This window comes from Rhodobacter sp. TJ_12 (assembly GCF_020023995.1).
In the GTDB taxonomy this organism is placed as follows: Bacteria; Pseudomonadota; Alphaproteobacteria; order Rhodobacterales; family Rhodobacteraceae; genus Rhodobacter.
The window spans coordinates 55,260-431,641 of the sequence record NZ_NRRD01000001.1; the positions used below are offsets into that span (position 1 = coordinate 55,260).

Annotated in this window: 376 protein-coding genes, 2 tRNA genes and 1 pseudogene (1 of these 379 only partly in view); 214 read left to right on the top strand and 165 right to left on the bottom strand. The window is 62.2% G+C overall.

Annotation, left to right across the window (positions count from 1 at the left end; translation table 11 throughout):
* On the top strand, positions 1–151 hold the 3' end of the coding sequence (locus tag CKO11_RS00275) for a phosphatidate cytidylyltransferase (RefSeq protein ID WP_223631752.1). 800 nt of this gene lie to the left of the window's left edge; the window shows 151 of its 951 coding nt (coding positions 801–951); its start codon lies off the left edge, out of view; the stop codon is at positions 149–151.
* A 3-nt stretch (positions 152–154) separates the two neighbouring features.
* On the opposite strand, the gene CKO11_RS00280 is transcribed toward CKO11_RS00275, so the two are convergent.
* Entirely contained in the window at positions 155–763 is a 609-nt protein-coding gene (locus CKO11_RS00280; protein ID WP_223631754.1) for a L,D-transpeptidase, read from the bottom strand.
* Positions 764–962: 199 nt separating this feature from the next.
* On the opposite strand from CKO11_RS00280, the gene CKO11_RS00285 reads away from it, so the two are divergent.
* A complete protein-coding gene (locus CKO11_RS00285; protein WP_223631757.1) occupies positions 963–1,472 on the top strand; it encodes a CAP domain-containing protein in 510 nt (169 codons plus the stop codon).
* A 57-nt stretch (positions 1,473–1,529) separates the two neighbouring features.
* Here the strand turns inward: CKO11_RS00285 and CKO11_RS00290 are convergent, their stop codons facing one another.
* From CKO11_RS00290 to CKO11_RS00315, 6 genes are read right to left on the bottom strand one after another with little or no spacing between them, the layout of a single operon-like run.
* Positions 1,530–2,033, bottom strand: a complete 504-nt coding sequence (locus tag CKO11_RS00290; protein WP_223631759.1) for a murein L,D-transpeptidase family protein — start codon at positions 2,031–2,033, stop codon at positions 1,530–1,532.
* A 60-nt stretch (positions 2,034–2,093) separates the two neighbouring features.
* The gene (locus CKO11_RS00295) at positions 2,094–3,329 is read right to left on the bottom strand and encodes a class I SAM-dependent RNA methyltransferase (protein ID WP_223631762.1); all 1,236 of its coding nucleotides are present in this window, start codon (positions 3,327–3,329) and stop codon (positions 2,094–2,096) included.
* Positions 3,330–3,378: 49 nt separating this feature from the next.
* Positions 3,379–5,232, bottom strand: a complete 1,854-nt coding sequence (locus CKO11_RS00300; RefSeq protein ID WP_223631764.1) for an ABC transporter ATP-binding protein — start codon at positions 5,230–5,232, stop codon at positions 3,379–3,381.
* A 51-nt stretch (positions 5,233–5,283) separates the two neighbouring features.
* Positions 5,284–6,438 (bottom strand): CCA tRNA nucleotidyltransferase, encoded by a 1,155-nt coding sequence (locus CKO11_RS00305; RefSeq protein WP_223631766.1) that lies wholly within the window; start codon positions 6,436–6,438, stop codon positions 5,284–5,286.
* Positions 6,435–7,028, bottom strand: coding sequence for an NUDIX hydrolase (locus CKO11_RS00310; RefSeq protein ID WP_223631768.1), 594 nt, complete (start codon positions 7,026–7,028; stop codon positions 6,435–6,437). The genes CKO11_RS00305 and CKO11_RS00310 overlap by 4 nt, the downstream gene beginning before the upstream one ends.
* Positions 7,021–8,037 (bottom strand): Hsp33 family molecular chaperone HslO, encoded by a 1,017-nt coding sequence (locus CKO11_RS00315; RefSeq protein WP_223631770.1) that lies wholly within the window; start codon positions 8,035–8,037, stop codon positions 7,021–7,023. Before CKO11_RS00315 ends, CKO11_RS00310 begins: the two co-directional genes overlap by 8 nt.
* Before the next feature lie 93 nt (positions 8,038–8,130).
* On the opposite strand from CKO11_RS00315, the gene CKO11_RS00320 reads away from it, so the two are divergent.
* From CKO11_RS00320 to CKO11_RS00340, 5 genes are all read left to right on the top strand, one after another.
* On the top strand, positions 8,131–8,568 hold the full coding sequence (locus tag CKO11_RS00320; protein WP_223631772.1) for an NUDIX hydrolase: 438 nt from the start codon (positions 8,131–8,133) through the stop codon (positions 8,566–8,568).
* A gap of 315 nt (positions 8,569–8,883) precedes the next feature.
* A complete protein-coding gene (locus tag CKO11_RS00325) occupies positions 8,884–12,465 on the top strand; it encodes a beta strand repeat-containing protein (RefSeq protein ID WP_223631774.1) in 3,582 nt (1,193 codons plus the stop codon).
* A 12-nt stretch (positions 12,466–12,477) separates the two neighbouring features.
* On the top strand, positions 12,478–13,815 hold the full coding sequence (locus CKO11_RS00330) for a TolC family protein (RefSeq protein ID WP_223631776.1): 1,338 nt from the start codon (positions 12,478–12,480) through the stop codon (positions 13,813–13,815).
* Between the two features lie 121 nt (positions 13,816–13,936).
* On the top strand, positions 13,937–16,081 hold the full coding sequence (locus tag CKO11_RS00335; RefSeq protein WP_223631778.1) for an ATP-binding cassette domain-containing protein: 2,145 nt from the start codon (positions 13,937–13,939) through the stop codon (positions 16,079–16,081).
* Positions 16,078–17,253 (top strand): HlyD family type I secretion periplasmic adaptor subunit, encoded by a 1,176-nt coding sequence (locus CKO11_RS00340; RefSeq protein WP_223631780.1) that lies wholly within the window; start codon positions 16,078–16,080, stop codon positions 17,251–17,253. The genes CKO11_RS00335 and CKO11_RS00340 overlap by 4 nt, the downstream gene beginning before the upstream one ends.
* Here the strand turns inward: CKO11_RS00340 and CKO11_RS00345 are convergent.
* A complete protein-coding gene (locus CKO11_RS00345) occupies positions 17,250–18,542 on the bottom strand; it encodes a PP2C family protein-serine/threonine phosphatase (protein WP_317851784.1) in 1,293 nt (430 codons plus the stop codon). The genes CKO11_RS00340 and CKO11_RS00345 overlap by 4 nt on opposite strands.
* A 141-nt stretch (positions 18,543–18,683) precedes the next feature.
* Between CKO11_RS00345 and CKO11_RS00350 the strand changes: the two genes are divergently transcribed.
* On the top strand, positions 18,684–19,013 hold the full coding sequence (locus tag CKO11_RS00350) for an Hpt domain-containing protein (RefSeq protein ID WP_223631782.1): 330 nt from the start codon (positions 18,684–18,686) through the stop codon (positions 19,011–19,013).
* A gap of 6 nt (positions 19,014–19,019) precedes the next feature.
* Here the strand turns inward: CKO11_RS00350 and ilvA are convergent, their stop codons facing one another.
* A complete protein-coding gene (ilvA, locus tag CKO11_RS00355; RefSeq protein WP_223631783.1) occupies positions 19,020–20,267 on the bottom strand; it encodes a threonine ammonia-lyase IlvA in 1,248 nt (415 codons plus the stop codon).
* A gap of 148 nt (positions 20,268–20,415) precedes the next feature.
* Between ilvA and CKO11_RS00360 the strand changes: the two genes are divergently transcribed.
* Both CKO11_RS00360 and mog read left to right on the top strand, forming a co-directional pair.
* Positions 20,416–21,645 carry an argininosuccinate synthase gene (locus CKO11_RS00360; protein ID WP_223631784.1) on the top strand — a complete coding sequence of 410 codons (1,230 nt, stop codon included), beginning with the start codon at positions 20,416–20,418 and terminating at the stop codon, positions 21,643–21,645.
* A complete protein-coding gene (gene mog, locus CKO11_RS00365; protein ID WP_223631785.1) occupies positions 21,642–22,169 on the top strand; it encodes a molybdopterin adenylyltransferase in 528 nt (175 codons plus the stop codon). The genes CKO11_RS00360 and mog overlap by 4 nt, the downstream gene beginning before the upstream one ends.
* A gap of 125 nt (positions 22,170–22,294) precedes the next feature.
* Here mog and ubiG read toward each other — a convergent pair whose 3' ends face one another.
* Positions 22,295–23,038: a bifunctional 2-polyprenyl-6-hydroxyphenol methylase/3-demethylubiquinol 3-O-methyltransferase UbiG gene (ubiG, locus tag CKO11_RS00370; protein ID WP_223631786.1), complete on the bottom strand. Its 744-nt coding sequence runs from the start codon at positions 23,036–23,038 to the stop codon at positions 22,295–22,297.
* A 69-nt stretch (positions 23,039–23,107) separates the two neighbouring features.
* On the opposite strand from ubiG, the gene pip reads away from it, so the two are divergent.
* The 5 genes from pip to infB all read left to right on the top strand — a co-directional run bounded on the left by pip (position 23,108) and on the right by infB (position 29,626).
* Positions 23,108–24,079 (top strand): prolyl aminopeptidase, encoded by a 972-nt coding sequence (gene pip / locus CKO11_RS00375; protein WP_223631787.1) that lies wholly within the window; start codon positions 23,108–23,110, stop codon positions 24,077–24,079.
* A 171-nt stretch (positions 24,080–24,250) separates the two neighbouring features.
* Complete coding sequence (rimP, locus tag CKO11_RS00380) at positions 24,251–24,859, top strand: ribosome maturation factor RimP (RefSeq protein ID WP_223631788.1); 609 nt, start codon at positions 24,251–24,253, stop codon at positions 24,857–24,859.
* Positions 24,860–24,862: 3 nt separating this feature from the next.
* Positions 24,863–26,473, top strand: coding sequence for a transcription termination factor NusA (nusA, locus tag CKO11_RS00385; RefSeq protein ID WP_223631789.1), 1,611 nt, complete (start codon positions 24,863–24,865; stop codon positions 26,471–26,473).
* Between the two features lies 1 nt (position 26,474).
* Complete coding sequence (locus tag CKO11_RS00390) at positions 26,475–27,104, top strand: RNA-binding protein (RefSeq protein WP_223631791.1); 630 nt, start codon at positions 26,475–26,477, stop codon at positions 27,102–27,104.
* Positions 27,101–29,626 (top strand): translation initiation factor IF-2, encoded by a 2,526-nt coding sequence (gene infB / locus CKO11_RS00395; RefSeq protein ID WP_223631792.1) that lies wholly within the window; start codon positions 27,101–27,103, stop codon positions 29,624–29,626. The genes CKO11_RS00390 and infB overlap by 4 nt, the downstream gene beginning before the upstream one ends.
* A 112-nt stretch (positions 29,627–29,738) precedes the next feature.
* On the opposite strand, the gene CKO11_RS00400 is transcribed toward infB, so the two are convergent.
* The 4 genes from CKO11_RS00400 to CKO11_RS00415 all read right to left on the bottom strand — a co-directional run bounded on the left by CKO11_RS00400 (position 29,739) and on the right by CKO11_RS00415 (position 32,773).
* Complete coding sequence (locus CKO11_RS00400; RefSeq protein WP_223631793.1) at positions 29,739–29,876, bottom strand: hypothetical protein; 138 nt, start codon at positions 29,874–29,876, stop codon at positions 29,739–29,741.
* Between the two features lie 179 nt (positions 29,877–30,055).
* Positions 30,056–30,448: a (deoxy)nucleoside triphosphate pyrophosphohydrolase gene (locus CKO11_RS00405; protein WP_223632330.1), complete on the bottom strand. Its 393-nt coding sequence runs from the start codon at positions 30,446–30,448 to the stop codon at positions 30,056–30,058.
* A gap of 47 nt (positions 30,449–30,495) precedes the next feature.
* Positions 30,496–31,884, bottom strand: a complete 1,389-nt coding sequence (argJ, locus tag CKO11_RS00410) for a bifunctional glutamate N-acetyltransferase/amino-acid acetyltransferase ArgJ (protein WP_223631794.1) — start codon at positions 31,882–31,884, stop codon at positions 30,496–30,498.
* Positions 31,885–31,912: 28 nt separating this feature from the next.
* Positions 31,913–32,773 carry a peptidylprolyl isomerase gene (locus CKO11_RS00415; protein WP_223631795.1) on the bottom strand — a complete coding sequence of 287 codons (861 nt, stop codon included), beginning with the start codon at positions 32,771–32,773 and terminating at the stop codon, positions 31,913–31,915.
* 184 nt (positions 32,774–32,957) lie between these two features.
* Between CKO11_RS00415 and secA the strand changes: the two genes are divergently transcribed.
* Both secA and CKO11_RS00425 read left to right on the top strand, forming a co-directional pair.
* Positions 32,958–35,669 carry a preprotein translocase subunit SecA gene (gene secA / locus CKO11_RS00420; RefSeq protein ID WP_223631796.1) on the top strand — a complete coding sequence of 904 codons (2,712 nt, stop codon included), beginning with the start codon at positions 32,958–32,960 and terminating at the stop codon, positions 35,667–35,669.
* Positions 35,670–35,864: 195 nt separating this feature from the next.
* Positions 35,865–36,869, top strand: coding sequence for a hypothetical protein (locus CKO11_RS00425; RefSeq protein ID WP_223631798.1), 1,005 nt, complete (start codon positions 35,865–35,867; stop codon positions 36,867–36,869).
* 4 nt (positions 36,870–36,873) lie between these two features.
* Here CKO11_RS00425 and radC read toward each other — a convergent pair whose 3' ends face one another.
* The 3 genes from radC to dnaK form a co-directional block, all read right to left on the bottom strand.
* On the bottom strand, positions 36,874–37,641 hold the full coding sequence (radC, locus tag CKO11_RS00430) for a RadC family protein (RefSeq protein WP_223631800.1): 768 nt from the start codon (positions 37,639–37,641) through the stop codon (positions 36,874–36,876).
* Positions 37,642–37,726: 85 nt separating this feature from the next.
* Positions 37,727–38,884: a molecular chaperone DnaJ gene (gene dnaJ, locus CKO11_RS00435; protein ID WP_223631802.1), complete on the bottom strand. Its 1,158-nt coding sequence runs from the start codon at positions 38,882–38,884 to the stop codon at positions 37,727–37,729.
* 68 nt (positions 38,885–38,952) lie between these two features.
* Positions 38,953–40,875, bottom strand: a complete 1,923-nt coding sequence (gene dnaK / locus CKO11_RS00440; protein WP_223631805.1) for a molecular chaperone DnaK — start codon at positions 40,873–40,875, stop codon at positions 38,953–38,955.
* Between the two features lie 169 nt (positions 40,876–41,044).
* Here dnaK and CKO11_RS00445 point away from each other — a divergent pair, with 169 nt between their 5' ends.
* Positions 41,045–41,677: an alpha-ketoglutarate-dependent dioxygenase AlkB family protein gene (locus tag CKO11_RS00445; protein ID WP_223631807.1), complete on the top strand. Its 633-nt coding sequence runs from the start codon at positions 41,045–41,047 to the stop codon at positions 41,675–41,677.
* Between the two features lie 24 nt (positions 41,678–41,701).
* Here CKO11_RS00445 and mutY read toward each other — a convergent pair whose 3' ends face one another.
* Positions 41,702–42,742 carry an A/G-specific adenine glycosylase gene (gene mutY, locus CKO11_RS00450; protein WP_223631809.1) on the bottom strand — a complete coding sequence of 347 codons (1,041 nt, stop codon included), beginning with the start codon at positions 42,740–42,742 and terminating at the stop codon, positions 41,702–41,704.
* Between the two features lie 93 nt (positions 42,743–42,835).
* Here mutY and CKO11_RS00455 point away from each other — a divergent pair, with 93 nt between their 5' ends.
* Positions 42,836–43,411, top strand: a complete 576-nt coding sequence (locus CKO11_RS00455) for a DUF721 domain-containing protein (RefSeq protein WP_223631811.1) — start codon at positions 42,836–42,838, stop codon at positions 43,409–43,411.
* 13 nt (positions 43,412–43,424) lie between these two features.
* On the top strand, positions 43,425–44,096 hold the full coding sequence (locus CKO11_RS00460; protein ID WP_223631813.1) for a DsbA family protein: 672 nt from the start codon (positions 43,425–43,427) through the stop codon (positions 44,094–44,096).
* 2 nt (positions 44,097–44,098) lie between these two features.
* On the opposite strand, the gene lpxK is transcribed toward CKO11_RS00460, so the two are convergent.
* The 3 genes from lpxK to CKO11_RS00475 form a co-directional block, all read right to left on the bottom strand.
* Complete coding sequence (gene lpxK / locus CKO11_RS00465) at positions 44,099–45,088, bottom strand: tetraacyldisaccharide 4'-kinase (protein ID WP_223631815.1); 990 nt, start codon at positions 45,086–45,088, stop codon at positions 44,099–44,101.
* The gene (locus CKO11_RS00470; protein ID WP_223631817.1) at positions 45,088–46,218 is read right to left on the bottom strand and encodes a 3-deoxy-D-manno-octulosonic acid transferase; all 1,131 of its coding nucleotides are present in this window, start codon (positions 46,216–46,218) and stop codon (positions 45,088–45,090) included. Before CKO11_RS00470 ends, lpxK begins: the two co-directional genes overlap by 1 nt.
* A 101-nt stretch (positions 46,219–46,319) precedes the next feature.
* Complete coding sequence (locus CKO11_RS00475; RefSeq protein ID WP_223631819.1) at positions 46,320–46,577, bottom strand: DUF4170 domain-containing protein; 258 nt, start codon at positions 46,575–46,577, stop codon at positions 46,320–46,322.
* A gap of 202 nt (positions 46,578–46,779) precedes the next feature.
* On the opposite strand from CKO11_RS00475, the gene zapE reads away from it, so the two are divergent.
* Positions 46,780–47,862 carry a cell division protein ZapE gene (zapE, locus tag CKO11_RS00480; protein WP_223631821.1) on the top strand — a complete coding sequence of 361 codons (1,083 nt, stop codon included), beginning with the start codon at positions 46,780–46,782 and terminating at the stop codon, positions 47,860–47,862.
* A gap of 29 nt (positions 47,863–47,891) precedes the next feature.
* Here zapE and CKO11_RS00485 read toward each other — a convergent pair whose 3' ends face one another.
* The 4 genes from CKO11_RS00485 to CKO11_RS00500 form a co-directional block, all read right to left on the bottom strand.
* The gene (locus CKO11_RS00485; protein WP_223631823.1) at positions 47,892–48,929 is read right to left on the bottom strand and encodes an LLM class flavin-dependent oxidoreductase; all 1,038 of its coding nucleotides are present in this window, start codon (positions 48,927–48,929) and stop codon (positions 47,892–47,894) included.
* Positions 48,930–49,016: 87 nt separating this feature from the next.
* Positions 49,017–50,291, bottom strand: a complete 1,275-nt coding sequence (locus CKO11_RS00490; RefSeq protein WP_223631825.1) for a bifunctional folylpolyglutamate synthase/dihydrofolate synthase — start codon at positions 50,289–50,291, stop codon at positions 49,017–49,019.
* A 72-nt stretch (positions 50,292–50,363) separates the two neighbouring features.
* Positions 50,364–51,338: an acetyl-CoA carboxylase, carboxyltransferase subunit beta gene (accD, locus tag CKO11_RS00495; protein WP_223631827.1), complete on the bottom strand. Its 975-nt coding sequence runs from the start codon at positions 51,336–51,338 to the stop codon at positions 50,364–50,366.
* A 75-nt stretch (positions 51,339–51,413) separates the two neighbouring features.
* Positions 51,414–52,292, bottom strand: a complete 879-nt coding sequence (locus CKO11_RS00500; protein WP_223631829.1) for a CPBP family intramembrane glutamic endopeptidase — start codon at positions 52,290–52,292, stop codon at positions 51,414–51,416.
* Between the two features lie 102 nt (positions 52,293–52,394).
* Here CKO11_RS00500 and CKO11_RS00505 point away from each other — a divergent pair, with 102 nt between their 5' ends.
* Positions 52,395–53,144: a TSUP family transporter gene (locus CKO11_RS00505; protein ID WP_223631832.1), complete on the top strand. Its 750-nt coding sequence runs from the start codon at positions 52,395–52,397 to the stop codon at positions 53,142–53,144.
* Here the strand turns inward: CKO11_RS00505 and CKO11_RS00510 are convergent, their stop codons facing one another.
* Positions 53,145–54,134, bottom strand: coding sequence for an asparaginase (locus tag CKO11_RS00510; protein WP_223631834.1), 990 nt, complete (start codon positions 54,132–54,134; stop codon positions 53,145–53,147).
* 159 nt (positions 54,135–54,293) lie between these two features.
* Between CKO11_RS00510 and CKO11_RS00515 the strand changes: the two genes are divergently transcribed.
* Complete coding sequence (locus CKO11_RS00515; protein ID WP_200255613.1) at positions 54,294–54,818, top strand: invasion associated locus B family protein; 525 nt, start codon at positions 54,294–54,296, stop codon at positions 54,816–54,818.
* Positions 54,819–54,927: 109 nt separating this feature from the next.
* Positions 54,928–56,109, top strand: coding sequence for a 23S rRNA (adenine(2503)-C(2))-methyltransferase RlmN (gene rlmN, locus CKO11_RS00520; RefSeq protein ID WP_223631835.1), 1,182 nt, complete (start codon positions 54,928–54,930; stop codon positions 56,107–56,109).
* 3 nt (positions 56,110–56,112) lie between these two features.
* On the opposite strand, the gene CKO11_RS00525 is transcribed toward rlmN, so the two are convergent.
* On the bottom strand, positions 56,113–57,696 hold the full coding sequence (locus CKO11_RS00525) for an ArnT family glycosyltransferase (RefSeq protein ID WP_223631837.1): 1,584 nt from the start codon (positions 57,694–57,696) through the stop codon (positions 56,113–56,115).
* Positions 57,683–58,507 carry an LOG family protein gene (locus CKO11_RS00530; protein ID WP_223631840.1) on the bottom strand — a complete coding sequence of 275 codons (825 nt, stop codon included), beginning with the start codon at positions 58,505–58,507 and terminating at the stop codon, positions 57,683–57,685. The genes CKO11_RS00525 and CKO11_RS00530 overlap by 14 nt, the downstream gene beginning before the upstream one ends.
* Positions 58,508–58,587: 80 nt before the next feature.
* Between CKO11_RS00530 and dapD the strand changes: the two genes are divergently transcribed.
* From dapD to CKO11_RS00550, 4 genes are all read left to right on the top strand, one after another.
* Positions 58,588–59,415, top strand: a complete 828-nt coding sequence (gene dapD / locus CKO11_RS00535; RefSeq protein ID WP_223631842.1) for a 2,3,4,5-tetrahydropyridine-2,6-dicarboxylate N-succinyltransferase — start codon at positions 58,588–58,590, stop codon at positions 59,413–59,415.
* Between the two features lie 3 nt (positions 59,416–59,418).
* Positions 59,419–59,682 (top strand): hypothetical protein, encoded by a 264-nt coding sequence (locus tag CKO11_RS00540; RefSeq protein ID WP_223631844.1) that lies wholly within the window; start codon positions 59,419–59,421, stop codon positions 59,680–59,682.
* 8 nt (positions 59,683–59,690) lie between these two features.
* Positions 59,691–60,044, top strand: coding sequence for a hypothetical protein (locus CKO11_RS00545; protein ID WP_223631846.1), 354 nt, complete (start codon positions 59,691–59,693; stop codon positions 60,042–60,044).
* 90 nt (positions 60,045–60,134) lie between these two features.
* A complete protein-coding gene (locus tag CKO11_RS00550; RefSeq protein WP_223631848.1) occupies positions 60,135–61,397 on the top strand; it encodes a lytic murein transglycosylase in 1,263 nt (420 codons plus the stop codon).
* Here CKO11_RS00550 and CKO11_RS00555 read toward each other — a convergent pair.
* From CKO11_RS00555 to ade, 4 genes are all read right to left on the bottom strand, one after another.
* Positions 61,394–62,275, bottom strand: coding sequence for a DMT family transporter (locus CKO11_RS00555; RefSeq protein ID WP_223631850.1), 882 nt, complete (start codon positions 62,273–62,275; stop codon positions 61,394–61,396). The two genes, CKO11_RS00550 and CKO11_RS00555, sit on opposite strands and share 4 nt — an antisense overlap.
* Positions 62,276–62,470: 195 nt before the next feature.
* Positions 62,471–62,758 carry an HU family DNA-binding protein gene (locus tag CKO11_RS00560; protein WP_223631852.1) on the bottom strand — a complete coding sequence of 96 codons (288 nt, stop codon included), beginning with the start codon at positions 62,756–62,758 and terminating at the stop codon, positions 62,471–62,473.
* Positions 62,759–62,915: 157 nt separating this feature from the next.
* The gene (locus tag CKO11_RS00565) at positions 62,916–64,391 is read right to left on the bottom strand and encodes an AMP nucleosidase (protein ID WP_223631854.1); all 1,476 of its coding nucleotides are present in this window, start codon (positions 64,389–64,391) and stop codon (positions 62,916–62,918) included.
* Complete coding sequence (gene ade, locus CKO11_RS00570; protein WP_223631855.1) at positions 64,388–66,190, bottom strand: adenine deaminase; 1,803 nt, start codon at positions 66,188–66,190, stop codon at positions 64,388–64,390. The genes CKO11_RS00565 and ade overlap by 4 nt, the downstream gene beginning before the upstream one ends.
* 78 nt (positions 66,191–66,268) lie before the next feature.
* On the opposite strand from ade, the gene CKO11_RS00575 reads away from it, so the two are divergent.
* Entirely contained in the window at positions 66,269–67,108 is an 840-nt protein-coding gene (locus CKO11_RS00575) for an SDR family oxidoreductase (RefSeq protein WP_223631856.1), read from the top strand.
* Here the strand turns inward: CKO11_RS00575 and CKO11_RS00580 are convergent.
* From CKO11_RS00580 to CKO11_RS00605, 6 genes are all read right to left on the bottom strand, one after another.
* Entirely contained in the window at positions 67,105–68,337 is a 1,233-nt protein-coding gene (locus CKO11_RS00580; protein WP_223631857.1) for an MFS transporter, read from the bottom strand. The genes CKO11_RS00575 and CKO11_RS00580 overlap by 4 nt on opposite strands.
* Positions 68,338–68,391: 54 nt before the next feature.
* Positions 68,392–69,579 carry a TIGR03862 family flavoprotein gene (locus tag CKO11_RS00585; RefSeq protein WP_223631858.1) on the bottom strand — a complete coding sequence of 396 codons (1,188 nt, stop codon included), beginning with the start codon at positions 69,577–69,579 and terminating at the stop codon, positions 68,392–68,394.
* Positions 69,579–70,604 (bottom strand): DNA polymerase III subunit delta, encoded by a 1,026-nt coding sequence (holA, locus tag CKO11_RS00590; protein ID WP_223631859.1) that lies wholly within the window; start codon positions 70,602–70,604, stop codon positions 69,579–69,581. Before holA ends, CKO11_RS00585 begins: the two co-directional genes overlap by 1 nt.
* Positions 70,601–71,065 (bottom strand): LPS assembly lipoprotein LptE, encoded by a 465-nt coding sequence (gene lptE, locus CKO11_RS00595; RefSeq protein WP_411741975.1) that lies wholly within the window; start codon positions 71,063–71,065, stop codon positions 70,601–70,603. The genes holA and lptE overlap by 4 nt, the downstream gene beginning before the upstream one ends.
* 16 nt (positions 71,066–71,081) lie before the next feature.
* Positions 71,082–73,646 (bottom strand): leucine--tRNA ligase, encoded by a 2,565-nt coding sequence (leuS, locus tag CKO11_RS00600; protein ID WP_223631861.1) that lies wholly within the window; start codon positions 73,644–73,646, stop codon positions 71,082–71,084.
* Between the two features lie 156 nt (positions 73,647–73,802).
* Positions 73,803–74,312, bottom strand: coding sequence for a DUF3576 domain-containing protein (locus CKO11_RS00605; RefSeq protein ID WP_223631862.1), 510 nt, complete (start codon positions 74,310–74,312; stop codon positions 73,803–73,805).
* A 303-nt stretch (positions 74,313–74,615) separates the two neighbouring features.
* Between CKO11_RS00605 and CKO11_RS00610 the strand changes: the two genes are divergently transcribed.
* On the top strand, positions 74,616–75,524 hold the full coding sequence (locus tag CKO11_RS00610) for a porin (protein ID WP_223631863.1): 909 nt from the start codon (positions 74,616–74,618) through the stop codon (positions 75,522–75,524).
* Between the two features lie 108 nt (positions 75,525–75,632).
* Positions 75,633–76,295, top strand: coding sequence for a YggS family pyridoxal phosphate-dependent enzyme (locus tag CKO11_RS00615; protein ID WP_223631864.1), 663 nt, complete (start codon positions 75,633–75,635; stop codon positions 76,293–76,295).
* Positions 76,296–76,338: 43 nt separating this feature from the next.
* Here the strand turns inward: CKO11_RS00615 and CKO11_RS00620 are convergent, their stop codons facing one another.
* A complete protein-coding gene (locus CKO11_RS00620; protein WP_223631865.1) occupies positions 76,339–76,896 on the bottom strand; it encodes a L,D-transpeptidase in 558 nt (185 codons plus the stop codon).
* A complete protein-coding gene (gene ribA / locus CKO11_RS00625; RefSeq protein ID WP_223631866.1) occupies positions 76,893–77,972 on the bottom strand; it encodes a GTP cyclohydrolase II in 1,080 nt (359 codons plus the stop codon). Before ribA ends, CKO11_RS00620 begins: the two co-directional genes overlap by 4 nt.
* Positions 77,973–78,116: 144 nt before the next feature.
* Here ribA and CKO11_RS00630 point away from each other — a divergent pair, with 144 nt between their 5' ends.
* Positions 78,117–78,803, top strand: coding sequence for a response regulator transcription factor (locus CKO11_RS00630; protein ID WP_223631867.1), 687 nt, complete (start codon positions 78,117–78,119; stop codon positions 78,801–78,803).
* A gap of 62 nt (positions 78,804–78,865) precedes the next feature.
* On the opposite strand, the gene CKO11_RS00635 is transcribed toward CKO11_RS00630, so the two are convergent.
* The 10 genes from CKO11_RS00635 to CKO11_RS00680 form a co-directional block, all read right to left on the bottom strand.
* Positions 78,866–79,210 carry a DUF3775 domain-containing protein gene (locus tag CKO11_RS00635; protein ID WP_223631869.1) on the bottom strand — a complete coding sequence of 115 codons (345 nt, stop codon included), beginning with the start codon at positions 79,208–79,210 and terminating at the stop codon, positions 78,866–78,868.
* 55 nt (positions 79,211–79,265) lie between these two features.
* Positions 79,266–80,426, bottom strand: coding sequence for a DNA recombination protein RmuC (locus CKO11_RS00640; protein ID WP_223631871.1), 1,161 nt, complete (start codon positions 80,424–80,426; stop codon positions 79,266–79,268).
* Positions 80,423–82,294 (bottom strand): DNA mismatch repair endonuclease MutL, encoded by a 1,872-nt coding sequence (gene mutL / locus CKO11_RS00645; RefSeq protein WP_223631873.1) that lies wholly within the window; start codon positions 82,292–82,294, stop codon positions 80,423–80,425. Before mutL ends, CKO11_RS00640 begins: the two co-directional genes overlap by 4 nt.
* 50 nt (positions 82,295–82,344) lie before the next feature.
* On the bottom strand, positions 82,345–83,661 hold the full coding sequence (locus CKO11_RS00650; RefSeq protein WP_411741976.1) for a M16 family metallopeptidase: 1,317 nt from the start codon (positions 83,659–83,661) through the stop codon (positions 82,345–82,347).
* The gene (locus tag CKO11_RS00655) at positions 83,658–85,052 is read right to left on the bottom strand and encodes a M16 family metallopeptidase (RefSeq protein WP_223631875.1); all 1,395 of its coding nucleotides are present in this window, start codon (positions 85,050–85,052) and stop codon (positions 83,658–83,660) included. The genes CKO11_RS00650 and CKO11_RS00655 overlap by 4 nt, the downstream gene beginning before the upstream one ends.
* A gap of 91 nt (positions 85,053–85,143) precedes the next feature.
* Positions 85,144–85,695 carry a DUF3035 domain-containing protein gene (locus CKO11_RS00660; protein ID WP_223631877.1) on the bottom strand — a complete coding sequence of 184 codons (552 nt, stop codon included), beginning with the start codon at positions 85,693–85,695 and terminating at the stop codon, positions 85,144–85,146.
* A gap of 71 nt (positions 85,696–85,766) precedes the next feature.
* Entirely contained in the window at positions 85,767–86,246 is a 480-nt protein-coding gene (lspA, locus tag CKO11_RS00665; RefSeq protein WP_223631879.1) for a signal peptidase II, read from the bottom strand.
* Between the two features lie 7 nt (positions 86,247–86,253).
* Positions 86,254–87,840: a bifunctional phosphoribosylaminoimidazolecarboxamide formyltransferase/IMP cyclohydrolase gene (gene purH, locus CKO11_RS00670; RefSeq protein WP_223631881.1), complete on the bottom strand. Its 1,587-nt coding sequence runs from the start codon at positions 87,838–87,840 to the stop codon at positions 86,254–86,256.
* A 17-nt stretch (positions 87,841–87,857) separates the two neighbouring features.
* A complete protein-coding gene (locus CKO11_RS00675) occupies positions 87,858–89,612 on the bottom strand; it encodes a heparinase II/III family protein (protein WP_223631883.1) in 1,755 nt (584 codons plus the stop codon).
* A 77-nt stretch (positions 89,613–89,689) separates the two neighbouring features.
* On the bottom strand, positions 89,690–90,961 hold the full coding sequence (locus CKO11_RS00680; protein WP_223631885.1) for an RsmB/NOP family class I SAM-dependent RNA methyltransferase: 1,272 nt from the start codon (positions 90,959–90,961) through the stop codon (positions 89,690–89,692).
* Positions 90,962–91,054: 93 nt separating this feature from the next.
* Here CKO11_RS00680 and CKO11_RS00685 point away from each other — a divergent pair, with 93 nt between their 5' ends.
* Positions 91,055–91,234, top strand: coding sequence for a DUF1674 domain-containing protein (locus CKO11_RS00685; protein ID WP_223631887.1), 180 nt, complete (start codon positions 91,055–91,057; stop codon positions 91,232–91,234).
* An 88-nt stretch (positions 91,235–91,322) separates the two neighbouring features.
* On the opposite strand, the gene dapB is transcribed toward CKO11_RS00685, so the two are convergent.
* Positions 91,323–92,132: a 4-hydroxy-tetrahydrodipicolinate reductase gene (gene dapB / locus CKO11_RS00690; protein ID WP_223631889.1), complete on the bottom strand. Its 810-nt coding sequence runs from the start codon at positions 92,130–92,132 to the stop codon at positions 91,323–91,325.
* Between the two features lie 94 nt (positions 92,133–92,226).
* On the opposite strand from dapB, the gene rbfA reads away from it, so the two are divergent.
* From rbfA to pnp, 7 genes are all read left to right on the top strand, one after another.
* On the top strand, positions 92,227–92,661 hold the full coding sequence (gene rbfA, locus CKO11_RS00695; RefSeq protein WP_223631890.1) for a 30S ribosome-binding factor RbfA: 435 nt from the start codon (positions 92,227–92,229) through the stop codon (positions 92,659–92,661).
* Positions 92,642–93,391, top strand: coding sequence for a phosphodiester glycosidase family protein (locus tag CKO11_RS00700; protein ID WP_223631891.1), 750 nt, complete (start codon positions 92,642–92,644; stop codon positions 93,389–93,391). Before rbfA ends, CKO11_RS00700 begins: the two co-directional genes overlap by 20 nt.
* Before the next feature lie 52 nt (positions 93,392–93,443).
* On the top strand, positions 93,444–94,346 hold the full coding sequence (truB, locus tag CKO11_RS00705) for a tRNA pseudouridine(55) synthase TruB (RefSeq protein ID WP_223631892.1): 903 nt from the start codon (positions 93,444–93,446) through the stop codon (positions 94,344–94,346).
* Between the two features lie 4 nt (positions 94,347–94,350).
* Positions 94,351–94,875, top strand: coding sequence for a DUF1643 domain-containing protein (locus CKO11_RS00710; protein WP_223631893.1), 525 nt, complete (start codon positions 94,351–94,353; stop codon positions 94,873–94,875).
* A gap of 142 nt (positions 94,876–95,017) precedes the next feature.
* Positions 95,018–96,070: a calcium-binding protein gene (locus tag CKO11_RS00715; protein ID WP_223631894.1), complete on the top strand. Its 1,053-nt coding sequence runs from the start codon at positions 95,018–95,020 to the stop codon at positions 96,068–96,070.
* A gap of 158 nt (positions 96,071–96,228) precedes the next feature.
* Positions 96,229–96,498, top strand: coding sequence for a 30S ribosomal protein S15 (rpsO, locus tag CKO11_RS00720; protein ID WP_223631895.1), 270 nt, complete (start codon positions 96,229–96,231; stop codon positions 96,496–96,498).
* Positions 96,499–96,868: 370 nt separating this feature from the next.
* Positions 96,869–99,016, top strand: a complete 2,148-nt coding sequence (pnp, locus tag CKO11_RS00725) for a polyribonucleotide nucleotidyltransferase (protein WP_223632332.1) — start codon at positions 96,869–96,871, stop codon at positions 99,014–99,016.
* 63 nt (positions 99,017–99,079) lie between these two features.
* Here the strand turns inward: pnp and CKO11_RS00730 are convergent, their stop codons facing one another.
* The gene (locus CKO11_RS00730) at positions 99,080–99,295 is read right to left on the bottom strand and encodes a DUF1127 domain-containing protein (RefSeq protein ID WP_223631897.1); all 216 of its coding nucleotides are present in this window, start codon (positions 99,293–99,295) and stop codon (positions 99,080–99,082) included.
* 219 nt (positions 99,296–99,514) lie between these two features.
* On the opposite strand from CKO11_RS00730, the gene CKO11_RS00735 reads away from it, so the two are divergent.
* The 5 genes from CKO11_RS00735 to CKO11_RS00755 all read left to right on the top strand — a co-directional run bounded on the left by CKO11_RS00735 (position 99,515) and on the right by CKO11_RS00755 (position 103,685).
* Positions 99,515–100,951: an aldehyde dehydrogenase family protein gene (locus CKO11_RS00735; RefSeq protein ID WP_223631899.1), complete on the top strand. Its 1,437-nt coding sequence runs from the start codon at positions 99,515–99,517 to the stop codon at positions 100,949–100,951.
* 61 nt (positions 100,952–101,012) lie between these two features.
* Positions 101,013–101,801, top strand: coding sequence for an exodeoxyribonuclease III (locus tag CKO11_RS00740; RefSeq protein ID WP_223631902.1), 789 nt, complete (start codon positions 101,013–101,015; stop codon positions 101,799–101,801).
* Between the two features lie 68 nt (positions 101,802–101,869).
* Positions 101,870–102,781 carry a tetratricopeptide repeat protein gene (locus CKO11_RS00745; protein WP_223631904.1) on the top strand — a complete coding sequence of 304 codons (912 nt, stop codon included), beginning with the start codon at positions 101,870–101,872 and terminating at the stop codon, positions 102,779–102,781.
* Positions 102,782–102,807: 26 nt separating this feature from the next.
* Positions 102,808–103,446, top strand: coding sequence for an LON peptidase substrate-binding domain-containing protein (locus CKO11_RS00750; RefSeq protein ID WP_223632335.1), 639 nt, complete (start codon positions 102,808–102,810; stop codon positions 103,444–103,446).
* Between the two features lie 86 nt (positions 103,447–103,532).
* Positions 103,533–103,685 (top strand): Trm112 family protein, encoded by a 153-nt coding sequence (locus CKO11_RS00755; protein ID WP_223632338.1) that lies wholly within the window; start codon positions 103,533–103,535, stop codon positions 103,683–103,685.
* A gap of 6 nt (positions 103,686–103,691) precedes the next feature.
* Here the strand turns inward: CKO11_RS00755 and CKO11_RS00760 are convergent, their stop codons facing one another.
* Positions 103,692–104,918, bottom strand: coding sequence for a UbiH/UbiF/VisC/COQ6 family ubiquinone biosynthesis hydroxylase (locus tag CKO11_RS00760; RefSeq protein WP_223631906.1), 1,227 nt, complete (start codon positions 104,916–104,918; stop codon positions 103,692–103,694).
* Positions 104,919–105,008: 90 nt separating this feature from the next.
* On the opposite strand from CKO11_RS00760, the gene CKO11_RS00765 reads away from it, so the two are divergent.
* From CKO11_RS00765 to CKO11_RS00780, 4 genes are all read left to right on the top strand, one after another.
* Complete coding sequence (locus tag CKO11_RS00765) at positions 105,009–106,325, top strand: amidase (RefSeq protein WP_223632341.1); 1,317 nt, start codon at positions 105,009–105,011, stop codon at positions 106,323–106,325.
* 118 nt (positions 106,326–106,443) lie between these two features.
* Positions 106,444–107,622: an aminotransferase class I/II-fold pyridoxal phosphate-dependent enzyme gene (locus CKO11_RS00770; RefSeq protein WP_223631907.1), complete on the top strand. Its 1,179-nt coding sequence runs from the start codon at positions 106,444–106,446 to the stop codon at positions 107,620–107,622.
* A gap of 12 nt (positions 107,623–107,634) precedes the next feature.
* Positions 107,635–110,727 (top strand): DNA translocase FtsK, encoded by a 3,093-nt coding sequence (locus tag CKO11_RS00775; RefSeq protein WP_223631908.1) that lies wholly within the window; start codon positions 107,635–107,637, stop codon positions 110,725–110,727.
* Between the two features lie 98 nt (positions 110,728–110,825).
* Positions 110,826–111,425 (top strand): LolA family protein, encoded by a 600-nt coding sequence (locus tag CKO11_RS00780; protein ID WP_223631909.1) that lies wholly within the window; start codon positions 110,826–110,828, stop codon positions 111,423–111,425.
* Positions 111,426–111,428: 3 nt separating this feature from the next.
* On the opposite strand, the gene CKO11_RS00785 is transcribed toward CKO11_RS00780, so the two are convergent.
* Positions 111,429–112,004 carry a lytic transglycosylase gene (locus tag CKO11_RS00785; protein WP_223631910.1) on the bottom strand — a complete coding sequence of 192 codons (576 nt, stop codon included), beginning with the start codon at positions 112,002–112,004 and terminating at the stop codon, positions 111,429–111,431.
* A gap of 208 nt (positions 112,005–112,212) precedes the next feature.
* On the opposite strand from CKO11_RS00785, the gene hspQ reads away from it, so the two are divergent.
* Positions 112,213–112,539: a heat shock protein HspQ gene (gene hspQ / locus CKO11_RS00790; RefSeq protein ID WP_223631911.1), complete on the top strand. Its 327-nt coding sequence runs from the start codon at positions 112,213–112,215 to the stop codon at positions 112,537–112,539.
* Between the two features lie 13 nt (positions 112,540–112,552).
* Here the strand turns inward: hspQ and CKO11_RS00795 are convergent, their stop codons facing one another.
* Both CKO11_RS00795 and CKO11_RS00800 read right to left on the bottom strand, forming a co-directional pair.
* Positions 112,553–113,050, bottom strand: a complete 498-nt coding sequence (locus tag CKO11_RS00795; RefSeq protein ID WP_223631913.1) for an ATP-binding protein — start codon at positions 113,048–113,050, stop codon at positions 112,553–112,555.
* Entirely contained in the window at positions 113,040–113,387 is a 348-nt protein-coding gene (locus CKO11_RS00800; protein WP_223631915.1) for an STAS domain-containing protein, read from the bottom strand. Before CKO11_RS00800 ends, CKO11_RS00795 begins: the two co-directional genes overlap by 11 nt.
* A gap of 85 nt (positions 113,388–113,472) precedes the next feature.
* On the opposite strand from CKO11_RS00800, the gene CKO11_RS00805 reads away from it, so the two are divergent.
* A complete protein-coding gene (locus CKO11_RS00805) occupies positions 113,473–113,934 on the top strand; it encodes a GAF domain-containing protein (RefSeq protein ID WP_223631916.1) in 462 nt (153 codons plus the stop codon).
* 31 nt (positions 113,935–113,965) lie between these two features.
* The gene (locus tag CKO11_RS00810; protein ID WP_223631917.1) at positions 113,966–114,619 is read left to right on the top strand and encodes a pseudouridine synthase; all 654 of its coding nucleotides are present in this window, start codon (positions 113,966–113,968) and stop codon (positions 114,617–114,619) included.
* A gap of 80 nt (positions 114,620–114,699) precedes the next feature.
* On the opposite strand, the gene CKO11_RS00815 is transcribed toward CKO11_RS00810, so the two are convergent.
* The 4 genes from CKO11_RS00815 to CKO11_RS00830 all read right to left on the bottom strand — a co-directional run bounded on the left by CKO11_RS00815 (position 114,700) and on the right by CKO11_RS00830 (position 119,059).
* Positions 114,700–115,731, bottom strand: coding sequence for a hypothetical protein (locus tag CKO11_RS00815; RefSeq protein WP_223631918.1), 1,032 nt, complete (start codon positions 115,729–115,731; stop codon positions 114,700–114,702).
* Positions 115,732–115,737: 6 nt separating this feature from the next.
* Positions 115,738–116,910, bottom strand: coding sequence for a radical SAM protein (locus CKO11_RS00820; protein ID WP_223631919.1), 1,173 nt, complete (start codon positions 116,908–116,910; stop codon positions 115,738–115,740).
* Between the two features lie 101 nt (positions 116,911–117,011).
* Positions 117,012–118,076 (bottom strand): hypothetical protein, encoded by a 1,065-nt coding sequence (locus CKO11_RS00825; RefSeq protein WP_223631920.1) that lies wholly within the window; start codon positions 118,074–118,076, stop codon positions 117,012–117,014.
* Complete coding sequence (locus CKO11_RS00830; protein WP_223631921.1) at positions 118,073–119,059, bottom strand: glycosyltransferase; 987 nt, start codon at positions 119,057–119,059, stop codon at positions 118,073–118,075. The genes CKO11_RS00825 and CKO11_RS00830 overlap by 4 nt, the downstream gene beginning before the upstream one ends.
* 40 nt (positions 119,060–119,099) lie before the next feature.
* On the opposite strand from CKO11_RS00830, the gene CKO11_RS00835 reads away from it, so the two are divergent.
* The 4 genes from CKO11_RS00835 to CKO11_RS00850 all read left to right on the top strand — a co-directional run bounded on the left by CKO11_RS00835 (position 119,100) and on the right by CKO11_RS00850 (position 122,843).
* The gene (locus tag CKO11_RS00835) at positions 119,100–119,900 is read left to right on the top strand and encodes a sulfotransferase domain-containing protein (RefSeq protein ID WP_223631923.1); all 801 of its coding nucleotides are present in this window, start codon (positions 119,100–119,102) and stop codon (positions 119,898–119,900) included.
* Positions 119,901–120,080: 180 nt separating this feature from the next.
* Positions 120,081–120,569 (top strand): TRAP transporter small permease, encoded by a 489-nt coding sequence (locus CKO11_RS00840; RefSeq protein ID WP_223631925.1) that lies wholly within the window; start codon positions 120,081–120,083, stop codon positions 120,567–120,569.
* The gene (locus tag CKO11_RS00845) at positions 120,566–121,846 is read left to right on the top strand and encodes a TRAP transporter large permease (protein WP_223631927.1); all 1,281 of its coding nucleotides are present in this window, start codon (positions 120,566–120,568) and stop codon (positions 121,844–121,846) included. The genes CKO11_RS00840 and CKO11_RS00845 overlap by 4 nt, the downstream gene beginning before the upstream one ends.
* Positions 121,847–121,868: 22 nt before the next feature.
* Positions 121,869–122,843 carry a DctP family TRAP transporter solute-binding subunit gene (locus CKO11_RS00850; protein WP_223631929.1) on the top strand — a complete coding sequence of 325 codons (975 nt, stop codon included), beginning with the start codon at positions 121,869–121,871 and terminating at the stop codon, positions 122,841–122,843.
* A gap of 92 nt (positions 122,844–122,935) precedes the next feature.
* Here CKO11_RS00850 and CKO11_RS00855 read toward each other — a convergent pair whose 3' ends face one another.
* The 5 genes from CKO11_RS00855 to CKO11_RS00875 form a co-directional block, all read right to left on the bottom strand.
* Positions 122,936–123,952: a LacI family DNA-binding transcriptional regulator gene (locus CKO11_RS00855; RefSeq protein ID WP_223631931.1), complete on the bottom strand. Its 1,017-nt coding sequence runs from the start codon at positions 123,950–123,952 to the stop codon at positions 122,936–122,938.
* A gap of 92 nt (positions 123,953–124,044) precedes the next feature.
* The gene (locus CKO11_RS00860; RefSeq protein ID WP_223631932.1) at positions 124,045–124,380 is read right to left on the bottom strand and encodes a hypothetical protein; all 336 of its coding nucleotides are present in this window, start codon (positions 124,378–124,380) and stop codon (positions 124,045–124,047) included.
* The gene (locus CKO11_RS00865; RefSeq protein ID WP_223631933.1) at positions 124,377–125,264 is read right to left on the bottom strand and encodes an NAD(P)-dependent oxidoreductase; all 888 of its coding nucleotides are present in this window, start codon (positions 125,262–125,264) and stop codon (positions 124,377–124,379) included. The genes CKO11_RS00860 and CKO11_RS00865 overlap by 4 nt, the downstream gene beginning before the upstream one ends.
* Positions 125,261–125,758: a gluconokinase gene (locus CKO11_RS00870; protein WP_223631934.1), complete on the bottom strand. Its 498-nt coding sequence runs from the start codon at positions 125,756–125,758 to the stop codon at positions 125,261–125,263. The genes CKO11_RS00865 and CKO11_RS00870 overlap by 4 nt, the downstream gene beginning before the upstream one ends.
* Positions 125,755–126,510, bottom strand: coding sequence for an SDR family oxidoreductase (locus CKO11_RS00875; RefSeq protein WP_223631935.1), 756 nt, complete (start codon positions 126,508–126,510; stop codon positions 125,755–125,757). Before CKO11_RS00875 ends, CKO11_RS00870 begins: the two co-directional genes overlap by 4 nt.
* 110 nt (positions 126,511–126,620) lie before the next feature.
* On the opposite strand from CKO11_RS00875, the gene CKO11_RS00880 reads away from it, so the two are divergent.
* Together CKO11_RS00880 and CKO11_RS00885 are read left to right on the top strand one after the other, a co-directional pair.
* Complete coding sequence (locus CKO11_RS00880) at positions 126,621–127,568, top strand: 2-hydroxyacid dehydrogenase (protein ID WP_223631936.1); 948 nt, start codon at positions 126,621–126,623, stop codon at positions 127,566–127,568.
* Positions 127,568–128,602 carry an L-idonate 5-dehydrogenase gene (locus CKO11_RS00885; protein ID WP_223631937.1) on the top strand — a complete coding sequence of 345 codons (1,035 nt, stop codon included), beginning with the start codon at positions 127,568–127,570 and terminating at the stop codon, positions 128,600–128,602. The genes CKO11_RS00880 and CKO11_RS00885 overlap by 1 nt, the downstream gene beginning before the upstream one ends.
* A 1-nt stretch (position 128,603) precedes the next feature.
* On the opposite strand, the gene CKO11_RS00890 is transcribed toward CKO11_RS00885, so the two are convergent.
* The gene (locus CKO11_RS00890; RefSeq protein WP_223631939.1) at positions 128,604–129,023 is read right to left on the bottom strand and encodes a GlcG/HbpS family heme-binding protein; all 420 of its coding nucleotides are present in this window, start codon (positions 129,021–129,023) and stop codon (positions 128,604–128,606) included.
* A gap of 218 nt (positions 129,024–129,241) precedes the next feature.
* On the opposite strand from CKO11_RS00890, the gene gndA reads away from it, so the two are divergent.
* From gndA to CKO11_RS00910, 4 genes are all read left to right on the top strand, one after another.
* The gene (gndA, locus tag CKO11_RS00895) at positions 129,242–130,648 is read left to right on the top strand and encodes an NADP-dependent phosphogluconate dehydrogenase (RefSeq protein ID WP_223631941.1); all 1,407 of its coding nucleotides are present in this window, start codon (positions 129,242–129,244) and stop codon (positions 130,646–130,648) included.
* Between the two features lie 2 nt (positions 130,649–130,650).
* Positions 130,651–131,679 carry a LacI family DNA-binding transcriptional regulator gene (locus CKO11_RS00900; RefSeq protein ID WP_223631942.1) on the top strand — a complete coding sequence of 343 codons (1,029 nt, stop codon included), beginning with the start codon at positions 130,651–130,653 and terminating at the stop codon, positions 131,677–131,679.
* Between the two features lie 288 nt (positions 131,680–131,967).
* The gene (gene nhaD / locus CKO11_RS00905; RefSeq protein ID WP_223631943.1) at positions 131,968–133,293 is read left to right on the top strand and encodes a sodium:proton antiporter NhaD; all 1,326 of its coding nucleotides are present in this window, start codon (positions 131,968–131,970) and stop codon (positions 133,291–133,293) included.
* A 196-nt stretch (positions 133,294–133,489) separates the two neighbouring features.
* Positions 133,490–134,077 carry a CHAP domain-containing protein gene (locus CKO11_RS00910; RefSeq protein ID WP_223631944.1) on the top strand — a complete coding sequence of 196 codons (588 nt, stop codon included), beginning with the start codon at positions 133,490–133,492 and terminating at the stop codon, positions 134,075–134,077.
* Positions 134,078–134,126: 49 nt separating this feature from the next.
* Here the strand turns inward: CKO11_RS00910 and CKO11_RS00915 are convergent, their stop codons facing one another.
* The 3 genes and pseudogenes from CKO11_RS00915 to CKO11_RS00925 form a co-directional block, all read right to left on the bottom strand.
* Positions 134,127–134,750 carry a class I SAM-dependent methyltransferase gene (locus CKO11_RS00915; protein ID WP_223631945.1) on the bottom strand — a complete coding sequence of 208 codons (624 nt, stop codon included), beginning with the start codon at positions 134,748–134,750 and terminating at the stop codon, positions 134,127–134,129.
* A gap of 188 nt (positions 134,751–134,938) precedes the next feature.
* A complete protein-coding gene (locus CKO11_RS00920) occupies positions 134,939–135,718 on the bottom strand; it encodes an EAL domain-containing protein (protein WP_411741980.1) in 780 nt (259 codons plus the stop codon).
* Positions 135,719–135,802: 84 nt separating this feature from the next.
* Positions 135,803–138,687 (bottom strand): annotated as a pseudogene (locus tag CKO11_RS00925) (PAS domain-containing protein); the annotation flags it as partial.
* Between the two features lie 329 nt (positions 138,688–139,016).
* Between CKO11_RS00925 and CKO11_RS00930 the strand changes: the two are divergent.
* Positions 139,017–139,826 carry a division plane positioning ATPase MipZ gene (locus CKO11_RS00930; protein ID WP_223631946.1) on the top strand — a complete coding sequence of 270 codons (810 nt, stop codon included), beginning with the start codon at positions 139,017–139,019 and terminating at the stop codon, positions 139,824–139,826.
* 272 nt (positions 139,827–140,098) lie between these two features.
* On the opposite strand, the gene CKO11_RS00935 is transcribed toward CKO11_RS00930, so the two are convergent.
* Complete coding sequence (locus CKO11_RS00935; RefSeq protein WP_223631947.1) at positions 140,099–142,432, bottom strand: Tex family protein; 2,334 nt, start codon at positions 142,430–142,432, stop codon at positions 140,099–140,101.
* A gap of 105 nt (positions 142,433–142,537) precedes the next feature.
* Between CKO11_RS00935 and pepT the strand changes: the two genes are divergently transcribed.
* Together pepT and CKO11_RS00945 are read left to right on the top strand one after the other, a co-directional pair.
* Positions 142,538–143,782 (top strand): peptidase T, encoded by a 1,245-nt coding sequence (pepT, locus tag CKO11_RS00940; protein ID WP_223631948.1) that lies wholly within the window; start codon positions 142,538–142,540, stop codon positions 143,780–143,782.
* 141 nt (positions 143,783–143,923) lie between these two features.
* A complete protein-coding gene (locus tag CKO11_RS00945) occupies positions 143,924–144,421 on the top strand; it encodes a DUF4405 domain-containing protein (protein ID WP_223631950.1) in 498 nt (165 codons plus the stop codon).
* Between the two features lie 48 nt (positions 144,422–144,469).
* On the opposite strand, the gene CKO11_RS00950 is transcribed toward CKO11_RS00945, so the two are convergent.
* On the bottom strand, positions 144,470–145,318 hold the full coding sequence (locus CKO11_RS00950; RefSeq protein ID WP_223631951.1) for an asparaginase: 849 nt from the start codon (positions 145,316–145,318) through the stop codon (positions 144,470–144,472).
* 436 nt (positions 145,319–145,754) lie between these two features.
* On the opposite strand from CKO11_RS00950, the gene CKO11_RS00955 reads away from it, so the two are divergent.
* The 4 genes from CKO11_RS00955 to CKO11_RS00970 are packed head-to-tail and all read left to right on the top strand — an operon-like array spanning position 145,755 to position 150,597.
* Positions 145,755–147,389: a glucan biosynthesis protein gene (locus CKO11_RS00955; protein ID WP_223631952.1), complete on the top strand. Its 1,635-nt coding sequence runs from the start codon at positions 145,755–145,757 to the stop codon at positions 147,387–147,389.
* A complete protein-coding gene (locus tag CKO11_RS00960; protein ID WP_223631953.1) occupies positions 147,386–147,607 on the top strand; it encodes a hypothetical protein in 222 nt (73 codons plus the stop codon). The genes CKO11_RS00955 and CKO11_RS00960 overlap by 4 nt, the downstream gene beginning before the upstream one ends.
* A gap of 4 nt (positions 147,608–147,611) precedes the next feature.
* The gene (gene mdoH, locus CKO11_RS00965) at positions 147,612–149,417 is read left to right on the top strand and encodes a glucans biosynthesis glucosyltransferase MdoH (protein WP_223631954.1); all 1,806 of its coding nucleotides are present in this window, start codon (positions 147,612–147,614) and stop codon (positions 149,415–149,417) included.
* Complete coding sequence (locus CKO11_RS00970; protein ID WP_223631955.1) at positions 149,410–150,597, top strand: OpgC family protein; 1,188 nt, start codon at positions 149,410–149,412, stop codon at positions 150,595–150,597. The genes mdoH and CKO11_RS00970 overlap by 8 nt, the downstream gene beginning before the upstream one ends.
* Here CKO11_RS00970 and CKO11_RS00975 read toward each other — a convergent pair.
* On the bottom strand, positions 150,594–151,484 hold the full coding sequence (locus CKO11_RS00975) for a LysR family transcriptional regulator (protein ID WP_223631956.1): 891 nt from the start codon (positions 151,482–151,484) through the stop codon (positions 150,594–150,596). The two genes, CKO11_RS00970 and CKO11_RS00975, sit on opposite strands and share 4 nt — an antisense overlap.
* 294 nt (positions 151,485–151,778) lie before the next feature.
* Between CKO11_RS00975 and ffh the strand changes: the two genes are divergently transcribed.
* The 7 genes from ffh to trmD all read left to right on the top strand — a co-directional run bounded on the left by ffh (position 151,779) and on the right by trmD (position 156,836).
* On the top strand, positions 151,779–153,296 hold the full coding sequence (ffh, locus tag CKO11_RS00980) for a signal recognition particle protein (RefSeq protein WP_223631957.1): 1,518 nt from the start codon (positions 151,779–151,781) through the stop codon (positions 153,294–153,296).
* A gap of 1 nt (position 153,297) precedes the next feature.
* Positions 153,298–153,837: a GNAT family N-acetyltransferase gene (locus tag CKO11_RS00985; protein WP_223631958.1), complete on the top strand. Its 540-nt coding sequence runs from the start codon at positions 153,298–153,300 to the stop codon at positions 153,835–153,837.
* The gene (locus CKO11_RS00990; protein ID WP_223631960.1) at positions 153,834–154,130 is read left to right on the top strand and encodes a chorismate mutase; all 297 of its coding nucleotides are present in this window, start codon (positions 153,834–153,836) and stop codon (positions 154,128–154,130) included. The genes CKO11_RS00985 and CKO11_RS00990 overlap by 4 nt, the downstream gene beginning before the upstream one ends.
* Before the next feature lie 44 nt (positions 154,131–154,174).
* Positions 154,175–154,528, top strand: a complete 354-nt coding sequence (gene rpsP / locus CKO11_RS00995) for a 30S ribosomal protein S16 (protein ID WP_223631962.1) — start codon at positions 154,175–154,177, stop codon at positions 154,526–154,528.
* A gap of 75 nt (positions 154,529–154,603) precedes the next feature.
* Entirely contained in the window at positions 154,604–155,113 is a 510-nt protein-coding gene (gene rimM, locus CKO11_RS01000; RefSeq protein ID WP_223631964.1) for a ribosome maturation factor RimM, read from the top strand.
* Positions 155,113–155,931, top strand: a complete 819-nt coding sequence (locus CKO11_RS01005) for a hypothetical protein (protein WP_223631966.1) — start codon at positions 155,113–155,115, stop codon at positions 155,929–155,931. The genes rimM and CKO11_RS01005 overlap by 1 nt, the downstream gene beginning before the upstream one ends.
* A complete protein-coding gene (trmD, locus tag CKO11_RS01010; RefSeq protein ID WP_223631967.1) occupies positions 155,928–156,836 on the top strand; it encodes a tRNA (guanosine(37)-N1)-methyltransferase TrmD in 909 nt (302 codons plus the stop codon). The genes CKO11_RS01005 and trmD overlap by 4 nt, the downstream gene beginning before the upstream one ends.
* A 123-nt stretch (positions 156,837–156,959) precedes the next feature.
* Here the strand turns inward: trmD and CKO11_RS01015 are convergent, their stop codons facing one another.
* Positions 156,960–157,493 (bottom strand): hypothetical protein, encoded by a 534-nt coding sequence (locus CKO11_RS01015; protein WP_223631969.1) that lies wholly within the window; start codon positions 157,491–157,493, stop codon positions 156,960–156,962.
* A gap of 375 nt (positions 157,494–157,868) precedes the next feature.
* Between CKO11_RS01015 and rplS the strand changes: the two genes are divergently transcribed.
* From rplS to CKO11_RS01040, 5 genes are all read left to right on the top strand, one after another.
* Positions 157,869–158,246: a 50S ribosomal protein L19 gene (rplS, locus tag CKO11_RS01020; protein WP_223631971.1), complete on the top strand. Its 378-nt coding sequence runs from the start codon at positions 157,869–157,871 to the stop codon at positions 158,244–158,246.
* 11 nt (positions 158,247–158,257) lie between these two features.
* On the top strand, positions 158,258–158,479 hold the full coding sequence (gene rpmE, locus CKO11_RS01025) for a 50S ribosomal protein L31 (protein ID WP_223631973.1): 222 nt from the start codon (positions 158,258–158,260) through the stop codon (positions 158,477–158,479).
* A 260-nt stretch (positions 158,480–158,739) separates the two neighbouring features.
* Positions 158,740–159,450: a cytidylyltransferase domain-containing protein gene (locus CKO11_RS01030; protein ID WP_223631975.1), complete on the top strand. Its 711-nt coding sequence runs from the start codon at positions 158,740–158,742 to the stop codon at positions 159,448–159,450.
* Positions 159,447–160,232, top strand: coding sequence for an SDR family NAD(P)-dependent oxidoreductase (locus tag CKO11_RS01035; RefSeq protein WP_223631977.1), 786 nt, complete (start codon positions 159,447–159,449; stop codon positions 160,230–160,232). Before CKO11_RS01030 ends, CKO11_RS01035 begins: the two co-directional genes overlap by 4 nt.
* Entirely contained in the window at positions 160,226–161,173 is a 948-nt protein-coding gene (locus CKO11_RS01040) for a hypothetical protein (RefSeq protein ID WP_223631979.1), read from the top strand. Before CKO11_RS01035 ends, CKO11_RS01040 begins: the two co-directional genes overlap by 7 nt.
* Here the strand turns inward: CKO11_RS01040 and CKO11_RS01045 are convergent, their stop codons facing one another.
* From CKO11_RS01045 to CKO11_RS01080, 8 genes are all read right to left on the bottom strand, one after another.
* A complete protein-coding gene (locus tag CKO11_RS01045; protein ID WP_223631981.1) occupies positions 161,174–162,487 on the bottom strand; it encodes a 3-deoxy-D-manno-octulosonic acid transferase in 1,314 nt (437 codons plus the stop codon). It lies immediately after the preceding gene.
* Positions 162,478–163,755, bottom strand: a complete 1,278-nt coding sequence (locus CKO11_RS01050) for a 3-deoxy-D-manno-octulosonic acid transferase (RefSeq protein ID WP_223631983.1) — start codon at positions 163,753–163,755, stop codon at positions 162,478–162,480. Before CKO11_RS01050 ends, CKO11_RS01045 begins: the two co-directional genes overlap by 10 nt.
* Positions 163,748–164,869, bottom strand: coding sequence for a UDP-N-acetylglucosamine 2-epimerase (gene neuC / locus CKO11_RS01055; RefSeq protein ID WP_223631985.1), 1,122 nt, complete (start codon positions 164,867–164,869; stop codon positions 163,748–163,750). The genes CKO11_RS01050 and neuC overlap by 8 nt, the downstream gene beginning before the upstream one ends.
* Before the next feature lie 330 nt (positions 164,870–165,199).
* Positions 165,200–165,976: an FkbM family methyltransferase gene (locus CKO11_RS01060; protein WP_223631987.1), complete on the bottom strand. Its 777-nt coding sequence runs from the start codon at positions 165,974–165,976 to the stop codon at positions 165,200–165,202.
* Between the two features lie 136 nt (positions 165,977–166,112).
* On the bottom strand, positions 166,113–167,252 hold the full coding sequence (locus tag CKO11_RS01065) for a rhamnan synthesis F family protein (RefSeq protein ID WP_223631989.1): 1,140 nt from the start codon (positions 167,250–167,252) through the stop codon (positions 166,113–166,115).
* Positions 167,252–168,283: an N-acetylneuraminate synthase family protein gene (locus CKO11_RS01070; protein ID WP_223631991.1), complete on the bottom strand. Its 1,032-nt coding sequence runs from the start codon at positions 168,281–168,283 to the stop codon at positions 167,252–167,254. Before CKO11_RS01070 ends, CKO11_RS01065 begins: the two co-directional genes overlap by 1 nt.
* Positions 168,280–169,179 carry a lysophospholipid acyltransferase family protein gene (locus CKO11_RS01075; RefSeq protein WP_223631993.1) on the bottom strand — a complete coding sequence of 300 codons (900 nt, stop codon included), beginning with the start codon at positions 169,177–169,179 and terminating at the stop codon, positions 168,280–168,282. The genes CKO11_RS01070 and CKO11_RS01075 overlap by 4 nt, the downstream gene beginning before the upstream one ends.
* 152 nt (positions 169,180–169,331) lie before the next feature.
* Positions 169,332–169,898, bottom strand: a complete 567-nt coding sequence (locus CKO11_RS01080) for an NYN domain-containing protein (RefSeq protein ID WP_223631994.1) — start codon at positions 169,896–169,898, stop codon at positions 169,332–169,334.
* A gap of 138 nt (positions 169,899–170,036) precedes the next feature.
* On the opposite strand from CKO11_RS01080, the gene folK reads away from it, so the two are divergent.
* The 8 genes from folK (at position 170,037) to rnc (ending at position 176,711) form a co-directional block, all read left to right on the top strand.
* Positions 170,037–170,654 carry a 2-amino-4-hydroxy-6-hydroxymethyldihydropteridine diphosphokinase gene (gene folK / locus CKO11_RS01085; protein WP_223631995.1) on the top strand — a complete coding sequence of 206 codons (618 nt, stop codon included), beginning with the start codon at positions 170,037–170,039 and terminating at the stop codon, positions 170,652–170,654.
* Positions 170,655–170,689: 35 nt separating this feature from the next.
* On the top strand, positions 170,690–171,043 hold the full coding sequence (rpoZ, locus tag CKO11_RS01090) for a DNA-directed RNA polymerase subunit omega (protein ID WP_223631996.1): 354 nt from the start codon (positions 170,690–170,692) through the stop codon (positions 171,041–171,043).
* A 24-nt stretch (positions 171,044–171,067) separates the two neighbouring features.
* Positions 171,068–173,185: a RelA/SpoT family protein gene (locus tag CKO11_RS01095; RefSeq protein WP_223631997.1), complete on the top strand. Its 2,118-nt coding sequence runs from the start codon at positions 171,068–171,070 to the stop codon at positions 173,183–173,185.
* Positions 173,186–173,204: 19 nt separating this feature from the next.
* Positions 173,205–173,960: a DUF2062 domain-containing protein gene (locus tag CKO11_RS01100; protein WP_223631998.1), complete on the top strand. Its 756-nt coding sequence runs from the start codon at positions 173,205–173,207 to the stop codon at positions 173,958–173,960.
* A 65-nt stretch (positions 173,961–174,025) separates the two neighbouring features.
* Complete coding sequence (locus tag CKO11_RS01105) at positions 174,026–174,769, top strand: pyridoxine 5'-phosphate synthase (RefSeq protein WP_223631999.1); 744 nt, start codon at positions 174,026–174,028, stop codon at positions 174,767–174,769.
* 7 nt (positions 174,770–174,776) lie between these two features.
* A complete protein-coding gene (gene acpS / locus CKO11_RS01110; protein ID WP_223632000.1) occupies positions 174,777–175,178 on the top strand; it encodes a holo-ACP synthase in 402 nt (133 codons plus the stop codon).
* A gap of 55 nt (positions 175,179–175,233) precedes the next feature.
* The gene (lepB, locus tag CKO11_RS01115) at positions 175,234–176,031 is read left to right on the top strand and encodes a signal peptidase I (protein ID WP_223632002.1); all 798 of its coding nucleotides are present in this window, start codon (positions 175,234–175,236) and stop codon (positions 176,029–176,031) included.
* The gene (gene rnc, locus CKO11_RS01120) at positions 176,028–176,711 is read left to right on the top strand and encodes a ribonuclease III (protein ID WP_223632003.1); all 684 of its coding nucleotides are present in this window, start codon (positions 176,028–176,030) and stop codon (positions 176,709–176,711) included. The genes lepB and rnc overlap by 4 nt, the downstream gene beginning before the upstream one ends.
* A 4-nt stretch (positions 176,712–176,715) precedes the next feature.
* Here the strand turns inward: rnc and CKO11_RS01125 are convergent, their stop codons facing one another.
* A complete protein-coding gene (locus tag CKO11_RS01125) occupies positions 176,716–177,255 on the bottom strand; it encodes a thermonuclease family protein (RefSeq protein WP_223632005.1) in 540 nt (179 codons plus the stop codon).
* Positions 177,256–177,338: 83 nt separating this feature from the next.
* Between CKO11_RS01125 and era the strand changes: the two genes are divergently transcribed.
* From era to recO, 3 genes are all read left to right on the top strand, one after another.
* Entirely contained in the window at positions 177,339–178,250 is a 912-nt protein-coding gene (gene era / locus CKO11_RS01130) for a GTPase Era (RefSeq protein ID WP_223632007.1), read from the top strand.
* A 2-nt stretch (positions 178,251–178,252) separates the two neighbouring features.
* Positions 178,253–178,588, top strand: coding sequence for a DUF1491 family protein (locus tag CKO11_RS01135; protein WP_223632009.1), 336 nt, complete (start codon positions 178,253–178,255; stop codon positions 178,586–178,588).
* Positions 178,589–178,664: 76 nt separating this feature from the next.
* Positions 178,665–179,387 carry a DNA repair protein RecO gene (gene recO, locus CKO11_RS01140; RefSeq protein WP_223632010.1) on the top strand — a complete coding sequence of 241 codons (723 nt, stop codon included), beginning with the start codon at positions 178,665–178,667 and terminating at the stop codon, positions 179,385–179,387.
* Here recO and CKO11_RS01145 read toward each other — a convergent pair.
* Together CKO11_RS01145 and CKO11_RS01150 are read right to left on the bottom strand one after the other, a co-directional pair.
* On the bottom strand, positions 179,378–179,881 hold the full coding sequence (locus CKO11_RS01145) for a GNAT family N-acetyltransferase (RefSeq protein ID WP_223632011.1): 504 nt from the start codon (positions 179,879–179,881) through the stop codon (positions 179,378–179,380). The genes recO and CKO11_RS01145 overlap by 10 nt on opposite strands.
* A 94-nt stretch (positions 179,882–179,975) precedes the next feature.
* Positions 179,976–181,619 (bottom strand): acyl-CoA dehydrogenase family protein, encoded by a 1,644-nt coding sequence (locus CKO11_RS01150; protein ID WP_223632012.1) that lies wholly within the window; start codon positions 181,617–181,619, stop codon positions 179,976–179,978.
* Positions 181,620–181,893: 274 nt separating this feature from the next.
* Here CKO11_RS01150 and dapE point away from each other — a divergent pair, with 274 nt between their 5' ends.
* Together dapE and CKO11_RS01160 are read left to right on the top strand one after the other, a co-directional pair.
* Positions 181,894–183,033, top strand: a complete 1,140-nt coding sequence (dapE, locus tag CKO11_RS01155) for a succinyl-diaminopimelate desuccinylase (protein WP_223632014.1) — start codon at positions 181,894–181,896, stop codon at positions 183,031–183,033.
* Positions 183,030–183,446: a GNAT family N-acetyltransferase gene (locus CKO11_RS01160; RefSeq protein WP_223632016.1), complete on the top strand. Its 417-nt coding sequence runs from the start codon at positions 183,030–183,032 to the stop codon at positions 183,444–183,446. The genes dapE and CKO11_RS01160 overlap by 4 nt, the downstream gene beginning before the upstream one ends.
* On the opposite strand, the gene CKO11_RS01165 is transcribed toward CKO11_RS01160, so the two are convergent.
* Genes CKO11_RS01165 through CKO11_RS01195 form a run of 7 tightly spaced genes read right to left on the bottom strand, consistent with a single transcriptional unit; the run spans position 183,443 to position 188,797 of the window.
* Positions 183,443–184,270, bottom strand: a complete 828-nt coding sequence (locus CKO11_RS01165; RefSeq protein ID WP_223632018.1) for a lysophospholipid acyltransferase family protein — start codon at positions 184,268–184,270, stop codon at positions 183,443–183,445. The two genes, CKO11_RS01160 and CKO11_RS01165, sit on opposite strands and share 4 nt — an antisense overlap.
* Before the next feature lie 56 nt (positions 184,271–184,326).
* Positions 184,327–184,599 carry an HPr family phosphocarrier protein gene (locus CKO11_RS01170; protein WP_223632020.1) on the bottom strand — a complete coding sequence of 91 codons (273 nt, stop codon included), beginning with the start codon at positions 184,597–184,599 and terminating at the stop codon, positions 184,327–184,329.
* Positions 184,596–184,997 (bottom strand): PTS sugar transporter subunit IIA, encoded by a 402-nt coding sequence (locus CKO11_RS01175; protein WP_223632022.1) that lies wholly within the window; start codon positions 184,995–184,997, stop codon positions 184,596–184,598. Before CKO11_RS01175 ends, CKO11_RS01170 begins: the two co-directional genes overlap by 4 nt.
* A complete protein-coding gene (gene rapZ, locus CKO11_RS01180; protein WP_411741977.1) occupies positions 184,994–185,950 on the bottom strand; it encodes an RNase adapter RapZ in 957 nt (318 codons plus the stop codon). Before rapZ ends, CKO11_RS01175 begins: the two co-directional genes overlap by 4 nt.
* Positions 185,923–186,351 (bottom strand): serine kinase, encoded by a 429-nt coding sequence (locus tag CKO11_RS01185; RefSeq protein ID WP_263298361.1) that lies wholly within the window; start codon positions 186,349–186,351, stop codon positions 185,923–185,925. The genes rapZ and CKO11_RS01185 overlap by 28 nt, the downstream gene beginning before the upstream one ends.
* Before the next feature lie 5 nt (positions 186,352–186,356).
* Positions 186,357–188,099 carry a stimulus-sensing domain-containing protein gene (locus CKO11_RS01190; protein ID WP_411741978.1) on the bottom strand — a complete coding sequence of 581 codons (1,743 nt, stop codon included), beginning with the start codon at positions 188,097–188,099 and terminating at the stop codon, positions 186,357–186,359.
* Positions 188,096–188,797: a response regulator transcription factor gene (locus CKO11_RS01195; RefSeq protein ID WP_223632028.1), complete on the bottom strand. Its 702-nt coding sequence runs from the start codon at positions 188,795–188,797 to the stop codon at positions 188,096–188,098. Before CKO11_RS01195 ends, CKO11_RS01190 begins: the two co-directional genes overlap by 4 nt.
* 338 nt (positions 188,798–189,135) lie before the next feature.
* On the opposite strand from CKO11_RS01195, the gene CKO11_RS01200 reads away from it, so the two are divergent.
* On the top strand, positions 189,136–190,734 hold the full coding sequence (locus CKO11_RS01200) for a phosphoenolpyruvate carboxykinase (RefSeq protein ID WP_223632030.1): 1,599 nt from the start codon (positions 189,136–189,138) through the stop codon (positions 190,732–190,734).
* 46 nt (positions 190,735–190,780) lie between these two features.
* Here the strand turns inward: CKO11_RS01200 and rnr are convergent, their stop codons facing one another.
* Both rnr and CKO11_RS01210 read right to left on the bottom strand, forming a co-directional pair.
* Positions 190,781–193,039: a ribonuclease R gene (gene rnr, locus CKO11_RS01205; protein ID WP_223632032.1), complete on the bottom strand. Its 2,259-nt coding sequence runs from the start codon at positions 193,037–193,039 to the stop codon at positions 190,781–190,783.
* A 41-nt stretch (positions 193,040–193,080) separates the two neighbouring features.
* On the bottom strand, positions 193,081–193,956 hold the full coding sequence (locus CKO11_RS01210) for a 3-hydroxybutyryl-CoA dehydrogenase (protein ID WP_223632034.1): 876 nt from the start codon (positions 193,954–193,956) through the stop codon (positions 193,081–193,083).
* Positions 193,957–194,106: 150 nt separating this feature from the next.
* Here CKO11_RS01210 and CKO11_RS01215 point away from each other — a divergent pair, with 150 nt between their 5' ends.
* On the top strand, positions 194,107–194,931 hold the full coding sequence (locus CKO11_RS01215; RefSeq protein WP_223632036.1) for a DUF6473 family protein: 825 nt from the start codon (positions 194,107–194,109) through the stop codon (positions 194,929–194,931).
* A gap of 48 nt (positions 194,932–194,979) precedes the next feature.
* On the opposite strand, the gene CKO11_RS01220 is transcribed toward CKO11_RS01215, so the two are convergent.
* The 4 genes from CKO11_RS01220 to CKO11_RS01235 all read right to left on the bottom strand — a co-directional run bounded on the left by CKO11_RS01220 (position 194,980) and on the right by CKO11_RS01235 (position 198,275).
* Positions 194,980–195,906 carry an electron transfer flavoprotein subunit alpha/FixB family protein gene (locus CKO11_RS01220; RefSeq protein WP_223632038.1) on the bottom strand — a complete coding sequence of 309 codons (927 nt, stop codon included), beginning with the start codon at positions 195,904–195,906 and terminating at the stop codon, positions 194,980–194,982.
* Entirely contained in the window at positions 195,906–196,664 is a 759-nt protein-coding gene (locus CKO11_RS01225) for an electron transfer flavoprotein subunit beta/FixA family protein (protein WP_223632040.1), read from the bottom strand. The genes CKO11_RS01220 and CKO11_RS01225 overlap by 1 nt, the downstream gene beginning before the upstream one ends.
* Before the next feature lie 166 nt (positions 196,665–196,830).
* Complete coding sequence (locus CKO11_RS01230) at positions 196,831–197,670, bottom strand: SDR family NAD(P)-dependent oxidoreductase (RefSeq protein WP_223632041.1); 840 nt, start codon at positions 197,668–197,670, stop codon at positions 196,831–196,833.
* 92 nt (positions 197,671–197,762) lie between these two features.
* Complete coding sequence (locus tag CKO11_RS01235) at positions 197,763–198,275, bottom strand: SH3 domain-containing protein (protein ID WP_223632044.1); 513 nt, start codon at positions 198,273–198,275, stop codon at positions 197,763–197,765.
* A 170-nt stretch (positions 198,276–198,445) separates the two neighbouring features.
* On the opposite strand from CKO11_RS01235, the gene parC reads away from it, so the two are divergent.
* Positions 198,446–200,704, top strand: coding sequence for a DNA topoisomerase IV subunit A (gene parC, locus CKO11_RS01240; protein ID WP_223632046.1), 2,259 nt, complete (start codon positions 198,446–198,448; stop codon positions 200,702–200,704).
* A 53-nt stretch (positions 200,705–200,757) separates the two neighbouring features.
* Here the strand turns inward: parC and CKO11_RS01245 are convergent, their stop codons facing one another.
* Positions 200,758–201,564, bottom strand: a complete 807-nt coding sequence (locus CKO11_RS01245; RefSeq protein WP_223632048.1) for a DUF533 domain-containing protein — start codon at positions 201,562–201,564, stop codon at positions 200,758–200,760.
* 191 nt (positions 201,565–201,755) lie between these two features.
* On the opposite strand from CKO11_RS01245, the gene tuf (CKO11_RS01250) reads away from it, so the two are divergent.
* The 24 genes from tuf (CKO11_RS01250) to CKO11_RS01365 all read left to right on the top strand — a co-directional run bounded on the left by tuf (CKO11_RS01250) (position 201,756) and on the right by CKO11_RS01365 (position 226,316).
* Positions 201,756–202,931, top strand: coding sequence for an elongation factor Tu (tuf, locus tag CKO11_RS01250; protein WP_223632050.1), 1,176 nt, complete (start codon positions 201,756–201,758; stop codon positions 202,929–202,931).
* 117 nt (positions 202,932–203,048) lie between these two features.
* On the top strand, positions 203,049–203,708 hold the full coding sequence (locus CKO11_RS01255) for a CatB-related O-acetyltransferase (protein WP_223632052.1): 660 nt from the start codon (positions 203,049–203,051) through the stop codon (positions 203,706–203,708).
* A gap of 67 nt (positions 203,709–203,775) precedes the next feature.
* Positions 203,776–203,851, top strand: a tRNA-Trp gene (locus CKO11_RS01260).
* A 114-nt stretch (positions 203,852–203,965) separates the two neighbouring features.
* Complete coding sequence (secE, locus tag CKO11_RS01265; protein WP_223632054.1) at positions 203,966–204,148, top strand: preprotein translocase subunit SecE; 183 nt, start codon at positions 203,966–203,968, stop codon at positions 204,146–204,148.
* A 177-nt stretch (positions 204,149–204,325) separates the two neighbouring features.
* Positions 204,326–204,865 carry a transcription termination/antitermination protein NusG gene (gene nusG, locus CKO11_RS01270; RefSeq protein WP_223632056.1) on the top strand — a complete coding sequence of 180 codons (540 nt, stop codon included), beginning with the start codon at positions 204,326–204,328 and terminating at the stop codon, positions 204,863–204,865.
* A gap of 99 nt (positions 204,866–204,964) precedes the next feature.
* Positions 204,965–205,417 (top strand): 50S ribosomal protein L11, encoded by a 453-nt coding sequence (rplK, locus tag CKO11_RS01275; protein WP_223632058.1) that lies wholly within the window; start codon positions 204,965–204,967, stop codon positions 205,415–205,417.
* 3 nt (positions 205,418–205,420) lie between these two features.
* On the top strand, positions 205,421–206,119 hold the full coding sequence (rplA, locus tag CKO11_RS01280) for a 50S ribosomal protein L1 (RefSeq protein ID WP_223632060.1): 699 nt from the start codon (positions 205,421–205,423) through the stop codon (positions 206,117–206,119).
* Between the two features lie 221 nt (positions 206,120–206,340).
* A complete protein-coding gene (gene rplJ / locus CKO11_RS01285) occupies positions 206,341–206,856 on the top strand; it encodes a 50S ribosomal protein L10 (protein ID WP_223632063.1) in 516 nt (171 codons plus the stop codon).
* Between the two features lie 68 nt (positions 206,857–206,924).
* Positions 206,925–207,299: a 50S ribosomal protein L7/L12 gene (gene rplL, locus CKO11_RS01290; RefSeq protein ID WP_223632065.1), complete on the top strand. Its 375-nt coding sequence runs from the start codon at positions 206,925–206,927 to the stop codon at positions 207,297–207,299.
* A gap of 237 nt (positions 207,300–207,536) precedes the next feature.
* Positions 207,537–211,673 (top strand): DNA-directed RNA polymerase subunit beta, encoded by a 4,137-nt coding sequence (rpoB, locus tag CKO11_RS01295; protein ID WP_223632067.1) that lies wholly within the window; start codon positions 207,537–207,539, stop codon positions 211,671–211,673.
* Positions 211,674–211,724: 51 nt separating this feature from the next.
* Positions 211,725–215,960 (top strand): DNA-directed RNA polymerase subunit beta', encoded by a 4,236-nt coding sequence (gene rpoC / locus CKO11_RS01300; RefSeq protein WP_223632069.1) that lies wholly within the window; start codon positions 211,725–211,727, stop codon positions 215,958–215,960.
* A 154-nt stretch (positions 215,961–216,114) separates the two neighbouring features.
* The gene (locus CKO11_RS01305; RefSeq protein WP_223632071.1) at positions 216,115–216,363 is read left to right on the top strand and encodes a peptidase; all 249 of its coding nucleotides are present in this window, start codon (positions 216,115–216,117) and stop codon (positions 216,361–216,363) included.
* Between the two features lie 117 nt (positions 216,364–216,480).
* A complete protein-coding gene (locus CKO11_RS01310) occupies positions 216,481–217,203 on the top strand; it encodes a glycosyltransferase family 2 protein (protein WP_223632073.1) in 723 nt (240 codons plus the stop codon).
* Positions 217,200–217,511, top strand: a complete 312-nt coding sequence (locus CKO11_RS01315; RefSeq protein WP_223632075.1) for a lipid-A-disaccharide synthase N-terminal domain-containing protein — start codon at positions 217,200–217,202, stop codon at positions 217,509–217,511. The genes CKO11_RS01310 and CKO11_RS01315 overlap by 4 nt, the downstream gene beginning before the upstream one ends.
* Positions 217,486–218,949 (top strand): ArnT family glycosyltransferase, encoded by a 1,464-nt coding sequence (locus tag CKO11_RS01320; protein WP_223632077.1) that lies wholly within the window; start codon positions 217,486–217,488, stop codon positions 218,947–218,949. The genes CKO11_RS01315 and CKO11_RS01320 overlap by 26 nt, the downstream gene beginning before the upstream one ends.
* Positions 218,936–219,661, top strand: a complete 726-nt coding sequence (locus CKO11_RS01325) for a phosphatase PAP2 family protein (RefSeq protein ID WP_223632079.1) — start codon at positions 218,936–218,938, stop codon at positions 219,659–219,661. The genes CKO11_RS01320 and CKO11_RS01325 overlap by 14 nt, the downstream gene beginning before the upstream one ends.
* Positions 219,662–219,919: 258 nt before the next feature.
* Complete coding sequence (gene rpsL / locus CKO11_RS01330; protein WP_038074720.1) at positions 219,920–220,291, top strand: 30S ribosomal protein S12; 372 nt, start codon at positions 219,920–219,922, stop codon at positions 220,289–220,291.
* Between the two features lie 12 nt (positions 220,292–220,303).
* Entirely contained in the window at positions 220,304–220,774 is a 471-nt protein-coding gene (rpsG, locus tag CKO11_RS01335; protein WP_223632081.1) for a 30S ribosomal protein S7, read from the top strand.
* Between the two features lie 15 nt (positions 220,775–220,789).
* Complete coding sequence (fusA, locus tag CKO11_RS01340; RefSeq protein WP_223632083.1) at positions 220,790–222,913, top strand: elongation factor G; 2,124 nt, start codon at positions 220,790–220,792, stop codon at positions 222,911–222,913.
* A gap of 63 nt (positions 222,914–222,976) precedes the next feature.
* Positions 222,977–224,152, top strand: coding sequence for an elongation factor Tu (gene tuf / locus CKO11_RS01345; RefSeq protein WP_223632050.1), 1,176 nt, complete (start codon positions 222,977–222,979; stop codon positions 224,150–224,152).
* Positions 224,153–224,360: 208 nt separating this feature from the next.
* A complete protein-coding gene (gene rpsJ / locus CKO11_RS01350) occupies positions 224,361–224,669 on the top strand; it encodes a 30S ribosomal protein S10 (RefSeq protein ID WP_013066043.1) in 309 nt (102 codons plus the stop codon).
* Between the two features lie 11 nt (positions 224,670–224,680).
* Positions 224,681–225,406: a 50S ribosomal protein L3 gene (rplC, locus tag CKO11_RS01355; protein ID WP_223632084.1), complete on the top strand. Its 726-nt coding sequence runs from the start codon at positions 224,681–224,683 to the stop codon at positions 225,404–225,406.
* Entirely contained in the window at positions 225,403–226,023 is a 621-nt protein-coding gene (rplD, locus tag CKO11_RS01360; RefSeq protein ID WP_223632085.1) for a 50S ribosomal protein L4, read from the top strand. Before rplC ends, rplD begins: the two co-directional genes overlap by 4 nt.
* Positions 226,020–226,316 carry a 50S ribosomal protein L23 gene (locus CKO11_RS01365; RefSeq protein WP_223632086.1) on the top strand — a complete coding sequence of 99 codons (297 nt, stop codon included), beginning with the start codon at positions 226,020–226,022 and terminating at the stop codon, positions 226,314–226,316. The genes rplD and CKO11_RS01365 overlap by 4 nt, the downstream gene beginning before the upstream one ends.
* 90 nt (positions 226,317–226,406) lie before the next feature.
* Here CKO11_RS01365 and CKO11_RS01370 read toward each other — a convergent pair whose 3' ends face one another.
* Positions 226,407–227,210, bottom strand: coding sequence for a sulfotransferase family protein (locus CKO11_RS01370; protein ID WP_223632087.1), 804 nt, complete (start codon positions 227,208–227,210; stop codon positions 226,407–226,409).
* Positions 227,211–227,553: 343 nt separating this feature from the next.
* On the opposite strand from CKO11_RS01370, the gene rplB reads away from it, so the two are divergent.
* The 5 genes from rplB to rplP are packed head-to-tail and all read left to right on the top strand — an operon-like array spanning position 227,554 to position 230,202.
* Positions 227,554–228,393 (top strand): 50S ribosomal protein L2, encoded by an 840-nt coding sequence (gene rplB, locus CKO11_RS01375; protein WP_223632088.1) that lies wholly within the window; start codon positions 227,554–227,556, stop codon positions 228,391–228,393.
* Between the two features lie 3 nt (positions 228,394–228,396).
* Positions 228,397–228,675: a 30S ribosomal protein S19 gene (gene rpsS / locus CKO11_RS01380; RefSeq protein WP_055211973.1), complete on the top strand. Its 279-nt coding sequence runs from the start codon at positions 228,397–228,399 to the stop codon at positions 228,673–228,675.
* A 3-nt stretch (positions 228,676–228,678) separates the two neighbouring features.
* Positions 228,679–229,059: a 50S ribosomal protein L22 gene (rplV, locus tag CKO11_RS01385; protein ID WP_076483979.1), complete on the top strand. Its 381-nt coding sequence runs from the start codon at positions 228,679–228,681 to the stop codon at positions 229,057–229,059.
* A complete protein-coding gene (gene rpsC / locus CKO11_RS01390; RefSeq protein WP_223632090.1) occupies positions 229,059–229,775 on the top strand; it encodes a 30S ribosomal protein S3 in 717 nt (238 codons plus the stop codon). The genes rplV and rpsC overlap by 1 nt, the downstream gene beginning before the upstream one ends.
* Positions 229,776–229,788: 13 nt before the next feature.
* Entirely contained in the window at positions 229,789–230,202 is a 414-nt protein-coding gene (rplP, locus tag CKO11_RS01395; RefSeq protein ID WP_223632092.1) for a 50S ribosomal protein L16, read from the top strand.
* Positions 230,203–230,297: 95 nt separating this feature from the next.
* On the opposite strand, the gene CKO11_RS01400 is transcribed toward rplP, so the two are convergent.
* Positions 230,298–231,017 carry a class I SAM-dependent methyltransferase gene (locus CKO11_RS01400; protein WP_223632093.1) on the bottom strand — a complete coding sequence of 240 codons (720 nt, stop codon included), beginning with the start codon at positions 231,015–231,017 and terminating at the stop codon, positions 230,298–230,300.
* A gap of 266 nt (positions 231,018–231,283) precedes the next feature.
* Between CKO11_RS01400 and CKO11_RS01405 the strand changes: the two genes are divergently transcribed.
* From CKO11_RS01405 to CKO11_RS01560, 32 genes are all read left to right on the top strand, one after another.
* The gene (locus tag CKO11_RS01405; RefSeq protein WP_223632094.1) at positions 231,284–231,961 is read left to right on the top strand and encodes a hypothetical protein; all 678 of its coding nucleotides are present in this window, start codon (positions 231,284–231,286) and stop codon (positions 231,959–231,961) included.
* A gap of 184 nt (positions 231,962–232,145) precedes the next feature.
* A complete protein-coding gene (gene rpmC, locus CKO11_RS01410; RefSeq protein ID WP_223632095.1) occupies positions 232,146–232,346 on the top strand; it encodes a 50S ribosomal protein L29 in 201 nt (66 codons plus the stop codon).
* An 11-nt stretch (positions 232,347–232,357) separates the two neighbouring features.
* The gene (gene rpsQ / locus CKO11_RS01415; protein WP_223632096.1) at positions 232,358–232,591 is read left to right on the top strand and encodes a 30S ribosomal protein S17; all 234 of its coding nucleotides are present in this window, start codon (positions 232,358–232,360) and stop codon (positions 232,589–232,591) included.
* Positions 232,592–232,678: 87 nt separating this feature from the next.
* The gene (gene rplN / locus CKO11_RS01420; protein ID WP_223632097.1) at positions 232,679–233,047 is read left to right on the top strand and encodes a 50S ribosomal protein L14; all 369 of its coding nucleotides are present in this window, start codon (positions 232,679–232,681) and stop codon (positions 233,045–233,047) included.
* A complete protein-coding gene (gene rplX, locus CKO11_RS01425) occupies positions 233,047–233,352 on the top strand; it encodes a 50S ribosomal protein L24 (RefSeq protein ID WP_223632098.1) in 306 nt (101 codons plus the stop codon). The genes rplN and rplX overlap by 1 nt, the downstream gene beginning before the upstream one ends.
* Positions 233,352–233,909 (top strand): 50S ribosomal protein L5, encoded by a 558-nt coding sequence (rplE, locus tag CKO11_RS01430; RefSeq protein WP_223632099.1) that lies wholly within the window; start codon positions 233,352–233,354, stop codon positions 233,907–233,909. The genes rplX and rplE overlap by 1 nt, the downstream gene beginning before the upstream one ends.
* A gap of 16 nt (positions 233,910–233,925) precedes the next feature.
* Positions 233,926–234,231 (top strand): 30S ribosomal protein S14, encoded by a 306-nt coding sequence (gene rpsN / locus CKO11_RS01435; RefSeq protein WP_223632101.1) that lies wholly within the window; start codon positions 233,926–233,928, stop codon positions 234,229–234,231.
* 12 nt (positions 234,232–234,243) lie between these two features.
* Positions 234,244–234,642 (top strand): 30S ribosomal protein S8, encoded by a 399-nt coding sequence (gene rpsH, locus CKO11_RS01440; protein WP_223632103.1) that lies wholly within the window; start codon positions 234,244–234,246, stop codon positions 234,640–234,642.
* A gap of 10 nt (positions 234,643–234,652) precedes the next feature.
* Entirely contained in the window at positions 234,653–235,186 is a 534-nt protein-coding gene (gene rplF / locus CKO11_RS01445) for a 50S ribosomal protein L6 (protein ID WP_223632105.1), read from the top strand.
* An 11-nt stretch (positions 235,187–235,197) separates the two neighbouring features.
* Complete coding sequence (rplR, locus tag CKO11_RS01450) at positions 235,198–235,557, top strand: 50S ribosomal protein L18 (protein ID WP_076483968.1); 360 nt, start codon at positions 235,198–235,200, stop codon at positions 235,555–235,557.
* Between the two features lie 112 nt (positions 235,558–235,669).
* Positions 235,670–236,230 carry a 30S ribosomal protein S5 gene (gene rpsE, locus CKO11_RS01455; RefSeq protein WP_223632107.1) on the top strand — a complete coding sequence of 187 codons (561 nt, stop codon included), beginning with the start codon at positions 235,670–235,672 and terminating at the stop codon, positions 236,228–236,230.
* Between the two features lie 12 nt (positions 236,231–236,242).
* Positions 236,243–236,434 carry a 50S ribosomal protein L30 gene (gene rpmD, locus CKO11_RS01460; protein ID WP_013066063.1) on the top strand — a complete coding sequence of 64 codons (192 nt, stop codon included), beginning with the start codon at positions 236,243–236,245 and terminating at the stop codon, positions 236,432–236,434.
* 88 nt (positions 236,435–236,522) lie between these two features.
* Positions 236,523–236,855 carry a ribonuclease E inhibitor RraB gene (locus CKO11_RS01465; protein WP_223632109.1) on the top strand — a complete coding sequence of 111 codons (333 nt, stop codon included), beginning with the start codon at positions 236,523–236,525 and terminating at the stop codon, positions 236,853–236,855.
* A 3-nt stretch (positions 236,856–236,858) separates the two neighbouring features.
* The gene (locus CKO11_RS01470) at positions 236,859–237,551 is read left to right on the top strand and encodes a hypothetical protein (protein ID WP_223632111.1); all 693 of its coding nucleotides are present in this window, start codon (positions 236,859–236,861) and stop codon (positions 237,549–237,551) included.
* A gap of 149 nt (positions 237,552–237,700) precedes the next feature.
* Positions 237,701–238,168 carry a 50S ribosomal protein L15 gene (gene rplO / locus CKO11_RS01475; RefSeq protein ID WP_223632113.1) on the top strand — a complete coding sequence of 156 codons (468 nt, stop codon included), beginning with the start codon at positions 237,701–237,703 and terminating at the stop codon, positions 238,166–238,168.
* A gap of 103 nt (positions 238,169–238,271) precedes the next feature.
* Positions 238,272–239,639 (top strand): preprotein translocase subunit SecY, encoded by a 1,368-nt coding sequence (gene secY, locus CKO11_RS01480; RefSeq protein WP_223632115.1) that lies wholly within the window; start codon positions 238,272–238,274, stop codon positions 239,637–239,639.
* Between the two features lie 13 nt (positions 239,640–239,652).
* Positions 239,653–240,306 carry an adenylate kinase gene (locus CKO11_RS01485; RefSeq protein ID WP_223632117.1) on the top strand — a complete coding sequence of 218 codons (654 nt, stop codon included), beginning with the start codon at positions 239,653–239,655 and terminating at the stop codon, positions 240,304–240,306.
* 176 nt (positions 240,307–240,482) lie between these two features.
* Entirely contained in the window at positions 240,483–240,851 is a 369-nt protein-coding gene (rpsM, locus tag CKO11_RS01490) for a 30S ribosomal protein S13 (RefSeq protein WP_223632118.1), read from the top strand.
* A gap of 13 nt (positions 240,852–240,864) precedes the next feature.
* On the top strand, positions 240,865–241,254 hold the full coding sequence (gene rpsK / locus CKO11_RS01495) for a 30S ribosomal protein S11 (protein WP_013066070.1): 390 nt from the start codon (positions 240,865–240,867) through the stop codon (positions 241,252–241,254).
* 116 nt (positions 241,255–241,370) lie between these two features.
* The gene (locus CKO11_RS01500; RefSeq protein WP_223632119.1) at positions 241,371–242,387 is read left to right on the top strand and encodes a DNA-directed RNA polymerase subunit alpha; all 1,017 of its coding nucleotides are present in this window, start codon (positions 241,371–241,373) and stop codon (positions 242,385–242,387) included.
* A 130-nt stretch (positions 242,388–242,517) separates the two neighbouring features.
* Complete coding sequence (gene rplQ, locus CKO11_RS01505; RefSeq protein WP_223632120.1) at positions 242,518–242,937, top strand: 50S ribosomal protein L17; 420 nt, start codon at positions 242,518–242,520, stop codon at positions 242,935–242,937.
* Positions 242,938–243,088: 151 nt separating this feature from the next.
* Positions 243,089–243,700: an autoinducer binding domain-containing protein gene (locus tag CKO11_RS01510; protein ID WP_223632121.1), complete on the top strand. Its 612-nt coding sequence runs from the start codon at positions 243,089–243,091 to the stop codon at positions 243,698–243,700.
* A 50-nt stretch (positions 243,701–243,750) separates the two neighbouring features.
* Positions 243,751–244,341, top strand: a complete 591-nt coding sequence (locus tag CKO11_RS01515; RefSeq protein ID WP_223632122.1) for an acyl-homoserine-lactone synthase — start codon at positions 243,751–243,753, stop codon at positions 244,339–244,341.
* Positions 244,342–244,415: 74 nt separating this feature from the next.
* Positions 244,416–245,723: a replication-associated recombination protein A gene (locus CKO11_RS01520; RefSeq protein WP_223632123.1), complete on the top strand. Its 1,308-nt coding sequence runs from the start codon at positions 244,416–244,418 to the stop codon at positions 245,721–245,723.
* Positions 245,724–245,754: 31 nt separating this feature from the next.
* Entirely contained in the window at positions 245,755–246,132 is a 378-nt protein-coding gene (crcB, locus tag CKO11_RS01525; protein WP_223632125.1) for a fluoride efflux transporter CrcB, read from the top strand.
* Positions 246,129–247,193 (top strand): RluA family pseudouridine synthase, encoded by a 1,065-nt coding sequence (locus CKO11_RS01530; RefSeq protein ID WP_223632127.1) that lies wholly within the window; start codon positions 246,129–246,131, stop codon positions 247,191–247,193. The genes crcB and CKO11_RS01530 overlap by 4 nt, the downstream gene beginning before the upstream one ends.
* On the top strand, positions 247,193–247,849 hold the full coding sequence (locus CKO11_RS01535; protein ID WP_223632129.1) for an HAD-IA family hydrolase: 657 nt from the start codon (positions 247,193–247,195) through the stop codon (positions 247,847–247,849). The genes CKO11_RS01530 and CKO11_RS01535 overlap by 1 nt, the downstream gene beginning before the upstream one ends.
* Entirely contained in the window at positions 247,846–248,559 is a 714-nt protein-coding gene (locus CKO11_RS01540) for an ATP12 family chaperone protein (RefSeq protein WP_223632131.1), read from the top strand. Before CKO11_RS01535 ends, CKO11_RS01540 begins: the two co-directional genes overlap by 4 nt.
* A 220-nt stretch (positions 248,560–248,779) precedes the next feature.
* Positions 248,780–249,796, top strand: coding sequence for an amino acid ABC transporter substrate-binding protein (locus tag CKO11_RS01545; RefSeq protein ID WP_223632133.1), 1,017 nt, complete (start codon positions 248,780–248,782; stop codon positions 249,794–249,796).
* Positions 249,797–249,924: 128 nt separating this feature from the next.
* Positions 249,925–251,205, top strand: a complete 1,281-nt coding sequence (locus tag CKO11_RS01550) for an amino acid ABC transporter permease (RefSeq protein ID WP_223632135.1) — start codon at positions 249,925–249,927, stop codon at positions 251,203–251,205.
* Position 251,206: 1 nt separating this feature from the next.
* Positions 251,207–252,511: an amino acid ABC transporter permease gene (locus CKO11_RS01555; RefSeq protein WP_223632136.1), complete on the top strand. Its 1,305-nt coding sequence runs from the start codon at positions 251,207–251,209 to the stop codon at positions 252,509–252,511.
* Between the two features lie 10 nt (positions 252,512–252,521).
* Positions 252,522–253,307, top strand: coding sequence for an amino acid ABC transporter ATP-binding protein (locus CKO11_RS01560; RefSeq protein WP_317851786.1), 786 nt, complete (start codon positions 252,522–252,524; stop codon positions 253,305–253,307).
* 99 nt (positions 253,308–253,406) lie between these two features.
* Here CKO11_RS01560 and CKO11_RS01565 read toward each other — a convergent pair whose 3' ends face one another.
* Complete coding sequence (locus tag CKO11_RS01565) at positions 253,407–253,928, bottom strand: SixA phosphatase family protein (protein ID WP_223632138.1); 522 nt, start codon at positions 253,926–253,928, stop codon at positions 253,407–253,409.
* Positions 253,929–254,104: 176 nt separating this feature from the next.
* The gene (argB, locus tag CKO11_RS01570) at positions 254,105–254,983 is read right to left on the bottom strand and encodes an acetylglutamate kinase (RefSeq protein ID WP_223632350.1); all 879 of its coding nucleotides are present in this window, start codon (positions 254,981–254,983) and stop codon (positions 254,105–254,107) included.
* Positions 254,984–255,109: 126 nt separating this feature from the next.
* Here argB and CKO11_RS01575 point away from each other — a divergent pair, with 126 nt between their 5' ends.
* On the top strand, positions 255,110–255,841 hold the full coding sequence (locus CKO11_RS01575) for an SDR family NAD(P)-dependent oxidoreductase (protein ID WP_223632140.1): 732 nt from the start codon (positions 255,110–255,112) through the stop codon (positions 255,839–255,841).
* A gap of 70 nt (positions 255,842–255,911) precedes the next feature.
* Here CKO11_RS01575 and yihA read toward each other — a convergent pair whose 3' ends face one another.
* From yihA to rpmH, 8 genes are all read right to left on the bottom strand, one after another.
* Positions 255,912–256,562, bottom strand: coding sequence for a ribosome biogenesis GTP-binding protein YihA/YsxC (gene yihA, locus CKO11_RS01580; RefSeq protein WP_223632142.1), 651 nt, complete (start codon positions 256,560–256,562; stop codon positions 255,912–255,914).
* On the bottom strand, positions 256,562–257,317 hold the full coding sequence (locus CKO11_RS01585) for an MOSC domain-containing protein (RefSeq protein ID WP_223632144.1): 756 nt from the start codon (positions 257,315–257,317) through the stop codon (positions 256,562–256,564). The genes yihA and CKO11_RS01585 overlap by 1 nt, the downstream gene beginning before the upstream one ends.
* Positions 257,314–259,191, bottom strand: coding sequence for a membrane protein insertase YidC (gene yidC, locus CKO11_RS01590; RefSeq protein WP_223632146.1), 1,878 nt, complete (start codon positions 259,189–259,191; stop codon positions 257,314–257,316). Before yidC ends, CKO11_RS01585 begins: the two co-directional genes overlap by 4 nt.
* Positions 259,192–259,328: 137 nt before the next feature.
* Positions 259,329–260,921, bottom strand: a complete 1,593-nt coding sequence (locus tag CKO11_RS01595) for a GGDEF domain-containing phosphodiesterase (protein WP_223632148.1) — start codon at positions 260,919–260,921, stop codon at positions 259,329–259,331.
* A 74-nt stretch (positions 260,922–260,995) separates the two neighbouring features.
* The gene (ttcA, locus tag CKO11_RS01600) at positions 260,996–261,889 is read right to left on the bottom strand and encodes a tRNA 2-thiocytidine(32) synthetase TtcA (RefSeq protein WP_223632150.1); all 894 of its coding nucleotides are present in this window, start codon (positions 261,887–261,889) and stop codon (positions 260,996–260,998) included.
* Positions 261,882–262,154: a membrane protein insertion efficiency factor YidD gene (gene yidD / locus CKO11_RS01605; RefSeq protein ID WP_223632152.1), complete on the bottom strand. Its 273-nt coding sequence runs from the start codon at positions 262,152–262,154 to the stop codon at positions 261,882–261,884. The genes ttcA and yidD overlap by 8 nt, the downstream gene beginning before the upstream one ends.
* On the bottom strand, positions 262,151–262,651 hold the full coding sequence (gene rnpA / locus CKO11_RS01610; protein WP_223632154.1) for a ribonuclease P protein component: 501 nt from the start codon (positions 262,649–262,651) through the stop codon (positions 262,151–262,153). The genes yidD and rnpA overlap by 4 nt, the downstream gene beginning before the upstream one ends.
* Before the next feature lie 20 nt (positions 262,652–262,671).
* Positions 262,672–262,806 carry a 50S ribosomal protein L34 gene (rpmH, locus tag CKO11_RS01615; protein WP_076483939.1) on the bottom strand — a complete coding sequence of 45 codons (135 nt, stop codon included), beginning with the start codon at positions 262,804–262,806 and terminating at the stop codon, positions 262,672–262,674.
* A gap of 328 nt (positions 262,807–263,134) precedes the next feature.
* On the opposite strand from rpmH, the gene CKO11_RS01620 reads away from it, so the two are divergent.
* The 4 genes from CKO11_RS01620 (at position 263,135) to CKO11_RS01635 (ending at position 269,024) form a co-directional block, all read left to right on the top strand.
* On the top strand, positions 263,135–264,556 hold the full coding sequence (locus tag CKO11_RS01620; protein ID WP_223632156.1) for a sensor histidine kinase: 1,422 nt from the start codon (positions 263,135–263,137) through the stop codon (positions 264,554–264,556).
* Positions 264,557–264,644: 88 nt separating this feature from the next.
* Positions 264,645–264,721: transfer RNA gene (locus CKO11_RS01625), tRNA-Arg, on the top strand.
* 235 nt (positions 264,722–264,956) lie between these two features.
* On the top strand, positions 264,957–267,689 hold the full coding sequence (locus CKO11_RS01630; protein WP_223632158.1) for a GGDEF domain-containing phosphodiesterase: 2,733 nt from the start codon (positions 264,957–264,959) through the stop codon (positions 267,687–267,689).
* 93 nt (positions 267,690–267,782) lie between these two features.
* Positions 267,783–269,024, top strand: a complete 1,242-nt coding sequence (locus CKO11_RS01635; RefSeq protein WP_223632160.1) for a cyclin-dependent kinase inhibitor 3 family protein — start codon at positions 267,783–267,785, stop codon at positions 269,022–269,024.
* Here CKO11_RS01635 and draG read toward each other — a convergent pair.
* From draG to dapA, 3 genes are all read right to left on the bottom strand, one after another.
* Positions 268,990–269,856, bottom strand: a complete 867-nt coding sequence (gene draG / locus CKO11_RS01640) for an ADP-ribosyl-[dinitrogen reductase] hydrolase (protein ID WP_223632162.1) — start codon at positions 269,854–269,856, stop codon at positions 268,990–268,992. The genes CKO11_RS01635 and draG overlap by 35 nt on opposite strands.
* Positions 269,849–270,670 carry an NAD(+)--dinitrogen-reductase ADP-D-ribosyltransferase gene (locus CKO11_RS01645; protein WP_223632164.1) on the bottom strand — a complete coding sequence of 274 codons (822 nt, stop codon included), beginning with the start codon at positions 270,668–270,670 and terminating at the stop codon, positions 269,849–269,851. The genes draG and CKO11_RS01645 overlap by 8 nt, the downstream gene beginning before the upstream one ends.
* Before the next feature lie 100 nt (positions 270,671–270,770).
* Positions 270,771–271,643, bottom strand: coding sequence for a 4-hydroxy-tetrahydrodipicolinate synthase (dapA, locus tag CKO11_RS01650; protein WP_223632167.1), 873 nt, complete (start codon positions 271,641–271,643; stop codon positions 270,771–270,773).
* A gap of 138 nt (positions 271,644–271,781) precedes the next feature.
* Between dapA and CKO11_RS01655 the strand changes: the two genes are divergently transcribed.
* Positions 271,782–273,725, top strand: coding sequence for a lytic transglycosylase domain-containing protein (locus CKO11_RS01655; RefSeq protein WP_223632169.1), 1,944 nt, complete (start codon positions 271,782–271,784; stop codon positions 273,723–273,725).
* Here CKO11_RS01655 and CKO11_RS01660 read toward each other — a convergent pair.
* A complete protein-coding gene (locus CKO11_RS01660) occupies positions 273,722–274,618 on the bottom strand; it encodes a DMT family transporter (protein ID WP_223632170.1) in 897 nt (298 codons plus the stop codon). The genes CKO11_RS01655 and CKO11_RS01660 overlap by 4 nt on opposite strands.
* Positions 274,615–275,280, bottom strand: coding sequence for a tRNA (5-methylaminomethyl-2-thiouridine)(34)-methyltransferase MnmD (gene mnmD, locus CKO11_RS01665; RefSeq protein WP_223632171.1), 666 nt, complete (start codon positions 275,278–275,280; stop codon positions 274,615–274,617). The genes CKO11_RS01660 and mnmD overlap by 4 nt, the downstream gene beginning before the upstream one ends.
* Positions 275,281–275,331: 51 nt before the next feature.
* Between mnmD and CKO11_RS01670 the strand changes: the two genes are divergently transcribed.
* On the top strand, positions 275,332–276,378 hold the full coding sequence (locus CKO11_RS01670; protein WP_223632172.1) for an NAD(P)/FAD-dependent oxidoreductase: 1,047 nt from the start codon (positions 275,332–275,334) through the stop codon (positions 276,376–276,378).
* Between the two features lie 18 nt (positions 276,379–276,396).
* On the opposite strand, the gene CKO11_RS01675 is transcribed toward CKO11_RS01670, so the two are convergent.
* From CKO11_RS01675 to CKO11_RS01710, 8 genes are all read right to left on the bottom strand, one after another.
* Positions 276,397–276,837 (bottom strand): molybdenum cofactor biosynthesis protein MoaE, encoded by a 441-nt coding sequence (locus CKO11_RS01675; protein ID WP_223632173.1) that lies wholly within the window; start codon positions 276,835–276,837, stop codon positions 276,397–276,399.
* Complete coding sequence (gene moaD / locus CKO11_RS01680; RefSeq protein ID WP_223632174.1) at positions 276,837–277,085, bottom strand: molybdopterin converting factor subunit 1; 249 nt, start codon at positions 277,083–277,085, stop codon at positions 276,837–276,839. Before moaD ends, CKO11_RS01675 begins: the two co-directional genes overlap by 1 nt.
* On the bottom strand, positions 277,078–277,707 hold the full coding sequence (pgsA, locus tag CKO11_RS01685; protein WP_223632176.1) for a CDP-diacylglycerol--glycerol-3-phosphate 3-phosphatidyltransferase: 630 nt from the start codon (positions 277,705–277,707) through the stop codon (positions 277,078–277,080). The genes moaD and pgsA overlap by 8 nt, the downstream gene beginning before the upstream one ends.
* 49 nt (positions 277,708–277,756) lie before the next feature.
* The gene (locus CKO11_RS01690; protein WP_223632178.1) at positions 277,757–278,812 is read right to left on the bottom strand and encodes a lysine-2,3-aminomutase-like protein; all 1,056 of its coding nucleotides are present in this window, start codon (positions 278,810–278,812) and stop codon (positions 277,757–277,759) included.
* 31 nt (positions 278,813–278,843) lie between these two features.
* The gene (gene uvrC, locus CKO11_RS01695) at positions 278,844–280,739 is read right to left on the bottom strand and encodes an excinuclease ABC subunit UvrC (protein ID WP_223632179.1); all 1,896 of its coding nucleotides are present in this window, start codon (positions 280,737–280,739) and stop codon (positions 278,844–278,846) included.
* A gap of 300 nt (positions 280,740–281,039) precedes the next feature.
* Positions 281,040–281,519, bottom strand: coding sequence for a hypothetical protein (locus CKO11_RS01700; protein WP_223632180.1), 480 nt, complete (start codon positions 281,517–281,519; stop codon positions 281,040–281,042).
* Positions 281,516–282,481 carry a calcium/sodium antiporter gene (locus CKO11_RS01705; RefSeq protein WP_223632181.1) on the bottom strand — a complete coding sequence of 322 codons (966 nt, stop codon included), beginning with the start codon at positions 282,479–282,481 and terminating at the stop codon, positions 281,516–281,518. Before CKO11_RS01705 ends, CKO11_RS01700 begins: the two co-directional genes overlap by 4 nt.
* Before the next feature lie 178 nt (positions 282,482–282,659).
* The gene (locus CKO11_RS01710) at positions 282,660–283,481 is read right to left on the bottom strand and encodes a S49 family peptidase (protein WP_223632182.1); all 822 of its coding nucleotides are present in this window, start codon (positions 283,479–283,481) and stop codon (positions 282,660–282,662) included.
* A 166-nt stretch (positions 283,482–283,647) separates the two neighbouring features.
* On the opposite strand from CKO11_RS01710, the gene CKO11_RS01715 reads away from it, so the two are divergent.
* The 5 genes from CKO11_RS01715 to CKO11_RS01735 are packed head-to-tail and all read left to right on the top strand — an operon-like array spanning position 283,648 to position 289,473.
* Positions 283,648–284,100: a formate dehydrogenase subunit gamma gene (locus tag CKO11_RS01715; protein ID WP_223632183.1), complete on the top strand. Its 453-nt coding sequence runs from the start codon at positions 283,648–283,650 to the stop codon at positions 284,098–284,100.
* Complete coding sequence (locus CKO11_RS01720; RefSeq protein WP_223632184.1) at positions 284,097–285,605, top strand: formate dehydrogenase beta subunit; 1,509 nt, start codon at positions 284,097–284,099, stop codon at positions 285,603–285,605. Before CKO11_RS01715 ends, CKO11_RS01720 begins: the two co-directional genes overlap by 4 nt.
* Positions 285,602–288,478 (top strand): formate dehydrogenase subunit alpha, encoded by a 2,877-nt coding sequence (fdhF, locus tag CKO11_RS01725; protein WP_223632185.1) that lies wholly within the window; start codon positions 285,602–285,604, stop codon positions 288,476–288,478. The genes CKO11_RS01720 and fdhF overlap by 4 nt, the downstream gene beginning before the upstream one ends.
* Entirely contained in the window at positions 288,475–289,251 is a 777-nt protein-coding gene (gene fdhD, locus CKO11_RS01730; RefSeq protein WP_223632186.1) for a formate dehydrogenase accessory sulfurtransferase FdhD, read from the top strand. The genes fdhF and fdhD overlap by 4 nt, the downstream gene beginning before the upstream one ends.
* Before the next feature lie 9 nt (positions 289,252–289,260).
* Positions 289,261–289,473 carry a formate dehydrogenase subunit delta gene (locus tag CKO11_RS01735; protein ID WP_223632187.1) on the top strand — a complete coding sequence of 71 codons (213 nt, stop codon included), beginning with the start codon at positions 289,261–289,263 and terminating at the stop codon, positions 289,471–289,473.
* A gap of 68 nt (positions 289,474–289,541) precedes the next feature.
* Here CKO11_RS01735 and CKO11_RS01740 read toward each other — a convergent pair whose 3' ends face one another.
* From CKO11_RS01740 to ubiA, 3 genes are all read right to left on the bottom strand, one after another.
* The gene (locus tag CKO11_RS01740) at positions 289,542–289,868 is read right to left on the bottom strand and encodes a hypothetical protein (protein WP_223632188.1); all 327 of its coding nucleotides are present in this window, start codon (positions 289,866–289,868) and stop codon (positions 289,542–289,544) included.
* Positions 289,869–289,880: 12 nt separating this feature from the next.
* Positions 289,881–292,220, bottom strand: coding sequence for an OmpA family protein (locus CKO11_RS01745; RefSeq protein WP_223632189.1), 2,340 nt, complete (start codon positions 292,218–292,220; stop codon positions 289,881–289,883).
* Positions 292,221–292,282: 62 nt separating this feature from the next.
* Complete coding sequence (gene ubiA, locus CKO11_RS01750; protein WP_223632190.1) at positions 292,283–293,254, bottom strand: 4-hydroxybenzoate octaprenyltransferase; 972 nt, start codon at positions 293,252–293,254, stop codon at positions 292,283–292,285.
* Between the two features lie 11 nt (positions 293,255–293,265).
* On the opposite strand from ubiA, the gene CKO11_RS01755 reads away from it, so the two are divergent.
* From CKO11_RS01755 to CKO11_RS01765, 3 genes are all read left to right on the top strand, one after another.
* Entirely contained in the window at positions 293,266–293,991 is a 726-nt protein-coding gene (locus CKO11_RS01755; protein ID WP_223632191.1) for a 16S rRNA (uracil(1498)-N(3))-methyltransferase, read from the top strand.
* Positions 293,988–294,485: a hypothetical protein gene (locus CKO11_RS01760; RefSeq protein WP_223632192.1), complete on the top strand. Its 498-nt coding sequence runs from the start codon at positions 293,988–293,990 to the stop codon at positions 294,483–294,485. The genes CKO11_RS01755 and CKO11_RS01760 overlap by 4 nt, the downstream gene beginning before the upstream one ends.
* 78 nt (positions 294,486–294,563) lie before the next feature.
* A complete protein-coding gene (locus CKO11_RS01765) occupies positions 294,564–295,934 on the top strand; it encodes a glutamate--cysteine ligase (RefSeq protein ID WP_223632194.1) in 1,371 nt (456 codons plus the stop codon).
* 52 nt (positions 295,935–295,986) lie between these two features.
* Here CKO11_RS01765 and CKO11_RS01770 read toward each other — a convergent pair whose 3' ends face one another.
* The 6 genes from CKO11_RS01770 to CKO11_RS01795 all read right to left on the bottom strand — a co-directional run bounded on the left by CKO11_RS01770 (position 295,987) and on the right by CKO11_RS01795 (position 300,449).
* Entirely contained in the window at positions 295,987–296,406 is a 420-nt protein-coding gene (locus CKO11_RS01770; protein WP_223632196.1) for a DUF805 domain-containing protein, read from the bottom strand.
* A gap of 51 nt (positions 296,407–296,457) precedes the next feature.
* Positions 296,458–297,069 carry a glycerol-3-phosphate 1-O-acyltransferase PlsY gene (gene plsY, locus CKO11_RS01775; RefSeq protein WP_223632198.1) on the bottom strand — a complete coding sequence of 204 codons (612 nt, stop codon included), beginning with the start codon at positions 297,067–297,069 and terminating at the stop codon, positions 296,458–296,460.
* 36 nt (positions 297,070–297,105) lie between these two features.
* Entirely contained in the window at positions 297,106–298,383 is a 1,278-nt protein-coding gene (gene pyrC, locus CKO11_RS01780) for a dihydroorotase (protein ID WP_223632200.1), read from the bottom strand.
* Positions 298,380–298,874 carry an aspartate carbamoyltransferase catalytic subunit gene (locus CKO11_RS01785; protein ID WP_223632202.1) on the bottom strand — a complete coding sequence of 165 codons (495 nt, stop codon included), beginning with the start codon at positions 298,872–298,874 and terminating at the stop codon, positions 298,380–298,382. Before CKO11_RS01785 ends, pyrC begins: the two co-directional genes overlap by 4 nt.
* A 131-nt stretch (positions 298,875–299,005) precedes the next feature.
* Positions 299,006–299,491 (bottom strand): hypothetical protein, encoded by a 486-nt coding sequence (locus CKO11_RS01790; protein WP_223632204.1) that lies wholly within the window; start codon positions 299,489–299,491, stop codon positions 299,006–299,008.
* Complete coding sequence (locus CKO11_RS01795) at positions 299,484–300,449, bottom strand: aspartate carbamoyltransferase catalytic subunit (protein WP_223632207.1); 966 nt, start codon at positions 300,447–300,449, stop codon at positions 299,484–299,486. The genes CKO11_RS01790 and CKO11_RS01795 overlap by 8 nt, the downstream gene beginning before the upstream one ends.
* A 96-nt stretch (positions 300,450–300,545) precedes the next feature.
* Between CKO11_RS01795 and CKO11_RS01800 the strand changes: the two genes are divergently transcribed.
* The 3 genes from CKO11_RS01800 to CKO11_RS01810 all read left to right on the top strand — a co-directional run bounded on the left by CKO11_RS01800 (position 300,546) and on the right by CKO11_RS01810 (position 306,437).
* Positions 300,546–301,367 (top strand): uracil-DNA glycosylase family protein, encoded by an 822-nt coding sequence (locus tag CKO11_RS01800; RefSeq protein WP_223632209.1) that lies wholly within the window; start codon positions 300,546–300,548, stop codon positions 301,365–301,367.
* Positions 301,368–301,523: 156 nt separating this feature from the next.
* Positions 301,524–302,993: an efflux RND transporter periplasmic adaptor subunit gene (locus CKO11_RS01805; protein WP_223632211.1), complete on the top strand. Its 1,470-nt coding sequence runs from the start codon at positions 301,524–301,526 to the stop codon at positions 302,991–302,993.
* 57 nt (positions 302,994–303,050) lie between these two features.
* Positions 303,051–306,437: an efflux RND transporter permease subunit gene (locus tag CKO11_RS01810; RefSeq protein WP_223632352.1), complete on the top strand. Its 3,387-nt coding sequence runs from the start codon at positions 303,051–303,053 to the stop codon at positions 306,435–306,437.
* 3 nt (positions 306,438–306,440) lie between these two features.
* Here the strand turns inward: CKO11_RS01810 and CKO11_RS01815 are convergent, their stop codons facing one another.
* Positions 306,441–307,250, bottom strand: coding sequence for a protein-disulfide reductase DsbD domain-containing protein (locus tag CKO11_RS01815; RefSeq protein ID WP_223632213.1), 810 nt, complete (start codon positions 307,248–307,250; stop codon positions 306,441–306,443).
* A gap of 158 nt (positions 307,251–307,408) precedes the next feature.
* Here CKO11_RS01815 and CKO11_RS01820 point away from each other — a divergent pair, with 158 nt between their 5' ends.
* Entirely contained in the window at positions 307,409–307,960 is a 552-nt protein-coding gene (locus CKO11_RS01820) for a YqgE/AlgH family protein (RefSeq protein ID WP_223632215.1), read from the top strand.
* A gap of 12 nt (positions 307,961–307,972) precedes the next feature.
* Here CKO11_RS01820 and CKO11_RS01825 read toward each other — a convergent pair whose 3' ends face one another.
* Positions 307,973–308,923 carry an L-threonylcarbamoyladenylate synthase gene (locus CKO11_RS01825; RefSeq protein ID WP_223632217.1) on the bottom strand — a complete coding sequence of 317 codons (951 nt, stop codon included), beginning with the start codon at positions 308,921–308,923 and terminating at the stop codon, positions 307,973–307,975.
* Between the two features lie 136 nt (positions 308,924–309,059).
* Here CKO11_RS01825 and CKO11_RS01830 point away from each other — a divergent pair, with 136 nt between their 5' ends.
* The 3 genes from CKO11_RS01830 (at position 309,060) to CKO11_RS01840 (ending at position 312,566) form a co-directional block, all read left to right on the top strand.
* Positions 309,060–310,742 carry an acyl-CoA dehydrogenase gene (locus tag CKO11_RS01830; RefSeq protein WP_223632218.1) on the top strand — a complete coding sequence of 561 codons (1,683 nt, stop codon included), beginning with the start codon at positions 309,060–309,062 and terminating at the stop codon, positions 310,740–310,742.
* Complete coding sequence (locus CKO11_RS01835; protein WP_223632219.1) at positions 310,739–311,773, top strand: MBL fold metallo-hydrolase; 1,035 nt, start codon at positions 310,739–310,741, stop codon at positions 311,771–311,773. The genes CKO11_RS01830 and CKO11_RS01835 overlap by 4 nt, the downstream gene beginning before the upstream one ends.
* Positions 311,774–311,939: 166 nt before the next feature.
* Positions 311,940–312,566 carry a hypothetical protein gene (locus CKO11_RS01840; protein ID WP_223632220.1) on the top strand — a complete coding sequence of 209 codons (627 nt, stop codon included), beginning with the start codon at positions 311,940–311,942 and terminating at the stop codon, positions 312,564–312,566.
* A gap of 6 nt (positions 312,567–312,572) precedes the next feature.
* Here CKO11_RS01840 and CKO11_RS01845 read toward each other — a convergent pair whose 3' ends face one another.
* Both CKO11_RS01845 and CKO11_RS01850 read right to left on the bottom strand, forming a co-directional pair.
* Positions 312,573–312,914 carry an AzlD domain-containing protein gene (locus CKO11_RS01845; protein WP_223632221.1) on the bottom strand — a complete coding sequence of 114 codons (342 nt, stop codon included), beginning with the start codon at positions 312,912–312,914 and terminating at the stop codon, positions 312,573–312,575.
* Positions 312,911–313,657: an AzlC family ABC transporter permease gene (locus CKO11_RS01850; RefSeq protein ID WP_223632222.1), complete on the bottom strand. Its 747-nt coding sequence runs from the start codon at positions 313,655–313,657 to the stop codon at positions 312,911–312,913. Before CKO11_RS01850 ends, CKO11_RS01845 begins: the two co-directional genes overlap by 4 nt.
* Positions 313,658–313,744: 87 nt before the next feature.
* Here CKO11_RS01850 and mobA point away from each other — a divergent pair, with 87 nt between their 5' ends.
* Together mobA and CKO11_RS01860 are read left to right on the top strand one after the other, a co-directional pair.
* Positions 313,745–314,326 carry a molybdenum cofactor guanylyltransferase MobA gene (gene mobA / locus CKO11_RS01855; protein ID WP_223632223.1) on the top strand — a complete coding sequence of 194 codons (582 nt, stop codon included), beginning with the start codon at positions 313,745–313,747 and terminating at the stop codon, positions 314,324–314,326.
* Positions 314,323–314,907: a GNAT family N-acetyltransferase gene (locus CKO11_RS01860; RefSeq protein WP_223632224.1), complete on the top strand. Its 585-nt coding sequence runs from the start codon at positions 314,323–314,325 to the stop codon at positions 314,905–314,907. Before mobA ends, CKO11_RS01860 begins: the two co-directional genes overlap by 4 nt.
* 78 nt (positions 314,908–314,985) lie before the next feature.
* On the opposite strand, the gene CKO11_RS01865 is transcribed toward CKO11_RS01860, so the two are convergent.
* On the bottom strand, positions 314,986–315,771 hold the full coding sequence (locus tag CKO11_RS01865) for a DUF1013 domain-containing protein (RefSeq protein ID WP_223632226.1): 786 nt from the start codon (positions 315,769–315,771) through the stop codon (positions 314,986–314,988).
* Positions 315,772–315,904: 133 nt separating this feature from the next.
* Here CKO11_RS01865 and CKO11_RS01870 point away from each other — a divergent pair, with 133 nt between their 5' ends.
* Entirely contained in the window at positions 315,905–316,540 is a 636-nt protein-coding gene (locus CKO11_RS01870; RefSeq protein WP_223632228.1) for a ribonuclease T2 family protein, read from the top strand.
* 37 nt (positions 316,541–316,577) lie between these two features.
* On the opposite strand, the gene CKO11_RS01875 is transcribed toward CKO11_RS01870, so the two are convergent.
* The 3 genes from CKO11_RS01875 to CKO11_RS01885 are packed head-to-tail and all read right to left on the bottom strand — an operon-like array spanning position 316,578 to position 318,712.
* A complete protein-coding gene (locus CKO11_RS01875; protein ID WP_223632230.1) occupies positions 316,578–317,033 on the bottom strand; it encodes an STAS/SEC14 domain-containing protein in 456 nt (151 codons plus the stop codon).
* Positions 317,034–317,045: 12 nt separating this feature from the next.
* Complete coding sequence (locus tag CKO11_RS01880) at positions 317,046–318,038, bottom strand: NAD(P)H-quinone oxidoreductase (protein ID WP_223632232.1); 993 nt, start codon at positions 318,036–318,038, stop codon at positions 317,046–317,048.
* Positions 318,035–318,712, bottom strand: a complete 678-nt coding sequence (locus CKO11_RS01885) for a COQ9 family protein (protein WP_223632234.1) — start codon at positions 318,710–318,712, stop codon at positions 318,035–318,037. Before CKO11_RS01885 ends, CKO11_RS01880 begins: the two co-directional genes overlap by 4 nt.
* Before the next feature lie 104 nt (positions 318,713–318,816).
* Between CKO11_RS01885 and rpsU the strand changes: the two genes are divergently transcribed.
* Entirely contained in the window at positions 318,817–319,023 is a 207-nt protein-coding gene (gene rpsU / locus CKO11_RS01890) for a 30S ribosomal protein S21 (RefSeq protein ID WP_010398727.1), read from the top strand.
* Positions 319,024–319,126: 103 nt separating this feature from the next.
* Here rpsU and CKO11_RS01895 read toward each other — a convergent pair whose 3' ends face one another.
* Positions 319,127–320,833 carry a methyl-accepting chemotaxis protein gene (locus CKO11_RS01895; RefSeq protein ID WP_223632236.1) on the bottom strand — a complete coding sequence of 569 codons (1,707 nt, stop codon included), beginning with the start codon at positions 320,831–320,833 and terminating at the stop codon, positions 319,127–319,129.
* Positions 320,834–321,139, bottom strand: a complete 306-nt coding sequence (locus tag CKO11_RS01900; protein ID WP_223632238.1) for a hypothetical protein — start codon at positions 321,137–321,139, stop codon at positions 320,834–320,836.
* Positions 321,140–321,261: 122 nt separating this feature from the next.
* Here CKO11_RS01900 and CKO11_RS01905 point away from each other — a divergent pair, with 122 nt between their 5' ends.
* Positions 321,262–322,710: a TrkH family potassium uptake protein gene (locus CKO11_RS01905; RefSeq protein WP_223632240.1), complete on the top strand. Its 1,449-nt coding sequence runs from the start codon at positions 321,262–321,264 to the stop codon at positions 322,708–322,710.
* Between the two features lie 34 nt (positions 322,711–322,744).
* Here CKO11_RS01905 and CKO11_RS01910 read toward each other — a convergent pair whose 3' ends face one another.
* Complete coding sequence (locus CKO11_RS01910) at positions 322,745–323,203, bottom strand: Lrp/AsnC family transcriptional regulator (RefSeq protein ID WP_223632242.1); 459 nt, start codon at positions 323,201–323,203, stop codon at positions 322,745–322,747.
* Between the two features lie 138 nt (positions 323,204–323,341).
* Between CKO11_RS01910 and ald the strand changes: the two genes are divergently transcribed.
* Together ald and CKO11_RS01920 are read left to right on the top strand one after the other, a co-directional pair.
* Positions 323,342–324,460: an alanine dehydrogenase gene (gene ald / locus CKO11_RS01915; RefSeq protein ID WP_223632244.1), complete on the top strand. Its 1,119-nt coding sequence runs from the start codon at positions 323,342–323,344 to the stop codon at positions 324,458–324,460.
* A gap of 92 nt (positions 324,461–324,552) precedes the next feature.
* On the top strand, positions 324,553–325,248 hold the full coding sequence (locus CKO11_RS01920; protein WP_223632246.1) for a glutathione S-transferase N-terminal domain-containing protein: 696 nt from the start codon (positions 324,553–324,555) through the stop codon (positions 325,246–325,248).
* Here CKO11_RS01920 and CKO11_RS01925 read toward each other — a convergent pair.
* The 4 genes from CKO11_RS01925 to CKO11_RS01940 form a co-directional block, all read right to left on the bottom strand.
* Complete coding sequence (locus tag CKO11_RS01925) at positions 325,245–325,886, bottom strand: hypothetical protein (RefSeq protein ID WP_223632248.1); 642 nt, start codon at positions 325,884–325,886, stop codon at positions 325,245–325,247. The genes CKO11_RS01920 and CKO11_RS01925 overlap by 4 nt on opposite strands.
* 108 nt (positions 325,887–325,994) lie before the next feature.
* On the bottom strand, positions 325,995–326,786 hold the full coding sequence (locus tag CKO11_RS01930; RefSeq protein WP_223632250.1) for an inositol monophosphatase family protein: 792 nt from the start codon (positions 326,784–326,786) through the stop codon (positions 325,995–325,997).
* Between the two features lie 61 nt (positions 326,787–326,847).
* The gene (locus CKO11_RS01935; RefSeq protein WP_223632251.1) at positions 326,848–328,044 is read right to left on the bottom strand and encodes an MFS transporter; all 1,197 of its coding nucleotides are present in this window, start codon (positions 328,042–328,044) and stop codon (positions 326,848–326,850) included.
* 90 nt (positions 328,045–328,134) lie between these two features.
* Positions 328,135–329,040 carry a LysR family transcriptional regulator gene (locus CKO11_RS01940; RefSeq protein WP_223632252.1) on the bottom strand — a complete coding sequence of 302 codons (906 nt, stop codon included), beginning with the start codon at positions 329,038–329,040 and terminating at the stop codon, positions 328,135–328,137.
* An 89-nt stretch (positions 329,041–329,129) separates the two neighbouring features.
* Here CKO11_RS01940 and metF point away from each other — a divergent pair, with 89 nt between their 5' ends.
* Together metF and CKO11_RS01950 are read left to right on the top strand one after the other, a co-directional pair.
* Entirely contained in the window at positions 329,130–329,996 is an 867-nt protein-coding gene (metF, locus tag CKO11_RS01945) for a methylenetetrahydrofolate reductase [NAD(P)H] (RefSeq protein WP_223632253.1), read from the top strand.
* Positions 329,997–330,088: 92 nt separating this feature from the next.
* Positions 330,089–330,580 carry a PaaI family thioesterase gene (locus tag CKO11_RS01950; protein ID WP_223632254.1) on the top strand — a complete coding sequence of 164 codons (492 nt, stop codon included), beginning with the start codon at positions 330,089–330,091 and terminating at the stop codon, positions 330,578–330,580.
* Here the strand turns inward: CKO11_RS01950 and CKO11_RS01955 are convergent.
* Both CKO11_RS01955 and CKO11_RS01960 read right to left on the bottom strand, forming a co-directional pair.
* Entirely contained in the window at positions 330,532–331,650 is a 1,119-nt protein-coding gene (locus tag CKO11_RS01955; RefSeq protein WP_263298362.1) for a T6SS phospholipase effector Tle1-like catalytic domain-containing protein, read from the bottom strand. The two genes, CKO11_RS01950 and CKO11_RS01955, sit on opposite strands and share 49 nt — an antisense overlap.
* Before the next feature lie 116 nt (positions 331,651–331,766).
* Positions 331,767–332,912 (bottom strand): type III PLP-dependent enzyme, encoded by a 1,146-nt coding sequence (locus CKO11_RS01960; protein ID WP_223632256.1) that lies wholly within the window; start codon positions 332,910–332,912, stop codon positions 331,767–331,769.
* A gap of 231 nt (positions 332,913–333,143) precedes the next feature.
* On the opposite strand from CKO11_RS01960, the gene CKO11_RS01965 reads away from it, so the two are divergent.
* From CKO11_RS01965 to CKO11_RS01975, 3 genes are all read left to right on the top strand, one after another.
* Positions 333,144–333,575, top strand: a complete 432-nt coding sequence (locus CKO11_RS01965; protein ID WP_223632257.1) for an Lrp/AsnC family transcriptional regulator — start codon at positions 333,144–333,146, stop codon at positions 333,573–333,575.
* A 69-nt stretch (positions 333,576–333,644) separates the two neighbouring features.
* Positions 333,645–334,424 (top strand): VOC family protein, encoded by a 780-nt coding sequence (locus tag CKO11_RS01970; protein WP_223632259.1) that lies wholly within the window; start codon positions 333,645–333,647, stop codon positions 334,422–334,424.
* Positions 334,425–334,514: 90 nt separating this feature from the next.
* Entirely contained in the window at positions 334,515–337,391 is a 2,877-nt protein-coding gene (locus CKO11_RS01975; protein WP_223632260.1) for a valine--tRNA ligase, read from the top strand.
* Between the two features lie 116 nt (positions 337,392–337,507).
* On the opposite strand, the gene CKO11_RS01980 is transcribed toward CKO11_RS01975, so the two are convergent.
* Together CKO11_RS01980 and CKO11_RS01985 are read right to left on the bottom strand one after the other, a co-directional pair.
* Entirely contained in the window at positions 337,508–338,932 is a 1,425-nt protein-coding gene (locus CKO11_RS01980; RefSeq protein WP_223632261.1) for a UbiA family prenyltransferase, read from the bottom strand.
* 2 nt (positions 338,933–338,934) lie between these two features.
* Complete coding sequence (locus CKO11_RS01985) at positions 338,935–339,831, bottom strand: lytic transglycosylase domain-containing protein (RefSeq protein ID WP_223632262.1); 897 nt, start codon at positions 339,829–339,831, stop codon at positions 338,935–338,937.
* A 347-nt stretch (positions 339,832–340,178) separates the two neighbouring features.
* Between CKO11_RS01985 and CKO11_RS01990 the strand changes: the two genes are divergently transcribed.
* From CKO11_RS01990 to CKO11_RS02055, 14 genes are all read left to right on the top strand, one after another.
* Complete coding sequence (locus CKO11_RS01990; protein WP_223632263.1) at positions 340,179–340,373, top strand: hypothetical protein; 195 nt, start codon at positions 340,179–340,181, stop codon at positions 340,371–340,373.
* A 225-nt stretch (positions 340,374–340,598) separates the two neighbouring features.
* Positions 340,599–340,793, top strand: coding sequence for a hypothetical protein (locus CKO11_RS01995; RefSeq protein ID WP_223632263.1), 195 nt, complete (start codon positions 340,599–340,601; stop codon positions 340,791–340,793).
* 239 nt (positions 340,794–341,032) lie between these two features.
* Positions 341,033–341,227 (top strand): hypothetical protein, encoded by a 195-nt coding sequence (locus CKO11_RS02000; RefSeq protein ID WP_223632263.1) that lies wholly within the window; start codon positions 341,033–341,035, stop codon positions 341,225–341,227.
* A 196-nt stretch (positions 341,228–341,423) separates the two neighbouring features.
* A complete protein-coding gene (locus CKO11_RS02005) occupies positions 341,424–341,621 on the top strand; it encodes a hypothetical protein (protein WP_223632354.1) in 198 nt (65 codons plus the stop codon).
* Between the two features lie 135 nt (positions 341,622–341,756).
* A complete protein-coding gene (cpaB, locus tag CKO11_RS02010) occupies positions 341,757–342,626 on the top strand; it encodes a Flp pilus assembly protein CpaB (RefSeq protein WP_223632265.1) in 870 nt (289 codons plus the stop codon).
* A gap of 214 nt (positions 342,627–342,840) precedes the next feature.
* On the top strand, positions 342,841–344,262 hold the full coding sequence (locus CKO11_RS02015; RefSeq protein WP_411741979.1) for a type II and III secretion system protein family protein: 1,422 nt from the start codon (positions 342,841–342,843) through the stop codon (positions 344,260–344,262).
* 4 nt (positions 344,263–344,266) lie between these two features.
* On the top strand, positions 344,267–344,932 hold the full coding sequence (locus CKO11_RS02020; RefSeq protein WP_223632269.1) for an OmpA family protein: 666 nt from the start codon (positions 344,267–344,269) through the stop codon (positions 344,930–344,932).
* Positions 344,933–345,200: 268 nt separating this feature from the next.
* A complete protein-coding gene (locus CKO11_RS02025; protein WP_223632271.1) occupies positions 345,201–346,466 on the top strand; it encodes a CpaE family protein in 1,266 nt (421 codons plus the stop codon).
* A 22-nt stretch (positions 346,467–346,488) separates the two neighbouring features.
* Positions 346,489–347,958: a CpaF family protein gene (locus tag CKO11_RS02030; protein WP_223632273.1), complete on the top strand. Its 1,470-nt coding sequence runs from the start codon at positions 346,489–346,491 to the stop codon at positions 347,956–347,958.
* A 17-nt stretch (positions 347,959–347,975) separates the two neighbouring features.
* Positions 347,976–348,944, top strand: coding sequence for a type II secretion system F family protein (locus CKO11_RS02035; protein ID WP_223632280.1), 969 nt, complete (start codon positions 347,976–347,978; stop codon positions 348,942–348,944).
* A 10-nt stretch (positions 348,945–348,954) separates the two neighbouring features.
* Complete coding sequence (locus tag CKO11_RS02040) at positions 348,955–349,959, top strand: type II secretion system F family protein (RefSeq protein ID WP_223632281.1); 1,005 nt, start codon at positions 348,955–348,957, stop codon at positions 349,957–349,959.
* A gap of 3 nt (positions 349,960–349,962) precedes the next feature.
* A complete protein-coding gene (locus CKO11_RS02045; protein ID WP_223632283.1) occupies positions 349,963–350,523 on the top strand; it encodes a tetratricopeptide repeat protein in 561 nt (186 codons plus the stop codon).
* A 25-nt stretch (positions 350,524–350,548) separates the two neighbouring features.
* The gene (locus tag CKO11_RS02050) at positions 350,549–351,409 is read left to right on the top strand and encodes a tetratricopeptide repeat protein (protein ID WP_223632285.1); all 861 of its coding nucleotides are present in this window, start codon (positions 350,549–350,551) and stop codon (positions 351,407–351,409) included.
* Positions 351,410–351,420: 11 nt separating this feature from the next.
* A complete protein-coding gene (locus CKO11_RS02055; RefSeq protein ID WP_223632286.1) occupies positions 351,421–351,924 on the top strand; it encodes a prepilin peptidase in 504 nt (167 codons plus the stop codon).
* Here CKO11_RS02055 and CKO11_RS02060 read toward each other — a convergent pair.
* The 3 genes from CKO11_RS02060 to CKO11_RS02070 all read right to left on the bottom strand — a co-directional run bounded on the left by CKO11_RS02060 (position 351,917) and on the right by CKO11_RS02070 (position 356,248).
* A complete protein-coding gene (locus CKO11_RS02060; protein WP_223632288.1) occupies positions 351,917–352,783 on the bottom strand; it encodes a 4-(cytidine 5'-diphospho)-2-C-methyl-D-erythritol kinase in 867 nt (288 codons plus the stop codon). The two genes, CKO11_RS02055 and CKO11_RS02060, sit on opposite strands and share 8 nt — an antisense overlap.
* Positions 352,770–354,491, bottom strand: a complete 1,722-nt coding sequence (locus CKO11_RS02065; RefSeq protein WP_223632291.1) for a tetratricopeptide repeat protein — start codon at positions 354,489–354,491, stop codon at positions 352,770–352,772. The genes CKO11_RS02060 and CKO11_RS02065 overlap by 14 nt, the downstream gene beginning before the upstream one ends.
* A gap of 110 nt (positions 354,492–354,601) precedes the next feature.
* The gene (locus tag CKO11_RS02070; RefSeq protein ID WP_223632292.1) at positions 354,602–356,248 is read right to left on the bottom strand and encodes an electron transfer flavoprotein-ubiquinone oxidoreductase; all 1,647 of its coding nucleotides are present in this window, start codon (positions 356,246–356,248) and stop codon (positions 354,602–354,604) included.
* Positions 356,249–356,505: 257 nt separating this feature from the next.
* Here CKO11_RS02070 and greA point away from each other — a divergent pair, with 257 nt between their 5' ends.
* Together greA and CKO11_RS02080 are read left to right on the top strand one after the other, a co-directional pair.
* Positions 356,506–356,976, top strand: coding sequence for a transcription elongation factor GreA (gene greA / locus CKO11_RS02075; protein WP_223632294.1), 471 nt, complete (start codon positions 356,506–356,508; stop codon positions 356,974–356,976).
* Positions 356,977–357,002: 26 nt separating this feature from the next.
* Entirely contained in the window at positions 357,003–358,037 is a 1,035-nt protein-coding gene (locus tag CKO11_RS02080) for a hypothetical protein (RefSeq protein ID WP_223632296.1), read from the top strand.
* Positions 358,038–358,173: 136 nt separating this feature from the next.
* Here CKO11_RS02080 and CKO11_RS02085 read toward each other — a convergent pair whose 3' ends face one another.
* Positions 358,174–359,652 carry an NAD-dependent succinate-semialdehyde dehydrogenase gene (locus CKO11_RS02085; protein ID WP_223632298.1) on the bottom strand — a complete coding sequence of 493 codons (1,479 nt, stop codon included), beginning with the start codon at positions 359,650–359,652 and terminating at the stop codon, positions 358,174–358,176.
* Between the two features lie 88 nt (positions 359,653–359,740).
* Between CKO11_RS02085 and CKO11_RS02090 the strand changes: the two genes are divergently transcribed.
* On the top strand, positions 359,741–360,514 hold the full coding sequence (locus CKO11_RS02090) for an alpha/beta hydrolase (protein WP_223632300.1): 774 nt from the start codon (positions 359,741–359,743) through the stop codon (positions 360,512–360,514).
* Positions 360,515–360,538: 24 nt separating this feature from the next.
* Here the strand turns inward: CKO11_RS02090 and CKO11_RS02095 are convergent, their stop codons facing one another.
* On the bottom strand, positions 360,539–362,134 hold the full coding sequence (locus CKO11_RS02095) for a GMC family oxidoreductase (protein WP_223632302.1): 1,596 nt from the start codon (positions 362,132–362,134) through the stop codon (positions 360,539–360,541).
* A 149-nt stretch (positions 362,135–362,283) separates the two neighbouring features.
* Between CKO11_RS02095 and CKO11_RS02100 the strand changes: the two genes are divergently transcribed.
* A complete protein-coding gene (locus tag CKO11_RS02100; RefSeq protein WP_223632304.1) occupies positions 362,284–362,805 on the top strand; it encodes a DUF1178 family protein in 522 nt (173 codons plus the stop codon).
* 80 nt (positions 362,806–362,885) lie between these two features.
* Positions 362,886–363,530, top strand: a complete 645-nt coding sequence (locus CKO11_RS02105) for an SDR family oxidoreductase (RefSeq protein WP_223632306.1) — start codon at positions 362,886–362,888, stop codon at positions 363,528–363,530.
* A gap of 290 nt (positions 363,531–363,820) precedes the next feature.
* Here CKO11_RS02105 and CKO11_RS02110 read toward each other — a convergent pair whose 3' ends face one another.
* A complete protein-coding gene (locus tag CKO11_RS02110; protein WP_223632308.1) occupies positions 363,821–365,329 on the bottom strand; it encodes a pyruvate kinase in 1,509 nt (502 codons plus the stop codon).
* A 187-nt stretch (positions 365,330–365,516) separates the two neighbouring features.
* Between CKO11_RS02110 and CKO11_RS02115 the strand changes: the two genes are divergently transcribed.
* The gene (locus tag CKO11_RS02115) at positions 365,517–366,779 is read left to right on the top strand and encodes an aspartate kinase (protein ID WP_223632310.1); all 1,263 of its coding nucleotides are present in this window, start codon (positions 365,517–365,519) and stop codon (positions 366,777–366,779) included.
* A gap of 45 nt (positions 366,780–366,824) precedes the next feature.
* Positions 366,825–369,065: a phosphoenolpyruvate--protein phosphotransferase gene (ptsP, locus tag CKO11_RS02120; RefSeq protein WP_223632312.1), complete on the top strand. Its 2,241-nt coding sequence runs from the start codon at positions 366,825–366,827 to the stop codon at positions 369,063–369,065.
* A gap of 47 nt (positions 369,066–369,112) precedes the next feature.
* Here the strand turns inward: ptsP and CKO11_RS02125 are convergent, their stop codons facing one another.
* The 3 genes from CKO11_RS02125 to CKO11_RS02135 all read right to left on the bottom strand — a co-directional run bounded on the left by CKO11_RS02125 (position 369,113) and on the right by CKO11_RS02135 (position 370,598).
* Positions 369,113–369,379 carry a DUF6455 family protein gene (locus tag CKO11_RS02125; protein WP_223632313.1) on the bottom strand — a complete coding sequence of 89 codons (267 nt, stop codon included), beginning with the start codon at positions 369,377–369,379 and terminating at the stop codon, positions 369,113–369,115.
* Between the two features lies 1 nt (position 369,380).
* Complete coding sequence (locus CKO11_RS02130) at positions 369,381–369,707, bottom strand: DUF6455 family protein (protein WP_223632315.1); 327 nt, start codon at positions 369,705–369,707, stop codon at positions 369,381–369,383.
* 129 nt (positions 369,708–369,836) lie between these two features.
* Complete coding sequence (locus CKO11_RS02135) at positions 369,837–370,598, bottom strand: M48 family metallopeptidase (protein ID WP_223632317.1); 762 nt, start codon at positions 370,596–370,598, stop codon at positions 369,837–369,839.
* A gap of 120 nt (positions 370,599–370,718) precedes the next feature.
* Between CKO11_RS02135 and CKO11_RS02140 the strand changes: the two genes are divergently transcribed.
* Positions 370,719–370,973: a hypothetical protein gene (locus tag CKO11_RS02140; protein ID WP_223632319.1), complete on the top strand. Its 255-nt coding sequence runs from the start codon at positions 370,719–370,721 to the stop codon at positions 370,971–370,973.
* A 26-nt stretch (positions 370,974–370,999) separates the two neighbouring features.
* Here CKO11_RS02140 and panC read toward each other — a convergent pair whose 3' ends face one another.
* The 5 genes from panC to CKO11_RS02165 all read right to left on the bottom strand — a co-directional run.
* On the bottom strand, positions 371,000–371,839 hold the full coding sequence (gene panC, locus CKO11_RS02145) for a pantoate--beta-alanine ligase (protein WP_223632321.1): 840 nt from the start codon (positions 371,837–371,839) through the stop codon (positions 371,000–371,002).
* On the bottom strand, positions 371,836–372,660 hold the full coding sequence (gene panB / locus CKO11_RS02150; protein WP_223632322.1) for a 3-methyl-2-oxobutanoate hydroxymethyltransferase: 825 nt from the start codon (positions 372,658–372,660) through the stop codon (positions 371,836–371,838). Before panB ends, panC begins: the two co-directional genes overlap by 4 nt.
* A gap of 133 nt (positions 372,661–372,793) precedes the next feature.
* Entirely contained in the window at positions 372,794–373,642 is an 849-nt protein-coding gene (locus tag CKO11_RS02155) for a L,D-transpeptidase (RefSeq protein WP_223632324.1), read from the bottom strand.
* A 181-nt stretch (positions 373,643–373,823) separates the two neighbouring features.
* The gene (locus CKO11_RS02160; RefSeq protein WP_223632326.1) at positions 373,824–375,029 is read right to left on the bottom strand and encodes an aminopeptidase P family protein; all 1,206 of its coding nucleotides are present in this window, start codon (positions 375,027–375,029) and stop codon (positions 373,824–373,826) included.
* Positions 375,030–375,214: 185 nt separating this feature from the next.
* Positions 375,215–376,382 (bottom strand): efflux RND transporter permease subunit (locus tag CKO11_RS02165; protein ID WP_223632327.1); only part of this gene is annotated, 1,168 nt, incomplete at its 5' end.

The window sequence follows — 376,382 nt, forward strand, 5'->3', positions numbered from 1 at the left end:
GCTGGTGATGGGGGCGATCAAGCGCGATCGCGGCGTGCGCGAATGGGGCCATATGATCGAGGGGCATGGCGGTTTTCTTGACCGGCTCGATTCCGTGGTGTTTGCCGCGCCGGTGTTTTTCCACCTGACGCGGTTCTTTTGGCACGGCTAAGCGTTAGATCAGAACCACCTGAGTGCCGACCTTGGCCAGTTCGAACAGCTCTTCGATATGCTGATTAAAAAGCCCGATGCAGCCGTTTGACGATTTGCGCCCGATCTTGCGGGTGTCATGCGTGCCGTGAATCCGGTAGTAGCGCCAGCCAAGGTAAAGCGCGCGCGTGCCCAGCGGGTTGTCGGGCCCGGCATCGACAAAATCGGGCCAATCGGGGTTGCGCTTCTTCATCGCCGGTGTGGGCGACCATGTGGGGTTTTTCACCTTGCGAACAACTTCTGTGCGACCGCGTTTCGTCAGGTCTTCCGAGACGGGAACCGAAGTCGGATAAAGCTTGTAGATCGATTGATCCTCGGACCAGAAGTGCAACGCGCGCGAGATCGTATCGACCAAGATCGCACCATTGCGCGTGTCCGAAAAATACGGCTGCCAATCTAATTCGCGGAAGCTGGAGATATTGCGCCGCATATTGGTATTGGCGCTTTCCTCATATTGCACCGCGCCCGCGTCGGGGGTTTGGGCAAATACGGCGGGCGCAGCCAGTGTCAGGCCGGTGCAGGCGGCAGAGCCAAGGAAAGAGCGGCGGTCGAGCATCTTGCGCGCATCCGTCATGGGGTGTCTCCGTTCGGGCCGGGCGCGGGGCGCGGGCCGGGGTGATCTGATCTGGGGGCGTGCCCCGTTGGCTTGTTACCTATTGCGCCTTTGTCGCAGGTGCAAATCAAACCCGCGTCAATGCGCGGTTTCACGCAACTGTGGGTTTGCGCGGCCTCAGTGGGCGGTGTAAGGGGGCCAGAACTTCCGGGGGAAAGACATGATCCGCTTAACTGCCCTTTTGATGGCCGCCAGCCTCGCGCTGACCGCTTGCACCACGACTGGCCCGCAGCTTGGCCCCGATGGCAAGCCCCTGCCGAAGCTCTACCGCATTTCCGCCAATGACACGCAAAAGATTCAGACCCGCGTGGTCGAGGCCGTCAACAGCCTGCGCGGCGTGCGTGGCACTCCGCCGGTGGCGCTGAATACCGCGCTGAATGAAGCCGCATTGATCCATTCGCGCGATATGGCGTTGCAAAACCGCCCGTGGCATTGGGGGTCGGACGGGTCTTCGCCGCTGGATCGGGTGGCCCGCGCGGGCTTCAGGGGCGAGTTTTTGGGCGAGAATATCTCGGAAACCTATGAGACCGAGACCGAAACGCTGTCGGCTTGGATGAACCTTGCCGATACCCGCGACGTGATCTTGAACCCCGAGGCGACGCAGATGGGCTTTTCTTGGTATCAAGAACCTTCGGGCAAGATCTGGTGGACGATGGTCACCGGCAAATAAGCGGCCCATCGAGCGGCCGGATCAAAAGGCCCCTGCGCGGGGCCTTTTTGCTTCGCGTCAGGGGAAAATGAAGATCGGCGTGCCCAGCCGGACCATGGAATAGATTTCCTCGATCTCGTCGTCTTTCACCGCGATGCAGCCCGCCGTCCAATCGCGCCCGCGCCCCTTGTTCTTGCCCGCGCGGCCATGGATCATGATATCGCCGCCGGGTTTGCGGCCTTGCGCTTCGGCAAAGGCGCGGTCTTGCGCATTGGGGTAAGACACTTCCAAGGACAGGTGATAGGCGGAATTGGGGTTTTGTCGGCTGATGTAATAAAGCCCCTCGGGCGTCTTGCTGTCGCCTTCGAACTGCTTTTTGCCGACCGGATTGCCGCCCAGCCCGATCCTGTAGGTCTTGAGCACCTTATCACCGGAAAACAGCATCATCCGCCGTTTCGCCTTGAACACCTGAATTTGCGTGACAGGCGGCCCGCTATAGCGCCGGAACTTGGAGGAATCGCCGCCACAGGCGGCCAGAAGAGCGAGGCTCGAAAGCCCCAAAAGAAGTGCGCGACGCTGCATGATCTGCCTGTAGTTTCTGTTTTGTCCAAGCCTATCAGACTTGCCTCGGACCGCGAAGCTTTATGCGCGGGTAAACCGTGCCGCAAGCTCGATATGGGCCGACCAGCGGAACTGATCGACCACGATCATGTCATCCAGCGCAAAACCCGCCTGCATCAGCCGTTCGGCATCGCGCGCGAAGGTGACCGGGTTGCATGACACGTAAACCAAACGGGCAAGCTTGGAGGCGGCGATTTCAGCCACCTGCGCCTCGGCCCCGGCGCGCGGCGGGTCGATCACCACCGCGTCGAACCGGTCGATCTCATCGGGCAGGAGCGGGCGGCGAAACAGATCGCGCGCCTCGTGGGTGACCTTTTTCAGCCCCGGCGCCGTGCGCCAGCCCTTATCCAACGCGGCCAGCATATCTGCCTCGCCCTCTACCGCATGCACCTCGGCCCCGGTCGCAAGCGGCAGCGCAAAGGTGCCGCAACCGGCAAAAAGATCGGCGATCTTGTCCGCGCCCGTTGTCGCGGTGCGTACGAAATCGACCAGTGCCGCCTCGCCCTCGGCCGTGGCCTGCAAAAACGCGCCGGGCGGCGGGGTCACACGCGCGGGGCCAAAGCTTTGCAGCGCGGGGCGGCGCGCGGCCACGGTTTCGCCATTCCAACTGAGCCGGGCCAGATCATGGTCTTCGGCCAAACGCGCCAAGTCGCCAAAGAGCTTTGGCTCAAGTTCCTTGCCGCCCGTCGCCGCGACCTCGACCCCGGCAAGCGACAGCGTCATCGCAAAAGACACCTCCCCCTTGCGCGAGGCGCCCAGGACAGTGGCCGTATGCAGCGCGGGCAGGGCGTTCAGCAGGTCGGGATGAAGGATTTGGCACTTCGGCACCTCGACGACCGTATCCGAGGCGCGGGCATGAAAACCGACCAGACTGCCCTTTTTCGTGCGCCGCCCCGACAGGCTGGCGCGGCGGCGTGACAGCGTGGGAGAGGTTTCGACCGCGCGCACCTGTGCCATGATCCCGCGCGTCGAAAGCGCGGTTTCCGCGACCTCGGCCTTCCAGCGTTCAACAAAGCTGTCAGAGGCATGTTGCAGCACGCAGCCGCCGCAGGCGCGGTAATGCGCGCAGGGGGCTTTGACCCGATCAGGGGCGGGGGTGAGGATGCTGGGCGTTGCCATCCGGCCATCCTCGACGCTGCCGCTGACCACCTCACCCGGAAGCGCCATCGCCACATACACGCGCCCCGCATCGCCTTGTGCGATCCCATCGGCCAGAAGCGACAGGCGGTCAATGGTGAGGGTGTGCGGCTCGGTCATGGCGGTCTCCTTGCGGCCCGCTTAGCGCAAGACCCTGCCCCGGCCAAGCCTATTGCGCCGCCTCGATGGTTTCGAGCGGTTCATCGCCATCTTCGTCTTCATCTGTGCCGATGAACCCACCCGATTGCCGGTTCCAATAGCGCGCATAAAGGCCCTGTTCGGCCAAAAGTTCGCTATGCGAGCCTTGCTCGACGATCCGGCCCTCATCCAGCACGATGATCCGGTCCATCTCCGCAATGGTGGACAGCCTGTGCGCAATGGCCAGCACCGTTTTGCCCTCCATCACCCGATGCAGCGCTTGCTGGATTTGTGCCTCCACCTCGCTATCAAGGGCAGAGGTCGCCTCATCCAGAACCAAGATCGGCGCGTTTTTCAAGAAGGCGCGGGCAAGCGCAATCCGTTGCCGCTGGCCGCCCGAAAGCTTCACGCCGCGTTCGCCCAGCGCCGCATCATAGCCTGTTTTGCCGGTGTGATCGGTTAGACCCAAAATAAACTCATGCGCCTCGGCGGCTTTGGCGGCGGCGATCATTTCCTCTTCTGTCGCATCTGGGCGGCCATACAAAATGTTCTCGCGCGCCGAGCGGTTGAACATCGCGGTTTCTTGCGTGACCATGCCAATCTGGCGGCGCAGGCTTTCTTGCGTGACGCTGCGCAGGTCGTGACCATCAATCAAGACCGCGCCTTTCTCGGTGTCGTAAAGCCGCAAAAGCAGCGAAACGAGGGTCGATTTCCCCGCGCCAGAAGCGCCGACAATGCCGATCCGTTCGCCCGGGGCAATCGTCAGGTCAAGGTCTACGACCCCGCCTTTGTCGCGCCCATAGGCAAAGCTGACATGGTCAAAGCGGATTTCCCCCTGAACCCGTTCAAGGCCGCGTGCGCCCGGCGCATCGGTGATGTCATGCGCAGGCGTAAGGGTGCGCATCCCGTCTTCGACCTCGCCCACATTCGACCACAGCGACATCAAAGATTGCGAAACCCAGCCCGACATTTGCGTGATCCGCATCGCAACCGCGCCCGCAGCCGCAATGTCGCCCGCCGTCGCCTCGCCGCGCCGCCACATCAAGATCGCCCCGCCCACCAGTAAAATCGGTAGCAGGCCCGAAAAGGTGATCTGGCTGACCCGATACCATGTCGAGGTCACGCCAAAGTGCCGCGCCGCGGTCCGGAACCCCTGCATCGCGCCCAAGGCGGCCTGGTCTTCATGGCGGGCATGGGCAAAAAGCTTCACCGTTTTGATGTTGGTGATCGTGTCGACGACCTGCCCGGTGACCATCGCGCGGGCCGAGGCGCGCGCTTTCGACCGCCCCCGCACGTGCGGCAAGAAGGCCCGGATCAACAGCAGGTAAAACACCAGCCAGACCCCAAGCGCCAGCGCGCCAATCGTGTCTATTCCAGCCAAAAGGAAGACCGAGCCAATGATAGAGGCCAGCGCAAAAAACACGGTGCCGATGACTTCGGTCACCACATCGGTGACGGCGCGGGCGGTCTGCATTTGCTTTTGCGCGATGCGGCCTGCGAAATCATTGTCGAAAAAGGTGACAGCATGGCCCATGGTCCAGCGGTGCAGGCGCGAAAGCACCTGCGGCATCAGGTTGGGCGCGACCAGCATGTTCGAAGACCATGTCGAAAAGCCGAACGACGCGGGGCGGATCACCAGATAAAAGACCACAAAGGCCAACAGCAGCCACAGATGCTGGCTGCCATATGTGGCCGGATCGGCACCGACGATGGAATCGATCACCAGCCCCAAAAGCCAGGCCGCGCCCACCTCCATCGTGCCCGCAAGCGCCGAGGCCACGCCCGCCACGCCCACCACGGGCCAAGCGCCGCGCAGGCACCAACGCAGGAAAGACAGCAGGCGCTGCGGGGGTGGCCCCTCGGCGGGTGTGAAGGCGTCGATCATGGGAATTCCTTTCGGCGCCACCATATAGCGGGCCGGGTCAGAAGGAAAAGGTCAGCCAAGGTCGCGCAATAGATCGTCGCGCGTCAGCGTGAAGCCAGAGGTGATCCAGCGGCTTTCAAGGTCGCGCAGCTTCGCCCCCAAGGCGGGGCCGGTGAAGGCGGGCATCAGGTCTTTTGCCTTGATCGGGAAGCTTTGGGCCGCGCCGAAATTGACCCTGTCCCAGCTTGAGGGCGCGATGTCCTGCCCCATCAGGGCGGCACGAATGAGCAACGCATCGCGCGCCGTTTGCGCGCCATAGCGATAGCCCAATTCGGGGTCTGACACGGTCTCGCCCAGTGCTGCGCGCAGCGTTTCAAGCTGCTTGGCCTCGGCCTTGGACAGCCGCAATCTTTCGGCGGCTTCTGCGCCGCCCAAACAGGCCAGACGGCGCAGCGGATCGGGGGCAAGACCCGCTTCGAGATGCACCAAGGGGGCGAGGGCTTTGGCATCGGCGCCGGGCAGAACCTGCGCCAGAACCCCGCAAGCGGCCATCGCCGCAATGGCGGGGGCCGGGTCTGGCGCGGCCAGCAATTTGCGCATCTCATGGCCGATGCGTTCGCGCGAAAGCGTCTCTAGCCCTGCGCAATGTTGCGCGCAGGCGGCCAAGCCGTCGGCATCCATGCCACGCGCGGGATCGCCATACCACGCGGTGAAACGGAAGAAGCGCAGGATGCGCAGATAGTCTTCTTCGATCCGGGCGGCAGGGTCGCCCACAAAACGCAGATGGCGCGCCTGCAAATCGGCCAAGCCTTCGCCCAGCGGGTCCAGCACGGTGCCATCGGCACGCGCGTAAAGCGCGTTCATCGTAAAGTCGCGCCGCGCGGCATCTTCGGCCACATCGGTGGAAAAGGCCACGGTCGCATGGCGGCCAAAGGTTTCCACGTCGCGGCGGAACGTAGTGATCTCATGCGGCTGGTGGTCCACCACCAAGGTCACGGTGCCGTGCTCAATGCCGGTGGGCACGGCTTTGACGCCCGCTGCTCTGGCCAGGTTCAACACGCGCTCCGGGGGCGCATCGGTGGCGATATCAATATCGGAAACCGGCTCAGACAGGGCCGCATTGCGCACGCATCCGCCTACCAAAAGCGCCTCGTGCCCGCCCGCTTCCAGCAGCTCCAGAACGCGTTGCACATGCGGTTCAGTGAGCCAGTCGGCCGTCAGCTTCATGGTGTCAGCCGCTCGGTCAGCCCGCGCAGAATACGTGCCGTCGCGCCCCAGATGTAATAGGGGCCAAGTGGCGCCACATAATATGACCGCATCCCGCCGCGCCAGCGGCGTTGTTCCACGCGAAAGCTGTCGCGCGTCAAATGGGCAAAGGGCACGGTGAAAATTTCATCGACCTCGCCCGCTTCGGGGCGCGGGGTGAAGGGCGCCGTGATCTGCGCCACAACCGGGGTGACCAAAAAGCCGGTTACGGTTTCATGCGGCTCTAACGTGCCCAAAACCTGCACATGGCTGCGGGGCAGGGCGATTTCTTCCTCGGCCTCGCGCAGGGCGGCGGCGACCGGACCCGTATCGCCCGGATCGACCTTGCCACCGGGCAGCGCGATCTGCCCCGGGTGATGGCGTAGATGCGAGGCGCGCTTGGTCAGGTAAAGGCGCAGCCCTTGGGGCGTTTGTTCAAAAGCCGCCAACACCCCAGCAGGCCGCAAGACCCGATTTTCGGGCAAAACGGTTTCTGGGTTGAGATCATGATCTGACGAGGCTTGCCCCGGCCTTGCCAGGGCGGCAAGGATCGGGGCGAAAGCATCAGGCATCATCTGCCTCTTTGGGGGTGCCATCGGGGTTCTTCACCGCCTCGAAACCCAGCGACAGCGGGTCGAACACATAATGCGCGCCGCAGAACTGGCAATCGGCGGTGACCGTGCCTTCGGGCGTGGTCATGTGTCGGATGTCCTTTGCCGAATAGATCGACAGGCTGGTGCGCACCCGTTCTTCGGAGCAGGTGCAGCCGAAATAGACCTTTTGCGGGTCGAAGACGCGCGGCACCTCTTCGTTGAACAGCCGAACAAGCAGGTTGGTCAGCCCGACCGAGGGGCCGGTCAGTTCCATTTCCTCGACCGTGTCGAGCAGCACGTTGGCGCGGTTCCAGTTTTCATCCGCTGCCCCCGACAGAATGTCGGTGTGGCGCAACAGGCCCCCTTCGCCCGTGCCTTCGCGTGCCGCCCCGGCGACGGCGGGCATCATTTGCAGCATTACGCCACCCGCACGCCAATGCTCGCCCTGTCCCGGCTCGGTAGAGCGGCCAAAGGCCAGTTGGAACCGGGTCGGCAATTGTTCGGATTGCGCAAAATAGGTTTCGGCGCAGCGCGCGAGCGAGCCGCCATCAAGCGGGGTCATGCCCTGATAGGGCAGATTGCCCTCGCCTTGATCGATCAACACGGCCAGATAGCCCTCGCCAATTTCGGCAAAGGGATCGGGGGCCTCTTCATTCAGCCGTTCGGCGTCATAGCTGGCCCAAGCGCGGATGCGTGCGGGTGCCCCCTCTTCAACCGGGGCATAGTAATCGGTGGCCAGAATGCGGATCGGCCCTTTGCCGCGGACCTGAAGCGACAGCTTCCAGCGCAGTTTCATGGTTTGGCCGATCAACGCGGTCAAAAGCGCGACCTCGGCCACCAGACCTTCGACGATGGCGGGGTAGTCGTGTTGGCGCAGAACGTCTTCAAGCACGCCGTCAAGCCGCGCGATGCGGCCGCGCACGTCGGAACGGTCAAGCTGGAACGGCAGGACGGTATCGTCCCAAGCGATATCGGTAAGCGTGGTCATAAGAATCCCGGGGGTTTTCGATCAGCCCTTGGGCTGGCATATCGTGCCTATATGGTGGGGGCAACCGCTCGGCCAAGGGGGAGAGGGGCGAAAATGCGTCGTTTCGGAGAAAGAGTGGTGCGTGGGCAGCACTACAAGGCCCGTCCGGGGGCCTATGCGGTGTTGATGCGGGGCACGCGCGTGCTGATCACCCATCAAGAGGAGCCGGCGCCCGAATATCAATTGCCCGGCGGCGGGATCGACCCGGGCGAGGGGCCGCTTATGGCGTTGCACCGCGAAGTTTACGAAGAAACCGGCTGGAGTATTTCGGGCGCACGGCGACTTGGGGCCTATCGGCGTTTTACCTACATGCCGGAATACGACCTCTGGGCGGAAAAGATTTGCCACATTTATCTGGCCCGGCCCATCCTTCGGCGCAGTGCCCCGACCGAAAAGGGGCATGAAGCCTGTTGGATGGAGCGGGAAAAGGCGCTTGCATGCCTTGCAAATGCGGGGGATCGACACTTTATGGCGCGAATCTGGCAAAAATAGGGCCGAATTGCGGTGCAAATTGTCCACAGTTGCCCAACTCAACCATAAATTGCCTATCCATATTAAGTTCACGCTAGCCTAATGGCGTGTTTTCCAGTAATTCATTAAGAAGCAGCAGCATATCTGGCCGAAAAGAGCCGGAAGTTATCGAGGCGGAGCAGTACAATGGTAAAGTCGGTGGACTTTGCCGTCCGTGATTCCATGGGCGGCGTGACGCGGGGACTCGTTTCCGGAGAGGGCGCGAGCGACTTCATTCAAGTGGGTCGCGGGGACGAAGTCTCGCTCAACCTCCGGCGCACCAGCATTCTCAGATACATGCGCGACGGTGACGATTTGCAGATCGCGCTGGTCGATGGTCGCGTGATCACGCTGTCGGGCTATTTCGATGCCGATGCCAAGCTTTATATTTCCGCCGATGGGGAACTGACCCAAGTCACGCTGGAAGATGGCGGCGACGGGGTGATTTACGCCGGTTACGGGCAGGTCGAGGTGATCGGCAAATGGAGCCCGAACGATCAACTGGCCTTCCTTGATGGCGACGATATTCTTGCGCCCGCGGGCGATGACGCGACCGGCATGGCGATGTTTGCGCCGATGGCGGGTCTTGGCGGGCTGGGGGTTGCCGGCGCAGGCCTTGTGGGGCTTGGTGTGCTGAACCCGAATGGTGGCGGCGGCACGGGCGGTGGCGGTGCCTCGGCGATCATTCCGACGGTGGACAACCCCGATGCCGATTATACCCTGACCACGAATACCGAAGATCCGGCTGCGATCGTATCGGGAACGGGCGAACCGGGGTCGACCGTGGTCGTCGTTTTGGGCGATCAGTCGCTGGAAACCACGGTTGACGACGATGGTTTGTGGTCGGTGACCTTCGAGGGCGACAGCTTCCCCTCGGATGGCGACATGACTTCGACGGTCTTTGTGACGGCCCCCGATACCACGCTTTACGAACTGGATGGCCCGGATTTCCTGATCGATATGACGCCGCCGGATGTGGCGCTTGCCAGTGGTGTGCAATCCACCGGGGACATTGAAAATCTTGCTGAATATCAAGATGGCATCACCTTGACCGGCACCGGTGAGGCGGGCGCAGAGATCCTTGTGACGGTGGCCGGGGAAACCCAGACGACCACGGTCGGTACCGATGGCACTTGGAGTGTGACCTTCACCACCAGCCAACTGCCGCCGGGCGAATATAGCGAGGCGGTTGAAGTCACGGCCACCGACCCGCTTGGCAATAAGACGACCATCAATGATACGCTGGTGGTCGACACGGTGCCCAATGATATCGTGATCGATGCGGTTGCAGGCGATGATGTCGTCAATGCCATCGAGATGAGCGTCGGCACGCTGGTGTCGGGCACCGGGACGCCGGGCGCGCTTTTGTCGGTTACGATGGAAGGCGTCACCCATGACACCACGGTGGCCGAAGATGGCACTTGGTCGGTGATCTACACGCCGGGCGAAATGACCGGCGGCACCTATGACACGACGGTTACCGTTACCTCGACCGATGCGGCGGGCAATCCGTCCTCGGCCACCCATGATGTGCATATCGATACTGAGGCCGCCGTGGCCTTTGGTTCCGGGGCGATCACTGCCGATGGCGTGGTCAATGCCGCCGAGGCGGCTTCCGGCTTCACGCTTTCGGGCACTTCCGAGGCGGGCACGACCGCGATTGAGGTGCAGCTTGGCGGGGTGAGCTATGACGTGACGCCGGCTGCCGATGGTAGCTGGAGCGTGAATGTCAGCGGCGCTGGTCTGGGCACGGGCACCCATACCGCGACGGTTACGGCGGTTGATGCAAATGGCAACAGCGCCACGGACAGCCGCGACATCACCTTCGATGTGGACGCGGCGGTTGCTTTCGATGCTGGCAATGTGACCAGCGATAACGTCGTCAATGTCGCCGAGGCAGCTTCCGGCTTCACTCTTTCGGGCACTTCCGAGGCGGGCACGACCGCGATTGAGCTGCAGCTTGGCGGGGTGAGCTATGACGTGACGCCTGCGGCCGATGGCAGCTGGAGCGTGGATGTCAGCGGCGCCGGTCTGAGCACCGGCACCCATACCGCGACGGTGACGGCGGTTGATGCCTATGGCAACAGCGCCACGGACAGCCGCGATATTACCTTCGATGTGGACGCGGCGGTTGCTTTCGATGCTGGTAATGTGACCAGCGATAACGTGGTCAACGCTCGCGAAGCGGCGGGGGGCTTCACGCTTTCGGGCACTTCCGAGGCGGGCTCCACTTCGGTGACAGTTGAGTTGGGCGGCGTGAACTACACGACCACCCCGGCGGCCAATGGCGCCTGGAATTTGGTTGTGAGCGGCACCGCGCTGACAACGGGCAGCTATGTCGCGACCGTTACCGCGACCGATGCCTATGGCAACACGGCAACCGATACCCGCTCGATCACCTTCGACACGGATACTTCGGTGGCTGTCAGCCCCGGTCAGGCGGGCGGTGATGATGTGCTGAGCGGGGCGGAACGTGGCGCCGGCCTAGTGCTGACCGGCACCGCCGAACCGGGCGCAACCGTGCAGGTCGAATTCGAAAGCGGCACGCGCGTCGTGACCGCTGACGCCCGTGGCAACTGGTCGGCCAGCTTCGCCGCAGGCGAAATTCGCACCGGCGATTACACCTCTACCGCGACGGTGACCGCGACCGATACGGCGGGCAACGTGGCCACGACCACGCATGACATCACCGTGGATACGCAGGTCCAAAACCTGACCCATACCACGCCCACGCCGAATGCGCTTTTGGCGGATAACATCGTCAACGCTGCCGAGGGGGCTTCGGGGCTGTTGGTGACCGGCACGGTCGAGCCCGGCTCGGATGTGACGGTGCAACTGGCCTCTGGCAGCATCGTCACGGCAACGGTTCTGGCCGATGGCACTTGGACGGCAACGATCCCGGCGGGCGAATTGCCCGTAGCGGAAACCGACAATGTGCCCCTGACGGTCTGGGCGACCGATGCCTATGGCAACACCATCTCGCAATCGAGCACGGTCGATTTCGACCCGCTGGTGCGCGATCTCAATCCGAATGCCACGGTGACCGGGGATAACCTTGTGAATGCGCAAGAGGGCGCGGACGGGTTCCAGATTGCGGGCACCGTCGAAGCGGGCTCGCAAATCACCGTGGCCTTGGCCAGTGGGGCCTCGCAAACGGTTACGGCCGGGGCGACAGGCAACTGGTCTGTCACTTTCGATAGCGATGATCTTTCGGGTACTTCGGGTACGATGGGGTATGAGGTCACGGCGGTCGATCCGGCGGGCAACACCGATACCGCAACGGGCAGCTTCACCTATGACGTGGAGGCCCCCGACAGCCCCGATATCATTGCTTTTACCCGCAACGCTGGCGCGCTGCTTGGGCTGCGCACCGATCTGGGCGAGGATACCTATGATATCGCGGCGGTCAGTGCGGCGGGCACGGTGTCGGATGTGTCCAATACGGCCACGCTGAACACCTATGGCGGCTATGGCAGCTATGATTTCAACACCGCGGTGCCCAATGGGTCCTATCTGGTGGTGACCGACACAGATGGTGCGGGCAACGACGCCTCGACACTGTTGGTGGTCGATAACACCTCGGCGGTGACGGTGGATCTGTCGCGCAGCGGTCTGGGTGAATTCGACCTTGGGATGATCGATCTGAACTTCGCGCCGCAAGCGGATCTGACGATCACGGAATCGCAATTGATGGAGCTGACCGGGCCAGACCACACGCTGATGATCCAAGGCGATAGCCTTGACGATGTCACCGCGCTGGGGGCGCAGGACACCAATGCCGATACAGTCGTTGGGGGCAATACCTACAGCATCTATACGCTGGGCAACGACGGTGGCACGCTGATCATCGACGATCAGATCCATCTGCAGACCACCTGATCGGGGGTGCAGATGACCCGGACAGGCGCAAAGCCGCTGTTCCGGGCTAGGACACTGGCCCGGATCACCGCGGCGACCATGATCGCAGCAGGCCTGAGCGGCTGCATGGAGGGGACGCCGTTTCCCTCTGGTCGCTCGTCCTTCACGCCGTCGACGATGGGTCTGATGCCGGGCAAGCCCGGCACCACGGCGCAGACATCGGCGATCATTTCCGATCTGTCAGGGCGCGTTTCGGCACTGCCCGCCTCGGGGCCTTATGCGCAAATCTCCCATGCAGTGCTGAGCGATGCCAAAGGCACGGCCAAGGCTGAATTGCGCGTTGCACGGCTGACGGCGCAGGCGAAATCGAAAAATTGGTTGCCGCGCGTTGGCCCGACCGTCACCCTCAATTCGTTGGGCGATTTGGCAACCCAGCTTTTGGTGGAGCAAGTGCTGTGGGACAACGGTGCCAAACGCGCCGAGCGCGACCATGCCGCGGCCGATGTCGAAGTGGCTGCCGTTACCTTATCGCGCGAGATGAACGATACGATCGCGGCGGGGCTTAAGGCCTATATCAACGCGCTTAAGGCGCGCGAACAGGCGGCGGTGGCCGAGCGCTCGGCTGCCAAGATAGGCGATTATAACTATATCATGCGCCAGCGCGTCGAGGGCGGGCTGTCGGACGGGTCGCAGGCGCGGGTTTTGGCGCAGAAGCTTTCTGAAATGCGCGCCACCGCGCAGGCTGACCGTGACACCGCCCAGGCGGCGATGACGCAGTTGCAGTCGATGACCGGGCAATCGCTTGATGGGCTGACCGGCCTTGGGCGGATTGACCTGCCCGAGGTTCTGCCCGATGCGCTGGCGGTGACCTTGGCGCGGGCCGAAGCCGGGCGCACCGAGGCCGAGGCGAAAATGGCCCGCGCCGGGCATCTGCCGGGGCTTTCGGCGCAAGGCACGGCGGGCAGTGGAAAGCCTTCGGTGGGTTTGGCGCTGGGCGTGGAGCAGATGTTGGGGTTTGGCACGCGGGACACGCTTGCGGCGGTTGAAGCCTCGAAAGAGGCGGCATTTGCCCGGGTCGCGAAGGCGAAACAGGACGATGTGCAGGATGTGGCGGCCTTGCGCGCCAAGATGATGGCCCTGCAATCGCGGGCCGCCCGCGACGCGAAAGTGGTCGAAGAAACCGGCGCGGCGCTGGAAATGTTCACCGAGCAATACCGGATGGGCCGAAGAACGTTGATGGAGCTTGTCAACATCTACGAGAATTACGCGCAGATGGCGCATGCGCAGGCCGGGTTGAAATACGACATTGCGTTAATAAAGCTGGAAATCGCGCGCAAACACGGGATATTGATAAACGGGAGTAGTATCTGACAAGGTCTAGGGGTTTTTGGCTGACAGAGTCATAGCGTTCGACATCAACGCGGCCCGTGTCAGCGGGGCTGCTGATGGTGCGCGCCCAAAAACTGCCCCCGCTTCTACCTCTTCCCCGCCGATGCCACGCCGTGCCCGGGCGCGATCTGAGCTTGCGGCGGCCTATGCAGGGCTTTTGGGCGCGCAGGTGCCTGCAGCCGATATCCTTGAGCAAATGCTTTTGGCGGTGGGCGAGGCGACGGCGGCTGTGACCGGCGGCCCCAATGACGAGGTGCAGCCCGAACATATCGCCGCCGTGCTGCGCGTGGCGGGGATGACGGCCGCGGTCGAACAGATTGACCGGCTTTCGCCCGGACAATGGCCTGCTTTGGCACAGATGACCTCGGGCCAGTTGGTGCTGGTGATCGGGCAAGAGCACGATACGCTTTTTGTTTATGACAAGACCTGCCCCGATCAGCGCGCCGAGGTTCCGCTAGAGGATTTCGCGCCTTTCTTTTCGGGGCAGATCATCCGCGCGCGCACATCCTTGCGTCAGCTTGAACAACGCCACGCCCCAGAGGTGGCGCCAGAACATTGGTTTTGGGGCGCGTTCAAGGCGCAGCGCATAGCCTTTGCCGAAGTGGCGGTGGGCTCCTTCTTTGCCAATATCCTGGCTGTGTCTGTCGCGATGTTTTCGATGCAGGTTTACGACCGTGTGATCCCGCATGAATCCGAGGCGACGCTTTGGGTTTTGGCGCTGGGCGCGATGCTGGCCTTGGTGCTGGAGATGGCGCTGAAATTGGCGCGTTCGGGCCTGATGGATCTGTCGGGGCGCAATATCGAACTAAAGGTGCAAAGCCTGTTGATGGACCGGCTTTTGGGCATGAAGGCCGCACCGGGGCGCCGCTCGCCCAGTCAGTTGTTTTCCGCGATGCGGGAATTTTCGTCGGTGCGGGAGTTCTTCACCGCATCCACAATCGGCACATTGGCCGATATTCCCTTCATTTTCATATTCTTGCTTTTGGTGGCCAGTATCGGCGGCAATCTTGTCTGGGTGCTGGCGGCGGGCGCGGTGCTGATGGTGTTGCCTGGGTTCTTGATGCAAAAGCGGATGGTCGAGATCACCAAATCCACGCAAGGGGCTTCGATGCGTGCGGCGAAGCTGCTGCATGAGGCGATCTATGAACATGAGACGGTGTCGACCCAGCGCGGCAACGACCGGTTCAAGCGGATTTGGGAAGAATTGACCACGCTTTCGGCGGTGAAATCCTCTGAAAGCCGTAAGCTGGCCTCGGCACTGACCTATTGGGCGCAGATGGTGCAGCAGGGCACCTATCTGGCTGCGGTGGTGTTTGGCACCTATATGGTCTTTGCTGGCGAATTCACCGTTGGCGCGATCATTGCCATCGGCATTCTGACGTCGCGGACCTTGGCTCCGCTGACGCAATTGGCGGGCACATTGGCGCGCTGGGCCAATGTCAAAGCCGCGCTTGAAGGTCTGGACGCGATTGCCGGCGCCGACCAAGTGCATGCCGAAAGCCGCAGCTATTTGCGCGCCGAAGCGATTGAAGGCGAATATGAGCTGCGCGGCCTAGAGTTCAAATATGAAGCCGAGGGCGCGGCGAATATCGACATTCCCGCTTTGCGCATTCCGGCGGGGCAGCGGGTTGCGATTTTGGGGGCGAATGGCTCGGGCAAATCCACCCTGCTCAAGCTTTTGGCGGGGGTTTACGAACCGGCGGCAGGGCGGATTTTGCTGGATGGGGTCGATATCGGGCAATTGCATCCGCGCGATTTGCGCCGCTCGGTCGGCTATCTGAGCCAAGATGTGCGGCTGTTTTCGGGCACGTTGCGCGACAACCTGAACCTGACCCAATTGGAGCGCGACGAAGAGCGGCTTTATAGCGCGCTGGATTTTGCCGGTCTGGGGCCGTTCCTGCGCGCCCATCCGCGGGGGCTTGATCTGGAAATTCGCGATGGCGGCGAGGGGCTTTCGGTTGGGCAGCGCCAATCGATCGGCTGGGCGCGGCTGTGGCTGCAAGACCCGTCCGTGGTGATCTTGGACGAGCCGACCGCGGCGCTGGATACCACGCTGGAAACCACATTGGTCAGCCGTCTTGATAGCTGGCTGACCGGGCGCACGGCGATCATCGCCACCCATCGCGTGCCGATCTTGTCGCTGACTGGGCGCACGCTGATCTTGCAAAATGGCCGGATGGCGGTGGATGGGCCGCGCGATGCGGTGCTGGCGCATCTGACCAAGGCGAAGGCCGGGGCGCCGCAATGACGACCACGGTCGACCCCACCGCGCTGGTGAGCGCCGCGCGCAAGCTAAGCCTGACAATCTGGCTGGTCGCCGCGACGGTGGTTTTGTTTCTGGCTTGGGCCGCGATTGCCTCGGTCGATCAGATCGTGCGCGGGCCCGGAGAGATCGTTTCTTCCTCCAAGCCGCAGATCATCCAGAACCTTGAAGGGGGTATTCTGGCGCAGCTTAATGTCTCGGAAGGGGAAATCGTCGAACCGGGCCAGGTACTGGGGCAATTGCATGCCACCTCGTATCGCGCGCAGGTAGATGATCTGCGCGCCCAGATCGCGGCGCTGGAAATTCGGCAGTTGCGGCTTGAGGCCGAGATGAACGGCTTTGACGCCTTTGAAGCCAGCCTAGAGCAAGAACGCCTTGTGCCCGAAATTGTAAAATCGGAAAGCGCGCTGCTGGTCGCGCGGCTAAGTGATTTCAAATCCCGCAAGGCGGGGGCGGCGGCGGTGCTGAAACAGGCCAAGGCCGAGCGCGACCTGATGGAGAATATGTATGAAAAGGACATCGCGCCGCTGATTGACGTGACCAAGGCGCGCAAGGGCTATTCGGATGCCGAGGCGCAACTGAATGACATCATCACCAAGGTGGAACTGGAACGGGCGGCAGAATATTCTGATACGCTTGAAAAGCTGGGCACGCTGCGTCAGCAGTTGAAACTGTCGCAAGATCAGTTGGAACGCACGCTTTTGACCTCGCCGATGCGGGGGGTGGTCAACAAGCTTTCGGTGACCACCATCGGCGGCGTGGTGCGCCCCGGCGAAGAGATCATGCAAATCATCCCGCTTGATGAGGAGCTTTTCATCGATGCGCGGATCGCGCCCAAAGACATTGCTAATGTCAAGCTGGGCCAAGATGCCACGATCAAGCTGTCAGCCTATGATTACACAATCTATGGCAGCTTAAAGGGGACGGTGCATTTCGTCTCGGCCGACACGTTCAAAGATGAGCGCCAGCCCGAGGCCGAACCCTATTACAAGGTCACCTTGCGGGTGGATTTGGCGCATCTGACCGAACGCCAGCGCAGCTTTGAAATTCGTCCGGGGATGCAGGCCTCGGTCGAATTGCACACCGGGGAAAAGACGATCCTACGCTATCTGATGAAGCCGCTTTACAAATCCCGCGAGGCTTTGCGCGAGCCCTAACCGACGTTTTCCTTGGCGCCGTCGAATTCGAACAGAACGGCAGAGACATCATCGGCCAAGGCATCGCCGGACAGACGCTGCAATTCCCAATAAAGTGCATCAAGCAAAGTCTGCCCGCGCATATGTGTGAGCGCGCCCAGAAGGCGAGAAAGGCCTTTTTCGGCCAGTTGCTCACCATCGGACAATTCGATCTCGGTGATCCCGTCAGAGCCCAAAAACAGCCGGTCGCCGGGCGCAAGCTGGGTGGTCACGGTTTCATATTGCGCGCCGTCGATCAGCCCGACCGGCAGCCCGCCATTGCCAAGAAATTCAACCGACCCATCGGCGCGCAGCACCGCCGGATGCGGATGGCCCGCCTGCACCAGCGCAGCGCGCCCCGAGATCAGATCGACATCGGCATAGATCAGCGTGAAATAGCTGTCGGTCTGCATTTCCTCTAACACGAGCGCATTGAGATAGGCGGCCAGTTCCGCCGGATCGCGCGCGTCATAGATGCCAAATTCGGTTTGGATCAGCGCGATGTTCTGTTCGGGCGATGACCCCGACAGGTAGCCCGCCAGCCGCGCCGTCATCAGCGCCGATGTGATGCCGTGGCCCGAAACATCAATGCCATAAAGCGCCACGCGCCGCGCATTGATCGGGAAAAACCCGACCAGATCGCCCCCCACATGCCCCGAGGGCCGCAGCGTCAGCGACACCTGCGCATTGCCAAAGCAACGGAAGCGTTCCTTTACAAGGCTTTGTTGGAGTTTGCGCGCCTCTTGTAGATCGCGGTTGATCGAGTCGTAGACCGAGCGCAATTCCTCCAGTGCCGATGACAGCAGCCGGTTTTGGTGCTGCATCGCCTGTTCCATCCGCAAGATCCGCTCGCCCGCGGTCAGCCTTGCGCGCAGCTCGTCGCCATTGACGGGCTTGGCCAGAAAATCATCGGCCCCGCTTTGCAGCCCCTCGGCCACGTCGTTCTTGTCAGATTTGGAGGTCAGCAGAATGAAATAGCCATAGCCGCTGCGCTCCATCTCGCGGAAACGCTTACAAAATTCGATCCCGCTGATGCCGTCCATCACCCAGTCAGACAAAACGAAATCCGGCTCGGTCTGATGGCAGATTTCCAGCGCTTCTTCGCCGCTTTCGGCCTCCAGCACGTCATAGCCGGAGCGCGTCAATTGCGCCGACAAAATGCGTCGGCTCATCCGGCTGTCATCGACAACAAGCACACGCCGTGGCTGCGCAGGCGTGTCACCGCGATCTGTTGTTGGGCGGTCGGGTCGCAAATGGGTCACAAGGCTCACCGGTGTAAAATTGAGGGCAGACTGCGCGATCGGCCTTAAGAAGAGGTGAACAACGGTAAAGATGGAGCCGCTTAAAGCTTCGGCAACCTTTGCGGCGTAGCGTCGGAACCGGTGAAGAAAATGGGGTCCGTGGAGGGCATTATGATTGATTGGGAACGGGTCGCCGAGTTGCGATCCGAGATCGGCGCGGATGGGTTCGCCGAAGTTCTGGAACTATTTCTTGATGAGGTCGAGAACGTGGTGTTGAACCTCGGCCGCAAGCCAGGCAAGCTGGGCGATGAATTGCATTTCCTGAAAGGCTCGGCTTGGAACCTTGGGTTCCGGGCGTTTGGTGCGATGTGCCAAGATGGCGAGCGGCGCTGCGCGGCGGGCAATGCCGAAAGTGTCGACGTGCCCGCGGTCTTGGATTGCTATGCCCGCTCGAAAGAGCAGTTCATGGGCCGCGTGGACGAGTTCCTGAGCGCGGCCTGAGCCAGCTTAAATCAGAAACTCGGCCAAGGCCGAATCATCGGTGATGTCGCGGTAGTCAAAGCCCGCGGCATCCAGCTGCCGGGTCAGCGCATCAAAAGCAGAGGCTTCCTTGGTCTCGATCCCGATCAGCACAGAGCCAAAGTTGCGCGCCGATTTTTTGAGATATTCAAAGCGCGCGATGTCGTCATCGGGCCCCAGCATCGACAGAAATTCGCGCAAGGCGCCGGGGCGCTGTGGCATCCGCAAGATGAAATATTTCTTCAGCCCCGAAAAGCGCTGCGCACGTTCTTTGACCTCTGGCAGGCGTTCAAAATCGAAATTGCCGCCCGAGGTGAGGCACACGACTGTCTTGCCTTTGATCTGCTCGGCCAATTCCGGCAGCACATCCAGCGCCAAGGCCCCCGCCGGTTCCAGCACGACCCCTTCGTGATTGAGCATTTCCAACATCGAAATGCAGATCCGATCTTCGGGCGAGAGAAGCACCTGTTCCGGTTTGATCCAGTTCAACCGCTCAAACGGCAATGCGCCGATCCGCGCCACCGCTGCGCCATCGACGAAGCTGTTGACCTGTTTGAGCGTGACGGGCGCGCCGGCTTCAATCGCTGCGCTCAGGCTGGCGCCCCCCAAAGGCTCGACAAAGCGGAAATCGGTTTGCGGCGCGGTGGCGCGCAGATAGCCGGTGACACCTGCCGCCAGCCCGCCGCCGCCGACCGGCAAGATCACCAGGTCGGGCGCGCGGCCCAATTGATCCAAGATTTCCACGCCGACCGAGGCTTGCCCCTCGATCACATCGGCATCGTCAAAGGGCGACAGAAAATGCGCCCCGGCACTTTGGCAAAACTCTTGGCTCGCCGCCAAGGTTTGGTCGAAATAATCCCCTGTCAGCACAATCTCGACCGCTTCGCCGCCAAAGACTCGGGTCTTGTCGATCTTTTGTTGCGGCGTGGTGACCGGCATGAAGATCGTGCCCTTCACGCCAAAATGGCGGCAGGCAAAGGCCATGCCCTGCGCATGGTTGCCCGCCGAGGCGGCGACGAAATGCGTTGCATCGGGGTTTGCCTCGCGGCGTTTGCGCATCGCCGTAAACGCACCGCGCAGCTTGTAGGACCGGACCGGGGTCAGGTCTTCACGCTTTAGCCAAATCTCGGCCCCATAGCGCTTTGACAAGAAATCATTGCGCTGCAGCGGCGTCGGCTCAAAGAGCGTGCGCAGCGCACGGGTGGCGGCAAGGGCGGCAAGGGCGAACTGGGTCATGGCGCAGATGTGGCGCGGCGCGGCCCCACACGCAAGAGCAAAGCCCTTGTATGGGGCACAATTGCGCGTGGTCAAACCGCGCCGCAGCCCTTGAGAAGCGGGAAAAAACACACTATGCCCGCGCAAACCGCACCTTCGGAGGCTCCCTATGTCCGCTCCCAAGAAAGTCGTGCTTGCCTATTCCGGCGGCCTCGACACCTCGATCATTCTGAAATGGCTGCAAACCGAATATGGCTGTGAGGTGATCACCTATACCGCCGACCTCGGTCAGGGCGAGGAGCTGGAACCGGCGCGCAAGAAAGCTGAGATGCTGGGCATCAAGCCCGAGAACATCCACATTCTGGATGGCCGCGAAGAATTCGTCCGCGATTTCGTGTTCCCGATGTTCCGCGCCAATGCGCTTTACGAAGGGCTTTACCTGCTGGGCACCTCGATTGCGCGTCCGCTGATCTCGAAACACCTTGTCGAGATTGCCCGCCATCACGGCGCCGATGCGATTGCGCATGGCGCGACGGGCAAGGGCAATGACCAAGTGCGGTTTGAACTTTCGGCTGCCGCGCTTGACCCGACGATCAAGGTGATCGCTCCGTGGCGTTTGTGGGATCTGACCTCGCGCACCAAGCTTTTGGAATTTGCCGAAGCGAACCAAATTCCGATTGCCAAGGACAAACGCGGCGAAGCGCCCTTCTCGGTCGATGCGAACCTGCTGCACACCTCGTCGGAAGGGCTGGTGCTGGAAGACCCGGCGCAGGAATTCCCCGATTACGTGCTGCAACGCACCGTGCCGGTGGAACAGGCCCCCGACACGCCCGAGATGGTGGAGATCACCTTCGAAAAAGGCGATGCCGTGGCGATCAATGGCGAAGCGATGTCGCCCGCCACGATCCTGACCAAGCTCAACGAACTGGGCGGCAAACATGGCGTGGGTGTGCTTGATCTGGTGGAAAACCGCTTTGTCGGGATGAAATCGCGCGGGGTTTATGAAACCCCCGGCGGCACGATCTTGCTGGAGGCCCACCGCGGCATTGAGCAAATCACGCTGGATGCTGGGGCCGGCCACCTCAAAGACAGCATCATGCCGCGCTATGCCGAGCTGATCTACAATGGTTTCTGGTTCAGCCCCGAGCGCGAAGCACTGCAAGCGCTGATCGACAAGACCCAAGAGCATGTGACCGGCACTGTTCGCGTCAAGCTTTACAAGGGCAAAGCCAGCACCGTGGCGCGCTGGTCGGACCACAGCCTTTACAGCGAAAAACACGTCACCTTCGAGGAGGACGCGGGCGCCTATGACCAAAAAGACGCTGAGGGCTTCATTCGCCTCAACGGTCTGCGTCTGCGCCTGATCGCCACCCGCAACGCGCGGGTCGAGGGCAAATGACGGCCTCGGTCGCGATTGTCACCGTATCCGACCGCGCCTCGCGCGGGGAGTACGAGGACAAGGGCGGCCCCGGTTGTGAAGAGTGGCTCAGGGGCGTCGTGACGACGCCCCTTTCCATTGCGCGCCATATCATCCCCGATGGGCGCGACAGCGTCGCCACCTGTCTGCGCGCCCTGGTGGCAGAAGGCGCCGACCTGATTTTGGTCACCGGCGGCACCGGCCCCGCGCCCCGCGATGAAACGCCCGAAGGCGTGAGCGATGTGATCGAAAAGGAACTGGCGGGCTTTGGCGAGGAAATGCGCCGTGCCAGCCTGCGCGACGTGCCAACGGCGATCTTGTCCCGGCAAACGGCGGGCATTGCGGGCAAAAGCCTGATCATCACGCTGCCCGGTAAACCTGCGGCGATTGCCACCTGTCTGAATGCGGTTTTTGCGGCGGTGCCTTATTGCCTCGATCTGATCGGCGCGGGCTATATGGAGACCGATCCGGCCAAGATCGTGGCGTTTCGACCGAAGGCAAAGTGAAGGGGGCGCTGCCCCCGTCTGCTGCGCAGACTCCCCGGGATATTTTCACAAAGTCGAAGCAGAAAAGCTGCCTTTTCGATTTGCGAGAACGTCCCCGGAGGTCTGCGGCAAGGCGCCGGATCTTGTTACCGTTTCACCGCGGCGGCGGCGTAGTTCACGCTAAGATCGGTGGAAGACAGCGACCAGCTCCACCCCAGCGGGTTGAACACCATCCCCTTGCGGTCGACCGGGTCGAGCCCTGCACCGCGCATCAGCCCATAAAGCTCATCGGGCGTGATGAATTTCGACCATTCATGCGTGCCCACGGGCAGCCAGCGCATCACCCGCTCGGCCCCGAAAATTGCCATCACATAGCTTTTGGGGTTCCGGTTCAGCGTCGACATGACCATCAGCCCGCCTGGGTTCATCAGCTCTGCGCAGGTGTTGGTGAAGCCCTGCGTATCGGCGACATGTTCGATGATCTCCATCGCCAGAACCACATCGAACCGCTCGCCCGCTGCGGCCAGATCTTCGGCGGCGCAATTGCGGTAATCGATTTCGAGCCCCGATTGTTCGGCATGCAGTTTCGCAACGGGGATGTTTTTCGGCGCGGCATCGGCGCCCACAACGGTCGCGCCCAAACGTGCCATAGGTTCCGCCAAAAGCCCGCCGCCGCAGCCGATATCCAACAGCCGCAGCCCTTCGAACGGGCGGGGGGCTTTTAGATCGCGCCCGAATTGGGTGGCGATTTGCGTGGTGATGTAATCAAGCCGGCAGGGGTTGAGCATATGCAACGGCTTGAACTTGCCATTCGGGTCCCACCATTCGGCGGCCATCGCCTCGAATTTTGCCACCTCGGCTGGGTCGATCGTCTTTGTCGCAGCTTCCATGCCACCCTCCGGCTGAATTTTTCGGTCCGCCCCGTGGCGGGCGGGGTTCACGCGTTATATAGTGCGGCGATGGACAAGAACGCAGGGCAAAAGCGCACGGCAAGCGCCTTTCTTTATCCGCCGGTCGAACCCTTCGATCAGCGGCTGCTAGACGTCGGCTTCGGCCATCAAATCTATGTCGAGCAATCGGGCCATCCGCAAGGGCGCCCGGTGGTGGTCTGCCATGGCGGGCCGGGCGGCGGCTCAAGCCCGGCGATGCGGCGCTATTTCGACCCGGCACACTACCGGATCATTCTTTTCGACCAGCGCGGTTGCGGGTTGTCGAAACCACATGCTTCGGTCAGCCATAACACGACATGGGATCTGATCGCGGATATGGAGCGAATCCGCACCGATCTGGGCATCGATAGCTGGATCGTTTTTGGCGGCAGTTGGGGGGCGACGCTGTCGCTGCTTTATGCGCAAACCTATCCTGACCGGGCGCAGGCCTTGGTGCTGCGCGGGGTGTTTTTGGCGCAGCGCTCGGAGCTGGAGTGGTTTTATGGCGGCGGCGCGGGGCAGTTCTTCCCCGATCTGTGGACTCAGTTCATTTCGCCTATTCCCGATGGCGAACGCCATGACATGATCACTGCCTATCAAAAACGGCTGTTTTCGGGCGACTATCTGCAAGAGGCGCGTTTCGCCCGGCATTGGGCGATGTGGGAAAATGCGCTCGCCTCGGTCGATTATGATGGCTTCTCCGGCGAGGCGCCGCCCGATTACGCCCATGCCTTTGCCCGGATCGAGAACCATTATTTCTCCAATCACGCGTTTTTGGAGGAAGACGGGCAGATCCTGCGCGACCGCCATCGGATCGAACATGTCCCGGCCACGATCATTCAAGGGCGGATGGATATGATCTGCCCGCCGATCTCGGCATGGCGGTTGGCACGGGGCTGGAAGAAATGCGATTTGCGGCTGGTGCCCGCGGCAGGCCATGCGCTGAGCGAGCCGGGGATCACCGCCGCTTTGGTGGCAACGATGGACCGGATGCGCCGCTAGCACAGCGTGCGGCGGCGCAAAGCGGCGGACCCTTTGACAGAAAGCTTGCAACCCGGGGGGGATTCGCCTATATGCACTTCAACAGCGGCGTATCGAGGTCCAAACTCGGTACCCACCGGAACTATGTCGCGGGCCGCTTAGGCCCGTTTTTTGTTTTTCAGGGATCGGAACATGACCGACCTAATCGCCAAGACCGCCATCGACCGGCGCCTGGCAGAGATTGTCGGCCCCACCATCGAGGGGCTTGGCTTCGAACTTGTGCGCATCCGGTTGCAGGGGGGCAAATACCCTTTGTTGCAGATCATGGCAGACCGGCCCGAGGGCGGGATAGATGTCGATGATTGCGCGGCCATCTCGACCGCCGTTTCGGCCGTGCTGGATGTCGAAGACCCGATCGAGGAAAAATACACGCTTGAAGTGTCTTCCCCCGGGATCGACCGGCCGCTGACGCGGCTGAAGGATTTCGATGTCTGGGAAGGCTATGAGGCGCGTCTTGAAACCGCCGAGCAGATCGACAGCCGCAAACGCTTCAAGGGTGTTTTGCACGGCACCGAGGGTGACGAGGTGCTGATCGAGATCGAGGAGCAGGGCGAACAGGTCATCATCGGCCTGCAATTCGATTGGCTCAGCGATGCGAAACTGATCCTGACCGAAGAGCTGATCGCCGAAATGCTGCGCCAGAAGAAGGCCGCCGGTATCGTTGACGAAACCAAGTTCGACGAGATCGAAACCGAAGACGATACAAAGACCCCCGACCAAGATCCCGACGAGGAGACCTGAGAGATGGCAATTACCTCTGCCAACCAGTTGGAACTTCTGCAGACTGCCGAGGCCGTTGCCCGCGAGAAGATGATCGACCCCGACCTGGTGATCCAGGCGATGGAAGACAGCCTCGCCCGGGCCGCCAAGTCGCGCTATGGGGCAGAAATGGACATTCGCGTGTCTATCGACCGCAAAACCGGGCGTGCCACCTTTACCCGTGTGCGCACCGTGGTCGAGGATGATGCGGTCGAAAACTATCAGGCCGAGCTGACCGTCGCGCAGGCTAAGCAATACAAGAGCGATCCGCAGGTCGGCGATGAAATCATCGACGAAGTGCCGCCGGTCGATCTGGGCCGGATTGCGGCGCAATCGGCCAAGCAGGTGATCTTGCAAAAGGTCCGCGAAGCCGAGCGCGACCGCCAGTTTGAAGAATTCAAGGACCGCAAGGGCACGATCATCAACGGCGTGGTCAAGCGCGAGGAATACGGCAATATCATCGTCGATATTGGTCGCGGCGAGGCGATTCTGCGCCGTAACGAAAAGATCGGCCGCGAAAGCTATCGCCCGAACGACCGGATCCGCGCCTATGTCAAAGACGTGCGCCGCGAAACCCGTGGCCCGCAGGTCTTCCTCAGCCGCACCGATCCGCAGTTCATGGCGGAACTCTTCAAGATGGAAGTGCCGGAAATCTATGACGGCATCATCGAGATTCGCGCTGTGGCCCGCGATCCGGGATCGCGCGCGAAAATCGCCGTCATCTCGAACGACAATTCGATCGATCCGGTCGGCGCCTGTGTCGGTATGCGCGGTTCGCGCGTGCAGGCCGTCGTGGGCGAATTGCAGGGCGAGAAGATCGACATCATCCCGTGGAACCCCGATGCGGCGACCTTCCTTGTGAACGCGCTGCAACCGGCCGAGGTCGCCAAAGTTGTGATCGACGAAGAAGCGGGCAAGATCGAGGTTGTCGTGCCCGACGAGCAGCTTTCGCTTGCTATCGGTCGGCGTGGCCAAAACGTGCGTCTGGCCAGTCAGCTTACCGGCCTTGATATCGACATTCTGACCGAGGCTGAAGAATCGAGCCGCCGTCAGGCCGAATTTGCCGAGCGCACCAAGCTCTTTGTCGATGCGCTTGATCTGGATGAATTCTTCGCCCAGCTTCTGGTGGCCGAAGGCTTCACCAATCTTGAAGAAGTGGCCTATGTCGATGTCGACGAGCTTCTGGCCATCGAAGGCGTGGACGAAGGCACCGCCGAAGAACTGCAAGCGCGTGCCCGCGACTACATCGAAGAACAGAACCGCAAGGCCATTGAGGCCGCGAAAGAGCTTGGGGTCGAACAGTCGCTGTTTGACTTCGAGGGTCTGACGCCCCAAATGATCGAGGCGCTGGCCCGTGACGACGTGAAGACGCTGGAAGACTTTGCCACCTGCGCCGATTGGGAATTGGCAGGCGGCTGGACCACGGTCGACGGCTCGCGCGTCAAGGATGACGGTATTCTCGAGAAATTCGGCATGACGCTGGAAGAGGCGCAAGCGCTGATCATGACGGCACGCATCCAGCTTGGCTGGGTCGATCCGTCGGAACTCGAGGTGGCCGAGGAAGAAGAAGACACCGAGGAAGAAACCGAGGAATAAGATGAGCCGCGGAGGCCGGGACAAGGAACGCGAAGAAGCTGAACGGCGTTGCATCGTAACAGGCGATGTGGCGCCGAAGGCTGGACTTGTGCGTTTCGTGCTTGGCCCCGATGGCATGATCTACCCGGATCTGGCCGAAAAGCTTCCCGGCCGGGGTATCTGGGTCACCTCGGAGCGTGCAGTGCTGGAAAAAGCGGCCTCGAAGGGGCTGTTTTCCCGCGCTGCAAGGTCGCAGGCACAATTGCCCGAAGGCTTCATCGACATGGTCGATGCGGGTCTTGCACAACGGGTGATTGAGCTGATTTCGCTGTCGCGCAAGGCGGGCGATGCGGTCTGCGGCTTTGAAAAGGTCAAGGACTGGCTGGCGGAAGGGCGTGCGAAGGTGCTGTTGCAGGCATCGGACGGATCTGACCGCGGCAAGGGCAAACTCTGGACTCCCCCGGGCGGGCGCTGGTTCGGCTGTTTGACCGCCTCGGAATTGGGTTTGGCTTTTGGCCGCGACCGTGCGATACACGGCGCGCTTGCGGCTGGCGGACTCACCCCGCGTGTGATTAGAGAAGCGGCAAGGCTTGCGGGATTGCGCAAGCAGGACGGCGGCCAGACCGCCATGAAGGATACGAAGACGGCATGAGCGATACGGACGGCAAGAAACCCCTCGGTCTCGGCGGCGCGCGCCCCGGTTCGGTGAAGCAAAGCTTCAGCCACGGGCGCACGAAGAACGTCGTGGTCGAGACCAAGCGCAAGAAGGTCATGGTGCCCAAGCCTGGTGCGGGGGCGTCCTCGAAATCGTCGGGCTCGCCGGCGCTGGGCGACCCGTCGCGTCGCCCCGCGGGCATTTCCGATGCCGAGATGGAGCGCCGCCTGAAGGCGTTGCAAGCCGCCAAAGCCCGTGAGGCTGAGGAAGCTGCGCAGCGCGCCGCCGAGGAAAAGGCCCGCGAAGAAGAACGCGAACGCCGCCGCGCCGAGGCCGAGGCCAAGGAACGCGAAGAGCGTGAGCGCGAAGAGGCGCTGCGTCTTAAGCAAGAAGAAGAAGAGCGCAAGGCCCGCGAGGCGGAACTGCGCGCCCAACGCAAAGAAGAGGTCCGCGCGAAACCGGCCCCGAAAGCCGCAGCTCCTGCCGACCCGGCCGCTGCCGAGGCTGCTGCTGCGCGCGCCGCCACGAAGGGCGTGAGCACCACCGGCCCGCGCAAGACCGACCGCGATCGCGATGATCGCAACACCCAAAACGACCGCAATTCCAAGGGCAAGGGCGACGAAGGCCGTCGCTCGGGCAAGCTGTCCTTGCGCGAGATCGAGGGCGAGGGCGGGCGTCAACGTTCGCTCGCCGCGATGAAGCGCAAGCAGGAAAAAGCGCGGCAAAAGGCGATGGGCTACGGCCAGAAAGCCGAGAAGGTGGTGCGCGAAGTGCAGCTTCCCGAGACCATCGTGGTTTCGGAGCTGGCCAACCGTATGGCCGAGCGCGGCGCCGATGTCGTCAAGGCGCTGATGAAGATGGGCATGATGGTTACTGCCAACCAGACCATCGATGCCGATACCGCCGAACTGATCATTGAGGAATTCGGCCACCGCGCGGTGCGCGTGTCGGATGCCGATGTGGAACAAGTGATCGACAGCGTGCAGGACAAGGACGAAGATCTTGTCGCGCGTCCGCCGATCATCACGATCATGGGCCACGTCGACCACGGCAAAACCTCGCTTTTGGATGCGATCCGCAACGCCAATGTGGTGTCGGGCGAAGCCGGTGGGATCACCCAGCACATCGGGGCTTATCAGGTCACGACCGAGTCGGGGGCAGTGCTGAGCTTCCTCGACACGCCGGGCCACGCGGCCTTCACCTCGATGCGCTCGCGCGGGGCACAGGTGACCGATATCGTCGTGCTGGTTGTGGCCGCAGACGATTCGGTGATGCCGCAGACGATCGAGGCGATCAACCACGCCCGGGCCGCCGATGTGCCGATGATCGTGGCGATCAACAAATGCGATAAGCCTGCCGCGAACCCGCAAAAAGTGCGCACCGAGCTTCTGCAGCACGAAGTTGTGGTCGAGGAAATGGGCGGCGAGGTGCAGACGGTTGAGGTTTCGGCCAAGACCGGCAAGGGCCTTGATACCCTGCTTGAGGCGATTGCGCTGCAAGCCGAAATCCTTGAACTGCGCGCCAACCCCAACCGTTCGGCGCAAGGCGCGGTGATCGAAGCCAAGCTGGATGTCGGCCGTGGCCCGGTGGCGACGGTTCTGGTGCAGCATGGCACCCTGCGCCGCGGCGATATCTTTGTCGTCGGCGAGCAATGGGGCAAGGTCCGCGCGCTGATCAACGACCGTGGCGACCGTGTTGAAGAGGCGGCCCCCTCGGTTCCGGTCGAGGTGCTGGGTCTCAACGGCACGCCCGAAGCGGGCGATGTGCTTAACGTGGTGGAAACCGAGGCGCAGGCGCGTGAAATCGCCGATTACCGGACCCAAGCTGCGAAAGACAAGCGCGCCGCCGCAGGGGCCGCGACCACGCTGGAACAGTTGATGGCGAAGGCCAAGGCCGATGAAAACGTCGCTGAACTGCCGGTGGTGGTGAAGGCTGACGTGCAGGGCTCGGCCGAGGCGATCGTGCAAGCGCTTGAGAAGATCGGCAACGAAGAGGTGCGGGTGCGCGTCATCCACTCCGGCGTGGGGGCCATTACCGAAAGCGATATCGGTCTGGCCGAGGCGTCGGGGGCCCCCGTGATCGGCTTCAACGTCCGGGCAAACGCGCCGGCGCGGGCTGCGGCGAACCAAAAGGGCGTCGAAATCCGGTACTACTCGATCATCTATGATCTGGTTGACGACATCAAAGCCGCCGCTTCGGGCTTGCTCAAGGCGGAGGTGCGCGAAACCTTCATCGGCTATGCCTCGATCAAAGAGGTGTTCAAGGTGTCGGGCGTCGGCAAGGTTGCCGGGTGTCTGGTCACCGAGGGCGTGGCACGCCGTTCGGCCGGTGTGCGTCTGCTGCGTGACAACGTGGTGATCCACGAGGGCACGCTGAAAACGCTCAAGCGCTTCAAGGACGAGGTCAAGGAAGTGCAATCCGGTCAGGAATGCGGCATGGCCTTCGAGAACTACGAAGATATTCGCGCCAATGACGTGATCGAAATCTTCGAACGCGAAGAAGTCGAGCGCCAGCTTTAAGCGCGCAGGCCCGGTTTACGGATCGGGCCTGATGTCGAGAATGTTTCGGAAAAAGAAACAGGGGGGCCAAGGCCCCCCTTTATTCGTTGCGCGAGTGGTTGGGTTGCGAAGATCAGGCAGATTTCCGCAGCACCGGCTTGCCGGCGTAAAGACGCTCACCAACACGCACCACGATTTTGCCGTTTTCGAGCTGGTTTTCAAAGGTCCCTTGCACGGAGACACAGCTGCCCACAACGATGGTACGAAGCATGAAACATCCTCCTAGGACTGGTTTTCACAAGGGATCTTAGTCACTATTTCTTGATAAAGTGCAAATGCAAAAGTAGCGCAGGGGTGAATTTTTTATAGTTTTGTTGCGTAGCGCGACGTTCTGGCGCATGAAAATTTCTGCAACGCGGCGATTGTTGCCCAAATTGCTGCAATGCAGCCTTAAAGCCAGTCTTGTAGAACGGGAATCAAGGGCTCATCCGCAGCGGGCATCGGATAGTCTCGCAATTGCCCCGGGAACACCCAAGCCAGCCGTTGACCTTCGCGCGACTGCACGCGGCCTTCCCAGCGGCGGCAAGCGAAAACCGGCATCAACAGGTGGAACGTGTCATAGCTGTGGCTAGCAAAGGTCAGCGGCGCGAGGCAGCTATGCCAGGTATCAATGCCCAGCTCTTCGTGCAATTCGCGGATCAGCGCGGCCTCGGGTGTTTCCCCTGGCTCAACTTTGCCGCCCGGAAACTCCCACAGGCCCGCCATGGGTTTCCCCTCGGGTCGTTGGGCCAGCAGCACGCGCCCATCCACATCGATCAGCGCGACCGCGCTGACCAGCACCATCTTGCCCGGCGCGGGCGGCGCCGGAGTGCCGGGACCGCAGCCCCCGCTCACGACCGGTAATCCGCGTTGATGTCGATATAGCGATGCGTCAGATCACAGGTGAAGACCGATTTCGCGGCTTCGCCGAGACCAAGATCGATGCCGATCACCAATTCCTGCCCCTTCATATAGGCGCTTGCAGCCTCTTCGGAGTAATCGGGCACGCGCCAGCCGTTTTCGGCCAGCACCATATCGCCAAACGAAATGCGCAGCAGGTCGCGCTCCGCCTTGGCACCCGATTTGCCCACGGCGGCCACGACCCGGCCCCAGTTCGCATCCTCACCCGCGATCGCGGTTTTCACCAGCGGAGAATTGGCCACCGCCATCGCCACTTTATGTGCATCGGCGGCGGTTTCAGCCCCGCTCACGCGGACTTCGACGAATTTCGTCGCGCCCTCGCCATCGCGCACCACCTGATGGGCCAGATCCATCATCACATCGCGCAGCGCAGCCTCGAAATCCTTGGCAATCCGGGCGCGCAGATCGGTGATCTCGGGCGCGGCGGATTGGCCCGTCGCCGCAAGGATCAACGCATCCGAGGTCGAGGTATCGCTGTCGACAGTGATCGCATTGAACGTGTCATCCACCTGACGCGCGAGCATCTTTTGCAACAGCTTCGCGGGGATCTTTGCGTCGGTGAAGATATAAACCAGCATCGTCGCCATATTGGGCGCGATCATGCCAGAGCCTTTGGCGATGCCGGCAATGCGGATCGGACCTTCGTCCGTTTGCACCTCGGCACAGGCGCCTTTGGGGAAGGTGTCGGTCGTCATGATCGCGCGGGCGGCGGCTTCCATTCCATCCGCGGCCAGCGCCTGCACCAGGCCCGGCACGGCGGCGGTGATCTTGTCATGCGGCAGCGGCTCGCCAATCACCCCGGTAGAGGAGGAAAACACCCGGCTGGCCGGAAGATCAAGCGCCGCCGCAACGGCCCCGGTCACCGCCTCAACCGAGGCTTGGCCCAGTGCGCCGGTAAAGGCATTGGCATTGCCCGAATTGACGATGATGGCGGCCCCGGCGGTGTCCTCGACCGGCCCTGCCAGCTTGTCTTGGCAGTCAAAGACACAGGCGGCTCGGGTGGATGAGGTGGTGAAGACCCCGGCCACCGCGCTGCCCGGCGCAAGGCGCGCCAGCATCACATCCGTGCGCCCGGCATAGCGCACCCCGGCAGCGGCGGCGGCGAATTCCACCCCTGCGATCTGCGGAAGTTTCGGGAAGCTTTTGGGGGCAAGCGGCGACACCAAGGCCGCCGGTTTGACCGAGGCGGCGACCTCGGCCACCTCTTCGCGCAATTCGGCCACGGCTTCTTCGGACACATTGCCCAGCTTTGCCTTCAGGCCCTTGACCTTGGCTTTCAGCTTTTCGACCCGCGCCTCAAGCTCTTTTTTCTTGCCCATCGTTTTGCTCCGCCTGTGCCCTTTGACCTTACTCTGCGCCCGTCAGTTTCGGGTCTTTCAGCACGGCGGGGTCAATCCCTTCAACATGCTTTTCCACCTCGGCTTCGGCCACCGTATCGCGCACCCGGTCCTCGACCGCTTGCTGGCGCAGATCGCCCGCCAAATCTTCGGAGGCTTCATCCAGCGACGGGGCCGCGCCCAGACGGCTTTCGATCAGCCGCACAACATGCCAGCCGTATTCGGTCTGCACCGGGCCCTTGACCTCGCCATCCTTCATCGCCGCCACGGCCTCGGCAAAGGGTTGCACCATCTGCTCCAAGCCGAACCAGCCCAAATCGCCGCCATTCGCGGCCGCGCCATCTTGAGATTTTTCCTTGGCCACTTCGGCAAAATCGGCGCCGCCTTCGATCTCGGCCAAAATTTCTTCGGCCTCTTCCTTGGTGGGCACGATGATGTGGGCCGCATGGAATTCGCGCGTGGGCTCGGCCTGTGCGTATTTCGCATCATAGGCTTCTTGCAGCGTTTCGGGGGTCACCGCGCGGCGCGCCGTGTAATCCAAAAGCATTCCGGCCAGATAGGCGCGCCGGTCAACCTCAAGGGCGATTTCATCGCGATGGGTCATCATGCCCTCGCCAATTTCGGCCAGCGCGGTTTGCTGGATCAATTGATCCAAGACGCCGTTGAACAGCAGTTCATCGGGCAGTTGCAGATATTCGGGCGGCAGCCCGTCGCGCACCGCAACCATCATGCCCAGCGTGATTTCCGTGCCATTGACCGTGGCCACCACCGTATCGGGGCCCAGATCCTTGTCCGCCGTTTCGGCAAAGGCCGCGCCCGAAAGGCAAGCGATCACGGCGCCAGCGCCCAGAAGTTTGGTGAAATGCGCCATCTCGTCTTCTCCCGCAGGGCCGCGGCACCCCGCGGCGTTGACACTCGGACGGCTGCCCCTTACATCGCCAAGGGTCCTGTGAAGGCAGATCCGCCCCTTATCCGCTTGATGTTCTACGAGCGGGAAGGGGGTGCGGCAAGGCCGCATTTCACACGATTTGGTCAGTCGAACCCGCGGAGAGAAAATGCTGGGCCTCGGATATATTGGAAGAAAGCTTTTCGGCACGCCGAATGACCGCAAAGTGAAGCGGACCCGCCCCCTCGTGGCGCAGATCAATGCGTTGGAACCCGAATTTGAAAAGCTTAGCGACGAAGGCATCATCGCCAAGACGCGCGAATTGCAAAAGCGCGCGCAATCGAGCGAGGATCTTGATGCGCTGTTGCCCGAAGCCTTTGCCAACTGCCGCGAGGCAGCGCGCCGCGCGCTTGGCCTGCGGGCCTTTGACGTGCAGCTTGTCGGCGGCATCTTCCTGCACCAAGGCAATATTTCCGAGATGAAAACCGGCGAGGGGAAAACCCTTGTCGCCACCTTCCCGGCTTATCTGAACGCGCTTGCGGGCAAGGGCGTGCATGTCGTCACGGTGAACGATTATCTGGCCAAGCGCGATGCGGAATGGATGGGCAAGGTCTATTCCCAGCTTGGGCTGACCACCGGTGTCGTCTATCCGTTCCAAGGGGACGAGGAAAAACGCGCCGCCTATGCCGCCGATATCACCTATGCCACCAACAACGAGCTGGGCTTCGATTATCTGCGCGACAATATGAAAGCCTCGGTCGCAGAGATGTATCAGCGCGATCACTTTTACGCCATCGTCGACGAGGTGGACAGCATCCTGATCGACGAGGCGCGCACGCCGCTGATCATCTCGGGTCCGTCGCAAGACCGCTCCGAGCTTTACATGACGTTGGATGCCTATATCCCGCTGCTGGAAGAAGAGCATTACACGCTGGATGAAAAATTCCGCCGCGTGACCTTTACCGAGGAAGGCAATGAATTCCTCGAACAAAAGCTGCTTGAAAGCGGGCTGTTGCCCGAAGGCCAATCGCTTTACGACCCCGAAAGCACGACCATCGTGCACCATGTCACGCAAGCGCTGGCCGCCCATAAGCTGTTCCACAAAGATCAAAACTATGTCGTCACCAATGACGAGGTGGTGTTGATCGACGAATTCACCGGCCGGATGATGAAGGGCCGTCGCCTATCCGAAGGCCTGCATCAGGCGATCGAGGCAAAGGAACGGGTCACGATCCAGCCCGAAAACGTCACCCTGGCCTCTGTCACGTTCCAAAACTACTTCCGGCTTTACAACAAGCTGGGTGGCATGACCGGCACCGCGGTGACCGAAGCCGAGGAATTTGGCGATATTTACGGGCTCGGTGTGGTTGAAGTGCCGACCAACCGCCCGGTGGCGCGTAAAGACGAACATGACCGCGTCTACCGCACCGCCAAGGAAAAATACGCTGCCGTGATCGAGGCGATCAAGGGCGCGCAGGCCAATGGCCAGCCGACGCTGGTGGGCACGACCTCGATTGAAAAATCCGAGATGCTGTCGGAAATGCTGACCGCCGAAGGGATCACGCACAACGTGCTCAACGCGCGCCAGCACGAGAAAGAGGCGATGATCGTTGCCGAAGCCGGGCGTCTGGGCGCGGTGACCATTGCCACCAACATGGCCGGGCGCGGCACCGATATTCAGCTTGGCGGCAATGTGGAAATGCAGGTTCTGGCCGAACTGGCGGCCAACCCCGAGGCAAACCCCGACGAAGTGCGCGCCCGGATCGGGGCAGAGCATGCGACCGAAAAGCAAAAGGTGATCGAGGCCGGGGGGCTGTTTGTTCTGGCCACCGAACGCCATGAAAGCCGCCGCATCGATAACCAGTTGCGGGGCCGGTCTGGGCGCCAAGGCGACCCGGGCCGTTCCTTGTTCTTCCTAAGCCTTGAAGACGATCTGATGCGTATCTTCGGATCGGACAAGCTGGAAGGTGTGCTGTCGAAACTGGGCATGAAAGAAGGCGAGGCGATCATTCACCCGTGGGTGAACAAATCGCTGGAACGCGCGCAGGCCAAGGTCGAAGGCCGCAACTTCGACATGCGCAAGCAATTGCTGAAATTCGACGATGTGATGAACGACCAGCGCAAGGCGATTTTCAGCCAGCGCCGCGAGATCATGGAAACCCCGGAAATCGGTGAAATCGCGCGCGATATGCGCCTTCAGGTGATCGAAGACCTCATCGACGATTTTGCCCCGCCGAAATCCTATGCCGATCAATGGGATGTCGAAGGGCTTCAGGCCGCGTTCCTTGAAGGGCTCAATATCGAGCTTCCGGTCGCGCAATGGGCTTCCGAAGAGGGCGTGGACCAAGAAGTGCTGAACGAGCGCGTGGTCGAGGCGGTCGATGCTTATATGGATCAAAAAACCGAGGCTTTCGGTGCCGACACCATGCGGCAGATTGAAAAGCAGGTTTTGCTGCAGACGATCGATGCGAAATGGCGCGAGCATCTGGTGACGCTGGAGCATCTGCGCTCGGTCGTTGGGTTCCGCGGCTATGCGCAGCGCGATCCGCTGTCGGAATACAAGACCGAGGCGTTCCAACTGTTTGAAACCATGCTTGACGGTCTGCGCGTCGAGGTGACTAAGCGGCTGGGCCAGATCCGCCCGATGACCGAAGAAGAACGGGTGGCTGTGATGGCCGAACAGGGGGCCGCAGCGGGGGGCTCTGCCACCACTGCCGATGCGCCCAAGGCCGATGACGTCACCGCGGCCCCGGCCAACCCCGCCGCGCGTCCGGGCTTTGACGAATCGGACCCTTCGACCTGGGGGGACCCGGCCCGCAATGATCCGTGCCCTTGCGGCTCGGGTGAGAAGTTCAAGCATTGCCACGGTCGTCTGGGCTAAGGCAAATGCGGCACAAACAGGGCGGCGCGGGCAAGGCCTGCGCCGCCCTTTGCATATCTCGAAGGATTTGCGCGGCTGTTAACCAGATGTTGACCATGTGGTGCGGTGCCAGTTCGGAAACAATGCCTCGGTTCGGCCCAAACCTTGCCCCGATCCGCCTTTAGCCTGATGCCAATCAGATGAGAGGGGCCGGGTATGAAACCACTTCACAAAATCATCCTTGTCGGCACCACCTTTGTTCTGGCGGCTGCCACGGGTCATGTGATGCAGAATTCTGCGCAATACGGGCTGGAGCCGGGCACCGCCGCACCGCAACAGGCGGCGCAGTCCGCCCAAGCGGCACCTGTGCAATTGGCGCGTCAGGTGCGGGCCGCGCCCGATTTGCCGATGCCGCCCGCGATGCGGGCGCCGGGCAGGTTGCCCGACCTTGGGGCGTTGCCGCAGGACGGGGCCCAGACCGGCGGCTTTGCCGCAATAGCGCCAGCGGCTAATACCACGGATCCGAGTGGCACCGATACGGCTGAAGCCGCCGAACCTGCCTGCGCCGCGCCACAGCTTACCGCAGAAGCCGCGCCCATGGCTTCTGTGCGCCTGACCGTCGTTGCGCCCTGCCAGCCTTCCTTGGCGACCGATATCCGCACCGAGGGGCTACGGTTGCCGATCGTTCTGTCCGACGAGGGCCGCTGGAGCGGTATCGTTCCAGCCCTGTCCACAGAAGCGGTTTATGCGGTGATGCTGCCAAAGGGCACGATGCCCGCGATGGCGCAGGTGGCCGTGCCCGATGTGGCCGAGGTGAACCGGATCGCGATCACGATCGGCAATGCCCCCGGGTTCGCCCTGCATGGCTATGAATACGGCTCCATGCCCGATGGGGCGGGCGATGTTTCGCTGGCCAATCCGCGCGACGCGATGACCGCTCTGGGCGGCTGGATGATGGCGTTTGATGCGCCCGGGGCCCGGATGCCGGTGCAAATCTACACCGTCCCGGCGTCAATGAGCGATGTGCGGCTTGCGCTTGAGCTGCCGGTCACCGCCCAAACATGTGGTGGGACAAAGGTCGGGGCTGTGCTGCGCCAGATGGCGGGCCGGATCGAAGATGACACGGTGCTACGCCTTGAGATGCCCGCATGCGATGACGGCGGGGGCTATGTGCTGATGCCCCTGCCCGATTTCCCGGTTTCGCTCGCCACGGCCGGTTAGGGGCTTAAAGTAGCCCTTCTGCGCGAAAGCTCAGCTCGCGCCCCTTGCCGATCACAAGGTGGTCATGCAGCACAAGCCCCAGCGCCTCGGCGGCGCGGTGGATTTGCAGTGTCATGGTGATATCGGCCTGCGAGGGTGTGGGGTCGCCCGAAGGGTGATTGTGCACCAAGATCAGCGCCGAGGCATCCAGTTCCAGCGCGCGTTTGACCACCTCGCGCGGGTAGACCGGCACATGATCGACCGTGCCGCGCGCCTGTTCCTCATCGGCAATCAGCACATTCTTGCGGTCCAGATAGAGCACGCGAAATTGTTCGGTGGTGCGATGCGCCATCGCGGTGTGGCAATATTCGACCAAGGCTTGCCACGAGGACAAAACCTGCCGTTGCAGCACGCGCGATTGCGCCAGCCGGTGTGCTGCCGCCTCGACGATTTTCAACTCTTGCACCACGGCGGGGCCAACGCCCTGCACGTCGGTCAGCCGCGCGACGGGTGCCGAAAGCACTTGGCCAAAACCGCCAAAGGTGTCGAGCAAGTGCCGCGCGAGTGGCTTCACATCCATTCGGGGAAGCGCGCGAAACAGGATCAGTTCCAAAAGCTCGTAATCGGGCATCGCAGCAGCGCCGCCCCCCATAAACCGTGCACGGAGGCGTTTGCGATGATCGGCGATATAAGAGGGCAGGCGATCCGCGCCAAGCGCGACCGGCTTGGCCTCGTCAAGGTCACCGAAAAGCGGCAAGGGCCGCTCACCAAGTTTGGGATCGCGGGATGTCATAAGCGAAAGCTTGCGCCCGCAGGGTAAATGAAAGGTTAATGCGCGCAGGCGGCATTAATGAAAGGGCGCCCGAAGGCGCCCGATCTTATCCTTTCATCGTATCCCAGAAGCTTTTGACCTTCTTGAAGAAAGAAGCCCCTTCGGGATTATTCTCGGCCTGGATCCGCTCGAATTCCTCCAGCAGTTCCTTTTGCCGCCCGGTCAGATTGACCGGCGTTTCCACGGCCAGTTCGATCACCATATCGCCCAAGGTGCCGCCGCGCAGCGCGGGCATCCCCTTGCCACGCAGGCGCATTTGCCGCCCCGACTGGCTGCCCACCGGGATTTTGACCTTGGAGCGGCCCCCGTCGATCGTGGGCACTTCGACCTCTCCGCCCAGCGCGGCGGAAACCATGCTGACCGGCACGCGGCAGAACAGGTTCACCCCCTCGCGCTGGAACAGCGTGTGCTCGCGCACCTCGATGAAGATGTAAAGATCGCCCGCCGGGCCACCGCGCAGCCCCGCCTCGCCTTCGCCGGCCAAGCGGATGCGTGTGCCGGTTTCCACCCCCGCAGGGATATTGACCGAGAGCGTGCGTTCTTTCTCGACCCGGCCCGCGCCATGGCAGGAGCGGCAGGGGTTTTTCACCACTTGGCCTTGCCCGCCACAGGTGGGGCAGGTGCGCTCCACCGTGAAGAAGCCGTTTTGCGCGCGCACCTTACCCAAGCCTGAACAGGTCGGGCAGGTTTGCGGCTCGGCCCCACCTTCGGCCCCAGTGCCGTTGCACGAATTACACGGCGCAGACCCCGGCACGGTGATGGTTTTCTGTGCGCCCTTGAACGCCTCTTCCAGCGTGACGCGCATATTGTAGCGCAGATCAGAGCCACGCGTGGCGCGCGACCGCCCGCCACCCGGACCCGCACGCCCGCCCATGAAATCGCCGAACAGATCTTCGAACACATCCGAGAAGGCCGAGGCAAAATCGCCCTGCCCACCCGCACCATAAGGCCCGCGCGGACCGCCGCCGCCCATGCCACCCTCGAAGGCCGCATGGCCAAAGCGGTCATAGGCCGCTTTCTTTTCGGCATCCTTCAGCACGTCATAGGCTTCGTTCGCTTCTTTGAACTGCGCCTCGGCGTTGGGATTGTCCTTGTTGCGGTCGGGGTGGAGTTCTTTCGCCTTCTTGCGATAGGCCTTCTTGATCTCCTCGGCCGAGGCGCCCTTCGACACCCCAAGAACCTCGTAGAAATCACGTTTTGCCATTGCAGAACCCCGCTATGAGAACATGGCAGCGGGCCCCGCCGGGGGGCCCGCCAAACAGGTTCCGGCGCTTATTTGCGCTTGTCTTCACCCATGTCCTCGAAATCGGCGTCGACGATATCGTCATCCACCGAACGCGGGCCGTCTTCTTCCTCGGCCGCGGCGGTGTTGCCGCCCTCGGCTTCGGCTTGCGCTTTGTAGATCGCTTCGCCCAGTTTCATCGCGGCATCGGTCAGGTTTTGCACCGCGCCTTTGATCTTGCCGGGTTCATCGGTCTTGAGCGCTTCTTCCAGCGCGTTGCAGGCCAGTTCGATCGCTTCCACGGTCGAGCTGTCGACCTTGTCGCCATGCTCTTCGAGCGATTTGCGGGTCGAATGCAGCAGGCTTTCGCCTTGGTTGCGGGTTTCGACCAGTTCTTTGCGGTTCTTGTCGGCCTCGGCATTGGCTTCGGCGTCTTTGATCATCTTGTCGATGTCATCATCGGACAGACCACCCGAGGCTTGAATGGTGATCTGTTGCGATTTGCCGGTGCCTTTGTCTTTGGCCGACACGCTGACGATGCCGTTCGCGTCGATATCGAAGGTGACTTCGATTTGCGGCACGCCGCGCGGCGCGGGCGGGATGTTCTCAAGGTTGAACATGCCCAGCATCTTGTTGTCGGCGGCCATTTCGCGCTCGCCTTGGAACACCCGGATCGTCACGGCGTTCTGGTTGTCTTCGGCGGTCGAGAAGACTTGGCTTTTCTTGGTCGGGATCGTGGTGTTGCGGTCGATCAGGCGGGTGAACACCCCACCCAGCGTTTCGATGCCCAGCGACAGCGGGGTCACGTCCAGCAGAACCACGTCTTTCACGTCGCCTTGCAGCACGCCCGCTTGAATGGCCGCACCAAGCGCCACAACCTCATCCGGGTTCACGCCTTTATGCGGCTCTTTGCCGAAGAATTTGGTCACTTCCGCAACCACTTTCGGCATCCGGGTCATACCACCGACCAGAACCACCTCGTCGATCTCGTCCTTCGACACACCGGCGTCTTTCAGTGCGGCGGCGCAGGGCTTGAGCGAGGCTTTGATCAGATCATCCACCAAGCTTTCCAGCTTCGCACGGGTGAGTTTCATCACCATGTGCAGCGGCGTGCCGGTTTTCGAATCCATCGAGATGAACGGCTGGTTGATCTCGGTCTGGCTCGAAGAGGACAGTTCGATCTTGGCTTTCTCAGCGGCTTCTTTCAGGCGCTGAAGGGCCATCTTGTCTTTGGTCAGATCGACGCCATGCTCTTTCTTGAACTCCTCGGCGAGGTAGTTGACGATCCGCATGTCGAAGTCTTCACCGCCAAGGAACGTGTCCCCGTTGGTGGATTTCACTTCGAACAGGCCATCGTCGATTTCAAGGATGGTGATGTCGAAGGTGCCGCCGCCAAGGTCATAGACGGCGATGGTTTTGGTGTCTTTTTTATCAAGGCCATAGGCCAGCGCGGCGGCGGTCGGCTCGTTGATGATGCGCAGCACTTCAAGGCCGGCAATCTTGCCCGCGTCTTTGGTCGCTTGGCGTTGCGCGTCGTTGAAGTAGGCAGGCACGGTGATCACGGCTTGCGTGACGCTTTCGCCCAGATAGCTCTCGGCGGTTTCTTTCATCTTTTGCAGAATCACGGCCGAGATTTGCGAGGGCGAATATTTCTCGCCTTGCACTTCAACCCATGCGTCGCCATTGCCGCCATCCACGATGGAATAGGGCACAAGCTTTTTGTCTTTTTCGACTTCCGCATCGGTGGTACGGCGCCCGATCAGGCGTTTCACCGCGAACACGGTGTTCGACGGGTTGGTGACGGCTTGGCGCTTTGCGGGTTGGCCCACAAGGCGCTCGCTGTCGGTGTAAGCAACGATCGAGGGCGTCGTGCGCGCCCCTTCGGCGTTTTCGATCACGCGGGGCTGCGACCCATCCATGATGGCAACGCAGGAGTTCGTGGTCCCGAGGTCGATCCCGATGACTTTGGCCATTTCAATACCTCTTCTTTCGGCGACAGGTGAGGACGGGTCCCATCAGGCCCCCGGCCCCAATCCCAAGGTTTCACTTTGGCCTGGCCCGGCTGGTCCGGTCCGGCTTGGGGGCTATATAGGGAGGGGAAATTTGCCCTGCAAGAACCCTCGCATCGGGAGTTTGCGACAAATGACGCAAATCAGCGGTTCACAGACCCGCCCCAGCGCGCAGGATGTGCGTGGCTTTCAGCATTATCCGGGCTGGTTGACGCCCCCAGAACAGGCCGCGCTGGTGAAAGACCTGCGCGCATTGGCGGCACAGGCCCCGCTTTTTTCGCCGATGACGCCTTATGGGCGGCCAATGTCGGTGCGCATGACCTCGGCGGGGCGGTTTGGCTGGGTGTCGGACCGGCGTGGCTATCGGTATAGCCAAACTCATCCTGAGGGCATGGCATGGCCCGCAATCCCGCAAAGCATTCTGGATGTGTGGCAGGCCGTGTCCGGCTCTGCCCGCGTGCCTGAATGCTGCTTGATCAATTTCTATGGCGAAGGCGCCAAGATGGGCATGCATCAAGATCGGGACGAGGCGGATTTCGCCGAGCCGGTCGTGTCGATCTCTTTGGGGGATGACGGGCTTTTCCGCATCGGCAACGAAACGCGCGGCGGCAAGACGCAAAGCCTTTGGCTGCGTTCCGGCGATGTGATGGTGATGGGTGGGGCCGCGCGGCTTCTCTATCACGGTGTGGACCGGATCGCACCCGGCACCTCGACCCTGTTGCCGCAAGGCGGGCGGATCAACCTGACCTTGCGGGTTGTCACCTGAAGTCCTGCGCCTTTTCAATTCGCCCTAAAGCCCCGCCTGCGCGGCGTCCCAGACTTTGCGCATCACGGTGGGCAGATCGGCGGGCGTAAACGCCACGCGGGGGGTAAAACCTTCGCCCTCAGCCCGTGCCAGCATCACCTTCAGCCGCAAATGAAAATGGGTGAAAGTGTGGCGCACTTCATGCGGCAGTTCCCCCCAATCTGCCGCGAGGGGCGGACGCGGCTCGGGCGTATCCGTCCCCCAATCAGTGCCCGGAAAACCAAGCATTCCACCCAAAAGCCCCTTTTCCGGGCGGCGCTCCAACAGCACGTCCCCCGCTGCATTGACCGCCACATAGGCCAGCCCAAACCGGGTCGGCTTTTCAGCCTTGGGGGCTTTGCGGGGCAGATCGGCCGCAATGCCCTGCGCTTTGGCGGCACAGAAAGCGTTGATCGGGCAGAGCGCACAAACGGGGGTGCGCGGGGTGCAGATGGTTGCCCCCAAATCCATCATCGCTTGCGCATGATCGCCCGGTCGGGTTTGCGGGGTAATCCGCCCCGCTTTTTCCACCAGTTCTGGCTTCGCAACCGGCATCGGGGTTTGCACCGACCAAAGCCGCGCCACCACGCGCTCCACATTGCCATCCACGACCACGGCGGGCTCATCAAAGGCAATCGCCGCCACCGCCGCCGCCGTATAGGGGCCGATGCCGGGAAGCTTTTGTAGCTCGGTTGCGGTTTCAGGGAACTTCCCATCGCGCTCTTGCGCCACGACACGCGCACATTTGAGCAGGTTGCGGGCACGGGCATAATAGCCCAGCCCCGCCCATTCGGCCATCACATCACCATCTTCTGCCGCGGCCAAATCGGCGACTGTGGGCCAGCGTTCGGTGAAACGGCGGAAATAGTCGCGCACGGCGGCCACAGTGGTTTGCTGCAACATCACCTCAGAAAGCCAAACGTGATACGGGTCGGGCCGCTGGGTCGCGCGCGCTTGTGGCCCCACCCGCCATGGCATCACCCGTGCGGATCGGTCGTACCAAGCCAAAAGCGCGGCGCCAGCCAATGTTTCATCCCCGTCACGCAATCTTTATGCTCCCCCGATCAGAGTTGTTATGGCAAACCCCCACAAGCCACCTAAAATAGCACCAGACCCCGCAAAGGCGAGAGCACGCGAAAGATGACCAACGCCCCCACCGACGCGCGCCCGGAAGAGCGCCCCGAGGCGCCCCGCAAAGGCCGCCGCCTGCGGGGGTTCGAGGCGGCTTCCGGTCTGGTGAAAGAGCGGATCCGCACCGCAGGCGAATCGCGCGGTTTTGCCGTGGCGCGGCTGATCACCCATTGGGCCGAGGTCGTCGGGCCGGAAATCGCCGCCGCTGCGCGCCCGGTAAAAATCGGCTATGGTCGCGAAGGGTTCGGTGCGACGCTGACGCTTCTGGTCGAAGGGCCGATGGCACCCCTGATCGATATGAAGCGCGATCAAATCCGCGCCAAGGTTAACGCCTGCTATGGCTATAATGCCATTGCGCGGGTGCATATCACCCAGACTGCCGCCACCGGCTTTGCCGAGGGGCAGGCGGTCTTTACCCCGCCGCCCAAGGCGCCCCGGCCCCAGCCCTCGCCCGAGGTCAATGCGCGCGCGCATGACGCAACCGAGGGGCTTCAAGACAGCGGGCTGCGGGCCGCGCTCGAAGAGTTGGGGCGCAATATCTACATGAAACCCACCATCGCCAAAGCCGATGGCGGGACACGCTAAGAAAGGCTGATCCATGAACCGTCGCTCTCTTCTTCTGGGCCTCTCTGGCACTGCGCTGCTTGCCGCTGCCGGGGGCTGGTCGCTGTTGCGGCCCAATGCCGAAGGCCTCTGGGCCAGCCCCGCGCTGGCGCAGGAAACGACCGGCGGGGCGGCCAATGATCTTTTGCCCGATGTCGCGATGGGGGCCGCCGATGCTCCGGTGACGCTGATCGAATATGCGTCGTTCACCTGCGGGCATTGCGCGAACTTCCATGAAACCGTCTTCAAGCCGCTCAAGCGCGAGTATATCGATACTGGCAAGGTCCGGTTCATTCTGCGCGAAGCCTATTTCGACGGGGTCGGGCTTTGGGCCGGGCAGGTCGCGCAATGCGGCGGTGATCTGAAATATTACGGCATCGTCGATATGTTGTTCGACGAGCAAAGCGCGTGGATCGGGGATGGCCAGCCGCAGACGATTGGTGACAACCTGCGCAAGATCGGGCTGCGTGCCGGTCTGACGAAAGAGCAGATCGAGGCCTGTCTGAATGACACCGCCCGGGCCGAGCGGATGGTGGCCACCTATCAGGCGCATTTCACCGCCGACGGGATCGAGGGCACGCCGACCCTGATGATCAACGGCAAAAAGCACAGCAACATGAGCTATGAGTCGCTGAAAAAGATCCTCGACGCCGAATTGGCGGGCTGAGCTCAAAGGCCCAGCCGGTCCAGCGCCTGTTCCAGAGGTGCGGCATTGCTCAGCCTCAGCCGCACCGGCAGCGCCAGCACATTGGGGCGAAACGCTATCGGCAGACGCGCGGCATCCTTTTCCGTGGTGACAAGTTGCGCCCCCGCAAGCCGCGCCTCGGTATCCAGCCGGGTCAACAGCCGCGCATTGAAGGGCTGATGATCGTCCAGCGCCTCGGCCCGGACCAGATCGGCCCCAAGTCCGCGCAACGTGGCAAAGAATTTCTCGGGATGGCCGATGCCCGCAAAGGCCAGCACCCGCAGCCCCTCCCAGTCCATGCCGGTTTGCAAGGGCATCAGCGCGCCTTGCAGATGTGGCACGGCAATGTGTGGCCCCCAACGCGTGACAAAATCCGCTTGCGCCGGGTCCGGACCAATCGAGATCAGAAGATCGGCCCGGGCAAGACCGGCCGCAACCGGTTCGCGCAGCGGTCCCGCGGGCAGGCAGCGCCCGTTGCCAAAGCCCTTCACCGCATCGACGACAACGATCGACAGATCTTTGTCCAGCGCCGGGTTTTGATGCCCGTCATCCAGCAAGATCACTTGCGCGCCTGCCGCCACCGCCGCCTGCGCGCCGGCGGCACGATCCTTGGCGACCCATGTGGGGGTGAACGCGGCCAGCAAGAGCGGTTCGTCGCCCACCTCTTCGGCTTTGTGGCGCATTTCATCGACGCGAACCGGGCCCTTGAGGCTGCCGCCATGGCCGCGGCTGACCACATGCGCGGTGATATCGCGCCCGGCCAGCAGTTGTGCCAGCGCGATCACGGTGGGGGTTTTGCCGGTGCCGCCTGCATTGATATTGCCCACCGAGACCACCGGCACCGCCACGCGCAGCCCCGGCTGGGCCACGCGGCGCGCGGTGGCGGCCCCATAGGCGCGCCCCAGCGGGGCCAGCAGCCGCGCCATCGGCGCCGGGGTCGCGGGGTCGGTGAACCAATGTGCGGGGGCCTGCATCAATCGTCCTTTCCATCGGTTGCGGCATCGCATTCACGCAAGATCGCGCAGACCACCGCCTCGGCCGCCGCCGCCCCGCCCGAGGTGACGGCCCACGCATTATGCGCCAGCGCCGCCGCCCGGTCGGGCGACATCAGATCGGCCACGGCTGCCCCCAAAGAGCTGGCATCGTGAATCGCGCGGGCCGCGCGCGCCTCTCCAAGCCGGGTATATTCTGACGTGTAAGGCGTGGTTTTGGGCCCATGTACCACGGCAGAGCCCAAAGCGGCAGCCTCGAACGGGCAGCGCGCGGCCCCCTGCGCGCCGCTTAGCGTGCCGCCCATATAGCTCACCGGGGCGATCCGATACCACAGCCCATATTCCGCCGGATCATCGGCCAGAAAAATCTCTGTCTCGTCCTCGGGTTCCCCCTCAAGCGCACGGCTGGCAACGGCCAGCCCCTGCGCGCTGAGCCGCGCGGCCAGATGCTCGGCGCTTTCAGGCGGGTCGGGGGCGAGGATCAGCAGCATTCGGTGCGCGTGGCGTGTGGCCCGTTCTTGTGCGGCGATCATCGCGTCGATCTCTTCGGGGGGCACGGCGGCGGCCAGCCAGACCGGTCGGGTCCGGGTCAGCGCGGCCAGCGAGACACGCTCGGCCTCGGAACAGCGCAGCGGCTCGGCGGGCTGGCCCAGAACGCCACTCACCTCAAGCTTGGCCGGTTCCACTCCCAACTGCAAAAGCGGCGTGATCGAACCTTGATCGCGCACCAATACCCGCGCCATGCGCCGTAACAGGGCGGGCTTGCCAAAGCCCCGCAGCGGCTGGCGGCCCGCGCTTTGCGGGGTCGCCTGCACATCCGCCATCATCACCGGCACATCGGCTTTGCCCGCCGCCTTGATCAGGGCACCGGGCAGGTCATTGCCGAAGAGCACCAGCAGATCGGGCGCAAGCTGACGCATCAGGGCGCGCGGCGATCCCTCGTCGCGCAGGCCACGCCGGATCACCGTTTCCGGCAAGCTGATGTCGATGTATTCGGGCAAAGCCACGATCAGCCGCAGATCGGGGCGCAGCCGCGCCAGCCGGGCAAGCACCAGCGCCGCGCCGGGGGCCAGTTCGCTTGCCTCCTCTGCGCCGATGCGCAAACAGATCAAGGGCGGTTCGGGGGGCGCGGTCTCCGCCGGGGCCGGGCCCGGAGCGGGTGCGCGGCGAAACCACCTAGAAGCCGATTGCAGCATCGCGGGCCTTTGGGATGTTAGCTGCCCAGTTCCTCGGTCAGCGAGGCGGGGGTTTCCTCGTCACGCAGCCGGTGCAGGTGGGCGATGAAATAGCGCGCATGGGCATCGTCCACGGTGCGTTGCGCCTCGGCCTTCCAAGCGGAATAGGCGGTGGCGTAATTGGGGTAGATCCCGACGATATGGATTTTCGACACATCTTTGAATTCGGTGCGCTCGGGCGAGACAAGCTCGCCGCCGAAAACAAGGTGCAGGCGTTGGGGATTTGTCTTGCTCATGGGCTTTCCTGTGCAATGGGTGGGGCGAGACTATGCGATGGCCCTTGGCCACTCAAGCGGCGATCGCGCGCTTGCGCTAACGATCAAGGCGGCGCAAGCTCTGTGGCTGTGGCAGCCTTCTTTGCGCCATGGCCCCAGATTTGCAGCCCGCGCCCTTGCGGACCCGCTTTTCAATCTGCGCGACAGGGTCTAAGGAACGGCCATGCGCAAGAGCCTACTTCAGATTTATGATGCCCGCGTCGCCACCGGCATGCTGCGCGCCGATGCGGCCCAACGCGCGCTTCTGCCCCGTTTCGACGAAATCATCGCCGCAATCGAAGCTCCGGTGAAAAAGCCCGGCTTGTTTGGCCTGTTTGCCAAACATCCCGAGGCGGTCCGGGGGCTTTACCTTTGGGGCGGTGTCGGGCGTGGCAAATCAATGCTGATGGATCTGTTCCACGAGGCGGTCGCGGTGCCCAAGCGGCGCGTGCATTTCCATGCCTTCATGCAAGAGGTTCAGGCCAAAATCGAGGCCGCGCGTCGCGCCAAGGAAGAAGACGCGCTTTTGCCCGTGGCCAAGGAAATCGCCGCCTCGGTCCGGCTGCTGTGTTTCGATGAAATGCAGATCACCGATATTGCCGATGCGATGATCGTGGGGCGGCTGTTCGAAGAGCTGTTCAAGCGTGGCGTCACCGTGGTGACCACCTCGAACCGCCCGCCCGAGGACCTTTATAAAAACGGGCTGAACCGGCAGTTGTTTCTGCCCTTCATCGATATTTTGCGCGACCAGCTTGAGGTGGTCGAAATCGCTTCGGAAACCGATTATCGCCAGCATCGGTTGACCGGCGCGCAGGTCTATTTCTCGCCCGCCTCAAAAGAGGCGCATGCGGCGATGGATGCGCTTTGGAATGAATTGACCGGCCATGACGCGACCACCAAGCTGGAGATCGAGGTCAAGGGGCGCAAAGTGGTGGTGCCGCATTATCACAACGGCGTTGGGCGCGCCACGTTTTGGGAATTGTGCGGCGCGATGTTGGGGCCGGCGGATTATCTGGCGATTGCCGATGCGCTGAAGGTCTTGATGATCGATGACATTCCGCAGCTTTCGGCCTCCAATTTCAACGAGGCGAAGCGGTTCGTGACGCTGATCGATACGCTTTATGAGGCGAAGGTGCGGCTGATCTGTTCGGCCGCCGAGGTGCCCGAGCGGCTTTACAACGAGGGCACGGGCAGCTTCGAGTTTGAGCGAACCGCCTCGCGCCTGCGCGAGATGCAATCGGCCGATTGGGGCACCGACCGGGGGTGACCGGTCGGCGGCGGCGTTCAGCCGTTGGGTCAGACTTTGGCCGGGGCCTCGGCCAGCAGTGCCCGCACGCGCGGCGCGACTTCGGTGCCGTAAAGCGCGATTGTTTCCCGCAAATGCGCGGGGTCTTGCGGCCCGGCGGAATATTTCAGCGTGAAGCGTTGCAGCCCCAAAACACCCATCGTTCGCGCGATCTTTTGCGCGACCGTTTCCGGGCTGCCCACGTAAAGCGAGCCCTGCGCAATCTCCTGTTCGAAGGCGGCGCGGGTGAAGGGCGGCCAGCCGCGCGTGCGCCCGATCAGATCATGCATCTTGGCATAGGCCGGGAAAAAGCGTTCTTTCGCCTCTTCATCGGTGGGGGCGATATGGCCCGGCGAATGGACCGATAGCGGCAACTCGGGCCCCCCCGCCTGCGCGCGCGCCTTGCGATAGAGATCGGCCAGAGGCGCAAACCGCGCCGGATTGCCGCCGATGATCGCCATCACCAAAGGCATATCCATGGCCGCTGCCTCCAGCACCGAGTCCGGGCTGCCGCCCACGCCACGCCAAACCTGCAACGGCTGTTCGGGGCGCGGGTAGACGGTGACATTTTGCAAGGCCGTGCGGTGATGGCCGCGGAAAGTGATCTTCTCTTGGCTCAAAAGCGCATGCAAAAGCTGCGCCTTTTCAGAAAAGAGCGTCTCGTAATCTTCCAGATCATAGCCAAAGAGCGGGAAGCTCTCGGTGAAAGAGCCACGGCCGATGGTGATTTCGGCCCGCCCCGGCGCCAGTGCCTCCAGCGTGGCAAAACGCTGGTAAAGCCGGATCGGGTCATCCGACGACAGCACCGTGACCGAGGTCCCTGCGTGGATCGATTTCGTTTTGGCCAAGATCGTGGCGATCAGCGGCTCCATCGACGAAATCGCGTAATCTGGGCGGTGATGTTCGCCAAGGCCAAAGTAATTCAGCCCGACCTCGTCGGCCAGAACGGCCTCGGCCAGTGTGTCGCGGATGACCTGCGCCGCGCTTTGCGGGCCGGATTGGTTGGCGGTGATATCGCCAAAAGTATCAAGGCCGAATTCAAGCGTCATGGCGGGCTCCTTTCCTTTCGGACAAAGATAGGGGCCGCCTGCCTGTGCGCCTAGGCAGATAGTCGCACAGGATCGGTGCGCAAATGCTCAGCCATTCTCGCGCAGCACTTGGCCCGCAAGATAAAGCGAGCCGCAAATGAGCACCCGGGCATGGGGCTCTTGCGCGGTGATCGCGGCAAGCGCTGACGCCACGCTTTCGGCCTCGGCCACCTGCGCAAAGCCTGCCTGATGCGCAGCGCGCGCCGTGTCGGACGCGGGCAGGGTGTTTGGCTCGCCGGGAATGGAAACCGCGGTCAGGCTGGGCGCCGCGCTGGCAAGCGGGCGTAAATAGCCGGTGATATCCTTGGTGTTCAGCATGCCGCAAATCAGATGCGTCGGGCGCGGGGCCATTCGTGCGAGCGTGCTTGCCACCGCCTGCCCACCCGCCGGGTTATGCCCGCCATCAAGCCAAAGCTCGGCCTTTGGCGCGGCTTCCACCAGCGGTCCGTGGCGCAGCCGTTGCATCCGCGCGGGCCATTGCGCGGCGGTGACCGCCGCCTCGCAGGCGGCTTCGCCATAGCCAAGGCAGCGCAGCGCCGCAACGGCGGCCCCTGCATTTTCTATCTGGTGCGGGCCGGGCAGGTTTGGCAGCGGCAAATCCAAAAGCCCGTTTTCATCTTGATAGATCAGACGGTCGCGTTCTTCGAAGGCGTGCCATTGCTGACCATGCGCGAAAAGGCTCACGCCCAGACGCGCGGCGCGCGCCTCGATCACATCCATGCCGTCCGGCTGCTGTGGGCCAACCACGCAGGGCACGCCACGTTTCAAGATGCCCGCCTTTTCCCCGGCAATCTCGGGCAGCGTTTCGCCCAGATATTGCTGATGGTCGATGGAAATGGGCGTCAGCACCGTCAGCGCGGGTTGGTCGATCACATTCGTCGCATCCAGCCGCCCGCCAAGGCCCACTTCCAACAGCGTGTAATCGGCGGGGGTGCGGGCAAAGGCCAGAATGGCCGCGACGGTGGTGACTTCGAAAAAGGTGATCGGCGCGCCGCCATTCGCAGCCTCGCATTCATCCAAAAGCGCGGCCAGATCGGGCTCGGAGATCAAATCGCCTGCCAGCCGGATGCGTTCATGAAACCGCGCCAGATGCGGCGAGGTATAGGCATGCACCCGCTTGCCAGACGCCTCCAGCCCCGCGCGGATCATTGCTTGGGTCGACCCTTTGCCATTCGTGCCCGCCAGATGGATGACGGGGGGCAGGGTGCGTTCGGGGTGACCCAAAGCGGCCAACAGCCGGTGCACACGATCGAGCGTCAGATCGATGATCTTCGGATGCAGCCCCATCAGCCGCGCAAGGATGTCATCGGAAGGTTGCGGCATCGGGCCCCCTGTTGTGCAAAGGCCGGGGCCAAATGGCCCCGGACCCGAAAATTTTAGGGCGAGACGCGCGCCTTACTCGGACTTTTGCGCCGCTTGGGCGGGCGTTTCCGGCGTCGGCTCTGCCGCGGTCTCATGGTCCGCCTCGGTTTCCGGCACGGAAATCTGGCCGGGCGGGGGCAGTTCGCCCCAGATCGCGGGCGGCTGGCTCATCATCAAGCGCAGCAAAACGATCAGTTCTTCGCGCATCTTCTTGCGATGCGTCACCCGGTCCAGCATGCCGTGATCAAGCAGATATTCCGCGCGCTGGAACCCCTCGGGCAATTTTTCGCGGATCGTTTGTTCGATCACGCGCGGCCCGGCAAAGCAGATCAGCGCATTCGGTTCGGCGATCTGCACATCGCCCAGCATCGCATAAGAGGCCGTCACGCCGCCCGTGGTGGGGTGGGTGAGCACAACGATATAAGGAAGGCCCGCATCCTTGAGCATTTGCACCGCCACGGTCGAACGCGGCATTTGCATCAGGCTCAGGATACCTTCTTGCATCCGCGCGCCCCCGGCGGCGGCAAACAGCACCATCGGGCATTTGCGTTCGACCGCGCGCAGCGCCGCGGCCAAGATCGCATTGCCGACATACATCCCCATGGAACCGCCCATGAAGGAAAAGTCCTGCCCAACGGCAACAATCGGCGTGCGCCCGATCTCGCCTTCGACCACCAGCATCGCGTCTTTCTCGCCTGTAACCTTTTGCGCGGACCGCATCCGGTCGGGGTAGCGCTTTTGATCCTTGAAGCTCAGCGGATCGGCGATCGGCTCGGGCACTTTCACCTCGGTAAAGATGCCCAGATCAAAGAGCGACTCGAACCGGTCGCGCGGCGTGATCGCCATGTGGTGATCGCAGTTGGTGCAGACGTTCAGATTGTCGGCCACCTCGCGGTGAAACAGCATCGTGCCGCATTCGGGGCATTTCGTCCAAAGGTTCTCGGGCATGTCGCGCCGTGTGAACAGCGAGTTGATCTTCGGTCGGACGTAGTTCGAGATCCAGTTCATCGGTTGCCCCTTGATTGCTGCGCCAGCGCTCAGCCGTGTTCCCGCCCAGATAAGCCTGACGCGCGGTAAATGCAATCAGCGGCGCAGCATCAGCCGGGCCAGAAGCCAGAAGACCAGCATCGATAGGCTGTCCATCGCAAGATAGGGGGCCATGGCCCAAGGGTCGCGAATATTGAGGACCAGCGTGTAAAGCGACAGCCCATCAAGCTGGCCATAAAGCGCGATCAAAAAGATCGCGCTGACGTTGTTGGCAAGGTGAAAGGCCAGTGCCGGGCCTAGGTTGCCCGCTCTGGCGGTCAGATCGGCGGCCAGAAGGCCGAACCCCATCGCCCATAGCGCCAGAAACAGCGCGGTCGTTCCATGCGCCCCCGGCGCGTAATGCAAAAGGCCAAACAGCGCCGCCGGAACGCCCATCCACAGCACGCGATTGCCTGTGCGTGCGGCGATCTGTTGCAGCAGATAACCGCGAAACACGAGCTCTTCCGCCGCGATCTGCACGAAAAGCAGCGGTGCGGCGAGCGGCAGCCAAGCCAGCAAGACCGAAGCTGGCGTCGATTTGGCAAGCTGCGGCTCAAAGGCCGATAGCGACGCGATCGCAAGCACGGCGATCATCAGTAGCCCAAAGACACGCGCGAAATCACGCCCTGCACCGGGGCCCAAAAGCGTGGCAATCGCGCGCCGGTGCAGCAGTCGCGTCACCAAAAGCGTGCCCAACGCCAGTGGCACGAAACTGGCCAACACCATCACCAGCCCAAAGGGCGAGCCCGCCCGGTCCATGGCCGTAAGCACCATGGCCAGTTCAAATTTGCCAAACACGAGGCCGATCAGCCCAAGCCCGCCAAACAGCGCCGCGAAATAGGTCGCGGCAATCAGCGTCAGCCCGACAAGGCTGCGCCAAATCTCGGCGCGGGCGGTGGCCGGGGCGATATAGGCATCCAGATTGGGGTAGGTCATTTCGGCTCCTCGGCGCAAATCTAGCGAGGCGCCCTTTGCCTCACAAGCGGCTTTACTTCGCGCCGCGCGCAGCGGATGAAGGGGCGCTTTCGCGGAGGATATATGTTCGAAGTCTCGCTTGATCTTGCTGCGATGCTGATCGCGGCCGCCTTTGCAGCGGGCTTTGTGGATGCGATTGCCGGGGGTGGCGGGTTGATTACCTTGCCGGTTCTGCTGTTGGCGGGGGCGACGCCCTTGCAGGCTTTGTCCACCAACAAGGTGCAGGGGGCCTTTGGCGCGGCCACGGCGGCGCTGACCTATGCCGCCAAGGGACAAGTCAACCTGCGCGCACAAATCGGCGCGGCCTCACTGGCCTTTCTGGCAGGGCTGGGCGGGGCCTTTTTGGTCTCTGTCCTGCCGACCGAGTCGGTGCGGGCGGTTTTGCCCTTTGTCTTAATCGCGATTGCTGCCTTTTTCGCGCTGCGCAAAGGTCTGGATGACACCGATCGCGCGCGGCGGATTTCGCCTGCGGCCTTCATCGCTTTTGTCGTGCCCTTGGTCGGGTTTTACGACGGTTTGATCGGTCCGGGGGCGGGGGCGTTTTACATGATCGGTTTCGTGATGCTGGCGGGCTATGGCGTTTTGCGCGCCACCGCGCATACGAAGCTTTTGAACTTCGCCTCCAATTTGGGGGGCTTGCTGGCCTTTGCCGCCACCGGTGCGCCATGGTGGGTGACGGGGCTGGCCATGGGGGTCGCACAGATCGCAGGCGCCAGCCTTGGCGCGCGCCTGGCCATGCGCAAGGGGGCAAAGCTGATCAAGCCGCTTTTGGTGTTCACCTCGACCGTGCTGGCGCTCAAGCTGATCTGGTGATCAGCAAAAACCCTCTGCGCGCCGCATCCCCCCCGTTTCGAGGCCGCGCCAATTGCGTTGTGCTGTGGGCAAAAACTCTTCCACCACCGGATGCGCCGGGTCGAGCGCACCGAGATTGACCAAAATCGACGTGATCGCCGCCTCTGCCGCGCGATTGGTCCCATCGGCAATTTTCAGCGCCACGCCGCGTTTTTGGTCCGGCAAGATCGCTACAAATACGCCTTCGGCGCCCACTTTCACCGCCACCTTGCCACCCGTGGCGCGCATCAGCTTGGTGCAGGCGCGCTCTTCGCCCGCGACCAGCTCGGGAAAGGCCACCATCGCTTGGCGCAGCCGCACAGCTGCATTTTCGCGCAGCCCGCCCTCGGGGGTGGCGGCCGCAAAGAATTGCATCGCGCGGGCCAGTGCCCCGATCGTGCAGGCGAAATTCGGGGCCGAGCAGCCATCGATCCCCCAACCCGCTGCCGTTTCTTGCGTCACCTCTTCAAAGGTCGCGCGCACCGCGCGCTGCACGGGGTGGTCGATCTCGATATAATCGGGCCCGCCTTTCAGATGCCGGTTCAAGGTCAGAAACCCCGCATGCTTGCCCGAGCAATTGTTGTGGATTTGGCAGGGCGTCTCTTCGGTGCAGGTGAAATGGCGGCGGGCCACGGGGTCGCGCGGCACATGCGCACCACAGCGCAAATCGTCATCGGCCAAACCCAAGTCTTTCAGCCATGTCGCCACCGCTTGCGTGTGCAACGCCGCACCCGAATGGCTGGCGCAGGCCAGCGCCAGTTGCCGGTCCGTCAGCCCAGCCACATCGGCGGCGCCGCTTTCCACCAAGGGCAGTGCTTGGATCATCTTGCACGACGACCGCGGAAAGATCACCGCATCGGCTTGCCCCCAGATCATTTCCGGCCCCTGCGGGCCGTAAACCACCGCATGTCCGGCATGCTCGCTTTCGCACAAGCCCCCGCGCCAAAGCTCGATCAGCGTTTGTGGTGCCATTCCCGCCCCTTTCATGCGCGAAATCCTGCCGTGGGGGCTTTCCCCGCTCGGCACTTTTGCGTTATCTCTCGACAATCGAGTTGAAATAGCAACCGCCAGAGTGAACAAGGGCAAAAGCCCGAGGGCGGACAGAGGCATCAGACAGCTGGAGGCTGTTCCATGAAGACGATCATTTCGAGCGTCGCTGCAGTTCTTGCCGCGTCGCTGGCATTTTCCCCGATGGCAAGCGCGCAAGAAAGCTCGAACCGGGTGGCGGCGGAAACCGACTGGAGCGTTTTCGTCGAGGACAGCCCGAAAGAGTGCTGGGGCGTTGTGCCGCCGCAAAAGACGGTCAACAGCAAGAATGGCAAGCCGGTGCAGGTGCGCCGGTCGGAAATTCTGTTGTTCGTGACCCATCGCCCGGGCAAGCCGCCCGAGGTGATGTTCATGGGCGGCTATCCGTTTGCCAAAGGTTCTACCGTAGAGTTGAAGGTCAACACTGGGCAGACCTTCAACCTGTTTACCAATGGCGAAGGCGCGTGGGCGGGCAGCCCCGAAGATGACGCCAAGATCATTGCCGCGATGAAGGCGGGGGCCGATGTGCTGGTGACGGGCCGTTCGAGCCGTGGCACCAAGACCGAGGATACCTTTTCCTTGATGGGTTTTACCGCCGCGATGGAAGAAGCCGCCAAGCGCTGCCAGTAAGCCGCGCCGAAATTGCGTCAGCCCCGGCTAGGCCGGGGCTTTTGCGTTTTTACTACCTCTCGTGCTGCGAATCCCCTATATGCACGGCTTGCCCAACTCAGGACGCGCCATGACCGAGCCCACCTCCCCCGTCACGCAAGACGTGCTGACCGTGCCGCGCAAGCTGCCCGAAGGCGGCAAGCTGAACCTTGTCGGCCTGACCCGCGCGGAATTGCGCGATGCACTGATCGCCGCGGGCACGCCCGAGAAACAGGCCAAGATGCGCGTCGGGCAGGTCTGGCAATGGATCTACCACTGGGGTGTGCGCGATTTCGCGGCGATGACGAATTTGGCCAAAGACTATCGCGCGCTTCTGGATCGGCATTTCGAGATTGCCTTGCCCGAAGTGGTGACCTGTCAGGTCTCGCTTGATGGCACGCGCAAATATCTGTTGCGGATCGCGGGCGGCCATGAGGTCGAGGCGGTTTATATCCCCGAGGAAAATCGCGGCACGCTTTGCATCTCCAGCCAGGTGGGCTGCACGCTGACCTGTTCGTTTTGCCATACCGGCACGCAAAAGCTGGTGCGCAACCTGACGGCGGGCGAGATTGTGGGCCAAGTGATGGTGGCGCGCGATGATTTGGGCGAATGGCCGAAACCGGGCGAGCCCAAGGATGAGACGCGGTTGATTTCCAACGTCGTGCTGATGGGCATGGGCGAGCCGCTTTACAACTTTGAAAACGTCCGCAACGCGATGCAAGTCGTGATGGATGGCGAGGGGCTGACGCTGTCGCGCCGCCGGATCACGCTGTCGACCAGCGGGATCGTGCCCGAGATTGCCCGCACCGCCGAGGAAATCGGCTGTCTTCTGGCGATTTCCTTCCATGCCACCACCGACGAGGTGCGCGACAAGCTGGTGCCGGTGAACAAGAAATGGAACATCGCCACACTTTTGGATGCCTTGCGCGACTATCCGCGGCTGTCGAACAGCGAGCGGATCACCTTTGAATATGTCATGCTCAAGGGCGTGAATGACAGCGACGAGGATGCCCGGCGGCTGATCAAGCTGATCCGGGGCATTCCGGCGAAGATCAACCTCATTCCGTTCAACGAATGGCCCGGCTCGCCCTATCAGCGCAGCGATTGGGAGCGGATCGAGGCGTTTGCCGATATCGTCTATAAGGCGGGCTATGCCGCGCCGATCCGCACCCCGCGCGGCGAGGATATCATGGCCGCTTGCGGGCAGTTGAAATCCGCCACCGAGCGGGCACGGAAATCGAAGGCGCAAATCGCGGATGAGGCGGGGCTGTAAGGGTTACCGCCCCGGCCACAAACACCAATCGTGCCCATAAAAGAAACGAACCTCGGCGGCCGCTTTGTCGAGCGTGGGCACATCGCGGCATTTTGCAACCAGCAACCCGCCCGGATGCGCGGCCAGCCACGCGGGCGCGGCCTCTGCGGTGAGCACCTGCACCTTTTCGGTCAAGCGTCCCTCGAAGCCGAATTCGGAATTATAGCGTCCCGTCACCGTGGCCAGGCCCTGTGCCTGATGCGCGGCCATCTGCCGGGCGATTGGGGCGCTGTCATAGGCCGGGCCAAGGCCCGTGCTGGCAATCAGCCCGACAAAGCCCAACACAAGCCCGAGGCCTGAAAGGCCAAGCCCGAAAAGCTGCGGCAGGCGCCAAACCAGTGCGGCCAGCAGCAGGCAAAACAGGGCAAAGCCAATCGGCCCCCAAAGCGGATGCAAAAGCGCAGCGGTTTGCGCATCCCCCACGCGCACAGCCAAGGCGAGCGGCGCGATACCCGCTAAAGCCAGCAGCACGATCACCGGCAGGTGTGACCAGCGCCCGGGGGCCGCCGCCGTGCCAGACGCTAAAAAGGCGCGCGCGGCGATCAATGCGAAAGCGGGTAGTTCGGGCAAAAGGTAATGCACCTGCTTGCCAGATATGAACGAAAACAGAAAAAGCCCTGCGCCCGCTTGCATTAGCATCAACCGCAAAGCGCGGTCCGTCAGGCGTAGCTTGGCCACCCCGCGCCAAAAGCTGGGCGACCATACCCAAGGGAAAAGGGCGAATGGCAGCATCGCCAGCAGCCACCAAAAGGGCCGCGCATGGGCGAAGCTTTGCACCGTGCGGCCGGCCGTTTGTTCCCACAAGATCATGCGGCGATACTCGGCCCCGCCGGTGATTGCGGCGGGCACAACCCATAGCGCCACCACCGCCATTGCGACGCCAAGTGCCAGCCCGGCGCCTTTCGCGATGTCACGCCCCACCGGGCGGCAAAGCGGATCGGCCCAAAGCGGTGCCGCCAAAAGTGCGGGCGCAAGGTGGAACAAAATCACCGGCCCTTTCGCTAAAACCCCAAAGGCCAGCGCAAGGCCAAAGCCGCCCCAAGCCCAGCGGTTCACCCCCGGCGCGCCTAAGGCGGAAATCAACGCCCAAAGCCCCGCCAAGGTTGCGGTCGACAAAAGCGTGTCGAACATCGTTGCACCGCCATAGGCGGCAAAGACGCTTAACCCCGCCAACAAAATCGCTGCTGTGGCCCCGGTGGCGTTGTCCCAAAGTCGCCGCCCCAAAGCCCATGTGCCGGCCAGCGTGACCAAGGCAAAGAACGGCCCCACAAGCCGCCCGGCAAAGCCGCTGACCGCGCCGACGGCGGTCCAGACCAAGTTGATGAGCCAAAACAGAAGCGGCGGTTTGTCGGTATAAAGCTCGAAGTTTTTGAGTGGCAGGACCCAACTGCCTTCCAGCCGCATCTCGCGCGCCACGTCGATGTAGCGGGTCTCGTCAATCGGTAAAAGCGGGCGCAGCATGACCCCAAGCACCGCCACGGCCGCGAAGGCCAGCATCATCGCAATGACAAAAGCCGTCGGTTGGGCGCGCCCCTCAGGCGGTGCCATTCTTCCAGCTTTCGATGATCTCCACCGCTTCCTCCGCCGTTTCGACAAAATTCATCAGCTCAAGATCTTCGCGTGCAATCGTGCCCGCTTCGGCCAGCATATCCCAGTTGACCACATTTTTCCAAAAATCCACGCCGAACAGAATAAGCGGGATGCGCTTCATCCGATGCGTCTGGATCAGCGTCAGGGTTTCGAACATTTCATCCAGCGTGCCAAAGCCGCCCGGAAAGACGCAAACCGCCTTGGCCCGCATTAGGAAGTGCATCTTGCGAATGGCGAAATAGTGGAAGTTGAAGCACAGATCGGGCGTGACATAGGCGTTGGGCGCCTGTTCATGCGGCAGCACGATATTGAGCCCGATGGATTGCCCGCCCGCCTCATGCGCGCCGCGGTTGCCCGCCTCCATCACGCCCGGGCCGCCACCGGTGCAGATCACATATTCCCGCCCATAGCGCGCCATCGAAATCTCGGTCATCATCCGGGCGAATTTCAGCGCTTCGTCGTAGTAGCGGCTCAACTCGGCCAGTGCCGGGGTTTTGGCTGTGTCTTTTTGCGCGGGTTCAGGGATGCGCGCGCCGCCAAACATCACAACCGTGCTTTCCACGCCGCGCTCATCCATGATGAGTTCGGGTTTGAGCAACTCAAGCTGCAACCGCACGGGCCGCAACTCTTCGCGCATCATGAACCCGTCATCGGCAAAGGCCAGCTTATAGGCGGGCGCGCGGGTTTGCGGCGTGTCGGGAATGTCTTTCGCTGCGCGCGCATCCATGATGCTGTCACGGAACGGATGGGACCGGCTGTCGTCTTTCATGATTGGGCTCATTGCGCGAAGGGATTTCCCCAACTATAGGGGGAAATGCCTGAATGCCACCTGAAAGAGGAGCCGCCCCCATGTCGAATGCTGTGCTTGAAGCCGCGATTGAAGCTGCATGGGAGGTGCGCGACACGATCACCCCGCAGACCAAGGGAGAGGCGCGTGACGCCATCGAGTCCACGCTGGATGCGCTTGATAGCGGCGCGCTGCGGGTGGCGGAAAAACAGGCCGATGGCAACTGGCATGTGAACCAATGGGCCAAGAAGGCCGTGCTGTTGGGCTTCCGGCTCAAGGACATGGAAATTCATGCTGGCGGGCCGCAAAACGGCACCTGGTGGGACAAGGTCGACAGCAAATTCGCCCATTGGGGCGAGGCGCAATGGCAAGCGGCGGGTTTCCGCGCCGTGCCGCACTGCATTGTGCGCCGTTCGGCCTTTATTGCCAAAGGCGCGGTGCTGATGCCCTCTTTCGTGAACCTTGGCGCCTATGTCGATGAAGGCACGATGGTCGACACCTGGGCGACCGTGGGTAGCTGCGCGCAAATCGGCAAGAACGTGCACCTGTCGGGTGGGGTGGGCATTGGCGGCGTGCTGGAGCCGATGCAAGCCGGCCCGACCATCATCGAAGACAATTGCTTCATTGGTGCGCGATCCGAAGTCGTCGAAGGCTGCATCGTGCGCGAAGGCTCGGTTCTGGGCATGGGCGTCTTCATCGGCAAATCGACCAAGATCGTCGATCGGGAAACGGGCGAGGTCTTCTATGGCGAAGTGCCGCCCTATTCGGTGGTCGTGGCCGGGTCGATGCCGTCCAAAGGCGGGATCAACCTGTACTGCGCGGTGATCGTGAAACGGGTTGATGCACAGACCCGCTCGAAAACCGGCATCAACGAGCTTTTGCGGGACTAAGCCATGATCCTTTCGCTGGCAGGCAAGATCCGTGATGCGGTGAATGGGACCGAAATCCCGCACCATATTCGCGGTGGGTTGATGATGATCGACATCGTGTCGATCGCGCTGTTTCAGATCTGGGGTCTGAACAAGATGATGGCGATGGTCGAAAACGCCGAGCCGGGCGAATGGATTCCGGGTGCGGCGCTAGTGGCCTATGCGGTGGTCTTTGTGTGGTTGGCGCTGACCGCGCTCAAATCCACCAAGCGCCCCGCGAAAGCCTGAGATCGTACATGCCGGAAACGTCGGATAAGCCCGAAAAGCAAAAGCGCCCCCAGCAGGTTTATACCCTGCTGGTGGAGGTGGGCCGGTGTGAGAACGATGGCCTGCCCAAAGGCGCGACCGGGGCCGGGCTGTTGTGTTATGCCAGCGGTGTGGATGAAGCCGAGGCGGTGCGCGAAACCGTGGCGATCTTGAAACAAGCCGATCTGGCGCCGTTGGATGTGACCGGTTACGGCACACGCGCAGAGCGGGAAAAAGCTGGCGATGAGATTGGTGACGAGGAAAAGGCGCTGATGGAGCGGGCCTTGGCCGAAAACGCGGTGATCGTTGCGCAGATGACCCCGTTCATGGGCGAAAAAGACTAGGCAAGCTGCCGCCGGGTCACGCCCCGCGATTGTTGCCAGATTGTGTTTGGCTGCTACACTGTTTTCAAATGGTGAACAGTCGGGCAGGCCATGAAACATGCACTCAAACCCCTTGCAATCACGCTTTTTGTCGTTTCCGGGCTGACCGCTTGCGGGGGGCCACTTGAAGGCGGCGGGGGTGGGTCTACCGCTGTCGAAGCGATCCCGCGCGTGGATGCGGCCACGCAAAAGGGGCTTGATGACTGGGTTGCCAATTTCAAGCCGCGCGCGCTGGCGGCGGGCATCACCGAGGCGACATGGAACCGCTCCATGCGCAACCTGCCCTACAACCCAAAGGTGATCGAGCGCGACCGCTTCCAAGCCGAGTTTTCGAAACCGATCTGGGATTATCTTGACAGCGCCGCCTCGCCGGAACGCATCGCTGAAGGGCGCAAGATGCTGGCCCAGCATGACCGGCTTTTGCGCGAGATCGAGGCGCGCTACGGCGTCGAAAAAGAGGTCGTCGTGGCGATCTGGGGGATGGAGTCGCGTTATGGGGCGCGGCGTGGCAATACGCTGATCCTGCCCGCGCTGGCGACCTTGGCGCATGACGGGCGGCGCGGGGCGTTTTTTGAAAGCCAATTGATTGGCGCGCTAAAAATCATCCAGTCGGGTGATATCGATCCCGCACAGATGACTGGCTCTTGGGCGGGGGCGATGGGGCATACCCAGTTCATCCCGACCTCGTATCTGTCTTTTGCCGTCGATTTCACCGGCGATGGCAAGCGCGATATCTGGTCGGAAAACCCGGCCGATGCGCTGGCCTCCACCGCCGCCTATCTGGCGCGGTCGGGCTGGTCGAAAGGGCAGCCTTGGGGGGTGGAAGTCGTGCTGCCCGAAGGGTTCAACCTTGGCCTGACCGGTAAAGGGGTCAAAAAATCGCCCGCCGATTGGGCGGCCTTGGGCGTGCGCGCGGCCAGCGGCGGCACGGTGCCCAATTATGGTGCGGCCTCGATCTTGTTGCCCGCGGGGGCCGAGGGGCCCGCGTTGATGATCTTTGGCAACTTCCGCGCCATCTCGCGCTACAACAATGCCGATGCCTATGTGATTGGGGTGGGCCATCTGTCCGATCGGATCGCGGGGCAGGGGCCGTTCAAGACGCCATGGCCGCGCGAAGGCCGCGCGCTGACCACGGCCGAGAAGATCGAGGTGCAGCAACGGCTGACCGCAGCGGGTTTTGATACACAAGGGAGCGACGGGCTGATTGGCCCGAACACGATTTCTGCCGTGGCCGCGTGGCAGCGCGCCAATGGGGTGAAAGCCGATGGCTGGGTGACAATGAAGCTTCTGGAGGCACTGCGGCGCGGCGGTTAACGCCGCGCGGGCACCCGGCTTTGCTTCGACAGTTGCACCGCCAAGATCCCTGCGGCAATCACCGCCACGCCCACCAGATCAAGCCAGCCGAGCCGCTCGCCCAAAACCATCGCGGCAATGGCCACGCCAAAGAACGGGTTGAGAAAGTGGAAGGTGGCCGCTTTCACGGCACCGATCCGCGCCACCAGCCGGAACCAGACCCAAGTGGCCAGAAGGCCGGGGATCAAGGTGGTATAAAGGAACGCCAGCGTCAGCCGGGTGCTGGGCACCACTTGCCAGCTTTCGGTCAAGGCCGAGACCATGGCAAGCGAGGCCGCGCCGACGAACATCTGCAAGCCCACGATCATCAGCACATTGCCAGACGAGGTGGCACCGCGCACCGACAGCGTGGCCACCGATAGCGCGAAGGCGGCAATGAAACATAGCGCCAGCCCGACCGGGTCCACCCCACCCGAAAGCCGCGCCCCCATGATGATCGCCACGCCCACAACGCCTGCAAACAGCCCCGCAAGCCCCAGCGGGCGCACCGTATCGCCAAAGACGATGCGCCCCATCAGCGCGACCATCAGGGGCATGGTCGAAGCGATGATCGAGGCGACCGAGGCTTGAATCCATTGCATCGCAACGAAATTCAGCCCCAGATAAAGCGCGTTCTGGCACAGCCCGAAAATCAGCGTCGCCCGCCATTGCGCACGGCTCAGCCGCCAGCTTTGCCCCAAAGCCAATGCAATGCCGACGCCGATCAGACCCGACAGCAAGAACCGCGCCGACAGCGCCAGAAGCGGCGGCGCCTCGGCGACGATCATCCGGGCAGAGGTAAAGGCCGACGACCACATAAGTGCAAAGGCCAAGCCCATGAGAATGGCGCGAAAATCCAAGCTATCCGATCCCTTTTGCAAGCGTTTGCACAGTCGAACCGGATTTGCCCCCGCCCGACAAGCGCGAACATGTATGCAATACAGGTTTTCAGCCGTTGCGGCCCCGTCAGCGGACAAGAAAAAAGGCCGCCCTGCCGGTGCAGGGCGACCCCGAAACATCTACCGCCCAGTGGTCAGGCGGCCGTCACGGCCCAATCAGCCGTTGACGCTGTCCTTGAGCGCTTTCGCGATCGTGACTTTGACCTGCTTGTCCGCCGGTTTCATCATGGTTTCGCCGGTGGCCGGGTTGCGGACCTGACGCTCCGGGCGCGCCTTGCACGAGACCTTGCCGATGCCCGGCAGGGTCACGGCCCCACCTTCAGCCACTTCTTTGGTCACGACTTCGGCGATGGCGTCGAGCGCAGCCGAGGCGGTTTTCTTGTCCGAGCCCATGGCTTCGGCAAGCGCGGCCACCAGCTGGGTCTTGGTCATCGGTTTCGACATGGGTTTTCCTCTCATACGCCCCGTTTTGCGGGGTCGATCTGGCCGTTTGCACGGTTTCGTGTGCCCTCTAACACACGGTTTTTTTCAACAAGGCAAGCCTTTTCGGCCCGTTTTGGCGAATTTCCGCGGGGGCATACACGGGGGCAGGGGGCCGCCGTTACAAGAAGGCAGTTTCATCAAAGGAACGCAACTTCCGGCTGTGAATCCGCTCCAGCGGCATGTCGCGCAATTTCTCCATCGCGCGCACCCCGATCAGCAGATGGTTTGCCACTTGGGTGCGGTAGAATTCGGTCGCCATGCCCGGCAATTTCAGCTCTCCGTGCAAGGGTTTGTCGGACACGCACAGCAGCGTGCCATAGGGCACCCGGAACCGGAATCCATTGGCCGCGATGGTGGCGCTTTCCATATCCAGCGCAATGGCGCGGCTTTGGCTGAGCCGTTGCACCGGGCCGGACTGGTCGCGCAACTCCCAGTTGCGGTTGTCGATCGTTGCGACCGTGCCGGTGCGCATGATCCGCTTAAGTTCATAGCCTTCAAGCTTTGTGATCTCGGCCACCGCCTCTTGCAGGGCAACCTGCACCTCGGCTAAGGCCGGGATCGGCACCCAGATCGGCAGGTCGTCATCGAGCACGTGATCTTCGCGCAAATAGGCATGGGCCAGCACGAAATCGCCCAAGCTTTGCGAATTGCGCAGCCCCGCGCAATGGCCCACCATCAGCCACGCATGCGGGCGCAGCACGGCAATATGATCGGTTGCCGTTTTCGCGTTGGACGGTCCCACGCCGATATTGACCAGCGTGATCCCGTTCCCATCGGGCCGTTTGAGGTGATAGGCGGGCATTTGCGGCAGTTTCGTCATCGGTGGGATCACCCCGTCCGATGTCGAAATCTCGATATTGCCGGGGGCGACAAAGCTTGTGTAGCCCTGTGCCGGGTCCGCCAGCATCTTGCGCGCCACCGCCTCAAACTCATCAACATAGAACTGATAGTTGGTGAACAGCACGTGGTTTTGAAAATGCTCGGGCAGGGTCGCGGTGTAATGCGCCAGTCGCGCAAGCGAATAATCCACCCGTTGCGCGGTAAAGGGCGCCAGATGGCCCGATCCATCGGCATGCAGATCGGCGGTGCCATTGACGATGTCATCATTCATTGAGGCCAGCGCGGGCACATCGAACACATCGCGCAGGCTGATCCCCAGTGCGCCTTCTTGCGGCACGGTCACCTCGGGCTGGCCCGCCACGGCGAAATGCACGGGGATCGGCGTGGTCGAGGGCCCCACCTGCACGGTCGCATTGTGGTTGCGCATCAACAGGCCGATCTGCTGCGTCAGGTAATTGCGGAACAGGTCGGGCCGGGTGATCGTGGCGGAATAGGTGCCGGGTTCGGACACATGGCCAAAGCTAAGCCGACTGTCACCTTTGACATGGGAATTCACCGTCAGCCGCACCTCGGGGTAAAATGCCCGGTAGCGCGATTTGGCAGAGCCGGTTTCCAGCACCTTGTTGAACTTTTCCAGCAAGAACCCCGTCGCCTCGGCATAAAGCGCTTCAAGCCGCGCCACGGCGGCGGCGGCATCGGTGAAGCTTTCTGGGTCGGCATGGGGGGAAGTCTGGATCGTCAGCGGGTCTGTCATTCGAACAACTCGGTCAATTGGAAGGTTTTGACGTCGACGAGCCCAAGGTCAGAGATACGGATCTCTGGGATCACGACGAGCGCCAGCAATGAATGCTGCATATAGGCGTTGTTGAGCGTGCATCCACATTGCGCCATCGCTTCGACCATGTTCGCCGCCCGCGCGGCGACTTCGGCGGCCGGGTCATCAGACATCAGCCCCGCAATCGGCAAGGGCACGGCGGCCAGTTCCACCCCGTCTTTCCAAACCGAAATGCCGCCGCCCATCTCGCCCAAGCGGTTGGCGCAAGCGGCCATGCTTTCGCGGTCGGTGCCGACGACGATCATATGATGGCTGTCATGCGCGACGGTGGAGCCCATCGCCATTTTGCCTTTATAGCCAAAGCCAGAGACAAAGCCGTTGACGACCTTGCCGGTGCCGCGGTGACGCTCGACCAAAGCGATCTGCGCCACGTCTTTGCTTTCATCGGGCTGTGCCAACCCATCAACCACCTGCAAGGTGGCGGTAAGGGCTTTCGTCGGCGCTTGGTTTTCCACTACGCCAATCACCTTAGCGGTGACGGTATTGGCGCCTTCGGGCGCGGCAATGGCAAAATCTTCCGCCGTCAGTTGTTTGCCCAGATGCACCGTGTTGCGTGCGCTTTCGGGCCAGTCGTAATGCGGGCAAGGCACTTTGAGCACGCCCGCCTCCGCCACAACTTGGCCACGCGCGATCACCACTTCCACCGGAAGGGAGGCAAGGTCAGAAGACAAGATCACATCGGCCCGCCGCCCGGGTGTGATGGACCCAAGCTCGCGTTCCAGCCCAAAATGGCTTGCCGTGTTCAGCGTGCACATTTGCAGCGCGACCAGCGGGTCACAGCCGCAGGCCACCGCATGGCGATAGACGCGGTTCATATGGCCCTCGTTCACCAGCGTGCCGGAATGGCAATCATCGGTGCACAAAATGAAGTTGCGCGGATCAAGGCCCTTTTCTGTTACGGCGGAGATCTGGCTTTCCACGTCATACCATGCCGAGCCCAGCCGCATCATCGCGCGCATGCCTTGGCGCACGCGGGCAATCGCATCGGCCTCACACGTGCCTTCGTGATCATCCGCCGGGCCGCCCGCCGCATAGGCGCGAAACGGCGCGCCCAAATCGGGGCTCGCATAATGGCCGCCCACGGTTTTCTGCGCATTTTGGGTGGCGGCAATCTCGGCCAGCATCTTCGGGTCGGCATTCACAACGCCGGGGAAGTTCATCATCTCCCCCAGCCCGATGATCCCCGGCCATGTCATCGCTTCGGCCACATCCTCGGGAGTGATTTCAAACCCGGTCGTTTCCAGCCCCGGCGCCGAGGGCGCGCAAGAAGGCATTTGCGTGAAGATGTTGACGGGCTGCAAAGCCGCCTCGTCATGCATCATCCGCACGCCTTCCAGCCCCAACACATTGGCGATCTCATGCGGGTCGGTGAACATGGTGGTGGTGCCATGCGGAATGACCGCAGCGGCAAATTCGGCGGGCGTCAGCATCCCGCTTTCGATATGCATATGCGCATCGCACAGGCCCGGCAGCATGTAGCGGCCCTTGGCCTCAATCACTTGCGTTTCGGGGCCAATCGCGGCGCTTAAATCCGGCGCAATCGCAGCAAAGCGGCCCTCGGCAATCGCTATGTCATAGCCCTCCAGCACTTCGCGGCTGTGGACATTGACCCATTTGCCCTGCCGGATCACCATATCGGCCGGCGTCCGACCTGCCGCGACCGCAACAAGCTGCGGCGCTGCTTCAGGCCATGATTTCAGGTGTTTCATCTGTTCCATGTCTCAGCCTGCCACCGCTTTTTGCCCTTCGCAAGTGACGAGGTGATGACTAGGTTACACACAAGGATAGGAGGGATGATGAAAACACTGCTTTCCATCGGGCATGGCTATTCGGCGCGGGCCTTGGGGCGGCTTTTGCTGTCGCAGGGTTGGCGGATCATCGCCACAAGCCGCAGCGCAGAAAAAGTGGAAATGCTGCGCAGCGAAGGGTTGGAGGCGATGGTCTGGACAGGGGGCCCATTACCGCTGTCAGAGGCGACGCATCTGCTGTCTTCGGTGGGGCCGGACAGCACCGGAGACCCGGTTCTTGCTGCGCAGAAAGACGCAATTGCTGCGGCGCAGCATTTGACGTGGGTCGGCTATCTTTCGACGGTTGGCGTTTACGGGGATCATGCGGGCGGCTGGGTCGATGAAGACACCCCGTTGACCCCCGGCACCGCGCGCGGCAAGGCGCGCGTCGCGGCAGAGGCAGAATGGCAAGCGCTGGGCCTGCCGCTGCATATCTTCCGTTTGGCGGGGATTTACGGCCCCGGGCGCGGCCCTTTTGCCAAGGTGCGCAATGGCACCGCGCGGTTGATTATCAAGCCCGGGCAGGTGTTTTCGCGCATTCATGTCGACGATATCGCACAGGTTCTGGCGGTCTCGATCGCGCAGCCCAATCCGGGGCGGGTCTACAATGTCTGCGATGATCTGGCGGCCCCACCCGAAGATGTGCTTGCCTATGCCGCCGAATTGCTTGGCCTGCCGCGCCCGCCCGAGGAGCCGTTTGACCCCAGCACCATGACCCCGATGGCGGCAAGCTTCTATGCAGAGAACAAACGGGTGCGAAACGACCGTCTCAAAGAAGAACTTGGCGTGCAGTTGCGCTACCCAGATTACCGCGCGGGTTTGCAGGCGATTCTGCGCAGCGAAGATTAGGCGGGTTGAAGCATCACGGGCCGGTCCCGCACCGGCAAATGCACCAGTGCGGAAAAGGCGCCGACGCCCACGCCGACCCACCACACCAGTGTGTAATCGCCCGCGATGTCATAAAGCCGCCCGCCCAGCCAAACGCCCAGAAACGCACCCAATTGATGGGAAAAGAACACCACGCCATAGAGCGTGCCCATGTAGCGCAGCCCGTAAAGGTCTGCGACAAGGCCCGAGGTTAACGGCACAGTGGCCAGCCACAACGCCCCCATGACAAGCGAAAAGATCAGCACCGAACCGGGGGTGATCGGCAGCAAGATGAAACTGGCTGCCGCGATGGTGCGCAAAAGGTAAATCAGCGCAAGCAGGTATTTCTTACTCCACCTTTTGCCCGCCCAGCCTGCGAAAATCGTGCCCGCGATATTGGCCAGCCCAATCACCGCGATGGCAAAGGCGCCAAGCGCAGATTGTGTTTCAATACCCAGTGCCGCAAGCATGGAGCCCGGCGGCACCGCCCCGCACATCTCGGTGATCATTGCGGGGAAATGGGCGGTGATGAAGGCGAGCTGATAGCCGCAGGAAAAGAACCCCAGAAAGATCAAAATGAAAGACGGATCGCGCAGCGCGCGCGACACGACCGCGCCCATGCTTTCCTCGCTCGGCCCGGGGGCGGTGCGCGCCGGGCTGCGCAGCATCGGCAGGGCGAAGAGGGCGAGCAAGATCACGCCTGCAAAGATCACAAAAACCGTCTGCCACGGGAAATAGGCCAAAAGCGCCTCGGCCAAGGGGGCGCCAAAAACTTGGCCCGCAGAGCCTGCCGCCGTGGCAATGCCCAGCGCAAGCGAGCGGTTTTCATCGGAGGCTGCACGCCCGACGACGGCCAGAATGACCCCAAAGCCGGTACCTGCAATGCCAAAGCCCACCAGAATTTCCAGCAGATCGTGCTGCCAAGGAGCTGTGGCAAAAGCCGATAGCACCAACCCCGCCGCATACATCAGCGCGCCCAAGGTGATGGCACGGCGGTCGCCAAACCGTTCTGCCAGCGCGCCAAAGATCGGCTGGCCAATCCCCCAAGCAAGGTTCTGAATGGCGATCGCAAGGCTGAACTCGGCCCGGGGCCAGCCGAATTCCGCCGCAATCGGGATCTGGAACACCCCGAAAGAGGCGCGGATCGCAAAGCCCAACATCAAGATAATGGCCCCGCCAATCAGGACGGGGGAAATGAGGCGGGTCTGCATTCGGCACGTCTCCCTTGCGCAAGGGCGCCAGTTCGACATGCGCGCGCGCCCGCGTCAATCCGACATTTGTGCCGGGAACAATCGCGCCGCGGCGGCGCGCCCCGCCGCGCGGCCCGTGGCCAAGCAGCCGGTCAGCAGATAGCCGCCCGTCGGGGCCTCCCAATCCAGCATTTCACCCGCCGCGAACACACCGGTCAGTGCGGTCAGTTCCAGCCCGGTGATCAGCGCGCCGGCGGTGATCCCGCCCGCCGAGGAAATCGCCTCGGCCAATGGGCGCGGTCCGGTATGGCGCACCGGAAGCGCTTTCAGTTTACGCGCCAAGGCCAGCGGGTCTTTGGGCAAAGGGCGGCCCCATTCATTCGCCAACGCCAGTTTCACAGGATCAAGGCGCAGCGCCTTGCGCAGCCGGTTTTGCTGACTGTCTTTGTTGGAGGTGCGGCTTAGCCGATGCGCCACCGCTTCCACATCCAGATCGGGCGCAAGATCAAGCACCAGCGTCGCACCATCGCGCACGGCAGCGGAGAGCGCATAGACGCCGCCACCCTCTATCCCCTTGGTGGACAGGACGAACTCTCCTCGGCTGATCTGATCGGGAACGGATAAGGCCGCGCCTTTGACGGGCTGACCCAGATGCGGGGTCATATGTTGCGACCACGCGACCCCAAAGCCCATATTCGCGGGGCGGAAGGGTGCGATCTCAACCCCCTGCGCGGCCAGCATCTCGACCCAACCGGCATCCGACCCAAGTCGGGGCCAACTGGCCCCGCCCAAAGCCAAGACCGTGGCATCGGGGCGGATGCTTTGCAGCCCCGCGGGCGTGTCGAACTGGAAGGTGCCGTTTTCGACGCCAATCCAACGCCAGCGCGTGTGCAGCGCCACGCCCAGCCCCGCAAGCCGGGCAAGCCAAGCACGCAGCAGGGGCGAGGCTTTCATCTCGACCGGAAACACCCGCCCGGTGGAGCCGGTGAACAAATCCACCCCAAGCCCGCGCGCGAATTCCATCACCGCCTGCGGGCCGAAATCGGCCACATAAGGGCGCACCCAATCCGGGGTATAGGCCCTCAAGAACGCCGCAAGCGGTTCATCTTTGGTGATGTTCAGCCCAGATTTGCCCGCCATAAGGAATTTGCGCGCGGCTGTGGGCTTGGCTTCGGCCAGCGTAACCTTTGCCCCGGCGCGCGCCAGCACTTCGGCGGCCATCAGCCCGGCCGGACCTGCGCCAATGACCAGCGCCTGCGCCATCAGAGCTTCGCCGCGATAGAGGCGAGTCGCATTAAAGCGCGCTCCATCACCGCCATTTGCGGCGCCTTCGAGGAAGAACGCAGCGTCAGATCAGCCTCAATCAGCACTTTCAAGGCCTCTTCCAGCCGGTAAAGGCCCCATTTCTGCGCCTGCCCCTGCAACCGGTCGCGGCGCGGGCCAAAAACCGGCGGGCGCATCCGCGCAATGCCCGAACCCGGTCCGCCCGGGTCCGAGGCCGCCATATGCAGCGTGCGAAAATGCCGAAGCGCCATGATCGCCAGCGTGACGGGCTGCACCCCTTGCCCCTCGATCCGGCGCATCATTTGCGCCAGCGCGACCACTTGCCCATTGGCGACAAGATCAAGCACCTCATCAACCTCGGCCTCGACGGTCGAGGGGGCGGACAGCGCGACCTCGGCGGGGGTCAAAGGCGCGCTGTCACCATGTTTATAAAGCGCAATTTTCTCTATGGTTTGGCGAAAATCGCCGGGGTCCAGCGCGCGCGACAGCGCCAGAATATCGGTCATCGTCTCGTTGGGCACATGGGCCAGACCGGCCTTTTTCAGAATATCTTCGATTTCTTCGCGGCTGGGCGGGTCGTCGTAAATGCCGATTGCGTAGGCATTGGGATGGTTTTCAAACGCTTTGCGCAGGGCGGACCGCGCCGCCAGCGCCCCGGCGGTGACCACGATCTGGGCATCGCCGCCGGTCCAAGCCTTCATCGCCTCGGCGAAAGCGGGGGCGGTGCCATCGGTGGCCTCTTCCACAAAGACCACGCGCGGGCCGGGGAAAAAGCCGATTTCCTTGATGGCATCCAGCACAAGTCCGGGGCTGCGGCGCAAATCGCCCCCCGCAAGCCGCGTCAGCCGCATTTCCGCCTCGCCCTCGGGGCCGATCAGGGCGGCAATCACCTCTTGGCGGCGCAACGCCACGCGCATCGCATCCGCGCCATAGATCAACAGGCCCATCCGCGCCGGATCGGGCTTGGCAAAATAGCGCACGGCGGCTGCGCCGGTCAGTTTCATTGCGGTAAGGTTCCGGCCTGCGCCAAAAGCCGGGTCACGATTTGATCGGCCAGCATGCGCATCAAGCGGCGATGGGCGTCTTCTTCGGCGGCAGAGGTGGCGACAACGGTGCCAGAGGCCGACCAAGAGGTGAAACTGCTTACCCGCCCGGTCAAAAGCACCGCATCGCTGCCCGCATCATGCAGCGTATAGTCGACCTTGCCGGTCAGAGAATAGCGGGTGGTGGCGCCATCGGGGGTGATCGCTTGGCCCAGCACATCGGTGTCAACCTGATAGGCCAAACGATAGCGCGGCGTTGTGGCCGGGTTAAGCCGTTCGGCCAGCCGCCGCACCAGCGCGAAATCATCGCGCGTTTGCGGCGCATCGGGCGCGACCCCGCCCAACAGTTTGGCGCCGCCACCGGTCGGCCCATAGGCCGGGGTGAAGCCGCAACCGGCAAGGGCGGTAGCCCCTGCCAGCATCAAAAAGGTTCGACGGTCAGATGACCACATTGACGATGCGCCCCGGCACGACGATGAGCTTTTTCGGCTGGCCACCGGCCAGCGCCTTGACCACAGCATCATCCGCCAGAACGATCTTTTCAACCTCGGATGCAGGCATGTCTTTCGGCACCGAGATTTCGGCGCGGCGCTTGCCATTGATCTGAATCGGCAAGATCACCGAATCTTCGACCAGCATTGCCGGGTCGGCCTTGGGCCACGGCGCTTGCACCACGAAGCCTTCGCCCCCCAGCGCGGACCAGATATCTTCGGCCAAATGCGGCACCATCGGGCCCATCAGTTGCGCCATCAGCTTCATCGCTTCGCGCTTTGTGGCATTCGATGCGGCGGATTTCTGCAACGCATTGGTCAGCGTATAAAGCGCGGCCACCGCTTTGTTGAAGGCAAAGCCGTCGATCGAGCGGGTCACCTCGTCAATCGCCTTATGGGTCGCCTTCATAAGCGCAGCATCTTCGGCCCCGCCAGCCCCGCCAGCCCCGCCAGCGCCTTCGGCGATTTCATGCGCAATGCGCCACACGCGGGCAAGGAATTTGGAGGTGGCTTCTGCGCCCGCCGCTGTCCATTCGACGTCCCGTTCGGGCGGGCTGTCGGACATCACAAAGAATCGCGCGGTATCGGCGCCAAAATCGGCGATGATATTCATCGGATCGACGACGTTCTTTTTCGACTTCGACATCTTGGCCGAGGGGATGATCTCGACCTTTTCGCCCGTGGCTTTCAGCGTGCCTGCATCGCGGTCGATGTCTTCGGGCAGGTGATAGACGGGGCGGCCATTGGCATCGGTCGTTTTGTAAATTTCATGCGTGACCATGCCTTGGGTGAAAAGCGCGTCAAACGGTTCTACCGCTTTGGCGGGCAGATGCCCGGTCTTGTGCATCGCGCGCGCAAAGAAGCGCGAATAAAGCAGGTGCAAAATCGCATGTTCGATGCCGCCGATATATTGATCGACGTTCATCCAGTAATCGGCATCTTCCGCCACCGTGGGCGTGGTCGCGCGCGGCGCGGTGAAGCGGGCGTAATACCAAGACGAATCAACGAACGTGTCCATCGTGTCGGTTTCGCGCTTCGCCGCCGCCCCGCATTTCGGGCAAGTGCAATCGCGCCAGGTCGGGTGCCGGTCCAGCGGATTGCCCGGTTTGTCAAAGCTGACATCATCGGGCAGGCGCACGGGCAGGTTCTCTTTTTTCTCAGGCACCACACCGCAGGCGGGGCAATGCACCACCGGAATCGGGCAGCCCCAATAGCGTTGGCGGCTTAGCCCCCAGTCGCGCAGGCGGTATTTTGTGACGCCTTCGCCAAACCCTTTCGCTTCGGCATAGGCGATGGCCGCGGCCACGCCCTCTTCGCCGGTTTGCACCGTTTCGCCCGCGAAGCCGCGCACATAGCACACCTTTTCCGACTTCATCGGCACGAACGCCTCGGTCAGCGGTTCTTCCGCAGCCCCTTCGGCCACGAACACCGGGTTGATCGGCAGGCCGTATTTGGAGGCAAATTCAAAGTCGCGCTGGTCATGCGCGGGGCAGCCGAAAATCGCGCCGGTGCCGTAATCCATTAAGATGAAGTTGGCGATCCAAACTGGCAGCTCCCAGCTCGGGTCCAGCGGATGCTTCACCCGCAGCCCGGTATCGCGGCCAATCTTTTCAGCCGTTTCAATCGCCTCTTCCGTGGTGCCGCCCTTGCGGCATTCGGCCAGGAAATCGGCCAGTTCGGGGTTTTGCGCTTCCAGCAGCTTCGCCAAAGGATGGTCGGGCGAAATACCCACGAAGCTTGCGCCCATCAGCGTATCGGGGCGGGTCGTATAGACCTCGATCTTCTCATGCCCCTCGGGCGCATCGACCGTGTCAAAACTAAATTGCAGCCCGCGCGATTGGCCGATCCAGTTTGCCTGCATCAGGCGCACTTTTTCGGGCCAGTCTTTCAGACCATCCAGCGCAGACAGCAATTCGCCCGCGAAATCCGAGATTTTGAAGAACCATTGGGTCAGTTCTTTGCGCTCCACCAGCGCGCCCGAGCGCCAGCCGCGCCCGTTTTCCACCTGCTCGTTGGCCAGAACCGTCATATCGACCGGATCCCAGTTCACCACCGCGTTCTTGCGATAAACGAGCCCGGCGTCGAGCATATCAAGGAACATCGCCTGCTGCTGGCCGTAATACTCCGGGTCACAAGTGGCAAATTCGCGGCTCCAGTCGATGGAAAGCCCCAAAGGCTTCATCTGGTCGCGCATGTCGGCGATATTGCCATAGGTCCAGTCTTTCGGGTGGCCGCCCCGTTCCATCGCCGCATTTTCGGCGGGCATCCCGAACGCGTCCCAGCCCATCGGATGCAGCACGCTAAAGCCGCAAGACATTTTATAGCGCGCGACCACATCGCCCATTGTGTAGTTGCGCACGTGCCCCATGTGGATGCGCCCCGACGGATAGGGGAACATCTCAAGCACGTAATACTTGGGGCGTGCCGGGTCGCGGCGCGCGGTGAACACCCCCGCATCATCCCATGCGGCTTGCCATTTTTTTTCGCTCTGGCTCGGTTCGTAGCGCGACATTGCGGCCTCTCATGTCTGGATCGTGCGGAAATCTTGCGCCCTGCTATACCGCAGCCGCCCAAAAGGTCCAGAGATCAGCCGCAGATCAGCCATCAGGGCGACAAAAAACCCTGCCAAAGCGGGGCTCTGACAGGGCAAAACGCGAATGGTGTGCGCTTAAAGCCCCGAGTCGCGAATCCGCAACTGCCGCGCGCGCGTCAAGATCGCATCTTCCACCGCGCGCACCGTCTCGGCAGAGACGCTGCCGCCACGGCTTTCCAGCGCCACCTTGAGCGAGCGCGCATCCAGCGCCGGGTCGCTGATATGGATCGTCGCCTTATAGGCGCGCCCACCGCCCGGCGGGCGCCCATAGCCGGTCACAATCAGGCCCGAGAACGGGTCGACCGATTGAATCGGCAGGAAATCCAGCACTTCAAGCGAGGCATTCCAAAGGTATTTATTCACCTCGATCGTGACATTGGGATCATCGCGGTTCGAAAACAGATCCCACAGCGTCGATTGCTCGGGCTCGATATCCATCTTTTCGAAAGCGGTTTCTTGTTTCGGCGTGGCGTCACGCTTGCCGCCCCAAGAAAACAGCTTGCCGCTCGACAGCCCGCCGCAGCCCGAAAGCGCGATGACCAGCCCCAATGCCACGGATGTGCGCAGAATGCTGACTTTCTTCATAGGATGACCTGCCCCCGCGGCTGAACCTTTTGGCTTTTCCCGTCTCTAGCCCATGCCCCTCTGGGCGACAAGGTTTTTGACGACGACAGTTTCGTGCGCCCGCGCAAGGGGCGTGCGTGCGCGTGGACCGTGGCGCCGGTTTCTGGGGCAGCGGGGCAACTGTGGCAAACCTGCACCACGCCCCACCCAAAGCCCGAAGCCCGCCCCGTTTTCATTGCATTACGCCGCCCACAGAGAGAAAAAGCCTCATACCCAATTCGGATTCCCCTGAATTGGGGTCTACCTTGGCAAATGAGGGAAAAAATGAAAAAGGTTCTTATCGCGACGACCGCGCTCGTCATGACCGCTGGCGCCGCTGCCGCTGAAGTGTCGCTCTCGGGCAACGGCCGTATGGGTGTTGTGTACGACGGCAACGAATGGATGTTCTCGAGCCGTGCGCGCGTTGAATTCACCCTGTCGGGCACCACCGACGCGGGCCTCGAATTCGGTGGCTCGTTCCGCGCTGACAACGCCGTGGGCGCCGCTGCTGGCACCGCCGGCTCCGTGTTCATCTCGGGTGCGTTTGGTCGCATCTCGATGGGCGACGTGACCTCGGCTCCGGAAGCCCTGTTCGGCGATCTGGCTTCGGTCGGCTACATGGGCGACAGCCAAGGCACCGCCATCTACGGCGGCACCAACAACATCCCGTACCTGACCCTCGACAACGGCACCCAATCCGCCGTGCTGTATGAATACAGCGCCGGCGCGTTCTCGCTCGCCGCGTCGATGGACGACGGTGTGAATAACGCCACCAGCACCAAAGTCAACCAAACCTACGCCATTGCCGGTGCCTACACCTTCGGCAACTACACCGTGGGTCTTGGCTACGAAGTCATCGACTACACCGCCGCTGGCGTCGCCAACACCACCCAGCTCGAGCTGGCCGGCGTTGCCACCTTCGGCAACACCGATGTCAAAGCCTACTACGCCGACCAAGAAGACGGTGTGGTTGACAGCGCGCTCGGCGTGAGCGTTGCCTCGACCTTCGGCGCGACCACCGTTGCTGGCTACGTGCAAAAAGTCGACTTCGTCGCCCCGGGCGACGTGACCTGGTACGGTCTGGGCGTCGACTACGATCTGGGCGGCGGCGCTGTCCTGTCGGGCGCGATCCAAGACGACGACGTGACCGGTTCGGATCCGGTTGCCAACTTCGGCGTCCGCTTCAACTTCTGATCTTTCAGAAGATGAATTACGGAAAGAGCGGGCCTTGTGCCCGCTCTTTTCATTTTGGGGTTCCGCTTTGCCCCGTCGCATGATTGCTTGCGCCCAAAGGAGGCTGTCATGGGTTTGCAAAATATTTTGAGCCGTATCGCCAAGGCCGAACAGGCCGCAGGGCGTGCCCCCGGATCGGTGCAACTGATCGCGGTTTCCAAGGTGCAGCCGCAAGACCGGGTCGCAGCGGTTCTGGCCGAGGGGCAGCGGCTGTTCGGGGAAAACTACGTGCAGGAAGCTGCGGGCAAATGGCCCGCATGGCGGGAACAATTCGCGGGCGTGGCCGTGCATATGATCGGCCCGTTGCAAACCAACAAGGCGAAACAGGCGGTGGATTTATTCGAGGCCATCCATACCCTTGACCGGCCCTCGCTGGCGAAAAAACTGGCAGGTCTGGCGCAGGTGCGCGGGGGCTGCCCTGATCTGTTCGTGCAGGTCAACACCGGGCAAGAGCCGCAAAAGGCCGGTGTGCTGCCCGCCGATTTGGATGCTTTCGTGGCAGAGGTGCGCGCGATGGACCTGCCGGTGCAGGGCCTGATGTGTATCCCCCCCGAAGCCGAAGACCCCGCGCCGCATTTTGCCGCGCTGGCGGATATGGCGGCGCGCAATGGGCTGTCGGGTCTGTCGATGGGGATGAGTTCGGATTTCGAAGCGGCGATCGCGGCGGGGGCGACCCATGTGCGCGTCGGCTCTGCCATTTTTGGCGCGCGGGATTACAGCGCCCGGACCTAGGCCCGAAAGGGGTGGGCTTAGGGTTAGGCCCGGGGGGGGGGGGTTAGGCCTTGTCGTGCGGCGAGGGCGTGGCGCCCCCACGCTTTGGCGTGTCTTTGCCAAGTTGAAAACAGGCGAGCGGCGGGACAAGGATTTCCGTGCCCGGCGTGACTTTGCGTGCCAAAGCCATCAAATCCTTGCGGCGCAGCGCAAGGCAGCCCGCAGTCGGGTAACACAGACGGCGGCGTTGATGCAGGAAGATCGCCGACCCTTTGCCGGGCCGCGTCTGCGGGTAGTTCCAATCCGTCACCAAAACGATGTCATAGAGCGGATCGGGCCGGGCCAAGCGTTCGTGGCTGGCGGCAAAGGGCGCACGCACCGGCTGGTTATAGGCGGGGTGATCCGCAGCATCGCACCAAAGATCTTGCGGGCCGATCGGGCGCGCCCAAGGCGCGGGGCGCGGCAGGCGGTCGGCGCGATACAGCATTTCCAGCACCCGCCAACGGCCCACCGGGGTGGCGCCATCGCCTTCTTGCTTGCAGGTGCTGAGCCCGCCCCGGCCAATTTGCACCGAATACCGCCGCCCAAAGGCGACAAGCCCGCCGGGGGTGAGCCGGATCACAGCAGATGCCCGGATTTCGCCGCCTTGGTCGCCAGATAGGCGGCGTTATGCGCACTGTGGCCAACCTTGAGCGGCACCCGCTCCGCCACGGTGATCCCATGCGATTCGAGCATCGTCACCTTGGCGGGGTTGTTGGTGAGCAGCCGCACAGCGCCAAAGCCCAGCTTGCGCAGGATCGCCGCGCCGATGCGGAAGTCGCGCTCGTCATCTTGAAAGCCAAGCCGGTGATTGGCCTCGACCGTGTCGAACCCCTGATCTTGCAGCGCATAGGCGCGCATCTTATTGGCCAGGCCGATCCCGCGCCCCTCTTGGTTGAGGTATAGCAAAATGCCGGCGCCCTCGGCCCCCATTTGATGCAGCGCCGCATCCAGTTGCGGACCGCAATCGCATTTGAGCGAGCCCAGAACATCGCCGGTAAAACAGGCCGAATGCAGCCGTGCCAGAACCGGCTGGGCCCGGTCGGGCGATCCGATTTCAATCGCGTAATGTTCTTCGCTGCCATCGTCGGGGCGGAAGATATGCAGCCGCCCCTTTTCGGCGGCACGCATCGGCACCCGCGCGGCAGAGACGGGGGCAAAGGCGGTTTCCGCCGAAATCAGCGCCAGCGTTTCAGCGGCGTCGAGGTCGGTCAGCCCCTCGGGCGCGGGGGCGGGCAGCGGGGCCAAAAGCGCGGCGGGCAGAAGTTGCGCGGTTTTGGCCAGTTGCAGCGCGGCGCGCGCCGGGGTGGCGTCGCCCACTCGCAGGCTCGACAGCGGGCCTTTCATTGGCACCATTAGGTCATCGGCGGGGTCGGCCAGCGCGCGCAGCCACGCCAGATCGGCCCCTTCGGGCACAGCGATCCGGGCCAGGTCGTCATCATAGACGCGCGCCTTTAGCGTGTCGGCGCGCCGTTCGGTCAGCGCCAGCACCAGCGGGCCCAAAGCCTGCATCGCCGCAAGCCGTTCGAGCGACAGCGTTTCCACGGCCACCGCCAAGACGGAGTGTGACAACACAACCGGCAGCCCCATGCGCAGGTCGGCACGGGCGCGGTTGATACGTTCGGGCAGGCTGGGGCCAAGGGCGAGGGGCGTTTGCATCGCTCACAGATAGCGAGGCCCGTAACAAATTGAAACACTCCACGCTGTTCCGTCACCCTTGCGTGAGAAAGATTTCACATCTCTTGCCGTGGCGGTGATCTGTGGCCAGCTATGCCGCAAGCCCAAACTCCGAAGGAGGCAAAAATGGCAGGATTGAAGAAGATCCTTCTGGTGGATGATGACGACGACCTGCGCGAAGCGCTGGCCGAACAATTGGTGGCAACCGAGGAATTCGAGGTGTTCGAAGCCGCCTCGGGCGCGACCGGGGTCGAACAGGCGAAAGCCGCGCTTTACGATCTGGTGATCTTGGACGTGGGGCTGCCCGATACCGATGGGCGGGAACTGTGCAAGAAGCTGCGCAAGCAAGGCGTGAAATGCCCGATCGTGATGCTGACGGGCCATGACACCGATGCCGATACGATCTTGGGCCTTGATAGCGGCGCCAATGATTACATCACCAAGCCGTTCAAGTTCCCGGTACTGTTGGCGCGCATCCGCGCGCAGCTGCGCACGCATGAACAATCCGAAGATGCGGTGTTCCAGTTGGGGCCGTATACGTTCAAACCCGCGATGAAGATGTTGATCGACGGCAAAGAGCGTAAGATCCGCCTGACCGAGAAAGAAACCAATATCCTCAAATTCCTTTACCGCGCCCAAGATGGCGTGGTGGCGCGCGATGTGCTGCTGCATGAGGTTTGGGGCTATAACGCCGGGGTCACCACGCATACGCTGGAAACCCATATTTACCGGCTGCGCCAGAAGATTGAGCCCGATCCCTCGAACGCGCGGCTTTTGATCACCGAATCCGGCGGCTATCGCTTGGTCGCCTGAGGCATAACCAAAAGGGAGGGCGTGGCCCTCCCTGTCCTTTTGCACCCGAGGCGGCGCGGTCCCTAGACGGTCGGGTGAATGTCTTCTTCGGCTTCTTCAAGGCTGATACCCAGCGCGTTCAGCCCGTCTTCCAGATAATCGGCCAGCATCGGCACCCCCAGAAGGTAATCCTCGGTGGGGGCGGTCGCTTCGGCTTGGGCGGTGGCATAGGCCTCGCCAAATTCCGAAGCGTCATAGGTTTCGCGCCCGATCCACATCACGGCAGTCAGCGCGGCCTTCTCATCGTCGTTCAAATTCTCGATGAAGGCGCGCAATTCCCGCGCCTTGCCCGACCCCGGAAAATCGGAATCGAATTTGCGTGCGCGGATGATGACATGGGCGATTTTTGACGGGCTGATCGGCAACATGGAAGTCTCTCCTTGCGATCAGTGTCGCCGGTCACGGGGCCGTGTGCAAGCTTATTCAGCGCTCGATCGGGATCACTTTCGATGTCGGTCCGGGCTCTTTCGCCAGGTCTTCAAAATCGAAGTTATCCAGCCGATGTGCCCGCTTTCCCGCCTTTTCGGCAGAGATACGGATTTCCTCAATATCTTTGGCCGCCATTGCGAAATGCCGGTCCAAATTCGACACACGCCCGCCCAGCCGTTCCACATCGCCATAAAGCGCGGCCAGTTCGCGCCGGATCGCCCCCGCCTGCTCGCGCATCCGCGCGTCTTTCAAAACGGCACGCATCGTGTGCAGCGTCGCCATGCAGGTGGTGGGCGAGACGATCCAGACCTTGGCGGCAAATCCCTCGCGCACAAGTTCGGGGAAATTGCCATGCAATTCGGCATAGACCGCCTCAGAGGGCAAAAACATCAGCGCACCATCGGCGGTTTCGCCCTCAATGATATAGCGATCCGAAATCGCCCGAATGTGGCTGCGCACCGAAATGCGCATCATCCGCTGTGCTTCGATGATCTGGCTTTGGTTCTCGGCCCGGCGCAGCGCTTCATAGGCTTCCAGCGGGAATTTGCTGTCGACCACAATCGGCCCCGGCGGATTGGGCAGATGGATCAAACAATCGGCCCGACGTCCATTCGACAGTGTGGCCTGCATCGTGAACGCATCCGAGGGCAGCGCCTTTTTCACGATGTCATGCAGTTGGATTTCGCCAAAAGCGCCGCGGGTTTGCTTGTTTGACAGAATATCTTGCAGCCCCAGCACATTGCCCGACAGCTTTTCGATATTCGCCTGCGCTTTGTCGATGGCATTCAGCCGTTGCTGCAAATCGCCAAGGCTGCGCGCGGTGCGGGTGGCCGAGCCATGCAGGCTTTCGCTCATCGCCCGGTTCACCTCGGCCAGCCGCGATTCCATCAGCGACAACATCTTCGCTTGGCTTGCTGCCTGCGCCTCTGAGACATGATGCAGCCCGCCCGCCAATTGCTGCTGGCCGTCCGAGAGCGTCTGCACCCGTTGCGCCAGTTGCATCAGGTTCCCGGTCAATGGCTCGACCGCGCGCGAGGCCCGTGCCACCGCACGCAAGACCAAAAGCAGGAGCAAAAACACCAAAGCCGCCGCGCCAAGCGTCCCCTGCACAAGCGGGTCGTGCAGGTCGATCAGGTGAGTGCCAAGCTCGATCATGTGCGCCCGAACAGCCGCTCAATATCGGAGAGTTTCAACTCCACATAGGTGGGCCGCCCGTGGTTGCATTGGCCCGAATGCGGTGTGGCCTCCATTTCACGCAACAGCGCGTTCATTTCCTCGACCCGCATTTGCCGGCCCGAGCGGATCGAACCATGACACGCCATGCGGGACAGAACCGCCTCGATCCGGGCTTGCAGCTTCAGGCTTTCGCCTTGGTCGGCCAGTTCATCCAGCACATCGCGCAACAGCGCACCGGCATCAATCTCGCCCAAGATCGCGGGGGTTTCACGCACGGCGACCGCGCCGCCGCCAAAAGGCTCAATCGTCAGACCAAGGCGCTGTAGATCTTCGGCTGCGTCCAGCAGACGCGCGGCATCGCCGGGGGAAAACTCGACGATCTCGGGGATCAGCAGGGCCTGCGCCGCCACGCCATTTGCTGCCATTTGCTTTTTCAGCCGCTCATAGACCAGCCGTTCATGCGCGGCATGCTGATCCACGATCACCATGCCATTTTCGGTCTGCGCGACGATGTAATTTTCGTGCACTTGCGCGCGCGCGGCTCCCAAAGGCTGGCGGGTTAATTCCGGCGTCGCCTCCGGCACCGGCTCGACCCGCGCACTGGGGGCAAAGGGTTCGGGCGCGGGCCCGGTGAAGGGCTGTGGCGCCTCGTCAAAGCTATGGAGCGGCATCTGCGCGGCATAGGCGCTTTGGCGCGCGCCATAGCTTGGCCGATCCATCTGATAGACGCGCGGCGGGCCCGCAGGTTCGGGCTGCATCGCGCCCAGCGTTGCCGTGGCCACGGTTGACGATGCCCGATGCCCCGCTTGTGCCAAAGCATGACGAATGCCCGTCACAATCAACCCGCGCGGCACGCCCGCCTCGCGAAAGCGCACCTCGGCTTTGGCGGGGTGCACGTTCACATCGACTCGCTCCGGGTCGCAGGTCAGGAACAGCGCCGCCGCCGGATGCCGGTCCCGGGACAGAAAATCCATATATGCGGCGCGCAAAGCACCCAATAGCATCCGGTCGCGCACCGGGCGGCCATTGACGAACAAAAACTGCTCCACCGCCGCGCCGCGTGAATAGGTGGGCAACGCGGCATAGCCGGTCAGACGAATGCCCTCGCGTTCCGCATCCAGCGGCACCGCATTTTCGGCAAAGGCGCGGCCCAGAACCCGGCCCAGCCGCCCGGACAAAGCATCGAATAATTCACCCTGTTCGGCATCGGCGCGGAAAATCTCGCGGCCGGTGTCGCCCTTCACCTCGCGCAGGGTGAAGCTGACATAAGGCTCCGCCATGGCAAGACGCTTGATCACATCGGAAATCGCCTGCGCCTCGGCCCGGTCGGTGCGCAGGAATTTCAGCCGCGCCGGGGTGGCATAGAACAGATCGCGCAATTCCACCACGGTGCCGGATGTCAGCGCCGCCGGTTTGACCGGGCCCATCGTGCCGCCCGCCACGGTGATCTGCATGGCCTCTTCGCCCGCCACGCGCGAGGTGATGGTAAGCCGCCCCACCGCCCCCAAAGAGGGCAAAGCCTCGCCGCGAAAGCCGAAGCTACGAATATTCAAAAGATCGGTGCCATCAATCTTCGAGGTGGCATGCCGCGAAAGCGCGAGCGGCAAATCTTCGCCCGTCATCCCGCAGCCGTCATCGGTGATGCGGATCAGCGTTTTGCCACCATCGGCATAGGCCACATCGATCCGGCTGGCCCCGGCATCCAGTGCGTTTTCGACCAGTTCCTTCACGGCAGAGGCAGGGCGCTCTACCACTTCGCCCGCCGCGATCCGGTTCGCGGCGGCTTCATCCAACTGTCGGATCACGGGGCGCTCATTCGCGCCTATCTTGCGGGGTTCTGCGTTCATTCCACTAGGGATAGCATAACCCCCCAAGCGCCTAAAGAGATTCGGGGCGCCTAGTTCAGACCCACGGGCTGGCCCGCCACGACAAAGCGCAGCGCATCGGCATGCAGCACGCGTTGCGCGACCCGAGCCACGTCTTCGGCGGTTACCGCCTCGACCTGTTCATTGCGGGTGTTTATGTAATCAATCGGCATATGGTTGAGCTGCATGCCCGCCAGAATATCGGCGATCTTTCCATTGCCATCAAAGCGCAAAGGATAGGCGCCGGTCAGATAGGTCTTGGCGTCGCGCAGTTCGGCCTCTGTTACGGCGCCGCTGGCGGCACGCGCCCATTCGGCCTTCACGATCTCGATCGCCTCGGCGACCTTTTCATTGGCCGAGGCAAAACTGCCCTGCCATGTCTCGGCCAAATCCTTGGGCACCAGATAGGTGTAAATCCCATAGGTCAGACCACGCTTTTCGCGCACCTCTTCCATCAGCCGCGATGAAAAGCCCCCCGCGCCAAGGATCTGGTTGAGCACGTAAGCGGCAAAGAAATCGGGATCATCCATCGCGATGCCATCTTGACCGAAGACCACGACCGATTGCGGCGTGTCAAAGGGCACAACGGTGACGCCGCCGCTTAGCCCCAGTTCGGCGCGGGGCGGCATTTCGGCCCCGGTTTCGGGCAGATCGCCCAAAAGCGTATCCAGAAGCGGCCCCAATTCCTCGGGCGTGATATCCCCCACGGCAGAGACAATCACCCGGTCGCGGGCCATCACCCGGGCCTTGGCGTCAAACATGTCTTCGCGGGTCAGGGCCTGCACGCTTTCCATCGTCCCGTTGCGCGACGATCCATAGGGATGATCGCCATAGGCCAGCTTGCGAAAGGTTTCGCCAGCCAGATGATTGGGGTCTTGCGCATCCGAGGCGATGATCGACAAAACCTGTCCCCGCACCCGGTCGACCGAGGCTTGGTCAAAATGCGGCTCGATCAGCGCGCCGCGCAACAAATCCACTGCTTGCGCGCGGTTCTCGCTCAGCATCCGGGCCGAGATCGACAGCGCATCATCATCCACGTCAAAGCGGAAGCTGGCGGCCAATGCCTCTTGCGCGGCGGCAAAGCCTTGGCTGTCGAGATCGGCCGAGCCTTCCTCCAGCGTGGCGGTCATCAGATTGATCGCACCGCGTTTGCCCGGCGCATCAAGGCTGGCCCCGCCGCGAAACCGGATTTCAAGCGCGGTGAACGGAATGTCATGTGCCTCCACCAGCCAAGCGCGAATGCCTTTGGGCGAGGTGACTTCCTCGATCTCAAGCGCATGGGCGGGCAGGGCCAGAAGCGCCGCGAACAGGGTCAGCGCGGCAAGGCGCAGGCGTAGGGCCATGGTCATTGTGCCACCTCCGGGGCCAGTGCGGGCGGCGTGGCAGTGCCCGAGGCCGGCAGGGCGGCGGTGCTGGGCGCGGCCTTGGCCGGTTCGGCGTAAACGGTGACCGCATGGGTCGGGTCAAACAGGCGGCGCGCGGCGTCCATCACCTCTTCGGGGGTGACCGACATCAGCGCCGCAGGCCATGCCTCGACATCGGCAATCGTGAAGCCAGAGGCCAGCGCCTCGCCATAGCGATGCGCAAGGGCTTGTGTGTTGTCCCGCTCGTAAATCTGTGCGGCGCGAATTTGGGTGCGAATGCGTTCGAATTGCGCGGGATCGATCCCGGCGGCCAGAAACTCTTCCAGCGCCTTGTCGAGCGAGGCTTCCAGATCCGCCAGCGGCACATCGCGCGCGGGCATCGTCGCCAGCGAAAAAGTGGTCGGGTCCACCGACATGCCGTCATAGCCTGCCGAGGCATGGATCGCATCACCCGCTTCGAACACCAGTTTGCGGCCCAGAACCGAGGTTGCGGCATTGCCGCCCAGAACCTCGGCCAGAATTGTCAGTGCGGCGGCGGTGCGCTGGTCGCCCGGATTCCGCTCGGGGGCCAGATAGGTGCGCATCAGATAAGGCTGCGCGATGCGCGGATCGCGGAAGGTGATGCGCCGTTCTGCCAGTTGCGGCGGTTCTTGCGGGCGGACACGCGGTGGAATATCGGCCGAGGGAGCCAGCGGACCATAATAGGTTTGCGCCAAATCGCGCACCTGGTCTGGGGTGACATCGCCTGCCACGACCAACACGGCATTGTTGGGGGCGTAATAGCGTTGATACCATTCCAGCGCATCGTCGCGGGTCAGCGCCTCCATTTCCTGCCGCCAGCCGATCACCGGGGTGCCATAAGGGCTATTGAGGAATTGCGCGGCGCGCATCTGTTCGCGCAAAAGCGCGCTTGGATCGCTGTCGGTGCGCTGGGCGCGTTCTTCCAAGATCACTTCGCGCTCGGTCTGCCAATCGTCGGGCGAGATATGCAGATGGCGCATCCGATCGGCTTCCATCTTCATCACCAGTTCCAGCCGGTCGGCGGCGATGCGCTGGTGATAGGCGGTGTAATCATACGAGGTGAAAGCATTGTCAGAACCGCCATTGGCCGCCACAACCTTTGACAATTCGCCCGGGGCCAGCGTGTCGGTGCCTTTGAACATCAGATGTTCAAGGTAATGCGCAATGCCGGATTTGCTCCGCTTTTCATCGGCGGCCCCCGCTTTATACCAGACCATCTGCACCACGACGGGGGCCCGATGATCCTCGATCACCACGGTTTCAAGCCCATTGGGAAGGGTGAAATGCGTCACCGGCGCGGCTATGGCGCCCATGGTCGAAATGGCAAAAACAGCGGCGGCAAGAACGGCGCGCATGGAACCCTCCGTGAAAACTGCGCTCAAAGTAGTGGCGCGGGCCGACGATACAACCGCGTGCGACCGGCTTTGACGCAGGTTTGATCGCGCGTTATGGCAACACGTCTTGCGCCAGACCCGAGGGCGGGGCGGCGGGGGTGCGGGCCCCGGCCTTGCGCCACCGTTCCAACTCGGCAGCCTTGTCGAGCGACATCGGCCGATAGGCTTTGTAATAAACCGTCACGTTGAAAAGCCGCTCCAGCAAGCGCCCGTCATGGTCGCGGCGGTATTGCAGGTCTTCCTCGGCCAGACGGTCGCGGATATCGGCTCCGGTGCCGAACCGGCCCGCGCGCGCCAAAAGCGCGCCATCGCCGCGCGGCACGCCATTGGGCTTGAGTCGTTCGGGGTTGCCGCCCAGTGCCGCCACGGCATCGGCTTCGGGCGTGGGGTCGGTGATGTTGGTGCCGCCCGGCGTCGGATCGGGCAGTTGCGCCAGATCCTCGGGCATCTCCAGCGGTTTGGTGGGCAGAATGCCGAATTCATCCGGCCCGGCGGTCGAAGAGCGCAGGTGCATCAACTCGGGTGTCTTGTCGGATCGCGAACAGCCAGCCAAGGCCAGCGCCATCACCAGCGCAATCCCGAGCGTGTTCGTCACCGATCGCATAGGCCACCCCATTGCAAGTTCCTGCCCCGTCTTAGCCTATCGCCGTCGCCGCGTCACGCCCCAATGGCGGGCTAGCTGCGGCGTTTCGCATTGCCCTCGCCGGTGAAAAACACCAGCCCCGCAGCGCCTGCGAAAATCGCAATATCGGCTACGTTGAACGAATAGGGGTTTTGCCAGAACGGCAAGGACATGTTGAGAAAATCCGCCACCGCGCCATAGGCGAGCCGGTCGATCACATTGCCAAGCGCCCCGCCGATCAGCAGCCCCGAGGCGAGATGCGCGCGGCGCGCATGCGTCCCACGCGCGACCCAGCCCCAGACCCATGCCGAAATCGCCAGCGCGATCACGATCAGCGCCCAGCGGGTGATCTCATCTTCGCCCGAAAACAGGCCGAAGTTGATCCCCCGGTTCCACGCCATGCGCAGATTGAACCACGGGGGATACACGTCGATCGCGCCGACCCGGTCGAGGGCCATCAGATGCACGACGATGTATTTCGACACTTGGTCGAGCATTAACACCGCCGCACTGGTCCAGCCCACCAACCGCATCTGGGCCTCAGTGACGGAAGTGGCGCATGCCGGTAAAGACCATGGCCAAGCCACGTTCATTCGCCGCGTCGATCACCTCTTGGTCGCGCATCGAGCCACCGGGCTGGATAAGCGCGGTCGCCCCCGCTTCGGCTGCGGTGATCAGGCCATCGGCAAAGGGGAAGAACGCATCCGAAGCCACGACCGAGCCTTGGGTCAGCGGCGCCGCCAAGCCCATCGCCTCTGCCATGTCTTGCGATTTGCGCGCGGCGATCCGGGTGCTGTCGACGCGGCTCATTTGGCCCGCGCCCACGCCGACGGTGGCCCCGTCTTTGACATAGATGATCGCGTTTGATTTGACGTGTTTGGCCACTTTCCAAGCAAACAGCAGGTCTTTGAGCTCTTGTTCGCTGGGCGCGCGTTCGGTGACGACCTTCAGATCGTCCAGCGTGATCGCGCCATTGTCTTTGCCCTGCACCAAGAAACCGCCCGCCACTTGGCGATAGGTGGTGATCGCCGCTTTCGGATCGGGCAACGCGCCGGTGGTCAAAAGGCGCAGGTTTTTCTTGGCGGCGAAAACGGCTTTCGCCTCATCCGTCGCCTCGGGCGCAATCACAACCTCGGTGAAGATCTTCACGATCTCTTCGGCGGTCGCCGCATCCAGCGTCTGGTTCAGCGCGATGATCCCGCCAAAGGCCGAGGTGCGGTCACAATCGAACGCGCGGGTATAGGCTTCGGTCAGCGTCGCCCCGGTGGCCACACCGCAGGGGTTGGCGTGTTTGATGATCGCGCAAGCGGGCGCGGCACGGTCAAACTCGGCCACCAACTCAAACGCCGCATCGGTGTCGTTGATGTTGTTGTAGCTCAGCTCTTTGCCTTGGTGCTGCGCGGCGGTGGCCACGCCCGGACGGCCCGAACCATCCAAGTAGAAGGCGGCCGATTGATGCGGGTTTTCGCCATAACGCAGGGTTTGCGCCAGCTCACCGGCAAAGGCGCGGCGGCGGGGCGTTTCTTCGCCAATCGCGCCCGCCATCCAAGTGGAAACGGCGGCGTCATAGGCTCCGGTGCGGGCATAGGCGATTTGCGCGAGCTTTTGGCGGAAGGCGAGCGTGGTCGCCCCGTCATTGGCATCCAGTTCGGCCAGAACCGCGTCGTAATCTTGCACATCGACCACGGTGGCGACAAAGGCATGGTTCTTCGCCGCTGCGCGGATCATCGCCGGGCCGCCGATGTCGATGTTTTCGATGCAATCTTCATAGGCCGCGCCTTTGGCCACGGTCGCCTCGAACGGGTAAAGGTTCACAACCAGCAGGTCGATCACCTCGATCCCGTGGGTTTCCATCGCGGTGACATGTTCCTTGTTGTCGCGCAGCGCAAGCAAACCGCCATGCACCTTCGGATGCAGCGTTTTCACGCGGCCATCCATCATTTCGGGAAAGCCCGTCACATCGGCCACGTCGCGCACATTCAGCCCGGCTTCGCGCAGCGTTTTCGCGGTGCCGCCGGTCGAAAGCAGTTCCACCCCACGCGCCGCCAGCGCACGGGCAAAATCAACAAGCCCGGTCTTGTCAGAAACAGACAGCAGGGCGCGGGTCAGGGGGACGGGTCTGGTCACGGTGGCAGGTCCTTTGATCAGGTGTCATTGGGAGTCGGCGCAGGCTCGCCGTTGGCCGAGGGGGTATCCTGTGCCTTGGCTAAGGTCCAGTTGATTTGGCTGATCGGCTCGCGCAGGCGGCCGGAAAGCACGATCTGTTGCGTGGCACGGGGTCGCAGGCGGCCCTTTTCCAGATAGACCGAGGGTGCCAACGACAGATCCACCAGACCGTCGAAACGGAAGATCCAGATCTCGCCGGATTTGAGCACCATCGACACCGCCCAGCCGCCCATATCCAGCGCGGCATCGACGTCGGGGTGCAGATGGAACCGGATCGTGAAGGGAATGCCGCGCAAGGCATCGGCGTCAAGCAAGGCTTCGAACCGGGCCTTATCAGGGGGCGCCATGGCCCCCAGCGTGTCGGTGCCCGTCAGCCGGTTGCCATCTGGGTCAAGTTCCAACTCTCGGATATGAGTCAGCCCATGGGTCGATAGATAGCCGTCATGGCCAAAAAGCGCATGGCGCGCCGGGTCGGATTCGGGGCGCATCCAGACCTCTTTCGGGGTCTCGTCGAGCCATGTGCGCGTGGCGCCGCCGCTGCGCGTTGCCGGGCCAAGGCGTGACGAAGAATAGCCCTCGATCGCAAGGGTCGAATGGCTGGGCGTGGCGCGGCCCGCGCGGTGCCAATCGGGCCCGAACATCGCGCCAGAGCCGCAATTGACAATCAGCGGCCAGCGCCCCGAGGTCAGTTCCATCGCCAAGGTGGAGGCATGCGCATTGGCCGAGGCGGCGCCCTGCGGCGGCGCGGCGGCATCGACGATGAGGCTGGTGCGCCCGGCATGCAACCGTCCGAAACCCATCGCCAAGTCGCGCGGGGGTGATTGCCGGGCCCCCGATGCGGCCAAGGCCGCGTCCAGCCGCCCTTCAAGACCGCGCCCGCCGCCGTGAAACCGCGCCAAGCCGCCATCGGCATGGCGCAGCGCGCGCAAGGTGGGCGCGATCCGGGCGATGGCATCCAGATGCGCGGGCAGGGCGGTGCGACCGGCCTGCGTCATCGCATCGGCGGCCCAGATCAGAAGCGAAAAGACTTCCAGCAATTCTTCGGGGTTGCGGGTCGGGATGCCGCCGCCCGCATCGACCAGCGCGGCGCATTCGGCGGCCAAGGCCTCTGCCGCCGGGGTGGCGTGATTTTCCATGCCGGTCAGCGCAAGACTGGCGTAAATCAGCCCCGTCAGCGCCTCGAACCGCGGCAGGCCTGGGCTGGCCGACCGCCAGCGCCGCGCCAAAAACAGGGTTTGTTGCCCCAAAACGCGAAAGAAGGCCTCTGCCTGCGTCTTGTCGCGGCCATTGAGCAAAAAGATCGCATGATTGATCAGACGAATGAGCCGCCGCCCGGTCAGGTCTGGCGTCCAGCCGGGCCCCTTGCCCGCCCCGAAGCGCGCGACCCACTCAAAGGTCCAGCCCTGCGCGCGCTCGCGCGCGGCGCGGTCGCCCACGGCGGCCAGATCATCCAGCCAGGTGCAGCCGTGCAGGGTTTCTTCAAAGCTTGGGTCCGGCATCGGCAGGTCCCAGATCGACAGATCCGCGCCCTCGACCAAGAACCCGGCGAACAAAAAGTTGCCCGCGATCAACTGCCGCCCGCGCGCGAAAGAGCCAATGGTGCGGGGCTCGGGCTGGCTGATAAAGCCGGTGGCCGGGCGGGCGCGGGCCACCCGCAAGGCGGCCAAACGGTCCAGTGCCGCCGTAAAGCGCCCGCGGGGCGCGCCTTTGGAAGATGTTCCGCCGCCTGTCATGCCCGTTTGGCCCGAAGGCCCGTTGTTGAGATTGCGCGCACCATAGTGCCGCCCTCGCCCCCTGTCATTTCCTGATTTCAAGCCATCGGCAGGCGTTGCAGCCGCGCCATGAAGAACCCGTCGAGCCCGCCGGTTTCATGCCAGAAATCGGGGCGCAGTCGCAGTGCGCCCGCGTCTGTGACCCAGCCGGGTTCAAGCCCCGCTATATCGGGTGGGGCGATGCGCAGGTTGGGATGGCGTTGCAGTGCGGCGGCAACCTGCGCTTCGCCTTCTTCTGGCAGAAGCGAGCAGGTGGCATAGACCAGCCGCCCACCGGGTTTGAGCCAACCCAGCGCCCGGTCGATCAGCGCGGTTTGCAGCGCGACCAGATCCTTGATCCCCTTGGCATCTTTAACAAAGGGCAGGTCGGGATGGCGGCGAATCGTGCCCGTGGCGGAACAGGGCGCATCCAACAAGATGGCATCGAAGGGGGCCTTTGGGTTCCAGTCCAGCGCATCGGCCACGACGGTTTTCGCCGTCACCTGACACCGGGCAAGGTTTTCTTGCAGCCGATCCAGCCGCGGGGCGGAAATATCGAGCGCGGTCACATCGGCCCCCATCGCAGCCAATTGCAGCGTTTTGCCCCCGGGCGCGGCGCAAAGGTCCAACACCGTTTCGCCCGGCTGCGCGGCCAGCAGCTTCGCGGGCAAGGCGGCGGCGGCATCTTGCACCCACCAATCGCCCTCGGCATAGCCCGGCAGATCGGTGATCTGGCCCGCTTGCGCCAGCCGCAGTGACCCTGTGGGCAAAAGCTCCGCGCCAAGTTTTTCGGCCCAAGCGGCGGCATCGGATTTGACTGAAAGATCCACCGGGGCGCCTGCCAGATGCGCGGCTTCCATTTTCATCACCGCCACTTTGCCATAGGCCGACATCAGCCGCCCGCGCAGCCAACCCGGCAAGGCGGGCGGGTCAAGCCGCGCCCAACGGGCCGCATCCGCCGCGACCTTGCGCAAGACGGCATTGATCAGCCCGGCAAAACCCTCGGCCCGGCGGCCACCGGAATGGGTCAGCGTCACAAGCGCATCCACCACGCCATGCGGGGCCGCTTGCAGCGCACAAATCTCGACCACGCCCAGCCGCAACACGGCCAGCAAATCGACTGGGGGCTTTTTGCGCAAATGCGGTTTCAGCATCGCATCGGCGCTCGGCAGGTTGCGCAAGGTGGCCAGTGCCAGCCGTTGTGCGCGGGCGCGGTCTTGGGGGGGCAGCGCCGCCAATTCCCCCGCCTGTTCGGCCAATGTCAGCCGCTCTTCCAAAACGCCCACCAAGAGGGCAGCGGCCGCACGGCGGGCCGGATCGATGCTTGCCATGGCGCGTCCTTTGCGCATTTTGCCGGGCGCTTGTTGTGCCGGGATGCGCGGCCTATAACAGGGCGAACCCCAAACGCAAAGCCGGAGGCCCGCATGAGCGAGGAAGACCGCAAGGACCTGCCGCCCGCCGCAATCCGCGCGCTGGCTGAAGCCGAAGAACGCCGCAGGGCCGCAAAGGCGCTGAACCTGCCGCCCGAACTGGGCGGGCGCGACGGGCCCGAACCCGTGCGCTACGGCGATTGGGAGAAGAAGGGCATCGCCATCGACTTTTAAGCGGGCGCGCTTGTGGCACGCCCCGGGGGCTGTCTGCCCCCGGACCCCCGAGGATATTTAGGCAAAGTCGAAGGCAGGGCTTGAGAGCTTAAAGCCCCAGCACGTCGATCATGTCATATTGGCCGGGCTTTTGATCGAGCCCCCAAAGCGCGGCCTTCAGCGCGCCGCGTGCGAAAATGGCGCGGTCGGTTGCGATATGGCGCAAAACGATCCGCTCGCCCGCAGCGGCAAAGATCACATCATGTTCGCCCACGATGTCGCCGCCGCGAATCGCGGAAAAGCCGATCGCGCCGGGTTGGCGGGCGCCGATGATCCCGTCCCGTCCCGATTCGGTGTTGCCCTCAAGCGTGATGCCCCGGCCATCGGCGGCCGCTTGCCCCAGCATCAACGCGGTGCCCGACGGCGCATCGACCTTGCGGTTGTGATGGGCTTCGACCACCTCGATGTCCCAATCGGCGTCGAGGGCTTGTGCCACGGTTTTCGCAAGCTTGGTCAGAAGGTTGACGCCAAGGCTCATGTTGCCCGCGCGGATTTGCACCGCATGGCGCGCGGCAGGTTCCAGCGCATCGATCTGGCCGGGCTCAAAGCCGGTCGTGCCGATCACATGCACCGCGCGGGCTTGCGCGGCGAATTTCGCAAATTCAAGCGTGGCGGCGGGGGCCGTGAAATCGATCACCGCTTGCGCTTTTGCAAAGGCTTCAAGCGGATCATCGGTGACGATCACGCCATTGGCGGCACCGCCCATCGCCGCGCCCAGATCTTGGCCGATCCAGTCATGGCCCGAGCGCTCCACCGCGCCGACAAGCCGCGCCTTGCCCGAGGTCGTGACGGTCTTGGCCAGCATCTGACCCATGCGCCCCGAAATTCCGGTGATCACGATGCCCGGCAAATCGCTCATCTTTTCCTCCTTGGTTTCGCCCGTCTTTAGACCGTGACCCGCCGATTGGCAAAGCCCCGTTGCGGGCAGGGCGCGAAAGCACTATGTGCGGGGCATGGCAAAGAACCGCTTCCATTCGGGCGATGGCCCCTCGCAACGGCAGCTTCGCGTTGGCGAACTGATCCGCCGGACCCTGTCTGACGTGCTGATGCGCGGCGAGGTGCATGACCCGGAGCTGAACCGCATCTCGATCACCGTGGGCGAAGTGCGCCCCTCGCCCGACCTGAAAGTGGCCACCGTTTACGTGGCGCCGCTGGGTGGGTCTTTGGGCGGTGAAAGCGCCGAGGCGATGCTGGCGGCTTTGCGCCGCAACTCGGGCGAGCTGCGCCACCATGTGGCCAAAGCGATGACGTTGAAATATGCGCCCGATCTGCGGTTTCGTGTCGACGAGACCTTTGATCGGCTGGATGAGACGCGGCGGATCTTTTCAGATGAGACCGTGCAGCGCGATATCGCCGCGCGGGACGATGATGAAGACACTCTGGGCTAGCCTGTTTGCCGCGCTGGCGCTGATTGTGCCGCGTGCGGCGCTGGCCGCTGACCCTTGCCGTACCGTTACCTTTGAAGATACGCCCTTCACCGTGTGCGAAGCGCGCGCGGGAGACGATGTGCGGGTGTGGCTGCGTGATGGGGCGGGCGGCATTTTGGGCACGATTCCGCGGGTGAAAGCGACCCTCGCCCCGGGCGAGCGGCTGGTTTTTGCGATGAATGCCGGTATGTATGCGCCCGATCGCTCGCCAGCCGGGCTTTATATCGAAAACGGGCAAGAGTTGCACCGGATCATCACCAACGAAGGGCCGGGCAATTTTGGCATGCTGCCCAATGGTGTGTTTTGCATTTCTGACCGCTTTGCGGTGGTGGAAAGCCGCGCCTTTGCCGCCAATCCGCCCGGCTGCCGCTATGCGACCCAATCCGGACCGATGCTGGTGATTGATGGCGCTTTGCATCCGCGGTTTTTGCCTGACAGCGACAGCACCTATATCCGCAACGGGGTGGGGGTGTCGGGCGATGGGCTGACGGCGTGGTTCGTGATTGCGGACAAGCCGGTCAATTTCCACCGTTTCGCGCGGTTCTTCCGCGATGAACTGGGTGCGCCCAATGCGCTTTATCTTGATGGCTCCATTTCGCGGCTGTTTGTACCCGCGCAGGGGCGGGCAGATTTTGGCCTGCCGATGGGGCCGATTGTCGGGCTTGTGGCCCATGATCAAGCGCCCGATTGACCCGCGCGCCCGCAGGCGCTAGCAGGCGGGCTTGCGAAAAAGGGAGCAAGTGATGGGCCGCAAGAAGGGGCGCGATATTTCCGGCTGGATCGTGGTCGATAAACCGGCGGGGGTGACCTCGACCGCGGTGGTGGGCAAGGTGCGCTGGGCGCTGGATGCGAAAAAGGCGGGCCATGCGGGCACGCTGGACCCCGCGGCGACCGGTGTTCTGGCCGTGGCGCTGGGCGAGGCGACGAAGACCGTTCCCTTCATCACCGATGCAATGAAATGCTACCATTTCCAAGTGCGGTTCGGTGCGGCCACCAGCACCGATGATGCCGAGGGCGAGGTGTTGGAGACCTCTGACAGCCGCCCCACTGACGCGCAGATCGAGGCGGCTCTCAGCGCCTTTCGCGGCGATATCATGCAGGTGCCGCCGCAAGTTTCGGCGGTGAAGGTCGCGGGCGAGCGCGCCTATGATCTGGCCCGCGAAGGGGTGGAGATGGACTTGGCCGCGCGTCCGCTTTGGGTGGAAAGCCTTGTCGTCACCGCGCGCCCCGATGCCGATACGGTCGAACTGGAAATGGTCTGCGGCAAGGGCGGTTATGTGCGCGCGATTGCCCGCGATTTGGGCCGGGCGCTGGGCTGCTTTGGCCATGTGGCGTGGCTGCGCCGGGTCTGGTCCGGCCCCTTCGAGGCGGATAAGGGGCTTAGCTTGGATCAGATCGACGCGATGGCCCGCACGCCCGAACTGGACGAAAAGCTATTGCCGTTGGAGCTGGGGTTGGATGACCTGCCCGAGGTCAAAGCCACGGTCGAGGGCGCGGTGCGGCTGAGCCATGGGAACCCGGGACAAGTGATCTGCTCTGGCGTTGAATTCGGCACCGAGGTCTGGGTCAGCCGCGACGGGCTGGCCATTGCGGTGGGGCGCTACATGGGCGGCGAGGTGCATCCCGACCGCGTTTTCAACCGGTAGGGCGATGATCTCCCGCAGCCATACTAAAGGCGATGCCTCCTCGATCGCGGTTTATTCCGACTGCGAAAAATACCGCTATTTGCTGACGCGGGTCTGGGATGAAAGCCAGCCACGCGCGCTGTTTGTGATGCTCAACCCCTCGACTGCGACAGAGGTGCAAAACGACCCCACGGTGGAGCGCTGCGAGCGTCGGGCGCGCGCCTTGGGGTTTGGGGCTTTTCGGGTGACGAATATCTTTGCCTATCGTGCGACAGACCCCAAAGACATGCGCGCACAGTCAGACCCCGTTGGCCCGGAAAACGATGCCGCCATTCTGGAAAGCCTTGATTGGGCGAAGGGGCCGCAAGACCGAATCATCTGTGCTTGGGGCGCGCATGGGGCCCATTTGAACCGTGGCGCGGCGGTCGAGCGGCTTTTGCGCGACAGCGGGCGCGCCTTGCATCATCTTGGCCTTACTGCGGCGGGGGCCCCTAAGCATCCGCTTTACATTGCTTATGCCCAGCCGCTTCTGCCTTGGGGGCCGCTTTGATCCGTTAAACATGAACGGAAAAAGGTGCCGGTCATTGCTTGGTCTTGGCTTTGTTTTTGCTTGAGTGTGCCAATGTCTCGCGTCTGTCGATGGTTGGTGAGGTCGCGTGATGTTGTTTCTGTCCGGAGTGTTGGGGTTGCTCATGGCCGGAATGGCGGCGGGTATGGTTCCGCTGGGCGGTGGTGAAACGCTCGAAGATACCGAAGACGGGGCCGAGCTGTCGGACGTTTCTGAATCCGTAGGCGCGGCCGACCTGATCGACGACGCTTTTTCCGATATGTCCTCCAGTGCGGCGGGAACAGCGGTGGGGGAAAACGGCACCGTGACCGTGTTGCCCGGCGCGCCGCCGGTGGAGGCCCTCCCCCCCGAGACCGCAGCAACCGACGAGTCTGATATCTTGTGGGGCGATCTTTTGCCCGATCGGATCGACGGGCTTGCGGGCGATGACCAGATCAATGGCTATGCGGGCGATGACACGCTTTTCGGCGGTGTGGGGGATGACACGCTTGTGGGCGCAGACGGGGCCGATCATCTGCTGGGCGGCGAGGGGGATGACAGCCTGATCGGTGAAGATGGGGCCGATACGCTTACGGGCGATGACGGCGCCGATACGCTTGTGGGTGGCTTTGGCGCTGACAGCCTTTTGGGCGGTGTGGGTGATGATAGCCTTTTGGGCGGGGCCGATGCGGACAGGCTGGAGGGCGGCGCGGGCAATGACAGCCTGTCGGGCAATGATGGTGCTGACACGCTGACGGGCGGGCTTGGCATGGATGAGTTGTTTGGTGGCACCGGCGACGATGTGCTGATCGGCGTGGTGGCCGATGAGACGACCGGCTCGCCCGATGCCGATGGACTGGATTTCCTCAATGGCGGCGAAGGGGCCGATACGCTGATCGTTGGAGCGGGGGATTGGGCCTCGGGCGGGGAAGAGGGCGATGTCTTCGCGCTGGGCGATTGGATCGCGCCCGAAGAGCCCGCCACGATTGCCGATTACGACGCGACGCAAGATCAGATCGTTGTGGTCTATGAGCCCGGCAGCGACGTGATGCCGAAGTTGACATTGGAGCCCGCCGAGACGGACGGAAATCTGTGGATTTGCCTTGATGGGATGCGCTTGGCCGAGGTTGTGGATGCGGGTACGCTGCAACTATCGGATCTGCGGCTGGTGACCCCGGCGGAAATTCGCGCCGCCTAATCGGGTCTGCCCCGTCGTCGCTTTTTGCAAAGCTTTTCGCTTTTCTTGTGGCGGATTTTCCGCTAAACGCCGCCATCCGCTGGATTCGGCGGAGCCTCCACGGGCCTTGCTGGACGACATCCCGGCCTGCGCCATAACCCTTAACCAAGGAGACCCCGATGTCGATCACCGTCGAAGAGAAAAACCGTCTCATCAAAGAATTCGCCACCAAAGAAGGCGACACCGGCTCGCCGGAAGTCCAAGTGGCGATCCTCAGCTCGCGCATCGCGACGCTGACCGAGCACTTCAAAAGCCACAAGAAGGACAACCACTCGCGTCGTGGCCTTCTGATGATGGTGGCCCAGCGCCGCAAGCTGCTCGACTATCTGAAAAAGAAAGACGTGGCCCGCTACCAGTCGCTGATCGAGCGTCTCGGCCTGCGCCGCTAATCTTTCCGAAATCGGAATACGGAACGCCCGTCGCGCCAGCGGCGGGCGTTTTGCGATTTTCTGCCTACACGCGACCGAAAGAGCCTGTGACAGCGCCCCTCTGGCCAGCAAAGCCGCGCGGGGCAGTGAACGCTCAGACGCTGCGCAATCATAGCGTGTGAATATATTTGTGCAGTAATGCCCTGGATTGTGCGGGCCCGGATAAACTCCACCCTTCCCAAATCCCTTGTTTTCCTGTATGCGCGCCCCATCTGCGACGTGAGCCTCAACCCCCGGGCACATGCGAAGGATAGGGGGCGGCGGCAATGGGGCCGCCATATGCCGGGAGACATGGGAAGGGCCCATGCGTGCTCCCAGACAGGATACGCTGATGTTCAACATGACGAAAAAATCGATCCAGTGGGGCGAAGAAACGCTCACGCTGGAAACGGGCAAGGTTGCCCGTCAGGCCGATGGCTCGGTGATCGCCACTTTGGGTGAAACCTCGGTCATGGCCAACGTGACCTTCGCCAAAGAGGCGAAGCCGGGGCAGGATTTCTTCCCGCTGACCGTGCACTACCAAGAGAAATACTATGCCGCGGGCAAAATCCCCGGCGGCTTCTTCAAGCGTGAAGCGCGTCCTTCGGAAAAGGAAACGCTGACCTCCCGCTTGATCGACCGTCCTTGCCGTCCGCTTTTTGTGCCGGGCTTCAAACATGAAGTGCTGGTGATGGCGACGGTTCTGTCGTGCGACCTTGTGAACGACCCCGACGTTGTGGCGATGATCGCCGCCTCCGCCGCGCTGACCATTTCGGGCGTGCCCTTCATGGGGCCGATCGGCGCCGCGCGCGTGGGCTTTGTGAACGGCGAATACGTGCTGAACCCGGCCATGGATGACATGACCAAGCTGCGCGACAACCCCGAGCAACGCCTTGATCTGGTCATCGCGGGCACCAAAGACGCCGTGATGATGGTGGAATCGGAAGCCTATGAGCTGACCGAAGAAGAAATGCTCGGCGCCGTGAAATTCGGCCATGACGCGATGCAGCCGGTGATCGACCTGATCATCTCGCTCGCCGAAGAAGCCGCGAAAGAGCCGTTTGACTTCACGCCCCCCGATTACTCGGAGCTTTATGCGAAGGTCAAAGAAGCGGGCGAGGCCGAAATGCGTGCCGCTTTCGCGATCAAGGATAAGCAAGAGCGCACCAACGCCATTGCCGCCGCGGTCGAAACCATCAAGTCGAAACTGTCCGAAGACGATCTGGCGGATGCCAACCTTGGTTCGGCGATCAAGAAGCTGGAATCGGGTATTCTGCGCGGTGACATCATCAATGGTGGCGCGCGTATCGATGGCCGCGACAACAAGACTGTGCGCCCGATCGTGGCGGAAGTGGGCCTTTTGCCCCGTACCCACGGCTCGGCTTTGTTTACCCGTGGCGAAACGCAGGGCCTTGTGGTCACCACGCTTGGCACCGGCGATGACGAACAAATCATCGACGCGCTGAACGGCAACTATCGCTCGAACTTCCTGCTGCACTACAACTTCCCGCCCTATTCGGTGGGTGAAGTGGGCCGTGTGGGCTCGCCCGGGCGTCGTGAGATTGGTCACGGCAAACTGGCATGGCGCGCGCTGCAAGCGGTGCTGCCGGCGGCGACCGATTTCCCCTATACGATCCGCGTCGTGTCCGAGATCACGGAATCGAACGGCTCGTCCTCGATGGCGTCTGTCTGCGGCGGTTCGCTGTCGATGATGGATGCGGGCGTGCCGCTTAAAGCCCCGGTGGCGGGCGTGGCGATGGGCCTGATCTTGGAAGACGATGGCCGCTGGGCGGTGCTCACCGACATTTTGGGTGACGAAGACCACCTTGGCGACATGGACTTCAAAGTGGCGGGCACCGAAGCCGGGATCACCTCGCTGCAGATGGATATCAAAGTCGCGGGCATCACGCCGGAAATCATGCAGCAGGCGCTGGCGCAAGCCAAAGACGGCCGGATGCATATCCTTGGCGAGATGGGCAAAGCCCTGTCGGCTGGCCGTCAAGAATTCTCGGCCCATGCGCCGCGTATCGAAACCATGCAAATCCCGACCGACAAGATCCGTGAAGTGATCGGTTCGGGCGGCAAGGTGATCCGTGAAATCGTCGAAGTGTCGGGCGCCAAAGTCGACATCAACGACGACGGCATCATCAAGATCGCCTCGGCCAATGGCGATGCCATCAAGAAGGCCTATGACATGATCTATTCGATCGTGGCCGAGCCGGAAGAAGGTAAAATCTACCGTGGCAAGGTCGTGAAGCTGGTCGATTTCGGCGCCTTCGTGAACTTCTTCGGCAAGCGCGATGGTCTGGTACATGTGAGCCAAATCGCTGGCAAGCGTCTGAACCACCCGAACGAAGCGCTGAAAGAAGGCCAAGAGGTTTGGGTCAAGCTGCTGGGCTTTGATGACCGTGGCAAGGTGCGCCTTGGCATGAAGATGGTCGATCAAGAGAGCGGCGAAGAGATCGTGGCCGAAAAGAAAGAAGAGCAAGCCGAAGGCTGATCTTGCACGATCTGAAAGAATGAGCGCAGCCCCCGCCTTGTGCGGGGGCTGTTGCGTTTTGTCTTAACGACCGTAGACGGTTTGGCGCGCGATCTCATGCGCATTGAGGCGCGACAGGCCGATATCGTCCCAATCGCGATTGCTCATGTTTTGCAGTTCATCAAGCAGGGCAAGATATTCGCGGCGTTGCGCCATTGCGGCGCGGAACTCGGCCAATTTGCGAGCCAGCGGTTCGACACTAAGGAAGCGCGGCAAAGAGAGGGAAGGGGCAAAGGTCATCTGAACCTCGTATCGTTCGCGTTATTCCTCCCTGTGCCAACAACTAAGCCCGCAAGCCCGTTGGGACAAACGGTCATGCGGAATTGCCGCGATGCAGAAACTGCATGACTGGTAAGGTCAAGTTACCAGATTGCGCAAAATGCAGGCAAAGGGCCTGCGCGACGATGGCTTGCCTTGCGTTTGGTGCCCTGTCACCCTGTCTCTATCAGGGAGAGAGCCATGATCGAAAAACGCGCCTTTTACATCGGCGGCCATTGGGTCGCCCCCGCGATGCCGCGCGATCATTTTGTGATCGATCCATCAACCGAGGAACCCTGCGCGATCATTTCCTTGGGCGATCAGGCCGATACCGATGCCGCTGTGGCCGCAGCCCACAAGGCCGGGCCGGGCTGGGCCGCGACGTCCCCGGAGGAGCGATTGGCCTGCGTGGAGCGGCTTTTTGCCCTCTACCAAGCCCGCGCAGAGGAAATGGCCCGCGCGATCAGCCTAGAGATGGGCGCGCCGATTGATATGGCGCTGGCGTCTCAGGTCGAGGCGGGCACATGGCACATTTCCAACTTCATCACTGCGGCGAAGGCGTTCGACTGGGTGCGCCCGTTAGGGGATGGCACGCCCGGTGCGATGATCGCCTATGAGCCGGTGGGCGTTGTGGGCCTTATCACGCCGTGGAACTGGCCAATGAACCAGATCACGCTCAAGGTGATCCCAGCGCTGCTTGCGGGCTGCACGATGGTGCTGAAACCCTCGGAAGAGGCGCCTTTGTCGGCCATCTTGTTTGCCGAATTGATCGATGAGGCTGGCGTGCCCGCCGGTGTGTTCAACCTTGTGAACGGCGATGGCGCGGGCGTGGGCACCCAGCTTTCCACCCACCCCGATGTCGAGATGATTTCGTTCACCGGCTCCACCCGCGCGGGGCGATCCATTTCCAAAGCGGCAGCCGAGACGTTGAAACGCGTCTGTCTGGAATTGGGCGGCAAGGGCGCGAACCTGATCTTTGCCGATGCGGATGACAAGGCGGTCACGCGGGGCGTGCGCCATTGCATGAACAATTCGGGCCAAAGCTGCAACGCGCCAACCCGGATGCTGGTGGAACGCGCCGCCTATGACCGCGCGGTGGAAGTCGCTGCCGAAGTGGCCGCGCAAATCCGTGTCGGCTCTGCGCATGAGCCGGGCCGCCATATCGGCCCGGTGGTGAATGAAGCGCAGTTTGAAAAGATCCAGTCCCTGATTGAGACCGGGATCAAGCAAGGCGCGCGGTTGGTTGCGGGCGGGCTGGGTCGCCCCGAGGGGCTGAACAAGGGCTATTTCGTGCGCCCCACGGTTTTTGCAGATTGCACGCCGGACATGATGATCATGAACGAGGAAATCTTCGGCCCGGTGCTTTCGATCATGCCGTTTGACAGCGAAGAAGAGGCCGTCGCCATCGCCAATGCGACGCCTTACGGGCTGACAAACTATGTGCAGTCGCAAGATGGCGCGCGGCGCAACCGCTTGGCCCGTTCGCTGCGCGCGGGGATGGTGGAGATGAACGGCCAAAGCCGGGGCGCGGGCGCGCCCTTTGGCGGGGTGCGCGCCTCGGGCCGGGCGCGCGAGGGCGGGCGCTGGGGGATCGAAGAGTTTTGCGAGGTGAAGTCGATTTCGGGCTGGGCGGGCTAAGCCCCGCCCCTTGCCCTTTTGGCTCATGCGGGCCATTCTCGCGCGCCCAAAGGAGACGCAAATGACCTTCACCCTCGCCACTTGGAACATCAATTCGGTTCGCCTGCGGGAAGCGCTGGTGTGCCGCTTGATGACCGAGGAAGCCCCCGATGTGCTGTGCCTGCAAGAATGCAAAAGCCCGGTCGAGAAAATCCCGTTCGCGGCTTTTGAAGCCTTGGGCTACCGCTACATGGTGGCGCGCGGACAAAAGGGCTACAACGGCGTCGCGATCTTGTCGAAGCTGCCGATGCAAGAGGCGGCAGCCGAAGATTACGCCAATCTTGGCCATGCCCGCCACATTGCCGGGCGGCTGGAAAACGGGGTGACGATCCACAATTTCTACGTGCCCGCGGGCGGCGATGTGCCAGACCGAGAGCAGAACGTGAAATTCGGCCAAAAGCTCGATTTCCTGACCCATATGCGCGATGATTTCACGGCATCTAAGCCCCAGAAATCGATCCTTGTGGGCGATCTGAACATCGCGCCGCGCGAAGATGACGTGTGGAACCACAAGGCGCTATTGAAAATCGTCTCGCATACGCCGATCGAGGTGGAGCATCTGGCGCAGGTGCAAGAGGCGGGCGATTGGGTCGATATTACCCGCAAGGACATTCCCGAGGGGCGGCTTTATTCGTGGTGGTCCTACCGCTCGCCCAATTGGGATGCCGCCGACAAAGGCCGCCGACTCGATCATATGTGGGCCACGCCCGATATTGCCGGCGCCGCGCATTCAAGCCGCATTCTGCGCCCGGTGCGCGGATGGGAGCAACCCTCGGATCACGCCCCCGTCTTCGCCACATTCGATCTTTGAGATATGGCCCCTTGGCGTGGTGCAACCGGCACCGCATATAGGGGCAAAGACCGCGAAAGAGGATTTCCATGTTCGGAACCGATACCACCCCCGCGCAAAGCTACGTCAAAGACGTCACCGAGACGGATTTCATGACCGAGGTCGTCGATGCCTCGATGTCGACCCCGGTGATCGTTGATTTCTGGGCGCCTTGGTGTGGCCCGTGCAAACAGCTTGGCCCGATGCTCGAAGAGGCGGTGAATGCCGCCAAGGGCAAGGTGCTGATGGCCAAGATCAACGTCGATGAGAACCAGCGGCTCGCGCAAGCGCTGGCGCAACAAGGCCTGCCGCTGCAGTCCATCCCGACCGTTGTCGCCTTCTTCGAGGGCCGCCCGGTCGATATGTTCCAAGGCGCGGTGCCCGCCTCGCAGGTCAAAGCCTTTGTCGAGAAACTGGCGGGCATGGCTGGCGATGGTGGCTTGGGCGAAGCGATTGCCGCCGCCGAAGAAATGCTGACCCAAGGTGCGGCGGTGGATGCGGCCGAGACCTTTGCCGCGATCTTGGGCGAAGAGCCTGAAAACGCCGAAGCCTATGGCGGGTTGGTGCGGGCGCATCTGGCCGCTGGCAATGTCGATCAGGCCGAGCAGCTTCTGGCCGCCGCGCCCGACAAGATTGCCACCTCTGCCCCGGTCGAAGCCGCACGCGCGCAATTGGCGCTCGCCAAGCAAGCGGCCGAAGCGGGCCCGCTGGATGATCTGAAAGCCAAGGTCGACGCCAACCCCGATGATCATCAAGCCCGGTTTGACTATGCCACCGCGCTGCATGCGGCGGGTCAGGTCGAAGAGGCGGTTGAGGAACTGTTGGAGCTGTTCCGGCGTGACCGCGAATGGAACGACGCGGCGGCGAAAACCCAGCTCTTCACCATTTTCGATGCGCTCAAACCGACCGATCCGATCGTGGCGAAAGGCCGTCGTCGGCTCTCGTCGATGATATTTGCCTGAGGCGAGAGGCGGGCTATTTGATGCGTATGATCAAGCCCAGTGACCTGCCTGACCAAATCCCGCTTTTCCCGTTGCCCGGGGCGCTTTTGCTGCCTCGGGGGCGGTTGCCCCTGCATATCTTTGAGCCGCGCTATTTGCAGATGCTGGAAGATTGCCTGAAAACACCGCAAAGGCTGATCGGCATGATCCAACCATGCAAAGGCCGCGACGGGGAGGAACGGCTGAGCACCATCGGCTGCGCCGGGCGCTTGACCGGCTTTTCGGAAACCGAGGACGGGCGCTATATGATCACGCTTTCGGGTGTGTCGCGGTTCCGTATCGGCAAGGAAATCGAAGGCTTCACCCCCTACCGCCGTGCGGTGGTCAACTGGTCCCCGTTCGAACGCGACCTCGGATCGGCTGAGCATGACCCGAGCTTTGATCGCGAAACCTTTCTTGAGACTTTGGCGCGCTATTTCCATGCGCAGGGGCTCGATACCGATTGGGAAGCGCTCAAGGACGCCGAGGATGAGTTGCTGATCAACTCGCTGTCGATGCTGCTGCCGTTGGAAGCCGAAGACAAACAGGCGCTATTAGAGGCTCCCAGCCTGACGACCCGGCGCGAAACGCTGATGACGCTTTTGGAATTCGTGCTGCATGGCGGTGGGGAGGAACGGCGGCAATGACCGAGGCTTCGCTCGACGATGCGCCCACGCCGGAAACCCTGCCCGCCGTCGTACCAGAGGCTCAGCGCGGCGGCTTTGACCGGCGCATGCTAGAGGCGTTGGTCTGCCCCTTTAGCCAAACCTCGCTGCATTATGATGCTGAACGCCAAGAGCTTGTGTCCCGCGCGGCGGGGCTTGCCTTCCCGATCCGGGGGGGCATTCCGATCCTGATCGCCGACGAGGCGCGGCGGTTGAAATAGCCCGCCTTAAACCGGGCGGCCCTGCATCAGCTTTGGCAGCGGACCGGCAATGCCTGCGGCTTGGCGCATGAAGCCCCGGCGTAACGGTCCGATCGCCTGAACGATCCCCATACCCAAGTCGCGGCCCGCGCGCAAAACAGGATTATCGTTTGAAAAGAGCGTGTTGACCGCATCCATGCCAAGCGCCATTGCGGTGGACTCGAATCGCCGCCACTCTTGATAGCGGTCCAGCACGAAGCTAGTGCCGTAATCTTCGCCCCGGCGCATTGCCTCGATCACGACCTCGGCCAAGGCCGCGACATCGCGCAGCCCAAGATTGAGGCCTTGTCCCGCAATCGGGTGCACCCCATGTGCGGCATCGCCAATCAGCGCCACGCGCGGTGCAACATAGGATTTCGCCAACGTCAGATTGAGCGGATAGCTGAACCGTGGTCCGGCCAACTCTATCTGCCCCAGAAAATCGCCAAAACGCGGGCGCACCAGTGCCATGAAATCATCGTCGCTCAGCTTTTGCACCGCGGCGGCGTTTTCTTCCCGTTCGCTCCAAACAATCGAGGAGCGGTTACCGGTGAGCGGCAAGATCGCGAGCGGCCCAGAGGTCATGAACATCTGATAGGCGATGCCGTCATGGGGCTTTTCATGGGCAATGGCGGCCACCAGCGCGGTCTGGCCATAGCCCCAGCCTTCGCGGGTGATGCCCGCGCGTTCGGCCACACCCGAACGGCGCCCATCGGCCCCCACCAGAAGCTTGCCCGTCAGGCTGCGCCCATCGGAAAGTGTCGCCTTGATCCCGCCTGCCACCTCTTCTTGTGCGATGACGGCGGTTTCGGATATCAGCGTGATCAGCGGCGTGGCGTCAACCGCCGCCATCAGGGCGCGATACAAGAATCGGTCTTCGAGCATGTAGCCCACCGGCTTTTGATCCAATTCGCGGCTGTCGAAATGCAGGAAAAACGGCGCGACCCCTTCACCGGGGCGGCCATCGAACGCCTTCACATCATTGATCGGTTGCGCTTCCGCCGCCACGGCGGGCCAGATCCCCAGCGCGCCAAGCAGCTTTTGCGACCCCAGGGCCAAGGCATAGGCCCGCCCGTCAAACGTATCTTCGGCGCGGCGCGTAGCGGGCGCCGCATCGATCACGGTCACGGTCAGCCCCGCCTGCGCGAGGGCCAAGGCAAGCGCGGGGCCATTCAGGCCACCACCAGCGATAAGAACGTCGGAATCCTGTGTCATGCCCCCAATATGGCGTCCATGGCGGGATTGTCCATTGCCCAAGCGGCGGCTAGCCTGCGAAGATTACAGCTTGTGGGCAAGGAGGCGGGGATGCTGGAGCGGTTCTGGTCGGCGGCGGCGCAGGGGCAGGCGATGGCCGAGGGGCGGCTCGACCCGGTCGAACTTGCGGAATCCTATCTGGAGGCTGCCGAACCGCGCCATGATATTTACGCAAGGTTGACCGCAGATCGCGCGCGGTTCGAGGCGATGGCGGCCCGGACCCGGTTGCTGGATGGGCTGGGGCGCGGCCCGCTAGATGGGGTGGCGCTAAGCTGGAAAGACCTGTTTGATACCGCTGGCACGGTGACCGAGGCGGGCTCGCTTTTGCTGGCGGGGCGGGTGCCCGAGCAAGATGCCGAGGTTCTGACACAGGCCACGCTTGCGGGCACGGTCTGTCTGGGCAAGACGCATATGACGGAATTGGCCTTTTCCGGCCTTGGGTTGAACCCCAATACCGCCACGCCCCCCAATGCGGTGACGCGCGGTTTGGCCCCCGGCGGGTCCAGTTCCGGCGCGGCGGTTTCGGTCAAGCTGGGGCTGGCGGCGGCAGCGGTGGGGTCTGATACGGGCGGCTCGGTGCGTATCCCGGCGGCTTGGAACGATATCGTCGGGTTGAAAACGACGCATGGGCGGGTCTCGACCCAAGGTGTTGTGCCGCTGTGCAAGCGCTTTGACACGGTGGGGCCGCTGGCGCGCACGGTGGAGGATTGCGCGCTTGTTCTGGCCGCGCTTGAGGGGCGCACCGCCCCCGACCTGCGCGAGGCCACCTTGGACGGGGCGCGGCTTCTGGTGCTGGATGGTTTGCCCTTTGACAGTATCCGCGCGGCGCCCGCCAAAGGGTTCGAAACGGCGGTGGCGCGACTTGTGCGGGCGGGGGCAAAGGTAGAGCATGCGGCGCTGCCGATGGTTGGCCCGGCAATGGATCTGTCGGGTATCCTTTTCGCGCCCGAGGCTTACGGGCTTTGGCAGCAGGTGATCGAAGCCGCACCTGATAAGATGTATCCGTTGATCTTGCAGCGGTTCCGTACCGGCGCGCATGCCAGCGCTGCCGATTACGTGCGCGGTTGGGAGGAACTGACCCGCTACCGGGAAGAATTCTTGGTGGCCGTGGCGGGCTATGATGCGGTGTTGGTGCCCACCGCGCCGATCTTGCCGCCCGATGCGCTGCGGCTGTTGACCGATGCGGAGTATTTCGAAACCGAAAACCTGCTCGCTTTGCGCAACACCCGCATTGCCAATATCTTTGGGCTGTGTGCATTGACTTTGCCCACCGGCACGCCGATGTGCGGGCTGTCTTTGATGGGCAAGCCGATGCGCGAAGAGGCCCTGTTGCGGCTGGGCCTTGCGGTCGAAGCGGCGCTTGGCTGAAAAGTCACATATCCGCTGTTGCGATGCCACAAGGCCTGCGCTTTTGGTGGACGCAGCGCACAAGCTTGAGTAGTTTTAAGCACAAACGGGGCGCAGCGACCCCGGAAATGAGGCACAGATGGACTTTCCCGAGCGGTTCGCGAACCTGCCCGAATACGCATTTCCGCGTTTGCGGCGGCTGTTGGATGCACATGCACCCGGCGGCGACCCTACTGCTATGTCGATCGGCGAGCCGCGCCACCCGATGCCCGGCTTCGTGGGCGAGGTGCTGGCCGAAACGCTGGCGGAATTCGGCAAATACCCGGCCAATGACGGCACGCCCGAATTGCTGAGCGCTATTTCCGGCTGGCTGGCGCGGCGGTTCAAGGCGCAGGTGGCGCCCGAGCAGATCATGGCGCTCAATGGCACGCGCGAGGGGCTTTTTAACGCCGCGGTCGCACTGTGCCCTGAGGTGAAAAACGGCAAGCGCCCGGTGGTGCTGATCCCGAACCCATTCTACCAAGTCTATGCGATTGCGGCCGCGACGGTAGGGGCGGAGGCGGTTTTCGTGCCGGTGACCGAGGAAAATGGCTTCCTGCCCGATTTTGAAAGCCTGCCCGCCGAAATCTTGGACCGCACCGCGATTGCCTATCTTTGCACGCCGGGCAACCCGCAAGGCGCGGTCGCGCCGCGCGACTATCTTGCCCGGCTGCTGGCCTTGGCCGAAAAGCATGATTTCAAGGTGTTCTCGGATGAATGCTATTCCGAGATTTGGCGGCTTGCCCCGCCGCCCGGCATGCTGGAAATCGTGCAGGAAACCGGGGCCGATCCGGAGCGCGTGGTGGTGTTCCATTCGCTGTCGAAACGGTCGAACTTGCCGGGGTTACGCTCGGGCTTTTGTGCCTCTGGCCCGCGCAACATGAAAGAAATTCGCCAACTTCGCGCCTATTCCGGCGCGCCGCTGCCGCAACCGATTCAGCGCGTGTCCGAACGCGCTTGGGCCGATGAAACCCATGTGGAACAGAACCGTGCCCTTTATGCCGAAAAATACGCTGATGTGGCGGAAATCTTTTCCGGCGTGAACAGTTTCCGTTTGCCCGAGGGCGGCTTTTTCTTGTGGCTGCCGGTCGAGGATGGCGAGGCGGCGGCGCTGAAAATTTGGCGCGAAACCGGGGTTCGGGTGCTGCCCGGCGCCTATCTGGCGCGCGAAGTCGGGGGGCAAAACCCCGGTAAAAATTACATTCGGGTGGCCCTTGTCGCCCCAAGAGAAGAAACGCAGCGCGGGCTGATTAAGCTGCGCGACTGCTTGCACAAGTAAGGACGGTTCGGCATGGCATCTTATCAGGCAAGGCAACGCGACCCGCTTCTGGATCAAGACACGCAAGCGGTGCTGGAACGCCGCGGGCGTGAGCTTTTGGGCGGCGGGTTTGTGGTTCTGGGCGTGATGGTGGCAATGATGCTGGCCTCTTACGCGCCCGAAGACCCCAGCTGGATGGCTGTGTCGGATGCGCCGGTACAAAACTGGCTGGGCCGGATCGGGGCCGGGATTGCCTCGCCGCTGATCGTGATCGTGGGCCGGGGCGCGTGGCTTTTGCCGATTGGCTTTGCGATCTGGGGGCTGCGCCACCTGTTGCATCGCGGCGCAGATCGCGCCATGGGCCGGATGGTTTTTCTGCCATTGGCAGTGGCGGTCGCTGCCGTTTACGCCGCGCTTTTGGTGCCTGGCGATGGGTGGCAGCAGGCCTATGGTCTGGGCGGCAATTTCGGTGACATGATCGCGGGCTCGCTTTTGGGGCTGCTGCCGGTTTCGAGCGTGATCGGGCTGAAGCTGATGACGGTTGTCATGGCGATGGCGGCCTTGGCCATGGCGCTGTTTGCGACGGGTTTCGACCGGGCCGAATTGCGTGCGGCAGGCCGGTTTTTGCTGCTTGGGGCGCTGTTGCTTTATGATATGGCGCTGCGCGCAGCGGGGCGTGGGGCCACTGCCTCGGTGCGGATGGCGCAAAGCGCCGCCGAGGCGCAACGCGCCCGCAAGGCCGCCATAGCCGAGCGCGCGGCGCGAGAAGCAGCGTTGCAGATGCAACAGGGCTGGGACATGCCCCAAGCCGCCCCTGCCGCAGCGGCGCCGCTGGTGGGCTCGCGGGTGCGCCGTGCCGCCGCGGCTGCGCCGGATTTGGGCTATGAAGATTTCACCCCGGAACCCGAACTGGTGGAACCCACGCGCGCATGGGATATGCCCGCCGAGGCCCCGCCCGAAGACCGGATCAAGGCGCGCATTCAGCAGGCAGTGAAAACCCGCAGTGCGGCGCAAGCCCCGGCAGAGCCGATGGGGCGCCCCGAACCGGTGCTAAGCGCGCCCGAACCCGCATGGCAAGAGCCGGTGGCAGAAGCCCCCGCGCCGCCGCCCGCGCCCAGCACGCCCGCCTCGGTTCTGGCGGCGGTCTCGGCACGGCTTGCGCGTGGGGCCAAAGCCGCGCCCGCGCCGGTGCTGCGGGCCGAGCCGCCGTTGCAAGCGCGCCCGCGCTTCATGCCTGGGGCCGCCCCGGCCCCCGAGCCGGTTGCGGCCGCGCCGCAAATGTCCGCGTTCGACGAGATGGAGCATAGCTTTGAGCCGGATGTGGAGGTGGATGAGGATCGCTGGGCCGCCTCGGTCCAAGCCTTTGAAGAGGGCGCGCCGGAGGCCGAGGATTTCAGCCCCGATACCCGCCATGCTTATGCGGATATGACCGAAGACGCGATCCCGCCGATGCCCGCAACGCCCGCGCCGGTGCTGCGCCCCGCGCTGGATCGCAGCGTTGTGCCACCCGCACCCGAACGGCGCGTTGTCGCCCCGCCGCGCAAGGCGCCCGCGCCCTCCAAGCAGGCGCTGGCCGAAGCGCAGCCAAGCCTTGGCTTTGAGGCCCCAGACCTGCCCGGCTATGAAATGCCGCCGCTCAGCCTTTTGACCAACCCCAACACGATCCAGCGGCATCAATTGTCCGATGAAGCGCTGGAAGAAAATGCCCGGATGCTGGAAAGCGTGCTGGATGATTACGGGGTGAAGGGCGAGATCGTTTCGGTCCGGCCCGGTCCGGTGGTCACGATGTATGAGCTGGAACCTGCGCCGGGGCTGAAGGCGAGCCGGGTGATTGGTCTCGCCGATGATATCGCGCGGTCCATGTCGGCGCTATCGGCGCGGGTTTCCACCGTGCCGGGGCGGTCTGTCATCGGGATCGAACTGCCCAATGCACACCGGGAAAAGGTGGTGCTGCGCGAGATTTTGTCGGCGCGCGATTTTGGCGACAGCAACATGCGCCTGCCGCTGGCTTTGGGCAAAGACATCGCGGGCGAGGCGGTGGTGGCGAACCTTGCGAAAATGCCCCACCTTCTGATCGCGGGCACCACCGGGTCGGGGAAATCGGTGGCGATCAACACGATGATCCTGAGCCTGCTATACAAGCTGTCGCCCGAGGAATGCCGGTTGATCATGATCGACCCGAAGATGCTGGAGCTGTCTGTCTATGACGGCATCCCGCATCTGCTTTCGCCCGTTGTGACCGACCCGAAAAAAGCGGTTGTCGCGCTCAAATGGGTCGTGGGCGAGATGGAAGAACGCTATCGCAAAATGTCCAAAATGGGCGTGCGCAATATCGAGGGCTACAATGGCCGCGTGCGCGAGGCGATGGCGCGCGGCGAGATGTTCAAGCGCACCGTGCAAACGGGCTTTGACGAGGAAAGCGGCGAACCCGTTTTCGAGACCGAGGAATTCCAGCCCAGCCCCTTCCCCTATATCGTCGTCATCGTCGATGAGATGGCCGATCTGATGATGGTGGCGGGCAAGGAGATCGAGGCCTGTATCCAGCGGCTGGCGCAAATGGCGCGCGCCTCGGGCATTCACCTGATCATGGCGACGCAGCGGCCTTCGGTCGATGTTATCACCGGCACGATCAAGGCGAACTTCCCGACCCGGATTTCGTTCCAGGTGACCTCGAAGATCGATAGCCGCACGATCTTGGGCGAACAGGGGGCCGAGCAGCTTCTGGGCATGGGGGATATGCTTTATATGGGCGCCGGCGCGCGGATCACCCGGATTCACGGCCCGTTCGTAAGCGATGAAGAAGTTGAGGAAATCGTCAGCCATCTGAAAAGCTTTGGCCCGCCCGAATATATGTCGGGCGTGGTGGATGGCCCGGATGACGAGGTGGCCTCGGATATCGATGCGGTTCTGGGCCTTGGTGGCAATACCGATGGCGAAGACGCGCTTTACGATCAGGCGGTGGCCATCGTGATCAAGGATCGCAAATGCTCCACCTCTTACATCCAGCGCAAGTTGGGCATCGGCTATAACAAGGCTGCGCGTCTGGTCGAGCAGATGGAAGATCAGGGCGTGGTGACCGCCGCCAACCATGTCGGCAAACGCGAGATTTTGGTGCCCGAGCAGTAACGCCACGGCCCAGACAGGCCAAGCGAACGTGATGAAAGCCCCGTGCGACGTGATCGTGCGGGGCTTTCCATTCCTGTGTGTTCGGCTAGGTTCACCGCATGAAGCTTTTGCGTCTCGCCCTTGCGCCCGTCTTGTGCCTGGCCCTTGCCTCCCCGGCTTTGGCTGAAAAATTGCCGTTGTCCGCGATTTCGGCCTATCTCAACGGGCTCAACATTGCCGAGGCAGAGTTCACGCAGGTGAATGCCGACGGCTCGAAGGCACATGGCACGCTTTACATTCAGCGCCCCGGACGGATGCGGTTTGAATATGCCGAGAGCGAGACGCTGGTTCTGGCCTCGGGCGGGCAGGTGGCGATTTTCGATCCAAAATCGAACCAAGTGGCCGAGCAATATCCGCTTAAGCGCACGCCTTTGAACCTGATTTTGGCCGCCAATGTGGATTTGGGGCAGGCGCGCATGGTGATCGGCCATGAAGCCGAGGGGCCCGATACAGTGGTGGTCGCGCAAGACCCCGAAAACCCGGAATACGGCACGATCCGCATGGTGTTCGGGGCCGACCCGGTGGTGTTGAAGCGTTGGACCATCACCGATGGCGGCGGTCAACGCACCGCGGTGATCCTGAACGGGTTACGCCCGGGCGTGAAGATCGGCTCGTCGAAATTCTCGATCACGATCGAGACGCAGCGGCGCAAACGCTGAGGTTTAGCGCCCGCAGCGGCTAAGTTGCGCGCGATACATATCGGCGCGGGCCTGGACCCGGTCGGCCACGGCCATCAGCCAGCTTTTTCCCCGATAGCTGCCCCGCGCATAGCCCGCGCGGCCTTCGTGATAGGCAAGGTATTGCGCGCGCGCATCATATTTGGAAATGCCCAGCCGTTCGGAAGACCCGTCCATATACCAGCCCATGAAATCGGTCGCATCTTGGATCTTGGTCCGGCGTGCGCCGTAGCGGCGCGTGTCACGCTGATATTCTTCCCATGTGCCATCCAGCGCTTGGCTGAACCCTTTGGCCGAGCTTTGCCGCCCAATCGGGATCACGCCGAGCGCGTAGCGGTGCGGGGTCTTGGCATTGGCGACAAAGCGCGATTCTTGGTGGATCGTGGCCATTTGCACATGCACCGGAATGCCCCAGCGCGCCTCGGTGCGGCGCATCGCGGAATAATACGAGGGCTTTTCACGCGCCAGAAGGCAGGCATTGTCAAGATTGCGCGGCGCTTTTGAGCCACCGCCGCAAGATCCGACGATCAGGACGGCGGCCAACAACAAGAATCTTTTCATCGCGGATCGGGCCTGTGACTGCTCTGAAGGGGGGCCGTTTTGGCATTGTTACACCCAGTTTACGCAATTATTTCGCGCAACGAAAGAAAAACCGTGGGGGTATCGCCACACTGTTGGGCGAGATTCGACAGTCTGTTTCTTGTCAGCAGGCGGTCAAATGATGGACTCCGATGCCGACAAGTATTAGTAACCTCGGGTGGGGGATGCCATGCAGACGACGCGCGCAAAATATCACCTGGGCCAGATCGTCCGGCACAAGAAACACCCGTTCCGGGGTGTTGTTTTCGATGTCGATGCGATGTTTTCCAACTCGGACGCTTGGTATGAGGCGATCCCAGAGGAAAGCCGCCCGGACAAGGATCAACCGTTCTACCATCTGCTCGCCGAGAACGAAGAAAGCTACTACGTGGCCTATGTTTCTGAGCAGAACCTTGTCGCCGATTACTCGGGCGAGCCGGTCGGCCACCCTGATTTGGATGACCTGTTTGGCGATTTTGAAGACGGGGTCTACCCGCTTCAGTTTCAGCTTAACTAACGGCGCTGTGCCCTCAATTGTTTGAGACCGGCGGCATCGGCATGCGGAACGCCAGCAAGTTGCGGCCGTTTTCGCGGTGATAGCCCAGATCTTCCACCAGATCGTGGATCAGGAACCAGCCAAAGCCACCCTCGGGTAGGGTATGGGGCTCGGGGCGGTGCGTGTCATCGATCGAGCGGGCCAGACAGGCGGGCGGAAGTTCCACCCCATCATCGCTGATCGAGCAGCTGAGCCCGCGATGATCGCGCACCAGCGACAGCGTGATCGTTCCATGCCCGGTTTCGCCATAGCCATGCTCGACGATATTGTTGAGCACCTCGGCCAGCACCAGTTCCAGCGTGCCCGCCTCATCGGGGGTCAATTGCCGTAAAAACCGCGCCAGTGCCGTGCGCAAAGCTGTACGAACGGCCAAGGGCGTTGCCGCAAAGGAATGGTGAAAAATTTTCGCTTCGGGGCGGGGCGGGGCCTTGTCTAGCCCGCCGCGGCCCGGCTGCGATCCGTCAGCTAACATGGCGCAACCCCTTGCGCAGCGCTGCATCCACGTCTTCGTGCAGCGAGAAAACCGAATCCATCCGGGTCAGACGGAACACCTTTTCAACATTGGGGCGCAGCCCCGCCAACTCTAACTGCCGCTCGGGGGCGAGCGCCTTCATCACCGCGACGACGGCGCCAAGGCCGGAACTGTCAAGAAACTCGACCTCCGACATATCCAGCACAACCCGGCTGGCCGGTTGCATCGTCACCTCGCGCATCCGGTCCTTGAACCGGATTGCAATCGCGGCATCGAGCCGTTCTTCCTTGACCGAGACCACAAGGGCCCCGCCGCGCGCTTCCGCGTAAAGATTCATCTTGCCTCTCCGGCGTCGAAACGTTTGGCTCAGCCTAGATGTCAAAACTTACCAATCGGTATCCGCCAGAAAGAATGAGGGGCAAATGCGCGTAGATTATCCGGTTTTGGCGCAGACCATCGCGGCGCTGGTGGCGCAGGAAACCGACCCGGTCGCGTTAATGGCCACCTTGGCCTGCGAAATCCATCATGCCGATGACCGTTTCGATTGGACCGGATTTTATCGCGTGACCGCACCAGAGGTTCTGAAAATCGGCCCTTATCAGGGCGGCCATGGCTGCCTTGTCATTCCCTTTTCCCGCGGGGTTTGCGGGGCGGCAGCGCGCACGCGCACCACGCAGCTTGTGCCCGATGTCGACGCCTTTCCCGGCCATATTGCCTGCGCCAGTTCGACCCGGTCGGAACTGGTGATCCCGGTGATCGATGCGAAAGGTGTGCTGATTGGGGTTCTGGATATCGATTCGGATCAGCCCGATGCTTTCACCGAATCGGATGCTCGGGCGCTGGAAGCGATTCTGGCCGCAACCTTTGGGGCGGGCGCGGCTTGACCTTGTCGCCCCGCCACGCCATGCCGGGGGCATGAGCGAACACGCCTATTTCCCGCCCGAGGAGCCGCCGCGCATCCTGTATGCCGATCACGAAATTCTGGTGGTCGACAAGCAATCGGGGCTGTTGTCGGTGCCGGGTAAGGGGGCGCATAAGGCCGATTGCCTGATCGAACGGTTGCGCGGTGCCTATCCGCAGGTTTTGCTGGTGCATCGGCTTGATGCCGATACTTCGGGGGTGATGGTCTTTGCGCTGACCCCGCATGCGCAGCGCCATCTGGGGCTACAATTTGAAAACCGCCAAACCAAGAAGCACTATCTGGCGCGACTTTGGGGGCATTTGGTGCCGAAAGCCGGGCGGGTGGATTTGCCGCTTTGCGTTGATTGGCCGAACCGGCCACGCCAGCATGTGAACTATGAGATGGGCAAGCCCGCACAGACGGATTGGAAAGTGTTGCGCCATGACCCCGATGGCACAACGCGGGTCCGTCTGACGCCGCTCACCGGGCGGTCGCATCAGTTGCGGGTGCATATGCTGTCGCTCGGGCATCCGATTTTGGGCGATCCGTTTTATGCCGAGGGGCCCGCGCGCGATTATCCACGCCTGATGTTGCATGCCGAAAGCTTGCGGCTGCGCCACCCCGATGGCGGGCACCATATGACCTTTAGCGCGCCGCGCCCGTTCTAAGCCAGGCGTGCCGCTTCGGCGTGCATCGGGCCAAGGGCAGGACCCGGCGGCCAGACCGGCCTAGAGCAATATTGCGCGGCTCATATGGCCAGCTCAGCGGCGCGGGAGAGTTGCGCAACGAAGCCCCCCAATTGTTGCGCGAAGCCCGCAGGTGCAAGCCAGGTGCGGTCCATCTGTGACAGGTAGCGATGCGCGGACGTCACCCGCTCGGGCGTGGCGATCAGCGCGGCGGCCTCGTCCATGGTGTCGTAAAACAGCGGATAGGCCGCGCCCAGATATTCGACGGCGGCGGGATGGCGGTTCAGCACAATCGGCGTGGCGCGCGCAATGCATTCGATCAGCGTGTTGGAGGCCGACAGATCCCAATATTGGCAAAACACGATGCTGCTGGACAGAAGCGCGTCGTAATCGTCGTTTTCCACCTCGTCGCGCAGCTCGACCTTATCGCTGATTGGTAGATCGCGCAGCGGGGACAGTGCATCCGTGCGCTCCAGCGCCTCCAAAACCCAAGGGCGGCGCTGCAACAGGTGGATCCGGTGAAAGCTGGGGCCAAGCGGCACTTGGTAGATCGCGCGGATGTTGCGGCCATACCAGCCGACCTGCACCACCTGCGGAAGCGGCTGCGCCAGATAGCGCGCCGGGTCGAATTGCGGGACCGCAGTTTCTGACGGGTGTTTGAGCACCAGCACTGGCACATCCAGCGTGTCGCGCAGCCAATCGCCCAGATATCGGCTCAGTGCCACCGCGCCCAGCAAATGACGCACGCTTTCACGAAACGCCGCTGTCGCCATATAGGCGGCGGGGGGTGCGGTCGGGTCCAGCCATTCGGGTAAGCACGGCGGGTGATGGAAAATTCCAACCCAAGGCGTTGTCCAGGTTTGGCGGCAATAGGCATGCTGAAAGCTGCGCTCGACAAAATCATCCAGCAACACCGCTTCGGGGTCATGATAGGGTCGCAGCGCCGCCATCACGAAATGCCAACCAGAGCGGTGACGACAATTTTCCGGGTCGCCCATCTGCTTGAGATGCAGGGGCAATCGGAACCGGGGGGCGGGATCGGTGCCCGGCGCGGTGGGCATGTCAGTGTGGGAAAGGCCGGTTTGGGAAAGCATTGTGGTTCAATCCTTTTGTCGTTCCAGCAGCGGGATCGCATGCGTTCCGGCGGCCAACTGGCCGCTATCGCGCTCGGCCTGCGATAGGTAAACCACCCCGTCGCGCCACTCCGCGGCTTCGGCGGCGGCGCGGATGCCTGCGACCCAATCTGCGCTCCATGAATAATTCGCGGCATTGCAGCCCACGCATCGCCGGTCACGCGCTTCGGACAGGATATCAGCGCATAAATCGGACAAAAGCGGTTCGATCAGCCCGTCGCCGCTCAGCACGCGGCCCTGATGCCAGCAGGGAAAAATCCCGTAATTGGAAATGCCCAGAAAGGTCGCGGGAATAGCGCAGCCCCCTGCCGGGCGAAACCGGCGGTGCTTGTTTTGAAACAGATCCGAAAGCTCTGTCACCAGCGCTTCATCGTTGAAATGAATGCCTTCGGAGTGGCAGGCGTCGCGCACCCGTTCCATCTGCCGCCGAATATCGCCCGCGCTTTCGGGGGGCGGCAAAAGCGCGGCGGTTTCAGGCACCACTTCGACATGGGTGAACCCCAGATAGCTGGGCCGGCCCGCCGCGCGAATGCGCCGCCACGTCTCTTCCAAATGGGCGGCGTTTTGCGCTTGGATCACGGTATTGGTGCCCCATTGCACTTTGGAGCGGCTGAGCATTTCAACCGCGCGAAGCGTTTTGTCATAACAGCCCGGCACACCCCGGATTGCGTCATGCACCGCAGGCGGCCCATCGATTGAGAGCGTCACGCATTTAAGCCGCTCAAGCACCGCGACATGTTCGGGCTTGAGCAAAGTGCCGTTGGTGACAAGTTCAATGGCAAAGCCATGGGACAAAGCGCGGTCCAAAATATCGAGAAAGCGCGGATGGACGAAAGGTTCGCCGCCCGAAAAGCTGATCGTTTCCACCCCGATCCGGCGCGCGTCATCAAGGATATGCCCGATCCGCTCGAACGTCATGAAGGCCTTTTCTTGCGGGCGGCGGCACATGTTGCATTTGAGGTTGCACACCTCGCTCAGGCCGATGTCGATGCGGCGATACCGGCTGGCATAAACCGGGGCGGCGCAGTCGGAGCAGGGGGCTTGCGCAAGCGCTTGTCCATGCGGAAGCGGCAGTGCAACGCCTGTGCCACAGGCGACGCAGGTGCCCTGCACCATGGGAATGCTATCGCAATCGTTCATGCTGAACGCCAGCCCCCAAGAGCCTCAAGAAACCGCAACCAAGCCTTGATAAATGACACTGTTACCCAAAGCTGCCCGATCCTTGCCATTCTGGCAAGGTTTCAGCGATGCAGCCCTGCATCGGCAGGCGAGATGGGCTTGGGCCAATTGCGGGTGATCGACCGCAATGTGTCCGGCACGGGCGCCAGAAGGCCGCGTGCCGTCAGATTTTGTCCGGCGTGGAGCGCAGGGCCAGCTTCAAACGCATGAAACAGGTTTTCCGCGTCGTGACCATCTAGGCCATCGGTCATCCAAAGGAAGATCGCTGCATAGCCGCGCGTGGCCGCATCATGCAGCCGGGCGGCCAGACGGGTTTGCGTTTCGTGCCACCCCGCGCGCCCGGCGGGCGGAGGGGTCCTTGAAAAGATGCCGCCCAATTCGCCCAAGATCACCGGTCCGTTATCCCAAAGCGCGGCCGCATCGGGCAGGGCTTTGTCAGGGCTGTGAAAATGCGCGTCCAGCGCTTCCAGTGCAAGCGGCGCATAGCGCCCAGCAGGCAGGCAGTGTTCGGCGCAAAAACCAGATCCGATAGACAGCGCGCAATCGGGCAGCGCGGCGCGGATCAGACCTGTCAAACGCCGCAAGGCAGGCACCATTTCGGGCCAATCATAGCCCAGCCCGGTGCCATTGCCCAAGGGGCCCGCCAGCATCGCCTCTGGCTCGTTGCACAGATCAATCCCCCAGGTGATCGGGGCCATTTCCGGCAAAAGCGGGGCCAGCACGTTTTGAAAGAAGGCCTCTGCCGCCGCTTCGCGGGTCAAGATCGCCCGGGTCACCATATCGGGGCGGCGGCGGGGCGCATTGGCATCAAGCAGCACCCAATAGGCGCGTAGCCCCGCACGTTGTAAAAGCCCGATCAGTTGCCGCAGATTGCGCTGAAATTCCGCATCACAGCGCAGCGCGCGGCCTGCGCCATCGGTCACGATCCCCTCGGCATCTTCAAACAGCCATAGACGCACCACGCGGACCCCATGCGCGACCAGCGCAGCGAACAGCCGTTCCACTTCGTCAGGGCGGAAAGTGCTTGGCCAGTCCGGGCAGCTTTCGTTGTGGCCAAGGTCATGGCCATAGCCACCTAAAAACCATGGCAAGTTGACCCCCAGAACTGGCGGCGGGCGCGGGCTCATACCGGGGCCCCCAGCAGGGCCTGCCAATCACGCACCCAGCGGTCTTCGTGGTGGTTGGCCAAGGCAAGCTTGCGGCTGGCCGCGCCGAACCGCGCAGCCAGATCGTGATCGGCCAGTAACATTTGGCAATGGGCGCGCAATTCGGCGGCGGTATGCCCGATCAACCCGTTTTCGCCATGGATCACATAGCGTTCGATCCCGGGCAGCGGCGGGCTGACGATTGGCATCCCGGTCATCATCGCCTCGATCAGGGTGATCGTATATTCGCGCTCCCCGTCATGCAGATAGACCCGCGCGTTGCGGAAAGCGCTGCGCAGCCCGTCATAATCCACGGGCTCTTGGGCGCGGTCGAGATGGTCGATATGGCGATGCGGCAGCCCGGCGGTGGCCTCGGTGCAAAGCGCATGGTTCCAGCCGCGCGCGTGCCAGCTATGGATCACCGTCAGAATCGTTTCTTCGGCCCCGGTCCAGCCGGCATATTCGGTCGGACTTAGCCCCAGTTCGATCTCGGGCAAATCGACGCCGAAGCGATCGCGCACCCAAGCGGTGGTGCGCGGGTAATAAGAGGCGACGGAAAAATCCGCCCGCGACAGGACCTCGTCCCATTCGGCTTCTGAGAGTTCGTCCTCCTTGGCGGCAAAGAACAGCTTCGGCAGGCTGTGATCTTCACGAAACAGCTTGAACTGCCATGGGAAATGCAGCCAAGCGCGGTTCCACGCCCGGGCCTTGGGGGCAATGGCCGCGAGCGCCGCACGATAGCCCCCCGCATCAAGCTTTAGCTGGCCGTCGTCATAGTGGTCAAAAAGGTTCGTCACATTGGGCGGGCGCGGGCGCCAATAGCGGAATTGATCCCAGTGACCCAGCAGGCTGACATCCAGCCCGCAACGGCAGAAATGGTATTGGATGCCCGGATGCATCGGCACGACAAGGACATTGGCCTTGTCGCCGGGCATCGGCGTGCTGGCGGCAAAATCGCTGTGCAAATCGCTTTTCTCACCTATTGCGATGGGCCATGATCGCCTCATGCAAAGCTTGAAATTTTTTCTGGGCCATCACAAGGGTGGAACGCGGTTCGTTGGCAATGTGCTGGAGCGCTTTTTGGCGCCCGAGGGGCGGGCGGTTGTGCCGCTGAGCAACCCGAAATGGTTCGACTTTGACCCAGCCGGTGCGGTGGCGCGCGCTGGCCCGGGGGCGGTGGGTAACTATATGAATGCCGATTACGCGCTGCTGCCCCAAGAGGCGGAGTTTCGCGCCTTTCACATTTTGCGCTGCCCGCGCGATACTGCGGTTTCGGCTTATTATTCGCATTTGCATTCGCATGGCACGGATTACTGGCCGGAACTGGTGGCGCATCGCGCCCGCTTGGCGGCATTGGATGCGGGCGCGGGGCTTTTATGTGATCTGGATTTTACCGATGCGCTGCCGACCGATGGCTATGACATTGGAGTGTTTCGGGCGATGGCGGCGTGGCGTTTTTACGATCCGCGGATTTTGGAATTGCGGTTCGAGGATTTGATTGCTGACCCGGGGCCGGTGCTGCGGCGCGCCTTTGCGTTCATCGGCCTTTTGGACCCCGAAGATGCTGCGGCTTGCGCGCGGCTAGAGGCCGCCGTCGCAGAATTCGGTTTTGCGCGCATGTCGGGCGGGCGCCAGCCCGGACAACGTGATGACCGGGCGCATTATCGCAATGGGCGCGCGGGCGCTTGGCGCGACGCGTTCGAGGCGCGCCATCATGCGTGGTTCGCAGAACACCATCCGGATTTGATCGCGCGGATCGCGCAACAAAGCCCCGTCTGCGGCGCCGTGCCGCAGGTTGCCGGCTAACCCGTTGCCCCGTCAAAAAGAGCAACTCGGAAAAATATATCGATGAGATAGAGATTTTTCCGAACGGTGTGGATTGCCCTCACGAGGACTTGACTCGCGAATTTGTTATCGATAACAAATCTAGTCAAAGGCACATAGGGTGCCCGTTCAGCGCAACGTGACTTCGAGGAGGAGGAAGCGATGCTGCGTATCGCTCAGTGGTTCTGGTCCATCATCGACGGTTTGATGGCGCTACTCCTTTCAGCCATGATCGTGCTGGTTTTCATCAATGTGGTGCTGCGCTACGGATTCAATTCCGGCATCCGGCAATCGGTTGAACTGGCGCGGCTGTGGTTTGTGTGGGTCGTGATGCTGGGCGCGGCGGTCACGCTGCGCCGGGGCGAGCATCTGGCGGTCACCGAGGTGACCGAGAAGCTGGTGCACAAGCTTGTGCCGCATCTGCGCCGCTTGTGCTGGATCGTGGTGATCGTGGCGGTCGGCATGCTGTTTGTCGGCGCCTTCAATCAGATGATGGCGAACTGGAGCAATATTTCCCAGCTGACGGGTCTGCCCTCTGCGCTGTTCTATCTGGCGGGTGTGGTTTCGGCCGTGCTGATGGGGGCCATTGCGGTGGTGCGCCTGTTCGACCCGATGGGGATCGATGCCCTGCTTTCCGAGGATGAGAAATGACTTTCGCGCTGTTCATTGGCGTCCTATTCGCGTCGATCCTGCTCGGCCTGCCGGTCGCCTTTGCCCTGCTTTTGGCGTCGATGGTGCTCATGTTCCACCTCGACACGTTCAGCCCGGATATTCTGGCGCAAGGGCTGATCAACGGCGTTGACAGCTTCCCGCTTTTGGCGATCCCGTTCTTCTTGGTCGCGGGCGAGGTCATGTCGCGCGGCGGTCTGTCCGAACGGATCGTGCGGCTGGCGATGACCATGGTCGGGCACCGTCGCGGCGGGCTGGGCTATGTTGCGATCATGACCTCGATCGTGCTGGCGGGCCTGTCGGGCTCTGCGGTGGCCGATGCGGCTGCGCTGGTGTCGATCCTTTATCCGATGATGCGCAAGGCGGGCTATCCGGCCGGGCGCAGCCTTGGCCTTCTGGCCTCTGGCGGGATCATCGCGCCGATCATCCCGCCTTCGCTGCCGCTGATCTTGGTCGGTGTCGCGGGCAATATCTCGATTGCTAAGCTGTTCATGGCCGGGATCGTGCCGGGGCTGATGCTGGGGCTGACGCTGATGACGGTCTGGTCCTTCGTGATGCGCAAGGAAGACATTGAAACCCTGCCCAAGGCCAGTGGCGCCGAGCGCCGCGCCGCCTTCAAGGAAGGGATCTGGGCGTTGATGCTGCCTGTGATCATTATTGGTGGGATCCGCTCGGGTGCCTTCACCCCGACCGAGGCGGCAGTGGTCGCGGCGGTTTACGCGATCACCGTTTCGACGCTGGTCTATCGCTCGGTCAACCTCAAGATGCTGTTCGACGTGCTGGTGGCCGCCGGACGCGCCACGGCCATGGTGATGTTCCTTGTCGGCGCGGCGATGGTGGCAGCTTGGCTGATCACCGTGGCGCAACTGCCGCAACAACTGGCTGCGATGCTTGATCCGCTGATCGATAGCCCGCGCCTGCTGATGTTGGTGATCATGCTGATCGTGCTGGCCGTTGGCATGGTGATGGACCTGTCGCCCACCGTGCTGATCTTGGTGCCGCTGTTCATGCCGGTGGTAAAAATGGCGGGCATCGATCCGGTCTATTTCGGGCTGATGTTCATCCTCAACTGTTCCATCGGCTTGCTGACGCCCCCTGTTGGCACCGTTCTCAACGTTATCTGCGGCGTCGGCAAAGTCCCGATGAGCGCCGCCGTGCGCGGGGTCGCGCCGTTCCTAACTGCCTATGCGGCGCTGATGGGGCTGCTCATCATCTTCCCGCAACTCATCACCGTGCCCGCCAAAATCTTCGGCGGCTGACCATCCCAAGGAGGAGCCAGACATGCAATTCTTCAAAGCCCTCGGCCTTGCTTCGGCCATGGCCCTTGCGGCCTTCGGCGCGCAGGCCGACACCAACCTGAAACTGGCCCATGCCGCGCCGGAAACCGATCTGCAGCAAAACCTGTCGCTGTTCTTCAAAGAACAGGTCGAAGCGCGCACCGGTGGCTCGGTCACGGTGACGATCTTCCCGCAAGGCCAGTTGGGCAACGATGCTGCGATGATCGACGGCGCGCGGTCGGGCATCATCGATATCGCCATGTCGGGGCTGAACAATTTCACCGGTCTGGTGCCGGAAGCGGGCGCGTTCGAGCTGCCCTTCATGTTCCCCAGCCGTGCGCTTGCCTATAAGGTGCTGGATGGCGAAGTGGGCCAAGGTGTGTCCGATCAGTTCAGCCAGTTCGGCCTGCATGTTCTGGGCTACCCGGAAAACGGCTACCGCAACATGACCAACAACCGCGGCCCGATCCGCACGCCGGACGATGTGGCCGGTCTGAATATGCGCGTGAACAACTCCAAAGCGCTGAATGACATGTTCCTTGCGCTCGGCGCGAACCCGACGCAATTGCCGGTGGCCGAGCTTTACACCGCGCTGGAAACCGGCGTTGTGGATGCGCAAGATCACCCGATCGGCATCGTGCTGTCGTTCAAGTTCAACGAAGTGCAGAAATATCTGTCGCTCACCCAGCATGCCTACTCGGCGCTGGCGCTTGTGATGAACGAAAACAAGTTCAACAGCCTGACCGCCGAAGAGCAGAAAGTCGTGACCGATGTCGCTGCCGAGGCGATTGCGATGCAACGTGATCTGGCGCAGGAAAAAGAAGCCGAGATGATCGCCGAGCTTGAAGCCGAAGGCATGGAAGTGAACAGCGATGTCGATGCGGCGGCTTTCCAAGCGGTGGTGAAGCCGGTTTGGGATACCTTCATCGCCAACAACGGCGACGCCGTGGTCAACGCGATTGCCGCGACGCAAGAATAAGCCCAGCAACCGGGGCAAACAAAAGGGGCGGGAAACCGCCCCTTTTTCATATTTAGCGATTGGGGCCCGTTCGCCGGGGGGCGGCGGGTGGGCTATTGGCTTGATTGTCGGATCAGCAATTCCGGGGTGATTTCCAACGTGGTCGGGGCAGTGCAGATGCCATCCAGCACCTCAAGGATCAGCTTGGCGCTCCGCGCGCCGATATCATGCGGAAACGGGTTGATCGTGCTGAGAGAGGGCACGGAAATCTCTGAAATCTCGTAATCGCCAAAGCCGGTGATCCAAAGATCCTTGGGCACATCGACGCGGCGGCGCTGGCATTCGGTCAAGGCGCCAAAGGCCGACAAGTCCGACACACAGATAACCGCCTGTGTATCGGGAAAGGTTTCCAGAAGGCGGGCCATGGCTTCGGCGCCTTCGCGCATCGAAATCGGCGGCGTGCCCGCTGCGATCAACCGCGTGGGCGCAAGTCCGTGGCGTTGCATGGCGGCGATAAATCCGGCCCGGCGCGATGCGCCCCGCGTATCGGTGTTGTTTTCGCCGCCGATGAAGGCGATCCGGCTCAGCCCCTCGGTCACCAGATGGTCGACCATGCTTTCGACCGCGCGGGCGTTGGAAAAGCCCACCACATGGCCGATCGGATCTTTGGGCAGATCCCAAGTCTCGATCACTGGGATCGCTGCATTTTGCAACAGCTTGCGGGCGCGGTCGGTGTGCTTGCCGCCAGTGACCACCATGGCCTCGGGGCGGCGGCGCAGGAACTGCTCGATCAGCCGTTCTTCCTCGGCCATGTCGTAATCGGTATAGCCCAGCAGGATTTGCAGGCCCCGCGCCTTCAGCCCCTCGGCCAAGCCGCGCAGGGTTTCGGCAAAGTTGGCATTGTTGATCGAGGGGATCGTGACCGCGACAAAGTCCGTCTTTTGCGAGCGCAGACTGGCGGCGGTGCTGTCAAAGACATAGCCCAGTTGATCTGCCGCCTTCAGGATCGCTTCGCGGGTCGTTTCACTGACCGAGCTTTGCGCCTTGAAGGCGCGGCTCACGGTCATTGGCGACACCCCGGCAAGGCGGGCGACATCGGCCATAGTGGGGGCTTTGCGCGGCGTAATCATGGTGATGTGCTAACGCTGGGCGCGCGCGAAATCCAGTCCTCGCCGCGCAAGGGCCTGCCGCTGCAAAAAAAGCCGCGGCAGGCGAACGGGGCTCAGGCGATCACCGTGTCATGCGCGGTGGTGATGTGGTGGTGGATTCGGCCATCGAAATAGCGCGCCAGAACCGACTCGGTCGCCTCTTTACTTTCGGCACGCACCGCGCTGGCCAGCGCGATATCCACCGCCTCAAGGCTAGGATAGCTGATCGCAAGGATCAGCGGGAACGAAGGGGCACCGTCATCGCGGCTTTCCTCGAAGCAAATCCGCACGGCCAGCGCATCGGGAAATGCGCGCCATTTCGGCAGCACCTCGGTCAGGATGGCTTCGCGGAAGGCCTCGGTCTGGCCTTCCTTGATCGTGCCTTCGAACAGCGCATAGCGGGTGATCATTCGAACAACTCCTTTCGAGGTCCTTTGAAGTATTCCATTAGCGCGGCCTGATCCTCGCCGCCCAACCCCGCGGCAGTCAGCATCCGGTGCACCTCGGCGCAAACGGCGGTGAGCGGCATGGCCGTATGGGTCAGCCGCGCCAAATCCTGCGCGCCATTCAGGTCTTTGACCATGTTGTCGATACGCCCGGTGCGGCGATAATCGCGCGTTGCAAAGCGCGGCATGTATTCTTGCAAGATCGCGCTGTCGGCCCGCCCACCGCGTAGCGCTTGCGGGATTTTTTCCGCATCCACGCCCGCCGCCTCGGCCAAGGCGGTCGCCTCGGCCACGGCAAGGAAATTGAGCCCGCACAGGACCTGATTGATCAGTTTGGTGGTTTGTCCCGCGCCGGGCCCCCCCATGCGGGTCTGGTTCGATGCAACCTTGGCCAACACCTTTTGCGCATCGGTCACGTCGGCCTCGGCCCCGCCCTGCATCAGGGTCAGCTCGCCGATGGCGGCCTTGGGGATGCCGCCCGACAGCGGGCTATCGACCCAGCGCAGGCCGCGCTCTGCAGCATCGGCGGCAAGGACTTTGGTAGATTCCGGGTCAATCGACGACATGTCGATGATCAGCGTGCCGGGGGCGGCCCCCTCGGCCACGCCGCCCGGCCCAAAGGCGGCAGCGCGCACGATTTTCGCGGAATTGAGCGACAAGATCACCGCGCTGGCCCCGCTGGCGGCTTCGGCGGCTGAGCTTGCGGCGCTTGCGCCCTGCGCAACCAGCGCGGCGACTTTTTCCGCGTCGAGGTCAAAGACGCGCAACGCGGTGCCGGTGGTAGCAAGGCGCGCGCCGATGGCGCCACCCATGGCGCCTGCACCGATCAGGGCAACGGTCTGGGTCATGTCTTGGCTCCTTGAATCTGGGGAAGGACGGCGGCGACGATCCGTTCTAGCGGCTGGTCGATGTCGACCGTCACCGCCTCGTCCGGGCCGGGGGCCTCTAGTGTGGCGAACTGGCTGTCGAGCAGCGACAGCGGCATGTAATGGCCGGCGCGTTCGGCCATGCGCGCGGCAATCAGATCGCGGCTGCCCGCCAGATGCACAAAGCACACCGGGCCGCCCGCGCCCGCGCGGATACGGTCGCGATAAACCCGGCGCAGGGCGGAACAGCCGATGATGATCGGGGCTTCGGCGTTCAGCGCTTGCGCCACCCGGTCAAGCCACGGCCACCGGTCTTCATCCGTCAGCGCAATGCCCGCACGCATCTTTTCCACATTGGTGTCGGGGTGCAGGTCATCGCCGTCCCGGTAGGGCACGGCCAGCGCCTTGGCCAGCCCCTCGCCCACGCTGGACTTGCCGCACCCCGACACGCCCATGATGATGACCCGCAAGCTCATAGCGACGCCGTAACCCCGCCATCGACAAAGAGCGTGTGCCCGTTCACGAAGCTTGCCGCATCGGAAGCCAAGAAGATGCACGCGCCTTGCAATTCTTCGACCTTGCCCCAGCGCCCGGCGGGAGTGCGTTTTTCGAGCCAAGCCGAAAACGTCTCATCCGCCACAAGCGCGGCATTCAGCGGGGTGTCGAAATAGCCCGGCGCGATGGCGTTGCAATTCAGACCGTGTTTCGCCCAATCGGTCGCCATGCCTTTGGTCAGGTTCGCCACCGCGCCCTTGGTCGCGGTATAGGGCGCGATGCCGGGCCGGGCGAGCGCGGTCTGCACCGAGGCGATATTGACAATCTTGCCCGCGCCGCGCGCGATCATGTGGCGGGCGACTGCTTGGCCTACGTGGAACACGCTGGCCACATTGGTCTGCAGAAGTTTGTCAAACGCATCGGCGGGGAAGTCTTCAAGCGGCGCGCGATGCTGCATGCCGGCATTGTTCACCAAAATGTCGATCGGCTTGCCTTCGGATTCGAACGCATCCACCGCCTTGCGCACGGCCTCGTGGTCTGTCGCGTCAAAGGCCAGCAATTCCGCGCCGGGGATATTGGCCGCCGCCGCTTCCAGCTTGGTCCGGTCGCGCCCATTGAGCACCACCTGCGCGCCCGCAGCGGCCAGCCCTTGTGCCAGCGCAAAGCCGATTCCCTGCGACGAGCCGGTGATCAGTGCGCGCCGCCCTTGCAGGTCGAACAGAGGGTAATCCAAGGTGTGCTCCTTCGTTTCGCTCTCGACAAATCCTGTCTGTATCGTTTATGTTATCGATAACACGCGCTGTCAAGATGGCATCCGCGGACAAGCCCGGGAACGGAGAGATGATGACGAAACCCCACATCCTGCAGGTTGGCCCTTACCCCGAATGGGATCAGGTGCCGCTCGACGCCGCCTTCCATACGCACCGCTATTTTGAAGCGGCGGATAAGGCGGCTTTTCTGGCCGAGGTGGGCCCGCTGGTGCGCGGCATCGCCACGCGCGGGGAGTTGGGCGCGGATGCGGCGATGATTGCGGCTTGTCCCAACCTCGAGATCATCTCGGTCTATGGTGTGGGCTATGATGCGGTCGATCTGACGGCGGCACGGGCGCGCGGCATTCGCGTCACCAATACCCCCGATGTGCTGACCAATGACGTTGCCGATCTGGGCGTGGCGATGATGCTGATGCAGTCGCGCGGCATGCTGGGCGCCGAGGCGTGGGTGCGCGACGGGTCTTGGGCCGCCAAGGGTCTTTACCCGCTTCAGCGCCGTGTCTGGGGCAAGCGCGCGGGTGTGCTGGGCCTTGGTCGGATCGGGTTTGAGGTCGCCAAGCGGTTGGCAGGCTTCGATATGGAGATTGCCTATTCCGATGTCGGGCCGAAAGACTATGCCAAGGATTGGGCCTTTGAGGCCGATCCGGTGGCGTTGGCCGCGCGGTCCGATTTTCTGTTTGTGACGCTGGCCGCCTCTGCCGCGACGCGCCACATCGTCGGGGCAGAGGTGATTGCCGCGCTTGGCGCCGAGGGGATGCTGATCAATATCTCGCGCGCATCGAATATCGATGAAGAGGCGCTTTTGACGGCGCTTGAAACCGGCACCTTGGGGGCGGCGGCGCTGGATGTGTTTGAGGGCGAGCCCAATCTGAACCCGCGTTTCCTGTCGCTGCCCAATGTGCTGTTGCAGCCTCATCATGCCAGCGGCACGGTGGAGACGCGGCAGGCGATGGGCAAGTTGGTGCGCGATAATCTAAGCGCCCATTTCGCGGGCGAACCGCTTTTGACCGAGGTGCTGTGATGAAAGCCATTGTCATACATGAAGCCCATGACCTGCGCATTGAAGATCGTCCCGAAGACGCGCCCGGCCCGGGTCAGTTGAAGCTGCGTCTTGCCACCGGCGGGGTCTGCGGCTCGGATTTGCATTATTATCACAACGGCGGCTTCGGCACGGTGAAGCTGCGCGAGCCGATGATTTTGGGCCACGAAGTGTCCGCCTATGTCGAGGAAATCGGCGCGGGCGTGACCGGGTTCAAGGCTGGGCAATTGGTGGCGGTGTCGCCCTCGCGTCCCTGTGGGGGCTGCAAATATTGCCTTGAGGGGCTGCCGAACCATTGTCTGAACATGCGGTTTTACGGCTCGGCGATGCCGTTCCCGCATATTCAGGGCGCGTTCCGCGAAAGCCTTGTGGCCGATGCCAGCCAATGCGTCGATGCGACCGGGCTGACGCCCGGAGAGGCCGCGATGGGCGAGCCGCTGGCGGTGACGCTGCACGCGACCACCCGTGCGGGCGGTATGGTGGGTAAAAAGGTGCTGGTCACCGGCTGCGGGCCGATTGGGGTCTTGTCGATCCTGTCCGCGCGCGCGGCGGGTGCTGCCGAGATTGTGGCCACGGATCTGTCTGATTTCACCTTGGCGCTGGCGCGTCAGGCGGGGGCGGATCGCACGATCAACACGGCCCAAGACCCCGATGCGCTGGCGGGCTATGCCGCGGAAAAGGGCCATTTCGATGTGCTTTATGAATGCACCGGGGTGGCGGCGGCTCTGGCGGGCGGCATTGCCGCGATGCGCCCGCGCGGGGTGATTTTGCAGCTTGGCCTTGGCGGCGACATGAGCCTGCCGATGATGGCGATCACCTCGAAAGAGCTGGAGCTGCGCGGCTCATTCCGGTTCCACCCGGAATTCGCTGTGGGCGTGGCGCTGATGCAAAAGGGCCTGATCGATGTGAAGCCGCTGATCACCCATAGCGTCGCGCTGTCCGAGGCCGAAAGCGCCTTCAAGCTGGCCTCTGACAGAAGCCAAGCGATGAAAGCGCAAATCGTCTTTTCGGAATAGATCAGCCAATCTCTGCGCCGATGGCCGCCAAAGCGGCCTCGGCCACGGCGATATCTTGCGCCCCGGTGCCCGAGCCAATGCCAATCCCGCCCAAAAGCACGCCATTGAGCCGAATCGGCAAGCCGCCGGGCAGGCCGGTCACTGCGCCGCCGGTGGCCGCTGCGATGCCCGGGCGGAACTCTTCAGGCACCCTTGCGCTGGGCGTGCCATTAGAGGCGGCAGTCTGCGCCTTGGCCCGGGCCGATCGCATCGAAAGCACTTTCGCGCCCACCATGCGCAGGCTGGCAAGCTCGACGGCAGAGGTATCGACGATCACGATGCATTGTGGCTGGCCGATCTCTGTGGCCTTTTGCACGGCGGCCTCCAACATTGTCAGGAGCGCCGCATCGCTCAGCCGTTCGGTGGTATGCGTGATCTGCATCGGATGCCTTTCAAATTGACGCTCGCGCCGGGGAGGTCTAACGTTGATAACGATAACATATTCGCGGGAGGGGACAGCTTTGCGATCTGTTTTCAAGCTATTGCCTTCCATTCGCAAAGGCTATGGGCCCGGTCTGCCCGCGGTCAAGAGGGACGAGACACCATGCCTGCCGTCCTTTGCCCCGATGGCACGCAGGACCGTTCAGGGGAGTCGCTCACATGACCTCTAAACCGCAAATTGGCTTGCTGGGGCTGGGAACGATGGGCGCGGCGCTGGCGCTCAATATCGCCGAAAAAGGCTTTCCCATTGCCGTGTGGAACCGCACCACGGCGGTCACGCAGAAATTTCACGCGCAGGCGGGGGAGTTGGCAGACCGCATCGTGCCAAACGAAACGCTGGAGGAGCTTGTCGCGGCGATGCAGCCGCCCCGCTCGATCATCTTGATGGTGCCTGCTGGTGCGCCGGTCGATGCGCAGCTTGACGCGCTGGCCCCGCTTTTGGGCCCCGATGATCTGGTGGTCGATGCGGGCAATGCCAACTTCCACGATACGCGCCGCCGCAGCCTTGCCAAGCGGACGTTCCGGTTCATGGGGATCGGCGTGTCCGGCGGCGAAGAGGGCGCGCGCCACGGCCCAGCGATCATGGCGGGGGGCACACCCGAAGATTGGGTGCGCATGGCACCGGTTCTGCAAGCCATTGCCGCGCGCGCCGAAGATGGCACGCCCTGCGCGGCCAATATGGGCCCCGATGGGGCAGGGCATTTCGTGAAGGCGGTGCATAACGGGATCGAATATGCCGATATGCAGATGATCGCCGAAACCTATGGGGTGATGCGCGATGGTCTGGGCCTGAACGCCGCCGAAATCGGCGCTTGTTTTGCGCGCTGGAACGCGGGTGTTCTACGGTCTTACCTTGTTGAGATTTCCGCCAAGGTTGCACAGGCCAGCGACCCTGTCGCTGGTGGGCCGTTGCTGGATATGATCGTCGATGCGGCGGGGCAAAAGGGCACCGGGCGCTGGACCGCGATCGAAGCTTTGCAACTGGCGGCGCCGATCCCGGTGATCGAGGCTGCGGTTTGTGCGCGCAACGTATCCGCAAGGCGCGCAGAACGCGCGGCAGGCGAAGCGCTGTTTGGCCCCGCGCCGCAGGCTCTGACCGCGCCTTTACCGCTTTCCGATCTGGAAGATGCGCTGACGGCTGGCAAAATCCTGTGCTACGCGCAGGGCTTTGCGATGATGACAGCGGCAGGGCGTGAATTCGATTGGGCGCTGGATATGCCTGCCATCGCGCGGGTTTGGCGCGCAGGCTGCATCATCCGCTCTGACATGCTCAATGACATGGCGGCGGCATTGGCCGAAGATCCGACGCGCAACCTGATGCTGGCGCCGTTCTTTGCCGAACATCTGAACCGCTGCCTGCCCGCCTTGCGTAAGGTGGTGGCGCTGGGCGCCCTGCAGGGGCTGGCGCTGCCCGCGCTTTCGGCGGGACTTGCGTGGTTTGACATGATGCGCACCGCGCGCGGCACCGCCAATATGATCCAGGGGCAACGCGACTTTTTTGGCCTGCATGGGTTCGAACGCCTTGATGGCGTCGACCGCCCGCATGGGCCTTGGGCGCAGGTCTAAGCATGGCCCCGCGACGCCACAGCCTGTCACAGACCGATGTGGCCAAGGCCTGCGGGTTGTCTGAAATGACCGTTAGCCGGGTTTTGCGCGACCAACCGGGTGTGTCGCTCGAAAATGTCGAAAAGGTCCGCGCCACCGCGCGGCTGATGGGCTATGTGCCCAACCGGATCGCCGGGGCCTTGGCTGGCGCGCAAGTGCCGCTGGTGGCGGTCATCGTGCCCGGGCTGGCCAATATGGTCTTTCCCGAAGTGCTGATGGGGCTGAGTGCTGCGCTTGATGGAAGCCATTTGCAGCCGCTTTTGGGGCTGGGCCATTACGCCGCAGCCACCGAGGAGCATGTGCTCTCAGAGCTGTTGGCGTGGCGGCCCGCGGCGGTGGTGCTGACCGGGCTGACCCATTCCGATGGCAGCCGAGCGATGCTGGCGCGCGCCGGTCTGCCCGTGGTCGAGATCATGGAATGCGAAGGCAAGGGGATCGATTGCGTCGTGGGCGTGGCGCAGCGTGCCGCCGGGGCCGAAATGGGCCGCGCCGTGGCCGCTGCTGGGCATCGCAAGGTGGTTCTGTTAGGCTCTGCGCAGCAAGAAGATCGACGTCAAGAGCGTCGCTTTGCCGGTTTCACAGAGGCGCTGGAGGTCGCGGGCGGGCGCGTTTTGGGCAGTGTAAGCTATGACGGGGCGAGCGCCTTGCCCAAAGGGCGAATCTTGGCCGCGCAGGCGCTGGACCGCTGGCCCGATCTCGATTTTCTGTATTGCACCAATGATATGATCGCGGCGGGCGCGCTGTTTGGTTTGCAAGCGGCAGGCCGTGTGGTGCCGCGCGATGTCGGGCTGGCGGGGTTTTCAGGGCTGGAGATTTTGGCCGGGCTGTCGCCACGCATCGCCACCACCGATACCCGGCGTTTCGAAATTGGCGAGCGGGCTGGGCAGATGATCCGCGCCCGGCTGGCCGGGGGGGCGCCGGGCCAACGCGCCGAAATCGCGGCCCGGCTGCTGCCTGGGGAGACTTTGCGTGCCCGGCGCGTTGCGCCCTGACCGCGGCGCCATGGGGCGCATGCCAAGAGCGGCCACCCATCAAGGCGCGCAGGGCTGTCGGGTGCGCACATGTCGCAGCTTCGCGCCGCTTGGAATGCCCTTTGCGCCCGAAACCGCCTTAAACCGGGCAGGTGGCGGGCAAACCGGCTGTGCCGGGCCGATTATAGTTGAACCGCGACACGCGGCTCGGATAAACGAAGCCCCGGTGGGGCGCGCGCTAGACCCGCTCGGACAGATGACCTGCGGGCGAAAGAACCTAAGCGGGCAAAAACGCGGGAGAGTGGACAGATGCACGAACTCAATCTGACCGGGAGCGCCTTCGGCATCCTTTCGGTCATCATCTTCCTTGGTGCCTATGTGCTGGTGATCTTCGAGGAAGCCACGCATATGCGCAAATCGAAGCCGGTGATGCTTGCGGCGGGCCTGATCTGGACGATGATCGGGATCGCCTATGCCATGCATGGGCTCTCCGAAGTCGCACACGAGCATGCGGTGCATATTGTCGAGGAATACGGCGAGCTGTTCTTGTTCCTTTTGGTGGCGATCACCTATGTGAACACAATGGAGGAACGCCGCGTCTTTGACGCCTTGCGCGCCAAGCTGATCGGCATGGGGCTCGGGTACCGCAAGCTGTTCTGGCTTACCGGGGTTCTGGCCTTCTTCCTATCGGGTATCTTTGACAACCTGACCACTGCCCTTGTTATGGGCGCGGTTGTGGTCGCCGTGGGCCGGTCTTCGGCGAAATTCGTCACCGTGGGCTGTGTGAACATTGTGGTTGCGGCCAACGCCGGCGGGGCCTTCACCCCCTTTGGCGATATCACCACGCTGATGGTCTGGCAAAAAGGCGTGATCGATTTCTTCGAATTCTTCGTCATCTTCGTGCCCTCGCTGGTCAACTGGCTGGTGCCTGCGGTGATTATGTCGTTTGCCGTGCCGAACGAACTGCCGCCGCCAGCCACCGACAATGCCCGCATGAAACCGGGTGGGCGCGTGGTGCTGGCATTGTTCCTGTGCACAATCGTCACCGCGATCAGCTTCAAGAACTTCCTGCATCTGCCACCTGCCATGGGGATGATGATGGGGCTGGGCTACATGCAGATGTATTCCTACTTCCTTACCCGCAAGGGCAAACGGCTCAAGGATTCCGAACTGGTGCTGGATGCGTTCAAGCTGTTTGAACGGGTCGAATGGGATACGCTTTTGTTCTTCTTCGGTATCATCTTCGCCGTTGGCGGGCTTGGGGTGCTGGGCTATCTCGATATGCTCTCGACCGGCCTTTATGAGGGGCTGGGGGCCACGGCGGCCAATACGATCCTTGGCGCGCTGTCGGCGGTGGTCGATAACATCCCGCTGATGTTCGCCGTGCTGACGATGGAACCCGAAATGAGCCATGGCCATTGGCTTTTGATCACACTGACCTGCGGTGTGGGTGGCTCGCTTCTGTCGATTGGTTCGGCGGCCGGTGTGGCGCTGATGGGGCAGGCCCGGGGGCATTATACCTTTTCGGGGCACCTGAAATGGACCTGGGCAATTGCGCTGGGCTATTTCGCCTCGATCGGGGCGCACCTGCTGATCAACGCCCACTACTTTGACGTGGCGGTGGAAGCTTTCTAAGACGCCGTTTGCACAGAATGTCGGGCCCGGGCTGCAGATGCATCCCGGGCCTTTTCTTTTGCGCAGTGGCGGTGGTTTGGGCGGGTTTCCGCGCAGCGGCGGATGTGTGCGGCCAAGGGGGCTTTTCGTGCTGCGGTGCCTGCCTGTATGTCTGCGCGCGATAACGAACCGGTAACCAAACCGCGATCAGGACATGATGACCAAAAACCTCTTTGCTGCGACATGGGCGCTGAAACTCCCCTTGGCCCTTGGGCTGGCTCTTGGCCTGTCGGCCTGCGGGGACGGTGGCACGCTTTCGACCAAGTCGTTTTTGAACTTTGCCTCGGCGCGGCCCGAATCCGAAGGGATCGACCCGGAGCGCAAAGCCTTTGCCATCGCCATGGCGAAAGAGTTGCGCGCGCGTGGCCAGCGTGTCTGGTGTGTGCCCTTTGCCCGCAATGCTTCTGGCATTGAAATTCGCGGCAATGCCCGCACCTGGTGGTCGCAGGCCGAAGGGGTCTATGACCGCGGTCACGCGCCCAAACCCGGTGCGGTGATGGCCTTTACCGGCACCCGCAAGCTGCCCTTGGGCCATGTGGCGGTGGTTTCAGAGGTGATCTCGGAGCGCGAAATCCGCATCGACCATGCCAATTGGAAACGCAATCAATTGTCATTCGGCATGACCGTGGTGGATGTGTCCGACAAGAACGACTGGAGCGCGGTGCGCGTGATGAGCAATCCGGGCCAGTTGGGCCGCGTCTATCCGGTGTCCGGCTTCATCTATGAAGGTGCGACACGCGGCTGATCTGCGGCTGCTGACAGGCCAAGCCCCGTTCCGCCGGAGCGGGGCTTTCTTATGCGTGGTCCACGCGGCGAAACCGCAGATAGGTCATCAGCCCGAGCGGCGGCAGGCGGTGTTCCTCGACCAATTCCAGCCGGGGTTCGCGCATCACATGGTGACGTTCGAAATCCGAATGCCACCCCAAGGCATCGGCCAGCGGCGCCGCAGCCTTGGCGGCATACCCCCAGACGCCGGTCTGGTGCGCGAAATGGTTGGTGATCAGCACCGTGCCACCGGGGCGGCAGACCCGCGCCATTTCCGCCATCACGCGGTCGGGCTCTGGCACCACAGACATGATATGCAGCGCCACCACGTGGTCAAAGCTTTCATCGGCAAATCCCAGCGTGCGGGCATCCATCAGATGCAGCCCCTTCACATGGCGCAGCCCGTCGCGCAGCGTGCGCGCCTGCGCCTGTTCCAGCATGTCGGGCGACAGGTCGATCCCGGTTACCTCCACATGCGGCTGGTAAAGGCTCAGCGCCAGCCCGGTGCCCACGCCGACCTCTAGCACCGCGCCGCCGCTGCTGTTGATCTGATGCGCGGCCCTGTGGCGCCCGGCATGGGTAATCTTGCCAAAGGTTTGGTCATAGATCGGGGCCCAGCGGCGATAACTGCGGGCAATCGCGTCTTCGTTCATGAATGCGTCATCCTCTGGCAATCCCGGCGGCGCAGGGCAGCTTTTCCCCTGACCGATCGGGGCGGGTGATCGGGAATTGTCCGCAAGGTGACGTAAGGTTAAACCGCTGGCAAGGCCGGTGTCGCTTTTGATTTTCAAAACGTCGTAATTGGCGTGAATTTTGCGCGCCACACGGTTGGGGGAGTGCCCTAGGCCTCAAGCAAAGGGATTTCACGGTTTTGGATGAAGCTGGCCAGCCCGGCGGCATCCAGCGGCGGGGCCACCCAAAACCCTTGCAAGATCTCGCAGCCCATCGCGCGCAGCGTCTCGGCTTGGTGCTGTGTTTCCACCCCTTCGGCAAGGGTGGTGACGCCCAAGGTTTTTGCCATGCTGACGATGGCGCGCACCAAATCCTCTGCGCCCGGCTCGCCCTTCAGCGTTTCGGTCACGCGCCGGTCGATCTTGATTGCGCTGGGACGCAATTCCATCAAGCTCATGATCGCCGCGCGGCCAGAGCCGAAATCGTCAATCTCCAACGCAATGCCCGCGTCGCGCAACGTGGCAAGATGCGATTGCAAATGGGTGGCCTCAAGGCAGCTTGCCTCGCGCAGTTCCAGTGCCACTTGGGTCGCCCCGAAATCAAGCCGGTCCAGCAGCGCGGGCAGATCCGGCTCGCGCAGGTGATCGGCGCAGATATTGAAACCGATCTTAGGCAGCACGATCCCCGCCGCATGCCAATGCGCCAGCGTCGCCTGGCCCTGTGTGATGACCGCGCGGTCAATTTCTGGCACGATCCGCAATTGCGCCGCCAGTGGCATGAACGCTTCGGGCGGCAAAAGACCCCGGCGCGGATGCCGCCAGCGTACCAGTGCCTCGACCCCGGCCAGCTTGCCGGTGCGGGCGCAAACTTGCGGCTGGAAAACCGGCTCAAATTCCGCCCGATCAATCGCGCGGTGCAATTCCTTCACCATGGTGCGGTTGTCGTGCATGCGCTTGGTCAGATTGCCGGTGAAAAGCTCCACCCGGTCGCGCCCGGCCGCTTTGGCCCGATAAAGCGCGGCATCGGCGTAAAGCTGAAGTTCTTCGGTCAGGCCGGTCACATCCGGGGCGCTGACAATCCCGAACGAGGCGCTGATCCGGCAGGTCGTGCCGCGGTATTCGAACGGCGCGCGCAGGGCTTGGCGCATATCGGCCACCAGCGCCTCTGCCTCGGCCTGTGTGCTGCCCGGGGCCAGCAAAACCGAGAATTCATCCCCCCCAGCCTTGCGGCGAAATCGCCGGGACGCAGGCAGCCGCGCAGGACATCGGCCAAATGGCACAGCGCCTGATCGCCCGCCTCATGGCCCAGCGTGTCGTTGACGTGTTTGAAATGGTCGATATCCACTTGCACCAACGCGCAGTCAGGGGCGGTTGCCCCGGCGCGGGCGGATTGCAGCCGCTCTTCCAGGCGGCGGTCGAAGTAGCGCCGGTTCGGCAAGCCGGTCAGCCCGTCGTGCAGCGCCAGATGTTCGTTGCGCGCGCGCATCTTTTCCGCCACGCCCCAAGCATGTTCCAGTTCGGTTTCGCGCGCCACATCGGCGGTGACATCAAAAAGCCCGCCGGTCCAGACCACGGAACCATCGATCTGCCGCACCGGAGTTGACGAGGCGCTGAGCCAGATCAGCCCGCGTTTGGGATGCAGATAGCGAAACCGCATCCGCCATGGCGACAAAGACCGCATGCTTTCCGCCGTGCGTTCGTGCATTTTTTCGCGGTCCTCGGGCACGACCCGGTCGAAAACGGCACCGCCAAGGGCCAGTAGATCGGCGCGATCAACCCCCAAAAGCTCGTTGAAACGCGCGCTGGCATAGGGGAATTCGGTCTGGCCATCGGGCGCGCGGCGGTATTCAAACAGCCCCACCGGCGCGATATCGGTGATCGAATTGAGCCTGGCATGGGCGCGCCGAACTTCGGCAGCGGTGCTGGCGGCTTGGGCCTCGACCGCGAGCCGGTCGGAAATATCGACCACTTTGCCAAACCATGTCATGGTGCCATCGGGCCGGGCAAAGGGGGCCGCCCACAGATGCAGCCAGCGCGTCGCGCTGTGTTCATCGCGCACACGCATCCGCAATTCGAGCAATTGCAAGCTCGCACGCGAGGCATCAAGCCGGTGGGCCAGCTTCTCGCGATCTTCTTCGTGCACATTGGCTAAAAGTGTGGCCGGGTTCCCGTCCATATCTTCGGCCCTCACCCCCAGAAGATCGGGAAATTTTTGGGTGAAATACGGGAACCATCCGTGGCCATTGAGTTCGCGGCGCAATTCGAACAACGCGCCCGGTACGTTTTCCGCAAGCATGTTGAGCCGCTCATGGGCGATGCGCAGGGCGTCGACCATCTCGCTTTCCTCGGTCACATCGAAGACGCTTCCGTGCCAGATCACGGCGCCGTCGGGCTGGCGATAGGGCATCGAGGACAGGTGCAACCAGCGTAGCCCGCGCGTCGGATGATTGAGCCGGTAGCGCACATCCAGCGGGGTCATCCCCTCGCGCGAGGCGATGATCGCCTTGCTCAGCATGGCGGCGTCATCTGGGTGGATATTGGCCCCCGCCGCGGCCCCATCGGCCAGCATTTGCTCGCGCGTGACGCCCAGAATATCGGGCAGGCGCGCACTGAAATAGGGCAGGTCAATCAATCCAGAGGTGCTTTCGCGATGTTCAAACAGCGCGCCCGGGGCATTGTCGGCCAAGGTGTTCAGCCGGTCGCGCGCGCGGCGCGCCTCGGCGGCGGCTTCGGCCAGTTGTGCCTCGGTCTCCTTGCGCGCGGTGATGTTTTGAAACGCCCCGCTCAGCCGCACCGGCGCGCCATCTTCGAACACGACTTCGCCTACGGCCCGCACCCAGATTTGTTCGCCATCTTGGCGGATCAACGGCAACTCAAAGTCCCAAGGCGTGCCCTGTTCGATGCCTTTTTGCACGGCTGCGCGCACCACGGGTTGCGCTTCGGGGGCATAAAAGTTGATGGATTCCTCAAGCGTTGGGCAATAGCCCGGCGCGACGCCATGGATGCGGCAGGTTTCCTCGGACCATGAAATCTCGCCCGATACCAGATCGACCTCCCAGCTGCCCAAGCCCGCCAGCATCCCGGCACGTTCCAAAAGATCCTGCGCCCGGCGCAGCCGGGTTTCACGGCTTTTCCACTCATCGATGTCGCGGTGTACGCCGCTCATCCATTCGGGCTTGCCATCGGCGGTCCAGCTGCGCACCCGGCCAAGATTCCGAATCCAGACCCAGCGGCCGGATTTGTGGCGGATGCGCGCCTCCATCTCATACCAGTCGGTCTCCCCCGCGAAGTGACGCTGCAACGTCGCTTCAGAGCGTTCGAGGTCTTCAGGGTGGCACAAATCTGTCCAGGTCGTGATGCTGATGGGCTGCAATTCCTCAAGCCCGTAGCCCGCGATTTCGGCCCAGCGGGCGTCAAAAATCGTTTCGCCGGTCTGCACATTCCATTGCCATAGCCCCAGTTTGGCCGCTTCGACGATCCCGGCCAGTTGCGCCTTTTCGCAGCGTAGCCGGACCATCTCTTCAAGCGAAGGGGGGCGTATATTCAGCACGGCGCGCCCGGGTTGGCCGGGGCCAAGCCGAAGCAAGGTTGCCAAAAGTGGGTTCGGGTCAGCACTGGGGACGGCAGGCCACAATTCCATACTACCGTCGCAGGCCGCAGAGGCGAACCAGGTCGCCAGCGTGTCTGTCTCCGCCGCGGCAAAAAGGCTGGTCAGCGGGCGCCCCAAAAGCGCCTCGCGCGGCTGATCCAGCCGGGTGCAGAGGCTATCGCTCACCTCGGTCAGGCATCCTGCGCCGTCGAAAGCCAGCGCCACGGCATTCAATAGGCCCGCTGGGGTGGGCACCTCGATGCCTTGCGGCGGGCAGCAGGTCGAAACCATCTCAATCGTCATACAGGGCCTCCGAAGTCTTGACCACATGGCCAGAGGCTTTCATTCAGTTTCCTTAAGAGACCATTTCAAGGTTAATGCCGTCTTAACATTCTCCGGCAACCCCAACAAATTAAGGCCGGGCGTCGGGTGAAGATCGCGCAACTAGACGATTGTCGGGCAATTCCAGCCACTTCGCAGGCATACCCCGACAGTGGCGAGGCAAAGATTTTTGTCTGCCGTTGTCGCGCGCACCATGGCGGGCTATCGCAAGGCTGTCTGGCGGCGCAATCCTCTTGCACCGGGGCGCTTCCTTCGGTAGCCGGAGCGTCCTATAAGCGTTCGGGCTCCGCAGAGAGCTAGAAAACGGGGTTGGAAACGTGGCGCATATCATCGTTGTCGGCAATGAGAAGGGCGGTTCGGGCAAATCGACCACCAGCATGCATCTGGCCACCGCCTTGGCGCGCATGGGGCATAAGGTCGGCGGGCTCGACCTTGATTTGCGCCAGCGCAGCTTTGGCCGCTATGTCGAAAACCGGCGTGCCTATATGGCGCGCGAGGGGCTTGATCTGCCGACACCGGATTACCGCGAACTGCCCGAGGCCGATGCCGCGCATCTTGCCCCCGGCGAAAACCCCTACGATCATCGCCTGTCCACCGCAGTGGCCGATCTGGATCAAGTGTGCGATTTCGTGATCATCGACTGCCCCGGCTCGCACACGCGGCTCAGCCAAGTGGCGCATTCGTTGGCCGATACGCTGATCACGCCGCTCAATGACAGTTTCATCGATTTCGACTTGTTGGCGCGGATCGATCCGGAAACCTCAAAGGTCACCGGCCCGTCGATTTATTCGGAAATGGTGTGGTCGGCGCGACAGTTGCGCGCGCGTGCGGGCCTTAAGCCGATCGACTGGATCGTGCTGCGCAACCGGATGGGCGCGCAACAGGCGCATAACAAGCGCAAGGTGGGCGCAGCGCTGGATCAATTGTCCAAGCGGATCGGCTTCCGCGTGGCTCCGGGCTTTTCGGAGCGGGTGATTTTCCGCGAATTGTTCCCGCGCGGCATGACGCTTTTGGATCTGCGCGATCTGGGGGTCGAGAACCTCAATATCTCGAATGTGGCCGCGCGTCAGGAATTGCGCGACCTGGTCAAGACGCTGGAATTGCCCGGCGTTACCGTCGACTTCTAGGCGCTTAGACCGCGCGCCCTGGCCCCCGGAACGGCGAAACCAAACCCTGCCTGTGCGGACCCCGGTTTTGTGCGCTGTCGCAAAGCGCGCGCATCCGTGCGGCGAAAACCGCATCTTCGCTGTGGCGCCACCGCGCCAGAAGAGTGATCAGTTTCTGCGCCATCTTATCCTCCCCATCGCATCAGCCGGTGTGGCTGCAAACAGTCTTTTCTTAAGTTTTACGACGGTTTGCGGCTAAAACGGGGCGGCCATGGGGTGAATGCGGGGCTGGCTTAGCGCCGTTTCATGGCATCCAAAAGCGCGGCCCCTAGGGCGCCGGGGGCATCTTTGCCGCGCGCGGGGCCGCTTGCACCGCCTTTGGGGCTGGCCTTCATCGGGCCTTTGCCTTGCGGCCCTTTGGGCCTGTCGGGCCCGCGCGCCGCGCGCTCCTCACGTGCCGAGGTGCCTCCATCCTTGCGCATCGTCAGGCCAATGCGTTTGCGCGCCACATCCACCTCCGTCACGCGGACCTTGACCACATCGCCCGCTTTCACCACCTCATGCGGGTCTTTCACGAACCGGTCGGCCAGTTGCGAGATATGCACCAGCCCATCTTGGTGCACACCAATATCGACAAAGGCCCCAAAGGCGGCGACGTTCGTCACCGTGCCTTCCAATTGCATGCCGGGTTTGAGATCCTTGATATCTTCCACCCCATCGGCAAAGGCCGCGGTCACAAAGCTGGGCCGCGGGTCACGGCCGGGTTTTTCAAGCTCGGCCAGAATATCGCGCACTGTGGGCAGACCGAAGCTGTCGGTCACAAAATCCTGTGCGCGCAACCGGCTCAGCGTGGCGCTATCGCCCATCAGGCTGCGAATATCGCGCCCGCAGGCTTTCACGATGGCGCGGGCGACATCATAGGCTTCGGGGTGCACGGAAGAAGCATCCAGCGGCTCAACGCCGTCGGTGATGCGCAAGAACCCGGCGCATTGCTCAAAGGCGCGCGGCCCAAGGCGGGCGACTTTCAGCAGGTCTTTGCGCGCCTTGAAGGCCCCGTTGCTATCACGATGCGCCACAATCGCTTCGGCCAGCCCCGGCCCAAGGCCAGACACATGCGCAAGCAATGGCGCAGAAGCGGTGTTAAGGTCCACGCCTACCGCGTTCACCGCATCTTCCACCACGCCGTCCAGTGCGCGGCCAAGTTTCGACTGATCCACATCGTGTTGATATTGGCCGACGCCGATGGATTTCGGCTCGATCTTCACCAGTTCGGCAAGCGGGTCTTGTAGCCGCCGCGCAATCGACACCGCGCCGCGCAGGCTCACGTCAAGCTCTGGAAATTCCCGCGCGGCCAGTTCCGAAGCGGAATAGACCGAGGCCCCGGCTTCCGACACCACCACCTTGGTAGGCGCTTTCACGCCACTGGGTAGCAGTTTCAGCGTCTCGGCCACCATGCGTTCTGTTTCGCGGCTTGCGGTGCCGTTGCCGATGGCGATCAGTTCCACCCCATGCGCCGTAATGAGCCGTATCAAAGCGGCCTGTGCGCCGCGCATATCGCTTTTTGGCGGGAAGGGATAAAGTGTATCGGTGGCCAACAGTTTGCCCGTGGCATCGACCACGGCGGCCTTCACGCCCGTGCGGATACCGGGGTCGAGGCCGAGCGTCGCCTTGGCGCCCGCAGGCGCCGCCAGCAGCAGATCTTTAAGGTTGCGCGAAAAAACGCGGATCGCCTCTTCCTGTGCGCGGGCCCGCATGTCGGAGAGCAAATCCAGCATCATCGACAGGCTGAGTTTCACACGCCACGTCCAGCCCGCAACCTTGCGCAGCCATTCATCCGCCGGGGTTTTGCCACGCGCATCCAAAACGGCGGCGACCATCGCCTCGGCCCGCGCGACGCCCTCTTCATCAGGGCCGATGTCGAGCGTCAGAACCCCTTCATTTGAGCCGCGCAGCATCGCCAACGCGCGGTGGCTGGGCACATCTGCCCAACGCTCGCGGTGGTCGAAGTAATCCGAGAATTTCGCACCCTTTTCCTGTTGGCCGTCCACGACCTTGGCCGTCAGATAGGCTTCACGGGTCAGGTAATCGCGCAAAGACCCCAGAAGTTGCGCGTTTTCGACCAAGCTTTCCGCCACAATTTCGCGCGCACCATTGAGCGCATCTTTCGCCGTGGGCACGGCTTCGGACAGATAGCCTTCGGCCAAAGACTCGGGCGTGGCATTGCGGTTGGCCAAGATGGCCTCCACCAGCGCGGCGAGCCCATTTTCGCGGGCGATCATCGCTTTGGTGCGGCGCTTGGGCTTATAGGGCAGATACAGGTCTTCCAGTTCTGCCTTGGTCTCGGCCTGTGCGAGCGCCTTGGCCAGATCATCGGTCATTTTGCCCTGATCGGTGATCGAGGCAATGATCGTGGCGCGCCGCGCTTCGCGTTCGCGCAGATAATCCAGCCGCTCGGACAGTTTACGCAATTGCGTGTCATCCAGCCCGCCGGTCACCTCTTTCCGATAGCGCGCGACAAAGGGCACCGTCGCGCCGCCATCCAACAGCTCAACCGCCGCGCCCACTTGGGCGGGGGTGGCACCAATAACTGTGGCGATGGTGCGGGCGATGCGGGTGGCGGTATCCATGCGTTCCTCCGATGCTGGAGGGGTGGTGTAGCCGCCCAAATGCGCGCGGGCAAGGCTTGACACGGCGGGCCGAGCGGCGCCCATTGCCCGCAAAGGAGCCCCCCCATGCAAGACATCCATTCCAAGCTTGAAACCCGCCTGATCCGCTATTGCGAAGTTGATACGCAAAGCGACGAGGAAAGCCCGACCGCCCCCAGCACGGCGATTCAGCTCAACCTTGCGAAGATTTTGGCGCAGGAATTGGAGGCAATAGGCGCGGCAGAGGTGAAAATCACCGACTATGGCGCGGTATTGGCGACCGTCCCCGCCACCGCCGAAGGTCCGGTGATTGGGATGCTGGCGCATATGGACACCGCGCCCGCTTATAATGCGGTGGGGGTGAAGCCGCGCGTCATCCGCGGCTATGACGGGGGCGAGATCACCTACCCCGATGCGCCGGGTCTGGTGAACTGCCCCGCGCGCAACCCTTATTTGGGCGAGAAGGTCGGCCATGATCTGATCACCGCCTCCGGCGGGACGCTTTTGGGGGCGGATGACAAAGCGGGCGTGGCCATTTTGATGACGCTCGCCGAACATTTGCTGGCCAACCCCGATGTGCCGCATGGCAAGGTTCGGCTGGCTTTCACGCCGGATGAAGAAATTGGCCGCGGTGTCGATGCGCGCTTGCCCGCCGATCTGGGCGCGGATTTCGCCTATACGCTCGATGGCGGCGCGGTGGGCGAGATTGAATATGAGAGCTTCTCGGCCGATGGGGCGAAGGTGAAGGTGGTGGGTGTGTCCACCCACCCGGGCACGGCCAAGGGCAAAATGGTCAATGCACTGCATCTGGCGGCGAAAATCATCGACATGCTGCCGCAAGCCACGCAAACCCCCGAAGTGGTCGAGGGGCGCGAAGGGTTTTGGCACATCACCAATATCGCGGGCACGGCGGCGGAGGTCGAATTCTCGATCATCCTGCGCGACTTTGAGCTGGATGGCCTTGCCGCTCGGGGCGAGATGCTGCAACAGGTTTGTGCGGCGGTGGCGGCCACTGAGCCGCGCGCCACGATCACCTGCACGATCAAGCCGCAATATCGCAACATGCGCTATTGGCTGGAAAAGGATATGACGCCCGTTGAGCTGGCGCGCGATGCCTGCCGCGATGCGGGGATTGCGCCTGTGTCTGTGCCGATCCGGGGCGGCACCGATGGGTCGCGGCTGACCGAAATGGGGGTGCCGTGCCCGAATATTTTTACCGGCATGCAGGATATTCACGGCCCGTTGGAGTGGGTGTCGGTGCAAGATATGGCGGTGGCGACCGATGTTTGCCTGCGACTTTTATCGCGTGCGGCGCAGCATCAGGGGCAATGAGAAAGCTGTATCTGCGCCGTAACTAACCAAATCATAAAGAAATTTTTGAACGGCGCGACGGAATGGGCGCGCCGTTTCGTTTGGGTGTGTGAAACCTTCCCAAAGAGGGCCAACCCCTCACCCATCAGAAAGACACGTTACATGAATTCCGCTCTTAGCCGCTATGCGACCCCGTTCATTACCGGGTTGTTCCTTGTCTCGCTTATCTCTGGCGTGGCGCTTTTCTTCCATGTCGGCATGGGAACCTTCCATGAAATGCACGAAATCCTGTCGATGGTGCTGATCGTGCCGTTCGTGCTGCATGTTTGGAAGAACTGGCGCTCGGTGGTGAATTACCTCAAACGCGCGCCGATGTGGATCGGTCTGGCGGTGTCGCTTGTGGTGGCGGTGCCGTTTGCACTGCCCAGTTCCGAAGCCGAGGGCCGTTCGGGCCCGCCGCCCTTTGCCATCGCGATGAAGCTGATGGACGCCTCTGTCGAGGAGGTCGCGCCGCTTTTTGACACCGATGGCGCTGGGCTTGTCGCGAAACTGACTGCCGCAGGCTTTACCGTTGCCAGCCCGGGCGAAAGCTTGGCGGCGATTGCGCAAGCTTCGGGCAAGGAGCCGATGGCGCTGCAAGCTGCGCTGGTTGCGCAATAAGACTTGCTTGTGTCGCGTCTCTGAAGGGCCCCATCTGGGGCCCTTTTGTTAGGAAAGCCAAAGCCGCGCCAATGCGGCCTCTGGCGTTTCGGGGCCGCCGTTTTCGATGCCCATATCCCACAGCGCGGCCCCCGCGGCATAGGCGCCGGGGCTCAGTCCGCCTGCTTCGCATTGGCTGACTGCGCGCAGCCGTTTGCCCTGCGCGATGGCCTGTGCAAGCACCGCCAAGATCGCGCGATCATGCATCACCGTGCCCGCGCCAAAGACACGTAAAACCGCCCCATCCAGCGCCTGAAGTAGCGCCTGCAGCGCAGGCGCGGGCAGGCCGGGCGACAGGGTCACAATCGCCAAGCGCCGGGCCGGATCGAAGCGGCGCTGCGGCGGCGGCGAGCCGGGGTCTTGCGGTTGGCTGCGAAAGGCATCGGCTCCGCGGCTGTCGTGTTTGACAAGCCCCGCTGCGGGCAAAAGCCGCCCGGCGAAGGCCAAATCGACCCCCACCCCGGGCGCTTGCGCGGCGGCAAGCGCCAGATCAAGGTTGCGCTCGGCATCTCCGCCTTGGCCCAAGGGGTGCATCGCGCCGCATAACACGACCCGCCGCGCTGCACCGGCCAAAGCCTGCGACAGCGCCGCGCCGGTGAAAGCCATCGTATCGGTGCCATGGGTGATCAGCGCGGGCTGGCCCGGATGCGCCTCCAGCACATCAAGCATCACGTTCCAGTCGGTGGGGCCGATATCCGCGCTGTCGCGCAACGGCGCAAAGACATGCGCGGTCAGCGCAGCGCCCGCAGGCAGCCGAGCGGCAATGGCCGCTTCGACCAGACCCGGTTCCGGGGTTAGGCCCTGTGGTCCCGGTGTCATGCCAATCGTGCCACCGGTGTGAATAAGCAAAAGAGTCATGCCCGTCTCCGATCCTGTCTGCCATGCCGTAGCTAAGGCGTGCAGGCAAGCCGAACCACGCGTCGTAACCGGCCCAAGACAGGCCAAAAGACACAGGGTAGCGGAGGCGAAAGCTGCCCCGGCATGCGACTCACCCCGCAAGCGACGGGTTGGGCGCGATCCGGTACCTGCCCATGCGCGGAAATCCGCCTGTGCAAAGGGCGCGGAAACCGCTGTTTTTTAGGCGAAACGCGCCTTTGCAGGCGCAGAATGCGCAACTTCTTGACGGTTAGACCCTGCGTTGCGCAACTTTGCGCCGAAACCTGTCGGACGCCGGGCGTTTGACAGGAGTGTGACGCAATCTCTCTTGCCAGATTTTAGGCGCTGTGACTATAGAAACGGCAATTAGCCCGCTTTCGGGCGGACTTTAGAACTATATGAGTTTCAACGAAAACACATGACCTCCCACCGTGCCGATGCCCCCCTCTCACTCAGCCGCCGCCAGCTTCTGGCGACGCTGTCTTCGGCTGCCGTTCTGGCTGGAGCCGGGATCGTGCCGGGCCGCTTGCGCGCACAAGAGGCCGGTGGGGAGACGGCGCTTGCGCCGCCTGCCGCGCTGCAGCACCCGTTCAGCTTTGAAACGCTGACCGATGAAATGCGCGCGCTGGCCGCCGCGCCGGCCACGCCCCCCGCGACCTTGCCCGACAGCTTCTTGTCGAAGCTGACCTACGACCATTACCGGCTGATCCGCTTCGATCCGGATCGTGCGCGGTTCGCCAATGTCGATAACAGCCATTTCCTGCTGCATGCCTTCCATCTCGGTTGGCTGTTCAAGGAGCCGGTGCGCCTTTACGAGGTCGAAAACGGTCAAGCCTTGCTGATGGGCTTTGACACTGACGATTTCATCTATGAGCGTGAAAGCCGCGACAAGGTGCCCGCGCATGAGCCGTTGCCGGGCGTGGCCGGGTTCCGGCTGCATACGCCGCTCAACCGGCCCGATCTGTTCGATGAACTGGTGGCCTTTCAGGGCGCGTCCTATTTCCGCGCCTTGGGCCGCAATTCCGCCTATGGGCTTTCGGCGCGGGGGCTTGCGGTCAACACCGGCCTGTCGGTCGCCGAGGAGTTCCCCCGTTTCACCCGGTTCTGGGTCGAGCGTCCGGTGCCGGGGGCGAATACGATCACCGTCTGGGCGGCACTGGAAAGTCAGTCGCTGACCGGGGCCTATCGGTTCGTCATCACGCCGGGCCATGAAACGGTGATGGACGTGACGGCGCGGCTCTTTTTCCGCGCGGATGTGGAACAGCTTGGCATTGCGCCGCTGACCTCGATGTTCCTGTTCGCGGAGCGCAACCGTGCCGATTTCGACGATTTCCGGCCCAATGTGCATGACAGCGATGGGCTGGGCATCACCCGCGCCGATGGTGATATGCTGTGGCGCCCGCTGGCCAACCCGCCCCGGCTGGCCTCGTCCTATTTCTCGGAAACCGCGCCGCGCGCCTTTGGGCTTTATCAGCGTGATCGCGAATTCGACCATTACCAAGATGATGCCGCGCATTACGAGCGGCGTCCCTCCTGTGTGGTGGAGCCGATCGGGGATTGGGGCAAAGGCGTGATCCGCTTGGTCGAGATCCCCTCTGATCTTGAGGTGAACGACAATATCGTTGCCTTTTGGATCCCCGAGGCCGAGGCGAAAGCGGGCGAAAGCCGGGAGTTTTCCTATCGGCTGCGGTGGGGCGATATCGACTTCGATCCCGCCGATGACCGCGCCCATGTCAAGGAAACGCGGGCCGGCGAAGGTGGGGTGTCGGGTGTCGCCAATACCGCGGGCACCCGCAAATTCGTGATCGACTTTGTGGGGGGGCTGATGGATGCCCTGCCGCATGACGCCGCCAAGGACCTGACGATCAATGCCAGTGCCTGGAATGGTGAAATCGTCACCAAGGTTCTGTCTCGCAATACCACCGATGGCATCTGGCGGCTTGTGCTCGATGTTCGGCCCACCAAGGGCGACACGGTGGAACTCGCCGCCCATATCGCGGGTTATGGTCGTAAGTTGACCGAAACCTGGCTTTACCAATGGATCCACGCATGACCGCGCATACCCCCCATATCCCTGCGCTCGCGTCCGACTATCCCCCGAGTGCACCCGCTGCCCTTTCGGCAGAAGATCTCATCTCTGGCCCCTGTGCCCTGCCCATCGCGCCGATGGCGATGCCGGTGCAGGTGATCGAACACCGCCAAGGGGTGCTTCGCCGGCTGCTGGCCAGCCTATACCCACAAGCTGCGCCCGCCCCGGGCCCCGGCCACTAAGCCGATGGCATCGCGGCTAATATCCCGTGCGGGGCTTTATGCTCTGCGCGCGCTTGCGGTGGCCCTGAGCCTTTTGGCCGGGGGTGGTGCCTTTGTTCTGTTTTTGCAATTCGGCGCGGCTGACGGGATCGAAACGCTTGATGTCGCGCGGGCGCTGCTGATCCTGATTTCCACGCTTTGGCTGGCTTGGGGCGCGGTGCAGGCGCTGATCGGTTTGACCTCGGTGGCCCGTCCGCCGGTCTATGATCCGCGCGCGCCCATTCGGGGCCGCACCGTGGTTCTGGTGCCGGTCTATAACGAAGACCCGCTGGTGACCTTTGCCCGGATCGCGGCGATGGATGCCTCGCTTTCGGCCACGGGCGATCCGGCGCAGGTGCATTTCGCGGTGCTGTCGGACACCCGCAACGACCTGATCGCCGCGCGCGAAAAGCAGGTGTTCGCGCAATTGGTGGCGGAACGAAACGGGGTGGGGCGGTTCTTCTATCGCCGCCGCGAGGTGAACACCGGCAAGAAAGCGGGCAATATCGAGGATTTCATCACCCGCTCTGGTGCGGCCTATGATTACGCGGTGATTTTGGATGCCGACAGCCTGATGGAAGGCCACACGATCTTGCAGATGATCCGCCGGATCGAGGCAGAGCCGCGCCTTGGCCTTTTGCAAACCCTGCCCAAGGTGATCCGCGCGCGGTCGCGCTTTGGCCGGGCGATGCAGTTTTCTGCCTCGTTCTTCTCGCCGGTTTTTGCGCGCGGGCTGGCGATGATGCAGGGCGAGACAGGGCCGTTTTGGGGCCATAATGCGATTGTCCGTGTGCGGGCCTTTGCCGAAAGCTGTGGCCTGCCCGCCCTGAAGGGTAAGCCCCCCTTTGGCGGCCATGTGCTGAGCCATGACTACGTCGAAGCCGCGCTTTTGGCGCGTGCGGGATGGAGCGTGCGGCTGGATGATGATCTGGGGGGCAGCTACGAGGAAGGCCCCGAGAATATCGTCGATCATGCCAAACGCGACCGGCGCTGGTGTCAAGGCAATCTGCAACATGGCCGGATCATTGGCGGGCCGGGGCTCAAGCCGTGGTCGCGCTTTGTCTTTGCGCAAGGGATCATGGCCTATATCGCGCCGCTGTTCTGGCTTGGGTTCATTCTGGCCTCGATTGCTGCGCCGCTTTTGGCCCCGCCGCCAGATTACTTTCCGATCCCCGATTGGCCGATCCCGTATTTCCCGCCCTCTGCCGCGTCGAAGGCGATTGGGCTGGCGATTGGCATTTTCGGGTTGCTGCTTTTGCCCAAGATATTAATCGCCGCGCGCGCCGCGATCACGGGTCATGCCCGCCAGTTCGGCGGCGCAGGGATCGCCTTCGCCTCGACCTTTGCCGAGCTGGCGCTTTCGTCCATCACCGCGCCGGTGCTGCTGATGTATTCCACCCGTTCGGTGTTGCAGGTGCTTTTCGGGCGCGATGGCGGCTGGCCCACCAACAACCGGGGCGACGGCACGCTTAGCCTGAAAGATAGCTTTCTGGCGGCGCATTGGATCGTGACGATCGGTCTGATTGGCCTGATGGCAACATGGAGCTTTGCGCCGGGGCTGTTTTTGTGGCTGTTGCCTGTGGGCGTACCGATGGTGCTGGCCCCGCTGATCCTTGCGTGGTCTTCGCGCCCATCGCGGTCGCGGCTGATGGGCGTGCCCGCCGAATATGCAAAGCCTGCCGTGGTCGCGCTGCATGATGATGTGCTGGACCGCTGGGTGCTTGACGCGGAACGCGCCGAGGCCGAAGCGGCACGCCAACCTTCCAAAGGATTTGCCGTAAACAATGGCTGACAGATCTTCCGTTTCGCTGCCCGCCGGCCTGCCGACGGGGGCCCGCGATCCGCGGCTCGACTTCTTTCGGGGGTTGAGCCTGATCATGATTTACATCAACCACATCCCGGGCAATTTTTACGAGCATTTTACCTCGCGCAATCTGGGCCCCTCGGATGCGGCAGAGGCGTTTGTCTTCATGTCGGGCTGTGCGGCCGCGCTGGCGTATGGGCCAAAGCTCAAAGACGGGCTGAACTGGCCGGGCATCCGCAAGGTCTGGGGCCGGGCCTGGTTGCTTTATATGGTGCATATCCTTGCCACGGTTTGGGCGATTGCAATTGCCGCCGGGGCCGCGTTGTGGTTCGGCGGCGCGGCGATGCTGGAGCGCAATGCGTTTGGCCCGTTGCTGGAAAAGCCGCTGGAATTTCTGGTCGGCATCGCAACGCTGAGCCATCAACTTGGCTATGTGAACATCTTGCCGATGTATGCGGTGATCTTGCTGGGGGCGCCCTTCTTGATCCGGCTGGGGCAGAAAACGCCGATGGGGCTCTTGGCCTTTACCGTGGGGTTTTGGGTGCTGACCGGGTTGACCCGGTTCAATCTGCCCAATTTCCCCTATAAGGGGGGATGGTTCTTCAACCCCTTCGCGTGGCAATTGCTGTTCAGCCTTGGCATTTTGACCGGGTTGGCGTTGCGCGGGGGCAAGAGGTTCGTGCCGGTGATGCCATGGCTGGTCGGGCTTGTGCTGGCGTGGGAGATTTTCGCCTTTTGCTGGATTCACATGGATGTGCTGCTCAAGAATGTGGGCCATGCGATGTGGCAGCTACGCCAATGGGGGGTGCCGTTCTTCCTTGTGAATTCCGACAAGACCTATGTTGGCGTGCCCCGGCTGTTTCACTTCCTTGGGCTGGCCTATCTGCTGTCTTTGCCGTGGATCGTGCCGCGTCTTGCGGCGTCGCGCTGGCTCAAGCCCGTGCGCACCTTGGGCAAGCAGGGGTTGCAGGTTTTCGCGCTGGGCACGGTGCTGGCGATCTTTAGCCAAGCGGTGAAAGTGTCCCATCCGGGCGGCATGGTGCAAGATAGCGTGCTGATCTTTGGCGGGTTGGCGTTGCAATGGGCGTTTGCGGCGATCCGCGAATATATCCGGCCGCATCCCAACCGCCCGGCGCCGCCCGCGCAAACCGGCTCTGCCCCCGTTTAAGACACCAGTTCGAGCCGCCCTGCCGCCGCGCGCAGCGCCTTGAGCGCGGCCTGCACCTTGGGGGTGCGATGCAGATCGACATGGGTCACCAGCCAAAACGGGCTGTCCCATTCGGCCTGCGGGGGCACTACTTCGATCAGGCGCGGGTCTTCGCGCGCTTGTAGCACCGGTAGGAACCCCATGCCGAGCCCGGCCCGGATCGCCGAATATTGCGAGGCGATTTCATTGGCGGTGAAGACCACAGCTTCCGCCGGCTGCGTCTGCGCCAGCCAGCGAAAGAACGGCGCGCGGCTGTCGCGGGTGTCGGGGCCGATGAAGCGGTGCCCGGCTAGGTCATCCAGCCCTTTGGGGTGGCCGTGGCGGTCCAGATATTCGGGCGCCGCATAAAGTGCGGTGCGGTTCACCCCAAGCTGGCTGACCACATTGTCCGGTTCGGTCGGGCGTGCCCCGGCGCGGATCGCCACATGGGCTTCGCCATATTCGAGCCGAAACACCCGCTGATCGGTGATGTAGCGCAAAACAAGGGCTGGATGCGCCTCCATCAGTTCCGCCATCGCGGGCATGACAAGCCCCGCCAGAACCGGCAAAGAGGTGATAATCAATTCGCCGCGCATCTCCTCGCCCGCGCCAGAAATCCGCGCGGCGAGCTGGGCGAATTGATCCTCGGTTGCTTGTCCAACGGCCAAAAGCTGGGCGCCTGCTTCGGTGGGGGTGTAGCCGCGCGGGTGGCGTTGGAACAGCTTGGTGCCCAGCCGCGTTTCCAGTGCATCGACATGGCGGATCACTGTGGCATGGTGCACGCCCAGCACTTCTGCCGCCCCTGAAACCGTGCCCACGCGTGCCACCTGATAAGCGGTGCGGATTTCATCCCAGTTCTCGAAGCGCATCTGTGCACCTGTCAACATTGCTGCGACAACCTCCCTCATTTTGTTCCTGAGCGCAAGGCGCTGCAGTGCCGCGTCGGGGCAAAGCGGCTACCCGCCGCCGACAAGGCTTGCGCGCCAGCGGCGGCAAAGCGCGCGTGATTGACTCGGACACCGTTTTCGCCTAAGCCACCCCAGATTCCCCGGAGGACTAACCCTCCGGTCCCCGCATGGGCGGGGATCGCCACCAGTCAGCGCGTTGCGCCCACTGGTGCGTTTGACGTTTTTCAGGCCGCAGCGGCGGCGCAGGAGGGCACGATGTTCGAGTCTCTTTCCGATCGCCTTGGCGGGGTGTTCGAGCGGCTGACCAAACAGGGCGCGCTGACCGCCGAAGACGTGAAAGTGGCAATGCGCGAAGTGCGCACCGCGCTGCTAGAGGCCGACGTGTCGTTGCCCGTGGTGCGTGATTTCATCAAGAAGGTTGAGGCCAAGGCAACCGGCGCACAGGTGACGAAATCGATCAGCCCCGGCCAGCAGGTCGTGAAGATCGTCCATGATGAAATCGTTGCGATGCTGGCGGGCGACGAGCCTGCCGATACGCTGAAAATCGACAACCCGCCTGCGCCGATCCTGATGGTGGGTCTGCAAGGCGGCGGGAAAACCACCACCACCGCAAAACTGGCGCGGCGTCTGAAAGAGCGTGAGAAGAAGCGTGTTCTGATGGCCTCGCTCGACATCTATCGCCCGGCGGCGATGGAGCAATTGGCGATTCTGGGCACCCAGATTGGCGTCGATACGCTGCCGATCGTGGCGGGCGAAAGCGCGGTGCAAATCGCCAAACGCGCCAAGCAACAAGCTTCGCTTGGCGGTTACGATGTCTACCTGCTTGATACCGCGGGCCGTCTGCAAATCGACGATGTGTTGATGGGCGAGGTGCAAGATGTGCGCGACGCGGTGAACCCGCGTGAAACGCTGCTTGTCGTTGACGGGCTCACCGGCCAAGTCGCCGTGGAAGTGGCGCAAGAATTTGACGACAAGATTGGCGTGTCCGGCGTGGTGCTGACACGGATGGACGGCGACGGGCGTGGCGGTGCGGCGCTGTCGATGCGCGCCACCACCGGCAAGCCCATTCGCTTTGTCGGTCTTGGCGAAAAGATGGATGCGCTTGAGACCTTTGAGGCGGAGCGGATCGCGGGCCGTATTCTGGGCATGGGCGACATTGTCGCGCTGGTCGAGAAGGCACAGGAAGTCTTTGAAAAAGAACAGGCCGAGCGCATGGTCAAGCGCTTCCAAAAGGGCCTGTTCAACATGAACGACATGCGCTCTCAGCTCGATCAGATGCTGAAGATGGGCGGCATGCAGGGCGTGATGAGCATGATGCCCGGCATGGGCAAAATGGCCAAGCAAGCCGAAGATGCGGGCTTTGACGACCGCACCATTCGCCGCCAGATCGCGCTGATCAATGCGATGACCAAGCAAGAGCGCGCCCGCCCGGAAATTCTGCAAGCCAGCCGCAAGCGCCGGATTGCCGCCGGGTCGGGGCTGGATGTGTCCGAACTCAACAAGCTTCTGAAAATGCACCGGCAGATGGCCGATACGATGAAGAAGCTTGGCAAGATGAAGGGCGGCATGCTGAAACAGGCGATGGCCGCGATGCAGGGCAAATTTGGCGGTCTGCCCGAGCAGGGCGAGATGGACCCGGCCAAAATGGAAGAAGCCACCAAGATGATGGGCCAGATGAAGGGCCTGCCCGGGGCAGTGCCTGGCATGGGCAATATGGGCGGTGTGAAACTGCCGCCGGGCCTGTCGGGGCTTGGGATGGGCAAGAAGAAGTAACATGGTTGCCCTGTCGCCCACCCCGGTTTTGGAGACCGAGCGTCTCGTGTTGCGTGCCCCTGCGGCGCGCGACTTTCCGGCGTGGTGTGATTTCATGTTGTCGGACCGGGGGCGGTTCATTCGTTCCACCGACACTGTGGATGAGGCGATTGCATGGCGCGCTTGGGCGGCGGTGATCGGCCATTGGGTGATGCGCGGCTGGGGCAGCTTTGTCATCACCACCAAAGACAGCGATGCCGCCTTGGGCATGGCTGGCCCTTGGGCGCCGATCAACTGGCCCGAATATGAGATTGGCTGGACCTGTTGGAGTGCGATGCACGAGGGCAGGGGCTTGATGGCTGAGGCCGCGCGCGCGGCGGTCAACCATGCTTATCGCACCCTCAAATGGGAAACGGCGGTCAGCTATATCGCCCCTGAAAATACCCGCTCCATCGCTTTGGCGGAACGGCTGGGGGCAGTCTATGACCCCGCCGCCAAACCGTTTCCGGGCGAAAGGGAAGCCCGCGTCTACCGCCATCCGAAACCGGAGGATCTCGCATGAGCGACGATGTCACCCGCGCTGCCGCATTGCTGGCGGAACACCGCAATTCGATTGACCGGCTCGATGCGATCCTTGTCTACACGCTGGCCGAGCGGTTCAAGCAGACCCAAGCGGTGGGCAAGCTGAAAGCCGAACATGCGTTGCCGCCCTCGGATCCGGCGCGCGAATCCAAGCAGATCGAACGTCTGCAACAACTGGCCAAGGACGCGGATCTTGATCCCGCTTTTGCCCGCAAATTCCTCACCTTCGTGATTTCGGAAGTGATCCGGCATCACGAGACATTCCAGAAATGACGGCCCCCACAGGCCCTCACCCAGCCATCTGAAGGAGATACACCATGGCTATGAAAATCCGTCTCGCCCGTGGCGGCTCGAAAAAGCGCCCCCATTACGCGATCGTTGCGTCCGACTCGCGCATGCCGCGCGACGGCCGCTTCATCGAAAAACTGGGCACCTACAACCCGCTGCTGCCCAAAGACAGCGAAGATCGCGTGAAAATGGACATGGAGCGCGTGCAATACTGGCTCGGCCAAGGCGCCCAGCCGACCGACCGCGTCGCCCGTTTCTTGGAAGCCGCTGGCGCCAAAGAAAAAACCGAGCGCAAAAACATGAAAAAAGCCGAGCCGGGCAAAAAAGCGCAACAGCGCGCTGAAGAAAAAGCCGCGAAAGCTGCTGCGCCGGCCGAGGAATAAGGTTCGCAAGGAACCTGATTTCGCTATGAAACGGAGGCCGGGCAGCGATGCCCGGCCTGTGCTTGCGGAGGGGCCATGTCGAAACCTGATCGTGTCTGCGTGGGCGCCATTGCCGGGGCCTTTGGCGTGCGCGGTGAAGTGCGGCTGAAAAGCTTTTGCACCGAACCCGAAGATATTGCCGCTTATGGCCCGCTTTTCACCGAAGACGGGGCGCGCAGTTTCACCGTCAAGCTGACCCGCCCGGTCACCGGGGGGCTTGGGGCGCGCTTGTCGGGCGTGGTCACCAAGGAAGAGGGCGATGCGCTGAAAGGCGTGACGCTTTGGGTAGATCGGGACCGGTTGCCCTCGTTGCCCGATGACGAATTTTACCATACCGATCTGATCGGCCTTGCGGTGCATGACACCGGCGGGGCGGTGCTGGGCAAAGTGCGCGCGGTGCAGAATTTCGGCGCGGGCGATATTTTGGAAATTTATGCCCCGGGCCGGAAAACCACGCTGATGCTGCCCTTCACGCGGGCCGTTGTGCCCACGGTCGATCTGGCGGCGGGCAAGATCGTCGCCGACCCGCCCGAGGATGTCGAATAATGCAGGTCTTTCTGCATCTCGGTTTTCACAAAACCGGGACGACTTCGGCCCAAGCTTTCCTGCATGAAAATCGCGAACTTGTCTGGCCGCGCGCGGCGCTGGTGCTGCCCGGGCGGATCCGGGCTGTTTCGCATGCCTGTTTTCAATATGCGTCCAGTTTGGCGCCTGCGGACCGGGACGAGATCACGCGGCAGATGCGCGCCTTTCTGGCGGGGCTGCCGCTCACGCCAAAGCGGCGTGTGCTGATCAGCGCCGAAAACCTGTTGGGCCGGATGCCGCTTGGCCTAAGCGAAGCCCCCTATCCCGGCGCGGTTGATATCATCCGCGCGCTGCTGGAGGGCTTTTCCGGCTTGGGCTGGCCGGTGGAGGTGACGCTTTATCTGTCCACCCGCGATCAGGCCGGGTGGGTCGATAGCATTTGGGCGCATCAGGCCCGCAAGACGACCGGTGCCCCATTTACACGTGATCTAGAGGACTTCCGCGCCGCTTTGGCCCCCGTGTCAATGCAGGCGCAGCTGGCCGAGATTCGCGCGGCCTTTCCCGATATGCCGCTGGTGACCCATGATGTCGCCTGTTTCGACGCGATGCGCTTTGGCGCGGGGCAGCCGTTCATGGACTTTTTGAGGCTTCCGAAAAGCATTGAGGCCCAGTTTAAAACGGTGGAGCGCAACAATGTCGCGCCGCCGCGTGCCGTGACGGAACAGTTCATCACGCTGAACCGCTCGGGACTGAGCCGGGCCAATTTGACGGCGGCCAAACGCGCGGTTTTGATGCGTGCGGGGCTGGAGGAAGCCTATCCCGATGAGGAGCAGCCATGAGCACGCCCGACGATCCGCAAGACAAAGGCGATATCCCGGCGCCGCGCAAAGGGGCGGTGAAGCTGTCGACCTTTGATTTGCAGGCTGCAGAGGTGCCCGCGGCTGGGCCCGCCCGGTCACATGGGAAACGTTCGGTCGTTACTGCGCTGTCGGGCAAGGTCCGTCCGCGCGATCTGATGGAAGAAACCGCGAAGCCCCCCGCCGCGTGGCGCGCCAAGATCGTGACCTTGTTCCCCGAATCCTTCCCCGGTGTCTTGGGCCTCAGCCTGACGGGTAAGGCGCTGGAAAATGGGCTTTGGGCGCTCGACACCATCGATCTGCGCCCCTTTGGGATTGGCAAGCACCGCAATGTCGATGACACGCCCGCCGGGGGTGGCGCGGGCATGGTACTGCGCGCCGATGTGGTGGCTGCGGCCCTAGATGAAGCCGCGCTTGGCACGCCTGCAAGCCGTGAAGACTGGCCCGTGGTCTATATGTCGCCGCGCGGCAAACCCTTCACCCAAGCGGATGCCCGCCGCTTTGCCGCCGCGCAGGGCATGACCATTCTATGTGGTCGGTTTGAGGGCGTGGATGAACGTGTGCTGGAGGCTTACGGCGTCGAAGAAGTCTCGATTGGCGATTTCGTTCTGACGGGCGGCGAATTGGCCGCGCAGGTGGTGATTGATGCCACGGTGCGGCTGCGCGAGGGCGTGCTGGGCAATGCCGAAAGCGCGACCGAGGAAAGCCACTCGAACGGCCTTTTGGAGCACCCGCAATACACCCGCCCGGCCGTGTGGCAGGGCCGCGCGATCCCCGAGGTGCTGACCTCGGGCAATCACAAAAAGATCGCGCAGTGGCGGCGGGAGATGAGCGAGGCACTGACCCGCGACCGGCGCCCGGATTTGTGGGAAAAGGTCGGCAAGTGATTTCGCCAAGCGGGTGCGCGGCGACCCGCCGGGGGCGTTGCTCAAGGTAACTTTTCGCAATACCAAATGTTGAACCCAAACGTTCGCTAGTGCAAGGCATCCGAAGCTACCGGTCGAATATTGTCATTTCAATTTGGAGAGAGCGTGTCCTTCGAAGCGCTCTCCAAAAGTCCCGGAGACTTTTCGCCATCTCTGGACTTGATAAAGTGTGAGTGCGAAAGGCTTCCCATCTACAGTGATGTCTTCACCATGTGCTATTCTATTGCGGACCTGATTCATTTTGTTCAGAGTTTTCTTCAGCGTTGTTGTCGACTGACCTTGCCACGAAAGTCCGTCAAAAACATCATTGACACCTAAACGCAGAAAAAGTCCCCTGATATTCGCGTCGCTCGGATTCCCCCATCTAGACCAAGTTTTTATGTATTGCTCGCGCTCGTCGCCTTCAAGCGTACGACCGAAAGCTTTTTCTGAACACTTTAAGAATACTTCTCCCACGTAGGCCTGCATCGCAGATGACAGCATAATAACACATGCACGGTTTAATGCGCGCCCTTCATGGTTTCCATCGACAAGTCGTCTTGGGGCGCCAACACTGCCGCCATGAAGATTGCGCCGTGCAGCAATCAGTTCGTCGACAAGGATTAATGATAATGGCAAGAAACCTCTCCTAACAATTGGTTCGCGGAATTCAAGTTGAGGCGCACTCTAGCCTCAACGATAAAGTGCAATTCAGCTAACTGAGTATTGGCACTACCTCTTTAGCGAAGCAAGCATTCCCCACTTCCCTCTTGATTCACAGCCCGTTCTCGCGTAACTCGCGCGGGTCTGGGCCGGAATCGGTCCCCGGACCCTTTGTCTGTGCCTGTGGCCCCCTGCTTCGAGGGTTGCTTGGGGCGCAAACCAAAGGCTGGCAAAAGGCGAACGATCCTCCGGCGGGCGCGCTGCACAGCAGTTGCGGACCCGGTTGAAGACCGGAGCTCTCGGGCGGCGACACCTTTGCGGAACAAACCGCAAGCAACGAAAGGACCTGCGATGAACCTGATCGCGCAACTCGAGGCGGAACAAATCGCCGCCCTCGGCAAAGACATTCCCGATTTCAAAGCTGGCGACACCGTGCGCGTTGGCTACAAAGTGACCGAAGGCACCCGTTCGCGTGTGCAGATGTATGAAGGCGTCTGCATCGCCCGCAAAGGCGGCGACACCATCGCGGCTTCGTTCACCGTGCGCAAAATCTCGTTCGGCGAAGGCGTGGAGCGTGTGTTCCCGCTTTACTCGACCAACATCGACAGCATCACCGTGGTGCGTCGTGGTCGTGTGCGTCGCGCGAAACTTTACTACCTGCGCTCGCGTCGCGGCAAATCGGCCCGTATCGCCGAAGTCACCAACTACAAACCCAAAAAAGCCGAGTAAGGAGTGGATCGATGAAAGCCGATACCCATCCCGATTACCACTTCATCACCATCAAAATGACCGATGGCACCGAATACCAGACCAAGTCGACCTGGGGCAAAGAAGGCGACGTGATGGCGCTGGACATCGACCCGCTGGCGCATCCGGCCTGGACCGGTGGCTCGGCCAAACTGATGGACACCGGTGGCCGCGTGTCGAAGTTCAAAAACAAATACGCCGGTCTGGGCTTCTAAGCCCTTCGACCCGTTGCGGTTTTGCAAAGGGCGCCTTCGGGCGCCCTTTCGTTTTCGCCCCGGCTTTGCCGCGGCGATCCGCAGGGGGCGCTGCCCCCTCTTTGCCCAAGGGCAAATTCACCCCCGGGATATTTTGACAAAGTCGAAGGAGGGCAGGCCTAAGCGGGTAATGCGGTCTCTTCCTTCCCTTTGGCCGCGCGCCTATAACGGGGCGAGTGCCGGGCCTTGCGGGGTCTGGCCAGAGCAGAGGAGATGCCAAGATGATCCTTGGCCATATAGGCGCCCGCAAAGGCTCCAAGGGTGTGCCCGGCAAAAACTTCCGCATGATCGCAGGCAAGCCCTTGATCGACTGGTCACTGGATTTGCTGTTTGAAAGCGATCAGATCGGCGCGGTGGTGGTGTCGACCGATGACGCGCGGATTTATGACCATGCGGTGGCCAAGGGTGCGCTGGACATTGGCTTGCGCCCCGCGCATCTGGCGACCGATACCGCACCCAAATGGGGCGTGTGGCAGCATGCGCTGGAAGCGGCGCAAGAAAAGCTGGGCCAGCCCGTCACCGCTTTTGTCGATCTTGACTGCACCGCGCCTTTGCGGCTGGCGGAAGATGTCACCAATGCCGTCGAGCTTTTTGAAACGCAAAAGCCCGATATGGTGATGAGCGTTTGTGAAGCGCGCAAGAATCCCTATTTCAACCTTGTCGAGGCCGATGAAACCGGGGCGCTGCATGTCTCTAAGCCGCTGCCCGGGGGGGTCTGGTCGCGCCAAGCCGCGCCTAAGGTTTGGGAGCATGCGGCCTCCACCTATGTGCTGGATGCGGATTATCTGCGCCGCGCGAAAACGATTTACGAGGGCCGGGTGATCCCCTTTGAGATGCCCGCCGAGCGGTGCTTGGATATTGATAGTCCGCTTGATTTCAAACTTGTCGAGATGCTCATGGCCGAGCGTCACAGCCCGGAGGCCACGCAATGACCCTGCAAGACCGCACCATCTTTATCACCGGCTCGGGCGGGGTTCTGGGCTCCACCTATGTGCGCCGGATGTTGGCCGAAGGTGCCCGCGTTGTGGCGACCGACCTGCCGGGCCACCGGGCCGAGGCTTTGCAAGCCGCGCATGAGGGCAATGAGAGCTTTCGCTTTTATGAACTGGATGTGGGGGATGAAGCGCAGGTCACCGAGATTTTTCAGCGCGTGATGAAAGACGGGTGGGAGCCGAATGTGGTGCTCAACAATGCCGCGATCACCGGCGAGATGCTGATGGGCGCGGGCAAAAGCTTCCCCGATTTTGCCGATACGACGGTGGCCGATTTTGAGCGCACGTTGCACACCAACCTGACCGGGGCTTTCATGGTCGCGCGGCAGATGGACCGCGATATTGTTGGCCGCTATCCGGCGACGCTGATCAACGTGGCCTCGATGTATGCGCTCAATGGTGCGCATCACCCGATTTATGACGGGATGCCGTTCAAGAACTTCTCGGCCTACGGCATCACCAAGGCGGGCATTCACGGGCTGACGGTGTGGCTGGCGGGCTATTGGGCGCCGCGTAAGGCAACCGTCAACACGATCGCGCCGGGGGCCGTGTTCAACGGCCATTCCGAGGAATTTCAGCGCCGCGTGGGTGAGTTGATCATGGCGGGGCGGATGGCCCAGCCCGATGAAATCGCCGATGCGATGTTGTTCCTGTGCTCGGCCCAATCGGGCTATGTCACGGGGCAATTGCTCAATGTCGATGGCGGGTTTTCTGCATGGTAAGCCCGCATATAGCGGTGATTGGCGCGGGCTCGATCGGGCGGCGCCATGCAGGCAATTTAGAGGCGCTGGGGGCCAAAGTCGCGCATATCGGTTGGCGGGAGTTTGATGCCACCGCCTTTGCTGCGCGCACAGATTTGGATGCGGTGGTGATTGCCACCGCCACGCAAATCCGCCTGCCGCTGATTGCGCTTTGCGCGCAGATGGGGCTGCCCTTCTATGTGGAAAAGCCGCTGACATGGAGCCTTGAGGAACTCGCTGCCATTCACAAGGTCGCGGCCCCGGTGGCAGATCGGTCGATGGTTGGCTTCATGATGCGCTATCACCCGGCGCTGGTGGCGTTGGGGAAAGAAGACCTAAGCGACATCTACGCCTTTGCCTTTGAGATTGGCCATGATGTGCGGCAATGGCGGCCCAATTGGCGGTTTGGCGATAGTTACGCTGCCCTGCCAGAGGGCGGCGGGGTCCTGCTGGACCTGTCGCATGAGGTCGATATCGCGCAGACCCTGTTCCCCGGCCTTGCCTTGCAAGCGGTGGACAGCCTTGGCCATGCAGAGTTTCCGGGTGTGGATTTTGCCACCACCTTGCAACTGGCCGCGCCCGGTGGCCCGGTTGGCAGCGTGAGCATGGATTACCTCTCGCCCGTTTTCATCCGCCGCGCGCGGCTGCGTGGGCTGACGCGGAATATCGAAATCGACTTTCTCAAACCCTCGGTGAGTTACGTCTCTCCCGAAGGCACCGAGACGCGCGATTATCCTTTCGAGCGCAATGATATGTTCTTGGGCGCGATGGGCGATTTTCTGAAGCTGGTCACCGAAGGGCCGGAAGCCGAAATCAGCCCGCAAGCGCCGCTCTTGCGTCAGTGCCTGCCGATCGATCAGTTGGTGGCCGAGGCGTGGGGCAAGCGCACCTTTCAGGGCAATATCGACCAAGATATGGGTTGATTAGCGCCGGGCGTTTTTCAACGCGCCCGGCAGTGCCGCAAAGAACCGGCCCACCCCGCCTGCATGATCTGCAAAGAAGCGCTCAATCCTCGCAGGCTTTGGTTGATCTGGCCCGGCAAGGGCTTCGGCAAGTTCTGCCGCGTCCTTCACCCGCCGCGCCACGCCGGCGGCCTCGGCTTCCGTGAACGGATACTCAATCGTCCAAATCTCTGGCCCGGTCAGCACCGGCTTTTTCAGCGCCAAGGGTTCGATGATGTTATGCGCGCCCTTGGGGGTGAAGCCGCCACCCACCACCACCGCATCAGCGAGTGCGAGGTAGAAATACATCTCCCCCAGACTGTCGCCCAAAAGCACATCGGGCAGGGGCGTGGGGACGGTGAATTGGGCTTGGCCGTCCAGCACCTTTGGCAAGGCAGTGGAGCGGCGCGCCACGCGAAACCCGGCCTCTTTCAACAGCGCGCCGCAATCGCCAAACCGTTCCGGTTTGCGCGGCACATAGATGAAAAAGGGTTTCTCAGGCCCGCGGCTTAGCGCGCGCATCGCGGCCAAATAGGTTGCGTCTTCGCCTTCGACGGTGGAGGCAAAGGCAATCAAGCGCCGATCTGCCAACCCCAGCGCAGGGCGCGCCACGGCGGCAGCCTCCAGCAGCGCAGGCGGGATCGGTTGTTCAAAGCGTAACTCGCCGGTGACCGCGATGTTTTGCACCCCGACGGCGGCGAAGCGATCCGCCTGCAATTGCGATTTCACAAAAGCCCCCGCAAAGCCGCGCATCACGGCTTGGCGCAGCCGCAACCCGCCGGTGTCACGCGCAATCGCTTTGGTGGGATATTGCGCATTGCACATGAACAAGGGCACGCCCGCCGAACGCGCGGCAAAGACCATGCGCGGCCAGATCTCGATCTCCATCACGAGCCCGAATTTCGGCACAAAGGCGCGGAAAAAACCGCGATAGGCCCAAGCGGTTTCCAGCGGCACCCAGACCACATGCACGCGGCCTTCGGCGCGCTCAGGTGCAAAGACCTTTTCGGCTTCGCGCCGCCCTGCGGGGGTGAAACAGGTGATGACGACGGTTTCACCCCGATCCAGAAAGGCACGTATCAAGGGCACGGCAGAGCGGAATTCGCCGAGCGAAACCGCATGCACCCACACCGCACCCCGGGCGCGGGCCGCATAGCGGCCGAAACGCTCCGCCAGATGGTCGCGATACAGCGCATCCTTGCGCGCGCGTCGCATCAGATAGGTAAGGATCAGCGGCAGGCCCAGCGTCCAAAGGGCGGACCATAGGCCAAGGAACAGGCGCAGTTTTAGCGGCATGATTGGGCCTCCATCAGGGCCATCAGGCGGGCGGCCAGCGCGCTGACATTTTGCGTGGCCTCGGTCACAAGCGCCTGCGCCTGCGCGGCCATCTTTGCGGCCTCTTCTGGATTGGGCATCGCCTGCGCCAGCGCACCGCGCGCCACACAGCGCGCCGCGCCTGTGGCATCAAGCGCGGCATAATCTGCCATGAAATTCGCGGTATCGGGGCCATGCAGCACCGGGCAGCCAAGCTGCACCGCTTCCCACGGGTTGTGCCCGCCAATGGCATCGAACCCGCCGCCCACAAGGGCCAGATCGGCCAGGCGATACCAAAGCCCCATTTCGCCCAACGTATCGGCCAGATAGACCTGTATTTCGGGGGAAGGCTCGTCGCCCTTTGACCGTTGCGCCAAGCGCAGCCCGCGTGCCTGCACGCTTTGGGCAATGGCGTCGGCGCGGTCGATGAAGCGCGGCGCCAAAATCAAAAGGTCATCGGGCCGCGTGGCTTGGGCCGCCAAGGCTTCGGCTTCGTCCCCCGGATGGCACGACGCGGCAAGCCAGACCCGGCGCCCGGCCAGCGCCGTTTGCAGCGCATCGAGTTGCGCCTGGCCGGCCCCAAGCGGCGGCGCGGCCGGTTTGAGCGAGCCCGAAACCGTCACCCCCGGGGCGCCCAAAGCCGACAGATGGCGCGCGGTTGCGGCGTCTTGCGCATCAATCACCGCAAGAGCCTCAAACGCAGCGCGATAAAGCGGGGCCAGACGACGACGGCTTTCATAGCTGCGTGCGGCCATGCGCGCATTCACCAAAGCCTGCGGGATACCGCGCGCCTGTGCGGCAAAGATCGCGCCGGGCCAGAGGTCTTGTTCGGACCAGATCGCCAGATCGGGCCGCCAATGCTCCAAAAAGCGGCTGAGAAACGGCGCGGCATCCAGCGGCAAAAACTGGTGGCGGCACTTCGGCGGCATATCGCGGGCAATCACTTCCGCCGATCCGCGCGTGCCCGAGGTGATGAGAAATTCCAGATCGGGGGCCTGAGCCGCCAAAGCTTGGATCAGCCCGCGCAGCGCCATCGTCTCGCCCAGCCCCACGGCATGCAGCCACACAAGCCGCCCCTTGGGCCGGGGCAGGGTCGCATAGCCCAGCTTTTCGCGCCAACGCGCAGGCAGCTCGCGCCCCTTCGCCAAACGGCGCTTGAGCAGCACCGGCGCCAGCGGCACCAACGCCCAGCTTGCAAGCCCATAGGCCGCGCGGATCGCCGCGCCGCGCCGGGTGCGGCCCTTAGCCATGATCGTTAAAGGTCTTTTGCAGCCCCGCTGACCAGAAACCGGGATCGTTGAGCGTTTGCAAAAACAATTGTGCCGCGCGCCCGCTGCCAAAGGCGGTATGCTGCGGGTAACGCTTGCCCCATTCCTGCGCCAAAAAAACGGTAATCGCCGCGCGATCTTGCGCCGGGGCCTTGAAGATCGAGGGGGCCTCGGCCCGGTTGGTTTGCCGCGTGCCGATATCGAGCGAGGGCACACCAAGGAAGGGCGCCTCGCGCACGCCTGCCGAGGAATTGCCGACCATACAGGCGGCATGTTTCATCAGTTCAGAGAAATGCGAAAACCGCATCGAGGGGATCAGCCGAAACCGGTCGCGGGGCAGCTTTTCCAATTCGGCAAAGATCGCCTCGGACCCCGGGTCGTTGTTGGGGGCGATCACCACGAACGGACGCCCGCTTTCGGCCAGCGCGCCAAACAGCCCCTGCGCCTGCGCGCCCATCGTCGCCACCTCAGAGGTCACGGGGTGAAAGGTGACGATACCGAAATCTTCAAACGGGATCTGGTAGCGATCGCGCACCGCCTCCAGCGTGACGCCCGAGGGGCCGGCGTGGAAATCCAGTTCCGGCGAGCCGATCACATGTACATTCGCATCGGGTTCGCCCAGCACCATCACGCGCCGTTTCGCCTCTTCCGACGATACAAAATGATGCGTGGACAGCTTGGTGTTGCAGTGGCGGAACATCTCATCAATCGTGCCCGACACCTCGCCGCCCTCGATATGGGCCGAGCGGATATAGTTCATCGCGCAGACCAAGGCGCAGGCCAAAGCCTCGACCCGGTCGCCATGGATCACCACCAGATCTGGGCGATGTTCGATCACGAAATCGGAAAAGCCTGCAACCGTCTTGGCCAGCACCGTATCTTGCGGATCGCCGATGCGCTGATTGAGGAATTCATGGACTGCCACGCCCTGCATGCGCCGCACCTCGATCTTTGTCAGACCGTAGAATTCAAGCATATGCATGCCGGTGACAAAGAAGGACACGTCGAACCCCGCGTCGCGCGCGGCGATGGCAAGCGGTTCGAGTTTGCCGAAATCGGCGCGGGTGCCGGTGACGAACAGGATCGATCGGGTCATGGGATGCCTGTCTCCTTGCAGCGCTTGGGCAAGCCGTCGCTCGCCTGCTGGGGCGAATGGATATATGCCCCGGCGCGTCAAGGGAAGTGGAAGAACCCTGTGGATCGCGTTGTTCTGTGCATGAAATCGGGTGCGCGCCGTTTTGCCAATGCCCTGAACTTTGTGGGCGCCGGATGTTTGGATCGCCTTGGTGAGGGGGGCAAAGCATTTAGAGAAAAGGCCAAAGCTTGCAGTTGGCCTTTTGGGGGGGCAATCAACTGGTGCGCTTCAGTGTGTAATAGCGCAGGCAACAAGTCGCCGTGCTGCCCACACTACAATACGCTTGGTTTCTCAGGACGCAGGCTGTCGGGTGAAGAGTTCGACAGTGCCTCCGAGCGGCACCTTGTCCTGTATCAGACCCTGCCGTTCCATAGAGATGCGCACAGCGTCCAATTGCTCGGCGGATACCCGTCTGGGATGCATCTCGATCACCACCGCACGTAGGCTGGAAAGATCCAAAGCCGGGATCAAATCCACCTCGCCGCCTTCGATGTCGCAAATCAGCACATCTGGTCGAAAGCGGGCGATCGCATCGTCGGGATTTTCTGCGGGCACAGAAACGGTCTTGTGGCGCGTGCTGCCCGCATGGGGCACAAGGGAGCTGACCGCGAAAACCCGTGAGACATGGAAATCACGCGTCTCGCCTGGGGTGGCATTGGGCACCAGAACGGCGTGGCGGAGTTCAACATTGGTTGCGCCGTGGCGGTCGAGAAATGTCTTGGTATCCTGCAACAGGTTGGCATTGGCCTCATAGGCCAGAATACGGCCATCTTGGCCCACAGCGCGTGATGCCAGCGCCGTCACCACACCAAGGCCGGCCCCCAGTTCGATGATCCTGTCGCCCGGACGCAGCACGCGCCAAAGTCCGTCGATCTCGGGCTTTTCATAAACGTTCGTTGCAATGCCCATGACGATTTCGGCGCTTATGCCCTCGCGGTTTAAGGGAATATCAAGGTCGGCGTAGCGCATCGTTGTCTTCAGACCAAAAAGGCGGATCGCTTTGACTTTCAGGGAAAGCCAGATCCGCCACAGTTCACGCTTAATCTTCCAAAAGGGGGGAATGCTCATCAAGTAATCTCCTCGTTCGCGTATCGGTCACTCGGTCGTCGTAAAAATAAACCGTTATTAAACTAAATTAACAAAATGTGGCGCGGCTGTCTGCGTTGCGCGCGCACTTGGGCGCTTTTGCCCGAGGGGCTGGTGTCTATGCCGCCGTTCCGCCTTCGATCGCGCGCATTTCTGCCAGAACCTCGGGCCAAGGGGGGGGGATGTCGCCCGCATCGATGGCTTTCAAAAGCTGGGTCCGCATCTTGATCTGAACTGTGCCGAAGGCCTCGCCCATAAACAGCAGCCGGCTTTTCTTCACGAAAGGGATGCCCAGAAGGTGAAACGAGGCATATGGAAAGCTTGCATAGCTGCTCCGTCGGCGGAGAACCTTTTCGATATGCGCGAGGGCGGTGTCTCGCCATTCGGCTTTGCCGGGTGCCTCGGCCAACAGGGTGTTGCGCTCAGCCTCAAATTCGGGGTCGGTATAAGCGCCATATACGAGGGTTTTGTAGATGAATGCGTCGTCTTGCGCGCGCACCGCAGCGCAGACGGTTTCGGTGTTGATCAGGCCCTGAACAGAATGACCGGCCCTTTCAAGATAGCCCGAAAAGCTGCGTTCCCCGCGATAGACGGCGTTGAATTTGATCGAAGACACACGATAGTCGGTCCAAAATCGGCCAAAGGCCTCACTGTCCAGCGCAGGGCGATTGATCAGGTAAAAATAGCTTTCCAGAAAAGCGGGGCGTGTCTTTGAAACCTTGCGGCGTTTTTGCGCGCCATGGATAACGGCGCCGACCAAGTCGCAATCGCTGGCCTCCATCCGATCGAGAAATGTCTCGTCGGGCCAGACCGGGAACCACACGCTATCATTCAGCACGATCAGCCGGTCGATCCTGACGCCGCGCTCGCGCAGCCACAGGATCCCATCGCGGTAGCCGCCGAAATCATAGCCGTAGTTCGGACGCACGATCATCTTCCACGCGCGTGAGCCCAACTGGCTAAGAGCGTCCGCCGACAGCGGCGTGTTCGAGATAACCAGCGGCGCATAGCCTTTTGCGGCCAGATGCTCGCATGTGCGCAGCACGCTTTTGCTGATCCCGCGCGGCTGGTAGATCAGCAGCAAGGCGACTTTGGGGGCCAAAGGCAGCGTGCCGTCATGCACCTTTAAAAGACGGTGGCGGTTGCGGTCATGCCGGCGCTGGATAAACGGCTCATAAATCCGACCCGCCGCTGCGTGCAGCATTTGGCGTGTGCGATCCAGCTCGCGATAGATCTTCCAAAGGGGCGGCATGGCCATTACCGATCCAGATCCTCCCACTTCAACTGGGTGTTGCGGGTAACTGCGCGGGTCAGCCGCTTGCCCACCACCTTGTCAAAGTCATAGCCCGCGATCTCGCCCGAACCGGGGCGGCGCGCCCAGATATCCGCTTCGGTGATCACATGACCCGCGGGCAGATCGGCATCGGCCACGACCGAGGCGCGGGCAAAGCGATAGACGGGCTCTTCGGCTTCGGTGCGTTGTTTGGGGTTGTTGGCGGCAATCCAGATTTCACGCGACCGGTCGATCAGCAAGCGCAATTCCGCCGGATCCATCGAATTGATGATATCGGGTCCCGCGCGGTAGCGGCTGTCGGTATAATGACGCTCAAGAATGCACGCGCCCAGCGCCACGGAAGCCAGCGCCATTTCCGGCCCGATCGAATGATCTGAAAAGCCCACTGGCACGCCGGGGAAGGCGGTTTGCAATTCAGTCACGCCCTTGAGCGAGACGATTTCGGGCGGGGAAGGGTAGAGGTTGGTGCATTCGAGCAAAGCGAAATCCACACCCGAGGCTTGCAGGATTTCGACGCTGGCGCGGATCGTTTCAATCGTCTGCATCCCGGTTGACAAGATCACCGGCTTGCCCTTGCGCGCGATATGACGAATGAGTGGCAGGTTATCCGCCTCGCCCGAGCCGATCTTGTAGCCGACGACGCCGATCTCTTCCAAAAACTCTGCCGCGGCGCGCGAAAACGGGGTCGAAAGATAAATCATCCCAAGGCTTTCGGTATAGCGCTTGAGCTCGATTTCATCGTCACGCGACAGCGCGCAGCGTGCCATCACCTCCCAGATCGAGACATCGGCATTGGGCGGAAAAATCTGCTTCGCCTCGTCGGTCATTTCGTCTTCAAGGATATGCGTCTGATGCTTGACGCATTCGCACCCCGAAGCCGCGGCGAGCCGCACCATGTCCTTGGCGACCTCAAGCGAGCCGCCATGGTTGATGCCAATCTCGGCAATCACCAGCGGCGGGTGTTCGGGGCCAATGTCGCGCGGGCCAAGTTTCATTCGTTGTCACTCCCTTGGGCGCGGCGGGCGCGCACTTGTTCAGACCCCCAGCGGTCATGCACCCAAAGCCATTGGTCGGGGGTGCTGCGCACGCGCGCCTCCAACCGGCGGGTCATTTCCTCGGTCATTTCGCGCGGCGTGGTCGCGGCGATGGGCGTTTCGAAATGCACCACATGGTGAATGCCGTCTTCGCAGCGCCGGGTAAACACCGGCAAAAGCAGCGCCCCGGTCTTGAGCGGCATTTCTGCGGCAAAGGTCGAGGTGGGCGCAGGATGGCCAAAGAAATCGACATCGGGGTATTGCGAGGCGCGCACGTCGAACAGCATCGCCCCGACCCCCCCGGCCTTCACATACCGGGTAAAGCCAATCACCCCCTGACGCCCCTGCGCGAAAGCGGGGCCGGTCAGGCTTTCCATCGTCGTCTTGTAATGTGCATTGAAATAGGGGTTCGTGGCCGGGCGATAAAGCGCCGCGACCGGGTGCCCCATATTGTGAATCGCAACGCGCAGCGTTTCGTAATTGCCGATATGGCCCGAGACGATCAACACCCCGCGCCCTTCGGCCAGTGCGGCGTTGAAATCGGCAAGGCCCGGCCCTTCGATCGTGCTTTCGCGCAGCACTTCGGCCAATTCGTCCTTGCAGTAATTCTCGATCGTGTTGCGGCCAAAGTTGATCGCAACGCGGCGCGCGATCTTGCGGGCCTCGGCGCGGGACATGTCGGGGTGGATGAAGCGCAGGTTGCGTTCAGCCTTGGTGATGAACCCCCCCAAAGGGGCCACGATATAGCCAGACGCCCAGCCAAAAAGCCGTAAACGGGTGCGATAGGGAACGCGACGCGCCAGCCAGATCAAAGCCCTGAGGAAAGCATCGCTTACCCTGTCCGAGTTCCAAGCCATTCTGTTTCGATCCTTCGCGCCAAGACCTTCGTATCCCGCAGCGCCGCAACCGATGTCAAGGCGCGGCCCGGCGCGGCGGGCCAAAGCCATGCAAAAGGCGGCGGAAAGCCCGCCGCCTGAAAATGGGTGTCCCGCAAAGCGCGGCGCAGAGGTCAGCTTTCGGGAACTTCTGCCGAGGCTTCGCGCGGTTCGCGCGGCGGGCGGCCGATCACGTCGCGCAGCGCATCAAGTTCGATGAAATTATCGGCTTGGCGGCGTAGTTCATCGGCGATCATCGGCGGTTGGCTGCGGATCGTGGAAACCACCGACACCCGAACGCCCATGCGTTGCAGCGCCTCGACCAGCGGGCGGAAATCGCCGTCACCCGAGAACAGAACTGCGTGGTCGAGCCGGGGGGCGAGCTCCATCGCATTCACAGCCAGTTCGATGTCCATATTGCCCTTCACCTTCCGGCGGCCCATGGAATCGGTGTATTCCTTGGCGGGCTTGGTCACCATGGCGTAGCCATTATAGTGCAACCAGTCGACCAGCGGGCGGATCGGGGAATATTCCTCGTTCTCCAGCAGAGCGGTGTAGTAGAAGGCTCGCACCAACTTGCCACGGCGTTCGAATTCCTGACGCAGCAGCTTGTAGTCGATATCGAACCCAAGCGCTTTCGCGGCCGCATAAAGATTCGAGCCATCGATAAAGAGCGCCAGACGTTCGTCTTTGTAAAACATCAATAAGTCCTTTCCATCGGTCCCGCGGTGGCATGTGCCGAGTGGTTGACGCGGAAAACGATATGCACAATACGCCGCAGAAACCGTCTGATAGAGCGCTTACCTAGCAAGCGCCCAACGGGGAAGGTATCTGTCTTTATGTATAGTAACACATCAGTTATAGCTTTTGGCGGCAATCTTCCTACTGTAGCAGGTCTTCCCGCGCAAAGTCTTGTGAAAGCCTTTGAATTTCTGGCGGAAGAGGGGCTTTTTCTGCGCGCCATCAGCCGGTTTTACCGCTCGCCCGCTTTCCCCGCGGGGTCCGGGCCCGATTATGTCAATGGCTGCGCGCTGATGCAGGGGCTGTTAGCGCCCGACTCACTTCTGGCCGCGCTGCATCGGGTCGAGGCCCGTCTGGGGCGGGAGCGGCAGACGCGATGGGGGGCGCGCGGGATCGACCTTGACCTGATCGCGGTGGGGGATGCGATCTTGCCCAATGCCCAGACACAGGCAGAATGGCGTGCGCTGCCGCTTGACGTGCAGATGACGCGCGCGCCCGAAGAACTTATCTTGCCGCATCCCCGGATAGCCGACCGGGCTTTTGTGCTGATTCCCTTGGCAGAGATCGCGCCCGCATGGCGCCATCCGGCCACGGGCGAGACCGTGATGCAGATGCTGGACCGGCGCGATCCGGTAGAAAAAGCTTCTATTGTGCCCTTTTATGCGCCGTTCGACGGGGTTCGCGGCTTGTCAATCTCGGAGCAAGGGACTAAGTAGGCGGTTCACACCTCCCCGTTAGACTGGAGATGCCGATGGCCCGCGTGACGGTTGAAGACTGCGTTGATAAAGTTCCGAACCGCTTCGAGCTGGTGATGCTCGCGGCTCATCGTGCACGCGAAGTGGCGTCTGGCGCCCCGATCACCATTGATCGTGACAACGACAAGAATCCGGTGGTTGCGCTGCGCGAGATTGCAGAGGAAACGCAGCTTGCCGATGATCTGCGCGAGCGGCTGATCGAAAGCAATCAGACCCAGATCGAGGTGGACGAGCCCGAAGATGATTCGATGTCGCTGCTGATGTCGGGCGAAGTGGATCGCCCGAAGTCGGACGACATGGACGAAGAGCGGATGCTCCGCGCCCTGATGGACGCGCAGGGCCGCGAATAAGGCCAAGGAGGCGAGCGCGCGCGTATGATCGACGTCGAAGACCTGATCGCGCTCGTTCGCAATTACAACCCGCGCTGTAATGCCGATATGATCCGTAAGGCATACGCCTATGGGTTGCGTATGCATGAAGGGCAGTTTCGCCATTCCGGCGAGCCCTATTTCACGCATCCGGTCGCGGTGGCCGCGATTTTGACCGAGCAGCGGCTGGATGATGCCACCATTATCACCGCGCTTTTGCATGACACAATCGAAGACACACGCTCGACCTATACCGAGGTCGAGGAGATGTTCAGCACCGAGATTGCCGAACTGGTCGATGGCGTCACCAAGCTGACCAACTTGCAACTTGCGTCCAGCGCCACGAAACAGGCGGAAAATTTCCGCAAGCTGTTCATGGCGATGTCAAAGGATTTGCGGGTGATTTTGGTCAAGCTGGCCGATCGTCTGCACAATATGCGCACGATCCGCTCCATGAAGCCCGAAAAGCAGGCCCAGAAAGCGCGCGAAACGATGGAGATTTTCGCGCCGCTTGCTGGCCGCATGGGCATGCAATGGATGCGCGAAGAGTTGGAAGACCTTGCCTTCAAGGTGCTGAACCACGAGGCGCGCACCTCTATCATTCGCCGCTTTGTCTCGTTGCAGAAGGAATCGGGCGATGTGATCTCGCAGATCACCGCCGACATCCGCCATGAATTGGAAAAGGCCGGGATCGACGCGGATGTGTTCGGCCGCGCCAAGCGCCCCTATTCGATCTGGCGTAAGATGGAGGAAAAAAGCCTCACCTTCTCGCGCCTGTCGGATATCTATGGTTTCCGTGTCATCACCCAAGACGTGGCCGATTGCTATACCGTGCTGGGGCTTATCCACCAGCGCTGGCGTTCGGTGCCGGGCCGGTTCAAGGATTACATCAGCCAACCCAAATCGAACGGCTATCGCTCGATCCACACCACTGTGTCGGGCCGCGATGGCAAGCGCGTCGAGGTGCAGATCCGCACCCGGCAAATGCACGAGGTGGCCGAGGCGGGCGTGGCCGCGCATTGGTCTTACCGTGATGGTGAACGCGCGCTGAACCCCTTTGCCGTAGACCCGGCCAAATGGCTGAAATCGCTTAATGAACGCTTTGGCGAAGGCGATCACGACGAATTCCTCGAGAATGTCAAACTCGAGATGTATTCGGACCAAGTGTTCTGCTTCACGCCCAAGGGCGACGTGATCAAATTGCCCAAGGGCGCCACGCCGATTGACTTTGCCTATGCGATCCATACCCGGATCGGCAATTCTTGCGTGGGCGCCAAGGTCGATGGCATTCGCGTACCGCTTTGGACCCGGTTGAAAAACGGCCAGTCGGTCGAGGTAATCACCGCCGCCGGTCAGCGCCCGCAGCCCACTTGGCTTGATATTGTGGCCACGGGCCGTGCCAAGGCCTCGATCCGCAAGAGCTTGCGCGAAGAAGACCGAACCCGGTTTGTGAAGCTGGGCGCCGAACTTGCGCGGGTGGCCTTTGAACATGTGGGGCGCAAAGTGTCGGACAAGGCGCTGCGCACCGCCGCCAAGGCGCTGAGCCTGCCCGATGAGACAGAGCTTCTGGCCCGGCTCGGCTCTGCCGAGATCACCGCGCGCGAAGTGCTGGAAACGCTTTACCCCGACCTTGCGCAGCGTGGCCCGGCCACGATTGAGCCGAGCCGCGCGGTGATTGGGCTTGGCGCGGATCAGCATTTCCGCCGCGCGGCCTGCTGTCAGCCGCTGCCGGGCGAGCGGATCGTCGGCATCACCTATCGGGGGCAGGGTGTGGTGATCCACGCCATCGATTGCCCTGCATTGGAAGAAGTGGAAGATCAGCCCGCGCGCTGGGTCGATCTGCATTGGCAGGATGGCGAACACCCGCCTGCTTATTCCGTCTCGCTCAAGATCACGATCTCGAATGATGCCGGGGTTCTTGGCCATATATGCACGTTGATTGGGGCACAAAAGGCCAATATCTCGGATCTGAATTTCATCGATCGCAAACCGGACTTTTACTCCGTTGTGATAGAGGTCGAATTACGCGATGCCGAACACCTGCACCGGCTGCTGACTGCGCTAGAGGCGGAGTCGGACGTGGCGCAGGTGGAACGCTGGCGGGATCTTGCGCGCAAGCCCTAAGCGGGGCGGAAGGGAAGACGTGGTTTTCAAACGGCGAAACAAGCGCAGCTGGCAGGCGGTGCTGCGGGATTCGCTTTGGCCGCGCGGCGGTTGGGCGCGGGCCTTTACCTATATCCGCCACCGGCTGAACCGTTTGCCCGATCCGCCGCATCGGATCGCCCGTGGCATCTTCATCGGCATCTTCGTTTCTTTCACCCCGCTGTTCGGGATTCACCTGATTGTGGCGGCGGTGCTGGCCAAATTGGTCAGGGGCAATGTTCTGGCCTCTTTGTTTGCGACGGTGATCGGCAACCCGCTGACTTTCCCGTTGATTGCGCTAAGCGCGATCAAGCTGGGGCATTGGATGATGTGGGAAAGCTATGACCCGGCCCATGCCGAGGGGTTGCTCGATATCTTCGCGCAGGCCTTTGTCGATACCCGCCATAATCTGATTGCCATTTTCACCGATGAGCCGACCCATTGGCGCGGCATGTCGGAATTCTTCCATGACATCTTCTTGCCCTATCTGTTGGGCGGGTTGGTGATGGGCACGATTGCCGGCTTGATCGGCTATTACATCGCATTGCCGCTGGTCACCGCCTATCAGCATGCGCGCAAGTTGCGGCTGAAGGCACGGCTGGCCAAGCTCAAGGCCAAGCTGCCGCAACGCAAGCCCGTCGAAGAAGACCCGATCGAAGGGGCGCCTGAGGGCGCATTGGTGCCGCCAGAGCGGGCGGATGCCGAAAAACTGGCCGAAAACAGCCCTGAAACCGATCACGAACCCGGGCGCGGATAAGCGGGTCTCTTCCCTCTGTCGATGGCATTGGGCATAGTGGCGCCAACTACCCCCCGGAGGTTCCCATGACCCGCTCGATCCGCCTTGGCGTCAACATCGATCACGTGGCCACGCTGCGCAATGCGCGGGGGTCGGCCTATCCCAGCCCGCTGCGCGCCGCGCTTTTGGCGCAAGAAGCGGGTGCTGACGGGATCACCGCGCATCTGCGCGAAGATCGCCGCCATATTCGCGATGCCGATATGGCGGAGTTGAAGGCCAATCTGTCCATCCCGCTGAATTTCGAAATGGCCGCGACGGACGAGATGGGCAAGATCGCGGTCGCTACCAAACCCCATGCCGTCTGCCTTGTGCCCGAAAAGCGGCAAGAACGCACGACCGAGGGCGGGCTGGATGTGATCAAGGATCAGGCCCGGCTCACCGCCTTTATCGCGCCTTTGCGGCAAGCAGGGGCGCGGGTGTCGATGTTCATTGCCCCCGATCCGCGCCAGATCGAAGCTTCGGCCGCGATTGGGGCCGCGGTGGTGGAGTTGCACACCGGCCATTATTGCGATCTGCATTACGCGGGCAAATTTGCCGAACGCGATGCCGAGCTTGAGGCTTTGCGCAAGGGCGCGGCGCTTGCCGCCCGCCTTGGGCTAGAGGTGCATGCGGGCCATGGGCTGACCTATGAAACTGTCACCCCAATTGCCGAAATTCCCGAGATCGCCGAGCTTAACATCGGGCATTTCCTGATCGCGGAATCCGTCTTTATCGGGCTTGGTCCGGCGATAGCAGAAATGCGGCGACTGATGGACGCAGCCCGGGCGTGAGCGGCGCATGATCCTCGGCATTGGCACCGATTTGGCGAATATCGAACGGATCGCCGGAACACTTGCGCGGTTCGGGGACAGGTTTCGTAACCGTGTCTTCACGCCCACCGAGATCGCCAAGGCGGAACGTCGCGCGGACACGCCGGGCACCTATGCCAAGCGTTGGGCCGCGAAAGAGGCCTGTTCCAAGGCCTTGGGGACCGGCCTGCGCATGGGAATCGCGTGGAAGGATATGGCGGTCACGAACCTGCCCACTGGGCAGCCGGTGATGCAATTGACCGGCTGGGCGGCAGAACGGCTGGCGGCGATGACACCGCCGGGCCATGAGGCGATCGTGCATGTCACGCTGACCGATGATCACCCATGGGCACAGGCCTTTGTGGTGATTGAAGCCCGCCCCCTTCCTTGACTTGGCCCCCGCATCGGGCCAAGGAAGGCAAGGTTTTCACAAGAGGCAGAGCAGCATGGCCAGCAAATCCGAAGGCGGCATCGGCGAAACCATCCGCACCCTGTTCTGGGCGCTCGTTATTGCCGGCATTTTCCGCACGCTTTTCTTTCAGCCGTTCTGGATTCCTTCGGGCTCGATGAAGGACACGTTGCTGATTGGCGATTTCTTGTTCGTCAACAAGATGGCCTATGGCTATTCGCGCTATTCCTGCCCCTTTGCCGGGCCCGATTTCTCGCCCTGCCCGATTGAGGGGCGGCTCTTTGCGGCGGAGCCCGAGCGCGGCGATGTTGTGGTGTTTCGTCATCCCACCAAGAATGTTGATTTCATCAAGCGTCTGATCGGTCTGCCGGGCGACAAGATCCAGATGATCAAGGGCGTGTTGCATATCAACGGTGCCCCAGTGAAGCTGCAAAACGCCGGGCAGTTCGTGGAAACCTATGAACCGCAAGGCCCGCAAAAAGGCCGCCCGCGCTGCGCCAATGACCCGGTGGGCGAAGGTGCCGATTGCATCAAGCCGCGTCAGATCGAAACGCTGCCCAATGGCGTCAGCCATGACATCCTCAATATCGTGACCGACGGTCGCGCCGATGATACCCCGGTCTTTACGGTGCCCGAGGGCAAGTATTTCTTTATGGGCGACAACCGCGACAATTCCGAAGACAGCCGCTTCCCGCAAAGCATCGGCGGCGTCGGTTTCGTGCCTGCCGACTACCTGATCGGACGTGCGGATCGGGTGATGTTCTCGTCGGCGGGCCGGTCGCTGTTCTATTTCTGGACCTGGCGTTCGGATCGCTTCTTCAAGGCGGTGGAATGAAAGTCTCGGCGGATCTCGCCGCGTTCATGACGCGGCTCGGTCATACATTTGAGAAGCCCGAAATTCTGGTGCGCGCGCTCACCCATTCTTCGCTGGGCTCAGCCACGCGGCCCGATAACCAGCGGCTGGAATTTCTGGGCGACCGGGTCTTGGGGCTTTCGATGGCGGAGGCGCTGTTTCGCGCCGATCGCGCCGCTTCGGAAGGCCAACTGGCGCCGCGCTTCAACGCGCTGGTGCGCAAAGAAACCTGCGCCGCGGTGGCGCGCGAGATCGACCTTGGCGCGGTGCTGAAATTGGGCCGGTCCGAAATGATGTCGGGCGGGCGGCGCAAAGAAGCGCTTTTGGGCGATGCGATGGAGGCGGTAATTGCCGCCGTCTATCTGGATGCGGGGTTCGAGGTCGCCAAAGCGCTGGTGCTGCGCTTGTGGGGCAAGCGTATCGACAGGGTCGAACAAGATGCCCGTGACCCGAAAACCGCGCTTCAGGAATGGGCGCAAGCGCGCGGCATGAGCCCGCCGCGCTATGAAACCATGGGCCGTGACGGCCCCGACCACGCGCCAAAGTTCCGCATCGCCGTGAAGCTCGACTCGGGCGATAGCGAAGAGGCAGTGGCCGGCTCCAAACGCCAAGCCGAACAAGCCGCCGCCAAGGCGCTTTTGGCGCGGTTGGAACAGGGCTGACCGGTTAACTTGGCGGCATACGTCCACGCTGTCGTGCCGCCGCCCGCCACAGCTTCTTGCGTGCGTCTGGCACTTCCAAGCTGCGATATTTACCGCCTGAGAACTTTGACCAGTCGAGCGCATAGCCTGCCTTCACCATCTCGGCAGAGAGATCGCGCCCATCTTCAAGATAACAGGTCGCCACCACGCGCTCATGGCTGGTATCTCCCGTCAACTCCGCACGAATAACCTGATCCTTGCACAGGGCGTGAAGCACCCATTTGGATTTCTTTCCATAGGGATGATCCATCTCTGGGGCATCAATTCCCGCCAGACGGATGCGGGTCTTATTGATGATGATCGTATCGCCATCGACAACCCAGCATTTCCCTAAAAGAATCCGAGGCGCAACCTCGACACAGATTTCCGTCGGTTGCAACGACACCGCCGCAACCGAGGAACTGGTCCGTCTCACGTCCACGACCGGCACCCGTTGCGAGGGTGTTTTGCGCTTGGGTTTCTGCGAACCAATCAATATTCGGATAAGCCGACGCACCAATCTCATGAAAATCCCTTTTTACAAAATTCGGTTCCCGCTAGCCTTGCGGGAGGGAATGGACTATTCCGCAGCAAACTTCAGGAGTCCAGATGACCGAAACCACCCGCGCGGGCTTTGTGGCCCTGATCGGCGAACCCAATGCCGGTAAATCGACGCTGCTCAATCAGATGGTCGGCGCCAAGGTCTCGATCGTCACCCATAAGGTGCAAACCACGCGCGCCCGTATTCGCGGGGTTTGCATGGCGGGCCAAAGCCAGATCGTCTTTGTCGATACCCCCGGCATCTTCCGCCCGCGCCGCCGCCTTGACCGGGCGATGGTCACTGCCGCTTGGGGTGGCGCCGCCGATGCCGATATTGTGGTGCTGCTCATCGAGGCGCATCGCGGCCTGACCGATGGGGTGATGGCGATTTTGGAAGCGCTGAAATCGCGCGAGGGGACGCAGCCCGTCGCGCTTGCCATCAACAAGATCGACAAGGTGAAAGCCGAGCGGCTTTTGGAACTGGCCGAGAAAGCCAATGCCGAATTCCCCTTTGTGCGGACCTTCATGATCTCGGCCGAAAAGGGCTATGGCGTTGACGATCTGCGCGGCTGGCTGGCCGAAGAAGTCCCCGTTGGCCCGTGGTATTACCCCGAAGACCAGATCGCCGATCTGCCGATGCGGATGATCGCCGCCGAGGTCACGCGCGAAAAGCTGACCCTTCGTCTGCATGAAGAACTGCCCTATCAATTGACCGTCGAGACGGAAAACTGGGAAGAACGCCCCGATGGCTCCGCCCGGATCGACCAAGTGATCTATGTCAGCCGCGATGGGCACAAGGGCATTGTGCTGGGCAAGGGTGGCGAGACGATCAAGGGCATCTCCACCGCCGCGCGCCACGATCTGGCCGATTTCATGGGCCGCCCGGTGCACTTGTTCTTGCAGGTGAAGGTGCGCGAGAACTGGCAAGATGAAGCTGAGCGCTATTCGGAAATGGGGCTCGACTTCAAGGACGGCAACTGACCATGCCGCCCCGTTTGCGCGCCGAACTTTGGGTGCGGGCCTATCTCAAACGGTTGGAGCTGAACAATATCCCCGCCTATATCGCCGCCAAGGGGCAACCCGATAGCGGCGCGGTGATGGTGAAATGCGCCACGCTGGATGGTCAAGCCAAACTTTACACCCGCCGCTTTGACCTGATGACCGATAGCGAGGCTTGGACTGTGTTGACCGAAGGCCCCGAGCGTGATGTGGATGAAAGCATCCGCAAGCAGCGCAGCTTTGACCCCGATCTTTGGGTCGTGGAGCTAGAGGCCCGGCATGGCCGCACGCTTTTGGATGAAGACGGTCTGAAAGACTGACTTTCCCCTTCGACTTTGTCCAAATATCCTCGGGGGGTTCCGGGGGGCAGACAGCCCCCCGCCTTTGGCGAAACAGATGGACTGGCAAGACCAAGGCACGATCCTTTCGACCCGCCTGCATGGCGAAAGCTCGGCGATTGTCGAGGTGTTTACGGCCATGCATGGCCGCCACCTTGGGGTGGTGCGCGGCGGGGCGTCGCGTAAGATGGCGGCGACCTTGATGCCCGGCAGCCATGTCGCACTGACTTGGCGCGCGCGGCTCGAAGATCATTTGGGCAGCTTCACGGTTGAGCCTTTGGCCTCGCGCGCGGGAGCACTGTCAGACCGCTTGGCGCTGATGGGTCTCAATTCGGTTTGCGCGCTTTTGTCTTTTGTGCTGGCCGAACGCGACCCGCACCCCCGACTCTATGCAGCGACAGAGCCGCTTTTTACTGTGATCGGACAAGCGGCAGAAGGGTGGGTGGTGGATTACCTGCACTGGGAATTGGCGCTGCTCGATGACCTTGGCACCGGGCTTGACCTGAGCCGTTGCGCGGTCACCGGCACGCGCGAGGATCTGGCTTATGTCTCGCCGCGCTCGGGCCGGGCGGTCAGCCGTGCAGGCGCGGGCGATTGGGCCCCGCGCCTGTTGCCTTTGCCGCTGTGCCTTTTGGGCCAAGGCCCGGCCACTTGGGGGGAGATTGGCGAGGGCCTCACCCTCACCGGCCATTTTCTGACCCGCTTTGCCGAAGACCACGCCCGCAAGCAACTGCCCGAGGCGCGGCGGCGGTTGATCGAAGCCATCACCCGTCAGGGCTGAAGGCGGTCATCCAGCACCAGTTGCATCAGCGCCAAATCAAGCCAACGCCCGAACTTTTTGCCCACGTGGCGCATCACGCCCACTTCGGCAAAGCCCAACCGCGCATGTAGGCGGATTGAACCTGTGTTCGCCGCATCAATCGCCGCGACCATAACGTGAAAGCCCTCCGCCCGCGCGCGGGCAATCAGCGCTTCCATCAACTGCGCGCCCTTGCCGCCAGAGCGATGATCGGGGTGGACATAGACCGAATGTTCGACCGTCAACCGATAGCCATCATGCGGGCGAAACGGGCCAAAGCTGGCATAACCCAAGGCTTGATCGCCTTCGTCCCACACCAGCACCGGAAAGCCTGCCGCTTGGCGCTCTGCGATCCAGGCGCGGCGGTTTTCGGCATCCACCACAATCTCGTTCCAGATCGCGGTCGAGTTTTGCACGGCGTCATTGTAGATCGTGCAGATCGCTTCGGCATCCTCAGGGCGGGCATCACGGATCATGGCGGTCTCCTTTCCCGCCAGATTGCGCGAAACCTTTGGATACGCAATAAAAAACGGGGCCCGAAAGGCCCCGCTTGATGCAATGTGGACCGGCTCAGCCGAGCAGGCGACGTGCGATCACTTGCGCCTGAATTTCAGCCGCACCCTCGAAGATGTTCAGGATGCGGGCGTCACACAGAATACGCGAAATGGCATATTCCAGCGCAAAGCCGTTGCCGCCGTGAATTTGCAATGCGTTGTCCGAAGCCGCCCAAGCCACGCGTGCGCCGAGCAGTTTCGCCATGCCGGCTTCCACGTCGCAGCGGTGGCCGTGGTCTTTTTCCCAAGCCGAGAAATAGGTCAACTGCCGGGCGATCATGATTTCGACCGCCATCATCGCCAGCTTGCTGCCCACGCGCGGGAATTCGATCAGCGATTTGCCGAATTGCTTGCGGTCGATCGCATATTGCATGCCGATCTCACAGGCCGCTTGCGCCACACCCACGGCGCGCGCCGCGGTTTGAATGCGCGCCGATTCAAAGGTCTCCATCAGCTGTTTGAAGCCTTTGCCGGTCTCGCCGCCCAGAAGGTTTTCGCCCTTCACGCGGAAGCCGTCAAAGCCCAGCTCGTATTCCTTCATGCCGCGATAGCCCAAAACCTCGATTTCGCCACCGGTCATGCCGGGCGTCGGGAAGGGGTTGTCGTCGGTGCCCGGGGTCTTCTCGGCCAAGAACATCGACAGGCCACGCCAATCGGTGGTGTCGGGTTCGGTGCGGGCCAAAAGCGTCATCACATGGGTGCGCTGGGCATGGGTGATCCAGGTTTTGTTGCCGGTCACCACCCAATCATCGCCGTCCTTCACCGCGCGGGTGCGCAGGCTGCCAAGGTCCGAGCCGGTGTTCGGCTCGGTGAAAACAGCGGTCGACAGAATTTCGCCCGAAGCGAGCCCCGGTAGCCATTTTTGCTTTTGCTCCTCGGTGCCGCCGCAGATGATAAGCTCGGCCGCGATTTCCGAACGCGTGCCAAGCGAGCCAACACCGATGTAACCGCGCGACAGTTCCTCGGTCACCACGACCATCGAAGCTTTGGATAGGCCTAGCCCGCCATATTCCTCGGGGATCGTCAGGCCAAAGACGCCCAGTTCCGCCAGTTCCTCGATGATTTCCATCGGGATCAGTTCGTCCTTGAGGTGCCATTCATGCGCGTTCGGGATCACCCGTTCCTCGGCATAGCGGTGGAATTGATCGCGGATCATTTCCAGTTCTTCATCCAAGCCAGAGGTACCAAAGAGCGCGCGGCCATGGTTGTCTTGCATCCGGGCCACCAGCGCCATGCGGGCGGCATTGGTGTTGCCCTCGGTCATCAGCTTGCGCGCCGCCTCGGACGGTTCCCATGACACGCCCAAGTCGGTCAAACGCGCGGCCTCGCCTTGGCTCATCGGGATGCCGCCGGCGATCTGGTTGAGGTATTCGCCAAAGCCGATCTGCAAGATCAACTGTTCCATCTCGCCGAATTGCCCCGCTTCGGCCACGCGGCCCGCCCAGCCGCGCAGTTGGATCAGCGACTGGTTATAGGTGGCGAGCCACGCCAGCGCATGGGCGGCATATTGATCCGCTTCCAACGCGGCATTGGACACTTTGCCTTCGCGGCTGACCTTGGTTTTCAGGCCCTCGGTGGCCTGTGCGGTCAGCGTTGCGATCTCGGGCAGGGTCGCTTCGGTCAGCGCAAGCAGGTCGGCAAGAAGGATCGTCTCGGTCATGTCAGCCCCATCTGCGCCGGGATTCGGCGCGGTTGTTTTGCGGTTCCAGAGTGCTTAGGCATTTTGCAGGTGCAGCGCAATAAAAATTCGCGCGAAGCCTAATCAAAGACCGAATGTGTCGTGCGCGATTTTTCCTGGGCGGGGATCGGGCCGCGACGGTGGCGGCGCTCTGCCGCTCGTGCTCCGCCTTACATGGGCATACCTCAACACCGCAGCCGCGCCGTTGCGCCCGCGCGCGGGCAGGGCTAAGGCTGGGACAAGACAGGAGCCTGCCATGACCACCGATCCGATTGCCTTGACCGCGGATTTGATCCGTTGCCCCTCTGTTACCCCCGCCGAAGGGGGCGCGCTTGTGCTGCTGGAGCGGCTTTTGTCCAAGGCAGGCTTTACCTGCACGCGGGTGGATCGCAACGGCGTGCCCAATCTGTTTGCCCGTTGGGGCGCGCAGGGCGGCAAAACCTTTGGTTTCAACGGACACACCGATGTGGTGCCGGTGGGGGATGCGGGCGCTTGGACGCATGACCCCTTTAGCGGCAAGATTATCGATGGCGTGCTGTGGGGGCGCGGTGCAACCGATATGAAGTCGGGTGTGGCCGCGTTTGCGGCGGCGGCCGTTGATTTCGTGCGGGACACCCCTCCCGAAGGGGCGATCGTGCTGGCGATCACCGGCGATGAAGAGGGCCCGGGCCGCGACGGCACGCGCGCGCTGCTCGATTGGATGGCGGCGCAGGGCGAGGCGATGTCGGTCTGTCTTGTGGGCGAGCCCACCTGCCCCGATGTGCTGGGCCAGATGATGAAGATCGGGCGCCGGGGTTCGATGACCTTCTATATTGAGGTGGAGGGCGTGCAGGGCCATTCGGCCTATCCGCATCGCGCCAAAAACCCGCTGCATGCGCTGGTCGACCTTCTGGGGCAGATGACGGCGCAACCCTTGGATGAGGGCACGGATCATTTCGATCCGTCGACCTTGCAGGTCACGACCATCGATTGCGGAAACCCGGCCAATAATGTGATCCCGGCCAAGGCGCGGGCCACCGTGAATATTCGCTTCAACGATGCGCATTCCTCGGCCACGCTGGAAGCTTGGGCCAAGGGGCTAATTGCCGGGGTCGAGGCCGCGACGGGCGTGCGCGTGGCACTGCGCACCGAGGTGTCGGGCGAAAGTTTCCTGACGCCGCCGGGCGATTTCGTGGCGCTTGTGGCGCGCGCGGTCGCGGCGGAAACCGGGGTCACTCCCGAGTTGTCCACCTCGGGGGGCACCTCGGATGCGCGTTTCGTCAAAGACCATTGCCCGGTGCTGGAATTCGGTCTGGTCGGCAAGACGATGCACCAAGTGGATGAGCGGATCGAGGTGGCGCAGATCACCGCGCTTAAACGCATCTACACCCGCATCTTGCGGGACTATTTCGCATGAAGATCTTCGAGGCCCCGGACCTGACGGCACCGCATGCGCTACGCCGCGCCGTCTTTATCGAAGAGCAGGGTATTGCCGAGGCGGAGGAATGGGATGATCTGGACGGGGCAGCGATCCACCTTCTGGCGCTGGACGGTGATACGCCCTTGGGCACAGCGCGTCTTTTCTTAACGGGCGATTTGGGCAAGATCGGCCGCGTTTGCGTGGCCGCCCCGGCGCGCGGCACGGGGCTTGGAAAGGCGCTGATCTTGGCGGGATGTGAGCGGCTGCGCGCCTTGGGCTGCACCCGCGTGCAATTGGGCGCACAGATGCACGCGCTGTGCTTTTACGAAAGGCTGGGCTTCGTTGCCTTCGGTCCGGTCTATGACGATGCGGGGATCCCGCATCGCGATATGGAGCGGGTGCTGGTTTAGTTGCGCAAGGCCAGCGTTTCGGCGCGCAAATCGGCCAAGAATTGGCGCGGGTTCTTGAGCGCGGGGGCGATCTCTTGGGCGGATTTGGCCGGGCCGATCACCGGGCTTTGCTTTTTGTTCAGCGCGCGGCGGATTTCATAAAGCAGCAGCCCTTGGCGCAGGGTCGGGCTCAGCTTGTTGGCGATCTGGTAAATCCGCGAATTTTTGCCCGGGAAATAGATCGGCAAGACCGATGCGCCCGACCGCGCGAGCATCTTGGCGGTGAAGGGGTTCCATTCACCCTCGATTGCCGGGCCGAAGAAGGTTTTTGAATGCGCCACGGCCCCCGCCGGAAACAGCACGATCACTCCGCCCGCCTTCAGCGTTGCCATGCATTCGGCGCGCATTTTCAGGCTGTCTTCCTGCGCATTGGGTTCATGCGGGAAAGGCACCGGCAGCATGAATTCGGCAATCTCTGGAATGCCGGTCAAAAGCGAGCGCGTCAGGATTTTGTAATCGGTGCGCACCTGTCCGATCAGATAGGCCAGCACCATGCCATCCACCAGACCATGCGGGTGGTTCGCCACCACCACCAACGGGCCGGTTTTCGGAATGCGCGCGACCTGTTCGGCAGGGGTGGTGACCTCAATCCCCATGATGTCGAGCGCCTGCGGCCAGAACGGCTGCCCAAAGGGCGCGCCCCGGCGTTCAAACTTGCGGATCAGGCTGAGCAATTTGAGCTTGGCCGTGGCCCATTCGATCGCGCGGATCGTGCCGGCTTTCCACGGGTTGGTGAAGGTGCCGGCATAGGACAGTCGCCCCTTGTCATAGGGCTTCTGTTCCACTTGCTCTACGCTTACGCGCCCATCTGCATTCACACCGAACCCCTTTGCCTTGCGGCTTACATGTCTTCGCCGAAGCGGTCGGCCACCAAAGCATCCAGCGCTTCGGCCAGTTCTTCGGCTTGGGCGCCGAAGGTGGTGACCTCGATCGAGGTACCGCGCGCGGCGGCCAGCATCAACAGCCCCATGATCGAATCGCCCGAGACTTTCATGCCGTCCTTCTCAACCTCGGCACGGGCGTCGTGATCCTCGACCACTTCGACGAATTTGGCCGAGGCCCGCGCGTGTAGGCCCTTTTCATTGACGATCTTCAAAACTCTTGAGACGCTCACTTGCCCGCGACTCCGCCCGTCGAATAGCAGTTGATATATTTCCGCCCGGCATCGAGCGAGGCTTCCACCGCCGCATGCACGCCAAGGCTGCGCGATTTGGCCAGTTTGATCAGAAGCGGCAGGTTTGCGCCGTAAATGATTTCGCGCCCGCCAGCTTCGCAGGCCATCAGGCTGAGGTTGGAGGGGGAGCCGCCAAACATATCGGTGACCACCACCACGCCTTGTCCGGCGTCGACCGCATCGGCGGCGGCGCGGATTTCGGCCTGTTTGGCGCCCCGGTCATGGTCGTCTTCAATGGTGATGGCGCGGATCCCCTCTTGCGGGCCGACAACATGTTCGACCGCCGCGAGGTATTCCCGCGCCAGCCCGCCATGTGCCACGATCACGATCCCGATCACGCGCCTTTTGCCCCTTTCCCTGCGGGCAGCGTCTGCGCCCGTCGCTCCAGTTCCCTGTGCCGTTTAGACACTTGCCAGCCAGCCTGTGCAAGGGCCTTGGAGACGGCTTCGGTCATCACAACGGATCGGTGTTGCCCGCCGGTGCACCCAAAGCCAACCGCAAGATGAGCCTTGCCTTCGTCGATATGCGCCGGAAGTTGAAACAGCAGCAACCCGCACACCCGCGACAGGAAGTCTGCAAACCGAGGATCACCCGCAACATGGGCGGCCACCGCCGGGTCCAGCCCGGTCAGCGGGCGCAGGTCGGGCACCCAATGCGGATTGGTCAAGAACCGGCAGTCGAACATCATATCGAGCCCGCGCGGCGTGCCCCGTTTGTAGCTGAAACTATGAATCGAAATCGCAAGCCGCGCGATTTCGCCCATATCGAACCAGCGCGCCACCTCGGCGCGCAGGTCATGCGGGCTCATGGCCGAGGTGTCCAGCAAGACATCGGCGCGCATCCGGATCGGCGCCAAAAGGTCCAGTTCCTGTTCGATCCCGGCTACGGGCTGGGCCTCGGGCAAAAGCGGATGGCGGCGCCGGGTTTCGGAATAGCGCCGGATCAGGGCCTCGGCAGAGGCATCAAGATACAGCACCTCAAGCCGTAGTCCGGGCGCGCGGGTGATCCGGTCGATCAGTTCAATCAGGGCCGCGGCGGAAAAATCCCGGTTACCGACATCGATGCCCAATGCCATCGGGCGGGGCAGGGGGCCATCAAGCAGACGGGGCACAAGGCTTAGCGGCAGATTGTTGATCGCTTCATAGCCAAGGTCTTCCAGCGCAGCGATGGCGGTGGTGCGCCCGGCCCCCGACGGGCCGGTGACCAACACCAGCCGCGTGGTTCCATCTGCTTGCGCGTCGGCCGGTTTTGCGGCGGCCTTGTTCACATCGCTCTCCCGGCCCTTAGCCATTGCCAGATCACCGCTTCAAGATGACCATGTTGCAAGCGCAGCACAAGAGGCAGGGTGACGCCGCACAGGGCAATCTCGCGTGAGGGCGGCAGGCGATCTGTCTCATCTTGGCCCATGTCGATGGCCAGCACGATCCGCGCGGCGGGCAGGGGATCGGCACGTAACAGCCCCGCGCCCCGCGCCTCGATCAACCCGGCGATCCGGGACGGGCCGCGCGCGACAAGCTTTCCGGCCTCCGAAGACAGCGCCACGCGATCATCGGCCACCAGATGCGCGCCCAAGGCCATCAGCCGCAATGCAAGGCTTGATTTGCCGCTGCCGGAGGGGCCAAGGATCAAAACGCCGGTCTCGGCATCGCGCGCAACGGCGGTCGCATGGATCGTTGCGGCCCCCACGTCCAAGGCGCTTACACCGGCAATCCGACCACGAAGCGCGCGCCCAGCGGTTCGGAGGTGATATCGGCATCGGTCGGGCGGATGTTTTCGGCCCAGATCACGCCGCCATGCGCCTCGACAATCTGTTTGGAAATGGCCAGCCCAAGGCCCGAATGATCCCCAAACTGGCCTTCGGGACGCTGCGAGTAAAACCGCTTGAACACTTTGGTCAGCGCCTCTTCGGGAATGCCGGGGCCTGTATCCTCGACCACGACCAGCACGCGGTTTTCGCGTTTGCGCGCCCAGACCCGCACGGCATCACCATCGTCGCAAAAGCTGATCGCATTGGTGATCAGGTTGACGAACACCTGCGCCAGCCGCGCTTCAAGCCCGGTGATGAAAATCGGCTCGTCGGGCAAGTCGGTTATGAATTCCACCCCCCTGTCGGCCGCCTGTGCGCCCAGATATTCACCGATGTTATTGACCATTTTGAGCAGGTCAAAGCGTTCTTCTTCTTCCTTCACCAGCTCGCTATCAAGCCGCGAGGCATTGGAAATATCGCTTACCAGCCGGTCGAGCCGTTTCACGTCGTGGTCAATCACATTCAAAAGCTGGATGCGCTGCTCGTCGCGTTTGACGACATGGAGCGAGGCTACGGCAGAGCGCAGACTGGCCAGCGGGTTCTTGATTTCGTGCGCCACATCGGCGGCGAATTGTTCATTCGCATCGATCCGGTCGTAAAGCGCGGCAACCATGCCGCGCAGCGCGCCCGAAAGGCGGCCAATTTCATCGGGCCGCGCGGTCAGATCCGGGATCCGCACCCGGCCCGGCGACATTTTGCGCGAATTGCGGTCGCGCCCGATCTCGGCGGCGGCGGCAAGGTCGGAGAGCGGATTGGCGATGGTCGAGGCCAGAACGAGGCTGAGCCCGATCGACACGATGATCGCGATCACGAACATCTGCAGCACCTGTTCGCGCTCCACCCGCACAAGCTGGTCAATCTCGCCCGCGGCAGAGGTCATGGCGATCGTGCCGACCATGTTGCCGTTTTGGTAAAGTCCTGTCGCGACCGAAAAGATCGTCGCGCCCGAGGCGTCGCGATCGGTTGTCATCACGGTTCTATCCGCGCTCACCTCCTGTGCCAGCGATTCGGCAATGGCGCGGGTATCAAGCCTCTGGGCTTCGTCATCATCGCGGCGCACGAATGCCGCGACCCATTCCCAGCCCCGGTTCAGCAGATCGGTGATCACGGTGGAGCGGGTGTCGATGCCAAGCCCCTCCACGTCTTCGCGCGGAGCGGTGCCGATCGCGGCGGAATCAGCAATCAGGTTGCCCGCCCCGTCAAAGACATAGATCGTTGCGCCCTCGGGCAGTTCGATCCCGCGCATTGCGGCGATCACATCGATCCCGTCACCGGCGGCTAGGTTCACCGGCGCGGCGGTGGGCATATGCGCCTCGAACACATCGGCGACCAGTTCCGCTTCGCTGACGATCGCGCTTTCGCGTTGAAACACCAGGCTGTCGCGAAAGGGGTTGAGATACAGCACCCCGGCCACCATCACCACCATCGCCAGAAGGTTGAAAGTGATGATCTTGCGTGCCAGCGGCGAATGGTTCAGCGCGATGAAGCCGCGCCGTTTGCGGCCTTTGGCAAGGTCAGCATCGATCGCGCTTGACGGCCCGACCCAATCCTCTCCGAGGACCACATCCGTTTCGGATTTCGCAGGGCGTCGCATCTGAGACCGTCCAAACCCTATGCGCTGGGCCAGAGTCATTCTTCGTTGTAACGATAGCCGATGCCATACAGCGTTTCGATAGCGGAAAAATCGTCATCGGCGGCGCGCATCTTTTTGCGCAACCGTTTGATGTGGCTATCGATGGTGCGATCGTCGACATAGACCTGATCGTCATAGGCGACATCCATCAACTGATCGCGGCTTTTGACAAAGCCGGGGCGCTGGGCCAGCGCTTGTAAAAGCAGGAATTCGGTCACGGTCAGCGTGACTTCCTTGCCCTTCCAGGTCACCGAATGGCGCAACGGGTCCATCGTCAAAGACCCGCGGACAATCACCTTGGTTTCCTCGGTGGTGGGAACCTCGCCGGTAGAAATGGCTTCCTGGCGGCGCAAAAGCGCCCGGATGCGTTCGACCAAAAGACGCTGGCTGAAGGGTTTCTTGACGTAGTCATCGGCGCCCATGCGCAGGCCAAGAACCTCGTCGATTTCGTCATCCTTGGAGGTCAGGAAAATCACCGGGATGGAGGTTTTCTGGCGCAGCCGTTGCAGCAATTCCATCCCATCCATCCGTGGCATCTTGATGTCGAGCACGGCCATGTCCGGCAGGCGCTTGTTGAACGCGTCAAGGGCAGCTTGCCCGTCGTTATAGGTCTCGACCTCGTAGCCCTCGGCCTCCAGCGTCATCGAAACGGAGGTCAAAATATTCCGGTCATCATCGACCAGTGCGATCCGCGACATGTCCTGCACCCTCATAGCGTCGTTGTTATTTTATAATTACCTATCATTGTCTCTTTTCCACCGCACGGAATCAACTCCGATGTGCGAATCGGGGGCTTCGACGGAATCAGTTCAGGCGAAAAAAGCGAAGGTTTGACTAATTTGTCTCACCTTGGAGAGCTGGTGGCGCTAACTCTTTTATGTTTGCGCTACCTGCGACAAAGGCTTCTGTTCTTTTGCGAAGGCAGCGTGCTATAGCGCGACCATCCGCAATATTCTTGCGCGGATCGGCATCCCTGCGAAACGGATGCCGGGAGGAATCACTGCGCCGCAGCACATTGCGGCAACGGGAGCGAAACATGACCATCGGACGCGTGAACCCAGCCAAGCGCTTGGAAGATCAGGGCATTACTGGTCTCGGCAATGTCTATTACAACCTGCTGGAGCCCGCGCTGATCGAAGAAGCGCTCAAGCGGGGCGAAGGCACTTTGGGGAAGGGCGGTGCCTTTTATTGCTCGACCGGCAAACACACCGGCCGTTCGCCCAAAGATAAACACGTTGTGCGCACCCCCGATGTGGAAGACACGATCTGGTGGGAAAACAACAAGCCCATGGAGCCCGAGAAATTCGACGTGCTGCACGCCGATATGCTTGAGCACATGAAGGGCAAAGATTACTTCGTCGAAGATCTTTACGGCGGCGCCGATCCGGAACACCGCCTTTACGTGCGCATGGTCACCGAGCTTGCGTGGCACAGCCTGTTCATGCGCACCATGCTGCGCCGCCCCGAGCGCGAAGAACTGGACACCTTCGCCCCCGATTGGACGATCGTGAACTGCCCCAGCTTCAAAGCTGATCCGGAGCGTCATGGCTGCCGCACCGAAACGGTGATCGCGCTGAACTTCGCGAAGAAAACCATTTTGATCGCGAACACCGCCTATGCCGGTGAAAACAAAAAAGGCGTGTTCACGCTGCTCAACTACATCCTGCCCGGCGAAGGCATCATGGCGATGCACTGCTCGGCCAACCACGCCATTGGCAACCCCGATGACTCGGCGGTGTTCTTTGGCCTGTCGGGCACCGGCAAAACCACGCTGTCGGCGGACCCGTCGCGCGTTTTGATCGGCGATGACGAACATGGCTGGTCGGACAACGGCATCTTCAACTTTGAAGGCGGCTGCTACGCGAAAACGATCAACCTGTCGAAAGAAGCCGAGCCGGATATCTACAACACCTGCTCGATGTTCGGCACCGTGGTCGAAAACATGGTCTACGACCCGGAAACGCTGGAGCTTGACTTCACCGATAGCTCGTTGACCGAAAACATGCGCTGCGCCTATCCGCTGCATTACATCAACAATGCTTCGGACACCGCTTTGGGCGGCCAGCCGAAAAACGTGATCATGCTGACCTGTGACGCCTATGGCGTTCTGCCGCCGATCGCGCGTCTGACCCCGGCGCAGGCGATGTATCACTTCCTCTCGGGTTTCACCTCGAAAACCCCGGGCACCGAAGTGGGCGTGACTGAGCCGATCCCGACGTTTTCGACCTGCTTCGGCGCGCCCTTCATGCCGCGCCGCCCCGAAGTTTACGGCAAACTGCTGGCCGAGCGGATCGCGAAAACCGGCGCGTCGTGCTGGTTGGTGAACACCGGTTGGACCGGCGGTGCCTTCGGTGTGGGCAAACGCATGCCGATCAAAGCGACCCGTGCGCTTTTGACCGGCGCGCTGGATGGCTCGCTCAACAATGCCGAATTCCGCAAAGACCCGAATTTCGGCTTTGACGTGCCGGTGGCCGTGCATGACGTGGATACCACGCTGCTTGACCCGCGCGCGACTTGGGCCGATGGCGCGGCCTATGATGCGCAGGCGAAAAAACTGGTCGAAATGTTCGCAGAGAATTTCGCCCAATATGTGCCCTACGTCGATGACGAAGTGAAAGCCGTCGCGATCGGCTAAGGCCAAGATCAGATAAGCGAAGGGCCGGGATTTCCCGGCCCTTTTGCTATTTGCGTGTCCGTTTTACCTTGCGGGCAACGGCGCGTTTCTTGGCCTTGAGTGCGCCTTGTTTGCGCCCCTGTTTGAACGGCCTGCGTCCGCCTTTGCCTTTGCCGCCGGGCAAGGTCGCCCCGTCCAACTCCAGCAATTCCAGTTCCAGCCCGCCGGTGACCGGGATCGCCTCGGCCAGCCGCACCAGCACCCGCTGGCCGATGCCGATGACCGTGCCGGTATCGGCCCCGACAAGCTGCTGCGCCTCGCGGTCATAATGGAAGAACTCGCGCCCGACCGAGCGGATCGGGATCAGCCCATCGGCCCCGGTGTCATCAAGCTTCACGAAAGCACCGAATTTCTGCACGCCGGAAATCCGGCCGGTCAACTCGCTGCCCACCCTGTCGCTGAGGTACGCGGCCAAATACCGGTCGGTCGTGTCGCGTTCGGCGGTCATCGAGCGGCGCTCGGTATCCGAAATATGCTGGCCGGTTTCGTCCAGCGTTTCGATATCCGCCGGGCTTAGCCCGTCCTTTCCCCAGCCATGCCCCAAGATCAGCGCGCGATGCACGATCAGGTCGGAATAGCGCCGGATGGGTGAGGTGAAATGCGCATAGGACCGCAAGGCCAAGCCAAAATGGCCAAGGTTTTGCGGCGCGTAATAGGCTTGGGTCATCGAGCGCAGGGTGGAGATGTTGATCAACTCGTCAAACTCGCTGCCCTCGGCGGCCTGCAAAAGCCGGTTGAGATGCGCGGTTTTCAGCACCTGCCCCTTGGCCAGCGTAAAGCCAGACGCCTGCGCGACTTCGCGCAGCGCATCCAGCTTGTCGGTCGGCGGCTCTTCGTGCACGCGATACAAAAGCGGCTTGCGCAGCCGTTCCAATTCTTCGGCGGCGGCGACATTGGCCAGCACCATGAATTCCTCGATCAGGCGGTGCGCATCGAGCCGATCCTTGAATTGCACCGAGGCGACCTTGCCCGCCGCATCGATCACGATCTGTCGCTCGGGCAGATCAAGGTCCAGCGGTTGGCGGATCGCCCGCGCACGTTTGAGCGCGCCGTAGCAGGCGTAAATCGGTTCGATGATGTCTTCGACCAAGGGCGCGGTCTTGTCATCCGGGCGGCCCTCATGCGCGTTTTGCACCTGCGCATATTCCAGCGATGCGACCGAACGGATCATACCCCGCGTGAACCGATGCGAGATTTTGCGGCCATCCGATGCAATCTTCATCTGCACCGCCAAGACCGCGCGCGGCACGTTTTCATGGAGCGAGCACAAATCGCCCGACAGCCGGTCGGGCAGCATCGGCACAACGCGGTCAGGGAAATAGGTGGAATTGCCACGGTTGCGCGCCTCGCGATCCAGCGCCGAACCGGGGCGGACGTAATGCGCCACATCGGCGATCGCCACCCAAAGGATATGCCCGCCCTCATTCGCCGGGTCGTCATCGGGCAGCACAAGGCAGGCGTCATCGCGGTCGCGCGCATCGGCGGGGTCGATGGTGATGAAGGGCAGATCGGTCAGGTCTTCGCGCTTGCCCATTTCGGCGGGCGTCGCCGCATCGGCCTCGGCCACCACCTCATCGGGGAAGTCATCGGGGATGCCATGCTGATGAATGGCTATCAACGAGACGGCGCGCGGCGCGGTGGGATCGCCCAGCCGTTCAATGATCCGTGCCCGCGGCAGGCCCATCCGGCCCTTCGGCCCGGTCTGTTCCGCCTCGACCAATTCGCCGTCCTTGGCTTCGCCCGCGGCGCCAGCGGGGACGATCCATTCTTTCATGTCCCCCTTGTCGATGGGGGTGACACGTCCGCCCTCGGCGCCCTTGCGGAAGATGCCCACGATCCGGTGGCTTGCGACGCCGATCTTGCGGATCAGCCGGGCCTCATAGCCATCGGTGCCTTTTGCGATGCGGCACAGCACCCGGTCGCCCGCCCCCAAGGCGGGGTCGTCGCGCCGTGTCAAAACGGCGATGCGGGGCGGGTCTTCGGCATGGGCCCATTCCATCGGGCGCGCCCAAAGATCGCCCTGTGGATCGGGCGGCAGGATTTCCAGCACTGTCACTGGTGGCAGGCTGTCTTTGTCATGGTAATGGCGCTTGCGGCGCTGGATCTTCCCCTCAGCCGCCAATTCTTTCAAAAGCCGCTTCAGCTCGATCTTCGCGGTGCCCTTAAGCCCAAAGGCCTTGGCCAAATCGCGTTTCGCCCCATGCTCGGGGTTGTCGGCAAGCCAAGCGAGGATCTGTTCTTTGGTGGGGATCGGGTTGTGTGTCATGACCCTGCCTAGCACGCGCAAGCAGGGCCGTTAAGCCACGATCAGCGTGTCGGCACCGGGGTTTCGCCACGATAGTCGTAGAAGCCGCGCCCGGTCTTGCGGCCCAGCCAGCCAGCTTCGACATATTTCGTCAAAAGCGGGCAGGGGCGATATTTGGTATCCGCCAGCCCGTCATGCAGCACGTTCATGATTGCCAAGCAGGTATCAAGCCCGATGAAATCGGCCAGTTCCAGCGGCCCCATCGGATGATTGGCGCCCAGTTTCAACGCCATATCGATGGATTTAACGTTCCCGACACCTTCGTAAAGCGTATAGACCGCCTCGTTGATCATCGGCACCAGCACCCGGTTCACGATAAAGGCCGGGAAATCCTCGGCCGAGGCGGCGGTCTTTCCCAGGGTTTCAATCACCGCCAAAAGCGCCTTGTAGGTGGCTTCATCGGTGGCAATCCCGCGGATCAGTTCCACCAATTGCATCACTGGCACCGGGTTCATGAAATGCACGCCAAGGAATTTTTCGGGCCGGTCGGTGCGCGAGGCCAGCCGCGTGATCGAGATCGAAGAGGTATTGGTGGCCAGAATGGTTTCGGGCTTCAGATGCGGCAGCAGGCTGTCGAAGATGCTCTGTTTGACCGATTCGCGTTCGGTTGCAGCCTCGATCACCAGATCGCATTGCCCCAGTTGTGCAATGTCGAGTGTGGTGCCGATCCGCGCAAGCGCCGCATCCTTGGCCTCGGCGCTGATCTTTTCGCGGCTTACCTGACGGTCGAGGTTCTTAGTGATCGTGGCCATCGCTCTTTCAAGGCTTTCGGGGGCCACATCCATCAAGGTCACGCCATAGCCCGACAAAGCGAACACATGGGCTATCCCGTTGCCCATTTGCCCCGCGCCCACGACACCCACGGTTTCGATCGTCATTTTCGTTCCTTCTCTCGGATTGGAAAAATCCTAAGCGCGATGCTGCACTGCGGCAAGCCCTATTCGAATTGTGTCAATTTTCCCTTTAGCTCTTTCGCAAGGCTTTCGGGCCACCCTGCCGGTGGGTGAGTCGAAAACAAGGTGGGATGAATGGCCTTCGAATATGCGGGCAGTGGTGCCCTTGACTATTTTCCGTGCCGCTATGGCAAATCTAAACTTCTGTTTCGGGGGCCACGCCGTGATCTGACCAAACCCTTCGTGGGGGCGTTTGGGGGTACGGAAACCTATGGCAAGTTCATTGCCGATCCGTGGCCCGCACTTTTGGAAGATCGGTTGGAGTTCCCGGTGGTGAACTTTGGCTATCTCAATGCCGGGATCGATGTATTTTACAGCGAACCGCAGGTGCCCGAGATCACCAAAGCGTCCAATCTGACGGTGATCCAGCTTTTGGGGGCGCCGAATATGTCGAACCGGTTTTATGCCGTGCATCCGCGCCGCAATGACCGGTTTTTGCGGGCGTCGAACCTGATGCGCGCGGTCTTTGACGATGTCGATTTCACCGAATTCAACTTTACCCGGCACATGCTGACCTCGTTGCAGGAATATGCGCCGGATCGGTTCGATACGCTGGTGACAGAGTTGCGCACGGCTTGGGTGGCGCGGATGCGGGGCCTTTTGGAAAAGGTGGCCGGGCCGAAGCTGCTTTTGTGGGTGGCCGATTACCATGCGCCGCTGGAATCCGACCCTTTGGGCCCCGAGCCGCTTTTGGTCAACAAGGATATGGTGGCCGAAATCGCGCCTTTGGCCGATGGCTTGGTCAAGGTGAACCCCTCGACGATGGCGCGCTCCACCGGCACGGTGGGGATGCATTATGGTCCGATGGAAGAGCCTGCCGCGCAAACCATGCCGGGCCCGATCGTGCATCAAGAAATTGCCGAAGCGCTGGCCCCAGAGGTCAGGAAATTCATCGGCTAAACAAAAAGCCCCGCCGTTTGGCGGGGCTTTTCAATTCTGGGGACGCGCTTAAAGCTTGTCGGTCAGTTCCGGCACGGCGGCGAACAGATCGGCGACAAGGCCGTAATCCGCCACTTGGAAGATCGGCGCTTCTTCGTCTTTGTTGATCGCGACGATGACCTTGGAATCCTTCATCCCGGCAAGGTGCTGAATCGCCCCCGAGATGCCCACGGCCACGTAAAGTTCCGGCGCGACGACTTTGCCGGTCTGGCCCACCTGCCAGTCGTTCGGCGCAAAGCCACTGTCGACCGCGGCGCGCGAGGCGCCCACGGCAGCACCCAGCTTGTCAGCCAGTTTTTCGATCAGCGCGAAATCTTCTTCCGAGCCAACGCCACGGCCACCCGAAACCACGATTTTCGCCGAGGTGAGTTCGGGGCGGTCGGATTCGGCCACCTTGTCCTCGACCCAAGTCGACAGACCTTTGTCGCCCGCCGCCGCCACGGCTTCCACTGCGGCAGAGCCGCCAGCGCCGGTCGCCTCGAAGGAGGCGGTACGGATCGTGGCAATTTTCACCGGATCGGCGGATTTCACCGTTTGCATCGCGTTGCCCGCGTAGATCGGGCGCTCGAACGTGTCGGCATCGACAACGCCGGTGATGTCCGACAGCACCATCACGTCCAAAAGCGCGGCGATGCGCGGCAGGGCGTTCTTGGCCGCAGCGGTCGAGGGGGCGAGTATATGGGTGTAGCCCGACGCGATCGAGACAACCAGATCGGCCAGCGGCTCGGCCAGACCATGCGCATAGGCCGCATCATCGGCGGTCAGCACTTTTTCGACGCCATCCAGCGCAGCAGCGGCCGCCGCCGCATCGGCAATGCCCGCGCCCGCGACCAGCACCGTCACCGGGCCCATTTGTTTCGCAGCGCTCAGCGCCTTGGCGGTAGCATCGGTGGCCAGCGCCGCGCCATGAAGTTCAGCAATCAGGAGAACGGACATTAGAGCACCCCCGCATCTTTGAGTTTGCCGACAAGCTCATCGACCGAGCCCACGGTGATCCCGGCGGCGCGGCCCGCCGGCTCGGCGGTTTTCACGACGGTCAGGCGCGGGGTCACATCGACGCCGTAATCGGCGGCGGTTTTCTCGGCCAGTTCTTTTTTCTTCGCTTTCATGATGTTGGGAAGCGAAGCATAGCGCGGCTCGTTCAGGCGCAGGTCAGCCGTGATGACCGCGGGCAGCTTGACCGAGATCGTTTGCAGACCGCCATCGACTTCGCGCGTCACCTTGGCGGAATCTCCGTCGACGGTGACTTCGCTGGCGAAGGTCGCTTGGCTCCAACCCAGAAGCGCCGAAAGCATCTGCCCGGTGGCGTTCATGTCGTTGTCGATCGCTTGTTTGCCCGCGATGATCATGCCGGGCTGCTCTTCCTCGGCGACTTTCGCCAGAATTTTCGCAACGGCGAGCGGCTCGATGTCGGTATGCACATCCTCGGCGGCGACGACGAGGATCGCCCGATCCGCCCCCATTGCCAGCGCGGTGCGCAGCGTTTCTTGCGCCTGTTTCACGCCGATCGACACCACGACAATCTCGGAAACCACGCCTTTTTCTTTCAGGCGGATCGCTTCTTCGACGGCGATTTCGTCGAAGGGGTTCATCGACATTTTCACATTCGCCAGATCGACCCCGCTGCCATCCGCTTTCACGCGGACTTTCACGTTATAGTCGATCACGCGCTTCACAGGCACGAGGACCTTCATCGGCGGTGTCTCCCTAGTTTATTGCGCCGCCCCAAGCGGGGCGGATTCCCGTTTCGGCAATTTTGTTACAATGCGCCTGCAGCAAAAGACAGATGAAAAACGACCCCCTGCTGTGTCGCTACGTCACGTCGCGACATCTGTTTGCGCTAAAAACGCGCCCGATGCCTCAGGCCTTTGAAAAGAGCCAGTCCTGCGCGGGCAGCGGCAGGATGCGCCGTGCCACGGCGGCCAGATAGGTGGCATTGGTGACGTAGTAATGCGATTTGGGGCGGGCATCCGTCAGCGCGCGCAGAAGCTTCTCGGTCACGGCGGAACAGGGCATCTCAAACGTGTCGGGCTTGCCCGGCGGGTTATATAGCCGCCTAAGCAAAGAGCTTTCATATTGCGCGCGTCGGGCAGAGGCTTTCCAGTCAACCCATTTTTCGAAGTGCGGGATCGAATTGACCCGGATTTTGGTCGGGATCGGGCCGGGGTTGAGCGTGATGATATGAATGCCGGTGTCGCGCATTTCCCGGCGCAGCACCTCGGTCAGGCCTTCCAGAGCGAATTTGGTCGAGACATAGGCCCCGCGCCAGCGAATGCCGACAAGGCCCAACACGGACGAGCATTGCACGATCCGGCCTTCGCCGTTTTCGCCCTGTGCCCGCATCACCTTGATCGCGCGGGTGGTCAGATCGTGCAGGCCGAAAAGGTTGGTCTCAAAAATTTCGCGCAGTGCATCGGCGGGCAGATCTTCCACCGCGCCGGGGCAGGCAAAGGCGGCATTGTTGTAAACCGCATCCAGCCGCCCACGCCCGCGCGCCAAAGCTTCGTTGAAACCTGCCTCGATCGAACTCGGGTCGGCCATGTCCAATTGAAAGGAGGTCAACCCCTCGCTGCGCAGCCGGTCACAATCCTCTTCGTGCCGACAGGTGGCAAAGACCTTCCAGCCCGCTTTTTGCAGCCCATGCGCCGCATCATAGCCGATACCGGACGAGCAGCCGGTGATCAGGATCGTCTTTGCCATGCGGCACCCCCCGTTGGTTCCCCATTGGGATACGGGAACCCGGGGCAGGGGGCAACATTCTTGACCCGGCCGCAAAGACCATGGCGCTCCGTTTAGGAGTTAGGTCGCAGAAGGCTTTTGGCCATCCAGCCATCCACCCCGTCGCCTTCGATGCGGACCTGCACCCACCCATCGCCGGGGTCGGCGACCACGCGCACCTCTTCGCCCCGCTCTAGGCTGCCGATGACCGGATGCGTGGTGCCGCGCCCGCCGCGCACATTGGCTCGGTTGACACGCACCGCAAAGACCCGACCGGGGCCCGCGGTCATGATGTCATCCTTCACGCGATATTCGGGCGAGGGGCGCAGCGCCGGACCCGGCATCGGCGCAAGCCGTGCGGGCACGATGCGTGGCGCTTGGTCTTGTGTGGTGCGGACCGCCGCCTGAACCAGCATGTCATCTTGCATAAGCGCCGCATCGGCTTTGGCCAGCAGGCTGGTTTTTGGCGGTTCTGCCGCCGCCACCTTTGACGGGGCAAGGGCCAAGCCATCGGTTTCCACTGATCGTCCCACGATGGTTAGAACAAGATAAAGAGCAACAAGTGTCAAAAAAGTCATTCGGATCATGATACCCTCCCCCAAGGGACTCACTCACATAAAGGTTACATTACCCTGTCCAACATGTCGCACCCCCGCGAGTCAACTAAAGCGTTAACTGTTCTTGCGGGGTCGCGCCCGCTTGAGAGGGTTGATTTTTCGTGCTGGACCGACGCTCGGTCCCGATTTACACGGCTCACATGAGCAGCGACGACGAGACCCCGACCCATTCGACCCAGGCCGAACCGCTGGTGCGCGCCATCGGCGAGCGCTACCTGACCTATGCGCTGTCCACCATCATGCACCGTGCGCTGCCCGATGCGCGTGACGGGCTCAAGCCCGTGCATCGGCGCATCCTCTACGCGATGCGGGAGCTGAAACTGTCCTCGACCGGGGGGTTCCGGAAATCGGCCAAGATTTCGGGCGATGTGATGGGGAACTACCACCCCCATGGCGATGCGGCGATCTATGATGCGATGGCGCGGCTCGCCCAAGATTTCGCGATGCGCTATCCGCTGGTCGATGGTCAGGGCAACTACGGCAATATCGACGGCGATGGCCCGGCGGCGAGCCGGTATACCGAGGCGCGCATGGCCGCCCCTGCCGAGGCGCTTTTGGAAGGGCTGGCCGAAGACGCGGTTGATTTTCGCCCGAACTATGATGGCACGCTGACCGAACCGGTGGTGCTGCCCGCAGCCTTCCCGAACCTTTTGGCCAATGGCGCGTCCGGCATTGCGGTGGGTATGGCGACCAACATCCCGCCCCACAACCTTGATGAACTGGTCGAGGGCTGTTTGGCGCTGATTCGTGATCCAGATACGACGGATGAAGCCTTGGTCGATCTGATCCCGGGGCCGGATTTCCCCACCGGCGGCGTGATCGTGGAGCCCAAGGCGAATATCGTTGAAGCCTATCGCACCGGGCGCGGCGCGTTCCGGCTGCGTGCGCGCTGGGAAGTCGAAGACCTTGGCCGGGGCCAATGGCAGATCGTTGTCACCGAGATCCCCTATCAGGTGCAAAAGGCCAAGCTGATCGAGCGGCTGGCGGAGTTGATCGAGACGAAAAAGGTCCCCGCCCTGGCCGATGTGCGCGATGAAAGCGCCGAGGATGTGCGGATCGTGCTGGAGCCGCGCGCCCGCACGGTCGAAGCCAGCCAGTTGATGGGCATGCTGTTTCGCAACTCGGAGCTTGAGATTCGCTTCTCGCTCAACATGAACGTGCTGATCGATGGGCGGGTGCCGAAAGTGTGCAGCCTCAAAGAGGTTCTGCGCGCCTTCCTCGACCATCGCCGCGATGTGCTGTGCCGCCGTTCCCGCCACCGGCTCGAAAAGATCGCCAACCGGCTTGAGGTGCTTGAGGGCTATATCATCGCCTTCCTCAACCTTGATCGGGTAATCGAGATCATCCGCACCGAAGATGACCCGAAGGCCGCGTTGATCGCGGAAAACTGGGCGACGGATGCTGGCCCGCCGGTGCATCTGACCGAGGTGCAGGCCGAGGCAATTTTGAACATGCGCCTGCGCAGCCTGCGCAAGCTGGAAGAAATGGAATTGCGCGCCGAACGCGATGCGCTGCTGAAAGAGCAAGAAGGTCTTGAGGCACTTTTGGCCTCGGACAAGGCGCAGTGGAAAAAGATCACCTCGGAGTTGAACGCGGTTCGCAAAGCCTATGGCAAAGACACGAAGGCCGGGGCGCGACGCAGTGACTTTGCCGAAGCGGGCGAAGTGGCCGAAGTGCCGATTGAGGCGATGATCGAGCGCGAGCCGATCACCGTGATCTTGTCGAAAATGGGGTGGGTCCGGGCGATGAAGGGGCATCAGCCGCTGGATGCCGAAGTGAAGTTCAAAGACGGCGACGGGCTGGCCTTTGCGCTGCATGCCGAAACCACCGACCGGATCGTGCTGATGGGGTCAAACGGGCGGGCGTGGACGCTGTTGGGCGCCAACCTGCCCGGCGGGCGCGGCATGGGCGAGCCCGTGCGGCTGATGGTCGATCTGCCCAACGAGGTGGAAATCACCCATGTTTTGCTGCCCAAGGCGGGGCAGAAATATCTGCTCGCGTCCTCTGGCGGCGATGGGTTCGTGGCGCCGGGTGAGGAACTGATTGCCTCCACCCGGACGGGCAAACAGGTGCTGAACATGGCCGAGGGCGTGCGCACCCGGGTGTGCCGACTGGTGGCGGGCGATACGGTCGCTTGCGTGGGCGAAAACCGTAAAATGCTTGTTTTCGCGCTTGAGGAATTGCCCGAAATGGCGCGCGGCAAGGGGGTGCGGCTGCAAAAATACAAAGACGGCGGGTTAAGCGATGCGATCACCTTCCGCCTGGCCGACGGGCTGAGCTGGAAAGACCCGGCGGGCCGGACCCGGACCGAGGCCGATCTAACGGAATGGACGGCCAAACGCGCCAGCGCCGGGCGCATGGCTCCGCGCGGATTCCCGCGCGACAATCGCTTCACCTGACCGCGTGACGTGACGGGAAGGGCGGGACCGCGCCCGACCCGACCGCGGCCGCGTCAGGCGTAAAGCTTGGCGACGCCAAGTCGTTCGTGGATCTGGTTCACTTCGGCAGGCTGCAAGTTCAGCGCGCTGGCCAGCCCGTGCAGATATTGCGCCTCGGTCTGATTATCGAGATCGATTGCCATCAGCGACACGGTGTAGGCTTGCGCCTCGAGGCCTTCGGGGATCAGCTTCACCAAAGCCTCGGTGTCGATCGGCGCGGCGAGTTCCGCCTGAACGAAGGCCTTTTCCTCGGCGTCGATATCGCCAAGCGCTTGCATCAGCTTACCCTGTTCGCCCGCATCGATCTGACCGTCGCATTTCGCGGCCTGGATCATGGCCTTGAGCAATACCGCCGCCGCCAGTTCTTGTTCGGGGGCGGGCGGCATTGCGGGTTCGCCGCCATTGGCGAAGGCCGAATTCAGCGTGGCCCCCAACCCACCGTCGCCGGCGAGCATCCCGCCCATAAAGGCCCCGACACCGCCCACAGATCCTGCGCCCGCCAGCACGCCTGCCAAATCGCCCAAGCCGCCGGTGCTTTTGGCACCGCCAAGCTGGCCCAGAAGGCCCGCAAGATCGGGCGCGTTGGTGCGCGGCGCGGCGGTGCGCATCCCCGCCAATTCGTCAAACAGCCCGCCAAGTCCGCCGATGACGCCGCCTGCGCCCGATCCGGCGACCACGCCCGGGCTGGCGCCCAGAAGTCCGCCCATCATATCGGCCAAACTGCCCGAACCTTCGCCGCTGCGCCGTTTTGCCAAGCTTGAGACGCCCTTGGCCATTGCCACTCCAAGCGCCACTTTCGCCAAAGTTCCCATAAAAGACATATCCGCTCCCTTGCCGCGCGTGAATGTGCCCGAAGCTTACCCGGCGAGGCCTTGCATTCCGAGGGAAAATTTCTGCTTTTCGTCGCAGTTTGCCCCCACGAACCGGGCTTGATTTTTCCGCGTTTCGGCAATAGGGAACGCGCCATATCACACTGGGCCGACGCCGGCCCCCGAACCAGAGGCGCCCGGAAATGGCAAAGGCAAAGTTTGAACGGAACAAACCGCACGTCAACATCGGCACGATCGGTCACGTTGACCACGGCAAGACGACGCTGACGGCTGCGATCACGAAATACTACGGCGAATTCAAAGCCTACGACCAGATCGACGGGGCGCCGGAAGAGAAAGCGCGTGGGATCACGATCTCGACGGCGCACGTTGAATACGAGACGGAAACCCGTCACTACGCGCACGTGGACTGCCCCGGCCACGCGGACTATGTGAAGAACATGATCACCGGCGCGGCGCAGATGGACGGTGCGATCCTCGTGGTTGCGTCGTCGGATGGCCCGATGCCGCAAACGCGTGAGCACATCTTGCTGGGCCGTCAGGTCGGCATTCCTTACATCACGGTCTACATGAACAAAGTGGACCTCGTGGATGACGAGGAACTGCTTGAGCTGGTGGAAATGGAAGTTCGCGAACTTCTGTCGGACTACGAATACCCGGGCGACGACACGCCGATCATCAAAGGCTCGGCGCACCAAGCGCTGATGGGCGAGATGAAAGAGATCGGCGAGGATTCGATCCACGCGCTGATGAAGGCTGTTGACGAATACATCCCGACCCCGGCGCGTGCGGTTGACCAACCGTTCCTGATGCCGATCGAAGACGTGTTCTCGATCTCGGGCCGCGGCACGGTTGTGACCGGCCGTGTGGAACGTGGCGTGATCAACGTGGGTGACGAGCTGGAAATCGTCGGCATCCGTCCGACGAAGAAAACCACCTGCACCGGCGTTGAAATGTTCCGCAAGCTGCTGGATCGCGGCGAAGCGGGCGACAACATCGGCGCGCTGCTGCGCGGGATCGACCGTGACGGCGTTGAGCGCGGTCAAGTTCTGTCGAAGCCGGGTTCGGTGACGCCGCACACCAAGTTCGAAGCCGAAGCCTACATCCTGACGAAGGAAGAAGGCGGCCGTCACACGCCGTTCTTTGCGAACTACCGTCCGCAGTTCTACTTCCGCACCACCGACGTGACCGGCACGGTGAACCTGCCGGAAGGCACTGAGATGGTGATGCCGGGCGACAACCTGAAGTTCGAAGTCGAACTGATCGCGCCGATCGCGATGGAAGAAAAACTGCGCTTCGCCATCCGCGAAGGCGGCCGCACCGTCGGCGCCGGCGTCGTCTCCAAAATCATCGAGTAATCTTTCCCTTGCCGGAAGATAGAAGGGCCGCCCTTGGGCGGCCCTTTTCTTTGCGCGTGCTTTGCGCCACGCTGTGCGGACCCGGACGCCCCGTCCGCCCACGAACGAGCCCGCCGCATGACCCAGCCCAACGCCTTCCCCGCGCCGCAAACGCGCTACCCGCTGACGCTGCCCGACGGGCAGGTGCATGAGCAAACGGTGTTTTTGCGCGCTGCGCTGGATCATCCGAATATCGAAGCGGGCGATTACAGCTATTGCACCGATTTCGATACCGCGCCCGCGCTGGCCCAGCGTCTGGCGCCGTATCTTTACCCCGGCGCGCCCGAGCATCTGCGCATCGGGCGGTTTTGCGCGCTGGCACATGGGGTGCGGTTCATCACCGCTTCGGCCATGCATCCGATGCAGGGCCTGTCCAGCTATCCGTTTCGGATTTTTAGCGGGATGGATCTGGCGCCTTATGTGCAAGAGGCTGGCGCGCATGGCGATACCGTGGTCGGGCACGATGTCTGGCTGGGCTACGAGGCGCGGGTGATGCCAGGCGTCACGATTGGCAATGGTGCGATCGTTGCCAGTTGCGCCGTGGTTAGCCGCGATGTGCCGCCCTATGCGGTGGTGGCGGGCAACCCCGCGCGGGTGGTGCGACTGCGCTTTGCCCCAGAGGTTGTCGCGCGTTTGCAAAAACTGGCTTGGTGGCACTGGCCGGTGGCGGCAATCATGGCTGCATTGCCCGCGATTGAGGCCGGGGATGTGGCTGCGCTGGAGCGTTCTGCACCTTGAGCGCAGATTGCGACCAAATCGCTCTTGATTTCCCCGCCCGCCTGCCTTAGCACCCCGCATACGGCCTAGGGGTATAGCTCAGTTGGTAGAGCATCGGTCTCCAAAACCGAGGGTCGCGGGTTCGAGCCCTGCTGCCCCTGCCAGCCGTTTTTCGCACATTGCAACACGTTTCCGCCTTTGGCGGTGCCGTCGCGCGAAGCGCTTGAATTCCGCGTCGCCAGCGCGTATCTGGGCGCGGTCGCAAGGAAGGAAGCATCATGGCGAACCCGATCCAGTTCATGCAGCAGGTCCGCTCCGAAGTGGGCAAGGTCACTTGGCCGACGCGCCGCGAGGTTCTGTTGACCACGGCGATGGTCTTTGTGCTGGCCGCGCTGACCGCGCTGTTCTTCTCTTTGGTCGATTGGGTGATCCGTTTCGGGGTTGGTCAAATTCTGGGCTGAAACCCGGCGAAGGCCTTGAAAAGCGGCCCTTTGGCGGCTAAAGGGGCAACAGACTTCGGAACCGGCGTGCATCGATTCGCAAGATGCGCGCCGTCTTGTTTTCCGAAAAGAACGGTCAAACCGTTGTAACGACAGGATTTTCGGTGCTTTGCGCCGAGCAAAAGGGGCAGGCTGGGCATGGCGAAGCGTTGGTATTCGGTTTCCGTTCTCTCGAATTTCGAGAAGAAGGTCGCCGAGCAAATCCGTCAGGCCGTGATCGACAAAGGGCTCGAGGACGAGATCGAAGAAGTGCTCGTCCCCACCGAAGAGGTGATCGAGATCCGGCGCGGCAAAAAGGTGACCTCTGAGCGTCGCTTCATGCCGGGCTATGTGCTGGTGCGGATGGATATGAGCGATCGCGGTTATCACGCGATCACCTCTATCAACCGGGTGACCGGTTTCCTTGGCCCGCAAGGCAAGCCGACGCCGATGCGCGACGCAGAGGTGAACCAGATCCTGAACCGCGAAGGTCCGACAGGTGAAGCAGCCGCGCCGCGCAACCTGATCCGGTTCGACGTGGGCGAGAATGTGTCGGTCACCGATGGCCCGTTCGAGGGGTTCTCGGGCATGGTCGAGGAAGTGGACGACGTCGCCGGGCGCTTGAAAGTGACCGTGTCGATCTTTGGTCGGCCGACGCCGGTCGAGTTGGAATTCACGCAGGTGGCGAAAACCGCCTGACGTGCATCTGTGGGAGGCGAGGGGCAACCCAGACCGGACCACTAAACTTCGCCTTTCCGAATGGTTCGGAGCGGGCGGCAGTGAAAAGGAGAGGGCCACATGGCCAAGAAAGTTGTTGGGCAGCTCAAGCTGCAAATCAAGGCGGGGGCGGCGAACCCCTCTCCGCCGGTCGGTCCGGCGCTGGGTCAGCGCGGGATCAACATCATGGAATTCTGCAAGGCGTTCAACGCCCGCACGCAAGAAATGGAAGCCGGTTCGCCGATTCCGTGCGTGATCACCTACTATGCCGACAAGTCGTTCACCTTCGAGACGAAGACCGCGCCGGCCTCCTACATGCTGAAAAAGGCCGCTGGCCTAAAGCCGGTGGGCAAGCGTAACCGCCCGAAAGGGTCGGAAAAGCCGGGCCGCGAATCGGTCGGTTCGGTGACCGCCGCGCAAGTGCGCGAAATCGCTGAAGCGAAGATGAAGGACCTCAACGCCAATGACGTTGAAGGTGCGATGAAGATCATCCTCGGCTCCGCGAAGTCGATCGGTCTGGACGTGAAAGGGTAAGCAATGGCCAAGCTCGGAAAACGTTCGGTCGCTGCGCGCGCCGCTTTCGAAGGCAAAGACAATCTCTCGGTTGAAGAGGCTGTCAAGCTGATCAAATCCACGGCCTCGGCGAAATTCGACGAGACGCTGGAAATCGCGATGAACCTGGGTGTTGACCCGCGTCACGCCGACCAAATGGTCCGCGGTGTTGTCCGTCTGCCCAACGGCACCGGCAAAACCGTGCGCGTGGCGGTTTTCGCCCGTGGCGCGAAAGCCGATGAGGCCAAAGAAGCCGGGGCCGATATCGTCGGCGCCGAAGACCTGATGGAAGCGATCCAAGGCGGCAAGATCGATTTCGATCGCTGCATCGCCACCCCGGACATGATGCCGATCGTCGGTCGTCTGGGCAAAATCCTTGGCCCGCGCAACCTGATGCCGAACCCCAAAGTCGGCACCGTGACGATGGACGTGAAAGCGGCTGTCGAAGCGGCCAAAGGCGGCGAAGTCCAGTTCAAGGTCGAAAAAGCCGGCGTGATCCACGGCGGGATCGGCAAAGTTTCCTTCACCGAAGAGAAACTGGCCGAAAACGTCCGCGCTTTCGTGGATGCCGTGACCAAGGCGAAACCCGCCGGGGCCAAAGGCACCTATGTAAAGAAAGTGTCGCTGTCCTCGACCATGGGTCCGGGCGTCGCGCTGGATCTGGCCACGACGGCCGCGCAATAAGAATTTGCCGGGAAACCGGCGAATGGCGGGGCGGAGACGCCCCGTCCTGTCCGAGACGGAGGGTGCCGGGGTTCCCGGCTTAATGTCCTTCCTGAGATGGGGAACGAGAATTACCGGGGTGTAGCCTCGGGCGATCTCGGGAACCGATCGGACCCGACCTGCGGGCAGCCGCCCGTGGGAAATGAGAGCCGGGGGGAAACCCCCAACCTTGGAGTGTAACCGTGGATAGAGCCCAAAAAGAGAAAGTGGTCGAGGAACTCGGCCAAATCTTCGACAGCTCTGGCGTCGTGGTGGTTGCCCACTACGAAGGCATGACGGTTGCTCAGATGCAGGACCTGCGCGCGAAAATGCGTGAAGTTGGTGGGTCCGTCCGCGTTGCCAAGAACACGCTCACCAAGATCGCCCTGGAAGGCAAGCCCTGCGCCAGCATGGCCGAACTTCTGTCGGGTATGACCGTTCTCGCCTATTCCGAAGACCCGGTCGCTGCGGCCAAGGTCGCGGACGCCTATGCCAAGACGAACGACAAGTTCGCTATCCTTGGCGGGTCGATGGGCGGGGAGGCTCTGGATCCGGCCGGTGTCAAAGCCGTCGCCTCTATGCCGTCGCGCGAAGAGCTTATCGCTCAAATCGCGTCGTGCATCGGTGCGCCTGCTTCGAACATCGCCGGCGCCATTGGTGCGCCTGCTTCCAACATCGCGAGCATCCTCAAAACCATTGAGGAGCGGGAAGCCGCCTGAAGCAACAAGACGCCTTCGTCGGGATAACCTGACGTCGGAAAAACCCTATATCAGAATGGAACGGAAAAATGGCCGATCTGAAAGCCCTCGCCGAGCAAATCGTCAACCTGACGCTGCTTGAAGCCCAAGAACTGAAAACCATCCTCAAAGACGAATACGGCATCGAGCCGGCTGCCGGTGGCGCCGTCATGATGGCCGGCCCCGCCGCTGGCGGTGAGGAAGCTGCCGAAGAAAAAACCGAATTCGACGTCGTCCTGACCGAAGCCGGTGCGAACAAAATCAACGTGATTAAAGAAGTTCGCGGCATCACCGGTCTGGGCCTGAAAGAAGCCAAAGAGCTCGTCGAAGCCGGTGGCAAAGTGAAAGAAGGCGCGGCGAAAGCCGAAGCCGAAGAAATCAAGAAAAAGCTCGAAGAAGCCGGCGCGAAAGTCGAGCTCAAGTAATCGGGCCGGATGCGTTCGCATCCGCTTTGAAAAACGGGCTGGGTTCGGGGGCTTCCCGAGCCCAGCCGCTCCTGTCTCGGAAAGGGCTTTACTGAGAAGCCCTTTCCAAGGCAGGGTCGGTTCGGGAGCCTTCCGGTGGGACGGAGGGCAGGTATGGAACTTGACCCCCCATTCGCCTGCGACGTGTATCGGGCCCCGACGATACACGCTTGCTACAGACGAAAGGTCACGACGAGCATGGCTCAAGCTTACGTTGGTCAAAAACGCATCCGCCGCTACTACGGCAAAATCCGTGAAGTTCTGGAGATGCCCAACCTCATCGAGGTGCAGAAGGCATCCTACGACCTGTTCCTGCGCTCGGGCGATGCGCCCAAACCGCTCGACGGCGAAGGCATCCAAGGGGTGTTCCAATCGGTCTTCCCGATCAAAGACTTCAACGACAATGCGATCCTCGAATTCGTGAAATACGAACTCGAGCGGGCGAAGTATGACGTTGACGAATGCATGAGCCGCGACCTGACCTATTCGGCGCCGCTCAAGGTCACGCTGCGCCTGATCGTGTTCGATGTCGATGAGACCACCGGGGCGCGGTCTGTCAAGGATATCAAGGAACAAGACGTGTTCATGGGTGATATGCCGCTCATGACGCCCAATGGCACCTTCATCGTCAACGGCACCGAGCGGGTCATCGTTTCCCAGATGCACCGTTCGCCCGGCGTGTTCTTTGACCATGACCGCGGTAAGACGCACAGCTCGGGTAAGCTGCTGTTCGCCTGCCGGATCATTCCCTATCGCGGGTCGTGGCTTGATTTCGAATTCGACGCCAAAGACCTTGTGTTCGCGCGCATCGACCGTCGCCGCAAACTGCCGGTGACCACGCTGCTTTATGCGCTGGGGCTCGATCAAGAAGGCATCATGGATGCCTATTACAGCACCGTGAACTTCCGCGCCGAGGGCAAACGCGGCTGGGTCACCAAATTCTTCCCCGAGCGCGTGCGCGGCACCCGCCCGGCCTATGACCTGATCGATGCGGCTTCGGGTGAGGTGATCTTGCAAGCGGGCGAAAAAGCCACGCCGCGCATGGTCAAAAAATGGATCGACGATGCGGCGATCACCGAACTTTTGGTGCCGTTCGATCACATCCTTGGCCGGTTCTGCGCCAAGGACATCATCAATGAAGAGACCGGCTTCATCTATATCGAAGCGGGTGACGAGCTGACGGCGGAATACGACCGCGATGGCCAGCTTGTGGGTGGCTCGATCAAGACGCTTTTGGACAACGGCGTGACCGATATCCCGGTGCTGGACATCGATAACGTCAACGTCGGCCCCTACATCCGCAACACGATGGCGGCGGACAAGAACATGAACCGCGATCAGGCGCTGATGGATATCTATCGCGTCATGCGTCCGGGTGAACCGCCGACTGTGGAAGCCGCCTCGGCCATGTTCGACACGCTGTTCTTCGATAGCGAGCGCTATGACCTGAGCGCCGTGGGCCGCGTGAAAATGAACATGCGCCTCGACCTTGACGCGCCCGATACCCAGCGCACCCTGCGCCGCGAAGACATCATCGCCTGTATCAAAGGCTTGGTGGAACTGCGCGACGGCAAAGGCGAGATCGACGATATCGACCACCTCGGCAACCGTCGGGTGCGCTCGGTCGGCGAGCTGATGGAAAACCAATATCGCGTTGGCCTGCTGCGCATGGAACGCGCGATCAAGGAACGCATGTCCTCGGTCGAAATCGACACCGTGATGCCGCAAGACCTGATCAACGCGAAACCGGCTGCTGCTGCGGTGCGCGAATTCTTCGGCTCCTCGCAGCTGTCGCAGTTCATGGACCAAACCAACCCGCTGTCGGAAGTCACGCACAAGCGGCGTTTGTCGGCGCTTGGGCCGGGGGGTCTGACCCGCGAGCGTGCGGGCTTTGAGGTCCGCGACGTGCACCCGACCCACTATGGCCGGATGTGCCCGATTGAAACGCCCGAAGGTCAGAACATCGGTCTGATCAACTCGCTCGCCACGTTTGCGCGGGTGAACAAATATGGCTTCATTGAAACCCCTTATCGCCGTGTGCAAGAGGGTCAGGTGACCGATGAGGTCATCTACATGTCGGCCACCGAAGAGATGCGCCACACCATCGCTCAGGCGAACGCCACGCTCGATGAAGACGGCCGTTTCGTGAATGATCTTGTGTCGACCCGTCAGGCGGGCGAATTCATGCTCAACCCGGTCGAGGCCGTGGATTTGATCGACGTGTCGCCGAAACAGCTTGTGTCGGTCGCTGCGGCGCTTATCCCGTTCTTGGAAAACGACGACGCCAACCGCGCGCTGATGGGCTCGAACATGCAACGGCAAGCCGTGCCGCTGCTGCGCAACGAAGCCCCCTTCGTGGGCACCGGCATGGAAGCCACCGTGGCGCGCGATTCGGGCGCCGCGATCATGGCGCGTCGGGGCGGCGTTGTGGATCAGGTCGATGCCTCGCGGATCGTTGTGCGGGCCAATGAGGACCTTGGCATGGGCGATGCGGGCGTGGACATCTACCGTCTGCGCAAGTTCAAACGCTCCAACCAATCCTCGACGATCAACCAGCGTCCGATCGTGAAAGTGGGCGATATCGTCACCAAGGGCCAAGTTGTGGCTGACGGTCCTTCGACCGATCAGGGCGAATTGGCGCTGGGTCGCAACGTGGTCGTCGCCTTCATGCCGTGGAACGGCTACAACTACGAAGACTCCATCCTGATTTCGGAACGCATCCACCGCGATGACGTGTTCACCTCGATCCATATCGAGGAATACGAAGTGGCTGCGCGCGACACGAAACTGGGCCCGGAAGAGATCACCCGCGATATCCCGAACGTCGGCGAGGAAGCTTTGCGCAACCTTGACGAGGCGGGCATCGTCTACATTGGGGCCGAAGTCGGCCCGGGCGATATTCTGGTGGGTAAGATCACGCCGAAGGGCGAAAGCCCGATGACGCCGGAAGAAAAACTTCTGCGCGCCATCTTCGGCGAAAAAGCGTCTGACGTGCGCGATACCTCGCTGCGCTTGCCGCCGGGGGCCTATGGCACGATCGTCGAAGTGCGGGTTTTCAACCGCCACGGCGTCGATAAAGACGAACGCGCGCTGCAAATCGAGCGCGAAGAAGTCGAACGTCTGGCCCGTGACCGTGACGACGAAATGGCGATCTTGGAGCGCAACATCTACGCGCGTCTGAAAACGCTGATCCTTGGCAAAGTCGCGGTGAAAGGCCCCAAAGGCATCAAAGCCGGGTCGGAAATCACCGAAGAGCTGCTGGGCACGCTGAGCCGTGGTCAATGGTGGCAGCTTGCCCTTGAAAACGAAGCCGATGCCAAGGAAGTGGAAGCGCTGAACGACCAGTTCGACGCGCAGAAACGTGCCCTTGAGCACCGCTTCGAAGACAAGGTCGAGAAGGTCCGCCAAGGTGACGACCTGCCTCCGGGCGTGATGAAGATGGTCAAGGTCTTTGTTGCCGTGAAGCGCAAGCTGCAAGCGGGCGACAAGATGGCCGGTCGTCACGGCAACAAAGGTGTTGTGTCGAAAGTCGTGCCGATGGAAGACATGCCCTTCTTGGCCGATGGCACCCCGGTTGATCTGGTGCTGAACCCGCTCGGCGTGCCGTCGCGGATGAACGTCGGGCAGATCCTTGAAACCCACATGGGTTGGGCCTCGCGCGGTCTGGGCATCCAGATCGACGAAGCTGTGCGCGAATACAAACGCTCGGGCGATCTGACCCCGGTGCGGGACGCGATGCGCCACGGCTACGGCGACGAGACCTATGAGGCCGCCTTCGCCGAGATGGAGGAAGAACGCTTCCTTGAATGTGCCGAGCATGTCCGCAATGGCGTGCCGATCGCCACGCCGGTCTTTGACGGCGCGAAAGAGGCCGATGTGAACGATGCGCTGATCCGCGCGGGCTTCGATAAATCGGGCCAATCGCGTGTCTTCGACGGCCGCACCGGCGAAATGTTCGCGCGTCCGGTTACGGTTGGGGTGAAATACTTCCTCAAGCTTCACCACCTTGTCGACGACAAGATGCACGCCCGTTCGACCGGCCCGTATTCGCTTGTCACCCAGCAGCCGCTGGGCGGTAAGGCGCAATTCGGTGGTCAGCGTCTTGGGGAGATGGAGGTCTGGGCCCTGGAAGCTTACGGCGCCGCCTACACCCTGCAAGAGATGCTGACGGTGAAGTCGGACGACGTGGCTGGCCGGACCAAGGTCTACGAAAGCATCGTCAAGGGCGAAGACAACTTCGAAGCCGGCGTGCCGGAATCGTTCAACGTTCTCGTCAAGGAAGTGCGTGGCCTCGGCCTCAACATGGAACTCCTGGATACGGAGGAAGACGAGTGAGGGCGTAACCGCCCTCCTCCCCTTTCCCGACCTCATTCAAGGACATAACCGATGAACCAGGAACTCACCCAAAACCCGTTCAACCCGCTGGCCGCGCCCAAGGCTTTTGACGAGATCAAAATCTCGCTGGCCTCGCCCGAGCGGATCCTGTCGTGGTCCTATGGCGAGATCAAAAAGCCCGAGACCATCAACTACCGCACGTTCAAACCCGAGCGTGACGGCCTGTTCTGCGCGCGTATCTTTGGCCCGATCAAAGACTACGAATGCCTGTGCGGCAAATATAAGCGGATGAAATATCGCGGCGTTGTCTGCGAAAAATGCGGTGTGGAAGTCACGCTGCAAAAAGTTCGCCGCGAGCGTATGGGCCATATCGAACTGGCCTCGCCGGTTGCGCATATCTGGTTTTTGAAATCGCTGCCGAGCCGCATTGGCCTCATGCTCGACATGACGCTGCGCGATCTTGAGCGGATTTTGTATTTCGAAAACTACGTCGTCATCGAACCGGGCCTGACGGAGCTTTCCTATGGTCAGTTGCTGACCGAAGACGAATATCTCGATGCGCAAGACCAATATGGCGCTGATGCCTTCACCGCCAATATCGGCGCCGAAGCGATCCGCGACATGCTCGCCTCGATCGATCTTGAAGCGACCGCCGAGCAACTGCGCGAAGAACTGAAGGAAGCTACGGGCGAGCTGAAGCCGAAGAAGATCATCAAACGTCTGAAGATCGTCGAAAGCTTCATCGAGTCGAAAAACCGCCCCGAATGGATGATCCTGACGGTGCTGCCGGTTATCCCGCCGGAGCTGCGCCCGCTGGTGCCGCTTGATGGTGGCCGGTTTGCGACGTCGGACCTCAACGACCTCTATCGTCGCGTGATCAACCGGAACAACCGTCTTAAGCGGCTGATCGAACTGCGTGCGCCCGATATCATCGTGCGCAACGAAAAGCGGATGCTGCAAGAAGCCGTGGACGCGCTGTTTGACAACGGCCGTCGTGGCCGCGTGATCACGGGCACCAACAAGCGCCCGCTGAAATCGCTTTCCGACATGCTCAAGGGCAAACAGGGGCGTTTCCGTCAGAACCTTCTGGGTAAACGCGTCGACTTCTCGGGCCGTTCGGTTATCGTGACCGGGCCGGAGCTAAAGCTGCACCAATGCGGCCTGCCCAAGAAGATGGCGCTCGAACTCTTCAAGCCCTTCATCTACTCGCGCCTTGAAGCCAAGGGCCTTTCGAGCACGGTGAAACAGGCCAAGAAGCTGGTCGAGAAAGAGCGTCCCGAGGTTTGGGATATTCTCGATGAGGTGATCCGCGAACACCCGGTGCTGCTGAACCGCGCGCCGACGTTGCACCGTCTGGGCATCCAAGCCTTTGAGCCGCAACTGATCGAAGGCAAGGCGATCCAGTTGCACCCGCTCGTTTGCTCGGCATTTAACGCTGACTTCGACGGTGACCAGATGGCCGTGCACGTGCCGCTTTCGCTGGAAGCCCAGCTGGAAGCGCGCGTCTTGATGATGTCGACGAACAACGTTCTGTCGCCTGCCAACGGCTCGCCGATCATCGTGCCGTCGCAAGACATGATCTTGGGGCTTTACTACACGACCATGGAACGGGCCGGGATGCCGGGCGAAGGCATGGTGTTCTCTTCGGTCGAGGAAGTCGAACACGCTTTGACCTCGGGCACCGTCCACCTGCACGCCAAGGTCAAAGCCCGCGTCAAGCAAATCGACGAAGAGGGCAACGAGGTCTGGAAACGCTACGACACCACGCCGGGGCGTGTGCGTCTGGGCGCGCTTTTGCCGCTGAATGCGAAAGCTCCCTATGATCTTGTGAACCGCCCGCTGCGGAAGAAAGACGTGCAAAACGTCATCGACACCGTCTACCGCTACTGCGGTCAGAAAGAGTCGGTGATCTTCTGTGACCAGATCATGGGTCTTGGGTTCCGCGAAGCGTTCAAGGCGGGCATCTCGTTCGGCAAGGACGACATGCTGATCCCGGAACGCAAATGGGAAATCGTCGACGGTGTGCGCGAGCAGGTCAAAGAGTTCGAACAGCAGTACATGGACGGTCTGATCACCCAAGGTGAGAAGTATAACAAAGTCGTCGATGCCTGGTCGAAATGCTCGGATGCCGTCGCGGCCGAGATGATGAAGGAAATTTCTGCGGTGCGCGTCGATGATGCGGGCATGGAGAAAGAACCGAACTCGGTCTACATGATGTCCCACTCCGGGGCGCGGGGTTCGCCGGCGCAGATGAAACAGCTTGGCGGGATGCGCGGCCTGATGGCCAAACCGTCGGGCGAGATTATCGAAACGCCGATTATCTCGAACTTTAAAGAAGGCCTGACCGTGCTCGAGTACTTCAACTCGACCCACGGCGCCCGGAAGGGTCTGGCCGATACCGCGCTGAAAACTGCGAACTCGGGCTATCTGACCCGTCGTCTGGTGGACGTGGCGCAAGACTGCATCGTGCGTTCGCATGACTGCGGCACCGAGCGTGCGATCACGGCCTCGGCCGCGGTGAACGACGGTGAGGTTGTCGCGCCGCTTTCGGAACGTGTTCTGGGGCGTGTGGCCGCCGATGACGTCTTTGTGCCGGGCACCGATGAGGTGCTGGTGCGCAAGAACGAGTTGATCGACGAGCGCAAGGCCGACCTGATCGAGCAAAATGCGATCCAATCTATCCGCATCCGCTCGGCGCTGACCTGCGAGGCCGAAGAGGGCGTTTGCGCGCTCTGCTACGGTCGTGACCTTGCCCGCGGCACGCTGGTGAACCAAGGCGAAGCGGTGGGCATCATCGCCGCGCAGTCGATTGGCGAACCCGGCACGCAGCTGACGATGCGGACCTTCCACATCGGCGGTATTGCGCAAGGTGGCCAGCAGTCCTTCTTGGAAGCCTCGCATGAAGGCACGATCGAGTTCCGCTACGCCAACATCCTTGTGAACGAAGCGGGCGATCAGATCGTGATGGGCCGCAACATGCAGGTTGCGATCATGTCCGATCAGGGCGAGGAACGCGCCAGCCACAAGCTGGGGTATGGCACCAAGGTCTTTGTCAAAGAGGGGCAAGCGGTCAAACGCGGCGACAAGCTCTTTGAATGGGACCCCTACACCCTGCCGATCATCGCGGAAAAAACGGGTGTGGCGAAATTCGTCGATCTCGTCTCGGGCATCTCGGTGCGCGAAGATACCGATGAAGCCACCGGCATGACGCAGAAGATCGTGTCCGATTGGCGCTCGGCGCCGAAAGGCAACGATCTGAAGCCGGAAATCATCATCGTCAATGCCGATGGGGAACCGGTGCGCAACGATGCGGGCAACCCGGTGACCTATCCGATGTCGGTGGACGCCATTTTGTCGGTCGAAGACGGGCAAGAGGTTAAAGCCGGGGACGTGGTCGCGCGTATTCCGCGCGAAGGCGCGAAGACGAAGGACATCACCGGTGGTCTGCCGCGTGTGGCCGAACTCTTCGAAGCGCGGCGTCCGAAGGATCACGCGATCATCGCCGAACTTGATGGCTATGTGCGCTTTGGCAAAGACTACAAAAACAAGCGTCGCATCGCGATCGAGCCTGCGCAAGAAGGCCTGGACCCGGTCGAATACATGGTGCCGAAAGGCAAGCACATCCCGGTGCAAGAAGGCGACTTCGTGCAGAAGGGTGACTACATCATGGATGGCAACCCGGCCCCGCATGACATTTTGCGCATCATGGGGATCGAGGCGCTGGCCGAATACCTGATCGACGAGGTACAGGACGTGTACCGTCTGCAAGGCGTGAAGATCAACGACAAGCACATCGAGGTGATCGTGCGGCAGATGCTGCAAAAGATCGAGATCCTCGACAGCGGCGACACCACGCTGCTGAAAGGCGAGCATATCGACAAGGCGGAGTTCGACGAAGAAAACGCCAAGGTCGAAGCGCGCGGGGGCCGTGCGGCCACGGGCGAGCCGGTGCTTTTGGGGATCACGAAAGCGTCGCTGCAAACGCGGTCGTTCATCTCGGCGGCGTCGTTCCAAGAAACGACGCGCGTGCTGACCGAGGCTTCGGTGCAGGGCAAACGCGACAAGCTGGTGGGTCTGAAAGAAAACGTCATCGTTGGCCGTCTGATCCCGGCGGGCACCGGCGGGGCGACTACCAAGGTGCGCAAGATCGCAGCCGAACGCGACCATACGGTGATTGAGGCGCGCCGCGCCGAGGCTGCCGAGGCCGCCGCACTGGCCGCGCCGATCGAAACCTCTTTCGAAGAGGAAGATTTCGGCCCGGTGACGACGCCCGAAAGCCGCGATTGATATTTGCGATCCACTAAGACAAGCCCCCGCGCAACACGCTTGCGCGGGGGCTTTTCTTTTGGGCGGAAGGCTGGATTGATGCCAAGGCGCGGTTCTGGTATCGCCAAGTCACCAGAACGCCGGGTCCACGGCGCTGGGTTCCGAAAGAAAAAGGATGACGTTTGCGCGTTTGGCGGCCTATGAGCAGCCGTTGAAATGGTTCGCCCTTACCTTGGGTCTGTGCAGCACCATTTCCATTGTCCAGAACTGGCAATTGGCCGCGATGCTGTTTGGGTTGCCGTTCTGTTTGATCTGGATTTTCTGTGCTTGGCTGCACGGTGAACGCCAACTCAAATATATCAATATCGTATTTTCCGGGCTTTACGTTTACGGCATCGCGCGTTTCTTTTGGCTTGTGAGCTGAGACGTTGGCCTTGCGCGCGCTATGCGTTGCCTGCGCCGGGCCTGCGGCACTTTGTTTACAAGCGCGGGGCCGGGCTGTATCAGGAGCCGAGCCGCCCTTGGCACAAAGGCCCTTGCCATGACCGACATTTCCATCGTTATCCCCGCCCGCAACGAGGCAGAGAATATTGCCGCGCTGCTTGATGGGATCGATGCGGCGCTGTTAGGGCAAGATTACGAGGTGATCGTGATTGATGATGCCTCTGACGATGGGATGGAGGGTATTTTGCGCGCGCGCATGGCGCAGGCGCCGCAGTTGCGCGTGCTGCGCAATCGCCGCGCAGGCGGACAATCGGCGGCGGTGCATTCGGGGGTGCAGGTGGCGCGCGGCGCGATTTGTGCCACGTTGGATGGCGATGGCCAGAACCCGCCCGAAGAATTGCCCAAGCTGATCGCGCCTTTGCAAGCCGCCGGTTCCGAAAAGATCGGTCTGGTCGCCGGGCAGCGGGTTGACCGGCAAGATACGCTTTCGAAGAAGCTGGCGTCGCGCGCGGCCAATGCCCTGCGGTCGTGGGTGCTGAAGGATGGCACGCGCGATACCGGCTGCGGGCTCAAGGCATTTCGGCGCGCGCCCTTTCTTGAGTTGCCCTATTTCGACCATATGCACCGCTACCTGCCTGCGCTTTTTGCGCGCGACGGCTGGGGGGTCGCGCATGTCGATGTTTCGCATCGCGCCCGCGGGGGCGGGCGGTCACATTATTCCAACCTGCAACGCGCGCTGGTGGGGGCTGTCGATCTTTTGGCTGTGGCGTGGCTGATCCGGCGGCGCAAAAAATCGCGCCCCACCGAGGTGACGCAATGACCGGATGGTTGGAAAAACTGCTGCATGTCGACAGCACGATCGAGCTTTGGTGGGTGATCTTTGGCTTTGCCGCGCAGGCGATGTTCACGATGCGCTTTTTGGTGCAATGGATCGCGTCGGAGCGCGCCAAGGATTCCGTCATGCCAGTGGCCTTTTGGTATTTCTCGCTTGCGGGGGGGCTGATGCTGCTGGCCTATGCGCTTTACCGCGCCGATCCAGTTTTCATTCTGGGCCAAGCCCTGGGGGTGATTATCTATTTCCGCAACCTGACGCTGATCCGCCGTGCCAAACGCCGCCCCGAACTCTAAGCCGCTGTCTGAGACGCGAGGCTGGTTTGCCCCGGCGCTGGCGCTGGTTGCAGCCCTTGTGGCGCTGCGGCTTTTGGCGCTGGCCTTCGACCACACCGATATTTTCGTCGATGAGGCGCAATATTGGTTTTGGGGGCAAAACCTCGATTTCGGTTATTATTCCAAACCGCCGCTGATCGGCTGGCTGTTGCGCGCGGTGACCGATCTGGCCGGGTCAAGCGATCCGTTTTGGCTGCGCTTGCCGGGGACCTTTTTGCATGCGGCGACGGCGCTGATCTTGGGGGCGCTGGCCGCGCGTATCGGCGGCGCGCGGGCGGGCTTTGCTGCCGCTGCGGTGTATATCACGGCACCGATGGCGGCTTTGGGGTCTTGGCAGATTTCCACCGATACGGTGATGGCGCCGTTTTTCGCCGCCGCGCTTTTGTATTTCTGGCGCGCGGGCGAAAGCCGATCTGCGACCCATGGCGCGCTGGCGGGGCTGTTCATCGGTTGCGCCTTCATGGCGAAATATGCTGCGATCTATTTCTGGGGCGGCGCACTCTTGGCGATGCTGTTTGTGCCCGCGCGGCGGATCGGCTGGCCGGCCTTCGCCGCGATGGTGGGGCTTTTCGCGCTGGTGATTGCGCCCAATGTGGTGTGGAACCTGACCCACAAGCTGACCACGGTGCAGCACACGCTGGACAATGTCGGCTGGGTGCGGGCCGGGGCAGGGGCCAATCTGGCCTCGATGGCGGAATTCTTTGGCTCGCAATTTGCGGTCTTTGGGCCGGTCAGCTTTGCGGCGCTTTTGTGGGGTTATACGCGCTTGGGCGCGCCGCAAAAACGGGCTTTGATGGCGCTTTCTATCCTGCCGCTGATGGCCGTGACGGCGCAGGCCTATCTGGGCAAGGCGCAAGCGAATTGGGCTGTCGCGGCCTATTTCGCGGGCGCTGTGCTGGTGGCGCTGGTGCTGCCGCGCCGGGGGCTGTGGCTGGCGCTTGGTTTGAATATGATTGCCTGTCTGGCGGTGCCGGTTTTGATTGTTGCCGCGCCGTGGCTGGGGCCCGATGAGGCCCCCTGGATGAAGCGCTATCTGGGCCGGGCAGAGCTGTCCACCCGTATCCTTGCCTTGGCCCAGGCCGAGGGGGTGTCCGTCTATGCGCAAAACCGCGATATTTTGGCCGATCTGTTCCTGACCGGGCGTGAGGTTGTTGGCCAGCCTGAGGGCGTGACCGTTTATGCGCCCCGTGTTGTGGGGCGGGCGCATAACTACTACGAACAGAATTACGCGCTCCCGCCAGAGTATCGCGGCAAGCTTTTGGTGATCCGTGCGGCGCCGATGGTTTGCGCCGGCGTCCCGGTGCCGCCAGCGGGGGTGTTGAACGGATCGGGGCATTGGGCGGGCAAGCAGATCACGCCTTATCTTGTGGATGCGGAGTGTCTGGATGCCGAAACTTGACCTGATCCATTGGGGCTATTGGCTGACGTTCGGCTGGCTTTTTTCCATCGTGCTGTTTCGCCATTTCACGAGCGTTGATCCGGCGATCACGGGGCTGTTCTATTCCCCGGATGCGGGCTTTCCGCTGGGCGATAATGCGCTTTTGAACCTTCTGCGCGAATGGATTTGGGATGGCGCTATTGTGGTGTTCCTGGTCGCGGGGCTGGCATGGTTTTGGGTGGCGCGGCGGCGCAGCCTGTGGGGCCGTGGCTTTGGGGGCGGCACGCTTGCCGGGTTGTCGAACACAGGGTGGCGCGCGATTTTTGGGACCTTCCTGCTGGGGCCGGGGCTGATCGTGAATGGCTGGCTGAAAAGCTTTTCCGGGCGTGCCCGGCCCGCCAACACCACGCTTTTTGGGGGCGATAAGCAGTTTTCCCTCGCCGGTGACTTCACCGATCAATGCGCTTCGAATTGTTCCTTCGTTTCGGGGGAGGTGGCGGCGGGCACGGCGCTGGCGGTCACGGTTTGGTTTGTGACGGCGGCTGTCCCCTATGCTTGGCTGCGCGCCAGCCTACGCGGGCTGGGCCTGTTGGTCCCGGCCTTCGTGATCTTTCAGAGAGTCGCCACGGGGCGGCATTTCCCCTCCGATGCTGTCTTTGCGGTTTTGATCACCGCGACCATCGCTTGGGCCTTTGCGGTGGCGCATCATGTGGTGCGCGCCACGCAGAAGTGAGGCTGTCATCACCCGCAGCTTGCGGTTGCGGTTGACTCTCGTCCCGGCGGCCCCTATAGCGCGCCCATCCAGCGCCGCCGCTCGAATCCGTTCGGGGGGATGGCTTGGGGCCCCATAGCCTCGATCCTCTGGATATCGACCGTTCGGCCTTCTTCGGAGGGACGGGCGGATTTGGTGTTTTGTGATGGGCACAAGGCACCGTCGAGAAGCGGCGCACCCCGGTGGGTGCGAGTATTGACAAGCAGAACGGGGAACCGAATGCCGACGATCCAGCAGCTGATCCGCAAACCGCGGCAGCCCAAGGTGAAGCGCTCCAAGTCGCAACACCTTCAAGAATGCCCGCAAAAGCGTGGCGTTTGCACGCGCGTCTACACCACGACGCCGAAGAAACCGAACTCCGCTATGCGTAAGGTGGCCAAAGTCCGCCTGACGAATGGCTTCGAGGTCATCTCCTACATCCCGGGCGAAAAGCACAACCTGCAAGAGCACTCTGTCGTGCTCATCCGCGGCGGCCGTGTGAAAGACCTTCCGGGTGTCCGTTACCACATCCTGCGCGGTGTGCTGGATACCCAAGGTGTCAAAGACCGTCGTCAGCGTCGTTCGAAATACGGCGCCAAGCGTCCGAAATAAGGAGATCACCAGATGTCTCGTCGTCACGCAGCTGAAAAGCGCGAAGTGCTGCCCGACGCCAAATATGGCGATCGCGTGCTGACCAAATTCATGAACAACCTGATGATCGACGGCAAAAAATCGGTTGCCGAACGTATCGTCTACAACGCGCTCGACCGCGTCGAAAGCCGCGCCAAGCGTGAGCCGGTGGAAGTGTTCCACGAAGCGCTCGACAACGTGAAACCCGCTGTCGAAGTCCGCTCGCGTCGCGTTGGTGGTGCCACCTATCAGGTGCCGGTCGAAGTGCGCCCGACGCGCCGTGAAGCGCTGGCGATCCGCTGGCTCATCACCGCCGCGAAAAACCGCAATGAGAATACCATGGAAGAGCGCCTCGCTGGCGAGCTGCTTGATGCCATGAACTCGCGCGGGTCTGCGGTGAAAAAGCGCGAAGACACCCACAAGATGGCCGACGCGAACAAAGCGTTTAGCCATTACCGCTGGTAACAGGAGCCCTTTTCCATGGCACGCGAGTATCAGCTTCCGCGCTACCGCAACTTCGGCATCATGGCGCACATCGATGCCGGTAAAACCACCACCACCGAGCGTATCCTTTACTACACCGGCAAATCGCACAAAATCGGCGAGGTGCACGATGGCGCCGCGACGATGGACTGGATGGAGCAGGAGCAGGAACGCGGGATCACCATCACCTCGGCGGCGACCACGACCTTCTGGCAGCGTCAAGAAGACCCGACCAAAGAGGGCACTTCGGACACGAAGTACCGCTTCAACATCATCGACACCCCCGGCCACGTCGACTTCACCATCGAAGTCGAACGTTCGCTCGCGGTGCTTGACGGTGCGGTCTGCCTTCTGGACGCCAACGCCGGTGTCGAACCGCAAACCGAAACGGTGTGGCGTCAGGCTGACCGTTACGCGGTTCCGCGGATCGTGTTCGTCAACAAGATGGACAAGATCGGCGCTGACTTCTTCAAATGCGTTGAGATGATCAAGGACCGCACCGGCGGCACCCCGTGCCCGGTGGCGCTTCCGATCGGGGCCGAAGATAAACTCGAAGGCATCATCGACCTGATCAAGATGGAAGAATGGGTCTGGAAAGGCGAAGACCTCGGCGCGAGCTGGGTCCGTCAACCGATCCGTGACGACCTGAAAGATCTGGCCGACGAATGGCGTGCCAACATGGTCGAGCTTGCCGTGGAGCAAGACGACGATGCGATGGAAGCTTACCTCGAAGGCAACGAGCCCGACGAAGACACGCTGCGCAAGCTGATCCGTAAGGGGACGCTGTCGATGGCCTTCTTCCCGGTGCTGGCTGGCTCGGCGTTCAAGAACAAAGGCGTTCAACCGCTGCTCAACGCGGTGATCGACTTCTTGCCCGCCCCGCTCGACGTGCCGACGCTGAAAGGCTTCTCGCCCGACGACGAGACCGAGACCCGCAACATCGAGCGTCCCGCCGATGATAGCGCGCCGTTCTCGGCGCTGGCGTTCAAGATCATGAACGACCCCTTCGTGGGCTCGCTCACCTTTACGCGGATCTATTCGGGTGTCCTTAAGAAGGGCGACCAGATGCTGAACGCGACCAAAGGGAAGCGTGAGCGCGTTGGCCGGATGATGATGATGCACTCGATCAACCGCGAGGAGATCGAAGAAGCATTCGCCGGTGACATCATCGCGCTGGCCGGTCTGAAAGAAACCACCACGGGCGACACCCTGTGTGACCCGGCCAAACCGGTGGTTCTGGAAACCATGAGCTTCCCCGATCCGGTGATCGAGATCGCCGTGGAGCCGAAGTCGAAAGCCGACCAAGAGAAGATGGGCCTCGCCCTCGCGCGCTTGGCTGCTGAAGACCCGTCGTTCCGCGTCGAAACGAACTTCGAATCGGGCCAAACGATCATGAAAGGGATGGGCGAGCTTCACCTCGACATTCTGGTTGATCGCATGAAGCGCGAGTTCAAGGTCGAAGCCAATATCGGTGCGCCGCAGGTGGCTTACCGTGAAACCATCTCGACCGCGGCCGAGATCGACTACACGCACAAGAAACAAACCGGTGGTACCGGCCAGTTCGCGCGCGTGAAACTGATCATCGAACCGACCGAGCCGGGCGAAGGCTATTCCTTCGAAAGCCGGATCGTCGGTGGTGCGGTGCCGAAGGAATACATCCCCGGCGTCGAGAAAGGCATCAAGTCGGTGATGGATTCGGGGCCGCTTGCGGGCTTCCCGGTGATCGACTTCAAGGTGGCACTGGTCGATGGGGCGTTCCACGACGTCGACTCCTCGGTGCTCGCCTTCGAAATCGCCACCCGTGCCGCGATGCGCGATGGTCTGAAGAAAGCCGGTGCGAAACTGCTCGAACCGATCATGAAAGTCGAAGTGGTGACCCCGGAAGAATACACCGGTGGCATCATTGGTGACCTGACCAGCCGTCGTGGCATGGTGCAAGGCCAAGACACCCGCGGAAATGCCAACGTGATCAACGCGATGGTGCCGCTGGCCAACATGTTCGGCTACATCAACACGCTGCGCTCGATGTCTTCGGGCCGGGCTGTGTTCACGATGCTGTTCGACCACTACGACGCCGTGCCGCAGAACATCTCGGACGAAATCCAGAAGAAATACGCCTGATGCGTGCGGGGCCCGGGTTTTCCGGGCCCCGTCCCGCGCAGGATCAACGACTAGGAGGCCATCATGGCAAAGGCAAAGTTTGAACGGAACAAACCGCACGTCAACATCGGCACGATCGGTCACGTTGACCACGGCAAGACGACGCTGACGGCTGCGATCACGAAATACTACGGCGAATTCAAAGCCTACGACCAGATCGACGGGGCGCCGGAAGAGAAAGCGCGTGGGATCACGATCTCGACGGCGCACGTTGAGTACGAGACGGAAACCCGTCACTACGCGCACGTGGACTGCCCCGGCCACGCGGACTATGTGAAGAACATGATCACCGGCGCGGCGCAGATGGACGGTGCGATCTTGGTGGTGGCGTCGTCGGATGGCCCGATGCCGCAAACGCGTGAGCACATCTTGCTGGGCCGTCAGGTCGGCATTCCTTACATCACGGTCTACATGAACAAAGTGGACCTCGTGGATGACGAGGAACTGCTTGAGCTGGTGGAAATGGAAGTTCGCGAACTTCTGTCGGACTACGAATACCCGGGCGACGACACGCCGATCATCAAAGGCTCGGCGCACCAAGCGCTGATGGGCGAGATGAAAGAGATCGGCGAGGATTCGATCCACGCGCTGATGAAGGCTGTTGACGAATACATCCCGACCCCGGCGCGTGCGGTTGACCAACCGTTCCTGATGCCGATCGAAGACGTGTTCTCGATCTCGGGCCGCGGCACGGTTGTGACCGGCCGTGTGGAACGTGGCGTGATCAACGTGGGTGACGAGCTGGAAATCGTCGGCATCCGTCCGACGAAGAAAACCACCTGCACCGGCGTTGAAATGTTCCGCAAGCTGCTGGATCGCGGCGAAGCAGGCGACAACATCGGCGCGCTGCTGCGCGGGATCGACCGTGACGGCGTTGAGCGTGGCCAGGTTCTGTCGAAGCCGGGTTCGGTGACGCCGCACACCAAGTTCGAAGCCGAAGCCTACATCCTGACGAAGGAAGAAGGCGGCCGTCACACGCCGTTCTTTGCGAACTACCGTCCGCAGTTCTACTTCCGCACCACCGACGTGACCGGCACGGTGAACCTGCCGGAAGGCACTGAGATGGTGATGCCGGGCGACAACCTGAAGTTCGAAGTCGAACTGATCGCGCCGATCGCGATGGAAGAAAAACTGCGCTTCGCCATCCGCGAAGGCGGCCGCACCGTCGGCGCCGGCGTCGTCTCCAAAATCATCGAGTAATCGATGTTTTGCCCCGGCGGGCCTGCCCGCCGGGTGTGAAAACCAGGAATTCGGAAGGTGCGCCGTAAGGCGCGCCTTTTGTTCTTGACAGACTCAGGCCAGCCGCATATCCGGCGCGCCTGATCTGTAAAGATTGCGGTTCGATGCTGGCACCACATTCGGTGTTGTCAGCCTCTCAACCTGAATAGCCCTGCGAAAAGGGAAAACCATGTCTGGTCAAAACATTCGCATCCGGCTCAAGGCGTTCGATTACCGCGTGCTGGACGCCAGCACCCAGGAAATCGTCAACACCGCGAAGCGTACGGGTGCACAGGTCCGCGGGCCGATCCCGCTGCCCAACAAAATCGAGAAATTCACGGTTCTCCGTGGTCCGCACATCGACAAGAAGTCGCGCGACCAGTGGGAAATCCGCACGCATAAGCGTCTTCTCGACATCGTCGATCCGACCCCGCAAACCGTGGACGCGCTGATGAAGCTCGACCTCGCGGCTGGCGTGGATGTCGAGATCAAAGTCTGAGGAGTTAGCACATGCGTTCTGGTGTTATCGCCAAGAAGCTGGGCATGACCCGGCTGTTCCTCGAAGATGGCAAACAGGTTCCGGTGACCGTGCTGCAACTCGACAACCTGCAAGTTGTCGCGCAGCGCACCGTCGAAACCGATGGCTACACGGCTGTGCAACTCGGTGCGGGCGAGGCGAAAGCCAAGCGCGTTTCGGGTGCGATGCGTGGTCACTTCGCGAAAGCGAATGTGGCGCCCAAGCGCAAGCTGGCCGAGTTCCGTGTTTCGCCCGAAAACCTGATCGAAGTTGGCGCCGAAATCTCGGCCGAGCATTACCTTGCCGGTCAGCATGTCGACATCGCCGGCACCTCGATCGGTAAGGGCTTTGCCGGTGCCATGAAGCGTCACAACTTCGGTGGTCTGCGCGCCTCGCACGGTGTGTCGATCTCGCACCGTTCGCACGGTTCGACCGGTCAGTGCCAAGACCCGGGTAAGGTCTTCAAAGGCAAGAAAATGGCGGGTCATCTTGGTGCCGTTCGCGTCACCACGCAGAACCTGCAAGTGGTCCGCACCGACGCCGAGCGTGGCCTGATCATGGTCAAAGGGTCGGTTCCGGGCGCCAAAGGCGGCTGGGTGACGATCAAAGACGCCGTGAAAAAACCGGCTCCGGCGGATCTGCCGATGCCGGCCGCGCTGAAATCCGCGGCGGCTGCCGCTCCGGCCGAAGAAGCTCCGGTCGAAGGGGGTGAAGCATGAAACTCGACGTGATCAAGCTCGACGGCGGCAAAGCCGGTTCGATCGATCTCAATGAGTCGCTGTTCGGCCTCGAGCCGCGCGCCGACATCCTGCATCGCGTCGTGCGCTGGCAGCGTGCGAAGGCGCAGGCTGGCACCCACTCGGTGCTCGGCAAGTCGGAGGTCAGCTACTCGACCAAGAAGATCTACCGCCAAAAAGGCACCGGTGGCGCGCGTCACGGGTCCAAAAAGGCGCCGATCTTCCGTCATGGTGGTGTCTACAAAGGGCCGACCCCGCGCAGCCACGCCCATGAGCTGACCAAGAAGTTCCGCGCGCTTGGCCTGCGTCATGCGCTGTCGGCCAAAGCGAAAGCGGGCAACCTCGTGGTCGTCGAATCGGCGGAAATGGCCGAAGCGAAAACCTCGATGCTTGCGAAAACCGCCAAAGAGCTGGGCTGGAAAAAAGTCTTGGTCATTGACGGTGCTGCCGTGAACGAGAACTTCGCGCTCGCCGCGCGCAACATCGATGGCATCGACGTGCTGCCCTCGATGGGCGCCAACGTCTATGACATCCTCAAGCGTGACACGCTCGTGATCACCAAAGCGGGTGTCGAAGCTCTGGAGGCTCGCCTGAAATGAGTGCGAAACCCGAACATTACGACGTGATCGTGAAGCCCGTCATCACCGAGAAAGCCACTATGGCCTCGGAAGCTGGCGCGGTGGTGTTCCAAGTCGCCAAGACGGCGACCAAACCGGCGATCAAAGAGGCTGTCGAAGCGCTCTTCGGTGTGAAGGTGAAGGCGGTCAACACCACCATCACCAAAGGCAAGGTGAAACGTTTCCGCGGGGCCCTTGGTCAACGCTCGGACGTGAAAAAAGCCTATGTCACGCTCGAAGACGGTCAAACCATCGACGTCTCGACCGGCCTTTAAGGCCAGGCACATGAAAAGAAGGCCCTCGCGCAAGCGGGGGCCTTTTCTGTTTCTGTGGCGTAAAAGGGAAGGTGCGGTTTGTTGGCCGATTCAGCAGGTATATCCGAAGCGATTCCAGACGCCCTCACCGTAGCGCGTCCCTCCATGGGCAGCGATGTATTTGCCATTCATATTGACCAGCTTTTGGTGACGCGCCTCAATTTCGAGATGTTCTGTGCGTGGTGTAAGGTTCAGAAATTGGCCCAGCCGCTCTAGTTCTGTTTCAGAATGGTCAATAAGATCCTCGTAGCGCACAGTGATGCAGTCGCTTTCGTCGAAATCCTCAAGCGCTTGGCTGTAAGCCACGTTCCAATGCATCATCAGTTCCGGCAGCGTCGTCATCGACCATTTCTGTGTCGCGCCGGCAACCGCGCGCGGATCACGCGTCATGATGATAAACTGACTGCCTGGGAAAACCTTCCGCAGCCAAGGGATTTTGGTCAGGTTCGGCGGTGATTTTTCGACGAGGGTCGGGCTGTCGCCCACGACAAAGGGGCGCCACGCGTCCAAGATCGCCGCGCGATGGGCCGGGTAATCGTCAAGACGGTTCAGTTCCTCCAGAGCCTCGGTGCTGAAAGCAAACCGCCCGGCGCCGCCGAATCTGAGGGCTGCGGTGAAGACCGACTGAATGTGCTCGCCTTCGCTTTCGGGGGTCGAGGCCCGCAGGCAGGACAGCTCATATTTTGAGACAAGTAGTCGCTCTAAAAGTGTGGTGCCGCTGCGTTGAAGTCCGCAAATGAAAATGAAACGGTCAATATCGGCGGTATCGTTATACTTCACATCGGGCAGGCGCTTGGCCCGAACTATCTTGTATTTGCGAAGTCGCGCCTTAAGAGTTCGCCAAGCTATTAACATGCCTATACCTCCTGATTTTCCGGTCTTCCCGTTAGCAGGATGCCTGAGTGTTAGTTGTCACGGGCCGTCACTGAATGCAACCTTGGGTTGCTGTTCGGTGCAAGTCATTTTGATGCTTGGCTAATTTTCGCCGCAGTTGCATTCGTTCTGACCAAAACGAAGTCATCGGCACGATCGGGGTGCGCCGGAGCACCTTCTGTGTGGACAGGTCGATGCATCCCTGTTATGTCCCGCCAATCGCTCGGCCCCGGATTCGTCCGGGGTCTGTGATTTTTGCACTCGGGGAGCTACGGCGCCCCTTACGTAACGGACCTATGGTCCAGAGCAACGGAAGACAGAGAGCATGGCACTCAAGTCGTATAAACCGACGACGCCTGGCCAGCGCGGGCTGGTTCTGATCGACCGTTCGGAGCTTTGGAAAGGTCGTCCCGTCAAAGCCCTCACGCAGGGTTTGACCAAGACGGGCGGCCGGAACAACACCGGACGCGTCACGATGTGGCACAAGGGTGGTGGGGCAAAACGCCTTTACCGCATCGTCGATTTCAAGCGTCGCAAGTTCGACGTTCCGGCCACGGTCGAGCGGATCGAATATGACCCGAACCGCACCGCCTTCATCGCGCTGATCAAATACAGCGACGGCGAACAGGCCTATATCCTCGCGCCGCAACGCCTTGCGGTGGGTGACACCGTCATCTCGGGCGCGAAACAAGACATCAAACCGGGCAACGCGATGCCGTTCTCGGGTATGCCGATCGGTACGATCGTCCACAATGTCGAGCTGAAGCCCGGCAAAGGTGGCCAGATCGCGCGCGCCGCGGGCACCTATGCCCAGTTCGTCGGCCGTGACGGCGGCTATGCCCAGCTGCGTTTGTCCTCGGGCGAGCTGCGCCTTGTCCGTCAGGAATGCTTGGCGACCATCGGCGCCGTTTCGAACGCCGATCACAGCAACCAAAACCTCGGCAAAGCCGGTCGTAAGCGTCACATGGGCGTGCGTCCGACCGTTCGCGGTGTTGCGATGAACCCGATCGACCACCCGCACGGTGGTGGTGAAGGCCGCACCTCCGGTGGCCGTACCCCGGTTACCCCGTGGGGCAAGGACACCAAGGGCAAGCGCACCCGTTCGAACAAGCAGACCGACAAGTACATCTTGCGGTCGCGTCACGCCAAGAAGAAGGGTCGCTAAGATATGGCACGTTCTCTCTGGAAAGGCCCTTTCGTTGACGCTTATCTGCTGAAAAAAGCAGAAAAAGCGCGCGCCTCGGGCAAATCCGACGTCATCAAAATCTGGTCGCGTCGTTCCACCATCCTGCCGCAATTCGTCGGCCTCACCTTCGGCGTCTACAACGGGCAGAAGCACATCCCGGTGAACGTCACCGAAGAGATGATCGGCCAGAAGTTCGGCGAATATTCGCCGACCCGGACCTATTACGGTCACGCCGCCGACAAGAAAGCGAAGAGGAAGTAAGCCATGGGTAAGGAACAGAATCCGCGCCGCGTGGCGGATAACGAAGCCTTCGCGAAAGCGAAGATGCTTCGTACCTCGCCGCAGAAACTCAACCTCGTTGCCGCGCTGATCCGTGGCAAGAAGGTGGACAAGGCCCTTATGGACCTCACCTTCTCGAAAAAACGGATCGCCGAAGACGTGCGCAAGTGCCTGCAATCGGCCATTGCCAATGCTGAAAACAACCATGGTCTCGACGTCGATAACCTGATCGTCGCCGAAGCTTGGGTTGGCAAAAACCTCGTCATGAAACGCGGTCGTCCGCGGGCCCGTGGCCGGTTTGGCAAGATCATGAAGCCGTTTTCGGAAATCACCATCAAGGTGCGTCAGATCGAGGAGCGCGCGTAATGGGTCAGAAGGTCAACCCCATCGGGATGCGTCTTCAGGTCAACCGCACCTGGGACAGCCGCTGGTTCGCTGAGTCGAAAGATTATGGCGATCTGCTTTTGGAAGATCTCCGCATGCGCGAGTTCATCCACAAAGAAGCCAAACAAGCTGGCATTGCCCGCGTGATCATCGAGCGCCCGCACAAAAAGTGCCGCGTCACGATCCACGCCGCGCGTCCGGGTGTCATCATCGGCAAAAAAGGCGCCGATATTGAAACCCTGCGCAAGAAGCTGGCGAACTACACCGACTCGGAACTGCACCTCAACATCGTTGAAGTCCGCAAGCCCGAGTTGGACGCCCAGCTTGTGGCCGAGTCGATCTGCCAGCAGCTCGAGCGCCGTGTTTCGTTCCGTCGCGCCATGAAGCGCTCGGTGCAAAACGCGATGCGTATGGGCGCCCTTGGCATCCGTGTGAACGTCGCTGGCCGTCTGGGCGGTGCCGAGATCGCGCGGACCGAGTGGTATCGTGAAGGCCGTGTGCCGCTGCACACCCTGCGTGCCGACATCGACTACGCGCTGGACGAAGCCATGACGCCCTATGGGATCATTGGTGTGAAGGTCTGGATCTTCAAAGGCGAGATCATGGAACATGATCCGCAAGCCCGTGATCGCAAAGCTGCCGAAGCCCAAGACGGCCCGGCGCCGCGCGGTCCGCGTCGCGACCGCGACGCTCGCTGAGGAGTGACTTGAGATGCTGCAACCGAAACGGACGAAATTCCGCAAACAGCACAAGGGCCGCATCCACGGCGAAGCCAAGGGTGGGTTCAACCTGAACTTCGGCTCCTTCGCGCTGAAGGCCACCGAGCCCGAGCGTGTGACGGCCCGTCAGATCGAAGCGGCGCGCCGCGCGATCACCCGCCACATGAAGCGTCAAGGCCGCGTCTGGATCCGCATCTTCCCGGATGTGCCGGTCTCGTCGAAACCCACCGAGGTTCGGATGGGTAAAGGTAAAGGCTCTGTCGATTATTGGGCGGCGAAGGTCAAACCCGGCCGCATCATGTTCGAAATCGACGGCGTGCCGGAGCCGATCGCGCGTGAGGCCCTGCGCCTTGGTGCGAACAAGCTGCCGCTGATGAGCCGCATCGTCGCCCGCGAAGACTGGTAAGTTTCGCAAGCGAAGATACGAAAAGACCCCCGCTTCGGCGGGGGTTTTGTTTTGCGCGCAGGCGCCGCCTTGCCGCGCCGGTCCCGGTTGGGGCGTCAGGCTTTCGATTTCAGTTCCACAATCATCAATTTGCAGCGGTCCTTGCGGTCGGGGAACATCGTGCGCGTCATCACATGGTTTTCGACATCAAGGTAGGAACAGACCAGATCGGCGCGGTCTTCGGTGATAATATCGTCGAACACCAAAAGCGCACCCGGTGCAGCCAGTTCGGCGATTTTGGGCAGGTGGCGATGAATTTCAGCGTCGTCATGAGTGGCGTCGCAAAAGATCATCCCGTAGCTGCGCGCCAGCGGGCATTCTAAGAAATCGCCCCGGATAACATTGGTGACATAGGGCAGCAGGCCGTTGGCCTTGAGGTTCTTGATCAACACCGCAATCGTGCCGCCGGGGTGGTAGACGGCTTCGGCAACACGCCCTTGGTCTTTATCCAGCCGGAACCGCTCGTTGAATCGCGCCACCCATTCCTCGGCAGAGGTGATGCCGAAATCGATCATGTCATAGGCGACCGGCTCATGCCCGTCCTCGTCGATGCGGGCGCGCAGGCCGGTGGCGATGGCCGAAGACGACCGTCCGAGCCACGGGCCGATTTCCAGCACCGGGCCCGCGGTGCGCCGTGCCGCATTATGCAAGACAGTCAAATCTTTCGCCGACATCCAACCGTTCGGGTAGCCAAGCGGCAGGCGCGGCGGGGCATGGGTGAAAAAGCTGGCCCCGAAATCGGCCGCCGACGGTTTAGAAAAATTGGGGGTGTCCATCAAAACCTCTGCTCGATTGGTGCGCCCGTCGCCGCGCGCCGGGGCGCAGGGTGCGGGTGCGCGCTGCGGCACAATAGGAAAAGTGAATCAGCTTTCGCGGGGTGAAACAATAGAAATCCGGGGGGCTTGGCGCGCGCGCCGACGCCGCTGTGAAAGCGGGTCTCGCCAGAATGTGACACATTAATGACGGTTAGGGATTGTGCTTGCGCGTGAGCGGGGGCAACAGACGCAGTCGTGACACATGCCTGATATCTTTGAGTGGACAGATGCCGGTTCGGATCGAAAAAGCTGCGGTGAATGGGGTGCCCGGGTGGCGCAAATGGGTGGAAGATAGCTCGTTGCGGCAACGGTTACAGAAGGGCAACCCGCGCCGCCTCTTCGAAGCAGAGCGCGAAAACTACCATCAGGTGGCCCGCGCCGGGCTGCCTTTTGCGCGCTTGATCGACGAGGGGAGATCCTATTTCGTCGTCGCGGATGCCGGCGTTACAGTGCGCGCTTTGGCGCGGGCAGGGGCTGCGCAATCCGCCGAGTTTCGGGTCGCGTTGGAAGCCGCAGCCCGCACATTGGCGCGGCTACACAAGGCCGGGTTCAGCCATGGTCGGCCCAACCTGTGCGATATTTGTTGGGCGGACAATAAGATCACCTTCATTGATCTGGAAAACTTTGGTCCCAAGCATAATAGCGCCGATGGCCATGCGCGGGATGTGTTGATTTTCTTCTTTGACATTTTGGCAGAGCGCGGTGGCGTGGATGACGTGGTTTTGGCGGCTGCTAAGGCCTATCGCGCGGAAGATTACAGCGGAACCTGGGCGCGGGCGCAGGCGCGGCTTAGACGTTTGCGCCCCTTTGCGCCTGCGTTGCTTTGGCTGACGCGCCCGGTTGCCCATAAGCGGGATTTCCGCGGTATTCCGGGTTTTTTGGCGCTTTTTGAGATGGACCTTTAAGGGGCGGGACATTCGGCAAACTTGGGGTTGCCCCGAAGGGCGCTTTCCTGTAGGTGACGGCATCCGCGCCTCCGGTCCCTTTGGGAATCGGGCGTGGGAGACATAACCCACCGGGCCACAGGTCACCCCAAGCGTGCAATTGCACCCAAGCGGGGCCTTCCGGTGCCAGTAAAGGAACCATGGGATGAACGCCCAAGAACTCAAGGCGAAAACGCCTGACGAGCTCCGCGACGCGCTTGTCGCGCTGAAAAAGGAAGCCTTCAACCTTCGCTTCCAGCAAGCCACCAACCAGCTTGAGAACACCGCCCGCATGCGCGCCGTCCGTCGTGACGTTGCCCGTGTGAAAACGGTGCTCAATCAAAAAGCTGCTGAAGCTGCGAAGTAAGGAGACTTCCGATGCCCAAACGTATTCTGCAAGGTGTCGTGACCTCGGATAAGAACGATCAAACCGTGACCGTTCTCGTGGAGCGCCGCTTCAAGCACCCGGTCATGAAAAAGACCGTGCGTAGCACCAAGAAATACCGCGCGCATGACGCGCTCAACACTTTCAAGACCGGCGACATGGTCCGCATCGAGGAATGTGCGCCGATCTCGAAAACGAAGCGCTGGCAGGTCGTCGTCGAAGCCTGATTTTTCAGGCCCGGCGATGGATGACAGTCCATCGAAACCCTGGGACGGCAAACTGCATAGCTGTTCCCAAAGGTCGGGAGTAACCCAATGATCCAGATGCAGACCAATCTGGATGTTGCTGACAACTCTGGCGCTCGCCGAGTTCAGTGCATCAAGGTTTTGGGCGGTTCGCACCGCCGTTACGCATCCGTGGGCGACATCATCGTGGTGTCGGTCAAGGAAGCGATTCCGAAAGGCCGCGTGAAAAAAGGCGACGTGCGTAAAGCCGTTGTCGTGCGCACCGCCAAGGAAGTCCGTCGCGAAGATGGCACCGCCATCCGCTTCGACCGCAACGCCGCCGTCATCCTGAACAACCAGGGCGAACCGGTCGGCACCCGTATCTTCGGGCCGGTCGTGCGCGAGCTGCGCGGCAAGAACTTCATGAAGATCATCTCGCTTGCGCCGGAGGTGCTGTGATGGCTGCGAAACTCCGCAAAGGCGACAAGGTTGTCGTGCTGACTGGCAAGGACAAGGGCAAGCAAGGTGAAATCTCCACCGTCATGCCCAAGGACAACAAGGCCATTGTCGACGGTCTGAACATGGCGATCCGCCATCAGCGTCAAACGCAAACCGCCCAAGGCGGCCGCGTGTCGAAGCCGATGCCGATCGATCTGTCGAACCTCGCGCTTGTTGATGCGAACGGCAAAGCGACCCGTGTCGGCTTCCGCTTCGAAGACGGCAAAAAGGTGCGTTACGCCAAGACCACCGGGGAGGCGATCTGATGCTCGACCAAGCCACCTATACCCCGCGTCTGAAAGCGCTCTACGCCAGCACCATCCGTGCGGCGATGAAAGAGCAATTCGGCTACAAAAACGACATGCAGATCCCCAAGCTTGAGAAAATCGTTCTCAACATGGGTGTCGGCGAAGCCGTTAAAGACACCAAGAAAGTCAAGCAAGCCGCTGACGAGCTGTCGCTCATCGCCGGTCAAAAGGCTGTCATCACCAAGGCCAAGAAATCGATCGCTGGTTTCCGCGTCCGTGAAGAGATGCCGCTTGGCTGCAAGGTCACCCTCCGTGGCGACCAGATGTATGAATTCCTCGACCGTCTGATCAACATCGCTATGCCGCGCGTGCGCGACTTCCGCGGTGTGAAACCGAGCTTCGACGGCCGCGGCAACTTCGCCATGGGTCTCAAAGAGCACATCGTGTTCCCCGAGATCGATTTCGACAAAGTCGACGAAGTTCTCGGCATGGACATCATCATCTGCACCTCCACCAACGTGGATGCGGAAGCGAAGGCGCTGTTGAAAGCTTTCAACATGCCTTTCAACGCCTGATCGCGGAGAGAATTTAATGGCCAAGAAATCCATGGTTGAACGCGAAGTGAAGCGCGCGAAGCTGGTGAAGAAATACGCCAACAAACGCGCCTCGCTCAAAGCGATCATCGAAGACCAGAACCTGCCGATGGAAGAGCGCTTCAAAGCGACTCTGAAACTGGCGGAACTGCCCCGTAACTCGTCGGCCGTGCGTCTGCACAACCGTTGCCAGCTCACCGGTCGTCCCCATGCTTACTACCGTAAGCTCAAACTCTCGCGGATCATGCTGCGTGACCTGGCCTCGTTCGGCCAGATCCCCGGCATGGTGAAGTCGAGCTGGTAAGGAGGTCAGGGAATGTCCGTGAACGATCCCCTCGGCGATATGCTGACCCGCATCCGCAACGCGCAGATGCGCGGCAAGTCCACCGTCCGTACCCCGGCTTCGAAGCTTCGCGCTTGGGTTCTCGACGTGCTTGCGGCGGAAGGCTACATCCGTGGCTATGAGAAAACGACCTCGGCGACCGGCAAGCCGGAACTCGAGATCAGCCTGAAGTATTTCGAAGGCACCCCGGTGATCCGCGAGATTGCGCGCGTTTCCACCCCGGGCCGTCGTGTTTATGCTTCGGTCAAGGAAATCCCCTCGGTCCGTCAAGGCCTGGGTGTTTCGATCGTCTCCACGCCGAAAGGCGTCATGACGGACGCGGCCGCACGCACTGCCAACGTTGGCGGTGAAGTGCTCTGCACCGTGTTCTAAGGAGGGCCCGATGTCTCGTATTGGTAAAAAACCGGTCGAACTGCCCAGCGGCGTTACCGCCACGCTGAACGGCCAGACCGTTGAAGTGAAAGGGCCGAAAGGCTCCCGTAGCTTCACCGCCACCGACGATGTGACGATCACGATGGACGGCAACACCGTCACCGTGACGCCGCGCGGCACCTCCAAACGTGCCCGTCAGCAGTGGGGCATGACCCGCTCGATGATCGAAAACCTCGGCGTCGGCGTCTCCACTGGCTTCAAGAAAGAGCTCGAAATTCAAGGCGTCGGTTACCGCGCCGCGATGCAGGGCAATGTTCTGAAGCTGTCGCTGGGCTATTCGCACGAAGTCAATTTCGAGGTGCCCGCCGGCGTGACCGTCGCGTGCCCGAAACAGACCGAGATCACCGTGGAAGGCATCGACCAACAGCTGGTCGGCCAAGTCGCGGCGAATATCCGTGAGTGGCGTCGCCCCGAGCCCTACAAGGGCAAAGGGATCCGCTACAAGGGCGAGTTCATCTTCCGTAAGGAAGGCAAGAAGAAGTAAGGGGCGCGAAAATGGCGAACAACAAAAGAGAGCTGTTCCTCAAGCGCCGCCTGCGCGTCCGGAACAAAATCAAGGCGATGGCCAATGGCCGCGCCCGTCTGTCGGTGCACCGCTCGTCGAAAAACATCAGCGTTCAGCTGATCGACGACGTCAAAGGTGTGACGATTGCTTCGGCTTCGACTCTGGAAAAAGAGTTCGGCGTCGTCGGCAAGAACAACGTCGAAGCCGCCACCAAAATTGGTGCGGCGATCGCCGAGCGGGCCAAGAAAGCCGGTGTCGAAGAGTGCTTCTTCGACCGTGGTGGCTTCTTGTTCCACGGCAAAATCAAGGCGCTTGCCGAAGCAGCCCGCGAAGGCGGTCTGAAATTCTAATAGGTGGGGGGCGTTCGCGCCCTCCCGATGATCCGGGGGCCGTGCTTGGCGCGGCCCACTTGGATTGGACCAAACAGGCGTGACACCACGCCGTTCACGAAAGGAATGCCTTATGGCAGAACGTGATAACCGCCGGGGCCGCCGCGAAGAGCGCGAAGAAACCCCGGAATTCGCCGATCGTCTGGTTGCGATCAACCGCGTGTCGAAAACCGTGAAGGGTGGTAAGCGCTTCGGGTTTGCCGCGCTCGTCGTGGTTGGTGACCAGCGTGGTCGCGTCGGCTTCGGCAAAGGCAAAGCCAAAGAAGTTCCGGAAGCGATCCGCAAGGCCACCGAGCAAGCGAAACGCTCGCTGATCCGCGTGCCGCTCAAAGATGGCCGCACCCTGCACCACGACGTGTCGGGCCGTCACGGCGCTGGCAAAGTGGTGATGCGCACCGCGCCGGCCGGGACCGGGATCATCGCCGGTGGTCCGATGCGTGCCGTGTTCGAAATGCTGGGCGTTCAGGACGTTGTTGCGAAGTCGATTGGCTCGCAAAACCCCTACAACATGATCCGCGCGACCCTCGACGGTCTGAAGCTGGAAGCCTCGCCGCGTTCCGTTGCCGCTCGTCGTGGCAAAAAGGTCGCCGACATCCTGCCGAAAACCGACGCTGAAGCGCCGGCCGAAGCCTGAGGAGACTGAGAGATGGCGAAAAAAACCATCGTCGTGCAACAGGTGGCTTCGGCTGCCCGCCGCCCGGCCATCCAGACCGCGACCCTCAAGGGCCTTGGCCTGAACAAGATCCGCCGCACCCGTGAGCTGGAAGATACCCCGGCTGTCCGCGGCATGGTCAACAAGATCTCGCACCTTGTGAAGATCATCGAAGAGCGCGGCTAAGCCCGGCCTTTATGTGCATTGAGAAACGCCCCGGCTTGGTCCGGGGCGTTTTTCGTTGGATACTGCCAGCGCCAGACAGGAGGCCGCGATGGATATGAAGCAGCAAAAAGCCGAGACCGAGCAGATCTTTGCCGAGATTGCTAAGATGGAAGACCTGCCCGCGCGCGCGGTCGTGGCCTTTCAATTCGTGCCCGAAGATGGCAGCGCCGATTGGGATGCGTTCACCGAGGCGCTTGAGGCGCAGGGCTATGGGGTGGAGTGGTATGAGGCAGAGGATGACGAGGATGAAGACTGCCTTGAAATCACCACCCCCGAAATGGCGCTGAACGTGGAGGCGCTTTGGGCCGAGGAAGAAAAGCTGACCGTGCAAGGCGCGGTGCATGGGTTCTTGGCCGACGGCTGGGGATTTATGGGAGAATAGGTAATGGCGTCCGAGTTCCGTAGAAAGGAAAGCCGTGCGCAAACCGGGAAATATTATGGCAAGGGCGCGTTTATTTTTTCTGTTTCTGTCGCAATCTTAGTGGGAGCGTTTATCATAATTTTCGAGAGTAATCTCTCGCCCGCATATTCGATAGATAACCTAAAGAATTTCATCGCACCGGCGGTGACCGCTCTTGTAGCGAGTGCCTCTCTCGTCGTCTCATTCGTCGCTCTCAAAGAACAGACGAAGATGCGCCAGGCGGGGACAGACCCAGTGCTCATTGCTCATCTTGGGGAAGACCCAGATCAACCCTCATTAGTCCGGTTACGAATAACAAATGTAGGGGCAGGGGCAGCAATGAATGTAAGTATGCGTTCGGATATGGATTTGTCATCGTCTCCAAAGCGACTTACTGGGAAAACATTTGATACGCCCTTTGTGCGAGGGGAGGCTGTTATTAGAACAATATTGCAGGGCAATTTTGTTTCGTACAACTTAGGCTTGGGATTTGAGTTGCTTCAGGATCCCGCTCTTCCTCCTTTTAAGGTAAGCTTGAGATATCAGGACATTGAGGGTGTGCAATATAGCTCATCTCATTTGATTGATGTTACAGAGTTGGCAGGGCAACCTGCAAATGAGCCGCCACTTATGAAAATTTCACGCTCGCTCGAAAAGATCAGCAATAAGCTGAAGTAAATAGGTTGCGCCTACTGGCGGCTTGACCGCACCACCTCCCGGCGTCTATACGCCCCCGGTGGCCTCTCTCGGGGCTCAGAATCAACAAGAAATGCCGTGTGTGCTCCGGTTTCGCTTCCGGGGGCATTGTCCGGCAAAGGAGAAGCGATATGAAACTGAACGAACTGCGCGACAATGCTGGCGCCGCCACCAAGAAAAAACGCATCGCCCGTGGCCCGGGCTCGGGCAAGGGCAAGATGGGTGGCCGTGGTATCAAAGGCCAAAAGTCGCGGTCTGGTGTGGCCCTGAACGGTTACGAAGGCGGCCAAATGCCGCTCTACCGGCGTTTGCCGAAGCGCGGCTTCAACAAGCCGAACCGCAAGGCCTTCGCCGTTGTGAACCTCGGCCTGATCGAGAAATTCATCGGCCTTGGCAAACTCGACGCCTCGGTGGAAATCACCGAAGACGCGCTGGTTGCGGCGGGTCTGACCTCGCGCAAGCTCGATGGCATCCGCGTGCTTGCCAAAGGCGAAATCTCCACCAAGGTCACGCTGAACGTGACCGGTGCTTCGAAAGCGGCCATTGAGGCCGTGGAAAAAGCCGGTGGCAAACTGACCGTTGCTGCTGCGGCCGAATAATCGGTTGTGGGCGGGGCCATCCCCGCTTACATAGGCAACAGTTTTCCAGGCGCCGCCGACCGGGAAACGGTCGCGCGGCGCCTTACGCATGAAAGAGACGGGTATGGCTTCTGCTGCAGAGCAAATGGCGGCGAACCTGAGCTGGGGCGCCTTGGGCAAGGCGACCGAGCTGCGGGCACGCATCTTCTACACCATCGGGCTCCTGATCATTTACCGGCTCGGCACCTATATCCCGGTGCCCGGCATCGATGCCGACGCGCTGCGTGAGTTCATGGAGCGCGCGTCTTCGGGCATTGGCGGCATGCTGTCGATGTTCACCGGCGGCGCGCTCGGGCGCATGGGCATCTTTGCCCTTGGGATCATGCCTTACATTTCGGCCTCGATCATCGTTCAGCTGATGGCGGCGCTTGTGCCCGCGCTCGAACAGATGAAGAAAGAGGGCGAGCAGGGCCGCAAGAAGATCAACCAGATCACCCGCTATTCCACGGTGTTCTTGGCGACGTTCCAAGCATGGGGCATGGCTGTCAGCTTGCAAAACGGTGGCTTGGCGCATGCGCCGGGGCTGTTTTTCCTCGCCTCGGTCGTGGTGACGCTGGTGGGCGGCACCATGTTCCTGATGTGGCTTGGCGAGCAAATCACCGCGCGCGGCATCGGCAACGGCATCTCGCTGATCATCTTCGTGGGCATCGTGGCGGAAATTCCGGCCGCGCTGGCGGGCTTCTTTGCCCAGGGCCGCGCGGGCGCTTTGTCGACCCCGGTGATCATCGGCGTGATGATCATGGTGGTCGCGGTGATCGGCTTCGTCGTCTTCATGGAACGCGCTTTGCGCAAAATCCATATCCAATATCCGCGCCGTCAGGTGGGGATGAAGGTGTATGATGGTGGCTCCTCGCACCTGCCGATCAAGGTGAACCCGGCGGGCGTGATCCCGGCGATCTTTGCCTCGTCGCTGCTGCTGCTGCCGACCACCTTGGCGACGTTCTCGGGACAAGATACCGGCCCGGTGATGTCGGTCATTTTGGCCTATTTCGGGCCAGGGCAGCCGCTTTACCTGCTGTTCTACGCATCGATGATCGTCTTCTTTGCCTATTTCTACACGGCGAACGTGACCTTCAAAGCCGATGAAGTGGCCGAGAACCTGAAAAACCAAGGCGGCTTCATTCCGGGCATCCGCCCTGGCAAGAAGACCGAAGATTACCTTGATTACGTGGTGGCGCGGGTGCTGGTGATCGGTTCGGCCTATTTGACCGCGGTCTGTCTGCTGCCCTCGATCTTGCAAACGCAACTGTCGCTGCCCTTCTACTTCGGCGGCACCTCGGTGCTGATTGTGGTGTCGGTGGCGATGGATACGGTCAACCAAGTGCAATCGCATTTGCTGGCGCATCAATACGAAGGGCTGATCGAACGCTCGCAACTGCGCGGCAAGCGCAAATCCGGGGCGAAGACAAGAAAAGCGCCGACGCGGCGCTGAGGGGAGGGGAAGAATGGCCAATATCATCCTGCTGGGACCGCCCGGCGCCGGTAAGGGCACGCAGGCCCGCAAGCTGGTCGAAGACCGCGGTATGGTGCAACTGTCCACCGGGGATATGTTGCGCGAAGCAAAGACCTCGGGCACCGAGATGGGCCAGCGCGTTGCCGAAGTGATGGACCGCGGCGAGCTTGTGACCGATGAGATCGTGATTGGCCTGATCGAAGAAAAACTGGCCACCACCGAGGCCAATGGCTTCATCTTCGATGGCTTCCCCCGCACCTTGCCGCAAGCCGATGCACTGGGGCGTTTGCTGGCCCGGATGGGGCAAAAGCTGGATGCCGTGATTGAGATGCGCGTGGATGACGAGGCGCTGGTGCGCCGGATCACCGGGCGCTTCACCTGCGGCAATTGCGGCGAGGTCTACCACGATGAGACCCGCCCGACGAAGGTCGAGGGCACCTGTGATGTTTGCGGCAGCCATGACATGAAGCGGCGCGCCGACGACAATGAAGACAGCCTCAAGACCCGGCTGATGGAATACTACAAGAAGACCTCTCCGCTGATCGGGTATTACTACCACGCGGGCGATTTGTTCGCGGTGGATGGTCTGGCGCAAATCGATGCCGTGGCCGCATCGATGGCCGCGATTTTGGATCAGCAAGCCTGATGACGCTTGGCGCTTGACGTGGGGGGAAATACCCTCTAGGTCACGGCGTCTCGCAAGAGAATCGCCCGAATCTCCGGGGTCCGGAGGTTTGGGCGTTTACGCCGTTCGGGAAAACCTGAACATGTTGTGAAAAAAGGTTCTGGCGCTACGGAACCGCAACGAAAGGAAAGAACGCTTTGGCTCGTATTGCTGGCGTCAACATTCCGACCGGGAAACGCGTCCCGATCGCTCTTCAATATATCCACGGCATTGGCCCGATGTTCGCGAAACAAATCGTGGACGCGGTCGGCATCGACACCACCCGCCGTGTGAACGAACTCTCCGACGCCGAAGTGCTCGCCATCCGCGAATACATCGACTCGCATTTCACCGTCGAAGGTGACCTGCGTCGCGAAGTGTCGATGAACATCAAGCGTCTGATGGACCTTGGTTGCTACCGTGGCCTGCGTCACCGCAAGAACCTGCCGGTTCGCGGCCAGCGCACCCACACGAACGCCCGCACCCGCAAGGGCCCGGCGAAACCGATCGCCGGCAAGAAGAAATAAGGGAGGGTAGCACATGGCTCGTGATAAGACTCGCGTTAAACGCAAAGAGCGTAAAAATATCGCCGCTGGCGTGGTGCATGTGAACTCTTCGTTCAACAACACCAAAATCCTGATCTCGGACGTTCAGGGCAATGCCATTTCGTGGTCCTCGTCGGGCACCATGGGCTTTAAGGGCTCGCGTAAATCGACCCCCTATGCCGCCCAGATGGCTGCCGAAGACGCCGCCCGTAAGGCGCAAGAACACGGTCTGAAAACCGTGGACGTGGAAGTGCAAGGCCCCGGTTCGGGGCGCGAGTCGGCGCTGCGCGCGCTGGCCGCGGTTGGTCTCAACATCACCTCGATCCGTGATGTGACGCCGATCGCGCACAACGGCTGCCGTCCGCCCAAGCGCCGCCGCGTCTAAGTGTTTGTTTTAAGCCGGGCCGTGCGGAAAGTCGCGCGGCCCGGTTCGTTTCGTTTTTTCCTCGGGCGTTCCGGATTTAGGGACATGGGTCCGGAACAAGAATGGAGGCAGAGCGCATGATCCATAAGAATTGGGCCGAGCTGATCAAGCCGACGCAGCTTGAAATCAAGCCGGGCAACGACCCCCAACGTCAAGCCACAGTGATCGCCGAACCGCTCGAACGCGGCTTCGGTCTGACGCTCGGCAACGCGCTGCGCCGCGTGCTGATGAGCTCGCTGCAGGGTGCGGCCATCACCTCGGTGCAGATCGACAACGTGCTGCACGAGTTTTCCAGCGTGGCTGGTGTGCGCGAAGATGTCACCGACATCATCCTGAACCTGAAGGGCATTGCGCTCAAGATGGATGTCGAAGGGCCGAAGCGGCTGTCGATCTCGGCCAAAGGGCCGGGCGTCGTCACCGGCGGCGACATCTCCGAAAGCGCGGGCATCGAGGTTCTGAACAAGGACCACGTGATCTGCCACCTCGACGATGGCGCCGATGTGTTCATGGAACTGACCGTGAACACTGGCAAAGGCTATGTGGCCGCCGACAAAAACCGCCCCGAAGATGCGCCGATTGGCCTGATGCCGATCGATGCGATCTATTCGCCGGTCAAGAAGGTTGCCTACGAAGTCCAGCCCACCCGTGAAGGTCAGGTGCTTGACTATGACAAGCTGACGATGAAAATCGAAACCGATGGCTCGCTGAGCCCGGAAGATGCCGTGGCCTATGCTGCGCGCATTTTGCAAGATCAGCTTTCCATCTTCGTCAACTTCGAAGAGCCGGAATCGGCCTCGAAACAGGATTCGGACGACGGGCTGGAATTCAACCCGCTGCTTCTGAAGAAAGTCGACGAGCTGGAACTGTCGGTCCGTTCGGCCAACTGCCTGAAGAACGACAACATCGTCTACATTGGCGATCTGATCCAGAAAACCGAAGCCGAGATGCTGCGCACCCCGAACTTCGGCCGCAAGTCGCTCAACGAGATCAAGGAAGTGCTCTCGTCGATGGGTCTGCATCTGGGCATGGAAGTCGAAGACTGGCCGCCGGAAAACATCGAAGATCTGGCCAAGCGCTTCGAAGACCAGTTCTAAGTTTTCGGGGGGCGGCAACGCCCCCCAACCAATGCCCGGACCGCCGGGGAACCTTGGGCAAATGCCCCAACGACGACCCCTGCTACGCACGGGGGCCAACACAAAGTAAAACGCGACTTAGGAGATTATCATGCGTCACGCTCGCGGTTACCGCCGTCTGAACCGTACCCACGAACACCGCAAAGCGCTGTTCGCCAACATGTGCGGCTCGCTCATCGAACATGAGCAGATCAAGACCACCCTTCCCAAAGCGAAGGAGCTGCGTCCGGTCATCGAAAAACTGATCACCCTCGCTAAGCGTGGTGATCTGCATGCCCGCCGTCAGGCTGCGGCAATGCTCAAACAAGACAAAGACGTGGCCAAACTCTTCGAAGTGCTCGGCCCGCGCTACAAAGAGCGTAACGGTGGTTACACCCGCGTTCTGAAAGCCGGTTTCCGCTATGGTGACATGGCGCCGATGGCGTTCATCGAACTGGTGGATCGCGACATCGCCGCCAAAGGCGCCGCTGACAAAGCCCGCCTTGAGGCCGAAGAGGCCGCCGAGGATTGATCTTTCCGTAAGGGAAGTTTCAAAGACCCGTCACTGTGTGGCGGGTCTTTTGCATTTTGGCAGCAAAGACAAGCGCTTCTGGGAATGGGGGTGTCGGCGCTGCGGCACAATTCGGAGTTGATATTTTTCGTTACAACCTGTCTAAAAAGGTATGTCTATTCACGCCGAGATCAATAAGTGCCTGCGCGAGCTAAGCCGTCTGTCCCCAGACGGTTATTTCGTTGGTCTGCACATTCGATTCGCGGCACCGATCATGCAGTTTCAGACCTATCCGGAGGCCTGGAGCGACCATTACACGCGGCAAGGCTATGCGCTGCGCGATCCAACGATCGCCTGGGGGTTTTCGACCGAAGGTGCCAGCCGCTGGAGCGAATTCACGCTGCCCGACCCGTTTAACATCCTAGGAGAAGCCAGGAAGTTCGGGTTGGCCTTTGGGGTTACGGTCTCTTGGGGGCCGGTTTCCTCGCGCACCATTGCCTCTTTTACTTCGCGAGAACGCGAATTCCGGGATGACGAGATTGAAAAAATCTCGCAACTGGTCCGACGCCTGCATGATATCACGCAGCCGCCGGAGGGCCTCACGAAGGCCCAGCTCGAGGCCCTGCGGTGCATCGCTGCCGGGGATCGACATGCTGCTGCTGCTGCGAAGCTTGGCATCACGCAGTCTGCGTTCAAGGCACGTCTGCTGTCGGCGCGCGAGCGCTTGATGGCGCGCACGACTGCCGAAGCTATTCAGCGAGCGAAGGAGTATCGGCTGCTGTAGGTCCCTGCGGCGGTCACTTCCGGGCCCTATTTTCAACCCGGAGAAGACCAATGCAGACCACCACTCTTTCCTTTGCCAACATGCACAACCATGGCGAGCTTTTTGCAAACCTGTTTCGCGCACGGCGGCAAAGTTTTATTGTGCAAAAGAACTGGGACCTGCCCGAAGAAATGGGCATGGAATTCGACCAGTATGACACGCCGCAAAGCCGGTGGATCGCGATCCACGATTTGGGGCGTGTGCTTGCCGGTTTCCGGCTGACCCCGACCACGGCGCGGTGCGGGATTTACAGCTACATGATTCGTGACGCGCAAAAGGGAACGCTTGGCGGGTCGATCCCGTCTGATCTGCTTTATGCAGAGGCCCCCGTGGACCCGCAGGTTTGGGAAAATTCGCGGGTGTTCGTGTCGCATGACATTCCCCAAAGCCTGCGCCGCAAGGTGCATTTCCGGATGGTCGAGGCGATGACGGGCGCGGCGCGCGAACTTGGGGCGACACGGTTGATCGCGCTGACGGCGGCCAGCTGGCCGCGCTGGTATGGCCGCTGTGGGCTTCATGCCGAGGCGATCGGGCGGACCATGTTCATCGACGATGGCGATTACCAGTGCGTCTCCATCGATCTAAGCGGCAAGATGCACTGATGCCGCTATGACGCTGGTGGCTCCGCTCTTCTGCCCTTCCGCCTCGGGACGGCGGCGGCTAGGGTGGGGCCATCATGCCCGACCTGTTCGATACCCCCACCCCCGCCAATGCGGAAGCGCCGCGCCCCCTTGCTGATCGCATCCGCCCCAAGCATCTGTCCGAGGTGATCGGGCAGCGCCATGTTTTGGGCGAAGAGGGGCCGCTTGGCGCGATGTTGGCGGCGGGTTGGCTGGGATCGGTGGTCTTTTGGGGGCCGCCCGGGGTGGGCAAAACCACGATCGCGCGGCTCTTGGCGCATGAAACCGACCGCGCCTTCGTGCAGATTTCGGCGATCTTTTCGGGGGTGCCCGAATTGCGCAAGGTGTTCGAGGCGGCAAAACTCCGCTTTGGCCAGGGCAAAGGCACGCTGTTGTTCGTCGATGAGATTCACCGCTTCAACAAGGCGCAGCAAGACAGTTTCCTTCCGCATATGGAAGATGGCACCATCTTGCTGGTGGGGGCCACCACGGAAAACCCAAGCTTTGAGCTGAACGCCGCGCTTTTGTCGCGCGCGCAGGTGATCATTCTCGAACGGCTCAGCCTTGCCGATCTGGAGCGCCTTGCCCAACGCGCCGAGCAGGCTTTGCAAAAGCCCTTGCCGCTGAAGGGCCCGGCACGCGAAGCCCTTTTGGAAATGGCCGATGGCGATGGCCGCGCCGCGCTAAACCTGATTGAGCAGGTGATGGCATGGAAGGTCGATCAGCCGCTTGACACCAAGGAGCTGTCGACCCGGCTGATGCGCCGCGCCGCGAAATACGACAAATCCGGGGATGAGCATTACAATCTGATCTCGGCTTTGCATAAGTCGGTGCGCGGATCAGACCCGGATGCCGCGCTTTACTGGTTTGGCCGGATGCTGGAGGGCGGTGAAGATCCGCGTTTTTTGGCGCGGCGGCTGACCCGAATGGCGGTGGAAGATATTGGCCTTGCCGATCCGCAGGCGCAAACGCATTGCCTGCATGCTTGGGAAACCTACGAGCGGCTTGGTTCACCCGAGGGGGAATTGGCCTTGGCGCAGGCGGTGATTTACCTTGCGCTCGCGCCGAAATCGAATGCGGGCTACGTGGCCTATAAAGCCGCGCGCGATGCCGCGCGGAAAACCGGCTCGGCCCCGCCGCCGCGCCACATCATCAATGCCCCGACCCGGTTGATGGAGGAGCAGGGCTTTGGCGCAGGCTATCAATATGACCATGACGCCGAAGACGGGTTCTCGGGGCAGCATTACTTCCCCGATGCGATGAAACGCCCGGTCTTTTACAGCCCCGTCGAACGAGGCTTCGAGCGCGAGTTGAAAAAGCGCGTCGACTGGTTTGCCAAGCTGCGCGAAAAGCGCGGCGGTTGACAATCCGGGCCAAGCGGGCAAAGGAAACCGCATGATCCAGACCCTCCTTACCGTGGCGGCGGGGGGCGCGCTTGGCGCCTCGCTCCGCTATCTTGTCAATATTAACGTGCCACGGCTTTTGGGGCATGGCTTCCCTTATGCCACGATGGTGGTCAATGTGCTGGGCAGCTTCCTGATGGGGGTGATGGTCGTGGTGCTGGCCCACAAGGGCGGCACCAAGATGGCCCCGTTTCTGATGACCGGGGTGCTGGGCGGCTTCACCACCTTTTCGGCCTTTTCGCTTGATGCGGCAAAGCTATACGAATCAGGCGAAATCCTCAGCGCGGCGGGCTATGTGATCGGAACTGTAGTCATTGCTCTGGCGGCGTTGTTCGCGGGTATGGCCTTTGCGCGAGGGTTCTTCGTATGAGTGGCGTGCAACTGATCAAGGTCACCGAAGACGAGGGCGAAAGCCGTCTGGACCGCTGGTTGAAGAAAAAGTTTCCGGTGCTGACGCAAGGCGCGGTGGAAAAGATGTGCCGCACCGGGCAATGCCGGGTGGATGGCGCGCGGGTCAAGGCCAACAGCCGCATCGGTCCGGGCATGGAGGTGCGCGTGCCGCCGCTGCCAGAGGCGGGCGCGCAGGCCCCCGAAAGCCGGTCTGAGGCGCGGCGCGAGCGCACGACGATTTCGCCTTCCGATGAAAAGATGATCCAAGAGGCGGTTCTGTGGCGTGATGAACATATCATCGCGCTGAACAAGCCACCGGGCCTGCCAAGCCAAGGCGGCTCGGGGCAGGGGGATCGCCATGTCGATGGGCTGCTGGATGCGCTGAAATTCGGCTATAAAGACCGGCCGAAAATGGTGCATCGGCTTGATAAGGACACCTCTGGCGTTTTGCTGATTGCCCGCACCGACCGCATCGCGCGGGCGTTGTCCGAAGCGTTTCGGCTTAAAACCACGCGCAAGATCTATTGGGCGGCGGTGGCCGGTGTGCCGAGCCCGAAAAAGGGCACGATCCGCTATGGGCTGATGAAAGCGCCGGGCCATGGCCGGGGCGGCGAGGGGGAAAAGATGGTCTGCATCCATCCCGCCAAGATCGCCCAGCACCCCGATGCCAAACGCGCCACGACCGATTTCGCGGTGATCGAGGCTTTGGGCAGCCGCACCGCGTGGGTCGGTCTGGTGCCGATCACCGGGCGCACGCATCAGCTGCGCGCGCATATGGCCGAGCTGGGGCATCCGATCATTGGCGACGGCAAATATGGGGGCTCGGGCCAAGAAAACCTTGGCGATGGTTGGGGGGCGCAACTGGGCGGGGAAATCAGCCGCAAGCTGCACCTGCATGCGCGCACGATTGCCTTTGATCACCCGATCACCAAGAAACGTATCACCATCACCGCGCCTCTGCCGGGTCATATGGTGCGGACGTGGAAGACGCTGGGCTGGGTGGAAGGTGACGCGCCGCTCGACCCGTTCGAGGACGCTTGATGAAACTGGCATTGTTCGATGTGGATGGCACGCTGAGCGATAGCCAAGCGCATATTCTTGCGGCGATGACACAGGCCTTCGCGGGGCAGGGGCTGGCGGTGCCCAGCCGTGAGCGCGTGCTGTCGATTGTTGGGCTGTCTTTGCCCATCGCCATCGCGCAACTCGCGCCCGCGCAAGATGCTGCCACGCAGGCGGCTTTGGTTGAAGGTTACAAGCAAAGCTATTTCACCGGCCGCGCCGCCTCGCCCGCGCCGCTTTACCCCGGTGCAAAAGACTGCTGCCTGCGGCTCGCTGCGCGCGAAGACATGCTTTTGGGCATGGCCACCGGCAAATCGCGCCGCGGGGTCGATGCCCTGATCGCGCATCACGGGCTGGGCGGGCTGTTCGTCACCCAGCAGGTGGCCGATGACAATCCTTCCAAACCGCATCCGGCCATGGTGCTGGCAGCCTTGCGAGAGGCGGGGGTTGAGCCCAGCGATGCGGTGATGATCGGCGATACCACCTATGATGTGAATATGGCCCATGCGGCGGGGGTGACGGCGATTGGCGTAAGCTGGGGCTATCACCCGGTGGCAGATCTGGTCGCGGCCGGGGCCGAAAGGATTGTGACCAGCTTTGCCGAACTGGAAGCGGCGATTGCGGAGATGTTGCCATGAGCGGTTGGACAGCCAAGCGGTTTTGGAAAGAAGCCACGGTCGAAGAGGCCGAGGGGGGCTTTACGGTCAAGCTGGATGGGCGCGGCGTGAAAACGCCCGCCAAAGCCGCGTTGACGGTGCCAACACGTGCGATGGCAGAGTCGATTGCCGCAGAATGGCAAGCGCAGGGCGAGAAAGTCGACCCGACCACGATGCCCGTGACCCGCTCGGCCAATGCGGCGCTGGATAAGGTGGCCGCGCAAAAGGACGAGGTGACCGAACTCATCGCGGCTTATGGGGAAACCGATCTTTTGTGCTACCGCGCCGAGCAGCCCGAGGCGCTGGTCGCGCGCCAATGCGCCGCTTGGGATCGCTGGCTTGACTGGGCGGAAGAGCGCTATGCCGCGCGGCTTAAGGTGACGCCCGGGATCGTGCCCGTTTTGCAACCCGCGCCCGCGCTCGTGGCGCTTGGCAAGCGGGTCGAGGCTTGCGACATCTGGGAGCTTGCCGCGCTGCATGATCTGGTCGGCCTGACCGGATCGTTGGTGTTGGGGTTGGCCGTGGCCGAAGGGGCCTTGGCGGCGGATGCGGCTTGGGATCTGTCGCGCGTCGATGAAGATTGGCAAATCGCCCAATGGGGCGAAGATGAAGAGGCTGCCGAACTCGCGGCGCTTAAAAAACAGGCACTTTTGCACGCAGAACGATTCTGGATACTGCGGCATACCGCATAAAAACGCTGCCCGCAGGGCGTTTTCGGCGCGCGGGATGCGCGCAATGCGAGCATTTGCCCAAACTGCGAGCGATTGCCGTTGCGAAAACGGCCGGAACGGCTTGACCATTTGGTTCGCATTCGCTCAAACTCCTGAGGCCGGGGCCCGTGCTCCGCAATATGCCAGACCCGTTAAGGGCGCTCTCACCGCCGCCAAGGCGGCAACTCAGGAAGAGGTAAACATGAAAAAATCCGTATTCTTCGGTTCGCTGGTCATGGCCGGCCTTGTGGCCGGTGTCGCCGGGGCGTCGACCCTTGACGACGTCAAAGCCCGCGGCGAACTGATCTGCGGCGTGAACCCGGGTCTGACCGGCTTTGCCGCGCCGGATGCGAACGGCAATTATCAGGGCTTCGACGTCGCCGTCTGCAAGGCCGTTGCCGCCGCCGTGCTCGGTGACCCGATGAAGGTGAAATATGTGCCCCTGACCGGCGAGACCCGCTTCACCGGTCTGGCCTCGGGCGAAGTCGACATGCTGTCGCGCAACTCCACCTGGACCTTCTCGCGCGATACTGAGCTCGCACTCGAATTCGTGGCCGTGAACTACTACGACGGCCAAGGCTTCATGGTGAACAAGAACCTCGGCGTGTCTTCGGCCAAGGAACTTGATGGCGCCACCGTCTGCATTCAGACTGGCACCACCACCGAGCTGAACCTGGCCGACTACTTCAAGGCCAACAACATGGAATATACGCCGGTCAACGTGGCTGACGATTCCGAAGGCCAGCAGAAATTCCTTGCCGGGGCTTGTGACGCCTACACCACCGACGCTTCGGGCCTGGCCGCCTCGCGCGCCACCATGCCGAATGCCGATGAAATCGTCATTTTGCCGGAAATCATCTCTAAAGAGCCGCTTGGCCCGGCCGTGCGCCAAGGCGACGACAACTGGGGTGACGTGGTCCGCTGGAGCTTCTACGCGTTGGTCGCCGCCGAGGAATACGGTGTGACCAAGGCGAACCTTGAAGAAGTGGCCGCCACGACCAAGAACCCGGAAATCCGTCGTCTGCTTGGCCTTGAAGGCGACATGGGCGCCAAGATCGGCCTTGACGACGAATTCGCGAAACGGGCGATCCTTGCCGTGGGCAACTACGGTGAAGTGTTCGAGGCCAACATCGGCACCAGCACCTCAATCGGTCTGGCCCGCGGCCTGAACGCGCAATGGACCCAAGGCGGTCTGATGTACGCGCCGCCGTTCCGCTAAGACATGTTTCGGTGCGGCCGGGTTTTGTGCCCGGCCGCATTGTCTTTTCAGATCACGGGATCGCCGGGGCGCAAGCCCTTAATAACGTTGGCACAAAGCCACAGAGGCGACCTGGACAGGGGAAAATCATGACGCTCGCGAGTGACCCGCCGAAAGAGGGCTTTCGGCTCTCCATGCTCATTTACGACACGCGGTTTCGCTCGATCACCATTCAGGTGGTTGTGCTGCTGCTGTTTCTGGCCGGCCTGTTCTGGCTGCTTAATAACGCCTATGTGAACCTTGAGGCGAAGGGGAAGGATTTCAACTTCTCTTTCCTGTGGTCGCGGGCGGGCTATGACATTGCCCAGACGCTGATCCCCTATACGAATGACGACACGCATATGCGCGCGCTGGTCGAGGGGCTGCTCAATACGCTGCTTGTCTCGATCCTTGGCTGTGCGCTGGCCACCGTGGTGGGCACGGTCGTCGGTGTGTTGCGGCTGTCGCACAACTGGCTTGTGGCGCGGCTGATGACGATTTACGTCGAAACCTTCCGCAATATTCCGCTTTTGCTGTGGATCTTGCTCATGGGCACGATCTTGGCGGAAACCCGGCCAAGCCCGCGCGACTTTCGGGTGACCGACGCGATGCGCGAGGCCGGGCAAGCGCCCGAAGCCTCTATGTGGTTGTTTGACACCATCGCCGTAACGAACCGGGGCACCTCGGTCGCGGCGCCGGTCTTTTCTAATTCGCTGGGCAGTGTGGTCTTGCCCGGCAATATCCCGGTCAGCCTGAATGCGCTGGCGCTGATTTTTGTGATGGCAGCCTCTTTCTATGGCTGGCGGCTGTTGATGCGCCGCGCGAAAGCGGTGCAAGAGGCCACGGGCGTGCGCCCGACGACCTGGTGGCAATCGACGCTGATCTTGCTGGGGCCGGTGAGCGCTGTTTCGGTCGCCCTGGGGCTGCATCTGGAATATCCGACGATCACCCGCTTCGACTTCGAAGGCGGGTTCCAGATGCTGCATTCCTTCACCGCGCTTTTGATCGCGCTGACGGTCTATACCTCGGCCTTCATCGCCGAGATCGTGCGCGCCGGGATCATGGCGATCTCCAGAGGCCAGACAGAGGCCGCCTATGCATTGGGCCTGCGCCCCAGCCGGACGATGAACCTTGTGATCTTGCCGCAGGCCTTGCGGGTGATCGTGCCGCCGCTGATTTCGCAATTCCTCAACCTCACCAAGAACTCGTCTTTGGCGATTGCGGTGAGCTACATGGATTTGCGCGGCACCTTGGGGGGCATCACGCTAAACCAAACCGGGCGCGAGCTGGAATGCATGCTTTTGATGATGCTGATTTACCTGACAATCAGCCTTGTGATCTCAAGCGTGATGAACCTTTACAACAAGTCGATCAAGCTGAAGGAGCGCTGAGATGAGCAATACCTCCTTCGTGCGCAAGGACATGCTGCCCCCCGCGCCGCCGCCGGTGTCGCAAACCGGGGCCGTGAAATGGCTGCGCGAGAACCTGTTTGCGGGGCCGCTGAACTCGGCGCTGACGGTGTTGGGCTTTGGCTTTGCGATCTGGCTCATTCAGGCCGCAACGCCGTGGCTTTTGCACTCGGTCTGGGTCGCGGATTCACAGAACGAATGCCGTGCCATCGTGCAAGAACGCTGGGGGCCGGATGCCACGGGCGCGTGCTGGGCGATCATTCGCGCGCGTTGGCACCAGTTCCTATTCGGCTTCTACCCGATCGATGAATATTGGCGGCTGTTCGTGACCTTTGCCGGGCTTTTGCTGGCAATCTTGCCTGTCTTGGCCACATCGCTGCCGCGCAAGCTTCTTTGGGGGTCGGTGCTGTATCCGCTGGTCGCGTTTTGGCTGCTGTGGGGCGGCTCGGTCTGGGGCCCGATCCTGACGCTTGCGGGCTTTGCGCTTTGGGCTGGCGTTTTCTTGGCGCTGCAAGTGCGCTTGGGCGTGGTCGTGGCGGCAGGCGTTGGCCTTGTGGCGGCCTCGGTCTTCTGGATCTACGCAGTGGAGCCCATTGAAACGGGGCTGCAATCGGTGCTGCCACTGGCTTTGCCAGAGGTGGATAGCGACCAGTTTGGCGGCTTCCTGTTGGCACTGGTGATCGGGGTGACCGCCATTGTGATCTCTTTGCCTTTGGGCATCTTGCTTGCGCTGGGGCGGCAATCGGACATGCTGATCGTGAAATCGCTGTCGGTGGGCTTTATCGAGTTCATCCGGGGCGTGCCGCTGATCACGCTGCTTTTTACCGCCTCTCTCTTGTTGCAATATTTCCTGCCCTCGGACACCAAATTCGACCTGATCTTGCGGGTGGTGATCTTGGTCACCTTCTTCTCGGCGGCCTATATCGCCGAGGTGATCCGGGGTGGTTTGGCGGCGCTTCCGCGCGGGCAATATGAGGCGGCGGATGCGCTGGGGCTCGACTACTGGCAGGCGCAGCGGCTCATCATCATGCCGCAGGCGCTGAAAATCTCGATCCCAGGGATCGTGTCCACCTTCATTGGCCTTTTCAAAGATACCACGCTTGTGGCCTTTGTCGGGCTTATGGACCCGCTCAAGGGCATCTCCACCGCCGTTCGGGCTGATATTGCTTGGAAGGGTATCTACTGGGAGCCCTACATCTTTGTCGCCGTGATCTTCTTCATCTTCAACTTCAGCATGTCGCGTTACTCGATGTATCTCGAGCGCAAGCTGAAGCGTGACCACCGTTAAGGAGCGCCCCATGTCGGAGCCGAATACCCAAGCCGCTCGTGCGCAAATGCAGGTCAGCGACGAGATCGCGATCCAGATTTCCAACATGAACAAGTGGTACGGTCAGTTCCACGTTCTGCGCGACATCAACCTGACGGTGCAGCGCGGCGAGCGGATCGTGATTGCAGGGCCTTCGGGCTCGGGCAAATCGACGATGATCCGCTGCATCAACCGGTTGGAGGAACACCAAGCCGGGCAGATCATCGTTGATGGGATCGAACTGACCTCGGACCTCAAGAACATCGACAAGGTGCGCTCGGAAGTGGGGATGGTGTTTCAGCACTTCAACCTGTTCCCGCATCTGACGATCTTGGAAAACCTTACGCTGGCGCCGATCTGGGTGCGCAAAGTGCCCAAGCGCGAGGCCGAGGAAACGGCGATGTATTTCCTTGAAAAGGTGAAGATCCCCGAACAGGCCAATAAATACCCCGGCCAGCTTTCGGGTGGTCAGCAGCAGCGGGTGGCGATTGCGCGCAGCCTGTGCATGAAGCCGCGGATCATGCTGTTCGACGAACCCACCTCCGCACTCGACCCCGAGATGATCAAGGAAGTGCTCGATACGATGATCGAACTGGCCGAAGAAGGCATGACCATGCTCTGCGTGACCCACGAAATGGGCTTTGCGCAGGCGGTGGCGAACCGGGTGATCTTCATGGCCGATGGGCAAATTGTTGAGCAAAACAACCCGCATGACTTCTTCAACAACCCGCAATCGGAACGCACCCAGCAGTTCTTGAGCCAGATTCTCGGGCACTAAGCGGGCAGGGGGCGCTGCCCCTTGGGCAACGCACCTACACAAAGTCGAAGGGGCCACCGCTTGGGGGCCCCTTTGGTTTTGCCGTGACCTTGTTCAGGGTCACTTGCCGCGCGTGGCGGGCGTGAAGAAATCGAGCATCGAGCCCTGACCGGGGGCGAGTTGGCTCCAATCCTCGATCTGGAAATCGATGATCAGCGTCGCACAGGTCGGGTATTTGCGGAAATCCGGGTCGTAATTGGGGCGCGCGGGCAGGCTGGCGGCAAAATCGCCGATCCCGGGGTTATGCGCGATCACCATTACCGAAGGCGCCGTCGCTTTGCGCAATTCGGCCAAAATCGTATCAGGGGTGGCCTGATAAAGCGCGTCGATGAAATGCACCGGCGGACGGGTTTCAAGCACCGCCGAGGCGACGCCCTCCCATGTTTCCCGGGTGCGGCGCGCGGTGGAGCACAGCACTTCTTCGGGCTCAAGCCCGCGCGAGGCAAGGAAATCGCCCAATTCGCGCGCCGCAACGCGCCCGCGCGCATTGAGCGGCCGGTCTTTATCTGCGGTGGTGGGATCGTCCCAGCTTGATTTCGCGTGGCGGGTGAGGATCAGACGGCGGTGTCCGGCGGGGGTCATTTTTTATATTGCCTCATGTGCCATGCGGGATGAGTGCAGCCTGCCATAGCTTTTACTCCATGGGCAAGCCCGCCGCGCAAAGCATCTGTCATAAAGACAAATTTCTCCTGCATTCGGCTGTGCCGCCCCGAAGGCGCGCGGCGCGGCCTTTGGGGCCCGATCGCAGCGAAACCGGCTTAGCGATGGCGCGGGCGCACACGCGATTGCGTGGACCGGATCATCGAACCCGCCCCATGCTCGGTGAACAGCTCCAGCAAACAGGCATTGGCGACGCGACCATCCAAGATCACCACCGCCCGCACACCTTCGCGCACCGCTTGCAATGCGGTTTCCACCTTGGGGATCATCCCGCCCGAGATTGTGCCATCTTCGATCAGCGCGTGGACTTCGTCGGGGGTCATCTGGGTGATCACCTCGCCCGAGGTGTTTTTGACCCCCGCCACATCGGTCAGCAGCAACAGACGATCCGCCTGCAAAGCCCCGGCAATCGCGCCAGCCGCGGTATCGCCATTCACGTTGAAGGTTTCATTTTCATTCGGGCCGGTGGCAACCGGGGCGATCACCGGAATAAGCCCCGCGCCGTACAGATCGCGCAGGATCTGCACGTTCATTTCGACCGGTTTGCCGACGAAGCCCAGTTCCGGGTCATCGGCTTCGCAGACCATCAGATCGTCATCCTTGCCCGAAATGCCGACCGCGCGCCCGCCTTGATCGTTGATCGCTTGCACGATGCGCTTGTTCACAAGGCCCGACAGGATCATTTCAACCACTTCCACCGTGGCCTTATCGGTCACCCGCTTGCCGCGCACCCATTCGGATTTGATGCCAAGCTTGCCCAGCATCTCGTTGATCATCGGCCCGCCGCCATGCACCACGACCGGGTTCATGCCGACTTGGCGCATCAGCACGATGTCGCGGGCAAATTCGGCCATGGCGTCATCGTCGCCCATCGCATTGCCGCCGAATTTCACCACCACAACGGCCCCGGTGTAGCGCTGAAGATAGGGAAGCGCTTCAGAGAGCGTTTTCGCGGTGGCGATCCAGTCACGGTCCATCGTCTGTTTTCTCATCACAAACCTCGGGAAAAGTCGCAACTTTGTTAGAACCATTCGCGTCTTATGCCAAGGGCATTGCCATTGCCGTGCCGGGGTTTAAGGGTAGGCGAAACGCAGGAGGGCGCCATGGACGGACGCAAGGTGATGCTGTTGACGGGGGCAAGCCGGGGGATCGGCCATGCCACGGTGAAGCGGTTCGCCCGCGAAGGCTGGCGCATCATTACCTGTTCGCGCCATCCATTCCCCGAGCAATGCCCCTGGGGCGGCGGGCGCGAAGATCATATCCAAGTCGATCTGGGCGATCCGAATGCGACGATGGAAGCAATCGAAGAGATCAAATCGCGCCTTGATGGGCGTTTGCATGCGCTGGTCAACAATGCTGGCATTTCGCCCAAGGGGCCGGGGGGCGCGCGGCTCAACACGATTGACACCGATCTGCGCACCTGGGGACAGGTGTTTCATGTCAATTTCTTCTCGTCGATCGTTTTGGCGCGGGGCCTGCAAGAAGAGCTGTCCGCCGCCAAGGGGGCGGTGGTCAATGTGACCTCGATTGCGGGGTCGCGGGTGCACCCTTTCGCGGGGGCGGCCTATGCGACCTCCAAGGCCGCGCTGAAAGCGTTGACGCGCGAGATGGCGCATGATTTCGGGCCGATGGGGGTGCGGGTGAATGCGATTGCACCGGGCGAGATTGAAACCTCGATCCTGTCGCCCGGCACGGAAAAGATCGTCGAGGGCTTGCCGCTGCGCCGCTTGGGCCAGCCGCGTGAAGTGGCCGATGTGATTTGGTTTTTGTGCTCGGATGCGTCGAGCTATGTCACCGGCACAGAGATCGAGGTCAACGCGGGCCAGCACGTCTAAGCGCCCGAGGGGGCGGTGCCCCCTCTTGGCCTTATCCGCAATGATTTGTTCGAAAAGCCAAATGCGTCTGTCAGGCGAGCGTGGCGATGATCGCGCGCAGCGTTTCGATGCCTTCGCCTTTCTCGGATGAGGTGACGACGATGTCGGGATAGGCCGCAGGGTGCTTTTGCAGCGCGCCTTTGACCTGTTCGATCACCTTGTCACGCTCGGTCTTGGAGATTTTATCGACCTTGGTCAGCACCACTTGGAACGTGACCGCCGCACGATCCAGCAGCCCCAGAATCTCGGCATCGACTGGTTTTACCCCATGGCGCGCATCAATCAGCACGAAGGCGCGGCGCAGCGTGGCCCGGCCCGAGAGATAGCTTTTCAAAAGCGCTTGCCACTTTTTCACCACGGCCACCGGCGCTTCGGCAAAGCCGTAGCCGGGCAGGTCGACCAAATAGGGGCCGTCTTGCGTGGTGAAGAAGTTGATCTCTTGCGTGCGGCCCGGCGTGTTCGACGCGCGCGCCAAATTCTTGCGGTTCGTTAGCGCGTTAATCAGCGAGGATTTCCCCACGTTTGAGCGCCCGGCAAAACAAACCTCGATCCTGTCGGCGGGCGGCAGGCCCGACATCGCCACGACGCCTTTCAGAAACTCCACCGGTGCCGCAAACAACAAACGCCCGCGTTCGCGGCTGGCGTCATCGGGCGCGGGGGCGAGGGTGAATTGCATCTGCATCAAAGAACCTCCACAGGATCGCCAAGGGCGATGTCGCCACCTTCGATCACCACGGCGTAAAGGCCGAACTGCCAATCGCCGTTGAGTTTTTCAAGCCATTGCAGCGTGTCGAAATCCTCCGCCCCATTGGCTGGATTGGCGCAAGTCGCGCGGCAGCGGGTGATGGGCATTTCGACCTCAAGCACGGTTTCGCCCACGCGCAGCCGCTTGCCGATCAGGGCACGCTCTGCCCAAGGCGCCCAGCCGTCGACCCAAAGATTGCCCCGAAACCGATGGCGCGACAGCGTGGCCCCCGCCGCATCGCCCAAAGCAGCAAGCGAGGACATCGACAGAAGCGAGATATAGGGCGCGGCCATATCGGCCAAGGATTGGTTTTCCACCCGTTCCACCGCGCGCGGGGCAGGGCGGGTCGCGGGCCAAAGCGGCTTGAGCCATTCGATCAGCTTCGCTTGATCGGCGGGCCGGTCCGGGTCGATTCGCAAGTGCCACAGATCTGGGTGGGTCAGTTCCACTGTGCCGTCATCGTGCATCTGCGCCTGCACCGCCATCAGCCCCGGCGCGGCGGCACCGCGCACGAAGTTCATTTTCTTGGCCCATTCTCCCAGCGGGCTGTCGAATTTTGCCCCCTGATGCGAGACCGCCCATGTCCGGTCGAAAGGCAGAACGCGCCCCTGTGTCAGGGGCGCGCTGCGAATGTCCTCATAGCCAATCGATTTGATCGGGTGGCGGACGATATGGGCCAGATGCCCGATCATTTCTTCGGCGCGCTATCTGCGTCCTTCTTGCGGAAGCTGGCGAGGATATTGCCGAACAGATCCGGCCGTTTCCCGTGCACCGTCATGATCGAATATTGCTGGATAAAGGTGATGACGTTGTTCGCAATCCAGTACAGCACGAGGCCCGAGGCGAAGCTTCCCAGCATGAACATGAAGATCCACGGCATCCAGGCAAAGATCATCGCTTGCGACGGGTCCGTGGGCGCCGGGTTCAGCTTTTGCTGGAACCACATCGAGATGCCGAGCAAGATCGGCAGGATGCCAAGGCTAAAGATGAAGAACAGCGAGCCCGGCTCCGGCGTGGCGATCGGCAGAAGGCCGAACAGGTTCAGGATCGACGAGGGATCGGGGGCCGAAAGATCCTTGATCCAGCCCACCCACGGCGCGTGGTAAAGCTCGATCGTGACGTAGATCACCTTATAGAGCGAGAAGAAGATCGGAATTTGCAGCAAGATCGGCAAACAGCCCGCAGCGGGGTTGATCTTTTCGCGCTTGTAAAGCGCCATCATCTCGCGCTGCATCGCCTGCTTGTCGTCTTTGACGCGGGCTTTGAGCTCTTCCATCATCGGCTGGACTTCTTTCATCCGCGCCATCGAGATGTAGGAGGTGCGCGCCAGCGGGAACACGACCATCTTGATGATGACGGTCAGTGCGATGATCGCCCAGCCCATATTGCCCAGCGTGGCATGCAGCCAGTGCAGCAGGCGGAACATCGGCTTGGTCAGGAAGTAATACCAGCCCCAGTCGATCGAATCGACAAAACGCGTAATCTGCGGGCGGCCTTGGTCGATTTCATCGCCCAAAAGGCTATCAAGCCAACCGGGGTTGTTTTGGTAATGCGCAATCGCTTCCCATTCCTTGGCCCCGGCAAACAGACGCGTGGTGACCGAGGTGCTGCCCCCAACCGCGATTTCGGTCGCGGGCAGGCGGGTCTCGGTTTGATAAAGGTCGTTCGAGGCGACATATTTCACCACCGAGGTGAAGCGGCTCGCTTCGGGGATGAGGGTCGTCATCCAGTATTTGTCGGTAAAGCCGGTCCAGCCGTTTTCGGTAGCTTGCAGAATTTCGGCCTGACCTTCGCCCGGGACGTCATCCAGCTTCGGGATCTTTTTGTATTTGATTTCCTGAAGCTGGCCATCGGTCATCCGGACAAGACCTTCGTGCAGCACATAAACCCGCGAGGTTTCCGGAATACCATGGCGGGCGATGATGCCCCACGGCGCAAGGCTTACCGGCGCGGTGCCATTGTTGGCCACGGTATCGGTGACGGTGAACAGGAATTGCGGATCGACCGCGATGGTGCGGGTGAACACCTGCCCCGCGCCGTTATCCCATGTCAGGATCAGCGGGGTCTCCGGGGTCAGTTTCGCGCCTTCGGGCGCCGTCCAAAGCGTTTTCGGCCCCGGCACCTGCGAAGGGGTCAGCCCCGCTAAGGGCGACCAGCCATAAAGCACGTAATAAGGGTTCGAATTCAGCTCGGTGCCGCCGACCGGCGACAACAGACGCACCATCGGCGAATCGTCCGACAGCTCGACATGGTAGCTTTTGAGCGAAAGATCATCGAACCGCGCCCCCATCAAAGAGATTGAGCCGGTCAGTTCCGGGGTGTCAATCTCGATGCGCGGGGCGGTTGCGGCCACCGGCGTGGGCGCGCTGGCTTCGGGCGCGCTGGGCACCACGGTCGGTGCGCTGGCGACCGGTGCGCTGGGCGTGCCCTCTGCGCTCGTGGCTGCGGTGGTTGCCTCGCCATCCGGTTCAACCGGGGCAGGCGGCGGGAAGAAGACCGTCCATACAACGATGACCAATGCTGACAGCACGGTCGCGAGCATGAGGTTCTTGTTCTGATTGTCCATGGGCGTGCATTTCCCCTGCCGATCCGGGTTCGGCCCGGTTCAACAGAAGGGGCCGCCAAAGGTCAAGCGCTTTCGCGCCCGAAACAGCCCGCAAAGGCGGCACAAGGGGCGATGCGCGCCCTTGTGCAACAGTTCGTTCAGGCCCCGCGCCGCTTGCCGGGTTTGGGCGAAGAAGACAGCCGCGCATCATGGCGCGTCACCCATTGCGTGCTTTCCTCTAGCGGCAGCGGCTGCGAGATTGCCTTGCCTTGCACGTGGTTACAGCCAAGCTGCGCCAGCATCGCATGTTCGCCAATCGTCGAGACGCCCTCGGCCACGGTTTGCAGGCCCAGCCCCTCCGCGAACGAAACGATCGCCGCGACAAGGCGCTGTTGTTCCGGGTCGCGGTCGACATTGGTCACAAAAGACCGATGGATGCGAATCCGCTCTGCCCCGGTGCGGCGCAGCGCAGCGACCGAAATCGGCCCAGTGCCAAAGCCCGCCAATTCGATCCGGCAGCCGATTTTGGCACATTGCGAGATGTTGCGCAGAATCACCTCGTCATCCAGTTGCGCGGTCACCTCTTGGTGCAACACCAGCCGCGCACGATTGGGGGTAATATCGAAGCGGTCGAATTCCCATTTCAGCCGGTCGAACATCTTGGGGTCGGTGACATGGGTCAAACCAAGCGGCAGGCTGACCGGGCCGGGCGGGGTGGGCAGCCGCTCCCAGTCCCGCAAAGCATTGAAACATTGAAACAACATTACTTCGGCCAGCCGATGTTGCAGCCCGGCAGAGGCAATGGCGGGCAAGATGTCATCTTCTGGCAGGATGCCATGATCGCGCGACAGCCAGCGCGGCATCGCCTGCATGCCGGAAATCGTGCCGGTATCGGTGCAGATTTGCGGTTGGAAATAGGCGACGATCCGGCCCTCTTCCAAGGCCGGGCCAATTTCGCCCGCCAGCGCGCTTTTCGCGCGGGCCGCTTGCTTGATTTCGGGGGTGAAGGCGCGGATCGCACCGGGGCCATTGCGGCGAGCTTCATCCGCGGCCGCTTCGGCAGCTTGCAAGATTGCGGCGCCGGTCAAGGCCGGTGCGCGGCTCATCAGGCAAAAGCCGACATGGCTTGTGGTGTTGATCGAACGCCCCGAAATCGAGAAAGGCGCATCACAGGCGCTTTGCAGTCGCGCCGAAAGCTGGATCATGCTTTCCAGATCGGGGCGTTGCGTCGGGGTCAGCACCACCGCGTAACGGTCGCGTTCGATCATCACGATTCGGTCGGAATTGCGCAGCACGTCGCGGGTGCGTTCACTGAAGGCCTGAAGGAATTCATCGAATTCGCTGCGGCTCATTTGCCGCATCAAGCTGGCCGTATCGTCAAGCCCGACCACAAGGCAGGCCGTGCCGCGCCCCGAATCGAGTGCTTCGGCCAAGGTGTCATCCAGCATCGTCTCGGCTTCGGCGCGCTGCGGCACCGGGCGGTCGTCTTGTGCGTCGTCTTCCTCCACCGGCTGTGCCATCGGGCGGCTCATCCAGGCCACGATAATCGCGGTGAAGCCCACCAGCGTCATGCCTTCCAGCCCGAACCAAAGCCCTGCCAGCGCGGCGGCGGGCAAAAAGGCGACCATCTCGCGGCGCAGCAAGATTGGCCCGGAGAGTTTCACCCGTTTCTTGGTTTCGGATTTCGGCAGTTTCAGTTTCTTGACGGATTTCGACGGCTTGGCTGCGTTCTGCCCCGCGGATTTCTTCATCTCGGCCCTCGGTGATGCGGTGAAGGGAGCCCCTTCTTTCGCGCCCAAGCTAGGCCGGTTTGGTCAGCGACTGGTTAAAGACTATCACGCAAGTTGGGGATGTTTTCGCTCAAATCCGAGAAAGATTTTTCTGGCCCGTCTATTTCGCGCATAAGCCCGGCGAAATCGAACACGCGCGGGTCGCACAGATGCGATGGACGCACATTCATCAGTGCGCGCGCCATCACCTGCCGCCGCCCGGGGCTGCGCGCTTCCCAGCCATCCAGGATCTGTTTGACCTGCACCCGTTGCAGCCCGTCTTGGCTGCCGCACAGATTGCACGGGATGACCGGATATTGCATCCCGCGCGCGTATTTTTCGCAATCGGCCTCGGCCACGAAGGCCAGCGGACGATATACGAACAGGTCTTTTTCCTCATTCACAAGCTTCGGCGGCATAGTGGCCAGCCGTCCGCCGTGAAACAGGTTCATGAAAAAGGTTTCCAAGATATCGTCGCGGTGGTGGCCCAGCACCACGGCAGAGCAGCCCTCTTCGCGGGCGATTCGATACAGATTGCCCCGCCGCAGCCGCGAACACAGGCTGCAATAGGTCTGCCCTTCGGGGATTTTCTCTTTCACCACGGAATAGGTGTCTTGATATTCGATCCGGTGTTCGATCCCCATCCGGGTCAGAAATTCGGGCAGCACCGTGGCCGGAAAGCCCGGCTGCCCCTGATCCAGATTGCAGGCCAGCAAATCCACCGGCAAAAGACCGCGCCATTTCAATTCGGTCAAAACGGCCAGCAGGGTGAAGCTGTCTTTGCCGCCGGACAGGCACACCAGCCAGCGCGCGCCGGGTTCGACCATTTGATAGGTTTCAAGCGCTTCGCGGGTTTCGCGCAAGAGCCGTTTGCGCAGCTTCTTGAATTCGGTGCTGCCGGGGGCACCACTTAACAGCGGCGGCAGCGCAGCCTCGTCTTCGTCAAACATGGGTGTGATCCTTGCCGCGGCAGCGTGCATCATGTTCGGGGTCCGCCCCCGGAACAGGGTCGTAGCCATGCCCGCCCCAAGGGTTGCAGCTTATCAAGCGTTTCGCAGCCAACCATCCGCCCTTCAACGCGCCATGGCGTTCCAGCGCCTCAAGCGCGTAGACCGAACAGGTGGGCTGATAGCGGCAGCTATTGCCCAGCCAAGGCGACAGAACCAACCGGTAAAACCGCACCGGCAGGGCAAGAAGATGGGCGAAAGGGCTCATTTCCCCCTCCGACGGCCTTTCTGGCCTGGCTGGGGCGGGCGCGGTTTCATTGTGCGCCCGGCGTGAATGTCCTTGATCGCGCGGGCAAAATCTTCTTGCAGCGCAGCAAAGTCGCGGCTGGCCGTGGCCCCGGGGCGCCCCACCAAAACATAGTCCCATCCGGGCAGGCCCAAATCGGGCAAGCCCAGACGCGCCACTTCGCGCAGGCGGCGTTTGGCACGGTTGCGCGCCACGGCGTTCCCCAGCTTCTTTGAGCAGGTGAAGCCGATTCGGATCAGATCTGCGGGCACGGCTTCGGCGGCGCTACGCTGGCGCGCCTGAAGCAAGAAACCGGGCAGGGCCAACCGTTGGGCTGAGGCAGCACGCAAAAAATCCGCCCGTTGCTGCAACACGATGATTCGTGGTGCAGAGCTTCGGGACGGATAAACGGAAACCGCCGGGGCGCTTCCCGCGCTCCGACCAGTGAGGTCAGTCGCAGGAGCCTCCGGCGGTGTCATGCGTTCAGGCCGTGTCTGCCTTACGCCGACAGAACCTTACGGCCCTTGGCGCGGCGAGCGTTGAGGACCTTGCGGCCGCCTTTGGTCGCCATGCGGGCGCGGAAGCCGTGGCGGCGGGCGCGCACGAGTTTCGACGGCTGGTAAGTGCGTTTCATCGCGGTTACTCCGGTTATCTGTCGGTGGGGCACCCTGAAACCGGCCGGATTCGGCTGCCCTTTTATTCGAAGCCCGTCCTTTAGGGGCAACGCTGGCACAAGTCAATTCTTCCCGGCGGGTTTTTTGCGCCCCGTGGCTGCGGCGGATATACGTGCCGGGACGCCTGCGGCCCACGCTGGTATAAAAGCCTGCATCGGCGCCCTTCCGCCGGCGCCATCGCGCCCCTATGTATTGCCCGAATGCTTTGGTATTCCATGAAAATGCCGAACACTATCGGTGGGGGATCGAAAGGGCCCCCGGGCGGGCGGCCCGCCAAGTCGGGACAGGATGAAGATCAATACTCTTTCCGGGCGGTTTCTGGTGCTCACGACGGTTTTCGTCGTGCTGGCAGAAATGCTTATCCTGTTGCCGGGATTGGCGAATTTTCGTGAGGATTATCTGCTGACGCGGCTTGAGCGGGCGCAGATCGCCTCTTTGGCGCTTTTGACCACCGATACAATGATCGAACCCGAGTTGGAGCAAGAGTTGCTCGACAATGCGGGCGTCTACAACGTGGTTTTGCGCCGGGACGCGGCACGCCAGCTTGTTTTGTCGTCGCCGATCCCGCAGCCGATCGTCGCCACCTACGACCTGCGCGAAGAGCCGTTTTGGCGGCTTGTGCGCGATGCATTGGCGGTTCTGGCCGATCCGCAAGATCATATCGTGCGGGTGATCGGCGATCCGGTGCAAAAGGGCGGGCTGGTGATCGAGGTCACATTGGCCACCGCGCCCTTGCGGCTGGCGATGATCGAATACGGGCTGCGGCTTTTGGCGCTTTCGGCGGTGGTCTCTGTTGTCACGGCGCTGTTGCTGTTCTTGCTGGTGCGCCGGTTGATGGTGGTGCCGATCAAGCGCGTCGTGGCGCATATGGCCGCCTATGCCGACGCGCCCGAGGATGCGCGCACGATCATTGCGCCGCAGGCCCGAATCGAGGAACTGCGCGTGGCGGAAGAGGCCTTGGCCTCAATGCAGCATCAACTCACGGCGTCATTGCGGCAAAAAGAACGTCTTGCGCAGCTTGGGCAGGCGGTCGCCAAGATCAGTCACGATCTGCGCAACATCTTGACCACGGCGCAATTGTTTGCCGACCGGATGGAGGGTTCCGATGACCCCGCTGTGCAGCGCGCGGCCCCGAAGCTGATGAATTCGATCGGGCGCGCGGTGAACCTGTGCGAAACGACATTGGCCTTTGGTCGGGCCGAAGAGCCGCCGCCGAAACTGGCGCCCGTCGATCTGGCCGCTTTGGTCGATGAGGTGATCGAGGGCGAACAAGGCCCCGCAACCGCCGCGCAGGTCGATTTCATCACCGATGTGCCCGAGGGGCTGATGATCCGCGCCGATCACGAACAGCTTTATCGCGTGTTGTCGAACCTTGCACGCAATGCCCGCCAAGCGATCGAGGCAACGAACCAGCCCGGCACGATCGAATTTGGCGCCGGGCAGGGCGCGGAAAGCTGGTGGATCCGGGTCCAGGATACCGGGCCGGGGCTGCCTGCCAAAGCGCGTGAGCGGTTGTTCCAGCCGTTCTCGGGCGGGGTGAAGAAAGGCGGCACCGGGCTGGGGCTCGCGATTTCTGCGGAATTGGTGCGCGGGCATGGCGGCCGTCTGGAGTTGGTGCGCAGTGATGAAACCGGGACCGAGTTTCGCTTGACCGTCCCGCGTGGCCCCGGCCTGGCCTCGCCCGGGCCGGTTTCTGGCGCCAGCGCCTGAAAATAAAGGCGCGCAGCAGAAAGTTCATTTTTTGATCGATTTCCCCCTTGCATTGGCTCCGCTGCGGGGCTAAATCGCCCCCCACAGCGGACCCGTAGCTCAGCTGGATAGAGCATCAGACTACGAATCTGAGGGTCGGGCGTTCGAATCGCTCCGGGTCCGCCATTTCATCTGAATCAGCCGAAATATGAAATTTTCTGCCAACTGTGACCTTGCGTCCGGTGGCCGTTACGGCTGAGCAGAGCATACTCTTGGCGCTGCGATTACCCTAATTGGTGAAAATCTGGCATACTATTTCCTCGCCGAATCGCGCTTGTCATGGCGTGTGGCGTAGTGAAAGCAACGCATACGATTACGCTTCGTTTCGACCAATTTTGCCGAAGCGCCGGGGGTTTGATAGATGGCCGACAAGAAGAGTTCGAGTTTGACCGCGCTTGTTTTGGCTATCGCTTATGCCGTTGTTGGTGTTGTCTACATCACGACCAGCGACTGGCTTTTGGGCAAATTCGTGCCCGAGCTTCAACAATACCAGCTGTTCCAGACCCTCAAGGGGGGGGCCTCTATCGGCGTGACGGCTTTCGGGCTGTGGCTGATCCTGCGGTTCGCCCTTGGTCGGCTTGAAAAGGCGCTTGCAGAGACGCGCTTGGCGGAAAGTCGGTTGCGTGGCGCGCTGCTGGCCGCCGGCGGAAACTGCTGGCGCGCGGAGCTGCAAAAAGACCAGACCCTGATGGTACACACGCGCGGCAGCCCGATGAAAGGGATCGATATCGATACCCGGGTCAGCTACGAAGAAAGTGTTCTGCGCGCCCAAATTCACCCCGATGACCGGCCTGCCTATGGGGCTATGATCGACGCGATCAAGGCTGGCGCGCCAGACATTCCCGGCGGGATCTTTCGGCTTTTGACCGCACAAAACGATTGGCGTTGGGTCAAGATCGTCCCCGATCCGGAAAGCCGCAAGAACGGGCCGCCCGGGGCGATTTACGGGGTGACGCTTGACATCACCGCCTTGCAGGAAACCACGCGCGCGCTGGCTGATGTCATCGCCGGGGGCGAGTTGGGCACTTGGCGGCATGATCTGCGCACCGACCGGCTTTATGTGAATGCGCGCTGGGCCGAGATGCTGGGCTATACGCTTGCGGAGCTTGATCCGCAGATGATCGATGATTGGCGCGCGCTGGTGCACCCCGACGATATGCGCGAGCTTGAAGCCGATCATGAACACCAGTTCCAGACGCGCGATTATTTCTTCGCCTATGAATTTCGGATGCGCCACAAGGATGGGCATTGGGTCTGGGTTTTGTCGCGCGGTAAGGCGGTTGAAACCTCTGAAACCGGCGAGGCGCTGGTTTTGTCGGGCGTTCACATCGATATTTCCCGGCGCAAGGCGCTGGAAGCGGAACTGCTTGAGAAAAGCGACTTCCTGCAACGGCTGACCGAGACCTCGGTTTCGGGGATCTTGTCGTTGGATGAAGAGGGCACGGTGGTTTTTGCCAACCTTGAGGCGCAGCAGATTCTGGATACGACCGGCGCCGGGCTGGTGGGGCGGCGGCAGGATGAAATCGGCTGGGTGCAGCGGGGCAGCCTTGAACCGGAAACCGGCGTGCCGCTGGAACGGTTGCGCCGCAGCCGCGCCGTGATCCGCGACATGCGCATGAGCCTGTCTTTGCCCGAGGGCCCGGATCGGGAAATCTCGGTCAATGCCGCGCCGATGGAAACGCCCGGCGGGCCGGTGCAAATCGTCTGTTCGGTCACGGATATCACCCAGCGTCTGATCGATGAACGGCGCTTGGCATTGGCGGCGGAAGAGGCCCGCTTCGCCGCAAGCCACGATATGCTGACCGGGCTGCCGAACCGGGAATTGTTCGGGGCGCATGTGGCCGCGATGGTGCGGCAGGCCAAATCCGAAGGCCGGCTTTTGGCGCAGGTTTTTTTGAGCATCGACCATTTTCAGCAGATCAAGGATCGGTTCGGTCCGATCCTTGGCGACCGACTGATCTGCATGATCGCCGAGCGGCTTGATGGGGTGCGCAGCGGCGCGCAGCTTCTGGCGCGCGTCGGCGGAGAAGAGTTCACCTTCCTCGACAAGCTGCAAACCGCCGAAGAGGCCGCGACCTTTGCCGCCGTGCTGGCCCGCGCCTTTGAAAGCCCGTTCGAGGTGGATGGACAGACGGTTTACCTAAGCGCATCGATGGGGGTGTCGATCTACCCAATGGATGCGCTAAGCGCCGAGGAGATGTGGCTCAATGCCGATCTGGCGATGTATGAGGCCAAGGCGCTGGGCGGCAATTGCTCGGTGCCCTTCACCGCGCAATTGCGCGACCGCGTCGCGCGGGCCGCCAAGATCGGCCAATCACTGCAACGCGCGATTCGGGATCGTGCCTTTGAGCTTGTGTTGCAGCCGCAGGTCAGCCTGAAACAAGAGCGCGAATTGGTCGGGGCCGAGGTTTTGGTGCGTTGCACCGATCCCGACCTTGCCGGGATCGGCCCCGCCGACTTCATGCCCGTGGCGGAAAAGACCGGTCTGATCCGGCAGATCGATTTGTTGGTCGTCGATCTTGCAGGGCTGTTCATGGCCGAGTTGCGCGGGCGTGGTCTTGGGCTGCGCCTGTCGATCAACCTGTCGCCCGACAGCTTGCGGCAGGTTGGTTTTGGCGAAGAGCTGTTGGCGCATCTGGCGGCGGCAGGGCTTGGGTCCGAAGATGTTCAATTCGAACTGACCGAGGGTGCCGTGGTCGATCTTAAATCCGATGCGCGCGGGGCCATCGCGCTGCTGCTGGAAGCCGGGTTCGAATTGTCGGCCGATGATTTTGGCACCGGCTATTCTTCCCTGAGCTATCTGCAAAAGCTCAATCTGGGCGAGTTGAAGATCGATCAAAGCTTCGTATCGCGTCTGGGTCTGGGGGAGGATGCCTCGGATGCGATCGTGCTGGCCACACTGGCGATGGCACGGGCGCTTGATCTGCGCACGGTGGCCGAGGGGATCGATACCGAAGAACAAGCGGCGTGGTTGTGCGCGCAGGGCTGTGACGTGGGGCAAGGCTACTTGTTCGGGCGCCCCGTCCCGCCCGAGAAATTCATCGAAAGCTACTTGCTGGTGCCGCTGGCGCGGGATCAGGTGGCGGCGCTTTAGCGCGCAAGATCGGGGCCAACCGCGCGGCGCGCCTGCGCACGTGTTGTCCCGGCCCGGGCGCTGTGATCCCATGCCGCGATCCAAGAGGCGGACATGCGCACCAGTGAAACCCATCCCTTGCAGATTGCCGAAGTGTCGGCCGGGCCCGGTCTGGGCCGGATCGGGCTAACCTTTTGCCCCGGAAAATATGATCGCGCCGCCTATTCCGGGGCCTGGGCGCGTGATCTGGACCTGGATCTGGATGTCATCGCGGCTTGGGGGGCACGGGTGGTGGTGACGCTGGTGGAACCCGCCGAGCTTGCCGCGCTTAAGGTGCCGGGGCTCGGCGCGGCGGTTCATGCGCGCGGCATGATCTGGCAGCATTTGCCGATTGCCGATTATTCTGTGCCCGATGATTTGTTCGAGGTGCGCTGGGCCAGTGCGGGCCGGGGACTGCGCGACATCTTGCGTGCCGGGCAAGATATCTTGGTGCATTGCAAGGGGGGGCTGGGCCGTGCGGGCATGATTGCGGCGCGGCTTTTGGCCGAATTGGGGATGGAGCCGAAAGCGGCGATCCGTGCGGTGCGCACCGCCCGCCCCGGGGCCATCGAAACGCCTTCGCAATTGGCGCTGGTGCGGGGCACGCGGGCGATTGACGAACCGGCCGTGCTGGATACCGCCGCGCTGACGCGGATCGGCGGGCAATTGGGCACCAATCCGGGCGGCGTTTGGGCGGATGCGGCAGGGCGGCGCTATTACGTCAAGGAGCTTGAGAGCCCGCCGCATGCCCGCAATGAACGTTTGGCCGCGGCGCTTTACCGGTTGGCGGGGGCACCTGTCCTGACCTATCTGCCCACCGCTAAGCCCACGCAGGTCGCAACGCTTTTCGTCGATCTGGAAAAGACCTCTGTTGCGCAATTGACGCAAGACGAGCGCCGGGCCGCGCAGCGCTGGCTGGGCGTGCATGCATGGCTGGCCAATTGGGATGCCGCAGGCGCCTTGGGCGACAATCAGGGGGTGGTGCAGGGGGTGGTGACCACGCTTGATGTTGGCGGCGCGCTCGAATTTCGGGCCACGGGCGATCCGAAGGGCCGGGCCTTTGGTCCCGAGGTGGGCGAGATCGACCGGCTTCGCGCCGATGCCGATAACCCCCATGCGGTCAAGCTTTTCGGGGATATGGAGGCGCAGGCGGTGGCACAGGCAATCGACGTGGTCACCCGTTTGCCCGAGGCTGCAATCGCGCGCGTGGTGGCCGAATATGGCCGGAGCGAGAAGTTGGCCGCCAAGCTGATCGCGCGTCAACAGGACATGGCACGTCGCCTTACAGCGCCAGAAGCTTTGGCACTTGATCGGTGATTTCGTCCTGCACCTGCGTGTCCAGCACCTCCAGCCAGCGCATCGGCAGCGATTCCAACCCCCAAAGCGCGCCCGCCAGCATGCCCGCAAGCGCGCCCGTCGTATCGGCATCGCCGCCTTGATTGACGGTGGACACCACCGCCTCTTCAAAGCTGTCGGCGGCCAGAACAAAATGCAAAACTGTCTGCATTGTCTCGACCACGAAGGCCGAGCATTGGCCGCGATAGGGCGCAAACCGAAAAATCCGGTGCTGCTCCACCAAGGCGGCGCCCGCGCGCTCTATGGCGGGTTTGCCCCCGCCTTCGATCAGCCCGTGCACCATTTGCACCAAGGCCAGACAGGCGGCATCGGATAGCGGGTTATGATGCGTGGTATGCGCCTGCACCCGCGCCCAATCCGCCGCCCGGTCCGGCACGCCCAGCGTCGCCAGCGCCACCGGCAAAATCCGCATCGCGGCGCCATTGCCCGCATCGTCTTCCATTTCCGGCCCGGCAACCGATCCATCGCGCAAGAACCGCTTGATCCCGCGCCGACAGGTATTGCCCACATCGGCGGGTTTGGTGGCCAGCCAAGCGGCGAATTCTTCACACAGATCGCGCGCATCCAGCCCGCCGCACCGAATAAGCGAGCGCCCAAGCGCCAGCGACATTTGCGTGTCATCGGTGACCGCGCCGGGGGGCAACCGCAGCCAGCCGCCCCCGGTGATCTCGCGATGCACGCCTAGTTGTGCGGCGATCTCGCGCGCGGTCATGAATTCGGTCGTCGCGCCCAAAGCATCGCCAAGCGCAAAGCCCAAATAGGCGGCCAAGGCCCTGTCTTGACAGTCAGACATCGTCGATCCTCACCCGATAGGCCCCGCCGATGGCCAGAAATTCGCGTTCCCCCTGCAACAGCCGCGTCGGCAGCAGTCCGGGGTAAGACAGCACCTTTGCCACCGGCACGGCCACTGTCAGAATCTTGTCGCCAAAGCAATCCGCCACCTCCCGCTCGGACGAGAACGAGACAAGATTGTTCAGCCGGATCACCGCCTCGCGCTTGCCGATCCGTTCCAAAACGGCATGATCTTCCAGCGCATTGCTGCCCCGGTAAAGCGTCAAATGCGTTTGCCCGGCAAAAGCGAAGCGCGCCGCGATCCATTGTGCCGCCTCATACAGCAAATCAAGCTGTGCCCAGATCGCATTGGCATGAAACCCGCTTTGCATCTTTTCACTGGTATAAACCTGCCATGCCGAACAGCTCATGCAGGCAAGCACTTCCTTGTGAAAGCATGGCGCGATGCCAAAGCGGCTTTCCACCCAGCCTTTAAGCACTGCACCTTCGGGCCCGTTGCTGTCAAAGCTCCAGCCTTGCAGCAACCGCAGGAAAGATGACCGAAACGGCCGCGTGCCGCCCGGTGCCGTTTGCTGCTCCGGGTCGATGCCGAACATCGCCTGCATATAGCTGAGAAAGGCCGCCCCGGCTTCGGCGCCGGTTTCGGCCTGCGCGAGCATGGTAAAAAGCGCTGGGTTCATTTCGCGCACGCCATGGATATGCAGTGCCTCGGGGGCGGCGTTGAAGCCGCAACTGGCCACCCATTGCGACGACCGCCCGACGCGGTTGGTCGAATGGCCCAAGCCCGGTTTGCGTTGTGTGCCCTGTTCGCTCATGGCCCGGATCATGCGCCGGGCGCGCGCCGCTGTGAAGGCGGCACAAATGCAAACGGGGGGCCAAGCCCCCCGCCACGTATTCCAATGAAAGCCGGTTGGCTTAGATCAGCCCGGCATGGGCCATCGCCGCATCAATCGTGGCTTTGGTCGCATCGCTCAGCTCGGTGAGCGGCAGCCGCACCTCGGCCCGGCACAGGCCCAGTTTCGACATCGCATATTTTGCCCCCGCAACGCCCGGCTCCAAAAAGAGTGCGATATGCAGCGGCAAAAGCTGATCTTGATAGGCCAGCGCCTTGGCATAATCGCCTGCAAGCGTTGCGGCCTGCATTTCGGCGCAAAGTTTGGGCGCGACATTGGCGGTCACGGAAATGCAGCCGACACCGCCCATCGCGTTAAAGCCCACAGCCGTCGCATCCTCGCCCGAAAGCTGGATGAAGTCGGCGCCGCAGGTCATGCGTTGTTTGGCCACCCGGCTCAGATCGCCGGTGGCATCCTTCACGCCAATGATGCGCGGTAGCTTCGCCAACTCGCCCATCGTTTCGGGCACCATATCCACGACCGAGCGGCCCGGAATATTGTAGATGATGATCGGCAAATCGCTGGCATCATGCATCGCTTTGAAATGCGCCACCATGCCGCGTTGGGTCGGCTTGTTGTAATAGGGCGTCACCACCAGCGCGCCATCGGCGCCCGCCTCCGCCGCGTGACGGATCAGTTCCACGCCCTCGGTGGTGGCGTTCGAACCGGCGCCCGCCAGCACCGGCACCCGGCCCGCAGCGGTTTCCACGACGACGCGCACGACTTCCTTATGTTCGTCATGGCTCAGCGTCGGGCTTTCGCCGGTGGTGCCCACGGGCACGATGCCGTTGCTGCCCTGTGCAATATGCCATTCGACCAGCTTCTTGAGCGTGTCCCAATCGACTTCGCCGTTCATGAACGGCGTGACGAGTGCGGGAATAGACCCTTTGAACATGACACGCTCCTGAGGTGGGGGCGGATTCGCCCGGTGGAAAATTGCGCGGAACATAGGCGAGGCTTGCGAGCTTGCCAACTTGTGAATTGCACTCGTTACAACCTACAGGCAGGAAGGAAAAAACACGCGAGCAGAGCCATGATCTTTCAACGTTCCGTTGCGGCCCTCGTCGCCGTTTTCCTTGCTATTTTTCCGCTTGTCGCGCGCGCCGATGACCCGTCTGCGCTGGCCCGCGCCTTGGCGGCGGCGCAGGCGCGCGATTGGACGCAGGCTTTGGGGGAGGCGCGCGCCTCGGGGCCGCTGGCCTTTGACATTATCGAATGGCAGCGGCTGCGTGCCGGCGAAGGCCGCTTTGCCGATTATGCCGATTTCAGCACCCGCCGCGCCGCATGGCCGGGGATGCCGCTTTTGCAGGAAAAGGGCGAGGCCGCGCTTGAGGGCGTGCCGCCCGAACAGGTGATCGGGTACTTCTCGACCTTTGCCCCGCAAACCGGCACCGGGGCCTTGGCGCTTATTGCCGCGCATCTGGCGCAAGGAGAGCGTGCACAGGCCGCCAAGGTGGCCGCAGAGGCTTGGCGCAGATTGGACCTGACCCCGGCAGAGCAGGCGGCTTTTCTGGAACGTCACCGCGATCTTGTGGCCCCGCATCACGGTGGACGGATGCAGGCCTTGCTGGATACGGGTCGTTTGACGCAGGCGCGCGCAATGCTGGATCTGGTCTCCCCCGGCACCTTGGCGGTGGCGCGCGCGCGCATTGCCTTGCAGGCGCGCGAAAGCGGGGTCGATGATTTGATCGCAGCGGTGCCGCCCCGGATGATGGGGTCTTACGGGCTGGCGCTGGATCGGGCGACATGGCGCTGGCGCAATGATCTGGAAGAGGGCGCGGCAGAGCTCGTTTTGGCCTTTTCCGCCGATGCCGCGACCTTGGGGGACCCGGCGCTTTGGGCGGATGTGCGCGGGCGTCTGGCACGGTTTTTCCTGCGCGCCGGGGACGCGCGGCTTGCCTATAAATTGGCGGCGCGGCACCGCATGGACCCGGGCTCTGCCGATTGGGCCGCGCTGGAATGGCTTGCGGGTTATGCCGCGCTGAAATTGGGCGATGCCCCCACCGCCTTGCAGCATTTCAACGATTTCTCGGCCCATGTCTCAAGCCCGATTTCGACCACGCGCGGGGCCTATTGGCGCGGGCGTGCGCTTGACGCTTTGGGCCGCACGAACGAGGCACAAGCGGCCTATGCCGAAGGCGCGCGCGACCAAACGGCCTATTACGGTCTGCTCAGTGCCGAGCGCGCGGGCGTGCCGCTTGAGGCCAGCTTTGCCGCCGCGCCGCCGCTGCCCGATTGGCAGGATGCACCTTTCACCGCCGAGCCCGTGTTTCAGGCTGCGCTTTTGTTGCAGGCGGCGGGAGATCGCGCCTTGGCGGAGCGGTTCATCCTGCATCTGGAAGAAAGCCTGCCGGTGGCGCAAATCGCGCCTTTGGCCAAACTGGCGCAAGATTGGGGCAACCCGCATCTGATGCTGAGCTTGGCCAAACGCGCCGCTTCCGAAGGGGTAGTCTTGGTCAGCGCCTATCATCCGGTGCCCGACCTGCACCCCGACGGGCTAGAGGTGGCCGAGGAACTGGCGCTGTCGATTGCGCGACGCGAAAGCGAGTTTGATCCGGTGGTGGTCAGCTATGTCGGCGCGCGCGGGCTGATGCAATTGATGCCGGGCACGGCGAAGATGATGGCAGACCGCGAGGGCGTTCCCTACGAGCTTTCGCGCCTGACCTCGGACCCAAGCTATAATGTGCAGTTGGGCGCGGCCTATCTGGCCGTGCTGCAAGAGGAATTCGGCACCTCTCCGGTCTTGGTGGCGGCGGGCTATAACGCCGGGCCGGGCCGCCCGCGCAGCTGGATCGAAGAGCGCGGCGATCCGCGAAACCCTGCGGTCGATGTGGTCGATTGGGTCGAAATGATCCCCTTCGACGAGACGCGCAATTACGTGATGCGGGTGGCTGAAAGCTTGCCCATCTATCGCGCGCGGTTAGGCCGACCGGATACCGGGGTGCTGCGTTTTAGTGCGGAATTGCGCGGCCACTAAGCGTTGCGCGCCGCCAGCTTCGCCTTGGCGCGCGCGCGGGTGCGCCACAATGTGAACAATCCCGCGCAGACCACCACCCCCGCCCCAATCGCCACATTCGGGCGCAAGGTGTCGTCGAACACCAAAATACCAAGCGCCGAGGCAAAGACCAGTTGCAGATAGGCAAAGGGCTGGATCGCCGAGGCCTCGGCCACCTCATAGGCGCGGATCAGCAAGAAATGCCCGCTGACGGCGGTCAGGCACAGCGCGCCCATCCAAAGCCAATCGGTGCCGATCATCGGTTCCCAAAACCAAAGCCCCAAGGGCGTCATTACCACCGCACCGACCAGCCCGGTCCAATAAAACGACACGGCTGCGGTATCCTTGCGCGCCGCAAAACGGGTCAGCAGCGAATAAAGCGCAAACAACAGCGCACAGATCAGCGGGATCACCGCCTCTGGCTTAAAGACGCCAAAGCCCGGCTCCAGAATGATCAAGATGCCCACGAAACCGATGCCAATCGCCGCCCACCGCCGCCAGCCCACCTTTTCGCCCAGAACCGGGCCCGACAGTGCGGCGACCAGAAGCGGATAAGAGGCAAAGACCGCATGGCTTTCTACCAGACCCAAGATCACGAAGGCTTGGATCATGATGACGATCTCGATCACCAGCACCAGCGAACGAAATACCTGAAACAGGGGCTGGCGGCTGTAAAGCGCGCCGCGCAGCCCGCCCTCGGCGCGTGCGGCAAGCCCCAGCGTGAAAAGTGCAAAGAACCAATAGCGGATCGTGATCACCATATAGACATTGTAAGTGCCCGCGAGGTGGCGCGAGATGCCGTCTTGCATGGCAAAGATGAAGGTGGTGACCACCATCAGCCAAATGCCCTTGCCGATGTTTTGTTCCACGCTCATGGCTTTTGGCCCCGGCTCATATGGCGCTTGCCCGCATGGCCCGGCACGCGCGCAACCGTAAAGCCCGCCGCCGCCAATCCCCGGCGCACAAAGCCCGCGGCCGTATAGGTGGCAAAGCTGCCGCCCGGCGCAGTATGGCGGCCCACCTCGGCCATCAAATCGGCGCCCCACATCTCGGGGTTTTTGGCGGGGGAAAAACCATCCAAGAACCACGCATCGGCCTGTTCACCCCAGTGCGGCAGAGTTTCGCGCACATCGCCCAAGATCAGTTCGACCGAAACACTGCCCAAATTGAAGCGGGGTGCGCCGCGCGTTATCGCATCGACCAAGGGCGCGGCAAGCGATGCCGCTTCGGGGAAGGCTTGCAGCGCGCGTGCCATTTCAGCCCCCGACATCGGAAACGCCTCAAAGCTGGTGAAGCGGATGGGTAGATCGGTTGCCAGTGCGGTGGCGATCAGGTTCAGCCCGGTGCCAAAGCCCAGTTCGGCAATGTGAAAACCGGGGCGAAACCGCGCGGGCAGGTCATTGCCCGCCAAAAACACATGGCGGGTTTCGGCGAGCCCCCCGGCCAAGCTGAAATAGGGGTCGTCAAAGCGCGTGGAAACGGGCGTCGATCCGTCGCGCCAAGTCAGCGCGGCTGGGCTCTGGTCTGAAGATGTCATAGGAGGTAGTGCCAAGTAAGTTCGCGGTAACACTGACGAAAGGGGCGCGCGATGGCAAGCACAGACTGGGTAACGGTGCGCGGTGGCGGGGTCTTCGGGCTGGCCTGTGCCTATGAAGTCGCCAAGCGCGGGGTGAAGGTGCGGCTGATCGAACGCGACCGGATCGGCGCGGGGTCTTCGGGCGGCACGGTGGGCATGCTGTCGCCGCATGTGCCCGAGCAGTGGAACGCGAAAAAACAGTTTCAATTCGACAGCCTCGTGATGGCGCAAGCGTTTTGGGACGATGTCAAAGCCGTGGGCGGGCAGGATGCCGGCTTTGGCCGTGTGGGGCGGCTGCAACCCATCGCGAATGACGCGGGCGTTGAACTGGCCCAAGCCCGCGCCGCCGGTGCGGCCGAACATTGGGGGGCGGATTTCACCTGGCGCGTGGCCCCGGTGGAGGAGTTTGGGGAGTTTGTGCCGGTAACGCCGACCGGACTGGTGATCCATGACACGCTGTCTGGCCGCGCCTCGCCGCGCCGCGCGGGCGCTGCGCTTGCAGCCGCGATTGAGGCTTTGGGCGGGGAGGTGATCCTTGGCGAGGCCGAAGACCGTGGCCCGGTGCTGCATGCGACGGGCCTTGCCGGGCTGGAGGAATTGACCGCCGCTTTCGGTAAAAGCGTGGGCAATGGGGTGAAGGGGCAATCCGCGATCCTTGCCCATGACGCGGGGCCGGTGCCGCAAATTTTTGCCGATGGGGTGCTGGTGGTGCCCCATGCTGATGGCACGGTGGGTGTGGGCTCGACGGCAGAGCGCTATTATGACGATCCGACCAGCACCGATGAACAGTTGGAAGATGTGCTGACGCGCGCCCGCGCTTTGGTGCCTGCGCTGGAAGGCGCAGAAGTCGTCGAACGCTGGGCCAATGTGCGCCCGCGCTCGGTCACGCGGGCGCCGATGCTGGGCGCTTGGCCGGGGCGTGACGGGCATTTCATCGTCAACGGCGGCTTCAAGATCGGTTTTGGCATGGCGCCGAAAATTGCCGTGGTGATGGCCGATCTGGTGCTGGATGGCGTTGATACGATCCCCGAAGGGTTCCGCGTCGAAGACAACCTTTAAAGGGCAAGGGGCGCGCGCCTACCAGCGGGAAAGCGCGGCCTCGTCACTCTCTTTCGCCTCCACCCATGCTGCGCCGGTGGCGGTGATTTCTTTTTTCCAAAACGGCGCGCGGGATTTCAGATAATCCATCAGGAACTCCGCCGCCTCAAAAGCCGCTTGCCTGTGCCGCGCGGCGGTGGCGACCATCATGATTGGTGCGCCGATTTCGAGCCGCCCGTAACGGTGGATCACCACAGCATCGGCCAAAGCCCAGCGGGTTATGGCCTGTTCGACCAACGCGGCAATCGCGCGTTCGGTCATGCCGGGATAATGCTCGATCTCTAGCGCTTGCATCTGCCCGGTGTCATCGCGCACCAAGCCGGTGAAGCTGACCACCGCCCCCACATCCGCGCGCCCTTGGCCAAAGCCCGCCAGTTCGGCGCTGGGATCAAAGGCGGCTTCTTGAACGGCAATCCGCATCAGCCGCCCGTCATCGGCGGGAAAAACGCCACTTCGCGCACGCCCGCAAGCGGGGCGGAAAAGTCGGATAGATCCTGATCCAATGCAACGCGCACGGCCGACAGGTCGGCAAAGGCGGCCGCGTAACGCGGGTCGCGGGTTTTCAGTTCTTCGACAAGATCAGCCACGGTTGCTGCGGTGCTTTCCACCTGTTCGCGCGGCACGCCGATGCGTTCGCGCAACCAAGCGAAATACAGCAACTCAACCATCCTTATCCTCGCGCAGGAACGGCAACGATTTGCGGAAATAATCCCAGCCAGTAATCGCGGTCAGGATCGCCGCGACCCAGATCAGCGCGATACCAAGGTGATTGGCCAGATCGGCTAAGCCCAGCCCAGAGGGCAAATCGCCTTCGCCCGCGCGGGGCGCACGGCCCTTGGCAAGGTAATCCAGCCCGGTGCCCAAAAACAGTGTGGCAATCGCGACCATCTGCGCCGTGGTCTTCCATTTCGCAAGCTTCGTCACTTTCAGCTTGCCCGCATCGGCGCCCATGAATTCGCGCAGCCCCGATACGAACACCTCGCGGAACAAGATCACCGTCGCGGGCAGAATGAGCCATGGGTTCATGCCCGAATAGCCCGTCAGCACCACAAGCGCGATCACCACCATCGCTTTGTCGGCGATCGGGTCCAGCATCGCGCCGAATTTGCTTTCTTGCCCCCAAGCGCGCGCTAGGTAGCCATCGAACCAATCGGTGATGGCGGCGCCAATGAACAGCGTCAATGCGAACCAATCCGCCCAAGGACGATGAAAATAAAGAAACATCACTGCCACACCGGGGGCGGCGAGCAGACGAAGCACCGTCAGGATATTGGGCAGGTTCCATTGCATGAGCGCACACTATCCCTCGCCGCGACGAAGGAAAAGAGGACTCTTTCACTCAGCTTGGCGGGTCTGCGTAATCATGCACCCGGCCTTGCCAATCGGTTACGCGCCAAAGCCCGGGCGCATCGCCGGGGGCGACATAATCGGCTGTGATCGGCACCTTGCCGAACCCGCCGGGGATATCGAGCACATAAGCGGGCAGCGCCGCGCCGCTGAGGGGGCCGCGCAGGCTGGCCATCAGCGCGCGGCCATGGGCGAGCGTGGTGCGGAAATGGCTGGTTCCGGGGGCAAGGTCGCAATGGTGCAGGTAATAGGGCTTCACCCGCAAATCTTGCAGTGCGCGGAACAGATCCAGAAGCGCGTCGCGCGTGTCATTCACCCCGCGCAGCAGCACCGATTGCGACAAAAGCGGTATGCCCGCATCCACCAGCCGCGCCAGCGCCGCACGGGCGGGCGGGGTCAGTTCTTGCGCATGGTTGGTATGCACTACGATCCAAACCGCGGGGCGTTGCGCGCGCAGCATCTGCGCAAGCGGTTCGGTGATGCGTTCGGGCGCGACGACAGGCACGCGGGTATGAAGGCGCACAGTGGTGATATGCGCAATCTCAGAAAGCCGGGCCAGCACCACTTCCAGCCGCCGGGGGGCAAGCGTCAACGGGTCGCCGCCGGTCAAGATGATTTCGCGCAGTTTCGGCGTTGCGGCGATATAGGCCAGCGCTTGGGCCAGATCGCCCTCGGGCAGGGGGCCGGTTTCACCCACCGTTTCGCGCCGAAAGCAAAAGCGGCAATAGACATCGCAGGTCTTGGTGATGTGCAAGATCGCGCGGTCGGGGTAGCGATGTGTAAGACCGGGCACCGGGGCATGCGCGTTGTCGCCAATCGGATCCAGCAATTCCTCGGGCCGGGTGGTCAGTTCAGCCGCAGTCGGCACGAATTGCGCGGCAACTGCATCGCCGGGCGCGGCAATCGCCGCGCGCATCGCTGGGGTGATGCGGATCCGAAAGCTTTCCGCCACGCGGGTCAGGGCGGGAAGATCGGCCTTTTGCACAAGACCCGCGCGCAAAAGCGCGTCGGGCTGGGTCAGCGCGGGTTTGGGCGGTAGGGCGGTCATGGCGCGGCGCTACCTTTGGCGGGGCAAGCGGTCAACCCCGATCATTGAAGAAGTTCCAGATCGTCTCGGCCATTGCCGCTGAAATGCCGGGCACCTCCATCAAATCGTTTTGCCCGGCGCGACTGACCGCTTTGGCCGAGCCGAAATGGGCGAGCAATGCGCGTTTGCGTGTCGCGCCGATACCGGGGATTTCATCAAGCGGGTTGGCCATCGTCGCCTTGGCCCGCTTGGCCCGATGCGCCCCAATCGCCCAGCGGTGGGCCTCGTCGCGCAGGCGTTGGATGTAATAGAGCACCGGGTCTTGGCGTGGCAGCGCCATCGGGCGCTTGCCGATGCGGTGGAATTCCTCTTTGCCTAGGTCGCGGTCGATGCCCTTGGCGACGCCCACCATCGGCACGTCTGCGACGCCCAGTTCTACCATGATCTCATGCACGGCAGAGACTTGCCCCGCGCCGCCGTCAATGAGCAAAAGATCGGGCCAGGCATCGCTTTTTCGTTCCGGATCTTCGCGCAACAGCCGCTCAAACCGGCGCGTCAGTACCTCTTTCATCATGCCGAAATCGTCGCCCGGGGTCAGATCCGTATTCTTGATGTTGAACTTGCGATAGGCCGATTTCATCAGCCCTTCGGGCCCGGCCACCACCATGCCGCCCACCGCATGCGCCCCTTGGATATGTGAGTTGTCGTAAATCTCGATCCGCTTGGGGGGGCTGGGCAGATCAAAGGCTTGCGCCACGCCCGCCAGCAGCTTCGCCTGCGCGGCGGATTCCGACATTTTCCGCCCAAGGCTTTCGCGCGCATTGCGCAAGGCGTTTTCGACCAGTTCTGCCTTCTCGCCGCGTTTGGGCACGCTCATCTCCACCTTGCGGCCCGCACGGGACGAAAGCAGATCGATCATCAGATCTTCGTCTTCAATCGCATGGCTTAGCAAGATCGTTTTCGGCGGTTCCTTGGCATCATAAAACTGCGCCAAGAACGCCTCCAACACCTCGGCCTCTTCGGCGCCCGCGCCGGTGCGCGGGTAGAAATCGTGGTTGCCCCAGCTTTGATGCGCACGAATGAAAAACACCTGCACACAGGCTTGGCCACCTTCCATGTGCACGGCGATCACATCCGCCTCGGCCACGCTGCGCGGGTTGATGCCTTGGCTTTGCTGTACTGTGGTCAGCGCGCCGATCCGGTCGCGCAATGCGGCCGCGCGCTCAAATTCCAGCGCCTCGGAGGCTTGCATCATTTCAGCCGCCAGTTCTTTTTGAATGCTCGACGATTTCCCCTCTAGAAAGCGCTGCGCATCGGCGACGGTGCGCCCATAGTCCTCTTCAGAGATGCGCCCCACACAGGGGCCAGAACAGCGTTTGATCTGATATTGCAGGCAAGGCCGCGTGCGCGAGGCAAACATCGCATCGGAGCAGTTGCGCAGTAAAAACGCCCGCTCCAGATGGTTGAGCGTGCGATTGACCGCCGCCGCGCTGGCAAAGGGGCCGAAATAGGCGCCCTTCACACTGCGCGCGCCGCGATGCTTGCGGATCATTGGGAATGGGTGGTCTTGCGCGATCAGGATATAGGGAAAGCTTTTGTCATCGCGCAAAAGCACATTGTAGCGCGGCTTGAGCTGCTTGATCAGGTTTTGTTCCAACAGCAGCGCTTCGGTTTCGGTGCGCGTCGTCAGAAACATCATATAGGCGGTTTCGTGGATCATCCGCGCGATCCGCGCCGAATGGCCCGTGGGGCGCGCATAGTTCGACACGCGTGCTTTCAGGTTCCGGGCCTTGCCGACATAAAGCACTTCTTGCGCGGTATTCAGCATCCGGTAAACGCCCGGCGAGCCATCCAGCCGGGTGACATAATCGGCAATCAGCGCATGGCCTTTGAGCCGCGGCTCTTGCGGCGGGCTCGGCTCGGTTTGGGGCGTTTCGGGCTCGGTCATGATTCTACCTGCGGCTGCAATCTTACCGCGATGAGTTCAAGAGAAAAGCTGTCCACGGAAACTGTGGATAAGCTTGTTGGCAAACTTTTGCATTCCGCGATTTTCCCTTGAATCTGCCCCATTTCCTTGGCTTGCTCAAATTTTAGGCGCATTTCTATGGTATTGAAAACATTAAATAAAAATTTCAGCCTTGGGCAAGTCCCTGAAAAAATTAAGAGAATTGTAACCCTTTGCTTACACCCGGCCCAAAGGTGGACAACTTGCGGCCGATCCTGCGAAACCTTGCATTTTTCGCGCACCTTAAAGGGGGCTAAGATGCAGAAGTTGGCCGGTCACGCTCCTGGTCTCAAACAGATAGGAAAGCGCTTGGGCCAGCGCCTTTGCGCGCGGGGGCGCGGACGGATGGGGCTGGGCTGGCCCCCATGCGGCTTGCCAGGGTTCGGGGGCAGGCCAACGCCCCCCAAAATGCACCGCATTCACCCGCAGATGCGGTGCATGGGTGCGCGCGGCATTGTGCAAGGCGCCGGTCAAAAGAGCGGCGTGTCCTTCGGGCATCAGCCAGACCGCCAGAGCCCGCGCGTGCAGATCGGCCCCGACCTTTGCAGCAGGGGAAACCGTTGCAGCAAAGGCTGCGATCCGGTTTTGCGCCGTCTCAGCCTGCGTGGCTTCAAATAGCATCAGCTCTGCGCCCGCAGTCACCAGATTGGCCCCCAGATGGGTCAGCGCCTCGGTCACCATGGGGGTATGATCCGGGGACAGGTCCTGAAGCTGCACCCTCATGCAAACACCCCTGTGCTGCCCACCCAAAGCAGAACCACCGTGTAAAGCAGATAGCCAAGGATCAGCGCGATGCCCGCCCCCCGGCCAATGTCGCGCCGCCAAAAGACGAAGGGGGTCAGCGCCAGCGCTGCGGCCAGCATCACCCAAAGGTCAAAGTGCAGCAGTTCCACGGGCACCGGCATCGGCGCAATCACCGCCGTGGTGCCCAAAATCGCCGTCAGGTTGAAAATGTTGGAGCCGATCACATTGCCCAAGGCGACATCGGCCTGTTTGCGCAGCGCCGCCATGACCGAGGTCACCAGTTCGGGCAGCGAGGTGCCGATCGCCACAAGCGTCAGCCCAATGACGGTTTCACTGATCCCGGCGATGCGGGCCACCGCAACCGCGCCATCGACCAAAAGATCGGCGCCAACTGCCAGCCCGACAAAGCCCACCGCGATCAGACCTGCGATTTTCCACACCGCCATATGCGGATCGCCCAGCTCTTCGGTCTCGGCGGGCCGCGCGTTGCGATGGGCGCGGGCTTCGCGGACATTGTCCCACAAGATCAGCGCCAGCGCGGCCAGCAGCACCAGCCCCTGCCAGCGCCCGATCGTGCCCATGAAGGCCAGCGCGATCACCAGAACCGACACCGCCAGCATCATGGTGAAACTGCGCCTTGTGTCGATCTGGCTGGAATGGATCACCGCAATCAACGCGGGCAGGCCAAGGATCATCAGCATATTGATGATATTGGAGCCGACGACATTGCCCAATGCGATGCCCGCTTGCCCGCCCAAGGCGGCATTGACCGAAACCAGCAGTTCCGGGGCAGAGGTGCCAAAGGCCACCACCGTCAACCCAACAATCAAGGACGGGATGCCCAGCCGCAACGCCATCGCGACAGAGCCTTTGACAAGGAAATCGCCAGCGCCCAGCAAAAGCAGCAGGCCCAGCGTAATCTTGAGCAAGTCGATCAGCACTCAGGCCTCTCCGTTTTGGGTGCAGGGGCAGGGGCCCGGTCCGATTTTCGGGCGTCCGCACCGCGGACAATGGCGGTTCAGGCGCGCGCGTTTGCGCCCCGGAAGGCGCAACCGTCCAAACAGCGCCAAGCCGACCATGGCGACCAAAAACAGGGACATGATCTTGATCAGCATGCGCTTACAATCCAAACCGCGCCCAAAGCGCGCGTTCTTCGGCCGCGCTGACCAGCGCCTGTGCGGTCTCGGCTGAAAGGGTCAGGCCGAACCGGCGCAAAAGCGAACGCCGCTGGCCATAGGTCACGAGCTTCACCTTGTCGCCGTAAAGGTCGCGCAGTTTCGGCAAAGGATGGGCGATCCCGTCAATCAGCCCGCTGCGCAGTGCCAGCGACCCGGTCCAGAATTCCCCAGTGAACAGATCCTTGTCTTGGGAAAGCCGTGCGCCGCGTCGCTCTGTCACCCAAGATTTGAAACCGCGGTGAATATCTTCGAGCAGGGTCTCAAGCCGGGCCACATCCTCGGCCTTTTCGGGGCGGAACGGGTCAAGCGTGCTTTTCGAGGCGCCTGCCGTATGCACGCGCCGCTCGATCCCATAGCGCTCGATCAGATCGGCAAAGCCAAAGCCCGCCGAAATCACCCCGATGGAGCCGACGATCGAGGCCTCATCGGCCCAAATGTCATCGGCAGCACAGGCCAGCCAATAGCCGCCCGAGGCAGCCACGTCCTCGACAAAAGCATGCACCGGCACGCCGGTCTCTTCGGCGAAATGGCGGATGCGTCGCCCGATAAGTGAGGATTGCACCGGCGAGCCGCCGGGCGAATTGATGATCAGCGCCACTGCCGCCGGTTTGCCCTTGGTAAAAGCGCGCTCGATCAGCGGCGCAAGTCCCGCATCCGACAGGCCAGAGGCACCGGGCCGCACCGCGCCAATCGCGCCATGCAGCCGAAGCACCGCCACTTTGGGCGGACGGGACAGAAAGGGCAGTTTGGGCAAGCGCGGCATCTCCATGGCCCCGATGTAGGCGCTGGCTGGCACAGGGGCAAGCGGGCAGGCCGTGAAAACACGCAAGGCCCGCGATTGGGGCGCATTTCGTTTCCGGGCGCTGGGGTGTCGGAAATCGCCTTGCCAGATGCGGCGCTTCGTCTCAGTCTGGAGCCGGGAGGACCACATGACAGATTTCGCGCGCCTGCGCGCCATCCTGACGGCCCATCAGGGGCGGGAAGGGGCGCTTTTGCCGATCTTGCATGATGTGCAGGAGGCTTATGGACATATCCCCGACGACACGCTGGAACCGATCGGCGCCGCTTTGCGGCTAAGCCGGGCCGAGGTGGCTGGGGTCGTGGGGTTCTACCATGATTTCCGTCGTGCGCCTGCGGGCAAGCATGTCATCAAACTGTGCCGCGCCGAAGCCTGTCAGGCGATGGGCGGGGTCGGCCTTCAGGCGCGGCTAGAGGCCGCGCTGGGCCTGAAGCTGGGCGAAACCAAGCAAGATATTACGTTAGAGGCGACCTATTGCCTTGGCCTTTGTGCCTGCGCGCCGGCTGCAATGGTGAATGACCGTCTGATCGGGCGGCTGGATGCGGCGGCGGTGGATGCGATTGCGGCGGAGGTGCGCCAATGAAGCTATGGGTGCCATCGGATGCGGCGGCCAAGGCCTGTGGGGCGGAGCCTTTGGTGGCGGCCATCGCGGCGCAGGCGGCTGTGCGCGGACAACAGATCGAGATTTGCCGCAACGGCTCGCGCGGGATGGTCTGGCTGGAACCGCTGGTCGAGGTGGAAACCGAGGCCGGGCGGGTTGGTTTCGGCCCTATGACCGTGGCCGATGTGCCCGCACTCTTTGACGATCCGGAGCGCCATCCCAAAGCGCTGGGGCTGGTCGAGGAAATCCCCTTTTTCAAACGCCAGACCCGGCTGACCTTTGCGCGATGTGGCCAGATCGAGCCGCTCAGCCTTGATCAATATCAGGCCGCCGGCGGTTGGGAGGGGCTACGCAAGGCGCTGGCCATGGCCCCTGCCAGCGTGGTCGAAGAAATCACCGCCTCGGGGCTGCGCGGGCGCGGCGGCGCGGGCTTTCCCACCGGGATCAAATGGCGCACCGTGCTGGAGGCAGAGGCGCCCCAGAAATACATTGTTTGCAACGTGGATGAAGGCGATAGCGGCTCTTTCGCCGACCGGATGCTGATCGAGGGCGACCCGTTTTGCCTGATCGAAGGCATGGCGATTGCCGGTCACGCGGTCGGCGCGACCCAAGGCTATATCTATATCCGGTCGGAATATCCCGATTGCGTCCGCGTGATGCGCAAGGCCATTGCGCTGGCGGAAACAGCGGGCCTCTTGGCCGAGGCGGGCTTCGCGCTGGAGGTCCGGGTGGGCGCGGGCGCCTACGTTTGCGGCGAAGAAACCGCGATGCTCAATTCGATCGAGGGCAAACGCGGCACGGTGCGCCCGAAACCGCCCTTGCCCGCGCTCGAGGGGCTGTTTGGCCATCCCACGGTGGTCAACAACCTGTTGTCGCTGGCCGCTGTGCCATGGATTATGGCGCATGGTGGGCAAGCTTATCAACGCTTTGGCATCGACCGGTCGCGCGGCACGATCCCGCTGCAGGTGGGTGGCAATGTCAAATATGGCGGGCTTTTTGAAACCGGCTTCGGCATCACCTTGGGGGAATTGGTCGTGGGGGTGTGCGGCGGCACCGCCTCGGGCCGCCCGGTGAAAGCGGTGCAGGTGGGCGGCCCCTTGGGGGCCTATCACCCGCAAGCCGATTTCGACCTGCCGTTTTGCTATGAACTTTTTGCGGGGCAGGGCGGGCTCGTGGGGCATGCAGGCTTGGTGGTGCATGACGACAGCGCCGATATGCTGCAACTGGCGCGCTTCGCGATGGAATTTTGCGCTGTGGAAAGCTGTGGCACCTGCACGCCGTGCCGTATTGGCGCGGTGCGCGGGGTCGAAACGCTCGACCGGATCGCGGCGGGGGATGCAACCGCGCTCCCGCTGCTAGACGATTTGTGTGACACGATGAAATACGGCTCGCTTTGTGCCTTGGGCGGTTTCACCCCTTATCCGGTGCAAAGCGCGATCCGTCATTTTCCGCAAGATTTCCCCGTGGCGCGGGAGGCTGCCGAATGAAAGATCTGATCATCCCCCCGCTCGATTGGACCCAGGATATGGGCACGCCCGCGCGCCACGGCGCGCCGGTCACGCTAGATATCGACGGGATCACCGTCACGGTGCCTGCGGGCACCTCGGTGATGCGCGCGGCGGCAAAGGCTGGCATTTCGATCCCGAAGCTTTGCGCCACCGACAGTGTGGAGCCTGTGGGCTCGTGCCGGTTGTGCATGGTCGAGATCGAGGGGCGGCGCGGCACGCCCTCGTCTTGCACCACGCCCGTGGCGCCGGGGATGCAGGTGCAAACGCAAACACCGCAGCTGCAAAAACTCCGTCGCGGTGTGATGGAGCTTTATATCTCGGATCACCCGCTCGATTGTTTGACCTGTGCGGCCAATGGCGATTGCGAATTGCAGGATATGGCCGGGGCCGTGGGCCTGCGCGAGGTGCGCTATACCAAGGGCGAGAACCATTTTGAGGTGCGTCAGGGGGGCGCGGCGAATCCGCGTTACATCCCCAAAGACACCTCGAACCCCTATTTCAGCTATGACCCGGCGAAGTGCATCGTCTGCATGCGCTGCGTGCGGGCTTGCGAAGAGGTGCAGGGGACCTTTGCGCTGACGGTGGATGGCCGGGGGTTTGAGGCCCGGATTTCGCCCGCGGCCGATAATTTCATGGCCTCGGATTGCGTGTCTTGCGGGGCTTGCGTGCAGGCCTGCCCCACCGCGACCTTGGTGGAAAAATCGGTCGAAGAGATTGGCACGCCGGAGCGCAAAGTGGTCACCACCTGTGCCTATTGCGGGGTGGGGTGCAGCTTTGAAGCGCATATGCGCGGCGAGGAACTGGTGCGGATGGTGCCGTGGAAGGGCGGCGCGGCGAACCGCGGCCATAGCTGCGTGAAGGGCCGCTTCGCCTATGGCTATGCCACGCACCGTGACCGGATTTTGAAGCCGATGATCCGCGAAAAGGTTTCCGATCCTTGGCGGGAAGTGAGTTGGGAAGAGGCGCTGCATTTCACCGCCGCGCGGCTGAATGCGGCGCGTGCGGCCCACGGGCCCGATGCGCTTGGCGTGATCACCTCGTCGCGCTGCACCAACGAAGAAACCTATCTGGTGCAAAAGCTCGCGCGCGCGGTTTTCGGCACCAACAACACCGATACCTGTGCGCGGGTGTGCCATTCGCCCACGGGCTATGGGCTGAAACAGACCTTTGGCACTTCGGCGGGCACGCAAGATTTTGACAGTGTCGAACAGACCGATCTGGCACTGGTGATTGGCGCAAACCCGACCGATGGGCATCCGGTCTTTGCTGCGCGGCTGCGCAAGCGGTTGCGGGCGGGGGCCAAGCTGATCGTCATTGACCCACGCCGGATCGACCTTCTGGAAACGGCGCATATGGGCGACAGCTGGCACTTGCCTTTGCGCCCCGGCACCAATGTGGCGGTTCTGGTCGCGCTTGCGCATGTGATCGTGACCGAGGGGCTTTATGATGCCGCGTTCATTGCAGAGCGTTGCGACGCAGAGGAATGGGCCGATTATGCCGAGTTCGTGTCAAACCCCGACTACGGGCCAGAGTCCGTCGAAAGCCTGACTGGCGTTCCGGCTGAAACGCTGCGCGAAGCCGCCCGCGCCTATGCAGCCGCGCCCAAGGCCGCGATCTATTACGGCCTCGGCGTGACCGAGCATTCGCAAGGGTCGACCACGGTGATTGCGATTGCGAACCTTGCAATGATGACGGGCAACATTGGCCGCCCCGGCGTGGGGGTGAACCCGCTACGCGGCCAAAACAACGTCCAAGGCTCGTGCGATATGGGCTCTTTCCCGCATGAACTGCCGGGCTATCGCCATGTTGCGGATGATGCGGCGCGGGGCTTGTTTGAAAAGGCTTGGGGGGTGGCATTATCGTCCGAACCGGGCCTGCGCATTCCCAACATGCTCGATGCCGCTGTGGCGGGGCAGTTCAAGGCGCTTTACGTGCAGGGCGAAGACATCCTGCAATCGGACCCCGATACCCGCCATGTCGCGGCGGGTTTGGCGGCGATGGATTGCGTGATCGTGCATGATCTGTTTTTGAACGAGACCGCCAATTACGCCCATGTCTTCCTGCCCGGCTCCACCTTCTTGGAAAAGGATGGCACCTTCACCAATGCGGAACGGCGCATCAACCGCGTGCGGCGGGTGATGCGGCCCAAGAATGGCTATGCCGATTGGGAGGTGACGCAGCTTTTGGCCAATGCTTTGGGCGCGGGCTGGACCTATAGCCACCCGCGCGAGATCATGGATGAGATCGCCGCGACCACGCCGGGCTTTGCCAATGTGACCTATGACCTGCTGGAGGCGCGCGGCTCGGTGCAATGGCCCTGCAATGACGCGGCGCCCGAAGGCTCGCCGGTGATGCATGTCGAGGGGTTTGTGCGCGGTAAGGGGCGGTTCATTCGCACCGCCTATCTGGCGACGGATGAAAAAACCGGACCGCGCTTTCCGCTTTTGCTGACCACTGGGCGGATCCTGAGCCAATATAACGTCGGCGCGCAGACCCGGCGCACCGAGAATGTGGCGTGGCATGGCGAAGACCGGCTAGAGATTCACCCAAGCGATGCCGAAACACGCGGCATCGTCGACGGGGATTGGGTGCGTCTTGCCTCGCGCGCGGGGGAAACCAGCCTGCGCGCCACGGTGACCGATCGGGTAAGCCCCGGTGTCGTCTATACCACCTTCCACCATCCCGATACGCAGGCCAATGTGGTGACCACCGATAATTCGGATTGGGCCACAAATTGCCCGGAATACAAGGTGACAGCGGTGCAGGTGGCCTTGTCGAACGGCCCCGCGGCGTGGCAGCAGGATTATGCCGCGCAGGCAAAGGCCGCGCGGCGGATCGAGGCGGCACAATGAGCCTGCCGCCCGGGGCGGTGCGGGTGCCGCTGCCCATGGGCGGGGCAGCGGTTTTGGCCGAAGAAGTGCCCCTTGCGCTTGTCTTTGACGGGGTGACGCAAGCGGTGATGATGGCGACGCCCTGCGATCTGGAAGATTTTCTGATTGGCTTTGCGCTGACCGAGGGGCTGATCGGCACGCCGGGCGAGATTTTGCGCCATGAGGTGGTGCGGCAGGACAACGGGATCGAGCTGCGCGGTTGGCTCGCAGGGCCGGCTGCGGCGCGGTTCAAGGCGCGCAGGCGGGTGATGGCGGGGCCGGTCGGCTGCGGTTTGTGCGGGATCGAAAGTCTGGCCGAGGCTTTGCGCCCGCTGCCGCAGGCGCCCCAAGGCGCGGGCGCCTCCGCCCCCCAGAGCCTGACCGCTGTGGCCGACACCGCATTGGCGGCGTTGCGCGCGGCGCAGCCCTTGCAAGATGCCGTGCGGGCGGCGCATGCGGTGGGGTTTTGGGCGAATGGCGCGCTGATCTGTGCGCGCGAAGATGTCGGGCGGCATAATGCGCTCGATAAATTGGCGGGGGGCTTGGCGCGCGCCGGCCATAATCCGGGTGCGGGAGCCTTGGTGCTGACCTCGCGGCTGTCGGTGGATCTGGTGCAAAAGGCGGCGATGATCGGTGCGCGGGCACTCATTGCGCCCTCGGCCCCGACCGCCTTGGCGGTGGCGCAGGCGCAATCGGCGGGGCTCGCGCTCGTGGCGCGCGGGCCCGACGGGCCGACCCTATTCACCCCTTCGTAAGGAGCAGGCATGAGCGATGAGAAACTGATCCGAATGGCCAATCAGATCGCCGCCTTTTTCGCGGTGCAGCCGGGCGACCGGGCGGCGGGGGTGGCCGCGCATATTTCAGACAATTGGGCCGCACCGATGCGGGCAGCGCTTTTGGCGCATGTCGCAGCAGGGGGCGCCGGGTTGGATGATCTGGTGATCGCGGCGGCCCCGCATATCCGCCCCGTGCCCTGAAAAGACCCCGCGCCGTTGCAAACTGCGGCATTCGCAGGCGCGCGCGTGTCTGATCTGCGCGCCGGGGGTTAGCTGCCCTGCATTTTCTCGATATAGGCGCGCAATTCCTCGGCCTCGTGGCGGGCATCGCGCAGCCCGTCCATAGCGGCGCGCAACTCTGCCTCGGTCTGGTTGAGCTGGTTCACCAGTTCCGTTTCCCGGCTTTCGACATAGGCAATCGCTTGATCGCGCACCTCTTCGGCTTCGTGCAGCGCTTGCGCCATTTGTTCCAGTTCGCCCATGTCTGCCGCCGTGACGCGGGTCAGGCGATGGATCAGCCAAGAGGCGAACCAGCCCAGACAGAAGGCCACGAAGAGGATGATCGCGGTGGCGATGACGAATTCGGTTCTGTTCATGCGCGGCTCTCCTCAGTTTGCGGACGGGCCAAGGCCCTCTGGGCGCGGTTTCGGGCGCCCGGGCGATTGCGCCGCAGGGCTGACGGGAATCTCGATGGCCGGGGCGGCAGGCGCGGGCGGTGCGGTGTCTTCGGCGTCTGTTTCGGCGGGCGCCGTTTCTACCGCATCCGCTTCTGGGGGCTCGGTTTCGGGCGCAGTGGTTTCGGGCGCGGCAGTCCCCCCGGCTGTTGGCGCGTCGGGGGCCGCTTCGGCGGGGGCAGGCGTGTCCGCCTCAGCTCCAGTCTCGGGCGTGGAGGCGGGCTCCGCCTCGGGTGTGGCGGCCGTCGTGGTTTCGGGGGGGCTGGGCTGTGCCTCGGGCGCTTCCTCGGTCGGGGCCGCGTCTGTCGCGGCGTCCGACTCGGGCATCGGCTCGCCATGCGCGTCTTCCATCGGCGCGCCATCCTCTTGCGTGGCGTCTTCCAGATCGGGCAGGGCTGCGTCCAGTTCGGGGGCCGCCAGCGCGCCTTCGGACACCGGCAGATCCACCGGCTCGGGCACATTCACCGGCGCCGCATCCAGCAGTACGAATTCGATGCGCCGGTTCGCTTCACGCCCCTCTTCGGTCTCATTATCGGCAATCGGCTGAGTTTCGCCATAGCCGCGTGCGACAAGGTTGCCGGTCAATACGCGCCGCTCGCGCAGCGCCCGCAAGACCGCCTGCGCGCGTTGTTGGCTGAGCCGTAAATTGCCCTCTTCGCTGCCTTGGCTGTCGGTATGGCCCGCCACTTCCATGCGGAAATCCTGACATTGCTGCATCACCCGCGCCAAGGCATCGATCTGCGGCCCATCGCCTTCGGGGATATTGGACGAGGCGGGCTCAAAGGTGATCTTGGCGGCGTCCAGAATGGCATTGAGCCGGGTCACGCATTCCGGCCCATCGGGCAGCGCCAGCGTCGGGTCAAGCCGCTTGTCGTATTTCACCGCCAATTCGATCCGCGCCTCTTCGCCCAGCCGCTGCGCAAAAAGCCGCGCGACCTTGTCAGAGGCTTGCCGGTCGCCGGTGATGCCGCCAAGCCGAACCAGGGTCGGGGTGACGGTCACGCTGCCCTCATGCAGCACGCCCAAGGCTTCAAGCGCAGTGATCGTGCGCACCGGCCAGCCTTGCGGCAGCCCGTCATCGACACGGGTTGCGGCATAAACGGCAGTGGCACCGAATTGCGCCCGCGCAAAGCTTTCCAGCGCTTCGCGGGTGCGTTCAGAGCTGACGCGCCCGCGCAGCTCCACTTTGCCATCGTCGCCCAATTGCGCCGAGAATTCCGGCACTTCGCTGCCAGCCTCTGCCTTGCGGGTCAATTCCGCCTTTAGGGAAAAGACGCCCGGCAGGTTCGATTCCAGCGCGCCCACCACGTTGTCAAAGGTGTCGGGGGTGACCTCTTCGGCTGCAACGAGAACGATATCGGCATCGGAAAAGGTGACCGTCCCCGCCCCCAGATCCTTCAGCGCGCCAAGGGTCATCACCACCGCATCGCCCCATTGCGGCGAGGGGGTGCCCATGCCGATCGTGCAATCCAGATCTCCCATCGCGCCCGCTTGGCGCGCGGCCGTCAGAATGCGCGCGCGTGTGCGCTCGGTATCGGCGGAGCAGGCATCGAAGCGCGCCCCTTCGTCATCGATCAAGAAGCGCAGCGTAAAGGGGGTGATCACCGGGCGCGGGGCGGAAATCTTGGCATCAAGGCGCACGTCCTCGGGGCGGGCACGGGTCAGGTCCGCCTCGATCCGGGCCTTTTCCTCTGGGCTGTCGGTGATCGCTTCCACCGCGATATGACCGGGATCAATCGACACTTTGGCGCGCGGCAAATCTTCCAGCGTAGCGATGCCGAAATCGAACGCGGCATTCCAGCCTGCGGGCACCGGGTAATCCGCGCTTTCCAGCATGTCGGTGACATTTTCAGCGCCCGCAAGCGCGGTCAGGCGGTCGAGCAGCGCTGCGCGGTCTGTCGCTGTTGGCACAAGGCCGATCAGCGAAATTCCCTCGTCATTGCGCAAAAGCTGCAAGGAAAATTCCGGCGGGGTGATTGCCTTGACCACCTCGGCATCGGTGTTGTCGACGATACGCGAACTGTCGACGATGCTCGACACCAGCGTGAGCGTGCGAAACCTTTCCGCCTCTGACGGGGCGGTGCCCACAAGGCTGACCAAAAGCCCGTCGGTATGCACCTGCACCCAGGAATGGCCATCGGCCTCAAGCGCAAGCCGCACCGCTTTGCGGGTGCGCTGTTCGATGATCGTGGCGGCGCCGCCGGCCACGAAAGCAAACAGCACCAGCGCAAAGACAAAGGCGGTGGCGGTCAGGGCTGTTGTGCGGGCGCGCATGTCGTTTTGATCTCCTGCCCTTGGGGTCGAGTTCTCTTAAGAGCGTGAGTTTTCAGGATCAATCAAAGGATTGCCGAACCGGCAAGAAACAGCGCAGCCAAAAGGCCGGTGTTCCGGCTTTTGCGGAAAAGATCGAGGCAGATATCGCCATCGTCGATATCAAGCCGCCTCATCTGCCCGACCATGTGCCAGCCCATCGCCCAAGGCGCCGCAAGCCCAACGACCAAAACCAGCGGATTGCCCAGCGGCAACAGTGCGATCAGCACGGCCGCCGTCATCAGCACCACGACCAAAACGGTGAACAGCGCCAGCCAGCGCGGGGTTTGCGTGCCAAACAGCCGCGCGGTGGATTTGACCCCGATCAGCGCGTCGTCTTCCTTGTCTTGATGGGCATAGATCGTGTCATAAAACAGCGTCCACACAAGACCCGACAGGTAAAGCGCAACCGCCGCCCAAGACAGGCTGCCGGTATGCGCAACCCAACCCAGAAGCGCGCCCCAGTTAAAGGCAATGCCCAAGAACACTTGCGGCCACCATGTGAAACGCTTGGCGAAAGGATAGATCGCCACCGGACCTAGCGCGAGGATGCCCATGCCGATGGCGGCCCAGTTGAAGGTAAACAGGATCAGCGCGGCAATCCCGGTCTGGATCACCATCCAGCCAATCGCCTGTTTCACCGTCACCTGCCCCGAAGGGATCGGGCGCGACCGGGTGCGCGCGACCTTGTCATCGATGTCGCGGTCGGTGATGTCGTTCCATGTGCAGCCTGCCCCGCGCATCAAAAAGGCGCCGATCGCGCAGCCCAAGGCCAACCACAGATCGAAAAGCCGCAGCCCATCGGTGGCCGCCGCCAGCGCGATGCCCCACCAGCACGGCAGCAGCAAAAGCCATGTGCCGATGGGCCGGTCGGCGCGCGACAGCCGCAGGTAAGGCCGGGAAAAGGCCGGGGCGGTATGGTCCACCCAATTGCCGCGATAGGCATCTGCCACTTGCCCGGTGATTTGTGCCTCTGGCGTTTCGCTTTTGCCGGTCATAGTCTCGCCCCATGGAACGTGCCAAAATACGACTCTGTGTAGAGCACCCTTTGGGGCCGGGGCAAGCCGTGCCCCTAAATGCCGATCAGGCGCATTACCTGTTTTCGGTGATGCGGCTTGACGTGGGCGCGCGGGTGGCGCTTTTTAATGGCCGCGATGGCGAGTGGACGGCCGAGGTCGTCGAAGCCGCGAAAAAGGCCGGACGCTTGTCTTGCCTTGGCCAAGCCGCGCCGCAGCTTAACCCGCCCGATCTGTGGCTGATTTTTGCGCCGATCAAAAAAGAGCGCACCGATTTCATCGTCGAAAAGGCCGCCGAACTGGGCTGTGCCAAAATCTTGCCAGTGCAAACAGATTTCACCAATGCCAGCCGCATTCGCCAAGACCGGTTGCAAGCCCATGCCTTAGAAGCGGCGGAGCAATGTCTTGGTACGTATGTCCCTGAAGTCAGGGACTTGCAGCCATTGCAGGCGCTTTTGAAAGACTGGGATCCGGCGCGGCGTATTCTTTGGGGTGATGAAAGTCTGGTCGGTCCGGCGCAGACGCTGGCGGGGCTGAACCCCGGCCCTTGGGCGATTCTGGTGGGGCCTGAGGGCGGCTTTTCGGAAAAAGAGCGTGCGCAATTGCGCGGCTTGCCGTTTGTGACCCCGGTTTCGCTTGGGCCGCGCATCTTGCGCGCCGATACCGCCGCCTGCGCGGCGATCACGCTTTGGCAATCCGCCCTTGGGGATTGGATGTGATCCGCCCCGAGCTGCGCGACCATATCACCCACCACCGCGAGACCTATAGCGCGGCGGCCTGTTTGGCGCTGTCGGTTTGGATCGGCACGCGCGGGGGGTGGTTTCTGGCCGCCTTTGGGCTTTTGTTGGGGGCGATTTGCGCGATCTGGGTGTTGCTGGCGTGGCGGCGCAGCCGCTTTGCTCGCCCGGTTTCTGAGCCGGGGCTGGTCGACCTGGATGAGGGACGGATTGGTTATTACGGCACCGGCGGCGCGGTGCTGGGCGGCTATATCGCGCTTGAGGATTTGGTGGAGATCCGGCTTTTACAGTTGCACGGTCAGCCGGTCTGGCGGCTGAAATCCGCACAGGGGCAGGCGCTTTTGGTGCCGGTGGCTGCCGCTGGGGCGGAAAAGCTATATGATGCCTTTGCCGCGCTGCCGGGCATTGATATGGGCGCGCTCAGCGCGGCGCTGACATCGCGCACCACCGCACAAAGCCTGTGGCGCCGCCGGTAACTTGGCAAGACGATCCGCCTTGACTTGCGCTTGGCCAAGCGCCACCTGTGTGCGCGCAACCATAAGAAGGGTCTCCCCATGTCCATTCCGCAGCAGGGCGGCGGCCCGATCGAGGATTTCGCGCAACTGGCCGAATATCTTGCGGCGGGTGAGAAACCCAAGGACGAGTGGCGTATCGGCACCGAGCATGAGAAATTCGGCTATTGCAAGGACGGGCTGAAGCCATTGCCCTATGACGGCCCGCGTTCGATCCGGGCGATGCTGGAAGGGCTGGCAGAGGTCTTTGATTGGGAGCCGGTGCGCGAAGACGGCCATATCATCGGGCTGGTGCGCAATGGCGCCAATGTTAGCCTTGAACCGGGGGGGCAGTTGGAACTGTCCGGCGCGCCGCTCGAAAACCTGCACCAGACCTGCCAAGAGGTGAATGAACACCTGACCGAGGTGCACCGGATCGCCGACCGGATTGGCGCGCGGTTCATTGGTCTGGGCGCCGCCCCCGAATGGGCGCAGGACGAGATGCCGATGATGCCCAAGGGCCGCTATCGGTTGATGACCAGTTACATGGATAAGGTCGGCACCATGGGCAAAACCATGATGTATCGGACCTGCACGGTTCAGGTGAACCTCGACTTCGCGTCCGAGGCCGATATGGTGCAAAAGATGCGCGTGGCTTTGGCGTTGCAGCCCGTTGCGACCGCGCTTTTTGCCAATTCGCCCTTCTTGGATGGCAAGCCCAACGGAATGAAATCGTGGCGCAGCCATATTTGGCAAAACCTCGATGCGTCGCGCACCGGCATGCTGCCGTTCTTCTTTGAAGATGGCATGAGCTATGAGCGTTACGTGGATTACGTGCTCGATGTGCCGATGTATTTCGTCTATCGCGATGGCAAATATATCGATGCTTTGGGGCAATCTTTCCGCGATTTTCTGAAGGGCGAATTGCCTGCGCTGCCCGGTGAAAAGCCGACGCTGTCGGACTGGGCGGACCATCTGACCACGGTCTTCCCCGAGGCACGGGTGAAGAAATACATCGAGATGCGCGGCGCCGATGGCGGCCCGTGGCGGCGGCTTTGTGCGCTGCCCGCGCTTTGGGTCGGGCTGATGTATGATCAAAGCGCACTGGATGCAGCCTGGGATCTGGTCAAAGGCTGGGATGAAGACACCCGTGAGGGCTTGCGCCGGGTTGCGGCCAAAGAGGCGCTGCAAGGCGAGGTGAATGGCCTCAAGATGCATGACCTTGCCCGCGAAGTGGTGGCGATTTCCAAATCCGGGCTTGCCGCGCGCGGCATTGCCGGCGCCGGCGGGTTGATCCCGGACGAGACCTATTTCCTCAACGCGCTGGAAGAAAGCATCGACACCGGCATGGTGCCCGCAGACAAGCTGTTGGAGAAATACCACGGCCATTGGCAGGGCGATCTGAGCCGGATTTACGGCGAATACAGCTACTAAGACGAAGGGGGCCGCTTGGGCCCCCTTTCTTATCCAGTTACGGCTGCGGCAGTTAGGGCAGCGGCGGGGGGCCACCCTCGGGCGATGCGCCAAAGCTGTTCGACCCCTGCTGCGACGGTTGCACGTAGAAATACAGCAGCACCAAAGAGCCGATCAGCGGGATCAGCCCAATCAAGATGAACCAGCCCGATTTGCCCACATCATGCAGGCGGCGCACGGTGACTGCCAGCATCGGCAAAAGCATCCCCAAGGCAAAAAGCCCCGACAGCGGCCCGCCGTTGGAGTGCCATTCATAGCCGCCCCGCACATGGCTGACGTCGCCAATGCCGAGAAGGGCGGTTTCAATCGTGGCCAGCACGATCGAACCCAGCATGAAGAACAGAACGAACCACCAGAATTCGGACCGGGGTGCGCGGCCCCGGAACGTGGCATATTTACGAAAACAGGTTTTGACAGAAGTGATCAAATTCATTTCAGCCCCCTATTGGACACACGCGCATCAGGCGCGTGACAGTGCTGAAAATCAACCCTTCTTGCCGATCTTTGGTTCCGTCCCGGCGGTGATCCGCGCGATATTGGCACGGTGACGCCAGAAGATCAGCACCGCCATCAGCGCGCAAATCGGCATCAGCTTTTGATCCGAAAGCAGCCACGCCAGCGGCACCGAAGCCGCCGCTGCCACCAAGGCCGACAGCGAGGAAATGCGCCAAACGGCGGCGGTGATCAGCCAGACGCCACAGGCCGCGAGCCCCAAAAGCCAATGCAAGGCGATCAACGTGCCAAGGAAGGTTGCGACGCCCTTGCCGCCGCGAAATTTCAGCCAGACCGGGTAAAGATGGCCAAAGAAGGCCGCGCCACCGGCGACGATGGCCGCCGTTTCGCTGCCCAAAACCAGCCGCGCCAAAACCACCGCAATGGCGCCCTTGGCCCCATCCAGCACCAGCGTCGTCGCCGCCGCCGCCTTGTTGCCGGTGCGCAGCACATTGGTCGCACCAATATTGCCCGAGCCGATCTGGCGCAGATCGCCCAGCCCCATCAGCTTGGTGATGACCACCCCAAACGGCACCGAGCCGATCAGGTAGCCCAATCCCGCCACCGCCAGCAAAAGCGCCGCCCCCGCGTGCAGATCCGCCATCTGTGTCCCTTTTCTCTCGTGCCTCGGTGCCGAGTCTTATTGCCCAGCCTGCCCGAAAACCTGCACCCCGCCGACGAAAGTGGCAAGCACCTTCCCGCTGAGCCGGGCGCCGTCAAAGGGTGTGTTCTTCGATTTCGACGCGAGGCCGAAGCGGTCCAGCACAAAGGGCGCATCGGCATCAAAAAGCACCAAATCGGCGGGCGCACCCTCGCAAATACGGCCTTGCGGCAGCCCCAGCAGCTTGGCGGGGTTGAGCGCGAGCGCGCGGAAAAGTTGCGGCAGGCTCAGGTTGCCCGCGTGATAAAGCCGCAGCGCGGCGGGCAGCAGCGTTTCAAGCCCGACGGCCCCCGCAGCGGCTTCTTCGAACGGCAGCCGCTTGCTTTCTTCATCCGCCGGTGTGTGCATGGAACAGATGATGTCAATCACCCCTTCCGCGACCGCCTGCACCACGGCAAGCCGGTCATCTTCAGATCGCAAGGGGGGGGTCAGCTTGAAGAAGGTGCGATAGTCGCCCACGTCGAATTCATTCAGCGTCAGGTGATGGACCGAGACCCCCGCCGTTACCCTTAGCCCATTCGCTTTGGCGCGTTGGAGTGCGGGCAACGCCCGCGCGGTGGTGATCTGATCGGCGTGGTAGCGCACGCCCGTCATTTCGACCAAGGCCATATCACGGTCAAAACCCATCCGCTCGGCCATGGCCGACACGCCGGGCAAGCCGCGCAGGCTGGCAAATTTGCCCGAGGTCGCGGCCGCCCCTTTCGACAGCCCCGGTTCTTGCGGGTGACAGATCACCAGCGCGCCCAAGCTTTTGGCATAGGTGAAGGCACGCGAGAGCACCTTGGTGTCGGTGGTGACGCGGTCATAATCGGTAAAGGCTGCCGCGCCTGCATCCATCAAGAAGCCGATCTCGGTCATCTCACGGCCTTCGCGGCCTTTGGTCAGCGCGGCCATATGGCGGATGCGCACCGGCGCCTCTGCCGCGCGACGGGTGACGAATTCCAGCACTTCGGGGGTATCAATCGCGGGGGCGGTGTCGGGCCGGGCAATCACCGTTGTGATGCCGCCGCGCGCCGCCGCTTGGCCTGCGGTGCGGAAGCTTTCGCGGTGCCGCTCGCCCGGCTCTCCAATTTTGACGCCAATATCGACGATGCCGGGGGCCAAGCATTTGCCGCCGCAGTCAATCACTTCGGCCCCGGCGGGCGCCTGCATCTGCCCGATGGCCGCGATGATGCCGCCATCGATCACAAGGTTTGCCTCGGTTTCGGTTTGCGCCTCGGGGTCGATCACACGGGCGTTTTGCAAAAACAGGGTCATTGAAGCGCCTCCCGGGCGTATTTCAGCAGCGCAAACACTTCGGGGGCCTGCGCGATATCAAGAAAGCCGATATTCTGGGTGGAATAGCCGTTCTTGGTTTTTACCCGCTTGGTGGCAAAAATTACATCGCCCGCCTTGTCACCGCCGCCAAGCCGGATCGGCATGTTCGCCGTGATCGGATAGGTGTCAAGGATCTTGCCCTTCCACCAATGCCGCCGCGCGATATAGGCGGCGCGATCGGACAGCGTGAACCAGGTCTCGCGCAGCCGCATCCGTTCATCCAAAACCGCAACCGCGACGACCCCGACGCCCACCGAGAAATGGATCAGCCCGAACATCCAAGCAAAGCCGCCATCTTGGGCCGCCATAATCATCCAAAACAGCGCAAAGCCGGCAAAGAAAAAGCCGAAAACAGAGGCAAGGAGCAGCTTAAGCCATTTGATCCGGCGCACTGGTCTGCCGCGCCACAAAATCTGCTCACCGGGTTGCATGATCCCTTCCCAACCCGCGGGCACGGTATCCGGGGCGGGCGCCGGCTCCGTTTGCGGAATCGGCGGTGGCGGTTCATGCAAAACCACCGGTTCTTTGTCCCGCTCGGCGCGGGGCAGGGGGCGCGGTGGTCTCATGTTACCACCTTGGCGCGGCGGGCCTTGGCCGCTTCAATCGCGGCCACCACGGGCGCGGCCTCGGCCAGATGCCGGATCAGGTGTTTTCCGCCCGATTTGGTGACGATCTGCACATCGCCCATCAGCGAGCGCACGGTCTCAATTTCAAGCAGCATCACCTGCCGCCCTTGCGGGCCGATCAGCCGCCGGTCGGTCAATTGCCAGCGCCGGGCAAAAGCTTCGGAGCGGAAATAAAGCGCGCGCAAAACCATGCCCACGATGATCGCGATCACCGCAACCAGAACCTGATCGGTCTTGCCCAGCCAGACCAGCACCGCCGACACCAAAACCGCGCCGATGCCGCCCAGAACAAGATGGTCATAGTAATAGCGCCGCGCATCGGCCAAAAAGACTTGCGCGACCTGCTCGCCCGGCTCCAGCGGCAATTCGCTTTCGGTGCCAGGGCGATAGTTCAGAACCTCGTCGCGGGGCATCTTAGACATGCACGCCCTCCGTCGCGGCGCGGCCCCGCTCGGCGCGCAGGTTTTGCGCCAGAAGGTCCATCACCGCCATGCGCACGGCAACGCCCATTTCCACCTGTTCCTGAATCACCGAGCGGTTGATGTCATCGGCAATCGTGCCATCAATTTCAACGCCCCGGTTCATCGGGCCGGGGTGCATGACGATGGCATCATCTTTCGCATAGGCGAGTTTTTCGGCATCCAGCCCGTAGCGGTGGAAATATTCGCGTTCTGACGGGATGAACCCGCCATCCATCCGTTCGCGTTGCAGCCGCAGCATCATCACCACATCGGCGTCGCGCAGGCCCTCGCGCATGTCTTGGCACACTTCGGCGCCGATATTGTCAAAGCCCGAGGGCATCAGCGTCGGCGGGCCGACCAGCCGGACGCGGTTTTCCATCTTGCCCAGAAGCAAAAGGTTCGACCGTGCCACCCGGCTGTGCGCGACATCGCCGCAAATCGCCACCGTAAGGCGCTGAATTCGTCCCTTGGCGCGCCGGATTGTCAGCGCATCCAAAAGCGCTTGGGTGGGGTGTTCATGCTTGCCGTCGCCCGCATTGACCACCGCGCAATTGACCTTTTGCGCCAGCAGATCGACCGCGCCCGATGACCCATGCCGCACCACCAGCAGATCGGGGTGCATCGCATTGAGTGTCATCGCCGTATCGATCAGCGTTTCGCCCTTTTTCACACTCGATGTCTGCATCGACATGTTCATCACATCGGCGCCAAGGCGCTTGCCCGCAAGCTCGAAACTCGACTGTGTGCGGGTCGAGTTTTCGAAAAACATGTTGATTTGCGTCAGCCCCGCCAGTGCATCCGTGCGTTTGACGGTGCGGCGGTTCAGATCGACATAGCGGTCGGCAAGGTCGAGGACGGTGCGGATATCCTCGGGGGAGAGATGCTCGATCCCCAGAAGATGGCGGGCGCGGAAAGCCATGACTTCCTCCGATGTTGTCGGGGCTGCTTATGGCAAAAGGGGGGGCGTGCGTCCAGCGGCTTTGACCGGGTCAAGCCGCCATGTCATAGAGAAATCATGCAGACTCACCCGCCCACCGATCTAAGCTATGATGCCGCGCTGGCCGCGCTGGAATGGATGGTCGAATTGGGGGTCAGTGCGCCGGTGGGCGATGATCCGGTCAATGCCTATGATCTGCCCGACCGGCTGGCGATGCCAGAGCGCCCCGCAACGCCTGCGCCCGCGCCAAGCCCGGCGCGCCCGGTGCCAGTGGCGCGGATGGAAGACAGCGTCGATGTTGTGGCCGTGGCGCGTGCCGCAGCGGCCAAGGCGGCCACGCTGGACGATTTGCGCGAGGCGATCATCGGTTACGAACATTGCCCGCTTAAACAAGGGGCGCGTAACACCGTTTTTGCCGATGGCAATCCGAAGGCCCGCGTGATGCTGATCGGCGAGGCCCCGGGCCGCGACGAGGATTTGCAGGGCAAGCCTTTCGTTGGCCGTGCCGGGCAACTGCTGGACAAGATGCTGGCGGCAGTGGGGCTGGACCGCAGCGCGCCTGATCCGAATGGTTCGGTCTATATTGCGAATGTTCTGCCGTGGCGCCCCCCGGGCAACCGCGACCCGGAACCGGCGGAAATTGCGCAGATGCTGCCCTTTCTGGCGCGGCATGTGGAGCTGATCGACCCCGATATGATCGTTCTGATGGGCAATACCGCTTGCGCTGCAGCTTTGGGCAAGCGCGGCATCACCCGGCTGCGCGGCACTTGGACCGAAGCTTTTGGTCGCCCCACGCTTCCGACCTTGCACCCGGCGAACCTGTTTCGTGCCCCGGCCAACAAACGGTTGGTGTGGGAAGACCTGTTGGCGTTGCGGGCGCGACTGAATGCCCCGGCGTAGGGGCAAGGACGATAACAGTTCCATGAATTCTTCGTGATATGCGACAGGATCACGTGGCAAGCACGTATCTGTGTTGCACATGCTTCCAAACCCGCCCGTTTTCTAACTTTCGGATGATCCACGCCCGGCCTCGGCCATCGACTGCAGGACCCTGATATGCGTTTTCTCTTTCGTTCCCTGACGGGGCTTTTCCTCGCGGCCCTGACCATCGCGCTTTTGGCGGCGGGCGGTTTCACGATGAAATCGGCGCTCGATGCACGCAAGCAAGGGCCAGCCCGGATGCGGGCGGCGCAAGAACGGGTGTTTGCGGCCAATGTGATTGCGCTTGAGTTTGCCGCGCGCCAGCCAGAACTGACGGCGTATGGCGCGGTGCGCACTTTGCGCGAATTGGAATTGCGCGCCCCTGCGGCAGGCACGCTGATGGATCTGTCGCCGAATTTCGTGGAAGGCGGGCAGGTCGCGGCGGGGGAAGTGCTGGCCCGGCTTGATCCGGTAGAGGCTTTGGCTAACCGCGATTCCGCGGCCGCCTCTAAGGCCGAGGCCGAGGCGCAACTGGCACTGGCCGAACGCGGCCTGACATTGGCGCGCGATGATCTGACCGCGGCCGAGCGGCAGGCGGAGCTGCGCCGCGCCGCGCTGGAGCGTCAGCGCGCCATCGATGAAAAAGGTTTTGGCACCACCGCCAATATCGAAACGGCAGAATTGGCCGTCTCTGCCGCCGAACAGGCGGTGGTCAGCCGCCGCTCGGCGCTGTCTTCGGCCGAAGCGGCGCTGGATCAGGCGCGCAATGCCCTGCGGCGCGCGGAGATCGCGCTGTCGGAAGCGCAGCGCAAGCTGGACGAAACCGAAATTCGCGCCGAATTCACTGGCCAGCTTTCCGGGGTTGAAACGGTCGCGGGCCGGCTTGTGTCGAACAACGAAATTCTGGGCACGCTGATTGATCCCAGCGCGCTTGAGGTGTCGTTCCGGGTGCCGACCGCGCAATTTGCCCGGCTGACCGATGAAACCGGCGCGTTGCGCAAGTTGACGGCGCGGGTGACGCTGGATCTGGGGCAAGATCATATCACCGTGCCCGCGACGCTGGAACGTGCGGGTGCGGCAGTCGAAGAGGGGCAGGCCGGGCGGCTTCTGTTTGCGCGGTTGATGGAAACGCGCGGGCTTAAGGCGGGCGATTTCGTGACCGTTACGCTTGCGATGCCGATGATCGAGAATGTCGCGCTTTTGCCCGCGGCCGCCGTAGGCCCCGATGGCAAGGTGTTGGTGTTGGGGCCCGAAGAGCGCCTGCAGGCCGAGCCGGTCGACGTGGTGCATCGCCAAGGCGATGATGTGCTGATCCGCGCCGCCGGTCTGCAATCCGGCCAAGAGGTGGTGGCCGAACGCACACCGCTGTTGGGCGAGGGGCTGAAGCTGCGCCCGCTGCGCGCGGCCACCGATGGTGCGGCGCTTGTGCCGCAAAAGCCCGAACAGGTGACGCTGGATGCCGACCGTCGCGCCCGGCTGATCGCGGCGGTCGAGGGCAATCCTCGCATGCCGGCAGAAGCCAAGGCGCGGATGCTGGCCACGTTGCAACAAGACCAAGTGCCCGCCGATTTGGTCGCGCGGATCGAATCGCGGATGGGGGGCTGATCTATGGCCAACCCCGCCGAACGCGACCAGTTGAATGCCGCCGCCGCTGCTGTTGTGATGGCCGAAGGCGAATTTGCCCGCCCGGGCGAGGCGCTGCCCAAGGCGCATGGGATCATTGCGCTATTCACTCGCCACAAAACGCTGGCGAACCTGCTTTTGGTGGTTTTGCTGCTGGCGGGGGCGGTGACGCTGCCCAAAATGCGCGCGCAGTTCTTTCCCGATTCCATCGAGGAATCGGTCACTGTTTCGGTGGTCTGGGAGGGCGCGGGGGCCGAGGAAATCGACCGGGCCATCGTGCAGGTGTTGGAACCTTCGCTGATCGCGGTCGAGGGGGTCAGCGAATCCGAAAGCCGCTCGACCGAGGGATCGGCGCGCATCTCGCTGACGTTCGAAGACAGTTGGGATATGAGCCGGGCGGTGTCCGATGTGGAACAGGCGGTTTCCACGGCGGGGGCCTTGCCCGATGCCGCCGAAGACCCGGAAATTACCCGCGGCGCGTGGCGCGACACGGTCACCGATGTGGTGATCAACGGTCCGCTCTCGCCCGAACAGATTGGGCGGCTGGCGGATGAACTGGTCACCCGGCTATATGCAGAGGGCGTGACGCGCACCACGATCCAAGGTTTCTTGGCGCCGCAAACGGTGGTCGAACTGCCCACGGTGCAGATGATGCGCCATGATGTGACCCTGAGCGAGATCGCCACGGTGATTGGTGCCGAGGCGGCGACCGCCCCTGCGGGCGATGTGTCGGGCGGGGCGCAGCGCGTGCGCACCGGCGAGGAACGGCGCGATGCGCTGTCAATCTCCGAATTGGTGCTGCGCGAAGAAAGCGACGGATCACTTTTGCGCATCGGCGATGTGGCGCAGATCCGGGTCGAGGGCGGCAACCGCGAACGCGCTTATTTCGTGGGGGAAAACCCGGCCATCTCGATCAATGTCGCGCGCTCGGCCGAGGGGGATGCGATTGCGCTGCAACGCACTGTCGAGGCGGTGGTGGCGCAGATGCAGCCCACGGTGCCCGCGGGCACCTCGATCGATCTGATCCGCTCGCGCTCCGAGGCGATTCAGGCCCGGCTCGATCTGCTGATCCATAACGGCACGCAGGGGCTTGCCTTGGTGTTGGTGCTTTTGTTTTTGTTCCTGAACGCGCGCACAGCCTTTTGGGTGGCGATGGGCATTCCCACCGCCATCGCTGCGGCGCTCTTTGCGATGTATATGGGCGGCATGACGTTGAACATGATCTCGCTTTTCGCGCTGATCTTGACGCTGGGCATTGTGGTCGACGATGCCATCGTCGTGGGCGAACATGCCGATTTCCGGTCCCGCGAATTGGGCGAGCATCCGGTGCTGGCCGCTGAACAGGGTGCGCGGCGGATGCTGTCGCCGGTTTTGGCCTCGTCCATCACCTCGATTATCGCCTTTGGCGGGCTGACGATGATGAGCGGGCCGATGGGGCGGATGGTGGCCGATATCCCGTGGACGGTGATTGCGGTTCTGGCGGCCTCTTTGATCGAGTGCTTCCTGATTTTGCCCAATCACATGGCGCATGCGCTGGTGCATACTGCGAAGGAACGCTGGTATGACTGGCCCTCGCGCCAGGTGAATGCGGGGCTCGACTGGTTCCGGCTGCGCGTGATGCGCCCCTTCGTGCGCATGGTGCTGACGGCACGCTATGCGGTGCTGGCGGGCACGCTGTCGCTGATGGTGGCCTCGGTCGCGCTGGTGGTGGGCGGCGCGGTGCAATGGCGCTTTTTCAGCCCGCCTGAACGCTCCATGGTGTCGGCGGCCTATTCGATGCTGGCGGGCGCAAGCCGCGAGGACACCTTGGCGCAGATGCGCGCGTTGCAAGAGGCCGCGCATGAGGTTGGCGCTCAATACGAAGACGAATATGGCACCAATCCGGTGACCTATGTGGTGGCCCAAGTGGGGGGCGCGGTCGGACGCTCGCTTGCCTCGGCCGACAGCAAAGATACCGATCTTCTGGGCGCGATCACCATCGAATTGATCGATCAGGATTATCGCAGCTATTCCTCGGCGGATTTCTTGCAGCGCTATCAAGCCGTCGCCGCGCGCCATCCGTTGATCGAGGAACTTAGCTTCCGCTCGTTCCATGCGGGGCCCTCGTCCGATGGGATTTCGGTCAAATTCGCAGGCGCGGAAAGCCGGGTGCTGAAAGAGGCGGCGGAAGATTTGAAAGCGGCGCTGGCCACCTTCCCCGAAGTGTCGGCGCTGGAAGACAATCTGGCCTATGACAAGCAGGAATTGATCCTTGATCTGACGCCGCAAGGCGCGGCGCTGGGCTTTGATATCGACATGCTGAGCCGCGAATTGCGCGCCCGGCTCAACGGGATCGAGGCGGCGACCTTCCCCGATGGCACGCGTGAAGCCTCGATCCGGGTGGAAATGCCGGAGACGGAACTGACCGCCGATTTTCTGGACCGCATGCAGATGCGCACCCCGGCGGGCAATTGGGTGCCCTTGTCCGATATTGTCAGCGCGCGCACGCAGATCGGTTTCTCGACGATCCGGCGCGAGGATGGCGTGCGCTCGATCGAGGTCACGGGCAATATTTCCGAAGACAATGCCGAGCGCGCCAATGAGATTGAACGGCAAATGACCGAGGACATCCTGCCACGCATTTCCGAAGAACGCGGTGTGACTTGGAGCCTTGGCGGTGCGGCGGAACGCGAACGCGAGTTCATGGGCGATGCGCTGCTGGGGCTCGTGCTGGTGCTGACCGGGATCTATCTGTGCCTGTCATGGATTTTCTCATCCTGGTCGCGCCCGGCGGTGGTGATGTCGGTCATTCCCTTTGGGATCATCGGTGCCTTCTGGGGCCATTGGCATTGGGGGGTGCCCTTGTCGATGTTCTCGGTTGTGGGGCTGATCGGGATGACGGGGATCATCATCAACGATGCCATCGTGCTGATTTCAACGGTCGATGAATATGCCGCCAAACGCGGTTTGCGCCCGGCGATCATCGACGCGGTCGCTGACCGGTTGCGCCCGGTGCTGCTGACGACGTTGACCACGGTTTTGGGGCTGGGACCGCTGCTTTACGAGCGGTCCTCTTCGGCGCTGTTTCTCAAACCGACCGTTATCACGCTGGTTTATGGGCTCGCCTTTGGCATGGTGATCGTGCTGGTCGTGGTGCCGGCAGCGCTGGCCGTGGGGCAAGATTTTGGCCGGGCAATCCGGGCGCTCAAGCGCGGTTTGCGCGGCGGCCATGGCGCCGGGCGCGGATTGCAGATCGCGCTGGGCGGTGCCATCGCGGCGCTGGTTCTGGGCTTTGCGGCGACGCTGGGCCGGGCGATCTGGTCGGGCGCGGGCGTCGGCATGGCGCTTGGCCAGTTCATCGGTCTTGCGCTTGTGGTCACGGTTTTGGCTGGCCTTTGCGCCGCATGGCTTGCCCGACGGCACGCGCCGGCGCAGCCCGCGCAATAGGCTTTACGGGCTGGGGCAGCCGTCGATTTCGATCGCCCCCGCCGCGCTCACCACTGTGATGCGCAAATCCTGCGGGTCAAGCGCAAAAGGCGCGCCGGTTTCGGGCACAAACTCGGCACTGGCCAGAAGCGTGCCGCCGTCGCGAGAAATCATCGGATCGGACACCCAGATCGGGCGCGAGCGCAATTCCAAAAGCGCCACTTCGCCGGGGGCGGGGGGCAGGTCGATCTGTGCCTCGACCCGCATCCCGTCACGGATCGGCGCCACGGTGCAACGCGCAAGCCCGGACCGCGGCTTGGGTTCCGCCGCCAGCGCTGCCGAGATGTCCCCATCTGGGGCCCCGGGCCCGGCCAGCCAAGCCGACAGATCCAACTGAACCGGCACGCAAATCTCGTGGCAAATGCCGAAATCGAGTTGCGCCTCAAGGTCCACCGGCACGCCCGGCTCAACCGGGGTGATCTCAAGCGGCAACAGCAGCGCATCGTGATAGCCCACCGTGCGCATGCCGTTTTGGTCAAACACTTCGGGCGCAGGCCAGATCACGCGCACGTCCTTGAGGTTATGCGACCCGGCAAAGTTCAACACCGGTGGCACGCCGGCCTCGCCGGGCATGCGCCAATAGGTTTTCCAGCCGGGCGCCAGCCGCAGATCAAGCGCCGCCATATGAGTGCCGGTCTCGGTCGCCCAGCCACGGCGAATGTCTGCGCCCACCAGCCCCTCAGGCAGGGGGGCGTGTTGCGCCAACGCAGCGGGCACGGTGGCGCACAGGCTGGCGGCAAGGCAAAGCGGGGACAGGGGCAAGATCGAACGCATATCTTCCGATAGCCGCAGGTAGGGCCCGGTTCCAAGTCACAAAAACGCCAAGCGCGCAAACGGGGCGGCTTAACCTTGTGCGTCGCGCCCCGGGGGTTGAATGCCGGACGCAGCCGCGCCACTTTTGAGGGGCGCATGTCGCGCGCAAAGGGGGTGTGATGGATCTCACCGGGAAACTACTGATTGCCATGCCGGGGATGGAGGATCCGCGATTCGAACATTCGGTGGTGGTGATGTGCGCCCATTCCGAGGACGGCGCGATGGGGTTGATTGTCAACAAACCGGTGCCCGAGCCCGACCTTGGCGGGTTGTTTGACCAGATCGGGATTCCACTGGCGGAAGGCGTGCGCCGGGGCGATCCGATCTTGTTTGGCGGGCCGGTCGAAACCGGGCGGGGCTTTGTGCTGCATACCGCCGATTGGTTCGCCGCCACGATGACGGTTGGCGAGGGGCTGGCGATGACCGCGACGCGCGATATTTTGGAAGAAATGGGCGCAGGCCGTGGTCCGGCGCACGCGACGCTGATGCTGGGCTACGCGGGCTGGGGGCCGGGGCAGCTAGAGCAGGAAATTCTGGCCAATGGCTGGCTGACGACCGATGCCAACCCGGAGCTGGCGCTGGACTCCGATCATGCCACGAAATGGACCCGGGCCTTGGGCCTGATGGGGATTGATCCGCGCACGCTATCGGCGGCGGCAGGGCATGCCTGATCGGCCCCTTGCCTAGCCGCGCGGCGCGGCGGCGCGGCGCAGCCGGTCGTTGATTGCTCGGCCCAGCCCCGTTTCGGGCACCGGGGCCACGGCAATGGTTTCGGCGCCACGCTGGCTTGCCAGCACATCGGCCTTGCGCAAGGTCGCAAACAACAGCGCCGCCGCCTCGACCAGATCGCCGCTTTCAGACAGCGACAGATCGGCTTCCGGGCCGGGGCCAAAGCCGATGAAGACCTCATTTTCATGCGTTTCGGTTGCCATCAGCCGCACCGCCGCGCCGGGCGCATAATGCGAGCTAAGCTGACCCGGCGCATTGGGTTTGGCCGCATCGCCCCCCATGGCAAGCGGGGCGCCCAGCGCCGTCTCTAGGGCTTCGACCGGCAGCCCGCCGGGGCGCAAAAGGCGCGGCGGCTCAAGGCTAAGGATGGTCGATTCCACCCCCACCGCGCAGGCCCCGCCGTCCAAAACGGCGGCGATCTTGCCCGAAAGCCCCTCTAGCACATGATCGGCGGTGGTGGGGCTGACCTTGCCCGAGGGGTTGGCCGAGGGCGCGGCGAGCGGCCCGCCGAATGCCTGCAACAGCGCACGGGACAAAGGATGCGCGGGCATCCGTAAGGCCACCGTGTCCAGCCCGGCGGTGACCAGATCAGAAAGGCCCGCTTCCTTGCGCAAGGGCAAAACGAGGGTCAGCGGGCCGGGCCAGAATGCTTGCACCAGATCGTAGGCTTGCGGCGAAACCGCGGCAATCTGCGCGGCCATCTCCAGATCGGCCACATGCACGATCAGCGGGTTGAAACGTGGGCGGCCCTTCGCGGCGAAAATACCCGCCACCGCTGCGCCGTTGCGCGCATCGCCGCCCAGCCCATAGACGGTTTCGGTCGGAAAGGCGACCAAGTCGCCCGCCCGCAAAAGTGCTGCGGCACGGGCCAGCCCGGCGGCATCGGCGCCCAGACGTTCAGTCATTCGCGGCCCTTTCCTTTCGTGACGCTGCGTTGCGGTAGACGGGGCTTTCCCTTGCGGTAACCTGCCCTGAATTTCAGGACATACGCGCCTGCGCCAAAATTGCCAAGCGCGCCCGCCGAAGCCCAAGGAGACCGCCATGGCCTATCGCTCCCCCGTTGCCGATATTCGCTTCATTCTCGACAAGGTGGTGCCGCTGGCTCCGGTTGCACAAACCGCGCGTTTCGCCGAGGCGACGGGTGAAACCGTCGAAGCGGTGCTGACCGAGGCCGGGCGGCTGTGCGATGAGGTCATGGCCCCCTTGCTGCGTGCGGGCGATTTGCATCCGGCGCGGCTGGAAAATGGGGTGGTGCGCACCAGTCCGGGTTTCAAAGAAGCCTATGCCCAGATTGCCGAGGGCCAGTGGGTCGCGATTGCCGCGCCCGCCGATTATGGCGGGATGGGGTTGCCGCAAACCCTGTGCGTTGCGCTGAATGACATGATGTCGGGGGCGAACCTTGCGCTGCAACTTAAGCCGCTTTTGACCCAAGGCCAGATCGAGGCGCTGGAACATCACGCCAGCGAAGAGATCAAAGCCCTATATATTCCCAAGCTGATTTCGGGCGCATGGTCGGGGACGATGAACCTGACCGAGGCGCAGGCCGGGTCCGATGTGGGGGCGTTGCGCAGCAAGGCCGAGCCGAAGGGCGATGGCACCTATGCGATCTCGGGCCAGAAGATTTTCATCTCTTGGGGCGATTCCGACATGGTGGACAATGTCTGCCACCTTGTGCTGGCGCGGCTACCCGATGCGGCACCGGGCACCAAGGGGATCAGCCTTTTCATGGTGCCGAAATTCCTTCCAGATGCGGCGGGCAATCCGGGCGCGGCAAACAGCCTGAAAGTTGTATCTTTGGAACATAAAATGGGCCTGCACGGCTCGCCCACCTGCGTGATGGCCTTTGAAGGCGCGACGGGCTGGTTGGTCGGTGACCCCGGCAAGGGGATGGCGGCGATGTTCACGATGATGAACAACGCGCGGCTGGCCGTTGGCGTGCAGGGGATCGGCGTGGCGGAAGGCGCGTATCAAAAGGCGCTCGCCTATGCGCAGGAACGGGTGCAATTCGCGCCCATTATCGAACATGCCGATGTGCGCCGGATGCTGGCCGAAATGCGTGCCGAGATTTTTGCCGCGCGCGCCATCGCGCTGGCCTGTGCGGTGGCGCTGGATATGGGCCGCGCGACGGGCGAGGCGGATTGGACGGCGCGGGCCGCGCTGCTCACCCCGATTGCCAAGGCCTACGGCACTGATGTGGGGATCTGGGTTGCGGATCAGGGCATTCAGGTGCATGGCGGCATGGGCTTTGTCGAGGAAACGGGCGCCGCGCAATATTTGCGCGACGTGCGTGTGACCGCGATTTACGAGGGCACAAACGGCATTCAGGCGATGGACCTTGTGGGCCGCAAAATGATGGATGAGGGCCGCGCGGCGTTTCGGCTTTTGCAAGAGGTCGAAGATGCTGCCAAGGCCGCGCGCGAAACCTTACCCGATCTGGCCGAGGCGGTCTGGCAGGCCGCCGAGACGATGCGCGAGCACACCGAGGGGCTGATCGCGCGCGACGCGCAAGACCGCTTTGCCGGGGCGGTGCCCTATCTGCGGGCCTTTGCGCGGGTGTTGGGCGCACATTACCATTTGCAGGCGGCCTTGGCCGATGCAGGGCGCGCGAAACTGGCGGCGGTCTATATTCGCCGCATTCTGCCGCAAGCAGAGGCCGATCTGGCGGCGGCGCGCGCGGGGGCAGTTGACCTTTTCGCGCTTTCGCCCGATGACCTCGGGGTATGAAAACACGCCACGGCCTGCGCTACCCGTTCGAAACCCCGCCCGCTTTCGGCACCACCCAAGAAATTGCCCCCGGCCTGCTTTGGCTGCGCCTGCCGCTGCCGATGGCGCTTGATCACGTCAATGCCTATGCCTTGGATGATGGCGATGGCTGGACGCTGGTCGATCCCGGTATCGACAGCAAAGCCTGCCGCGCGGCGTTGCAACAGGCGCTGGATGGCCCCTTGTCCGGCAAGCCGGTCACCCGTGTGATCGTGACCCATTATCACCCCGATCATATCGGGTTGGCGGGGTGGTTGCAGACGCGCGGGGCCGAGCTTTGGACCACCCGCACAAGCTGGCTGTTCGCGCGGATGTTGTGCCTTGATGAGCAAGCCCTGCCGGTCCCCGAGACGGTCGATTTCTGGCGCGCCGCGGGCATGGATCCGGTGTTGCTTGAGTTTCGCGCGACGGAACGCCCCTTCAATTTTGCCGATTGCGTGCACCCTTTGCCGCTTGGGTTTCGCAATATGGCCGAAGGGGATGTGATCCGCGCGGGCGGGCGCAACTGGCGGGTGCGGATCGGCCATGGCCATGCGCCCGATCATGCCACGCTATGGAGCGAGGATGACGGGCTGATTTTGGGCGGCGATCAGCTTTTGCCCTCCATCTCGGCCAATCTGGGGGTCTATGCCACCGAACCGATGGCTGATCCGGTGGCCGAGTGGCTGGAAAGTTGCCGCGCCTTCCAGCCCTATGCGACCGAGGATCAGCTTGTTCTGCCTGGCCATAAGTCGCCGTTTTACGGCCTGCCCTTGCGGTTGCGCCAGATGATCGAAAACCATGAAGGCGCACTGGAGCGGCTGCGCGCGCGTCTGGCCGAACGGCCCCATACGGCGACCGAATGCTTTCCGGTGCTGTTCAAGCGTGAAATCGGCATGGCCGAATACGGTCTGGCGCTGGTCGAGGCGGTGGCCCATCTGAACCACCTTTATCTGCGCGGCGAGATCGGGCGCGAAAACCGTGAGGGGGTCTGGTACTGGGCGCCGGTTTAGGGCTGGCCTCTTAGGGCCCCGCGTCAGGCGTGGCGCAGACGGAACACCTTGGCAAAATCTGGCACTGTTGGGCGGCGCTTGGGTTGTTCTTTGCGGCGGCTCATAGTTTGACCGAGCCTGCGGCAGGGTGTCCCATCTTGCCTGTCTAACCAAGGAGGTCCGGCAGATGCGCCGACTTATCATCTGTACGGTTTTCCCCCTTGCCCTTGCCGCCTGCGGTGCCGAACCCGTCTGGGCCCCGGACGAGGCAGTGAATGCCGCACGCTATTCCACGGGCAATGCTCCTTCGATCACGCTCTTTACGGTGATTGGCACCACGACCGGCGCAGGCGGCCATTCGGCGCTGATGATCGATGGGTCAGAGCGGGTGATCTTTGACCCGGCGGGCACATGGAAACACCCCACCGTGCCCGAGCGTAACGATGTCGATTACGGCATCACCGACCGGATGTATAAGTTCTACATTGATTACCACGCGCGCGAGACATGGTATGTGCGTGAGCAAATCCTGCCGGTTTCGCCCGCCTTGGCGGAGGCGTTTATCGACCGGGTCGAGGCCAATGGCGCTGTGCCCAAAATGATGTGCGCCAATGAAACCTCGCAAGTGTTGCGCAGCATGCCGGGGTTCGAAGATCTGCCACGCACGACCTCGCCGCTGCGGCTGTCCAAGGCGTTTGGGCAATTGCCGGGCGTGGTGACCAAGGATCATTATGACAATGACCCCGATGACAATTCGGGCGTGTTGATGATTCAGGCCGAACCCGCGCGCCACGGCACCAATTTGCCTTACTAAGGTGGCTTAGCCCAAAAGCCACAGCACCCCATAAAGCGTCGCCAACCCGCCAATGATCGCGGCCAGCGTGTTGCGGGTGGCCAGCCCCACGCCAACCGTGGCCGCCGCAGCGGCAAGGCGCGCCGGATCGGGCTGCCCGCCGGTGGCATCGGGCCAAAGCACCAAGGGCGCGACCAGCCCCGGCAGCACCGCGACGGCAGTGTAGCGCAGATAGCGCAGCGCCCATTCGGGCAGCGGACGATCCCCGATCAGCCCCAAGAAGGAATAGCGCAGGAAAAAAGTGCCCACCCCCAGCGCAAGGATGATCAGCCAGATGGCGGGGGCGCCGTACGTTTCTGCCGTGGTCATTGCTGTGCCCTCCGCCGGGCAAGCCAAAGCTCGGTCTGTGCACCCGCCGCCATTGCGAGCACTGCCGCCACAATCAACCCTGTGCCCGCAGGCAAGAAGGCCAGCACCAGCGCCATGATGACCGAAACCGCCGCCGCCACCAGATGCGGGATCGAGCGCAACAGCGGCGCAATCATCGCCAAAAAGGTGACTGGCACCGCGAAATCAAGCGCAAAGGCGGGCGGTATCGCCTTGCCCAAAAGCGCGCCCGCAAGGGTGGAGCCATACCACAAGGGCACGATCGGCACACAGGCGCCGGTGTAATAGGCCAGTTTCGCACGCAGGCTTTGTTTGGGGGCCAGCCGGTAATCGCTATCGGCCAGCGCAAAGACCTGATCGACCATGGAATAGGCGACCAGCGCGCGTTGCCAGGCGGGCGCCGGGCCGACATGCGGCGCAAGCGAGGCGGAATACATCGCCATGCGCAGATTCACCGCGAGCGAGGCCAAGATCACCATCACCGTGCTGGCATGGTCGTTCATCAGCTGCACTGCGGTGAATTGCGATGCGCCCGCAATCACCAGAACCGAAAAGCCCATCACCTCCAGCAGGTCAAAGCCCGCCTCATTGCCCGCGACGCCGAACAACAACCCGAAGGGGGCGATCACCAAAACGAAGGGCAGCCCCTGCCGCACCCCGCGCCAAAAGGCGGTGGTGGTTTCGGGGCCGGTGGGGCCGGTGTGCTGCGGCGTTGCATGTGTCATTGCGGGGGCTTGCTCGTCTCGGGGCGATAGGCGAGTTCTAGGGGGCATGGGCGCGCGCGCCAAGGGTGCGATTGTATCGGGGGCAATATGCGGATTGCAGGTCTGATCCTTGCGGGCGGGCAGGGGCGCCGGATGGGCGCAGACAAGGCGTTTGTGGTGCTGGCAGGGCAGCCTTTGGTGGCGCAGGTGGCGGCGCGGTTCGCCCCGCAGGTCGAAATGCTGGCGCTGTCGGCCAATGGCGAGCGCAGCCGGTTTGGCGATCTGGGCCTGCCGGTTCTGGCCGATGCCGACAGCGAGCTTGGCGCGGGGCCGATGGCGGGGGTGCGCATGGGCCTGCGCTGGGCCGAGGCCGAAGGGGCCGATCTTCTGGCCACGGTCGCGGTGGATACACCCCTTGTGCCGCGCAACCTTGTGGTGCGGCTTGCCGCTGCCGGGGCACCGGCCTATGCCAGCAGCGCCGGGCGCGGCCATTATACGGCGGCGCTGTGGCGCGTGGCCGATCTGGCGCGTCATGATGCGCTGTTCGCCGCCGGGGAACGCCGAATGCTGCCCTATCTGGAAGGCGCCGCACAGGTGGCTTTCACGGGCACGCCTGACCCTTTTGCCAATCTTAACAGCCCTGCCGATCTGCCCGCGCTAGAGGCGGCGCTGCGGGGGCAGGCCGAATGAAAGTGACCTTGCGCCATGGGCTGGAGCGGGATCAGCGCGCGCAGGCGGCGCAACTTTATTGGGACGCCTTCGGTGGCAAGCTGGGCCGGGTGATCGGCCCGACCCCAAAGGCGCTGTGCTATATTGAACGGGTGATCGACCCGCATCACGTTATTGCCGCCACCGATGAAACCGGGCGGGTTCTGGGCGTGATCGGCTTTCGCACCCGGCAAGGGGCCTTTGTCGCGGGCACGAAATCCGATCTTGTGGCTGTTTATGGCCTGTTCGGGGCGTTCTGGCGCATGCTGGCGCTGGCCGTCTTGGGGCAGGATCTGCCCCTTGGCGGGGTGTCGATCGACGGGCTGGCGGTTGCGGCAGGGGCACGTGGGCTTGGGCTTGGCGGGATGCTGGTCACCACCCTGTGCCAAGAGGTGCAGGCGCAGGGATTTTCGCGGGTGCGACTGGAGGTGGTGGGCGAAAACCTGCGTGCCCGCGCGCTTTACGACCGGCTGGGGTTCAAGGTGATCGGGCGCGCCGACCGTTGGCTTACGGCGGCGATCTTTGGCTATCGCACCGTGGTCGCAATGGAGCGGCAGCTTTAGCCCAGACTTGCCGTTCCCCGCAAACAAAAGGCCCTCCCAAGCGGGAGGGCCTTGTAGATCAAACGGCGCAAGACACGCTTAGCGTATCGGGCCGCTGTCCTCGTCATCCTCGTCTTCTTCATCGCCATGCGGCAGGTTAAAGAAGCTGTCAGCATCCGAGAAGTCTTTCGGATCGGCGTCTTTGTCCTCGGCCTTTTCGGGCTCGGGCGTGGTGCCCAAGGTGAAGCCTTCAAGCTCGGCAATCGCGCCGGGCAGGCGCGGCTCGGTGTCCATGCCAAGGCTTTGCTCGGTCGACACGAGTTTGCGCCGCTCGTCATCGCTCATCACGCCTTCGGCGGCGCGTTTCTTGGCGGCTTTTTGCACTTCGCTGTCAAGTTCCGACTGGCGGCACAGGCCCAAGGCCACCGGGTCGATCGCGGTCATATTGGCGATGTTCCAGTGCGTGCGTTCCCGGATCGAGGCGATGGTCGGCTTGGTCGTGCCCACCAGACGCGCGATTTGCGCATCGGCCAGTTCGGGGTGGAATTTCACCAGCCACAGAATTGCATTCGGGCGGTCTTGGCGTTTCGACAGCGGCGTGTAGCGCGGGCCACGGCGCTTGTCTTCGCCCACCGCAGCGGCGTTGAATTTCAGCCGCAGTTTATAAAGCGGATCTTTTTCGCCCTTTTCGATCTCTTTCGGGTCGAGCTGGTTGCCGGCCACCGGGTCTTGGCCCTTCACGCCCGCCGCCACATCACCATCGGCGATCCCTTGCACCTCAAGCTCATGCATACCGCAAAAATCAGCGATTTGCTTGAAGCTGAGCGTGGTATTGTCCACCAGCCAAACGGCCGTGGCCTTTGCCATCAGGGGCTTGTTCGTCATCGGGGCCATCCTTTACAAATCTTACCCGGGCCGTGAAACCGGCTGCGGCCTGGGCTTCCCCCCGGCCGCGGTCCATTTCTGGTGGGGAATTGTCGGCCTATATAGGCTCGAAACTGCGCGGAGGAAAGAGAAAATGCGCGTTTTTGCGATTGCATGCGCCGCGCTTTTGGCCCTGCCTGCATGGGCCGAGGGCGAGCAGGCGGGCGCTTTCGACTATTACGTTCTTTCGCTCAGCTGGGCACCGGGGTGGTGCGCGACCGATGGCGCGGGCCGTGAGGCGGCGCAATGCGACCCAGCCAATGACGCGCATTTCGTGCTGCACGGGCTTTGGCCGCAAAATGAAACCGGCTGGCCCAGCTATTGCCGAACGACCGCCCGCAACCCAAGCCGCGCGCAAACCGCTGCGATGGCCGATATCATGGGGTCGGATGGCGCGGCGTGGTATCAATGGAAAAAGCACGGGCGCTGCGCGGGGCTTTCGGCGGTGGATTATTTCGCAACGGCGCGGCGCGCCTATGACAGCATCACCATCCCGCAGGTATTTACCGCGCTGCGCAAAGACATCCGCCTGCCTGCCGCAGAGGTGGAAGCGGCTTTCCTCGAAGAAAATCCGGACCTCTTGCCCGAGATGATCACCATCACATGTCGCCAAGGCCGGATACAGGAGGCACGCATCTGCCTGACGCGGGATCTGACACCCCGGCGTTGTGGCCCGGATGTGATCCGCGATTGCCAGATGAGCGATGCGCTGATGGAAAAGGTGCGCTAGGCCCTGTGTGGCTGGTGCCCGAATTAAGCCGATGGGCTTAACTGGCCGGGGGCTCGCGGTCTTCCAGCATCGCCAGCTTGTGATCGGCGGCGATTTCGGGGCCGCCCTCGGGGGCTTCGTTTTCGCAAATCCACGCTTTGGCGGCCGCTAGCTCTGCGCGTGGGAAGGTGCGCACCGGGCAGCGGATCAGCGGTGCAAAAAGCCGCACACCGCCATTGATCCACGACACGTCGCTGACCACGGCGATGCGTGCGAAATCGGCCAGATGCAGCAGGCCGACCTTGCCATCTTCGAACATCGCCCCGGCGGTGAAACCCTCGAAATCCTCGCCCAGCGCGTAAAGCAGTTTCAGCTTGCCGCTGGCGGCAAGCCCCGCCTCGACGGCGGGGATCAGATCCTTGACATAGGCATCATGATCGATCCGCCCATGCGCCTCGACCGCCAGAACATCGGCGGGAAAGCCCTCGAGCTGGGTGAAATGTCCGTCCGGCATCGCCTCCTCCTCTTAGCTGTCGCGAACTTTCAAAACGATCTTTCCGATATGGGCATTGGTTTCCATGCGCGCATGGGCCTCGGCGGCCGCTTCTAGCGCAAAGCTGCTGTCGTGCACGACCTTGAGCTTTCCGGCCGCGACCATAGGCCAAACCTCGGCGCGCAATTGCCGCGCGATCTCGGCTTTGGCGGCATCGGATTGTGGGCGCAGCGTGGCCCCGGTGATCGTGAGGCGGCGCAGCATCACTTGGGCAAAGTTGATCTCGGCTTTGGGGCTTTCAAGGAAGGCAATGAAAACCATCCGCGCGTCATCCGCCATCGCCTTGATGTTGCGCGTGATATAACTGCCGCCGACCATATCGAGCACAAGGTTCGCGCCCCCCTCGGCGCGCAGGACTTCAACGAAATCGGTCTCGCGATAGTTGATCGCGGTGGCACCCAGCGCATCGCAGGCGGCGCATTTGCTATCGCTGCCCGCCGTGGCCCAAACCCGCGCACCCAGCGCCGTGGCGATTTGAATGGCGGTGGTGCCAATGCCAGACGAGCCGCCATGCACCAAGAACCGCTCGCCCGCCTTAAGCCCGCCGCGCATCACCACAGTGGACCAGACGGTGAAACAGGTTTCGGGCAGGCAGGCCGCGTCGCGCAGGCTGACGCCTTGCGGGATCGGCAGCACATGGACGGCAGGGCAGGTGACATATTCGGCATAGCCGCCGCCCGGCAAAAGCGCACAGACCGCATCGCCCACTTGCCAGCCCGAAACCTCTGGGCCGACGGCGGCGATGATGCCCGAACATTCCAGCCCCGGCAGGTCCGAGGCCCCGGGCGGGGCCTTATAGGCGCCTGCGCGTTGCAGCGCATCGGGGCGGTTCACACCCGCCCAGGCCACCTCGATCAGCACTTCGCCCGGGCCGGGCACCGGCACCGCGCGGCTGGCGGGTTTGAGCATTTCCGGCCCGCCGGGGGCCGAAATCTCGACGCAGCGCATCTGTTGCGGCAGGCTCATACGGCCTCCTTCTGGGGCATGTGGCCCGGCGCCGCCATCCGGCATGGCGGGCGCAGGTTTTCCAGCACGCCCTTAAGGCCGGGCACCTTCATCAGCCCCGACTTCACCTTGTCGAAGGCCAGCACATTCTCGATCCGGTGATCCAGAAAGGCCCAGCTTTCCGCATGGTCTTCGCTGTCATCGCCGATCCAAAAAAGCGTGGTGGATGAAATCACCCCCGACAGCGTCAGCCGCTTGGTATACCAGTTGTAATCTTCGCTCGTGTCGCCCAGCGCGCGCCAGATCAGATCGGCGGTATCCCAGACCAGCTTGGCGCCGGTGGCAGCGTTTTGCGGCAGCGCAAAGATCGAGGCGCCGCGGCTGACCAGATCGCGGTCGACCAGATCGAACCGCATGCGCACGGCGGCGGCGACCTTGTCGCGAAACCGCATCCCCTCGAAATCGGCTGCGGCCAAAGCTTCGGCCAATTGCCGGTCCGCGGCGCGGTGATACTCTACCGCCAGATCGACCGCACCGCGCGGGCAGGCGAGCCGCGCCAGCGCCGGGTCAATTTCCAGATCCGCAATCGCGGCCTTGAAAGCCGGTTCCGACCAGCCGTCGAAGGGCACATGCGGTTCAATCGCGTCAAGCAGGTCGGCGCGCAGGCGCGACACTTCCAGATGGTCGTTTTTCATCGCTTTTCCCTTGTGAGGCACAGTAGACAAATGCCTTTCCCTTTGCTATATCGCCGCTTCCTGCAAAGCGATGCAACTCAAACTTAGGAAGGTGGTGACACCACATGCAGGTCAGCGTTCGCGACAACAACGTCGAACAAGCGCTTCGTGCCCTGAAGAAAAAACTTCAGCGCGAGGGGGTTTTCCGTGAAATGAAGCTTAAGCAGCATTTCGAAAAGCCGTCCGTGAAAAAAGCGCGCGAGAAGGCCGAGGCCATCCGCCGTGCCCGTAAACTGGCGCGCAAGAAGGCCCAGCGCGAAGGCGCGCTCTAAGCACAGGCGTTTGAACACGCTGGCGGGTTCGCCCGCAACGAAAAACCCCCGAGGCATCGCCGTCGGGGGTTTTGCTTTTTCGGGTGCCCGTTGCGGGCGCTTTTCAAGCCACGCGCTGTTGCGGGGCGCCTTGGGCTTCGGTGCGGAAATGGACCATCGCCTCGCGCAATTGTGTTGCCATGCCATTGAGCGCACGGCTCGCCGCCGTGGTTTCTTCAAACATCGCGACATTTTGCTGGGTCACCGAATCAAGCTGTTCGACCGAACCGTTGATATCGGACAGGGCGCGGGACTGTTCTTCGGCAGACCGGGCAATCTCGCCCACGCGGCTCGCAATATTTTCCACCGCTTTGGTGATGTCATCCAGCGTCGTGACCATCTGGTTGACCAGTTCCACCCCGGTTTTCACCTGCCGTTCCGAGGATTGGATCAGCGTCGAGATTTCGCGCGCCGAGGCCGAGGAGCGTTGCGCAAGGTCACGCACCTCCGAGGCGACAACGGCGAAACCACGCCCGGCTTCACCGGCGCGGGCGGCTTCTACCCCGGCGTTCAGCGCCAAAAGGTTGGTCTGGAAGGCAATGTCGTCGATGACCGAGGTGATCGAGGCGATCTGATGCGAGCTTTGCTCGATCTCGCCCATCGCATGGATCGAGGCGCTGCCCACTTCGGTGCTTTCGCGCGCCAGCTTTTCGGCGCCTTGCGCGGCCTCGGCGGCAGAGCCTGCCATTTGCGCGGCAGAGCCGACCGCGCTGGACAGTTCATTCATCGCGGCTGCGGTATTTGCCAGCGCATGAGCCTGTTTCTCGGTCCGGGCCGACAGATCTTCCGAGGCGCCGTTGATTTCGCCAATCTGGGTATTGATCTCTTCGGCGCAATTGAGCGCGACGCTAATGGCCGAGGAAAGCTGTTCCACAGCTTCATTGAAATCCGCGCTCAGCGTGCCGTATTCGGAGGTGTCGATCCGCGCGAGGCGCACCGTCAGATCGCCATCCGATAGCATCCGCAGCGCAGTGCGCAATTGGCTCACCACTTCCTCGGAATGCTGCGCATGTTCGCTGCGTTCGGAGGCCAGCTTGTCAGAGGCTTCCAGCGCGCGCGCATTTGCATCGGCTGCGCGTTGCGCGGTCTCTTCAGACTGACGGCGCATCGCTTCGGCTTCTTCAAGCGCTTCTTCGGCTTCATGCTGGCGCAATTCGGCATTCTGCGCGGCTTCTTCGGCCACGCGCTGTGCCGCTTCCGCCTGTTCGGACATGGCTTGCAAGTCGACAAGCTGCGCGGAGATCGAGGCTTCCATCTTCTGGCGATGCAGCACCGTTGCGATCAGAACAGCGGTTTCCACCACCACGATCGCGCCATGAAGGGCCGTCCGTTCGATATTCGCCAAAAGTTCGACGCTGGGGTAGACCAGACGCGGCACAAAGACCGACAGCGACAAGTGATGCAGCGCGATGGTGGCGGCGGCAAAGATCAGCGGGCGAATATCCACCATCGCGATCAGCGCCGCCATGACCGCGAAATAGACCATGTGGCTATCAATCTGCCATGGATGCCCGGCCAGCGCGGCAGTAAAGGCGATGGCCTGCCCGACCAACCCCTGTGCCACCAATGTGCGCCCGCTGGTCGTGTCGCCGCGCAAATAGCCCAGCAAGGTCACCCCGACGAACACCCAGGCGATGATCGAGGCGGTCAGGGTCGCCGTGCCAACCCAGATCGCCACCCCGGTGACCAGAACCGCGCTGGCGACGATCGCCATCAGATACCATCTCAGCCTTCTCGACGACCCGCCCTGTTCGGTGCTTGTTCCCGTCATCTATTCTACTCCGCATAATTCGAGGATCGTTTCGGCATCGACGACGGCCCAAGCCCCCGCTGCGGCCAGCCGCTGAATCGCGCCGTCATCGGCGGTGCCGCTGGCACCGGCGGCAACAAGATGGCCAAGGGGGGCATCGACGGGGCCGATCAACCGCGCCTGAGCACGTTCTGCCAAGGCTTCGGCATCGGTCCATGGCGGCACAACGATCACCCAAGGGCCGCTGCCTGTCGCCTCGGCACCCAACAGCGCCGCGACCGGGCCAACCACAACGGATAGCGCTATCACCGCAAGTTCGAGTCGCATCGCATTCTCCTGCCGCGACGCTAGCGCCAAGGGTTTAACAAGCCGTTTTCGTCTGCGCAGATTGCGATACTCACGATTTCGTGAGTTGCGTCCTTGCGCGGCCCCGCGCATCGCTCGTTCCGATGACCGATTTCGGACCCGTCTTCTATATTTTCGGCCACATTCTGCTGGCTCTGGGCGCGGCGATGCTGATGCCCGCTGGCTATGATTACCTGCTGGGCGACCCGAATTGGATCGCCATGTTGCAAGGCGCGCTGGAAACGCTTTTGTTCGGGGCGCTGTTGTCGATTGCCAGTCGCACCGATACGCCACAGGCGCTGTCTTTGCGCCAAGCCTATATGCTGACCGCCGCGATCTGGGTGCTGGCCCCGGCCTTTGCCGCGTTGCCCTTCATTCACGGCGCGCCCGATGTCAGCCTGACCGATGCCTATTTCGAGGCGGTTTCTGGCCTGACCACAACCGGTTACACGGTGTTTCAGGGGTTGGATGATCTGCCCCATTCGGTGCTGATCTGGCGCGCCATGCTGCAATGGGCGGGGGGGCTGGGCATCGCCTTCGTGGCGATGATCTTCTTGCCGGTGATGCGCATCGGCGGCATGCGCTTTTTCCAGACCGAGGGGTTTGACACTTTCGGCAAGGTGCTGCCGCGCGCCACCGATATCGCCGTGGCGCTTTTGCAGGTCTACACCGCGCTGACGATTGCCTGTGCGATGTCCTATATCGCGGCGGGCATGCCCACTTTCGATGCGATCGCCAATTCGATGTCGACTATGGCCACGGGGGGCTTTGCGACCTCTGACCAGAGCTTTGCGCATTTCCCGCCCGCCACGCATTATGTGTCGATTGTGTTCATGCTATTGGCGGGCATGCCCCTGATCCGCTACGTGCAACTGATGCAGGGGCAGGTGACGCCGCTATGGCGCGATGCGCAGGTGCGCGCCTTTTTGCGTTGGTTTCTTTACTACACCGCAGCGGCGGTTTTGTGGCGCTATGCGCATGAAGATCTGCCATTTGAACAAATCCTGCGCGAAACCGGCTTCAACTTCGTGTCGATCCTGACGGGCACCGGCTTTGGCGTTGCCTCGGTCGAGGACTGGGGGGCCTTTGTCGTCGTGCTGGTGTTTCTTGTCGGCATGTCGGGCGGCTGCACCGGCTCCACCTCGGGGTCGCTGTCGGTGTTCCGGGTGCAGGTTGTGCTTGAGGCGATCAAGGCTGCCATCCGGCAGCTTCATTCGCCCAACCGGGTGGTCTTGCCGCGCTATGACGGCAAGCCGCTGGACGAGGCGACGATGGGCCCGCTGATCTTGCATGTCACCGGCTATATCCTGACCCAAGGGATCATCGCGGTGTTGATCTCGATGACGGGGGTGGATTTCTCGTCTGCGCTCTTTGCCAGCTGGGGGGCGATTGGCAATATCGGCTTTGGCGTGGGCCCGACCGTGGCGGCCACCGGCACGATGGTTGATTATAACGACCTCGCAACTTGGCTTATGAGCCTGTCGATGCTTTTGGGGCGGTTGGGTCTTTTGGCGATCTTGGTGCTGGTCTTGCCGCGCTTTTGGCGCGACTGACTTTGGCGCGACTGGCCCGGCTCAAATCGGCAGTTCAAATCGGCAGGGCGGTCGTTTTGAACACGGTGCGCAGCGCGAAAGAGCTTTGCATCCCCTGCACGCCGGGTAGCCGCGCCAGTTTGGAACGATGCACCCGGGCAAAATCTTCGGTATCCTCGGCCACGACCTTCAGCAGGTAATCCGCCGCCCCCGCCATCAGATGGCATTCCAGCACGCCGGGGATTTTCTTCACTTCCCGCTCAAAGGCGTCCAGCACCTCGTCGGCCTGACAGGTCAGGGTGATTTCGACAAAAACCGTGGTCGGGCAGCCTAGGCGCCGGTTATCGAGCAGGGCGACGTAATCCTTGATATAGCCCTCTTCTTCCAGCCGCTGCACCCGGCGGTGGCAGGCCGAGGCCGACAGGTTCACCCGTTCGCTGAGTTCGGCATTGGAAATGCGGCCCTGCTTTTGCAAAACAGTCAGGATGCGGCGATCTGTGGCGTCAAGGTTCATTGGGGCGCAATCTTCTTCGAAAGTTTGGCGAATAGATCGAAGATATGCGCGCGAAAGGGCCGGTTGCGCAAGCGGATTTGAATGCAACTTTCGCGCAAATCGGCGCAAGCTAGGGCGATCAGGCAGGGAGGAACGGCCATGAAGATCGGATGCGTCAAAGAAATCAAACCGCAGGAATTTCGCGTTGGGCTGACCCCGCATGCGGTGCAGGAAGCGGTGGCGCATGGCCATTCGGTTCTGGTCGAGACCGGAGCGGGGCTGGGCGCTGGCTTCACCGATGCCGATTATACCGCGGCCGGTGGGGTGATCGCCGCCGATGCCGCCAGTGTCTGGGGCGCGGCTGAGATGGTGGTGAAGGTGAAAGAGCCGCTTGCCGAAGAACGCGCGCGTCTGTCGCCGGGGCAGGTGCTGTTCACCTATCTTCACCTTGCGCCCGATCCGGCACAGACCGCTGATCTGGTCACGTCCGGCGCCACCTGCATTGCCTATGAAACGGTCACCGATGCGGCGGGCGGATTGCCGCTTTTGGCGCCGATGTCCGAGGTGGCAGGGAAGCTTGCGCCACAGGTGGGCGCTTGGGCGCTCCAAAAGGCCAATGGCGGGCGCGGCGTTTTGATGGGGGGCGTGCCCGGTGTCTTGCCCGCACAGGTCTTGGTGATCGGCGGCGGTGTGGTGGGCACGCAGGCGGCGCGGGTGGCCGCGGGCATGGGCGCGGCGGTGACGGTGTTGGATCGCTCTTTGCCGCGGTTGCGCCATCTTGACGAGGTTTTCGGGCGCGATTTCCGCACCGGCTACGCCTCTGCGGCGCTGACAGCAGAATTGGTGGCCAAGGCCGATTTGGTGATTGGCGCGGTGTTGGTGCCCGGCGCGGCGGCCCCCAAGCTGGTGACCCGTGCGATGCTGGCCACGATGCAGCCCGGGGCGGTGCTGGTGGATGTTGCCATCGATCAGGGGGGCTGTTTCGAAACCTCGCATCCCACCACGCACCAAGACCCGATCTTCGAGGTGGAGGGGATCGTGCATTATTGCGTGGCCAATATGCCCGGCGCGGTTGCGCGCACCGCCACGCAAGCGCTTGGCCATGCCACGCTGCCCTTTGTGCTGGCGCTGGCGGATAAGGGCTGGCGGCAGGCCTGCAGAGAGGATGTTCATCTTCTGGCTGGGCTCAACGTGCATGCGGGTCAGGTCACCTGTGCCCCGGTTGCCGCCGCGCAGGGGCTGCCCTATCTGGCGGCGGCAGAGGCGCTGACGCTGTGACCCGGTTCCGTGCAGCCCCGGACAGGGGCTGTGCGCGGGGTCCCTTTCTCTGACAGGGGAATTCGGGCAGGCTTGCGCAAAATGGAGGCACCATGACCGATCTGACGCATTTCCCGATCACCCAGCGCTGGCCCGCAACCAATCCGGCGGCGATCCAGCTTTATTCCCTGCCAACGCCCAATGGGGTGAAGGTGTCGATTATGCTGGAAGAATGCGGGCTGGCCTATGAACCGCATCTGGTGAAATTTGACACCAACGACCAGATGACCCCCGAATTTCTATCGCTCAACCCCAATAACAAGATCCCTGCGATCATCGACCCGGATGGGCCGGGAGGGGCGCCGATGCCGCTCTTTGAAAGCGGCGCGATCTTGATTTATCTGGCAGAGAAAACGGGGAAATTCTTGCCCGAGGCGCAGCGCTATCAGGTGCTGCAATGGCTGATGTGGCAAATGGGGGGCTTGGGGCCGATGTTCGGCCAGCTTGGGTTCTTCCACGCCTATGCGGGCAAAGAAATTGAAGACCCACGTCCAAAAGAACGCTACCGCGCCGAGGCCGAGCGTTTGCTTGGGGTGCTTGACGGGGCGCTGGCGGGCAAAGACTGGATTTGCGGCGACTATTCGATCGCCGATATGGCAATCGCGCCATGGCTGCGTGCGCTTGATGTGCATTACAAGGTCACCGACGCGGTCGGCTGGGGGGCATTGGAAAACGTGCCCGCCTATCTGGAGCGGTTCTTGGCCCGCCCCGCCGTGCAGCGGGGGCTGGTCAGCCCGAAGCGGGATTAATCGACCGCCATTTCCCGGCCGACCCGTTCTGCAATGCGGCTGGCCAGCCAAGCGGTCCAGCCTTCGGGTTGGGTGAAGTGGAAATTGTTGCTCTCGGGCAGCGGGATCGGGGCGCCAGCAAAGCGCGCCTCGGCCTCAAGCCGGGCGGCGGCCACGATTTCGGCGGGGGTGCGGGCAATCGCAGCCTGCGCCAGTTCAACCGCCTCTTCGCGGGTCAGGGCTGGATCGAACACTTCGGCTTGCTGCCCCTCGTTTGCCACGAACCCTTGCAGCCGGTCTTGCGCTGCCGTGATTTGCGCGATGGCCTGATCGCGCTGATCGGCGCGAAAGGCGCGCTCGATCGGCAAGGTTTCTTCGAACGAGGCGAGTTCTGCGCTCAGCCCGTCGATCGCGGCGGCCAGTTCCAGCGCGACGGTGCGATCCGGTTCGTTTTCGACCTCGTCATGACACGCGGCGATCATGTCGCGCAGAACCTTGATTCGCCCCAAGGCGATCACATCGGCCGTTTCAGCAAAAGCGATGTCGCGGGCGGCCCGGCCAATCTCTTCCAGCGCCGCTTCAAGCGGGAAAAGCCTGTCTTGCGGGTGAGCCGATGCGAAAACCGTTCCCGCAGGTGTCCAGGCAGCATCGTTGAACATGGTGCATCCCCTTCTGGTGATGGCTTCAACCTGTCATAATGTGGTGAACAAGTGGTGAACCGTAAAGGGGAATGTTCCCTTCCTGTTTTCGCTTTGATCCCGTTTTGATCAGTGCGCTTCGCGCAGGATCTTGCACAGCGGTTCGTAAAGCTCGCCATTGCCCGCGATCACCGCGCCGGATTCGAAAATGTCGCGGCCTTCGCGCACGGGGCCGACGAAACCGCCTGCCTCTTTCACCAGAATCAGGCCCGCCGCCATGTCCCAAGCGTTGATGCCGCGTTCCCAATACCCATCATAGCGGCCCGAGGCGACATAGGCGAGGTCAAGCGCCGCCGAGCCCCAGCGCCGCACGCCGGCACAAACCGGCATTAGCCGGGCAAGGTCTTGCAGCGTGGCGGGCAGGGTGGAGCGCCCGCCGAAGGGCACGCCGGTGGCAAAGATCGCCTCGATCATGTGGCGCCGCCCCGAAACCCGCAGACGGCTTTCGTTCATGAACGCGCCAAGGCCTTTTTCGGCGTAGTAAAGTTCGTCCTTCGCGGCATCGAACACCACGCCGGCGACGATCTCGCCCTTGTGTTCCAACGCGATGGACACGGCCCAATGCGGCAGGCCGTGCAGAAAGTTGGTGGTGCCATCCAGCGGGTCGACGATCCAGCGGCGGGTCGGGTCTTCGCCATCGGCCTCGCCGGTTTCTTCGCCCAGCCAGCCATAGGACGGGCGCGCCCCGCGCAGCTCTTCTTTGATGATCCGTTCCGCTTCGCGGTCGGCTTTCGACACGAAATCGCCGGGCCCCTTGGCCGAGACTTGCAGGTTTTCCACCTCGCGGAAGTCTTTCACCAGCGAGCGGCCCGCCTTGCGCGCGGCCTTGATCATCAGGTTGAGGTTGGCACTGCCTTGCATCGGGGGGCTCCTTGCGTTCAAACGCCTGCCTTACACGGCAGAGGTAAAGAATCCAAGAGGGTCAGCGGGCCATGAATTCGGCGCGGCGGGGCAGGAAGATCGTGAGTATTCCCAAAGCTGGCAGCGCCGAACAGACAAGATAGACGGTGCGGATACCGGTATGGTCCGCCATCAGGCCAAGCGCGGCCGCGGCAATGCCGCCCAGCCCGAAGCTGAGCCCAAAGAAGATGCCCGCCACCATGCCCACGCGGCCCGGCAGCAATTCTTGGGCAAAGACGACGATGGCCGAAAAGGCTGAGGCCAGAATAAGCCCGATCACCACGCTTAAAATGGCCGAACCCGTCAACCCCACATGCGGCAGGGCGAGTGTGAAGGGCAACACGCCCAAGATCGAAATCCAGATCACCGTCATCGGCCCCCAACGGTCGGCGACCGGCCCGCCCAAAACCGTGCCCGCCGCGACCGAGCCAAGGAATAAAAACAGCATCAACTGCGCGGTGCGCGTGTCGACGCCAAAGCTTTCAATCAAGTAGAAGGTGTAATAGGAGCCAAGCGAGGCCATGTAGACGTTTTTTGAAAATGTCAGGGCCACCAGCACGGCAATCGCCAGCACCGTGCGGTTGCGTGACAAGGGCAGGGTCTTGTCCACGGGTTTGCGCTTGCGGTCGTTCAGATGTGCACCATACCAGCGGCTGACCCGAAACAGGATCATCCCCGCCAGCACTGCCAGCCCCCCGAAAAGCGCCACCGATGGGCGCCCGAAAGGCAGCACGATGAAGGCCGCCAAAAGCGGGCCGATGGCGGTGCCGAAATTTCCCCCCACCTGAAAGACCGATTGCGCCAGCCCGAATCGCCCGCCCGAGGCGATCCGCGCGACCCGGCTCGATTCAGGGTGGAAGATCGCCGAGCCAAAGCCCACGAACATCGCGCCCAAGATCAGCGCCGCATAAGAGGGCGCGAAGGCCAGCCCCATCACCCCCACAAAGGTCGACACCGATGCAATCGGCAACGACCAAGGCTGCGGGCGCGCATCGGTATAAATGCCGATCGCGGGCTGCAACAATGATGCGGTGCCCTGAAAGGCCAGCGTCAAAAGTCCGATCTGCCAGTAATCCAGCGCGAAATCCGCCTTTAGGATGGGATAGATCGACGACAGCATCGACTGCATCACATCATTGAGCATGTGACAGAGGGAAATGGCGAAAAGAATCGGGAAAACGGTCGCGCTGGCGGCGCGTGGCTGGGGAATGGCGGTCATGGGAACCCTGCGGGATGTGAAGGCGCGATTTAACCGCGCCCTTGGCCCCGCGTCACGCGCAAGATTGTGCCCGTTACATCCGCCCGCAGGTCAGGCGCGTTGCAGCTTGACCGGCTCGGTGCGCGCAAGGCGCAGGAAATGCGCCATATAGGGTTCGGTCACATCTTCGGCGCGGGTGGCGGCATAAAGGCGTTTGGTCAGCCCCTTTTCGGTCACCGGTTTGGTGATGTAATCGGGCTGATATCTGACCTCGCGCAGCACCCAATCGGGCAGCACCGCGACCCCCCGCCCCGAGGCCACAAGCATCAAGATCACGGCGGTCAGTTCCACCTGTCGATGGGCTTTGGGCGTGACCCGCGCGGGGGTCAGCAACAGCGAAAACACATCGGACCGCGCCCGGTCGATGGGATAGGTGATCAAGGTCTGATCAAGAAAGTCTTCCGCCACCACAAATGGCTTTTGCGCCAGCGGTGAATTGGAGGCTGCGATGAAGGTCGGCGAATAATCAAACAGCGGGTTGAAGGTGATTCCCTCGATCTTTTCGGGGTCCGACGAAATCACCAAATCCACCTCTTCGCGTGCCAGCGCGGGCAAGGCGTTGAAGGCGAGACCCGGCCGAATATCGATGTCGATATCGGGCCAGGCGCGACGAAACGCCTCAAGAACGGGGAACAGCCAGTCGAAACAGGCATGGCATTCGATCGCGATATGCAGCCGCCCCATGCGCCCTTGCCGGATCGCGGCGAATTCGGCCTCGGTTGCCTCAATTTCAGGCAGGATGCGTTCGGCCAGACGCAACAGTTTCAGCCCCGCCGCCGAAAGCCGCAACGGTTTGGAACGGCGGGCAAAAAGCTCGACCCCGGCCTGATCTTCAAGACCTTTGACCTGATGTGACAGCGCGCTTTGCGTGATGTGCAAAATATCTGCCGCTTTGGCCAATCCGCCCGCGTCATGGATCGCTTTGATCGTGCGCAGATGCCGAAATTCCAAGTGCATTATGAGGCCGCCTCAACACCTTCTTGAACATTATGAGTTTGTTTCACATGTCGAAATATGAGACAAGGGGGAAACGAAAGGACAGTCACATGCCCACGCCCAAGGTCAGCTTTGAATTTTTCCCGCCGCAAACGCTCGATGCGTCTTTCCGGCTGTGGGAGACGGTTCAGGTTCTCGCACCGCTGAAACCCGGCTTCACCTCCGTCACTTACGGGGCTGGCGGCACGACGCGTAAATTGACCCATGATGCGGTGGAAACGATCCACAAGCATTACGGGCTAAATGTTGCCGCCCATTTGACCTGTGTCGATGCGACGAAGGCTGAAACGAAAGAAATCATCGATTCCTATGCCGATGTCGGCGTGACGGAAATTGTCGCGCTGCGCGGCGATCCGCCCAAAGGCGCGGACCGCTTCACGGCGCATCCCGAAGGATTTGCCTCTTCGGTCGAATTGATCGACTGGCTGGCCGAGGATGGCCGGTTCAAAATCCGTTGCGGTGCCTATCCGGAACCGCATCCCGAAGCGGCCGATCCGATGGCGGATGTGCGCTGGCTCAAGCGCAAGATCGATGCGGGCGCGACCTCGGCGATCACCCAGTTCTTCTTTGAGGCCGAGACCTTTTTCCGCTTCCGCGATGCTTGCGTGAAGGAAGGGATCACCGCGCCGATCATTCCGGGCATTTTGCCGATCCAGTCGTGGAAGGGCGCCAAGGCCTTTGCCAATCGCTGCGGCACCTCGATCCCGGCTTGGGTGGAAGAGGCGTTCGAAGCTGCCACTCGCGATGGGCGCGAACAGCTTCTGGCCACCGCGATGTGCACCGAGTTGTGCGACAGCCTGATCGCGGGCGGCGTGGAAGATCTGCATTTCTACACCCTGAACCGCCCCGACATGACCCGCGAGGTCTGTCATGCGCTCGGGATTACCCCGGATGTGGTGCTTGAAAACGTCGCTTGAAAGCACCGAACGTAACGGAACTTTCAAAGGGGGCTTCGGCCCCCTTTTTTGTGGCTCCGCTCCGCGTCAGGCTGGCACCAAGGGAGGCCGCCATGACGCATCAGACATTCGCCAAGACCGCCGCAGACTTTTTGCCCTTGTCCGAAGTGGGGCAGATGTCCGGGCTCGATTACATGCGCAAGATGATGGCGGGGGAAGTGCCCACCACAACCTTCGCGCGTGGCTGCAATTACTGGATCAGCAAGGTTGAACCGGGTCTGGTCGAATTAACCGCCACGCCGCACCACGAGCACACGAATTCCTTTGGGGGTGTGCACGGCGGTTGGTATGGGGTTTTGCTGGATACCTGCCTGACCTGCGCCGTGATCACCGGTTTGCAGCCCGGTCAGGTGCAAACGACATTGGAGTTCAAGGTGAACATGCTGCGCGCGATCCCCTTGGATACCGAGGTGGTTGCCGTTGGGCGGCTTGACCATATCGGGCGGTCTACCGGTGTGGCGCGGGGCGAAATTCGCGGCGCAAAGAATGGCAAGACTTATGCCCTTGGCACGGCCACCTGTCTGGTCATGGCAGCCCCCGGCTGAGCGGGTTTTCGCAGGGGCGCCGGGCGGATTTTCAGCCACCACGCGCGGCCCCCGATCAAAGCCGTTTCATGCAGCCGTTCCGAGGTGCAGCGGTGCACCACGCGCGGGCTGCGCAAAAGCGAGGTCTTGCCCCAACCTGTCCAGCTTCCGGTGGAGGGCGCGGTGGGATCGCAGGGAAAATCGGCACGCCAGTTGAAGGGAAGCTCCAGCCCAAGGCTTTCGGCCCGTCCCAGCATCCACACCAGCGGAATATTGGCCAAGGGGCGCGCTTGCTCTTGCCCGGACAATTGCCCGCCAATGTCGCCATGGCTGCCACGAAACCAGACCTGTTCGATCCGATGTGCGCCGGTTTGGGCCCGGTTCCATAAAAGCGGGCTCAACACCTGCCGCGTTTCATGCAGCGCGAGTGCTTGGAACCCGTGCCGGACCGAAGCGCCAAGATCGTGGTCGTGAAAATCGACCCGCGCCGCGCTTTGGGCGGTGCGGAAGGGAAAGCGCGGCCCCAATGCCGCGACAGTATCAAACACCCCCACCATTTCGATTGGGGTGCGGGCGTGGCACTGTTGGGTGCGAAAGTTGTCGGTCGCAGTGCCGCGTTCATAATACCGCCACGCCTGCAATACGTTGCGCTCGGTCGCGGTGGCGGCGCGCAGCAGCCCAACCCGGTCGATCAATCCGGCCAGCGAGCGCACGGCAAAGGCCCCGCGCGAATAGCCCAGCAAAAAAATCCGATCACCGGGCCGATAGCGCATGGCCAGCCAGCCATAGGCCCGCATGATCTGCGTTTCCACCCCCCAGCCGAGCCAGATATCCTTGAGGTCGCGCCATTCGCGATATTGCAGCCCCTTGCCGTAATAGACCGAAGCACGCGGCAGGGTGCGGCGCAGGTAAAGAAATAGCAGCCCGATCGAGGTGCGTCGCGCCGGGTTGAGCGACCCCATCGTGCCATCAAGCAGCACCACATGGTCAACGGGTCCCCGCGCTGGGCGTCGGGGGCTGGCAGTCGGCGCGCACGCGGCAAAGTCTTCATGCCGCGTGCGTCCGACAAGGCGTTGGAACAGGGCAAACATCGCACAACTCGCAAAAGGAAACGGCCTCGCCTCTTTTCAGCTTAGGGCAAGGCCGTTAACTCTCAATTACGAGCGCGACAAATTGGCGCAGCTTGTGCGAGATTGTTGCTTTTTCGTCAGCCGTGCAACGAGAGCGCGGTCACGATTTCCATCTGGCCAAAGCCGTTGAACCGGGTGTTGGTGGCCGAGGAATAGGCGCCCATGCCGTGGAACACGAGGAAATCCCCCTCTTCCAGCGTCACCGGCAGCGGCAATTCGCCGGGCAGACGGTCGACCGAGTCGCAGGTCGGGCCAAAAACGATCCGCTCCACCGTGTCGCCCGAACGGGCATAGCCCAGCGGCGAATAGACCTCGACCCGCTCGATATTGCCCACCAGCGGCAGCTCGGCCAGCCCGCCATAAACCCCGTCATTGAGGAACACATGCGTGTCGTCGCGCAGCGCCTTGATGCGGGTGATGTGGGTGAAGGCATCGCCCACCAGCCCGCGGCCCGGTTCGCACACCAGCGCCGGACGTGCATCACCAAAGGCTTCGCCCGCCACACGGTCGATCAGCGCGAAAATATCTTCCAGCTTCGGCGCCGGACCCGGGGTGCGGTGGTTCGGGAAGCCGCCACCCACGTTCAGACGACGCGCTTGCACGCCCGCCTTGTGGCAGATCTCGGCAGCGGTGCGGATATAGGCATCCCACGCCATCGGATCGGTGCATTGCGTGCCCGGATGGAAGGTGAGCGACGGAATGAAACCCGCTTCTGCGGCCCGCGCCAGCAGGTCCGCCGCCAATTCCGCCGTGGCACCGAATTTCGCGCCAAAGTTATAGGCCGCGCCCTGCACCGGCAGTTTGAAGCGCACCGAGATTTCGCAGCCTTCGGTCGGCACCATCTCGATCAGCTTTTCCAACTCCGAGCGCGAATCGACCGACCAGGTTTTCACCTCGGCACGGACCGCATGGGCGATCTCGTCCCGGCCCCGCACCGGGTTGTGGTAATGCAGTGCGGCCCCCGGCGCGATCCGGCGGATCATGTCGATCTCGGCGGGCGAGGCAACATCGAAGCCGCGAATGCCCGCTGCCACGAGGTTCTCGATCACCATCTCATCGGGGTTCGATTTCACCGCATAGGTGACCAACCCCGGAAAACCACGCAGGAACCGATGCGCGGTCGACTGCAAGATTTCCGGAGAGAAAACCAGCACCGGATGATCGGGCTGTTTCGTGCGGATGATTTCGGACGGGTTCGCCCAAATAGTCTTGGAAAGTCCCATCGGCTTCTCCTCGCCAATAGAACGCAGCCACCTCTTGCCCCGGCTATACGGGTGGGGAGACGCTTACGACGCGTTTCGACCATACCCAGGCCAGGTGCGTATGAGCCGCCCTTTCACCTGTCTTCCTATGTTGCGCGATATGATGCACATTTTCACCGATCAAAATAGTAGAATTGCCGCGTATCGTCGTTATAATGACGAAAAATCCGGTCAATATGCTGGTGTTGCAAAATGGACGATCTCGACAAGGCGATTCTGGGGCTTCTGTCCGGCGATGCGCGGATTTCCGTGGCCACATTGGCGCGCAAGCTGCGGGTTGCACGCTCCACGATTCAGGCCCGGATTGAACGGCTGGAGGTCACCGGGGTGATCGCGGGCTACACCGTCAAGCTGGGCGAGGCGGCCCGTGCGGGTCGGTTGCGCGCCACGGTTTTGCTGATGATCGAGCCGCGCGCCCAAGCCGCGATCCTTAGCCGTTTGCGCGCGATTCCCGAGGTGGAGCGGATTTCCACCACCTCGGGGCGGATCGATCTGTTGCTGCAGGTCGCTTCCAACTCTACCACGCAGCTTGACGGGGTGCTGGACCAGATCGGGGAAATGCAGGGGGTGAAGAACTCCGAAAGCCTGATCCATCTGAGCACAAAGCTCGACCGCGCAGTTTAGGCGCAAAGCTGTCGCAAAGCCGTGGGGCGAATCGTGCTAGCCTGATCGTCTGTTTTGCAGGAGCGATAAATGCCTTTTCACGGTCTGCCTTGCTGGTTTGAACTTTCGGTTGCCGATCTGGAGGCTGCGCAACGCTTTTATGGCCCGCTGATCGGTTGGGCGTGGTCCCGCGCCGAGATGGAGGGGCTCGATTACCGCCTCGCCTGCCGGGGCGCGGATATGGTCGCCGGGGGCTTTCCGCTTGATGCCTGCCCGCCCGGCACGCCGCCAAACTGGATGATCTATATTTCGGTCGAGGATTGCGACGCGACCGCACAGCTTTGCACCGCCTTGGGCGGCAAGGTCTGGAAAGAGCCAGCCGATATTCCCGGCACCGGACGCTTTGCGATTTTGGGCGATCCGCAAGGCGCGGTGATCGGGATCATGCAACTGGAGCCGATGGACCCGCCAAGCCCCGGTGGCGCATGGAACCAGCAGGCACCGGGCTATGGCACATGGCTAAGCCTGACAACGCCCGACCCGCTTGCCGGGCTCGAATTCTACCGCAAGCTTTTTGGCTGGCGGCGTAACGGCCAATTTCCGACCGGGCGCGCGGGCACCTATTTCACCTTTGCGCATGAGGGCAGCCGCATCGGCGGCGCGCTTGGGATGGCTGCGGTTCCTTGTGGAACTCCGCCGCATTGGCTGCCGTATTTCAGCGTGCCAAGCCTTCGTGCTGCCCTTGGCCAAGCCAGCACCACCGGCGGCACGGTTTTGCAAGGCCCCGTCGAAGTGCCGGGCGCTGCCTTCATCGCCACGCTGCAAGATCCGCAAGGCGCGCATTTCGCGCTGGTCGCCCGCAATCGGTAAAGCACCTAATCCTTGGGGCAAACCGTCTCGGAGGCTTTTCCTTAGAAGGTGCGCGCGCTAAAGAGCGTCAAGCCCTGAAAGGACAGACCGATGACGATGGAAAAGACCTTTGACGCGCGCGCCGCCGAGCCGCGGCTTTATGCGAAATGGGAAGAGGCGGGCGCTTTCAAAGCGGGCGCCAATGCCTCGCGCCCGGAAACCTTCTGCATCATGATCCCGCCGCCGAACGTAACGGGGGCGCTTCATGTCGGTCACGCCTTCAACAACACGGTGCAAGACATCCTGATCCGCTGGCACCGGATGCGCGGTTTCGATACGCTGTGGCAGCCGGGCCAAGACCATGCGGGCATTGCCACCCAGTTGATGGTGGAAAAGGAACTGGCCAAAACCCAGCAGCCAAGCCGTGCCGAACTGGGCCGCGAGGCGTTCTTGGAAAAGGTCTGGGAATGGAAGGGGCAATACGGCTCTACCATCATCAACCAGCTTAAGCGGCTGGGGTCGTCGTGTGACTGGTCGCGCAACGCTTTCACCATGTCGGGCGCCGAAAACGCCCCGGCGGGCGAGGAAGGCAACTTCCACGATGCGGTGATCAAGGTCTTTGTCGATATGTATAACAAGGGCCTGATCTACCGCGGCAAGCGGCTGGTGAACTGGGACCCCCATTTTGAAACCGCGATTTCCGATCTTGAGGTCGAGAATATCGAAGTTGCGGGCCATATGTGGCACTTCAAATACCCGCTCGCAAATGGCGCGACCTATGAATATGTCGAAAAGGACGAAGACGGGAATGTGACCCTGCGCGAGACGCGGGACTATATTTCCATTGCCACGACGCGGCCTGAAACCATGCTGGGCGATGGCGCGGTGGCGGTGCATCCGTCCGATGAACGCTATGCACCGATTGTCGGCATGCTGTGCGAAATTCCGGTCGGCCCGAAGGAACACCGCCGCCTGATCCCGATCATCACCGATGAATACCCCGATCCGACCTTTGGCTCGGGCGCGGTGAAAATCACCGGCGCGCATGATTTCAACGACTATCAGGTCGCCAAACGCGCGGGCCTGCCGATGTATCGGCTGATGGATACCAAGGGCGCGATGCGCGCCGATGGGGCAAGCTATGAAGATTGCGCCAAGCGCGCGATGGAAATCTCGAAAGGGGCGACGTTCACCGAGGCCGAGATTGATACGCTCAACCTGATCCCCGAGGAACTGCGCGGGCTGGATCGGTTCGAGGCGCGCAAGCGCGTGGTCGAACAGATAAACGCCGAAGGTCTGGCGGTGATGACCAAAGCCACGGTCAAGGATGACGAAGGCAATGAGGTCGAGACGCTGGTTCCCTATGTCGAGAACAAGCCGATCATGCAGCCCTTCGGGGACCGCTCCAAGGTGGTGATCGAGCCGATGCTGACCGACCAATGGTATGTCGATGCCGAAAAGGTCGTGGGCCCGGCGCTGGATGCCGTGCGCAACGGCACCACCAAAATCATGCCCGAGGCGGGCGAGAAGACCTATTACCACTGGCTTGAGAACATCGAGCCCTGGTGCATCTCGCGGCAGCTTTGGTGGGGGCACCAAATCCCGGTGTGGTATGACGAAGAGGGCAACCACTATTGTGCGCCGTCTGAGGCCGAAGCGCAGGCGATGGCCCCCGGCAAGGTGCTGACCCGCGACCCCGACGTGCTCGACACTTGGTTCTCGTCGGGGCTCTGGCCGATCGGCACGCTCGGCTGGCCGGAAGACACGCCGGAAATGGCGAAATACTTCCCGACCGATGTGCTGGTCACGGGCTTTGACATCCTGTTCTTCTGGGTCGCGCGGATGATGATGATGCAGCTTGCGGTGACGGGGGAAATCCCGTTCCACACCGTTTACCTGCACCAGCTTGTCCGTGACGAGAAGGGCAAGAAAATGTCGAAAACGGCGGGCAATGTGATCGACCCGCTCGAAATTATTGATGAATACGGCGCCGATGCGTTGCGCTTCACCAATGCCTCGATGGCCGCCATCGGGGGCGTGCTGAAATTGTCGAAAGACCGTATCGCGGGCTATCGCAACTTTGGCACCAAGCTGTGGAACGCGACCCGCTTTGCGGAAATGAATGGCGTGTTTGAAGGCCCGGCGGTGGCCGGTGTGCCCCAGCCCAGCCATACGGTGAACAAATGGATCATCGGCGAAACCGCGAAAGTGCGCGAAACCGTCGATGCCGCCTTTGAAAGCTATCGCTTCAACGATGCGGCAAACGCGCTTTACGGCTTTGTCTGGGGCAAGGTCTGCGACTGGTATGTGGAATTTGCCAAGCCGCTGTTTGACACAGACGAGGCCGAGGAAACCCGCGCCACCATGCGCTGGGTGCTCGATCAGTGCTATATCTTGCTGCACCCGATCATGCCCTTCATCACCGAAGAGCTGTGGGGCCTGACCGGCGAGCGGGCAAAAATGCTCGTCCACGCAGATTGGCCGAGCTATGGCGCGGAACTGGTCGATGAGGCCGCCGACCGGGAGATGAACTGGGTCATCGGCCTGATCGAAGAAATCCGGTCTTCGCGCGCACAACTGGGTGTGCCGGTGGCGATGAAACTGCCGATGACTTTGGCCGAGGCCGATATGGCCGCGCGCGAAGCACTGGAACGCAACGAGGCGCTGGTGCTGCGCCTTGCGCGGCTTGAAAGCATCACCGAGGGCGTGGTGGCGAAAGGCTCGATCTCGATCCCGGCACCGGGGGCTTTGTTTGGCCTGCCGCTCGAAGGCGTGATTGATGTGGCGGCGGAAAAGGCGCGGCTGCAAAAATCGCTCGCCAATGTGGAAAAAGAGGCCGCGGGGCTGAAAGGCCGTTTTGCGAACCCGAAATTCTTGGCCAATGCGGCGGAAGAGGTGATCGAGGAAGCCCGCGCCAATCTGGCTGCGCGCGAGGAAGAGGCGGCCAAGATCAACGCCGCCATCGCCCGGCTGGATGAACTTGGCTAAAGGGGAGGGGGGCGCTGCCCCCCTTTTGCCTGCGGCAATTCACCCCCCGGGATATTGAGACAAAGTCGAAGGGGCGCGTTTCCAGTTTGAGGGAGGCGCGCCCTTTTCATGGCGGTCTACACGCCGAACCATTCGGCCCAAAGGCCCGCTGCCCAGAACATCAGGCTCAGCGTGATCATCAATATGCCCAATCCGAATTTATCTTTCAGCGCGAAGACGATCGGGTCGTAATCTTGTTTGCCAAACCAGCCAAGCGCCACCATGCGGATCAGCCACCAGCCCATCGGTAGCATGGCGACCCACATCAGCCATGTATCGGGATAGAGCATCTGCCCTTGGTCTGAGATCGAATAGAGGAAAAAGATCAAGAGCGCGCCAAAGACGCCCAGCCCCGCCACATTCAGCAAATCGCCCCGGTCGGGCCGCCCATAGCCACGCCCGGGCAGGCGTTCGTCATTCTTGGCCAAGGTGAGTTCCGTCAGCCGCTTCACACAGCCCAAGGCGATGAAAACCGGGAAGATGAAGATCAGCATATAGACCGAGACATCCACTTGCCCTGCCGCCGCGCCCGCCACCACGCGGATCGTGTAAAGGCTGGCCAGCGTCGCAATGTCGACCCAGCGCATGCGCTTGAGCTTGAGCGAATAGGCAAGCGAGGTCAGCATATAAAGCGCTACGATGCCCAAGAAGGCCATGTTCAACACGGCGGCAATACCCTGCGCGCCAAGGGTAAGCCCGACACAGGCCAGCATCCCCACCTTGATCGGCACGGCCCCGCTGGCAAAGGGGCGGCGGCATTTGGTGGGGTGCAGCCGGTCGGCCTCTAGGTCGAGAAGATCGTTGACGATGTAGATCGACGAAGCCGCAAAGGAAAAGGCCAAAATCCCGAAGAGAATCGGCACCAAAATCGCCCATTCGAACTGATGCGCGGCAATCAGCGGGAGCAAAAGCAGCACGTTTTTGACCCATTGATGCGGGCGGATCGCTTTCCAAAGCGCCTTGGGGGCCCAGCCGCCGGGCAGCGTTTGCACGGGCACGGAAAGGCTTTGTGTCTCGGCCACCTTGCCCACGACGATGGCCGTGTCTGCATGGGACCAAACGGCCATATCGGCCGCCTCGTTGCCTGCATAGGCAAAGCCCTTTTCGCCAAAGGCATCGACCAGCGCGCCCGCCTTGGCCGCGCCTTTCAGGTTTACGCGGCCTTCGGTGGCAAAGACACGCTCCGACAGCCCGTGCTGCGCCGCCAAGGGGGCGACCAAGCTTTGGTGCGAGGCGGAGGCCAAGCAAACCTCGCGTCCCTCGGCCTGTGCGGCCTTCGCAATGTTTTGCACGGTGGGGTTGACGGGCATCAGATCGGTGCGCAGGGGCACGGCGGCGGCCAGCTCCGCCTTTAGCCGGGCCGGATTGGCAAGGTTCGTCGCGGCAATGCGCAACGTCGTCAAGGGCGCGCGCCCCAGCCCGGCCCAGAATCCTTCGTACAGAAGATCGGTGTTCAAGAAGGTCCCATCGACATCCAGCACCAGCGGTTTCTTGTCCGTCATCTTTATCCCTTTACCGCGAAAACGCAGCCATCGGTGACCAGCTCGGGCGGGCTCAGGCAGAGCCCGCGCGCCACCTGCCACGCGGCCAGCACTTTGGGCACGTAATCGCGGGTCTCGGCATAGGGTGGCACGCCCCCCGCGCCTTTGACCGCGTTTTCGCCCGAATTATAGGCCGCGATCACCATCAGCGGGTCGCGGTCGAATTCCTTCATCAACCAGTTCAAATAGGCGACGCCGCCCTTGATGTTTTGCGCCGGGTCGGTGCTGTCGGCGACCGAAAAGCGATCCGCCGTGGCGGGGATAAGCTGCATGAGCCCGATCGCCCCGGAATGAGAGATCGCATCGGCGCGCCCGCCCGATTCCGTGGAGATCACCGCCAGCACCAATGCGGGGGAGACCTCGGTGCCAATCGTCGCGGCCAGAATCTCTCGCCCATGGGTTAGCGCGATGCCGCGCAGATGCTCCAACCGGGGGGCGCCGACGTGCTTGCCGCCCGGCCCCATCGACAGCGCGGCCAGCGCCTTCGCAAATCGGCCCGCGCGGGCGCCGATTTCGGGGGAGACCTGATCCCAATACCACGCATAGCGCGCCGCGGCGCCATCCTTAGCCCGACCGCCGCCAGAGGGTAAAGCGGCGGTGCCGCCTGTGCTGGGGTCTGGAGGCGGCGTGGCCGTGAGCGGCTTGAACGGGCGCGCGGCCTGTGCGGCCAATTCGCGGCGCTGTTCTTCAGGGTCAATCTGGATCGTCAAAAAGCGCGTTTGCCCCTTTTTCGGCGGCAACACCCGCTTTGGCGTGAAATGATGCACTGTCGGCCCGGCCTCGGACAGGGCCGGGGCAGGGGGAAGCGTCACCGCGAGGGCCACGCAAGCCGCGAGACTGATGGACCATTGCGGGCGCATCTGGCTCTCTTTTTCGTCTGTGTGGTTTCTGCTCGTCGGGTCTTTGCCCGTTTTCCCTGTTATCGGGGAAAATGGGCCCGATGCCAAAGAAAAACGCGCATGCTGTGCCCTGACAGCGGAAAAAGACCCCGACCTGTTGCGGCGATGCGCGCCAGATCTGGCGAATTGGGAAATCTTTTCAAAGGCCAGTGCGCATCCGGCACGCGGTTAACAATTCCTGATTTTTCCGCCTTCGCGCCCCAATCGCGCCACGTTTGACCCGGAAAACAAGGGCATCCCGCGCGGCACAAGGCCAAGGTCAGAGGTGGCAGCAGTGCGGAGCAACCAGACCCTAAGGAGAGACCCTGATGAAATTCTTTAAACTCGCCCGCAAGATCCGCACCGAAGAAGACGGCGCTGTGACCGTTGACTGGGTCGTGCTGACCGCCGCCGTTGTGGGCCTTGGCGCCGCCGCGCTGACGCTGGTGCGCACGCAAACCGGTACGCTGTCCTCGGCCATCGGCAGCTACCTCTCGACCGCTTCGGTCAAGACCTCGTTCTAAGTCGGCCTCAAAGGCTGGTTGCAAGGGCCGCCCCTCCGGGGGCGGCCCTTCGCGTTTGCGCGGTCATTTAGGTGTTTTGGCTTTTCCCCTGCCGCGAAGAAATACCGAAGCTGCCCAATTCGCGTCACGATTGCCCGGCACACATGCTTCATACCGCGATGCAGGGCCGCAAGGGTGCCCATGTGGCACCGCGGCCAACCCGAGCCAAAGATCAGGAGATATCCGATGAAATTCTTCAAACTCGCCCGCAAGATCCGCACCGAAGAAGATGGCGCCGTGACCGTTGACTGGGTCGTGCTGACCGCCGCCGTTGTGGGCCTTGGCGCGGCTGCGCTGACGCTGGTGCGCACGCAAACCGGCACGCTGTCCTCGGCCATCGGCAGCTACCTTTCGACCGCCTCGGTCAAGACCTCGTTCTAAGCTGGCTGCAAAAGCTGGTTGCAAGGGCCGCCCCTTAGGGCGGCCCTTCGCGTTTGGGCTGGGTTTTTGGCCCAATGGGGTCGCCATATCCTTTGCGCGGAACCGCCGCGAAGAAATACCGAAGCCGCCCCATTGGCGTCACGATTGCGGGACAAAAAAAGATCATTCCGCGATGCAGGGCCGAGCAGAGGTGCCCATGCGGCACCGCGGCCAAATGAGAGCCAACCAGGAGATATCCGATGAAATTCTTCAAACTCGCCCGCAAGATCCGCACCGAAGAAGACGGCGCCGTGACCGTTGACTGGGTTGTGCTGACCGCCGCCGTTGTGGGCCTTGGCGCTGCCGCGCTGACGCTGGTGCGCACGCAAACCGGCACGCTGAGCTCGGCCATCGGCAGCTACCTCTCGACCGCTTCGGTCAAGACCAGCTTCTGATCTGCGGGCCGCGCGCCCCAGATTGCAAAGGCCGCCTCAGGGGCGGCCTTTCGCATATATGCTGCTTTCCCCTGTGTGGCAGTGCTTAAGCGCAAAAGGTCAGGTCGTTAAATTTGCCTACAACTGCCCAATTTGCGCCGTGATGCGTGGCCATACCGAAAAAAGCAGCAGTCATCACAAGGACAAAGCCGTGAAAATGATCGTGACGAAGAAAGGCATTTGGCCGCGCCTTTCACGCGAAGACGGGGCCGTGACCGTGGATTGGGTCGTCTTGACGGCTGCGATCGTGGCGCTGGGGATGATCGTGGGCTTGGTGATCTGGAACAATTCGGGGTCTTTGGCGCAATCGGTGGCCTCCTACCTTAGCTCGCAAGAGGTGCAGACCGCGTTCTAAGCCCTTCGAACGTCTCTTGAAGGAATGCGGTGTTGGGGTCGCGCTTAGCCGTCGGCCACGAAATTGCCCGATTTCGAGTCGAGTATCACGTAAAAGGCGGTCGTCTTTCAGGCCGAGAAAGGATCAGGTAACCCGATGCGGATGGTTTTTGCCCTGTTTCTGGCGCTGGGTGTCGCGCTTGGTGGCGTGGCCATCTACATGGCGCAGCAACAGATGGCGCGGTTTCAGGCGGAACGTGATTACCTTGTGGCGGCACAGGCCAATGCCCCGCAACTGGCCGATGTGGTGGTCCTGCGCCGACCTTTGAAATACGGCGAACGTTTCACCATGGAAGATCTTGGCGTGGTCAAGATGCAGGCGGATCGTTTGCCCCAAGGCGTGTTCCATGCCGTCACCGCCCCGCAAGGCACGCCCGAAGCGCAGGTGGCGGCCTTCTTGGAGGGGGAGACCCGGCCGCGTGCCGCACTGCGGTCTTATGAAATGTATGAGCCGATCTTGGCGCAAAAGATCACCGCCCCGGGGGTCGATGCCGGGATCATGGCCAATCTGGCGCCCAATATGCGCGCGTTCACCATCGAGGTGGATGTCTCCTCGGGGGTGTCGGGCTTTTTGCGCCCGGGGGATCGGGTGGATGTCTATTGGTCGGGGTCGGTGAACGAACAGCCGGTGACCAAGCTCATTGACACCAATCTGAAGCTGATCGCGATTGATCAAAGCGCCGATGCCGACCGCACCGAGGAAACGCAGGTTGCGCGCACCGTCACCGCCGAGGTGACCCCGCAACAGGTTGCGGCATTGACGCTGGCGCAATCCACCGGGCGGCTGACGCTGTCGCTTGTGGGGATGCAAAACACCGCCGAGGTCGGCTCGATCGAGATTGATCGCAACCGGCTTTTGGGTATTCAGGTGCAAGAAGCGGTGCAAATCGAAGCGGCGCGGGTGTGCACGATCAAGACCCGCCGCGGCACCGATGTGATCGAGACAGAGATCCCCTGTAAAGACTAGTGGGCCCATCTGCCCAATGCGCCCATGCCCGGGGCGCTGACCCAAGGCCGTGTGGCATGCCCGCACGGCCTTGGCATGAAAACACCCCGCAAGCGGTTGATTCTTGCATAAATTTGCAGTTTCAGGCAGATTGGGCCGAAGTAGGGTGTTCAAAACCCTTTCGACCGGGCGCAAGATCCGGGTGGCAGAACGTGATCGGAGAGGCAGGATCACAATGAAAATGAAGAGTTTTCTTCGGGCTTGCGTGCTGGGCGTCGCGCTCGGTTCGGCGGCTTTTGTGCCGGCGAGCGCAGAGACCCTGCGGGTCGTTTCGGGCACCTCCAGCACCCCGCTGAATGTTCCGATGAACCGCGCGGTGGTTGTGGAAAGTGACCAGCCCTTCTCGGAATTGTCGATTGCGAACCCCGGTATCGCGGATGTCACGACTTTGTCGGATCGCACGATCTATGTGCTGGGCAAATTGCCCGGGCGCACGACGATGACGATCCTTGGGGCGGATGGCACGCTTTTGTCCAATGTCGAGGTGCAGGTCACCCCCGATATCGGCGAGTTTAAGGAACGGCTGCGCCAAATCCTGCCCGGCGAGAATATCGAGGTGCGCACCGCCAATGATGGCATCGTGTTGTCGGGCACGGTCTCTTCGGCGGCCAAACTTGATCGCGCGCTGGATCTGGCGAACCGCTACGCGCCGGAACGTGTGTCCAATCTGATGACGGTGGGCGGCACGCAGCAGGTGATGCTGAAGGTGCGCTTTGCCGAGATGCAGCGCTCGGTGTCGAAGAACCTGTCCTCGTCTTTGGCGATGCGCGGCACTGTGGGGGGCGGTTCTGCGGCGACGGGGCTTGTCTCGGGCACCGGGAATTTCACGCAAAGCTCGGGGGCGGTCACCGGTGTGTTCGATGATGGCACGGTGCCGATTTCGGGCGAATCCGGTGCGGTCAATCTTGGCTTCACCGTTGGCAATATGGAATTCGCGGTCCTGCTTGAAGCGCTCGAAAGCAAGGGCATGGTGCGCACGCTGGCCGAGCCGAACCTGACCGCCTTGTCGGGCCAGCAGGCCAAATTTTTGGCCGGTGGCGAATATCCGATCCCGGTGGTCGACGACAACACCGTGACGATCAAATACAAGCCGTTCGGGGTTGAGATGTCCTTCACGCCCCGCGTGATCGACGGCAAGCTGATCAATCTTGAAATCGCCGCGGCGGTCTCGGCCATCGATACCTCGGTGACGATGACGAATGGCAGTTTCACTGTAAACGCCTTTAAGCGGCGCGAAACCTCGACCACGGTCGAGATGCGTGACGGCGAAAGCTTTGCCATCGCGGGGCTTTTGCAAGACGATTTCAACGATCTCAACAGCCAGATCCCGTGGCTGGGCGATGTGCCGGTGCTGGGGGCGTTGTTCCGTTCGACGGAATTCGAGCGGCGTCAATCCGAACTGGTCATCATCGTCACCCCGCATCTGGTCACGCCGACGCGCGGCGAGGCGCTGGCCTTGCCGACCGACCGGGTGCGCCTGCCCACGGAATCTGAGCTGTTTTTGCTGGGCAAGACCTCTGCCAAGCCGGTGTCCGGTGCCGCCGGCGAGGTGGCCCGGCAGGATTTCTCCGGCTCCTATGGCTATGTGATGGAGTGAACCAATGCAGCTTGGGGGCCAATTCATGCGCTATGGGGTGATGGTTGCGGCAGCGCTGGCGCTGGCGGCGTGCAGCGGTGACAAGTTCCGTTCGGAAGTGGGCGGCGAATATGACTCGGGCGGCTTTGGCAATGCCACGATGAACAATTCGCTGGCGATGACCGGAAACCGCGAATTCGTGGTGGGGCTAACGCGCAAATTCGCTGCCGATGTGCCCAATACGGTCAATTTCGCCTTCAACTCGGCGGTGCTGGATGGCGCGGCCCAGGCCGCGCTGCGCCAACAGGCGAACTGGATCAAGCAATTCCCAGAGGTGAAGTTCCGTGTCTATGGGCACACCGATCTTGTCGGCTCTGACGCCTATAACAAGTCGTTGGGCATGCGGCGCGCGCGTGCGGTTGTCAACTATCTGATCGGGCAAGGGATTTCGCGCGAACGGCTAGAGGCGGTCGTGTCCTATGGCGAAACGCAGCCGCTTGTGTATACCCCAGAACCCAATGCCCAGAACCGGCGCACGGTGACCGAGGTGACCGGGCTGGTGAAACGCGATCCGCAATATCTTAACGGCAAGTATGCCGAGCTGATCTTCCGCGAATATGTCGACTCGGCCACTGCCATTTCGGTCAACGACATCTCGACGGTCGGCAACGCGAACGGTCAGGGCCAGTAAGCGGCTCCGTCGCGCCAACGGCAACAGCGTTGGTAACCTATTAGCACTTTTTCGCTTAATTCGGGCGGGCCTTGGCGACAAGGTCCGCCTGCTGCGTTGATCGTCTCCGATTACCCCACAATTGGAACAATCCGGCCCAAATGTCGCCCAGATTGGTCGCGACTTTCGATGCAGCAGGGAAAGGCACGTCCGTCGAGTCGTGCCCGCTGCGCAGCCGAGGATTGACCCGCTTCCAACGGCTGTCAGCGTGTAACAAAGGACCGAGGCAATGAGTGCAGCAGCTATTCTCTCTCCGGAACCCGCGCCCATCGTGGCCTGCACGGTTTCGCGGGATGTATCGAATTTTGATCTGCTCATCGAGGATATGGAAACCGAACTGGGCGAAAGTTGGGGCGACCTGACGTTCGAAGACGCGGTGGTATTCCTGAACCAGCCTGACTCGGAAACGCTTGAATTCATTGCCATCGCGGTTGACAGCGATGATGAAGGCGACCTTGGCCGGATTTCCGGCATCATCACCTCGGCCAAGGAAAAGGGGATCCGCGTGATCCTGATCGCCGAGGAGGTCAGCCCGATTGCCCTGCATCAGCTTTTGCGGTTGGGGGCGGATGATTTCGTGCCCTATCCGCTGCCGGAAGGCGCGCTGCACGAGGCGATTGAGCGGCTGGGTCAATCCGATATTGAGACCGATCTGCCGGACGAGCCTGCCGCGCGCCCCTCGGTCAAATCCGCCGGGGGGCGCGATGGCGTTGTCTTGCCGGTGCATGGTTTGTCTGGCGGCGCAGGGGCCACCACCTTTGCCGTCAACCTTGCATGGGAATTGGCCAATCCTGAACAATCGAAAAAGAACCCGGTGACGCCGCCGCGCGTGTGTTTGTTGGATTTCGACTTTCAGTTTGGCTCCGCCTCGACCTACCTTGACCTGCCGCGCCGCGACATCGTCTTTGAGATGTTGCAAGACACCGCGCATATGGATGCCGAAAGCTTCAACCAGGCGCTGCTAAGCTTCAATGACCGGTTGCAGGTGCTGACCGCGCCGCCCGAAATGCTGCCGCTTGATATTGTGGCGGGGGAAGACATTGCCCGCATTGTCGACATGGCGCGCACGCAATTCGATTTCGTCGTGATCGACATGCCCTCGACGGTGGTCAGTTGGACCGAAACCGTGCTGAGCGCGGCGCATCTCTATTTCGCGCTGATTGAACTGGATATGCGCTCGGCGCAAAACACGCTGCGGATGATCCGCGCGCTCAAGGCGGAAAACCTGCCGGCAGAAAAGCTGCGCTATGTGCTGAACCGCGCGCCGAAATTCACCGATCTGAATGGCAAGGCGCGGGTGAAGCGGCTGGCCGAAAGCCTTGATATCTCGCTTGAGGTGCTGCTGAGCGATTGTGGTCGCGTGGTGACGCAGGCCAATGACCATGGCTTGCCGCTGGCGCTTTCGGCAGCCAAGGCGCCGCTGCGCAAGGAAATTCAGAAGCTTGCGCAATCCATCACCGAATTGAACCGCGCCGCCGAGGCCGCGACCGCCTGACGACAGACCCGGAGAGTGTTGCATGTTCTCGCGTTACAAAAAGCCTGCCGCCGGTGCCAAAGGGGCCCGGCCCGTCGCCAATCCGGCAGCGCCAGCCGCCCCGCCGCCGGTTGCGCTGGCGGCTGAAACCGAGGCCCCGGCGAAGCCCGTGGTGCAGCGCCGTGCGATGCCGATGGCGGGCGGGGGCGCGCAGGCGGTCGCTGCCGACAAAGACCGCAAACGCAAAGAGCGGATGAGCGAATTGAAGGTGGAGCTGCACAAGCGGCTTTTGGAAAACCTCAACCTCGCCGCGCTGGAACATGCGTCGGAAAACGAGCTGAAAGCCGAGATCGCGGCGATTTCCGCCGAGGCGATGACGGAAATGTCGGTGGCGCTGAACGGCACCGAACGCGCCAACCTGCATCAGGAACTTTATGATGAGGTGATGGGGCTGGGCCCGCTTGAGCCGCTTTTGAAAGATGACACGGTTTCCGATATTCTGGTCAACGGGCCGAACCAGATCTTTGTCGAACGCTTCGGCAAGCTGCAACTAAGCGATGTCACCTTCAAGGATGAACGCCACCTTTTGCGGATCATCGACAAGATCGTGTCTGCGGTGGGGCGCCGGGTCGATGAATCGAACCCCTATGTCGATGCGCGCTTGGCTGATGGCTCGCGTTTCAACGCGATGGTGCCGCCGATTGCGGTGGATGGCTCGCTCGTTTCGATCCGGAAATTCAAAAAAGACAAGCTCGGTATCGATGATCTTGTGAAGTTTGGGGCCTTTACCGAGGAAATGGCCGCCTATCTACAGGCCGCCGTCGCCACCCGGTTGAATGTGATCGTCTCGGGCGGGACCGGGTCCGGTAAAACCACCACCCTGAATGCGCTTTCAAGCTTCATCGACAACTCGGAACGCATCCTGACGATCGAAGACACCGCCGAATTGCAATTGCAGCAGACACATGTGGGCCGGATGGAAAGCCGTCCGCCCAACGTCGAAGGCAAGGGCGCGGTGACACAGCGCGATTGTTTGCGCAACGCGCTGCGGATGCGCCCCGACCGGATCATTGTTGGCGAGACGCGCGGCGAAGAGGTCATCGACATGTTGCAGGCGATGAACACCGGCCACGACGGGTCCATGACCACGATCCACGCCAACAATGCCCGCGATGGCATCAGCCGTTTGGAAAACATGGTTGCGATGGCGGGGATCGAGATGCCGCTGAAGGCAGTGCGCTCGCAGATCGCCTCGGCGGTCAACCTGATCGTGCAGGCCTCGCGTCTGCAAGATGGCTCGCGGCGCATGGTCTCGATCACCGAACTGACCGGGATGGAAGGCGATGTGATCTCGATGCAAGAGATTTTCCGCTACGAACGGCTGGGCCTTGCGCCCGATGGCAAGATCATCGGGCGTTTCACCGCCACCGGCGTGCGCAGCCACTATTCGGAGCGGTTCCGCCAATGGGGCTATGACCTGCCCGCCTCGATCTACGAACCCGTGCAAGACTGATTGGAGCGATCACTGCCATGATCATTTCCCCCACCCCCATCATTTACGGGCTGATTTTCGTCGCTGTCCTGCTGTTGGTCGAGGGGATCTATCTGCTGGTTTTCGGCAAATCGATCTCTCTCAACAACAAGGTCAACCGTCGTCTGGATATGCTCGACAAGGGGCAGCGGCGCGAACAGGTGCTGGAACAGCTTCGCAAGGAAGCGACGCAGCACATGAATGCCCAAGGCATTCCGCTTTATTCCCTGCTCGCCTCCAAGGCGCAAAAGGCCAATATCGCCTTTTCGCCGCCGATGCTGATGGGGGTCATGGCGCTGGTCAGCTTTGTCGCCTTTTTGGGGCTGAGCCTTGGCACGCAGGCCTCTACCCCGGTGCGCGCGGCGCTGGCCGTGGCAATGGGCGTCGGCGGGGTCTATTTCTGGATTCACGGCAAGGCCAGCAAGCGGATGAAAATGGCCGAAGAGCAATTGCCCGATGCGGTCGAACTGATGGTGCGCTCGCTGCGGGTGGGGCATCCGTTCTCCTCGGCGATCCAGACCGTGGCGAAGGAAATCGCCGATCCGCTGGGCACGGAATTTGGCATCATCGCGGACGAGGCCGCGTATGGCCGCAACGTGGTGGACAGCCTGCGCGATTTGGCCGAGCGGCTCGATATGCAGGATTTGCGCTTCCTCGCCGTGGCGGTCTCGATCCAGCAAACATCGGGCGGCAACTTGGCCGAGGTGCTGGAGGGGCTTGCCAAAGTGATCCGGTCGCGCTTCCGCCTGTTCCGCCGGGTGCGCGCCATCACCGCCGAGCCGAAATGGTCGGGCGTGTTTCTGTCGGGCTTCCCGATTGCGGTGTTGCTGACGATCACCGTCGTCTCGCCCAACTATTATGACACGGTCAAGGATAGCCCCGCCTTCGTGCCCGCCGCGATCATCGCTTTCGCGCTGCTGGGCTGCAACATGCTGTTCATGAAGGTCATGACCACGATCAAGGTCTGAGGAGGCCGCGATGTCCATCGACTCCATCACCAACCTGCTGACCGGGATGTTTGGCCCTATGGGCCCGGTGATCGCGCTCGCCGCTTTGGGGGGGCTGCTGATTCTGGCGGCGCTGCCGATGATGCTGAAGAAGCGCGAAGACCCGCTGGATAAGCTGCGCGCTTCGGTGGCGGCGTCTGCGGCCAGTGCGGGCGCTCAGGCCCCGCGCAAGGTGCAGCCGTTGCGCAACTCTGGCGGCAACGACAAGCTGGAAAAATTCGCGGGCTTCCTTGAACCGAAGAACAAGGAAGAAATGTCCGAAAGCCGCAAATGGCTGCAAAAAGGCGGTTATCGTGGCGCCAATGCGGTGCGGACCTATCATGCGATACAATTCGCGCTCGCGCTGGGGCTGCTGGGGCTCGGGGTCGGATATGTGCTGCTTTACAATGCCACCAAGCCCGTGCCGCTTGAATCCACCGTGGCGATCATGGCGATCTTGGGCCCTGGCGTTTTGGGCTATTACGCGCCGACCTATTGGGTGAATAAGCGTATCGCGGCGCGCACCGATGAAATCGCCAATGGCTTTCCCGATGCGCTGGATATGCTGCTGGTCTGCGTCGAAGCGGGGCTTTCGCTCGATCAAGGGATCATCCGCGTGTCGAAGGAGTTGGTCAGCTCTTACCCGGCGCTGGCCGAAGAATTCGAGACCGTCGCGCATGAGATCAAGGCAGGTCTCGACAAACCCTCCGTGCTGCGTGCCTTTGCGGATCGCTCGGGCGTGCCCGATGTGGCCTCTTTCGTGACCGTGATGATCCAAAGCCAACAATTCGGCACCTCGATCGCCGAGGCCTTGCGCCTTTACGCTGCCGATATGCGCGACAAGCGGATCATGCGCGCTGAAGAAGCCGCCAACAAAATCCCGACCAAAATGACGCTGGGCACGATGATGTTCACCGTGCCGCCGCTTCTGATCATCCTTGTCGGCCCCTCGGTCCATGATATGATGGAAAACTTCAACTCCATCAGCCAGATGTGACCGATGCCATTGCGCAAAAGCGCCCTGCTTGCCGCCCTGATCTGCACCTTGGCCGCCTGTTCTCCGGGCGGCTTTGGCCCGTCTGAGGGCAGCCCCTATGCCCCCGGTGCCGCCCAAGGCGAAGGTGTCGACGGGCTGCTGGTGGGGCACCGCCTGATGGCGGCGGGGGAATATGAACTGGCGTTGAAAGCCTATTATCGCGCCGCCGCCGATCAGGGGGCAACCGCCGATGTGCTGTCGGCGATTGGTTCGGCCGATCTGAAGCTGGGGCGGTTGGGGCAGGCCGAACAGATGCTGCGTCGCGCCACGGAAAAGGATGGCCGGTTCGTGCCCGCATGGAACAATCTGGGCGTGGTGCTGATGGAACAGGGCAAGGCCGCCGAAGCTGCCCGGGTGTTCCGTATCGCCTATGGGCTCGACAGTGGCCATTCCGACGCGATCCGCGAAAACCTGCGCCATGCGCTCGCAAAATCACAAAAACCCGATTATGATCCGCCGCAGGACAGACCGTTCAAGCTCGTGCGGCGTGGGGTGGGGGAATACCTCTTGCTGACCGAGCAATGAGGCACGAGCAAAAGGACGCAGCAAAATGCGCCACCCGATCTTTTATGCGGCCCTGTGTGGCGGCACCCTTGCCCTTGCGGGCTGCATGGGCAGCGACAAGACCGATGTGGACCGCGCGCTCGACACGGTCAACGCGGTCGATGCCACGAACCTTTCCGATATCATGCTGACGGTGGGCGACCCGAACGAAGCGGTGGCCTATTTCACCCGCTCCACCAATGAAAGCCCCGACCGGATCGATCTGCAACGTGGTTTGGCCAAATCCTTGGTGCGCGCGGGCCATCCGGACCGGGCCGTGACGGTGTGGAAAAAGGTCACGACGATGGATGGCGCGACCGCCGATGACAAGGTGGCGCTGGCCGATGCACAAATTCGCGCCAATGACTGGTCCGGGGCCAAGACGACGCTGAATGCCATTCCGCCCACCCATGAAACCTTCCAGCGCTACAAGCTGGAGGCGATGGTGGCTGACAGCGAGCAAAACTGGAAAAAGGCCGATAGCTTCTATGAAACCGCTGTGGGGCTGACGACGCGCCCGGGCGGTGTTTTGAACAACTGGGGCTTTTCCAAGCTGACGCGGGGGGATGCCAAAGGGGCCGAGAAGCTGTTTGGCGAGGCGCTGACCTTTGACCCGCAAAACTTCACCACGAAAAACAACCTTGTCATGGCCCGCGCCGCGCAGAAAAAATACGATCTGCCGGTGGTCCAGATGACCCAGACAGAGCGCGCCAAGCTGCTGTATACCGCCGCGCTTTCGGCGATCAAGCAGGGCGATGTGACGATTGGGCGAGGGCTTTTGCAAGATGCCGTCGATACCTCGCCGGTCTATTTCGACGAGGCTGCCCGCGCGCTAGAGGCGCTGGATGCAGGCGCCCGGCGCGGCTAAGGGGGGCGGTCATGCTGGGTCTTAGCGTTCCAACCGCCGCGCTGGTGTTTTTGATCGCCGTGCTGCCGATCTGCGCTTGGGTCATCTATACCGATCTGAAATATATGAAGATCCGCAATGTCGCGGTGCTGGCGCTGATCGCCGTCTTCGCCGTGGTGGGCATGTTTGTGCTGCCCTTTGACATTTGGCTGTGGCGTTGGACGCATTTGGCCGTGGTGCTCGGGGTGGGGCTGTTGCTCAATTTCGCGGCGGGTGTCGGCATGGGCGATGTGAAATTCGCCGCCGCCGCCGCCCCGTTCTTTTCAACAGAGCCAAGCCATCTGTGGCTGATGATCATCTTGATGCAGGCTTGTCTGATCGCGGCGTTCCTCACCCATCGCGGGGCGCGCGCGATCCCAGCGGTGCGCGCGGCCACGCCTGACTGGGTCAGTTGGGGGCACCGAAAATTCCCCTTTGGGTTGGTGCTTGTCGGCACGCTGGTCGGTTATCTGGGCGTGGTGGCCAGCGTCACCTGATTTGCGCGGCGGCGCGGGCCGATTGATCGCCCAAGGCGCCATGCGCGCTCCACCATCCGGGCTGCATGGCGGCCAGATGCGCCTGTGCCGCTTGCGCGGCTGCATCGCTTTCAAACAGGCCAAAACAGGTCGCACCCGAACCCGACATCCGCGCCAGCTTACAGCCGGGCAGCGCCGAGAGCGCAGCCAGAACCGTGGCAATCACCGGAGCTAGGGCTTCGGCGGGGGCTTGCAGGTCATTGCGCTGGCGGGCCAGCCAATCGATACAGGCCGCCGCATCGGCAAAAGCCGGGATCGGCTCCATCGCTGGGTTGTCTTTCGCGGCCAGCGCTTTGAACACCGCCGGGGTCGATACCTCGACGCGTGGGTTGACCAGCACGGCGGGCAGGGGGGGCAGGGCGACCGGGGTCAATTCCTCGCCAATGCCTTCGGTGCGCGCAGGGCGCGGATCAAGGCACATCGGCACATCGGCCCCAAGTTTTACCACGGCCGCGCCGCCAGCCAGTGCCACATCACGCAACGCTGCCATGCCGCGCAGCGCCGCCGCCGCATCGGAAGATCCGCCGCCGATGCCCGAGGCGGCGGGCAGACATTTGTCCAGATGCAGCGCCGCGCCGGGCCCCGCGCCGTAAAGTGCCGCCGCTTTGAGCACGAGGTTCTCGGGCCCCTCGGGCACGCCACCCGATTCCGGGCCTGTCACCTTAAGCGACAGCCCCTCGGCAGGCCGCAGATGCAGCACATCGCCCACCGGCGCAAACGCCACAAGGCTGTCCAGCAGGTGGTAGCCATCGGCGCGTTGCCCGGTGACATGCAACGCCAAATTCACCTTGGCGGGGGCAAAGACTTCAATTTCCGGCATGGTCTGTGTGCAGCGGTGCGGCACCCTCTTCTTGCAACACCACGTCCAGGCCCACTTCCAGCTTGCGCCGCACCCGGTCCATGTCGAGATCGGGCGAAGGGCCAAAGTTCAGCGCGCGGCGCCATTGGAAAGCCGCTTCGCGTTCGCGCCCCACGGCCCAATAGACATCGCCCAGATGGTCATTGAGCAGCGCATCTTGCGGCATCAATTCGACCGCGCGCTCCATCTGCTCGACCGCCTCTTCATAGCGACCCAGCCGGTAATAGGCCCAGCCAAGGCTGTCGGTGATGTAGCCATCATCGGGGCGCCCGGCGACGGCCTTTTGGATCATGTCGAGCGCTTCATCCAGGTTCTGGCGTTTTTCGACATAGGAATAGCCAAGGTAATTCAGCACCGCAGGATGGCCGGGGTTCAGCGCCAGCGCTTGGCGAAAGCCCTCCTCGGCCTTGTCCCACTGACCAGAGCGTTCGTGCGCGATTGCGCGCGCATACCACAGCGCCCAATCATTTGGTTTTGGCGTGCCGGACAGCGCGATCGCCTCGTCATAGGCGCGCGCGGCCGCCTCGAACCGATCTTCGCGGCGCAGGTTGTCGCCCAAAGCCAACCAGACGGCGGGCAAATCAGCATGGGTGCGGGTCAGTTGTTCCAGCACTTCGATCGCAGCATCTGAACGCCCGGCCTCGACCATTGCCTCGGCGCGGCCCATCTCGGCGGCGGGGAAGGCGGGGCTATCGGGGCCGATCTGCGCAAAGGCCGAAATCGCCAGATCGTATTGCTGCACTTGTTCCAAGATCGCGGCGCTCAGAAGCGCGGCATCGGTATGATCGGGCCGTAGCCACGAGGCGAGCCGTGCATGCAGCAGCGCAAAGCCCGGGATCGAATCCGCGCTCAGCGCCTGCGCGACCGAAAAATACAGCTCCGCCACCCCGTCTTGCGCAGACCTGACCGAGGTGAATGGCAGCGTTTCCCCGGCGGCAAGCTGGGCGCGGATCGCGGTCAGCTCGCCGTCAAGGTTGGGACCGAAACTGTCATCCAGCAGCGCCAGCGCGTCTTCGTTGCGCTCCAGCCGCGAAAGGATTTGCAAATGCGCCAAAACCCCGCGCCGCGTGCCGTTGTAAATGGCCGCATGCACGCCCGAGAAAATCTCTTCGGCGCCTTCGTAATCGCCCACCAGCGCCAAAGCCAGCGCGCGGTGATAGCCCGCAAACCCTTGCAGCCCGTCTACGCTGGCAATCGCATCAAAGGCTTGCATCGCTTCGGACATTTGCCCTTGGCCGACTTGCGCCCAAGCGCGGAACAGCCCGCCGACAAGCTGGCCCGCATCCGCGCCGTTTTCGAGCAGCGTTAGCCCACGGGCAAAGTCGTCTTCGCGCGCGGCATCGGCCAGCAACACCAAAACCGCGACCTGCGTGGGGGTCGGGTTGGCGGCGGCAACCCAAGCGGCAATATCGCGCGCGCTTGCCAGATCGCCTTGCGCCACATGGGCAAAGATCGCGCCTTCTTGCACCTCGGAATCGTTGGGCAGGGTTTGCAGCAGCCGGTCGTAATAGGGGGCCGCCTGCGCGAAATTATTGTCAAGCAGCGCGGCACGGCCCGCAAGATAGGCCCCGCCATCTTCACGCGCAAAGGCGGGCGCGGGCGCACCGGCAAGGCAGGCAAGCGCCGGGATCAGGCAAAGGGCATGGGTAAAGCGTTGGGCAAAGGGCACGGAAAGGGTCCTTGTCGTCAGGTGGCCCGAAGGTAGCGGGCCGCGTCCCCCAGTGCAATCGGGGGGAGTCGATGCTCCCCCCGGCAACACGTCGATGTGACGCTTTGTGCTTACATATTCGGGTAGTTCGGCCCGTCGCCGCCCTGCGGCGTGGTCCAGTTGATGTTTTGCGACGGGTCTTTGATATCGCAGGTTTTGCAATGGACGCAGTTTTGGAAGTTGATCTGGAACTTCGCGTCGGCGCCTTCGCCCAACACCTCATAGACCCCGGCGGGGCAGTAGCGCTGCGCCGGTTCGGCGTATTTGGCAAGGTTGACCGAAATCGGCACGCCCGCGTCTTTCAGCTTCAGGTGGCAGGGCTGGCTTTCCTCGTGATTGGTGAAGGAAAAGCTCACATTGGTCAGCCGGTCAAAGCTCAGCTTGCCATCGGGTTTGGGATAGTCGATCGGCTGGAAATCCTTGGCCAGCCCGGTATGGGCGGCATCGGTTTTCTTGTGCTTGAGCGTGCCGAAGAACGAAAAGCCAAACAGCGAATTGGTCCACATATCAAGACCACCCAACGCCATCGAGGCCCAGATGCCCCACCACGACCAGATCGGTTTGACGTTGCGCACCGGTTTGAGGTCTTTCGCAATCGGGCCCGAGCGCAGATCGGTTTCATATTCGACCAGCTCATCGCCCTCGCGCCCGGCCTTGATCGCCGCCGCCGCCGCATTGGCCGCCGCGATGCCCGACAGCATCGCATTGTGGTTGCCCTTGATGCGCGGCACGTTCACCAGACCCGCCGAACAGCCCAAAAGCACAGCCCCCGGCGCCGTCAGTTTCGGGATCGCCTGCCAGCCACCTTCCGAAATGGCCCGCGCACCATAGGCCACGCGTTTGCCGCCCTTCAAAAGCTCGGCCACCATCGGGTGATGCTTGAAGCGCTGGAACTCCATATAGGGATACAGATAGGGGTTTTCGTAGTTCAGGTGGACCACGAAGCCGATGTAAACCTGATTGTTCTCGATATGGTAGATGAACGACCCGCCGCCGGCATTGTGGTCCAGCGGCCAGCCCATCGTATGGGTGACCGAGCCTTCCTTGTGCTTGGCAGGGTCGATTTCCCAGATTTCCTTCATGCCAAGGCCGAATTTCTGCGGGCATTTGCCCTCAGACAGGTTGAACTTGGCGATCACTTCCTTGCTGAGCGAGCCGCGCACGCCTTCGGACAGGAAGACATATTTGCCGCGCAACTCCATGCCCGGCTCATAGTTCGGGCCCGGGGTGCCATCCGCCGAAAGCCCCATTTCGCCCGCCACAACGCCCGCGACGCGATTGCCGTCCCAGACGATTTCGGAACAAGCCATGCCCGGGAAGATTTCAACGCCCAATTCCTCGGCCTGTTCGGCCATCCAGCGGCAGACATTCGCCATCGAGACGATGTAATTGCCGTGATTCGACATCAGCTTCGGCATCGGCCAATGCGGAATCGTCATGTGGCCGTCGGCGCTTAGCAGGTAGAACTTATCCTCGTTCACCGGGGTCTTGAGCGGGGCGCCCTTTTCGCGCCAGTCGGGGATCAGCGCATCAAGGCCGCAGGGGTCAAGCACGGCACCCGACAGGATATGTGCGCCAACCTCGGAGCCTTTTTCCAAAACGACGACATTCAGATCGGGGTCGATTTGCTTGAGCCGGATCGCCGCCGACAGACCCGAGGGACCGGCCCCCACGATCACAACATCGTATTCCATCGACTCGCGTTCGATCTCGGCCATCTCGGTTCCCCTTCGCCTTCAAATTCGCGTGTTCCGCGCAACGTGGTAGCTTACCTGCGGGCTTGAAGCAATTGTAACGCCGCGCTGCAAAGCAAGATTCTTTCGCAGATGCAGCAACAGAAGGCCAGAATTTGCGCGTCCGCAAGCGGCGCCCCAATGCCGAAAAACGGCCCCGGCCCTTGACACCGCACCCGCTTGCCGGATTTACCTTCGTGAAGCGCAAAGCAAGCGTCAGCCACAACAGGTCAAGGGCCTCCATGGAAAAGATACCGATGACTCGCGCCGGGTACACAGTGCTCGACGAAGAACTCAAGACGTTGAAAACGGTGGAGCGCCCCTCCGTCATCAAGGCGATCGCCGAGGCGCGCGAGCATGGCGATTTGTCGGAAAATGCCGAATACCATGCCGCGCGTGAAAAGCAGAGCTTTGTCGAGGGGCGGATCAAGGAGATCGAGGCGATCCTCGGTCTGGCCGAGGTGATCGATCCGAGCAAGCTGTCGGGCTCGATCAAATTCGGTGCCACGGTCACGCTGGTCGATGAAGACACAGATGAAGAACGCACCTATCAGATCGTCGGCGAGCATGAAGCCGATCTGGAGCGCGGGCTGTTGAACCTGAAATCGCCGATTGCGCGCGCGCTGATTGGCAAGGAAGAGGGCGACAGCGTCGATGTGCGCACCCCCGGCGGCCTGCGCAGCTACGAGATTCTGTCGGTGCAGTTCATCTGAGCGCAACAAAGGCGAGGGTGGACATCTTGGGCGAGCCCGGAGCGGATCGTAGCCAGACCGACCCCGGCGCAACCGCGCCGGTGCCAGCGGCGCGCGCCTCGCGTACCGAATGGATCGCCTTGGCGCTTTCGGTGCTGTGGCTTGCCATGGTGGGCGCGTTTTGGGTCTTTGGGCCCGGCGACGGCGCAGGGGCGCAGATGGAGGCGGCCTTTGCGGTGATGACCCTCGTGGGCATCGTCTTGCCTGTTGTGATGATTTGGGTAGCGGCGGTGACCATGCGCGCTGCGCGCGAGATGCGCGCCGAGGCGCAGGCACTCAAAGCTTCGGTCGAGGCGATGCGCGCGGCATGGCTGAGTCAGACACAGGTCCGTTCGGGCGCAGGCGAGGCGCTGGAAAAGAAGCTCGATGAGGTGGCGATCGCCGCGCGTCAGGCCGAAACCGCGCTGGCGACGTTTTCCTCGCGCCGCGATCACAGCACGGTGCAAGCGTCGGCAGATCGCAAGGCGGCCTTGGTGATGCCCAAGCCTGCCCCCGCGGTGGATGACCAGCCGGCGCTGGCGCTGGGCACTCCGGCCGAGGATCTGGCCCCGCCGGTGTCGATGAGCGATTTCATCCGCGCGATGCAATTCCCCGATTCCGCCGAGGATAAAGAGGGGTTTCGTGCTTTGCGCCGGGCGCTGGAAGACCGCACCATGGCAAAGCTGTTGCGGGCGGCGCAAGATGTGCTGAACCTGTTGGCCCAAGACGGGATATATATGGATGACCTTAAGCCCGACCGGGCGCGGCCCGAATTGTGGCGCCGCTTTGCCCAAGGCGAGCGGGGGCGCGAAATCGCCGCGCTGGGCGGGGTGCGCGACCGGTCCTCTTTGGCGCTGACGGCGGGGCGGATGCGCACCGATACGATCTTTCGCGACGCGGCGCATCATTTCCTGCGCCAGTTCGACCGGACCTTTGTGGAGTTCGAGCAGAATGCGACCGATCAAGAGGTGGCAGAACTGGCCGAAACCCGCACCGCCCGCGCCTTCATGTTGTTGGGCCGTGTGACCGGCACCTTCGATTAAGCTGGTTTCGCTTCGGCTGCGCCGAAGCGACCCGCCGGGGGCGTTGCCCCCGGACCCCCAGGATATTTGGACAAAGTCGAAGCGCAAAGGCCCATGGGTGCGGCGCGGCGGCGCCGCGCCGCGCGGTGTTGCGGGCTCAGATCGAGAGGCAGATGTATTTCATCTCAAGGTAATCCTCGACGCCGTGATGGCTGCCCTCGCGGCCAAGGCCGGATTGTTTGACCCCACCAAAGGGCGCGACCTCGGTCGAAATGATCCCAGTGTTCACGCCGACGATGCCGTATTCCAGCCCTTCTTGCACGCGGGTGATGCGGCCAATGTCACGGGCGTAGAAATAGGAGGCCAAGCCGAAGATCGTGGCATTGGCCTTTTCAATCACCTCTTCTTCGGTCTCGAATTTAAAGAGCGGCGCGACCGGGCCGAAAGTCTCTTCGGTGGCGACCTTCATCTCTTGCGTGACGCCGGTGACGACGGTGGGCTGGAAGAAGGTGCCGCCCAATTCATGGCGCGCGCCGCCGGTCACCACCTGACCGCCGCCCGCAACCACATCGGCGATATGTTCCTCGACCTTTTCGACCGCGCTTTGCGAGATCAACGGGCCCGTGGTGACGCCTTCTGTCAGACCATCGCCCACATTGAGTTTCTTCACAGCGGTAGCCAGTTTCTCGGCAAAGGCATCATAAACGCCCGCCTGCACATAAAGCCGGTTCGCGCAGACGCAGGTTTGCCCGTTGTTGCGGAATTTCGACATCATCGCGCCTTCGACGGCGGCATCGAGATCGGCATCGTCAAAGACGATAAACGGTGCATTGCCGCCCAGCTCCATCGAGCATTTCATCACCTGATCGGCGGATTGGCGCAAAAGGATGCGCCCCACCTCGGTCGAGCCGGTGAAGGTCAGCTTGCGCACCGCATGGTTTTCACAGAACTCTTTGCCAATGTCGGAGGCGCGGCTTGAAGTGATGACCGACAAGATGCCCTTGGGCAGGCCCGCGCGTTCGCCCAAAAGCCCCATCGCCAGCGCAGAGAGCGGCGTTTCCGAGGCAGGGCGGCACACAAAACCACAGCCCACGGCGATGGCCGGGCCCGCCTTGCGCGCGATCATCGCATTGGGGAAGTTCCATGGGGTGATCGAGCCCACAACGCCAATGGGCTGTTTCAGCACGGTGATACGCTTGTCGCGCATATGGCCGGGGATCGTTTCGCCGTAGATCCGCTTCGCCTCTTCGCCGAACCATTCGATGAAGCTGGCCCCATAGGCGATTTCGCCCTTGGCCTCGGCCAGCGGCTTGCCCATTTCGGCGGTGAGGATCAGGCCAAGATCGTCTTGGTTCGCCATCATCAGATCGAACCATTTGCGCATCACGCTGGCGCGTTCCTTGCCGGTGCGCGCGGCCCAGTCTTTCATGGCAGCTTGCGCGGCGGCGATTGCGCGGGCGGTTTCCGCCCGGCCAAGGTCGGGCACGGTGCAAATCACATCGCCGCGTGCGGGGTTGGTGACGGCGAAGGTCGCGCCGTCATCGGCATCGACCCAGTCCCCGGCGACGAGGGCCTTGGTGCACAAAAGGCTCGGGTCCTTAAGAAGGGATTTCAGATCGGTGACGGTGTCGGGCATGGTATCTCTCGTCGTTTGCGGGATATGGAAGGGAAGCATGTGGCCGCGCAGATGTAAATTGCGCGCCGTGGAAAGAAAGGGCGAGGAAGTGACCGATCTGGACGATGACTATGCCAATATGCCGTATATTCCCGAGGGCGAAAGCTATCCGGCACGTTGGGCGCAAAAGGCCGAAGCGTTCCGCGACACGGCGATGATGCTGGAAATCGGCTATGGCACGGGGGAACGGCGGCAGGTCGATATCTTCTTGCCGATGGGCACGCCGAAGGGGGTGATCGTCTTCGTGCATGGCGGGTATTGGATGAAGTTTTCGCGCCAAGATTTCTCGCATTTGGCGAAGGGCGCGACAGAGGCCGGTTGGGCCGTGGCGATGCCGGGCTATGATTTGGCGCCCGATGTGAAAATCTCGCAGATCTCCGGGCTGGTCGCGCTGGCCGTGGCCGAGGTGGCGCGTCGCTTTTCCGGCCCGATCCGGCTGGTGGGGCATTCGGCGGGGGGGCATCTGGTGGCGCGGCTGGCCAGTTCCAACCTGCTGACCGAGCCAGTGCTGACTCGGGTGGAAAAGGTCGTGCCAATCTCGCCGGTCTCAGACCTTGCGCCGCTTTTGCGCACCGCGATGAATGACACTTTCGGGCTTGATGCGGCGGAGGCGCGGGCCGAAAGCCCGGTCCATGCCCCCGCGCCCCCAATGCCGGTGACGGTCTGGGTGGGCGAGGACGAGCGCCCGGCCTTCCGCGATCAGGCGCGGTGGTTGGCCGAGGCTTGGGGCTGCGATTTGGTGGTGGAGCCGGGCAAGCACCATTTTGATGTGATTGAGGGGTTGGAAGACGAAAGCCCGCTTTTGCAGGCGGTGATCGGGTAGGGGCTTTGCCCCCACCCATCCCCTTTAGCCGCGCGCATCTTCCAAGATCATCCGCGCAGCCTTTTCGGCAATCACCATCACCGGGGCATTGGTGTTGCCCGAGGTGATCGTGGGCATGACAGAGGCATCGGCGATGCGTAGCCCCTTGAGTGCCTTCAGCCGCAGCCGTGGGTCCACCACGGCGGCACCATCCACGCCCATGCGGCAGGTGCCGACGGGGTGGAAGATGGTGGTGCCAATATCGCCTGCGGCTTGTTGCAAAGCCTCTTCGCTCGTGATGTGTGCGCCGGGTTTATATTCTTGCGGCGCAAAGCGGGCGAAGGCGGGCTGGGTGGCAATGTCGCGCGTGAGCCGAATGCCCTGGGCTGCCACGCGCTTGTCCCCCTCGGTCGTTAGATAATTGGGGCGAATGTCCGGGGCGGCGCGAAAATCGGGGCTAGCCAGATGCGTGGTGCCCCGGCTTTCGGGGCGCAGGTTGCACACGCTTGCCGTCATTGCCTCAAACGGATGCACCGGGTCGCCGAATTTATCCAAGCTGACCGGCTGCAGGTGCCATTCCAGATCGGGCATTTCTTTTTCCGGGAAGGACCGCGCGAAGATCCCCGCTTGGCTGGGCGACATCGACATTGGGCCCCGCCGGAACAGCGCATATTCTGCCGCGATCTTGGCTTTGCCGAAAAGCGAAGACGACATAGTGTTGAGCGTGCGCACCCCCGAAACTTTGAAAATCAGCCGCAATTGCAAATGGTCTTGCAGGTTCTTGCCCACCTGATCCACCGCGACTTGCGGGGAGATCCCATTGGCTGACAGCACCGCCGGATCACCAATGCCCGACAGTTCCAAAATCTGCGGCGTGCCAATGGCACCCGCGGCCATCACCACTTCGCCCGCCTGCACCCTCTGCCGCGTGCCAGCGCGGTGATAGATCAGCCCGGTCACGCGGCCCTCGTAAATCGTCAGCTTTTCCACCTGTGCGCCGGTCAGCACCCGCAGATTTGGCCGCGCCATTGCAGGTTTGAGAAAGGCCGAGGCCGCCGACCAGCGCCAACCGTTTTTCTGCGTGACGTGGAAATAGCCTGCGCCTTCATTGGTGCCTTGGTTGAAGTCGTCGGTGCGGGGAATGCCAGCCTGTTCGGCGGCTTCCAGAAAGGCGTCCAGCACCTTCCAACGCACACGCGCCTCTTCCACCCGCAGCGGGCCGCCTTGCCCATGCAGTTCAGAGGCGCCGCGATAAAAATCTTCTTGGTCGCGAAAAAGCGGCAGCAGATCGTCCCAGCCCCAGCCGGTGCAGCCCGCCTGCGCCCACAGATCATAGTCGCGGGCCTGCCCGCGCATGTAGATCATGCCGTTGATCGCCGAACAGCCCCCCAAAATCCGCCCGCGCGGATACAAAAGGCTGCGCCCGTTCAGCCCCGCTTCGGGCTGGGTGGAAAACCCCCAATCGGTGCGGGGATTGCCGATGCAATAAAGATAGCCCACCGGGATATGCACCCAATGGTAATTGTCGCGTCCGCCAGCCTCTAAAAGCAGCACCCGGTTCTTTGGGTCCGCGCTTAGCCGATTGGCCAGAACGCACCCTGCGCTGCCCGCACCAACGATGATATAATCGTAACTGTCCATGGTCCTCCCTCTCCCGATGCGATCTTTTCAGCGACGGGCCTTTGGCGCAAGGCTGCCGGAGAAGGCCGCCGCGCGGGGCGGCATGCAAAGTGCCCTTGCTTTTTTGTCGCAGCCCCTGTCAGATGGGGGCAAGTGAGAGTGCGCGCCCTATGATCCGCTATACGTTGAGATGCGACCAAGACCACAGTTTCGAAAGCTGGTTCGGTTCGGTTGAAGCCTTTGAAAAACTGCATGCTGCCGGGATGCTTGTTTGTGCCGTCTGCGGTTCTTCCAAGGTCGAAAAGGCGTTGATGACGCCGTCGGTTCGGCCTGCGCGCAAGGCTGGGCCGCCGCGCGCCGAGTCGGAAAGCCAAGAGCTGCCATCGGCACAGGCGGCCGCCAGCAACGGTGCGGCCACCGGCGCCAAGTCCAAGGGCGGCGAAACCGGTCGTCCGCTCAGCCAGCCGCAAAATGCCGCAGAGGAAGTGCTTGAGGCGATGCGGCGGGTCGTCGAAGAAAATTCCGACTATGTGGGCGGCAATTTCGCCGCAGAGGCGCGGGCGATGCATGCGGGCGAAAAGCCTGAACGCTCGATCCATGGCGAAGCCCCGCTTGAAGAGGCAAAGGCGCTTTTGGAAGAGGGGATTCCCGTCACCGCCTTGCCGATCCTGCCCAAGCGCAAGCGCAACTGACGCGACTTCCGCGCGCCCCTTGCGGGTTGTGCTTGCCCCTGCCGCGCAGCGCGGCATGATGGGGCAAAAAGGAGGATCGCATGACCATTCTCATCACCGGGGCAAGTCGGGGCATCGGCGGGGCTTTGTTGAGCCATTACCGCCATAAAGGCACGGCCGCCTTTGGCACAACGCGGCGGCCCGAGGGCGACCTGCTGCCGCTGGATGTGACGCAGCCAGATAGCGTTAAGGAGCTGGCGCGGCGGCTGAATGGGCTGCCGCTGGATTTGCTGGTGTGCAATGCCGGGGTTTATGCCGACAAGGGGCAAGGGCTTGAGGCAGGCTACGCGCCGCATCTATGGGCGCAAAGTTTCGCGGTGAATGTGACCGGCGTGTTTTTGACCGTGCAAGCGCTGTTGCCAAACCTGCGCGCAGCAAAGGGCAAGGTTGCGATTATCTCTTCCTCGATGGGTTCGGATGCCCGCGCACCGGGCGGCAGCTATATCTATCGCGCCTCCAAAGCCGCAGCGCTCAACCTTGGGCGCAACCTGGCGGTGGACCTGAAGCCCGAGGGCGTGGCCGTGGGGATTTATCATCCCGGCTGGGTGAAAACCGATATGGGCGGCCCGCAGGCGGAAATTTCCGCCGCGCAATCGGTTGCCGGGCTGACAGACCGCTTTGCCGCGCTGTCGCTCGAAACGACAGGATGTTTTGAAAGCTATGATGGAACGACCATGCCGTTCTGAGGCCTGCAGGAAAGAAGAAAAAGCCGCCCGATCTGCGCAGCGGGAGGAGGAGGCTGCGGGGTCGAGCGGCTTATTCAGTCAAGTCTCCCGCAGGGTGCGCGGGCCTTCATGGAGCCATCCTGCTCCAATAGATTAAGGGTCGCGCCGGTGCCCGTTTGGGTCAAGAAGAGCCGGGCCGCGCTGCGCAGTTTCGCGGCGTCGCGGCCCGGAAACCCGGCATTCGCCCGATATTGCGCCGCTTTTGCTGTCAGAGTGGGCGTATTGTGAAGCCTGGGCGGGGTGCAGTGACCTTACAGGTCGTGCCACAGCCCCAGCGCGCCCAGCCGCGGTGATTTCTTGTTCGTGTGCCGGTCCATCCGCATCAGCACATCGCGCAAAAACATCACTGCCGGGATCAAATGCGGCCCCTTGTTCAGCATCACGCATTCGGCGCGCTGGCTCATTGCGGCATCGGTCATTTCGGCGCGGCTTGCCTGACCGTCCTTGACCATGCTTTCAAGCACTTGCGTGGCCCAGACCACGGGCACTTCGGCGGCCTCGCACAGCCACAGCACCTCTTCTTGGATTTCGCTCAGCCGTTCAAAGCCAATCTCCACCGCCAGATCGCCGCGCGCCAGCATCACCCCGGTGGGCACGCGCCCGCCCGCCTCGACGATCAGCGCGGGCAGGTTGCGCAGACCAAGCGGCGTTTCGATCTTGAGCATCAGCGCGGGCCAGTCACGGCTTGTGCCGCCGTCCGAGCGTTTGTCCAACTCGGCAAACAGCGCACGCAGATCGGCACCGGTTTGCGCAAAAGACAAAGCCAGAATATCGGCGTGGCTCATGATGAAGTCGAGATTGGCCACATCGGACTCGGTCAGCGCGGGCACGCGCAGATCGACGCCGGGCAGATTCACCCCCTTTTCGCGTTTGATCTTGGCGCCTTTCGACGGGGTGGAGACCACTTCGGCCAGCACCCGGCCCTTGGCGACGCTGATGATCTTGGCGCGCAGCTTGCCATCATTGATCCAAAGCGCGCCGCCTTCGACCATCGCTGCCATCAGCGCGGGATGGCTGAGTTTGATCTGCAAATGACCGATGTTCTGGGAAAACCGCTCCACCACTTCAAACCGGTCGCCTTCAAACAGCTTGTGCGATTCCGCTTTGCCGGTTGAAAGCTCCTCGACCCGCAGTTTCGGCCCCTCTAGGTCCATCTGCACCGGCACCCGCCGCCCCATCCGCACCGCGGCATGGCGCACATGGCCGATCATCGCCGCCCACGCATCGGGGGTGTCATGCGCGCAGTTGATGCGGATGCAATCGGCGCCGGCGGCCAGCAAATGCCCCACCAGCGTCGGGTCGGTTGCGGCTTCCGAGGGCAGGGTGACCATCACCCGCGAACGCGGCGCATCGCGGCGTGCGCCAAACAGCACATCGCGCCTTGCGGCGAGCCGCGCCGGACCCGCGGCAAACATCTCGACCGTGGGGTAATCTGCCATGCCTTCGCCGCCGATCATCGCCAAAGAGGCCAGCACCGCATCCAGCGAGGGCCGGACATGGCTTTCCGCCCGGCCAAGCGAACTGAGCCCAAGCGAGGCCAAGGGCGCCTGAAACGGCACAAGATCGCCGCGCCGCAGCGCGAGATAATCGGCCAAGTTGCGGGCAGAGGGCAGAAATTCGGGGCGCCGGATCAGGCCGTCCCAGCCTTCAAGCGTGGCTTCTGACCGGCGCACAAGGTCGGCGCGCAGCGCCTCTAGCGCGCGTTGCAGACCGCGCGCCTGCGCACGCCGCTCGCGAATTTCAACCTCCAAAAGACTCATAATCGACCCTCCTCGCGCCTTTGGATCGGGCCTACCGCCCCGCCGTAACGGGCGGGTGACAAAACCGCGACATCGCGCCGCGATTGTGCGCCTTGTCATCCGGTGAAACGCTTGCAAGCGCCCGCCCCTTCCGCTAGCAGAAAGCGCGATGTCGGGCGCGGGGTCCGGCACAGGATCGGAGGGGAAGATGCCGCTTCTCGTAATGAAATTCGGCGGCACCTCGGTGGCCGACCTCGACCGCATCGCTAATGCGGCCGAAAAGGTCAAACGCGAGGTCGAACGTGGCTACGACGTGATCGTGATCGTTTCGGCCATGTCGGGCAAGACCAACGAGCTTGTCGGCTGGGTCGAAGGAACTTCCCCGCTTTACGACGCGCGCGAATATGATGCTGTCGTCGCCAGCGGCGAAAATGTCACCGCCGGGCTGATGGCGCTGCGGCTACAGGAAATGGGCGTGTCAGCGCGCAGCTGGCAGGGCTGGCAAGTGCCGATCCACACCACCTCCGCGCATGGTTCGGCGCGGTTCATGTCGATCCCGCGCGACAATATCGATGCGAAATTTGCCGAAGGCTTCCGGGTCGCGGTGGTCGCGGGCTTCCAAGGTATCTCGGCCGAGGGGCGGATCACCACCCTGGGCCGGGGCGGCTCGGACACCACTGCGGTGGCCTTTGCGGCCGCTTTTGGCGCCGAGCGGTGCGATATCTACACCGATGTCGATGGCGTCTACACCACCGACCCGCGGATTTCTTCCAAGGCGCGCAAGCTTGATCGGATCGCGTTCGAGGAAATGCTCGAACTCGCCTCGCTGGGCGCCAAAGTCTTGCAGACCCGTTCCGTGGAACTGGCGATGCGTTACAATGTGCGCCTGCGGGTGCTATCGTCCTTCGAGGACACCGACGAAACTTCTGGAACCCTTGTCTGCGGTGAGGATGAAATCATGGAATCGAAAGTCGTCTCGGGCGTCGCTTACTCGCGCGATGAAGCCAAGATCACCCTCTTCACCATCGAAGACCGGCCCGGTGTGGCGCAGGCGATCTTTGGGCCGCTGTCCGAGGCGGGCGTCAATGTCGATATGATCGTGCAGAACATCTCGGAAAAAGATTACGACGACGATCATCCGGGTGCCGTGACCGATATGACCTTCTCCTGCCCGATCAATCAGGTCGCGCGCGCACAAAAGGCGCTGGAAGAGGCGATGGCGGCGGGCAAGATCAAATATGACGATTTGATCATCGATACCGATGTGGCCAAGGTGTCGGTTGTGGGTATCGGCATGCGCTCGCAAGTCGGTGTCGCGGCGCGCAGCTTTGCCGCGCTGGCGGCCGAAGGTATTAACATCAAGGTCATTTCCACGTCAGAGATCAAGATTTCGGTGCTGATCGACCGGAAATATATGGAACTGGCGGTGCAAGCGCTCCATGATGCGTTCGAGCTGGAGAAATCGGCCTGAGCCGGAAAAGGTCAGGCCCTTGGCAGAAGACGGGGGCGGCGACGCATGGTAGAGCGGCGCGAGACTGACAGCCGGACGCTCTTGCGCCGGTTGCGCGATACGCTCGCCACTCCGGGTGGCGGGCAGGATCGTCTCGATCATATCACCCATCTGATCGCGGATTCGATGCATACCCAAGTGTGCTCGATCTATCTGTTCCGTGACCCCGAAACGCTGGAACTGTGCGCGACCGAAGGGTTGAACCCGGATGCCGTGCACCAAGTGCGGATGCGGCTGGGCGAGGGGCTTGTGGGGCGCGTTGCCCGCACGGGCCAGCCGGTCAATACCGGCGATGCGCCCGCCGCGCCCGGGTTTCGCTACATGCCCGAAACAGGCGAAGAAATTTACTCCAGCTTCCTTGGCGTGCCGATCCAGCGGGTCGGCGAAAAGCTTGGCGTGCTGGTCGTGCAATCGCGCGAAGCGCGGGAATTCTCGGAAGACGAGCTTTATGGCCTTGAAGTCGTGGCGATGGTGATCGCCGAAATGACCGAACTTGGGGCCTTTACCGGCGATCAGGGCGGCATCGGGGCCGCGCATCGGTTCCCGGTGATGTTTCGCGGCACCACGGGGCAGGAAGGCGCGGCCGAGGGTCGGGTCTGGCTGCATGAACCGCGCGTTGTTGTGGCAAACCCGGTTGGCGATGACCCGGATGTGGAAAAGACCCGGCTGGAACAGGCCGTTGCCACGCTGCAAGCGCAGATCGACGAAATGCTGATCGGCTCTGCCGCGATGGACAAGGAACAGCGTCAGGTTCTGGAAGCCTACAAGATGCTGGCCCATTCGCGCGGCTGGGTGCGTCGGATGTGCGAAGACATCGATTTGGGCCTGTCAGCCGAAGCAGCGGTGGAAAAGGAACAATCCACGGCCCGCGCCCGGCTGGAACAATCGACCGATGCCTATCTGCGCGAGCGGCTGCATGATCTGGATGACCTGTCCAATCGCTTGCTGCGGCTGTTGACGGGGCAGGGCAAGGATACCGGGGCCGAACTGCCCGAAAACCCGGTGCTGGTGGCGCGCAATATCGGCCCGGCTGAGCTTTTGGATTATGGCCGCCAGCTTAAGGGCGTGGTGCTGGAAGAGGGCTCTGTCGGCAGCCATGCCGCGATTGTGGCGCGGGCCTTGGCGATTCCGCTGGTGATTCATGCGACGCGTATCACCAACGAAGCGCTGAACGGCGATCAGATTTTGGTCGATGGCGATCAGGGGATCGTGCATTTGCGCCCCGAGGAAAGCGTGGCCGGGGCCTTTCGTGACAAGATCGCGATGCAGGCAGAGGCGCAAAAGCGTTATGCCGATTTGCGGAGCCTGCCGGCACAGGACCGGGCGGGCCAATCTGTCAGCCTGATGATGAATGCGGGTCTGATGGCCGATCTGCCCTCGCTCAAAAGCTCGGGGGCCGATGGGGTCGGGCTGTTTCGCACAGAATTGCAATTCCTGATCCGCACTCGGGTGCCCCGGCGGGGCGAATTGGCGGCGCTTTACAAGCGGGTGATCGATGCCGCGCAGGGCGCGCCGGTGCAGTTTCGCACGCTTGATATCGGGTCGGACAAGGTTCTGCCCTATATGAAGCCGCAAGAAGAGCCGAACCCGGCCATGGGCTGGCGCGCGATCCGCGTTGGGCTCGATAAGCCCGGCGTGCTGCGGATGCAGTTGCAGGCACTGATCCGCGCCTCTGAGGGGCGGCCCTTGTCGGTGATGTTCCCCTTTGTCGCCGCCCCGGACGAGTTCCACGCCGCCAAGGCGATGTTGGAGCGCGAAGTGGAGCGCGAACGCGCGCTGGGCCGCCCGGTGCCCGAAAAGCTGCGCGTGGGCGCGATGCTGGAAACCCCTTCGCTTGCCTTTGCGCCCGATAGCTTCTTTGCGGCATGCGATTTCATTTCGATCGGGGGCAATGACCTGAAGCAGTTCTTCTTCGCGGCAGACCGCGAAAATGAACGTGTGCGGCGGCGCTATGATACGCTCGATGTCAGCTTCTTAAGCTTCATTGAAACCATCGTGGCGCGCTGTGCGGCCAATGACACGGCGCTAAGCTTTTGCGGCGAGGATGCCGGGCGCCCGATCGAGGCGCTGACCTTCGCGGCCTTGGGCCTGCGGACGCTTTCGATGCGCCCGGCCTCGATCGGGCCGGTCAAGCATCTGATCCGGCGCGTCGATCTTGAGGGATTGAAAAAGGTGATCGACGCAACGCGGGCACGCGGCGAACAATCCGTGCGCCATGCCGTGACGGCATGGCTTGCCAGTCAGTAAAGTCACTGGGCGCAGGCGGTCTTGTCTGTGCCGCGTGACTGCAGGGCTTAGTGCACGGTCAATTCGCTCAGATCGTGCAAGATCGCGCGGTTTTGGCACCAGTCTGGGGTTTCCCCCTGTGCCGGGGAACTGCTGGACAGATAGGCCATGCAGCCATCCACCCCGGGGCATTCGCGGCAGCGCAGGATCATCGCGGCGAAATCGGCTTGCGTCAGAAAGCCTTCCTGCATTGCCGCGGTCAGATTTACGCCCATCCGCCGCGCCATGCCGCGGGTGATCCAAAAATGCAAATCCACGTTGCCCTGAACGCCCATTTTATCCTCCTTCTGCGACCTCCGCCGCCAGTGCATCCTCATCGGCGCGTTGGTGCCGCAACCGCGCCATCATCATGCGGTTGGTACAATAGCCGGGCGCCTCGCTCATCGGCGCGGCATTGCGGTCAACACCGGCTTCGGCATGTTCGGCCAGCCAGTGCAGGCACTCTCCGGGTTCGCTACAGCTTGCGCAGCGGACCACCGCTTCACGCCATTCGTCACCGCTGATCTTGCCGCGGATCATCATCTCGGTGAGATTGATCCCCAGAACCTGCGCCATGCGGTTCATCAGCGATGCGTGGCGATTGAGGGTTTTCCGTCCGTACATGGTCCATCCTTTGCGGGCAGAGTTGCGCCATGCTGGTTTCGCAGGGCCTTTTTTGCCATGATTCAGATCAAAGGCCCCGGAGGCGGGGCCTTGCAAAGCCTATATCACGGCGCCGTGAGGCGGAAGAGGTCAGATGCCGCTGCCGCCTGCGGCCCCGGCGCGCAACTGCGCCACGGTGCGCCGCACCAAGGCGATGCGTTCTGCATTGGCCGGATGGGTGCCCAGAAAACTGTGGCCGGGATCGGCCAGCCGGGTAAAGAACAGCGCGCCCCGCTCAGGATCATAGCCCGCGTTCCAGGCGATGATTGCCCCGAGGCGGTCGGCCTGAAGCTCATAGTCCTTGGAAAAGCTGCGCGCGCCGACTGCGGCGCCGAAATCTTGGGCTTGCGCGATGCCATTTTCATTGGCCCCGGTTGCGGCGGCCAGCATCCCCATGATGATCGCGCCCCGGTTGGCATCAGAGCTTTTCGCCTCCAGATGACCCAAAATGTAATGCGCCGCTTCATGGCCCATAACAAAGGCGAGTTCGTCACGGTTCTTCGCCTCGGCGATCAGGGCAAGGTTAAAGGCGACGATCGGCCGACCGCGCGCATCCATCGTTTGCAGCGCATTGGGTGCGGGGTCGGTGCGGTCGTCGACCATCACCTGATAATCGCAATTGCGCTTGCCATGCAGGCGCGCGCGGCACTCGGCCTCGATCCGCGGTTCCATATCGGCGGCCACGGCAATGAAATTCTCGGCCGCCTGTTTTGCGGTGGGGCTGGGTTCGGTGCGCACCACTGGTGGGCCCGAGTGCGGCAAGGGCGTGCGCACCATCGTGCCGGGCGGCGCATCGCAGGCCGCCAGCAGGGCGGGCAGGCACAGGCAGGCAATCAGGGTTTTGCGGATCATCGAAGGCCTTTCGGGGATGGGCCGAGTGTATCTGCGCGCGCGCGGGGTGCAACGTGCAAACGCGTGCAGTGGCGAATCTTTGCCCTTTCCGGCCCCAAGGCGGCGCGCTAGCATTAAGACATGTTTACCATCGAGCATGAATTCGACGCCACCGTGATCACCCTTGTCGACGAGGGGGAAGACCCGCGCGACTACCTGCAAGAAGACATCACGATCCAATCCTTTGAGGATTGCGTGGTGCTTGAGCAATTGGACGACAATACCGAAATCGTCATGCGAGTTGTGTTCTCGCATGCGCAATTGCGCGAATTGGCGGCCGCGCTGGACCTGCCCGAAGGGGTGTATCGGCTGCAAACCCGCAAGCCCAAGGCGTAGGCTTGCGGTGTGGTCTGTGGCGTCGCCTAAACGGCGATGTTGTCGATCATCCGCACATCGCCCAGCATCACCGCCGCCAGCATGCGCGCGGGCTCTGAAAGGCTGGTCAGTGGGCGCAAGCCTTCGGCGCTGCGCAACTCTAGATAATCCCACGCGCCAAAGCCCGCCGTCTGAAGCGCCGCCTTCGCGGCTTCCAGCGCGGTGTCAACCGGAGTGCCGGTGCGAATCGCCTCTGCCGCCGCCTGCATCTGCGCGTGCAATTGCGGTGCACGGGCGCGGTCTTCGGGGCTGAGCCGGACATTGCGCGAGGACATGGCCAGCCCATCTTCCTCGCGGATCGTTGGGCAGCCGATGATGCGCACCGGGATATTGAGATCCGCGACCAGCCGTTTGACCACCTGTAACTGCTGCCAGTCCTTTTCGCCAAAGAAGGCGCGGCCCGCCTGCGTCATGCCAAAAAGCTTGCTGACCACGGTGGCGACTCCATCGAAATGGCCGGGGCGGAACGCGCCCTCGAGCGGTTCCGAGATGCCAGAGACCGAGACCTTTGTGGCAAAGCCGTCGGGGTAAACCTCATCGACGCCGGGCGCGAACAGAACATCGACGCCTTCGGCCTCCAAAAGCGCCAGATCATGGGCTTCGTCGCGGGGGTATTTGCTAAGGTCATCGGCGTTGTTGAACTGCATCGGGTTCACAAAGATCGTCACGATCACCCGGTCCGATTGTTTGCGGGCGGCGCGCACAAGGCTCATATGCCCGTCATGCAGCGCGCCCATCGTTGGCACGACACCGACCAACATGCCCGAGCGTTTCCACGTTGCCACTTTCTCGCGCAATTCGGCCGAGGCGCGGATCACTTGCGTCATTTGCCGGCCTCGTCAAAGAACGAATGTTCAGGCGCGGGGAAGGCGCGCGCGCGCACATCGGCGGCATAGGCGGCAACGGCCTCGGCGGCGGTCTTGCCCAATTCAGCATAGCGTTTGACGAATTTCGGTTTGAAATCTGCAAACAGCCCCAGCATGTCGTCAATCACCAGCACCTGCCCGTCGCAATCGACCCCGGCCCCGATGCCGATTGTGGGAATGTCGATTCCGCGCGAAATCTCGCCCGCAAGGCCCGCGGGCACCTTTTCCAGCACCACCGAGAATGCGCCCGCGTCCGCCACGGCCTTGGCATCGGCGCGCAGCCGCGCGGCGTCATCGCCCTTGCCTTGCACCTTGTAGCCGCCCAGCGTGTTGACCGATTGCGGTGTCAGCCCGATATGCGCCATCACCGGGATGCCGCGCGCCACCAAGAAGGCGATGGTTTCGGCCATATGCACCCCGCCTTCCAGCTTCACCGCGCTGGCGCCGGTTTCGGCCATGATCCGTGCAGCATTGCGAAACGCTTGCGCGGGGCTTTCTTCGTAGCTGCCAAAGGGCATGTCGATCACCACAAGCGCACGATCCGAGCCGCGCATCACCGCTTGTCCATGCAAGATCATCATCTCCATGGTCACGCCCAAGGTCGAGGGCAGGCCATGCAGCACCATGCCCAGCGAATCGCCAACCAAAATCACATCGCAATCGGCATCGGCAAGTTTTGCCACCGGGGTCGTATAGGCGGTCAACACCACCACCGGGCTTTGCCCTTTGAGGGCACGAATATCGGTGGGCATCAGCCGTTTCTGGCTTGCGGTTGCGCTCATGAAAGCCTCCCTTTCCTTGCGCGCAGGCATAGCCCCTCTGCCCAGCTTTTGCAAAGTGGAACGCTGCGGCGCAGAAAGGCGGGGTGGGGAAAGCCCCAGCCCCGCCCGCGATTTATGTCTTGTCAGGCGTGGATCAGTTCGCCCCGCGCGCCTCGGCCGAGGCTACGGCGGCGGCATGCTGTTCCGCTTCCAGCACCTCGGGGTCGGGGGTCTGACCGGCTTCCCAAGCGGCTTGATCGGCCTCAATCAATTCCACTTCGGCTTCGGGAACGACATAACCCGTGTGCAACTGGTGCATTGGGCCTTCCAGCTCTAGGCTTTCGGCGCGGGTGCGGACCTTGACCTTGGTGCCCAGTGTCGTTTCGTCGAACATGTCGATGATGTCTTGGTTGAAGAGCCGGATACAGCCCGCCGAGGTGGCCTTGCCAATCGACGACGGGTCCATCGTGCCGTGAATGCGGTAATAGGTGTCGCGTCCGTTGCGATAGAGATACAGCGCCCGTGCCCCCAGCGGGTTATCAAGCCCGCCGGGCAGGCCATCGGCCAAGGGACCGTAAAGCGCGGGGTCAGAGCGGACCATATTCGCGGTCGGCTGCCAATAGGGGTATTCCTCTTTGCGCCCGACCACGGCATTGCCCGAAAAGCCGCGCCCAGCCTTGCCGACAGCAATGCCAAAGCGCATCGCACGGCCTTCTTCGACAACGTGATAGAGCACCCGCGCATAGGGGTCGATCACGATCGTATCCTTGCCCTCTGGGCCTTGGTATTCCACCCAGCGGCGGCGGTTGCGATCCGTCAGGTAAGAGGGGTTGACCGCCGGTACCACCCGCTCGCCATCTGGGCGGGCCTGATATTCGCGCGGCACCGCCGAAGAGGAAGAACGCCCTGCGGGGGTCAGCGGATCGGCGGCACAACCGGCCAGCAAGGCAGCAGCAATAAGGCCCGCTAGGGGCAAGTGGAAATGGCATTTAAGAAGGGACACTGGGCAGCACCTGTCGAAAGAAACGCCCCCCACGGCGGATGGGGCCGAAGCGCCTAGGACGCCTTGACACGCGGGGGAGGTCAAGCCCTGCGCGCGCAGAAACGTGAAAAACACCCGAAAAACCGGCATTTGCCTTCCCGGCAGGCTGCCAAGCTTGGCAGCTGCCGGGGGGGTGTCAGTGCTAACCCACCAGGTTGAAGCCGGGGCCATAGGGATATTGGGTGATATTTTCGGCCCCCTCTGTGCCGATCACCAAAATATCGTGCTCGCGGTAGCCGCCCGCGCCTGCCATGCCCGCGGGCAGGGTCAGCATCGGCTCCATCGAGATCACCATGCCGGGTTCCAAAACAGTGTCGATATCTTCGCGCAGTTCCAGCCCCGCTTCGCGGCCATAGTAATGGCTCAGCACGCCGAAAGAATGGCCATAGCCGAAGGTGCGATATTGCAGCAGGTCGCGTTCGGCAAAGAAGGCGTTGATCTTTTGCGTGATCTCATCGCACCGCGCGCCGGGGGTCAGAAGGCTCATGCCATATTCATGCGCGGCGACATTGGCCTCCCAAATCTTGCGGCTCGCGTCATCGACCTCGCCCAGGAACATCGTGCGTTCGAGTGCGGTGTAATAGCCCGAAATCATCGGAAAGCAGTTGAGGCTTAAAATATCGCCGCGCTTGAGCTTGCGCCCGGTCACCGGGTTGTGCGCGCCATCGGTGTTCAGCCCCGACTGGAACCACACCCAGGTGTCGCGGTATTCGGCATCGGGGAAGCGCTTGGCGATTTCCGCCTCCATCGCATCGCGGCCCGCCATTGCCACGTCAATCTCGCGCAGGCCTTCCTTGATTGCATCATGGATCGCATAGCCGCCCACATCGGCCGCCGCGGCGCCCTGTTTGATCAGATCAATCTCGGCTTCGGATTTCACCATCCTTTGCGCCATCGTGGCGGGGGCGACATCGAGCCCGCGCTTGGGCTTCAGGAAATGGCTGAACTTGTCGGCATTGACCATCGTCAGATGATCGGCCTCGCAGCCCACCGCCTTGCCGGTGCCGATGATATGGGCAACCGCACGCCAGAAATTGTCGCGCGCCCAATCGGTATAGGTCAAAGCCTCGCCATGGCAGCGCCGCCACGGCTGGCCCGCATCGATCCCTGCCGAGATCACGACCGAGCGGTCTTTGGTGACCACCAGCCCATAGGGCCGCCCAAAGCTGCAATAGAGAAAGCCCGAGTAGTAAGCGATATTGTGCATCGAGGTCAGCAGAACCGCATCAAGGCTATGCAGCTCCATCACATCGCGCAGGCCCGCAAGCCGGGTCTCATATTCCTCGGCACTAAAGGGCAGGGGGGCTTTGAGGCCGTTTTCGCAGGTGTAGAATTCGGGTCTTTGCATCTTGTGTCCTTTGGTCCGCTGGGGACCGTGAAAGATCCCGGCGTTCAGGACGGTTGTGGCCCAGCCACAAGCATCGGGCAAGTCTGCCCTGTGGCGACGCCATCGCCACGGCTCATCCCCAGAATGGCAAAGGGGCGCGGGGCTTGCAAGCGCCCCACGCCCCTTGGTTTCGCTTTCGCCTGCGCTTAGCCTGCGGCGAGGCGTTTTTCGTTGGCGGCCTTGAACGCCTCATCCGAGGGCGCAATGAAGGTGTAGAACATCGGCACCACGAACAGCGTGAACATGGTTCCGATGATCAGGCCCGAGAACATCACCATCCCCATAGCTTCGCGCGCGGCCGCGCCCGCGCCTTGCGCCAGCACCAAAGGCACCACGGCCAAAGCCATCGCGGCGGTGGTCATCAGGATTGGGCGCAGCCGGGTCTTGGCGGCGGCGACAATCGCCTCGCGCCGGGTTAGCCCCTTTTGCTCGCGTTGCTGATTGGCGAATTCCACCATCAAGATGCCATGCTTCGTGATCAGCCCGATCAGCGTGATCAGCCCGACTTGGCTGTAGATGTTGAGCGTGCCAAGCCCAAGGTTCAGCGGCAAGATCGCCCCAAAGATCGTTAGCGGCACCGCCATCAAGATGATGAACGGGTCGCGGAAGCTTTCGAACTGCGCGGCCAGCACCAAATAGATCACCAAAACCGCCGCGCCAAAGGCCAAGAGCAGCGTGTTGCCCTGTGTCTGTTCCAGACGCGATTGCCCCGCGTAATCCAAGAAGAAGCCTTCGGGCATCACCTCTTGGGCAATCTCGACAATTGCCGCCAACCCATCTCCCGAGGACTGGCCCGGGATCGGCAGCGCCGAGATTGTGGCCGAATTGAGCTGGTTGAACTGTTCCACGGTCGAGGCCATCGAGCTGGAACTGGTCGAGATCACCGCCGACAGCGGCACCATTTCCCCGGTGACAGAGCGCACGAAATAGCGGCCAAGATCTTCGGGGTTGGCGCGGTAATCCTGCGGCACCTGCAAGATGATGTCATAGCTGTTGGAATCGCGGTCGAACTGCGCGACCGAGGCGCCGCCCACCATCAGCCCCAGCGTCGTGGCAATATCCGAGACCGAGACATTCAGCGCCGCCGCCCGGTCGCGGTCGATGGTCACGACCACCTCGGGCGCATCCACCGACAAAGAGTTCTGCACGAAGATGAACTTGTGCGTGCCCATCGCGCGCTGGCGGATTTCTTCGGAAATTTCCGCCACGCGGTCGATGCCGTGGATCGATTGCACCACGACCGAAATCGGCAGGCTGCCGCCCGCGCCGGGCAGGGTGGGCGGCAGCCTGCCGATTTCGGTCGTGGTGCAATCG

Coding starts and splice junctions, on each gene's coding strand:
- CKO11_RS00340 (WP_223631780.1), top strand. CDS start 16,078: ATGACGACCACGGTCGACCCCACCGCGCTGGTGAGCGCCGCGCGCAAG.
- CKO11_RS01755 (WP_223632191.1), top strand. CDS start 293,266: ATGGAACGTGCCAAAATACGACTCTGTGTAGAGCACCCTTTGGGGCCG.
- CKO11_RS00325 (WP_223631774.1), top strand. CDS start 8,884: ATGCGCGACGGTGACGATTTGCAGATCGCGCTGGTCGATGGTCGCGTG.
- ptsP (WP_223632312.1), top strand. CDS start 366,825: ATGGTAGAGCGGCGCGAGACTGACAGCCGGACGCTCTTGCGCCGGTTG.
- plsY (WP_223632198.1), bottom strand. CDS start 297,069: ATGGCGGATCTGCACGCGGGGGCGGCGCTTTTGCTGGCGGTGGCGGGA.
- rimP (WP_223631788.1), top strand. CDS start 24,251: ATGACCGACCTAATCGCCAAGACCGCCATCGACCGGCGCCTGGCAGAG.
- ubiA (WP_223632190.1), bottom strand. CDS start 293,254: ATGACCGGCAAAAGCGAAACGCCAGAGGCACAAATCACCGGGCAAGTG.
- CKO11_RS01795 (WP_223632207.1), bottom strand. CDS start 300,449: ATGGCTTTCCGCGCCCGCCATCTTCTGGGGATCGAGCATCTCTCCCCC.
- rpsJ (WP_013066043.1), top strand. CDS start 224,361: ATGTCTGGTCAAAACATTCGCATCCGGCTCAAGGCGTTCGATTACCGC.
- CKO11_RS01900 (WP_223632238.1), bottom strand. CDS start 321,139: ATGCGACTCGAACTTGCGGTGATAGCGCTATCCGTTGTGGTTGGCCCG.
- yidD (WP_223632152.1), bottom strand. CDS start 262,154: ATGAGCCCTTTCGCCCATCTTCTTGCCCTGCCGGTGCGGTTTTACCGG.
- pyrC (WP_223632200.1), bottom strand. CDS start 298,383: ATGACCCTGTTTTTGCAAAACGCCCGTGTGATCGACCCCGAGGCGCAA.
- CKO11_RS01040 (WP_223631979.1), top strand. CDS start 160,226: ATGGTAAGCCCGCATATAGCGGTGATTGGCGCGGGCTCGATCGGGCGG.
- truB (WP_223631892.1), top strand. CDS start 93,444: ATGGGCCGCAAGAAGGGGCGCGATATTTCCGGCTGGATCGTGGTCGAT.
- metF (WP_223632253.1), top strand. CDS start 329,130: ATGCCCACGCCCAAGGTCAGCTTTGAATTTTTCCCGCCGCAAACGCTC.
- CKO11_RS00785 (WP_223631910.1), bottom strand. CDS start 112,004: ATGAAAAGATTCTTGTTGTTGGCCGCCGTCCTGATCGTCGGATCTTGC.
- CKO11_RS00900 (WP_223631942.1), top strand. CDS start 130,651: ATGGCCCCGCGACGCCACAGCCTGTCACAGACCGATGTGGCCAAGGCC.
- CKO11_RS01635 (WP_223632160.1), top strand. CDS start 267,783: ATGCGCACCAGTGAAACCCATCCCTTGCAGATTGCCGAAGTGTCGGCC.
- dnaK (WP_223631805.1), bottom strand. CDS start 40,875: ATGGCCAAAGTCATCGGGATCGACCTCGGGACCACGAACTCCTGCGTT.
- CKO11_RS00680 (WP_223631885.1), bottom strand. CDS start 90,961: ATGGCAAGCATCGATCCGGCCCGCCGTGCGGCCGCTGCCCTCTTGGTG.
- CKO11_RS01315 (WP_223632075.1), top strand. CDS start 217,200: ATGACCGGATGGTTGGAAAAACTGCTGCATGTCGACAGCACGATCGAG.
- CKO11_RS01990 (WP_223632263.1), top strand. CDS start 340,179: ATGAAATTCTTTAAACTCGCCCGCAAGATCCGCACCGAAGAAGACGGC.
- CKO11_RS00945 (WP_223631950.1), top strand. CDS start 143,924: ATGAATTCCGCTCTTAGCCGCTATGCGACCCCGTTCATTACCGGGTTG.
- CKO11_RS00510 (WP_223631834.1), bottom strand. CDS start 54,134: ATGGCACCACAAACGCTGATCGAGCTTTGGCGCGGGGGCTTGTGCGAA.
- CKO11_RS01660 (WP_223632170.1), bottom strand. CDS start 274,618: ATGAGCGTGGAACAAAACATCGGCAAGGGCATTTGGCTGATGGTGGTC.
- CKO11_RS02000 (WP_223632263.1), top strand. CDS start 341,033: ATGAAATTCTTCAAACTCGCCCGCAAGATCCGCACCGAAGAAGACGGC.
- CKO11_RS00445 (WP_223631807.1), top strand. CDS start 41,045: ATGACGCAAATCAGCGGTTCACAGACCCGCCCCAGCGCGCAGGATGTG.
- CKO11_RS02160 (WP_223632326.1), bottom strand. CDS start 375,029: ATGCAAAGACCCGAATTCTACACCTGCGAAAACGGCCTCAAAGCCCCC.
- CKO11_RS01195 (WP_223632028.1), bottom strand. CDS start 188,797: ATGTCGCGGATCGCACTGGTCGATGATGACCGGAATATTTTGACCTCC.
- folK (WP_223631995.1), top strand. CDS start 170,037: ATGTATAGTAACACATCAGTTATAGCTTTTGGCGGCAATCTTCCTACT.
- CKO11_RS00575 (WP_223631856.1), top strand. CDS start 66,269: ATGAAAACACTGCTTTCCATCGGGCATGGCTATTCGGCGCGGGCCTTG.
- CKO11_RS01310 (WP_223632073.1), top strand. CDS start 216,481: ATGACCGACATTTCCATCGTTATCCCCGCCCGCAACGAGGCAGAGAAT.
- CKO11_RS00505 (WP_223631832.1), top strand. CDS start 52,395: ATGTTCGAAGTCTCGCTTGATCTTGCTGCGATGCTGATCGCGGCCGCC.
- CKO11_RS02025 (WP_223632271.1), top strand. CDS start 345,201: ATGAGTGCAGCAGCTATTCTCTCTCCGGAACCCGCGCCCATCGTGGCC.
- CKO11_RS01365 (WP_223632086.1), top strand. CDS start 226,020: ATGAGTGCGAAACCCGAACATTACGACGTGATCGTGAAGCCCGTCATC.
- CKO11_RS01050 (WP_223631983.1), bottom strand. CDS start 163,755: ATGGCTAAGGGCCGCACCCGGCGCGGCGCGGCGATCCGCGCGGCCTAT.
- rimM (WP_223631964.1), top strand. CDS start 154,604: ATGTCGAAACCTGATCGTGTCTGCGTGGGCGCCATTGCCGGGGCCTTT.
- CKO11_RS00760 (WP_223631906.1), bottom strand. CDS start 104,918: ATGACACAGGATTCCGACGTTCTTATCGCTGGTGGTGGCCTGAATGGC.
- era (WP_223632007.1), top strand. CDS start 177,339: ATGACCGAAACCACCCGCGCGGGCTTTGTGGCCCTGATCGGCGAACCC.
- ribA (WP_223631866.1), bottom strand. CDS start 77,972: ATGCAAACGCCCCTCGCCCTTGGCCCCAGCCTGCCCGAACGTATCAAC.
- secA (WP_223631796.1), top strand. CDS start 32,958: ATGCTGGGCCTCGGATATATTGGAAGAAAGCTTTTCGGCACGCCGAAT.
- CKO11_RS00280 (WP_223631754.1), bottom strand. CDS start 763: ATGACGGATGCGCGCAAGATGCTCGACCGCCGCTCTTTCCTTGGCTCT.
- CKO11_RS00845 (WP_223631927.1), top strand. CDS start 120,566: ATGACTTTCGCGCTGTTCATTGGCGTCCTATTCGCGTCGATCCTGCTC.
- CKO11_RS00850 (WP_223631929.1), top strand. CDS start 121,869: ATGCAATTCTTCAAAGCCCTCGGCCTTGCTTCGGCCATGGCCCTTGCG.
- secY (WP_223632115.1), top strand. CDS start 238,272: ATGGCTTCTGCTGCAGAGCAAATGGCGGCGAACCTGAGCTGGGGCGCC.
- CKO11_RS01905 (WP_223632240.1), top strand. CDS start 321,262: ATGACCGATTTCGGACCCGTCTTCTATATTTTCGGCCACATTCTGCTG.
- rpoZ (WP_223631996.1), top strand. CDS start 170,690: ATGGCCCGCGTGACGGTTGAAGACTGCGTTGATAAAGTTCCGAACCGC.
- CKO11_RS01125 (WP_223632005.1), bottom strand. CDS start 177,255: ATGAGATTGGTGCGTCGGCTTATCCGAATATTGATTGGTTCGCAGAAA.
- radC (WP_223631800.1), bottom strand. CDS start 37,641: ATGACATCCCGCGATCCCAAACTTGGTGAGCGGCCCTTGCCGCTTTTC.
- lspA (WP_223631879.1), bottom strand. CDS start 86,246: ATGCGGTTGGTGGGCTGGACCAGTGCGGCGGTGTTAATGCTCGACCAA.
- rapZ (WP_411741977.1), bottom strand. CDS start 185,950: ATGGCTAAGGGCCGGGAGAGCGATGTGAACAAGGCCGCCGCAAAACCG.
- rpsH (WP_223632103.1), top strand. CDS start 234,244: ATGTCCGTGAACGATCCCCTCGGCGATATGCTGACCCGCATCCGCAAC.
- CKO11_RS00825 (WP_223631920.1), bottom strand. CDS start 118,076: ATGAGCCCGCGCCCGCCGCCAGTTCTGGGGGTCAACTTGCCATGGTTT.
- argJ (WP_223631794.1), bottom strand. CDS start 31,884: ATGGGCAAGAAAAAAGAGCTTGAGGCGCGGGTCGAAAAGCTGAAAGCC.
- CKO11_RS02105 (WP_223632306.1), top strand. CDS start 362,886: ATGACCATTCTCATCACCGGGGCAAGTCGGGGCATCGGCGGGGCTTTG.
- CKO11_RS00400 (WP_223631793.1), bottom strand. CDS start 29,876: ATGCTTCGTACCATCGTTGTGGGCAGCTGTGTCTCCGTGCAAGGGACC.
- CKO11_RS00960 (WP_223631953.1), top strand. CDS start 147,386: ATGACCGCGCATACCCCCCATATCCCTGCGCTCGCGTCCGACTATCCC.
- rpmC (WP_223632095.1), top strand. CDS start 232,146: ATGAACGCCCAAGAACTCAAGGCGAAAACGCCTGACGAGCTCCGCGAC.
- CKO11_RS00835 (WP_223631923.1), top strand. CDS start 119,100: ATGCAAAGCTTGAAATTTTTTCTGGGCCATCACAAGGGTGGAACGCGG.
- CKO11_RS02020 (WP_223632269.1), top strand. CDS start 344,267: ATGCAGCTTGGGGGCCAATTCATGCGCTATGGGGTGATGGTTGCGGCA.
- CKO11_RS00335 (WP_223631778.1), top strand. CDS start 13,937: ATGCCACGCCGTGCCCGGGCGCGATCTGAGCTTGCGGCGGCCTATGCA.
- rbfA (WP_223631890.1), top strand. CDS start 92,227: ATGGCAAAGAACCGCTTCCATTCGGGCGATGGCCCCTCGCAACGGCAG.
- CKO11_RS00860 (WP_223631932.1), bottom strand. CDS start 124,380: ATGATCACCCGCTATGCGCTGTTCGAAGGCACGATCAAGGAAGGCCAG.
- CKO11_RS01865 (WP_223632226.1), bottom strand. CDS start 315,771: ATGACGAACAAGCCCCTGATGGCAAAGGCCACGGCCGTTTGGCTGGTG.
- CKO11_RS00525 (WP_223631837.1), bottom strand. CDS start 57,696: ATGGCACCGCCTGAGGGGCGCGCCCAACCGACGGCTTTTGTCATTGCG.
- CKO11_RS00975 (WP_223631956.1), bottom strand. CDS start 151,484: ATGCGCTTCGAGAACTGGGATGAAATCCGCACCGCTTATCAGGTGGCA.
- CKO11_RS00530 (WP_223631840.1), bottom strand. CDS start 58,507: ATGAAAGACGACAGCCGGTCCCATCCGTTCCGTGACAGCATCATGGAT.
- CKO11_RS00700 (WP_223631891.1), top strand. CDS start 92,642: ATGAAGACACTCTGGGCTAGCCTGTTTGCCGCGCTGGCGCTGATTGTG.
- rplL (WP_223632065.1), top strand. CDS start 206,925: ATGGCCGATCTGAAAGCCCTCGCCGAGCAAATCGTCAACCTGACGCTG.
- rplS (WP_223631971.1), top strand. CDS start 157,869: ATGAACCTGATCGCGCAACTCGAGGCGGAACAAATCGCCGCCCTCGGC.
- CKO11_RS01785 (WP_223632202.1), bottom strand. CDS start 298,874: ATGCAACCCGGTGAGCAGATTTTGTGGCGCGGCAGACCAGTGCGCCGG.
- tuf (WP_223632050.1), top strand. CDS start 201,756: ATGGCAAAGGCAAAGTTTGAACGGAACAAACCGCACGTCAACATCGGC.
- trmD (WP_223631967.1), top strand. CDS start 155,928: ATGAGCACGCCCGACGATCCGCAAGACAAAGGCGATATCCCGGCGCCG.
- CKO11_RS02050 (WP_223632285.1), top strand. CDS start 350,549: ATGCGCCACCCGATCTTTTATGCGGCCCTGTGTGGCGGCACCCTTGCC.
- rpsN (WP_223632101.1), top strand. CDS start 233,926: ATGGCCAAGAAATCCATGGTTGAACGCGAAGTGAAGCGCGCGAAGCTG.
- CKO11_RS00390 (WP_223631791.1), top strand. CDS start 26,475: ATGAGCCGCGGAGGCCGGGACAAGGAACGCGAAGAAGCTGAACGGCGT.
- CKO11_RS01975 (WP_223632260.1), top strand. CDS start 334,515: ATGACGATGGAAAAGACCTTTGACGCGCGCGCCGCCGAGCCGCGGCTT.
- CKO11_RS01965 (WP_223632257.1), top strand. CDS start 333,144: ATGGACGATCTCGACAAGGCGATTCTGGGGCTTCTGTCCGGCGATGCG.
- CKO11_RS01080 (WP_223631994.1), bottom strand. CDS start 169,898: ATGTTTTACAAAGACGAACGTCTGGCGCTCTTTATCGATGGCTCGAAT.
- recO (WP_223632010.1), top strand. CDS start 178,665: ATGGACTGGCAAGACCAAGGCACGATCCTTTCGACCCGCCTGCATGGC.
- CKO11_RS01190 (WP_411741978.1), bottom strand. CDS start 188,099: ATGACTCTGGCCCAGCGCATAGGGTTTGGACGGTCTCAGATGCGACGC.
- CKO11_RS00350 (WP_223631782.1), top strand. CDS start 18,684: ATGATTGATTGGGAACGGGTCGCCGAGTTGCGATCCGAGATCGGCGCG.
- CKO11_RS02100 (WP_223632304.1), top strand. CDS start 362,284: ATGATCCGCTATACGTTGAGATGCGACCAAGACCACAGTTTCGAAAGC.
- CKO11_RS00815 (WP_223631918.1), bottom strand. CDS start 115,731: ATGCTTTCCCAAACCGGCCTTTCCCACACTGACATGCCCACCGCGCCG.
- CKO11_RS00855 (WP_223631931.1), bottom strand. CDS start 123,952: ATGATTACGCCGCGCAAAGCCCCCACTATGGCCGATGTCGCCCGCCTT.
- rplQ (WP_223632120.1), top strand. CDS start 242,518: ATGCGTCACGCTCGCGGTTACCGCCGTCTGAACCGTACCCACGAACAC.
- CKO11_RS00560 (WP_223631852.1), bottom strand. CDS start 62,758: ATGTCGAAACCGATGACCAAGACCCAGCTGGTGGCCGCGCTTGCCGAA.
- CKO11_RS01735 (WP_223632187.1), top strand. CDS start 289,261: ATGAGCGATGAGAAACTGATCCGAATGGCCAATCAGATCGCCGCCTTT.
- CKO11_RS00865 (WP_223631933.1), bottom strand. CDS start 125,264: ATGACCCAGACCGTTGCCCTGATCGGTGCAGGCGCCATGGGTGGCGCC.
- CKO11_RS02070 (WP_223632292.1), bottom strand. CDS start 356,248: ATGGCCGAGATCGAACGCGAGTCGATGGAATACGATGTTGTGATCGTG.
- CKO11_RS01950 (WP_223632254.1), top strand. CDS start 330,089: ATGACGCATCAGACATTCGCCAAGACCGCCGCAGACTTTTTGCCCTTG.
- CKO11_RS01720 (WP_223632184.1), top strand. CDS start 284,097: ATGAAGCTATGGGTGCCATCGGATGCGGCGGCCAAGGCCTGTGGGGCG.
- CKO11_RS00805 (WP_223631916.1), top strand. CDS start 113,473: ATGCGCGTAGATTATCCGGTTTTGGCGCAGACCATCGCGGCGCTGGTG.
- fdhD (WP_223632186.1), top strand. CDS start 288,475: ATGAGCCTGCCGCCCGGGGCGGTGCGGGTGCCGCTGCCCATGGGCGGG.
- fdhF (WP_223632185.1), top strand. CDS start 285,602: ATGAAAGATCTGATCATCCCCCCGCTCGATTGGACCCAGGATATGGGC.
- CKO11_RS01075 (WP_223631993.1), bottom strand. CDS start 169,179: ATGGCTTGGAACTCGGACAGGGTAAGCGATGCTTTCCTCAGGGCTTTG.
- rnc (WP_223632003.1), top strand. CDS start 176,028: ATGAAAGTCTCGGCGGATCTCGCCGCGTTCATGACGCGGCTCGGTCAT.
- CKO11_RS00970 (WP_223631955.1), top strand. CDS start 149,410: ATGGCTGACAGATCTTCCGTTTCGCTGCCCGCCGGCCTGCCGACGGGG.
- CKO11_RS01200 (WP_223632030.1), top strand. CDS start 189,136: ATGACCATCGGACGCGTGAACCCAGCCAAGCGCTTGGAAGATCAGGGC.
- acpS (WP_223632000.1), top strand. CDS start 174,777: ATGATCCTCGGCATTGGCACCGATTTGGCGAATATCGAACGGATCGCC.
- CKO11_RS02125 (WP_223632313.1), bottom strand. CDS start 369,379: ATGGGCGTTCAGGGCAACGTGGATTTGCATTTTTGGATCACCCGCGGC.
- leuS (WP_223631861.1), bottom strand. CDS start 73,646: ATGTCGCGCTACGAACCGAGCCAGAGCGAAAAAAAATGGCAAGCCGCA.
- CKO11_RS00890 (WP_223631939.1), bottom strand. CDS start 129,023: ATGCAGATCACGCATACCACCGAACGGCTGAGCGATGCGGCGCTCCTG.
- CKO11_RS00285 (WP_223631757.1), top strand. CDS start 963: ATGATCCGCTTAACTGCCCTTTTGATGGCCGCCAGCCTCGCGCTGACC.
- pgsA (WP_223632176.1), bottom strand. CDS start 277,707: ATGCAATGGAACCTGCCCAATATCCTGACGGTGCTTCGTCTGCTCGCC.
- CKO11_RS01065 (WP_223631989.1), bottom strand. CDS start 167,252: ATGGCCATGCCGCCCCTTTGGAAGATCTATCGCGAGCTGGATCGCACA.
- rpsL (WP_038074720.1), top strand. CDS start 219,920: ATGCCGACGATCCAGCAGCTGATCCGCAAACCGCGGCAGCCCAAGGTG.
- fusA (WP_223632083.1), top strand. CDS start 220,790: ATGGCACGCGAGTATCAGCTTCCGCGCTACCGCAACTTCGGCATCATG.
- CKO11_RS01860 (WP_223632224.1), top strand. CDS start 314,323: ATGAAAGTGACCTTGCGCCATGGGCTGGAGCGGGATCAGCGCGCGCAG.
- CKO11_RS01470 (WP_223632111.1), top strand. CDS start 236,859: ATGGCGTCCGAGTTCCGTAGAAAGGAAAGCCGTGCGCAAACCGGGAAA.
- CKO11_RS01210 (WP_223632034.1), bottom strand. CDS start 193,956: ATGACGATCGAAACCGTGGGTGTCGTGGGCGCGGGGCAAATGGGCAAC.
- CKO11_RS01400 (WP_223632093.1), bottom strand. CDS start 231,017: ATGGACACCCCCAATTTTTCTAAACCGTCGGCGGCCGATTTCGGGGCC.
- mutL (WP_223631873.1), bottom strand. CDS start 82,294: ATGAACGCAGAACCCCGCAAGATAGGCGCGAATGAGCGCCCCGTGATC.
- CKO11_RS00745 (WP_223631904.1), top strand. CDS start 101,870: ATGTTCGGAACCGATACCACCCCCGCGCAAAGCTACGTCAAAGACGTC.
- CKO11_RS01220 (WP_223632038.1), bottom strand. CDS start 195,906: ATGTCCGTTCTCCTGATTGCTGAACTTCATGGCGCGGCGCTGGCCACC.
- CKO11_RS00675 (WP_223631883.1), bottom strand. CDS start 89,612: ATGACAGGCGGCGGAACATCTTCCAAAGGCGCGCCCCGCGGGCGCTTT.
- ubiG (WP_223631786.1), bottom strand. CDS start 23,038: ATGGAAGCTGCGACAAAGACGATCGACCCAGCCGAGGTGGCAAAATTC.
- CKO11_RS00795 (WP_223631913.1), bottom strand. CDS start 113,050: ATGTTAGCTGACGGATCGCAGCCGGGCCGCGGCGGGCTAGACAAGGCC.
- rpsO (WP_223631895.1), top strand. CDS start 96,229: ATGTCGATCACCGTCGAAGAGAAAAACCGTCTCATCAAAGAATTCGCC.
- secE (WP_223632054.1), top strand. CDS start 203,966: ATGGCGAACCCGATCCAGTTCATGCAGCAGGTCCGCTCCGAAGTGGGC.
- gndA (WP_223631941.1), top strand. CDS start 129,242: ATGACCTCTAAACCGCAAATTGGCTTGCTGGGGCTGGGAACGATGGGC.
- rplA (WP_223632060.1), top strand. CDS start 205,421: ATGGCCAAGCTCGGAAAACGTTCGGTCGCTGCGCGCGCCGCTTTCGAA.
- CKO11_RS00315 (WP_223631770.1), bottom strand. CDS start 8,037: ATGACCACGCTTACCGATATCGCTTGGGACGATACCGTCCTGCCGTTC.
- CKO11_RS01825 (WP_223632217.1), bottom strand. CDS start 308,923: ATGACTGAACGTCTGGGCGCCGATGCCGCCGGGCTGGCCCGTGCCGCA.
- pnp (WP_223632332.1), top strand. CDS start 96,869: ATGTTCAACATGACGAAAAAATCGATCCAGTGGGGCGAAGAAACGCTC.
- rplN (WP_223632097.1), top strand. CDS start 232,679: ATGATCCAGATGCAGACCAATCTGGATGTTGCTGACAACTCTGGCGCT.
- CKO11_RS01150 (WP_223632012.1), bottom strand. CDS start 181,619: ATGACCGAGACGATCCTTCTTGCCGACCTGCTTGCGCTGACCGAAGCG.
- CKO11_RS01830 (WP_223632218.1), top strand. CDS start 309,060: ATGGCCTATCGCTCCCCCGTTGCCGATATTCGCTTCATTCTCGACAAG.
- CKO11_RS00300 (WP_223631764.1), bottom strand. CDS start 5,232: ATGATCGACGCCTTCACACCCGCCGAGGGGCCACCCCCGCAGCGCCTG.
- CKO11_RS00585 (WP_223631858.1), bottom strand. CDS start 69,579: ATGGCGCAGGCGCTGGTCATTGGCGCAGGTCCGGCCGGGCTGATGGCC.
- CKO11_RS00635 (WP_223631869.1), bottom strand. CDS start 79,210: ATGTTGCCGATCAGCCCGTCAAAAATCGCCCATGTCATCATCCGCGCA.
- CKO11_RS00710 (WP_223631893.1), top strand. CDS start 94,351: ATGATCTCCCGCAGCCATACTAAAGGCGATGCCTCCTCGATCGCGGTT.
- CKO11_RS00615 (WP_223631864.1), top strand. CDS start 75,633: ATGGGTTTGCAAAATATTTTGAGCCGTATCGCCAAGGCCGAACAGGCC.
- CKO11_RS01520 (WP_223632123.1), top strand. CDS start 244,416: ATGCCCGACCTGTTCGATACCCCCACCCCCGCCAATGCGGAAGCGCCG.
- CKO11_RS00360 (WP_223631784.1), top strand. CDS start 20,416: ATGTCCGCTCCCAAGAAAGTCGTGCTTGCCTATTCCGGCGGCCTCGAC.
- CKO11_RS00870 (WP_223631934.1), bottom strand. CDS start 125,758: ATGAGCTTGCGGGTCATCATCATGGGCGTGTCGGGGTGCGGCAAGTCC.
- holA (WP_223631859.1), bottom strand. CDS start 70,604: ATGAAACTGACCGGCGCAGCCGCCGTGCGCTATTTTGCCAAGCCCGAT.
- CKO11_RS01515 (WP_223632122.1), top strand. CDS start 243,751: ATGCAGACCACCACTCTTTCCTTTGCCAACATGCACAACCATGGCGAG.
- CKO11_RS01545 (WP_223632133.1), top strand. CDS start 248,780: ATGAAAAAATCCGTATTCTTCGGTTCGCTGGTCATGGCCGGCCTTGTG.
- CKO11_RS01105 (WP_223631999.1), top strand. CDS start 174,026: ATGACCCGCTCGATCCGCCTTGGCGTCAACATCGATCACGTGGCCACG.
- CKO11_RS00295 (WP_223631762.1), bottom strand. CDS start 3,329: ATGACCGAGCCGCACACCCTCACCATTGACCGCCTGTCGCTTCTGGCC.
- CKO11_RS00415 (WP_223631795.1), bottom strand. CDS start 32,773: ATGGCGCATTTCACCAAACTTCTGGGCGCTGGCGCCGTGATCGCTTGC.
- CKO11_RS02005 (WP_223632354.1), top strand. CDS start 341,424: ATGATCGTGACGAAGAAAGGCATTTGGCCGCGCCTTTCACGCGAAGAC.
- CKO11_RS01540 (WP_223632131.1), top strand. CDS start 247,846: ATGAGCGGTTGGACAGCCAAGCGGTTTTGGAAAGAAGCCACGGTCGAA.
- CKO11_RS01585 (WP_223632144.1), bottom strand. CDS start 257,317: ATGATCGGGCATCTGGCCCATATCGTCCGCCACCCGATCAAATCGATT.
- CKO11_RS01670 (WP_223632172.1), top strand. CDS start 275,332: ATGGCAAGCACAGACTGGGTAACGGTGCGCGGTGGCGGGGTCTTCGGG.
- CKO11_RS00955 (WP_223631952.1), top strand. CDS start 145,755: ATGACCTCCCACCGTGCCGATGCCCCCCTCTCACTCAGCCGCCGCCAG.
- CKO11_RS01595 (WP_223632148.1), bottom strand. CDS start 260,921: ATGAAGAAATCCGCGGGGCAGAACGCAGCCAAGCCGTCGAAATCCGTC.
- CKO11_RS01925 (WP_223632248.1), bottom strand. CDS start 325,886: ATGTTCAACGATGCTGCCTGGACACCTGCGGGAACGGTTTTCGCATCG.
- neuC (WP_223631985.1), bottom strand. CDS start 164,869: ATGACCCGATCGATCCTGTTCGTCACCGGCACCCGCGCCGATTTCGGC.
- CKO11_RS01030 (WP_223631975.1), top strand. CDS start 158,740: ATGATCCTTGGCCATATAGGCGCCCGCAAAGGCTCCAAGGGTGTGCCC.
- CKO11_RS00765 (WP_223632341.1), top strand. CDS start 105,009: ATGCTGGAGCGGTTCTGGTCGGCGGCGGCGCAGGGGCAGGCGATGGCC.
- CKO11_RS01870 (WP_223632228.1), top strand. CDS start 315,905: ATGCGCGTTTTTGCGATTGCATGCGCCGCGCTTTTGGCCCTGCCTGCA.
- CKO11_RS01500 (WP_223632119.1), top strand. CDS start 241,371: ATGATCCATAAGAATTGGGCCGAGCTGATCAAGCCGACGCAGCTTGAA.
- mnmD (WP_223632171.1), bottom strand. CDS start 275,280: ATGACATCTTCAGACCAGAGCCCAGCCGCGCTGACTTGGCGCGACGGA.
- greA (WP_223632294.1), top strand. CDS start 356,506: ATGGAAAAGATACCGATGACTCGCGCCGGGTACACAGTGCTCGACGAA.
- ade (WP_223631855.1), bottom strand. CDS start 66,190: ATGGAACAGATGAAACACCTGAAATCATGGCCTGAAGCAGCGCCGCAG.
- dapD (WP_223631842.1), top strand. CDS start 58,588: ATGTCGAATGCTGTGCTTGAAGCCGCGATTGAAGCTGCATGGGAGGTG.
- CKO11_RS01790 (WP_223632204.1), bottom strand. CDS start 299,491: ATGTCTAAGATGCCCCGCGACGAGGTTCTGAACTATCGCCCTGGCACC.
- rlmN (WP_223631835.1), top strand. CDS start 54,928: ATGACCGAGCCCACCTCCCCCGTCACGCAAGACGTGCTGACCGTGCCG.
- CKO11_RS00730 (WP_223631897.1), bottom strand. CDS start 99,295: ATGACCTTTGCCCCTTCCCTCTCTTTGCCGCGCTTCCTTAGTGTCGAA.
- CKO11_RS00770 (WP_223631907.1), top strand. CDS start 106,444: ATGGACTTTCCCGAGCGGTTCGCGAACCTGCCCGAATACGCATTTCCG.
- CKO11_RS01095 (WP_223631997.1), top strand. CDS start 171,068: ATGATCGACGTCGAAGACCTGATCGCGCTCGTTCGCAATTACAACCCG.
- CKO11_RS00550 (WP_223631848.1), top strand. CDS start 60,135: ATGAAACATGCACTCAAACCCCTTGCAATCACGCTTTTTGTCGTTTCC.
- CKO11_RS00460 (WP_223631813.1), top strand. CDS start 43,425: ATGAACCGTCGCTCTCTTCTTCTGGGCCTCTCTGGCACTGCGCTGCTT.
- CKO11_RS01740 (WP_223632188.1), bottom strand. CDS start 289,868: ATGAACAGAACCGAATTCGTCATCGCCACCGCGATCATCCTCTTCGTG.
- rplX (WP_223632098.1), top strand. CDS start 233,047: ATGGCTGCGAAACTCCGCAAAGGCGACAAGGTTGTCGTGCTGACTGGC.
- CKO11_RS00755 (WP_223632338.1), top strand. CDS start 103,533: ATGCTAGAGGCGTTGGTCTGCCCCTTTAGCCAAACCTCGCTGCATTAT.
- CKO11_RS01690 (WP_223632178.1), bottom strand. CDS start 278,812: ATGACCGCCCTACCGCCCAAACCCGCGCTGACCCAGCCCGACGCGCTT.
- CKO11_RS00515 (WP_200255613.1), top strand. CDS start 54,294: ATGAAGACGATCATTTCGAGCGTCGCTGCAGTTCTTGCCGCGTCGCTG.
- CKO11_RS00305 (WP_223631766.1), bottom strand. CDS start 6,438: ATGAAGCTGACGGCCGACTGGCTCACTGAACCGCATGTGCAACGCGTT.
- CKO11_RS00810 (WP_223631917.1), top strand. CDS start 113,966: ATGAGCGAACACGCCTATTTCCCGCCCGAGGAGCCGCCGCGCATCCTG.
- rpmD (WP_013066063.1), top strand. CDS start 236,243: ATGGCGAAAAAAACCATCGTCGTGCAACAGGTGGCTTCGGCTGCCCGC.
- CKO11_RS00565 (WP_223631854.1), bottom strand. CDS start 64,391: ATGACAGACCCGCTGACGATCCAGACTTCCCCCCATGCCGACCCAGAA.
- zapE (WP_223631821.1), top strand. CDS start 46,780: ATGCGCAAGAGCCTACTTCAGATTTATGATGCCCGCGTCGCCACCGGC.
- CKO11_RS00800 (WP_223631915.1), bottom strand. CDS start 113,387: ATGAATCTTTACGCGGAAGCGCGCGGCGGGGCCCTTGTGGTCTCGGTC.
- CKO11_RS01135 (WP_223632009.1), top strand. CDS start 178,253: ATGCCGCCCCGTTTGCGCGCCGAACTTTGGGTGCGGGCCTATCTCAAA.
- lpxK (WP_223631815.1), bottom strand. CDS start 45,088: ATGCAGGCCCCCGCACATTGGTTCACCGACCCCGCGACCCCGGCGCCG.
- nusA (WP_223631789.1), top strand. CDS start 24,863: ATGGCAATTACCTCTGCCAACCAGTTGGAACTTCTGCAGACTGCCGAG.
- CKO11_RS00290 (WP_223631759.1), bottom strand. CDS start 2,033: ATGCAGCGTCGCGCACTTCTTTTGGGGCTTTCGAGCCTCGCTCTTCTG.
- mdoH (WP_223631954.1), top strand. CDS start 147,612: ATGGCATCGCGGCTAATATCCCGTGCGGGGCTTTATGCTCTGCGCGCG.
- ilvA (WP_223631783.1), bottom strand. CDS start 20,267: ATGACCCAGTTCGCCCTTGCCGCCCTTGCCGCCACCCGTGCGCTGCGC.
- CKO11_RS00310 (WP_223631768.1), bottom strand. CDS start 7,028: ATGCCTGATGCTTTCGCCCCGATCCTTGCCGCCCTGGCAAGGCCGGGG.
- CKO11_RS01835 (WP_223632219.1), top strand. CDS start 310,739: ATGAAAACACGCCACGGCCTGCGCTACCCGTTCGAAACCCCGCCCGCT.
- CKO11_RS01810 (WP_223632352.1), top strand. CDS start 303,051: ATGGCCGAAGGCGAATTTGCCCGCCCGGGCGAGGCGCTGCCCAAGGCG.
- CKO11_RS01985 (WP_223632262.1), bottom strand. CDS start 339,831: ATGCGCCCGCAATGGTCCATCAGTCTCGCGGCTTGCGTGGCCCTCGCG.
- CKO11_RS01840 (WP_223632220.1), top strand. CDS start 311,940: ATGCGCCGACTTATCATCTGTACGGTTTTCCCCCTTGCCCTTGCCGCC.
- CKO11_RS01145 (WP_223632011.1), bottom strand. CDS start 179,881: ATGATCCGTGATGCCCGCCCTGAGGATGCCGAAGCGATCTGCACGATC.
- rpsC (WP_223632090.1), top strand. CDS start 229,059: ATGGGTCAGAAGGTCAACCCCATCGGGATGCGTCTTCAGGTCAACCGC.
- CKO11_RS01565 (WP_223632138.1), bottom strand. CDS start 253,928: ATGACCCCCGCCGGACACCGCCGTCTGATCCTCACCCGCCACGCGAAA.
- CKO11_RS00880 (WP_223631936.1), top strand. CDS start 126,621: ATGACGAAACCCCACATCCTGCAGGTTGGCCCTTACCCCGAATGGGAT.
- CKO11_RS01745 (WP_223632189.1), bottom strand. CDS start 292,220: ATGCGCGCCCGCACAACAGCCCTGACCGCCACCGCCTTTGTCTTTGCG.
- CKO11_RS01510 (WP_223632121.1), top strand. CDS start 243,089: ATGTCTATTCACGCCGAGATCAATAAGTGCCTGCGCGAGCTAAGCCGT.
- rpsE (WP_223632107.1), top strand. CDS start 235,670: ATGGCAGAACGTGATAACCGCCGGGGCCGCCGCGAAGAGCGCGAAGAA.
- CKO11_RS01700 (WP_223632180.1), bottom strand. CDS start 281,519: ATGAGGGTGCAGCTTCAGGACCTGTCCCCGGATCATACCCCCATGGTG.
- CKO11_RS01620 (WP_223632156.1), top strand. CDS start 263,135: ATGAAGATCAATACTCTTTCCGGGCGGTTTCTGGTGCTCACGACGGTT.
- CKO11_RS00610 (WP_223631863.1), top strand. CDS start 74,616: ATGAAAAAGGTTCTTATCGCGACGACCGCGCTCGTCATGACCGCTGGC.
- CKO11_RS01980 (WP_223632261.1), bottom strand. CDS start 338,932: ATGACGGACAAGAAACCGCTGGTGCTGGATGTCGATGGGACCTTCTTG.
- CKO11_RS00660 (WP_223631877.1), bottom strand. CDS start 85,695: ATGCGATCGGTGACGAACACGCTCGGGATTGCGCTGGTGATGGCGCTG.
- CKO11_RS00580 (WP_223631857.1), bottom strand. CDS start 68,337: ATGCAGACCCGCCTCATTTCCCCCGTCCTGATTGGCGGGGCCATTATC.
- CKO11_RS00920 (WP_411741980.1), bottom strand. CDS start 135,718: ATGCACGACAACCGCACCATGGTGAAGGAATTGCACCGCGCGATTGAT.
- rplC (WP_223632084.1), top strand. CDS start 224,681: ATGCGTTCTGGTGTTATCGCCAAGAAGCTGGGCATGACCCGGCTGTTC.
- CKO11_RS02035 (WP_223632280.1), top strand. CDS start 347,976: ATGATCATTTCCCCCACCCCCATCATTTACGGGCTGATTTTCGTCGCT.
- CKO11_RS01005 (WP_223631966.1), top strand. CDS start 155,113: ATGCAGGTCTTTCTGCATCTCGGTTTTCACAAAACCGGGACGACTTCG.
- CKO11_RS01930 (WP_223632250.1), bottom strand. CDS start 326,786: ATGCAAGGCAGTGCCAACCTCAACCTGATGATCAAGGCCGCGCGCAAG.
- CKO11_RS01935 (WP_223632251.1), bottom strand. CDS start 328,044: ATGACCGCCATTCCCCAGCCACGCGCCGCCAGCGCGACCGTTTTCCCG.
- CKO11_RS01045 (WP_223631981.1), bottom strand. CDS start 162,487: ATGCCGCTAAAACTGCGCCTGTTCCTTGGCCTATGGTCCGCCCTTTGG.
- CKO11_RS02060 (WP_223632288.1), bottom strand. CDS start 352,783: ATGCCGGAAATTGAAGTCTTTGCCCCCGCCAAGGTGAATTTGGCGTTG.
- CKO11_RS02130 (WP_223632315.1), bottom strand. CDS start 369,707: ATGTACGGACGGAAAACCCTCAATCGCCACGCATCGCTGATGAACCGC.
- CKO11_RS00640 (WP_223631871.1), bottom strand. CDS start 80,426: ATGATCGAGCTTGGCACTCACCTGATCGACCTGCACGACCCGCTTGTG.
- cpaB (WP_223632265.1), top strand. CDS start 341,757: ATGCGGATGGTTTTTGCCCTGTTTCTGGCGCTGGGTGTCGCGCTTGGT.
- CKO11_RS01805 (WP_223632211.1), top strand. CDS start 301,524: ATGCGTTTTCTCTTTCGTTCCCTGACGGGGCTTTTCCTCGCGGCCCTG.
- ald (WP_223632244.1), top strand. CDS start 323,342: ATGAAGATCGGATGCGTCAAAGAAATCAAACCGCAGGAATTTCGCGTT.
- dapB (WP_223631889.1), bottom strand. CDS start 92,132: ATGAGCGATTTGCCGGGCATCGTGATCACCGGAATTTCGGGGCGCATG.
- CKO11_RS00685 (WP_223631887.1), top strand. CDS start 91,055: ATGAGCGAGGAAGACCGCAAGGACCTGCCGCCCGCCGCAATCCGCGCG.
- CKO11_RS00715 (WP_223631894.1), top strand. CDS start 95,018: ATGGCCGGAATGGCGGCGGGTATGGTTCCGCTGGGCGGTGGTGAAACG.
- draG (WP_223632162.1), bottom strand. CDS start 269,856: ATGTCTGACTGTCAAGACAGGGCCTTGGCCGCCTATTTGGGCTTTGCG.
- accD (WP_223631827.1), bottom strand. CDS start 51,338: ATGAACTGGATCTCGAACTACGTCCGACCGAAGATCAACTCGCTGTTC.
- rpoB (WP_223632067.1), top strand. CDS start 207,537: ATGGCTCAAGCTTACGTTGGTCAAAAACGCATCCGCCGCTACTACGGC.
- CKO11_RS01875 (WP_223632230.1), bottom strand. CDS start 317,033: ATGCCGGACGGACATTTCACCCAGCTCGAGGGCTTTCCCGCCGATGTT.
- CKO11_RS00425 (WP_223631798.1), top strand. CDS start 35,865: ATGAAACCACTTCACAAAATCATCCTTGTCGGCACCACCTTTGTTCTG.
- CKO11_RS00840 (WP_223631925.1), top strand. CDS start 120,081: ATGCTGCGTATCGCTCAGTGGTTCTGGTCCATCATCGACGGTTTGATG.
- CKO11_RS00775 (WP_223631908.1), top strand. CDS start 107,635: ATGGCATCTTATCAGGCAAGGCAACGCGACCCGCTTCTGGATCAAGAC.
- rplD (WP_223632085.1), top strand. CDS start 225,403: ATGAAACTCGACGTGATCAAGCTCGACGGCGGCAAAGCCGGTTCGATC.
- CKO11_RS01655 (WP_223632169.1), top strand. CDS start 271,782: ATGATCTTTCAACGTTCCGTTGCGGCCCTCGTCGCCGTTTTCCTTGCT.
- CKO11_RS00485 (WP_223631823.1), bottom strand. CDS start 48,929: ATGACGCTTGAATTCGGCCTTGATACTTTTGGCGATATCACCGCCAAC.
- CKO11_RS00985 (WP_223631958.1), top strand. CDS start 153,298: ATGGTTGCCCTGTCGCCCACCCCGGTTTTGGAGACCGAGCGTCTCGTG.
- CKO11_RS01845 (WP_223632221.1), bottom strand. CDS start 312,914: ATGACCACGGCAGAAACGTACGGCGCCCCCGCCATCTGGCTGATCATC.
- rnr (WP_223632032.1), bottom strand. CDS start 193,039: ATGACACACAACCCGATCCCCACCAAAGAACAGATCCTCGCTTGGCTT.
- CKO11_RS01035 (WP_223631977.1), top strand. CDS start 159,447: ATGACCCTGCAAGACCGCACCATCTTTATCACCGGCTCGGGCGGGGTT.
- CKO11_RS01715 (WP_223632183.1), top strand. CDS start 283,648: ATGACAGATTTCGCGCGCCTGCGCGCCATCCTGACGGCCCATCAGGGG.
- CKO11_RS00820 (WP_223631919.1), bottom strand. CDS start 116,910: ATGAACGATTGCGATAGCATTCCCATGGTGCAGGGCACCTGCGTCGCC.
- CKO11_RS00455 (WP_223631811.1), top strand. CDS start 42,836: ATGACCAACGCCCCCACCGACGCGCGCCCGGAAGAGCGCCCCGAGGCG.
- rplB (WP_223632088.1), top strand. CDS start 227,554: ATGGCACTCAAGTCGTATAAACCGACGACGCCTGGCCAGCGCGGGCTG.
- hspQ (WP_223631911.1), top strand. CDS start 112,213: ATGCAGACGACGCGCGCAAAATATCACCTGGGCCAGATCGTCCGGCAC.
- CKO11_RS01405 (WP_223632094.1), top strand. CDS start 231,284: ATGCCGGTTCGGATCGAAAAAGCTGCGGTGAATGGGGTGCCCGGGTGG.
- CKO11_RS00320 (WP_223631772.1), top strand. CDS start 8,131: ATGCGTCGTTTCGGAGAAAGAGTGGTGCGTGGGCAGCACTACAAGGCC.
- CKO11_RS01675 (WP_223632173.1), bottom strand. CDS start 276,837: ATGCGGATTGCCGTTCAAGAAGCCGCCTTTGATCCCAGCGCCGAACTG.
- CKO11_RS00490 (WP_223631825.1), bottom strand. CDS start 50,291: ATGCCGCAACCTTCCGATGACATCCTTGCGCGGCTGATGGGGCTGCAT.
- CKO11_RS01555 (WP_223632136.1), top strand. CDS start 251,207: ATGAGCAATACCTCCTTCGTGCGCAAGGACATGCTGCCCCCCGCGCCG.
- rplE (WP_223632099.1), top strand. CDS start 233,352: ATGCTCGACCAAGCCACCTATACCCCGCGTCTGAAAGCGCTCTACGCC.
- CKO11_RS01530 (WP_223632127.1), top strand. CDS start 246,129: ATGAGTGGCGTGCAACTGATCAAGGTCACCGAAGACGAGGGCGAAAGC.
- CKO11_RS01235 (WP_223632044.1), bottom strand. CDS start 198,275: ATGATCCGAATGACTTTTTTGACACTTGTTGCTCTTTATCTTGTTCTA.
- CKO11_RS01225 (WP_223632040.1), bottom strand. CDS start 196,664: ATGAAGGTCCTCGTGCCTGTGAAGCGCGTGATCGACTATAACGTGAAA.
- CKO11_RS00910 (WP_223631944.1), top strand. CDS start 133,490: ATGACCAAAAACCTCTTTGCTGCGACATGGGCGCTGAAACTCCCCTTG.
- CKO11_RS02030 (WP_223632273.1), top strand. CDS start 346,489: ATGTTCTCGCGTTACAAAAAGCCTGCCGCCGGTGCCAAAGGGGCCCGG.
- rpsK (WP_013066070.1), top strand. CDS start 240,865: ATGGCTCGTGATAAGACTCGCGTTAAACGCAAAGAGCGTAAAAATATC.
- CKO11_RS01815 (WP_223632213.1), bottom strand. CDS start 307,250: ATGCGTTCGATCTTGCCCCTGTCCCCGCTTTGCCTTGCCGCCAGCCTG.
- rpsG (WP_223632081.1), top strand. CDS start 220,304: ATGTCTCGTCGTCACGCAGCTGAAAAGCGCGAAGTGCTGCCCGACGCC.
- CKO11_RS02140 (WP_223632319.1), top strand. CDS start 370,719: ATGTTTACCATCGAGCATGAATTCGACGCCACCGTGATCACCCTTGTC.
- CKO11_RS01770 (WP_223632196.1), bottom strand. CDS start 296,406: ATGAATTTGATCACTTCTGTCAAAACCTGTTTTCGTAAATATGCCACG.
- CKO11_RS00915 (WP_223631945.1), bottom strand. CDS start 134,750: ATGAACGAAGACGCGATTGCCCGCAGTTATCGCCGCTGGGCCCCGATC.
- panB (WP_223632322.1), bottom strand. CDS start 372,660: ATGAGCGCAACCGCAAGCCAGAAACGGCTGATGCCCACCGATATTCGT.
- CKO11_RS02095 (WP_223632302.1), bottom strand. CDS start 362,134: ATGGACAGTTACGATTATATCATCGTTGGTGCGGGCAGCGCAGGGTGC.
- CKO11_RS01850 (WP_223632222.1), bottom strand. CDS start 313,657: ATGACACATGCAACGCCGCAGCACACCGGCCCCACCGGCCCCGAAACC.
- dapE (WP_223632014.1), top strand. CDS start 181,894: ATGACCACCGATCCGATTGCCTTGACCGCGGATTTGATCCGTTGCCCC.
- CKO11_RS00405 (WP_223632330.1), bottom strand. CDS start 30,448: ATGGTGCTGGTCAGCGCGGTCGCGCTGATCGATGTGGATGGGCGCGTG.
- CKO11_RS00475 (WP_223631819.1), bottom strand. CDS start 46,577: ATGAGCAAGACAAATCCCCAACGCCTGCACCTTGTTTTCGGCGGCGAG.
- CKO11_RS00545 (WP_223631846.1), top strand. CDS start 59,691: ATGCCGGAAACGTCGGATAAGCCCGAAAAGCAAAAGCGCCCCCAGCAG.
- CKO11_RS00990 (WP_223631960.1), top strand. CDS start 153,834: ATGAGCGACGATGTCACCCGCGCTGCCGCATTGCTGGCGGAACACCGC.
- CKO11_RS01485 (WP_223632117.1), top strand. CDS start 239,653: ATGGCCAATATCATCCTGCTGGGACCGCCCGGCGCCGGTAAGGGCACG.
- nusG (WP_223632056.1), top strand. CDS start 204,326: ATGGCGAAGCGTTGGTATTCGGTTTCCGTTCTCTCGAATTTCGAGAAG.
- rpsP (WP_223631962.1), top strand. CDS start 154,175: ATGGCTATGAAAATCCGTCTCGCCCGTGGCGGCTCGAAAAAGCGCCCC.
- rpmH (WP_076483939.1), bottom strand. CDS start 262,806: ATGAAACGCACTTACCAGCCGTCGAAACTCGTGCGCGCCCGCCGCCAC.
- CKO11_RS01895 (WP_223632236.1), bottom strand. CDS start 320,833: ATGACGGGAACAAGCACCGAACAGGGCGGGTCGTCGAGAAGGCTGAGA.
- ffh (WP_223631957.1), top strand. CDS start 151,779: ATGTTCGAGTCTCTTTCCGATCGCCTTGGCGGGGTGTTCGAGCGGCTG.
- CKO11_RS00500 (WP_223631829.1), bottom strand. CDS start 52,292: ATGACCTACCCCAATCTGGATGCCTATATCGCCCCGGCCACCGCCCGC.
- CKO11_RS02115 (WP_223632310.1), top strand. CDS start 365,517: ATGCCGCTTCTCGTAATGAAATTCGGCGGCACCTCGGTGGCCGACCTC.
- tuf (WP_223632050.1), top strand. CDS start 222,977: ATGGCAAAGGCAAAGTTTGAACGGAACAAACCGCACGTCAACATCGGC.
- dnaJ (WP_223631802.1), bottom strand. CDS start 38,884: ATGGCAAAACGTGATTTCTACGAGGTTCTTGGGGTGTCGAAGGGCGCC.
- CKO11_RS00650 (WP_411741976.1), bottom strand. CDS start 83,661: ATGACCATGGCCCTACGCCTGCGCCTTGCCGCGCTGACCCTGTTCGCG.
- CKO11_RS00540 (WP_223631844.1), top strand. CDS start 59,419: ATGATCCTTTCGCTGGCAGGCAAGATCCGTGATGCGGTGAATGGGACC.
- CKO11_RS01070 (WP_223631991.1), bottom strand. CDS start 168,283: ATGAAACTTGGCCCGCGCGACATTGGCCCCGAACACCCGCCGCTGGTG.
- rpsU (WP_010398727.1), top strand. CDS start 318,817: ATGCAGGTCAGCGTTCGCGACAACAACGTCGAACAAGCGCTTCGTGCC.
- rpoC (WP_223632069.1), top strand. CDS start 211,725: ATGAACCAGGAACTCACCCAAAACCCGTTCAACCCGCTGGCCGCGCCC.
- yidC (WP_223632146.1), bottom strand. CDS start 259,191: ATGGACAATCAGAACAAGAACCTCATGCTCGCGACCGTGCTGTCAGCA.
- CKO11_RS01160 (WP_223632016.1), top strand. CDS start 183,030: ATGAAGATCTTCGAGGCCCCGGACCTGACGGCACCGCATGCGCTACGC.
- CKO11_RS00330 (WP_223631776.1), top strand. CDS start 12,478: ATGACCCGGACAGGCGCAAAGCCGCTGTTCCGGGCTAGGACACTGGCC.
- CKO11_RS01255 (WP_223632052.1), top strand. CDS start 203,049: ATGACCCAGCCCAACGCCTTCCCCGCGCCGCAAACGCGCTACCCGCTG.
- CKO11_RS00885 (WP_223631937.1), top strand. CDS start 127,568: ATGAAAGCCATTGTCATACATGAAGCCCATGACCTGCGCATTGAAGAT.
- CKO11_RS01325 (WP_223632079.1), top strand. CDS start 218,936: ATGCCGAAACTTGACCTGATCCATTGGGGCTATTGGCTGACGTTCGGC.
- CKO11_RS02135 (WP_223632317.1), bottom strand. CDS start 370,598: ATGATCCGCAAAACCCTGATTGCCTGCCTGTGCCTGCCCGCCCTGCTG.
- CKO11_RS01970 (WP_223632259.1), top strand. CDS start 333,645: ATGCCTTTTCACGGTCTGCCTTGCTGGTTTGAACTTTCGGTTGCCGAT.
- CKO11_RS01765 (WP_223632194.1), top strand. CDS start 294,564: ATGTCCATTCCGCAGCAGGGCGGCGGCCCGATCGAGGATTTCGCGCAA.
- rplR (WP_076483968.1), top strand. CDS start 235,198: ATGGCGAACAACAAAAGAGAGCTGTTCCTCAAGCGCCGCCTGCGCGTC.
- CKO11_RS02040 (WP_223632281.1), top strand. CDS start 348,955: ATGTCCATCGACTCCATCACCAACCTGCTGACCGGGATGTTTGGCCCT.
- CKO11_RS01955 (WP_263298362.1), bottom strand. CDS start 331,650: ATGTTTGCCCTGTTCCAACGCCTTGTCGGACGCACGCGGCATGAAGAC.
- CKO11_RS00735 (WP_223631899.1), top strand. CDS start 99,515: ATGATCGAAAAACGCGCCTTTTACATCGGCGGCCATTGGGTCGCCCCC.
- CKO11_RS01550 (WP_223632135.1), top strand. CDS start 249,925: ATGACGCTCGCGAGTGACCCGCCGAAAGAGGGCTTTCGGCTCTCCATG.
- CKO11_RS01940 (WP_223632252.1), bottom strand. CDS start 329,040: ATGCACTTGGAATTTCGGCATCTGCGCACGATCAAAGCGATCCATGAC.
- panC (WP_223632321.1), bottom strand. CDS start 371,839: ATGACGCAAGTGATCCGCGCCTCGGCCGAATTGCGCGAGAAAGTGGCA.
- rpmE (WP_223631973.1), top strand. CDS start 158,258: ATGAAAGCCGATACCCATCCCGATTACCACTTCATCACCATCAAAATG.
- rplP (WP_223632092.1), top strand. CDS start 229,789: ATGCTGCAACCGAAACGGACGAAATTCCGCAAACAGCACAAGGGCCGC.
- CKO11_RS00935 (WP_223631947.1), bottom strand. CDS start 142,432: ATGGATACCGCCACCCGCATCGCCCGCACCATCGCCACAGTTATTGGT.
- CKO11_RS01630 (WP_223632158.1), top strand. CDS start 264,957: ATGGCCGACAAGAAGAGTTCGAGTTTGACCGCGCTTGTTTTGGCTATC.
- infB (WP_223631792.1), top strand. CDS start 27,101: ATGAGCGATACGGACGGCAAGAAACCCCTCGGTCTCGGCGGCGCGCGC.
- CKO11_RS02055 (WP_223632286.1), top strand. CDS start 351,421: ATGCTGGGTCTTAGCGTTCCAACCGCCGCGCTGGTGTTTTTGATCGCC.
- rplF (WP_223632105.1), top strand. CDS start 234,653: ATGTCTCGTATTGGTAAAAAACCGGTCGAACTGCCCAGCGGCGTTACC.
- rplK (WP_223632058.1), top strand. CDS start 204,965: ATGGCCAAGAAAGTTGTTGGGCAGCTCAAGCTGCAAATCAAGGCGGGG.
- CKO11_RS01800 (WP_223632209.1), top strand. CDS start 300,546: ATGCAGACTCACCCGCCCACCGATCTAAGCTATGATGCCGCGCTGGCC.
- rpsS (WP_055211973.1), top strand. CDS start 228,397: ATGGCACGTTCTCTCTGGAAAGGCCCTTTCGTTGACGCTTATCTGCTG.
- CKO11_RS01710 (WP_223632182.1), bottom strand. CDS start 283,481: ATGCCGCGCTTGCCCAAACTGCCCTTTCTGTCCCGTCCGCCCAAAGTG.
- dapA (WP_223632167.1), bottom strand. CDS start 271,643: ATGTTCAAAGGGTCTATTCCCGCACTCGTCACGCCGTTCATGAACGGC.
- CKO11_RS01060 (WP_223631987.1), bottom strand. CDS start 165,976: ATGAGCATTCCCCCCTTTTGGAAGATTAAGCGTGAACTGTGGCGGATC.
- CKO11_RS00655 (WP_223631875.1), bottom strand. CDS start 85,052: ATGCGCGCCGTTCTTGCCGCCGCTGTTTTTGCCATTTCGACCATGGGC.
- CKO11_RS01920 (WP_223632246.1), top strand. CDS start 324,553: ATGACCGATCTGACGCATTTCCCGATCACCCAGCGCTGGCCCGCAACC.
- CKO11_RS00750 (WP_223632335.1), top strand. CDS start 102,808: ATGATCAAGCCCAGTGACCTGCCTGACCAAATCCCGCTTTTCCCGTTG.
- CKO11_RS01215 (WP_223632036.1), top strand. CDS start 194,107: ATGGCCTTCGAATATGCGGGCAGTGGTGCCCTTGACTATTTTCCGTGC.
- CKO11_RS00605 (WP_223631862.1), bottom strand. CDS start 74,312: ATGAAGAAAGTCAGCATTCTGCGCACATCCGTGGCATTGGGGCTGGTC.
- CKO11_RS01370 (WP_223632087.1), bottom strand. CDS start 227,210: ATGTTAATAGCTTGGCGAACTCTTAAGGCGCGACTTCGCAAATACAAG.
- mobA (WP_223632223.1), top strand. CDS start 313,745: ATGCGGATTGCAGGTCTGATCCTTGCGGGCGGGCAGGGGCGCCGGATG.
- CKO11_RS02045 (WP_223632283.1), top strand. CDS start 349,963: ATGCCATTGCGCAAAAGCGCCCTGCTTGCCGCCCTGATCTGCACCTTG.
- CKO11_RS02110 (WP_223632308.1), bottom strand. CDS start 365,329: ATGAGTCTTTTGGAGGTTGAAATTCGCGAGCGGCGTGCGCAGGCGCGC.
- CKO11_RS01535 (WP_223632129.1), top strand. CDS start 247,193: ATGAAACTGGCATTGTTCGATGTGGATGGCACGCTGAGCGATAGCCAA.
- lepB (WP_223632002.1), top strand. CDS start 175,234: ATGGCCAGCAAATCCGAAGGCGGCATCGGCGAAACCATCCGCACCCTG.
- rpsQ (WP_223632096.1), top strand. CDS start 232,358: ATGCCCAAACGTATTCTGCAAGGTGTCGTGACCTCGGATAAGAACGAT.
- CKO11_RS00630 (WP_223631867.1), top strand. CDS start 78,117: ATGGCAGGATTGAAGAAGATCCTTCTGGTGGATGATGACGACGACCTG.
- mog (WP_223631785.1), top strand. CDS start 21,642: ATGACGGCCTCGGTCGCGATTGTCACCGTATCCGACCGCGCCTCGCGC.
- yihA (WP_223632142.1), bottom strand. CDS start 256,562: ATGCAGATGCAATTCACCCTCGCCCCCGCGCCCGATGACGCCAGCCGC.
- pip (WP_223631787.1), top strand. CDS start 23,108: ATGGACAAGAACGCAGGGCAAAAGCGCACGGCAAGCGCCTTTCTTTAT.
- rplO (WP_223632113.1), top strand. CDS start 237,701: ATGAAACTGAACGAACTGCGCGACAATGCTGGCGCCGCCACCAAGAAA.
- CKO11_RS01960 (WP_223632256.1), bottom strand. CDS start 332,912: ATGGGACTTTCCAAGACTATTTGGGCGAACCCGTCCGAAATCATCCGC.
- CKO11_RS01465 (WP_223632109.1), top strand. CDS start 236,523: ATGGATATGAAGCAGCAAAAAGCCGAGACCGAGCAGATCTTTGCCGAG.
- CKO11_RS01560 (WP_317851786.1), top strand. CDS start 252,522: ATGTCGGAGCCGAATACCCAAGCCGCTCGTGCGCAAATGCAGGTCAGC.
- CKO11_RS02015 (WP_411741979.1), top strand. CDS start 342,841: ATGAAAATGAAGAGTTTTCTTCGGGCTTGCGTGCTGGGCGTCGCGCTC.
- CKO11_RS00950 (WP_223631951.1), bottom strand. CDS start 145,318: ATGACTCTTTTGCTTATTCACACCGGTGGCACGATTGGCATGACACCG.
- CKO11_RS01645 (WP_223632164.1), bottom strand. CDS start 270,670: ATGAGCGAACAGGGCACACAACGCAAACCGGGCTTGGGCCATTCGACC.
- CKO11_RS01245 (WP_223632048.1), bottom strand. CDS start 201,564: ATGTCTTTTATGGGAACTTTGGCGAAAGTGGCGCTTGGAGTGGCAATG.
- CKO11_RS01885 (WP_223632234.1), bottom strand. CDS start 318,712: ATGAAAAACGACCATCTGGAAGTGTCGCGCCTGCGCGCCGACCTGCTT.
- CKO11_RS02085 (WP_223632298.1), bottom strand. CDS start 359,652: ATGCCCGACACCGTCACCGATCTGAAATCCCTTCTTAAGGACCCGAGC.
- CKO11_RS01305 (WP_223632071.1), top strand. CDS start 216,115: ATGACGTTTGCGCGTTTGGCGGCCTATGAGCAGCCGTTGAAATGGTTC.
- CKO11_RS01820 (WP_223632215.1), top strand. CDS start 307,409: ATGGATCTCACCGGGAAACTACTGATTGCCATGCCGGGGATGGAGGAT.
- lptE (WP_411741975.1), bottom strand. CDS start 71,065: ATGCTGGCAGGGGCTACCGCCCTTGCCGGTTGCGGCTTCACCCCGGCC.
- rplV (WP_076483979.1), top strand. CDS start 228,679: ATGGGTAAGGAACAGAATCCGCGCCGCGTGGCGGATAACGAAGCCTTC.
- uvrC (WP_223632179.1), bottom strand. CDS start 280,739: ATGACCGAGCCCGAAACGCCCCAAACCGAGCCGAGCCCGCCGCAAGAG.
- crcB (WP_223632125.1), top strand. CDS start 245,755: ATGATCCAGACCCTCCTTACCGTGGCGGCGGGGGGCGCGCTTGGCGCC.
- CKO11_RS01880 (WP_223632232.1), bottom strand. CDS start 318,038: ATGAGCCTGCCGCAACAGATGCGCTGCGTCGAGATTTCGGCCCCCGGC.
- CKO11_RS00780 (WP_223631909.1), top strand. CDS start 110,826: ATGAAGCTTTTGCGTCTCGCCCTTGCGCCCGTCTTGTGCCTGGCCCTT.
- pepT (WP_223631948.1), top strand. CDS start 142,538: ATGCAAGACATCCATTCCAAGCTTGAAACCCGCCTGATCCGCTATTGC.
- CKO11_RS01910 (WP_223632242.1), bottom strand. CDS start 323,203: ATGAACCTTGACGCCACAGATCGCCGCATCCTGACTGTTTTGCAAAAG.
- CKO11_RS00740 (WP_223631902.1), top strand. CDS start 101,013: ATGACCTTCACCCTCGCCACTTGGAACATCAATTCGGTTCGCCTGCGG.
- nhaD (WP_223631943.1), top strand. CDS start 131,968: ATGCACGAACTCAATCTGACCGGGAGCGCCTTCGGCATCCTTTCGGTC.
- parC (WP_223632046.1), top strand. CDS start 198,446: ATGAGCAGCGACGACGAGACCCCGACCCATTCGACCCAGGCCGAACCG.
- CKO11_RS01575 (WP_223632140.1), top strand. CDS start 255,110: ATGGACGGACGCAAGGTGATGCTGTTGACGGGGGCAAGCCGGGGGATC.
- argB (WP_223632350.1), bottom strand. CDS start 254,983: ATGGACCGTGACTGGATCGCCACCGCGAAAACGCTCTCTGAAGCGCTT.
- CKO11_RS01230 (WP_223632041.1), bottom strand. CDS start 197,670: ATGGCAAAGACGATCCTGATCACCGGCTGCTCGTCCGGTATCGGCTAT.
- CKO11_RS01995 (WP_223632263.1), top strand. CDS start 340,599: ATGAAATTCTTCAAACTCGCCCGCAAGATCCGCACCGAAGAAGATGGC.
- moaD (WP_223632174.1), bottom strand. CDS start 277,085: ATGGTTGAGTTGCTGTATTTCGCTTGGTTGCGCGAACGCATCGGCGTG.
- rnpA (WP_223632154.1), bottom strand. CDS start 262,651: ATGACACCGCCGGAGGCTCCTGCGACTGACCTCACTGGTCGGAGCGCG.
- ttcA (WP_223632150.1), bottom strand. CDS start 261,889: ATGTTTGACGAAGACGAGGCTGCGCTGCCGCCGCTGTTAAGTGGTGCC.